Source organism: Burkholderia sp. WP9 (genome assembly GCF_900104795.1).
In the GTDB taxonomy this organism is placed as follows: Bacteria; Pseudomonadota; Gammaproteobacteria; order Burkholderiales; family Burkholderiaceae; genus Paraburkholderia.
The window spans coordinates 2462895-2924267 of record NZ_FNTG01000002.1 but is presented as its reverse complement, the minus strand read 5'-3'; the positions used below and the strand labels follow the sequence as shown (position 1 = coordinate 2924267).

Below are 461373 nucleotides of genomic sequence, written 5' to 3'. Positions count from 1 at the left end.
CTCGGCCTGAATCCGGAAATGAATGCGCTTGCCACGATCTTTATCACCACCGTGACAATCGGCGTGATTGCCGTGAACCGCTGGATGCAGTTGCGCGAGCGCAAACGCCACCGCGACATGCAAATGGCTTTCGCCCTCGCCGAAGCCGCCGATCCCTTGCCCTCCGCTCCACAACAAGCCGCCGTACGGAATTCGCTCGATACGGCACGTGCATAAGCAGTGATTTTGCAGTACGACCAATAAGGAGAATTTGAATGAGAAAGAAACTCATCTGTCTGTTGGTGGCGGGGAGTCTGCCTGGCATTGCCATGGCGGATGCCACCAGCGACCAGATCAAGGCGCTGCAGGCCCAACTGAATGCACTGCAAAAGGAGGTCAAACAGTTGCGCGCTGAAGTCGCCACCAAACCGAAGGCAGCCACGGCGGCGACCGCGGCCCCTGCTCCGGCGGTGGTGGCCGCGCCGGTGGATATCTCGTCGCCGGATTACGGCAAGGCTCAGGCGACGCTCACCAACGACGACGTGACGGCGATGAAGCAACAGATCGCCAACCAGCAGTTGAAGGTCGATTCGCTCGAAGACGCCGCGCAGACCGGGCCGATCGCCGGTCTGTCGGTGACGGGCTATATCGACCCGACCTATATCTATAACCGTGCGCAGAGCAGTTCGGCGTTCCTGTTCGCCAACCACGAAAGCAGCTACAACTACTTCAACAGCACGTTCGGCGATCTATACCTCGACATCAAGAAGACCTTCGGTGTCGGCCCGATGGCGCCGTCGGCGGAAATCACGTTGATGCCGAATCGCGGCAACGGCATTACGCTGCTGCAGAACTCGCACGGCGATATCGGCAACAACATCCTGAATACCGCAGTGGTCAACGTGCCGCTGACGGCGAGCACGACACTCGTGGCCGGTTTGATTCCGAGCTTCGGCGGCTATGAAGTGCAGCAGTCGAATCAGATGCTCACGCTCACGCACAACCTGCTGTACGACTTCTCGGATCCGGGCAGCTACGTCGGGATCGGCGCGAATTACACGGCGGGCAACTGGGCATGGAAGTTCTTCCTCGGCAACGAGCAGTACCGCACGTATGGCGCGACGACGCAGATCGGCACCAACGCGCTGGGCGATCCGATCACGACCAGCAACAAGATCCCGACTTTCACCGCGCGTACCGACTACACGTGGTCGAGCGCGCTGGATATCGGCGGGTCGTTCAATATCGGGCGTCAGACCTTGCCTAGCTCGATCGACGATACCGGCGCGGTCCACTACGGCGTAGGCGGCCAGGCGCCGAGTTCGGGCGGCACGTTCTTCTTCACCGAAGCCGACCTGACCTACACGCTCGCCGACGTGCAGTACAACGCCGAGATCGACTACGGTCAGCAGCAAAACGCCGCGTACAACGGCGGCCAGGCACAATGGTATGGCCTCTCGCTGCTCGCACACCGCAAGTTCAATCTGCCGGTGGTGGGCCGCATGGGCGCGACCGTGCGCTATGACCTGCTGGTCGACAGCAAGAACGGCGGCGGCGGCGGTGGCATCGCGTTGAACGGCAACGGCATGGACACGGCTAACGGCTTCGGTATCGGCGCGGACTGTCTCGCCAATTCGCAGGCGAACGGCGGCCTTGGCTTCGAATGCAAGGGCGCGACCCGCCAGGATGTTTCGCTCGACCTGCTGTTCTATCCGACCCAGCAGATCACGGTCAAGGTGGAATACCGCCACGACTGGGCCAACAAACAGGTGTTCCTGAAGAACGACGGTTCGTATGGCAAGTCCAACGACCTGCTCGCGACACAGTTCATCTACTCGTTCTAATCCGACCTGCCGGCGCGTGGCCTTGCTGCAGGAACGGCCACGCGCACAGGCACTTTGCGCATGCTCTGCCTATGCTCCGATTCTCGAACCAGCCTCACGTCGCCTCGTATTACGCTGCCACTGCCAACGACACCACCCGCCATCCCGCACTCGAAGAAACGATCAACGTCGATGTTTGCGTGATCGGCGCCGGCCTCACCGGCATCTCCACTGCGTTGAATCTCGCCGAGCGCGGCCATTCGGTCGCGGTGCTCGAAGCATCGAAAGTCGGATGGGCGGCGAGCGGCCGCAATGGTGGCCAGTTGATCGGCGGCTTTGCGTGCGATATCGATACGTTCGCGAAGTACATGCCCGCGGACGACGTGAAGCGCGTTTGGGACATGGGGATCGAAACCCTCGACATCGTCAAGGAACGGGTGGCGAAGCATCGAATCGATTGCGATCTGACCATTGGCTATCTGACCGCCGCCAATAAACCGCGCGACACCGATGCGTTGCAGAAATGGCGCGACGAAGCGCAGCGGCGCTTCGGCTACGAACGCTTCAGTTATGTCGACGCCGACGGCGTGGGCAACTATGTTCAGTCGCAACGCTACCTCGGCGGCCTGTTCGACGCGGATAGCGGCCATCTGCATCCTTTGAATTACACGTTGGGTCTGGCGCGCGCGGCACGCGAGGCCGGCGTGAAGATTTACGAAGACAGTTGCGTCACGGCCTTGCGTGAAGAAAACGGCCGACATGTCGCGCAAACCGAGCGCGGCGAAGTGCGGGCGCGCTTCGTCGTGCTCGCCTGCAATACCTATCTCGGCAAACTCGCGCCGGAGGTGGCCAGCAAGATCATGCCGGTCGGCACTTACGTAATCGCCACCGAACCGCTCGACCCCGATCGCGCCGAAGCGCTGATGCCCGCCAAAGCCGCCGTATGCGACAGCCGCTTCGTACTCGACTACTTCCGGCCCGCGCCCGATAACCGCTTGCTGTGGGGCGGCAAGGTGAGCTATTCGACGTTCGCGCCGCGTAACCTCGGCGAAGCGATGCGCCGCGATATGCTCAAAACCTTCCCGCAACTCGACGATGTCAAAATCGACTATGCGTGGGGTGGTTTCGTCGACATCACCATGAATCGCGCGCCGCATTTCGGCCGGCTTTCGCCCACCATCTATTTCGCGCAGGGCTTCTCGGGGCACGGCGTGAATACTACCGGCCTCGCGGGTAAGCTGATCGCCGAAGCGATCGACGGTCAGGCGTCGCGCTTCGATCTGTTCGGCAAGATTCGTCACCGCGACTTTCCTGGCGGCGCTACACTGCGCACCCCTGCCCTCGTACTCGCCATGGCCTGGTATCGAATGAAGGACCTGCTTTGATGAATGCCCCGACGCCCGGCTTCAACACACTCGACCTGCGCGCCGACGCGCTGATCGCCAACTCCTATTACGAAGCGAGCGCCACCCGCCCGCTGACCGACGACCCCACGCTCGACGGCACGCTCGAAGCCGACGTGTGCGTGATCGGCGCGGGCTTCTCCGGTTTATCGGTAGCGCTGGAGTGTCGCGCGCGCGGCCTGTCGGTGGTCGTGCTCGATGCGCACCGTCCCGGCTGGGGCGCGTCGGGCCGCAACGGCGGGCAGACGCTGGTGGGTTTCGCGAAAGACGAGATCATTGAGCGCCAACTCGGTCTGGAAGGCGCGCGCGCCGCGTGGGCGATGTCGGTGGAAGGCGTGGCGCTCGTGCGCGAGCGCATCGAGCGCTACGGCATCGACTGCGATTTCACGTCCGGCTATCTGACTGTCGCAACCAAACCGAAACGCGTGCCCGATCTGCGTTCGTGGATGGAGTCGGCTTCGCAACGCTGGGGTTATACGAAACTCTCGTGGCTCGATACCGACGAAGTCCGTTCGCGGGTCGCGTCGCGACGCTATCTGGCCGGTGTGTACGATCCGTTCTCCGGCCATCTGCATCCGCTCAAGTACTGTCTCGGTCTCGCCGATGCGGCGCGCCGCGAAGGCGCGCAATTGTTCGCGCATTCGCCGGTCATCGAGGTCGTGCGTGGCGCGCGTCCGGTCGTGCACACCGCTCGCGGCGAAGTGCGCTGCCGCTTCGTCGCGGCATGTGGCAACGCCACGCTCGGCAACGTGCTGCCTGCGCCGATCGCCGCGCGCATCGCACCGATCGCGTCGTATATCGTCGCCACTGAATCGCTCGGCAAGGAGCGCGCGGATGCATTGATCAAAGGACACGAGGCGATTTGCGACAACAACTTCTTTCTCGACTATTTCCGTTTGTCGGCGGACCATCGCGTGCTGTTCGGCGGACGGGCGAGTTCGACTGGAGCGTCGCCCGTGCAACTCGGTGAAGAGATTCGCCAACGCATGATCGCCGTGTTCCCGCAACTCGCCGATGTGAGAATCGACTATGCGTGGGGCGGTTTTGTCGATGTGACGCGCAATCGCGCGCCCGATTTCGGCTCGATCGATCCGAATTACTTTTACGTGCAGGGGTTTTCCGGGCACGGCGTCGCGTTGACCGGCATTGCCGGGCGCGCGGTGGCCCAGGCAATGGCGGGTGAGACCGCTGCCTTCGATCTGTTCGCGCAGTTGCGCCATGCGCGCTTTCCAGGCGGCCCGGCGTTGCGCGGGCCTGCGCTCGAACTCGGGATGATGTATCACCGGATTCTCGAGCTGTTCTAGTCGTCGTCACTTCTTGAAACGGCACAGCGCAAGCGCCGCTGTGCCGTCTTAGCCGTCTTTGCGGTATTCGCGCTTTCGGTACCCATGGCGCGCCACGTTCGCGGCGCGTGACGCCAGATCCGCCTCTCTCGCTCCCTCTGCCCGAACACCCACCCTCCTCCAGGCGTTTACCCGAATCACGCAATTCGTCGACTATTTATCGATAAATTATCGTGTTAGATTTCTTCGCCCACGAGCCATTGCAACCCGGCGCAACCTGTCAGCGCTTGCGTGCAACCGCCCTCGCCAGCACCAGGCAACGCCTCCAGCAGCACACAACAACGACACACCAGCGAAGTAGCAAGGAGAACAGCATGTGGGTTTTAATCGGCGTGCCGATCGTCGTACTCGGCTTCGCATTGCGCTTCAATGCGCTATTGGTCGTGACGATCGCGGGGATCGCTACGGGCGTCGCCGGCGGCTTGCAGCCGGTCGAGATCGTCAGCGCATTCGGTAAGGCATTCGCGGATAACCGCTATATGGGTCTGATCTGGCTGACGCTGCCGGTCATCGCACTATTGGAGCGCAACGGTCTGAAAGAGCAGGCCAAACACCTGATTTCACGTCTGCACGCCGCCACCACCGGCCGCGTGCTGATGCTGTACTTCGTGATCCGACAGATCACCGCCGCACTCGGTCTGACGTCACTGGGTGGGCACGCGCAGATGGTGCGTCCGCTCATCGCGCCGATGGCCGAGGCCGCCGCCGCGAACCGCTACGGCGACTTACCCGATGCGGTACGCCAGCAGATCCGCGCGAATGCATCGGCGGTGGACAACATCGCCGTGTTTTTCGGCGAAGACATTTTCATTGCGATCCAGTCCATCCTGCTGATCAAGGGCTTCCTCGAACAGAACGGCATCTCGGTCGAACCGCTGCAAGTGTCAGTTTGGGCGATTCCCACGGCCGTGGCGGCACTCGTGATTCATGTCGTGCGCCTGATCCTGCTGGACCGTAATCTCTCGCACAAGATGACCGCGTACGGCCGAGGTATCGCGCGATGATGATCAAACTCGAATCGCTCTACGTGCTGGCCGGTTTGATGTTCGCCGCGTTCGCCCTCTTCAATCTGCAAGACCGTTCGAATCCGCGCCGCATTGCCAATTTTCTGTTCTGGGGAATCTACGCGCTCACGTTCATGTTCGGCGCAGAACTGCCGCACTTCGTAACAGGCTGCCTCGCCATCGCACTCGCCGTGATCGCCGGCTCCGGCAAGCTCGGCAAAGGCAAAACGGACAACAGCACCGAAGCCGCCGCCGCGCGCCGCGAGGCGAATGCGCAACGCTTCGGCAACAAGCTGTTCATTCCGGCGCTGCTGATTCCGTTCATCACGTTGCTCGGCACTTTGACGCTGAAACACGCGCCGTTCGTCGAAGCGAAGAACGTCACGCTGATTTCGCTCGTATTGGGCACGCTGGTCGCGTTCGGCGCGGCGCTCTTCATGTTGCGCGACTCGCCGGTGCACGCATTGAAAGACGCGCGGCACACCATGGATACCGTCGGCTGGGCCGCCATTCTGCCGCAGATGCTGGCGGCCCTCGGCGCGCTGTTCGCCGTCGCGGGCGTGGGCCACGTGGTGTCGGATCTGGTGAAAACGTGGATTCCGCTCGACTCCGCGTTCGCGGTGGTGGCGGCTTACACATTCGGCATGGCAATCTTCACGATGATCATGGGCAACGCATTCGCCGCGTTTCCCGTCATGACGGCAGGTATCGGCTTGCCACTGATCGTGCATCAATTCCACGGCAACCCCGCCATTCTGGGTGCGATCGGCATGCTGTGCGGCTTTTGCGGCACTTTGATGACCCCAATGGCGGCCAACTTCAATATCGTGCCGGCAGCGCTGCTGGAGCTGAAAGATCAGAACGGCGTGATCAAGGCGCAGTGGCCGACCGCTTTGCTATTGTTGATCGTCAACACCATACTGTTATATCTGTTCGTATTCCGCTTTTGAGGAGGCGCCAATGACTACCCAACTCACTCGCGAATTCGCATCGAAATTCGCCAATCTCGCACTCGCCCACCTCACGCGCGAATACCCGAACAAGCTGACGCACTCCCTCGCCGGACCGCAGGACGTGCAAGGTCCGCGCGCGCTGCATCCGATTTTTTACGGCAGCTACGACTGGCATTCGTGCGTGCACGGCTACTGGTTGATTCTGCATCTGCTCGAACGCTTTCCCGATCTGCCGGAAGCGGCGCGCATCGTCGCCGTGGTCGACGAACATTTCACCGCGGAGAACGTGGCCGGTGAAATGGCCTATCTCGATCTGCCGCACAACCGTGGTTTCGAGCGGCCTTATGGTTGGGCATGGTTGCTCGCGCTCAGCGCGCAGCTCGAATCGCTGAAGCTCTCGGAGGCCGCGCGCTGGTCGAAAACTTTTGCGCCGCTTACCAGGGTGTTTGTCGAACGCTTCGAGGAGTTTTTGCCGAAAGCGACCTACCCGCTGCGCGTGGGCACGCACTTCAACATGGCCTTCGCATTGGCGTTGACACTGGACTTCGCGCGGCAAACGTCGCGTGAATCGCTGGAAGCACTGGTGGTGAATACCGCGGAACGCTGGTTTGTCGACGACGTAGCATGTCAGGCATGGGAGCCCGCTGGCGACGAATTCCTCTCGCCTTCGCTCATGGAAGCGGAGCTCATGCGCCGCGTGTTGCCGCCCGCGCAATTCGTCGACTGGTTCGGCCGCTTTCTGCCGAACCTCGGCGTGAAAAAACCCGCCACACTGTTCGAGCCTGTCACCGTGACGGATCGCAGCGACGGCAAGATCGCTCACCTCGACGGTCTGAATCTGAGCCGCGCATGGTGCCAACGCTCGCTGGCGCGCGCATTGCCGGCAGGCGATATTCGCCGTACGGTCCTGTTCGATGCCGCCGAGCGCCACCTGCAAAGCGCGCTGCCGCATGTGGCCGGCGACTATATGGGCGAGCATTGGCTCGGCACGTTCGCGACGCTCGCGCTGGAGGCTTGATTTAAGGCCTGATTCAAGGCCTCGAATCCAATTGCCACTAGCGGCCTCGTCCGCTGAAAAAACGAAAGCGGCGCTGTATGCGCGAAACGGTTTCTCTCATCAACCGTTTCGCGCTGCGAGCGCCGCTTTTTCATGATCGAATACACGCGAGCCGCTTCTTACGGCTCAGCCGGCGAACACGCCGGCTTTCTGCATTACTGGCCCGTCAGCTTTTTCGGCTTCGGCGGCGCTTGAACCTTGTTGTACTGGAACGCGGGAGTTGCCTTCAACGCGTCTTTGGTGGCACCGGCCAGATAGAAATTGCCCTGACGGATATCGAGCGCCGCGATGGGCACCGCAACGTCGTGCGACGCCACGCCGAGGAACCCGCCGGCGGAGACGATTGCAGCGGACAGCGAGCCATCCGGCGCCACCACCAGATCACGAACCGTACCGATCTTCTCGTTCTGGTCGTTGTACACCGTTTTTCCGAGAATGCTCTTCTTCACACTCCAGCCGCTCAGCAGCGCATTCGACTGCTCGACGGTGATGCTCAGCGGCTGCGTGCCGGCGACTTGCGCGTGCGCACTCAGACTGGTTGCAGCTACTGCGACCACAACAACAAGTTTACCCAAAGTCATATCGTTCACTCCGTATTTAAAGACTTGACTGGCACATGGGCTGTGCCAGAAGGAATCGCTGCAGCACGATCATACAGATTGCGCCGCGCGGCTGCATCCAGCGTGGCGGAAGGCCACACACGGCCAACATCAGGCGGCAGGTCGAGCCTCCCCGGCAACGCTCGGGAATGACGCAACGGCTCGAAGCGCATGGCGGTAAAATCGTGCAAGGCGATCACGCCTGCTTTAGAGGTGGAAGTTTGACTGAGCTTGAACAGGGTTTCATTTTGACCCGACATTGGCGGGATACACCCGCCGGCACGGAAGTCGATTTCTGGCTGGCAACGGACAGCGGGCCCCGTCACATCCGTTTGCGTCCTCAACCTTCGGTTGCGTTCATTCCCGTTGAGCACCGCGAGCGAGCAGAAACGATCCTGCGCCGCGAGGCGCCACTCGATCTGCGTCCGCTCGATCTCCGCGACTTTCAGCATCGGCCGGTCATGGGACTTTACTGTCCGCAGTATCGGCAACTGACGGGGTTCGAAAAACGCCTGAAGCAAGGCGGCGTCGACGTCTACGAAACCGACATATTCCCGCCTGAGCGCTACATGATGGAGCGCTTCATCACCGCGCCGGTGTGGTTCGGCGGCGAGGCGCGGAGCAGCGACCATCACGGCCCGCTTCTGAACAGCGAACTCAAGCCGGCCACCGGTTATCGCCCGCCCCTGAAACTGGTTTCGCTCGACATCGAAACCAGCGCCCACGCCGAGTTGTATTCGATCGCGCTGGAAGGTTGCGGACAGCGCCAGGTGTATATGCTGGGGCCGTCCAATGGCGATGCGAGCACGCTCGACTTCGACCTCGAATACTGCGAAACCCGCGCACAGTTGCTGGAAAAACTGAATGCATGGCTGGAACGGCATGATCCCGATGCGATTATCGGATGGAATCTGGTGCAGTTCGACCTGCGTGTGCTGCAGCAGCACGCCGAACAATATCGCATACCGCTGCGGCTCGGCCGCGGTGGTGCAGTCATGGAATGGCGCGAGCACGGACTCAAACAGAACCACTTCTTCGCCGGCGCCGCGGGGCGGCTGATTATCGACGGCATCGAGGCGCTGCGCTCCGCGACGTGGAGTTTCCCTTCGTTCAGTCTCGAACATGTCGCGCGTTCCGTGCTGGGCGAAGGCAAGTCGATCGACAATCCATATCAGCGCATGGATGAAATCCAGCGCCGCTTCGACGAGGACAAACCCGCGCTCGCGCAGTACAACCTCAAGGACTGCGAGCTCGTCACACGCATCTTCGCGAAGACGGACTTGCTGCCGTTCCTGCTGGAGCGCGCGAGCGTCACCGGACTGCCGGCGGATCGCAGCGGCGGATCGGTGGCGGCGTTCACGCATCTGTACATGCCGCGCATGCATCGGCAAGGCTACGTCGCGCCCAATCTCGGCGACGTGGCCGGAGCCGCGAGCCCCGGTGGCTTCGTGATGGATTCGCGCCCCGGCCTTTACGACTCCGTGCTGGTGCTGGACTATAAGAGCCTGTATCCGTCGATTATCCGCACGTTTCTGATCGACCCGGTCGGTCTGGTGGAAGGCATGCTGAATCCCGCCGACGATCAATCCGTGCCCGGCTTTCTCGGCGCGCGCTTTTCACGCACGCGCCATTGCTTGCCGTCGATCGTTGGGCAGGTCTGGCAAGGCCGGGAAACCGCCAAACGCGAGAACAACAAGCCGCTTTCGCAGGCATTGAAGATCATCATGAACGCCTTTTACGGCGTACTGGGATCGACCGGCTGCCGCTTCTTCGATCCGCGTCTCGCCTCGTCGATCACCATGCGCGGCCACGAAATCATGCATGCCACGCGCGAACTGATTCAAGGCGAAGGCTACGAAGTCATTTATGGCGACACGGATTCGACCTTCGTCTGGCTCAAGCACGCACACAGCGAGGAAGACGCGAGCCGCATCGGCCGCGCGCTAGTCGAGCATATCAATGCATGGTGGCGGCAGAATCTGCTGCAGCGCTTCGGACTCGACAGTGCGCTCGAATTGCAATTCGAGCGGCATTACCGGCGCTTCTTCATGCCGACCATTCGCGGTGCCGAGGAAGGCAGCAAGAAGCGCTACGCAGGCCTCACGGTTTTGCCGGACGGCAGCGAGGACATCGTCTACAAAGGCCTGGAAACGGTCCGCACGGACTGGACGCCTCTCGCACAACAGTTTCAGCAGGAACTCTACCGCCGCATCTTCACACAGCAGCCGTATCAGGATTACGTGCGCGACTATGTGCGCGACACGCTCGAAGGCAAGCTCGACGATCAGCTCGTGTATCGCAAGCGTGTGCGCCGGCCGCTCGGCGAATATGAGCGCAATGTGCCGCCGCATGTGCGGGCGGCGCGGGTGGCGGACGAGTTCAATCGGCGGCAAGGGCGTCCGCTGCAATACCAGAACGGCGGCTGGATCAGCTATGTGATGACGGTGGCCGGCCCCGAACCGCTGGAAACGCTGCGCTCGGCCATCGATTACGAACACTATCTGACGCGGCAATTGCAGCCTGTAGCCGACGCGATCCTGCCGCTGCTGCGCGATGATTTCACCACCTTGATGTCAGGGCAAAGGGCGTTGTTTTAAGGCGGTGCCAGCATCGGGCGAATCGGCGATGATCGCGTCTCAGGCGCTCATTACTGACCCGCCCACGCAGCCGGCCTGCGCGCCCGCGTTCCACTGCCGAGCGCCTCGACCAGATAATCGACGAACGACGCGATCCGTGATGAAATCGCCGTATTCCGGTAATAGACGGCTTGAATCGGCTGCAGCACGTCTTGCGTGTGGCGCGTAAGGACTTGCATGAGCCGCCCGGCTTCACGGTCCTGCGTGGTCATGAAATCCGACAGGCAGACGATCCCGTCGCCTTCGAGCGCGAGTTGTCTCAGCGTCTCGCCGCTCGACGAACTCACCGTGGGCTCGATGTGCCCCGGATAACGAGGTGCCGCTCGAGACGTTCATGACAGCCCTTGCCGACGTGCAAGCAAAAGGCCTGACGCGGCAGATCGGTATCTCGAACTTCAATATCGAACTGACGAAGCAGGCGATCGCCGCGGTCGGCAAGGACGCGATCGCGACCAATCAGATCGAGTTGAGCCCGTATTTGCAGAGCCGCAAGCTGGTCGAATACCTGCGCAGCATGACGCTGCCGAACCGCATCGTGATGCCGCCCATGACGCGCTCGCGCGCCAGCCAACCCGGCGACGAAGCCAACGACCTGATGGCCGCCTATTATGCGCAACGCGCGGGCGCGGGCCTCGTCGTCAGCGAAGGCACCTATATTTCGCCACTCGGCAAGGGCTACGCATGGACGCCCGGCATTCACACGCCCGCGCAGGTCGCCGGATGGCGCAAGGTGACCCACGCCGTGCACGCCGCCGTGCAGCCGCATCTTCGCGCAGCTCTGGCACGTTGGACGGCTGAGCCACACGAGCCTGCTCGGCGGCCGGCAGCCCGTGTCGTCGTCGCCGATCCAGGCCGAGGGCGTGAACGTGTTCATTGCCGGCGACGACGGCAGCACACCCGGATTCGTGCAGGCGTCCGCGCCGCGCGCGATTGCCGACGACGAAGCGCTCGCCACCTTCTAAGCAGCGTGGCCAGGTGGACTCGTTACGATCATCGACGCTTTGCCCTCGTCCATTCGCAGCCGGGCTACCGGGAGGATCAGAAAAACGTCCTGAATTACGGCTGAAAACTACTGATCGAATCTGCGCTGAAGGCGCCATGAGACTTACGGCGTGTCAGCCACCGACACCGTCGGAGCCACCTTCACCAACGACTTGCGCACTTTGCCTACCTGGCGCTCGGTCGCTGTGCCGCCCCGGTTGCCCCAACTGGTTTGCACGAAAGTCACTACGTCCGCTATCTGTCGATCGCTCAGAATGGCTGCATACGGACCCATCGTGATGGCCGAGGGCGCAGTGCGTGTCGCCGGCATCGAGCCGCCCGACAGAACGATGTGAATCGCCGACGTCGGATCGTCGGTCTGCAATACCGGATTGCCCGCCAGCGCCGGGAATGCCTTGCCGTTCCCCGTGCCGTCAGAGCGATGACAACCGGCGCAACGGTCGAGATAGATCTGCGCGCCGGCACTGGGCACCTGTCCGTGATAGAGCGCGGTCGCAACCGTTGCGTCGTAGCGATACGGCTGCGCCGCGTCCTTGTGCGGCGACAGCGACTTCAGATAAGCCGCAATGCCCTTCAGGTCGGCTTCGTTCAGATGCTGCATCGAATTCACGACCACGTCGTTCATCGCGCCGAATGAGGCGATATGTGCGTTGCGCCCGCTTTTCAGAAACGCCACGATGTCCTCAGTCGACATGGCCGCAAGACCGTCTCCATGTTCGTTGCGCAGCGACGGTGCAATCCAGCCGTCTATCGATGCCCCGCCCGCGAGGTAGACCGGATCGGTATCGTCGCCTAGCGACAACTCCTGAAGCCCGACGCCTCGCGGTGTATGACAGCTTCCACAATGTCCGAGGCCCTGCACCAGATAGGCGCCACGCGCGACTTCCACCGGTGTGCCCGCCGGTGCGACGTACGGTTTCGGTCCGGGTCCGAAGACCCAGCCCCAAACCGTCAGCGGCCAGCGCATCGACAATGGCCATGGAATGTCGTTATCGCGGTTCGCCTGCCTGACGGGCGCTACGCCGTACATGAAGTAGGCATAGAGCGCATGCATGTCCGCATCGTCGATATGCGCATACGATGGATACGGCATGGCCGGATAAACCGCATACCCGCTCTTCGTTCTTCCGCGGCGCATCAACGTCGCGAAGTCGTCGTAGGTCCAGGCGCCGATGCCGCTTGTCTTGTCCGGAGTGATATTCGTCGAGTACACCTTGCCGAGCGGTGTGCCGAGCGGATAGCCACCTGCGAATGGTTTGCCGTTCTTCGCCGTGTGACAGGCAATGCAGTCGCCTGCACGCGCGAGGTATGCGCCGCGCTCGACCTGCGCCGCGTCCGCAGCCGGCGCGGCGTCCGCGCCCCAGGGAAGCACCAGCATGCAGATGGCCACCATCGCGCCGCAGCGCAGGCTATCGATATATTTCATCACGCATCCACCAGTGGCCGCGGGTCTTTCAGGTACTGCGTCCTGATCGCCTTCGCCGACCAGTAGGCCAGCGCGGCGACCGCGCCCGTGGGGTTATAGCCGAGGCCCACCGGAAACACGTTGGAGCCGATCGCAAAGACGTTATGCACGTCCCAGCTTTGCAGATAGCGGTTCAACGCACTCGTCTTCGGATGCTCGCCCATGATCAGGCCGCCGGCCCAATGCGTGGTCTGATACGGCCGCACGTCGAAGTGATCGCCGAAGTTCTTTTGCGTGACCGTATAGTCCTTCGGCCCCATTGCCTTTGCGACCTGGACCAGCTTGTCGGTCACGAAACGGGTCATGCGAATGTCGTTGTCTTTCCAGTCGAACGTAAAACGCAACAGCGGTTGCCCGTATTTGTTCTGATATGTCGGATCGAGATCGAGATAACAATCGCGATAGACCATGTTGGTGCCGTTCGAGTCGATCGACACCGTGTTCACGTAGCTATCTTTGACTGCTTTCTTCCACGTGCTTCCCCATTTAGGGGTTCCCGCCGGCACCGCTATGCCGGAAATCGGCTTGGCTCCCGCCGGGTTGCACCACAGCGCCGCACCGCCGACAAAGCCGTGGGGGCCATGGTCGAAGTTATCTGCGTTGAAATCGTCGAACGCGACGCTGTTGCCGCCGGCGCCGATAAATGGATTGCTATTCGTCCCCGGTTCGAAAAAAACCTGGATATTCGAAAGCATCTGATACGACACGTTCTTGCCGACAGTACCCTCACCGCTCACCGGGTCGTATTGCTGGCCGATTCCCGACAGCATGAAAAGATGTGCGTTGTTATAGGCGAAGGTGCTCGCTATGACAATCCTGGCGGGTTGTGCGACAACTTTACCTGCGGCATCGACATACTCGACACCGGTGGCGACCTTGCGCGTCCTGTCGAGCGTAATTCGCAACACCGTGCAGTTGGGCCGGAGTTCGAAGTTCGGCAAACCGCGCAATGCCGGTAGGATATTCACATTGGGCGACGCTTTCGAATAGTTGTAGCACGCGTAGCCCGAACAATACCCGCAGAAGTTGCACGGTCCCATCTGGCAACCATACGGATTCGTATAGGCTGCCGACACCGTGGCCGACGGCGCGCGAAATGGATGGAAACCCAATTCGCGCGCCGCTTTCATGAAAATATGAGGACCATAGGGTACTTTCTGCGCGGGCAGCGGAAAAGCACCCGAGCGGTCTGCTTCGAACGGATTGCCATCTCCCACAACCTGGCCGTTCACTCGGTACGCCTGCCCCGACGTGCCGAATACTTTTTCGGCGAAGTCGAAATGCGGTTCCAGCTCTTCATAAGACACACCAAAATCCTGCAGCGTCATGTTCTTCGGAATGAACTTTGCACCGTAACGCTCAACGTAGTGCGAGCGCAGCCTGAGCTCCTCCGGATAAATCCGCCAGTGCTGGCCTGCCCAATGGAGACCCGCGCCGCCAACCCCTTCACCCGGTTTGAATGCGCCTATCTGCCGATACGGCAACGCCGTGTCGTTCAAGTTATGACGGAAGGTGAACGTACTTAGCGCCATATTCTGAAACAGCTTGAAACGCTGCAGATAGGTCAGTTCGTCCAGCGTGGTCGGATACGCACCGTCCGGATACGTATCGCGGTATTGCCCACGTTCCAGCGCGAGCACCTGCAAGCCGGCTTCGGTCAACTCCTTCGCCATGATGGCGCCGGCCCAGCCAAAGCCGACGATCACCACGTCGACGCCTTTCATCGTTTGGTCTGTCATTGAATTATCCTGGTGGGAACGCGTTGATTCCCGCGCACCTCGCGCCTGCAATGGCATTGATCGACATGGAAGATGAGGCGCTCAGGCGCTGGATACCGGCGCAAGCGGGTAGCGCTTCCCATACTGTTCGACCCAGTCGATATAGTCGGCTCTTGCCCCAGGGAAATTGATCATCTTCCACGCCGCCATATCGCGATTGCCTCCGTGCTTCGGATCGCAGAAATAGCCTTCGTGTGTGTTCTGCAACAGTTGCGCAAAGAAGTCCACTGCGGGCACGTCGCCGATACCCAGCTTGCCCGATTCCAATTCGCCAATCATGCTGTCGCGCGTACTGGCGTCGAGCTCATCGAAGCGTTTCGAAAACCGCTTGCGCACCTGTTCGTCCAGTCCGGCCAACGCACTTCGGTACAGCGCCCGGGGGCTGAATTCGAGCTGATAGCCGAGCGTCGCGGGCCCTGCAACGAAGGGCCCGTGCATGTACCAAAGGGCGCCATAGCCGTAGGGCGTGTTCATCTGGCTGTCGATAAATTCCGGCACGCCCGCCTCAATCGCACCTGGCCCTTCGCTGTCCGCAGGGATCAGGCGATCGACCAGCGCGACAAGCACGCTCCATTCGTCGGGCGTAAAGTAGCTGGGCGTCCAGTTCGGTGTGTTGCCTGCTGTCGAACTCGCCGCAACGCCGGCCACGCCGGCGCCGATCGCCACGGCGGCCGGTCCCGCGCTCGCGACACTACGCAGAAACGCGCGGCGCCCCGGAGAAATTCCAACCCGTTTCATACAAACGCTCCGATATGGATTGCGGGATGGCCATAGCGGACATTCTGAAATCCAGTATTGTGATCATACGGCCGAGCAAGCCACGTCCTCTATCCAATCGGCGCGAACATATTGCGCTGGACGCTAGTTGCAAGTCATCCTACCCAGCGATTCTGCTAATGAAATTAGGCCGGACTGAATAGTTATTAAAAATTACGCCACCTCGTCTGAAGCGCCACGTGACGCCGAAGGTCAACGCTGATCTTCCCCGGCCAACTCTTGGGCTTGGAACCTCGATAGATTCGTCTGTCCGCCACAAACCTATCCTTCGAAGTCCTGCAGGTTTTCGATGCAATCGATCGAACCGGCTGTCGCGCGACCGTCATACATCTGGGGGCGTGTGGTCGCCGAGGAAGGACAGAGCCCCAAAAAGCCGGCAAATGGCGTGCGTGAAAGAAACTTAACGTACAGCTCAAAAAAATCTGTATCACGCGTTCGCTTGAATCGATCTCGTACATCCGGCACCGTTAATAATGCTTCATGTTTTCCTAAAGACTTAATGCGCGCCGATCAATAGACTTCGTTGCCGCAATAGAGGTGGCCTCCGTCGATTACGACATTCAACGGCGCCCGACGTGGACGCCATCACACGGGCAACGACAGATGATTCACGAGATAGCTTACGCGCTAGTGCCGTTCTTCTTTTCTATGGCGACAGGCTATCTGGCGGGCAAGCTCGCTCGGGGCACCATGCCGTTATCTTCGATCAATACCATGCTGGTCGACTACGCGCTGCCGTTCGCGCTGTTCCTGTACACAGCCAAGATGCAGCGCACCAGCCTCGACAGCCACCTCGTGCTGATCCTCCTGCTGATAGCGGTGATGCTGGTGCCGTACTTCGCGTCGCTTGCGTTGTCGCGTTTTCTTTTCAAGGTGGCGTCGGCGAATGCGGCCGTCCGCGCGGTCACTATTGGTATGCCGAACTTTGCCGCGGTCGGCCTTCCGCTTTTGCATAGTGTCTACGGTGAAGCAAGCGACTTGACCGTCGCGCTTGCGATCACGACCGCCTCGGTTGTGATGTCGCCAGCCGGGTTGATCCTGCTCGAACGTGCAAAGACTCGCGAGAACGACGGCGCGCACTCGAATCTGCTGGCAAAGGCGTTGATCACGACATTCGTCAAGCCGATCGTGATCGCGCCGCTTCTCGGTGTGATGGTTTCGCTTGCGGGTTGGCAGTTGCCGGGGCTCATGGTGCAGTCACTCAATATCATCAGCAGCACGACAGCGGGCCTGGCGTTGTTTTCGACCGGGTTGATACTGGCGTCACAACCTTTCCGGCTGGATAAGGAAGTATGGGTTGGCGTGGCGCTCAGCAACGTGATCCAACCGCTGATCGCCTATTTGCTGGTCGTGGTGTTCGCGCTGCCGAAGCCGATTGCCGGTCAAGCCATTTTGCTCTCGGCGATTCCATGTGGTTCGTTCGGCATTCTGTTCGGCTTGTCGTACGGCGTACAGGACACGCCATCGGGCACGACGCTGGTCGCCTCGAGCGTCTTGTCGATTTTCACCCTGACCGCAACAATCTTCCTGCTCGGCTATCTTTGACTCGTGCCGCGAGTGTTTTGCGCATGCGGTCGGGTTTGGCCATGCATCATGCTTCTGCCGGTCAACCGGCCGCGGATTACGCCCCGCGGCCGGGCACTTCAGCTATCGTGCGGCTCGTAGCCGCGGAGCGTCCGACGGCCAATCAATTCCCATTCCAGCCCCGCAGGAAATCCACCAGCAATTCGTTGACCCGTTCCGGCTGTTCCTCCTGGGGCAAATGCCCGCAATGCGAGATCGGTTCGGCACGGAGGTTGTTTGCCATGCCTTCCCAGACAGCCTTCATGTCGAACATGCCGCCCACCGCATAGAAGTCTTCACCCCACAGCGCCATAGTCGGGCACGCAATTTTCACGTCCGCGTCGACCAGATCCTGAGCGACGTCCTCGGAATTCGCGCGATAGTCCGACATTGCGCCTCGCACCGCGCCCGGCCGCTTGTACGCTTTCACGTACGTATCGAAGTCCGCGCCTTCGATCGTGTGCGGGTTGTAGCACCAGTCGGCGAAAAAGTGATGCAGCCACGCGTCTTCCTTCCCCGCGATCAGCGTTTCCGGTAGGTCCGCGACCAGATGGAACAGAAAGAACCAGTACGCACGCGCTGTTTGTGGATTCATGTTTTGTGCGACCACCCGCGTCGGCACGTTATCTATCACGACGAGCCGATCGACCCGTTCAGGATGATCCTTCGTCAGCCGAGTGGCCACGCGCGCGCCGCGATCGTGCCCGACGAGCGCGACCTTGCCGATCCCCAGTTCGTCGAGCAGACTAATGATGTCCATCGCCATGTTCCGCTTGTCGTAGCCGGAACCGGGTTTGTCGGTTTCGCCATAGCCCCGCAGGTCCGGCGCGATGACCCGATAGTGCTGGGCCAGCACGGGAATCTGATGACGCCACGCAAAGCTCGTCTCGGGGAAACCGTGCAGGAGCACGACAACCGGGCCGCTACCGGCATCGAGGAAATGCTGCCGGATGCCGTTCGCACGCAGCGTGTGGTGAGTGACTGCCGTCGCTTCAGTTGCCATTTTTCGTTTCCCGAAAGTGATGAAAGACAAGGTAGGCGCCCGGGTCATCGACCGGGCGCGGCTTCGTAATTGACCGGCAGCCAGTCATATACGCAAAAAAAGCATCGCGTCCACGCGTTCGACGCAGTTGCGAATTTTTATTGAAGATCGCGCGGCTCATGCCGCCCTTCACCGCCTGATCGATATCGGTGACCAGATGGCCGGTTCGCGACAAGCTAACCGCTTGCCTTCGGCATCGCCCTTCTCTTCCAGGCAAGAAATAACAAAATGGCCACTGGGAATGTAATCGCGAGAAAAGAAAATTCGACGTAGGTCAATGCGCCGCCAACCGCGCCGACAGCAAAGCCGCACATCGCCGCCAACGTCGATTGGAGGCGCCCTCGAACCTGCTGCCCATGCCCGCCCGCGGCGCCCCCCGGTGTATCAGCTCGATCACGTCGAGCACGATCTGCGTCACGTTTCCGGTCATCACCGTGTTCGGCAGCCCCGTGACCATCAGCAACCTGCCACGCGCGTTCTGCACGCCCATCGCCATGGTTCCCAGTACGCCGCACACCAGCACCATTGATGCATTCGATGCCTTGATTGGCGTCGCGATCAAGCCTGTCACAAGGAATGAAACGAGCAGCATTGCCTGAAACAGGTACAAAGCGCTCGCAGCATCCGCCGGATGATTGCGCTCCAGAAACTTGAAAATAACGCTGCTCAGCGCAATGCCGACTATAAAAGACGAAAACGCCAGCAGCTTCAGCAGCACACCTTGCCCCCCGCCTGCGAACTCCGCGCCGATCAGTACGAAGTTGCCCGTGACATGCGCGGTGAAGAGTCCGAACAACGCAACGAACCCGACGGTGTCAACGTAGCCCGCTATCAGCGCAAGAATCGTGTCTTCGTGTTTATTCATGAACGATTCCCCGGAAAGCGGAAGGCCGGCTCCGGCGCGGACGTATTGAAAGTCATGGCGATCCTGATAGGGGGCGCGCCGCTTTTCACGCACGGGGCTATTCGTGTAAAGCGGGCGCTCGCCGCGACTTATTATTTCTTTGCCGGCACCGGCGCCAGAACCTCGTGCGTCCCCGCCGCGCGCTGGGCAGCCTTGTGCACCATGGTGTAGGCATAGTCCACGCCCATCCCGTACGCGCCCGAATGCTCTTTGGCAATCGCCATGACTTCGTTGTAAGTCTCTTTGTGCGCCCAGTCGCGCTGCCACTCGAGCAGTACCTGTTGCCAGGTCATCGGAACCACGCCGGCCTGAATCATCCGCTGCATCGCGTAGTCATGCGCGTCCTTCGAGGTGCCGCCCGACGCGTCGGCGACCATATAGATTTCGTAGTCACCTTCGGCCATGGCGCACAGCGCAAACGTGTTGTTGCAAACCTCGGTCCACAAACCTGCCACCACTACCTTTTTTCGGCCATTCGCAGCAAGCGAGTCACGAACCTTCTGGTCGTCCCACGAATTCATGGACGAGCGTTCGAGCACTTTGTGCTCCGGAAATACGTCCAGCAATTCCGGGTACGTATAGCCAGAAAAACTTTCGGATTCCACCGTCGTAATAGTGGTGGGAATGTTAAACACCCGCGCTGCCTTCGCAAGTCCTACTACGTTGTTCTTAAGTACCTGACGGTCGATAGACTGGACCCCAAAAGCCATTTGCGGCTGTTGGTCGATGAAGATGATCTGCGAGTTTGCAGGCGTGAGGACTTCCAGTTTCGGATTTGCCATGGCGTTGTACGTCCTAGAAGTTGAGTGAACATGAGAAGACAGGCCGCACTCGCGAGAAGTGCGAGGAAGACTGAAGCCCAGTCTATCCAGAGCTTTTCACCCAGTCCTTGGCAGAGCCCTTAATAGTTCTTAATAGAACGCACGGGAAGATATCAGCGACCGATCGGGACACAGAATACAGTCGCCACGAATTCGACAAGCTTCTGCTCGACCGTCAAGGCGCCGCGCACCCGCTTGCAGTTGATCCGATCGCCAGAACATCCGGTCCGCACCATGCCTGTTCTGCGTCCGCGGTTGAGGCCTGGTGCAATGAGTTCCGTCAGGAAACCGGACAGAATCTCTCCGGTTTCACAAAAATTCAGCGCGGCATCAGGATTTTCTTTGCCGTCGGCGATACGCTGCTCGGTACTGTCACCCATTCGCACCATGTTCAATCGCTCGCAAAAGGAACGACCATGTCACCTCTTCCCGCCGCCAGGTGCATGCTGCCTGTGACAGGTGGGTGAATCACTCGAACGCCTGAACAGTTGATAGCGGGAAGCGTAGTCACGCTGGCCGATCTGCGTGACATGCCTTTGGGCGGCGACAGTCTGCGCCGGCAAATAGACGTATGGAGGATCGACATGGCATCGCCAACAGCATGAAAATTGCAATCGCGGGTGGTTCAATCGCAGGGCTCGCATGCGCATTGACGCTGACATGCACGGGCCACGACGTGCACGTCTACGAGCGCTCTGCAGGACCGCTGCGGGGTCGTGGTGGTGGAGTCGTGGTGCTGCGGCAGATGCTGCGGTTTCTCGAACAGCACGGCCATCGAACCCGCGCGATGCTTGCGGTGCCGACGCACCGACGGCGCTGGATCGATATCGACGGCAATGTGACGCGCGACGATCCCGAGCTGCTCCCGTTTTCATCGTGGGACGCCGTCTACCGGTCGCTGTGCAGCATGTTGCCGCCCGCTTCGCTTCACTACGGGCGCAATGTAGCGAGTGTTGCCGAAGACGCGGACGGCGTCGAAATCCGTTTCGACGACGGCGCGGCGCCGGTTCGCGCAGACATTTTGATCGCCGCGGACGGCACCGGCTCGCGGCTTCGTTCCGCGCTGTTTCCCGGTAACGCCTCGTCGTACGCAGGTTACATCGCGTGGCGCGGGGTGGTGAGTGAAAACGCTTTCAACCGCGTGGAGGTGGTGGATCTGATCGAGAACATGACGCTCTACCGTTCAGATGCCGAACTATTCATGACATTCCTCATTCCCGCGCTGAATGGCTCGCTCGACACAGGCATGCGCCGGTTCAATTGGCTCTGGTACAGAAACGAACCCGACGAGTCATCAATCGGCGCGTTCCTGACCGGACGCGACGGTCATCGGCACCACGCATCAGTCCCGCCTGGGGAGCTGTCGGAACAGTCGCTTGCCTATCTGCATCGGGCGGCGCTCGATGGGCTGCCTCGCGCGTTATCGCAACTGGTGGCCGCGACGCACGCGCCATTCCTGCAAGCCATCTCCGACGCCCTGAGCCCCTCGTTCGCCAAAGGGCGTATCGCTCTAGTGGGCGACGCAGCCTGCACGCTACGACCTCACACTGGCTCGGGCACCTCCAAGTCCGCCGACGACGCCGTGAGCCTCGCCGAAGCGCTGGCAACCACATCTGGCAAGGACGTCGTGCAGGTACTCGACCGTTGGGCCGCCATGCGGCGCGGTGCCGTCGCCCCGTTGCTTCTGAAGGGCCCCCGGTTGGCGCAGTCGTTCGGACTTGGCTATCCGTCAACCTGATCGCGATCAGCAGAACGTCATTGAAACTCGTTAGCCGAAGTGGCCGCGTGACCGCCACATGCATTTCGAGTTAATAAGAATTAAGGATTATGAAGTTCAAACAAACTACCGAATCCGTACTATCGGAGCCTGAGATGTCTCGTCATGCGTTACCACTACGACACATCCACCAACAACACAAGACTGGAGAAAAATGGCAAATCAATCGGGAATTGCATCGGCGAATCGAAGGCAGGTGCTTGTAGCGGGCGCGGGCGCAGCCGGCGCGGCGATCGCCGCCATGGCCGTACCGACCGTCGCGATGGCCGCTGCATCCGCTAGCGGAAATGCACATGCGGGCAATTCATCCCACCCACAACATGGAGAGCGCCATACGATGAATACGGTAACGACTAAAGATGGTACACGCATCTTCTTCAAGGATTGGGGCAGCGGCAAGCCGGTCGTCTTCTCGCACGGCTGGCCGCTCGATGCCGACGCGTGGGATCCACAAATGCTGTTCCTGGTGCAGAAAGGCTACCGGGTCATCGCCCACGACCGCCGCGGCCATGGCCGCTCCGATCAGCCGTCCCACGGCAACGACATGGACACCTACGCAGACGATCTGGCTGCGGTGATCAACGCGCTCGACCTGAAGGGCGCCATGCTCGTTGGCCATTCGACTGGCGGCGGCGAGATCGCACATTACATCGGCCGCCATGGCACCTCGCGTGTTGCCAAGGTCGTGCTGATCGGCGCAGTGCCGCCGATCATGGTCAAGACCGAAAGCAATCCGAACGGCCTGCCAATGTCGGTGTTCGACGGCATTCGTGCGAGTGTCGCGAGCAACCGCTCGCAGTTCTACAAAGATCTCGCTGTGCCGTTCTTCGGCTTCAATCGGCCCAACGCGAAAATCTCGCAGGGCACGATCGACGAGTTCTGGCGCGAAGGTATGCTCGGCTCGGTCCAAGGCCAGTACGAATGTATCAAGCAGTTCTCGGAGGTCGACTACACGGCAGATCTGAAGAAGATCGACGTGCCGACGCTGGTCCTTCACGGCGACGACGATCAGATCGTCCCGATCGACCAGGCGGGTCGCCTGTCAGCGAAGATCGTGAAAAATGCCACACTGAAGGTCTATCCAGGTGCGCCCCATGGCATGTGCACGACCGAGGCGGATAAAGTGAACGCCGATCTGCTGGAGTTCCTGCAGAGCTAACGCGCATTCGAGTGTTGCGCTTGCATCGTTAAACGCAGCGCTCCTTGTCGATGCGCGGGCCCTGGCTGTTTAGCGCAGCCGGGGCCCGCAAACGCGCGATCCTGCTTCCCAATGCAGGACGGGTTCGATTTTCTTCTGGTTTCCCGCGGCCCACCATTTACTGGCCACCGCCTTCTTCCTCAACGATCACACGGTTGTCGACGGCCGCCACATGCGGAACACGTTTGGCAACATTGCCCGCCACCTGAATCTGTGCTGCATCGGGCACCGTACCCACCAGAGAAACGGTTCCGTTTTTGACGAGCACCGCAATGTTGCTGGCGTTCAACCCTTTGGTCGAATACAGCGCGTGACGAACAGCCTTCGACAATTGCCGGTTCTGCAAACGGATCGACGCCTTCGTCATTCCTGCACCGGCGTGGGATGCCACGGCGTCATTATTCGATTGGGCAATGGCAGCGGTTGAGAGGAGCGCGACGACGGCAGCGCAAGCCACGACGAGTGCGGAAATTCGCATGATGTTTTCCTGTTGATTGGAGTGAATTGAGATCGGCCGAAAAGGCCATGTCAGCGTGGGCGAGTTCGCTCCCCATGCAACGATTTCATCTTAATCAGCTCCGCTTCCAGGGGTCAGTGAAACGTTGTTAAAACTCGTTAACCGAACTGGTTGGGCAAGCGGCACATGAGTTTCGACCTGATAGAAGTCACGCATTCTGAAGTTCAAGACAACTATCGAATCCGTATGAATGGAACCTGTGATGTTTCATCGCGAATCGCCACGAAAACATATCTACAAGTATCGCTGGCCGCTTGCGACACTGATACCCACAACTCGAATTAAGGACGTTTTAATCAGGCTTAAGGACGAGCCAAACACGCGGACCTAGCATGGTGACGATAGCGACATGCGCCGAGGGAGAGCTTCGATTAACTATCCTCCGGGAACGGCCGCATTTTTCCTTTTGCGGCCCTTTGAAGACACGCTTTGAACCGGCAGCCATTGCAGCGGGGGCATCGATCTGGCCATTCTCGGACAGCGCGTCTGCCACAGGCGACAGATCGCAGTCTACGCATGCATTCGCCATATCCGGATAACACGTTTGCTTGAAGAACCTGGAGAACCTCATGATGAAAGTTGCGGGTGAAATGTCGATCGGCCGCGCATCGCGCTTTGGAACGGCGGACACTATCAAGGCTTTCGACCCACGCCTCGGCACCGAGATTGAACCCTCCTTCGGCGTCGCGACACTGAAGGATGTAGATGACGCCTGCACGCTCGCGTTGCAGGCCTTCGAGTCATATCGGCACACTTCACCCGAAACTCGCGGCGCGTTCCTGATACGCGCGGCCGACAATCTGCTTGCACTCGGCGATGTACTGTACGAACGTGCAGCAAGTGAAACGGGTTTAACCGTTGAGCGTATCAAGGGCGAGACGGCGCGCACGGCTGCGCAGATGAAAATGTTCGCCGACGTGGTACGCCACGGACGCTGGCGTCACGCGACGATCGATTCCGCCGATCCCGCGCGTCGACCGGTGCCTAAAGCCGATTTACGCATGCAGAAGATACCAATCGGCCCCGTCGCCGTATTCGGTGCGAGCAATTTTCCGATCCTCTATTCGGTGGCGGGAGGCGACACGGCCTCTGCGCTCGCGGCGGGCTGCCCCGTCGTTGTGAAAGCACACGGCTCGCACCTCGGCACATCGGAACTGGTCGGCAAGGCGATACAGGCTGCCGTCGAGGAATGCAAGCTGCACGAAGGCGTGTTCTCACTGCTGATCGGACACGGCAATGCGGTAGGCGAAGCACTTGTGGATCATCCGGCCATTCGGGCCGTTGGCTTCACCGGCTCGGAAGGCGGCGGCATGGCACTCGTTCGCCGAGGTGCGGCGCGTGCGGTGCCGATTCCCGTCTTCGCTGAAATGACAAGTGTGAATCCCAACTTCGTTCTGCCAGCGGCATTGCGGACCCGCGCGCCAGACATTGCTGCGCACTTCGTAGAACGCATGACAGCCGGTGTTGGCCAGATGTGTCTGAAGCCAGGCATGATCGTCGCGATTGATGGCGCGGGCTTCGAGGACTTGCGTGTGGCACTGGCGGAAGCACTGTCGGCGGTACGAGCGGAACCGATGCTCAGCCCCGGAATCTACGACAATTTCAACCGTGAAGCGAAACGTAGTCGAGAAGGTAGGTCGAGTCTCAGCATCGCGAAAGGAACTGCGCCCAAAGGCCGTTTAGAAGGGCAGTCCGAAATTTTCGAGGTTGACGCCGCTGAAGTACTCGCCGCGCCCCAGCTTGCCGGCGAGATGTTCGGCCCAGCGGCCGTCCTCATCCGCTGCGAGAGCGAGAATGAGTTGATCGAACTGACAACCAGTCTGCGCGGCCAACTGACCATGGCCTTGCATATGGAATCAACCGATCTCGACTTAGCCCGACACCTGATCCCCGTGCTCGAAAGCAAGACAAACCGTATCCTCGTGAACAAATTCTCGAATACGGTCGAGATTGGTTATGCGACGGTACACGGCGGACCGTATCCGGCGACCTCCGACAGTCGGTTTACGTCCGTCGGAGCAACCGCGATCGATCGCTTCTTGCGGCCGATCTGCTACGAAAATCTACCGCCGGAATTGCTACCGCCTGCGCTACAGGACAGCAATCCGTTGTCTCTATGGCGCGTGCGCGATGGCGAATTGGAGCGGCGTTAGCGTTCAATTCACCAAAAAAACGAAACGCCCGCATCAGACGGGCGGCTCGCTACTTCGAGATCTTCTCCAGCTCGAGCCCCTTCGTGCGCGGCCCGATCAATCCAATCGCCAGCATTACGATCAGCATCGCCCCGGCGATGAACACAAACACGCCCGTGGTGCCAAACTCCTTCAACACCGCCGCGATCAGAAACGCCGTGAAAATAGCCGAAAACCGGCTCCACGAATAAACGAAGCCCACCGCCCTTGCCCGAATGCTGGTCGGAAAAAGCTCGGTCTGATACGCGTGATAGCTATACGAAATGATGTTGCCGGCAAGCGTCAGACAGACTCCTAATGTCACCAGCAGCACCGCGCCGGAGGCCTGACTGAACCACAGCCCGCAGACGATATTTACACCCGCCATCACCACGATCACTGTCTTGCGCTCGAAGCGGTCGCCAATGAAGAGCCCAATCACCGGCCCAAGCGGCGCGGCCAGCGCGATCACACTCGAATACATCAGGCTCGTGGTAATCGTAATGCCCTGCTTGATCAGCAGCGTCGGCACCCAATTCGCAAAGCCGTAAAAGCCCACCGTCTGAAAGATGTTGAAGATCGTCATCATCAGCGTGCGGCTGCGATACGGCGGCACCCACATATCGCGGAAGCTGCCGCGCGGCGCCACCGGCACCGACGCTGCGGGCGGCGGCAACTCACGACCGTATTCGCGGCGCACTTTCGCTTCGAGCTCGCTCATCACACGATCGGCTTCGGCAAGACGTCCTTGCTGTGCGAGCCAACGCGGGCTTTCCGGCAACGCGCGGCGAATCCACCACACGAACAGTGCGCCATGTGCGCCAATCAGCACGACCCAGCGCCAGCCGTCGAGGCCGAGCAGCGTGCGCGGCACCAGCAGATACGAGAGAAACGCCACCACCGGCACCGCCGTAAAACCGACTGCCTGCTCGCACGCGAATGCGCGGCCGCGAATCTGCTTGGGCACCAGTTCGGAAATGTACGTGCCGATCGTCACCAGTTCGACGCCGATGCCGACGCCCGCCACGAAGCGCCAGAAGTTCAGCCCGGTAGCCGTTTCCTGAAACGCCATCACGACATTGGCCGCCGTGTACCAGAGCAGCGAATAGGTGAACACCGCGCGGCGTCCGAAGCGATCCGCCAGAAAGCCACAGGCGATCGTGCCGATAAAGAGGCCGCTGAACAGCGCGGCAATGAAACTCGCAACGCCGGTCGTGCCGAACAGGCCATGCGTGGTCGCACTCAGCAGGCCGCTTTTGACGAGACCCGGCGCGACATAACCCGAGTACAACAGATCGTAGAGTTCGAAGAAGAAGCCGAGGCTTAGCAGCACCACGAGCTTCCAGACAGAACGTGTGGCGGGCAGCCGGTCGAGGCGCGCGGAAATGCTGCCGGCGTCGAGCGGCGTGGCCGCGGCTGCAGCCGCACGGGTCGCCGCGATATCGGAATACGCCGCGCCACCGCTCTTCGCGACGGAACCGGCATGATCTGGGGATGCCATGTTGTTTGTCTCCTCTGTCGACCGCAAAAGTCTATAGCTCACGGGGCCGGTCTCGTGCCGGCCTCTCGTACTTTCGTGCGTCATACGCGCGATGAAGATGCCGGACCCGAGGTCCGGCCAGCATTCTAGCCGTGCACGCGCTTCAATTGCTCGAAGGTGGTGATTTTTCCGGCCAACGCGCTCGCCGCCACCGTATACGGACTCGCGAGCCACACGTTGCCCGGCCCCGAACGGCCCGGGAAATTGCGGTTGATCGCGCTGATCGTCACCTCGTTCGCCTCGGCCGATTGGCCCGGCCCGCAATTCGCGCACGACCCGCAGCCCGGCATGACGAGCGTCACACCCGCGCGCTCGAAGACCTGCAAATAGCCCTGTTCCTCGCAATACGCGCGCACCGCCATGGTGCCGAACTGCAGAAATAGACGCGTGCCCTCAGGTACACGGAGGCCCTGCTCGACGCCCCAGCGCAACACCTCGTGATAGAAGTCGAAATCCTCGCGCTTGCCTGCGGTGCATGAGCCACCGTAAGCGATATCGATAGCGACGTCCTGTTCCAGTTGCGGCGCCGGCACCCCGTTGCCGGGATCGCCGGGACGCGCGAGCATGGGCTCGATCGCGCTTGCATCGATCTGAATCGTGTCGCGATAGATCGCGCCCGCATCGCTTTTCATCCAGCTTTCAAGGCTGAAATCCACGCCGCGCCGCTCTTTCAGAAACGCCACCGTGCGTTCGTCCGGTTCGACGATACCGGTGAAGCCGCCCAGTTCCGCGACCATGTTGGTCAAGGTCGCGCGCTCGTCGATCGACATGGCGCGCACCGCCGCGCCGCCGTATTCGAACACCAGACCGATCGCGCCACCCGAGCGGATCGCGTCCATTTGCAAAAGATGCAGCACCACGTCTTTCGCGGTCACGCCGTCGCGCAATTGCCCGCTGATTTCGATGCGCAACGTCTCCGGCACTTTGCAGCGCACGTAACCCGTCACCCAGCTATTGGCGATTTCCGTTGCGCCCGCACCGAATGCGAGGCAGCCGAGCGCGCCCGAATGCGGCGTATGCGAATCGGTGCCGCACGCCACTTGCCCCGGCAATGCGTATTGCTCGGCCATCAGCGCATGACAGATGCCTTCGGAGCCCGGCATGCCATCGAGCGCGCCGTGCGAGCGAACCGGATAATCACGCGAGAACGACGTATGGCCTTCCATCAGATTGGCGACGCCCGGCAGCAAACCGTCACGCACGTGCGGAATGCTCTGCGAAGCGAGCACCAGATGATCCTGGAACGCGATAATGTGATCCGGCGCATGCAGCGGCGCCGGCTTGCCGAACGCGCGGTGCATGAGGTGCGCGCACATGCCGGTGAAGTAATCGTGACTGAAGCGCCAGTCCGCCGCAATGAAGACGCCGTCACCGCGCTGCGCCCCTAAGCCGCCCGGATGCAGATGCCGTTCGATGATCTTCTCGACCAGCGTCTTCGGCTCCGTTGGCTGCGCAATCTCCGCGTGATCGGCCGTGCACGGCGCGGGCCAGTCAGCGAACTTGCTGTACGCGAGCAGGCCGCCGCTGCGAATGATCTGCTGCGTGAGCGCGTCGCGGCCTTTGAGAAACTCGTCGATGGGCACCGCTTCTCCCGCGCTCAAACGATCGAGCACGGAGAAATCGGTCGTGGTGAGAATGCCGATGTTGTCGCAATTCTGCTGATAGATGCGCTCGAAACTCTCCGCGACAATCAGCCGGATACCGGCCGAGAGTTCAGCCAACGGACTCGATTCGCGCGACGAACCCTTGCCGTAGCGCTTGCCCGCCACCGTCACCTGAAAGCCGCCGTTCTTGACCGCATTGCGGCCGATCGGCATGCGCTCGCCGGCTTTGAAACCGACGTACGGATACTGGCCGAGGCGTTCGTCATACGTGAGCATGACGGTGACTGGCGTGATCTCGTCGGTGGAAACGTTGTCGCGCAACGGGCCCGCCGTGGCGCGCGTGAAATTTTCGCCGGCGAGTTGGGCATCGATCACCGCGGGGTCTTGAGACAGGTACAGCACGCGGCCGTCCAGACGAATCGCATCGCGCATGAGCATTCTCCTTGCGCTCACTATACGGCGCGCGCGGGCAATGCCGAAGTGCCGGTGCGGCAACGCAGACCTCTCGTTTGGCGATGATCGGCGTTGGCTGGCGCGATCACTTCCGACATGAGCCAGGCTTCGACGCATCGTTCGCAGAGGACATATCGGCAAAGACATGCCTCCGCCGATTCGCGGCCGCCGCAGCGATCAAACGCCCTTGCCGAGAAACCCGACCAGCGCCGCCGCGCTCGCGCTCAACTGGTCGCGCGCCTTGAAGATCATGATGAGGCGTCGCACTGCCCACTCATCGCTCAGCGAGAGTAGGCGCACGTCGAGCGCATTCACATAGAGCAGCCCAACCTGCTCGGGCACGATCGCGATGCCGAGCCCGGCGTGCACCATCCGGCACAGCGCGTCGAGGCTGCTCACGCGGATCTTCACGTCGAGTTGCCGCCCCGCACTGGCCGCCTGCTGCGTGAGCAGTTGCGTCAGCGCGCTCTCGCTGCGCAGGCCGACTAAACTGTCGTCGAGCAGTTCGTCGAACCTCACGCGCAGCGCGCCGGCAAGCCGATGGCCGCCCGGCACCAGCACCGCCAGCCGGTCTTGCCGGTACGGCACCTGCTCGAACGCTTCGCTGCCGGCCACCGGATTGCAGATGCCGAAGTCCGCGCCATGCTCACCGACTATGCGCAGCACGTCGGTGCTGTTCTCCTCTTCCAGTTCGATCGACACTTCGGGAAACGCGCGTTCGAACGCGGCCACGTCTTCCGGCAGGAACTGCACGATCGAGGACAGATTCGCCACCAACCTCACGCGCCCCTTTGCGCCCGACGAGAAGCGCGACAGTTCCGCGCTCATCTGTTCGATATTGCCGATGATCGCCAGCGCGTAACGCAACACGGTCTCGCCGACCGGCGTCACGGCAATGCCACGCGACTGACGCTGGATCACGGGCAAGCCGATCACCGCTTCGATCTCGGCGATGCGCCGGCTCACGGCCGACGACGCAATGAACTCACGCTCCGCCGCGCGCGCGATGTTGCGCTCCTGGCAGACAGCGACGAACAGGCGCAACGAAGTCAGATCGAGCTTCTTGAGGAGGTTTTCCATTGTTGTTCCTTCACCTCCGGCGCGGCCGAGAAACGCGGTAGCGAACCCGGCATCGGGATGAAGGGACCCGGCAAACAAGATGGGCAAGTGTAACGCAGACGAATGCGCGCACCGGCAGCGTCCACGAGCCGCGCCTGCCGCTTCTTCCTCGAAGCAGACGCTCCCGGTCGTCCATTTGCCGCCTGTTGCGCACGCGCCGCAACCGAGTCGCGAAACCCACGCTCCGCACTCGCCACCGCCGTGGCTTACGCAAAAAATACCTTTGATTCAAAAGGAATTTTTATAAAAACCCCGCATTTCATCACTTCATGAAACAACTTATTGTAAAAAAGTTAAAAGACTTTGGAACCGGTTCCATTTAAGATACCGCCGGCATTCCGATGACTGCCCGGGGGCGCAATGGCGCGCTCCGATCTGGTGACTACAACAACATGCCTTCATCCCCTCTCAGCTCGCGCCGCGGCTTTTTGCGCACGGCTATTGCCCTCGTTCCGGCCGGCACGCTCGCCGGCTGCGACGTCAAGCCGTCCGCGACCAACGCCGCGACCGGTTCGAGCGCCAACGCGTCCGCAAACCCCACATCCGGCCCCGACTACAAGCCGCATTTCTTCGATGCGAAGGAATGGGCGTTCATTCACGCTGCGGTCGACCGTCTGATTCCGGCGGATAGCGAAGGCCCCGGCGCCGTCGAAGCCGGCGTGCCCGAATTCATCGACCGGCAGATGGATACGCCGTACGCGCATGGCGCGCTCTGGTACATGCAGGGTCCGTTCGCGCAAGGCGTGCCGGAACTCGGCTACCAGTTGAAGCTCGTGCCGCGCGATCTCTACCGGCTCGGTATTGCGGCGGTCAATGCGTATTGCGCGAAGACCTACGCGCATTCTTTCGACGCCCTCGACGCCGCGACGCGCGACACCGTTCTCACCGCGCTTGAGAAAGGCAAGATCGATCTCGTCGACGTGCCGGCCGCCACTTTCTTCGGCCAACTCCTGCAGAACACGCGCGAAGGCTACTTCTGCGATCCGATCCACGGCGGCAATCGCGACATGGCCGGCTGGAAGATGATCGGCTTCCCCGGCGCGCGCGCCGATTTCATGGACTTCGTCAATCAGAACGGCGCGGCCTATCCGTATGGCCCGGTGTCGATCGAAGGAAAGCGCAGCTGATGGCTACTCAAACCAAACCTCATGTCGACGCGGTGATCGTCGGCTTCGGCTGGACCGGCGCGATTCTCGCGAAGGAACTCACCGAAGCAGGACTGAACGTGCTCGCGCTCGAACGCGGCGAGTATCGCGACACCTACCCCGACGGCGCGTATCCGAACACGATCGACGAACTGACCTACAACGTCCGCAAGAAGCTGTTCCTCGATCTCTCGAAGACCACCGTGTCGATCCGGCATAACGTCGGCGATACGGCGCTGCCGTACCGGCAACTCGCGGCGTTTCTGCCGGGCGAAGGCGTGGGCGGCGCGGGGCTGCACTGGTCGGGCGTGCATTTCCGCATCACGCCGGAAGAACTGCGTCTGAAGAGTCACTACGAAGAACGCTATGGCAAGCGCTTCATTCCCGAAGGCATGACGATTCAGGATTACGGCGTCAGCTATGAAGAACTCGAACCGCATTTCGACTTCGCCGAAAAAGTGTTCGGCACCTCAGGCCAGGCGTACAAGGTCAACGGCAAAGTGGTCGGCGACGGCAACATTTACGAAGCGCCACGCAGCGACAACTTTCCGCTCGCCGCGCAACTGAACACCTATTCCGCCGAACGCTTCGGCAAGGCCGCGCGCGAACTCGGGTTGAATCCGTATCGTTTGCCTTCGGCGAATACGTCGGGGCCCTACACGAACCCGTACGGCGTGCAGATGGGTCCCTGCAATTTCTGCGGATTCTGCAGCGGCTACGCCTGCTACATGTATTCGAAGGCGTCGCCGAACCTGAATATCCTGCCCGCGCTGAAGCAATCGCCGAACTTCGAGTTGCGCTCGCGCTGCCACGTGCTGCGGGTCGACCTCGACGACACGAAAAAGCGCGCCAAAGGCGTGACGTATGTCGATCCGGCGGGCAACGAAGTGTTTCAGCCGGCCGATCTGGTGATCGTCGCGGCGTTCCAGTATCACAACGTGCATCTGCTTCTGCTGTCCGGCATCGGCAAGCCGTATGACCCGATCTCGGGCGAAGGCGTGGTCGGCCGCAACTTCGCCTATCAGAACCTCTCGACCATCACCGCGTTCTTCGACAAGGACACCTTCACCAATCCGTTCATCGGCGCGGGTGGCAACGGCATTGCGGTCGACGACTTCAACGCCGACAACTTCGATCACGGCCCGCTCGGTTTTGTCGGCGGTTCGCCGCTGTGGGTGAACCAGGCGGGCACCAAGCCGATCAGCGGCATCGCAACGCCGGCGGGCACGCCCAACTGGGGCGTCGACTGGAAGAAGTCGGTGAAGGACCACTACGCGCACACCATCTCAATGGACGCGCACGGCACCAACATGTCGTACCGCGACGTGTTCCTCGATCTCGATCCGACCTATCGCGATTCGTACGGCCAGCCGCTGTTGCGCATGACCTTCGACTGGAAGGACAACGACATCAAAATGGCCCGCTACGTGACCGGCCAGATGCAGAAGATCGCGCAGCAAATGGGTCCGAAATCGATCAACGTCTACACGCGCGAATTCGGCGCGCACTTCGACTCGCGCCGCTATCAGACCACTCACCTGGTGGGCGGCGCGGTGATGGGCACCGATCCGAAGACGAGCGTACTGAACCGCTACCTGCAAAGCTGGGACGTGCATAACGTGTTCGTGATGGGCGCGTCTGCTTTCCCGCAAGGTATCGGCTATAACCCGACCGGTCTTGCCGCGGCGCTCGCTTACTGGTCGGCGCGCGCCATCCGCACGCAGTATCTGAAGAACCCCGGGCCGCTGGTGAGCGTATGACGAAGAAAAACAATTTCAAACGCCTCACGCAGGCAATCCGGCGCGTGAGCGCGGCGTCGTGGTTCGCAGCCGCCGCGTTGAGCGCGACGACGTTCGCCGCGCACGCGGCAACGCCTCAGAACCCGAGCGACGCGACGTTGATTGCGCATGGCGAGTACCTCGCGCGTGCCGGCGATTGCATTGCGTGTCACTCGGCGAGCGCGGGCAAGCCATTTGCCGGCGGCCTGAAGTTCGACACGCCGATCGGCGCGATCTACTCGACCAATATCACGCCGGACCGCAACAGCGGCATCGGTGCGTGGACGTTCGCGCAGTTCGACCGCGCGGTGCGCGCGGGCGTAAAGCCGAACGGCGATACGTTGTATCCGGCCATGCCGTACCCTTCGTATGCACGCCTGAGCGAAGACGATATGCACGCGCTGTACGCGTACTTCACCCAAGGCGTCGCGCCGGTCAACCAGAAGAACCGTCCGGTCGATATCGTCTGGCCGCTGTCGATGCGCTGGCCGCTCGGCATCTGGCGCCATCTGTTCGCGCCCGAGCCGGTTTCATTCGACGCGACACACTACGCCGATCCAGTCATCGCACGCGGCGCCTATCTCGTGCAAGGTCTCGGCCATTGCGGCGCCTGTCATACACCGCGCGCGGCGACGATGCAGGAACGCGCGTTGAGCGACCTGGACGGTCCGGCGTTCCTCGCGGGCGGCGCGACGATCGACGGCTGGATTCCGTCGAGTCTGCGCGGCAATCCGCGCACCGGCATCGGCGCGTGGAGCGAAGTCGATCTCGTGCAATTCCTGAAGACCGGACGCACGCAGCACAGCGCGGCCTTCGGCGGCATGACGAATGTCGTGCAGCACAGCATGCAGCACATGAACGACGCCGATCTCACGGCAATGGCGCGTTATCTGAAGACGCTGCCGTCGAGCGATCCGAAGGAAACGCCGTACGTGTACGACGACAAGGCCGCGCGCGCGCTGCGCTCGGGCGACGCCACCGCGCCGGGCGCTGCCGTCTATCGCGACAACTGCACCGCTTGCCATCGCAGCGATGGTCGCGGCTACAACCGCGTGTTTCCGGCGCTGAGCGGCAATCCGGTCGTGCAGGGCAAGGACGCGACGTCGCTGATTCATGTGCTGCTCACCGGCAGTACGCTCGAAGGCACGAAGACTGCGCCCTCCTCGTTCACCATGCCCGCGTTCGGCTGGCGCTTGAACGATCAGGAAGTCGCCGACGTGACCAACTTCGTGCGCAACAGTTGGGGCAACACCGGCCAGACGGTCAGCGCGACGGACGTCGCCAAAGTCCGCAAGACAGTGACTGTGCACGCCCCCGAGTTGCCGCCCGGCGCTGCGTTGAGCCACTGACCACAGGCTGCCTCGCGTGGCGCGTCCCGCATTGGGACGCACCACCTGGGGCGCGCGGTGGTGAGTATCCGCTCCTGCTACCCCTTCCCCCGCTTCACGCAGTCCGCTCCGTTGGTCAGGAGCGGGTTCTGCCGTGCGCGGAAAAAAGAGAGATCGCCATTCAGGCGACTTGAGATAGACGTTCCAACCAGGACTGAAAACAACGATGAAAAAGCAATGGATTGCCGCACCCCTCTTGATGTCTTTTGCCGGCATTGCGTGCGCGCAGAGTTCTGTCGTGCTGTACGGCATCGTCGATGCGGGCATCTCGTACCGCAGTAACGAGCGCACCGGCACCACCGGCAACTATAGCGGCCACTCGAACGTCGCCCTGACGAGCGGCAACCTGTCCGGCAGCCGCTGGGGCATCAAGGGGCAGGAGGACCTCGGCGGCGGTTGGAACGCGCTATTTCAGCTCGAGGACGGCTTCGACATCACGAACGGCAAGACCGGGCAGAACGGTGGTTTGTTCGGTCGTCAGGCCTATGTGGGCATCGGCAGCCGGCAATACGGCACGATCACGCTGGGCCGTCAGTACACTTCGCTGAACGATTTCGTCGCGCCTGTCGCACCGGTCGCGATGGTCGGCGGCTACGGCGCGCATCCGGGCGACATCGACGATCTCGATCAGACCGCGCGCGTGAACAACTCGATCAAGTACACGAGCGCGAACTATTCGGGCTTCACATTCGGCGCGCTGTACGGTTTCGGCGGCCAGCCCGGCAGTCTTAAGCAGCAGAACACCTGGAGCGTGGGCGCTGCTTACGGCAACGGACCGCTGCATGTGGGCGTCGGCTACGAGCGCTCCGACAACAGCAAGAGCGGTCCGCTGGACACGACCCACGGCAAGTGGAGCGGCACGGACGACGGCCTGTTCAATTCATCGATCAATGAGGGCTACGCCAGCGCGCAATCGCAGCAGATCATCGCGACGGGCGCAACCTACGACTTCGGCCCGGCGATTGTTGGTGTGAATTACAGCAACGTGCAATACCGCTCCGGCGCCGACTCGCTATTCAAGGGACATGCCACGTTCAATGTCGCGGGCGTATTCGGACAATGGACGATCCGTCCGGCCGTGCAACTGTTCGCGGGCTACAGCTACACGCGCGGTGGTGAAGTGGACGGCGTGGATGAGCGTGCGCAATATCACAACGTGACGCTCGGTGCGCAATACGCGCTCTCAAAGCGTTCGACGGCCTATCTGATGGGCGGCTATCAGCACGCGTCGGGCGGCACGCTGGATGCGCTCGGCAATCCGGTCGCGGCCACCGCGTCGGTCAGCGACAAGGGCAACGGCCACTCGTCGTCCGCGCAATCCCAGGCGATTGTCAGTATCGGCTTGCGGCACAGATTCTGATGCTCGGGTGCGGCGCTGGGAAGCGCCGCCAGCTTTCAGCAGCGGTTGCGCCAACCCCTTGCGGACGGGGTTAGCGCGGCGCCTGTGGCGCCGCGTCGAACATCTCCAGATGACGCGCTTCCGTTTCTTCATCGGCGGGGAACATGCATTCGAGGCGCAGTTCCTGCGCCGCGATTGTCTGTGGCGTGCCCACGCTCGCGACGATCGAGAAGTACTTCAGGACGTGGCCGTCCCTGACGAAGCCAATCGGTATGACAGGCATGGCCGCCGGCGGATGGCCTCGCCCGAAGCTGGTTTGCACGGCCGGATAGGCACGCAGTTCGTCCAGCAACTCCCGCGTCCGTTCGTCGATTACACGCCCCACCGACTCCCGGTAGACCCGTTGGATCAGGCTGTCCGCCACGATTTGCCAGTCCGCCACGAACGGGCGCATGCCGCGCGGATCGAAAATCAGATGCAGCATATTGCGCGGCCCCTTGCGCGCCGCCATATCGATGAAGCAATTGAAAAAGCGCGGCGCCGCGTCGTTGGTCATCAGCACGTTCCAGTAGCGGTCCATGACCATCGCCGGAAACGGCTCATGCTGATGCAACATGCGGCCGAGCGCCTTCGTGACGCTCTGCATTTCCTGGGCGTTCCACGCGCCGTCCGCATACATCGGCGCATAGCCCGCCGCCAACAGCAGCGTATTGCGGTCGCGAAGCGGTATGTCGAGGGTTTGCGCGATATCCATCAGCATCTGACGGCTCGGCACACTGCGTCCGCTTTCAATAAAGCTGATATGACGTTGCGAGACGCCGGCCCTGAACGACAGGTCGAGCTGGCTGATGCCGCGCACGTCTCGCCAGTGACGCAACAGCACGCCGAGATCGTTCGGCGCCGCTTTCTTCAATGGATTCGCAGGATTCGTCATTCTCTCGCTCGCAAGTCGATTCAGACACTTGAGCGAGCGGGGAGCGTCCCGCTTCATGACGCGCCGCCCCCGCCACTCGAGCGTGGCTCGCCGGTCAGCATACTCGCTGGCGCGGCACATTACGTCGCTCGCGCGCTCAAGCCTGCCAGGCGTGAATCTGGAACTGCGCTTCCAGCGGTGGCTGCGCGATGCTGCCCACGTAGTTCGTGATCGTCGACGCCGCCGCGACCGCGAGTACTTCGAACACCTGATCGCGACGGAAGCCGGCTTCGAAGAAAGCGCTGATGTCGTGCCCGTCGAGATGTCCGCGCTTCTCGATCGCGGTTTTCGTCAGTGCTGAAAGCGCGGCATGCTGACCGTCCGCGGGCGCGCAGCCTTTGCGAATCGCATCGACGTCGGCGGCGGCGAGCCCCTCCTGCAGCGCCAATGCGGTGTGAAACGCCACCGCCCACGCACATGCGTTGGTCACGGCGTTGGTCAACAGCAGCGTCTGGATCTGCGCTTCCGTGAAAGTGCCTGCGTGGACTCTCTGGAACAGGTTGATGAAGGCGCCGATCAGCACGGGCGATTCCGCCATCGCCCCCGCGATGTTGGGAATGAAGCCGAAATTCTCCTGAAGTTGCCGCAATACGGGCCTGGAGTGATCCGGCGCGGAGTCGATGGTGTGAATCTGAAACGTCGACATGATATGTCCTCGATTGGAGCAAGCGGCTCGGGATGAACCGCGCGACAACCGAAGATTAGGCGTGTGGTCGAGACTCGCCAATTACCTCGCATGTAATAGAAATGGTGGGGTGGTTTGGTGAGCCTATGCGGTCATAGTTAGTGGATCTCCGGAATTTGGGAAATTTCGCACACCATGACAGGTAGATTTTGCGGCACACTAATCCATATGTATTCCTATACAGATTATAAAATCATGAGAGACATTCCAAATAACTCCATGGCATGTTATTCACCGCCAGCCTTTCTTCTAAATTCGAGCGGCGACGGTGTAGCACTGCCCGTCAACCAGACTCCTTGCTTTGATCTCCCGGTTGCAGATCTTCTGCGAGCCGCCCTGATAGAGTGCGCTCCACCGGCGCTGACCGCAGCAGTCTTCTCCCATCACTGTTTTGCGCATGCATGCGCGTCCGCGGATGAAGATCTCGACGCCCTTCTCTCGAAAGATCCGGCGCAGCGCGGGTCGACAATGGCCGCCCTCATGGGGTCCACGTCGTACAAAGCGATTCTGCATTACCGTCTCGCGCATGCGCTGATGACTATGGCCGATGTCAGCGCATTCCCGCGCCATGAACTGGAAGCCTATGCATCACTCGTCTCGGCTCGCGGCAAGCTCCTGTCCGGCGCAGAAATACATCCCGGATGTCAAATCGGCCGGCGCTTTGTTCTCGATCATGGCTGGGGTTCGGTCATTGGCGAGACCTGCGTTATCGGAGACGATTGCTACCTGCTAGGCGGCGTCACCTTAGGCGCCGCGGGTATCGCAAACAATCCGTCGTCCAGGCGTCATCCAACGCTCGGCGATCGCGTACAGATCGGAGCATTCGCGCGCGTCTTCGGCAACATTCAGATCGGCAACGACGTATTCATCGGCACGCATTGCTGTGTCACACAAGACATCGAATCGAATTCCATTGTCACGCTTCGGTCCGAGACGCAAATCGTTCGGGGTGGCACTGCCACGGCTCGCGTCACCGGATCGCAAGAATCGAGGTCAATCCACTCATGATTTCAATCGCAAGGTGCACCAACAAGCTCTACTATTCGGATAACTCTTTATTTCGAGTTAAAGCAATCGTTTCAAAGATCGGCGATGACTATGTCGAACTGGACGCCACGGTCGCCTATCCCGAAGGAGGAGGTCAGGAGTCGGATATCGGTACGCTAACGCTGCTGGATGGCAATGCAATCCGGTTCATTCACGCGCGCAAGATGTACGGACAACGCGCCAACATTCCCGACTTTCCGGACATCCAGACAGGAGGTGTCGTCGAGCATGTGATTCATGCCGAGGACGTCCAACATCTCGCGACGCTGACGAAGGGAGACGAAGTACAGGTCAGCATCGATACGCTGCGCAGGGCTCGACTATCCTTGAGCCACACGGCGTCGCATCTGGTGTATCTGGGCGTCGGCAGGATTAGACCCGATGCCGTTGCATGGACGCTGGGATGCCATATCCGGCCTGACGGAGCGCGCTTCGATTTCGCCGTCAACAACCGTTTTACGCCGGAGGAAGTGCTTGCTATCGAGCACATCGCCAACGACTTTGTCGCTCGCGGCAGCGCAGTTCACACCTATGCGCATCCGAACCATGTCGACGCGCGTTATTGGCAATGTGAAGACAATGTCATGCCCTGCGGCGGCACGCACATCGGCAGCACAGCGCCCATAGGGCGTATCCATGTTCGTCGCAAGAGCATGGGATCCGGGAAGGAACGCCTGTCATGCCAATTCGACAATGCGCGCTTCGACACCGCTTCGTTCCATGACGGAAGGTGTCACAACACTCTGGCGGGAATTCTGCCATGAAGGGCATTGACGCCACGTCGCGGTTGAGCCAAGCCAACCAAGGCAAGCTGCCCGGCATGACTTATCTTCTCGCGCTGTGCCAGGCCATTAACCTCACGGCGGCAGTGGTGTCCGTCACCATAGCCGCGCTGGCAGGTGACATGCTCGCGCCCGATCACGCTTGGGCTACGGTCCCATATGGCGTCCAGTTCGCGGCGGTAGCTGTCTTCACTTATCCGGCCGCAAGTTTCATGCGTCGCCATGGTCGAAAAAAAGCGTTTCTGCTCGGCGCAATGTTTCTGATTGCAGCAGGCGTTATCGGCTATGACGCGACCACGCGGCACGGCTTTTTGCAACTGATCGCCGCGCACGGAATGCTCGGCATCTATGTCGCTTTCGCGAACTTCTATCGTTTTGCCGCCGTTGACGGACTTGCACAACCCATGCGCCCGAAGGCCGTATCGCTAGTGGTAGCCGGTGGCCTCGTTGCCGCGATTAGTGGCCCTCTTCTGTCGATCGGACTGAAGGATGTCGGAGGTTTTGCAACGTTCTCTCTCTGCTATGCGTCTTTTGTTCTGCTGGGGCTCATCACCATTGCGTTAGTCGTGTTCTGGCGTCCAATTGACTCTCCCCCAACCGCTATTCAATCGGTTGACTCACCCAATGTCGCCACATCCCGCATTGCACCCGCGATAGTCGCCTCTGCGTCGAGCTACCTGATTATGAATCTGCTGATGGTTCAGGCGTCGCTTCTCATGAAATGGATGTGCGTCTCGTTCGATGCCAGTTCGCTTGCCATTCAGGGTCACGTTATCGCAATGTTCGCACCATCTTTCGTGACCGGTGCGATCCTGGTCCGGGTCGGCCACCGTAACTGTCTTCTCGCCGGCTACCTATTGTTGGCATGTGCGGCGGCGCTGGGTATCTGGGCCGTAAGTCTTTGGGCGATGGTCGCGGGGCTGATCTTACTCGGCGTGGGATGGAATTTCGGCTACGTCGGCGGCGGCGCACTGTTGGCCTGCACTGTGACTGACCGCAACCGACACCGGATGCAGGGCATCAACGATTCCATCATCGCAATCTGCGCAACCGCTGGCGCTTTTCTCCCAGCCGTACTGCAAACATTGATCGGCTGGCGAAACACAAACCTGCTCTGCCTCGCTCTTTGCGCGGTTGCCGGCGCCTTCACGTGGGTGTGCATGCGAGAAGCCCCGGCGCGGAATGCGGAGGCGCTTCCGTCATGACGGTCAACCTGGTTCATACGCGCGCTACCGCCGACATTGCCATCAGCAACGACTTTCGGGTCACACCGCTTCGCGAGATTCAACCCGGACTTCTTCTCAAGTTCGAATGCGACAATCCCGGCGGCAGCCACAAAGTACGCGCGGCTCGCTATATTGTTCGCAGTGCAGTCGAAACCGGCGACATTGTCCCGGGACAAACCACCGTGATTGAAAAAACCGGTGGCAACTTTGGCTTCGGACTCACGCTCGCATGTCAGGCGTATGGCGTGCCTGTCGAACTTGCAGTTGGGCTGGGCTTCAGTGCTGTCAAACGCCGCTGTCTCGAACTGTACGGCGCCCGGCTTATCGGACTCGACATGCTCGAACGTGGTGCGACACCGCGTGAGGTAGTGCAATGGCATTTAGAGCACGAGGCAGAAAATGAGCGCAGCTACTTCTATACCGACCAATTTCGCAACCCTGCCAGTGTCGCCGCCCACGAATTCGAGACCGGGCCCGAGATCGCAGCGCAACTTAAAGCGTGGCCTCTGGTAGAAAGACTGACCTTTGTTTCGTGCGCCGGCACGGGTGCCAGCCTCATCGGAATTGCCAAAGCACTGACACTGGCGGGGTATTCCGTCACTGTCGTCCTGGTGGAGCCGAAAGGATGCGACTCGCGGAACGGCATATTTTCGGATCACAAACTCGAGGGAATGTCGGTAGGCGTCGTGCCGCCCTTTCTCGATTGGGATCTGATCAGTGAGATCAGGACCGTCTCGCACGACGAGGTCTTGAACACACGCAAATCCTTTGCACGCACGTCCGGCTTTCTTGCGGGCAACACGGCTGCCGCATGCCTGACCATAGCGAGCAGTCTGGCGCGAGACGCCACCGCCGATCACAAGATCCTGTCCGTCTTTTACGACCACGGCCTATGGTACGTCCGCTAGGTTCCCGGTTTGAGGGTATCGAGCCGACTCGATGCTGACGGGTCCCTGGTGCGACAACGCCCGCGCGTGGGTAAGGTGTTTGTATTCGTAACACCCTACGCCGCAATCTGCCTGACAATAGAGACCGCGACGATCTGCCCCCTCACGTCGCCCCACTCATTGTCCGGAGACCACGCAAATGAACAAGCGCCAGTTTCTAAACAGCGCGGCTCTACTGAGCGCGGCTGCCGCGCCCGCATTCGGCGGCCAGCCTGCCCGCAAGCAAGCCTGCGCGGCATCGCCCGTCATTCTCACGATCAGCGGCGCGATCAGGCGTCACAATCGTGGCGCGCTCGACCCCGCGTTCGACCAGCTGCTCGCCAAGCATCAGGTGAAGTTTTCCGAAGCCTATGGCGTCGATTCAGCATTGATCGCCAGCATGCCGGCCGTGACGATCAAGCCCACCACGGAATACGATTCCCGCCAGCACACCTTGAGCGGCCCATTGCTCACTCACGTGCTGGAGCATGTCGGCGCCCCGAGCGCTGGCAACACGCAAATCGTCATGCACGCAGTAGATGGCTACGCAGTGGCGACGACACTCGACAAGGTGCGCGCCTACCAATTCATCGTGGCGACCCAAATGGACGGCAAGCCGCTGCCGCTTGGCGGCGTCGGCCCGCTATGGGCAACCTACGACGCGGACAATATCCCCGAGTTGTCGAACAAACCGCTCAAGGACCGCTTCGAGCTGTCACCCTGGGGGCTCTATCACCTGCAGGTCACAGCGGCGTAACGGCACGCCGCCGTCCGCGACTAGCGCTTGCCCGGCGGCAAAAACTCCATCTGCTCTTCGACATACAGCGCGTAAATCAGCTTCAGCATCGCGCTGATGTCCTCCGATTCGTCGAGCATGCGCGTACTCATGATGATGGGCGAAACGAGGTTCGGGTCGTCCAGATTCATGTAGCTCACGTCATCGCGCTTCAGGCCATACACGCTGCTCGGCACGATCGCGACGCCTTCCCCGGCGGCCACGAGGCCGAGCGCAATCTGCAATTCACGCGTTTCGTACAGCCGATGCGGTTTGAGCGAGCGGTCATGGAACGCCGCGAGCACCTGATCCGCAAAGCTCGGGCGCGGTGCCTTCGGGAAAATGATCAGCGTCTCGCCGAGCAGGTCGTGCAGGGACAACTCGGGCTTCGACGCCGTGAGCGGATGACCCACCGGCAGCGCCACGATCATGCGCTCCTCGCGCAGCACGACCCGGCGCACGCTCGGATCCTCGTGACGAATACGGCCGAAGCCGACATCGATACGCCCTTCTTTGAGCGCCTTGATCTGATCCATGGTGGACAGTTCGTGGAGGCTCAACTCCACCGCGCTGTTTTCGTCGCGAAAGCGGCGGATGATTTTCGGCAGCATGCCGTACAGCGTCGAGCCGACGAAACCCACCGACAGGCTGCGCTCGATCTTGCCCACACGCTTTGTCATCGATTCCAGTTCGGCGGTTTGCGCGAGCAACTGCACCGCATGCGAATAAAAGAAGCGCCCGGTGTCGCTGAGATTGAGCGGACGTGAGCCGCGCTCGAACAGCAGCACGCCAAGCGACTCCTCCAGTTGCTGAATCTGCCGGCTGAGCGGTGGCTGTGCAATGTGCAGACGTTCGGCAGCGCGGGTGAAATTGCGCTCCTCGGCAACCGCAACGAAATAGCGTAAATGGCGCAATTCCATGACCATACCTTTTAGATATGAACGCGATACTAAAACGGTGTTGGACGCCTTAAACGCACGCCAACTATCCTGCACTTGCCCCTGAATTCCACGCAGATTATACCTTTCAGGCATTGCATTGCATGACGGCAGCGACAGCGTTTCGCGGCGCCGTTCGACAAGCGGACTTCTGTCAGGAGACAACCATGATTCCGATTTACCTCGATCGCGCGCCGCGCCTTACCGGCATCGACGACTTTCTGGTCGAAGACGCCGAGCGCGGCGACTATCGCCTGCATCGCAGCGCCTTCACGGACCCGGCCCTGTTCGAACTCGAAATGCGGCACATCTTCGAGGGCAACTGGATTTATCTGGCGCACGAAAGCCAGATCCCGAACAACAACGACTACTACACGACCCACATGGGACGCCAGCCGGTCGTGATCGCGCGCAACCGGCAAGGTGAGTTGAATGCTTTCATCAATGCGTGCACGCATCGCGGCGCGATGCTGTGCCGCCACAAGCGCGGTAACAAAGCCACCTACACCTGCCCGTTCCATGGCTGGACTTTCAACAATAGCGGCAAGCTTCTGAAGGTCAAAGATCCGGAAGATGCCGGTTATCCCGACTGCTTCAACAAGGAAGGCTCGCACGACCTGAAGAAGATCGCGCGCTTCCAGAGCTATCGTGGCTTTCTGTTCGGCAGCCTGAATGCCGACGTGCTGCCACTGGAAGCGTTTCTCGGCGAGGCGGCGCGCATCATCGACATGATCGTCGATCAGTCGGAAGACGGGCTCGAAGTGCTGCGCGGCGCATCGACCTATACGTATGAAGGTAACTGGAAACTGCAAACCGAAAACGGCGCCGACGGCTATCACGTCTCGGCGGTTCACTGGAACTATGCGGCGACGACCAACCACCGTAAGGAAGAAAACGCACGGGTCGATCAGGTCCGCGCGATGGACGCGGGCAACTGGGGCCGGCAAGGCGGCGGCTTCTATGCGTTCGAACACGGGCACATGTTGCTGTGGTCGCGTTGGGCCAATCCGGAAGACCGTCCGAATTTCAGCCAGCGTGACGCTTTTGCCGCGCGCTGCGGCAGCGAGACCGCCGACTGGATGATCCAGAATTCACGCAACCTGTGCCTCTATCCGAACGTGTATCTGATGGACCAGTTCGGTTCGCAGATCCGCCTGCTGCGCCCCCTCTCCGTCGACAAGACCGAAGTGACGATCTACTGCATCGCGCCCAAAGGCGAATCGGCCGAAGCGCGTGCGCGCCGCATCCGGCAATACGAAGACTTCTTCAATGTGAGCGGCATGGCCACGCCCGACGATCTCGAAGAATTTCGCGCCTGTCAGCAAGGCTATGCCGGCAGCGCGCTCGAATGGAACGACATGTGCCGTGGCGCGCAACACTGGATCGAAGGTCCGGACGAAGCGGCGAGCCGCATCGGCCTCAAGCCGTTGATGAGCGGCGTCAAAACCGAGGACGAGGGACTCTACACCGTGCAGCATCGCTATTGGGTCGAGACGATGAAACAGGCGTTGAAGCCGGCAACGGCGCCAGCCCGGTCCGCCGAAGGAGTCGACGCATGAAGCCGATCGTCATCACCGACCTCGAAGCGTTTCTCTACCGCGAAGCGCGCCTGCTCGACGACGAGCAATGGGACGACTGGCTCCAGTGCTACCACCCCGATGCGGTGTTCTGGATGCCTTCATGGGACGACGAGGACAAACTCGTCACCGATCCGCAAACCGAAATCTCGCTGATCTATTACCCCAATCGCCAGGGGCTCGAAGACCGTGTGTTCCGCATCAAGACCGAGCGCTCGAGCGCGACGATGCCGGACACGCGCACCAGCCACAACATCAGCAACGTGGAACTGGAGAGCGAGCAGGACGGCGTGTGCACCGTGCGCTTCAACTGGCACACGCTGAGCCACCGCTACAAGACGAATTACAGCTACTTCGGCATGTCGCGCTACGTGATCGACTTTTCGGGCGATGAGCCGCGGATCCTGAACAAGTATGTCGTACTGAAGAACGACTACATCAATCAGGTTATCGACATTTACCACATCTGAACGGGTGGTTCGGGAGCAGCACATGGAATACAGCATTGCACTTCAATTCGAAGACGGCGTGACCCGCTTCATCACCTGCCGCGACAACGAAACGTTGTCGGACGCGGCGTATCGCCAGAAGGTCAACATTCCGCTGGACTGCCGCGACGGCGCATGCGGCACGTGCCGAGGCTTCTGCGAATCCGGCCAGTACGATCTGCCCGCGTCGAGTTATATCGAAGATGCGCTCACCGCGGACGAAGCCGCTCAAGGCTACGTGCTCGCCTGTCAGACGCGGCCGCGCTCGGACTGCGTGATTCGGGTGCCGGCTTCGTCGGCCGCGTGCAAGACCGGCGTGTCGAAGCATGCGGGCAAACTGGCGGCGATCGACAAACTCACCGACTCGACCATCCATTTTTCAATCGACGTAGACCAGCCGGAGCAATTGGGCTTTCTGCCCGGTCAATATGTGAACGTCGACATTCCGGGCAGCGACACCTTCCGCTCGTACTCGTTCAGTTCCGCTCCCGGCGCTACGCAGGCCGCTTTCGTGGTGCGCAACGTACCGGATGGCCGCATGAGCCGCTATCTGTGCGAGGAAGCACAAGCGGGACAGCGCATTACCTTTTCCGGTCCCTATGGCAGCTTCTATCTGCGCGAGCCGGTGCGTCCCGTGCTGTTTCTCGCCGGCGGCACCGGCATTGCGCCGTTTCTCTCGATGCTGCATGTGCTTGGCGCACGCGGCAGTACGCAACCGGTTCGCATGGTCTATGGCGTCACGCATGACAGGGACCTGGTAGGCACCGAGCAGCTCGATGCAGCACAACGCGCGATCGGGCAATTCGAATACCGCACGTGCGTGGCCGACGCCGCCAGCGATCACGCTCGCAAAGGTTATGTGACGGAGCATGTGGACCCCGCGTGGCTGAACGACGGCGATGTCGACGTCTATCTGTGCGGCCCGGTCGCAATGGTCGAGGCCGTGCAGACATGGCTGCGCGCCAGCGGCATCACGCCGGCGCATTTCTTCTACGAGAAATTCTCGGCAAGCAATCTCGCGTGATGACCATGACTTCGTCCAACCAACGCTTCAATGAAAAAGTCGTGATCGTCACCGGCGCGGCGCAAGGCATCGGCCGGGGCGTGGCGCTACGCGCCGCCGCCGAAGGCGCTATCGTCGTGCTCGCCGACCGCGCGGAACTCGTGCACGAGGTGGAGGCGGAGATCGCCGCCCTCGGTAGTCCCACGCTCGCCGTGATCGCGGATCTGGAGACCTACGCCGGTGCGTGCAAGCTGATGCGAGCGGCGCTCGACGCCTTCGGCAAGATCGACGTGCTGGTCAACAACGTGGGCGGCACAATCTGGGCCAAACCATACGAAGAGTATGACGAAGCGCAGATCGAAGCCGAAGTGCGCCGCTCGCTCTTCCCCACTTTATGGAGTTGCCGCGCGGTGCTGCCCGCCATGATCGCGCAGCGGCGCGGGGCGATCGTGAACGTGTCGTCGATCGCGACGCGCAGTATCTACCGCGTGCCGTATGCGGCATCAAAGGGTGGCGTGAACGCGTTAACCGCCAGTCTCGCTTTTGAACATGCGGACGACGGCATCCGCGTGAACGCCGTCGCCACCGGCGGCACCGAGGCACCGCCGCGCAAGGTGCCGCGCAATACGGCGCCGCAGAGCGAGCAGGAGGCGCGCTGGTATCAGGGCATTGTCGATCAGACCATCGCGTCGAGTTTGATGCACCGTTACGGCACGATCGACGAACAGGTCGGCGCGATTCTGTTTCTCGCCTCGGACGAGGCGTCGTATATCACCGGCACCGTGTTGCCCGTGGGCGGCGGCGACCTCGGTTGATACGGGCTGGCTCAGAACAGGTGATGGATTCCACTGAGGAACACCGTCTGCCGTCCGCCTGAAGCGGCGCCAATGCCGAGCGTATTGGCCACCGCGCCGCCGCCCGCGGTCTCGAACATCAGATCCGCGTAGAGCTGCGTGGTTTTCGACAGCGAATACACGTTGGCCAGCGTGAACTGCGTCCAGCGACGCCCGTCGAGCGTCGCGGTCCATGCGCCGGCCGCGACTTCCTCGGCGGGCGTCAAACGAAGATTGGCGCCGCCGTCGATGCTCCGAAAGTGTTCACTGCCGCCGTTCGAGGCGATCCGCACATCGGTGGCGAGCGCGTGCAGCGTCACTCGCTCGAAACGGTACGACCCGCCAATGCCCATGTCACGCACCTGTTTCGCGTTGAAGGTTGCGCCGGGCGTAAGCGTCTGCCCTTCGAACGAGGTCAGGCCGAGTCCGTTCGAGAGCGGCAGCAAGCGGTCGCGATACTCGGAATACACGGCCACCAGCTTGAGCGGACCATTGCTATAGTTAGCGCCGAAGCTGATAGTTCGTCCGTTGGTATTGCTGGCCGTCGCGCCCGGAAATCCATACAGCGCGCCGAGCGTCAGGCCGCGATAGCTCGCGCTCTTCCATTTCACCGTGCTCGACAACTGCACGGGCAAGGTGCTGCCGAGTCCATCCAGATTGCCGGGGTGAAACGCGGAGAAGTCGCCGAGCACCTGCCCTGTCGAGACCGACCCGAGCCAGTCGAAATTCCAGTCTGTCTGGCGGCCGAGGGTCACTGTGCCGAACATCGGATCGGCCAGGCCCACGTACGCCTGGCGGTTGAAGAACGTGCTGCTGCTCGCGGACGCGCCCGTCGTCGTGACGAAACCACTTTCGAGCCTGAACACCACCGAGCGGCCCGCGCCGATATCTTCGACGCCCTGAAAGCCGAAGCGGTCGGCCTGCAAGGTGCCCTGCTCCGCGATATAAGCCGGCGAGCCGTGCAGATTGCTCACGTAACCCAGACCTGCATCGAGACTGCCGTACAGCGTGACACTGCTCTGCGCGTAGGCCGTCGAGGAAACGACGAGCGCGAGCGAGCCCGCGACGAGCGTCGCGTGGAAAGCGATTTTGTTTTTCATGGCGTGTGGGTGAAGCGTTGGAAGGAAAACTGCGAGGGCCCGCAAGCCCGACATCAGGTGGTCTGGATGTTCTCCGCCGGTGCGAGGCGCCACGCGCCAAACACCAGATTGACAACGATGGCCGTGAGCGTGCCCGCCGCCATGCCGTTGCCCAGCACGATCTGCAACGGTCCGGGGAACGACGCGTAGACGTTCGGCACCAGCACGGGTATCAGCCCCACGACGAGCGCCGCCGCCAGCGTGTACTGATTGCCTCGCTCATGCAGGTCGACCTTGCCGAGCAGATTGATGCCCATCACACCGATCATCGCGAAGACAATCAGCGCGGTGCCCCCGACCACCGGCGCCGGAATCGCGTAAGCGAAACGCCCGAGCGGCGCGAACAGGGCGATCAGCATCAGCATGCCGCCCGCCGTCGCGGTGACGTAGCGCGAGCGCACGCCCGTGGTCTGCACGACGCCGATATTCTCCGCGCTGGTGATGATGAGCGACGTGCCCAGCAGCGAGCCGATCAATGACGCGAGCGCATCGCCGCGAATCGTGCGCGGCACGTCGCGCCGCATGTCGATCTTCCTGCCCGTGATTTCGCCGACGGCTACCGTCTGCCCCGTCGCCTCGGCCATCGAGATCACGCTGAAGATCAGCATGGGCAGCGCGGCGAGCACGTCGAAACGCGGCATGCCGAATGGCAGCAGCGTCGGCAGCGTGACGAGCGGGCCGCTCCAGAGTCCGCCCGCGGCCATCTGCCCCGTCGCCCAGCCTGCGAATGTGCCGACGGCGAGGCCCAGCAGCACCGCGAGCCTGCCCACGGTGCCCTTGAACAGACGCGCCACCGCGAGCGTGGCCACGATCGTGACCAGCGCAAGGCCGAGCGACTGAGGCCGCGCGAAACCCGGCGTACCCGGCTGTCCGACAATGATGCCGGCGTAGATCTTGATGAGGCTCACCGACACGAGCAATAGCATCGTGCCCACCACCACGCGTGGAAAAAACCGCAGGCAGCGCGCGAATACCGGCAGCACGATCCAATAGAACAGGCTGGTGAGAATCGCGGCGCCTGCCGCCGTACGCAAATCCGTTTGCGTCGCGATAACGGCGAACAGCATGGCGGGCGCGCCGCCCGGCACCATCACGAAGGGCAGCCGCGCGCCGATCGGCCCGGCGCCGAGCGACTGCAGCAGCGTGCCCACGCCGCATACGAAAAAGGTCGCGCCGATCAGATGCACCGTCATGTCCGACGGCAGCGACACCATGCGCGACACGAGAAAAACCGCGGTGACCGGCGAGGCGGCCATGGACAGCACATGCTGCAGGCCGAACAGCACGAGTTGCCACGCGGGCAAGCGCGCGTCGACGCTATGAATGGCGGGTTCTGGATTCACGTTACCCTCGGAGTTCGAAGCGCAATGAAGCGCGGCAGTCATGCGCGCAGCCACGGCAATTGCTCGCGGCTGTAGCGGAAAGTCTGGAACACGCTGTTCAACTGGCCCGGACCGGTTTTACGCGCCGCTTCGTCCGGATACTCGCCGAACCACGGAATCACGTATTCCCACACCACCTCGCCCGCCGGCGTCACTTCGAACAGACGCCCGGTGGCCGACTCGGTGATATGCGTGTTGCCGTTCGCGAGGCGTTGGGCGTTGCCCATGAACGCGCTGTAGAACATGTTCACCATGTCGTCGGCATACGACCACACCACTTCGCGGCTCGACGGATCGATCTCCAGCACGCGTGAGAACGCCACGTGCGCGCCGGTGCGGAAGTTACCGTTGTCGAAGGTGAGAACGTTGCCGTTGGCGAGCGCCACCGGGGCGTGCTGATGCGAGACCACGCTCGGCGGGATATGCGTCGTTACGCCGCCACTCTCGCGATCGACGGCGATAATGCCCGACGTGGTGCGCAAACTCATCAGCACTTCGCCCCTGGCGTTCACGCCGAGCCCGTTCACGAGCGGCCAGTGATAGCGGCCAAAGCCCGGCGCAATCGGAAAGTCCGTGGGATTCAGATGCTCCCAGGCCTTCCACTCCCACACCAGTTCACCGGCACGATTCACTTCGCGGATCACGTCACCGTACATCACCTCTTCGGGTCCATGCGCCGTGCCGCCTGGCACGCGTTCCGCAAAAGCTGCCGGCACCGGCGCGCACGCGGCATACAGCAGATTGCCGTTCGGCAGCCACTGCGCGTCGTGGTGATGTGCGGGGTCCTGGTAGCGCCAGACCACTTCGCCTTGTGGCGTGACTTCATAGAAATCGCCGCCATGCCACATCGACCACGGTGCGTAGCGGTCTTCCGAATCCGCATGGCTGCCGTTGTAGCCGAGATTGCCGTTCGGGAGAATCACCGCATGACGGCCGGGGCGCACCGGCATCCGCCATTCGTGCACGACCTCGCCGCCGATATCGATGAGATATACGCGCCCGCCCGCCGTTTGCGGCGCGATCAGCGCATAGCCGCCCGCCGACAGTTCCGGGTCGTGAGCGATGAGACCGACGCCGCGGCGTCGCTGGGTGATTTGATCGACTGTGGTAGTCACGTTTCGCTCCGTTAAGATGATGGAGCAAAATCTAGGCTATTCAAGCCGTCAGGAAAATCTGATTGTTCTTTACAGGCCGTACGAAAAAACTATACGGTACATGCATGCGTCCAATATCACAGACATTCCGCTGTTTCGACGAGGTGGTCAGGCGAGGTTCGATTCGCAAGGCGGCCGAAGCGCTGCACCTGACGGCTGCCGCAGTGCACCAGCAGATTCTGAATCTGGAGGAACAGGTCGGCTCACCGCTCTTCGACCGCTTGCCGCGCGGCATGCAGCTCACCACGGCGGGGGAGATCATCATTGCCGCAGTGCGGCGCGGCCAGCGCGATTTCGACAACGCCATGACGCAAGTCGAAGATCTGCGCTCGCTGCGTCGCGGGCATGTGAATCTCGCGGTGTCGCCCTCGTCGGCCGAACAACTGGTGCCCGATGCGATCCAGGCGGCGATGAAGCGCTATCCGGGCGTGACCTATAGCGTGCGCTCGGGCAACGGCGAAAGCATCCTGAAGTGGGTGGAAACCGGCGAAGCGGACATCGGCTACGGCCTGCGCCGCAAACCGCCGCCCGGTGTGGTGGAAGTGCGCGCGTTCACGCAACATCTTGGTCTCGTCACGCCACCGGGGCATCCGCTCACGAAACTGCAGAAACGCCCACGCCTGCGCGAGTGCCTCGACTACCCGCTCATCCTGATGACGCCGGACACCGAGTTGCGCGCCATGGTGGATCAGATCGATCACCGCGAACGGCGCAAGGCGCGTCCGCTGGTGGAAACCAGCTCGGTATCCATGGTGCGCCGGCTCGTGGCGGACGGCGTCGGCATCGGTTTTCTGATCGCGGAGAACGTCGCCGAAGATGTCGCGCAGCGTAAGCTGGCGTGGACACCTCTCGCCGATGCGGGCGCACAATCGTCCAGCTGCCTGTATCAGCGCTCGGATCTGACCACCACGGTCGCGATGAGCATGTTCCTGCAGTTTCTCGGCCAGGCCATCGAGACGATCGAGGACCGCTTTCACACGGCAACGCAACCGGCTCGCAAGCGTGGTGCGCGCGTCACGTGAGCGCGCGGCCCACGGTAGCGAATCGTTCCGCGCACGCTTGACGCACGCGCTCGACCGGCATCGACCAGTCCTCACCCGGCGCGCGCCGGAACAGGCGCAGCGTGTGCGGATACCACGGGGAATCGCTGCGCTCGTGCATCCAGCGCCAGTCGATATCCTTTTCCGGCAACATCACCCAGCACGGTTTACCGAGCGACGCGGCCAGATGCACGGTGGAGGTGTCCACGCCGATCAACAGATCGAGTTGCGCGATGATCGCGGCGCTGTCGGCGAAATCGGTTACGAGCGACCCGAGGTCGAGGAGCGGCTGACCGGCGGGAGGATTCTTCGCCTCGTCTTCGCCCCGGCCTTTTTGCAGACTCACGAAACTCACGCCGGGCACGCTCCAGAGCGGCGCCAGCATGGCGAGCGACGGGATCGACCGATTCGCGTCGTTATGATGGTTCGGATTGCCCTTCCACACCAGGCCGATCCTGCGGCCGGGCGGCAGCGCATCCAGCATCGGCCGCCACCGTTCGACCAGCGACGGCTCGACCGTAAGACGCACGGCGCGCGGAATGGTAGCCACGCTCGTGCGCAGATGCAGCGGCGCACTCAGCAGACTGGTCCAGCAATCGTAAGCGTTCGCTCGCGCGCGTGCGGTGTCGTGATCGAACACCGCATCCACACCATCGACGCAGGCCATCAGCCGGTGCAGCGCCGGCGCGCAGGCAAAGGCGATGTGCGAGGCGCCCTGTGCCTTCAGCAAAGCGAAATAGCGGCTGAACTGGATCATGTCGCCGAGGCCGTCTTCCTGCCACACCAGCAAGGACTTGCCCGCGAGCGGGCCGCCTTGCCACTGCGGGCAGCCCAGCATCGACGCGCTCGCGTGATGAACGAAGGCCGGCTGCGCGTAGCGGCTCTCGTACAGACGCCATCCCTCCTCGAAGCGGCCCATGCCGAGCAGCAGGACAGCCAGGCCGAACCGCGCATCGCCGTAATCGGCACGTATCGCGAGCGCGCGGCGATACGCGTTTTCGGCCTCGGGCAGTCGCGTGAGCTGGGCCAACGCCGCGCCGAGGTTGTAGTGCGCTTCCGCCAGCTGCGGACCCACGCTGAGCGCTCGCTCGAACGCCTCGACAGCCGCCGGCAGACGATCGAGCCGGCGAAGCACGCAACCCAGGTTGTTGTGCGCATGAGCGAGATCGGGCCGCAGCCGAATCGCCTCGCGATAAGCCGTTTCGGCCTCGAACAGTTGCTCCTGCTTCGCCAACGCCGCGCCGAGGTTGTAGTGTGCTTCGGCGTAGTCGGGGCGTTGCGCGATGGCTTCGCGGTAAGCGGCCGCGGCTTCGGGCAAGCGCTCGAGATCAGCGAGCACCGTGCCGAGATTCAGGTGGGCTTGCGCATAATCCGCACGAATGGCAAGTGCAAGGCGAAAAGCCAGTTCGGCTTCGGCGAGACGGAACGTGGCCTTCAGCACACCGCCGAGGTTGTTGAGCGCTTCCGGATAGTGCGGCCGGATTCTCAGTGCTTCGCGGTAGGCGTCGTCCGCTTCGGCGAGACGGCCCAGTTCCATCAGCACGTTGCCCAGGTTGTTGTGGAGTTCGGCGTGATCCGGCAGCCCAGGCAGCGCGTGGCGAAACGCCGCTTCCGCTTCGCGAAGGCGGCCCAGTTCGTGCAACACAATGCCGCGGTTATAGTGCGCTTCGGCGTAGTCGGGACGAAGCGCCAGCGCCTCGCGATAGGATGCCTCCGCCTCATCCCTGTAGCCGAGGCCATGGAGCACCGCGCCGAGATGATTGTGGGCGTCGGCGTGGCCTGGCCGCAACGCGACCAGTCTGCGGTACATCGCCTTGGCCGCGGACAGGCGCCCTTGCGACTTGAGCAGCATGCCGAGTGTGCCGTACACCTCGGCATAACCGGGTTTGATGCGCAGACAGCGGCGCCACTGGTTTTCCGCATCCGCGGGGCGCTGCAACGCAAACGAACACGCGCCGGCGATGTTCAATGCGTCGGCCCGCGCGTCGTCCGGCACGGCATCGGCTTCGAGCAGCGGCGTCACCATCGACAAAGCTTCGGCGAATCGTGCGGCCGAGAACAGCGCGACGGCCTGCCGGTTGAGGTCGTCGAGCGGGGAAGCGAACTGCGTGTCGGTCATGAGTCGTGTCACCGGGATCGGCGGCGATCCGGCCGGAAAAGCGGGAGATGTACCACGCAGCTTAAGGGAATCGGCACACCTGTAACGCGGCGAAATGAACCACTTTCGGGCTTCTAATCCCGCGCTATATCCAGGATCACACCAGGATCATGCGATAAAAGCGGGCGCGGCGATGTTAGAATCGCCCGCGTCTTTACGCCCATCATCATGACTCTACGCTCCCGCAACCGCATGACTGCCTGGCTTGGCCTGTTCGCCATGTGCCTCGTCGTGTTCGCGCCGCTCGTGAGTCAGATGCTGGCGTCCAGCCGCGCGCATGAACCCATCGCCGCACTCTGTTCAGCGCTCCAGCCACGCGATTTCAGCATGGCGAGCGCGGCGACCCAGGCCGCTCCGGCGCCGGTCCATTTGAGCCATGACGACGCGTTCGGCGCGTGCGGCTACTGTCATCTGCTCCAACACCATGTCGCCATGCCGGCGGTCGCCGTAGTCGCGCCGCCGCCCGCGCTCACGCTTGCCGGCACCGCGCCGCCGAGCCTCTCCACCCGCTTCACGCCGCTCGGCGCATTTCCGTCCGGCCGTCCCAGAGCTCCGCCCGCCGTTTCCTGATCGCTGTCAGTCCTGATCGCGCATTCGCCGCACCCGTCGAGGGGGCCCGCGATCGCCTGTTCCATGCATCAAGGAAACGTTCATGTTCAACTTCGTCCTGCGAAGGCTGCCCTCTTGCGCCCGCCGCGGCGCGCGCGGCATTCCACCGCGCTTTTCGCGTGGCTTTTTGCCTGGCTTCTCGCTTCAATTGCTGCCCCAGTCGCTGTTCCCGGCCTGTTTGCCCGCTATCGTTCCAGCGGTCGTGCCGGCTCTGCTCGCCTCGCCCGCTCATGCGCAGAGCGCGAGCGCCGAAACCACGCTGCCTGTGGTCAGCGTCAGTGCGAATGCGCTCGCCGCGCCGCGCGCCGTCGATCCCAACCTGCCGGCCTCGGTCGAAACGGTCACCCCCGAGCAGTTCGGCAACTGGAACGTCGTCAATACGGAAGACGTGCTGAAGTACATGCCGAACCTCGCCGTGCGCAAGCGTTTTATCGGCGATCTGAATTCGATCATCGCCGTGCGCGGCACCAGCAACACGCAAAGCGCTCGCGGTCTCGTCTACGCGGACGGTCTGCTGCTCAGCAATCTGCTCGGCAGCAGTTATTCGTTTCCACCGCGCTGGTCGATGGTGTTTCCCGACGAGATCCAGCAGGTCGACGTGATCTACGGGCCGTTTTCCGCGCTCTATCCGGGCAATTCACTCGGCGCGACCGTGTTGATCAGCACACGCATGCCGAAACAGTTCGAAGTGACCGCCGACGTCAAAGGCTTCACCCAGCACTTCAGCCTGTTCGGCGTGAATCAGAACTTCAACGGCAGCGAAGCAAGCGCGACGATCGGCGACCGGGTCGGCAAGTTCTCGTATCTGCTGGGTGTGAATCACCTGGAGAACACCAGCCAGCCGCTGCAATTCGCCACGCTAGCGAAATCCAGCACGCCCGCCAAAGCCGGCGACACGCCCGTCACCGGCGCGTACTTCTACAACAACCAGACCAATACGCCGACAGCGGTGCTCGGCGTGAACGGCGAAGGCATCGAACATACGGTGCAGGACCAGTTCAAGCTGAAGATGCAGTACGACTTCACGCCGACACTGCAAGGCGGCTTCACGCTCGGCTATTGGCATCAGACCTATAACAGCCAGACATCGACCTTTCTGCGCGATGCGAACGGCAATCCGGTCTACAGCGGCAAAGTTGCGATCGACGGCTATGAATACACGATTCCCGCGTCCGCACTCGCTCCGAGTCTCGGCCATAGCGAGAACTGGCTGTACGGCGTGTCGCTGAAAACGCGCAATGCCACCGGCTGGAATGGCGAGGCAATCGCTTCGTACTACGACATCGGCAACAGCGTGGCGCGCACCGCGAATTCCGGCGCGCCGGGCAACGGTCCCGGCACCGTGATCTTCGGCGACGGCACCGGCTGGAAAACGCTCGATCTGCGCAGCACCTATACGCCCGCGACGAATCAGGCGGGGCTCGCGAATCACGCGCTGAGCTTCGGCTACCACTACGACAACTACTTTCTCGACAACGAGAGCTACAACACGTTGAACTGGCGCGACGGCGCGGCTACGTCGTTCGCCAATGCGTTCGCCGGCAAGACCCAAACCCAGGCGCTCTACGTGCAGGACGCATGGCGCTTCCTGCCGCGCTGGAAGCTCGTCTACGGCGTGCGTTACGAAGACTGGCAGGCCTATGGCGGGTCGCAGTCGCTGGCCGGCACTACGCTCGCCTACAGCGACGTGAGCCAGCATCACTTCTCGCCGAAAGCCTCCTTGTCGTTCGACGTCACCGACGACCTGACCTTGCGTGCGTCCATTGGCCGCGCGTACCGCTTTCCGACAGTGAGCGAACTGTTCCAGGGAAAAATCAACGGCTCCACGATCGTCAATAACAATCCGAATCTGCAGCCCGAAGACGATCTCTCCAAAGAACTGACCGCCGAATGGGCGCACTGGAACGGCGTGTTCCGCCTCTCGCTGTTTCAGGACGACGTGAAGAACACGATCTTCAGCCAGACCGATACGACCGTGATTCCCAACGTCACCAACTTCCAGAACATCGGCAAAGTCCGTTCACGTGGCGTGGAAACGAGCTATTCAGGTGAGGACGTGCTGATGCGCGGCCTCGACCTGCTGGCGAGCGTGGCCTACACGCAGTCGAAGATTCTCGCCAACGCGCAGAACCCCGCCACGGTCGGCAAGTATTTCTACCGGATTCCGCTATGGCGCGTGGATCTCGCCGCGACGTATCACTTCGACGAACGTGCGGCGTTCACACTTGCCGCGCGCTATTCGGGGCGTCAGTACAACACGCTCACCAATACCGACACGAATCCGGATGTGTTCGGCGGCACCAGTTCGTACACGGTGGCCGATGCGAAATTCACCTACAAGCCGACGAAGCTGAGTGAAGTCGGCATCGGCGTCGACAACCTGTTCGACGCCCGCTACTTCGTCTATCACCCGTATCCCGGCCGCACCTTCTACGTGGAAGCGAAGCTGCGCATGTGAGCGCGCTGGACCCGCCGCACGCCCAGGTGTGCGGTTCGAACCGATCGATTCATTTTTTGCTCCAGGAGGATTTCATGTCCACCACCATCACCACCGAGCGGCCACGTGTCACGCCGGCGGCCGGCGCGGCCAACCCGGGCTACCGCACGCTCTGGCGCTGGCACTTTTATGCAGGCCTCTTCGTGATGCCGTTTCTGGTCGTGCTCGCGATCACCGGCACGCTGTATTGCTTCCAGCCACAAATCGAACCGTTGCTTTATCCGGAGCGTCTGGTCGTCGCACCGCAGGCCGTGCCCAGGCTGCCCGCGGAAGCGCTGCTTGCCAACGCGCGGTCGGCCATGCCGCCGAGCGCGACCGCGGTGAGCGCCGTCGTCGCGAGCGACCCGCGGCGCAGCGCGGAATTCGTCTTCCGTCTCGCGGACGGCGATAAACAGAGCGTCTATGTGAACCCCTACACCGGCGTGGTGCTGGGCACATTGAGCGTCGAACAGCGCTTCATGCAAGTGGACCGCATGCTTCACCGCAAGCTGCTGCTCGGCAAACCCGGCGAACTGCTCATGGAACTCGCCGCATGCTGGACGCTCGTGATGATCGGCACCGGCATCGCACTGTGGTGGCCGCGTGAAAAAACCACGGCTCGCCAAGCACTGTTGCCGCGTTTCGCTTTGAAAGGTCGCGCGCTGTGGAAGAACGTTCACGCCGTGATGGGCATCTGGCTCGCGCTCGGCGCACTGGCGTTCGTATTGACGGGGCTGCCCTGGACGGGTTCTTGGGGCAAGCAGTTCAAGGCGCTCGCGAGCGCGGCGAATCTCGGCGCGCCGCCGGGCTCCTGGGGTGGTCTGGCGTTGCATTCGACACTGCCCGGCGCGGTCGGCCTGCAAGCCGCCCAAGCGGATACGCGTACGCAGAACGCGGCACATGACGAACATGCCGAGCATACCGGCCACACGGGCCACCACGGAGCCGCAGCCGACACGGACTCGATGCCCGGCATGGTGATGGACGACCTGCCTCTGCCGCTCACGCCCTGGGCCGTCGGCAACACGCCGGTGCCCAATTCCGTCTCCGCCGATGCTCGCCCGGCGCATCCGCTGCCGCTTGGACGCGTGATCGCGCTCGCCGCATCGCTCGGTTTGACGGAGGGCTACAACATCGTGCTGCCGGCCGCCGCGACCGGCGTCTACACCATCTCGTACTTTCCGGGCGACCCGAAAGACGAGCGCACGCTGTACATCGACCAATACAGCGGTGCGATCCTGAAGGACATTCGCTATAGCGATTACGGCGCGGTGTCGAAGGCGGTCTCGTACGGCACATCGCTGCATATGGGCCGCTATTTCGGTCTCGCCAATCAGTTGCTGTGCGCCGCCATTTCCCTCGGGCTGGCGGCGATGGCCGTTACCGGGTGCGTGATGTGGTGGAAGCGCCGGCCGCAACGCTCGCTCGGCGCGCCCTCGCGCGAACGGGCCGCACCGCCCATGCGCGGCTGGAAAACCGGCCTCGTTCTGCTCGGCGTGGTCTTCCCATTGATGGGCGCCACGCTGCTCGCCGTGTGGCTCGCGGATCGCGCGATATTCGGCCGTGCTGCGCGACACGTCCCCGCCACCCAGACAGAGCGGGCGGGAAACTGAGCTAGCGCTTGTGATGCATCACTGTCGAGTCCGCGCCGAAACCCGTCCAGCGTGACGGATTCGCGCGGCTCGACTAGAACACGCCCGGAATCACGCGGTAATGCACGCGAGCCTTGTAGTTCCGATACCCTTCGTCCGCGGAAAGCAGTTGCTCCTCGCGCACGATGCGCCCCACCTGCAACGCGAACTCGCAGCCATATACCAGCAGGTTTTGCAGACCGAAATTCACCAGCAGAAAACCGATGTCGGTGATGAAGTAGCCGAGGTACATAGGATGACGCACGAAGCGATAGGCGCCCCGCGATACGACGCCGCGGTTGGCCGGCAAGATGCCGAACGAGCGGCGCAGCGACGCCTTGGCGAACAGTTGCCAGAAAATCCCCAGCAGTTGCAGCGCCGCGCCGACGGTCTCCGGCACGAGCTGCGTGCCGGGGGCGAGACGCACGGCCAGGAAGTAGTAGGTGCCGCCCATCGAACACATGAAGGCAACGGGACGCCAGTCGCGCTTCATGGGCACCCGCGAGAAAAGCGACAAGCCCACCGTGAAGCACTCCGCCACCACGAGTAACAACAGCGTGATGCGCGACGGCGCAGCGCGCCATTGCACGATCGCGGCATAGGCGAACACGCTCAGCATGAGCGCGGTGCCCACGCGCGCGGCCACTTCCAGAACGGCGTGGCGCAGGCCGACCGCGTTGCTCGCACTGGCGGGCACGGAGTTCGTCGTTAAGGCGCCTTCCGTGCTGACGGCGAGAGGCAGATCTTGCAAAGATGTCGTCGGTGTCATGGCGCGCTCACTTGGAAATACGCAGGATTTGCGAAGCCAGTTGCGAAAAGCACGGCTTCAGATCGGCCGGCGTCGCGGCGTAGCAATACACGCCGACCGGCTGTTTCGGGTTATAGCAACGCGATAGCGAGTCGGCCGTGTTGGCCATGCACTTGAGCACGTCCTGGCCGAGTTCGTTGTCCGGACCGGCGGGCTGCACGAGTTCAGGTCCGTAGCCGAGCGTGAATACGTAAGTGCCTTCATCACGCGCCGCCGAGGCCATCGCTTCGAGCAGATTGCGCGACGCGCGGTTCACATTCACGTAAGTGATATTCCCGTTCGGCACGGCACGCGGCGCGGTCACGGGCCAGACCGGGAAGGTCTGTTCGTTGACGTTGTGCGCGTTGTACCACTTCGGCATGGCGGTCACGAGCGAGGTCACGTTGCTCTGGAAGCACGGCGAGCCGAGCTTCTGGTTGAGCGCATTCATGTTGTACAGCCCCGACATCGTGCCCGCGCTGTCCGGGCTGGCAATCGTGCCGGCGGTGTTGTTGCAGCCGCTCTGATTGGTCTTGAAGAACGAGGAAAAACTGTTCGGCGCGCCGTCCGAGAAGAACACGATCACCCGCAAACTGGACGGTTGCGTAATGACCGTATTCAACTGATTGCGCGCGTTCCAGATCGCTTCGGCCGAATTGGTGCTGCCGTTGAACGTGTATTTGTTGATGTCGGCGGTCATCGTCGTGCGATCGAAGCCGCGCGTATTGCCGTTGAACGGCACATCGACCACGGTGCCGTAGGCGAAATGCATCAGCGCAACACGATCATTGGTCACGTCGAAATTATTGAGGAACGCCACCGCATTCGCGCGTACCGCGGCCGGCACGCCGGAGGTGTTCAGCGAACCGGTCGTATCGATCACGAACGCCATATCCAAGGTCTTGCGAATCGCCTGCGAAGTCGAACTCACATTCATCACGTTGAAGCCCAGAACCTTCGTGAAACTCACCGGCATGCTCGCCTGCGCGGTCATACCGATCGTCACGGTTCCGGCGTTGAACACGATCGACGGCGTACCCACCGTCACACTCGAGCCAAGAAACCCCGCCGGATAGTTCGCCGCGAAGAAAGCCGTTGCCGCCTGCTGCGCGTTGCTGGTCTGCTCCGTCTGGTTGGCGCCGCGCGTGACCGCCTCGCCGGCCGCGATCACCGCGCCGTCGGTGGCGGCATCGAGCCGCGCCTTGATCATGTAGCCGAGGCCGGAATCCACCGCGAGGCCGAGAATGCCCAGCAACGCAATCAGCGACACCGCCACGATGATGCTGACCGATCCCCTCTGCCGTCTTCTGAATGCCGCTGTTGTTTTCATTGCTTCCCCCGAACCTGCATTTTTTATTTGCCCCCGGCTTTTCGCCGGGTTAGAACACCGTCATTGCGTAGAGATTCGGTGAGAGCGCGGGCGTCCTGATGCCGCCGCCGAGATTCAGCGAACCGATCAGCGGCGTTTGCAGATAGAACGCCTCGACGACGTAAGCGATCTGGCCATCGGAGAGCTTGCCCTGAAGCAGGTTCACCACCGGCGACGAAGTGCCCGCCGCCGGAATGCCGCTGCAACTGCCGGTGCCGTCGGTCGCCCAGCGCGTGCCGCTGCTGCCGCAGCTCCACAACTGGCTCGCCGGATAGTAGTTGCCGCCGTTCCAGCGATATTGCGCGACCACCACGCCAGTGCAGTTATTGCCGCTGCTGTCGCAGTTGTTGTTGCCCATGACCTCGGTAATGTAGATCATGCCGTGCGCGGTCATGTTCAGCGGCGGCGTGGTCGCGCTCAGCGAGGACATGATGGTCTGCATCGGGTAGGTGAGCGACGCGCGCGAGGACAGGCTCGCGCCTTCGCGGCTCACGTTGATCAGGATCATCTGCGCCTGGATGTTGCGCGCAATGTCGTACACCGGCAGCGCGAGCGCCACGAGTATCGGCAGCAACAGCGCCATTTCCACGCTGACGATGCCTTTGGACGCGCGGCGGCTGGTTCGCAAGGAGCGTGTGCGCATGTCAGAACCCCTCGTTGCGCATCGTCGCCGCGACGCTGAAGCTGAACTTGCCGTTGGCGAAGAACGGCTTGACCAGCGGCGTGAGCAGCGGCCAGATGCAGTTGATCTGCAGCACCACGATGTCGCCGGGACTGCCGAACATGCCGGTGCTGTAACTCGTCTGCGTGTTGTAGGTCTGGCTCGCGCCGTTGATGGTGATCACGTAAGTGGGCGAGACGAGCGAATAGAGACCCATCGAGCTGTTCTTGATCTCCTGCACTACCGCCAGATAACGCTGCTGGTTGGTCGCGTTCGGATCGAGGTTGCTTTGCCCCGTCACCGAATAACGCGCGCCTTCCCGCACCGCGTATTGCATGGTCAGATTCACCCACAGCGCGATGCCCAGATCAATGGCGATGCATAGCAGCAGAAACAGCAGCGGCGCGACCAACGCGAATTCGACCGTGGCCACGCCGCGCTGCTTGCGCGTGAGTCCGCGCTGGCCCGTGCGTGCCCGCGCGTCAAGGGTGGCATTCCGGCGAGCGGCTTTCATTTCGTCTCCTTGTCCAGCACCGGTACCGGCTTGCCGGTGAGCCCCGCGGCGCGTTCGGCGTGCAGGCGCAGCGGCCAGCAGAGCGCGTCCAGCAGCGAGCGCGGCTGCGCGCCGTCGTCGAGACCGGTGGCCGGCCACTCTTCTCTGGCCGGCACCCATTGCGTGTCGAACAGGTGGTCCCAAAGCGGCAGCAGCTGCGTAAAGTTATGGTTGAAATGTTCGGTGCGGTTCGAGTGATGCAGCCGGTGATATTGCGGATTGTTGACCCACGTGATGCAGCGGCCCAGATCGATCCGCAGGTTCATGTGCGCGAAATAATTGCCGAACATGAACACGATAGAAGTCGAGCCGACGATCCACGGTTCGACCTTGAACAGCACGCCGACCAGCGGATAGAGCAGACAGCCCCGAATGAGGGATTCGACCCAGTGGTGCCGCCACGTGACCGTGATATTGAATTCGACCGCGCTATGGTGCAGCGAATGCAGTTTCCACAGCACGGGCCACGTGTGTTGCAGGCGGTGAAACGCGTATTCGAGCACGTCGAGGGTCAGCAACACGATCACGAACGAAGCCAAGGCGCCCAAGCCATGCGAGTTCAGCACCACGAGGCCGCCGCCGAGCGCGTTCACGATCGCGATACTCGCCGCCGCCGTCAACGGCTTCAGGGCTTCCTGGATCGCCAGATACACGCCCGCATAGGTCACGTTGAAACGCTGGCCGGCGCGCGATTGCAGCATCGCGGCGGGCCAGCGCCTTTCCAGCGCCGCGCCGGCGGCCATCATCAGCAGCCCGAGTGCGTAGATGCGCAGCCACAGGCTAGCGTGGTGCAGGAGCTCAGGAAACGGGCTGGATGCGAACATGTCATTCCCCGGTGAAGGCCTGGCGTTCAACCGCCCGTCATGCCGTGAATGGCCGGGAACAGCTGGCGCACGATCTGGATCGCCGACGGACCGATCAGCACGGTCAGCAGCGTCGGAAAGATAAAAAACATCAGCGGAAACAGAAGCTTCAAGGCGATCTTGGCAGCCTGTTCCTCCGCGCGCAAGCGGCGTTTGGTGCGCAGATTGTCGGTATAGACACGCAGCGAATCGCCCACGCTGGTGCCGAAGCGATCCGCCTGGATCAACATCGCGGCGAGCGTGTCGATATCTTCCACGCCGGTGCGCAGCGACAGGTTGCGCAACGCCTTGTCGCGGCCCGAGCCGGCGCGCAGCTCCAGCAGCACCATGTCGAATTCGTCTCTGAGCGCGTGGCTCTTCACGCCGATTTCCTGAGTGACGCGCATCATCGCCGCGTCGAGGCCGAGGCCCGCTTCCACGCAGACGGTCATCAGATCGAGTGCGTCGGGCAAATCTTCGAACAGCTTGCGCTGACGGCTTTCGACGAGGCGCGTCATCACGAGATTCGGCAGATAGAAGCCGAGCGCCGACGCGCAGAGCACCGCGAGCAGCAGATACATACGTTGATCGGCGTCGAAGGCGTTGCCGAGAAAGATCAGCGCGATGGCAGGCAGCACGAGCGCCAGCACTGTCTTGGCGGCGAAGTACAACGCCGGCGCGGAGGGCGTGCGGATGCCCGCGTTTGCGAAGCGCAGACGCAGCGCCGACTTGTCCCAGTCCTCTTTCGGCAGCGACAGTTTGGCAACCCGCTCCGACAGCTTCGTGACGGTCTCGACCCAGTTCTTCTGCGCGCCGGCATCGGCTTCGACGGGAACGCCTGGCTGCCCGAGTTCCTCGATGCGCCGTTGCACGGGGTCGGGGCGCAGCAGTGTCATCGCCTTCAGCGCCGCGCCGAACACGATCAGGAACATCACCCCCAGCATCACGATCTGTTCTATTTTCATGGTCTGCGGGCCCAGCCCGCGCTCCTCGTGTCGAAACCGCGGGTCTAGATATGGATGCGCACGACTTTGCGCATCCACAAGATGCCGAACAGCATCATGGTGATCGCCACGCCGGCGAGTTGCACGCCGGCCGGATCCTTCCAGAACACGCTGATGTAGCCTGGATTGAGGGCTGTCAGCAGTGCCAGAAGCGCGAACGGCAACACGGCGAGCACCCATGCCGACAGGCGCCCTTCCGCGGACAGCACGCGCACCTTGCCGAGCAGCTTGAGCCGCTCGCGAATGATGCTGCTGATGGACCCGAGGATCTCCGCCAGATTGCCGCCCGCCTCACGCTGGATCAGCACGGCGATCACGAAGTAGCGCAGATCCTCGACCGGCACGCGGCTCACCATGTTCAGGAGCGCGTCGTTCATCGACACGCCGTAGTTGATCTCGTCGAACACCAGCGCGAATTCGCCGCCGAGCGGCTCGGGCAGCTCCTGGCCGACCATGCCGAGCGCGGCCGGAAAGGAGTGCCCGGCGCGCAGTGCGCGAGCGATCAGATCCGCTGCGTCGGGCAACTGGCGCTCGAGTTGCCGCACGCGTTTGGCGCGTTTGCGGCGCAGAACCATGGTCGGCAGCAGGCCGGCCAGCGCGGCGAACGCACCCAACACCAGCGCGGGCGTGTGCAGCACGAAGCCGACGAAGGCGCCCGCGGCCGCGCACAGCAGCGTGTAAGTGATGAAGCGCGCCACCGACCACTTCAACCCGGACTGCTGCAACTGCCGGTCGAGCGCATGCACGCGCGGCATGCGCAGCAGCAGGCTTGTAATGAACGGCGATTCGCTCAGCATGCGCTGCTTGAGGATCGAGAGCTGTTGGCTGCTCACGTTGCCGCCCGCCGAAAGCGCGCGAATGCGCTCATCCATGCGCTTGACGCTCGTGCCGTGATGGCTGCTCCAGAACAGATAAATGCCCTCGATGGCCAGCACGACCGCGAGAAACGCGAGCACCGCAAAGCCGATAAACGACGTGTTCATGTGCCTCTCCTCAAACCCATTGCGCGCTCATACTTCGAAACGCCGTGCCGGATCGAACATCTGGTCCGGCAGCACGATGCCGAAGCCCGCCAGCCGTTCGCAGAATTTCGGCCGCACGCCGCTCGCGCAGAAATAGCCCTTGATCAGGCCGTTTTCGTCGACGCCGGTGCGCTTGAACGTAAAAATCTCCTGCATGTTGATGATGTCGCCTTCCATGCCGGTGACTTCCTGAATGCTCATCAGCTTGCGGCGGCCGTCGGTCAGACGCGAAGCCTGCACCACCACCGTGATCGCCGACGCGATCTGCTGGCGGATCGCCTTGATCGGCATCGTCAGGCCGGCCATGCCGACCATGTTCTCCAGACGCGTGAGCGCGTCGCGCGGCGTGTTCGCGTGCAGCGTCGCCATCGAACCTTCGTGGCCGGTGTTCATCGCATGCAGCATGTCGAGCGCTTCGGCGCCGCGCACTTCGCCGAGCACGATACGGTCCGGGCGCATCCGCAGCGCGTTGCGCACCAGCGAGCGCTGCGAGATTTCGCCCTTGCCTTCGATATTCGGCGGCCGCGTCTCGAGGCGCAGCACGTGCTGTTGACGCATCTGCAATTCGGCCGCGTCTTCGATCGTCACGACCCGCTCGTCCTCGGGAATGAAGCCGGAGAGCAAATTGAGCAGCGTGGTCTTGCCGCTGCCCGTGCCGCCCGAAATCAGCACGTTCAGCTTCGCCTTGATCAGCGCTTCGAGCAGTTGCGCCATGGCGGGCGTGAAGCTCTGGTTGTTCACCATGTCGGTGACGGTGAGCGGATTCACCGCGAAGCGGCGAATCGACACCAGCGGTCCGTCGATCGCGGACGGCGGAATGATCGCGTTGACCCGCGAACCGTCGGGCAGGCGCGCGTCGACCATCGGCGTGGATTCGTCAATGCGGCGGCCCACGCGCGAAACGATGCGCTCGATGATCTTCATCAGATGGGCGTCGTCGTAGAAGGTCACGTCGGTGTGTTCGAGGCGTCCGCGCCGTTCCACGTACACGTGTTGCGACGTGTTCACCAGAATGTCGGAGATGGTCGGATCGTTGAGCAAGGGTTCGAGCGGACCGAGGCCGACCATTTCGTCGTGCACGTCCTGCGCGAGACGGCGGCGCTCGAGTTCGTTCATCGGAATCTTGTCTTCGTCGACGATCCGCTCCACCAGTTGCGCGAGCTCACGTTTGATCTGCTCGGGCGAGAGCCGTTGCAGCTTGTCGAGCTCCACCCGGTCGATGATCGCCTGATGAATATTCATCTTGAGCTGCTGATACGCGCGCCGCGCCGCGAGACTTTCGGCGGCCGCGCCGGCGGCTGCCGCGGGACTGGCGCTGTCGAACGGCAGGGTGCCGCTCTGGATCATCAACTGTTCGCGCAATGACATGGTGCTCTCCGCATTCTTTTCGATGACTGCCGGGCTTGAACGCATTCAGGCGCGGCGTCCAGACTTCAGTGTCCGGGCTTCAGTTGCGGCGGCGAATTCGGCCGGCCGGGGAACAGGCGTCCGAGCACGCTCTTGCGCGCCACCACCGGCAACGGCCACAGCAGCGCGGCCAGTTGCGAGATGCCCTGGGCGAGCGCGCCGCCCTTCGCGCCGGTGACGAGCGGCACGCCGTGATTCAACGCCTCGGTCGCCTGCTTTTCGTCGCGCGGCAGGTGATGCGCGACCTTTGCGCCGAATGTTTCTTCGAGCGTCGCCAGGTCGATGCGCGCGTTCTTGTCGTACTGGTTGACGATCAACTTCACCTTGCTCGGCGGATAGCCGAGCTCCTTGAAGATGTCGAGCATGCGGCGGCCCGCGTGGAGGTACAGAATGTTCTGCCGCACCACCATGCAGATCGAGTCGCTGTGGTCGAGCGCGTGGATCGCGAGCGGGTTGATGTTCTGGCCGACGTCGATCAGCACCGCATCGTATTGCTCGCGCACCAGCGCGAGAATCCGTTCGAGATGCGCGGCGCGCAATTCGCCCGACTTGACCGGATCACCCGCGCCGGCCAGCACGTCGAGATTCGCGTGTACGTGCATCACGCAGGCTTCGAAGAACGCGGCGTCGAGCCGGTCGATCTGCAAGCACAGATCCGCGAGCGTGGCGGGCGGCGCCTTGTCGGCGACCAGCAGGCTCGCATCGGCGAATTGCTGGTTCAGATCGATCAACAGCACGCGCTTGTCGCGCAAGCTGGCCAGTGCATAAGCGAGATTCACGGCAATCAGGGTCGTGCCGCTGCCGCCCTTGCAGGAGGTGAACGACACCACGCGTCCGTCGCGGCGCACGCCGGCGTGTTTCTTCGCCGAGACGTGGGCGAGCGCGTCGGCGATCTCGCTGTCGTCGAGCGGCCAGGAGAGCACGTGCCGCACGCCCACGCGCATCGCCGCCATCAGCAGCGTGGTTGAAGGCGACGGCGTGACCAGCATGCAATGCAGGTTCGGCAGGTGCGACAGCACCTCCTCGACGCCGCTCAGATCGCGCGGCGTGAGGTCGGCGTCGTCGACGATCAGCAGATCGGCGCTCTTGATCGTCGCGGCGTGCACGCGCAACTGCTTCGCCGTCCCGTGCAGCGTACGCAGACGAAACGCAATGCCGCTTGCTTCGAGACGCGCTGCAATCTGCGGCGCGCGCTCGGCGCTGGACGAAATCAGAAGGGTGTCGATCATGGTGAGTCTCCACTGGCGCCAAACCGGGCCGCCTGGTTGTGCTGCTTCAATACGAGCTCGATGAGCCGATGCCGATCGTGAAGTTATTGGTCGGCGCGGGCGGCGCCGTGAACGACTTGGCGTAGCTCTTCTGCGCCGCGGCGGCCGCCTTGCCGTCGATACCCGCGACCGGATCGGTGTTCGCCGAGGCGTTCGGATTGAGCGTCTGCATTTCCTTGATCTGGTTGACCGAGTCGCCGAACGTCGCGTCCCAGTGCGGCGTGGAGCTCAGGCAGCCGGCGAGCGCGGCGCTCAAGCCGGCGCACAGTGCCGTGCGGATCAGAGTCTTGGTGGTGGTCATGTCGATCTCCGGTAGGCCGCGCATTACTGCGAGGCGTGTGAGTCGCTGGTTTCCGGCGAGGCCGGGAGCACAGCCACGGATGCGGCCGCGCTCGGAGCGGGAGCCGGTGCGGGAACAGGCGCGGGTGCCGGTGCTTGAGCCGGCGCCGGTGCCGACGCCCCCGCGGCCGGCGCGGCGCGCTTCGTGCCTTCCATATGGCCGGTCAGGTACACGTTCGCCTCGCTGGCGTCGGTGAAGCCGTCGGTCGGCAGCGGATAGTGCTGCGGCAGCGGTTTGGCGAGACGCGGCGTCACGACGAACACCAGTTCGGTCTTGTCCTGCTCGTAGCTCGTGCTGCGAAACAGTGCGCCGAGCACGGGCAATTCCGCGGCGCCCGGCAGACCTTTGATCGAGCCCGTCACGTTGCTCTTCAGAAGGCCGCCAATCGCGAAGCTCTGGCCGTCGAACACCTGCAGCGTGGTGGAAGCGCGGCGCGTGGTGATGAGCGGCAGGATCGAGGTGGTGTTCGAGTTGCCGGCGCTGACCACCACGCCCGTGGACGACAGTTCGGAGACTTCCGGCGACACCTTCAGGTTGATACGTCCGCCTTCCAGCACGGTCGGCGTGAAAGTCAGGCCGACACCGTACTGCTCTTCCTGCAGAACGATGGTGGTGCCGCCCGAGCCGTTGCTTTGCGGCACCGGAATATAGACCTTGCCGCCCGCGAGGAAACTCGCTTCCTGGCCGCTGATCGCCATCAGATTCGGCTCGGCGAGGATCTTCACGAGCTGGTCGGTTTTCTGCGCGTCGATGGCCATCTTGAGCGGCGCGTTGTTCGCTTTCGATGCGGTCAGCGCGCTCAGCCCGCCCGACAGGTAATCGGCCAGCAAGCCGAAGCTCCAGCTGCCGATACCGCCGTTGATGTTGGCCGCCACGCCGAGCTGGTCGATCAGCGTCTTCGAGACTTCGGCGACCTTCACTTCGAGCATGACCTGCTGCGGCGCGGCCACATGCATCATATTGATGATCCGCTCGCCGCTCGCGCTGCCGAGCGACGGCGCCGGCATGCCCATGGCGCGCGGCGCGGCGCCGACCGGCAACGGGCCGCTGCCCATCGGCGCGGCGCCTTGCAATGCGGTGGTCGGACGCGCCACGAAGGCGCGCGCCAGTTCGAGCACGCGTTCGGCCTTGACCGCGTCGGAGACCGTGCCGGTCAGCACGAGTGTGTCGGCGGCGGCCTTCACCTGAATGCCGGTTTCCTCGGGCATCAGCGCGGCCAGCGTTTGTTGCAGGCCGCCCGGATCCGCGCCGACGCTCACGTCGATGATCGTGCAGGAGCCGCTGCGGCCTTGCACGATCATGTTGGTGGTGCCCACATCGGAGCCGAGCAGATAAAGCGTTTGCGGGGACACGAGCATGGCCTGCACGATCGACGGATTGCCGACGGTGCGGCTCTTCACCGGTTCGCGCACATCGACCATGGCGGATTTGCCGACCGGGATCGTCACCGAGCTATGTTCGGCGACCGGGCCGCTGCAATTCGGTCCGCGGCCGCCTTGCTGCGCGCCGCCGGACGAAGCGCCGGGGCTCATGCCGTTGGCGGCGATGGTCAGACGCACGGAACCGTTCGAGGCCACCGTGAGCGGCACGTCGGGCAAGCCAGGCACACCCGCTGCGGCGTTCTGACCGGCCGCTTGCGCCACCGGCAGCATGGTCAGATACATGCCGAGCAGCACACCGGTGCAAGCTTCGGCGATCCGGGTGCGGCCCCGTGGCGAGCGCGAATTCGCTTCGCGTGGGCCGAGCGGGTGCTGCGGCGCGTTGGCGCGCTGAGTCGTTCTGGCGTTCATGTCCTACCCCCGTTATGTGCCGCATTTTTTTGCGTGCTGGTCTGGATGTCAGTCACGCATCGGTCACGGCTTGCAGGCTCGAGCCTGTCAAAAACATTCTTGTCTTGCGTCGGCGCCGTCGAGCACCCGCACACAGTTGGACGGTGCGCGCGCCACGACTTTGCGCACGATGTGCACCGGCTTCGGTTCGGGCGCGGGCGCCACGGCGACCGGCGTTTGCAGCAGGCTGGCCTTGGTCGCGCCGGCGGTGTCGATCGCCTTAGGATCGATCTGGTTGCGCAGCACGAGAGAAAGCGTGCCGATGCTGCGTGCGAGGTCGATCTTCTCGGCCTGCTCCGGCGAGACTTCGAGCGTCACCGCGTCGACCACCTTCGGCTTGGTCTCGTCGCGGCCCACTTCCTGCGCGACAGCCAGCACGAGAATCTTTTCGAGCACGATCTTCGAGATGTTCTGATCTCGCGTTGCGCCAGGATCGCGGCCATCCTTCTGCGTGTTGACGATGATGTCGACGTAATTGCCCGGCAGCGCGAAACCCGCCACGCCGATCACGTCGTTCACGCGCACCGTGATGGCGCGCTTGCCTTCGCCGATCACCGCCGAGAGGCCGCCGAGCGTGCCGACCGGCGTGAGCTTCGCCTCGAGAATCGGCTCGCCATGCAGCAGGCTTTCCTTCAGCACGCGGCCGTCGAGTTTTTGAATGTCGGTGAAAGAACCGGGCGGCACGCTATTGGACGGCCAGTCGGTGAGCTTGAGGAAATCCGGGCCGATCCGTTGACCGAGATTGATGTCGGATGCCGCCACCACGACTTTGGTCGTGGCATTCGACGACTGCGAGACCATCCAGCGCGAGGCGAACACCACGGCGGTGAGGCCCGCCAGCGTCGCGATCAGCAGCATCGTTACAGCGCGCGCGTTTTTCATTTTCAACCCCCGAATTGTGTCCTGCCCTGGCACGCGTCACACGCTTGCGAACAACACGCATGCGCTGCCTATTGCTATTGCAACCCCGTACGGCATGGTCCCCGTCGCACTGCTTTCAGCCACACTGCCCGACCTGCGCAGCGCGCCGTTTCCCGGCGTCGCGCAGTCGATCAGCAGTGCCGCTATTCCACCGAGTCCGGCGCGCATCTGGCGGCGCCGCAACCATATGGCGAGCGACCCGATTCCACCGATCACACAGGTCGCCAAACCGATTTCGAGTGCGCCGTAAGCGCCGCAGAAGGCGCCGATCGCCGCCATCAGCTTCACGTCGCCCGCGCCCAGCAGCCGCATAGCGTAGCCCGGCAGGAAAATCGCGCCGCCGGCCAGCATGCCGCCCAACCACATCGTCATTCCGTCGATACCGCCATGCGTGAACCATTGCACCGGTATCGCGACGATCAATCCAACCGCGACCAACCAGTTAGGAATCCGGCGCGTTTGCATGTCCCACAGTGCGGCGACGAGTACCAGCGCCAACACGCACGGCCCAACCGGAAAAGGAACCCCGTTCATTGCCCGCTCCGTTTCGAGGATCGAATTGCCCTTCTTTGCTGGAGTCGAATCGTTCGGCACGGGGCCGTCGCTACCCTGTCCCGAAGGACCGTCGAGCCAGGGCGAGCGATCGGCTTTGCGCCTGTTGCCGCGTCAGGCCGGGGCGACCACGCCGGCCAACGAGCCTGTGATGATGCCGAAAATAGCGCTCAACCGAGTGCCCAGCGCCGTAACGGCCACAACGATCGCCACTGCGATCAGGCCGGCCAGCAGGCCGTATTCGATCGCTGCCACACCGTCTTCTTCGCGCAGAAATTTCTGGATCACGTTCTTCATGCTAACCCCCGTAGAGTGAAAGTTGACTTCGGTTTATGCCGCCTGCAGCTGCCTGAAAACAGGCGTGCCGAAGTGGCGTTCAAGCCCGTCACGAGGACGGAAAAAGTGGCGAGGTCAGCGCTTTACGTCGTCACGATCACGAGTGGCCGATACCCCGTACCGATCACCCGTGTCGTTGTTTATCGACATCCGTTTTTCGTTGGCCCCGCCGCACCCCGTAAAACGCGTGGACTTCCCCGAACGCGATTCACGAAGACTGTTGCTGCTGCCGGGAGTTGTGTTGTCTGTGCATCTTGCTGCTTCTGGTTGCTGCTTCCCGGCGGCAACGTGTTTCGCTTTGTGACTCTCTATTTGCAACGGCTGTGCCATGAGGCCTCAAAGCCTTGCGGGGCAACGGTTGGAGGTTCGGCGCGGGGTGCTACGGCGAGTTCGCAACACGCGATGACTCGGATTTGAGACACGGACAGTGCGTTGGCGGAGGCTTCTCGTCAGACAAGACGGCGGCGTTTCCGGACGGTGGAAAACCCGTAGAGCCGTTGGCTGGCAATGGTTTGACGCATGCTCCGGTCAAATATGCCTACAACTTGACAGGTGAAGTAGCTTTTACTGTGCGCGGTCCGGCATGTTGCAAGCTTGAGACGGACGACTCGCGAGCGCGCGCATTGCGGCGGCTGCGCAAGCAATGTTGCGTGCTTTGCTATGCGCGGTTGCGCACATTGGATGATTGACGCCGCATTACCCCATCGTTCTCGCTGCGATGAAACGCGCGAATTCGATGCCGCGCGCGCAATATTTCGAGGATGCGGCGACAAACCCGTGAGCAGCGCGCAACGCCTTGCTGGTCAAGCTTGCCGCGGTGGTCCGCGGTCTTGCGCAGTGTCGTGGCTTTGCGCCAGATCAAGAAAGCCACCGGTCATCGCGCGCGAATTGACGAGCGGGACAGCTCGGTAGTGCAATGTGTCCGCTTTCATTCAGCGCTGCAAAGCGGGAACACAAGAACTCACCGCGCCCGCAACGCTCGCCCTGCGGTCCAAGCGCCTTCGCTTCGCGTGAGAGGCGTTGGACTCGAAGTACGTCCAGGCCCGAATCCGTCGATCAATGAACGTGCTGCACACTCGCAGCCAGCGCCGGCCTTCCCGGCAAAACAAGACTCGCCAGCAACGTGACCACCGAAGCGCCGATCACGTAATACGCGGGCGCCGCAAGCGACCCGGTCTCGCGGATCAGAACTGTCGCGAGCAACGGTGCAAATCCGCTGAACATCACCACCGCAACGTTATACGACAGCGCAATGCCGCTGAAACGGATCTGCACCGGAAAGTGATCGGCGAGGACCGACGCCCACGTACCGCTTGCCAGCGAAAACACCAGCGCTGCCAGCACGAAAAGCACGACGGGGTCGACCGTATGAGTGCTGAGCGCGACATAGAACGGATAGCTCAGCACGATTAGCAACAGGGCGGACAGGCGCAGCAGATGCCGGCGCGGAACTCTGTCGCCCAGCCAGCCCGCGAACAGCAGCCCAAACGAACTGACCACGAGGTACGCGTTCTGCGCGATGGCCGCCGCGCGCGGCGCATAGTGCAGCTGCTGAACCAGAAACGCCGGCATGTGCCCATACAGAATGCCATTGACGCCAGCCATCACCGCAATCGACATGACGCCGGCGAGCACGGCTCTGCTGTGATTGCGCAGCGTCTCACGAAACGGCTGCTTCGCGACGGCGCCTTGCATCTGCTCGAATTCAGGCGACTCGTCGAGATTGCGCCGCATCCAGTACGACACGATCCCGCACGCGCCGCCGAACAGAAACGCGATGCGCCAGCCGTATGCGGCGGCGTCGGCGCTGGAGAGAAACGTCTGCACGGCGAGGTTCACCAGCGTCGCCAGCAACACACCCACGTTGACCGCGCAGATGATGATCCCCGCAGCCAGACCGGCGCGCTCGGGCGCGGCCTCCACGGCATACGTGATGGCGCCGGGCATCTCGCCGCCCACGCAAAAGCCTTGCAACATGCGCAGCACGATGAGCAGGATCGACGCCGTGACACCCCAGCTCTGATAGTTGGGCAGCAGCCCCAGGCATATCGTGGCCGCCGTCACGACGACGATGGACACGAGGAACACCGGCCGGCGCCCATAGCGATCGCCCCAGCTGCTCAGGACGATGCCGCCGAGCGGACGGATCACATAGCCGATCGCAAGAACGGAAAACGAGAACAGCAAACTGATCACCGACGACGCGTTGGGAAAAAACTGTGCGGCGATGTAATGCGCGAAAAATCCGTAGACGATGAAATCGTAGAACTCCAGCGAGCCGCCGAGACTCGCGATGAGGATCATCTTCCACTGCGCGCGGGAAATGCCGCGAGACGCGGCGCGCTGCGCCGCCCTGACTTCGTGTTGGGTTGCTTCCATTGACTCCTCCGATATGAGTGTCTGGCTTCTACTGGCCAGTACGTATGTGACTGCCGGCAACACCTTCAAGCGTGTTCGGTCGGCAAAGCCGCGAACGCGTGCGACAGCAATGCCTGCAACGATGCATCGTCATGGGCCACGCCGTGTATGTAGCGATCCGGCCGGATGAGCACGGCGCTCGCGCCGATCTCCGCGAGCCACGCGCCGAGCGCCGCGGAGCCATCGGCGACAAGCGCCATGTCCGTGAGCGCCGCGAGTTCGGCGAGGCCGGGCTGGTCATGCAGGATTTGCGGTAATGCCACGAGCGCAAAGCGGTAGCCGACGGCGTCATCGAGCAGGCGTCCATCGGACAGTCGCGGCTGCGCGGCGATGCTGCCTGCCTGTGGCTGAGCGGGGCCGAGATGCGCGCCCTCGCCCAGCAGCGGCTGCGGAGTCACGAAAGCGCGGATCGCCCGGCTCGTTTCGCCGGCAGCGGCATCGGGATCGGCAGGGTGCGAAGGCGTGGTCTGGATTACCGCGCCAAGTTGCACGGCGGTCTCGATGAACTCGCGCACATGCGGCGAGCGTTCCGATTCGTAGGTATCGAGCAGCGTGTCGTTCGCTTCGCCATGAATCACCGCGGCGAGTTTCCACGCAAGGTTGCTCGCGTCGCGGATGCCGGCCGCCATGCCCTGCCCCATGAACGGCGGCGTCTGATGCGCGGCGTCGCCGGCGAGCAGCAGACGCTGGTTGCGCCAGCCCTTCGCCACCACCGAGTGAAACGTGTATACCGCTGAACGTTCGAGGGTGGCATCGGCCGGCGTCACCCAGCGAGCGAGCTTGTCCCACAGCCACTCGGGCGATGAAAGCTTCGACGTGTCGTCGCATGGCATGACCATCAGTTCCCACCTGCGACGATTGTTCGGCCCGCGTGTATAGGTGCTCGGCCGCGTGGGGTCGCAATACTGGATCGAGTAGTCGCCGAGGTCGGGACGCGGCTTGTCGAGCAACACATCCACGACGACCCAGCGCTCGTGCGATTTGAGATCGTCGAGTTCGGTGCCCATGAAGCGCCGCACGATGGAGCGCGCGCCATCGCAGCCCACCACGTAGCGCGCGGTGGCTCGTCCGAGCTTGCCCGTGCGGGTGTCTTCGAAGCGAAGCGCAACGCCGTGGGCGGTCTGATCGAGCGCGAAGGCTTCGTGCCGCAGGCGCACGTCGATGGTCGGCTGTTTCGCGAGCTGCGCACGCAGAGCGCGTTCGAGATCGGGCTGATGGAACTTGTAGCTCGCGCACCAGCCGAGCGGACCTACGCCGGTAGGCCGCTGCCAGTCGATCAGCAAGCGGCCGGCCGCGTCGACGAACTTCATGCCGGGTCCGACGAACAGGTTCGGCAGCAAGGTATCGGTGAGACCGATCGTCTGGAATACACGCATGCATTCCGCGTCGAAGTGCACGGCTCGCGGCAGCGCGAAAATGTCCTGGTCCCGTTCGAGCACCAGCACGCGCAAACCGTCGAGCGCGAGCAGGTTGGCGAGCGTGGCGCCGGTCGGGCCCAGGCCGATCACGGCGACGTCGTATTCGCAGGCGTCGGGGTTGGGGATTGGCTGTGACATGGATTTCCGCCTTCAATGATGGGCCGGCGCGGCGAACCCGCCAGCGCGCCGGCCGAACGCGCTCAGGCCTCGTCGGCGATCGGGTTGGACAGAATGCCGACGCGGTCCACTTCGACCTCCACCACGTCGCCCGCTTTCATGAAGAGCGGCGGATTGCGCTTCGCGCCCACGCCGCCCGGCGTGCCGGTCACGATCACGTCGCCGGGTGCGAGTGGCGTGAAGGTCGACAGATAGGCGATCTGTCTGGCGATGCCGTGAATCAGCATGTCGGTCGTGGCGCGTTGCACTTCCTGTCCGTTCAGGCGCGTGCTCAGGATCATCGTGGCATTGGGTTCGATCTCGTCGCTCGTCACCATCCACGGACCGAATGCGCCGGTGCGGTAGAAGTTCTTGCCCGGCCCCCACTGCCCGGTGTGGCGCTGCCAGTCGCGGATCGATCCGTCGTTGTAGCAGGCGTAGCCCGCTATGTGCTCCCACGCGTTCTGCTCGGCAATGCGCCGCCCGCCTTTGCCGACGATCACGGCAATCTCGCCTTCGTAGTCGAACTGCGTCGACTCGGGCGGCCGCAGCATCGGCTGGCCGGCGCCGACCTGCGAGGCCGGCACGCGCATGAAGATCACCGGGTTCTCGGTCGTCTCACGGTTGGTCTCTTTCACGTGCTCCGCATAGTTGAGGCCCACACAGAAAATCTGGGCGGGGTTCGGGATGACCGGCAGGAGCGTCACCTCGTTCAACGGATAGTCGCTCGCGCCGCTTGTCGCGAGGCGGCGGGCTTCGTCGAACGCATCGGCGGCGATCAGGGCCTTGAGATCTGCAAAGCGTCCGTTCAGGCGCTTGCCGAGATCGATCACCGATTGATCCCGGACGATGCCGAAGGACGGTCCTTCATGGGTGGAAAAGCTGACGAGTTTCATGTTGCTCCGTGGATAAAAAGAAACGATCGCTTCGAAAAATTTGGCTTTTGTTTTGATGTTTTTATCGTTATTTGAGAATACACTGATAAAAACGCGATCTACAAGATACTTTTTATCAGGGTTTATCACTACCAAGGAGGAAGACATGACATCGACCAAGACCAGGCGCCCCGGCCTGTCGCTCAGCCACATGGGCTTTTACGTGAGCGACATGGCGCGGGTCGAAGACTTCTACACACGCGTGCTGGAGTTCACCGTGACCGACCGCGGCAGTCTGTCGACGCCGCGTGGCGACGTACGTCTGGTATTCCTGAGCCGGGATCCGGCCGTGCATCATCAGATCGTGCTGGCGAGCGGCAGGCCCGAGCACCTCGCGTTCAATCCGATCAACCAGATTTCATTCGAGGCGGACAGCCTGGCGTCGCTGAAGCGCTTCTACCGGCGCTTTATCGAAGAAGACGCGAAGGAGATCACGCCGGTCACGCACGGCAACGCGATCTCGTTCTATGCGCGCGATCCGGAGGGAAACCGGCTGGAGTTGTTTATCGACACGCCGTGGTACGTGGATCAGCCGATGCGCGTGGCCGTGGATTTCTCGCTGCCCGATGCGCAACTGATGGCATCGGTGGAACGGCATGCGCGCGGGTTGCCGGGCTTTCGCCCGCGCGCGGAGTGGGAAGCGGAGATGGCAAAGCGAATGGGCATCGCCTGATGCGTGGCGATGCCGTTGCGTGAAGCGACGTGGCGATGGATCAGCCGGCGTGGCGGTGCGTGGCGGCGCGTGGCGGAGTGCCGGCGTGACGCAACATGAGTCGGCACGGCAGCGTGGCGCTGCCGGCGTAGACACCGACACATCGCCGGCAACGCGCTCAGCCGGAAATCACCGCGCGCGTGCGCTGCGACGTGCGGGCGGCGGCTTCGCGAATCAATTCGACAAGCCGGTCGAGGTTCACGAATTCGAGCCGCGGCGTGGGCACGATCAGCGCGAGCGAGCCGACGGCTTCGCCCTGATCGTCGGTGAAAAGCGGCGCGGCGATAGCCGAGACGCCTGCTTCGAGTTCGCCCTTCGACAGATAGAAACCTGCCCGGCGAATCTTGTGCAAGGCGGAACGAAAGTCTTCGAAGCTCGGGCCCAGCCCGCTGGTTGCGATGTCTGTGGCGTGCCGCTCGAACAGCAGCGCGAGCTTCGCCTTCGGGAAGGTCGAGAGAATGGCCTTCGGCGCGGCGCCGAGAAACAACGGCCGGGGACGCCCGCGCCCATAGCGCAGATCGAGCTTCGAATCGAGGCTCTCGCGGTGCGTATCCACCAGTTCGTCGCCGTACCAGCGCGACATCACCACGTCGAAGCCCGAATGCTCGCTCAGTTCGCGCATGATGGGTTGCCCCACCTTCAGCAGCGGATCGGACATGCGCAGGTTGTAGTCGAGCTTGATGATGCGCGGACCGAGTCCATATTCGCCCCCGGAGAAGCGCACCAGCATGCCCGACTCGACCAGTTCACGCACATAGCGATAGGCGGTGGGAATCGAGCAGTCGAGCTCGGCAGCCACCTCTTCCGCGGAGAGAAAGGGCCGCCCTTCGGAAAAGAGTTCGAGTATGGAGAGAAGCTTGGCGATGCTCGACATCGAAGAGAGGGCTTTCCGGGTGAGGTGGCGAAATTATAGCCTTCAGCCTGCAGCGGCGACGTCGATACGCAGCGCTTCACCGCCCGCCGCGATAGCGAGCAGGATGTCGACGTTCGGGTGCGCACCCGGACGATTGCGCGCGTCGGCGGTGTGCTCGGCGAACACCACGAGGCCGTGTTCGGCGGCCTTGGCGTCGAGCGTGCCGAACGTCTGCTGCAGATAGTTGTACACCGCGAGCGAGCCCTGCTTGCCGGGCTTGTTCTCGATACTGGCCACCACGGCGCCCTTGCCGTCGACCAGGTCGATACGCGCGATGCCCTCGATGCCGGGCATCTGCGCGAGGTTGTCCTTGAATACGTTGCTCGGTTGGATCATTGAAAACACTCCTTCTATTCGGAAAAATGCGGCGCGGGCCGTATCTTATCCGATAGGGTGTCGTTCAATCACCGGGCGCACGAGCGCACGGCCTCAGGGCGTCCAGCGATACACCACGATGCTGGAACCGTTGTAGTTGTCCTTCGTGATCACGTACTCGCCCGCGGCTCTGAGATACGCGCGCAGGCCGTACATCGAATCGACGTCGTTGCCGACATCCACGGTTGCGGGACTCGAATTGACCAGCGTGGTGACGAGTTGGCCGGTAGTGAGATTGAAGGCGTCGATATTGGGCACGGTATGCACGTAGCCGACGAACAGATAATTGCCCGCCGCCGTGATCGACTTGGGATTGGCGCTGGTCAGATTGATCACCGGATCGGGCCGCGTGGTGTTGCCCGCGCTCCAGCCGTGATACACCTCGATCCTCGATTGCATGGCCGTCCAGTCCCAGCTTCCGGCTATGCCTTGCGCAAGGATCATGGTGTCGCTCTCCGCGAGGTAGATGATGCGCGTGAGAGGCCGGATGCTCTGCGGAATCGAGATCGTGACCGCCGGACCCCACGAAGGTTTTCCGTTACCGTCGAAACCGCTCAGCGGATAGTGATAAATGTGATTCGTGCGGTCGAGACCGGCCCACACGTCGCCCCTGCTGTCGATGCAAAACCCGCCCGTGACCTGACGGTCCGTATTGAACGCCGTGCCCGGAATCGACACGTCCGGTATCGCGATATAGCCGCTCGCCGGGTTGAAATGGAAAAAGTTGAAGATGCCGGGGTTCTGTCCGGACGCCACCAGAATCCGGTTGCCGCCGACCGTGACCAGTTGGCCGAAGTGTTGGCCGCGCTGCGTGTCGTTCATGTTCAGGCGCGGGTCGGACGGATACGTGAACGGATCGACCGTGTTCGCGACGAACGTGCCGCCCGCCGTGCCCGTGTAAATGTGCATGCCGCTGTAGAAGTAGGCGCCGTCCGTCGACGGATCGGGCGCCGCGATCGACTCGAAGTTGAGGGACTGCAGCTTCCATTCGAGATTGCCGGCGGTGTCGTATGCGTGCAGGTCGGTGGCGCCGTTGCGCCCGAGGTCCCAGCCGCCGCCCCACGGGTTGTTCAGCACATAGAGGTTGCCGGCGGCGTCCCTGCCGATGCCGACCACGCGTGTGAAGCGCTTGTCGCCCACCTGACCTTTGATACCGCTGGTGGTGTCGAGATAACCGCCCTGAATGCCGAACGTGCCGGCGAGCGTCGGCGTGCCCGCGATGGTGTAGCGCTTGATGTTCATGTCCGGCCCCTGGTCGCCGACCATGAGTTGCCCGGACGCCGCATCGAAATAGAGCGCGGACGGCCGCGACGCAGCGGGCATCTGAATCGTATTCAGCAACGCGCCAGCCGGACTGAATTGGACGATCGTGCCCGCGCTCTGCTGCGCGACCCAGAGATTGCCGGCGCTATCCAGCGCCAGTGCGCCGGGACTCGCTATCTTGATGTCCTGCTGCCAGACGCCGTCGGTCGTGAAGACCCGCACGCGATTGCCGAAGAAGTCGCTCGCATACAGCAGCGAGCCCGCCGTCGCGAGGCCGGTGATGACATCCGCATGCGGTATGCCGGTCCACACGCTGACGGGAATGACGAGGTCGCGCGTTTGCGTGGCCCGGTTGTAGCGTCCAACCGACCCGCTGCCGAACGACCTGTTGTACTGCAACGCTGCGAAGATCGACGTGGCATTGCCGGTAATGGCGCTGCCCTGAAAGTCGGCATGCGTTCCGATCGAGCCGATGCTCTGAGCGTTGCGGTAGATCGCGACGCCGCCCGCGTTTTCGTCCCACAGTGAAGCCGTGTAGATCACGCCTTCAGGCGCGACCCACATCGAGCGCGCTGTGTTGCCCACGTGCGCGGCGAGCGTGCCGAATGTGTTCGCCAACCAGTCGGTGGTGTACTGCGCCCGACATGTCTGCGCAAACATCGCGATTACCGCGCATAGGAAGGCAGCACGGATTCGGTGCTTGACCATATGTGATGCTCTCCGGAAAAACATTCGAGGACAATCTACCTCGACAGATATGACAGAAGCTAATTGATGTGAAGATATATACCTGAGGTGACGGGACAATCCATGCAACGCGGATATAAATAAAGAAAAGAAATTCGCGGAGGATTTTTTTCGTCGTCGGGACACGGCTTGACAACGTGAAGAGTGTGAGCAGCATCATCACGGTGATCGTTTTGCCGATGCGCGCCGCGAGCAAGATACCCCTCTTTTCCGCACTTTACCGAGCACCGGACTCAGGCGCACAATCTCTGCGGATATTGCGGTCCGCCTTCGTTTCCGGTAATGCAGAATGCTTGCGCCGGTGCGATATCTGGCGGCAAGCTCACGTACGGTCGCACTACGCGTCCTCTATTCGGAACATGCAATGGGTCATAAATCGTCAAGCAGACTCGAAGACCTGGTGGCAGGCGGCAGCCGTCACCATCAGATTTTCCCGAGGCTCGATGAAGGTCAGTTTGCGGTGCTGGAGCGCTATGGTGAACGGCGCCGCCTGAAAGCGGGCGACATGCTGTTCTCCGAAGGCGACCGGCACATCCCCATGTTCACCATCGTCTCCGGAGCGATCGAAGTCACGCGCGGCGCCGGAGACAAGCGCCACGTTCTGGGCGAGCACGGCCCCGGCAGCTTCACCGGCGAAGTGGGCACGCTCGCGGGCCGCGGCGCGGTCTCGACCGCACGCGCCATCAGCGATTGCGAGGTGATCGTGATCGACGAGGAATCACTGCGCGCGCTCGTCGTCGCGGAGGCGCAACTGAGCGAAACGATCATGCGTGCCTATATCCTGCGGCGTGTCGCGTTCATTCAGGATCAGCATGGGGGGCTTCTGGTCATCGGCAGTTCTGCATCATGGAGCACGCTCGCTCTGCGGCATTTCTTGAGCCGCAACGCTCAGCCTTTCGCCTACTTCGATATCGTCGAACACGAAGAAGCCGGCGCGCTGCTCGAACGCTATGACGCGACCGAAGCCGACATACCGGTGATCATCACGCAGCAAGGCGCAGTGCTCAAGCAGCCGACCAACCGGGCAGTGGCCGACGCGATCGGCCTGAGTCCCGACCGGCTGAACGGCGAGCGGTTCGACGTGGTCGTGGTCGGCGCGGGGCCGGCCGGTCTCGCGGCTGCGGTCTACGCGGCCTCCGAAGGATTGCGGGTGGCGGTGCTCGACACGAAGGCACCGGGCGGCCAGGCCGGCACCAGCTCGAAGATTGAAAATTACTTCGGATTCCCGACCGGCATTTCGGGCCAGGCCCTGGCCGGCCGCGGCCTGTCTCAATGCCGGAAATTCGGCGCCGAAGTCGGCGTGCCGATCGAGGCGCTCGGCATTGAATGCGAAGGCGCGCCGCCCTTTCACCTGCGCCTCAATTACGACGAGCACGTGTATGCCAGCGCGGTCGTCATCGCAACCGGCGCGCGCTATCGGAAACCGCTGCTGCCGCGCCTCGAACAATTCGAAGGCCGCGGAATCTACTACAGCGCGACGTTCATGGAAGCCGCGTTCTGCAATAACGAAGAACTGGTTATCGTCGGCGGCGGCAATTCAGCCGGCCAGGCCGCCGTGTTTCTATCGGGATTCGCGCGGCACGTTCATATCGCGATTCGCGGCGACGGACTCCAGTCGAGCATGTCGAACTATCTGATCAGACGGATCGAAGCGACCGCCAATATCACCGTTCATTCGCGCACGCAGATTGTCGAACTGAACGGCGCAGCACAGCTCGAGTCGATCAAATGGGACACTCAGGGATACCTCGAGGAAAAACCGATCCGTCACGTGTTCCTGTTTCTCGGTGCGCAACCCAGTACCGCCTGGCTCGGCGATTGCGTCGCGCTCGACAAACACGGCTTTGTGCTGACGGGCCCCGATGCGCTCCACCAGTGGCCTTCCGAGCGTCCTCCGCATTATCTGGAGACGAGCCGGCCCGGCATCTTCGCGGTGGGCGACGTTCGCAGCGGCTCGGTCAAGCGTGTTGCGGCCGCGGTTGGGGAAGGCGCTGCGGCGATCCAGTCGCTGCATCAATATCTGACGCTCGATCGCTGAGGGCGGGCTGCCGGCGCGGTGATACTCGATTGCTGACGCCACGCTGCCGGCGCGGCGACGCTCGAACGAGAACCTGTCTAGCGCACGTTCCGCAACGTCAAACGCGCTTCCAGACCGCCGCCGGGCCGATTGTGCAGCGAGAGCGTCGCATCCATCGCCATGGCAAGTTGCCGTGCGATGGCAAGACCCAGGCCCGTGCCGCCCGTGTCGCGATTACGCGAGGCTTCGAGCCGGTAGAACGGCTCGAACACCGCCTCCAGCGACTCCGCCGGTATGCCGGGGCCACGGTCGAGCACCGCGATCAGCGTCTGCCCGCCGGGCAAGGTGCTCGCGGTGATCTCGGCCGTGCCGCCGAATTTCAGCGCGTTGTCCACCAGGTTGCCGAGTATGCGGCGCAATGCCTGCGGACGCGTCATTAGCGAAACGCCGAGCCGTCCCTCCAGGCTGACCGCCTGGCCGGCGTCCACGTAGTCGCAAACGAGGCTGTCGAGAAGCGCGTCGGGATCGACGCGGCATGGCACTTCAGTCGCGCCGTGCAGCGTGCGCGCGTAGGTCACGCCTTCCTTCACCAGGCTTTCCATCTCATGCAGATCCTGGCGCAGCTTCGCGCCCTGCTCGTCGTCGTCCATGACATCGACGCGCAAGCGCATCCGCGTGATCGGCGTTTGCAGGTCGTGCGAAATCGCCGCCAGAATCTGCATGCGTTCGGTCATGTAGGTAGCGATGCGGTCCTGCATCGCGTTGAATGCGCGCGCGGCGCGCGACACTTCCGACGGTCCGTCTTCCGGCAGACGCGCCGCCTTCAGGTCGGGGCCGAGCGTATCCGCGGCAACCGCCAACTGATGCAATGGACGCGTCGCGAGCCGCACCGCCAGCCAGCAGCACGCAACCAGCACCGCGAGCTGCAGCGCGAGCACAAGCAGCAGCCAGCGCGACAGCGGCGCGCCCGACATGGGGCGCATATCGATCGTTAACGGCGAGCCGTCGCTCAGTCGCAGATGAACCTGCAGGCGCTCGTTGTCACCGGGCACTGCATTCACGGTCAGCGGATAGCGGGTGCCGATGCCGTCCGCGATGGATTGCGCCACCCGCGCGGACAGACGCGCATCGACCGGTCCGCCGGGCACGCCCGGCCCGAGGATGAACTCGTAGCTGCGGCGCGCGAGCCGCGGCAGCCACTGCGCGCGCTCATTGGGCGGCAAATGATCGAGCAGCGCCACCGAACTGCTCACTTCGCGTTCGATGTAGCCCATCATCACGTTCGTCATGGTCTGGTCGCGTTCGGTCAGCGTGAGCCAGAACGACAGCGTCTGCGCGAGCGCGAGGCCGACGAAAAGAATCAGCGCGAGCCGCGCGAACAGCGTGCGCGGCCAGCGCAACCATGACCAACGGCTCATTGGGGGTCCTCGAGTGCAGTCACCGCCGCGGAAAACACATAGCCCTCGCTGCGCAGCGTCTTGATGTAACGCGGCTCGCGCGCGACGTCGCGCAGGCGCTGGCGCAAACGGCTCACCATCAGATCGATCGAACGGTCGAACTGATCGGCCTGGCGTCCTTGCGTGAGATTCAGCAGTTGATCGCGCGTCAGCACGCGTTGCGGATGATCGAGAAACACGCGCAGCAAGCGGTATTCGGCGCCGCTCAACGCCACCATGGTGCCTTCGGCGTCGAGCAGATGGCGCGCGGTGGTGTCGAGCCGCCAGTCGCCGAAGGCCAGCATCGGTGCGGATTCCGTCACCTGCATGCCGGGCGGCAGCATGCGCGCGCGGCGCAGCACGGCGCGAATGCGGGCGAGCAGCTCACGCACGGCGAACGGTTTGGGCAGATAGTCGTCGGCGCCCATCTCCAGACCCACAATGCGATCGGCTTCCTCGTTTCGGGCAGTCAGCATCAACACTGGCACCGCACGGAATTTGCCCGCCCGCAGCTCGCGGCACAGCACCAGACCGTCCTCGCCGGGCAACATCAGATCGAGCACGATCAGATCCGGCGCGCCTTGCTCCAGCACCGCGCGCATCTGGCGTCCGTTCGCCGCGAGCGAGACGCGCATGCCGTTCTTCTCGAGGTAGCCGGCGAGCAGTTCGCGGATGCCGCGGTCGTCGTCGACGATCAGCACGTGGTCGATCGTTTCCATCAATGGATCATCTCCGTTGGCGTTTTACCTGCGTCCGGCTCGCACCCACCAGCGAACAGTGCACCGGATGCGCCAGTTCGGCGGCAAGACCGCCGGATACGAATACGAGGATGGCGAGCAGGCGTTTCATGCGTCCTCCAGCACGGACAGGCTGGCGCCGTCGGCAACCGCTGCTTCCAGACTATACGGATCGACGCCTTCCAGGCAACCGATGTTGACGCGCCACTGCAGCGGGTCTTTGCGCGTCTGATGAAACGGATAAATACCGCAGTGCTTGCAGAAAAAATGCCGCGCCACCCGCGTGTTGAATTGATAGAGCGTCAGCGCATCTTCGCCGCTCAGAATCTTCAACTGACTCGCCGGAAACAGCGGCGTCATCAATGCGCCCTTGCGACGGCACAGGCTGCAGTTGCAGCGCCCGGCGGGGACGATCGGGGTTCGCACTTCGAATCTGACGGCCCCGCAGTGGCAGGACCCATGCAGCAAGTCGGCGCTCATGATGCTCTCCGTGATTGGCAATGCCTGCTTTATAGCCTGGCGCGCACGGCGATTTGTGTCGCAGTGTATCTGGACGGCGGCCGGATACACAACATTGCACTCGCGCGGATTGGACGACACAAGCCAGATACCTGCGCACGCTCCAATACGGTCATTCGCGGCTGAAGCGCGAATTGCCGTTCCTTGCCTCTTCCTGAAAGGACTCTGACATGCTCTGCCGACCCAAGATCAAAACCCTCGCCGCCGTCACGGTGATTGCCGCCGCAACCGCTGCCAGCATTGCCCTCGCCGCGGACCCGTTCGAAAACCATGCGCCCGCGCCCGAATTCACCGGCATTTCGAATTGGCTCAACAGCGGTCCGCTGACGCTGCAGCAACTGCGCGGCAAGGTGGTGCTGGTCGACTTCTGGACCTATACCTGCGTCAACTGCGTGAATACGCTGCCCTATGTGAAGAGCTGGCATCAGAAGTACAAAGACCAGGGGCTGACGGTCATCGGCGTGCATACGCCCGAGTATCCGTTCGAGCGCGACACCGACAACGTCATGTCGGCGCTCAAGCGCTTCGGCATTACTTATCCGGTCGCCCAGGACAATCGTTACGCGACCTGGAACGCCTACGAGAACCAGTATTGGCCGGCCTTCTATCTGATCGACAAAAAAGGGCAAATCGTCTACACCCATTTCGGCGAAGGCGCCTATGCGCAGACTGAAGCGAAGATTCAGGCATTGCTCGCGCAAAAGGAATAGCCACGATTTCATGTCGAAATGTATCGGCGAATTAGGGCGATACACAAGCTTGCAATTCGCGGCTTTCCCGACACATGCCAGATACGCCCGCACGGTTCAATACATCAACGCCGCTTCACAGAAGCGATCGCAATCCAGCAAGTACTGACCACTGCCCTTGCTTCCGACCTGCGGGCGTCTCTTATCCAACCGTTCAAGGAGAACGATATGAAAGTTTCTATGATCGCTTTTACTCTGGCTGCCAGTGTGCTCGGAAGTCTTGCTCACGCCGCGGAGCTGCCGGCTCCCGCTGACAATGTGAATGCTTCGCAGATCGCGTCGGCCCAGCAGCCGCAATGGTCCGCAAACGCAGCCGCCAGCGCGCAGAAAACGCGGGCACAGGTTCGCCAGGAACTCGTGCAGGCGGAGAACGACGGTCAGCTTGCCAACCTGAATCGCACACTCTATGCGGGCGGTTGAGCAGGTGCCTCGAATGGACGTCACCAGCTATTCTGAAAGCGCGCCTCGTGACGCACGTGCCGTGTGGTACGCCCGTGCGCTAAACGTGCTGGCCGCAGGTTGAGCATCGCTCGACGAATCCGTTATTCTCTCCTTGGCGGCAAGCCCCGCCGATTCGAAATGGATACCCATGGGCCCGTTTCAAGGAGATCGTCATGTGTGGTGTGCTTCGCAAGCTCCGTTATGCCGTGGCCGGTTCGGTCCTCGCTGCGCTTGCCCTATTCGCCTCGTCGCTCGCCAACGGCTGCACGCGCGCGCTCTACGTGGGCGACGACGGCACGGTGATAACCGGGCGCTCGATGGATTGGTCCGAAGACATGCGCTCGAACCTCTGGGTTTTTCCCGCCGGGATCGAGCGCGACGGCGCAGCGGGTCCGCGCACGCCGCACTGGACGTCGAAATACGGCAGCGTGGTCGTATCCGGCTATGAAATCGGCAGTGTCGACGGCATGAACGAACGCGGCCTCGTGACCAACGTGCTCTATTTGACCGAAACCGATTATGGCAAACCTGACGCGTCGCGCCCGCTCATGTCGATCAGTCTCTGGGCGCAGTATGCACTCGATAATTTCGCCACGGTGGCCGAGGCAGTCGATGCGCTCGGCCGCGAACCGTTTCAGATCATTGCACCGCCCTTGCCCAACGGCAAACCGTTGACGTTGCACCTCGCGCTCTCGGATTCGCAGGGCGATTCGGCGATTCTCGAATATCTCGACGGCAAGCTCGTGATCCATCACGGCAAGGCATTCAAGATCATGACCAATTCGCCTATCTATAGCGAACAGCTCGCCCTCGACACCTATTGGCGAGGCGTCGGCGGCCTCACCTTCCTGCCGGGCACGAATCGCGCGGCGGATCGCTTCGTGCGCGCATCGTTTCTGATGGATGCCATTCCGAAGCACCTCGATCCCAACTATATTGCCGGCGTGCCTCAACAGTCGTATGCGTTTCAGGCTGCGGCCGGCGTGATGAGTGTGATGCGCGCCGTGAGTGTGCCGCTGGGAATTACTACGCCGGGTCAGCCGAATATTTCATCGACGATCTGGCGCACTGTGTCCGACCAGAAGAATCTCGTGTATTACTTCGATTCGTCGACGCGGCCCGATACGTTCTGGGTGCCGCTTAACAAGCTGAATCTGAAACCCGGCGCGCCCGTGATGAAGCTGACCATCGACGGCGGCCAGGTGATGTCGGGCGACGTATCGGGTTCCTTCGTGCCGACGCCTTCGTTCAAGTTCATGCCCGCGAAGGCGCCGTGACTAGCGCGAATGGAAAAGCCGCTCAGTACTCGACGAGAATGGTCACGCGCCGGTTCGCGGCGCGTGCGGCCGCGTCGTCGCCGATAATCAGGGGGAAATTGTCGGCGCGGCCAATAGCGGCCATTCTGTGCGCTTCGATGCCTCTGTCGGCGAAGAAGCGCACCACCGCGCCTGCCCGCGCGGAAGACAGCTCCCAATTGGATTCGTACTTCGCCGTCGAGATAGGCACACTATCCGTATGCCCTTCCACCAGAATGTTGTTCTTCGACCGGTCACGCAACACCTGGGCAATCTGGTTCAACACGTCGAATGACTCGGGCAATAGGCGCGCGTCGCCCGAGTTGAACAGAATCTTTGCGTTGATGGCAATCTCAACGCCTTGAGCGGCATTTGAAATCGTAATCTGACGGTTGTCCTGAAGCGACTCCAGTAGAGCGAGCAAGCGCTTCTTCGAGACATCCGGCGCAGGTGCCGCGGTCTGGGACGGTTGGACGTGGCCGGCGGCCGGCGCCTCTGCCGCTGCGTGGTGCTCCAGCGCCTTGATTTCCAGTTCCCGCGTTTTTGCCAGCTGAAGCACGTAGAGCGCAAGGAACAACACCATGAGGGTGGTGATGAGGTCGGCGTAGGAAATCAGCCAGCGCCCGGACTGCTCCTCGCCTTCGTCGGCGGCGTCATAGCCGGTTTTGTCCGCAGCGAGGCGCTTGTTACCCGAAGAGATGTTCATAACCGAAAAGTCTGCGTTTCAAATGACGTGTGATTCGCGCGGCGCCGCTCGCCGGCAGCGAGCAGGCAGCAGCCGGCGCGGTCCGAACCGGTTAGCCCAGCAACTCGGCCGATCTTTCCCGCACGTCGCCCGCAAGCCGCGTTTCGATTGTGTGAGGCGACTCCTTGCGCGAGATCGCGAGCAAGCCGTCGAGATATAGACGCCTGAAGCGCAATTCGCTATCCACCTGCGCCCTGATCTTCCCGTACAACGGCAGAAAGACCAGATTCGCCAAAGCCAGGCCGTATAGCGTCGCGACGAAAGCCATCGCGATACCTTGCCCGAGTTGCGCGGGTTCCAGCATATGGCCGGTCACCTGAATCAGACCGAGTACGGCGCCCAGAATGCCGAACGTCGGCGCGTAGCCGCCCGCCTGTTGCCAGATCCGTGCAGCCGCCATGTGATTGCGTTCATAAGCAACCAGTTCCCGTTGCAGGGCGTCTTCGAGCACCGCTGTCGATACGCCGTTTGCCAGCAACTCCAAGCCTCGTTGCGCAAACGGATTGATGCCGCCCGCCCCGATCGATTCGAACACGAGCATGCCGTTGAGCTTGGCCTGATCGCCCCACTCCAGCAGGACGGCGAGACTCTCGCGATCCACCTGTCTTGCCTTCACGAAGGCAAGGCGCAGTTGCTTCATGCCGTCGTAAAACCGCGCCCACGTGTTCTGAATCATTACCGCGCCGAACGTGCCACCAAGGACGATGACAAACGCCTCCAACTGGAACAGCGAGGTAAAGTGGCCACCCTCGAGCGAGAAGCCCGCGACGATCGCCGTCACGCCGACCAGGGCGCCAAATAGCGTCAAAAGATCCATACATCCTCTCGAATGGCCAACCGGGCCATCAAACCCTTCAGTAAACAATGCCCGCCGCCGGTGTGCCGCGCGTCAAACGTCCAGATTGGAAAGCGGCGCGCTAGTGGCAACCGGCGATTTGATCGCCCGCACGGTGTCGAGGAAACGGTCTTCGATTTCCGCAATTTCCAGCGGATCGATCTTGATCTCACGACGCATGACCCACGAGACTTCTTTCTTTCTCGCTTCGGTCATCACCGAGAGCAGGCGCTCCGCGACAGGCTGGCCCGTCACCGCGGAAAGCAGTTTCGCGAGGTCATAGGTATCGAACGCGCTCACCGCTTCGAACAACGTCCGCTGATCGACAAACTCCAGATCGTCGAGTGACTTCAGGTCGCTCAGAGCGCGCGCATTGCGGCGCGAAAAGTAGCTGATGCCCTTTTCCTCGACGTAGTTCAAGACTTTGGACTTGCGAAACGCGAAGATGTCTTCGGCAATTTCCGCGTTCGACAGTTTGTTGAGAATCACCTTCTTCTCGACGCCGATCAACGCCTCCAGGTCGTCCAGTTCGATCAACTCCAACTCGCTGCTGATGGAAAGGTCGAGATCGTGGTCCGCTACCTGCTGCGCACGCTCGATGATTCGCGCCGGATCGAACGTGACCAGTTGCCGGCTCGTCGCGCCGTCCTGCGCCGAATAGCGCGCCGACGTGTTGCTCACGCGATCGGACCGGCCGGGTTCGAGCGAAACGAGATTGAGTTTCTCCATCCGTTTGAGCATGGCCATGACATGCGGACGCGAATGGCCGGCAATCGCATGACACTTCTTGATCACTTCGGGCAACGGCACCGAAAATTCCTCGCCTTGCGCGCGGCGCAGGCGGCCGTCGAAGCGGTCGGCGTTTTCGCTTCCCGCCATCAAGGAGAGAACGTGCGCGTAAGAGACCACGCCAGGCAGGAAGTCGGCATGCGTATTCGTGGCGAGAACATCGTCCTTCTTCTTGACACGCCGGATCAGCGTGCGGACGATATGGCGAAGCAACGGCGACACGCGCGCGAGTTCCTCCTCCACCACGTCCGCCGCAACGACGGTCAATTGACAGAAGCTCAGTGCTTTAGCGGTGTGCGCTCGTGGCTCGGGCGGCAACAAGGCCGCCTCGCCGAAGAACTCGCCTTTACCCAGCGTGGCGAGAATCACTTTCTTCTCGTCGCACTGAGTGGAGATTTCGACTTTGCCATCTGCAATGACGTAGACGACAGCGTCGCCCGCGAAGCCTTCGGAATAGATGACTTCGCCCGGAGCCGCTGTACGCGACCATGGCGATCGTTGGTGATTCAAGATTCATTCCCCCGAAGAGCTAATTCCTCGGTCAGCGCGCGCCCTGCCGAGGGCGTGCACGTGGCCGATGGTCCAGATTATTTGACTGGATATCGACATGCAAAACGCAAAGCTTTAATAAACGTAATCGTCAGACCTTATTGCGCAAACGTTTGGCAGCCTTTCTGGACAAGGCTTTGCGCGATGTAGGCTTTTTTCCGGGGATGGCTGCGCCGCACACTCCAAGGCATGCCTGGCGGCGAAAAAGCGCTGGACTTGCTATGTGTCGACGTTCAGGCAAATGTAAGAATCACACTTGATGCATAAACGCGAAAAAAATTTGGAATAAGAGGAAACCCGATGTGTTTGCCCTTACGTAGACAGCAACGAACACTGCTACGCGACTCACGAAACAACCACGTAAGCGGTGCTCCAGTTGCAAGTAGGACATGTTGGTAGTCAGGCAAAGACGTAGCTTCACTCGAACCGAAAGGTATTTCCAATTTCACTCTATTTAGGCATCCAAAATGAAAAGCAAACTCGCAATGATTCTCTCGCTGATCGTCCTCGCTTCGGCAGGTGTCGTGACTCAGGCCTCTGCGAAAGAGCACGTTCACACGAGCACGCAGCAGTGTGTCGGTCCCGCAAGTTTCTGCACCCCGTACTTCGGCAGCTAAGTACCCACTATTTTTCGGCAATCGTTGCCGTCAATTCATCACCGTCAAAAAGGAATTTTTATCATGAAAAAAGCTCTTGTTTGTCTCGCTCTCGCCGCCGGCGCATTGACCGCTCCCGTTCTGAGCTTCGCGCAATCGAATCCGCCCGTCACCCGCGCCGAAGTGCGTGCCGACCTGGTGCGTCTCGAACAGGCTGGCTACAACCCGTCGGTCGCGAACGACGCTGACTATCCTGCCTCGATCCAGGCAGCCGAAGCAAAGGTCGCGGCGCAAGATGCTTCCCAGACGACTCAATCGTCGTACGGTGGCGTTGCTCAGAATGGCACCGCTTCATCAGGCATGCGCAAAGCTATGCCGACCGATTCGAGCTGCGTCGGTCCGGTCAGTTTCTGCAATGTTTTCTTCGGAAGCTGAATGACGCGCATCGGGAATCCTGCTGAACTTCACCTACACACAGGATTCCTGCTTTTTTTCTTGTCATGGATGCGCTGCTTCTCATCGACGGCAATGCGAATGCAATTGCCCGGTGGTGAAGGACAGGCTGGCACGGCGGACCCACGCCGCAGGCAACCTTTCCTGCACCACCTGTTACCGCTTCATCCCTTCGTGGCGCCGAACGTCAAGCCGGCCACGAAATGCTTCTGCATTGCAAAGAACATTGCCACAGAAGGCAACGCCGCGAGAATCGATCCCGCCGAAACAAGATTCCATGCCGTGGTCCACTGCCCTTTCAATGCGGCCACGCCCACGGTGATCGGCGCGGCGTCGTCGCCTTGCGTCAGACACAGCGCCCAGAAGTAGTCGTTCCAGACGAACGTGAACACGAGAATCGCCAGTGCCGCGAGCGCCGGACGGATCAAAGGCAGCACGATCTTGAAGAACACGGTCCACTCATTCGCGCCTTCGATGCGCGCTGCCTCGACCAGTTCGAACGGCAACTGCTTGATGAAGTTGCGCAGAAACAGCGCGCAAAATCCCGTCTGAAACGACACGTGAAACAGAATCAGTGCACTGACTGTATTGAACAGGCCGAGTTGCAAGGACAAATCCCGCACCGGAATCATCAGCACCTGCACCGGCACGAAATTCCCCGCCACGAACGTGGCGAACAAGGTCGAATTGCCGCGGAACCGGTAGATCGCCAGCGCGAAACCGGCCATCGCGGCCAGTGCAATCGACCCGACCACGGCGGGCACCGTAATCAGCACACTGTTCCAGAAGTAGTGCAACATCGGCGACGTGGTCAGCGCCTCGCGGTAGTTATCGAACATCGCGAAGTGCTTCGGCCATCCCCAGTAGTTGCCCTCGCTCAGTTCCTCCGAGGAGCGCACCGATGTGACCAGCACCGCGATCATCGGCAGCAGCCAGATCAGCAGAGCGACAGGCAACGTCAGTTTGTACATGCGGCGAGTGGCCGGCTTCCATTTGTCGATGGGAATCGGAAACATGGTCGGCTCCTTATTGCTCGGCGCGCAGCATCCGCCGCAAGTGATAAACGATGTACACCAGCATGATGGCGAACAGCACGACCGCCACCGCCGCCGAATAGCCGATGCGGTAGTACTTGATCGCCTGGTCGTACATGTAATACGCCAGCACGGTCGAACTTTCGAATGGGCCGCCGCCCGTCATCACCGAGATCAGATCGAAACTACGCAGTGCGCCGATGATGGTCACGACGATCGCCATGAAGGTGGTCGGCCGCAGTTGCGGCAGGATCACGTGCCACAGCATCGACCAGCCGCGTGCCCCTTCCATGCGCGCGGCTTCGATCTGTTCGGCGTTCAGCGAAGTCAGGCCGGTGAGATAAAGAATCATGCAATAGGCGGTTTGCGGCCACAGTGCCGCGAACACGATCCCGAAAGTCGCGTAACGCGGGTCGCCGAGCACGGGCACGCCATGGCCGAGAATCACCGCGAGCAGGCCGAAGGTCGGATCGTAAAACCACGAGAAGATCAAACCGACCACCACGCCCGACAGCACGAACGGCGCGAAGAAAAGCGACTTCACGATACGGATGCCGGCGACCGCCTGATTCAGGTACAACGCAACGGCCAGTCCCATCGGCGGGGCGAGCAGGAACAGCAGCAGCCAGATGACGTTGTTCTTGAGCGCCGTGTAAAAGGTCTGCGCATGGAATAACTCCACGTAGTTCGCGAGGCCGACGAACGACGGCTCGCTCATCCCATCCCAGTTGAAAAAGCTCAGGCGGATGGTCGACAGGATCGGCCACACCACGTAGATGGCCACCATCACGCAAGCCGGCGCGAGGAACAGAAAGGCGGCACGCCGCTGCCGACGCGCGGTGGGCGACGGACGGCGCCGCCGCGCGGTGGCGGCTTTGCCGCGCAACGCGCCGCCCGGCGTGGGCAAACCCGGACCGCCGGGTTCAGCGGGACCGCCGACAGTGTGGCGGGTAACGGAATGCGACACGATCATTCTCCATCCAACATTCTTGTCGACCAGAGTTAGCGCTTTACTCTGGTCCCATGCAAAGCTGTCGACCAGATGCAACGAAAGGCGGCCTCGCGGCCGCCACCGCTCACTTCTTGTAGATCCGCTTGCGCGTCTGCTCAAGTTGCGCAAGCACGTCGTCGATCTTCGCAGGATCGGAAATGAACTGCTGCATCCCCTTCATCCCCTCGTCGGCCATTTCCTTGGTCATGTCGCGATCATAAAACTGCGCAATGCCGCCCTTGGTGTTCGCAAGAATCTGGAAGCCGATCTTCGAGATCGGATCTTCCGGCTCCGGCGACTTGCTGTTCGCCGACAGCGAACCGAGCCCGGTTGCCAGCTTCGCGCCGATTTCCGGTGTCTCGACGAACGCAAGGAAGGTGTGGGCGTCGGCCTTGTTCTTCGCCTTCGACGGAATATGCAGCGACTCGACCGGACCGTCTTCGGCGGTCGGCACCTTCGCGTCGATGACCGGGAACTGGAAGTAGCCCATCTCCGGTTTCACGTTAGGCGGGAAACCCGCAGTGATGAACGTGCCCATCAGCATCATCGCGGCCTTGCCCTGGAACAGGAACGGCTGCACCGAATCGAGATCGTAGGAGAGCGCGTTGTCGATGAAGTAGCCCGCGTCGATCAGTTGCTTCCAGGTCGTGTAGACCTTCTTCACGCGCGGATCGGTGTAGGGGATTTCGCCCGCCATCAACTTCTGATGAAACGCATTGCCGTTCAAACGCAGGTCGAGATAGTCGAACCAGCCGGCCAGCGTCCATGAGTCGCGGCCCGCCACGGCGATCGGCGTGATGCCGGCGGCCTTCAGCTTCTTGCAGTCTTCGAGAAACTGATCCCAGGTTTTCGGCTCGCCGCTAATACCGGCCTTTTGAAAGAGATCCTTGCGATAGAACATGCCCCACGAGTAGTACACGGTCGGCGCGGCGTACTGCTTGCCTTTATACGACGACGCTTCCTTGGTCGACGCATACATGTCGTTCCAGCCGTTCTTCGCCCAGTCACCGCTCAGATCTTCGAACAGGCCGCGCTGCGCGTAATAGGCCATACGTTCGCCGTCATGCCAGTTGACGATATCGGGCGCGACGGTCGTGAGCCAGCCGGGCAATTGCACCTTGTACGCCTCTTCATCGACGAAGGACACCTTCACGTCGATACCGGGATGCGCTTTCTTGAACTCGTCGATAACCGACTGCCACACCGCGCGCTGGCTCGCGCCCTTGAACGCGATGTTGGCGGTGAGCGTGCCCGCCTGTGCGCTAGTGACGACGGACGTCCCCGCAGCCGCAGCGGCCAGCGCGAGTGCCAACAGAATCTTGCGTGGTTTCAGTTTCATGCTGCCTGTCTCCTTTATTCCTTGATTTTGCGTCGTTGTCGGTACTGCATGGAATTTCGTAGGCCACTGCCTCAGTGCAGTCGGATCGTCATTGCGTTCGATAGACTGCCACACCCTGCGGTTCGATCGTGTGCGAACCGATCACGAACGCGTCTCCGGCCACGCCGTCGAGCGTATGCGGTTCGTCGCCGTAATTGAACACGTAAGTCAGCGCGCCGCGGCGGCTCACCCGCACGCTGTCGCCGAGCGGCGTCGTTGCAAGGCCCGCCTCCCGCGCGATCCTATCGAACAGGCGCACCGTGAGCGAATCATCGAACAGACTCGCGAGGTAGTGAAACGCGCCGCTTCGCACATAGGCGGGGTGGCCGTCCGCGAAACGCGCGCGCACGTCGAGCGAATCCGCTGCGTCGCTGTCGATGAAATCGCGCCAGTGGCGTGCGAAACCGTCGTCTCCATTCGTACCCGCGTTGTCGGCGAGTCGCACCGTTTCCGTCACGTTCGGCCGCATCGATTCGACGCGCCATACGCGCAGCGGCAGCACCGAAGCCAGCGCGCCGGGCGGCAGGTTCGCGGGAATCTGCAAATCGCCCGTTTTCGAACCGGTGCGCGGACCGAGCACGACCTGAGCGCCGGAGCTTGCCAGACGCTGCGCGAAATCGGCCGGCACCACCGGCAGCGGCGGCACGACGATCAGGCTGTAGCCATCCAGCGGCGCGTCGGCCGGCACGATATCCACGTCGAGCCCGAGCGCACGCAGCGCCGAGTAATACTCGAAGGCGAAGCGCGGATAGTGAAAGTCCGCACCCTGCGGATGAATCTCGAACAGCCACTTCGCCTCGTAGTCATAAACGAGCGCGACTTTCGAGCGGATTGCGGCGTTGGCGTCGGCATTCGCGCCGAGCACCGCGTGAATCTCGCCGGCGACCTGCGCCGCCTCGTTGCCGCCCACATCGAGCCGGTTATCGGGCGTGTTCAGTCCTGCATGCATCTGCTCCTGCGCGAACGGCGCCTGACGCCAACGGAAGTACGACACGCAACCCGCGCCGTGCGCGAACGCCTCCCAACTCCAGAGCCGCACCATGCCCGGCAGCGGCGCCGGATTCCACAGCGCCCAGTTGACCGGACCCGGCTGCTGCTCCATCACCCAGAACGGCAGCTTCGACATGCCACGATAGACGTCGTGATTGAACGACGCGAAGTCGGGATGCCCACTGCGCAACCAGCGCGCCTTCACCTCCGGCGCGAACCATTGCTCTTCGAGCGCGCCGAGCGGATAGCTGTCCCACGTCGCGATGTCGAGATCCGCGGCGACCTTGTAGTGATCGAACTCGGTGAAGAGTTGCATGAAGTTGTGCGCGACCGGACGCCCGGGCGAATGCGCGCGGATGATCTCGACCTGCATGCGGTTGTAGCGCGCCACCTCGTCGGAGGCGAAACGCCGGTAATCGAGGCGATGCGAAGGATGCGCTTCCGTCACGGTCGCCACCGGCGCGTCGATCTCGTCGAAGCTGCGGTACTCCATGCTCCAGAACACCGTGCCCCAAGCACGGTTCAATGCGTCGACGGTTTGATAGCGTGCTTTGAGCCACTCGCGAAAGCGCCCCACGGCGGCCGGCGAATAACTGACCACCGTGTGATGGCAGCCGAATTCATTGTCGGTCTGCCAGTACGCGACAGCCGGATGCTTGCCGTAGCGCTCGGCCACTGCCGTGCAAATCCGCTGCGAGGCGGCGAAATACGACGGCGATGAGAAGTCGTAATGGCGTCGCGAGCCGAATGCACGCGGGCGGCCGTCCGCGCCGATCGGCAGAATGTCGGGATGGCGGTCGATCAACCACTTGGGCGGTGTCGCCGTCGGCGTGCACATCACCACCTGCAGGCCGGCCGCGCCCAGCACGTCGATCGAACGGTCGAGCCAGCCCCAATCGTATTCGCCGGGCGTAGGCTCGATCCGGCTCCAGGCAAACTCGGCGATCCGCACCTGTTCGATGCCGAGGGCTTTCATCCGGCGGGCGTCGTCTTCCCACATCGACTCCGGCCAGTGTTCCGGGTAATAACAGACTCCAAGGCGCATGCGAATGTCCTTTATGCGTAGTGTTCGACGGATTCGAGCGAAGCGGCGGCAAAGCCGTCTTCGGTAAACAAATGGCAAGCGGGGCGAGGCACGCGCAGGTTGGCGCGCTCGCCGGGCGCGAGGCGCGTATCGCCGGGCGCTTTGGCGATCAGCGCGGCGCCGCCGGGCTGATCGAGGTGGACATAGCTGTGTTCGCCGAGCTGTTCGACGAGCGAGACCGTGCGAGTCAGCACGGCGTCGTCCGGCGAAACGGAAGAGGCGTCGACAAACTCCAGGTGCTCAGGACGCACGCCGAGCGTGACGGCTTGCGAGACTTGCAAGCCCGTGCCATTCACCGGCACGCGCACGCTTTCACCCGTGTGATCGAGCGTGACGCTCACGCCTTGCGCATCGATCGCGGCCACCTTGCCCGGCAGAAAATTCATGCGCGGCGAGCCGATGAAACCCGCGACGAAACGGCTCTTCGGACGGTGATACAACTCCAGCGGCGCGCCGACCTGCGCGATGCTGCCGTAGCGCTCGGTATCCTTGCCGGCATGCAGCAGCACGATCTTGTCGGCGAGCGTCATCGCTTCGATCTGGTCGTGCGTCACGTAGACCACGCTGGCCTTGGCGAACTGTTTATGCAGCCGCGCGATCTCGATGCGGGTCTGTCCGCGCAACGTGGCATCGAGATTGGAGAGCGGTTCGTCGAACAGGAACACACCCGGCTCGCGCACGATCGCACGGCCAATCGCCACACGCTGGCGCTGACCGCCGGACAACGCCTTCGGCTTACGCTCGAGCAACGCCTCCAGTTGCAGGATGCGCGCGGCTTCCCGCACCTTGCGGTCAATCTCGTCCTTGGGGGTTTTGGATAACTTGAGGCCGAACGCCATGTTCTCGAACACGGTCATGTGCGGAAATAGCGCGTAGCTCTGAAACACCATCGCCACGCCGCGTTGCGCGGCCGGCACGTCGTTCACGAGTCGGCCGCCAATCGAGAGGTCGCCGTCGGTGAGATCCTCGAGGCCCGCGATCATGCGCAGCAAGGTGGATTTGCCGCAGCCGGAAGGGCCGAGAAACACGCAAAACTCGTTCTCGCCAATCTCGAGATCGACGTCGCGGATTACCGGCGCGCCGTCGCCATACGCCTTCTGCACGCCTCTTAACGAAATACTCGCCATTGCATCGACTCCGTGGTTTAATCGGCTCGAAGTCGGAGATTAAGCGCTTAATCAGCTCGGCCAAAAAAAGCGATCGCTGGCGATCGTTGGGCCTTGCCTGTCTCCGATATCGTTTTGTCTGTGCGAGAGATGGTGCCGCGCCTTTGGCCGCGATGCAAATGTCGGGCAACCATCCCAAATATTGAAAGCCCCATGCCCACACTCAGCGAAGTCGCCCGCCATGCCGGCGTCACACCTGCCACGGTATCCAACGTGCTGCGCAATCGCGGCCGGGTTGGCGCGACCACCCGGCAACGCGTGCTCGACGCGGTCGACGCGCTCGGCTACCGCCCGCATCTCGCCGCGCGCGCACTCGCCGAAGGTCGCGCGCCGACGCTCGCGCTGATGGTGTCGAGCATCGCCAACCCGTTCTATCCGGAGTTCGCGCTCGCCGTCGAACGCGCGGCGCGCACGAGCGGCCACTTCGTGATCATCTGCAATACGAACGAAGATCCGCTGACCGGCCGCGCATATCTCGACCAGATTGCCGGCACGCTCTCCGAGGGCGTGCTCGTGACGAATGCGAACCTCGACTTTGCCGATCTTCATACGACCGAATCACGCGGCACACCCGTGGTTCTGTGCATGTGGGAGCGGCCTGACGAGCCGCCGGGTTTGCCGTGTGTCGCGGTCGATTTCCGGCGCGCGGGCGAACTGGCCGGTACGCATTTGCTGGAGCTTGGTCATCGGCGAATTGGCGCGATTGTCGGCAGTAAGGCCTCGGGCATTCACGCGGCGCGTTACGAAGGTTTCGTCGACGCGCTGCGCGCGGGTGGCGCGCCGAAAAGCCGGGTGAAACACGCGGCCGATACGATCCAGGGCGGCTATGCCGCAGCACGCGCGCTGCTCGAAAGCGATCCGAAGCTCACCGCGATCTTCTCGACCAACGACCTGCCCGCGCTCGGCGCGATGCACGCCGCCGCCGACCTCGGCCTGAACGTGCCGGCGGACCTTTCCGTGATCGGCATTACCGACATCCAGCTCGCGCGCGAGTCGCGCCCCGCGCTGACGACGGTTGCCGTGCCGACGGCCGAAGTCGCCGAACTTGCGGTCTCGCTGTTGCGCGAACTGATCGAGTCGTCGTATGGACAGGCGGGACGCGACGCCACCAGCGTGCCGATGCGGATTTCCTCGCCGCCCGAACTCGTTGTGCGCGCATCCACCGGCGTGCCGCGTTCGCGGTGATGTGGCCGTAACAGCATCTCGGACGTTACGTAGCGAAACCTCCCTACGCGCACCACCGGCGCCCCGACGCGGCACCCGCGAACGTCCGCAAACGCCCACGGCAAGCGCTTCGACACCATGCGCGCCGCGTTGCGCCCACTCTTCCATGCAGTTGGCACGGTCCCTGCAAACAAGCAGGCAAAGGCCGAGCGCCGCCGCGACCGAGAGGCCGCCCGCGCTCCCCAACTGGCCAGGCCAAGGCCATCACACGCATGGAAATTCCAAATGATTGCCGATCTCTTGCAGGACGCTGAAGTCTCCGACCACGCCCACGACATCGACTCGAATTTCGCGCAGCGCCACCCCTTGCAAATCGCCGTTTGTCTGCGCAACCTCGCGGCCGGACAGGACTTCGTCACGGTCGAATTCGGCGGCCGGCAAATCGTCACGCAAATCCTCGACGTCGACTCGCGCAATGCACGTTTTATCTTCGATACAGGCAGCGTGGCCGACGACAACACTGCGCTGCCCGCTGCACGGCAACTGACGTTCCGCAGCCTGCCGGGCGGCATTCGCACCGAGTTCACCACCGTCGGCGCCACGCCTGTCGTATTCGACGGACTGCCGGCGTTCGAAGCGCCATTCCCGTCGTTGCTCTACTACGTTCAACGCCGCGAATTCTTCCGCGTGCAAACGCCCGTGCTCGACCCGTACATCGCAAGCGGCCGCTATGCGGACGGTGATTCGTTCCGGCTGGAATTGCAGGACCTGTCGCTAGGCGGCATCGCATTAAAGACGGCTGATGAACGCTTCGGTTCGCTCGAAAGCGGCACGGTTCTGCGCGACGTCGCGTTGCAACTCGGCAGCTTCGGCACGCTGCGACTCGATCTGGAAATCGTCGCGCCGCGCCAGGTGAGCACGGCGAAGGGCGATCGGCGCTTTGTGATCGGCTGCAAGTTCGTCGCGACGCCGGGGCCGGCCGAGCGGACCTTGCAACGCGTCGTCACGCAACTGGAAACCCGGCGGCAAACGCTCGCGCCGCGTCGATAAGCGCATGCGCCGCGGACCTCGCGTTGGAGGCGATCATTCAATCGCCGCCACGCGAGCCGCGCATCTCGGGAACCGCTGAATTTCCCTCGCGACGCAACGTGATTTGCGGTCGCTAAAATCTCATTCAGCCTTCAATTAGCTTTCACGCGAGCCAGGACTTTCCCCAAGCCCGGCGGCTCGATCTTGCATCGCATCAAACGATGCAAGCCCCGCTGAGCATGGCTCGCAGCCTTCCGGCAGGTTTTCCCCCGTCACTGTCCCCGCTGATCGTTTCCTTGACGAGAGTCGGCGCGCCTGCTGTACTAAATCAACCAAAGTGATTTAGGTGGTCCGAATCGAGCCGGCCCAGGTTTTTCCAACCCGCCTCGCTCGCATCGAGCCGCAAACCAGGTTGTCAGCGCGCAGCGTTCGCGCGGGCAGCCGCCAGCAGTCCACAACGTCGTTGCCAAGAACCGGAGGAGCGTCCCATGAATCTGAATTCCCGCAGGCTTCCTGTCGCCAGGAAAATCGTGTCGATGTGCGTCGCGGCATCGGCGGTATGGTGTGCGAGCGCGAGCCAGGCGGCCGACCAGCCTGTCGTCGGCCTGATCACCAAGACCGACACCAACCCGTTCTTCGTGAAGATGAAACAGGGCGCCGAAGCGGCCGCCTCGAAAGACGGCGCGAAGCTCATCACGGCCGCGGGCAAGTTCGACGGCGACAACGCGAGCCAGGTCACCGCCATCGAAAACATGATGACGGCCGGCGCGAAAGCGATTCTGATCACGCCGAGCGACACCAAGGCGATCGTGCCGAGCATCAAGAAAGCGCGCGCCGCCGGCGTGATGGTGGTCGCGCTCGACACGCCGACCGATCCGCAAGACGCCACGGACGCCCTCTTCGCCACCGACAACTTCAAGGCCGGCGTGCTGATCGGCAAATACGCGAAAGCGGCGCTGAACGGCAAGCCCGCGAAGATCGCCACACTCGATCTCGCGCCCGGCGTCTCGGTCGGCGTGCTGCGGCATAACGGCTTCCTGGAAGGCTTCGGCGTGAAGCCGGGCGATCCATCGGTGGTCTGCAGCCAGGACACCCGCGGCGATCAGGCCAAGGGCCAGACGGCGATGGAAAACTGCCTGCAGAAATCGCCCGACATCAACGTGGTCTACACGATCAACGAACCGGCCGCAGCGGGCGCCTACCGCGCGCTCAAGGCGGCGGGCAAGGATAAAGACGTGATGATCGTCTCGATCGACGGCGGCTGTGAAGGCGTGCGCAACGTCAAGGCGGGCGCCATCGCCGCGACCTCGCAGCAATATCCGCTCAAGATGGCTTCGCTCGGCGTGACGGCCGGCGTCGAATACGCGAAGACCGGCAAGAAGGTCTCCGGCTATCAGGACACCGGCGTGACGCTGATCACCGACAAACCGATGTCCGGCATCGACAGCAAGGACACCAAGTTCGGCCTCGACAACTGTTGGGGCAACAAGTAACGCGCATTGCATTGAACAGAGCGGCCCGCTTCGGCGGGCCGCCATCGGAATTGCCGCGTGGCCGACGCGCCACGCTCATGCATCGAGGTTATCCATCATGTCGACTCCATCCGCGCCCGCCGGCCATTCCCGCTCGTTCGCCGAGCGCATGCCATCGCTTGCCGAGGTCGGGCCACTCATCGCACTGGTCCTGGCTTGCGGCTTCTTCATCTCGCAGAGCAGCCGCTTCCTGTCGTTCCAGAACCTCTCGCTGATCCTGCAGCAAACCATGGTGGTCGCGGTCATCGCCATCGGCCAGACGCTGATCGTGCTGACCGGCGGCATCGATCTTTCGTGCGGCATGGTGATGGCGTTCGGCTCGATCATCATGACCAAATTCGCGGTCACGCTGGGCGTGCCGCCAGTCCTCGCGATCCTGTGCGGGATCGGTGCGAGCACGCTGTTCGGCGCGCTCAACGGCGTGCTCATCACGCGCATCAAACTGCCCGCTTTCATCGTCACGCTGGGCACGCTGAATATCGCTTTTGCGCTCACGCAGATCTATTCGAACGCCGAGAGCGTGTCGAACCTGCCGGACGCGATCATGTTCTTCGGCAATACGTTCAAGCTCGGGCCCGCGGATGTCACGTACGGCACCGTGCTCACCCTGCTGATGTATCTGGCCACCTGGTTCGTGTTGCGCGATACGGTGCCCGGGCGTCATCTCTATGCGCTCGGCAACAACCCCGAGGCCGCGCGCCTGATGGGCCTGTCGTCGCAGAAGATCCTGCTGACCGTGTATTCGCTGGCCGGCGCGATCTACGGCATTGCCGCATTGCTGTCCGTGTCGCGCACCGGCGTGGGCGATCCGCAGGCGGGACAAACCGAGAACCTCGACAGCATTACCGCGGTCGTGCTCGGCGGCACGAGTCTGTTCGGCGGACGCGGCTCGATTGTCGGCACGCTGCTCGGCGCGCTGATTGTCGGCGTGTTCCGCAATGGTCTGACGTTGATCGGCGTTTCTTCGGTCTACCAGGTGTTGATCACCGGCATGCTGGTGATTCTTGCCGTAGCCGCGGACAAACTTTCCCATCGTCGCGGTTGAACGCAATCGCACTACGTGCATGGGGCCGGAGTAAGCGCTAAAGCGCTGAGTCAGGCCGACCGCACTACGTACATGGAGCCCGTCATGTCGACAAACACTTCCGCTTCAACCGCAATGCCCGTTCTGCAGGCACGCGGCCTCATCAAACGCTATGGCAACGTGACCGCGCTCGACGGTTGCGATTTCGAAGTGCTGCCCGGCGAGATCATGGCCGTGATCGGCGATAACGGCGCCGGCAAATCGTCGTTGATCAAAGCCCTTTCCGGCGCCACCGTGCCAGACGAAGGCGAGATTCTGCTCGACGGCAAGCCGGTCAAATTCCGCAGCCCGCTGGATGCCCGCGCGCAAGGCATCGAAACGGTGTATCAAGAACTCGCGGTGGCGCCGGCCATGAGCATCGCCGAAAACCTGTTTCTCGCCCGCGAACTGCTCAAACCCGGCTGGCGCGGCTCCATCTTCAAGATGATCGACAAACGCCGCATGCTGGACGAAGCGACCGCGCATATGAAGGACCTGCAGATCGGTATCCGCTCGATGCGTCAGGCGGTCGAAACGCTCTCGGGCGGCCAGCGCCAGGGTGTGGCCGTGGCGCGCAGCGCGGCGTTCGCGCGGCACGTGGTGATTCTCGACGAACCCACCGCCGCCCTCGGCGTGAAGGAAGGCAACATGGTGCTGGAACTGATCCGCCGCGTGCGCGATCGCGGCTTGCCCGTGATCCTCATCAGCCACAACATGCCACACGTGTTCGAGATCGCGGACCGTATCCATATCCAGCGACTCGGCCGGCGCGCGGCGCTCGTGAACCGGAAGGACATTCATATGTCGGAGGCTGTGGCAATCATGACGGGCGCAAAGGAAGCCGACGTCAAGGCGATTGCATGATCTACGCACCCTGCTGAGCGGGCTCCCACCATGGACACCACCGGCACCCGCTCGCCTCTCAAACGCACGGTCGGCTCGAATCAGGTCGGCATGCGGCAATTCAACGAGCGCATCGTCCTGCAGGCGATCCGCTTGCATGGGCCGCTGCCGAAAGCCGACGTGAGCCGCCTCACGCGTCTTTCCATGCAGACGGTGTCGATGATCGTCGAGCGCCTCATCGACGACGGGCTGCTCGAAAAGCAGGCGCGGGTGCGCGGCAGGATCGGCCAGCCGTCGGTGCCGATCGCGTTGCGCGCGCAAGGCGCGTACACCATCGGCATCAAGGTGGGACGCCGCAGTCTCGACGTGCTGGCCATGGATTTTGCCGGCCATGTCGTGCATCGCGATGTCTTCGAATACGCGTACCCCGATCCGCGCACGCTGTTTCCCGCGCTCGAAAGCAAGCTGGCGCGCGTGAACCAGTCGCTCGGCGCGAAGGCCAGCCAGGTGGTCGGCGTAGGCGTCGCGGCGCCCTTGTGGCTCGGCGGCTGGCGCGATTTTTTAGGCGCGCCGCCGGACGCGCTGGAGGCGTGGCATGAGATCGATCTGCGCTCGCGCATCGCCACCATGACGGGCCTGCCCGTCGAGTTCGCCAAAGACACCACGGCCGCCTGCGCCGCCGAACTCGTGATGGGCCAGGGCCGCGGCATCCACAACTTTCTGTATCTGTTCGTCGGCACGTTTATCGGCGGCGGCCTCGTGATCGACGGCCGTTTGCACGGCGGCCCGCACGATAACGCGGGCGCGGTCGGCTCGATTCCGTTGCGCGAAGGCGGCCCGCGCAAACCCGCGCGCCAGTTGCTGCACGCGGCCTCGGGCTTCGTGCTCGAAAAGCTCTTGAACGATGCGGGCGCACCGGCCGCGGCCGCGCACGATCATCGCGCGTTGTCGCCGGAAATGTGGCGGCACACCGAACAATGGCTCGACAGCGCGTGCCCGGCGATCGCCAACGCGCTGACCAATGCGGCCGCGTTGCTCGACCTCGAAGCGATCGTGATCGACGGCGAACTCGACCGGCAACTGGTGCGGGAAATCATTCGACGCACCGAGCGCGTGCTCGACCGTTTCGAATGGGAAGGCATGGTGCGGCCGCAATTGCTGGAAGGCGCAATCGGAGCCGATGCGCGCGCAATGGGCGGCGCGATTCTGCCGCTCTATGCGCATTTCGCGCCGGTGCACGAGCTATTCCTCAAACCGGCGGCGGAGACGGTTTATCAGACGCCGGCGTGATTCATCAGCACCGGCACTTTTCACTCGCGCTCATTGCGCCGCCACCTTCCTCACAGACGCGGTCTTTGCAGGCGGGTTGTCCAGCAACGGCTGCAACACCGGCGCCATCGACTTTAGCAACTGCACCGATAGCGCGCTCGTGAACTCGTAATGCGCGGCATACGGTTCATGCACCCACGCGGTCAAGGTGCCGTAGAAACGGTCGCCCATCGCGAACACGAAGGTCGCGCTGCGGTTCACCTTGCGCGACTCGATCAGACGAGCGCCTTTGGCGAACACATTGAAGCGCTGATCGCCGGTGCCGGTCTTGCCGTACACCTCCAGGGTCTGGCCATCGGGGAATGTCATGCCTTGCGCAAGACGTTTCGCGGTGCCGCCCGTCACTACGTCACGCAACAGCACTTTCACCACGCCGGCGATTTCCGGCGACAACTGCTGTTGCGGCGCCACCGCCGCGCGCTGGAAATGCGTTTCGTAAGGCGTGTCTTTCGCGAAGTCGAGTTGCGTGAGGCTTTCGGTCGGCACCTTGTTGCCATTGTTGGCAATCACGCCGATCAGTTGCGCGAGCGCGGCGGGCCGATCGCCCGACGCGCCGATTGCAGCCGCATACGAAGGTGTGAGCGTCGCAAACGGATAACCGAGCGCCTGCCACGATTTGCCGATGGCATCGTACGCGCGCAGTTCGACCATCCGCTTGATGCGGCGGTCTTGCGTGGCGTGATAGCGCGTCTTGAAGAGCCATGAATACGTCGACAGACGCACGTCGCGGCTCGCGCTCTGAATCTGGTCGAGCGTGGCGCCGGGATGCTCGCGCAGATAGTTGAGCGTCCACAGTTCGAGCGGATGCACGCTGGAGATGTAGCCGCGGTCGTTCAGATTGAAGCGGTCAATCGCGTATTTGGCATACAGATTCCCCAGATCCTCGTCGTCGAGCACGGAGGCGGCGGGCGTGTTTTTCAGCGCCGCGCGCATCTGCGCGTTGAACCATGCATTCGACTCGTCGGGCGCGACGCTGCGTAACACCGTCGCCACTTTGGGCGGCGATTTGCGCACGCCGAGCAGCAGCAGCGCCAACGCCTGGTCGCGCGTCTTGCCGTGGTACTTCGTATAGAAACGATTCATGTACACGCGGCTTTCCTGATCGGCGAAGCGCATCAGATACATCTTGCGGATCTGCGGATCGCCCAGCCATTGCGACGACGGCCCGGTGGTCTGCACCATTTCGTAATGAACGATGTCGCGCATCAAACGCACGAAAACCAGATTCACCGAATGCTGGAATGCGCGATGCACGGTCAGGATGCGGCTGTTGTCGTCGGATTCGAAATTGTTGAAGGTCTGCGCGCCGCCGCCCGTATAGAAGGTTTCGCCGGGACTGGCCGAGTACTTGCGCTCCACGGCAGCGTCGAGCATGGCTTGCAGCGAGCGGTCCGATGTGTGCGCAAGATAATCGAGCGACCAGCGCGTGAGCTGGTCGTTCGGATCGTACTTGACGGCTTTCAGCTCCGCTGTGCTCAGCGGCGCATAACGCTTGTGCAGATCTGAGACGATCTGCAAATACGTCACCACGGTACGCAGTTTCGCCGTCGAACCGAGATTGAGCCGCGCGCCGGAATTGATATCGAACGGCTGGTTGACGCTATCGGTTTGCACACGCACGAGGGCAGCGCCGTCGCGCCGCTCGAACAGCGTGAAGCTATAAGCGATCTTCGAAGGATCATCCGACGCCCGCAGCATTTCGAAGCCGACGAGACCTGCGGCCTTCGCACCGTCGCGCGTAGCGGCAGCGGCGAGGCGTTCGCTCACGGCTTGCTGCACCGCGTTGTTGAGCGTGCCTTTCGCCTGCAGATCGAGGCGGTCGAGTTCGTAAAAACTCGGAATGCCGAGCGCGGCCAGCAGATGCGAGCGCATGGACGTGACCGCCTTGCGCGACACGAAGGACTCCGTGCTCGCCGTTCTCGCGGGCATGCGGTGCAAATCCACCACGGCGGACAGCGCGGCATCGCGCAACGGGATCGACACGATGCCGCCGTTCGCGAGCAGCCGCAGATAACTGTCGGTCAGCCGTTCGAGTTCTTTGTAGCCGTGATGCAGGAAATACGACGGCGCGCGTTGCGCGATCATCAGCGAGAGCACCTGGCGAAACGCCACGCCCTGCTCCGGCAGATTCTGTTCGGTCGGAGGCGCTTTCAGAATGCGATTGATGTCGTTGAAATCGCGCCCGTACCAGGCGGCGAGTCCATCGCCAATGCCGTTGATTTCGCCGATGCCCGGCTGCGCGGCGAGCGGCACCGAGTTGAGATAGTGGACGACGATCTGCCGGCGCGCCGGCATGGTTTGCGGGCCGTTCAGATAGGCGCGCACCGAGGCCGACGCGATCTGCCGCAATTTCTCCGGCGGGCTCGCCGTGCGCCCGTCTGCCGAGTGGCGGAATTTTTCGATCTGCGTGGCGAGCGTGCTGCCGCCGGGCTGCGACTGATGGTGGTTGAACACGCGCACGCCCTGATCGGCCAGGGCACGGCTGAAGCGGCCCCAGTCGATTGCCGGATTGCGGTTCGGCTGATCCGGATCGAGCAGATAACGGTCTTCGATAAAAAGCAGCGAATTCACGACGAGCGGCGGAATCGCGTCGAAGTTGTCATACACGCGGCCCGGGAACTGCGCGGAAAAGAGCGGCGCGCCCGTGCCATCGAAGAGTTGCAAGCCTGCCCGATCCTTTTCTTCGTATGGAAGAAAGAGGCCGTTATCCGCCAGCGACAGCATCCGCTCGGAATCGCGCGCCTGAGCGCTCACTTCGAATCCGCGTTGCAGCAGGCGCTGCTGGATCGACGGCAGCAGCGCATAGCCTAGACGGCTGTCGTAGGGACCTTTGTCAGCTTGAGGAAAACGGATGGAGTGACTGGGACCGTCGGCGACGGAGAAACCCACGTCGCGAGTCAGTTCGGAGAGATAGCGCGCCTGCAATCGCGATGTTTCGATCTCGACCTGGCAAAAGCGCGCCGCCAGTGCCAGCAGGAGCAGTAACGCCGCCGCCAGCGCCCATTTGAACCACTTCCGCACAGACGCCGTGCCTGTTGCGCGAAACGGTAACCGAACCAGTGGCCGATTCATGCTGCTCTCCCCGAGCGGGCGCCATGCTCTTCTGACCTGGCGCACCTTCGAAGGAGTGTAGCGCGGAACATGAAGCCGCGATCGGTACGGATTTACCCGAGAGTGTCGCGGCTACAACACCCTTTTGCGACGCATGGCGCAGTGGCGATCGCCGTGAGATATTGAAAGTCTTTCGCGTGTCGAAAAAGCGCCGCTTCAGGCGCTTTTTTGCTTTCGTGCCGTGTGCTCCGGCAACCGTTTTGGCGTCGGCTTCGCCGCCTGCGCACTCAACAATTCGACGAACTGTTCCGCTGGCGGCGACAGCTCCCCACCCTTGCGCGTGACAACGCCAAAAGTCTGCGACGGCGATTTGAGTTTCACCGGAACGAGGCGCAGCATCCTTTTCCGCACGAACATATCTGCGATCGCGGTAGGCAAGAGCGAAACCAGATCGTGACTGCTTTGCAGCAGAGCGACCGTGACGAAAGTTGAAGCCGTCGACACCGGGTTGTCCGGCATGTCCAGACCGGCCAGATCCATCTCACGTTCGAGCAGCGCGTGCAGCGGCATGTGCGACGGATACATCACCCAGCGATGGCCGGCCAGATCGCGCAGTTTCACCTCTTTCCTCGGCAACGGCGGATGACCGTAGCCCACCACCACCGAGAGCGGCTCGTCGCCTAGGGGACGATAGTGATACTTCGATGGATCGGCCGCCACCGCCGCGCGACCGATTACCAGATCGAGCCGGCCGTCGTCGAGTTGCTGCAGCATGCGCGCGCTCGTGTCTTCCACCACTTCGACGGAAAGGTTCGGCTGCCCGGCATGCAGTTGATTCAGCGCCGGCACGACGCACTCCGGAATCGCGCCCATGATCGCGCCGATCGCGAGACGCCCGCCGCGCCCGGAACGTATCTCGGCGACGTCCTGGCAGAGCGCGGTGAGATCCGTCGTCACGAGGCGCGCGTAGCGGATCACGCAATGGCCGAGCTGGTTCGGGATCATGCCGCTTTTCGACCGCTCGAAGAGCGGCGCGTCGAGCATCGACTCCAGTTCCTGCAAGGCCTTGCTGGCCGCCGACTGCGTCAGCGACATCGCACCGGCGGCTTTGTGCAGCGACTTCTGGTCGTCGAGCGCAATCAGCAATTGGAGTTGCTTCATGCGCAGTTTCGAGAGCAGGAGGTTCAGGGTGTCTTTCATGGCTTGCCGAGCGAACGCGAAGGTGAGTCGCGAAGGTGAGTCGCAAAAGCGATCACAAGATGGAAACAATTCAATATACCTGCCGGGTCCAGCTCCGTATAGTCGGCGACAGCCATCCTGCATGGAATCGACCCACACTTTGCGACAACGCTTATCACCATGACTCAGGCATCCACTTCTAGCGCCTTGCGCGGCGTGTTCCCCGTCGTGCCGACCATCTTCGACGACGCCGGCCGGCTCGACCTCGAAGGCCAGAAACGCTGCATCGATTTCATGATCGACGCGGGTTCGAACGGGCTGTGCATTCTGGCGAACTTCTCCGAGCAGTTCGCCCTGTCCGACGACGAGCGCACGACGCTCATGCACGTGGCGCTCGAACACGTCGCGGGCCGCGTGCCGGTGATCGTCACGACCACGCATTTCAGTTCGCACCAGTGCGCCGAGCGCAGTCGCAGCGCACAGGCCGCGGGCGCCGCGATGGTCATGATCATGCCGCCGTATCACGGCGCGACGATCCGCGTCGGCGAGCGCGGCATCTACGAGTTCTACCGGACCGTGTCCGACGCAATCTCGATTCCGATCATGATTCAGGACGCGCCGGTGAGCGGCACGCCATTGTCGGCGCCGTTTCTCGCCCGCATGGCGCGCGAGATCGATCACGTGTCGTACTTCAAGATCGAAGTGCCGCAAGCGGCGAACAAGCTGCGCGAACTCATCGAGCTGGGCGGCGACGCAATCGTGGGTCCATGGGACGGCGAAGAGGCGATCACGCTGATGGCCGATCTGGATGCGGGCGCAACCGGATCGATGACGGGCGGCGGCTACGCCGACGGCATCCGTCTGATCGTCGACGCCTATGCGGCCGGCGACACCGAGGCGGCCGCCGCCCACTATCAGCAGTGGCTGCCGTTGATCAACTACGAAAACCGCCAGGGCGGCCTCGCATCGTGCAAGGCGCTGATGAAGGAAGGCGGCGTGATCCGCTCCGACGCGGTACGCCATCCATTACCGCAAATGCATCCGGCCACACGCGAAGGACTGTTGAAGGTCGCGCGACGGCTCGATCCGCTGGTGCTGCGCTGGGGGAGATAAGCCGAAGGCGCGTCGAAGCGCGACCGGACGCACATGCAGACGCACATGCGGACGCCAGCAAGCATGACCTGAGCCGGCCAACCCATTCCGGTCGAAGGCGGTTGCCAATCCATCGACAGCCGCCCTCGACCTCATCAGGAATGAGCCGTGCCCCCCGTGCTTTGTCAAACCACCCGCCATGCGCTATCCGTCCCGCATCGCGTGGCTCCGTTGCCCGCCGTTCATCGACTGGCGCAACGGCCCTACCCTCACTCACACGCACCCCGTGTCCTCTTCGCCCGCCATCCTGTCATCGCGCGAACGAACGCACGCAACCCACGCAACGCCGGGCTCTGCAGCCACATACGCGAACCTCGCCTCAACGGATGCGCGCCCAACGAAAAAAACCGCATATAAGACGACGGAGAAATTGAGTAACATAGGCCCGCAAGCTCACCCTAACTTTCTCCATGACCGCCAATCCTCGAGAACTGACGCCGGAAACCCTCGCCGAGCTGCTCGAACGTGTCGCCAAACAGGACGGCGCGGCATTGCGCGAGCTATATGATCTCGCCGCCCCGAAACTGTTTGGCCTTGCTCTCCGTATATTGAGCAAGCACGAGTGGGCCGAAGAAGTCTTGCAGGACAGCTTCGTCAATATCTGGCGCTTTGCCGGCGACTATCGCCGCGCGCTGTCCGCCCCGATGACGTGGATGTCGGCAATCGTCCGTAATCGTGCTCTCGATCACCTGCGGCGGGTCAACTCGCAGGAAACAGAATGGAGCGATGCGTTGGACGATCTCGTGGCAACCGGCGATCCGGATCCCGAAGCGCTGACGGCGGTCAGCCTGCAGGCACGTTTGCTGGCCGGCTGCATGCAGCAACTGGAGCCGGCGCAGCGTCAGGCAGTTGCCCTCGCCTACCTGCGCGACCAGAGCCATAGCGAGATCGCCGAAGTGCTGACGGTGCCGCTCGGCACCATCAAGTCATGGATCAGACGCGGCCTCGCCAAGCTCAAGACCTGCCTGGGAGGCGAGTGATGAATCTCCATCGCTATCCTCAGCTAGTCGATCTGCTGGCCGCCGAATATGTGCTCGGCACGCTGCGTGGTGGCGCGCGCCGCCGCTTTCAACGCTACGCGGACCACGACACGACGATCCGCAAGGCCGTCGACGAATGGCAGCGCCGCATCTCGCCAATGGCCGAGCTCGCGGAGCCGCGCATGCCGCCGGCCGCCGTGTGGGAAGCCATCGAACGGCGTCTCGGCCTCACGGCGGCGCGGGAAGCGGCACGCCCGCGCAGCGTGGTGGAAATACCGGCGCGGCCGTCGCGCAGCCTGTTCGAGAACCTGGCGTTCTGGCGCGGCTGGGCACTCGGCGTCACGGGTGTCGCGGCAGTCGCCCTGGTGGTCGCCGTGCGCTCACTGTTGCCGTCCGCCACCGCGCCTGTCACGGCGCCGACCGTGGCTCAGCAACCCGAAACGGCCGTGTCGCATGTGGCCGTGCTGAACAATAAGGACGCGCATCCGGTCATGCTGGTCGCGTGGGACGAAGCGCATTCGACCATGACCGTGCATCCGCTCGGCAAGGTCGATCTGCCCGCGGGCCGGGCCATGGAACTGTGGGGCATTCCGGCGAGCGGCCACCCGGTTTCGCTCGGCATGCTGCCGGACAGCGCGAACGGCAAGGTCACCGCCGGTCAGCAGAAGCCGGAGAGTTACGCGGCGCTGGCCGTCTCGATCGAAGCGCCGGGCGGCTCGCCCGATCACAACGCGCCGAGCGGTCCGGTGGTGTTCACCGGCAAGTTGCTGCCGGTGTCCTGAGGCCGCTCCCGTTCGCCTCGACGCCTGGTCCGCCCAGGCCGGCATTCGCTCGACGCGGGTGCCGGCCTTTCGTATCCACCGTTTGACAAGCGGATCGCGCAACGGCTGGACGCAAGCGCGCGATTGCCGCTACCCTAGCCCTATGCAAAGCTTTTACGAAGCCACTGTCACGCGTTCGTCCGCCTATGCGCCGCTGGCCGGGCGCCGTAGCGCCCATGTCTGCATCATCGGCGGCGGTCTCGCGGGATTGTCCACGGCATTGGGACTCGCCGAGCGGGGCGTCGCCGACGTCACCGTGCTCGAAGCCCGTCAGGTCGGGTTCGGCGCCTCCGGGCGCAACGGCGGGTTCGTGTTCGGCGGCTACAGCCTCGATTGCGCAGATCTGCTGAAAACCCTCGGCGCGGCTCGCGCCCGCGAGCTGTATACGCTGACCACCGACGCCGTCGATCTGATGAGAAAGCGCATCGCGCGCTATCGCATCGACTGCGACGCGACCGACGCTGGCGTGATCCTCGCCAACTGGTTCGACGAACCGGCGCGGCTCGAGTCGCAGCGTCGCCTCATGCGCGATTCGTTCGGCGTCGAGTGGGAACCGGTGACGGCGGAACAGTTGGCTTCGCAGCTCAAGACGCGCCGTTATCACGGCGGGCTATTCGAGCGTAACGCGTTCCACTTTCATCCGCTCAAATACGTGCTCGGCGTGGCCGGCGCCGCGGCCCGTGCCGGCGTACAGATTCATGAGCACTCGCCGGTCGTGCGTCTGCAGCGCGATGGCGACGGGTTCGTGGTGCACACACAGCACGGCGCGCTGGAAGCGCGCCACGTCGTGATGGCGGGCGGCGGCTACGCGCGGCACGTCTACCCGCGCGTCGAACGCGCGGTGCTGCCGATCGCCACCTACGTGATGGCCACCGAGCCGCTCGGCGCACGCCTGAAAGATGCGATCGACACCCGCGCCGCCGTCTACGACACCCGCTTCGCCTTCGACTATTACCGGCCGCTGCCCGACACTCGCATTCTGTGGGGCGGCCGCATTTCGGTGCGTGACCGCGCGCCCGAGGTGATCGCGCGGCTCTTGCGGCGCGATCTGCTCAAGGTTTATCCGCAACTGCACGACGTGCGTATCGAACACGCATGGGGCGGCCTGATGAGCTATGCGCGGCACAAGATGCCGCAAATCGGCCGCAGCACCGACGGCGTCTGGTATGCGGTCGGCTTCGGCGGGCACGGCATGGCGCCGACTACCGTGTCCGGCGAACTGCTGGCGGCGGCCATTGCGGGCGAGCGTCCGGTGCCCGAGGCATTCGCGTCTTTCGGTTTGACTCCGACGTATGGCGCGTTGGGTCTCGCGGCGGCGCAACTCACCTACACCGCGATGCAGACGCGCGACGCGCTCGCCGCGCGCCGCAGGCCCACTGTTTGACGTTGGCCAATACACGGCCGCTTATGCCCGGGACCCGCGTCGGACGCCAGTTTGGCCATGCTAGAATGCGCCGTCACTGCCGCTCGAATACACAATGAAAAAGGGAAGCAAGGCTGCCGAGCCTGATACCAACGGCATCCCGTCCGACAGTCCGCGTACCGACACCCGGCGCAAGTACGATCCCGAACAGACGAAGCGCAACATCCTCGAGGTCGCGACCCAGGAGTTCTCCGCGATGGGATTGACTGGCGCGCGCGTCGACGCGATCGCGGAGCGTACGAACACCACCAAGCGCATGCTGTACTACTACTTCGGCAGCAAGGAAGGGTTGTACCAGGCGGTGCTGGAAAAGGTGTACGGAGACATTCGCGCGCTCGAACAGGATCTGCACGTCAGCGAACTCGACCCGATCGAGGGAATGCGCGCGCTAGTCGAGTTCACGTTCGACTATCACGACCGTCAGCGCGATTTCGTGCGGCTCGTCACCATCGAAAATATTCACGGCGCCAAGTACGTCGAGCAGGTCAAGAGCTTCAAAGGCCGCAACGTCACCGTGATTCATACGATCGAAGACCTGCTCAAGCGCGGTATCGCGACCGGACAATTCCGCAGCGACCTCGATCCGATCGATCTGCATTTGCTGATCAGCTCGCTGTGCTTTCACCGCGTCGGCAATCGCCATACCTTCGGCGCGGCGTTCGGGCGCGATCCGTCGCATCCGCGCTTGCGCGCGCGGCATCGCGCCATGATCGTCGATGCCGTACTGCGTTTCGTGCGCAAGGACGACTGAGGCAAGCCTCAAAGTAAAAAACGGGACGTAGCTCGCGCCACGTCCCGTTTTTTTCGTCCGGTCCCGGACCGCTCAATCCACCAGCACGATCCGCTTGATATCGCCGACGATAAAGATGTACGACAGCGCGCCGACCAGCGCAATCGCGCCGATGAACACCAGCGCGCCGACAAACGAGCCGGTTGCCGCGACGATGAAACCCACCACCAGCGGCGTCACGATGCCGGCCAGGTTGGCGGCGAAGTTGAAGATGCCGCCGGTCACGCCGAGCAGGCCTTCCGGCGCGATGTCCGACACCAGCGTCCAACCCAGCGCCGCCATGCCCTGCGCAAAAAACGCCACCGACAGAATCGCGATCACCGCCACGTTGCTCTCGACATAGTTGGCGAGAACGATAGTCGACGCGAGCAGCAGCCCGGCAATGATCGGCAGCTTGCGCGCCACGTTCGCCGACTTGCCGCGGCGCAGCAGCCAGTCGGAGAAAATGCCACCGAACATCACGCCGATCGACGCGGCAATGAACGGCATGATCGCGAAGAAGCCGATCTTCAGCCATGCCATGTGGCGTTCGGTGGCGAGATAGGTCGGGAACCAGGTCAGGAAGAACACCAGCGTCGAGTTACCGGCGAACTGGCCGAGACAGATGCCGGCCAGTTGACGATGCTTGAGCAGCCGTCCAATGGTGCGCCATTCGAAGCCGCTCTTCGCCTTCGCCGCCGCACCTGTGGCGTCCGATGCATCGCCGCTCTTCTTCGCGCTCGTGAGACCGCCGCCCGCTTCGATATAGTCGAGTTCCGCCTGATTCGCCGACGGGTGATCGCGCGGCTCACGATAGAACATCCACCAGATCACGCCGAACACGAGTCCGACGCCGCCCACCACGTAGAACAGCGAGCGCCAGCCGAAAACGCCCATCAGCATGAACAGGAACGGGCTGAAAAAAGCCAGGCCGATGTATTCGCCGACCGTGTACGTGCCCGTCGCCATGGCGCGTTCGCTCTGCGGGAACCACGTGGCGACCACCCGGCTATTGGTCGGAAAACACGGCGCTTCCGAGACGCCCAGGCCGAGCCGGAACGCGAACAGCCCGCCGATGCCGTGCACCAGCCCTTGCGCGAGCGTGCACAGCGACCAGAAGGTCATCGACAGAAAATAAGTGAGCTTGCTGCCGAAGCGGTCGAGAAACAGACCGCCCGGAATCTGCGAGGCCACATAGCTCCACGAAAACACCGAGAAAAGCAGCCCCATGAGCGCGGCGTTGATGCCGAGCTCTTTGGTCAACTGCGGCGCGGCGATGCCGAGCACCGTCCGGTCGAGATAATTGATCATCGTTCCGACCGCGAGCAGCGCCAGAATCTGATAGCGGGCTTTCGAGCGGCGCGCGGTGCTTACCGCGGCGCCTTTCGGCGTCGCGGCGTCGGCCTGGGTGGATGAAATGGGTTGCTGCATGTGGTGATCGTCTCCTCTGCTTGTTAGCGGTTGGTGCGCTGCCGCTTAGCGTTGCAGCAACGATTGAAAATGGCTGTACACCCGCTCGGCGTCGGGTTCGAGACCGGTGAAGATGCGCATGGCGTCGACCGCCTGATACACCGCCATGCCGCCGCCGCTCAGCGTGCGGCAGCCGATTGCTTCGGCCGCCTCCAGCAGCGCGGTGCGGATCGGAAAATAGACGATGTCCGCCACCCACAAATCGCGGTGCAGCAATTCGACCGGCAGGGGCAAGCCGGGCAATTTCGCCATGCCGGTGGGGGTGGCGTGAATCAGGCCATTGGCGGCCGCGAGCGACTCGGCGAGCGAACTGCCGGCGCTGACCGCGGCGGCAGGAAAACGCTTCTGCAATTCCTCGGCTAGCGAGGCGGCGCGCGTGGCATCCACATCGAATAGCGTGAGCGATTTCGCGCCCATGTTCAGCGCGGCGTGCGCGACCGCCGCGCCGGCGCCGCCCGCGCCCAGTTGCACGACGCGCTCCAGCGACACGTCCGGCAAGCCGCGCTGGAACGCGCGGGCGAAACCGGACCAGTCCGTGTTGTGGCCGATACGTTTGCCGTCCTTGAACAGGACCGTGTTGACCGCGCCGAGCGCGCGCGCGTCGTCGGACAGTTCGTCGAGCAGGGGAATTACGGCCTGCTTGCACGGATATGTGATGTTCAGGCCGTTGAAGCCCATGCGTTCGGCGGCCGTGAGCAGATCAGGCAGTGCGGCGATGTCGAGCTTCAACGCTTCCAGGTCGATACGCCGGTACACGTAGTGCAGGCCGAGCTTGCTGCCCTCTTCCTCGTGCATCGCGGGCGTCAGCGATCCGCCAATGCCCGATCCGATCAGACCGACCAGATAGGAATGAGGTGTTGCTTGTGAGTTCGCTTGTGAGTTCATTTCGCCGCCCTATGCTTAAGAATGCTGGCCATCCGCTCCAACGCCAGTACATAGCCTTGCGTGCCGCAACCGATGATGACCGCCTCCGCCACCGCCGACACGTACGAGTGGTGCCGGAACGCCTCGCGGCGATGCACGTTTGAAATATGCACTTCGATCACCGGCTTTTCGATCGCGGAAAGCGCGTCGGCGATGGCAACCGAGGTATGCGTGTAAGCCGCCGGATTGATCACGATGCCATCGACCTTGGTCCGCGACGCGTGCAGCCAGTCGATCAGTTGATGCTCGGCGTTCGACTGGCAGAAGTCGATCGACAGATCCAGCCGCTCGCCGGCATCGCGGCAGAGTTTCGCGATGTCGTCGAGCGTTTCCGAGCCGTAGATGGCCGGCTCGCGCGTGCCGAGCAAATTGAGATTCGGTCCATTGAGGACCAGTACGGAGGCAAAACTCATGAGATCCACTCCTGCAAAGTGAGGCCTGAAGCCAACCACGGCGACCGCGGTGCTCTGGCAACGTGACCGAAGTGTGCGCGCATTGGCCGCCGTCGTCATTCGGGGTTTCTACGAATTTGTACCATCTAGTTAGTTTGTATAAACTGTCGGAAACTTCGGTTAGCGTGGACCATTGTGGCCTGTGTCTTGCTGACATAAGTAACGAACTGGCCCATTTTGCGCAATGCAGCATGCCTGCCGCCGGCGCCTGCCAGTGCCGCGCGAGACGCCGTTGCGCGCCTTATCCAACAGCCGTTTGATTGTTTTTGCAGGAGCCGTCCATGCAACGTTCGATTGCCACCGTGTCGATCAGCGGAACCCTTGTCGAGAAGCTGACCGCGATCCAGGCGGCGGGCTTCGAAGGCGTCGAGATCTTCGAGAACGACTTGCTGTATTTCGACGGTTCGCCCGCCGACGTGCGGCGCATCGCCGAAGATCTCGGGCTGAAGATCATGCTGTTTCAGCCGTTTCGCGATTTCGACGGTGTCAGCCCGGAGCGCCTCGAGCGCAATCTCGACCGCGCAAAGCGCAAGTTCGACGTCATGCATGAACTGGGTACGGACCGCATTCTGGTGTGCAGCAACGTGTCGCCCGACACCATCGGCGACGATTCGCTGATGACCGACCAGCTCGGCGCGCTGGCCCGCGCCGCCCAGGCTGCCGGTGTGATCGCGGGCTACGAAGCGCTCGCGTGGGGCAAACACGTCAAGACGTACCGGCACGCGTGGAAACTCGTGAATGCCGTCAATCATCCCAATCTCGGGCTCGTGCTCGACAGCTTTCACACGCTTTCGTTGAACGACACGGTGGACGGTATCGCCGATATTCCGGGCGAACGCATCGCCTTCGTGCAGATCGCCGACGCGCCGAAGCTCGCCATGGACGTGCTCGAATGGAGCCGCCACTATCGCTGCTTCCCGGGCCAGGGCGATTTCGATCTCGCCAATTTCACCGCGCAGGTCGTGAAAACGGGCTATCGCGGGCCGCTTTCACTGGAAATCTTCAACGACGGCTTTCGCGCCGCGCCCACCACCATCACGGCCGCGGACGGCCATCGTTCGCTGCTGTTCCTCGAGGAGCAGACCCGCGCGCTGCTCGAATCCACGCAGCAGCCGGTCGGCGACCTGTACCGCTCGCCCGCGGCGCCCGCGCACGTCGGCTATCAGTTCCTCGAATTCGCCGTGGACCACGGCACGCGCGCGCAACTCGTCGACTGGCTCGGCAAACTGCGCTTTCGCGAGGCCGGCCGGCATCGTTCGAAAGAGGTCACGCTTTACCAGCACGGCGCGGCTTCGATCGTGCTGAACGCCGAGCCGGATTCGTTCGCCAATGCGTTTTTCCAGCAACATGGTTTGTCGCTGTGCGCGTCGGCGTTTCGCGTGGACGACGCCCATCAGGCGTTCGAGCGCGCCGCCGGCTTCGGCTACGCGCCGTTCTCCGGGCAGATCGGGCCGAACGAACGCGTGCTGCCCGCCGTGCAGGCGCCGGACAGCAGCCTGAATTATTTCGTCGACGAAACGCCGGATCAGCCCACCTTGTTCGAGGCCGATTTCGTTCTCACCGACATCAACGGTCCGACCGAAGTCGGGCCGCTCAGCCGTATCGACCATGTTTGCCTGTCGGTGCCGGCGAATTCGCTGGATACGTGGGTGCTGTTCCTGCGAACCGCCTTGGGGTTCGACGCCGAACCAGGCGTGCTGGTGCCCGATCCCTACGGTCTCGTACGCAGCCGCGCGCTGCGCAGCCGCGACGGCTCGGTGCGCATCGTGCTGAATGCCTCCGTGGACCATCACACGGCGGTAGCCGAGGCGCTGCACACGTATCACGGGTCCGGCCTGAACCACGTCGCTTTCAGCACCGGCGACATTTTCAGCGCGATGCCCGAGTTCGTCGCCGACGGCTTGCCGGTGTTGCGCATTCCGCGCAATTACTACGAGGATCTCGCCGCTCGCTACGCCTTGCCGGACGAGACGCTGGAGGCGCTGCGCGCCAATAACATCCTGTACGACCGCGACGAGCGGGGTGGCGAATTTTTCCACGCTTACACGGAACAGCTCGACCAGCGTTTCTTCATGGAAATCGTCGAGCGGCGCGGCGGTTACGACGGCTATGGCGCGGCCAATGCCGCCGTGCGGCTTGCCGCGCAAGCGCAGCGCCGCAAATAGGCTTTCCGGCGGGTCGCACAGGCACAGGAAGGTCCGTCCGGCGGGGCCAGCCGGGCACGGCGCGTGCGGCATCGACTGTGGAGCCGCGCCGCACCGATATAATGGCACCTGATTTCGCGGTCCATGCCGCGCGGCTGTGCCATGTGCGGGCGTCGCACGTACTGTCAGCCGAATGTAACGCCAGGAGAGATATGAAGAAGTTTGCCGTAGTCCTGTCAGTTCCCCTGCTTCTCAGCGCGTGTGCGTACTTCCAGAAGAATCCGGATGCCGGCGAGCCCGTCGCGGACACCACCACGCAGCGCTCCGTCAACGACGTGGTCTCGTGTCTGACGCAAGTGGCCTCCAGCCACAACGCCGCGTTCAAATCCACGGCGATTCCGCAAGGCCAGATGCTCGACTTCGGCGATTCGAATATCGTCAAAGTACGCAGCGACAATGGCGCCACGACTTACCGTTTCTACGCGGGCAAACGCCACGTGAACAACCTGTGGATCGAGACAGCGGGCAAAACCTGCGCCCCGTAAGGGTTTGCGGCCGAAAGCGCGTGTAAGTGTGACAAACGGTAACTTGGGTCGGTGCAATCTTCGTGTCACGGTGTTACAGGATAATGGTGTCTTAAGAATCGTTTAAGACTTCGTCCGCATCATCCAGTCGACACTAACCCGCACAAGGTGCGCACCATGAACCAGCCCGATTCGAACACTAACGACGCCGCGGCGCCGGCAAAGCGGCCTACCATCCTGCGCCGCTTGCTGAGCCACCACGAACTGGCGACGTTGCTGCTGTTGCTGCACGCGCCGATCGACGCGTCCGCCAAACCCGAGATTCCGCAGCTTCACGAAGCCGGACTGATTGAAACGGTTTCCAGCGACGCCGGCAATTCGCATATCCGTTTGACGCCTGAAGGCAACGCCGTGCTGCGTGGCCTCGGTGTGAAGTAACGCGCGCCGCGATAACCGCATTCAAAGGCGCGCGCCCAGGCTTGAGCCCCTTAGGCGGTCAAGCGGTGACGAGCCCCGCTGACAAACGCCACGGCCGGATCGCGCAACTCACGCCTGCCACACGCCGTAGCCCGCTTCGCGCAGTCCAATCGCCAGTTCCACTTCCATATCCTGTGCGCCGCGGTAAGGCATGGGATTGAACACCTCATATAACTCAGGCACGAGCCGCAACCCGTAATCGCGCACATAGCGATTGGCCTGAATGCCGGCCTTATGCCGGTCAAAGCGTAGATCCGGGTCCAGTCCCGTCATACCCACATAGACGCAAGGCTTGTCGAACCGGTAGTCCGGATTCGCGCGCCGAAAGCGCGCCTCGTTCCACACCTTGTCGTCCAGCGCGACGACGTAGACATAGTAGTGATGCTTGCGACGAGCCATGTCCGGCGATTCAGCTCCGCGAAGTGCCGTGCAGCAGCATGCGGTATTCGGTCGGCGTCACGCCGACGGTCGCCTTGAATTGTCTCGTGAACGCGCTGTGGTCGGTGTAGCCGCACAGCGCGGCGACGTCGGTGACCTTGTCGTGCGAGACCAGCAGCGCCGTCGCGGCGTCAAGCCGGGCCTTCAGCAAGACCTGGCGCGGCGTCAGATGAAACACCTTGTGAAAATAGCGCTCCAGTTGCGCGACCGACATATCGGCCATCGCCGCAAGCTGCTTCAGATTCAAAGGCTGAACGTAGTTTGCCTGGATGGACTGCACCACCGCGGCGAGTCGGCTGTAGGCCGGATGACTGCTTTCGTCCGCTTTCAGGTCGCGGGAAATGCCGGCGAGGCCGACCACCTTGCCCGCCGCATCCCGCAGCGGCTGCTTGCAGGTCAGACACCAGCCCGGCTGCCTGCCGGGATACAGATGCAGTTCCAGTTGGTCGATCAGCTGATTGCCGACGTTGATGATCGCCTTGTCCTGCGCCGTATAGATGCGCCCAAAGCGGCGCGGAAACACGTCCTCGGCGGTCTTGCCGAGCAGCGCCGCCTTTTCCTTGAAGCCACAGCGGGACGCGAGCGTGCGGTTCACCAGCGCATAGCGCGCCTCGGCGTCCTTGACGAAGAACACGACATCCGGCATCGCGTCGAACACCGGCTCCAGCAGCCTGAAGTGCGACAGCATGCCGGACAGCGTTGCGTCGTCCGTATCGAGCGGATGAGCCAGCGTGTTCATCATGCGGGTCTCGTTGGTCCGTGCGTTGATGGGGCATTGGAGGGCGCGACCGCCGTTGCAGGATGGCGGTCGACGCGTGCGATCGATTATAGGTCCGCGCCGCGGCCGAACAATATCCGCCGGCCAGCGTCCACACGGCCTGTGGGCGAACAGCTTATTCGGTTGGCGGCGGCTCCACATTCGCCGCCATCAAGGTGCCGATTTGCGCCGGGCTGAAAGGCGGGCGCGGCGCCGCGGCCTCCCAACCGAAATACAGGCTCGCCGCCGCGCCGCAAATCCTTCCCTGACAGGCGCCCATGCCGCAGCGGGTATGCAGCTTGGCGTCGCGCGAGTTCGCAAACTCGCGGACTTCGCCGATGCTCACGTCCTCGCAGCGGCACAGCAGCGTGGCGTCAGCGGGCGGCGTGCGTGCGGCGGCGCGCAGGGCGAAGGCCGCGTCGACGCGTCGGCCGAACCCGCGCCATCGCGCCCGCTGCGTGTCGAGCGCCGCGTGGACCGCTGCCGCGCCGCTTGCAGCGAGGCCGGCGATCTCGCCCTCCACACCGGCCAGCTCGGCGCCGCCGACCCCGGTACACTCGCCCGCCGCGAACACGTTCTCCACCGATGTGCGCTGTTCGCCGTCGACGACAATCTCGCCCGCCTCGCCAATCGCGCAGCCGAGCGCTTGCGCCAGCGTGACGTTCGGCACGAGCCCATAGCCGCACGCGATGCGGTCGCAATCGAGCGTGACGCGCCTCCCCGGCCCGCGCGCGATGGTGACACGCTCGACGCGGCCGTCCCCATGCGCCGCTTCGACGATACTGCCGGTCCAGTAATTCAGGCCCGCGAACCCGCGCGTCATGCCGACGGCTTGCCGCAACTTGGCGGGCTCGGCCAGCAGGGAGACGCCGAAACGCGCGACGTCGAACGCCGACGCCTGCTCCACCACCGCCACCACCTGCGCCCCCGCCGCGCGCGCCGTGGCGAGCGCGGCGATCAGCAACGGACCGCTGCCGGCAATCACGATCCGCTCGCCACGCACCGGCATGCCGCCCTTGATGAGCGCCTGCAGCGCGCCCGCGCCGGTCACGCCCGGCAATGTCCAGCCTGGGAATGGCAAGAGCCGCTCTCGCGCGCCGGTCGCAAGAATCAGGCGCTCATACGCGATACACGTGCCGCCGTGCTGCGCGGATTCGAGCAACAACCCGCGTGAATCCAGCGGCGCAACCACGCGAGTCGACGGCCAATGCGTGAGGTTGCCTTGCCCGCTCAGCGCGTCGAGGAGGTGACGCAACGGCGCTTGCGGCGAATCGCCCGGACCTTGCCGCCAGATCTGGCCGCCGGCGCGTGGATTGTCGTCCAGCAGAGCGACCGTGGCTCCCGTGCGCGCGGCAGCGTGCGCGGCGTTCAAGCCGGCCGGACCCGCGCCGACAATGACGATCTCGAAGTGTTGTTTCATAGTGTGGCTGGCACGTCGTCGAGTCGGCCGAGACGGGATTGCGCCAGAGAACGCCCTCCGCCTTCGATGTCGAATGGCTGTTTCAAGGCATGTTCACCGCAACGTTGGTACGAACGACCTGGTCCTGCCGGCACACGGCCTGGCACGCCAGCACATGCGCCCGGCCGTCGATCGTCACGCGACATTCCTGGCACACGCCCATGCCGCACAGCGCGGCGCGAGGCTCGCCGCTCACCGAGATCCGCGTGCTGCGAATACCCGCCAGCACGAGCGCAGCGGCCACGGTCGTGCCGGGCGCGACAGCGATACTCCGGCCGTCGATCGTCAAGTGGATGCTTGCCGCGTCGCTGCTACGAGTCATGGGCCACCTTTCGGGCAAAACGCTTAGGTAGATAAGGCTCGACCGCAATCGGCGCGACGCTCGCCACGATCTGCGCGGCAAGCAGCTTCGCGCTCGCGAGCGAGGTCGTCACGCCCAGGCCCTCGTGCCCGACGGCAAGCCATACGCCGGGCGCGAAATCGCCGGCCGTGCCGATCATCGGCAGGCCGTCCGGCGTGGCCGCGCGAAATCCGGTCCACGCGCGAATGCCGTTGAGCGTCGGCAGCACAGGCAGGTAGTGCGCGGCGCGCTGCAGCATCTGCGCGAGCACGGGCATGTCGACGGCGGGATCGGTGCTGTCGAACTGGCGCGACGAGCCGATCAGCAATTGCCCCGTGGGCCGCGGTTGCGCATTGAACGCCACCGACGTGCCCGCCGCGTGATGCGCGCTCTTGATGTAGCCGAGTTCGAGCAACTGATTCCGGATCAGGCCAGGATAGCGGTCCGTGATCAGCAGGTGGCCCTTTTTCGGCTGCAGCGGCAGCGACGGCACGAGGTGCTGCGCGCCCAGACCATTGGCAACGACGACGTGCGCCGCGCCGACACGTTCGCCGTCGGCAAGCGTGAGGCCGTTCGCGCCGATCGAGGTCACCTCCGCACCCAGGCACACGCGAATATTTGCGGCGGCCGGCGATTGCGTCAGCAGCCATTCGGCAACGGTCGGCGCATACACGATGCTGTCGTGTTCAATGCGCAAACCGCCCGCCATCGACGCCGCCAGTGCCGGCTCGCAAGCCCGCAACGCGGCCGCGTCGAGCAGTTGCGCTGTCATGCCTTGAGCCTCGAACGCGGCATGCATCGCGCGGGCGGCGTGTTGCTCTTCTTCGTCCGCTGCGACCCAGAGCGTGCCGCAGCGCGCGAACGCGTCGCGCGCGCGCAGCTGCGGCGCGAGTTCAAGCCACAAGTCTCGTGAATACCGACTCAGCGCGAATTCCGCCGGCGAGTCGTTCATCACGACGATGTGGCCCATGCCCGCCGCCGTCGCTCCGCCGCCGATGCCCCGCGCGTCGAACACGTCGACCCGCATGCCGAGCGCCGCCAGTTCCGCCGCGCACGCCGCGCCGACAATGCCGGCCCCGACGATCAACACGTCTGCCGTCATGCCGTGCGGATGCCCCACGCAAAGGGATCACGCTCGTCGAAGCACAGGCGCGCTTCCGCCGTAATGTAGGCGTGGCCGGTAATGGTGGGAATCACGTGGACGGCGTCGCCGGCATGGCGATAGCTCGCCTCGAACACGCTGCCGATAATGCTTTCCTGCCGCCACACGGCCCCTTCGGCCAGCTTGCCGTCGGCGGCGAGACAGGCCACTTTGGCGCTGGTGCCCGTGCCGCATGGCGAGCGGTCGTACGCATTGCCGGGACAGAGCACGAAGCTGCGGCTGTCGATACCGTCGCGCGAACCGGGGCCAAAGAGTTCGATGTGGTCGATCAAGGCACCCTCCGCGCCGGTGATGCGCTGTGCGATCAGCGCGTCGCGAATCGCTCCGCTGAACGCCGTCAATTCGCCGATACGCGAAGCCTCCAACGCGCGCCCATGATCGGCGACGAGAAAGAACCAGTTGCCGCCCCAGCCGATGTCGCCCGTCAGCACGCCGTGGCCCGGCACCTCCACCTGCACGGACTCGCGATAGCGATAGGCCGGCACGTTGCGTACGGCGACGCTGCCATCCTCGTTGAGCGTCGCTTCGACAACGCCGACCGGCGTCTCGATCCGATGGCGCCCCGGCCCGATCCGTCCCAGGTGCGCGAGCGAGACGACGAGCCCGATCGTGCCGTGCCCGCACATGCCGAGGTAGCCGACGTTGTTGAAAAAGATCACGCCGGCCGCGCACGTGGGATCGTCGGGCTCGCAGAGCAGCGCGCCCACCACCACATCCGAGCCGCGCGGCTCGGTGACGATGCCCGCGCGCCAGTCGTCGAAGTGCGTGCGGAATACTTCGAGCCGTTGCGCCAGCGTACCGCCGCCGAGATCCGGGCCGCCCGACACCACGAGGCGGGTCGGTTCACCGCCGGTGTGCGAGTCGATGATGTTTAAGGTTTTCATGATCGTCATGGTAGAAACGGCGGACAGCCGAGTCTTGGTGTGCTTAAGCGCGGATTGTGACGATTTCGGCATAGTCAACTGAACGTGCGGCGACCTCGCGCTCTCAATAGATAGCGGTCCGGCAGCGTCTGCCGGACGCGCACGGAGAGCGGCCTGCCGCGGGTGGCGTCGTGCTAGCCATGCACTTCGACTCACTTCGCGTCTTATCCCAAAATAAGGGATATGCCTTGACCCGGCGACGCTTCAGGCAAAGCGGTTATGCTGAAATCGTCATTCGCCGCGCGCGATTCACGCAAGACGGCAGGATTTTCCCTGCTTACACTGCGCTGGAACACATCACACTCAGGAGAGCAGTCGTGGCGCATATCTGGGAAGGCGTATTGCCCGCAGTCACCACCAAATTCAACGCGGATTTCAGCATAGACCGCGCATGGACCGGTAAGAATATCGAAGCGCAGATCGACGCGGGAGTGGACGGCATCATTGTGTGCGGATCGCTGGGCGAAGCGTCGACACTCTCGCTGGATGAAAAGCTGCAAGTGCTCGACATCGCCGTCGAGGCCTCGCGCGGCCGTGTGCCGGTCCTGTTGACGATCGCCGAAAACAGTACGCTCGACGCCTGTCGTCAGGCCGAAGCCGGCAGCCGCCATGGCGCGGCCGGTTACATGGTGCTGCCGGGACTGCGCTATCTGTCGGACCGCCGCGAGACACTGCACCATTTCCGCAGCGTCGCCGACGCGAGCGAACTGCCGTTGATGATCTATAACAATCCGCTCGCCTATGGTGTCGACATGACGCCCGACATGTTCGCGGAAATCGCCGACGAGAAGAAGATCGTCGCGATCAAGGAGTCATGCGGCGACGTGCGGCGCGTGACCGACCTGATCAACGTGGTCGGCGACCGCTTCGCCATTCTGTGCGGGGTCGACAATCTCGCCATGGAAGCCATCCTGATGGGCGCGCATGGCTGGGTGGCCGGTCTCGTGTGCGCGTTTCCGCGTGAGACGGTGGTGATCTACAAGCTATTGAAGGCGGGACGCCTCGAGGAAGCGCGATCGATCTACCGCTGGTTCGCACCGCTGCTCGCACTCGACGTCTCGGCAAAGCTGGTGCAGAACATCAAACTCGCCGAAACGATCGTCGGACTGGGCACCGAGCCGGTGCGCCCGCCGCGCCTGCCGCTGGTGGGCGACGAACGCAAAGCGGTCGAAGCGTTGATTCGCAAGTCGATCGAAACACGGCCCACGCTGCCGCAAATCTGATCTGATCTGACCGGATCGGCCTCAGGCTGCCTGCTTCTCGGTGTCGGCGTCGACGTCTGCCTCTGCGTCTGCGTCGACTGATTCGCCGCGGCGCAGATGCAGCAGCCTGTAGCCGCTATTATAAACCGGTTGCAACCGGAATTCGTTTTGCGGCTCGATCTCGAGCAGCAGGCGCAGCCGCGAAACGTGACTGTCGATCGTGCGGGTGAACTCGCGGAATTCGCGCCCCCATACCATTGCGAAAATGTGATCGCGTGACAGCACGCGGCCGATATTGGAGAAGAACAACGACGCCAGCCGGTACTGCGTGCCGGATAGCTGGACCGGCTGACCGCGCAGCATGACGAGCTGGCGGCGCGTGTCGAAATGGTACGGGCCCACGTCGAAACTCGCGGCACTGAACCTGTCCGGATACGCTCGCCGCAGCAGCGCAGCAACCCGCTCGCGAAACTCGGCAGCGCGCAGCGGCAGCCCGACATAGTCGTCCGCGCCGGCAACGAAGGCGCGCACGACATGATCCTCCGCCATGTCCGCCGAGGCGAACATCACCGGCAGACGGTCGCCGCCCACCGCACGCGCCGCCCGTAGAACCTCGCCGCCCGAGAGCCGCAGTCCCTGCCAGTCCAGCACCAGCAGATCCACGGTGGAGCGCGCGAGCATTCTCGACATGCTCAAGCCGTCGTCGAAAGCCGTGCAGGTGTGGCCAGCGGACGTCAGGACCCTTTCGATCGACTGACGCATGACCGGGTCACGTTGAAGGATGGCAATGCGCATGGGATAACTCTTAACTGATAGCTCGGACGCGATTCTCAGAGGCACGCCCGCGCCATCCCATAGGAGCAGTCCGAATTTGCATATGAATCCGCCGACCCCGACACCACTGGCGCGTATTCCCATACTCGGTTGCGACGATTCTGATGGCGCCATCGTCAATGCTACGAAAAAGCGCATTTTGCGGAACTTTTTCAGTCCAATTAAGCACCTCCAGAAACGATTGGCTTTCATCCTGTAAAATCCCCGCCTGGCCCCAGTCGTCATCGTGCTTGCCCCAACCCGGGCCGGCGCGCCGGTGTCCCGTGCTCTACCCAGCGCCTGCCACACTTCTCGCCCGACGACCGCCGTGTTTCCACGCGCTACGTGTGGCTCCCAATTCAAGAAAAGACACAAGCAATGCAAGCGACAAATCTGGGTGGAGCGCAGGCTGTCACCCCACGCCCTCTTGGGCGCAGCGATTACAAGACGCTCGGCCTCGCCGCCCTCGGCGGGGCTCTGGAGTTCTACGACTTCATCATCTTCGTATTCTTCGCGCCGGCGATCGGCCAGCTGTTTTTCCCGGCGGCGATGCCGGACTGGCTGCGCCAGGTGCAAACCTTCGGCATCTTCGCCGCGGGCTATCTGGCCCGGCCGCTCGGCGGCATCATCATGGCGCATTTCGGCGATCTGTTCGGCCGCAAGCGCATGTTCACGCTGAGCGTGCTGCTCATGTCCGTGCCGACGCTGATGATGGGTCTGCTGCCCACTTACACCAGCATCGGCGTGCTGGCGCCGGTCCTGCTGCTCCTGTTCCGCGTAATGCAAGGCGCGGCGGTCGGCGGCGAAGTCCCGGGCGCATGGGTATTCGTGTCGGAGCACGTGCCGCAGCGGCACGTCGGCTATGCGTGCGGCACGCTGACGGCCGGCCTCACGGCGGGCATTCTGCTCGGCTCACTGATCGCCTCGGCGGTGAACCGCAACTTCGCGCCGGCGGAAATCTCCGCTTACGCGTGGCGTATTCCGTTCCTGGTGGGCGGCGTGTTCGGCATGTTCTCGGTCTACCTGCGCCGCTGGCTGCATGAAACGCCGGTGTTCGCCGAACTCAAGCAACGCAAGGCGATTGCGGCCGAAGTTCCGCTCAAGGCCGTGCTGCGCGACCACGGCCGCGCCGTGATCGTCTCGATGCTGCTTACGTGGATGCTGTCGGCCGCGATCGTCGTGGTGATTCTGATGACGCCGACGCTGCTGCAAAAGCAGTTTCATATCGCGCCGGCCACTGCGTTGCTGGCGAACTGCGTGGCGACGCTGTGCCTGACGATCGGTTGCGTGATGGCGGGCTCGATTGCCGGCCGCATTGGCGCGGGGCGCACCATTTTCATCGGCGGCCTGGCGCTGGCCGTGACGTACTACGCGATGTTCCAGCAGCTCGCGCTCGATAGCTCGGCGCTGCTGCCGCTGTACGCGCTGGCTGGCCTGTTCGTCGGCGTGATCGGCGCGATCCCGTTCGTGATGGTCAAGGCGTTCCCGCCGGTGGTGCGCTTCTCGGGCATCTCGTTCTCGTACAACGTGGCCTACGCGATTTTCGGCGGCCTGACGCCGATCGCCGTGTCGCTGATGATGAAGTCGAACCCGATGGCCGCACCGATGTACGTCGGCGCAATCTGCATTCTCGGGGCATTGACCACGCTGTTCATCAAGGACGCGCCGCAAACGCGCTGATCGGCGGCTTTTGCTGCTGTTTTCCGCTGCTGTTTTCCGCTTCTGCTTCGCAATGACGGCGCGCCACACGGCGCGCCGTTTTTGTTTGCATTGGGGTCGGCGTCACGCGCTTCTGACGACATCCACAGTTCACGCCGTCGCGAAACATCATGCGCCGCATCGGCTCTACGATGTATCGCATGAACTCCCCCAAACGCCCCCGTTCGCCCGCCCTCGGCCGTGTGCTCGCGACAGTCAGCGTCGGCTTCGTCGTCACGCAACTCGACGTCACTATCGTCAACATCGCGCTGCCGAAAATCGGCGCGGACCTGCATGCGAATGTGGCAGGCCTCCAATGGGTCGTCGATGCCTATACGCTCGCGTTCGCCGTGCTGATGCTGTCCGCCGGCGCGCTCGGCGACCGCTTCGGCGCGCGGCGCCTGTACGCCGCCGGGATCGTGCTGTTCGCACTCGCGTCGCTCGCCTGCGGCCTTGCGCTCGACGCGGCCCTGCTGGTCGCGGCGCGCGCGCTGCAAGGCGTCGGCGCCGCCGCCATGCTGCCGAATTCGCTGGCGCTGCTCAATCAGTCGTTCGGACACGACCCCAAACTCCGGGCGCGCGCGGTCGGGCTGTGGACAGCCGCGGGGGCGATTTCGATCGCCGCGGGACCGGTGGTCGGCGGCGTGCTGATCGCGGCGTTCGGGTGGCGCAGCATTTTTCTCGTCAATCTGCCGATCTGCGCCGCCGGTTTTCTCGCGACCTTGTTATGGGTGCCGCGGCCCGAGACCGCCGTGCGTCGTCCGGGGCTGCAATTAGCGGCGGGCACAACGGCTCACGCAAGGCCGCGCGGCATCGATCTGAGCGGTCAGTGTCTGGCCGTCGTCGCGCTGACCGCCTTCGTCGCCGCTGTGATCGAATGGCGGCCGCTCGGCCTCGGTCACCCGCTCGTCGCCGGCGGTTTCGTGCTGGCGCTAGTCGCTGCAGGCGCCTTCATCGCCGTGGAGTCGCGCGCCGCGGCTCCGATGCTGCCGCTCTCGCTCTTTCGCAAACGCTCCTTCAGCGTGGCGGTGCTGTTCGGCATCTGCGTGAACCTGACCTACTACGGCATGGTGTTCGTGCTGAGCCTGTATTTGCAGCGCGTGCGCGGTTATACGCCGTTGCAGGCCGGCCTGGCCTTTCTCCCATTGACGGGCGGGTTTCTGCTGTCGAATGTGGCAAGCGGCTGGGTGGTCGGCCGCTTCGGCGTACGGGTGCCGATGATCGCGGGCGCGATCACCGCCGGTCTCGGCTACGGCCTCCTGCATTTCGTCGACGCCGGCACGCCGCTCATTGGCTTGCTGCTGCCGTTTCTGCTGATTCCGTCGGGCATGGGCCTCGCGGTTCCCGCAATGACCACCGCCGTGTTGGCCTCGACCGACGCGAAACGCGCCGGTACGGCTTCCGCCGTGTTGAACACAGCGCGGCAAGCCGGCGGCGCGGTCGGCGTGGCGGCCTTCGGCGCACTGGCGAGCGGCGCGGCTGCTACGCAAATCGTCTCGGGTATGCAGGCGGCGACCGCCGTGTCAGTCGCTCTGCTGGTGCTTGGCGGCGTGCTGAGCTGCCTCGTGCATCCGCAGCCGCAGTCGTCGGACTCCGCGCTTCGCGTTGCCGGCCGCGAGCGAGTCGGCGAATCGAACTAAGCGTACCGCCTGCTGTATTGGGCGCGCAAAAAATAACCCCCGCCATGCGCGTGCATGGCGGGGGTTGGTCCGGGTTCACACTGGCGATTAGCGCGATGCCTGCGTCTGTGAGCCGCGACGCCCTGCCCGCCGACGCCGCGCCGCCTGACTTAAAGCGACGCTTCCTGGATCGTGCCGGTGTCGATTGCGCGCTCGATCAGGCCTTCGTTTTGCGCTTTGGCAATGGCGTCGGCGATCAGTTTCTCCGGCTCCTCGATCTCGGCCTTGATCGTGCTGATGATTCCGGATGCGTCCAGAATCACCAGGGTTGTCGCCGAATCGGCCAGACTGATAATCACCCGATGCGGCGTGGGCCCTTCACCGAGACTCGCGCACAATTGCGTGACCTTGCCGCCAATGGTTTGCTCAAAACTTTGAATCATTATTTGCTCCCTTGGTTACAGCTGGAATCGAAAGCGACTCGCACAGACTACCTTACTGCTGCTTCAAAGACCAAGCCCGCCGCGCGGCGAGCGAGCGCCGAGAGAATTGCCTCCGGGACGCGCGCCGTCGATGCTGATGCGGCCCGCGCCAGTCACGAACAGCAGCAGGAAACCACCGGCAATACCGATGTTCTTCCAGAAATGGATCACCATGTCGCGTTGCAAGGCGGCGTCGGTGACATTCCAGAAATCGTGGCCGAGAACCGCCGTCGCCACCGTGTACACGGCCATGATGAGCGCGAGCGGGCGCGCCTTGAAGCCGACGATCAGCAACAGACCGCCGAGCGCCTCGACGGCGACGGCGATCGGCGCGGCGACCTGTACGAACGGCACGCCCTTCGAATGCAGGTAGCCGACAAAGCCCGCATAGCCCAGCAGTTTCATCACACCGCCCCACAGGAACAGCACGGCAAGGGCAATACGCGCGATGAGAATTACGCCGGAATCGACGGGACGCGTCATGAGGGGCTCCTGTAGATGAATAAGCAGCAGACCCGGCCGGGAGGCCGCAGTTCCCCGTATCGCATCTGAGAATATGTGCATTGCCCGCCTTTTCCAAGCTCCCAAGCTCGGGCCAAGGTGCGCGGGCGCACGGCGCGCCGCGTGCGGGGCGAGAAAAAGGGGCTCGCGAGGGCCGCAGGCTCGCGTCGGCGGTACCTGCCGCGGGCGGAATCGCCGACGCGCTTATGCTCGAGGATAGGTCGCAACTTCGATCAGATTGCCGTCGGGATCGCGGCAATACACCGAAGTCATCTTGCCGCGCGCGCCGTCGCGCTCCACGGGTCCGGCCTCGATTTCGACGCCTTGGGCAAGCCAATGCGCCTTGACCTCGGCCGGGCTCGTGGTCGTGACGAAACACAGATCGGCGCTGCCGGGCACCGCCTCGCGGCCGGTGAACCACGCGACGGTGTCGGCCGCCACGGGACGCAGGTTGATCTTCTGATTGCCGTAGGTCATCGCGACCCGCGTGCCGGTGCGCGATTCGAACTCGTGGCGCCGCATGCCGAGCATGCGCGCGTACCACGCCGCACTGACTTCCACGTCGGCCACGTTCAGAACGAGATGATCGAGACTTTCTATAGAAAAGCTCATGGCTTCAGTCACCGTGATGTGGGCCGATGCCTGTTGACGAATCGGGCCGATCCGCCAACAGCGGCCAGACGAAAAATCAGCACCCGCGCGACGTTCGCGTACGGCTGCCGGCTGATGGCGCTCATGACCTCACACCCGCGCTTGCCGCGACACTTAGGCCCGGGTTACGACTGCGGCGCGTCCGGGGCGAGCAGAACGCCCTTCGTGAAGACGAAGCAACCGTAGCCGCGCGCTTCGCCGGTAGCGATCACGCAATACGCTTTGCGCGCCCGCTCATAAAACGCAAACCGCTCGATCGACGCAAATGGCACATCGCGCCCTTCCGCGGCATTGACCTCGATCTGCGCTTCACGCTGCACCGACGGAATCGTGTGCGGCTCGCCCACCACTTCCATGCGCGACGCGGGGTGCTCGATGAACGTGTCCAGCGGCATTACCGAAAGCACCGCGCGAATCGCCCGCGGCGCGTTCACGCCGTCGAGGCGCAGCACCTTGCCCAGCACGCTCTCGCGCGCAACCGAGTCGCCCGGGAAATTGGCGTCGCAAATGACGAGTTCGTCGCCGTGGCCCATCGAGCGTAGCGCATGCAGTATGTCGGCGTTGAGCAGCGGGTCCAGATTCTTCAGCACGGTGTCTCCTTGTGTTCCGGTTAGGTCCGGTTGGTCCGGTTGGTCCGGTTAGGTCCGATCGCCGGCTGGGCGCCAGGATCTGGACGTTGGTTTGCAGATGCGCGAAGCACTCGCCTCACGCCCGCGTTCGAATCGGGCCGAAGCGGCAGCCACTCGGCTCGACGAAGACGGGACAGCGCTTCGAATCGCATTCCAGCAAACGATTGTAGCAAGCAATGTTGCGCGCATCCGGTGAAGGCGACGCTCGGCGACGGCACGCTGAGTGGTTGCAGCGGCGCGTGTTCTGCACGGCGGACGCGGCCGCGCCGTTACCGCATTGCCAACGCAACCAGCCGACCAGCGCCAGCAGCACGAGACCCGCGCCGCCGAGCACCGGCTCGCGCCAGCCCAGCAACGCGATGAACATGAACGCGCGCGCTCCGCCGAGCAGCGCAAAGCCGGCGATTGCGCTGGACAGCGAGTCGACGGCGCCCGTCAGGCGCGCGAACGCTATGGCCGTTTGTGGACCCGTGGCGGCGGCGGGCTCGTCCATGATCTTCTCCGTCAAGAAGCGATGCTCAGGCGCCGTCCGGCACCTGATCGAGGAAGCCGGTGACCGTTTGCAAGCGTCCTTGTGGATCGACCATACCGAAGTCCGATCCCTTCACGACCGCCTCGCCCGCGGGCGTGATCAGCTCCCAGGAAAAGCGCAGCCGGTTGGCGAAGCCGTCAACCTGGCCTGTACGCCGAAACGTGTGATGCGGGAAGCGCTCATGCACCGCCCGGATCATCGCGTCGATGCCTGCGTGGCCCGAGCCCGCCAGCAGCGGATCGCAATAATCGGCGTCGGCGCTCCATGCCGCGGCGATCAACTCGCGACGGCGCGCGCCATCGGTTTCGTTCCATGCGTCGAAATAACGGTTGATCAGATCGGTATGCGCATTCATCTCAAGACTCCTTCATTGGCATGACTGAGCACTACGCTCGGCAGACACGGTCGTGTGCGGCGGGCTCGGATTGAAGCTTGAGGGCCGGGGCGCGGTGCGTCGATTACCTGAGAGGTAAGCAGTCTTGCGCTGCGGCGCGAGCGCATTGCGTCGAGCGCCGGATTGGCCATCCGGCCGAGTCGTCAGCCGCGGCGGCAGCCGCTAATCTCGTGTGGCAAATGGTGGCCGCGCGGCGCTGGCGTGCGGCTTCTGACGCACTCACAAACACGAGCATGGGGGCGCTTTTTCAATATGGTTTTTACACTTGCAAGATCGTATCTACACGGATACACTTCTCGACAGATCGGTTCACCACCTGAGTACACGATCAACCGCACCGAGGAGTTCGACACCTGGCTTGCACGGCTCTCCGATTTAAGAGCCAGGGCGAAAATACTCGTGCGTATCCGGCGTGCGGAACGCGGGCATTTCGGCGACGTCAAGTTGCTTGAAGAAGGTGTGTCCGAGATGCGCATCGACTGTGGCCCCGGCTATCGGGTCTACTTCGCGCGTGAAAAAGGCATGATCTATCTCCTGCTATGCTGGTGGCGACAAATCCACTCAGCCGGCCGATATCAAGCATGCCAAAACAATGTGGGCAGCAATCAGAAAGGAACTGTCATGAGCAGAATCAAAACCGCACGGTTCGACGCGTCGCATTACCTCGATAGCGAGGAAATGATCGCCGAGTATCTCAACGCAGCGCTCGAAGAAGGCGACGCCGACGTCCTGCTCGCCGCGATCGCCGACATCGCCAAAGCGCGCGGCATCACCAAGGTCGCGGCAGATGCCGGACTTGGCCGCGAAAGCCTCTACAAGACGCTCGCACCCGGCTCCAAACCGCGTATGGACACGGTGCTCAAACTGCTGCGTGCGCTCGGGGTCAAACTCAACGTGGTACCGGAAGGCGTGGCGGCGGTCTGAGTCGGGTGTCCCGCTCTGTCGGCTTTGCCATTTCGTCGATATGCCGCGGCTTACTACGGTGTCACGGGTCTTTCCGAAGTTTCGTAGGCGTGGCAGACGGTATTCCGGGGTATTCCGGGGTATTCCGGGGTATTCCGGGGTATTCCGGGGTATTCCGGGGTATTCCGGGGTATTCCGGGGTATTCCATTACCTCTGAGGTAATGGATCGCTAGCGCGGTTTGGCTATGATCGGTGGCATGAACACACTCTCTCTTGCGCAACCCGTCCCGCCGCAATTGCCGGCGGCCAGCCGCACGGTCGGCGACCTGCTGCGCGAATGGCGACAGCGTCGAAGAATGAGCCAGCTGCTGCTCGCCGCCGAAGCCGATATTTCGACCCGGCATCTGAGCTTCGTCGAATCAGGCCGCGCAGTGCCGAGCCGGGAAATGGTCATGCACCTTGCTGAACGGCTCGACGTGCCGCTGCGCGCGCGCAATGCACTGCTGGTCGCCGCAGGCTACGCACCGCTGTTCCGGGAACGCCCGCTATCGGATCCGCAGTTGGCCGCTGCACGCGAGGCTGTCGAGTTGGTGCTGAAAGGACACGAACCCTACCCGGCGCTTGCCATCGACCGGCACTGGACCATCGTTGCCGCGAACGGCGCGCTTGCGCCTTTGCTGAACGGCGCAAGTCCGGAACTGCTGAAGCCGCCGGTCAACGCACTGCGCCTGAGCCTGCATCCGGAGGGTATCGCTGCGTCCATCGTCAATTGGCATGCATGGCGCGAGCACATACTCGCGCGACTTCAGCGGCAAATCGACGTGAGCGGGGACGACACGTTGAGCGCGCTGCGCGACGAATTGGCGGCGTACCCCGCGCCGCCGGGCGCGGATGCGACCGAGCACGACAACACCGCCGTCAACCAGATTGCAGTACCGCTGCGGCTGCGCACGCCGATCGGCGTGCTATCGTTTTTCAGCACGACCACCGTGTTCGGCACGCCGGTGGACGTGACGCTCTCGGAACTCGCGATCGAGGCGTTCTTTCCGGCCGACCCGCAAACCGCTACGGCGTTGCGCGATTTCGGCGAGAGCCAGTGCGCCGAGGCGGCACGCCAACCATAGCCTGGACCGTGACAGACAGGTCGCAGTTCGATATCGAGTCTTTCAGCCTTTCAATCACCGGCCCCACACGGAGAGACACTTGAGCGAGAACGCTGTACTCGTACGCCAACTCGGTCCCGACGACCGCGACGACTACTTCAACCTGCGGCTGCGCGGACTGAAAGCGCATCCGGATTCGTTCGGCCAGAGTTACGAAGAAGCACTTGCCAAAGGTCCGTCGCAACACAATGCAATGCTGGACGGCTCGCGTGCGGCCGAAGGTGACTTTTTGCTCGGCGCTTACGCATCGGCAGGAACACCATTGATCGGCGTGGTTGGACTGATCCGGATCCCGAGCGACAAACAGCGGCATAAGGCCGCCGTGGTCGGCATGTATGTCGCGCCGGAGGCTGCCGGCCGCGGCGTCGGGCGCGCTTTGCTGAAGGAGTTGCTGAGGCGGGCCTCGCGTATGGACGGCCTGCGGCAAATCCAGTTATTAGTCGGCAGCCGCAACGAGGCCGCGAGGAAACTTTACGAGTCGCTCGGCTTTCGCAAATATGGCTGCGAAGTCGGAGCGCTGAATGTCGGCGGGGTCTTCCACGACGCCGATCTGATGGCCCTGTTTATCTAATAGGCCGTGACCGCGCGGCGGCCCGCGCCACTTTCCCCGCCGTTCAGCAGCACCTCTGCGGCCGACGTTCCGCGTCGAAGTCGAGCGTGTCCACCGCACCACCCGAGCGAAGTTACACAAGAAGTTACAAATCCGGCCTCGTTTGTAACTGGGGCCGCACCAACCTGTTACACCTCTGTTTTGTCCCCAAATCGCCGTCAAAGAGCGGAATTTATTACTTTATATTGACCTCGCTTTCTATTTCCTTTCTAACTCGACCGGGAATTACCGGCACTTGATGGGTCCGCCCTATTTGCTCAGACAAAAGAGCGAAAAGCCCGTAGTACAAGGGTTTTCATGGATCAGACAAAAATCCGGGGTGGCGGAAAATTCGGTTTGCATCGTGTATTACGCCACTGTGAAAGAGTTACCGAAAATTGATGTATCTTTTTGAGACATTTTTTTGAGAAGGGATTGATTTCTTGTTTTACCCTTCATACAATTCGTCCCAAGCTGTTACGAAATGTAACTCCATGTATCAAAAGGTCGCCGCTTGTATCAGGTGGTGACAGTAGCCGGAGGACAACGTTTCCGGCGAGGCACAAAAGACATAACGGCAAAAAATGCCGACATCGTAATTCGGGGCTTCGGAAACAGAGAAAATGGACCGTAGCAGCGAGACGCTGGATTCAATCCGCGAGATCAACTTGTCTTACATCATGCTCGCGCAACGTATGTTGCGCGAGGACAAACCGGTCGGCATGTTCCGGCTGGGACTGTCGTCGGAACTGGCTGATTTGCTTGCCGGGCTGTCGCTCGCGCAGATCGTCAAGCTGGCCGCTTCCGATCAGCTTTTGTGTTTCTTCCGCTTCAACGACCACTCCATGTTGTCGGCTTTGACGCAAACGACGAAACACGCCGCAGTTGCACCGACTCACGCGGCGATCCTGCTTGCAGGCCAGCCTGCTGAACAGTTCGCTTGACCGGGGTGACTGCCATGCTCAAGCGTAGCCTGACGGAAGACGCACAAGAAGTATTCCGCGCCATCGCACTGATCGAACTCGGCGCGCGCATGCAAGTGCTCGAGAGTGAATTGACGCTCTCGCGCGACCGCATGATCCGCCTGTACCGCGAGGTCAAAGGCGTATCGCCGCCCAAGGGCATGCTGCCCTTTTCGGCGGACTGGTATATGACGTGGCTGGCGAACATTCACGCGTCGCTGTTCTACAACACGTACCTGTTCCTGAAGAACGAAGCCCGCTGCTCGCATCTGGATGCGCTGACCAAGGGGTATCGGCTGTATCTGGAACATTGCAAGCACAGCGAGACCGAACCGGTGCTGGACTTGACGCGTGCGTGGACGCTGGTGCGTTTCTTCGACGCCGACATTCTGCAATTGACCAAATGCTGCCGTTGCACCGGCAAGTTCGTGGCGCACAAACACGATCTGCAGCACAACGTGGTGTGTGGCGCATGCCAGCCGCCGTCGCGTGCCGGCAAGACGAAGAAGGCCGCCGCCGCTCGCCAGGAACAGGAAGCGCTCGATGCAGCGCAGATCGCACAAGCTGCCTGAGCTCGATTGACTCTGACTCGACAAGGGCTGGTCCGGCCCGACTCGATCCAAAGCCCGAAAGAAAAAGTCCGCATGAGCGGACTTTTTTTCGTCCTAATCGCGCCGCTCAAGCGGCGCGAGGCCGGCTCATCCGGCCAGGCCCACCGTCTGCACCACCAGCCAAAGGTTCGCCGCGCTGATCACCACGAACAGCATCCACGCGACGCAGCGGGTCAGCAACGTGTTGGCGAATTCGCCCATCAACGAACGGTCGTTGGTCATGCGAATCAGCGGATAAAGCGCGAACGGCAATTGCAGGCTCAGCACGACCTGACTTGCGACCAGCAGCTTGCCGACGGCGCCGTTGCCCATCATCTGCACGCCGATCAGCGCGGGGATCAAAGCGAGTGCGCGCGTAATGAAGCGCCGTTGCCAGCAGGGAATCTTCAGCTTCAGGAAGCCTTCCATGATGACCTGCCCCGCCACCGTGCCGGTAAAGGTCGAGCTTTGTCCCGAGGCGAGCAAGGTCACGGCGAACAGCACCGCCGCGAAACCCGTGCCGACGATAGGCGCGAGCAGCTTGTAGGCGTCTTCGATTTCGGTGACCTGGTTGTGGCCGGTGGCATGGAACGCAGCGGCGGCCAGAATCAGGATCGCCATGTTGATCAGCAACGCGAGCATCAGCGAGACGATCGTATCGATGCGCGACATACCGATCGCCGATCTGATGCTGGCTGGATCGCGCTTCACCGCGCGCGTCTGCACGATCGACGAATGCAGATAAAGGTTATGCGGCATGACCGTCGCGCCGAGAATGCCGATCGCCAGATACATAGGCTCGCGCGAACTCAACGCCTGCCACGACGGAACCAGTCCCTGCGCGACCGACGGCCAGTGCGGCTGCACCAGCGCGAGCTCGATGATGTAGCCGACGCCGATCGTCGCGATGAGGCCGAGCATGATCGCTTCGAGATCGCGGAAATTCTTGCCCTTCAGGCCGAGCACGATCAGCGTATCGAACGCGGTCAGCAGCACGCCGGTGGTCAACGAGCATTTAAAGAGCAGATGGAAAGCAAGCGCGCCGCCGAGCACTTCGGCCAGATCGCAGGCCACGATCGACAGTTCAGCGAGCAGCCACTGAAAACGTGCGACGGCAGGCGAATAGCGCGCGCTCGACAACTCGGCGAGGTCGCGCCCGGTCGCAATGCCAAGACGCATGCTCAGGCATTGCAGCGCCATCGCCGCAAGACTCGACAGCATGACGACGAACAGCAGGCTGTAGCCATAGCGCGATCCGGCTTCGATGTCGGTGGCCCAGTTGCCCGGGTCCATATAGCCTATCGACACCAGCAGGCCAGGGCCCGCGAATTGCAGAATCTTCTTCCAGAACGGCGCGCCTTGCGAAACGGCCACCGAGCCTTGCACTTCGGATGGGCAAAACGGTGCCGTTGCTGTGGTCGGTAGTTTGAACTGCAATCCGGGAGCCTCTTGAAGGGGATAAACCACGGCGCATCGTACAGGCCGCCGCGAACCGCCTCAAGTGTACAAAGAAACCTCCGGCAACGCGCCGGTGAGCGCGTAGCGGCCAACGTCGCGCACGCGATAGTCGAGCGGATCATGCAGCGTATGCACGCGGGCGTTGCGCCAGAAACGGTCGAGCGCGAGCGGCGCGTGCGTGGCGCGGGCGCCACAGGCGTCGAAGAGTTGCTCGCTGACGTCGAGCGCGGCGCGGTGCGCGACGATCTTCGCCTCCGAGGTGGCGAGCGCAACCTGCGCGCGAGCCTCCGCGGAAAGCGCCGGACCTTGTTGCCAGGCGTCTTCGAGCAGCCAGGCGGCGCGCGTGGTCAGCGCTTCGGCGCTCACCGCTTGCAGGCGCATCTCGCCGAAACGCTGGATCAGGTAGGGATCGTCGGTCGCTTTGTCGACGCCCGAATAGATCCACGCCTTGCCGTGTCGCGTGACGTAGGCCCGGGCTTCGTCGAGCGCGCCTTGCGCGATGCCCACGAACAGATTGGTCAGCACCAACTGCGAGATTAGCGTACGCAAACTGGCGTACGGCGTGTCGGGCCGCACCATCACTTCGTCCGGTTCGACCTTGACGCGCACGAAGGACACGCTGCCGCTGTCGGTCTGCCGCTGGCCGATCGGATTCCAGTCTTCGTGAACGGTGATGCCTTCCCGCGTGGTCGGCACGACGCCGAACACCGGGGTGCCGGTGACCGGATCATGTGCGGAAACGGTCATCATCTGCGAGCCGCGCGTGCCGGAGCAAAAGCCCTTCTGGCCATCGAGCAGATAGCCGCCGTCGCTGGTTGCGCTCGCAACGAGTCGCGTGTCGAGCGGATTGACGGCATTGCCCCACCACCATCGGTTTTCGACGGTGCCGCTCAGATAGCGGGCACGTTGTTCGGGACTGCCCCATACATTGACGCTGACCACCTGCAAGCACGTAAAGCCCAGCAGATGCGCGAGCGCGCTGTCCACCCGCGCAATCTTGCGAACCGTCTCGTAGATGTCGGGCCAACGCGCGCCGAGGCCGCCGAATTCGCGCGGCACCGCGAGCGTGAGCAGCCCCGCGTCGGCGATCCATTGTTTTTCCTGTGCGGCGTGGCCGCCGTCGAGATCGCGCTGCGCGGCAGTGGCGTGCAACGCGTCGAGCAAACTCGCGAGATCGCGCACCACCGGCGCAGCGGATGCCTGAGGCGTGTGTAACGCGTCGGCATGACGAGGATCGTTCATGCAATTTCCACGTGAAAAGTTTTTCGGCGAGCGGTGATAGGCAGAACGCCCGCGGCGCTCAAAGCTACAGCAAGCATGATAGGCGTTGATGCGGATGACGGAAACGTGCGCGGCTATTCTTCATGCAAATAGCCGCTGCGCGGCAGAACGGGGCAGAACGGATCAGCGATCATGTGCGATCACGCTCGCTGCGCGAGCCGCCGCACGAATCGATCGCCGACGAACTGCACCGCCGTAACGATCACGATCAGCAGTACGATCACCGTCACCATCACGGTCGTATCGAACCGCTGGTAGCCATAGCGAATCGCCAGATCGCCAAGACCGCCGGCGCCTACCGCGCCCGCCATCGCCGACGAACCGATCATCGCCACCACGGTGATGGTGAAGCCGCCCAGGATGCCCGGCAGCGCCTCAGGCAGGAGCACATGCCAGATGATGTGCCGGCGCTGCGCACCCATGGCCTGCGCGGCTTCGATCAGACCGCGATCCACTTCGCGCAAACTCACCTCCGCCACGCGCGCGAAAAACGGAATCGCCGCGATGCTGAGCGGCACGATCGCGGCCCACACGCCGATCGTCGTGCCGATCAGCAAACGCGTGAGCGGCAACAAGGCGACCAGCAAAATGATGAACGGCGTGGAGCGGAACGCATTGACGAGCGCGCCGAGCGTGCTATTCACCGCCCGCTTCTCGAAGATACCGCCGCGTGTCGTGGTGACCAGCACCAGCGCCAGCGGAATGCCGACCAGCGCCGCGATAAAGGCCGACACGCCGACCATGACGATGGTGTCGCGAATCGCGTCGGCGAGTTCGGAAAGCCACAACTCAGACATAGCCCAATACCTCGACATGGTTCGCATAGCGGCGTGCGCGGTCGAGCAACGTCGCGATCTGCTGTTGCACCGTGGTGTCCGCATTCGCACGCACCTGCGCTGACACCACGAGGCGCCCCTGCGCATGCCCCTGAATCCGGTCGATGCCGCCATGCACGAAACTCACGCGCCCGCCGTCCGCACTCAACGCCGACGCCAGACCGCCGAGATCCGGCTCGCGCGCGTCGACGCCGGTAAAACGCACGTCCAGCAGAATCCGCGCATCCGCTTGCGCGATGTCGTGCAATGGCTTGACACGTTCGGCGAGATCCGCCGGCAAGTCGTGCACCAAGGTGCGCAACAGCGCCCGCGTCGCGTCATGCTGCGGATCGCCGAACACGCGCCACACGGGGCCGGTCTCCACCACTTCGCCACGCTCGATCACGGCAACCGTATCGCAGACCTCGCGAATCACCTGCATTTCGTGCGTGATCAATACGACGGTCAGGTTCAGGCGCTGATTGATATCGCGTAGCAACGCGAGGATGGCTTGCGTCGTTTCCGGATCCAGCGCGGAGGTGGCTTCATCGCACAGCAGAATATCCGGGTCGGTGACCAGCGCGCGCGCAATGCCGACTCGCTGCTTCTGACCACCCGACAGGCTCGCCGGATAAGCATCGCGCTTGGCGGAGAGGCCCACCAGTTCCAGCAATGCATCGACCTTTTTCTCGATGACCGCCTTCGGCACACCGGCGATTTTCAGCGGCAGTGCAATGTTCTCACGTACCGTCTTTGCGGAAAGCAGATTGAAGTGCTGGAACACCATGCCGATACGTCGGCGCAACGTGACCAGTCCGCGCTCGTCGAGTTCGCCGACACTGACGCCGTTCACGCGCACCGCGCCTGAACTCGGCTTCTCCAGGCCGTTGACGAGTCGCAGCAGCGTCGACTTGCCCGCGCCGCTGCGTCCGATAATGCCGAACACTTCGCCCCGCGCCACGTTCAACGTGACGTTGGCGAGCGCCGCGGTCGGCACGCCGCGCGTGTTGGCGAACACCTTGCCGACGTTGTCGAATATCACGGCGGGTTGCGTCGCCGCTGCGTGCGAACCCGCATGCACAGCGAGAGACGGCGCGTCTTCGATGAACTGCGGCGCGTCGAAAAGATTGCCCATGATTTAGCTCCTTTCAGGCTTTCGCAATGGCCAGCGCAGCGGTTTGTATCGCGCGCCGAGGCTGTGCGCCGGCATGCACGCCGCACAGCCGGGCAAGCTCGCCCCTGAATCGCGTCTTGCGCGGCGCCGACGCGGGATCGTCGTCTTCGAACGGTCCACGCATGACGGTGCGCGTTACCAGGCGACGGCGTAGAGATTGCCGAAGGCCTTGTCGAGCGCGGCGCGCACCGCAGGCGAATGCTGATAGATCGAGATGAACTTGCGGATACGCGAGTCGTTCACGCTTTCCGGACGAACCACCCATTGGATCGCGTAGTTTTTGTTTTCGAGGCCGTCGAACAGCAGCGCGCTATTCGGATCGGTGGTGCCCGCGAGCTTGATGAAGCTCGGGTAACCCTGTGCGAGATCGACGTCGTCGAGCGAGCGCGCCAGTTGCGACGCTTCCAACTGGACTATCTTCAGATGCTTCGGGTTGTCGGTAATGTCGAGCGTCGTCGCGCGATAGTCGATGCCCGGCTTCAGCTTGATGAGACCGGCTCGTTGCAGCAGCAACAGACCGCGGCCACCATTGACCGGATCGTTGGCAATCGCAACGGTGGCGCCGTCTTTCAGTTCGTCGAAGCGTTTGATCTTCTTCGAATACAGGCCGATTTTCATGATCGTGCCGGGCGCGATGGCGACAAAGTTATAACCGCCCTGCTTCTTCGCATTCTCCAGAAACGGAATGTGCTGGAAGTAGTTGACGTCGATATCCTTGTTGGCGAGCGCCGCATTCGGCGTGTTCCAGTCGGTGAACTCGATGATCTTCACGTCGAGTCCCTGCTCTTTGGCTTCGTGCGCGGCGATTTTGAGCGCTTCGATTTGCGGACTGGTCGCGGTGCCGATTTTCAGCGTGGACGTGTCGGCCGCTGAAGCAGGCGCGGCTTGCAATGCGAGCGTCAGACCGAAAGCGCTGATCAGCGAGATAGCCGGCGTGTAGAAAAAGTGCCGCACGTTGGATAGAAAAAAGCGCATGGTGAACTCTTGGGATTGGGGCGTGGTGTTGATTCGTGGCGAGCCGATCCACCGGCATACGCCTCCGGGTCGCCAAAGCGTTACGGACTTGCTTCGGGCCAGGAACCGGCACGCCGGACTTATCAGGCAACTGAATTCCGCGACGCGCGGCTCAGCCCTCGCGTGGCAGCGACAGGACGCGCATTCGCTCAGCGCGGACAGCGGAAGGTCGGACAGGTCATCGCCTCTCTCCAGATGAGGTGCGGCTCATCATAGAGGGCGGAAATGCAGCGGTCTACGAAGGGATTTTCGAAAGGAAAGCGGGAAAAATGATTTGGGCATAGCCGCGCCTCGTGGCCTGAGCCGACGTTACAACAATGGCAGCACGTCTGCGCTGGACAACCACGCGCTGGTCTGAACCAGACCCGCGCGGATAAGCCGCTCGAGCAACTCGTCCACCGACCAGGGCGGTCGGCGTTTGCGTGCTCGCAAATCCCTGAATGCAGCCAACGCGCGCTTTTCATTGAGATCGATCAGATCACGAATGAAGACGTCAGGGTGTTTCACTTCGATACGCAGGCTCAACTCCAACTGTTCAGCCGCGAAGTCCTTCAGGTTAAAGGTGACAATCGCATCTGCCCGAGCCGCCACTGCCGTCATGACGACATGGCGGTCTTTCTCATCGACGTCGACAATTTCGCTACTCTCCGGAAGTACCTGTGTTACCAGCGCATCAGGAAACGTACGATCCATAGCGCTGCGAATCGCAGCGATCTTCGGCGCGGCGTCGTTAGCCGCGCTTTTGTCCGCGAAACGGGTTGCGAGATTGCGGGTCCACTCTTCGTGAATGCGAGTGGACCACTTCGGCGCATAGAACTCGTGATCGGCGAAAGTCAGCAATACGTCGCGCACCACCATTGGAAATAGCGAACATGCATCCAGCACGACGGTAAAGCGATCAACCGAAAGCATTACAGATCGTATCCACCTATCGATTCGCTAGTGGCCACGATCTCGTCCAGCGCACTCTTGCGTATTGCACGCATGGTTTCCTTGTAGCGCATGACGTCGTCCATACGCATGCGGCGATGCCGCCCGACCTTTCGGAAGGGCAGCTCACCGGCCTCAAGGCGAGCGATCAGAAATGGCCGCGACACGCCGAGCAAATCTGCCGCCTGCTTGGTGCTCAATTCGGTGTCAGTTGGATAAAGAACGAACACCTGCTCACTGGCCATCATGGCCAGCACACGCGAGAGAACCCGCAACGTGGCGGGCGGAACCTCGATGCGGGCGATATCTCCATGCGCACCCTCTTCGACCAGCGCAACGCTATGCGCGCGTGAGTGATCGAGCGCAGCGCCCATCAGGCGGCTCGCAGCGGACAGCACGGTTGCGTCGTCGTCCGACAGGATGATGCGATCGGGTGTAGCGGTGGCCATATTCGACTCCAGAATACGGTCGAGTATAAACAACAGAGCCCACAAACGCAATAAACGCAACATATGAAACATTCGCAATCAAATCAACACGATATCCCCCTGATTTCTCAACCAGCACATTGAAACGAAAAAAGCCGGGCCGCGCTTTCGCGCGACCCGGCGTCTACCACCCGCTCCTGCTTCGGCTACCTTACCGCTTCGCCACCTGCTGCACGGAAGCGGCCACAGGAGCCGCGGCAGCCACCGAAGCCGAAGCCGGCGCGACGGCGCCCACCGCCGTGTCGGCCGCCCCGTCCCCACTCCAACCACCGCCCAGCGCGCGAATCAGATTAACCGTCGCCACCGCTTGCGTGCCCGACAAATGGCTCGCCTGCAGTTGCGAAATCAGCACCTGCCGTTCGCCGTCGATCACGTCCAGGTAGCTGACCGCACCTTCCGTGTACTGCGTACGCGACAGATGCGCCGCCCGTTGCGATGCCTGCACCGCATTGTTCTGCTCGCGCATCTGATCGTCGAGCAGGCGCAGATCGGCCAGGTTGTCTTCGACCTCACGGAATGCCACCAGCACCTGCTGACGATACTGCGCCACGTCCTCGTCATACTTCGAACGGGCCTGCGCGAGGTTCGCCTTGCGGCGGCCGCCGTCGAACAAAGGCAGCGTCAACGCCGTGCCCGCAAACGGCCCGAGAATGAACGCGCGGCTCGACCACATGAAAAGATTGCCGAGCGTCGCCGATTCAAAACCAGCCGCGCCGGTGATATCGAGCTTCGGGAAGAACGCCGATTTGGCAAGACCGACTCGCGCATTCGCGGCCTGCATCGCGCGTTCCGCCGCCGAAATATCCGGCCGGCGTTCAAGCAATGCCGAGGGCAGACCCGGCGGCACACGCACCGTCACCGGAACGAGCGGCGCTTCCGCGAAAGAGAAATCCGCTGGCGGCTTGCCAAGCAGAATCGCAAGGCTGTGCTCCGACGCCGCGCGCTGACGCGCCACGCCCACGGCATCCGCTCGCGCACTCGCGAGTTCATTGCGAGCCCGCGACACATCCAGCTCGCCGATATCGCCTTCCCTGAAACGCCGCTCGACCAGTTTCAGCGTGTCTTCGCGCAGCGCCACAGTACGGCGGTACAGATCCTGATCCGTATCCAGCTCACGCAACTGGAAGTAGTTCTGCGCGACGTCCGCCTGCAACGAGAGTTGCACGGAACGGAACAGCGCCTCGCTTTGCTGCTCGTCCGCACGCGACGCGTTCACGTTTGAGCCGACCCGCCCGAACAGATCCGCTTCGTACGACGCGCCGACTTGCGCGCGCCAGATCGTGCCGTTCGTGCCGCCCGCGCTATCCGGCTGGAATTGCGATGCCGCGGAGGCACGCTCGCGGGTCGGGCCGAAGCCCGCGTCGAGCTTCGGGAACCAGTCGGACTTCGCCGCCTGCGTCACCGCCCGCGCCTGCTGCACGCGCGCCGCGGCCGCCTTCAGATCCTGATTGGCGGCGGCCGCCTGCTCTTCGAGCGCATTGAGTTGCGCGTCGCCGAAAATCGTCCACCATTCGCCGCGATGCGCGTCGTCTGCGGGCTGCGCCTGCTTCCACGTGCCGTTCTCCTGCGCCGCCGCACCCGATATTGCACCCGACGTAGCCGACGGCGCCGAAGCAGCCGGCGCTTCCTTGAACGCCACCGGCGTATCCACTTCCGGCCGCTTGTACGTGGGTTCCACGGAGCAGGCGGCGAGCAACGCGACCAGCAAACCGCTGGTAGCCGCCCGGCCCCACCCACTCAAAGATTCAAAGCGTTTCATTATTGTTTTCTCCTCAGGCGTCCGTCACCGGCGCGCCGTAGTGCGGCGAATCCTTCTGCGCGACGTGAATCGTTCCACCCGCCAGCGTACGCAGCACCACATAGAACACAGGGGTCAGCATCAAGCCGAACAGCGTGACGCCGAGCATGCCGAAGAACACCGCGATACCCATTGCGTGACGCATCTCCGAACCCGCTCCGCTCGACAACACCAGCGGCACCACGCCCATGATGAAAGCGATCGACGTCATCAGAATCGGCCGCAGACGCAAGCGGCTCGCTTCGATCGCCGCGGAGAGCGGCGTATGCCCGTCGTGCTCCAGTTCACGAGCGAACTCGACGATCAGAATCGCGTTCTTCGCCGACAAACCCACCAGCACCATCAACCCAATCTGCGTGAAGATGTTGTTGTCGCCTCCCGTGAGCCACACGCCGGTCAGCGCGGACAGCACGCTCATCGGCACGATCAGGATCACCGCGAGCGGCAGCGTCAGGCTTTCATACAGTGCGGCGAGCACGAGGAACACGAGCAGCACGCTGATCGGGAACACCCACAAGCCTGCATTGCCGGCCAGAATCTGCTGATACGTCAGGTCGGTCCATTCGAGCTTCACACCGCGCGGTAGGACTTCCGCCGCCACGCGTTCCGCCGCCGCTTGCGCCTGCCCCGACGAGAAGCCGGGCGCCGGTCCACCGTTGATGTCGGCAGCCGTGTAGCCGTTGTAGCGGACCACCATTTCCGGACCGAACGTCGGCGTCACCGTCACCAGCGACGACAACGGCACCATGTCGCCTGCGGCATTGCGCGTCTTCAGTTGCAGGATGTCGTCGGCGCGTTGACGGAACGGCGCATCCGCCTGCACCCGCACCTGATACACGCGGCCGAAACGGTTGAAGTCGTTCACATACAGCGAGCCGAGATAGATCTGCATCGTGTTGAACACGTCCGTGACCGGCACGCCGAGTTGCTTTGCCTTCACGCGATCCAGGTCCACGTTCAATTGCGGCACGTTGATCTGATAGCTGGAGAAGGTCGGGCCGAGTTCAGGCGTCTGCGCCGCCTTCTTCACGAATGCCTCCGCTGCCTTGTTCAACTCCGCGTACCCGAGCGCGCCGTGATCTTCCAACTGCATCTTGAAGCCGCCAAGCGTGCCGAGACCGAGCACGGGTGGTGGCGGGAACACCGCGACGAACGAATCCTTGATCGCACCGTATTGCTGGTTCAGCGCACCGGCAATCGCACCGGCCGAGAGCTTTTTGTCGCCACGATCCTTGAAGGGCTTGAGCGTGACGAACACGATGCCCGCGCTGGAGCTATTCGTGAAGCCGTTCACCGAGAGTCCCGGGAACGCCACCGCGCTCTCCACGCCAGGCTGCTTCAGTGCAATCGAGCTCATGTCGCGAATCACCTTCTCCGTGCGATCCAGCGACGCACCGTTCGGCAATTGCGCGAAGGCAATCAGATATTCCTTGTCCTGCGCCGGCACGAAGCCGCCCGGCACCACACGCGAGATCAGCACGGTCGCGCCCAGCAGGATCGCGTACACCGCGAGCATCGCACCCTTACGGCGCAGCACGCCAGTCACGCCACGGCCATACTCGGTCGAACCGCGATGGAAGACCTTGTTGAAACGCTTGAAGAAACCGCCCAGCAGGCGATTCATCACGCGCGTCAGGAAGTCTTCCTTCGCGCCATGGCTGCGCAACAGCATCGCGGACAAGGCCGGCGACAGGGTCAGCGAGTTGAACGCGGAGATCACCGTCGAGATCGCGATGGTCATCGCAAACTGCTTGTAGAACTGGCCCGTCAAACCCGTCATGAACGCGAGCGGCACGAACACGGCAACCAGCGTGAGCGCAATGGCGATAATCGGCCCGCTCACTTCCTGCATCGCCTTGTACGTCGCGTCGCGCGCACTCAGCCCGTTTTCGATGTTCCGCTCGACGTTCTCCACCACCACGATCGCATCGTCCACCACGATCCCGATGGCGAGCACCATGCCGAACAATGACAACGCGTTGATCGAGAAACCGAACGCGAGCAGCAGCGAGAACGTTCCCACGATCGACACCGGCACGGCGATCAACGGAATGATCGACGCGCGCCACGTTTGCAGGAACACGATCACCACGATCACCACCAACGCAATCGCTTCGAGCAGCGTATGCACGACCGCCTCGATACTCGAACGCACGAACTGCGTCGGGTCGTAGACGATCTTGTATTCGACGCCCGCCGGCATGTCTTCCGCGAGTTCCTTCATCGCGGAGCGCACCTGATCGGAAATCGCGAGCGAGTTCGCACCCGGCGCCTGGTTGATGGCGAGCGCCACCGCCGGCTTGTTGTCGAGCAGCGAACGCAGGCCGTATTCCGAGGCCGCGAGTTCGATTCGCGCGATATCTTTCAGGTAGGTCACGCCGCCGTCCGGCGTGGTCTTGACGATAATGTCGCCGAATTCACCCTCGGTCTTCAGACGGCCGCGCGCATTCACCGACAACTGCAACTGCGTGCCCGGCACCGAAGGCGATGCGCCGATCACACCGGCCGCCACCTGGATGTTCTGCTCACGGATCGCGTTGACCACTTCGGTCGCCGTCAAACCGCGTTGCGCCACTTTCTGCGGATCGAGCCACACGCGCATCGCGTAGTCGCCCGAACCCCACAACTGCACTTCGCCGACACCCTGAATCCGCGCGAGCCGATCCTTGACGTTCAACAGCGCGTAATTGCGCAGATACGTCATGTCATAGCGATTGTTCGGCGAGATCAGGTGGACCACCATGGTCAGCGTGGGCGAGCTCTTGATCGTCGTGACGCCCAGACGCTGCACGTCTTCCGGCAGGCGCGGCAGCGCCTGGTTGACGCGGTTCTGCACGAGCTGCGTCGCGAGGTCCGGATTGGTGCCGAGCTTGAAGGTCACCGTGAGCGTGAGATTGCCGTCGCTATTCGCTTGCGACTGCATGTACAGCATGTTCTCGACGCCGTTGATCTGCTCTTCGAGCGGCGAGGCGACCGCCTCGGCGATCACCTTCGGATTCGCACCCGGATACTGCGCGTGCACCACCACCGAAGGCGGCACGACTTCCGGATACTCCGAGATCGGCAGCTTGAAGAGCGAAATCACGCCCGCCAGCAGGATCAATACCGATAGCACGCCGGCAAAGATCGGCCGATCGATGAAGAATTTGGATATGTTCATTGGAAGCTCTTAACGTTGGAGCATGCGCCGCGCAGTCAGGCCACGGCGCGCGAGGCTCACGAGTTCTTGTCCGCTTTGGTGCGCGTCTGCGCTTGCGCCTGTGGCTGCGCTTTCGGCTGCGATTGCGTCTGTGCAAGCGGCGCGCTGTTCGGATCCTGATCGGTCGTCATGGGCACCATATGGGCGCGCACCGCATCGCCAGGACGCACACGCTGGATGCCGTTCACGACGATCCGGTCGGTGGCTTTCAGGCCGCCCTTCACCACACGCAGATTGCCCTGCATGCCGCCTACCGCGATCTCGCGATAGACGACGTGATTGCCCGCGTCCACCACCAGCACGAATTTCTTGTCCTGATCGGTGCCCACCGCGGCGTCGTCGATCAACAGCGCAGGGTGCGGTTCGCTGCCGCCGACCTTCACGCGCGCATACAGACCGGGAATCAGTGCACCATCCTGGTTGTCGAAACGCGCGCGCACGCGGATCGTGCCCGACGAGGTGTCGAGCCGGTTGTCCACCGACTCGATCACGCCGCTGCGCGAGTAGCCGCTCTCGTCCGCGAGACCGAGTTCCACCGGCACCTTGCTGCCGTCTTTCGCGCGGCTCAGGTATTGCAGATAGGTCTGTTCGTCCGCGTCGAACGACGCGTAGATCGGCGAAACCGACACCAGCGTGGTGAGCGGCGCCGCGCTGGCGCCCGCCGAAATCACGTTGCCCACCGTGATTTCCGCACGCGAGACGCGGCCCGACACCGGCGCGACGATCTTCGTGTAGCCGAGATTGATGCGGGCGGTTTCGAGCGCGGCTTGCGCGGCCTTCAGGTTCGCGCTCGCTTCACGCGCGGCGTTCTGCTTCTCGTCGTAGTCGCGCTTGGCGATCGCGTTGTCGGCGATCAAACGTTGCGCGCGCTCCCAATCGCTTTGGGTGTAGCCCGTGCGTGCCTGCGCGGCGGCAAGCTGCGCTTCGGCGCGATCCACTTCGGCGGCATACGGACGCGGGTCGATCACGAACAGCGTGTCGCCTTTCTTCACGAGCGCGCCGTCCTTGAAGTTGACGGACACGATGGTGCCCGGCACCTGCGATCGCACGTCCACTTTCTCGACGGCTTCGAGACGGCCCGAATAGCTTTGCCAATCGGTGATGGTTTTCTGCACGACGGTGGCGACATCGACTTCCGGCACGATGGTCGGCGCGGCGGGCGAACTCGCATCCACGCGGATCGCGCCGAACGTGCCCAGCCCGGCCACGGCGATGACGACGAGTGCGGCAATCGCCACACGGCGACGGGAAAGAGGAAGGATAGTCATGTGAAGCTCCCGGTATCGTTGATCAAAGTTCTGCTTGTTTCTGCTTATTTCTGTTCTATCGATGGGCGCGCGCGTCGAAACGCCACTGAAAAAATCGCACCGCTTCCTGCAAGGCGGGCGGATGATCGGCCAACGCGGCATGCGACACACTCGGATAGCGGACCACCTGGGTCAGCACTCCGGCGTCGATCAGACTGCTGGCGTATTTCTCCGCTTCCACGTGCAGCACGTCGTTTTGCGCCGTCGCGATCAGCGTGGCGGGCAGCCCCGCGAGGCGCGACGATTCGAGCGGCGCGGCATACGGATGCATGCGCTGCGACGCTTGCGGCAGATACGCGCGATAACACGCCGCGCACTCTTTCGCGGTAATGTCCGAACCGAGGCGCTTTTCGTCACCCAGGCGCGTGAGGCTCGGATCGAGCATCGGCCCGAACAGCGCCTGCGCGGAAATGCGCACGTCGCCACGATCGCGCGCAATAAAGGCGAGGCAATTGGCCAGCTGGCCGCCCGCATCGTGACCGGCCACACCCACCTTCTTGCTGTTGCCGCCGAATGCACGCGCTCGCGTTTGCACCCACAGCGCCGCGCGGTGCGCGTCTTCAGGCGCGGCCGGAAACGGAAACTGCGGCGCGAGCGAATAGCCCACCGACACGACGAGAGCCGGTAAGTGTTCTGCGAAATAACGCGAGGCGTAATCGGCCTGTTCGATCGATCCCTTCGTAAATCCACCACCGTGGAAATAAAGCAGTACCGGCAATGCGGTTTTTTTTGCCTGCCGGTACAGGCGTAACGTGATGTCCTGCGCGTGTCCTTCGATCTGCACGTCAGTGACTTCCAGTGCCGTGCTGTCGGCCTCTGCCGGCTCGCTGCCAGTGGGCACGAAGGAGTACGGCGGTTTAAATGCTTCCATGTCGAGCCGCGCAATGCGCATAGAACTTCAATGGTGCGAATTGTGGGTTCAGCAGACTCGTAAATAAATGCCTATAATCCGGCAACACAATTCGGCGCCCCTGAACAATCGAATGCGATTGTCTGCGGATTCGCGGTGGAGTCCATTCCTGCTCGGTGCGCCCGCCCCTATTGGAGGTCTGCAATGGACCGGCTTCAGGCCATGCAAGTGTTCACACGTGTCGTCGACACCAACAGCTTTACCCGCGCAGCGGAAACGCTCGACCTGCCGCGCGCATCGGTTACCACGATTATTCAGAACCTCGAAGCGTTCCTCGGCACGCGTCTGATGCATCGGACCACGCGGCGCCTGTCGCTCACGCCGGACGGCGCGGCGTACTACGAACGCTGCGTGCGTATCCTTGCGGACGTTGAAGAAACCGAGGCCAGTTTTCAAAGCGGCAATAAAAAGCCGCACGGCAAGCTGCGCATCGACATGCCGGGGTCGATTGGCCGCCTGCTGGTGATTCCTTCGCTGTGTGAATTCCACACGCGCTATCCGGACATCGACCTGCAACTCGGCCTGACGGACCGGCCGGTGGATCTGTTGCAGGAAGGCGTGGACTGCGTGGTGCGGGTTGGCGCGCTACAGGATTCCTCGCTAGTGGCACGCCGTATCGGTTTGTTCGAGGGCGTGACCTGCGCGGCCCCCGATTACATCGGGCGCGCGGGCATGCCCACTTCGCTCGAAGACCTGGAGAATCACAAAGCAGTCAATTACTTTTCGAGCCGCACGGGGCGCACGCTCGATTGGGCCTTCATGGTTGACGGCAAAGAAGTCGAAGTGAAAATGAAGAGCATCGTGTCGGTGAACGACGCCGATGCCTACGTGACGTGCGGGTTGGAAGGCTTCGGACTGATTCAGCCGGCGCTCTTCATGGTGCTGCCGCATCTGCGTTCGGGCCAACTGGTGGAAGTCCTGCCGGAGCTGAAACCTTTGCCGATGCCGATTTCCGCAGTCTATCCGCACAGCCGGCATCTGTCGCCTAAAGTCCGCGTTTTCGTAGACTGGATCGCGGAGTTGTTCGACCGTTGCCCGTTGCTGAGCGGACGCGGCAGTCTCGACGCAACCTGTACGATGCGCACTTTCGAAGAACGCGAGTCGGCACCGAGTCTCGACACGCCGGTGATAACGGAATGGGTCGCGTGATCGACTCGGCTTGAAGTACAGATTCTGAAACAGTGAATTCCAACCGCGGCTCTAATGCCGCGGTTTGCTTATCCAGCACCGTAATTACTACGGTTTAACGCAGCGTTTTCGCGATTGTTCTGGAAACACGACAATTCATTTCGCGAAAGTGCGATTTATCCGCCCTGCCTCAAAGTCTACATTTCACCCTGTCGCAGCGCCGCTAGTGCTGCAAACGAATCGACAGGAGTGAATCATGAAACGCAATCTCTTGGCAGGCCTGGCTCTTTCGCTGCTCGCGAGCGCTCCGGTGTTTGCCCAAAGCAGCAGCGGCGGCATTGGCCGCGCCGGCACTTATGAAACACAACCCACGCCGACCACCAGCGCGAAAACGCGTGAAGAAGTGAAGGCGGAACTCGTCGCGGCCTATCGCGATGGTTCGCTGCCCGCTCTGAATCGTACGACCTATCCGAACAAAGGCCTGATCGGTCAGACGCAGGCTGCACGGATCGCATTGCAGGAAGGCAGCAACGGCGACGTCACACGCGTGGCCGACGGACAGTAAAACGAACCTGTTGCAATGATTCGGTTTCCAAAAGAAATAGTCATTGCGGCGCTTTCATGCACTCTTCAAAAAGGAGCACATCATGACCCCCTCTGAACTCGACCATTGGGATACTGACACGCCAGTGTGGACGCCGTACCGCGCGCCGCAGCACTAAGTGTCGAAAGTAGCGGCACGTACCCGCGGATCCTGTGCGCGGGTACACACGCATTTGAAGACGCCTAGCGCTTGGGCACGCCGTCGCGCCACTCGCCCCAATGGGTGGCGATATCCTGCACGAGCGGATTGCCCGAGAGGAACAGGTTCTGGATAGCGATCGTAAAGCCGCCTTGCGCAGCGTAGTTCAGCAGGTTGTCCGCGCTCGTCTGTCCATCGTACGGGCGGTCGAAATCGGAGCCGGCCCGCAGCACGGCGACGCGATTCAAATCCACCTTATGGACCGAGGCCGCGCGTTTGAGCGCCTCGTAAGTGGCGTTATCCTCCTGCTGCGTCGTGCAGTAGACGCCCTTGCCATCGGTCAGGATCTTGGTCCAGTCGCGCGCGCGCTGCCCGAGCAACGTGCCTGACCACCAGGTATCGCCTGCCAGCGTGTCGCACTGAATCACAGTGGGCGGCCGATTGGCGGGCGCATACGAATACTTGGCCCGCGCGGCCTGAGCCTGCACGTTATCGGACAACGTCACGCTACGCGACAAGGCGAACGCCGTGTCCGCGAGCCGGGTGTTCAACTGGAATACTTCAGTGCGGTAGTCGAGCGGCGGCTTGGCGGTAGGACTCGTGGTATTGATGCCGAGGTAGCCCGTCGTCCAGCCGGGTGGAATTTCACGCCCGTCTATCTCCCACTGAATCCCGAAGTCGACCAGATACTTCGCCCAAGCTGCGGACCCGACCGTTCCCTGCTGCGGATCGATCCCCGCAATACCGGCCACCATGAAGTAGGTATGCCGCAAATCGAAACGCGGCGAGAACGTCAACGCCATGATCGACGCAGCAGCGTTGCTGTGCCCCATGCCGGTGGTCATCACGCACACGTCCTGCTTGTTGCAATGGACCGTCGGGTAATCGGGCGACAAACCGTCCACGGCGATGTCGCGCCAGGGCCCGAGGTTGTCGAGCCACACCTGCCCTTCCGGCCCGAACATCGAAATGATCATCACCTTGACGGGCCGCCCTCGCGAGCCGCCGTCGTCATGCGAGAAACCGTCGTTGTCGTCCGCACTCGCCGGTCCGGACGAAAAGGCCGCACATGCCGCGAGTGTAATGGCGGCACTAGCGCCGAGTGAACGAGTCAGCATCGTGATCTTCCTTTTTTGCTTGTGATGCAGGTTGGGAGAGAGTGCTGCTTTCAAGCCGAAAGAAGTATAGGTGCGAAGAAATTATTTTCCACTACACGATGCACTATCGGTTCACGTTTCCGCACGCCGCCGCGCAGCTATGCGAATCGGCTCCGCACACGCTTTTCGCCGTTTTCCTATAATCGGGCGTCCGCAGCGCGCCCGAGGGCAACTCACTCGGGCGCGCACCGGGTTTGTGCAGTTAACAGCAGGAGCACCACGATGGACTATGTGAAACTCGGCCGTACCGGCCTCGATGTATCGCGTCTTTGTCTCGGCTGCATGAGCTATGGTGTGCCGTCTCGCGGCACTCATCCCTGGTCGCTCGACGATGAGGCCGCGCGGCCCTTCATCAAGCAGGCGCTCGATCACGGCATCAATTTCTTCGATACCGCGAATGTCTATTCCGACGGCACGAGCGAGGAAATCGTCGGCCGCGCGCTGAAGGACTTTGCGAAGCGCGACGAGATCGTGCTCGCCACCAAGGTGAATAGCCGCATGCATCCGGGCCCGAACGGCGCAGGCCTGTCGCGCAAGGCCATCATGGCGGAAATCGATAACAGCCTCAGGCGCCTCGGCACGGATTACGTGGACCTGTACCAGATCCATCGGTGGGACTATGGCACGCCGATCGAAGAAACCATGGAAGCGCTGCACGATGTCGTGAAGGCCGGCAAGGCGCGCTATATCGGCGCATCGTCTATGTATGCGTGGCAGTTCGCGAAGGCGCTGCACGTGGCCGAGCGCAACGGCTGGACGCGCTTCGTGACGATGCAGAACTACGTGAATCTGCTCTACCGCGAGGAAGAGCGCGAAATGTTGCCGCTATGCGAGAGCGAGGGGATCGGTGTGATTCCGTGGAGCCCGCTCGCGCGCGGCCGCCTGACGCGTGACTGGAACACGGAAAGCGCGCGCTCCGAAACCGATGAATTCGGCCGTACGCTCTATGCGCACACGGAGGACGCGGATCGGCGGATTGTCGAACGGGTCAGCCAGATCGCCAACAAGCGCGGCGTGCCGCGCGCGCAAGTCGCGCTAGCGTGGGTGTTGCAGAAAAAGCCGATCACCGCGCCGATCGTCGGCGCAACCAAACTGCATCATCTCGACGATGCGGTGGCCGCGCTCTCATTGAACTTGAGCGCGGAGGAAATCGGCCGCCTCGAGGAGCTGTACGTGCCGCACGCGGTGACCGGGTTCAAGTAAGCGGCGCGCGTGCCGCTCAAACGCGCGGCACGTCCGGTTCGAAAAACACCCAGCGGACTTGTGGAAACGTGGTCTGCAAGTCCTCTTCGATTACGTTGATCGCATCGATCATCGCGCGCCCGCTTGCGTAGTCGATCATTTCCGCCTGCACGGCCACCACGACATGCCGGCCCCATTGCAGCGTGATCATATTGATGATGCTGCGAATCTCGGTGCGCCCGCGCAGATGTGCCTCGATCGCTCGCCGCACCTCGGGGCTCGCCGATTCGCCAACGATCATCGACTTTACTTCGCGCGCCACCAGCCATGCGATCAACATCAGCAGCAGGCCGACGCCGATAGAGCCGAGCGCGTCATAGACCGGATTGCCGGTCACGAGCGTAAGCAGCACGGCAACGAAGGCCATCGCCAGGCCCGCGAGCGCGGCGATGTCCTCGCCCGCCACCACGAGCAGTTCGGACTCGCGCGTCTCGCGAAACCAGCGCCACATGTTCTTGTCGGGATGCGTCTTGCGGATTTCCTTCACCGCGCCCCACAGGGAAAGCGCCTCGAGGACCACGGACACGCCGAGCACTACCAGCGCCACATACGCATACTGCAGAGGCTCGTGCACGAACAGACGATGCACGCCCTCATAGACCGAGAACGCGCCGCCGACAAAGAACAACAGCAGCGCGACCAGCAGCGAATAGAAGTTGATCTCGCGCCCGCTGCCCATGGGATGCAGCGGGCTCGCCGGCTTACGCGCTTCGCGCAGTCCGAATAGCAGCAGCAGTTGATTGCCGCAGTCGGCGGTCGAGTGAATGGCCTCGGCGAACATCGAGCCGGAACCGGTGAATGTGGCAGCAGCGAACTTACAGATGGCGATGCCGAGGTTGGCGGCGAGCGCATAGAAAATGGCTTTCGGCGATTCTTCTTTCATCGTCGTGGCGGGCGTCCGTGAGTTTGCAAAGAGCTTTCGGTTGGCAACAGCCCGTATTATGGCCATGCCGGGCGCCATGCGTCCAACCCCAGTGCGATTTGCACCGTGCCCCTGCCTGTACTCGAGAACGCCGCCTTTGGCGCGCCGAATGCCGCGTCAGACTCGTTCGAGCGCCGCCATTTCGCGCACGATCACCAGTAACATCGAAAGGCTCGCGCCGCCCGTGGCCCGCAGATCCGCCAGCAGTCGTGCGTAGCGCTCCAGTTGCGCGATGCGCTTCTCACGCCATGCTTCGACGAGTGCGTCCGGTGTGGATGCTTCGTCGGCACCGGCGAGCGCGCTCGTGGTCAACGCGCGTTTGAGACGTGCGAGTTCGGCCAGCGCTGTCGCGCGCGCCAGCATGTCCCAGTGCGTGGGCACCGGCAAAGCAGCCGCGCGCTCGCTGATCCAGCTGGAATTGAGCAGCGTGCCGAGCGCGAAATACACGCCCGCCACCAGTTCGAGACTGCGCCCGCAGGTCGACGCGACTTCGGCGATGTCGAGCAACGCGGCGGAGATTTCGCCGCTCGCGATCCGCACCGCCAGTTCACTATCCACGCCGGCATCCACGAACACGCGCTGCCGTTCGGAGAGCGCTTCGAGGTCGGCGCCCGGCAACAGCGCCGGCCATTGCGGCGCTAGGCGTTGCGCTGCGTCGCGGCAGCGCGCGAGCAGGCCGGCCACGTCGCCTGCGTTGACCGCGCCCGACTGCAATTGCCGCAGGAACCACAGCGCGGAACGCTCCACCAGGCGCGCGACTTCGACGAACATGCGCGCCTGAACGTCGTCGGCAACGCGGTTGTCGAGCGCGTCAATACTGCGCCAGACGTGGTCGAGATCGAACACGTCGCGCGCCATGATGCAGGCTCGCACGATGTCACCCGGCTGGGCGTCGGTTTCTTCCATCAGCCGGTGCACGAATTCGCAGCCCACCCGATTCACCAGGGCATTGGTCAAATGCGTCGCGAGAATTTCGCGGCGCAGCGGGTGGCGTTGCATCGGCACGCTAAAGCGCTGCCGCAGCGGCTTCGGAAAATACTCCACCAGCATGTCGGCGACGAGCGGGTCTTCGGGCATCGACGAGTCGAGCAACGCGTCGTACAGCCACATCTTGCTGTACGCGAGCAGCACCGCGCGCTCCGGCGTGGTGAGCCCCTGTTTCGCGGCCTGTCGCTCGGCGACTTCCTCATCGGTCGGCAGAAACTCGATGACGCGATTCAGACGCCCGGTCCGTTCGAGGTAGCGCATCAGACGCGCTTCCGCATCGAGCAATTCGACGCCGTAACGGCCGGCGATCGACAGCGCCTGCGTCTGGTAGTAGTTGTCCTGCAACACGAGCAGGCCGACCTCGTCGGTCATTTCAGCGAGCAGCGCGTTGCGCTGCTTCTCCGTCATCTCGCCGTCGGTCACGACCAGTCCCAGCAGAATCTTGATGTTGACCTCGTGGTCCGAGCAGTCGACGCCCGCGGAATTGTCGATCGCATCGGTATTGATACGGCCGCCACGCTGCGCGAATTCGATGCGCCCGAGTTGCGTCAGGCCGAGATTCCCGCCTTCGGCCACGACCTTGCAACGCAAGTCGGCACCGTTGACGCGGATCGCGTCGTTGGCGCGGTCGCCGACCTGCAGATGCGTTTCGCGGCTCGCTTTCACATAGGTGCCGATACCGCCGTTGTACAGCAGATCGACCGGCGCCTGCAGAATCGCGCGCATCAATTCAGCGGGCGCGAGCGCCGGTGCGCTGATGCCGAGCACCGACTGCACGGCCGGCGAGAGCGGAATCGTCTTGGCGCTGCGCGGAAACACGCCGCCACCCGCCGAGATCAACGCAGGATCGTAGTCGGCCCAACTCGAACGATCGAGGATGAACAATCGCCCCCGTTCGGCAAGACTGACCGCCGGATCAGGACTCGGATCGAGAAAGATATGCCGATGATCGAACGCGGCCACCAGCTTGATATGCGGCGACAGCAGCATGCCGTTGCCGAACACGTCGCCCGACATGTCGCCGACGCCCACCACCGTGAAGTCCATGGTCTGGGTATCTACGCCCATTTCGCGGAAGTGCCGCTTGACCGACTCCCATGCGCCGCGCGCCGTGATGGCCATTTTCTTGTGGTCGTAACCGACCGAGCCGCCCGATGCGAACGCGTCGTCGAGCCAGAAGCCATATTCCTGCGAGATCGCGTTCGCGTAGTCGGAGAAGGTGGCCGTGCCTTTGTCGGCGGCGACCACCAGATAGGGATCGTCGGGATCGTGACGTACCACGTCGGGCGGCGGCACCACGGCCGTGCCCGCGAGGTTGTCGGTCAGATCGAGCAGGCCGCGCAGGAAGGTCTGATAGCACGCGATACCTTCGCGCATCCACGCGTCGCGTTCGGTCTGCGGCGGCGGATTCTTCACCACGAAGCCGCCTTTGGAACCCACCGGCACGATCACCACGTTCTTCACCATCTGCGCCTTCATCAGGCCGAGCACTTCCGTGCGAAAGTCCTCGCGCCGGTCCGACCAGCGCAAACCACCGCGCGCCACGCGTCCGCCGCGCAAATGCACGCCTTCAACGCGCGGCGAGTAGACCCAGATTTCGAACATCGGTTTCGGTTCGGGCAAGCCGGGCACGAGCGCAGGGTTGAACTTGAAGGACAGATACGGTTTTGGATGACCGTCCGCGTCGAAGCGATAGTAGTTCGTGCGCTGTGTCGCTTTGATCACGCCGAGAAACTGCCGCAGTATCCGGTCTTCGTCGAGATTCGGCACCTGATCGAGCGCGCTGTCGATCGTGTGCAGCCAGCCGTCGACGCGCGCCTCGCGCGTTTCGCCCAACACCGGGTCGAAGCGGGCCACGAACAACTCGACCAGCATCCGCGCAATGGCCGGATTGCCGGTCACCGCGCGTTCGATATAGGCATCGCTGAAGGTCGATCCCACTTGCCGCAGATATTTGGCGTAGGCACGCAGTATCGTTACCTCGCGCGCATTCAGTTGGGCCCGCAAGACGAGGCGATTGAAGTCGTCGCTCTCGATCGCTCCGGTCCATACCTGCTCGAACGCTTCTTCAAAGAGATCCTTGACACGTTCGATATCGAATTCCGCGTCGTCGGCGAGTTCGAGGCCGAAGTCGTGAATCCACGCCGGCGTCGCGCCCAATGCCTCGATCAGATAGGGGCGCTCTTCATCCACGCGTACGCCGAGGTGTTCGAGCATCGGCAAACTGCGTGACAGGGCGATCGGCAGACCCGCGCGATACACCTTGAAGCGGAATGCACGCGGACCCGATTCGATTGGGCGGTACAGGTTCATGGCGAGCCGCTCGCTGCCTTGCACGCGTTCGATCAGTTCGATATCGCGCACCGCCGTGCGGGCCGGATAATCGTCGCGATAGCCGGCTGGAAACGAATCGCCGTAGTGTTGCAGCAAGCGGTTGCCCTGCTCTTCGCCGAAAGCGTCGAGCAACGCATCGGCGAGATCGTCCTGCCAGCGGCGCGCGACCTGCACGAGCCGCGCTTCCAGCTCGCGCGTATCGACATTGGGCATACCGTCTGGCTTCGCATGCACGACGAAGTGAATGCGCGCGAGCGTCGACTCCGAAAGCAGCGGCGTAAACTCGACGCTCTCGCCGTTGAACGCGTCGGCCAGCAGATTGGCAATACGCTGGCGCAGATCGGTGTTGTACTTGTCGCGCGGCACGAACACGAGGCACGACACGAAACGGTCAAAACGGTCTCGCCGCACGAACAGACGCGTGCGCTGATGCTCCTGCAAGCGCAGCACACCCAGCGCGATGTCGTAGAGCTGATCCTCTTCGGCCTGAAAAAGTTCGTCGCGCGGATAGGTTTCGAGCACCGTGAGGAGCGATTTCGCGAGATGACCTTTTGCCAGGAAACCGGCACGCCGCACGATATTCGCGCATTTGCGCCGCACGATCGGAATTTCCGAGGCCGACACGAAATACGCGGTGGACGTATAGAGACCGATGAAACGCCGCTCGCCGGTCACCTTGCCGTTGGCATCGGTCAGCTTGATGCCGACATAGTCCAGATAGCCCGGCCGGTGCACAGTGGCCCGCGAATTGGCCTTGGTGAGAAAGATCGGCGACGTAGCGGAAATGATTTCGACCGCAGCCGGCGGCAAAGGCGTGACTTCGGCGGTGGCGACGGGCCGTAGCGCGTCGCGCAGAATGCCCAGGCCCGAGCCCGGCACCGCGCGCAGACCGTAGCCGATATCGTGCTGCACCAGTTCGTAATCGCGCTGGCCGAGAAAGGTGAAATGATCGGCCACCATCCATTCGAGAAACGCGCGCGCTTCCAGACCTTCCGGGCCCGCCTCACCGGCTTTCATGCCTTTGATCGTGCTGCGCGCGAGTTCGACGATTTTCGGCCAGTCCTCCACCGCCGCCCGCACGTCGCGCAATACCCTCGCGATGTCATCGCGCAGCGCGTCGAGTTTTGCGGCATCGCCGCAACGGTCCACTTCGAAGTGGATGAACGAGGTCAACTGCGAACGCGTGTCAGTGGCTTCTTCGGCGCCCTGGCTCACCCGCGCGATGCTGCCGTCGGGCGTACGCCAGATGCGAAACACCGGATGCACGACGGAATGCAGCGCGAGCCCATGCCGGTTGACCGCCATCGACACCGAATCGACCAGAAACGGCATGTCGTCATTGACGATCTCGATCACCGTGTGATCGGAGTGCCAGCCATGCTGCTCGAGAATCGGGTTATAGACGCGCAAGCGCTCGGCGCCGGGTACGAAACGCTGCGCCGTTTGCCAGTGCGCAAGCGCCGCGCCGTAGAGATCGGCGATCGAACGGCTTTGCAGATCGTCGGCGTCGACGAAATCGTAGTAGTGCCGCAGAAAAGGCTCGACGACCTTGAAGGTGGGTTCGGGCAGGCGCCCTCGCGCAAATTCGACGACATCGTTCAGCAAGTGCGTGACAGCTTCTTCGTTCTTTGCTTGCATGATCAACTCCCCGGCTGGAGGCAATGGCGAGTATCGCTTGATTCGCATGCATCGTCTGAAGGGGAATTATGCACCTGCCGACCATGATGCGAAGGATGACCGCACTTAGGTTATACCCGCTGACGTTCGCCGCGCCGCAACGTAGGATCGCGCCGCTCAGAGCACGGCTTTGGGCACCGCATGCTCTTCGCCGAGCCATGCGCGGACCTGCTCGCCAGTCCACACGGGGTCGTCGTGCGGCAGATCGTGCCCGGCCCACGGGTGCTCGCAGTGCAAAGCGCCCCACGCCGCCGCGAGCTTCGCCGAGCACACCGGGTCGACCAGTTTGTCGGCCCGCGAATAAAGAATCAGCACAGGGCATTCCGGCCGCGCCGTGCCTGCAGTAAAACGTGCCGCGGCCCAGAGTTGCCGCAACGCATTGCCACGGCTCACGGGCGCGCTGCGGCGAATCCGGCTCCATGTATCGAGATCGTCGCCCAGCGTCTGCACGTTATTGCACGTCAGGCGATGAATGCCGTGTTCCGCGCGCGGCGCGTCGCGCCAGCGCGCGGCCACGCCCAACAGGCCCGGCCACGCAGAAGGACGCAACCGCTCCTGCATCTGGCTGAACGGCCGCATGCTCGTATTGATGAGCACCAGCCGTTCGATTTCGTAGGGATGCCGCTGCGCCCAGTCCGTCGCCACCATGCCGCCGAGCGACATCGCCAGCACGCAATACGGGCCCGGCAAACCGCTTTGCAAAGCAGCATTTCGCACGAAGCCGACCATCTCGGCGACCGTCGACGGCGCGCGCAAATGCGCGAATTCGCCGTTGCCCGGCAGATCGAGCAGCAGCAGCCGGGCAGGCGCGCCCGTTTGCCAGGGCACGTCATTGACGGCGCCCTGCAGCAAGCCGGGCAAGCGGCCCCAGTGGCGGATTTCGCGCGTGAGTCCGCGCAGCAGAATCCACGTGCTCATAGGCTTTCCGGTTGATACCAATGGTCGATCGCGCTTTGCAGCAATTGCTCGCGACGATGGCCTTGCGGCAGCCAGCGTTGCGACGAAAACGCCGCGCGCGCCAGAAAGTCGAGCAGGTTCGCATGACGCCGCAGCACACGCGCGGTTCGATGTGCCTTGACCGGATTAAACATGCCCTGACGCGAAAACAATTGACGCGGGTTTTTCTTGATCCACAGCCACGAGCCCAATTCGAGCGTCATCGGCAGGAAGACATTGGGAGCGGGCGCGCGATCGTAGGCGAAGTCCCACAGATCGCCGTGCAGCAGATATTGATGGCTCTGCGGTTCGAACGCGTAGCCATGATGGGGATGCGCGCGTTCGAACATGGTTTTCAACACGTACATTTCCGGCAAATGCGGCATCAGCTTGCGCGTGCGTGCGTACGGAAACCAGATGCTGTCGCTCCAGCCGTAGCCCGAGTGGCAATCGAGCGCAATGCTCAACGGCCGCGCGGCCAGTTCGGTTTCCACCACCTGCAGCAGCGCGGCAGCCTCGGGTTCCATCGGCGCACCCATGCGGCCGCGATACCACGGCAGCCACGCGCCCACGCGCTGGCCGCCCGCCAGCAGCGGCACGCGTTCGTCCGCATTCTGTGGCGCGTTGCGCATCAGATCGACGCCGTTCGGATTCGCACGCGTGGCCGCCCACATGCCGCCCGGATTGACGATCGGCATAAAGATCAGACGAATCGACTGCAATTGCCGCACCAGCAGTTCGTCCCATTCGAGCCGCGCCAGCAGCGCGCGCATGTAGTCGAGCACGAGTTGCGAGCCGATCCGCTCGAGCCCGTGAATGCCGCCAAAAAAGCCGATGGCCGGAGCCTGCGGGTCGGTGGACCCAATGCTCGCGGTCTGGATGGCAAATTGCCGGCCGCGCACCGTTGTTTCGCAGACTGTGCGGATCGCGAAGCTCGCGCTGCCCTGCTCGAGGATCGCCCTGAGATCTTCGTACTCCGCAAAACTGTCGGGAAGGAAGCTCAGGGGCTGCATGAGGACGTCGAAAGGGATTGCAAGGTTATTGGGGACGGCACACCGATTGACGCAATATAGCCTGGTGCGGAGCGATCATGCTGAAGCGTCGCCAACACAACTGAATCGTGTCACACGCATGACATTTTTCACTTGAGCTAATGACATCGTTCTGCCTTTCTGGCGACGCAAAAAAGACACGAGAAGATATAGTCGTCTAGACGTTGCGATGCCTTCACTCAACCGTCACAGACGCTTCCTAGAATGAGCCCCACACATGCCGGCAGCGGCCGGATGCATCAAGGGGTACTTATGGACGCAATTCGGGAAGCAATCCGTATCGAACGATTGAGCAAGACGTTCAGCAACGGCCGCAAGGCGCTGGACGAAATCGATCTGCGCGTCGAACCGGGCGAGATGGTTGCGTTGATCGGCGCCTCGGGCTCGGGCAAATCGACGCTGCTGCGTCACATCGCGGGCTTCACGGCTTCGGATGCGCAGCCGTCGCAGATCGCTATTCTGGGGCGGCCGATTCAGCAGAACGGGCGCATTGTGCGTGAAGTGCGCAGCATTCGCCGCGATATCGGCTTCGTGTTCCAGCAATTCAATCTGGTGAACCGGCTCTCCGTGGAAAGCAACGTGCTGATCGGCGCACTCGCCCGACTGCCGTTGTGGCGCCGTCTCAGCGGGCGTTTTCCGCGCGCCGAGCGGGCGTTGTCGATGGCCGCGCTCAACGAAGTCGGCATTGGCGAACATGCGCGCGAACGCGCCGCCAATCTCTCCGGCGGCCAGCAGCAGCGCGCGGCGCTCGCCCGTGCCTTGGTGCAACGCGCGCGCATCGTGCTCGCCGATGAACCCATCGCGTCGCTCGACCCCGAGTCGTCGCGCCGCGTGATGGAGATGCTGCGCACGCTGAACATCGAGCATCGACTCACGGTGCTGGTGTCGCTGCATCAGGTCGATATCGCGATGCAGTATTGCCCGCGCACGGTTGCGCTGCGCCGCGGCAAGGTAGTCTACGACGGCCCTTCCGCCGCGCTCACGCCAACCTTGCTCAAGACGCTTTACGGCGAGGCCGCCAGCGAACTGCTCGATGAATCCGCCCCCAGCGCGGACGATAGCGAGACTAGCCACGCGGCCGGCAGCACACCGCTTCAGGACGCCGCGCCCGCTTCGGGCCGCTATGCATTCGCTCTCAATCCGGCGCACTCGAACTGAGCGCGTCCATCCACTCTGCTAACTCAACCGGGTCTCAAACAATGAAATTCCTGCGTTCGTTGATCACGCTGGCCGTCGGCGCGGCTGCTTTCGCCGGTGCCGCCACCGCGCACGCCGAGGACATCAACCTCGGCATCATTTCGACCGATTCGTCCTCGGTGCTGAAACAACGCTGGGAGCCGCTGATTCAGGACATGAACAAGCAAACCGGCCTGAACATCAAAGCGTTCTTTGCAACGGACTACGCCGGCATTATCGAAGGCATGCGCTTTAACAAGGTACAGGTCGGTTATTTCGGCAATGCGTCGGCGATCGAGGCGGTGGACCGTTCGCAAGGCGAGGTATTCGCGAAGGTCCAATACGCGAACGGTGACGCAGGTTACTACTCCGTGCTGATCACGAATGTGAACAGCCGCTTCAAGACGCTCGACGATGTGTTCAAGAATACAAAGGACGTCACGCTCGGCTTCGGCGACCCGAACTCCACCTCGGGTACGCTGATTCCCGGCTATTACCTGTTCGCCAAGCACAATACGCCGGTCAACACCTCGTTCAAGACCGTGCTGCCGTCGAGCCACGAAGCCAATCTGCTGGCCGTGGTGAACAACAAGATCGACATCGCGACCAACAACACCGAGATGCTCGACACGTTGAAGAAAGAGCATCCGGACAAGTTCGCGCAGGTGCGTGTGCTGTGGAAATCGCCGCTGATTCCGTCGGACCCGCTGGTATGGCGCAAGGATCTGCCGCAAGCCACCAAGGACAAGCTGCGCAACTTCTTCCTGAACTATGCGAAGACCGATCCGCACGAAAAAGCAGTGATGGCGGCGATTACCGGTTACGGCGGCTTCGCGGCGTCCTCGGATGCGCAGTTGGTGCCGATCCGCCAGGTCGCGTTGTTCCAGCAGAAGCAGAAGATCGAGAGCGACGCGCATCTCTCCGATGACGATCGCAAGACCCAGTTGGCCGCGCTCGACGCGAAGCTGAGCGCGCTGAACAGCGCGCAATCGAAGCAATGAACACGGTCGATCTGATCACGTCGCCTGCGCGTGCGAGCGAAACGCTCGCCGCGCAGGCGGCGAGTCATCCCGCGCCGGTTGCGGGCAAACGCAGCTGGCTGTCGCTGCTCGGCTGGATCGCCGTGCTCGCAGTGTTGGGCGGCGCATGGCATGGCGCCGATATGCGCCCGCTGGATCTGCTGAGCGACTCCGGCAACATGGGCCAGTTCGCCAAAGACTTCTTTCCGCCCGACTTCACCGAATGGCGCAGCTATCTGCACGAGATGTATGTGACGCTCTCGGTGGCGGTGTGGGGCACCGCCCTCTCGCTCGTGTGCGCGGTGCCGTGCGGACTGATGTCCGCCCACAATATCGCGCCGATGTGGGTCGTGCAGCCCATGCGCCGCATGATGGACGCGTGCCGCGCGATCAATGAAATGGTCTTCGCCATGCTGTTCATCGTGGCGGTCGGACTTGGTCCATTTGCCGGCGTGCTGGCGCTGTGGGTGCACACTACGGGCGTGCTCGCCAAGCTGTTCGCCGAAGCCGTCGAGGCCATCGATCCGCGCCCCGCCGAAGGCGTGCGCGCGACCGGAGCAACTGGCCTCGACGAAATCATCTACGGCGTGTTGCCGCAAGTGCTGCCGTTGTGGATCTCGTACGCGTTATATCGCTTCGAATCGAACGTGCGCTCGGCGATGGTGGTCGGCATGGTCGGCGCGGGCGGCATCGGCGTGGTGTTGTACGAGGCGATCCGCTCGTTCAACTATGCGCAAACCGCCGCGGTGATGATCATGGTGATCGTGGTCGTGACGGTGATCGACCTCGCGTCCGCGTGGCTGCGTGAACGCGTGACCTGAGGTGACAGAAGTCTCATGAGGTTGCCCCGGCGTGACGGCCCGGCGGGAGGGTCTGACGAAGCAGCGCTTCGTCGACTTCTCGCCCGGCGTCGCGCCGCGTTTCAGTTTGCAGTTCAACCTGCGTACGGCGCTGCCGGCCCGTCCGGGCGGCGTCTCTTTGACGCCACAAATCGCCGCATTTCCCCAAATAAAACCCCTCCAATCGAGTCGTCCACTCCTCTATCCCGGCGTTCTGCTGGAATAATCACGGGCTTGCGGCCCGCAACCCGGGCCTTCGCTTCCCCTCTTCCCGGTCTTCGATGGAAACCTTTGTCGTTTTGCTGGTGCTGCTCTCCGCGCTGCTTCACGCCACGTGGAACGCGTTCCTGCATCTTTCGGAAGATCGCGTCTGGCTGCTCGGCATGATGGCGATTCCGTATATCGCCGTGAGCGCGGTCGGCGTGGTCGTACTGCCCATGCCCGCGCCGCAGGCGTGGCCGTACATCTTTGCATCGGTCGTGCTGGAATTCGGTTATCTGCTGGCGCTGATTCGCGCCTATAAAAGCGGCGACTTCGGGCAGATCTATCCGATTGCGCGCGGCCTTTCGCCGATGCTCGTGTTCGTCGGCGCACTGGTCTTCGCCCATGAGGCGCTCAAGCCGTTGGCCGCGATCGGCGTCGCGCTGGTGTCGATCGGCATCGTCTCGCTGGCGTTTCGACGCGGCATGCGCTTTTCCGGCGAGAGCGTGCCCTTCGCGCTCCTGACCGGCCTGTTCATCTCCGCGTATTCGGTGGTCGACGGAATCGGCGCGCGCGTGGCGGGCAATGGCCTGAGCTACATCATGTGGGTCTATCTGATCTGGAATATCCCGCAGTTTCTGCTCGCCTGGCATTGGCGCGGCGGCGCGAAAGGGCTTTTCATCGGCCGCGCCGTGGTGTTCAAGGGCATGGCGTCGGGCGTGCTCGCGTTGAGCGCTTACTGCCTGATCATCGAGGCTTACCGCTATCTGCCGATCGCGATGGTCTCCGCGCTGCGCGAGATGAGCTCGATCTTCGCGGTGCTGATCGGCTGGCTGTTCATGCGCGAGAAGCTGACCACGCGGCGTATCGTTGCGTGCGCGCTGGTGACGTTGGGGGCGGTGCTGATCAGGACTTGAGTTTGAGTTCTTCCCTCACGCAAACTCCGGCAACGTCGCATCGATCGCATCGGCCAGCGTATTGAACGCCGGCGCGATCTCCTCATCCGGCACGCACGCGTAGCCGATCAGCAAACCCGACGGCGCCAGCGACGGCTGCGCGTAGTACCCCGACAAAGGCCGCACCACGATATTGCGCTCCAGCGCGGCGGCGGCCACCCGCCGGTCGTCGCTGCCTTCGGGCAACTGCATCACCAGATGCAGGCCGGCGTCGCCGCCCACGGCCGGCAACGCGTCGCCGTAACGCTGCGCGGCGGCATCGAGCAGCGTCTGGCGGCGCTGTCCGTAGAGCGTGCGCATCTTGCGGATATGCGACGTGAAATGCCCTTCGGCAATGAACTCCGCGAGCATCGCCTGCTGCAACAGCTGCCCCTCGCGATACAACTCGGCGCTCGCGGTGGCAAAGCTCTCCGCCAGCGCCTCCGGCACGACGAGGTAGCCAATGCGCAAACCCGGAAACAGCGTCTTGCCGAAGCTGCCCACGTAGATCACCTGCCCCGACGTATCCAACCCTTGCAACGATGCGAGCGGCCGGCTGCCATAGCGGAATTCGCTGTCGTAATCGTCCTCGATGATCCAGCACTGGTTCAGCCGCGCATATTCGAGCAGCATGCGGCGCCGCGCGAGACTCATCACCATGCCAAGCGGGTATTGATGCGAAGGCGTGACGAGCATCAGCTTCGGCGGCTGCGCGAGGTCGTCGGCGGAAGGATTGATGCCTTCCTCGTCGACGGCGATCGGCCGCGATTGCAGGCCGGACACGTGGAGCACGCTACGCACGCCCCAATAACAGGGATCCTCGGTCCAGATCACGTCGCCCGGATCGGACAACAGGCGCACGGCGAGGTCGACCGACTGGTGAATGCCGGTCGTGATGATGATCTGCTCCGGCGTACAGCGCACCGAGCGCGAGGTGCGCAGATAGTCGGCCAGCGCGTGCCGCAGAGACGCCAGCCCGCCGCCCGGCGCGTACGTGAGCAGGTCCGGCCGCAGCCGGCGCCAATATTTGTTGTGCAAGCGGCTCCACACCCGCGCCGGAAATTTCGTGACGTCCGGCACGCCAGGCATGAACGCGCCCCACTGACGCTTGGACACGCCCGCGCCCGCCACCAGCCGCGCGCCGCGCGTGGAAAGCGCTCGCCTCGCCTGCTGCGGCAGCGGCTCCGGCCGCACGTCGGGCGCCACGGCATCGGGCACGCCGACGATCTCGTCCGGGGCGCTGTCGGCAACGAACGTGCCACGCCCGGTCGCCGAACTCACATAGCCTTCGAGCACGAGTTGCTCGTACACCTGCGTGACGGTATTGCGCCCGATGCCCAACTCCTGCGCCAGCAAACGCGACGACGGCACCTTGCTGCCCGGCGGCAGTTCGCGCGACAGGATCGCCTGCTGCAAGAGCCGATGCAGCTGGCGATAGATCGGCTGCCCATTGCCGCGGTCGAGGCGCTGGGCCAGCCAGTCGGACAAAACGCTCGCACGCATGGATTGGCTCCTATAATTTTATTGAAATGGCTCTGAAGTTAAGAGCCAAATCTCATTATAGTCGCTGCATGTGCTGCGCTGAGCGCGCGGCGTCCGCAAAACCGAGGAGCGAAGGAGATGACCATGAAGAATGCCGAACTGAAAAGCCGCAAAGACGCTGCCACACCGCGCGGCGTCGGAGTGATGTGCGATTTCTACGCCGAGCGCGCTGAAAACGCGGAATTGTGGGACGTCGAGGGCCGCCGTTTCATCGACTTCGCGGCCGGTATCGCCGTCTGCAACACGGGCCACCGTCATCCGAAGATCGTCGCCGCGATTCGCGATCAGCTCGACCATTTCACCCACACGGCGTATCAGATCGTGCCGTACGCTTCGTATGTCGAACTGGCCGAGAAGCTCAACGAGCGCGCGCCCGGCGACCATCCGAAGAAAACCGCGTTCTTCACGACCGGCGCCGAAGCCGTCGAAAACGCGATCAAGATCGCCCGCGCCGCGACCGGCCGCCCGGGCGTGATCGCCTTCACCGGCGGTTTCCACGGCCGTACGTTGATGGGCATGGCGCTGACCGGCAAGGTCGCGCCGTACAAGATCGGCTTTGGCCCGTTCCCGTCGGACGTGTTCCACGCCCCGTTCCCGAATCCGCTGCACGGCGTGACCACAGCCGACTCGCTGAAGGCCATCGAATTCCTGTTCAAGGCCGACATCGATCCGAAGCGCGTGGCCGCGATCATTTTCGAGCCGGTTCAGGGCGAAGGCGGTTTCTATCCGGCGCCGGCCGAATTCGTGCGCGCCTTGCGCAAGCTGTGCAATGAGCACGGCATTCTGCTAATCGCCGACGAAGTCCAAACCGGTTTCGCACGCACCGGCAAGCTGTTCGCCATGCATCACTACGACGTGGTGCCCGATCTGATGACGGTCGCCAAGAGCCTTGCCGGCGGCATGCCGCTGTCGGGCGTGATCGGCCGCGCGGACGTGATGGATGCTGCCGCGCCTGGCGGCCTCGGCGGCACGTATGCGGGCAATCCTTTGGCCGTTGCCGCCGCGCATGCGGTGCTCGATATCATCGACGAAGAGAAGCTGTGCGAGCGCGCCACAGTCCTGGGTGACCGCGTCAAGGCCAAGCTGATCGCGCTGCAAAGCGAAGTGCCCCAGATCGCGGACGTGCGCGGCCCCGGCGGCATGGTTGCCGTCGAGTTCTGCAAGGCAGGCAGCTCGGAGCCGGATGCGGAGTTCACCAAGCGCGTGCAGACTCGCGCGCTCGAACGCGGCTTGCTGCTGCTGGTGTGCGGCGTCTATTCGAACGTGGTGCGTTTCCTGTTCCCGCTCACGATTCAGGACGCGGTTTTCGACGAAGCCATGGCAATTCTCGGCGACGTGATCAAAGACAGCGTCGCGATCGCGGCTTGAGGATCGACACATGACCACGTTGACCCTGAAAGACCCGTCGCTGCTGAAAACGCACGCCTACATCGCAGGCGAATGGCAAGGCGCGGACGACGGCGCGACCTTCGAAGTGAAGAACCCCGCCACGGGCGAAGTCATTGCGACGGTGCCGCGCATGGGCACGGCGGAAACCCGCCGCGCGATCGACACGGCCAACGCCGCGTGGCCCACATGGCGCGCCACGACCGCGAAGCAGCGCGCGGTGATCCTGCGCAAATGGCATGACCTGATGATCGAGAACGCCGACGATCTGGCGACGATCCTCACCACGGAACAAGGCAAGCCGCTCGCCGAGGCCAAGGGCGAAATCCAGTACGCCGCTTCGTTCCTGGAATGGTTCGCGGAAGAAGGCAAGCGCGTGAACGGCGACACGATCCCGACGCCGGCGAACGACAAGCGCATCGTCGTGACGAAAGAACCGATCGGCGTTTGCGCGGCTATCACGCCGTGGAACTTCCCGGCCGCGATGATTACCCGCAAGGTCGGTCCGGCGCTCGCGGCGGGCTGCCCGATCATCGTCAAACCGGCTGAAGCCACGCCGCTCTCCGCGCTCGCGCTCGCCGTGCTGGCCGAGCGCGCCGGCGTGCCGCGCGGTGTGTTCAACGTCGTGACCGGCGAGCCGAAAGCCATTGGCGCGGAAATGACGGGCAATCCGATCGTGCGCAAGCTGTCGTTCACCGGCTCGACGCCGGTCGGCCGTCTGCTCATGGCGCAGTGCGCGCCGACGGTCAAGAAGGTGTCGCTCGAACTCGGCGGCAACGCGCCGTTCATCGTGTTCGACGACGCGGATCTGGATGCCGCGGTGGCCGGCGCGATTGCGTCGAAGTATCGCAATAGCGGCCAGACCTGCGTGTGCACGAACCGTTTCTATGTGCACGACAAGGTCTACGACGCGTTCGCCGAGAAACTGCGCGTCGCCGTCGAACAGCTGAAGGTGGGCCGCGGCACCGAAGACGGCGTCACGCAAGGTCCGCTGATCAATGAAGCGGCCGTGCTCAAGGTCGAGTCGCATATCGAAGACGCGCTCGCCAAAGGCGCGCGTATCTTGACCGGTGGCAAGCGTCATGCGCTCGGCCACGGCTTCTTCGAGCCGACGGTGCTCGCGGATGTCACGCCGGCCATGAAGGTCGCGCGCGACGAAACCTTCGGGCCGCTCGCGCCGCTGTTCCGCTTCTCGTCGGACGAGGAAGTGATCGGCCTTGCCAACGATACCGAGTTCGGCCTCGCGTCGTATTTCTATAGCCGCGATATCGGGCGCGTCTGGCGTGTCGCCGAAGCGCTCGAATACGGCATGGTCGGCATCAACACGGGCCTGATCTCGAACGAGGTCGCGCCGTTCGGCGGCGTCAAGCAATCGGGCCTGGGCCGCGAAGGGTCGCACTACGGCATCGACGATTACGTGGTCATCAAGTACATGTGTGTCGGTGGGATCTGAGCCTTACCGCCCAGGCTCGAATATTGGACTGACGCGGAAAGCTACGCCGACAGAATCCTGTTGCGCGTAGCCTTCGTGAAATACACCTCGCGCGCGACTCGGTTCGCGCGCGAACTCCACCTCTCTATTCAGCGCTGCCGTCCGGCCAGCGATGCTCACGCCCCCTGCCAGCCTGCCGGGCTGCACGAAAACGCTCGCATGGCGTGCGCGCAGGCACCGCGTGCCACTTGCCACGCGCCTGGGGAAACCGCCCACAACCAAGGGTTTCACAGGACGAAACTTCCGCTGACATCCGCCGATAACTCGAAAAGGAACGCCCCGGGCGCAGGCCAGTCCACCGGCACCACGCGGCGGGCCCAGTCACGCGCCGCTTCGCCCGGCAACCGTGCGCGATTTCCATTCGTTTTCGAGAGGACTCACGATGCACAAGCTCAGTTTTACGCAAAAACTGTGGCTGCCGCTGATCATCAGCCTCGGCGCCCTGCTGGCCGTTTCGGTGTCGGCAGCGTGGCAGTCGCGCGAGACGCGCATCGAGGAGCGTAAGCACGACCTCACCAACGTCGCGCACGTCGGGCTCAGCGTCGTGGCGGAATACGGGGCGCTGGCGCAAAGCGGCGCGCTGCCGGAGGCGGACGCCCGCAAGCAGGCACTCGAACGCCTGCGCGGCATCCGCTATGGCGAAGACGGCTACTTTCTCGTCATCAACTCGACGCCGCGGATGGTGATGCATCCGATCAAGCCGGCGCTCGAAGGCAAGGATCTCGCGAACAGCGCCGATGCCGACGGCCGTCACCATTACGTGACGTTCGCGTCGGTCGCGCAGGCGCCGGAAGGTGGCTTCGTCGACTATGTGTTCCCGCATCCTGGTGCGGCGGCCGCGCAGGCGGTCGGCAAGATCGGCTACGTGGTGCGCTATGCGCCGTGGGACTGGATCATCGCGACCGGCGCCTATGTCGACGACATCGACGCTGCGTTCATGCAATCGCTGTGGCTGATCGGCGCGATCTTCGTGGCGGTGTCGGTGGTGCTCGTGACACTCGTCGCGCTCACGAACCGCAGCATCGTGCGCACGGTCGGCGGCGAACCGGCCTACGCTGCGAACGTGGCGGATGCGATCGCATCAGGCGACCTCACGGTGGCGATCCACACACGCGACGGCGACACGTCGAGCCTGCTGCACGTCATGCAGCGAATGCGCGATGCGCTGACGGGCACCGTCCGGCAGATCAAGCACGCCTCGGACAACGTCGCGTGCGGCGCGAACGAGATCGCGAACGGCAATGCGGATCTGTCGTCGCGCACCGAGAACCAGGCGGCCTCGTTGCAGGAAACGGCGTCGAGCATGGAGCAGATGGCAGCGATGGTCCGCCAGACTGCGGACCACGCGCGTACCGCGAGCGGGCTTGCGGCCAGCGCGGCGGATATCGCCAACCGCGGCGGCGACATGATCGGGCAAGCCGTCTCGGCAATGAAAGCCATCTCGAACGAATCGGGCCGCATGGTCGAGATCATCGCGACGATCGAAGGCATTGCGTTCCAGACCAACATCCTCGCATTGAATGCGGCGGTCGAAGCGGCGCGCGCGGGCGAACAGGGCCGCGGTTTCGCGGTCGTCGCGGGCGAGGTGCGCAGCCTCGCGCAGCGCAGCGCGACCGCGGCAAAGGAAATCCGCCAGTTGATCAGTCGTGCGGTGGACAGCGTCGGCAGCGGCGCGACCCTGGTCGAAAACACCGGTTCGACGATCGACCAGGCGCGCGACGCGATCATGCGCGTGACCGGCGTCGTGCAGGAGATCGCGGCGGCGGCCGCCGAGCAAAGCGCCGGCATCGACCAGGTGAACCTCGCGGTCACGCAGATGGACAGCATGACGCAGCAGAACGCGGCACTCGTCGAGCAGGCGGCAGCCGCGGCACAGTCGCTGAAGGAGCAGGCAACGAGCCTGCAACGCGCGGCCGGCGCCTTCCATGTGGACGCCGAAGCCGGCACGAGCGGCGACGCACCGGTACTATCCGTCTAATCCGGCCGGTTGCAAGACAGCCGCGATTACGGATGTACAAACCACGCCGCCGGCTGCAAGAATGCGGAGGCAACCGGCGCGCCACGATCCGATCCATGCACGGCGCCCCGCAACCTGAGCGAGGAGAAGGAGCATGTCCATGGGTAGGCTTGTCAAATCCCCAGCCGGCAACCGGAGCGCGCGACAGTGGCTGATGGCCGCGACGCTGGCGGTGTTCTGCTGCCTTTCCCAGAGCGCCTTCGCGCAAGCCGCCGACAACGCGGCGAGCCTGGGTGACAAATACCGGAGCCTGACGCAGCAACTGGCTCACAACCCGTTCCAGCGACCGCTGTACCTCGAATCGCAGGAGTTGCCCTCGGCACTCAAGGGCGATATTTACGGTGTGCTCGACTATCCGTTCCAGGCGGTCAACGCTACGCTCAACGACCCGGCTCAGGGGCCGGCCAACTGGTGCGACGTGCTGATCCTGCACCAGAACACCAAATACTGCCATGCATCGACGAGCGCGAGCGGCGCGGTCCTCGCGGTGAACATCGGCAAGAAAACCGAGGAATCGCTTTCCTCGTCCTACCGCGTGCAATTCAACTATCACCCGGTCGCGAGCAGCCCCGATTATCTTCGCGTGGAACTCTCCGCCGCCGCGGGGCCGCTGAGCACGAAAGACTACCGTATCGTGATGGAGGCGATACCCGTGGGCGATAACCGCACCTTTATCCATCTGACCTACGCCTACGGTTACGGCACGGCGGGACGGATTGCGATGAAAACCTATCTGGCAACGCTCGGCAGCGACAAGGTTGGTTTTTCTTCCGCGCCGGATCCGTCGACGGGCAAGTCGCAATTTATCGGCGGCGTGCGCGGTCTGGTGGAGCGCAATACCATGCGCTATTACCTTGCCATCGACGCCTATCTCGGTGCGCTTGCCAGCCCGCCCAACGCCCGCCTCGACAAACGCCTCACCGACTGGTTCGATGCGACCGAGCAGTATCCGCGGCAATTGCACGAGGTCAGCCGCGCCGACTACCTGCAAATGAAGCACAACGAGTATCAACGTCAGCAGACCGCGCAGTAGGTCGCGCGGCAGGTCGCTGCCGCCCGCAGTGAGGGACAGCCCCGGTCGGCTCCGCCCATCGCGGCCGCAGGTTGCGACGTGCGCGGGGAATGGGTCGTCATGCCTGCCCGCCCCAAAAAAAGCTAAAGGTTCAAGGGCCGCCGGTCGTTATATGTACCATACGGTTAATTTTGCATGCCCGCGGCCGGCTAGATCCCTATGAAAATTTCGACCAAACTGATTTTGATTGTCGGCACCGCCTTGGCAGGTGTCGTCAGCATCGCTGCGATCGCGCTGTCGCAACTCGACCATGCCCTGATCGAGAGCCGTCAGGCGCAGATTGAAACGCTGCTGACCAAAGCGGAACACCTCGTGCTGTATTACCAGTCGCTCGAAGCGAGCGGCAAGATGAGCCGCGACGACGCGCAGGCTGCCGCCAAAACGGCGCTCAGTCAGCTGAACGCGAACAGCCAGAGCTACTACTGGGTGACGAATACCGACAGCGTCAATCTGGTCCACCCGAACCCGAGTCTCGTCGGCACCAAAACCGGCGGCAACAAGACCACATCTGGCGATCTCACCGATACGCAGGCGTATCAGCAGGGACTTGCAAAGAATCACATTGCACTGGTGGACGTGCTGATCAAGCGCTCTCAGGACGCCCCGCTCGTCGGCAAGCTGCAAGGCGTGGTCGCCATTCCGGCATGGCAATGGTGGATCGGCACGGGGTTCTTCTATGACGACATTAGCGCGGCGTACTGGAAACTCGCGAAAATGCTGATCGTGATTTCGCTTGCGATCTTTGCCGCGGTTGGCAGCATGGCGTGGGTCATGACGCGTAGCGTGAAGCGTGAATTGGGCGGCGAACCGGCCGATGCCGCGGCGTTTGCGGCGCAAATCGCGTCGGGCAATCTGGCCGCCGCGATCAAGCTGGAGCCGGGCGACCGCTCGAGTTTGCTGTACGCGTTGAGCCAGATGCGGCTGCAGTTGTGTGAACTGGTGAAGGGCATTCAGCATTCGAGCGATTCGATTGCGACCGGCTCGGGTGAAATCGCGCAAGGCAACACCGATCTGTCGCAACGCACCGAAGAGCAGGCTGCTTCCTTGCAGGAGACGGCGGCGAGCATGGAGCAGTTGACGGCAACCGTGAAGCAGAATGCCGACAACGCGCGGCAGGCGAGCCAGTTGGCGGTGCTCGCGACGGATGCCACCCAGCGCGGCGGCAATGCGGTCGATGAGGTGATCGGCACGATGCAGAGCATCGCCGACGAATCGCGCAAAATTGGCCAAATTATTACGGTCATCGAAGGCATCGCGTTCCAGACCAACATTCTCGCGCTCAATGCAGCGGTGGAAGCGGCACGGGCCGGCGAGGAAGGGCGCGGTTTTGCGGTGGTCGCGGGCGAAGTGCGCACGCTCGCGCAACGCAGCGCGGCGGCCGCGAAGGATATCAAGGAGCTGATCCATTCGTCCGTGGCGCGCGTTGACGACGGCACGGATCAGGTGGCGGTCGCGGGCGAACGGATGAGCGAGATCGTAGAGTCGATCCGGCGCGTGAGCGACATCATGGGCGAAATCGCCGCTGCGTCGATCGAGCAGAGCACCGGTATCGAGCAGGTGAATCGTGCGGTGTCGCAGATGGACGAGGTGACGCAGCAAAACGCGGCACTGGTCGAACAGGCGGCAGCCGCCGCGGCATCGCTCGATGAGCAGGCCGCGCGGTTGCAGACGATGGTCGGCACATTCCGTATTCAGTAGCACGTTGGAACGGTTGCTGGCGAACGCGGCATTTGTCGCAATCCACGCACCCAGTACGCCGTTTCGCGAAGCGTCTCCATGGAGTAAAGGGCCGCCTCCATGTGGAAAGAAAACAAGGTATAGTCCGCAAGCGCAGGTATTTCCATTACCCCATTCTGATGGATGTGAATATGATTCCACTCGGTGCAGCATCCACCCTGCTCGGCGGCGTACGCAGCGCCATCAGTTCCGGGCTGTCGATGCTAACAGGCAAAAGCAGCACAGGTGAATCCAGCCAGTCGAGTTTTGCGGCGCATCTGAAGTCGGCAACAACATCGCAGAGCGGCTCTGGAAAAAGCGTGCATCACCTTCATGTACCTGCCGCAGGCAGTACGGTGAGCGCATTGGCCAGTTCTTCGTCTTCGCCAGTGCATGGCGCCGGTGCGACACAGGGCGGCGCGGCCGGCTCGGTGATCAATACCAGCGCCTGACCTGCCACCGAAATCCAAGGGGTAACGCATTCGCAACCGGCGTTACCCTCAAGCGCGCTGCAAGCCCGCGCGCGGGCCGGTCAATGAAATCCCGTTCGGGGAAACCCCCGTCTGATCGTCGGGGCCAACGCGGCGTCGATCCGGTTCCTCTATGTTCGTCAATGGCGTCTCGACTCGACGCCCTTGTGCACTTCCCCCGTCTAATTTCGTTTGCACGCTCCGGCCGACCGGCGAGTGAATACGTGCCGCAGTTGCGTCTATACCAGCCCCCTGTCAATGAATTGGGTCAAACAGGCGTCCGACGCGGCAAGTCGCCCCGCCGGGAAGTCCCGCGAGTAAGGATTCCCTGACCCGTAGTTCAGCATCTACCGCCCACATTTTCTTGATCCCCTGACTGCACCGCGAAAAGTGGCCGCATAGGATGAATGCACGTCAATTGCCTTCATCCGAGTGTTGCCATGGTTCCGTATCTGTCAGAGAGAGAAAATTCGATCGAGCACATCAACGCAATGTGCTTATGCCTCTTCGACCGGTGGTGCGAGACCAGAAGCGTCGCGCCGCTGACGTATCTGTTGCAAGGCTGGCCGATGATGAACAGCGAGCCCGACGCTCTCCGGCGTCTTGGCAACGCTCTACGCGAGCTCAGACGGCAACATCCGCACGATTCCAGCGACGCCTCGTTTCAGGAGGTATGCGAACTATCGGATTGTGTCGAGGACCTGCTGATCCTGTCGTCACTGCCAACGTGGCTGACGAGCGGTTTGTAGCGGCAACGCAGACACCCGTGTTCGCCCAAAGCAATGGGTATGTGGAGGACAGCGTGCATTTCGACGAAATCAGTGACGAAGAATGGCTGCTGCTCGCGCCTATCCTCGCGGATCCTCCCATTTCTCACCGGCAGCGCGGCCGGCCACGCGCGCAGGTTCGCGTCGTGGCGAACGCCGTGGTGTGGGTGCTGACGACCGGCGAATCCTGGTCGATGTTGCCGAGCCACTATCCGTCGGCGCCGACCTGCCGGCACCGCTTCGAGGCGTGGCGTTCGAGCGGCGCCCTGGCGCAGATGTACCGGATTCTTTCGAGCACTGGACGCAAGTTCCGGTGCGGTCCGCAGTTCACACTGGAGCGCCGCGATGCCTCATCGCGCCGCATCGATCGAGAGACGTGGGAAGATGGTTTTCGCCGGGTGTTCTGGAGGGAGCAGGCGTCCTGGCAAACACCGCGCGAGGCATGGCAGTCGTCCCATACCGCCGATACGTTCAGGCATATTGCGCGGCAACTCCCGAATTCCCTGAATGCAGGGGATCCCGTACCCGGGTGCGTCGAATCGTGCGCACCGGTGACTCGCCCACACACCATGCAACGGCCCGCCTCGCCATGGACGACCCTCGCGTCCAAAGGCCAGACCGAATCCGACCCGCGCGGCTACGTGATCCACGTTTCCGCCGATCGACTGGCCAACGCGCATTTCCGCGGATGGGCCGAGATCGTGCGTGACAAAAAGCGCGTCGCACGCTCCGGGCTGATCGGTCCGAGCTTCGAACACCGCGAGACGGCGCAGCAATACGCGCTCGAATGGGCGCGGCAATGGATCGACGAGGAATGCGGCGAAAGCGGCGAAAGCGGCGACGACGCCGCAGAATCGAACAGCGATGTTCGCCAACAAAGAAAATGCTCGGGGTGATCCGCTCCCGAAAGCGCCGGATGCTCCGGCGCCCCTGGCGAGTCAATGCACCACGCCGAAAATGGCCTTGACACCCTCCGCGGGCGTCAATCCCACGTCGAAGTAACCTTCGAGCCTCAATGCGGTCGCGTCGTCGAGTATGAAAGGCGGCCGGATGAAGCCCGTCGCGAAGGCGTGGTCGTACCATTCGCTCAGCCACGCGCGCAATGCCGCTTCGTGCACCGACAAGGTCCCCAGTTTGTCTGCGTTCATCGATGACTCCTTTGTCCGGCCTCGTTCATGTCATCAGACGAGCGGCTCGAAGCGCATTCTGCACAGTTTCTCTGCCGGCGGAAATACGTGCCACGTACCGTCGCTGTGCCGGAAAAAGAACAGCAGGATCGGTCCATCCGGTCGCCTGATTTCGACGCATACGCGGCAAGTCAGACCGTCCGCCGAACCATGCAGCGTGAGCACACGGACCGGAAGCGCGCCCGCCGTCGCCAGTAATTTCTCGCGCAGTCCGCGTAGTGAGCTTTTCGTCGCATCCACATCTGCCCCCGCACGTCAGATTTCCATTTGCCAATCGTGGGACAACGGCGAGGTTTCTTCAGTCAGCAGCGCCGGATTGTTGATTCGGGAAACGCTGCTTCGCGCCTCAGGATTTCCCTACCGGCACCGTCACTTCGTTACTCTGTCACCAGACCGTGCCTGATCGCATAGCGGATCAGCTCGGCGTTGTTGTTCAGGCCAAGTTTCTGCATGAGCCGCATCTTGTGAGTGCTGATGGTCTTGGCGCTGAGCGAACACGACTCGGCAATCTCGTTGATGCTCTGGCCGGCCGCCAGCATCTGCAACACCTGGAATTCACGGTCGGATAGCACTTCATGCGGCGGCGCGTCGCCGGAATGCGTTTCGAAGACCATCGCGTCGACCAGCTTCGGGTCGATGAAACGCCCGCCTCCCGCCAGCTTGCGGATCGCCGCGAGCAGCACGTCAAGATCGCTGTCTTTCGTCACATAGCCCGTCGCGCCCGCGCGCAGCGCGCGCGACACGACCTGTGCCTCGTTGTGGATGCTCAGCACGAGAATCGGCAAGGACGGCTGCTCGGCACGCACTCGCCGAATCAGATCGACCCCGCTGATGCCGGGCATCGTCATGTCCAGCAGCACCAGATCGAACCGCCGCGTACGCAGCCGATCGAGCACTTCCGAACCTTGTGCGGCCTCGGCGGCGACGACGATATCCGTGGTCGTCGCGAGAATCTGTTTCAGGCCGCCACGCACCACGGCGTGATCATCGGCAATCAGGACGTCGATCATTTTCTGCTGCGCCTGTAAGCGGAATGTGAATGGAAATCGCGGTGCCCATGCCCTGCGCACTGTCGATACTCATCGCGCCGCCGATCAGGCGGGCGCGCTCCTGCATGCCCAGCAGTCCGTACGAATAACCCGTACGCGCCATGGATGGATCGAATCCGCAGCCGTCGTCGCTCACGTGCAGTTCGAGCGCCGCCGCCGTGCTAGTCAGCGTCACGTCGGCACGCGTTGCCCGCGCGTGGCGACCGACGTTGGTGAGCGAAGCCTGAACGATCCGGAATACGGCTGTGGCACAAGCCTCCGGCAGCACGGGTTCCCCCCCGTTGATGTGCAACTGGCAAAGAATGCCATGGCGCCGCATGAAATCCTCCACCAGCCATTCCAGCGCCGACACGACCCCGAAGTTGAGCGCCACCGGCCGCAAATGGTTCGCGACATTGCGGACCATCCAGATGGTCTTTTCGACGAGTTCGCGCATGTCGTCGGCTTTGCGCATCGCCTCCGGATCGGTGCCGAGACGCATTTTCAGCAGGGAGACATCCATTTTCAGCGCGGTCAGCAATTGGCCGAGTTCATCGTGAATCTCCATGGCGATGCGCTTGCGCTCTTCCTCGCGAATCGCCTCCATGTACGCGGACAACTCGCGCAACTGATTGCGCGATTCGAACAACTCCTGCTCGATACGCTTGCGCGACGTGATGTCGTTCAGACCGACGTAGATCGCCGGGGCATCGCCGAAGGTCGCCACGCGCGCGGTCGCCATGGCCCAGAACGGCGAGCCGTCGGCGCGCCGCATATGCACTTCGCTGTTGCTGAAACTGCCCTCCGTGCGCAGATGCGACAGGAGCCGGTCACGGTCGCCGGCATCCATATAGAAATCGACGATGTTGGTCAACGGGCCCATGCCCGTATCGAGACCGACCAGTTTTCGCAACGGCTCATTCGCGTACAGAATGACGCCGTCGGGCATCGACGTGATGCACAGCGGAATCGGGCTGGTTTCGACAATCGTGCGAAAACGCGCTTCGCTCGCCTGCAACTTCGCTTCCGCCCGGCGGCGCTCGTCCACCTGAGCGGACAGCCGCGCATTCGACTCCGCGAGTTGCCTCGTGCGCTGCTCGACCGTCTGCTCGAGCGCGTCGCGCGCGCGCGACAATTCGGCCTCGGCCTCGTGGCGCACCGCCACCTCGTTCATGAGCTGGCGGTTCTGCACGACAAGCTGCCGGTGCATCACGCGCAACGCGAGATGCGTCTCGATGCGCGCCATCATTTCGTTGACACGGACTGGCTTCGCCACGTAGTCGACGCCCCCGGCCGAGAAACCCTCGACCATGTCTTCCGCGCCCGTCAAGGAGGTCATGAAAATGACCGCGATATCGCGCGTGCGCGGGTCCGCCTTGAGCCTCCGGCAAGTCTCGAAGCCGTCGATTCCCGGCATCTTCACATCGAGCAGGATCAGGTCTGGCGCGGAAAACAGCGCACGCTCCAGCGCCTCTTCGCCGTCGAGCGCAATGAGCACCCGAAAGCCGCGGTCCGTCAAACTGTCGACGACCACGCCGAAATTCGCCGGCGTGTCGTCGGCGATGAGGATCGTCGGCCGTTCTCGGGCCTCCGCGTTGGGCTCGTTCATGGCTTGCCCTCGAGAGTCAGATACCGTTCGACCAGATGGAGAATCGACTTCGACTGATAGTTGCGAGCCAGTGCACAGAGTTGCCCCGTGAAAGAGCCATAACGCGAATCGCGCGCCGCCAGGTTCTCGGCCCACGCGATGATTTCATGCATATCGCCAAGGCGCGCAAGATGATGCAATTCTTCCATCTGCCGCCGGGGCACGGCTGCGAGGCTAACCTCCGGCGTCACGTCACGCTCGGCCGGCGACGCATGGATCCACCTCAGCCCAAGTAGCGTGGCGATCTGCGCCAGCAGCGCTTCGAGGTCGACCGGCTTTGGCAGGAACGCGTTCACGCCCGCTTCCATGCTCATCGCCTTGTTGATCCCGGAAGGGCTGGCGGACATGGCAATGATCGGAACATGAGCGAACCCCTGCGATTGTCGCAGGTTGCGCGTCAATTCAAGGCCGTTCATTTCGGGCATCACGATGTCCGTAAGAATGAGTGCCGGTCGTTCGCGTTGCGCCGTCTCGAACCCATCGCGACCGTCTTGCGCCTCGACGGTGTCGAAGCCGAGACGGCCTAGCAGGTCTACAACGATCGCACGATTGACCTCGATATCGTCGACGACCAGCACCTTCCTGCGCGGCCCCTCATAGCCCGTCGCCGTGGACGAGAGCGACGCTGGGGCCGCTGTCTTGCGCAACACGGGCGTCACGCTCGCGGGCGGCAGTTCGAAGCGGAAAGTACTGCCCTGCCCGAGGCGGCTTTCCACCTCGATCTCGCCGCCCATTGCACGCACGAACTCACGGCTGATGGCGAGGCCGAGGCCGGTCCCGCCTGCTCGCCGCTCAGCCGCGCCCAGTTGTTCGAAGGGCTCGAAGATCGTATTCAGTTGATCGTGACCAATGCCCACCCCCGTGTCGCGCACTTCGAAACGGACGCGGTTTGCCTCTGATCTGGAGACAAGGAGGCTCACGCAACCGGAGTCGGTGAACTTGACGGCGTTGGCAAGCAGATTGAGCATGACCTGCCGCAAGCGTCGCTCATCGGCACGCACGCCGTCGGGCGCATCGTCCGCGAATTCGCAGATGAAGTCGAGATGCTTCTGCTCGGCTTTTACTTCGATGATGTCCCGAATGGCATCGACAAACCCCGCCAGCGGCACATCGTTTATTTCGACTCTCAGCTTGCCCGCTTCGATCCTCGCGAAATCAAGCGTGTCTTCGATCAACGTCAGCAGATGCTCGCCACTATGGCGGATGACCGCCACACGTTCTCGCTGCCGCTCGCTCAACGTGGCATCGCACTCGAGAATCTGCGCATAGCCGAGAATACCGTTCAGCGGTGTGCGCAACTCGTGACTCATGTTCGCCAGGAACTCGCCTTTGGCCCGATTGGCCGCTTCCGCCAGATTGCGTGCTTCGCGTTCAGCCGCCGTATTCTGCTCGTCGCGATACGCGCAGTGAAGCCGCGCGCCCATCGCATTGAATGCGGCCGCCACACGGTCGAGTTCGTCCGGCTCACGCCGTTTGCGGCGCTGGAGGCTGAACGGCCTGGGCGGTTCACGAAAATCGTAGTTCTCCACCGTACGCGCAATGGCCGCGACGTGCCGCATCACAAGACGGGACAGGATGTAGACGATGAACAGCGAGACGAAAAAAGTGTTGGCGGCCTGCGTGATCAGAATCGTCGCGGCGGTCCGCTTCAACTGCCGGTAGAGGTCGAGCAGCGTCGCCTCCACGTAGAGCTTGCCGATCTCGCGCTCCTTGCCCTGCACCCTGTAGAAGAGCGGAAACTCGCGAGCCATGACGGGACCGGCGGAGCGTTGACCCGCACTCAGGTAGGCAGATTGACCGGCTTTCCCCGCCTCGCGAATTTCCACGGCACGGATATCCGCGAGACGCAGAATGCCGTTCAACTCCAGTTGCAGTTGCGCATCGTCGAGTCGCCAGAGCGCTTCCGCCAGACTGTCGCGACTACTGCGGTCAATGTCCACAAGGCGATTGTCGATCTGCTTCACGCCCTGCTCGTAGTCGCGGTAAAGCTGCAGCCCGGTCAGCAACACCGTGACCGCGCAGCTGACGAGCAGCACGGTGACGAGAAGCCGTGATACAAGGCTGCTCCTGAAGCGGCTGATCAAACTCCACCATGCGTCGAAGAGGTTGTGCTTCATGCTTCCCCGCGAGTGCTACGGTTCTAGTTTCGTCTATTCTGCACTCGTTGCCGCTACACGGGCTCTGAACGGTCGGCCAGCGCTTTCGCAGGGTGGCGCTTCAACGTTTGCCTGCCCCAGTCAGCCAGTCACTCTCATTTGTCGATCCGCCCGGTGCTCGTTCCCGGTGAAACGCGTCCTGATTATTCTGACGAAAGTCTAGTTGACGTACATGTCCGTCGCGACAGCCGGCGAATCGTTGACCGCTCGCGGCAAGCAGATCCGCGGATACTGCAGGATCTCATCGATGCATGAGGTGACCTCCGCGAGGATCGGCCGGATGCGGCCACCGAGCGCATGGGGGTTCGACATCCGCAGCTCGCGCAATCCGTCGGACAACCGCTTCACGGACGCGTACCCCCTATCCGGCAATGGCCAGCAGTGCAGCAGGTAGCTGAGCGGTATGACGCTTCTGCTTTCACACCAGATGTCGAACAGCCGCTCGCACGCGGTGTCGAGGAATTCAACCGCGATTTCGCGGCTTTCTGAATGACCGTTCATAACGGGACCGTTGATATAGACGATTTCGATAAACCATCCTAAGGAGGCCGGGACCGGCACACAGTCAGGAAGCCCGGAAAAAAGCCCTTCCGATCCGCTGAAGATGCCGTCAGGAAATCCTGAATGCCCGCTGCACCCTAACAACGGGATTACACGATTTGTAAGTAAAGGCAGGACGTGGCAGGATGAAAAACCGCTCAGGCGAGAATCTGTGCGGACAAGCGCCAATCCGAGCGCACCACTGCTGTTTCGAGAAACCGACCATCCATGGATCGCAGGCGCTTTGTACTGGCAGCGCTGGCTGCGGCGGGCAGCACGCTGCGCGCGCGTGCCGCGCCTGCCGACTCTCCCGTCCACTTCGACATTGTCTATCCCCGCATTCGGCCCGCCCGCGACGTGCACGCCGCGTTTGCGCTCGCCGTGCTCGATCTGGCCATGAAGACAACAAACGTTTCGTACACGTTGCGGGCAGCCGACATCGAAATGGAGCGCGGTCGGGCGCTAGCCGAACTGGCCGGCCCCGACAACATGATCAATCTGCACTGGACGAGTATGGAGGCGCAAGCCGAGCGCGGCAGGAATGTCGTGCGGATTCCGATTCATCGTGGACTGATTGGCCACCGGCTATTCATCATCCGAAAGGATCGGCAAGCGGATTTCGACAAGGTCGAACGCTTCTCCGATCTGAAAGCATTCATGTGCGGGCAGGGACTGGGGTGGATCGATACGGATATCCTGAAGGCAGCCGGCCTGAACGTTCAGACTTCGACCTATGACACGATGTTCGAGATGACCCAGGGTGGCCGGGTCGACTATTTCCCGCGCGGCTTAGTTGAAGCATTTACTGAACTCGATGGCCGTCAGCACCAGGAGCCCGATCTCGTGGTCGAGAACCGGCTCCTGTTGAAATACCGATCGGATTTCATCTTCTATGTCGCCTCGGGCCACGAAGCATTGGCGGAGGCGATCGAAAGCGGGCTTACCACTGCGTATCGCAATGGCGCCTACATGCGACTGTTCAACTCCCATCATTACATTCAGGATGCGCTGACACGTGCAAAGATCGGATCGCGCCTGACCTTTACGCTCGACAACCCTTTCCTTTCCGAAGCGGACCGCAGAATTCCAGACAAGTACTGGATGAGCTGACGATTCGAGACTCCATATACGCGGCGGATGTTCACGCCGGCTCCATGCCGTGCACCAGCTTGACAGACGCCGCAAGGGGCGACGCAAGGAACGAAACGAATGCCTGTGCCTGCGCAGCTTGCGTGGACGCCACGCAAACCGCGGCTGAAAAAGCGGTGACGACCTGAATATCAGACGGAAGGATCCCCACCACATCAAGGCCGGGCAGGTGCATCAATTCGCTCAATTGCTGGAAACCGAGTTGCACCTCACCGCTCGCGACGAGTGAGCCTACCGGCACGCCCGGCGGAGCCTGCACAACGCGCGGCGCGATAGTCCCTGCGATGCCCCAGCGCTCGAAAAGCCGCAACAGATGCGAACCGCTCGGTCCGGTGGAATGGCCGATACTGCGGGCAGCCAGAATCGCACTGCGTACGGCGGGTCCGGTCGAGATGTCGGGATGCGCCGCGCCCGCCGCCACGGCGATTGCCACGTGAGAGCGGGCGATCTCCCTCTGACTGCCCGCCACGATCCGGCCGGCCGCCGCCAGCCGGTCGATTGCGTCGGCCGCCAGCACGACGACATCGAACGGCTCACCGTCCATCACACGCCGGGCAGCATCGACGCCGCCTACCGATTCGACCGACACCGATTGCCGCGAATCCTGCGCGTATCGTTCGGCGAGATCGGCGAGCACATTCCGGGTCGCCATTGATGAGATAACGGTGACCGTCTGCCCCATGGTTTGATCGATAGCCAAGTTACACGCCTTTTCAGTCGATATAGCGCAGCCCTGCTTCCTGCAAGGGCTCGCGCATGCGATACATATCCAGACCGAGCACGCCGGCAGCGAGCTTCGCGCGCTTCTCGGCCTCATTGGCTTCGCGCGCCGCCGCCTTGTCGAGCACCTTCTGCGCCGACGCCGCGGGGACCACCACGACGCCGTCTTCATCCGCGACGACGACGTCGCCGGGATTCACCAGCGCTCCGGCGCACACCACCGGAATGTTCACCGAGCCGAGCGTGGCCTTGATCGTCCCTTTGGCGGAAATCGCTTTGCTCCAGACCGGGAATTGCATGTCGGCCAGCACGCTTACGTCGCGCACGCCCGCATCGATGACGAGCCCCTGCGCGCCGCGTGCCTTGAAGCTCGTTGCCAGCAGATCACCGAAATAGCCGTCCGTGCAATCGGCCGTGACACCGGCAATGACAATATCGCCCGGCTGGATCTGTTCGGCGGCGACGTGCAGCATCCAGTTGTCGCCGGGCTGCAACAGAACCGTGACCGCCGTGCCATGGGCGCGCGCACCCGCGTAAATCGGCCGCATGTATGGCTTGAGCAGGCCGACGCGACCCATTGCCTCGTGCACGGTGGCCGTCCCAAGCGCACCGAGATTCGCAGCGACATCCTTCTGTGCTCGCTGAATGTTGCGATACACCACGCCTAATTCATACATGATCAAAGCCCCTTCATTTTCAATGCTGCATCGAGGCGCGGATAAACGCGCCGCGCGTTGCCTTCATAAATCTTGTACCGCTCGTCCGTATCGATCTGCGCGGACTCGATATAGCGCCGGGTGTCGTCGAAATAATTGCCCGTCTCGGGATCGATGCCGCGCACGGCGCCGATCATCTCGCTTGCAAACAGAATGTTGTCCACGGGAATCACGCGCGTCAGCAGATCGATGCCCGGCTGGTGATAGACGCAGGTGTCGAAGAAGACGTTGTTGAGCAGGTGGTCCTTCAAGAGCGGCTTCTTCAATTCCTGTGCGAGTCCGCGAAAGCGTCCCCAGTGGTACGGCACCGCACCGCCGCCGTGCGGAATCACGAAGCGCAGCGTTGGGAAATCGCGGAACAGGTCCGACGTGAGGCATTGCATGAACGCAGTGGTGTCGGCGTTCAGGTAGTGCGCGCCCGTTGTGTGGAAACACGCATTGCAACTCGTGCTCACGTGAATCATTGCGGGGATGTCGTACTCGACCATCTTCTCGTAGATCGGATACCAGTAGCGATCGGACAGCGGCGGGCTGGTCCAGTGACCGCCCGACGGGTCCGGATTGAGATTGATCGCCACGTTGCCGTACTGCTCCACGCATTTGACGAGTTCGGGAATGCAGGTGGCGACATCCACGCCGGGGCTTTGCGGAAGCATTGCAGCCGGAATGAAATGATCGGGAAACAACTGGCTCACACGGAAGCACAACTCGTTGCAAATCGCCGCCCACGTGCTGGAGACCTGAAAATCACCGATGTGATGCGCCATGAAACTGGCGCGCGGGCTGAAGATCGTGAGATCGAGGCCGCGTTCGCGCATCAGGCGCAACTGGTTGCTTTCGATCGATTCGCGCAGTTCGTCGTCGCCGATCTGCAATTCGGAAACTTTGGGCACTTCCGAAGGAGTGTTGATGCTCGCAATCTGGCGGTTGCGCCACATTTCCAGTGCTTTGGGTGCCGTTGTGTAGTGGCCGTGAATGTCGATGATCATCGTGACTCCGAACAGCGTTTGAATTGTTGCCGCAATGCCGGACGTGGCATCGCTCGATTACCTGGTCAGTGCGCCGTGTTGGGCTGCGCGGCCGGCTCGCTTACCCTGACCCGCTGGGCCAGCAGGATGGCCACCGCAGCCAGCGTTGCGGGCACCGCAAGCAGCGGGAGAATCGCGCTGAACTGCAAGCCGAGGCCGAGCAGCGCGCCGCCTATTGCCGAGCCGAAGATGCTGCCGAATCGCCCCATGCCCAACATCCAGCTCACGCCGGTAGCACGTGCGAGCGTCGGGTAGCGGCCTGGCGCAAACGCGTTCAACCCGGTCTGCGCGCCGCTCATGCAAAAGCCGGCTGCAAACACGAACCACGCCAGCGAGGACGACAAAGCGCCGATCCATCCAAGCGCAAGAACACACAGACCGCCGCCGAGATAGGCCGCACTGATGACCGGCGCCGGCCGCACTTTGTCCATCATCCAGCCGACAAGAACCGCGCCGATCGTTCCGCCGATCTGAAACATCGCCGTCACGTTGGCCGCCGACGTGACGGTCAGCCCCGCATCTTTCATGAGCGTGGGCAGCCAGCCCATCAACAGATAGATCACGAGCAGGCCCATGAAATAGGTCGCCCAAAGCGCCACGGTCATGAAGCCGTAGCCGTGCGAAAAGAGCACGCCGATCGGTTTGCGCGTCGGCAACGGGGGCTCGCTGGAAACAAAAACCTCGTCGCCTGTAAAGCGCTCACCGCACACCCGGCCCAGAGTCGCGCCGATACGCGAGGGCGACGCGCCGCGCACCGCCAGGAGACGGGCCGATTCCGGTAGCAGCCACACCTGCAAGGGGATCAAGGCGAGCGGCAGAGCGCCACCAAAGATCAATACCGAACGCCAACCATGGTCGGGAATGAGCCAGCCGGCAACAAAACCGATCAAGGCCGAACCCAGATTGAAACCAGTGAACATGATGGTGATCAACAGTGACCGCTTGCGCTGAGGTGCGTACTCCGAAAGCAGCGTGGTCGAGTTGGGCATCGCGGCGCCAAGACCAATGCCGGTCAGCAAACGCAGCGTGGCCATTTCCATAGGCGACCGGGTGAAGGCGGTCGCTATCGTGAACACACCGAAAAGGAAAACAGAAGTAATCAACACCCACTTACGGCCCACACGGTCCGAAGCAGGCCCCGCCCCGAGAGCGCCGATCACGAGGCCGAGCGGCGCCGCGCTCATCACCAGACCGAACGCGGGTCGCGAAATCCCCCAGTCGTGAATGATCGAAGGCGCCACGAAGCCCATGATCGCCACGTCCATGCCATCCGCCGTCACGACCAGGAAACACAGCGCCACCAGCAGCCACTGGTAAGGCGAAATGGATCGCCCGTCGATAAACGCCTTGATATCAATCGTTCTTCCGTTAGTCATTGTTGACTCCTGTCTCCTTCCTATATGTCTCGCCCGACGCAACGATCGCGAACGGCTCCGCAACGGCAACGCCAAAGCGGGTTTAAAGGCCCACTCGAACGATGGCCTGAGTGGCGCGGCTCAACGCGCCATCGGAACTGTTTGTGTTGTTGATCTGTGTCTGCGTCGCGGAATTACCGCTTGCATGGTTGCCATGCGATCCCGGTCAACTGCGCCTGTTCTCAGCTCACTCTTTCTTCGGGCTGTCCCAGTCAAGTTTTCTGGCGGTTTTTCCCGCCACCGAATACAGCGCGCCGGGCGCATTGCGCGTGCGCTGGAAAGCTTCCAGCGTTTCCCCGCGCATGGCGGCGTAGATGTGAAGATTCGATACGCCTGTCACGGCGCCCAGCTTCTCCAGCATGAAAAAGATAACGCCGTAGTGCAGCATGCCGCGCCAATCCCGGCGACGGATCAGGTCTCTCTCCTCTTCGGTCAGCGCGGCCGCTTCGAAACTTGCCTCGGGATCGCTCAGGAAGGCCTCGCGATGGGCCGGCTCCACCATCCGGTGAAGATAATCGTTGATCCGATACGCCCTCACGGCGAGTTCGATCGTGAACGGATAGGTGCCTTCGAGCTTCTCGATATCGGCAAGCTGCGTCGCCATCCGTTGCCGGTGGCGCTCCAGAATGGAAGGTTTCGTCTCACCTTCCTCGCCTTCATAGATGGCGGTCGCGATGCCCGCCATCGACGGCAAGTAGTAGCTGCGATGCTTGCATACGACGCTCGACGGCAACGCGCCCCGCATCGTGAGCCACATGATCACTTCAGCGCCCTCGAACCCGCCCAGTTCCGCATATTCGGCAATCGTCATATCAGCAAGTTGCTCGGGATCGCGTTCGAAAAGATCGAGAAAGCGCTGGTCCCATTCCGTGTTGTTGAAGCCGGCGCGCTCCCCATGAACCTGATGCGACAGGCCGCCCGTTGCGACGATCGCGACCTTGAGATCCTCCGGGTAACTCTCGATCGCACGCCTTAGTGCCTGGCCAAGCTTGTAAAAGCGCCGCGCGCTCGGCACTGGCACTTGCAGCACACCCATCTGCAACGGCACGAGTTTCACGGGCCATTCGGGGGTATGCGGGCAGAGCATCGATAGAGGCGAGAAACAGCCGTGATCGAGCGCCTTGTTCTGGAAGAAGGACATATCGAACTCGTCGGTCATGAGCGACGTGCCGATGTGCGTGGCCAGGCCCGGATGTCCGCTGATAGGCGGCAGATCCCGCGCGCCCCCTCCCTCGTCGGCGACCTTCCACTCAGGCCCCACGCCTAGCGCGAACGCCGAATAGTGGTCGAAGAAGAACGACGTGACATGGTCGTTATAGATAACCAGCAGCACGTCAGGACGCTTCTGCGCGAGCCAGTCCGCCAGCGGCGCGAAATTCTCGAAGATCGGAGCCCACACCGGATCGTCGCGCTTGTTCTTGTCGAAAGCAAAGCCAATGGTTGGTGTGTGCGAGGCCGCGATGCCTCCGATGATCCGTGCCATGCCCATACTCCTCAGAAATCTCAGATGACCGCCCATCGAGGCGCCTCAGGTGGCGAGCGCGGAGAATACGGCTAGGGCGGTCCGGCAACGATGGGGCTCACCCTAAGTCGTCGCGACCTGGATACCGCCAACCATCATCCCGCGATTCGCTTACACCCCTTTCCTTGCGCCGCCCATACTCCCGCGAAACCAGATGGGTCGGGTAACCGGCGCGGCTATCTTCCGCACAGGCTTTCGGATACAAATATAGGGAGTAAGCCTGCTCGAAGGAAGGGTGCGGAAACCACCGCCATTACCACCAAAGTTGGATAATTGATGGCCATTACCGACTCTTCGCTTGCGCGGCAAGTGCCGCGAAGCGCGCTGCGACAAGGGTTTTTGTAATCCCACACCGGCAAAGCTTCAACAATGGATCCCGCTGGGACCGTCCGGGCGCGATAAACAGAACAGATGCCTTATGAACCAAATCGCAATTCGGAATTCCAGAACACGGCCCCGTCCATGAGCAGCCACGAACTTCTCAACCTCTCGCAATTGCGCGCATTCCGAATGGTCGCCGACACGGGCAGCGCCACGCGTGCCGCCGCCGCCCTGTTTCGCGCCCAATCGGCCGTCACTCGGTCTGTCCAGGAACTCGAGTCGGCACTCGGCGAGCCGCTCTTTGTCCGCAGTCCGTCGGGCATGCTTCCAACGCCAGTCGGCCGGGCGATTCTCAAACGTTGCGAGCGGATTTTTGCCGAACTGGAGGAACTCGCGCAGTGGTGCTCGGCGCGGCAGGCACGCCGCCGCGCCGCGGCGGAGGGCGCGTTGCCGGCTTATCTGCTCAACACACGGCGGCTGCAACTGTTTGCGGCGCTCGCCCGCCATCGGCACATGCCCAGCGCAGCGAGGACCTTCGGCATCAGCCAGCCAGCCGTGAGCACCGCGATTCGCGTGCTGGAAAGCGGCTCCGGTCTGACTTTATTTCATCGTAGCCCGCGCGGCATCCTTCTCACGACAGAAGGCGAAGCGTTTCTGCTGCGCGTGCGTCGCGCGTTGAACGAACTAAGGCATGTACCCGACGACGTCGCGGCAACGCACGGTCAGATTCAAGGCACGGTGACAGTCGGTGCGTTGCCGCTCGGACGCACGCTGATCCTGCCAAAAGCGATCGCACGGATGACGAGGGAAAATCCAGGTGTGCGCACCATCACGAACGAAAGTGCCTACGAGGCGCTCGTTGCAGACCTGCGCGCGGGTGACGTCGACTTTATCCTCGGCGCGCTACGGGAGAACGACGCCGCGAGTGGCCTGAAGAACGAGCGATTGATGTCGTCCGACATGGCGCTGCTCGTACGCCGCGATCATCCGCTCGCTCATGCGCGCGATCTCAGCATCATGGACCTGCGCGACGCACAGTGGATCCTCCCGCGCAGCAACGCACCGGCTCTTGCGCTCTTCGAAAAACAGTTCAGGCGAATGAAGGTCAAACCGCCTGTGCCGACCGTGGAAACTGCGGACCTGGCAGTGATTCGCGGTCTGCTATTCGACACGGACATGATTGCCGCGCTGTCGGCCCACCAATTGCAACTGGAAATTCAGTCCGGACAACTGGCGATTCTCGACGTCAAGTTACACAACACGCGACGCGACATCGGCTTGACCATGCGCTCGACCGGCAGCCCGTCCCCGGCCGCGCGAGCTTTGATCGATGCGATCCGCGTGTCCGTTGTAGACGTGATGCGCACACACAGTGGCTGAAGTCCGGCAATTCGGCAGGCGTTTTCGACATGGCGAAAGCGATTCGCCAATTCCGAAAAACATGGAAGTTCGCGCGCTGCATCGCGGACTTTCAGGGGGAGGATTTGGCGAGAACAGTCCGCGGAGAAACAGAAAGACTCGCTGATTCCCTGGAGCACTCTCCAGGGAATCAGCGAGTCATCGATCAGATACTTTCCGGCGTAGCCGGAACCACACTGCAGTCAGTACGAAAGCCGTCGTGATCGCCGTGGGCGGGAAGCCGATCCTTGTCGGCTGCCGCACACGCGGATGGAGCGAGCTATTACGCACTCACGTCGAAATCAGTTGTGGCTGTAGTTGACGACAGGAGCCGAATACGAGCTGCGGGTCGTTTCCGAACGGCTGCCGGCCTGCGACGAACCATTCGTGGCCGAACCATAACCGCTGGTTTGGACGGCGCCGTTTTGCGCGGCTACACGAGCCTCGGCAGCTTGAATATCAGCCGGGTATTGGGGGTCGCTCGCGGTGGCCGGGTTGTAGCCGGCCTTTTCCAGCTGAACCAGCTCAGCGCGCACTTGCGCGCGCGTAACCGGCTGATTCGATTGAGCAAAAGCGGCGAGCGGTGCGGTGATGAGTGCGGCGATGACAGCGGCTTCGATCAGGGATTTCATGATAACTACCTCCAGAGATTGTTTTTGCCACGCTGCGAATCGGTTTGTCTGCAGCGGATGAACACAGTCTAGGAGTCAGTCTATTTAGGGTAAACCCCCAATCACCTAATTCACTGTTGCGATAATCGGGATAATTGCGTCGCGGGCCGGCGAATTGCCTCTCCGACGGCGGCAATTCGCCGGCCTTTGTACCGCCCGTCCCCTCTCGACTCGCGTTGGCGCTTCAGCGCCTTTACGCCGGCCCCATGGAAGGCTGCCGGTCGCTTCTCGGGCTCGCGCCGAAGCGCGCGCGGTACGTGCGCGAAAAATGCGAGGGCGACTCGAATCCGCATGCCACGCAAATCGAAGTAATCGACATGTCGGTCTGTTGCAGCAGCTCGCGCGCACGCGCGAGGCGCAACTGCAGATAGAAATGGGTCGGCGTGTCTTTCAGCGAGGCGCAAAAGAGCCGCTCGAGTTGACGCCGCGTCACGCCGATCTCCTGCGCGAGCCGATCCGGCGCGAGCGGCTCCTCCATATGCTGTTCCATCACGCCGATCACCTGAATCAGCTTGCGGTTGTGCACGCCGTAACGCGCGGCGATCTCCATGCGCTGATGATCCGAGCGCTGGCGGATCCGGCTCACCACGAATTGCTCCGACACCGCCGAGGCCAGCGCGGCGCCATGCTCGCGGCCGATCAGGTCGAGCATCATGTCGATCGATGCGGTGCCGCCCGCGCACGTAATGCGCCGCGCGCCGATTTCGAACAGCTCCTGACTGGCGTCCAGCGACGGATAACGCTCGCGGAACGCCGACAGCGCTTCCCAGTGCACGGTCACGTTGTCCGCACTGCCCAGCAGGCCGGCTTCGGCGAGCACGAAACTGCCGGTGTCGATACCACCGAGCGTCGCCCCCGCGCGGTCCAGTCGCTTCAGACAATCCCCCAGCGCACGCGTATAGCAGGCAAGAGGCTCGAAGCCCGCGACGACGAAGAGCGTTTGCGCCGCGGCCACGTCGCCGATGGCGGCATCGGCGTTGATCGAAATGCCGTTGCTGGCGGCCACCGGCGCGCCATCGACACTCAGAATGCGCCAGCGGTACAGATCGCCCTGAAAGCGATTGGCCACCCGCAACGGCTCCACCGCCGACATGAAGCCGATCGCCGAAAAGCCCGGCAACAAGAGGAACGACATATCTTCGGGCATCGTGCAAACACTCGATCAGGAGAGACGAAAACGCGGGCGGACGCGGGCTTGCGGCGAGCCTAGCAAGCAGCACGCAAGTGGGCAAGGCGCGTCAAAAATCCCGCCGCGGCGCTGTTGCACCCGCTGTACCACCCGCTGTTGCACTGCAAGACGAAGCGCCGCTGGTTTTCCCTCATAGTCGCGTGGAAGCAAGAACCGGTCGCTGGCGGTCGCTTTGCGCGGAATATGGGGCATTAACGTTACGTCATCGTGCAGTTCAGGCATCACACAGGCCGTATCGCATGTCCGGGGGCCGCTTCGCCAGGTTTCATCTGCTCAGGCGCGGCCCGGTTCGAAACACGCTGTTGAACGTGTCAGAAGAGGGAACATCATGAAGTTACGCATCAAAGCCGTGCTTGCCCATTTTGTATGCCTCGCGGCCGCGGCCGTTACCGCGCTGCCGGCCTTCGCGCAGGATCCGGCCGCCTGCCGCGCGGTGCATTTTGCCGACATCGGCTGGACCGACATCACTTCGACCACCGCGCTTGCTTCGACCGTGTTCGAAGGGCTCGGCTATCAGCCGGTGACGACCGTCGCCTCGGTGCCCATCTCGTTTGCAGGCCTGAAGAGCAAACAGCTCGACGTGTCGCTCGGCTACTGGTGGCCGGTGCAGGAAAAGGCGATCGCGCCGTTCGTCGATTCGAAATCGATCCAGGTGCTGCAGCCGCCCAATCTGACGGGCGCCAAAGCCACGTTCGCCGTGCCGAGCTACGAATACGACGCGGGCCTGAAAACCTTCGCCGACATTGCCAAACACCGTGAGCAGCTCGACGGCAAGATCTACGGCATCGAGCCCGGCAGCAGCGCGAATGCGGCGATCCAGAAAATGATCGCCAACAATCAGTTCGGCCTCGGCGGCTTCAAGCTGATCGAATCGAGCGAAGCGGGCATGCTCGTTTCGGTCGATCGTGCGATCCGCGAGAAAAAGTGGGTGGTCTTTCTCGGCTGGGAACCTCATCCGATGAACATCCAGATCGACATGAAATACCTCACCGGCAGCGACGGCGTGTTCGGTCCCAACGACGGAGAAGCACGTGTTTATACACTGACGTCCCCCGACTTTCTGACGCGTTGCCCGAACGCGGGCAAGCTCGTGAGCAATCTGCGCTTTTCGACGCAGCTCGAAAACGTGGTCATGCAATCGGTCATGAACAAGGAAAAACCGGCCGACGCTGCCAAAGCCTATCTGAAGAAAAACCCGCAAGTACTCGACGCATGGCTTGCCGGCGTCAAAACCTACGACGGCAAGGACGGCTTGCCCGCGGTCAAGGCTTATCTGGGGCTTTGATCCCGACAGTCGCGCATTTCAATCCACAGGAACTAGCACGCATGAATCATGAAGTCATCGTGACCTGCGCGGTCACCGGCGCAGGCGATACCGTCGGCAAGCATCCGGCCATTCCCGTCACGCCGAAACAGATTGCCGAGGCCGCCATTGAAGCCGCCAAGGCCGGCGCCACCGTCGCACACTGCCACGTGCGCGATCCGAAGACCGGACGCGGCAGCCGCGATCCGCAGCTGTATCGCGAGGTGGTCGACCGCATTCGCTCTTCGGGCACGGACGTGATCATCAACTTGACGGCCGGCATGGGCGGCGATCTGGAGATCGGCCCAGGCGAAGACCCGATGCGCTTCGGCGCGGGCACCGATCTGGTCGGCGGCATGACGCGCCTCGCGCATGTCGAGGAGTTGCTGCCGGAAATCTGCACGCTCGATTGCGGCACGCTCAATTTCGGCGACGGCGACTACATCTATGTATCCACACCCGCGCAATTGCGAGCCGGCGCGCAGCGCATCCAGGAACTCGGCGTGAAGCCGGAACTGGAGATCTTCGATACGGGCCATTTGTGGTTCGCAAAGCAATTACTCAAGGAAGGCTTGCTCGACGCGCCGCCGCTGTTTCAGATTTGCCTCGGCATTCCCTGGGGCGCGCCCGCCGACACCACGACCATGAAAGCCATGGCCGATAACCTGCCGCCCGGCGCGCAATGGGCCGGCTTCGGCATTGGCCGCATGCAGATGCCGATGGTCGCGCAGGCCATGCTGCTCGGCGGCCACGTGCGCGTCGGCCTCGAAGACAACATCTGGCTCGACAAAGGTGTGCCCGCAACGAATGGCACGCTGGTGCAACGTGCGGTGGAAATCATCGAACGGCTCGGCGCGCGCGCGCTGTCGCCCGCCGAAGGGCGCCGCAAGCTGGGCCTGCCCGCGCGTGGCGAACGCCAATTGGAGCGGCGCGCGGCGGGACAGTACGCGTGATCGTGCGCCACGCGCGTTGCCGGCACGGCGGCGCGTATCGCAATCAGATAACACACAGGCAAAGGAAACGTCAGCAATGGCAGTGATCGTCGATATCAAAACATTCGCGGCAATCGGCGTGGGCGTGATCGGCAGCGGCTGGGTGGCGCGCGCGCTCGCGCACGGGCTCGATGTTCTCGCGTGGGACCCGGCGCCGGGCGCTGAGAAGCAATTGCGCGAGAACATCGCGAACGCCTGGCCGGCGCTGCAGCGCGTGGGATTGGCAGCGGGCGCGTCGCCGGAGCGACTGCGCTTCGTCGACACGATCGAAGCCTGCGTCGGGCAGGCGGACTTCATTCAGGAAAGCGCGCCGGAGCGCGAGGCATTGAAGCTCGCGCTGCATGAACAGATCAGCCGTGCGGCAAAGCCGGATGCGATCATCGCTTCGTCGACGTCGGGTCTTCTGCCGAGCGACTTTTATGCGCGTGCGGTGAGCCCGCAGCGTTGCATTGTCGGCCATCCGTTCAATCCGGTGTATCTGTTGCCGCTCGTCGAAGTGGTGGGCGGCGAACGCACCGCTCCGGAAACCCTCGACGCCGCGCAACAGGTGTATCGTGCTCTTTCGATGCGGCCGCTGCGGGTCCGCAAGGAAGTGCCCGGTTTCATCGCTGACCGCCTGCTCGAAGCGCTGTGGCGCGAGGCCTTGCATCTGGTCAACGAAGGCGTTGCGACCACCGGCGAAATCGACGACGCGATCCGTTTCGGCGCGGGCATCCGCTGGTCGTTCATGGGCACGTTCCTCACCTACACGCTGGCGGGCGGCGATGCGGGCATGCGCCACTTCATGCAGCAGTTCGGACCGGCGCTGGAGTTACCGTGGACTAAACTGGTCGCGCCGAAGCTGACGGATGAACTGATCGACCGGGTCGTGGACGGCACGGCTGAACAGGTCGGCCCGCGGTCGATCAAGCAGCTGGAACGTTACCGCGACGATTGCATTACAAGTGTGCTGACGGCGATTGCGGAGGCGAAGGCACGGCATGGCTTGCTGCCGGCCGATTGATGCCTCGAAATGCGAGGCGTGAGCCGTGAGCAGCACTACGTTCGCCCACAACCGACGCCTTTGATACAAAACACAAAGAGGACTGCCGATGCCGCAACCTGCTGCCCTGCCCTGCTATCGCGATACGGTGCGGGCCGAATGGGTCGATTACAACGGCCATTTGCGCGACGCGTTCTATATGCTGATTTTCAGCTTCGCGACCGACGCGCTGATCGACCTGATCGGTTTGCCGGACGCAGTGCGCAAAGAGCGCCGGCGCTCGATCTACACGCTCGAAGCGCACATCAACTATCTGCATGAGATCAAGGAAGGCGCGCAGGTGCGCGTCGACATGCGGGTGCTCGGCCACGATGCCAAGCGCCTGCATCTCTACCTGGAGATGTTTGCCGGCGACGGGGTCGACCCGGTGGCCGCGGGCGAGCAGATGTTGCTGCATGTCGATACCGGCGGGCCGCGCGCCGCCGCGTTCGATCCGAATGTCGCCGCGCACGTTCGCGCCTTGGCCGACACGCATGCCGCGATGCCACCGGCCAGGTTTGCCGGCCGCGTGATCGGCTTGCCCGCCGCCACGAAACCCAGCGGGATTGAACATGCTTGAGCCAGAGATTGCCGCGTTTATCGAAAGAACCGCTGCGATTTATTCAGGGCATTCGACTTCGCTGACGCCGTCCGAGCAGCGCCAGATCTACGACCGGTACGCGGCGGCGTTCACGCCCGCGCTGCCCGATAACGTCGCGACCCAGGACGCCGCGTTCCAATCCCGCGCGGGCCATTCGATCGCGCTGCGGCTGTACCGCAACCGCGCAAGCCGGCGCGAAACGCCGCCTGGCACCGTGCTGTACTTTCACGGCGGAGGCTTCGTACTCGGCTCGCTCGACAGCCATCAGGTCATGACGGCGCGCATCGCCGCGGACACCGGTCTTGACGTGATCGCGGTCGACTACCGGCTCGCGCCCGAACACCGCGCCCCAGCCGCGCACGACGATTGCCTGGAGGCCACGCTCGCCGCTTTGGCAGGACGCTTACCGTTCGATTTACAGTCCGGCGCCACGCTGCAACTGGCCGGCGACAGCGCCGGCGCCACGCTCGCGGCCAGTGTGGCGATGCGCCTGCGCGATGACGGCATTGTGGGCCTGCGTGGCCTTGCGCTGGTCTATCCGATGCTCGGCACCGACCCTCAGCCGCCCGCGCGTGAAACCGAAGCGCATGCGCCCATGCTCAAGCTGGCGGATGTTCACGCATTCCGCGATTTTTATTGGGGCGCACACCCGCCGTACCCCGCGTGGACCATCCCGCTCGACGCGACACGCTTCGACAGCCTGCCGCCGACGCTCGCGATCGGCGTCGAACACGATCCGTTGAGAGATGACGCGCGCGTGTTTGCGGAGCGTATCCATGCAGCCGGTGGAGAAGCGCAGCTGTGGATCGGCGCCGGACTCGTCCACGGATGCTGGCGCGCTATTGAATCCAGCCCAGGCGTGCAGAGCTTGCACGCGGAGGTGTGCCGTTTTCTACGCGCGCACGCGGCACCGGCGTCTTCTGCCGGTCAGCGCTGAGGTTCGCGCGGCGAGCGGCTCGGCGCCTTGCGCAGCGCACGGTCCGCGGGCGTATTCGGCGCCGGCAACCGCACCGTGAAGGTGGTATGCGTGGCGCTTATCGAACTGCACTCGATACTCCCGCCCAGAAGCTCCGTTGCGCGACGGCAGAACGCGAGCCCCATCCCCGCGCCGCTGCCGTGACGTTTGGTCGTGAAAAAAGCGTCGAAGATATAGGGCAGAACATCGGGTGAAATGCCCGGCCCGGTGTCACGGAATTGCAGCACGCAAAAGTCCTGATCCTGAGCGGCGCTGATCGTGATCTGACCATCGCCGCCCAGGCGGATCGCATGCAACGCGTTTTTCAGCAGGTTGAACAGCACGAAGACCACCACCGTATCCGAACCCGAGAACGCCATGGCGGGATCGATGGGCGTCACCGTGACGCGTGCCCGCTCGCCGCTGTGAAACGGATACCGTTCCAGCGCCGACATCACACATTGCCGCACCGAATGCCGGCTGAAACCGCTGCGGTCCAGGCGATCGAGCGTGTAGGACGCGAGCGCCATCTCAACCATCGCGCTGGTTCCCGAGACTTCGCGCCGGATTGCCGTCGCCAGCTGGCCGATGCGCTCGGTTTGTCCGGATGGGTCATGGTCATCGTAAATCCCGTGCGTGACCGCCATCCGGTAGCCGTTGAACACGTGAGACCACACGCTGGCGATCTCGTCGGCGTGCATGCCGATGGTCGCGAGCGGCGTCGATATCTCGTGCGCGATGGTCGCCGCAACGGCATAGGGGTGAATCAGGTGATAGCGGACGATGGTGATCGCCAGCAGCGCGAGGCTGAGGCCGATGAACAGGACGCCCGGTGGATAAAACCCGTAGCCGTAGTTGACCGCGTAATCCACCGCTGCAAACGAGTACAGGCAAAGGCTCGCCAGGCACAAGTCGAGGCGTCTGCGCGCGTGCCCCTCGGCCTTGCGGCGCGCGGCGAGCAGAAGCTGCCCACTGCGCACGGCCAGCAACACGGTCTGCACGACATGCAACGGATGCAGCGGCCCGGCGACCGGATAGAAGCCGAAGAAGAAGCGCTGATAGCCGGCCACCACTTCGTTGCCGGGAAGCAGTATCGCAAGGACGAAGCACAGGCCGTACGACGCGAGCAGTATTGGCCGCTCACGGCGCTGCGCCACCACCTCCGTGACGAAGTGATAGAACGTGGTGGGTAGAAAGAGAATGAAGAGATAGCCGCACCGGACCAGCATTTCCGCGGTCTGCGGGTTGTCGGTCTGGAACAGCAGTGTCCAGGTGCCTTGCCAGGCGAACGTCGCCGCGCACATCAGGATAAACGGCGTGAATAGCCGCGTCGCCCCCTGCGTAATCAGTACGTACAGGCCGAACACCACGAACATCGCGGACACGAAGGCTGTCGGAATTGCGTACATGTGGCTCAACGTGTCGGCCGGATTTAGCGATTCCGCTCATTCCGCCATTGCGCGAAAGTTACGAGGTTCATGCCAACGTCGGCTGAATCGATCGGGGACCAGCAGTAGAACACGTCGCCCCAGCCCGGAACGGGCTGCGGCGTCAGCGTCCTGAAGTTCATGCCGGAACGGTAGGCCAGATTCGGCCAGAATACCGGCATCACCTCGCGCACCGCCATCTGTTTCAGCAGGTCGGCCGGGCCGTCCTCGTCCGCCACGATTTCGCCCTGTGAGATCCAGTCGTTCTCGGCCCATGCAACGAAAACGCTCGGGTTTCCGGCGCGGTCGAACATCAGAATGGCATCCTGTTCCGGGCGCCAATAGTATTCGACGATGTTATGCGCGGCCACCAGTTCGTCGATGACTTTGCGCGTACGCGGATCGCAGTACGTCATGCCGCTATCGCCCAACGCCAGCCAGCCGCCTTCTGAACAATGCCTGTTTTTTGCATCTTTCAGGAAGTTGGCCAGCCGGTTTGCGGAATCGATATCCGTCTTTCTCAGGTATAAATCGACGATTCCGGCGTTAAAGGCCTTGACCGCGACGGTTTCGTCCGCCACACCGGTCAACAGCACTTTCGCGCAGCGCAGATTGGAGATGGCCGAGAGAAATTCGACGCCGCTCATGCCCGGCATGTCGAAATCCACGACCACCGCCGCCACTTCCGAAAAGCGTGCGCCGCGCGCCAGAATGTCCCGCTCCGCCGAGCTTTCCACGTAGCGCTCGAAGCCCGTCTCGCTCACACAGGCCGACGCCGGCGCAAACTCCAGCGAATTTTCGCGAGCATGCTGACGGATGAAGGCGAGCGCGGTTTGAGGCCGCGTAAAAAACAGATTCGTGGTGATATCGGGAAAGAAACGCCGCAGGGCGTCCAGGTAGCCGTCGTTGTCATCCACGAAAACAACCGTTGACGGGTACAGAACAGGTGGTCGGATAAAGTTGTTCATATTTTCACGTGGTTCGTCGCGCCGCCTCCGGAGAATGGCCGCGGCAGGCCAGCCGCCGGAAGACAAGGCGAGTCCGTAAGCCGTGTCGCGGCGTGGCGCCCCCAGATTGGAGAGCGGCCGACGCTTCGACCACTGCCTGCACGCCCGCCCCGCACTTTGCCGCTACAGGTTTTCCGTGTGTTCGCATATGGAACACGCCGGCGTGCCTCTTACCCGCTCATAGGGCGGATTCTCTCATGCTGGTCCGCAAACTTCGTATTCCCCTGAACTATATAGTACCAACGGCAGCGGCGACGCGTGACCGGAAAAATCCGCGCGATGGAGCCGGCCGCTACGGCCGCGACGCGACCTCGTCCAGATGCTCCAGCAGATCGGCGGGGTCGTCGTACACCCGCAGCGCACCGGCGCGTTCGAGTTCCTCCGTGCCGTATCCGCCCGACAACAGGCCCACGCCCAGAGCGCGGCAGCGCCGCGCCGCGAGCATGTCCCAGATGCTGTCCCCGACCACCACCGTGTTTTCGACCGGCACGCCGAGCCGCTCAGCCGCGGCGATGAACAGATCCGGATCCGGTTTTGCATATTTGACGTCGTCGCGCGTAACGACCACCGCCTTCGCGGGATCGACACCCAGCGCCTCCAGATTGAGCGCCGCCGTCTCCATGCGGCCACTGGTCGCCACGGCCCACGGCGTTCCGGCTTGCGTGAGCGCGTCGAGCAACGCCCGCGCGCCCGGCAGCGGGCACACCTGCGCCCGCAGTCGCTGATAGGCGGCGGCGTGCGCACGACGCAGGCTCTCTACCCGTTCTGCACTGATTTCGCCGTGGGTTTCCCGCAGAAGCTGATGGGTGAAGAGGCCGCCGCTCATGCCGATCTTGCGGTGAATCCGCCATACCGACAAAGGAATCCCTTCGCTGTCGAGCGCTTCTTTCCACGCCAGAACATGCTGATAGACGCTGTCGACCAGCGTTCCGTCGAGATCGAAGAGGAAAGACGTCTGGATTCGCATGGTGAGCTCCTGTTGGTGACCACGGCCACCAATATGCCATGCCCCGGTTTGGCAGGTCGCAAGAATCCGCGCCTGAAACGGCAAGCGCGCAATGGAATGGCCGCAACTCATGGCCGAGGTGCGCGATGCGATCGACGCGGGCGTCGGGCCACGGTCATCGCAAGCACGCGAACTGGCGCGTCGCTGGCTCGAACTCTTCAGGAGCTACGCGGGCGATGATCCGCGCACCCAGGCGAGGTTTCGGCATGCGCTGCAAACGGAGCCGGCACTAATGGCCGGCACATGGGCGGGCGAGTCTCTGCTTGCGTTCATCCGCGAGCCAATGGCGAACGTCGCGCAGCCGCTTTGATACTGCGTGCCGGCTTCCGGCCGGTATTGGCCGACCGGGAGATTCGGTGCTTCACACTGAAGCGATCCATCAGCGAGGCCATTTCATGTTCATGCTAGCCTCGCGACTTCTGCTCACGGGACGTTGCATGAACACACTTCGATTGCGCCTTCATGGCCTGAGCCGGCAACGCACGATTGCGATGCTTGCCGCCCTACTGACGATTTCGACCAGCGTCAATCACTCCGCCTGCGCGCAGACTGAAGACATGACCCGGGTTGCGTATTCCGGCACCGTCGGCGAAGCGAAGGTGGGCATGACGCTCGCTCTGCATGGAAAAGATTTCGGCGAAGGACATTACTTCTACTACCGCTACCTGAAGGACATTGCGCTGACCGGTCAGCAATCCGGCGGCACGCTGACGTTACAGGAAGCGAACGGCGCGTTCACGCTGCATTTTGTGGGCAATGGTTCGAACGGCGGCCAGCCGCTTGATTTTCCCAATAGCGTCGGCCTTGCCGGCACCTGGACTGGCGGCGGAAAGACTTTGCCGGTCAAGCTCGCCCTCGAAAGTATGTCATCCGCGGACACGAATGCGGGTCGCCTGTACAGCATGATCACCGACGAATCGGACCATGCATTCGAAGCGCGCGCTCAAGGTTTCTATTTCGCCGCGCTGAAGGGCGATCCGAAGCAGGCCGCGCGTTTCGTTCACTTTCCGTTGCGGGTGAATTGGGGCGCAGCGCACCACGAGATGATCGGTTCGGCGAATCAGCTATCCGCCAACTGGCATCGTATATTCACGCCCAAGTATCTTGCGGCGTTACGCGACGCGGCTCCGCACGATATGCCGGTGATCAAAGGCCAGTACGCAATGCTCGGGGCCGGGCTTGCCTTCTTTACGGATAAGGGTGTCGAGGTTCTGAACGCGGAGCAGTAAGCGCCGCTCGCGCAGTGGGCTGGAGTACCGCGAGTGTGATCGGCTTCCGCGAATGCGTCAGCGCTGCACAGGGTGCTGGTTTTCGTATTCCAAAGCGCAATCGACGCGCCGCCATTTACATCGGCGGCGCGTCGATCGTTTTCCGCGCTTATTGGACTGCTAGTCGGACTGCTTGTCCGACTGCTTATCGGGTCATTTACTGGCCCGTGTACCCGAGCGGAACGGTCGAGTTGGCCTTGGCGACCGTCGCGTTGTTCGACACGATGTACTGCGGCACCTCGGTGAGCGTCAGCGCGACCTGACCGTTGGTGTAGGCGACCGTGCTGACATTGCCGTAACCATCGATCTTCGTCACGTTGCCCGACGTGCCGGCATTGTCGACCTGGAGCGAATAGCTGGTCGAATAGGTCTGGCTATACGCGCCGTTGCTCGCCGGCCATTGTGCGTTGCTGTGCGTCCACGCCGCCGTCACGACCTTGCCGTTCCCCAGTTGCTGGAACGCATAGGCAAAGACACCTGAAGGTGCGCCCTTGATCCGGCCCAGCGTGTTCGTGCCGTCGAGAACCCGCGTCATCGTCGCGAAGGCCATCGCTTCAGGCTTCGGCGACAGGTTCGTCGCACCGAACGCGCCTTGTGCGTCATTCAGATCGAAGAACGAGCCGTAGCCCACTTCGCCCGGGTAGTCAGGACCGTAGAAAAGCGTCGTGACCTGCGCGCCGCCACCCAGCACGATGATGTGTGCCCGCACGCCGACTGCCGCATGCGCGAACAACTGGTTCTGCGAAGGAACGTTGGGACCGTAGTTGAGGCCCGGATCGTAGCTCACGCCGGCTTCGGTGAAGAAGAGCTTCATGTTCGGCTTGCCTGCCTGCATGACCGAGCGCAGTTGCGTCATCTGGTTGTCGAGCGCGTTGGCCTGGTTCGCCGGATCCGGATCCGAGTCCTGCAATTCAGGCGGATGCGACGGATACGTACCCGCATTCCAGTAGCCATGCGTTGCGACTGCATCGATGTAATTCCACAGGCCGAGTGCGCCGAACTTCTGCAGATAACCGGTTGTGCAAGTGTCGCAATTCGAGGCGAACGGATTGCCGGTGCCCATCACGACCGCATTCGGATCGGTCGAGTGAATGCCCTGGTAGGCGGCCTTGTACATGGCAACGAAATTCGCGTCACTATCGGCCCAGCCGAGGCTCGGCTCCCACGTTACCTGATAGTAGTTCTTCTGCTGATTTGGGTAATTGGCAGCGCGGATCAGGCTGGTGTCGGTGCCAACCTTGCCCATGTAGGTCTGAAACTCAGCCATGTTCGACGGCGCATAGTAGCTGTCGTTGAACTGGCCGGTCTTCGAGTCCCACGCCGGCAGACCATCGAGACGCACGATACGCATCTGATCCGGATTGGCCTTGTAGAACGGATCGAGGTCATTCACGTTCGGCGTGTACGTGTTGGGACCGTTGGGTTCCATCGCCGATACCTGACGGTCGTCGATCGTCCACGAAATGCCCAGCGCGTGCAGCGCGGCGATGTTGCCGTTAAAGCCCTGCATGCCGAAGCGGTGCTGATCCTGATGCGCGTACGTCACGGTGCCCAGTGCCGAGCTCAGATTCGGCAACACACCGAACGTGGCGATGCCGACCGGACGGGTACCGCTTCGCGGCAACGTGCCACCGTTCGAACGCAAGGTCGCGGTGAGCGCCGCATAGCCGGACCACGTCGACGTACACGGAATCGTACTGGTTTGCACGCCTGCCTTGACTGCAAAACTTCCTTGCGTCTTGATCGCGCCGGTCGAATCCGCGACGGACCAGACGACGGTGTCCGCGCTCGGGGCGTTCGTCGTAATTGCCAGCTTGAACGAGGCGTTGTTCTGGAACACGCGCAGGCCGTCGGTGGTCGGCGTATCGGCGCTGATCACGCCGTTCGCGGTACCGCCGGACGTTTGCGTCGGCGTGCTGCACGACATGGTCGCACTGCTCGGGGTGGGCGTCGGCGTCGGGGTGGGCGTCGGGGTGGGCGTCGGAGTCGGGGTCGGGGTGGCCGCCGGCGTCGGGGTCGGCGTCGGCGTCGGGGTCGGGGTCGGCGTCGGCGTCGGCGTCGGGGTAGGCGTGGGAGTCGGCGTCGGTGTTGCAGCGGCCGCCTTAATCCAGCATGACTTGCCGTAGCCGTAGGCCGGGTCGGTCTGCGACACTGCGCCGACATAGCAGCCAACGCCATTGCTGAACGTATGCGGCGCGGTCAACATCACCGACGGCGCGTTGGGCGGAACCGCACCAAACACCACCGAGGCCGTTCCGAGGAAAGAGCAGTTGCCATTCTCCTGGGCGCACAACTTGTATTGCTGTCCCGAGACCGTGATGGTGCTTGCCTGCGCCTGCGCGCTTTCCGCCGCAAACGATGCCAACACTGTTGCCGATGCAACGCCCAATAGTTTCAAGTATCTCGTCATTGTCCGTAAGTTCGCTAAAAGCAGGTTTTCCCCGAGGATTCAGCAAGATCGATCAGTCGTCCCGCTTTGGCGTTATTGAGTACAGAGAGAGGTGAACCTGAGAACGCGCCGACCGCGTTCATTGCTGATGAAGCTAAAGCTTTGATGTACTGCTATTCGTGGCGGACCTACTCGCCGTGCGCAGGCTGACCAGCGCCAAATAGCGGCGCGATCAACATTGCAACCAAAGTCGGCCCAACTTCTATTTATTACGTTATGCTTACTATGCTGTCGAGAAGTAATCCCTCGACAAGCCGCTACCCGCTACTACGCATGGATTTTCGACACAGTGGATCGAACGCGACACGCACCAAAATCAAACCGCACGCACCGCTTGCGTGAAAAAATCTAGCGTTTTCCTGAGCGACGCAAAGCGCTACGCCGGTCACCCGACCGGGAAAACGCCACAAGGGGGTCATGCAGGCCGCCGAAGCAACTGGAACATCTGCCGAGGCTCGCGCTGACAGGCCGGCGCACCTCATGGTTGACAAACAAAAACTCGTACCAACACGCACAACCTAGACACTTAGGATGACGAATAATCAACCCAGTTTCTTTTCGTATACCGTTGACTGTCCATTATTGACGTGAACCCGTTGTCTCGGCAGCGATCGAGGTGTGTCCTCGTCTTGCGAGTCGGGTTCGGAACCAAAAAACAATTGATCCGTGCGGGTCTGCCACCTTCGCCTCAATGTCGGCGAGCGACAGCGTGCTGTCGAAATCGAAGTGCGCGCAGCGTTCCACCAGCACGCTTCGCGTACAAAAATCAGTCCGTCGACGCGCGGCAACCACTACCGTAACTGTTACAGGAAAAACGGTGTTCGACCGCATGCCCGGTATTAGTTACAGAACTTTTTGGCAGACGAATTATAAACGTTTCATCCGCGTAACGTGCCGTGGTTCGAGGGCGATAAGTGATAAGAGCAAGGAACTACGAGACGATCCGGGCAGAGATTTTCGAAACGAGGGCGAATGGAAAAACTCCGCCTCGCGGCAATGCGTAAAACGTAAATCTTTGATTCGTCAGTTGATTAAAGACACCGTTCGGCCTCAGCGCTCCACCTGTGCAATTTTTATATTGGTAATACAAAAAGGCTCGCGTCCGCCGCGAGCCTCAAGACACAAGAACCAGACGAGTATTCGTCAGGCGCTCCGTGCAACGGCACGCATGCTATTGCGCCGCCGTAGCTAACAACACGGGATCGTTGCGATACAGATCCGGGAACATGCGCTTCAGGCCGGCCACTTTCGGCAGATCGTTGATGGCAATGTATGGGTGATTCGGATGCAGCGCGAGGAAGTTCTGGTGATAGCTTTCCGCCGTATAGAAGCCTTTGAAATCCTCCACGCGAGTCACGACTGGCGCAGCAAAAACATGAGCATTGTTCAGTTGTGCGATATACGACTGCGCAATATTGCGCTGCGTGGCATTCACGGGGAAAATCGCCGAGCGATATTGCGTGCCGTGGTCAGGGCCCTGATAGTTCAACTCAGTGGGATTGTGCGCAACCGAGAAGAATATCTGCAGCAATCGCCCATACGTGATCTGCGTTGGGTCGTAGGTGATCTGCACCGACTCCGCGTGTCCCGTATCGCCGTCGCTGACGGTTTCGTATTGCGCGGTGGAAGCCGCGCCTCCGCTATAACCGGACGCGACCTGTTTCACGCCACGCACATGTTCGAACACGCCTTGCACGCCCCAGAAACAGCCTCCCGCCAGCACCGCCGTTTCACTATGCGTTGCAACGCCCTTCTCGTCCTGTACGGGAGCCGGGATCTTCGTGGCGGCTTCAGCCGAATGCGCGACGTGCTGCGCGGCCGCAACGCTCAAAGCAACCACGACGAGACCTGCGAGTCGAGTGACTGAGAAACGTTTCCGCGGCGACGCGGTGCGGTTGGATATCGTACGCATGATGGTCATTCCTTTGGATCAGCTTGAAGTTGAGTCAGGCCGCTCGCGTCGGCTTAACCGAATGTGAAGGCAAATGCCTGCACACCCGGATCGAGAAACTCGATCGAGAACGTGTGGTCCTCGACCTGGCCGGTTTGCCGCACCAGTTGATAGAGACGCTGCCCGGTCACGACGCCGCTGCCGTCAGCGGCGACATCGGTGCCGTGCGAGGCGCGAGGCGCGGCACCGTCGACACTCACACGAAACCGCACTGGCTTGCCGTCCTTACCCGGCCCGAGCACCAGATGCAGGTCGCGCGCATGAAAGCGATATACGATGCGTCCCGACGCGGCGACGAGCGTGGCTTGCTCCGCACCCACGTTCCATGAACCGGCGAGCCCCCAGTCATTCACGGCTGGTTGCGACGGCGCCGCATACGTGTGCGCCTTGTCCTCGACCTCCCCGCCCGGCGACGCGAAGTTCTCCGCGCGCTGATAACCGACATAGGTTTCCGGCGATTGCATATCGGCGTTGTCGGCAGCGGCTTGCACGCCTTGTGCGCCGGTGCTCGCAATACCGATTGCGATATTCGACGCATTCGCGTGGCCCGCTTCGGCCAGCAGTTGCTGGATCACCTTTTCCGATTCCGCGTAATCGCCTTCGCCGAAGTGGTGATAGCGAATCTGCCCTTTCGCGTCGACGAAATAGTGCGCGGGCCAGTACTGATTATTCAGCGCACGCCAGATCGCATAGTTGTTGTCGATCGCAACGGGGTAGTCGACCCCCAGGTCATGCGTGGCCTTCTTCACGTTGTCGATATTACGCTCGAAGGCGAATTCCGGCGCATGCACACCGATCACGACGAGCCCCTGATCCTTGTACTTCTGCGCCCACGCTTTGACATACGGCAGCGAACGCAGGCAGTTGATACAGGAGTATGTCCAGAAATCGATCAGCACGACCTTGCCGCGCAAGTCCTGCAGTGTAAGCGGCGGCGAATTGAGCCATTGGACCGCGCCGTTCAGCGGAGGCAGCACACCCTCGACCGGCAGTGGCGCCGCAGCGGCGGCGGTGCGCATTATCGCGCCGCCCGACATCGCGGCGGAGACCGGTTCGACCACCGCGCCGCCTTGCGTCGCCGGGTTGGCGCTCCTCATCGCGCCGCCGGCGGAGACGTGCGCCGGATTCTCGCCGACCGGCGACTTGCCCGGCGCCGCGTTCGGTGAAAGCGTGTCGACGAGCTTCTGTTCGAGACCGCCGGTGGCGACCGTCGAAACACGAGCGAGTACGCCGGTGTCGAATCCGAGCGCGATCGCAGCTACGCCGAACAACATCGCTGCACCAATTCCGCGGCGGACCCATTCGCCCGCGCCCAATGACCGTTTCATCGCCGTGAACACCTTGCCGCCGATCAGGAGCGCCACCGCCAGCGACGTCGCCGCGCCGGCAGCATAAGCCGCCAGCAGCAACGTAGTACCCACGCTCGCGCCGCGCAGTGCCGCGCCGGTCAGCACGAGGCCGAGAATCGGCCCGGCGCACGGCGCCCAGAGCAGACCGGTGGCAATGCCGAGCAGAAACGACGACCCCGCGCGGACCTGGTGGCCATCCGCCTGCGCGAAATCGGACAGACGATTGCCGGCGCTGACGAGCGGCCGCATCAAATGATCGGCGAAGCGCGGGAACAGCAACGTCAGCCCGAAGATCGCCAGCAGCGCGATAGCCAGCCAGCGGCCATACTGGTTGGCCTGCGTGACCCAGCCACCGCCCACCGCCGCAAGCGTCGCGACGAGCGCGAACGTGAGCGCCATGCCGGCGAGCAAGGGCAAGCCGCTGCGCACGAACGGCTGATCGGCGCGCGCGAAAACAAACGGCAGCACAGGCAGAATGCATGGGCTGAAAATGGTGAGGGCGCCGCCAAGATAGGCGAGAACGATGAGTAGCATGTCAGTTCCGAACGTTCGTGTAGACGGTTACAGTGGGCACGCGGGCTCGGGCGTCAGCCGGCGTACAGTTCATTCAGGGCCTGGTATTGCGGAAAGTGCCCACATGCTAGAGCGCCACCGATGTCGAAGTCCTCACGAAAAGTTAAATTAAATGTGATAACTCGCAGGCCGGAAATTTTGCACAATGGCGCAATGGCTGCCTTTCCCGGCGGCCGTGCCCGGCCCTGCTGCTCAACCGCGCCCTGAACCGCCGCTGAAACCCACCATGGACAATCCGAAGCGCATCCTGATCGTCGAAGACGACGTCGACATCGCCAACGTGCTGAGTCTTCATTTGCGTGACGAGCGCTATGAAGTGGTGCACAGCGCCGACGGCAACGAAGGGCTGCGCCTGCTCGAACAAGGCGGCTGGGACGCGCTGATTCTCGATCTGATGCTGCCCGGCGTCGACGGCCTCGAAATCTGCCGGCGCGCCCGCGCAATGACGCGCTACACGCCGATCATCATCACGAGCGCACGTTCGAGCGAAGTGCACAGGATTCTCGGCCTCGAACTGGGCGCTGACGACTATCTCGCCAAACCGTTCTCGGTGCTCGAACTGGTCGCACGCGTCAAGGCCTTGCTGCGCCGCGTCGACGCCCTGGCGAAAGATGCGCGGATCGAAGGCGGCAGCCTGCGGATTGCCGGGCTCGCAATCGATCCGCTAACGCGCGAAGCGGCCGTCGACGGCAAGCCGATCGAACTCACGCCGCGCGAATTCGACCTGCTGTATTACTTCGCGCAGCATCCCGGCAAAGTGTTTTCGCGCATGGACCTGCTCAATGCAGTGTGGGGTTATCAGCACGAAGGCTACGAGCACACTGTCAATACCCATATCAACCGGCTGCGCGCGAAGATCGAGGCGGATCCGGCCCAACCCGAGCGCATCCTGACCGTCTGGGGTCGCGGCTACAAGCTCGCCGTGCCAGGCGACACACCCGCGCCCGCCGGCGCGCAGAAGGACGCATCGTGAATCTGACGCTGACCCAGCGGCTCTCGCTCGTTTTCTCCGTGCTGTTGCTGGCATGCTGCGGCGCGTCGGCCTTCCTGCAAATCCGTTCAAGCGATCTGCACGAAAAGGAGGTCATACAGAGCCTGTCGCGCAATCTCGCCGACCATATCGCGCGCCGCACCACGCTGATGGACGCGAACGGCTTGCGGCCCGACGCGGTCCGGCAACTGTTCGGGCAACTGATGATGGTGAATCCGAGTGTCGAGGTGTATCTGCTCGACAATCAAGGGCGCATTAAAGGCGACGACGCGCCTGTCGGACACGTCAAGCGTGAACAGGTGAACCTGACGCCGATCCGGCAATTCATCGCGGGCGAGGCGCTGCCGATTCTCGGCGACGACCCGCGCAGCACCGACGGCAGGAAAGTCTTCAGCGCCGCGCCGCTGCAACTGAGCGGCCAGGCGCCGTCCGGGTATATCTACGTGGTCCTGCTCGGCGAAGAACACGACGCACTGGCCGCGCGCGTGGCGGCCAGCTCCGTGTTGCGGACTACGCTGTGGTCGATGGCGCTGGTCGCCTTGTTGGGACTGCTCGCCGGTTTGACGGCATTCGGCCTCATCACGCGGCCGCTGCGCCGGCTCACCGACGCCATGCGCCGCTTCGACGCGGAGGGCGAGCCCGACACCCAGCCGAACGTGCCGCGCTCCTCTGCGGGCGGACCGCGCGACGAAATCGCGGTGCTCGAAACCACCTTTGCGCAGATGGCGAACCGCATCGGCGAACAATGGCGCGCGCTGACGCGGCAGGACCAGCAGCGCCGCGAGTTGATCGCCAATATTTCGCACGACCTGCGCACACCGTTGACTTCCCTGCACGGCTACCTCGAGACACTGTCGTTGAAGTCCGACACGCTCGGCGAAACGGAGCGCAAACGCTATCTGGCGATCGCGCTCGCGCAAAGCGTCAAGGTGGGACGGCTCGCCCAGGCACTGTTCGAACTGGCCAGGCTCGAACACGGCAACGTGCAACCTGCGCTCGAGCCATTCTCGCTAACGGATCTGGTACAGGACGTCTTTCAGAAGTTCGAGTTGCCGGCCGAGGCGAGGCACATTCAGTTGCGAGCGGTTATTCCGCCGCGTCTGCCGAATGTTTGCGCTGACCTCGGCATGATCGAACGCGTGCTGACCAACCTGCTCGATAACGCAATTCGCCACACACCCGCCCAAGGATCGATTGAAATCGATCTCGCGCACAAGGACGGCAAGGTGTCGGTCACGGTCAGCGACACGGGGCCCGGCATTCCAGCCGAGCAGCGCGAAGGGTTGTTCGAACGGCCATTCAGCGCCGGCGGCGCGCATCGTGGCGGCGGGCTCGGGTTGCTGATCGTCCAGCGCATGCTGCAACTGCACCATAGCCAGATACGTCTGGTCGACACCGCGGGAGCGGGCACGACTTTCTGCTTCGAGTTGCCTACGGCTGCCGTCAGGGCGAGCACCGCGGGCCTGCCCCTGTGACGGATCGCAGCAGAACTCGCTGCCGCCAACGCGCGCGCACCTGCGACCGTCGGCATGGTCGTAGCGGCAGCGGCCTTTCACGATGCCCGGCAATCAGACGTTAATCGCTGTCTTTGCAAGTCGCCGACGCTCCTGCCAGTTGCGTAGCTGACCGGCGACGAACGCGCCTATCAGCAGCGACAGATACAGCAGCAGAATGTAGTGGCGCCATGCATCGAGCGCGCCCTGATGTGCGATCAGTTTCGAATCGGGCTGCAACGGCCCGGCACTGATCGCCATGACCGCCTGCTTCATTCGTATAAAACCCGCGGCGGACAACAGCGGCAACAGAACGAGCAGCGCAACCAGAACGGGCTTCGCGCGGCGCGCCATAGCATGATGACGCATGCGCAGCCACAGTCCGAGACAACCGTGCAACCAGCCCGGCGCGAGCAATGCGAGCTGCAAGCCTTGCGTGCCGCTGGTGATGAGCGATATCAGAATGCGTTCATAGTTCGGTTCAAAACCATAGAGCGATGACGCAAGACGGGTCGACACGGCATGCCGGATGAGCAGCAGAGGCAGACTCAGTCCCGCCCAGAGTCGAACCCATTCAGTGAGCGGAAGCGTCCAGTAGCGGCGCCCATAGATGGTTCGCAGCGCCAGCGAAAAATGTAGCAACGCCGCGCCATACAGAAGCACGATGCCAGGCACGCTGCGCCACAACCGCAGCGCCAGCACGAGACCGCGCCCGGCAAGATCCAGCGACCAGATCCCCAGCGCGTGATTGACCAGATGCAGAAAGAGGTAGATCAGCAAAACCACGCCGGACACGAGCTGAAAACGGCGCAGTAACGTATGCACGGTCGACTCCCTGGCATTGAGCGCGGACAAACCCGGCGGCCGCCGCAGCAGCCATATCGTCTCGCGTCGGGTGGCTCGCGGAAAGTCAGCCGGGCACGGTGTCGTCCCAGCGGGGTTACGTGTTCGAATCATGTCAGGCCCCACGCGCAGACCGTTCCTGCCGGTTGTCGTCCGTTCTACGGTTCACCGCCGTATAGCGAATAGCGTCGGCAAATTTCTGCAGTGCCGACAGTGAGCCGCAAACGCTGTGGTATTCCTCCCGGCCTATCCGGCCGTCGAGAATAACCGCCATTCCTGACTGACGGGCCATGTCGATGATGTCCATTTGAGCACCCCCAATTCGTGTCTTCACGACTGTAAGACGCCGCATTTCACTTGGTTATTCCCGCTCTCCTTTTAAACATGTCACCCGGAATAAGAAATCCATTCCGACGGTTTACCGGTTCAGAGCGTGCTGATGCCGGCTCACGTCGAGTTCGAACATTGCGCTCGCACATTGAGGAGTATTGACATGAAACTGATCTCGCTGAACCGGCGCGCCGGGCGGGCCCTGTCTGGCGCATTCGTCATGAGCGCGGCCTTTCTGGTGAGTTCGACCGGTGTTTATGCGCAAACGCCTGCCATGCCCGGCACGCATCAAGTCACGCGCGCCGAAGTGCGCCATGAACTCGAGGAACTGGAAGCCGCTGGATATGACCCGTCCCGAGGCGACGACAACGACTATCCCGCCGACATTCAGGAAGCGGAAAGAAAAGTCGCCGCCATGCACGCAGCCCAAAAGAATGCGCTCAATGACAACCAGCCGGCAATGCAGACCATGCCGATGCATTAACGGCAATTCTGGATGGGCGAACCTGCGGAAAGCGGGCTCGCCCTTCGATTGACGCCGCTCCGGCAAAAACAGAGATCGGCGTAGAGGCAGTAAGCGCAGCGCTGAGCAATCTGCTTCGAAGCGTGGATTCGATCATTCGCGCCCTGTTCGACGTGGATCCTCCTCCGCGTAAAGCCTGTTGTCGTTTAGCCGACACCCAAACCTTTAGCTGTTGGATTAGCCGCACCACCCGGCACCTTCGCCGTATGCGGTTAATCGCCGGCATCTCCTTTGTTATCAGCGGCTTGGCGGTGCAAAAGCGAAACTGGCACGTCCTGTGCGTTATGACTAGCCGAGCACTCATCAACGTGCTCAACCAAATAATCTTTCTCAAGGAGCACGTCATGAAAGAACTGAAGATCGACGAGTTGCATCGCAACGAAGAAATGACCTCTTCCGACATGGCTCGTATTGTCGGAGGAACCACGAAAGAGCCTGTCGGCAAACCGACGCATATCGACGCGATGAACGGCGTCCTCACATTCGGCGATGGCTCGAAGTGGTCGATGGACCTCAACGGCAAGCTACATCCGCTTTAAATCGATAACGGCCGCATGGTTCCCCGGTGAGAAGGCAGGAACTTCAACTTCTCATCGGTGACCTGTCGAGCGCATCCGGCACGATTGGCTAACCGGCAAGCTTCGTTTTTTCCGAACCATTTGTTCGTAATTGGCAGGTTTATTCGATCCACCGCATGCCGCAGACTGGGTTCATCTTCACTACGGACATATCCGCGAAAGGACCCTATCATGCGCACCTATCCCCGTAACAGCCCGCAAGCCGCAGCACGCATCGTCGCGCTCGCTCTCACCGCCGACGGCCACGTTAGCAGCTCGGAAGAGCGTGTGCTGGACAGACTGGATATTGCCGGCGAACTCGGTCTCGCACCGGCACAATTCGAGCAGATCGTGCAGACGCTATGCGAGGATCACTCGGTCGCACAGCCTTCGTTTGCGCCGCCGGTGGGTCATCTCGATCCGGCCATGCTGACGACCTTGATCGACGAGATCGACGATCCCGCGCTGCGTCGCAAGGTGATTCGCCTATGCGTGGCCGTGGCGGTCGCCGACGACTTTCTGGCGGACGGTGAAATCGCCGTGCTTGCCGCCGTATTGAATGCGTGGGGCCCCAATCTGACGCCTGCCGCGCGACGTCAGGGCCTCCCCTCGCACGTGCTGCGTAGTTATAACCGCGCGCCGGCCACCACCTGAGACGCCAGGCCGTGATGTTGGCCGCGACGCGACCGGATGGCGTGGATCTCTTCGATCACGCCGTCCGCGCGGCCGAGCCAGCGCAGGCCTCGCAGCAGCGACAGGTCTTCCGCGCCCAGTTCCGCGAGCGGGAATACGCCGAGGCCGCGCGCGGCAAACACCGCCATCAACGCGCTGTCCTCGAACTCGCCGACGATGCGCGGCCGGATGCCTTGCGCCTCGAACCACCGGTCAAGGCGTGCGCGCAACGCGGCGTGCCGGGTGGGCAGAAGCAGAGGCACCTCCGCGAGGCACTGCGGAAAGCCCGCGCGCGCGGACTTGCGGACCATCTCCGCCGGGCCGTACCAATCGACCGGCGAACCCGCAAGGCGCTGGCTCAACACGCGCAGGTCGGCATTGTGCGGCGCCGGCTGGCACGCGAGCACCAGATCGAGCCTGTGCAGCGCAAGCTCCGACATCAGCTCTGCATGCTCACCCTCGTGGCACAAGAGCCTGAGCGACGGCGTGCCGAGCACCGGCGCCAGCAGCGCGTGCGCCGCGAGCTTTGAAATGCCGTCGGAAAGACCCACCGCGAGCCGCGCCACGCCTTCCCCACCCGCCTCGCGCATCTCGTCGAGCAACGCCTCGCCGATCTGAAAAATCTGCTCCGCGCGATTGAATGCCGTCTCGCCGGCCTCCGTCATCGTGACGCCGCGCCCGGCCGGTTTCAACAGCTGGCGGCCGATCGATTTTTCCAGCTCGCGCACCTGCGCGCTAATGGTCTGAACCGCCATATCGAGCCGCTCGGCCGCGCGCGCGAAGCCGCCTTCCTTCACGACGATCCAGAAATAGTACAGATGACGGTAATTGAGCATGGCGTAACACTTCGAAAAAATCGATATAACAATCAGATTATCACTGATTTATTCGAAATGCGGTGGCGGCGATCATGACGCTATTCCGACGTTACCTGCATTCATTCGCTTACGGACACCATGGACTTTCTGCTCACACTCGCTTCCGACCCTGCTGCATGGGCAGCGCTCCTCACACTGGTCGTGATGGAGATCGTGCTCGGCATCGACAACCTGATTTTCATCTCGATCCTCAGCAACAAGCTGCCGGAAGCGCAACGCGCCCGCACGCAGCGTCTGGGCATCATGCTCGCGCTCGTGCTGCGACTGGGCCTGCTCGGTACGGTTGCCTGGATTGCCCAGTTGACCGCGCCCGCCGTCACGCTGTTCGGCCATGCGTTTTCGTGGCGCGATCTGATCCTGCTCGGTGGTGGTCTGTTCCTCGTCTGGAAGGCGACGCGTGAGATTCACCATCACGTGGTGCATGCGGAAGAAGAACGCGGCAACGCGAGCAGCACCGTGCAGTTGACCGTGGCAGGCGCGATCGGCCAGATCCTGTTGCTCGATATCGTGTTTTCGGTCGACAGCATCATCACGGCGGTCGGCATGACGGACCATATGCCGATCATGTTCATCGCGGTGATCAGCGCGGTGCTGGTCATGCTGTTCGCAGCGCGTCCGCTGTCACGCTTCATCGATCGTAATCCGACCATCGTCACGCTCGCGCTGAGTTTCCTGCTCGTGATCGGCATGACGCTCATTGCTGAAGGTTTTGGCTCACACGTGCCGAAAACATACATCTACGTGGCGATGGCGTTCTCCGCGTTCGTCGAGGCGATGAACATGCTGGTACGCCGCGCGAAGTCGACGCGCGTGCCCAGCACCGGGGAATGACCGATAGCGCGGGAAGTTGTTGACGGATCGGACGGCTCGCACGATCGAGCGTTCGATGCCTTTCTACTCTTGAGGAGCGACACCATGAAATGCCCTGTATGCAAGACCACCGACCTGCTGATGACCGAGCGCCGCTCGATCGAAATCGACTACTGCCCGGACTGCCGCGGCGTGTGGCTCGATCGCGGTGAACTCGACAAGCTGATCGCGCAGGACGCCGCGAGCCTCGACACGGCGCCCGCGACACGCGCGAGCCGCGAGGGCCACCGGGATCGGGAACACTCGTACGACAGCCACCGTGGGTACGACGATCGTCGAACGGACTATCGGACGCAAAAGAAAAAGCGCTCGATTTTCGACGTGTTCGATTTCGACTGAGCAGCGCCAGTCAGGGTGAAAAAGGCGCCGGCAGTATGCCGTCGCCGCTACCGTTAGCGTGCTTTGCCGCGAGCGCTCTTGCCGGGGTTGCCGGCGCGCGGGGCCTCTTTACCCACCGGCGCCGTGGCGCCGTTGATCTGCTCCATCCACGACAAGGCGTCGACATAGGAGAGGAACTGCTTGAGATAACCGGGCGATACCTCGCGCATGAGCGAGAGCGCACGATGAACGAGGCTGCTCGAGTTCAGCGGACCGGCGTTGCCAGGCACCTGCTCGAGCGACTGTCGCATCTGCTTCTCGGTACGGACTTTGGACCAGACTTCCCTGAAGTAATCGAGTTCCGCTAGTTCCGGATACGAGGTGAATCGCGGCCAGCCGTTCGTCGCGAGCGCATGTTGACTCGCGATGGAGTCGACGAGGCTCTTCAGCGTTGCCTGCGCGGGCTCGTCTGGCAACGACGCCGTGCGGTCCGCGCGCCTTAAGGCGTCGGCATCGTCCGTCGAACTTTCTGAACGTTCGATCTGCCCACCATACGCTTCCAGCAGACCGGCTAACCGGTCATCCAGAATCCGTCGCGCCTCGCCGCTGTGGCCGGCCGCGCGCCGGGCCAGCGCCTCGATGAAATGAAAGCGGACCGGATCCAGACGATCGGCGCCGCGCGCGCGCCACGCGTCGAGCGTCGCCCGGGCTCCGTTTGCCGGATCGCTGTCGGGCTTACTCACGAGGCTTCACCGTGGAAGACGACGGGCGCGGGACCGGCGCGATTTCCACGCGCCGGTTTTTGGCGCGTCCCTGCTCGTCGGTATTCGAACTCACGGGTTGGCCGGAGCCGAACGCGGCCGCAAAGAGCGACGAGGCAGGCACGCCGTCGTCGATCAACGCGCGCGTCACCGTCAACGCCCGTTGCGCCGACAATTCCCAGTTATCGGCGAAACGACGATTGCCTTCGCGCAAACGCTGGTCGTCGGTAAAGCCGCTCACCATCAGGATCTCGTCATTGGCGCCGAGATACGCCGAGAGCGGCCCGGCCAGACTCTTGAGCAGATCCCGCCCTTGCGGCTGCAATTGATCGGAGTTCAGCGCGAACAGCACATTGCCGCTAATGCCGATGCGGCCATTCACGAGTGTCACGCGCCCGGCCGCGAGCGGGCCCGCGAGCGCCTGCTCCAGCGTCTTGCGGCGCTGCGTTTCGAGCTGACGTTGCTTGACCTCCTGCTCCAGCTTGTTCGACAGCTCCAGTTGCACGCCAATGACGCCCACCAGGATGAGTACGAAGGCGCCGAGCAGCACCGACATCAGGTCGCCAAAAACCGGCCAGATCGGCGCGACCTGCTCCACGCCGCCGTCGATGTCCTCGCTCATGCCGCTTCAGCTCCGGCTGCCGCGCGCCGCCCGGCGAGCTGCTGCAGGTCTTCGACGATCTGCTTCTGCGACATCACGCTCAGGTCGATGACTTCCCGCGCCTGCGCCACGTAATACGCAAGCTGTTCGTCGCTGCGCGCGAGCGATTTGTCGAGTGCGGTTTCGATACGCTGCAGGTGCGCGACCAGCTTGTCGTTCGACTCGCCGAACACTTGCACGGCGGCGCAGAACGCTTCGCCGAGGCTCGCTACTTCGACAGCGCTGCCGGTGACTTGCGCGGCCACCGAGCCCAGCTTGCCGGTTTCGAGTTCGATCCTGTCGGTGAAGCGTGTCCCCACGCGCTCCAGCAAATCCGCCGAAGTGGCGACGAGCGCGTCGACGGCCGTGCGCTGCTCGGTGGATGCGTGATTGACCGCGTCGAGCAGCGTTTCCAGCGTTTCGAGCAAGCGGCTGCGCTCCTGCAGCATCGCGGTGTCGCGCACCATGCTGTCGGAGAGTTTCTGGCGCAGTTCGGCGACGACTTCGGCAGCGGCTTTGGGTGCTTCCGAAGCCGCTTGCACGAGTTGGCCGATCTCGGCGATCGTACTGCTCGCGTGTGCCTGGGTCTGGGCCGAAATATCGCGCGCGGTTTGCGCCAACGTCTCGCAGATTTCCTGCTGACGGCTCGCGGTGCGCGCGCCCGCCTGTTCCCATTCGTGGCTCAACGTCGTCGCCATCGCTCCGAGCGCCTCGGTCCAGGCGGCCAGCCTCTGCTGATCCCGCGCGGCCAACTCCGCTTGCAGATTCGCCGCGGCCTTCGGCGCTTCCGCCGCGGCCTGGACCAGCCGGTCGATTTCGGCAATCGTATTGCTCGCGTGCGCCTGCGTCTGGACCGAAATGTCGCGTGCGGTTTGCGCCAGCGTCTCGCAGATTTCCTGCTGACGGCTCGCGGTGCGCGCGCCCGACTGCTCCCACTCCTTGCTCAACGTCGCCGCCATCGCGCCAAGCGTGTCGGTCCACGCTGCCAACCGTTGCTGATCCCGCGCGGCCAACTCCGCTTGCAGGTTCGCCGCGGCCTTCGGCGCTTCCGCCGCGGCCTGGACCAGCCGGTCGATTTCGGCAATCGTGTTGCTCGCGTGAGCCTGCGTCTGGACCGATATGTCGCGCGCGGTTTGCGCCAGCGTCTCGCAGATTTCCTGCTGACGGCTCGCGGTGCGCGCGCCCGACTGCTCCCACTCCTTGCTCAGCGTCGCCGCCATCGCACCGAGCGCCTCGGTCCAGGCGGCGAGCCGCTGTTCGTCCTTCGAGCCCAACTCGGTCTGCAACTCCGCGTGCGACTGCCCCACGCCGCGCAACAGGGACGCCGCGTGCTGCTCGAACGTCGCGGCAGCCGCCGCCAGGGCTTGCTGGTTGTTCGCGGCGAGCTTCTCGCCGACGCTTTCCTGGCGCGACAGCGCCTCGTTCCAGGCCTGCGACACGCCACCCACCGCGCTTTCCAGGCGTGCGGCGACGCCGTCCAGCAAACCGGCCGAGCGCTGTTCGAACGTGCCGGTGAAGCGATCCAGCGTGTCGCGCAGGTGCTGCGCCAGTTCCTCACTCGAACGCTGATGCCCTTCAAGGGCCTTGTTCCAGATGTCCGCGACGGTCGCGGTGCTCGCCTCGAAGCCGCTCGACAGTCCGTCCAGTTGCCGCTGCACGGCGTGCGTGACGGTCTCGTGCAACGCGGCCGTTTCGCGCGCGAGACCGGCCATCGTGGCCTCCATGACCGGCTGCAGCGCCGCGCCGGCGGCACGCGTGCTGTCCGCGACGCTCGCCTTCAACGACTGCTCGACCGAACTGGCGAGGCGCGTATAAGTGGCCTCGGTCCGGCCATGGAAAGCCTCCTGGCTGGCGATCTGCCGCTCATTCAAGGCGAGGCTCTGCTGCTCGATGGCCCCCATCATCGTCTGCAAGCGGTCGACCAGCGTGGGCATCGCCTCGGCCTGACGTTGCAGGAGCCGGAAGGCTTCTTCACGCTGATGGGTCTGCGAGTAGATGCGCAAGGTCGTCGCGATCTTCACGTCGAGCATCTGCGCGGCCTGCAGGCGCTCGCGCCGGCACAGCGCGGACAGCAGCCCCAGCATGGCGGAACTCGCCACGCCCGCAATCGAGGTGCCGAACGCAAAGCCCAAACCCTTGACCGGCGCGGCCAGCGAGGCGCGGATCGCCTGCAGGTCGGTTGCGCTCTCCAGCGCCATGCCGGTGCCGCGCAAAGTGGCCACCATGCCGAGCAGCGTACCCAGCATGCCGAGCAACACTAGCAAGCCGACCAGATAAGGCGTCAGCGCCGGACCTGGCAAGGCCACGCGCTCGCCCTCGACACGCAGCCGCACCGCGTTGCGCAGGCTGGGATGCAAGGGCTCGAGCCATGCGCCGAGGCTTGGCGGCGGCGCGGACAGCCCCGCGACGGCGCGCGTCAGCGTGCCAGTGGCCTCGCGGTAGCGGTGCAATTCGAGCGCGCCCGCCACGTAGCAAGCGCCGATCAGTAGAGTGACGGCCAACGCCAACGGGTTCGAAACGGCGTAGCCGGCGGCGATCCAGCACACAGCGGCCAGACCAGCCAGAAACACAACGAGATCAATACGATATCTGGACATAGTGTCCCAGTTAGCTGGCGCGAAGGGCGGCGAGCAACCCTTCGACCGGTTGTAAACGAATATCCAGTTCGGCAAGCAACACGCTTTGCATATCCTTGCGGAACAGGTTCAGCCATGCGCCGGGCGTGACCGGCGTTGCGTCGCCTGCGGAGTCACCCGAGGCCGCAGCCTCGGCCTCGGCGGCGGTAAGCACCGCCTGCTCGGCCGCGCGCAAGCGCTCGAAGTGCCCCGCGAGCAGCCCGGGCACGGCAGCCAGCAGATTGCGCTCACGTTCGCTCAGGGCGCGCTCCATGACCGCATCCACCACCGCGAGCCGCGCCATGGCGGGCGTTCTGGCCGCCAGCATGGCTCGCAGACGGCCGCGCAGATTGCCGATGCCCGTTTCCATCGACTGCTGGAGGGCGAGATAGCGCTGACGAAAAACCGCGTAGTCGGCCGCCGGCTCCGTGGGCGCAATCCGCGACGGCGCGTGAGCAGCTCCGTGTCCCTGCCCGTGCCCGTGCGCGTGTCCGTGTCCATGGCGCCGCGCGGCAGCGAATACGCTGTCGCCCGTGATCGCCTTCGCCAGCGAACTGCGCGCGCGCACATAGTCCGCCTCTTCGGCGCTGCCGAAAACTCGACCGCCGGCCGCGACAGCCGGCGGATTGCCGTTCAGCGCCGAGGACAGCGCAATGGCGTCGGTCCAGCCGAGCCATTGGCTAAGCCGGTCCGAGAGCGATTGCCTGGATTCGGGAATGTCGGCATCCGCGAGGCGAGCCAGTAAGCGAATGAGCGCCGGGCCGCTGAGCGCGGTGCGCGGGGGGGCTTGCAACATACCACCGAAGTCAAAAAAGTCAGCAGTTTACACGCTGACGGGACCGGGGCGGCTGCCGTGCGATCCGTCGGCCGTGCGCAAGAGGCACTGGATCGTGCCGAACGCCCTGCCGACGGGCCTTCCAGCCTCCTGCTCCAGCCGCTTGCGCAGCGCGCTGAAGCGCGACTCCCCCGGTCGCCGCAAAGTTCTTGCGCATGCGCTGCGTGATGCCGGGTTCGGCCTGAGATCCGGACGACTCCATGTAAGATAAACGTTCGCTTCATTGCGCCTGCGCTCGGCGCCGCGCGACCCGAATGTCGGACGATCGGATCGCGGAAATCTTCGAACAAAGTGACTTCAGGCGAGGCACGTCAATAGAATGAAATTCGATACGGTTGTGCTCGGGGCGGGCATTGTCGGCGTGTGCATTGCCGTGCATCTGCAGAAACGCGGCCGCCAGGTCGCGCTGGTGGATCGCAAGTTGCCAGGCAATGAGACGTCGTTCGGCAATGCAGGCCTGATTCAGCGCGAAGGCGTCTATCCCTATGCGTTTCCTCGTGGGCTCGGCACGTTGCTTCGCTACGCGCGCAATCAGTCACCGGACGTTCGCTACCATGCCGACGCCATCCTCAAGACCACGCCCTTCCTGTGGCGATACTGGCGCAACTCTCATCCGTCGAGGCACGCCGCCATCGCGAAGTCGTATGCGACGCTGATCGAGCATTGCGTGAGCGAGCACCGTGCGCTAGCCGACGACGCTGGCGCAAGCGCGCTACTGCGCCCGATCGGCTGGATGAAGGTTTTTCGCACCGAAGCGGTTCTCGAGAAGGAAGCGCTTGTCGCCGAACGTTGGCACAGGGAATACGAGGTCCAGTTCGAAACGCTCGACGCCGCCCGCCTGCAGCAGATCGAGCCCGATCTCGACAAGACGCTCGTGGGTGGCGTGCGCTATCCGCAATCCGATTCCGTGAGCGACCCGAACGCACTCGTCACCGCGTACGCGAAGTATTTCGAAGCGCTGGGCGGACGGTTTTTTATCGGCGATGCGGATACGCTTCGCGAAGGCTGGCAAGTCGATACGGAGGAAGGCACGATCTCGGCAGCGTCCGCTGTCGTGGCGTTGGGGCCGTGGTCGGATCGCGCGAGCGCGCGCCTCGGTTATCGCTTGCCGCTTGCGGTCAAACGCGGATATCACATGCACTACGCGCCGCAGGGAACGGCCCGCCTGCATCAGCCGGTGCTCGACGCGGAAAACGGCTACGTGCTGGCGCCCATGGCACGCGGCATCCGCTTAACGACGGGCGCGGAAATCGCCCACCTCGACGCGCCGAAAACGCCGACGCAGCTCGCCGCCGTCGAGCCGGCCGCCCGCGCGCTTTTTCCGTTGGGCAAACGTCTGGATGCCGAACCGTGGATGGGCCGGCGCCCCTGCACGCCGGACATGATGCCGATCATCGGGCCCGCGAAAAAGCACGACGGTTTATGGTTCGCGTTCGGTCACGCACATCATGGGCTCACGCTAGGTCCGATCACAGGACGCCTCGTCGCCGAAATGATGACCGGCGAAGCCACCGTCGTGGACCCGCGGCCGTTCAGCGTGGAGCGCTTCTAACGGCAAGCCTCGCCGGCGGCAACATACCGGCAGCTCCATTGTTCGTTATCGATTACTACCGCACGGCGCACCATTTATTGCCGAGATCGGCGGCGGACAACGCGCCGCCGAATTGCGCCGCGCTTACAGGACGACTGAAGAAGTAACCCTGCAGCATGTCGCAACCCATCTCAAACAGAGCCGTCGCCTGCTCGTGTGTTTCCACGCCCTCGGCTGTTGTCGTCATGCCGCATGCGTGCGCCATCGTCACGAGCGCAAGCACGATCGCGACCGAATCGCGATCGTGCGGCAGGCCCGCGACGAACGAGCGATCGATCTTCAGATTGTGCAACGCAAAGCGCTTCAGATAGGAGAGCGACGCATAGCCCGTACCGAAGTCGTCGATGGCGAGCTTGACGCCGAGATTCGCTAGCGCCGCCGTGGCCGCCGACACCACCGGGTCATTCGGCAACAACATGCCTTCCGTTATCTCCAGTTGCAGCGCCGATGGATCGAGCCCATTGCGCTCGAGACACGCGGCAACGTGCCGCACGAAGCGTTCGTTGACCTGGAGCGGCGAAATGTTGACGGAGACAGCGAGTTGCGGCGCAAGGCTCCAGCGCCATTGCCCGGCCTGCGCGCAAGCCTGTTCCAGCACCCAGTCTCCGATGCTCTCCATCAGACCGGCTTCTTCGGCAACCGGAATGAACTCGGCGGGAGCGACCTCGCCCAACTCGCTATGGGTCCAGCGCAGCAAAGCTTCCGCGCCGACCGTCTCGCCCGAGGCACTGTCGACGATCGGTTGATAAACGAGCTTGAGTTCACCGGCCGCCCGTGCGCCGCGTAACAACGCTTCGATCCTGAAGCGGCGTTGCAGCTCGCATTGCATGTCAGCCGTGAAGTATTGCGCACGGTTCCGGCCGTGCTGCTTCGCGTGGCTCATCGCGAGACCGGCGTCGCGAATCAGTGCGGCTGCGTCGCGTGCTTCACCGCAGGAGCGGGAAATGCCGATCGACACGCCCACGTAATATTCACTGTCGCCCACCTCGATCGGTGCGGTGAACAGCTCGAAGATCCGGCGCGCGTAGGCGCAGATCGTCAGCGGGTTGCCGCGGTCGTCGACGACGATGAGAAACCCGTCGCCACCGATACGCCCCAACAGACCACGTTCACCGATCACTCCCTTGAGCCGGCCCGCGATGTCACGCAACACGTAGTCGCCGACATCGTAACCGCCATGATCGTTGATCTTGCTGAAGCCATCGAGATTGACGAACAGCACGGCAATGCGTGCCGCGCGCGGCGATTTTAGTAAATGCTGAAGGCACTCAGCAACGTAGACGCGATTGTGCAAACGGGTGAGCGAGTCCAGTACCAACGCATAGCCGGCGTGATGAACAGGCTCCGGCTGAACAGTACTCGCGCCGCAGCGCATTGGGCGTGCGGCTTCTTCTCGAGGCAAACAGGAGATTGAATCGCCTGCAAGCGCTTGCATGCGGCTGTTGGTCGCCGGGTGAGTCATCTTTGCACTCCTGCACTTTACACTTCGTCCGGGGAGAACGGCCGGAAAGGGGTGGACCAATCGCGCCAGCATCGACCCTTCGGGCCGTTGTGCACGAGTGACGCATTGCCAACGCGCATAACGAATTGACAGACAGGGCCGGAGCAGGGAGACTTGAACAAGCTGCGCGGCGTGAACACCTCGGGGTGGCATTCATAACAGTGCCGCCACGATATCCCGGCATCGCCCGCCCGAAAACGGGTCGTCCGAGTGAACGCGTAAAGCAAAGCTGAACACTTTGCTGCACGCCGCACGAACCACACAATCAAAAATGAAAATTCACCAGCTACGTGCGCTTGTCGCCATTGCGGACGCGGGCAGCGTCCGCGGGGCCGCGCGACTGCTCAATTCGTCACCCGCTGCAGTCACTCAAAGCCTTCAGTATCTGGAAGAAGCCGTACGAATGCAGCTCGTAGCCCGCACTTCGTCGGGCGTCACACTGACCGAATGCGGGCAGACGCTGCTCGCCCATGCGCGGCTTATCGTCGCGCAGATGGCGCGCGCGCATCAGGCCGTGGATTCAATGCGCGGCGATCCAAACGGGCGACTCTCGATTGCCGTAACGGCATGGGTTGCGATGACGTTTTTGCCGGAGGCGGTCGCGCGTTTTCGCGAAAGAATGCCGGACATCCAGCTGAACGTCTTCGAAGGCTTGATCGCCATCGCCAACCCGCGTTTGCGCGACGGCAGCCTCGACATCTTCGTCGGCAGGCAAACACCAGGGATGACTAACTGCGAGTTCAACTACCGGCCGCTGTTTTCTTCGAGCCTCGCCATCGTCGCGCGGCAGGATCATCCGCGCGCGAACAGCCGCTCACTGACCGATCTGCTCGATCTCGACTGGCTCGTCGCGCTCGACCCCGAAACCGAAGGGCAGGCGCCGTACCGGATGTTCCTGCAGCACGGCTTGCCCGCGCCGCGCAGTATTCACTTCCTTCACTCGTTGACCGTCGCCTTGCCGCTGATCAAGCGCATGGACATGGTCAGCATCTTTCCGTGGCCGCTCATCGAATTGTGCGCGGCCCGCGAAGGCTTATGCGCGATCCCCGTGCGGGAGCAGCTCGACGAGTCTATGGTCGGGATCATCACGCGCGCCGGTCAACCTTCGGACGCTGCGGCGATGTGTTTTATCGACTGCCTGATCGATACGATCCGCGACGAATCGTGGTCGCGAACGCCGGACACGCTGCGCGCGACGCATTCGGTGGAAATACTGGTTTAGCGGCCCACGCGCGCCCGTTCAATACGAACCGGGCGCAGCGCTGGGCCTGCTCGCGACATACCTGGTCAGCTCGCGTGTCCAGATCGAACCCGCAATAAAAAACGCCGCGAACAGTAAAGTCCGCGGCGTTCATTGACCAGACCGTGAGTCGGTCAGGCTTCGGCTGCAGCCACCGCTCTGCGCGGCGACAGAACCGATACGACAAAACTCACGACGATATTGGCCACCAGCGCGATCAGGCCGATATAGACCGGATAGACCGCGTCCCCGAGATGCAGTGCATACACCGGCTTGAGCCCTTGAATGATCGCGAGGCTCGTGCCGATCACAATGCCGACCAGCCAGCCGAGGAACAGGCCCGTCGTATTCAAACGACGCGTGTACAGCGAGAACACGATAGCCGGGAAAATCTGCAGAATCCACACGCCGCCCAGCAGTTGCAGGTCGATCGCGTACTGCGTCGGCAGGAACACGATGAACAGCAGCGCACCGAACTTCACGACGAGCGAAACGATCTTCGCCGTGGAAGCCTCGCCTTCAGGCGAGATATTCGGCGAAACCAGCGGACGCCACAAGTTGCGCGTGAACAGATTAGCCGCGCCGATCGACATGATGGCCGCGGGCACCAGCGCGCTGATTGCGATCGCCGCCGCCGCAAAGCCGACGAACCACGACGGGAACAGCGTGTTGAAGAGCGCCGGCACCATGTCCGAAGCGGACTTCACATGCACGCCGGCTGCAATCGCCATATAGCCGAGCAACGCGATCAGACCGAGCAGCAGCGTGTACGCCGGCAGGAAGATCGCATTCTTGCGCACCGTATTCGCGGACGAGGACGACAGCACCGCCGTCATGGTATGCGGATACATGAAGGCCGCCAGCGCCGAACCCAAAGCCAGCGACGCGTACGCGGTGAATTGCGTCGGCTTCAGAATGATGCCGGTCGCGCCGCCCTTTGCCTTGAAATACGTATCGGCCGCGTCGAACACATGCGCGTAGCCGCCGAGCTTGGCCGGAATCAGCCACACCGCCGCGATCACGACGATGTAGATCATGATGTCCTTCACGAACGCGATCATTGCCGGCGCCCGCAGACCGCTCGCGTAAGTGTAGAGCGCGAGAATCACGAAGGCGACGATCAGCGGCATTTCGCCGGTCACGCCGAGCCCCTTGATCACGACCTGCATGCCCACCAGTTGCAACGCGATATACGGCATGGTCGCGACAATGCCGGTCAAGGCGACCGCTGCCGGGAACCACTTGCCGCCGTATTCGCCCTGCACGTAGTCCGCTGCCGTGATGTGGTTTTTCGCATGCGCGATCTTCCACAGTTTCGGCATTACCGCGAACACGAACGGATAGACGATGATCGTGTAAGGCAGCGCAAAGAAGCCATACGCGCCCACCGAATAGACCAGCGCGGGCACGGCGATCACCGTATAAGCGGTATAGAAGTCACCACCCACGAGGAACCACGAAATGACCGTGCCGAACTGGCGGCCACCGAGGCCCCATTCGTGCAACTGGGTCAGATCGCCCCGTTTCCAGCGCGCGGCAAAGAAGCCGATCACGGTGACGAGAACAAAGAACGCGATAAAGACGGTCATCGCAACCGGATTCACAGGATTCACTTCGCTCATTTGACACCTCGGTACACGATGTAAATCAGTAGCGAGGTCAACGGCACCCACAAGAACTGATACCAGTAGAAGAACGGAAAGCCCGCGAACGACGGACGCGTGTCGTTATAGAACGGCAGCCACAACAACGCGATATACGGGATCAGCAGGATCAGCCATAGCCATGAACGGCCGGCAGGTTGGGAGGTCTCCACAAACTTCTCCTAAGTCTATTATTGAAACCGCGCGCCACGGCTCGTGGTGTGGCACGCGGAAACCGGTTACCTGACAGTAGACGGCAAAACCGGATGTGCCCTTTGCGCCGCGCCATGCGCGCGGCGGCAGGCGTGAGCGCCCGCAAGGCGCATTACGCCGCGGGGATGTAGTATTCGCCTTCGTAAGCGTCCTCACAAGCGCGCAACTACGTAAGCCGGCTACGTAATAATACGTAGCCCGTCGGCTGTGTTTTCAACGATGAAACTCAAAGCAAAGATTGTCCTGCTGGCGATCGTGCCCTTTCTGGCCGCCATCGCCAGCATCGAACTCGGTGTGCGTCAGGAAGCCACAGCGCTTGCCGAGACGCAGCACGCGACCACGCAGGCTGCGTACATGGCGAGCAAGGAAGTCGAGCTCAAGCATTACGTCGAGCTCGCCACCACCGCGATCGCGCCGCTCTACAACGCCGGCCAGGACAATGCGCGCGACGACGCGATGCTGCGCACGCGCGCGCTGGAGATCCTGGAGAAAATGGACTTCGGCAAGGACGGCTACTTCTTCGTGTACGACATGCATGGCCGCTCGCTGATGCATCCGCGCGAGCCGGACCTCGTGGGGCGTGACCTGTGGGCGCTGCGCGACCCGCAAGGTACGCTGACGATCCAGCAACTGCTCGCCGCCGCTTCGCGCGGCGGCGGCTACGTGCGCTACCTGTGGCATCGTCCGTCGACCGGCAAGGTGGCGTCGAAACTCGGCTACGTGGTGCCGCTGGAGCGCTGGGGCTGGATGATCGGCACCGGTATCTATCTCGACGACGTGGATAGCACGCTCGCGCATATCGACGAAGGCGCGGCTGCCAACATCGATCGTACGATGAAATGGATCGACGCGATCGCCGTGGCGGGGCTCGCCGTGATCGCGCTGTGCGCGCTCGTGCTCAACGTCACCGAGTATCGCAGCGCGGACGCCAAGCTGAAGCGGCTTGCGCAGCAGGTGGTGGAGTCGCAGGAAAACGAACGGGCGCGGCTCTCGCGTGAACTGCACGACGGCATCAGCCAGATGATGGTCTCCGTCAAGCTGCTGCTCGAATCCGCGCTGGCGCGCTTCGAGCGCAGCGACGTGCGCGTGCCCGCGGCCGAGGCCGCGCTCACGACCAGCCTCACGCGCCTCGGCGACACGCTGCGCGAAGTGCGGCGCATTTCTCACGCGCTGCGTCCGTCGATGCTGGACGACCTCGGCGCGGCCGCCGCGCTCGAACAACTCACGCGCGAACTCAGCGAGCAGTCCGGTATCGAGATCGGCTTCACGCAGATCGCGCATACCCATGCCGCGGTTTTGCCGGACACGGTCAACACCGTCCTGTTCCGGATCGCGCAGGAAGCGCTGACGAATATCGTGCGGCACGCGCAGGCGTCGAGCGCGGCGTTAGCTTTGGAAGTGTCGAACGACGCCGTTACGCTCACCATTGCCGACAACGGACGCGGCTTCGACGTGGCGCACGCCTTCGTCGGCCGGCGCTCGGGCGTGGGCTTGCGCAATATGCGCGAACGGCTCGAAGCACTCGGCGGCACGTTGTCGCTCAGCTCACAAGCCGGCCACACCCTCGTCACCGCGCGCGTGCCGCTGGGCTCGACCGAGCCGACATTGCCGGCCTTGCAGGAAACCTGACCATGAACGACACCTCACCCGCTATCGCCCGTCTGATTCTCGTCGACGACCATCCGCTCGTGCGCGACGGTCTGCGCGCGCGGCTCGAAGCGGTGCGCAATCTCGAAGTCGTCGGCGAAGCCGGCAATGCGCAGGAAGCGCTCGCGCTCGCCGCGAGCGCGGAGCCGCATCTCGTGCTGATGGATGTCGGCATGAACGGGATGAACGGCATCGCGCTGGCCGGCATGTTTCACGAGCGCTTCCCGGCGATTCGCGTTCTCATGCTGTCGATGCACGACAACCTCGAATACGTGACCCAGGCGGTGCGCGCGGGCGCAACTGGCTATGTACTCAAGGACTCGCCCGCCACCGAAATCATTCAGGCAATCGGCGCGGTGCTCGAAGGTAAGCAGTTCTTTAGTGCGGGACTGGGCGCGCGCCTGATTCAGGCTTCGGCAATGCAGGCGCCCGTCGAACGGCTCACGCCGCGCGAGCGCGATATTCTCGATGCGCTTGCGGAAGGTTTGTCGAGTAAGCAGATCGCTCAACGCACCGATCTCTCCGTGCGTACGGTGGAAACGCATCGGCTGAACCTGAAACGCAAACTCGATATTGAAGGCCAGGCGGAGTTGATCAAGTTCGCGGTCGAGAACCGGCGCACGAGCCGGTAAAGCCCTGACTGACGCAGGCCGGCGAAACACCGCACAATCAGCACCGCCTGCACTCGAAGCACGGCCGTCGTTCCGTCTGATCCACTCAACGCCCGACACCTGGAGCTGATGAGGATGAAACGCTCGATCCCACTGCGGCTGGCGAGCCTGCTGATCTGCTTCGCCACCAGTCATGCGTACGCCGAAGCGGCCCGCCTCAATCGCGGTCACGACCCGTTCTTTCAGATCTCCAAAGCGATCGGCGACTGTCCGGTGCCGTTGGGTCCGCTCGAAACCGCGCAGGAATGGCTCGACGACAGCCATTACCGGATCGAGCGTGGCAACAGCTGCTGGGTGGAAGGCCGCTGCCGTTTGTCGAATGCATACCTGTACGACGCGGAGATCGCCGACGCCGTGCAACGGCGCCTCGCTAACATCAATTTCGCCACGCACTGGCGCGAACGATCGACGCTGTGGCTGACGCTGCAACGCCGCTTCATCTACGTGCAAGGATGCGTCGCGCCGGGTTTCGACAAGCAGGCCTTCCTCTCCGAACTCGCGAAAACCGCGGACGTCGAGCGCGTGATCGACGACACGACGAACGATCCGCACGCTGCACAGCTCCCCTACAAAACGCTTGCAGATCCGGACCGGCCAGTGCTCGATCCCGGCAACTAACCACACACTGCGGCAACCGATAGCACCGCGCGCGTGATACCCGGTATCACGCTGCAACGCCTATATCGACAATCGAACATAGCAACGCAGAAATCCAACTTTGCCCGTTTCGACGTCATTGCTACCATCGGCGACCCGACATACCCGGTCAGCACAACAATGACAACACAACGATCGCAGCGCCCCTCTCTTCGTCTCGGCATGATCGGCGCCGCCGTGGCCAGCCTCGTCGTCCTCGCATCCTGCGGCGACGACAATCTGCCCGGCCCGACGCCCGCACCCGTTGTCGCGCAGAAACGACCGAACATTCTGTACATCATGGCCGACGACCTTGGCTATTCCGACATCCACGCGTTCGGCGGTGAAATCAACACGCCCAACCTCGACGCGTTGGTGCAATCGGGCCGCATCCTGACGAATCACCATACGGGCGCCGTCTGCGCGATCACGCGTTCCATGCTGATCTCGGGCACCGATCACCATCTGGTCGGCGAAGGCACCATGGGTGTGCCGACCGATGAGCGCAAAGGGCTGCCGGGTTACGAAGGCTATCTCAACGACCGCGCGCTCTCCGTTGCGCAATTGCTGAAGGACGGCGGTTATCACACGTACATGGCCGGCAAATGGCATATCGGTTCGGGCATTGTCGGCAGCACCACGGGCGGCGGACAGACGCCGGACCAATGGGGCTTCGAACACAGCTACGCGCTGCTCGGCGGCGCCGCGACCAACCACTTCGCGCATGAACCGGCGAACTCGCAGAACTACACCGAAGACGGCAAATACGTGCAGCCCGGCCAACCGGGACAACCGGGCGGCACGGGCGGCAGCCCCGCGGTGTTCTATTCGACCGACTTCTACACGCAGCGCCTGATCTCGTACATCGACTCGAACAAGGGCGACGGCAAACCGTTCTTCGCCTACGCGGCCTACACGTCGCCGCACTGGCCGCTGCAGGTGCCCGAACCTTATCTGCACAATTACGCCGGCAAATACGACGCCGGTTACGACGCGATCCGCAATGCACGCATTGCCCGACAAAAAGCACTCGGCATCATTCCGAACGACTTCGTGCCGTATGGCGGCGCATCGGAAACGCTCGTCGCCACCGCGGCCACCGCGAACAACGGCACGGTCAACGCGAAATACGTGAGCGCCGTGCATAGCGCCGCGCAAGGTTATACCGACTACGGCCCGGGCACGGTGAATAAGACGTGGGCAAGCCTCTCGCCCGCCGAGAAGAAGGCCCAGGCGCGTTATATGGAAATTTACGCAGGCATGGTCGAAAACCTCGACCACAACATCGGCCTGCTGATCCAGCATCTGAAGGATATCGGCGAGTACGACAACACGTTCATCATGTTCCAGTCGGATAACGGCGCGGAGGGCTGGCCGATCGACTCCGGCGCCGACCCGACCGCGACCGACACCGCCAACGCCGCCGACCCGATCTATTCGGCACTCGGCACCGACAACGGCAAGCAGAACGCGCAACGTCTGCAATACGGTTTGCGCTGGGCCGAAGTGAGCGCCACGCCGTTCCGGCTGACCAAGGGTTATTCGGGCGAAGGCGGCGTATCCACGCCGTTGATCGTGCATCTGCCGGGTCAGACCGCCCAGAAGCCGACACTGCGCGACTTCACGCACGTGACTGACAACACCGCGACCTTCCTCGCCGTAGCACAAGTGTCGCCGCCCACGCAGGCCGCGCCGCCGCTGATCAATACGCTGACCGGCGTCGACCAGAACAAGGGCAAGGTGGTCTACAACAATCGCTACGTGTATCCGGTGACCGGGCAATCGCTGCTGCCGCTGCTGAACGATCAGGCCACGAGCGCGGTGCACACCGCTTCGTTCGGCGACGAAGCGTATGGCCGCGGTTATCTGCGCAGCGCCGACGGCCGTTGGAAAGCGTTGTGGACCGAACCGCCCCTCGGCCCCGTGGACGGCCACTGGCAACTGTTCGATATGAGCGCCGACCGTGGCGAAACGCAGGACGTGTCGACGCAGAATCCTTCGGTCATCGACGGTCTCGTGCAGCAGTGGAACAACTATATGAGCAGCGTCGGCGGCGTCGAGCCCTTGCGTCCGCGCGGTTACTACTGAGCGCGCAATGACCGTTCGATTCAAGCAGAAAAGACGCGCGGCGCTTTATGGCGCCTACGCGGCGATCGCCACGGCTGCGTTCGCCGCCGCTTTCACCGCCGCGACGGCCGCTTCGGCGGTTTTTAGCGGCGGCAAACAAAGCGCGTTCGACAACCTCAACGCGGCGCGCCCGTTGGCCGCGCTCGGCTCCGAGCAGCAATGCGCACGCTACGCCGGCCTGCCGTCACGGTGGCGCGACGATCCGAAAGCCGGCATGGTGCATCTGCATGGCGGCGACTTCGTATTCGGCAGCAAGCTCGGTTACGAAGACGAGCGTCCCGCCGGCGACGGCAGGACGCGTGTCGCCGGGTTCTGGATCGACCAGACCGACGTGACGAATGCGCAGTTCGCGGCCTTCGTCAAAGCCACGGGCTATGTCAGCGACTCCGAGCGTCAAGGCGGCGCCGTGGTCTTTCACATTCCCACTCGCGACGAAATGAACGCACGCGATCTCGCCTGGTGGACGTGGGTGAAAGGCGCCGCGTGGAATCATCCGACAGGACCGGGCAGCACGCTCGCAGGCCACATGAACCAGCCGGTGACGATGGTCACGCAAGCCGACGCGCTGGCCTACGCTCGCTGGCTCGGCCGCGATCTGCCGACCGAAGCCGAGTGGGAATACGCGGGCAAAGCGGGCCGCGAAGGTGCGGACCTCGACACGGCGCCACGCGACGAACACGGCAAACCGAGCGCGAATTACTGGCAAGGCGTATTTCCCGTACTCAATACGAACGAGGACGGTCATGTCGGTCTTGCGCCTGTCGGCTGCTATGCCGCCAACGATTTCAAGCTCTACGACATGATCGGCAATGCATGGGAATGGACCAAGGACGTTTATAGCGGTCCGCACCAATCCCATACCAACGGCGATACCGCGGCGGTCGCGCCGCTCAGCCGCAAACACGATACGCCGATGGTCATCAAAGGCGGCTCGTTCCTGTGCTCGCGCGACTATTGCGTGCGCTATCGGGCGGCGTCGCGCGAACAGCAGGAGGCAGACTTGCCGGCGTCACATATCGGTTTTCGCACGGTGTTGAGGGACGCGTCATGAGGCCGCGGCTATTTGCAACGGTCATGCTGCTGTTGGCTGCTTCGTTGGTTCAGCACGTACAGGCTGCCGCGTCGCAAGTCATCAAGGTCGGTGTCAGCCGAGGTGCGCACGCTGAGATCATGGACGAAGTGCGCCGTGTCGCGGGCAGCCGCGGACTCACGCTCGACGTGGTCGTATTCGACCAGCCCGAGCGCATCGACGCCGCGCTCGCCGCGAAGCAGATCGATGTGGCGAGTTTCGAAGACGAGCCGCGCTTCGACGCAGAGCGCAAACAGCACGGCTATGCGCTGACCAGTGTCGCCACCACCGTGACGTTTCCCGTCGCCCTGTATTCGCGCAAACTGACGAACCTCGGCCAATTGCAACGAGGTGCGACGATTGCCATTCCCGACGACCGGGAAGGCACCGCGCGCGCGTTGATCCTGCTGCAGAACTTCACGCTGCTGACGTTCAGGGACAACGCCAGTCTGCACGCGACACTCGCCGACATCACGAGCAACCGGCTGAATCTGCGGATCCGCCAGGTGCCGCGCGCGCGTCTGTTCGGCACATTGAACAGCGTAGCCTTTGCCGTAATCGATAGCGATGACGCGGCTCGCGCGGGCCTTTATCCGGCGCGCGACAGCCTCGGTCTCGAAGATGCCCGTTCGCCCTACGCCAATGTGTTGACAGTACGCGAAGCCGATCGCGCGCAGCCTTGGGTCGCGCAACTGGTGGCTGTTTACCATTCGAACGACGTCGCGCATTTCATTCTGACGCGCTATCAGGATTCGGTGCGCCGGCCGTGGTGAACGCTTTCTCGTTCGCGTGCACGGCGTGTGGCAAATGTTGCAACAGTCCGCCTGCCATGTCGTTGCCCGAATTGTTCCGGCATCGCGACCGGTTCATCGGTTGCATTGCCATTGGCCGTGTGCCGCGCAGGCACATGGGCGAACGCATACGTGTCGGCCAGCACGAAGCCGTACTCGACGAGGCCGATAGCGCCGCCTTCGAGTCGATTGCGGGTACGCTGCTTCATCGCGCCGGCGACACGTTCAGCATCATGACGCAGGGCTACGATTACCCGTCTCTGGCACGTTGCCCCGCGCTCGCAGAAGATGGACGCTGCGCCATTCATCTGAACGGCAAGCCGCTCATGTGCGAAGTGGTGCCGCTCGATCCGCTCGTGCCGGACAGGCTCCAACATCTGGTGCTCGCCGGGCGCAATCAGAGCGCCTCGTATATTGGCGCCGATTGTATTCAGGAGGGTGAGCGCGCGGACGCGACATTGATGATCGCCCAAGGCGAGATAAAAGACGCAAAGGCGAGAGAAGCTCTGGCACGCCGCCGCCATGATCTCGAAAGAGAACATGAAGTATGGGGTCGTGCCGTATTCGAATCGCTGCGTAAAGACCTGTTCGAGTCGCCTGCCGCGTTGGCGCGTATTCCGCCGGGCGGCTTTCTGACGATCTCCATTGTGCCGGCGCTGTTGGCCGTGGCAGGCATTTCCGCGCGTTGCCGACAGCTATGCCTCGACTATATCGACAGCCAGCTCGCGCTGATCGACCGCAGTATTGAGCAAGCGCTCTCGCGCCGCCGCCTGGAGGATCGCCCGGTGACGCAGGAATTGCGTGGATTCGCTCAGGCCTATCAACGCGCGAAAGCGCTTCTTGCCGCACCGCTTCGCACACCGCTTCCCATACCACTTCCCGCTGTCGAGCCGGAGATCGGCACGCCCTCTTCCCTATCGAACACCGAAGCCTATCTCTCTGGCGCGGATCATTGACCAGAAGATTCGTCAGAGCTGCGTATCCAGCAACGGCACGAACTTCTCGATCAGCTTTTCAGTGAACGGGCGATGCATCCATGCTTCGAGCGTGACCTGCTGCGACTTCTTGATGTCGTCGGCGAAAACGGCTGTTTGCTGCTTCGCGAAGTCGCGGTCATAGATGTTCAGATTCGCTTCGTCGTTGAGCCTGAATGAACGGTTATCGAAATTGGTCGAACCGACCGACACCAGGAATTCGTCCACGACCAGCAATTTGCAGTGAAACATGGTCGGCTGATACTCGAACATTTCCACACCCGCTTTGAGCAGATCGCCCCAGCATGCACGCGACGCTTCACGCACCGTGTGCGTATCGATCCGGTTTCCGGGCATGATGATCTGCACTTTCACGCCGCGTTTCGCCGCCTCGACGATCGCGTTGATGGTCAGCTTGTCGGGCACGAAATAGGCGCTCGCCAGATGAATGGAGTGCGTGGCCGCCGTGATCGCCATCAGATACATCAATTGCATATCGTCGCTGCCGCCCGAGGGCGAACTGCTGAACATATGCGCGAGGCCGTCGCCCATTGGCTCGATGTCGGGAAAATATGCGGGGCCGTGGAGCACGTTGCCGGTTGCCTTGACCCAGTTGTCCATGAAAACGGCTTGCATGTGGCCGACCACCGGACCTGCTACGCGAAAATGCGTATCGCGCCAATGCTTCTCATCTTGCGCATGGCCGGTCCATTCCGACGCAATACCCACACCGCCCGTGAAACCGATACGCCCGTCAATGATCAGCAGTTTGCGGTGCGTGCGATCGTTCATGCGGCCAAGTCCGGTCCAATGGGGCTTGTGATACTGAATCACCTCCGCGCCGGCGTCGCGAAGCAGATTCAGATAGCGCTTGTCCATTTTCGATGACCCAACCCAGTCGAGCAATACATGCACCGCGACGCCGTCGCGCGCCTTATCCGCGAGCGCCTGCGCAATCTGCTCGCCGATCTCGCCGGACCAGTAAATGAAGGTTTCAAACGTGATGGTTCGACGTGCGGAACGGATGGCTTCCAGCATCGAAGGAAAGATGTGATCACCGTTGAGCAGCATCTCGAAGCGATTGCCCGAGAGCACTGGCGGCCCGAGCAATAAACCCATTGAACGCAGAAACTGTGGATCGTCGCTCGCATAGAGACGTTCGATCTTATGCTCGATCTTCTTCTCGCCACTCGATAAATTGGCAATCACCAAGATGATCAGAAGCGTGACTAACGCGGTAATGGGAATTGCCAGCATGCGTGGCCTCGATGCTAATCGGCGGGACGCGTTGCATGCGCGTCCTGCGGTTTGACGGAAACCCGGACCTCGGCCCGGCCTTTACGCCACACGCAGGACGCATTGCGCGTGCCCGTTGCAGGCCCGCGCCTTGCTACTCGACCTGACTACCTGACGAGCGAGAACGCTTCCCGGCTGGCGATTTCGCCTGCGCCATAAACACCGACCACGGTATAGTCCGACGCCACGCATTCGAACGTGGACTCATTGAAGGTGATGACGAAATGGCGCTTTGCGGCTCCCGTCGATGCAACCGCAGCAAGCTCGGCGACAAGTTCCGCGACAAGCGACGAATTGGTGACTTCGTGAACCGAGTAACCGATCAGACCTTGCGGGGCGAGCGGATGAATCTCGAGATCGACGTCGCCGGGCGGGCCGAGACGGTGAAATATCGTGTCAGGAAATAGCACCGTGCAGAAAGGATCGTCGTCGGCATCGAATGGTCCGAACCGCTCAAAGTCGGATTCCGCAATCGGATAAGAGAGAATAACCCGGCGGGCACTGGCGACAATGAACGGTTCGGCGGCATCTTCCGCCGGATGAGGAACGCCGTCCAGCAGGACGACCTGGTCTTCCTGCTGGGGTGATTCGAGCGTACTGGTCATCTACTTCACAACTCCGTTGCGCTTATGCGCTGGCTGGTGCGGGTGAGGCTTGCGGTGCCGCAGCGGCACTCGTCGCACTCGTCGCGACGGCTTTGCTTTTAGCCGCGACCTTGCGGACCGGTGCTTTCCTTGCGGCCTTGGTGGCGGCGCTCTTCTTTGCGGCCGGCTTTGCCGCGCCTTTCTTGGCCGCTACTTTCTTTGCCGCTACTTTCCCGGCTGCCGAAGTAGCTTTCTTCGCAACCGTCTTTTTGGCCGTTGCCGCTTTCTTTGCCACCACCTTTCGGGCTGCGGCTTTCTTGCTCACTACGCCGCCAGCCGCCGCCGACTTCACCTTGCCCGCTTTCTTTGCAGCCTGGTGGCCAACATCAGCCGCTGCCGCCGAGGCGCTATCGATCAGGAACTTCGTACGGTCCTTGACTGTGGCGAGCCATGCCGGAGCCGGGCCACGGCCGCTCCAGGTAGCACCCGTTTTCGGATTGATGTACTTGGGCGGCTGCGCGCCTTTCGGCTGACCTTTGCTGCCTTTCGCATGGGTGACAGCCGCCTTTGCCGCCGACTTCAGTTCGCTTGCGCCTTCGATCAGGAACTGAGTGCGGTCTTTCACGCTGGCAATCCAGCCCGGCGCGCGGCCATGGCCCGTCCACGTCGCACCGGTTTTATGATCCCGATACTTGGCGATTGCCTTACCGGCGCTGGCGCCTTTCGCTTTGCCACTACCAGCATGACCGTTCAAACCTCCGGCGGCACGTCTTGCCTTCGCACGGGCTTCGATATCCTCAGTAGTCAGGCCATGCTTGAGCATCAGGTCGCGAATCTGGTCGACCGCAACTTGCGCTTTTCTGGCAATAAGGGCGTCAGCTTGTGCCTGAAGCTTTTTAAGCTTTGCCTGGATTTGCTCTAACGTGGGCATTTGATTGCTCCTTATGTGGTAATCGATCGAACTATGCCACGAATGACGTGAGAAAGGCAGATCGGCGTGGCTATATATACACGAGCCTGAGTCGATTGGGCATGCGGTGGAGTACGAACTTTTTCGGTTCATTACGCCATTGCCACACTTTTCCTGTCTTTTCGTCTGCCACTCCCCCCTTCTCTTCTACTGCGATTGCATCTCGGCCGGGCCGGCAAAAGCGTCCTGTCTGGTTGATTTCCCGCCGTGCATCGCGCCACTGGCCGCTTCTACTATAGGCAAGCATTTGAAGATTCAAAGAGCGGCAGTACTTTTTTTGTCATTCAAGCCCGTTTGCTCACCTGCCGTCGGTAATCCCGCGTTACCAATCTCGCAGCGCTGTTTCACCTGTGTCCGGACCGCCCTTCTACACTCCAAACCGTACTCAGCAACAAAGCTCTCGGTAATTCGTAAGGGCAAGACCTGAGGCAATCGGATGCATCGCACTTCGATACGCAAGGAGAAAGCAGATGAACAAGAAGATCATGGGCGCGGTATTGGGTCTGGCAGTGCTGGCGGCATCGTCGGCGGCCTCGGCACATGTGGATGTGGCCGTCGGGGTCGGCATTCCAGTCGGCGTGGTTGCCGCGCAGCCCGTCTATGTCGCGCGAGATCCGGCTCCGGTTCCGGTTGTTTATGGCGGTTATGGCGACTGGCGCGCACGCGAGTGGCGCGAGCGTCGTGAATGGCGGGAACACGAATGGCGGCGCGAGCATTGGCGCGAACACGAGTGGCGTGAACGCCACTGGGACGGGTATTGAAATGACGCCGAAAGGCGCCAGCTTGGAACCACTCAATAGGACGGTACTTTTCAGATGAAAGCGGGTTACATCAAATTCGCCCTCGTGGCGGTGGCACTCACTTCGGCAGCGGTCGGCACGGCAAACGCGGCCGGCTGCATGAAGGGAGCACTCGTAGGCGGGGTGGCGGGACACTATGCCGGCCACCATGCGGTGGCCGGCGCGGTCGGCGGCTGCCTGGTCGGTCGGCACGTGGCCAAAAAACATGCGGAAGAACAGGCCGCGCAACGTCAGCAAGCCAGAGTGGAATAACCCAGGTCCGACGCGCGGCTCTCTTTCAGGCGATCCGCAGTCCGTGCGTCGGCAGAACTTCCTGGGTAGTCACGAAGCGGTGCTGCTTGACCGCGTCGTGAAATAACCGGTAATCACTTTTCTCGAAGGCATCCGACCATACGGGTTTGTCTCCGGTGTCGTCGTCGAACATTAGACCGGTGGCCAGGTACTTCCAGGAGCCTGGTCCTTTGGCCACATATTCCGGGATCGACTCTTTCAAACCCGGAATACCGCCGGCCTTCACGACCCGGCAAATGTGCCGCAAGCGCTCGTCGTCGTCCTCGTGGCGATTGGTATCGAGCAGATTCGTGAGCACTTCCCTGATATTGTCCGGCAACCCGGCCTCGTTCTCGAAATCTTGCCGACCCGTCAGATAGGCGCGCACCGCGCGGCACGCCATCTCGGCCGCCTGCACGAACTCCGGCAAGTTGTGCCGCTGGACAAACTCGTTTCTACCGTCGATGTAATGCCATTTCGCCCACGGCTGGTCAGGATAGTGCAACGCGGCGCCATGACCGACCGGTAGCGCGACAGTCAGAATATCCTCCTCCAGGTGCTCGAGCAGATGCTCGCTGGCGAGTCTGAGCTGGGCGAGCCAGCCTTTGCGCGTGCAGTCTTGCGCCTCCAGCAGATGAACGCGATTCCACGGACTTTCGATACCGGCGAACCCTTGATGCGCCCATGTATCGACGTAAGTGTGAAGTGTCACGCCCAGCCGATGCAATCCGGTCTCGGTGTCCCGCCGCAGAATCGCCCGCCGCACCACCTCGCGCGCCACGGGGCTATCCGGCCGGCACACGGCCTTTTCGTGGAGGGTCGAGCCTTCAGCCGCGGGCAGAAAATGAAAGGGCGTCCACACCAGGCGGTTCTTGTCGTCCTCCGTGGTCGCATAGTCGAATAACTTGTGCGCGGTGGCAAAGCGTTCAAATGTCTCGCCGCCTTTGAAACGCAGTATGCCCGCTGTGGTCGCATCGTCGACGTATTGGCAGGCATGCGCTACGGTGAGCGCGTCGCCGGGCGGCATTCCGGCCACGCGGGCGGCGATATAGACCACACCGTAGTGGAAGTCGATATTCATGGCTGGCGCTCCTGACGCGCGGCGAATGACAACGGGATCTTCCTGACTTCGCGCGAGGTGGGCATTGCGGCGGCGCATGAGTAGATAGTAGACGACCGGGCTCAATGAAACTTTAAAAAAACTCGCGCAATCCTGTCTCATGGCCGGACAGCGCCGTGCCACTAAATAGACTTGTGACAATCAGGCGCTGCATTTTCTCGTATTTGTTATTTGCAGGGTCTGGCGGCTCGGTTATGCTCTGTGCCATTGGGAACATTCGTAATGCGAAAGGCACGCCGGGCCGTATCACGCTCGGGTCCAAAGCTTCGGGCCACTACACGTTAACTCAAAGGACAAGTCCTGTGAAACTCGAGAATTGGAAAGAAGGCGCAAGTCCGGAGCGCCGCAAGCTGATACGCAGCAAGATTCACGTCTTACTGGCCACGATCGGCACATTGGCATCCGTGGTTGGGATCTGCGTGGCCATTAACGGCGGATTGGAATTCAATCGCACCAAAGTTTTCATCGGAGTCGGTATTACCGTCGTGTCCACGATCGTATATATCTCGATGCTTTTCGCGCCGTCCGAGTGAAATCCAGGCGTCCCCTGCCGCGCACAGGTGCGGCCGTCTGCTCGCCGGTTATGACAAGTGGGTGACTTTCAGGCAGCTATTCCACCGCGAGTTCAAGTACTCAAGCGCCAGTCGCCGGTGGCAGTGGTGGGGTAAATGTTCACTGCAAAGCAGGCAAGCCGAGCGGAATAGATCGACATCCAGATTGTTTTCCACCCGGCGCTTTGCAATCAACTCCACGTAAGCGGCCGCGAAATCGTCCCACGTCAGCTCTTTGGCCTTGTAGCGCTTGAACAAGTCGGGCTCTGGAGCCAGCTCTGGCATTTCCCGGTAAGCGGCGCCGCACAGTCTGTCGAGAAAGAAAGGCAGGTCCTGTTTCTTTGCGAAGCCGGCCAATTGCGACGTATTGCTCAGGCGGATGTCGAGCACCGTGCGCACCTCTGCGTTTTTCAGCAAATCGAAAAATTCCTGCGCGGTTTTGCCGGTGAAACCGATCGTGGTCACGGGCACCGCATTGTTTTCGCGTTTCATCACAGGGCACCTGGCAGTGGGCATACGCAGTGGGCAAACGCAGTGCCCCGAGCAAGAAAAAGCCCCGCTGCGGTATCCGGAGCGGGGCTCAGTCTCGGTTCACGTCGTGTGCTTATTTGACGATACCGACCAGTTCGACCTCGAACGTCAGGTCGCTGTTCGGCGGAATCACGCCAACGCCACGATCGCCGTATGCGGTCGCTGCCGGGCAGGTCAGTTTGGCCTTTTCGCCCACTTTCATTTTCTGCACGCCCTGCGTCCAGCACGGAATTACACGGTTCAGCGGGAACGTGGCTGGGCCGCCATGTTTCGCCGAGCTATCGAACTCGGTACCGTTGGCCAGCGTGCCGCGGTAGTTGACCTTGACGACATCTTCGGCGGCAGGCTGGGCGCCGGTGCCTTGGGTCAGATGTTCAACCACGACGCCGGAAGGCAATTTTTCGGTGGTGGGCGCGGCGGCCATCGCCGTTGAAGACAGAAGAGCTGCTGCGACCAATGCAACGATAGATTTCAAAGCGAGTCTCCAGATGGGTAGTGCGCCTCATTGTAACGGATCGCATCTGCCGCACCAGCACGACCACTGCGCGGATGATCGGCGAAAGGCGTCTTCATCAATCAGCCAAAGCCTCGCCATTTGCACAAGGGCGGAACGGCGCGTAACTGAGAAGATTCTGTTGTGAACCACCAGCCCGGTTCGGCGGTCCACACACTAAATCCCATTCGAGCCGTTTGCCAACACGCGATTCAATGCTAAAGAGCGCTTCCGATGACCGAGCCGGCTGATTCCGACAAAAGCGCGATCCCGCCCCCTTCCGCTCCACCTGAGCGGCGCCGCGCTCCCCGGCCGCGCCGGATTCCGCGCAGCCGCGAACAGCAGGCGCGGCTCGACGCGCGCGAGCCGGTGTTCGAGCCGTTACCTTTTGCCATCGACGAAACCGCCGCGCGCCGTCCCTTCGCCGACAAACTCACCGCCTGGTTCGAGGCGCGCCGCTGGCAGCCATTCGAGTTTCAACGCGAGGTCTGGCGGGAAATCGGCCGCGGTGCGAGCGGTTTGCTGCACGCCACCACCGGTGCAGGTAAAACCTGGGCTGTCTGGTTCGGCGCGCTGGCCGCCTTCGCCGCGTCCCCAGGCACTCGCAGCCGCGCGCCCCGCACGCAGCCAGAACCGCTCACCGTGTTATGGATTACGCCAATGCGCGCGCTCGCCGCGGACACCGCGCGCGCCTTGCAAAGTTCGGCGGCGGAACTGGCCGTGCCGTGGAGCGTCGGGCTGCGCACAGGCGATACGTCGTCTGCCGAACGCGCGCGACAGAATCGGCGCATGCCGTCCGCACTGGTCACGACGCCGGAAAGCCTTTCGCTCATCCTCACGCGCCCCGATGCACGCGACGTGCTGGCGCACGTGCGGCTGGTAATCGTCGACGAATGGCATGAGTTGCTCGGCAACAAGCGCGGCACGCAGACGCAACTTGCGCTTGCGCGTCTCGCCCATTGGCGGCCTGAATTGCAGGTATGGGGCTTGTCGGCGACGCTCGGCAATCTGCCCTTCGCCGCCGATGTCTTGCTCGCGCCCGTGAAGACACCCCGCGCCAGTGTGCACGGCGCGCTGCCTAAAGCGCTGATCGTCGATACGGTCATTCCCGAGACCATCGAGCGCTTTCCGTGGGGCGGCCACGTGGGCATGCGCCAGGTCGGCGCCGTTGCCGAGGCGATCGGCGAAGCCCGGACCTCGCTCGTGTTCACCAACACACGCTCGCAATGCGAGGTGTGGTATCAGGCGCTGCTCGAAGCACGGCCGGAGTGGGCGGGCCTGATCGCGCTGCATCACGGCTCGCTCGATCAGGAAGTGCGTGAATGGGTCGAACATGGCCTCAAGAGCGGTCAGCTAAAAGTGGTTGTGTGTACATCGAGCCTCGATCTGGGCGTCGATTTTCTGCCGGTGGAGCGTGTGTTCCAGATTGGCTCGCCCAAGGGTGTCGCGCGCTTGATGCAGCGTGCGGGCCGGTCGGGTCACGCGCCGGGCCGTCCTTCCCGGGTGACGATCGTGCCGACGCATGCGCTCGAACTGGTCGAAGCCGCCGCCGCGCGCGAGGCGGTCGAGAAGCGTCAGATAGAAGGTCGCGAGACGCCTGAGAAACCGTTCGACGTACTCGTGCAGCACCTCGTCACCGTAGCGATCGGCGGTGGATTCGACGCATGCGAACTGTACGGCGAAATTCGCAGCACCTACGCCTACCGGCAATTGACGCAAGCTGAGTTCGACTGGGCTCTCGGCTTCGTGGAAGGCGGTGGCACGGCGTTGCGCGCCTATCCCGACTACCATCGCGTGGTGCGCGAACACGATGGCCTGTACCGCGTGCCGCGCGAGGATCTGGTGCGAAGGCATCGCAACAACATCGGCACGATCGTGGCGAATGGCACCTTGAATGTCGCCTATCTCTCGGGCGGTCGGATCGGCGCGATCGAGGAATCGTTTATTTCACGGCTTAAGCCCGGCGATATTTTTACCTTTGGCGGACGCGCACTCGAATTGATTCGCGTACAGGATATGACCGCGTGGGTGCGGCGCGCCACGTCATCGCGCGGAGCCATGCCGCAATGGGCGGGCAGTCGCATGCCGCTTTCCTCCGAACTCGCCGACGCCACGCTCACGATGCTCGCGCGCGCCGCCGGCGGCATCTACGACGAACCAGAAATGCGCGCCGTGCGGCCGCTGCTCGAATTGCAGCAAAAGTGGTCGGCATTGCCCGAGCCGGGTGTACTGGTGGTGGAGTTGGTGAAATCGCGCGAAGGACATCATTTCTTTTGCTATCCGTTTGCGGGGCGAACGGCGCACATCGGATTGGGCGCATTGCTCGCATGGCGCATTGCTCGTGAAAATCCGGGTACGTTTTCCATTTCGATGAATGACTACGGCTTCGAGCTGTTGTCCGCGCAACCATTCGATTGGGCGGAGAAACTCGAAAACGGTCTGCTCTCGCCTGATGATCTGGATCACGACATTCTTGCGAGTCTCAATTCGTCGGAACTCTCCATGCGCCGCTTTCGCGAGATTGCGCGCGTGTCGGGACTCGTGTTTCAGGGCCACCCCGGGCAGCAGAAAAGCGCGCGGCAGTTGCAGGCGTCGAGTGGGCTCTTCTATGAAATCTTTCGCAGTCACGATCGCGGCAATCTGCTGCTCAACCAGGCCGACGACGAAGTGCTCCTGCAGGAACTCGACGCCCGGCGCATTCGAACCGCGCTCGAACGCATGAACGCGAGCCGCGTGGTCATCACGCGGCCGAAAAAGCCAACGCCGTTTGCATTTCCGTTGATTGTCGGACGCTTGCGGGAAAAGGTCAGCACGGAGAAGCTCGCGGACCGCGTGGAGCGGATGCTGGCCGAACTCGAGAAGGCGGCCCGCACATGAAGCCGGCTTCAATGGCGGTGGAAATCGCCGGGCATTCTCTCGTGCTGTCGAGCTTGCGCGCGGCTTTTGATCCGGCGCTGCGGTGTCTCTTCGTCGCCGATGCGCATTTCGGCAAGGACGCCGTGTTTCGCGCACGCGGCATTCCTGTGCCGATTGGTTCGACCGCCGATAATCTGATGCGCCTGGATATTCTGATTGCCGAGTTCGAGCCCGCCACGCTCGTGTTTCTCGGCGATCTGCTGCATGCGCGCGAGGCGCACGCCAGCGAAACGCTCGAAGCATTGCACGGCTGGCGCGCGCGGCATGCCGGGCTGAGGGTGGTGCTGGTCGAGGGGAATCACGACCGGCACGCCGGTGCGCTGCCGGCGACGCTCGGCGTCGAGTATGTTCAGGAGCCTTGGCGAATCGGGCCGTGGGCGTTGTGTCATCACCCGCAGAAAGTCGAAGGTGCGTATGCGCTCGCGGGGCATGTGCATCCGGTGTACAGGATTGCGACTCGCAGCGATTCAGTGCGGGTTCCGTGTTTCCGGTTCGGGGTGGAGTGTGGTGTGTTGCCTGCGTTCGGGAGCTTTACGGGCGGAACGCGTGAAGATGGGCGAGTGGCCGGGGAGAAGGTTTTTCTGGTGGTGCAGGAGAGGCTGATCGAAGTGGTGCGATGAGGTTTTGGGTTCGGTTTTCTTGAGCGGGTGGCTCGTGGAAAGTGTGGGTTGGAGCGAGCGGACGGGGGTTGTTCGTTCGCTCGCTCCGCGTGGTGCCGGATGGAGGCCGGACGCCCGGCCCCCATCCGATTAGCGAATGCAGCGCCGTTAGTGGCTGCCGCCGTTGCCGCCGCCGTGGCCTCCTCCTCCTCCGCCGTAGCCACCGCCATGGCCTGAGCCGAAGCCGCCGCCGTGGCCCGAGCCGAAGCCGCCGCCGAAGCCGCCGCCGTGGCCTTGGCCTCCGTTGCCGGAGCCCGGGCCGTTTCCGCCTTTGCCACCGTCGCCGTGGCCGCCGTCTCCGTGACCGCCGTTGCCGGAGCCGCCTGCGCCAGGGCCGCTTCCACCTTTGCCGCTGTCTCCATGGCCGCCGTTGCCGGAGCCGCCCGCGCCGGGGCCATTTCCGCCCTTGCCACTGTCTCCGTGGCCGCCGTCTCCGTGGCCACCGTTGCCGGAGCCGCCTGCGCCAGGACCGCTTCCGCCGTGGCCGCCGTCGCCGGAGCCGCCTGCGCCGGGGCCGTTTCCGCCTTTGCCACCGTCGCCGTGGCCGCCGTCGCCGTGACCACCGTTTCCGGAACCGCCTGCGCCAGGGCCGCTTCCGCCGTGGCCACTGTCGCCGTGGCCGCCGTCTCCGTGGCCACCGTTGCCGGAGCCGCCTGCGCCGGGGCCGTTTCCGCCTTTGCCACCGTCGCCGTGGCCGCCGTCGCCGTGACCACCGTTTCCAGAACCGCTTGCGCCAGGGCCGCTTCCGCCGTGGCCGCCGTCACCATGGCCGCCGTCTCCGTGGCCACCGTTGCCCGAGCCGCCTGCGCCAGGGCCGCTTCCGCCTTTGCCACCGTCACCGTGGCCGCCGTCGCCGTGACCACCGTTGCCGGAGCCGCCTGCGCCAGGGCCGCTTCCGCCGTGGCCGCCGTCACCATGGCCGCCGTCTCCGTGGCCACCGTTGCCCGAGCCGCCTGCGGCAGGGCCGCTTCCGCCTTTGCCACCGTCTCCGTGGCCGCCGTCCCCGTGGCCACCGTTGCCGGAACCGCCTGCGCCGGGGCCGTTTCCGCCTTTGCCACCGTCGCCGTGGCCGCCGTCGCCGTGACCACCGTTTCCAGAACCGCCTGCGCCAGGGCCGCTTCCGCCGTGGCCGCCGTCACCATGGCCGCCGTCTCCGTGGCCACCGTTGCCCGAGCCGCCTGCGCCAGGGCCGCTTCCGCCTTTGCCACCGTCGCCGTGGCCGCCGTCGCCGTGACCACCGTTGCCGGAACCGCCTGCGCCATGGCCGCTTCCGCCGTGGCCACTGTCGCCGTGACCGCCATCGCCATGACCACCGTCACCATGGCCGCCATCGCCATGACCACCATCTCCATGGCCGCCATCGCCGTGGCCGCCATCACCATGACCACCGTCACCGTGACCACCATCGCCATGACCACCATCGCCATGACCACCGTCACCATGGCCGCCATCGCCGTGGCCGCCGTCACCATGACCACCGTCACCGTGACCACCATCGCCATGACCACCATCTCCATGGCCGCCATCGCCGTGGCCGCCATCACCATGACCACCGTCACCGTGACCACCATCGCCATGACCACCGTCACCATGGCCGCCATCGCCGTGGCCGCCGTCACCATGACCACCGTCACCGTGACCACCGTCACCGTGACCACCATCGCCATGACCACCGTCACCATGGCCACCGGTGCCGCCACCATTTCCGCCGTCACCGCCTGTGCCGGTTCCGCCGCTTCCCGTTCCACCGCTACCGGCTCCGCCGCCACCAGTTCCACCACTGCTAGTTCCGCCACTACCAGTTCCACCACTGCCAGTTCCACCACTGCCAGTTCCGCCACCACCGGCCCCACCACCGCCAGTTCCGCCGCTTCCCGTCCCACCACTGCCAGTTCCGCCGCTTCCCGTCCCACCACTGCCAGTTCCGCCGCTACCGGTCCCACCACCGCCAGTTCCACCACTCCCAGTTCCGCCGCTACCCGTCCCACCACTGCCGGCTCCCCCGCTACCCGTCCCACCACTATTAGTCCCGCCTCCCGATCCCACGCCGCCCTTCCCACCGCTGCCGCTACCCGTACTCCCAGCACCAAGCCCCGCCGCGCCGGAGTTAGTCCCGCCATTCCCGCCGCTCGCCGCATTGCCACCATTCCCGCTGCCATTGCCCGCAGCCGCAGCCCCTCCCGACGAGCTCCCATTTCCGCCGCCTTGCAAGCCCGCAGCCGATAGCGATCCGAACCCTTCCGCGGCCGCGGCGATTCCAATTCCGCCAGAGGTTACGAGGTCAGCGCTTTCCTCCTTGCAGCCAAGTGTGTCGAACGACGAACAATCAATCGGCAACGCTTGCGCAATCATGATCTTCCCCGGACCGGCCGACGGTGCCGCAGTCACCGCCTGATTCGTCTGCGCACCCGCCATCGCCGCATACAAACTCACGGCAACTGCAAATACAGCCCGGCGCGTCCCCAACGCCAGCACGTCCCCGTTTTGCTTTTTCATTTCATTCTCCTAACTATATCTCTTGAAAGACCGGCCTGGATAACGAGTGAATCTCTGTTCACTGTTAAAAATGAAACTTCAAAACCCACTCGCCATTACCTCGCGTCACGCTGAAACCGCATGACGTCCGGCATTTCTCTCGCGGAAAACCCCGGTCCGATTCAACGTGTTTCGAGAAAAACGATTGGCTGTGCACGCACTGATTTTTCAAATGACACAGCTGGGTCTGATGGACGTTGAAGTTATGCGGAGCACTGTTCAGTCACCGTGCGCTAGACCACGCAATGCGACATCCACGGCGCATTTGCGATTAATTGCGTGTCCGGATTGTCAAAGATCGTCAATTACCGCTATTTATTAAGGCCCGGGAAATCATGCCATCCGATACGCACTCCCAACTATTATTATCACCAGCGTTGACATACTCACAGGACGAATTAAACCGACACGATCGTTGCCCTCAGAACGCCGAGAAGAAATGCTATGTGAGCCCCCGAACTTCCCCGAACATAAAAGAGTGGCTGTCGAGGTGGGTGTGAGGGCAATCAGACAGACAACACACCTCGTGTTTTTTAATCGGCGGCACGGCTCCCTGGTCATTCAGCGAGGCACTAAAAACATCAGATTAAAAACCGTGCCCCTGGTCGCAAACCGCCAAGAGAACGAAATGCCAGCTCATCGCGATGAGTGCCAATCCAGAAAGTGTCGCTGCGCAACCACCACGCCACCGCATAACCAACACTTCCTGGCAGCATCTTTTTCCGAAGCATTTCCACCATCTACGGTATTGAACCGGGCATCATCGCCGGCGGCTCCCGCGGATGCCTGTCGCGCGAGCCCTCGCGGACAATCGGTAAGAAACGCGGGTTTACCTTTGTTTGACTTCAGGGGGCAGGCTCGTTTACTGGACGCAAAACAACCTTTCAGGACACTTCCGATTTGCTATCGGCAGCTGAATAGTGTTCTGCGAGCGTCTTCCACTATCTCAGGAGATGAGCCATGGTTAATGTGTCCAGCAGCGCCGTCGACGAATTGAAAACCGCCATCCGGGGCCAGGTGCTGCTGCCCGGCGACCCGAACTTCGATCAGGCGCGCAGCATCTGGAATGCGATGATCGACCGGCATCCGGCAATCATCTTGCGTTGCGCAGGCGTAGCCGACGTTCGCCAGGGCGTGGCCTTCGCGCGCGACAACGGTCTGCCGCTCGCGATTCGCGGCGGCGGCCACAACATTGGCGGCAGCGCATTGTGCGACGACGGTGTAGTGCTCGACCTGACGCAGATGAAATCGGTGCGCATCGATCCCGCGGCACGGCGCGCGTATGTCGAACCGGGCGCGACGCTGCACGATTTCGACCATGAAGCGCAGGCGTTCGGGCTCGCCACTCCACTCGGAATCAACTCGACCACCGGCGTCGCGGGCCTGACGCTCGGCGGCGGTTTCGGCTGGCTGAGCCGCAGATATGGCATGACGGTGGACAATCTGGTTTCGGCTGACGTCGTGACCGCGGAGGGCGAATTCCTCACTGCGAGCGCCGCTTCGCATGAAGATCTGTTCTGGGCCATTCGCGGCGGCGGCGGCAATTTCGGCGTCGTCACGCGGTTCGAGTTCGCGTTGCATCCGGTCGGACCGCTGGTCTACGGCGGCCTTGTCGTCCTGCCGCTCGCCCAGGCGCGGGACGCCCTGCTCAAGTACCGCGCGGCGAATGCCGGCATGCCGGAGGAACTGAGCGTGTGGGCCGTGCTGCGACTCGCGCCGCCGCTGCCGTTTCTGCCGCCCGAAGTACACGGCAAGCCGGTGATCGTGTTCGCGATGTGCTACAACGGCCCAGTCGAAAACGGGCCATCCGCGGTGGAATCTGTCCGCGCATTCGGAACGCCGCTCGGCGAACATCTCGGCCCGATGCCGTATGTCGCGTGGCAACAGGCGTTCGACCCGCTGCTCACGCCGGGCGCGCGCAACTACTGGAAATCGCACAACCTCGGCGAGATCCAGGACGGGCTCATCGACGCGCTGCTCGGCGCGATCGACAACCTGCCGTCGCCGCAATGCGAGATTTTCTTCGGACAGATCGGCGCGCAGACCCAGCGCGTGCCTGTCGAAGCCACCGCCTATTCGAGCCGCGACACGCTGTACGCGATGAACGTGCACGGCCGCTGGGACGATGCGAGCGACGACGAGCGCTGCATCGCCTGGGCTCGCGCGTTCTTCGACGCGGCGGCGCCGTTTGCGCTGGGCAGCGTCTACGTCAATTTCATGACGCAGGAAGAAGGCGGCCGCGTCGCCGAGGCGTACGGAGCGAACTACGAACGGCTGGTGACTGTAAAAAACCGCTACGATCCGCGCAACCTGTTCCGCTGCAATCAGAACATCCGGCCATCGGCGTAGTCATAGCAGCACGGGGAAACGGCGCGCGAATCGCGTGCCGTTTCCCCGTGCGTGCGGGTCCGGCACGCCGCGCCTGCTAAAACACGGGGGCAGGCACGCTAAATGCTGGTTAGCAACTGACGTATGGCACGCCCTGCGTCACGATACGATCACTCGACTGGAAACGAGAACGCAGCCTTCATAACGTAAATAACGCATAAGGAAAACAATCATGCGCAGACGACAATTCATCATGACGACCAGCGCCGCTCTTGCCTCGGCGGGCCTTGGCCTCGCCGGCTGCACGACGACGTCGCCGTCCTCGAGCGCATCGCCTGCCGCCAACGCCGGCAAGCGCGACACCATCAACGCGGGGATCGATTCGACGCTTTCGCGTCTGTACGCGAACGTCACCGGTTCGCGCGAACTGGTGGCGAAAGCGCGCGGTGTGCTGGTGTTCCCGTCCGTGATCTCGGCAGGCTTCTGGGTTGGCGGCCAATACGGCGAAGGCGCGCTGCGCGTGGCAGGCCGCACGGCCGGCTATTACAGCACCGCTGCGGGCTCGTTCGGTTTGCAGATCGGCGCGCAGTCCAAGGCGCTCGTGTTCCTGTTCATGACGCAAGAGGCGCTCGACAAGTTCCTCGGCAGCCAGGGCTGGGCCGCCGGCGCGGACGCAACGGTTGCCGTGCTGAAGGTTGGCGCGAACGGCGCGGTCGACACGTCGACCGCCACCAGCCCGGTCGAAGCCTTTGTACTGACGAACGGCGGTCTGATGGCCGGCGTATCGCTCGAAGGCACCAAAGTCTCGCGCCTGATGATTTAAGCGCGCGGCCCAATCGCCACGCAGCCATCTCGCCGGCTGCGTGGCGTTTTTCTTTGGGCTCGACGCGCGACCACCCCTGCGCGCCGCCGCTCACCTCACGGCGCCCCTCACCGGTGAGTTTGACTGCCCTGCTGTAAAATCCAGCCTTTTCGCCATCTTGCCCGGCCATTGCTGCGCTTCAGGCCGAGACATTCACCTGTCCGAATTCGCGCGTTTCGCGTCCACGCACGCCGCTTGCCAGGACTCCCTCCTCGCTGAAGATGAACACCGCTCGTCCCACTCACGGCCGGCTTGCCGCGCTGCCCGATATCAAAAGCAATGTCCTCGCAGGACTGACCTCGTCTTTCGCGCTGGTGCCGGAATGCATCGCCTTCGCGCTGGTCGCCCACCTCAATCCCTTGATGGGCCTGTACGGTGCGTTCTTCATCTGCACCATCACGGCCCTGTTCGGCGGACGGCCCGGCATGATTTCCGGTGCCGCCGGTTCGATGGCGGTAGTCATCGTGGCGCTCGTCGTGCAGCACGGTGCGCAATATCTGCTCGCCACCGTGATCCTCAGCGGCATCCTGATGGTGCTGTTCGGCGCGCTGCGGCTCGGCAAACTGATCCGCATGGTGCCGCATCCGGTCATGCTCGGTTTCGTGAACGGGCTCGCGATCGTCATCGCGACCGCGCAGCTCGCGCATTTCAGGCAAAGCACGCCAGACGGCGAACAATGGCTGCACGGCAGCGCGTTGCTGATGATGAGCGGACTCGTCGCGTTGACCATGGCGATCGTCTATCTGCTGCCGCGGCTCACGCGTGCGGCGCCGCCTGCTTTGGTGGCGATCGTCGGCGTCGGCCTCTTCACGCAGCTGCTGCACCTGCCCACGCGCACGCTCGGCGACATGGCGCATATTGCGGGCGGCCTGCCGCTTTTGCGCATGCCGGAGGTCCCGCTGAATCTGGAGACACTGCATGTGGTGCTGCCCTACGCGGTGCTGATGGCGATCGTCGGTCTGCTGGAAACGCTGCTCACGTTCAATCTGACCGACGAGATCACCGAAACGCGCGGCCAGCCGAACCGTGAATGCCTCGCGCTCGGCGCGGCGAATATCGCCTCGGGTCTGTTCGGCGGCATGGGCGGCTGCGCGATGATCGGCCAGACGATGATCAATCTCAATTCGGGCGGCCGTTCGCGTCTGTCGGGGATCGTCAGCGGCGTGATGATCCTGATGTACATCCTGTTCCTGTCGCCGTTGATCGAGCGCATTCCGCTGGCGGCGCTGGTCGGCGTGATGTTCGTGGTGGCGCAGCAGACTTTCGCATGGGGCTCGCTGCGGGTGCTGGGCAAGGTGCCGCGCAACGACGCGCTGGTGATCGTGGCGGTCACCATCATCACCGTGTTTTCCGATCTGGCGATCGCCGTGCTGTGCGGCATCGTGATCGCCGCGCTCAATTTCGCGTGGCAGCACGCCCGCGAAATTCATGCGCATGTCGAAGATCGCGCCGGCGACAAGATCTACGCGCCGCGCGGCACGCTGTTTTTCGCGTCGACCGCCCGTTTTCATGAGCTGTTCGACCCGCTGCAAGATCCCGAGCGCGTCACAGTCGACTGCCGCGATCTGCTGCTGGCGGACCATTCCGCGCTCGCGGCGCTGCAAGGCCTCGTCGAGCGCTATCGAAAAGCCGGCAAACAATTGCGCATGAAGAATCTGTCCGAGCGCAACCAGCGTCTGCTGAGCCGCGCCGGTATCGCATTGGCGTGACGACGTGCCCGCCTCGCCCAACGGCGGGCTTTCGGTCAGCGGCCTTCCGGTAGCGTGAATACGGCGATTGCCGCGCTAAGCTGGCCGGTCTGCGCTTTGAGCACATCCGCGGACGCACTCGCCTCCTCCACTAGCGCCGCGTTTTGCTGGGTCGTCTGATCCATGCTCGCCACCGCGATGTTGACCTGCTCGATGCCCGAGCTTTGCTCCACCGAAGCCGCGCTGATCTCGCCCATGATGTCCGTCACGCGACGCACCGCCTGCACGACTTCCTGCATGGTTTCGCCAGCGCGGCTCACGTACTGCGAGCCGCCTTCGATCTGCGCGGCCGACTCTTCGATCAGCGCCTTGATCTCCTTGGCCGCCGCCGCGCTGCGTTGCGCGAGGCTGCGCACTTCGCCCGCCACCACCGCGAAGCCGCGCCCTTCCTCACCGGCGCGCGCCGCCTCGACGGCCGCGTTCAAGGCGAGAATGTTGGTCTGAAACGCAATGCCTTCGATCACGCCGATGATGTCGCCAATCCGATGCGACGACTGCGAAATGCCGCGCATCGTCTCGACCACCTGACCGACCACTTCGCCGCCGCGCGCTGCTGTCTCCGATGCGTTATGCGCGAGCTGGCTCGCTTGCTTCGCGTTGTCGGCGTTCTGCTTCACGGTCGCGGTGATCTGCTCCATGCTCGACGCGGTTTCGCCGAGCGCCGTGGCCTGCTGTTCGGTCCGGCGCGACAGATCCGCGTTGCCGGCGGCAATTTCGTTGGACACCGTCGAGATCAGCGTCGCGCCGCCGCGAATCTGCGCGATCGCTTGCGCGAGGCGCTGCTGCATGCGCCGCATGGCGGCGAGCAGGCTGGCTTCGTCGCCCGCCTTCGTTTCGACGACCAGGTCGAGCTCGCCGTCGGCGATGCGCGCGGCGATCTGCGCCGCATACGCCGGTTCGCCGCCGAGTTGCCGCAAGATGCTGCGCAGGATCACGCCGATCACGAGCGACACCACCAGACACAGCATCAGCGCGGCGCCCACGTACTGGATCAGCGTCGTGTAGAACGCAGCGTCGATATCGTCGGTGAATACGCCGGTGACGATCGTCCAGGCCCATGGTTTGTAGAGGCGCACGTAGTTGACCTTCGGCGCCATCTGGTTGGAGCCGGGCTTCAGGAACTGCAGGTGGATGAAGCCTTCGCCTTCGCGCTGGGCGAGATCGGAGCCGTCCTTGAATACGTGGCGCCCTTGCGGGTCGGTGAAACCGCTCATGTCCTTGCCTTCGAGGTCGGCACGCACGCCGTGCATGAGAACACGGGCCTGCGCGTCTTCGATCACGAGATAGCCACCGGCGCCGTCGTAGCGCATCGCGCGCAGATCGGCCATCGCCGAGCGTTGCGCGTCGGCGAGCGGCATGGCGCCCGAGGCGACCAGGCCGTTATAGCGGTCCAGCACGCTGTACGCGACGCTGACCACGCTCTTCAGTTCGGCCTGGCGGTCGGCGATCATCGTGTCGCGTGTCTTGAACGCGCCCCACAGGCCGATTGCCAGAATACCCATGCACATTACCGCTAGTGCGAGCCAAAGCCGCACCTTCAGGCGAAACCGTTCCATCTCCGTATCCCTTGTACTTGTTTGTCGACGCGCCGCCAGGGCGAACGCCCCGGCGATTCATGTCCATCTTCAGGATTAACGGCGGAGCGAGGGAAAACTTCAGGCTTGGCCAATCGGCGGCAGCCGCCGGGCCAATGCATGCACTTTGCCGGCGCTGCTCACGATATGCTCGACGCGGCGGCGCCGTCTGCCGATCCGATTTCGTGCACGCGGGCCGGGTGAGGCGTTACTCCGCCGGCAGCGTCAGCGCGGCGACTTCGCAGCGCGGCCACTGACGCAATACATCGGGCGCCAGCAACAGCTTGGCGGCCCGTACGCCAGCGCCCATGACGACTTGGGTTCGCTCCATGACGGCGGCGTCGACGAGAACGCGCCAGTCGACCGGCAAGCCGAAGGCCGTGATACCGCCAAACTCCATGCCGCTATGCTCGACCGCCGCTTCCCGCTTGGCGAACGAAAGCCGCTGCGCGCCCAACGCCGCCTTCACCGCGCCGTTGATGTCGAGGCGCAGCGAACCCAGCGAGACCAGCGCGGCGTAATGTTCGGCGCCCTCTTTCCTGTATCGGATCACGATCGTGTTCGCGCAGTCTTCCAGGCCGAAGCCGTAACGCGCGCTGAATTCGGCGGTATCCGAAGCGTCGTCGGTGACGGAGAAAACCGTCACGCCTTGGGCCGGCAATTGCTCTACGACATGCGCAGGTAGATGCGCGCCCAATTGTTCGGCGGGAATGATGTCCAACTGCTGTACGAGTTCGTGCGAGTGCATAGCGAGCAAAAGTGTATGGGGATCCCTCGGCATTCTAACGGCACGCCCCGCCCGAGGTGCGCGGGGTCCGCGCATGCCGCGGCCGCTTGTTATAGTGACAGGCACAAGGTTTGCGGAAGGCTTTCACGCGAAGACTGCGTCAAGGCTGCCTCAACGGTTCGCCCCCGCCCAATCGCCTGACGCGCGCGGCGCCTGTACCTTTTGAGAAACACGACCATGGACATCGACACGCTTTCCGCCGAAAACCTGCAGCTGGTGGCCCGCAAGCAGGCCAACTGGGCCATCGGCGCCTTCAAACAGTTTGCCGAAGACCGCTGCGCGGCCATGGCGGCAAGCATCGCCTTCTATGCCGCATTTTCGCTTGCGCCGACGCTTGTGATGGTGATCGCCGTGGCCGGCTGGTTCTTCGGCGCGGAAGCCGCGCGCGGCGAATTGTTCGACCACATTCACGGATTGCTCGGCGACCAGGCCGCCGCGGGCGTGCAAACCATCGTCGAAAATGCCCATCACAGCGGCAGCGCCGGCGGCATTGCGGCCATCATTTCGTTCACGATGCTGGCGATCGGCGCTTCGGCCACCTTTTCGTCGCTCAATAGCGCGCTCAATATAGTGTGGCCGTATACGGGGCCACGGTCATCAAGCGTGATCGCGCTGGTGCGTGTGCGCCTGATCTCGTTCGGGCTGGTGCTCGGCGTCGCGTTCCTGTTGATCGTTTCGCTGGTGCTCGACACGGTCATTACCTTCATCGGCAAGTGGCTGTGGGGCGACTCGCCGTATGTGGTGATCGGCAACCTGCTGCAACTCGGCGTCGGCCTGCTGGTGCTGGCCTTTGCGTTCGCCGGCCTGCTCAAGTTCCTGCCGGACGCTCGCGTGCGCTGGCGCGATGCGTTCGTGGGCGGGATCGTTGCCGCGGTGCTGTTTTCGGCGGGCAAAAAGCTGTTCGCGCTTTATATCGCGCACGCCGGGATGGCCAGTTCGTTCGGCGCGGCCGGCTCCCTCGCCGTGTTGCTGATGTGGCTGTATTTCTCCGCCGCCGTGCTGCTGCTCGGCGCGGAGTTTTCTGCGGCGCGCGGGCGTATGCTCGATCCGCGCGGAGGCTGGGGCATGCAGGACGACACGCCGCCCGGCAGCCGCGCCAAGCTGGCGTCGGTGCTGGCGGCATCGACGGTCGCCGCGGAAGCCGCGCCGCAAGTCGCGCGTGAGCGCACCGCTTCGAGCGACGCCGCGCTCGCGTGCGTCCAGTCTGACGCGACATCCGGCACGCTGACCGGCGCGACGCCGGCAGCGGCGCTTCGAGCTCGAGCGAGTAACAAGAAGTCGGCACGCGCGACGGCGGTCAAACTCGGCAGGACTGTCGTATCGGCCGAGGCGCAAGCCACTCGCATCGCCGCCGTCGCGCTGATCGAGGCCGGTCGCAAAGCCGTTGCGGCGGATCGCTACGTGAGGCGGCACCCGTGGACTTCGGTGCTGTTCGCCGCCGCTGCCGGGCTGACTGCGGCAACGGTCGCGCGGCGCAGCAACGGCGAACGCGACCCGAATCCCTAGGCCACGCGGTTGCAATCCGCCCCGCGCCGCGTGCTCCGCCTATGCGCCAGCGTGGTGCGCCTGACCACAGCGGGAGAGACCTGTCCAGCGCGTGCGTCAAGCGAAATGCATCGAAATTTTTACGTGTTTCCTACAAAGCGCCCCAAAAAAGTAGACGAGTTTCTTACGACAGACCTTCAAATAAGTGTCGAAAGTGAAGGTGCCAGAGCCGTCACTGTCAACAAAACAACAATAATGCTTGGTCAACGATTAAATGTTGCTGAAACGGAAATAATCGTTAACGCGCTTTAAATACAAGGCTTTGCGCGAGTTGTCAGTTTTTGGAGACAGTCTTTTTTTTCCAGTTCTAGCCGGTAGACCTCCTGCGCTATTCTCCTTCCCGCAACAACAAACTAATCATCTGCGTGGAGAAATGGATGAAACGAATCGCGCTGTCTACCCTCTCGCTGGCGCTCCTGAGCGTCACTGGCGTCGCTCATGCTCAAAGCAGCGTGACCCTGTACGGTTTGATCGATGAATCGATCCAGTACGCACACAACACGGTTGACGCTTCGGGCAAGAACTCGAACCAGGTCGGCCTGGTTGGCGGCAACCTGCAAGGCAATCGCTTCGGCTTGAAAGGCACCGAAGATCTCGGCGGCGGTCTGAAGGCGATTTTCCAATTGGAAAACGGCTTTGACATCAACAACGGCAAGCTGGGTCAAGGTGGCAAGATGTTCGGTCGTCAAGCCTACGTCGGCCTGACGGGCGACCAATGGGGTACGTTCACGCTGGGTCGTCAATACGACCCGCTGGTCGACCTGGTTCAGCCGCTGACGGCTGACAACTACTTCGGTTCGACCTTCACCACGCCGGGCGACGTCGACAACAACGACAACTCCTCGCGCACGAACAGCGCCATCAAGTACACCTCGCCGGTGTGGGGCGGCTTCCAGTTCGAAGGCATGTACGCTCTGGGCGGCGTGGCTGGTGCAACGGGTTCGGGTCAATCGTGGTCGGGCGCTGCAACGTACGCAACGGGCCCGTTCAGCGTTGCCGCTGGCTACTTCCGCATGGACAACGGCAACACGCTGGCTAGCCGCACGTCGGCAGGCTCGGTGGGCTGGAATGGCAGCACGTCGGACGGCACGTTCGACAACCAGGTCAATGGCGCGTACGCGGCAGCCAAGTCGATCGGCATCGCTTCGGTGGCTGTGCAATACGTCGCAGGCCCGTTCACGGCTAACCTGCGTTACAGCAACGCACAGTACAAGCCGGACGCAAACTCGGGCTTCGGTTCGACCGAAAAGTACAACGTCGGTGGCGCATACCTGGGTTACCAGGCAACGCCGGCCATGCTGGTTGGCGTGGGCTACACCTACACGAAGGCTAGCGGCGATTCGAGCGCAACGTATCACCAGGTTTCCCTGGGCGGCGACTACAACCTGTCGAAGCGCACGGACATCTACCTGGTCGGCGCATATCAGCACGCAAGCGGCCAGCAACGCACCTCGGCCGGCACGCTGGTCGACGCAGGCGCTGCAATCGGTTCGTACGGCTACAACTCGGCTTCCAGCTCGCAAGAGCTGGTCAGCCTGGGCATCCGCCACAAGTTCTAATCGAACTTGACGGACTGCTGAAGCAACACGCAGTTGAAGACCAGCCACAGGCGAAAGCCTGTGGCTGGTTTTTTTTCGCCCTGGCCCCGGTGATGCCGGCACGCGTGCCGCGTCAGCGCGATCGATCACATACTCGTGGATGCCCCGCTCGTCAGATGCGCGGCCGATCCACGCCGGTTGAAGCAAAAAAAGGCCGCCAGCAGCCGGTTGGGGCTGCTGGCGGCCTCGCCATGTTGCGTCCCGCCCAAGCCAGCGGGTCATAGGCCGGCAGCCTATTTGCGCTGCGACTTGCCCTTCTCGGCCTGCGCCAACGTCTGCGCGGGCCTCGCGTCGAGTTCATGCTCGATGCCATCCGCGCCGACCGGCGCGCGATACAGCACCAGTGCCCGCTCGCGTTGCAGCAGCGGCACGTTCGGCGAATCCTGCCAGTCCGGGTCGGGAATCTCGCCGAACACCTGGCGCAATCGCTCACCCCAGGTGCGGTGAATCATCTCGAAGTACGCGTTGTCCTGATCGATCGAGACGAAGCGCGTGACGCGCAGCGCGTCCTTCTGGTAGACCAGCAGATCGAGCGGCAATCCCACCGACAGGTTCGAGCGCAGCGTCGAGTCCATGGAGACGAGCGCGCACTTGGCGGCTTCGTCGAGCGGCGTGGAGGGCGTGAGCACGCGGTCGATGATCGGCTTGCCGTACTTGGCCTCGCCAATCTGGAAATACGGGTTCACCGCCGACGCCTCGATGAAATTGCCCGCGGCATAAATCATGAACAGGCGCGGCCGGTTGCCCGCGATCTGCCCGCCGAGAATGAAGCTGCAATTGAAGTCGACGCCGAATTCCTGCAGCGCCTCGGCCTCGCGCTGATGCACGCACCGCACCGCGCGGCCGATCACACGGGCCGCGTCGGCCATGGTTGGCGCGTTCCAGAGCGTGGGCAGCGACGGATCCGCAGGCTCCGACAACTCGTGCAACACCGCCTGGGTGAGCGACAGATTGCCGGCGCCCAGCAGCACGAGCATGCGCTCGCCGGGCTGCTCGAACACCGACATCTTGCGCGCGGTGCTGATGTGATCGACGCCCGCATTGGTGCGCGTGTCCGAGAGGAACACGAGACCTTCGTCGACGGACATCGCGACACAATAGGTCATAAGAAAAGGTACCCGCAAAAAAACGACTGAACGGCGCTATTGTAATGCGGCTCGCATGCGCCGCCATTCCGTATAACGGCCTTGGGGGCCCAATCTGAATGGTTATGAGGCCTGGCGCTCACCAGAGCCTCTAGCGGCCTCTCGGGTCGTCGCCCCGTTCTTCCCGCTATTGCGGCTGTTGCTGCGGCTGTTGCGCACTGACCATGACGGACACTTTGAGCTGTTCCTCCAGCCCGCCGATACGGCGGCCGCGAACCGGCGCAGCCGACTCATAGTCGCGCGCGACGGCGAGGCGGCAGTAGATTTCGCTGGCAAACGCGGCATGCGTGACGTCGATGGAAATCCAGCCCTTGCCTTCGAGCCAGACATCCACCCAGGCGTGGCTGGCGGCATGCTCCACGTCCCCCGGCTCGATATAGCCGCTCACGTAGCGCGCGGGAATGCCACGCGCGCGGCAGCACGCCAGCATCAGATGCGCGTGGTCCTGGCACACGCCGTTGCCGAGCGCGAGCGCCTGAGCGGCCGTGCTGGTAACTTCCGTGACGCCCGGGTTGTACTTCACGCGCTGCACGATCTGTTCGGACAGCGCGATCAGGTTCGCCGAGTTCGCCAGGTTCGGCACCGATTCGGCCAGTTCGCGCACCGCGCCATCGACCTCGGTCAGCCGCGTCGAGCAGGTGAAATGTTCGAGCGGAATCGGGCCGACAGCGTCGGGCAGATAGCCGTCGACCAGCGGGATCGTGTCCACTTCGCCGGCCACGTGCAGACGGATCTCGCTATGCGGCTTGTTGATGACCAGCGTATGCAGCACGTTGCCGTAAGCGTCGAAGGTCGCGTCGAGCTTGCCCGGCGCGTCGATGCTCCAGCGCCGCACGACCTGCGAGGCGCCGCTCGACGGCGTCAGCCGCAGTTGCTGGATCGAATAATGGACAGTCGCTTCGTAGCGATAGGACGTGTCGTGGCGGATCGTCAGGTACATAAAAAAACTCCGTCAGGCGACTGGCAGCATCAGGTAGGTACGCGCAACCAGATTGCCAAGCTCGAACACGCGAGCGAGGAACTGCGTCAGATAGGCGTGCAGGCCGGCTTCGAAAATCTGCCGGATGTCGGAGTACACGAGTTCGGCGCGCAGCTTGCCGGCGAACCGTTCGCACTGGTTCGAACCCGAGGTGCGCAGCATCGCGAGGTTCGCACAGACGCCTTCGAGCGACGCCAGCAGCGAACGCGGCATCTGCTGATTCAGGATCATCAGTTCGACCACGCGTGCCGGCGTGACGACGTCGCGATACACCTTGCGATAAATCTCCAGCGCCGACACCGAACTCAGAATCGACGTCCAGTAGTAGAAATCTTCGAGCTGGCGCGCGGCGTCGCGTGAATTCGGTTCGACGTCGGCAAAGCGCACGTCGAGAATCCGCGCGGTGTTGTCGGCGCGCTCCAGATAAGTGCCGAGTTGCGTGAAGAAGAACGCGTCGTCTTGTAGCGCGGTGCCGATCGTCACGCCACGCGAGAGGTGCGAGCGGAACTTCACCCATTCGAACAAAGCGCCGGGATTGTTGGCCGCCTGACCGGACGAAATGCGCTCGTTGAATTCGAGCCACGTGTCGTTGATCGTTTCCCACCACTCGGTCGTCAACGTGCCGCGCACCGCGCGGGCGTTTTCGCGCGCGGCCTGCAAACACGAGTGAATGCTCGACGGATTGGTCGAATCCGCCACCATGAAATCGAGCACGTGTTCTCGGGTCGGTTCGTCGTAGCGCTGCGCGAACGCGGTTTCGAGTTCGGAAATGCGCAGCACCGAGCGTTGCGCGCGCGCCTCCTGTTCGGGCGTCTGCGGCAACAGCAGCGCCTTCAGGTTGATGTCGAGCATGCGGGCGGTGTTCTCCGCGCGCTCCATGTAGCGGGCCATCCAGAAAAGGTGGTCGGCGGTTCGGCTTAGCATGACGGCGTTCCGTATCTGATGACGCGAGACCTTGTCGAAGTAAAAGGCTCGCGCTGGTTATCCGTATGCGCCGGCGGCGTGCGTATTACGTATTGCGTGCCGCCCCGGCGCGCTGGGTTGCAGGCGCGGTTGCGTGAAAACATTTGCAACCGCGAGCGGCAACCGCGTCAGTCGACCATCCATGTATCTTTGGTCCCGCCTCCCTGCGACGAATTGACGACGAGCGAACCCTCCTGCAACGCCACGCGCGTGAGTCCGCCGGCCACCATCGTGACGGTCTTGCCGGACAGCACGAACGGGCGCAAGTCGATATGGCGCGGCGCGATACCGCTTTCGACGAACGTCGGACACGCGGAAAGCGCCAACGTGGGCTGCGCGATATAGCCGGCCGGACGCGCAATCAGACGCTCACGGAACGCCTCGATTTCGGCTTTCGTCGAAGCCGGTCCGACGAGCATGCCGTATCCGCCCGCGCCATGCACTTCCTTGACCACCAGTTCCGGCAAATGCGCGAGCGTATAGGCCAGATCGTCGGGCTTGCGGCACTGGAACGTGGGTACGTTATTGAGGATCGGCTTCTCGCCGAGGTAAAACTCGATCATTTCCGGCACGTACGGGTAGATCGATTTGTCGTCGGCGATACCGGTGCCCATGGCGTTCGCGAGCGCCACGCGCCCGGCGCGATAGGCGGTCAGCAGACCCGGCACGCCGAGCGCCGAGTCGTTGCGGAAGGCGAGCGGATCGAGAAAATCGTCGTCGACGCGGCGGTAGATCACATCGACGCGCTTCGGCCCTTGCGTGGTGCGCATGAACACATAGTTATCGTCGACGAAGAGATCCTTGCCTTCCACCAGTTCCACGCCCATCTGCTGCGCGAGGAAGGTGTGCTCGAAATACGCGGAGTTGTACATGCCCGGCGTGAGCACCACCACGACCGGATCGTCGACGCCTTCGGGCGCGACCGAGCGCAGCGTATCGAGCAGCAGATCAGGATAATGCGCGACCGGCGCAATGCGGTTCTGCACGAAGAGCTCAGGGAAAAGCCGCATCATCATCTTGCGGTTTTCGAGCATATAGGACACGCCCGACGGGACTCGCAGGTTGTCTTCGAGTACGTAGAACTCGCCTTCGTCGCCCGCGCGCACCACGTCGACACCGGCGATATGCGCGTAAACACCGAGCGGCACATTCACGCCCTGCATTTCAGGCCGATATTGCGCGTTGGTATAGACCTGCTCGGCCGGCACGATACCGGCGCGCACAATGTTGCGATCGTGATAGACGTCGTGGATGAACAGATTGAGCGCCTGCACCCGCTGGCGCAAACCGGCCTCCAGCGTCTGCCATTCGCCGCGCGGAATGATGCGCGGAATCAGGTCGAATGGGATCAGCCGCTCGGTGCCGGACAAGTCCCCGTTCACCGCGAAGGTGATGCCGACCCGGCGAAATAGCAGATCGGCTTCCGCACGCTTGCGTGCGATCGCCTCGTTGCCCTGCTCCACCAGCCATCGCTCAAAGCGCGCGTAGTGTGGTCGCACGGCATCGTCATGATGACGCATCTCGTCATAGCATCGCATGTCACGCCCCGCTCTTGTTGTCGGATAGAAGGCGAATGCGCTGCGCATTCGGTGTTCGACAATCGATCAAGCAAGCGCTATGCCATTGAGCTTTTCGCGTACTAAACACGGTGCATGCACGCGAACAGCGCATCCCGGCCGGCAAGGCTCCGCTGTCATCGTACTGCGGCGGCCCATGATGCGCTAGTACGGTGCATACGCAGCACCGCGGTGCGTGACTTGGACAGTCCTCGGGCTCGCGCCCGGCTTCGCACACGCCATGAACGCGCATAAAAAATCCCCGTGGATTCGCACCCACGGGGATTTCAGACAACATGCACTGCGGATCGTCCCGACGGATATGTCCGCCGGGTGTCTCAAGCGTCAGCCATTGTTAAATACAAGGCCAACGCGTGAAACGCGATCAGCCTGCAGCAGCGTCCTTCAGCTTCTTCAGCGGACGTGCCTTGATGCGCACGCTAGCCGGCTTGGCCGGGAACCAACGCTCTTCGCCCGAGAACGGGTCTTTGCCGAAGCGCTTCTTCTTCGCCGGCACAGCTTGCACGACGATCTTCAGAAGACCCGACAGCGTGAATTCGCCAGCACCCTTCTTATGCACGGCGCCGAGGATCGTGTCTTCGAGCGCGGCCAGAACAGCCTTGGCGGTCTTCGGTTCCACAGCAGCGCGTTCAGCGACGTGTGCAGCCAGCGAGGCCTTCGTGAAGGTGTCCTTGATCGGCGACGGAGCGCTGGACGCCTTCACGGCGACCTTCTTAGCTGCGACGGCCTTCTTCGCAGGAACTTTCTTTGCAGCAACCTTCTTGGTCGGTACCGGGGCAGCAGCCTTCTTGGCCACCTTTTTTGCGGAAGTCGGCATGTTTCTCCTACCTGTTGTGGTCAGTGAATTGCACGAAGCGCACACGACATGTGCACGCTTCAACGCCGGATTCTACAAGCGCTAATACGATTTGCGCGACTCTTTTATGTATAACAGCGAAGGTTTGTTGCGCGGCGCAGACTGCGCAACACATTTTGATGCTTGTTTTAGCGGGTAAACGTGCGTAGGCGGGCTCGGCAACACGAACACGTAACGTACGTTACAAGTCATTTCGATGCATGAATAACGGCACTTTCTGCATCGAAGAGTAGAGGGTGAATCGTTCGGTCATCGCAAAAAAGACGTCGCGGCTCGCACGCCATGCTCCTTCACGCGGCGGAAAAAACGCGCCCCCTGCAGCGAAAAACATTGCAGGGGGCGACCAATCTCGCCCTGCGACAGAAAATCGCGGGCCGATTTCAGCGCACGGTTACTGCCGGCTGACGTGTTTCAGATCGTGTTCGCTTTCCTTCACGTGAGCCCAGTACTCGCTTTCGTCGCGCGCGAGGCCAAGCTCGCCGTTGCGATAGGCCATTGCCAGCGCGAGGTTGGCTTCGGGTAACTCCGCATTGGCCGCGCGCGTGAGCCATTGCAGCGCCAACGCGTCGTCGTGCGGCAAGCTCGTGCCGAAGCGATACTCGTTGGCAAGCTGGAACTGCGCGAGCGGCAGGCCCGCTTGCGCCGCCCGTTCGAGCCAGCGAATCGCCAGGCTTGCGTCACGCACCATGCCGTAACCATTGCGATAAAGCGTTGCAAGATCGTAGGCCACCTGGGCGTCGCGCGAATCGTGCGATGCCGCCAGCGTCAGCCAATGGCGGCTTTCCACATAGTCCGGCGCGATGCCGGGCAGCCCGCGCAATAGCAGATGCCCGAGCGTCGCCTGTGCGCGCGGCGCGCCGTCGAGCGCAAGTTGCCCGTAAAGCTCGACGCCTTCGCGACGTTCGTCGAGCCGCGTGGAATTCACGAGCACGTCCGCGAGCGCTTCGCGCGCCGCCGCGTTGCCGAATGCCGAGGTCACGCGCAACTGCCACAGCGGCCAGGCCGCGTGCGTCGCCGTGCCCTGCATCTGCCAGTCGTCGATCTGCACGTTGGACACGCGCGTGGCGGCCACCGTGGCCACCGCGACGAACGTACCGGCTGTGATGGCGACGGCCGCCGCCAGCGCCAAAGAAAGCCGCGCGTTCATTGGTTGAGGTTCACGGTGTAGACCGCGAGTCCCTTGCCCGTGCCGTCGTCGGCCTGAATCTGGGCGACGTTGGCAATGCCGTTGGCCTGCGCGAGCGCCGCCAGGTTCGGCGCCGACAGGAAGGTCACCGGGCCGGCCGTTGCCACCTTCGTAAACCGCCAGCTACGATCGCTGCCGTTGCTCGCCGCCTTGATGGCCTGCACTTTCTTGATATAGGCGATCAGCACGTCGCGGCTCGCATCGGGCGACGCGTAAATCGTCTTGCTGCCGTCGAGCCCAGGGAAATTTCCGCCACCGCTCGCGCGATAGTTGTTGGTCGCGACGATGAACGACTGCGTGTCCGAGATCGCCGCGCCCTGATATTTCAGGTTGCGAATGCGACTGCCGACAGCCTGCGTCACGTCGATTTCGTAGCTGAAATCCTTCGACGTGATCATGTCGAAGTTATAGCCGGGATACGTGCTGACGAGTGCCTGCGGCGCGGTGTTGGCCGGATCGATCTTGTTGAAGCGCTTCGCCGCGGTTTCGAGCCAGGCCTTCAGGTCGGCGCCCGTCACCTTCACCGCGTAGATGGTGTTCGGATACAGATAGAGGTCGGCGGCATTGTTGATCGCCACGTTGCCTTGCGCGACGTCGGTGAAATCGTTGCCGCCGCCGAAGCCGCTCTTGAACGGCGCGCTCACCGACAACACCGGAATGCCCGCATATTGCGGCAGATTCGCGTTGATGTAGTCCTGCGTGTAGGCCGCCTGCGCCTGGTTGACGATTTCGATGGCCGACACGTCGCCCACATCGGCAAAGTACGTGGTCATGCGGAAATCGGTCGTGCCGATCGGTGTTTTCACGTAGTTGATGGTCGCGGCGTGCTCGGCGGCGATCGCCTGTGAGACCGCCGGATCGACGGCGACGTAGCTTTTATCCGCGTTCTGGATCGAGCGGGCTTCCGCGGTGCTCGCGTTTCGGTCCACTGTCCACGTGCCGTTCGTGAAGTTCAGCGCGAGCTTGATCACGCCGAGATGTTTGCCCCAGAAATTCGCCATCACGGTCGGCACGCCGTTGACGGTGCCTTTCACCTTGTCCACACCCGGCAGATTGAATTGCGTGACCGTGCTGTTTTTATCGGGGAAGATCTGATGCGAATGGCCAATCAACATGGCGTCGATGCCAGGCACTTTGGACAGGTAGTAGCTGCCGTTTTCCATCGAAGGCGAATAGGTCGAGTTGTCGAGCCCGCCGTGCGACATCGCCACGATGATCTGCGCGCCCTTCGCCTTCATTTCCGGCACGTACTTCGACGCGCTTTCGACAAGACCTTGCGTGTAGACGTTGCCGTCGAGCCAGCGCTTGTCCCACGCCATGATGGCGGGCGGCGTGAAGCCGATCACGCCGATCTTCACCGGCGCGCTGACGGTCTTGCCGTCGGGCGTCGTGGCCGTGATCGTGCGTTCGAGGATCGTGTACGGCTTGAAGATCGGCTGCTGCGATTTCACGCCGAGCACGTTGGAGAGCACCAGCGGAAAGTTCGGCCCCGCGCATGCCGGCTGCGCGGCGACCGGACTCATGTTCGGCACGTCGAACGCGCTGCCCGTCACTTGCGCGAGAAATGGCAGGCCGTAGTTGAATTCGTGATTACCGATCGTGCCCGCGTCGTACTTCAGCAGATTCATGACCTTGTAGACACCGAGCGTGGTCTTGCAATCGATCGGCGCGACTTGCGCCTGATAGTCGGCGAGCGCGGTGCCCTGGATCGTGTCGCCGTCGTCGAGCAACATGGTATTGGGAAATTCCTTGCGCGCCGCCGCGATCAGCGTCGCCGTGCGCTCCAGACCGAGCGACTTGTCTTCCGCCAGCTTGTAGTAGTCGTAACTCAGCAGATTGGTATGGATGTCGGTGGTTTCCAGCAACGCAAGCGTCGCGGTCGTGCCATTCGCCACTTGCGGCGCGGGCGTGTCGACACTGCTGCTGCACGCCGTGATACCCGCGGCGATTCCCATTGCGCCCAGAGCCCCCAAGGTTCCCCATGCGCCAAACGCGCCCCGCGCGCGCAGCCGCTTGCCTGCCATGAACGTCACTCGCATCCTCATCGCCCTCCGGTTTGTCGTCGTGTCATGCCGGCACATCTGGCCGGCTTTGCATTACAAACAATTACAGAGGCGCAAGCGTACGGTGGGTTTATGACACTGATTTGTAGGGCATTAGATAGGTTTGAGTAAACCGTATGCGCGGTTCGCGTGCCTATTGCGCGAGCCGCGGCAGGATGCCGGCGAGCTTGGTAAGCGCCGCGTCGATATGCTCGACCGCGATATTGCCGTAGCCGAAAATCAGACCGGGCCGCGCCTTCACACGCAAATAAAACGGTGCGAGTCCATACAATCCGATCGAGGCTTCACGCGCCGCGCCAACCACGGCCTCCTCCGTCAGCGGCGCTTTCAGGTGCGCCGCCATGTGGATGCCGGCCGTGGGCACGATCGGTTCGAACCAGGGCGCGAGGCCGCCGTGCAGATGATCGAGCAGCACCGCACGGCGCGCCGCATAGGTCTTGTGCATGCGCCGCAGGTGCTTGGCGAAATCGCCGTTGAGCATGAAGGCCGCGAGCGCGGTTTGCGTGAGCGTGCAGCCGTGCCAGTCGGCGATCTGGCGCGCCTTGAGGAGCGGACCGTAAAGCGAAGCCGGTGGCACCACGTAACCGACCCGCAGTTCGGGAAAGATCGTCTTCGAAAACGTGCCCACGTAGGCCACAAGCCCGGCGCGATCGAGGCTTTTGAGCGGCTCCATCGGCCGGCCTTCGAAACGGTACTCGCAGTCGTAGTCGTCCTCGATGATCACCGCGCCGCGCTTCTGCGCCCATTCGAGCAACTCGACGCGGCGCTCGAGACTCATCGGCATGCCGAGCGGAAACTGGTGTGAAGGCGTCAGATAGACGAGCCGCGCCTTGTCCGGCAGCTTGCTCACGATCAGCCCTTGCGCATCCACCGGCACGGGCACCACGCGCGCGCCGGTGGCCTTCAGACAGGCATGGGCGGGCGAATAAGCGGGGTCTTCGATAGCCGCGACGTCGCCGGCACGCAACGTGACGCGAGCCAGCAGATCGAGCGCGTGCTGTGCGCCTTGCGTCACGATCACGTCTTCCCAGTTGCTCGCCACGGCGCGGTTAAAGGCCAGATAGCGCGAGATCGCGAGACGCAACTCCTGCTCGCCGGCCGCGTCGCGATACGTGCCGGGGCCGCGCGCTTGCGCACGCAACGCACGATTCACGCAGCGGCGCCACACGTCGAAGGGGAACAGCGTCTTGTCGGTCGCGCCGCCTATGAAGTCCTGCGGCGACATTACCGAAGGACGCGGCAACGCGAGGCGCTCGGGCATCTCCTCCCACAGCGGCTGGGCGCGCGCGGCGGCCTTCGCCTTGGCCCGCTCGCGCGACACATCCGCCGCCTTAGCATGCGAGGAACGCTCCACCGGCAGACGCTCCAGGCCGTCGGCGACGAAAGTGCCCGAGCCGGCTCGGGCGCTGAGATAACCCTCGGAAAGTAGCCGCTCGAATACGTCGAGCGTCGTCTTGCGCGACACCCCCAGTTGCGTGGCGAGTTCTCGCGTGGACGGCAGGCGCGTGCCGCCGGCAAGGCGCCCTTCGAGGATGCCGGCGCGCAACTGGCGATAGATCTGTCCAGACAGATCGTGATGCCCTTGGACCGCGATATGGATTTCCATCCGGGTGGCTACCTCAACTATCCGGAAGAGGGTTGAGTCGAAAGACCCATGTCGGTCCTAAGCTTACCCCCGTCGCCGGCATTTGAGCGGACATTGACGATCAGGAAGGTCTGATGCCGGAAGTGCCGGATTACTCCGCCACCACGCCGTTCAGTGCCGCGCTTTGCCGCGCGCTCTCACGCGCTTCGTCGCTGCAGCGCTGATGTTCGCGCGACAGCTTGCGCATCAACGGCAACAGCAGAACCGCCACCAGCGCGCCCACCGCCGCGAGCCAGCCGAGGCCGGTGAACAGCTTGGTGTAGAGCGGCAGTGATTCGAGTGGATCCATGTCGCCGGCCGGCATCTGCGCGAAATTCGCCACCACGCTGCCCAGATATTGCGACACACCGGTCGCGACGAAGTAGGCGCCCATCATGAAGCCGCTCATGCGTGCCGGTACGTAACGCGCGATCATGGCGAGCCCGAGACCGCTCACCAGCAGTTCGCCGAGCGAATACAGCCCGTAGCCGCCCACCATGAACCACGACGACACGCGTCCGTTCACCGCGTAATTGCCACTCGCCGCATAGACGAAAAAGCCGGCCGCCACCACAGCGAAACCGAACGCGTACTTCACCGCCACAGGAACGTCCTTGCCGCTTTTCGCGAGCTTGGTGTAAAGCAGCGCAAGCACAGGGCTCAGCAACATGATCCAGATAGGATTGAGCGCCTGGAACTGCGCGGCGCTCCACGTGAACCACGTCTGGCCGAACAGAATGAAACGCGGATCGACGTTGCGCAGCGCGAAGAGCGTGAGCGAGGTCGACATCTGCACGTAGAACACGAAGAACAGGATCACCTGCGCGGTCAGAATCAGCGCGGCCACCAGACCCGAGCGCTCCGAGCGTTCGCACTTCATCAGCATGTAGCCGAAGATCGCCAGAATCGCGACGCCCGCCGTGTACACACAGGCCACCGCGATCGCCTTGTGCTGCAGCACGAACATGGTCGCCGCGCCGAGCGCGAGGCCGCCCAGCGCGACCGCGCCGACGCGCTTCCAGCGCACCGGTTCGGCATCCGGCGCGGAGCCGATATGCGCGAGCGTGCGGAACATGACGAAATAGTTCAGCACCGACAACAGCATCCCCGCACAGCAGACGGCGAACGCCGTGTGCCAGCCCCAATGGTCCTTGATCCACGGCGTGGCGAGCATCGACACGGTCGAGCCGATGTTGACCGCCATGTAATAGATCGTGAACGCACTGTCGATGCGCGCGTCGTCGCCTTCATAAATACGGCGCACGAGATTCGCGGCATTGGCCTTGAAGAGACCATTGCCCACCACGATCACGCCGAGCGACGCGTACATATAGGCAAGCTGGTCATTGGGCAGCGCCAGCATGAAATAGCCGACCGACAGCACGCCGGCGCCGAAGATCATCGTGCGGCGCGCGCCGAGAATCTTGTCGCCGATCCAGCCGCCGATCGAGGGCGACGCATACACCAGCGCCGTGAACGCGCCCCACGTGAGGGTGGCGTGGCTGTCGGTGAACTGCAGCTTGTCGATCATGAACAGGACCAGCAGCGCGGCCATGCCGTAGTAGCCGAAGCGCTCCCACATCTCGATCAGAAAGACCGTCGAAAACGAACGGGTCTGCGACACGTGCGCGCCCGGCGGATTGGATGAATTCATCGTGTACCTCTTGTTCAAACGGTTACGGCGTCGCGCGAACTGGCCGCGCGGCGCATGAAACGGAATCTGGAAAGACAGTCGGCGCAGCCTGTGCCGTCACGCACACGCGGACGCATGGGCCCTGGCGCGAACGCGCGCATTCGCGCGCCAATGCGCCAAACCAGCAGATAAACCAGGAAGGGTGGCGAAGGCCCGTCTCGCGATAGGCCCCGAAGCAAGTCCCGTTGCTGAGCGCCCTGCGCAACGCGTTGCCGGGGCACGCGAGGTCATATCGGGCTCGCGCTCCGGCATGCGGAGCGGGCTCAATGATAAAGCATCGCGGCGAATGGAAATTCTGAGGCCGGCCGATGGCGTCGGTGCCAGTCGGCGACGGGCGGCGAGCCCGCGGCGGGAAAGATCGGCAGTGATGGTCATATCCTTACGCCGGCGGGCGTTCGGTTGGAACGGGCCGGACAGTGCTCCGCCGCACAGGATCGCTGCGCGCGGAATGAGAAACAGCGGGGCCGATTCTGCAAATAGAAACATGCTGAGTCACTCAGGGATTTCACCGATCCCGCGTTGATGACATGGGTCGATTGCGCCTTGCGTCTTTGCCGCATCCGCACCCGCGGCCAAAAATAATCTGTAATGTCATGCCGTTAATCCTGCTGATACTCGAATTGCATAAACGCGCCGGCGAGCGTGCATACTCCAGGCATTACCGCCTTTGTTTGCTGTTTTCCGAAATAAACGGTCATTCTGGCGGGGTTTAGTTTCGATTCTGGCAACATAGAGTGTTATCTCAGATTGTGGTCGCTTGCCTCACCCGGCGTCGCCAAGGCCCGATGCCGCGCCCGGACCGCAATCAAACCATATTTACATATATCAAACAAATTTTGACGGGCTAATTTCCTCCTGCTATGGTCACGACAATTCAAAAGAGCAATCCGGCACTAGAAATCGGCAGCAAGATCCGCGCGCTGCGGCAACGGCTCAAGCGCACGCTGGATGACACGGCAACCGCGGCGGGCATTTCCAAGCCGTTTTTGTCGCAGGTGGAACGTGGCCTCGCGTCACCGTCCATCACGTCGTTGGCGGGGATCGCAAACGCACTCGGGGTCACGGTGCAGTATTTCGTCGACACACCCAGCGAAGAACGCTGCGTGAGCCGCGGCGATCAGTTGAGGTTTTTCGGTTTTGCGGACTCGGCCAATCTGTTTGCGCGGCTGACCAATGTGACGGGCGGCCGTCAGCTCGAGGCGATCCTGGTGAGAATGCCACCCGGGCAGAAGCGCTCCGAAGTCACCACGCATGCCGGAGAAGAGTTTATGTATGTGATCGACGGCGAAGTGTCGTTGACACTGGAAGGCAAGACGTTCGTGTTGCACGCGGGAGACAGCGCGCATTACGAATCGACGGTGCCGCACAGTTGGGTGAACACCGCGCGCATCGAGTCGGTGGTCGTCTGGGTGGGCACACCAAGACTGTTCTGAAGAGCAGGCACCTCATCCGGTCGGACCGGCCAGGGATTGCCTGCATTACGCAATGTAAGGAATCCTGCATGTCGCGCTATCAATACGAGCAACAAGGGCCGCCCTGGCCCGAGCAACGCAGCTAAACGGGCGCCCTGGCGCCAGCGCGTTTCTCTCCCGACCTTTCCTGCGATCTCAATCGATGAAAACCCCGTTCGTCTACGCGACGGCGCTGACCGCGCTCGTCCTCTCGTTCGCCCCGTCCGCTTTTGCTGTCAACGTACCTGCCGGCGTCACGCTCGCCGCGAGCCAGGAAATCACCCGCCAGGTGCCGGCTGAAACCGAATCGCTCGACCCCGCGCATATCGAATCGTGGACCGGCAATACGATCGCGCTCGACCTGTTCGAAGGCCTGACGCGCATCGACGCAGCCGGCGCGGTGGTGCCGGGCGTCGCGCAATCGTGGACGCGCACCGGGCCGGACACGTGGGTGTTCAAACTGCGCCACGATGCGCGCTGGAGCAACGGTCAGCCGGTCACGGCGGCGGACTTCATCTACGCATGGCAGCGCGTGCTCGATCCGAAAACCGGCTCGAAGTACACCGTGCTGGTCGAATTCGTGAAGAACGCCAAGGCGATTCTCGCCGGCAAGGCGCCGCTCACGAGCCTCGCCGCGCGCGCCGTCGATCCGTACACGCTCGAAGTCACCACCGAAGTTCCCGCCGCCTTCTTCCCGCAACTGGCCGCCATGCCGACCATGGCGCCGGTCAACCGTGATGTCGTGACGAAGTTCGGCGGCGACTGGACCCGGCCGGGCAACTTCGTCGGCAACGGACCTTATGCGCTGACCGACTGGCAGCCGAGCAACCGCCTGGTGGGCACGAAGAGCAAGACGTACTGGAACGCCAGCAAGGTCGTGATCACGAAAGTGACCTACCTGCCGATTGAAAACGACGAAACGGCCATGCGCATGTATCAGGCCGGTCAGTTCGACTATACGTATTCAGTCCCCTCGGGCATCTATGCGCAGGTGAGCAAGCAGTTCGGCTCCGAACTGAAAACCGGCCTGCAGATCGCCACCTATTACTACAGCCTCAACAACGACGACCCGCTGTTCAAGGACAAGCGCGTACGCCAGGCCCTCTCGATGGTGCTCGATCGCGACCTGCTGACCCAGCGCCTCACCGCGGACGGCGAACTGCCCATGTACGGCCTGATTTCCAAGGGCACGCAAGGCGCGGCCGTTTTCAAGCCTGAGTGGTCCACCTGGCCGATGCCCAAGCGCGTGGACTATGCCCGCAATCTGCTGAAGCAGGCGGGCTATTCGGACGCCAAGCCGCTCACGTTCACGCTCACCTACAACACCAACGACCTGCACAAGAAAGTCGCGCTGTTCGCGACTTCCGAATGGCGCACCAAGCTCGGCGTGAACGCCAAGCTCGAAAACGTCGAATACAAGGTGCTGCTCAAGCAGCGCCACGACGGCAAGGTACAGGCCTCGCGCGACGGCTGGTTCGTCGACTACAACGACGCCATGTCGTATTTCGATCTGATCCGCTGCAACAGCGTGCAGAACGATCAGCGCTACTGCAACCCGCAAGTCGACAAACTGGTCGATCAGGCCAACCAGCAGCTCGACGACGCGAAGCGCACCGCTCTGCTCACGCAGGCGCACGATCTGGCGATGAACGACTATCCGCTGGTGCCGCTCTTCCAGTACTCGGCGGACCGGCTGGTGAAACCGTATGTGGGCGGCTATACGTCGACCAACTACGTCGACCAGCGCGCCACGCAAGACATGTATCTGATCAAGCACTAAGCGCGGGAGCACCGTCATGCTGGCCTATACGCTGCGCCGCACGCTCTGGGCGATCCCGACGATTCTCGCCGTGATCACCGCGTGCTATCTGCTGCTGCATCTCACCCCGGGCGGACCGTTCGACACCGAGAAGCAACTCTCGGCGGCGGTCCTCGCGAACCTCAACGCCAAGTACCACCTCGACGAACCGTTGTGGTTGCAGTACCTCCACTATCTCGGTTCGCTGCTGCACGGCGATCTCGGGCCGTCGTTCCGCTACGCCGACTGGACCGTCAACGATCTGGTGTGGAAGGCGTTGCCGGTGAGCCTCGGCGTGGGCGGCGTCTCGGTGCCGATCGCGCTCGTGATCGGCGTCGCGCTCGGCACCGTGGCCGCGGTGCGGCGCGACCGCTTCGTCGATCACTTCGTGATGGTGCTCGGCAATATCGGCAACGTGGTGCCGCCTTTCGTGCTCGGCCCGGTGCTCGTGTGGATCTTCGCAATCCTGCTGAAGACCTCCGAAGGGCACGGCTGGCTGCCGGCCGGCGGCTGGGGCGAAGGCGAATGGCGCTATCGCGTGCTGCCGATCGTGCTGCTCACCATCATCAACGTCGCCGCGATTGCCCGCGTGATGCGCGGCAGCATGATCGAAGTGCTGTCGGGCAACTTCATCCGCACGGCGCGCGCCAAAGGTTTGCCGGGCCGCACGATCGTGTTGCGCCACGCAATGAAGCCGGCGCTGATGCCGGTCGTCTCGCTGCTCGGTTCGATCTGCATCTCCTCGATCACCGCGGCGGTGGTCACCGAATCGGTGTTCGCGCTGCCGGGCCTCGGCCAGCTGGTCGTCAACGGTGCGATCAATCGCGACTACACCCTCGTGCTCGGCCTCGTCGTGCTGACGACCGCTATCGCCGTGCTGTTCAATCTGCTGGTCGACCTCGCCTATGCGTGGCTCGATCCGCGCATCCGGTACTGATCCATGCCCCGCTCTCTTCAATCGACTGCCGCGGCGCTCGATCCGCTCGCGGCCATAGCAAGGGCGCCGCGTTCGCGCGGCCCGCTCGCCACCGCCGCGTGGCGCTTCGTGCGCAATCGCGCCGCCTTCGCCAGTTTCGTGCTGCTGATGCTGATCGTGATCGCCTGCGTGGCCGGTCCGTGGCTATTGCCGAATAATCCGATCGATAGCGACTGGAGCGCGATCAGCCTGCCGCCCACGCTGCAGAACATGCACTGGTTCGGCACCGACGAACTCGGCCGCGATCTGCTCGCGCGCACGCTGCAAGGCGGGCGCGTGTCGCTCGAAGTCGGCCTGCTCGGCACGCTGGTGTCGGGGCTGATCGGCGTCGCGTACGGCGCGACCGCGGGTTATCTAGGCGGACGCGTCGACGCGGTGATGATGCGGATCGTCGACATGATGTACGCGATCCCCTACATGCTGATCGCGATTCTGATGATGACCATGTTCGGCCGCGCGTTCTATCTGGTCGTGCTCACCATCAGCGCGTTTTCGTGGCTCGACATGGCGCGCGTGGTGCGCGGCCAGACGCTGTCGCTGCGCTCGCGCGAATTCATCGACGCCGCGAAGGCGATCGGCGTGAGTTCGCGTTCGATCATCGCGCGCCATATCGTGCCGAATCTGTTCGGCGTGGTCGTGGTGTATGCGAGCGTGACGGTGCCGAACATCGTGCTGACGGAATCGGTGCTGTCGTTCCTCGGCCTCGGCGTGCAGGAGCCGATGACGAGTTGGGGCGTGCTGATTCAGGACGGCGCGCAGAAGCTCGAATCGATGCCCTGGCTGCTGCTGTGCCCCGCCGTGATGTTGTGCGTGACGCTGTATTGCGTGAATTTCGTCGGCGATGGTTTGCGCGACGCATTCGATCCGAAGGACCGTTGACATGCCGCTACTCGAAGTCAAAGACCTCAGCGTGCGCTTTACGCGCCGCGAAGGCGCACCCGTCGACGCGGTGCAAGGCGTGTCGTTTTCGCTGGAGGCGGGCCGCACGCTCGGTATCGTCGGCGAATCGGGCTCCGGCAAGAGCCAGACCGTGATGGCGCTGCTGGGCCTCCTGGCCGGCAACGGCAAGGTGTCGGGCGCCGCGACCTATCGCGGCGAAAACCTGCTGACCATGAACGAAGCGGCCTTGAACCGGATTCGCGGCGACCGCATCGGCATGATCTTTCAGGATCCGATGACCTCGCTCAATCCGTTCCTGACGATCGAACGGCAAATGACCGAGACCTTGCAACTGCACCGCAAGATGTCGCGCCGCGAAGCGCGCCGCCGCGCGATTGAAACGCTTGAATCGGTGCGCATTCCCGACGCCGCGCGGCGCATCAACATGTATCCGCACGAGTTTTCCGGCGGCATGCGCCAGCGCGTGATGATCGCAATGGCCTTGCTTTCCGAGCCCGAAATCCTGATCGCCGACGAGCCGACCACCGCGCTCGACGTGACCGTGCAGGCGCAGATCATCGAACTCTTGCGCGAACTGAATCAGGAACGCGGCACGGCGATCATTCTGATCACGCACGACATGGGCGTGGTGGCCGGTTTGTGCGACGACGTGATGGTGATGTACGCCGGCCAGACCGTCGAGCAGGCGAGCGCCGCCGCGCTGTTCGCCGCGCCGACGCATCCGTACACGCTCGGCCTGCTGAACGCGCTGCCGCGCCTGACCGACGATGACGACGAGCGCCCCCTGCAAACCATCCCCGGCAATCCGCCACTGCCCGGCGAAGTCGGCGCGGGCTGCGCATTCGCGCCGCGCTGCGGATATTGCACCGATCGCTGCCGTGAGTCGCGCCCGCGTCTCACTTCCGCGGAAGGTCACGCCGACGCCCTGCGCGCGTGCCATCGGCCGGTAGCGGAAATTCTCGAGGCCCAACACGTATGAACACCACTCCTCCTGCAAACCAGGACGCGGCAACGCTCTTGCGCGTCGACAATCTCAAGGTGCAATTCGGCGTGCCGCGCGGCGGCTTTCCGTGGTCCGGCAAAGCGACGCTGCGGGCGGTGGATGGCGTGTCATTTACCGTGCGGCGCGGCGAAACCGTGGGGCTCGTCGGCGAATCGGGTTGCGGCAAATCCACGCTTGCGCGCGCGATCATCGGGCTCGCTCCCGTGGCGAGCGGCAGCGTGCGCTGGCTCGGCGACGAAACCGTGGTGGCCGGCGCGCAACGCGATACGTCGCGTTTGCGCCGCGACGTGCAGATGATTTTCCAGGACCCGCTCGCTTCGCTCGATCCGCGCATGACGATCGAACAGATCGTCGCCGAACCATTGACGACGCACGGCCAGGACATTGCGCGCGCCGACGTGCAACGCCGCGTGCTGACCATGCTCGAACGCGTCGGCCTCAACGCCCAGCATCTGCGCCGTTATCCGCACGAATTTTCCGGTGGCCAGTGCCAGCGCGTAGGCATTGCGCGCGCGCTGATCGGCGAGCCGCAACTGGTGATCTGCGACGAGCCGGTATCCGCGCTCGACGTGTCGATCCAGGCGCAGATCGTCAACCTGCTGCGTGATCTGCAACGCGAACTGTCGCTCTCCCTGCTGTTCGTCGCGCACGATCTGGCCGTCGTCAAAGCGATCAGCCACCGCGTGCTGGTGATGTATCTGGGACGAGTGATGGAGTTTGGCGACAAGCGCGAGGTGTACGGCACGCCACGTCATCCGTACACGCGGGCATTGCTCTCTGCCGTGCCGGTCCCCGATCCGGTCGTGGAACGCGCGCGCCGTCATCTGCTGTTACGCGGCGAGATTGCCTCGCCGCTCAGTCCACCGTCCGGTTGCGCGTTTCGCACGCGCTGCCCGGATGCAATCGAAGCCTGCGCGCGGGAGATTCCGCAGCCTGTCACGCACGGCGCCAAAGCGACACGCGTTGCATGCATTCGCGTGGGGGACGTCGCGAAGGAAGCGCCGCTGGAACACCGCTAGAGCAGAAAACCCAAGAAGTTAAAACCGTATTCTCCGGCGCGGCGGGCCGTCGCGCCGTTGGATTCGTTCGTCCTGTCATCAGCAGGACTGAGCGATTCGTTTGGACTGGCTAAGCGCCGGCCAAAGGTTCACCACAATAATCAGAGACGCATTCCATGAAAGATACCCGATCAAAAAACCGGTCAAAAAAAACCGGAACAGCAACTTTCTTCTACTGCGCATTCACGCTTCCCGCGTTGACTCTCGCCGCGAACGCGTATGCCGACGACGGCGTTTCGGAGCCCACCTCCGAAACGTCTAAAGCTCAAACGCTCGCGCAAACGTTGTCGTCCCCGACACAACATGCACCGGAGCCGTCGGTCGCGCAAAGCAGTCCATCCGGCAAGCGCCGCGCGGACCAGGGCGGCCAGGTGCGTAACGACCAACCAGACACCACCAACGCCATCGTCAACGCCGAAGCCAATCAGTCGGTCACGCCACCCGCACCGCTGTCTAGCCAGGCGGCGAGCAACGGTTTTATCGCCGACAGCCATCTGAATCTGCTGTTTCGTAATTACTCCGACTACTTCCAGGCGCCTGACACCCTCTACCGTCACGCGTGGGTTCAGGGCGTGCAGGCCAATTATGAATCCGGCTACACGCAAGGACTGGTCGGCTTCGGTGTGGATGCCTCGCTGTTCGGCGCGCTCAAGCTCGACGGCGGCAACGGCGCGGGCAACATGGTGCACGTGGGAAAGGACGGTGGCGGTTCGGAACAACTCGCGTGGGCCTACCCCGGCATGTACGACATCAAGGGGCGCATTTCGGAAACGGTCGTGAAGTATGGTCTGCAGATCGTCACCAACCCGTTCCTAGAACCACACGACAATCGCGCGCTGCCGCCGACCTTCCTCGGCGTTTCCATGGTCAGCAACGATCTCGTGCACACCACGCTCGAGGCCGGCAGTTTCACGAAAGTCGACGCGCGCGGCCACACGAACCTGACCAATCTCACCACCTCGTATGGCGGCACGCGGATCGATCGCCTCACGTATGTGGGCGGCACCTGGCACTACGCGAAGAACGGCGAAATGGCCCTGTATGTCGATCAGGCCGACGACGTCTGGCGCCAGTACTACGGCTCGGTCGCGCAGTCGTTCGGCGATCCGACCACCATCAAGTGGAGCGGGCTCGCGAACATCTACTCGATGCACGACACCGGCGCGTCACGTCAGGGGCACATCAACAGCAACGCCTACAGCGTGTCGGTTTCCGCACAGCACGGCCCGCATGCGCTGCTGCTCGGTTACCAGCAGGTGCTCGGCGACCAGTTCTTCGACTACGTCAACGAGACCAACGGCATTTACCTGACCAACTCGATGGACGTGGACTACAACGCGCCGCACGAGCAGTCGCTGCAATTGCGCTATACGTTCGACGGCAAATATGCCGGTGTGCCGGGACTCAAGGCGATGTTCTGGGGGCAATACGGTTGGGGCGCGGACGCATCCGCGGGTGCGGCGGAGAATGCTTCGCCGTCGGCGCCGCTGCATGATCTCTACTGGAAGAACGGCGAGCCGGTGCACGGCCACCATCACGAGTTCGGCTTCATTCCGAGCTATACGCTGCAAAGCGGACGCTTCAAGGATACGAAGGTCACGTTCATCGCCATGTGGCACAACAGTCAGTACCACTACTCGGATGGCAACAACATGGAATACCGGCTGGTCGTGAATGTGCCGGTGAAGGTGTTCTAAGCGGTTTTCAGCGGCATCTGGCGCGCGGGTTTTCGCGCTGCCGCACAGGGGCGTCACGCTCGTGGCTCGAGCGTGACGCCTGCTGCTTCGCCTGCGCTTATCCCGTGATCCGTTCGGTGGTCATGGCGCGCGACAAGCCATGCATCGGCCTGCGCAACGCGACATCGAACGGATTGGTTTGCGGGCCGATCGCATCGGCCTGCCGCCGCAGCAGTTCGACCACCATCGGTAAGCGGTCGTCGCCCAGGCGCGCGGCCAGCGTGCCGACGCTCAACGCCGCCACCGCCACGCCGGTGCGATCCAGAATCGGCACCGCCACACCCGCCATGCCGTCGAGCACGCCGCTATTGCGCCCCGCGTAGCCCAACTGACGCACGCGTTCGATCTCGGTGCGCAAATAGACTTCGTCGAGCACGCCGTAGCCCCGAATTCGCGGCACGTTGAAGCGGATGATCTCTTCGCGCTCCGCCTCCGGCAAAAACGCGAGAATCGCCAGACTGCCCTGCCCGACACCTAACGCCACGCGCCCGCCAATATCGCCGGTGAACGAACGGATCGGAAACGGCCCTTCGCAGATGTCGAGGCACACCGCGTCGAAGCTGCTCTTGACGAGCAGAAAGATCGTGTCGCCGAGACTGGCGCACAACCGCAACAACGCGGGACGGCACAGCGTGCGCATGCCGCTCGGATTGCCGGCCTGCGCCGCGAGCGCGAAAAAATCCACGCTCAGCCGGTACAGCTTGGAGCTTTCGTCCTGTTCAACGATGCCCTCCGCGATCAACGCATGCAGGATGCGGTGCACGGTGCCCTGCGTCAGACCGACCGCTTTCGCCAGTCGCGTGACGCGACCGCCATCGGGCTGAGCTTCGGACAAGGCGCGGATCACCGCGAACGCGCGTTCCAGCATGCCGGGGCCGGGCGCTGCGCCCGCCTCTGCTGCAGTATCGGTATCCCGTTTGGCGGCAGCATTCATCTTCATGGCTCTCGATTATTTCATTGACCGGAACACTATAAAGCGTTTTATCCGCATATGGAATCCCGGACGCTTTCCCGCCATGCGCCAATCTTGTCATGATTCATAGGGATTTTCCGGACGCCATGGAGCGGAACAGTTCCACGATGTTCCCGCAAATACATTCCGTTTGATGGAATTTTTGTGAATCTTATATCGCCAAACGGAATTTGAAATTGACTGACCGTAATTTGGCTGGCTAGAGTCGGCGTCATCGAGGCAGTAGTCGATTGAACCGGTGTCGAACCATCCAAAGGTCAGATCATGTCGTTCCTCACACTTACCGACGTCACGAAATCGTTCGGCGATCTGCACGCCGTCGCGGACGTGAACCTGTCGGTGGAAAAAGGCGAGTTCGTTTCGCTGCTCGGGCCGTCCGGCTGCGGCAAGACCACCACGTTGCAGATGATCGCGGGCTTCGTCGAAACGACGCGCGGCCGCATCACGCTCGACGGCCGCGACATCACGCACATGAAACCGAACAAGCGCGGCCTCGGCATCGTGTTCCAGAGCTATGCGCTGTTTCCGCACATGAGCGTCGCCGAGAACGTCGGCTTTGGGCTGGAAATGCGCAACATCGACAAGGCCGAGCGCAAGGAGCGCATCCGTGAAGCGCTGGCGCTGGTGCGCCTCGACGCGCTCGCGCATCGCTTTCCGCGCGAACTCTCCGGCGGTCAACGGCAGCGTGTGGCGATTGCGCGTGCCATCGTAATCGCGCCGCCCGTGCTGCTGCTCGACGAACCGATGTCGAATCTCGACGCCAAGTTGCGCGAAGACATGCAGTTCGAATTGCGCGGCATTCAACGCAAGATCGGCACGACCACCATCATGGTGACGCACGACCAATCCGAGGCGTTGTCGATCAGCGATCGCGTGGTGGTGATGGAAGCCGGCCGCATCACGCAGATCGACACGCCGTACGAAGCGTACGAGCGCCCCGAGAATCGCTTTGTCTCGCAGTTCATCGGCAAGGCCAACATGCTGCCGGGCACGGTCGTGGCGCGCGAGGGCGACGCGATCCGCATCGACCTCGGCCACGACCTGGCGGAAACGGGGCACATGGCGCAGTTGCCGGCGCGCGAGCGCGTGGTGGGTGTCGGCGACGCGGTGACCTTGTGCATCCGTCCGGAAAAACTGCGGCTGTGCGCGCCGGACGCGGGACGTGTGCCGGCAACCGTGACGAGTCGATTTTTCCTCGGCAGCCAGTGGTTGTACCGGCTGGACAGCCGGCTCGGCGAAGTGCTGGTGTGCTGCCAGAACGAAGGCACGGAGCCGCTGGCGGAAGGTGCGACGGTCGGCGTGGATTGGAACAGCGACGCGATTCGCTTCGTTCAACGGGACGCGCATCATGGCTAGTACGCTGCCCGCAACCGACAACCGCGACGTGAAATCCGCTAAACCACGCCGTGCGTCATGGCATGCTTTTTTGCCATTGTGGCTGATGTGCGCGCCGGCCTTTCTGCTGTTCGTGGCGCTCGTGCTGGTGCCGCTGCTGATGACGCTGGTGCTGACCTTCTATCGCTTCGATCCGGCCAGCGGGCCCATAGCCGCATTTCAGTCCGGCAATTACGCGGAAGTACTGAGCTCGTCGTATTACCACACCATCTTTCTGCGCACGTTCGGCATTGCGTTTCTGGTCACGCTGCTGTGCGTCGTGATCGGCACGCCCGAGGCCTACGTTCTGTCGCGCATGCGCGATCCTTATCGCTCGATGTTCCTGCTGGTGATTCTTGCGCCGCTGCTGGTGTCGGTGGTGGTGCGGGCCTTCGGCTGGAGCATGCTGCTCAACACCAACGGACTCGTGAATCAGGCGTTCGGCCTCATCGGACTCGGGCCCTACAAGCTCGAATACACCACCTTCGCGATTGTCATTGCACTCGTGCACGTCATGCTGCCTTTCATGGTGATTCCGGTATGGACAGCGTTGCAGAAGCTCGATCCGCAAACGGAAAACGCCGCGCTTTCGCTGATGGCGTCGCCCGCCACCACGTTGCGCCGTATCGTGCTGCCGCAACTCACGCCGGGCATTCTGTCGGGCAGCCTGATGGTGTTCGGTTTGTCGGCGAGCGCCTTCGCGATTCCCGGCCTGCTCGGCGGACGGCGCCTGAAAGTTGCCGCCACCGCCGTCTACGACGAATTCCTCGGCTCGCTGAACTGGCCGCTCGGCGCGACCATCGCGCTGCTCCTGCTGGTCGCGAATCTGATCGTGATGCTCACGTACTACCGCGTTCTCGAACGTAAGTACACCAGAAGCCTCGGCTAATTCATCAGCGCACCTATCAGCTCACTCAGTGAAAACATCATGAGAAAGAACGGCCCTATTGCGCTGATTTTCCACACGCTCGTGATTGCGTTCGTGCTCGCGCCGCTCGTGATCGTCGTGCTGGTCGCCTTCACGCCCGACGAAACGCTCACGCTGCCCACGCACGGCGTCTCGCTGCGCTGGTTTCGCGCGATCCTCAATTACCCGGATTTCATCGGCGCTTTTTTTAACAGCCTGAAACTGGCGTTCGCTTCGGCCACGTTGTCGCTGATCGTGGCGCTGCCTGCCGCGCTCGCCATCGGCCGCGCACGCTTTCCGGGGCGGGGATTTCTCAACGGCCTGTTGCTGTCGCCGCTCGTGATTCCCGGTCTCGTGCTCGGCATCGCCCTGCTGCGCTTTTTCGCGCTGATCGGCGCGACCGGCTCGTTCGCCTGGCTCGTGCTCGCGCACATGATCATCATCACACCGTTCGTCATGCGGCTCGTGCTGGCTTCGGTGAGCGGACTGGACCGCAGCGTCGAACACGCCGCGCACTCGCTCGGCGCCGATGCATGGACCACGTTTCGCCGCATCACTTTCCCGATGATTCTGCCGGGCATTACCGGCGGTTGGCTGCTGGCCTTCATCAACAGCTTCGACGAATTGACGATGTCGATCTTCGTCACCTCGCCGCAAACCGTCACGCTGCCGGTGCGCATGTACATGTACGCCACCGAATCCATCGACCCGATGATGGCCTCCGTCTCCGCGCTGGTGATCTTCATTACCGGCGGCGCGATGCTGCTGCTCGACCGCGTGTATGGCCTGAACCGCATTCTGATCGGCCAGCACTGATGCCTTCTTCCGCCCACGCTCTCATGCCGTCCACCTTGCCATCCACTCATGCCGCCGCAGAGCGCTGCGAGCCGCAATTCATCCGCGTTGCGGAAACGCGGCGTGAACCGCTGCACTTCTTTATCGACGGCTGCGAAGTCACCGCGCTGCGAGGCGATACGCTGTTGACGGCCGTGCTGATGCAGCAACGCCGCGTGCGCGAAAGCGAATTCAGCGGCGCGCCGCGCGCGGGTTTCTGTCTGATCGGCGCATGTCAGGACTGCTGGATGCGTACCGAAGACGGCAAGCGCGTGCGCGCGTGCTCGACGCTCGTCACCGAGGGCATGCGGGTGCTCACGCGCAGCGCCGCCATCGAGGCCGGCGCTGCGGACGCGAACGGAGACGCCCGATGAACGACGAACGCCGCATCGTGATCGTCGGCGCCGGGCCGGCGGGCGTGCGAGCCGCCGAGACGCTGGTCGCGGCCGGCGTGAAGCCAATCGTGATCGACGAAAACGCGCGCTGGGGCGGCCAGATCTACCGGCAGCCGCCCGCCAACGGCGGATTCGAGCGCTCGAAAAAAACGCTCTACGGTTTCGAAGCGCACAAGGCCGACGCCTTGCATTCGACCATGGCCGCGCTGCTGCCCCATCTCGACTATCGCCCCGACACGCTCGCATGGGCATGCGAAGCGGGCCACCTCGATACCCTGCATGCAGGACGCGAGCTTCGCGTGCCGTTCTCTCATCTGATCATCGCGAGCGGTGCGACGGACCGCGTGCTGCCGGTGCCGGGCTGGACGCTGCCCGGCGTCTATACGCTCGGCGCGGCCCAGGTCGCATTGAAGGCACAAGGCTGCGCGATCGGCCGACGCGTCGTGCTGGCCGGCACCGGGCCGCTGCTGTATCTCGTCGCGTACCAGTACGTGAAGGCAGGCGCGCAAGTCGTGGCGGTGCTCGACACGAGTCCGCTTTCGCAGCAGATCGCCGCGGCGCCGAAATTGGCGCGCCTGCCGTCCACTTTCGCCAAAGGCCTGTACTACGTCGGCTGGCTGAAAACGCGCGGCGTGCGCATCGAGCGCGATGTGAGACTGCTCGGCATTCGCGGTGTGGATGGTGTGGAGTCGCTCGAATGGCGCGCAGCACGTAAGGGTTCGGCAACCGAGACAATCGCATGCGATGCGGTCGGCGTCAGCTTCGGCCTGAAGCCCGAAACGCAACTTGCGGATCTCGCGGGCTGCCGCTTCCGTTTCGACGCGACCAACCGTTGCTGGCTCCCTGAAGTGGACACAGCGGGACGCAGTTCCGTGCGCGGCCTCTATCTCGCCGGCGACGGCGCGGGCATCGCCGGTGCGGACGCCGCCGAACTCGCCGGCCGCCGCGCAGCGCTGGCGCTGCTCGACGATCTCGGCATCGCGCATCCACGGGGTCCGGGCATGCCCGACGCCGCATCGATCGAGCGCAGTCTGAAACGTATCGCGGTATTTCGCGAGGGCATCGAAACGGCTTTCGCGCCACCGGCGAAATGCGCGTCGCAATGGCCCGACGACATGACCGTGTGCCGCTGCGAAGAAATCGATGCGGGCACTTTACGGCGCTGCATCCGCGGCGGCGAAGCGAATGAGATCAACCGGCTGAAGGCACTCACGCGCGTCGGCATGGGTCGCTGTCAGGGGCGCATGTGCGGCGAAGCCGCGCTCACCCTGCTCTCCGAGGAAACCGGCAAACCCCTCGAAGCGGTAGGCCGCTTGCGCAGCCAGCCACCCGTCAAACCCATTCCGCTCTCGCCGGCCATGTATGCCGACGACGTTGCTGACATTCCCGTGGAGGCGCGCGATGAGTGACACCTTGCACTACGACGTCGCGATCGCGGGCGGCGGCCTCGTCGGTTCATCGGCGGCTTTGGCGCTGGCGCAGCGCGGCCTGCGCGTGGGCCTGTTCGAGCGGCGCTATTGCGGCGCGCAGGCGAGCGGCGTGAACTACGGCGGTGTACGCTGCCAGGGCCGCCCGGTTGAACAGATGCCGCTCGCGATCCGCGCGCGGCGTATCTGGGACCGCTTGCCGGAATTGATCGGCATCGACGGCGAATTCACGGTGTCGGGCCATTTGCGGCTCGCCCGTAGCGAAAGCGCGCTCGATGCGCTGCAAACGTGGGCCGAGATGGCGCGCGACTACGGACTGCACGCGCAGTTGATCAGCGGTGCGGCGTTCCGCCAGCGCTATCCATGGCTCGGCGCATCGGCCATTGGCGGTTCGCTGTGCGCGACGGACGGTCACGCGAATCCGCGCCTGGTCTCGCCCGCATTCGCGCGGGCCGCGCGGGCCGCGGGCGCGGACGTGCGCGAACACACCGAACTCACCGATATTCATCACGACGGCACGCGCTTTCAATTGCGCGCCGGTGAGATGCGCATCAGCGCCGACTGGCTCATCAACTCGGCTGGCGCATGGGCGAATACCGTTGCGGGCTTTTTCGGCGAGACCGTGCCGATGAAACCGATCTACCCGAACATGTGGGTCACCGAGCCTTTACCGCTCTTCATCACGCACAACCTGGGCGTGTATGGCGGCGGCATCTACGCGCGGCAGGTGGCGCGCGGCAATTGCGTGATCGGCGGCGGACGCGGACATGGCGACGGCGAGTATGGCCAGCCCTCGACGGAAACCACGCGCGCCGTGATGCGTGATGCGTGCGCGCTGCTCCCGGCATTGCGCGAGGCGTTGCTGATCCGCACGTGGAGCGGTGTGGAAGGCGAAACGCCCGATAGCAATCCGATCATCGGTGCGAGCCGCACCGTGCCGCGCTTGTTGCATGCGTTCGGTTTTTCAGGCGGCGGCTTTCTGCTCGCGCCGGGCGTCGGCGAAGTGCTCGCCGATCTCGTCATCGACGGTGCCACCGCCACGCCGCTCGACGCTTTTTCGATTGGCCGCTTTTCTGCTGTTGCGACCTCTGCGGTCGCCCAAGTCAACGTTTAGTGAACCCCTGGAGCCCATCAATGAAACTGTTCAAGACGCTCGCGGCGCTGGCCGCATTGTGTGCATTCGGCGCGGCCGCGCCGGCGTGGTCGCAAACGAAAACGATCTATATCGGCATGAACGGTGGGCCGATGGAAAAGGCCTATACGAGTCAGGTGCTGCCCGACTTCGAGAAAGCCAACAACGTGAAGGTGGTCGTGGTGCCGGGCACGTCGTCGGACATTCTCGCCAAGCTGCTTGCCAACAAGGCCAGCCCGCAGATCCACGTGGTGTTTCTCGACGACGGCGTGATGGCGCGCGCGGTCAGCATGGGCGTGTGCAAGAAGCTCGATGACTCGCCAGTGCTCAAGGAACTTTATCCGTTCGCGCGCATGAAGGACGACATGGGCGCAGGCGTGCAGCTCGGCATGACTGGGATTGCCTACAACAAGAAGCTGTTTGCGGAAAAAGGCTGGGCGCCGCCGACCTCGTGGATGGATTTCGCCGATCCGAAATACAAGGGCAAGGTCGTGTTCCAGTCGGCGTCGAGCAGCACTTTCGGCCTGCACGGCTTTCTCGCCATCAACCGCCTGATGGGCGGCAGCGAGCAGAACGTGGAGCCGGGCTTCACCAAATGGGCGAGCACGGTGGGACCGAACGTGGTCGAGTATGTGCCGAATTCGGCGAAGATCTCCGAAATGGTCCAGACCGGTGAAGCGGGCTTGTTCCCGCTGACGCCGACTGCCGTGGGCGATCTGGCCGACAAGGGCATTCCGGTCGGCTATGTGAATCCGAAGGAAGGTCCGGTGTTGCTGCTAGTCGACCTGTGCGTGGTCAACAACAACCCGGACCCGCAACTGGCGCAGAAGCTCGCGCAATTCCTGCTCTCCGCGCCGGCCCAAACCAAAGCCGCCGAGGCTGGCCGTCAGATTCCCACCAACCGTCTCGCGAAGATGACGCCGCCCATGCAGCAGAGCCTCGGCAACGTCGAAGATCTGGTGCGCAAGGTGACAGTGGTGGATTGGGACACGATCAACGCGCACCGCGCACAGTGGGACACGCGCTGGAACCGGCAGATCGAGCGCTAAGCCGGTCTGTTGAAACGGCAACGAAAACGCGCGCCTTGCAGACCTGCAAGGCGCGCGTTCTTTATGGATTCGTACAAGTGCGGCGTTAGAAAATCACCGATGTCGCCACCGCCAGCCAGATCGCCACCACACCGGCGAGAAACAGATGCCGCGCAATGCGCACCCGCCTGTCGCTGGTTTCGGGTTCGACCGGACTCGTCGCGACCCACGGCACGAGCCCGAGACAAGCAAAGCCGATTAGCGCGGACGCGAACACGAAGATGTCGGCGACTCGCCAGCCGGTCGGCTCGTACATGCCCCAGTAACCGAGAAACACGATCCCGATCGAGAAGATCGTGGCCGACGCGGCACTCAGCGCAGGGACTGATCCTGTTGGACTCGGCATGCTTCACCTCAGATATTTAGGCTGTTATGGCCGTGCCTGCCAGGTCCCGCGCTGCGGCTTCATTCAGGACGTGCGGGTCTGCCTCGCTTCATACGTCTTCAGATGACTATAGGCGATGCGCAGCAGCGATAAGCCGTGCTCGCCCTTCTGCGCGTCACCGCCGCGCGAAATCAGATCGCCGAGAATGTGATCCGCCTCGGTGTGCGAGTGGTTTTCCACATCTCGCAGCATTGAAGCGGTGAGCGGCGAAGGCGTGAAGAGCGTCTGCGTGGCGCGAGCGTCGAAGTCGGGGCCCATCGTGAAACCGTTGTGTTCGGCCACGGCGCGGGCCTCGCCCAGCAGATTTTCGATGACGCGTTTGCCGTCCGGCGCAGCCAGAATATCGCCGACCGATCCGCGCAGCAAGCACGTGCTGGCCGCCAATGTGGCGAGGAACACCCACTTCTCCCACATGCGCAGCAAAATATTGTCGCTGACCACCGCGTCGAAATTCGCGCCGCCCATTGCCTCGGCGATCGCAGCGACACGTTCCGACGTGCCGCCGCCCTGTTCGCCGAAGGTGACCGCATGAATGTCGTTCAGATGCACGATGTGCTGCTCGGCATTGAGCGTGGCGGCGATCACGCATTGACCGCCCAGCACGCGCGCGGCGCCGAATTTTTCGTTGAGCACTTCGATATGGCGCATGCCGTTGAGCATCGGCAGAATCAGCGTCGACTCGCCGACGAGCGGCGCGAAGGAATCGATGGCGTCGTCCAGACTGTAGGCTTTGCAACTCAGCAGGACCAGATCGAACGGCTCGGCGCTCACACCGGCGAGAATGGTTTGCGGGTCGCGCAGCGTGAGATCGCCCCGCACGCTCCTGATGACGAGTCCGTCGCGCTTGAGCTTTTCCGCCCGGCCAGGGCGCACGAGGAAGGTCACATCCTGGCCCGCCGCGGCGAGACGACCGCCGAAATAGCCGCCCACGGCGCCCGCCCCTACTACTAGAATTCGCATCTTTGGCCTCTTGATAGATTTCGGTCACGCGCGCCGCGCCGATGAGCGAGGGCTTCAGGGACGCTTATGCAGCGCGTGTGCAGAAATGTAGCAAAGATTGAAGATCGACATCGGCCACGATTGCCGGTGCGCAGCGTGTTGCATTGCACAGCGGCTTATGTCGGATCAATCCACGCCATGCCGCGCATGCGCTGGATGTGTCGACTGTACGACAGCCGCCCGCTTAAAACGTGCCGCAAATGGTGCGCTCGTATAGCGCCAGCATGCCCGGCACATCCACATCCATGCACACCTTGCAGTCGGGCCGGCTATCCCAGGCCGGCGCAGGCACAGGCATTGTCGACGGTTTCTGAATGGACTGGCCTACCGCGATACCGTCCGTCAGCACACGCACCGGACCGCTGCGCGTCGTATAGAGATGCGGCGCCAATACATAGGCCACGGCCGACGAATCGTGCACATAGATGCCCGCAAGCTGCGCGCTCTGCTCGTGAAACGCCTCGTAATGGCGCGACACGTCCCACACGAACTGACCTGCCGCGCCGCCGCGAACGCGCAACGACGCCAGATAATCGTGGCTCATGATGCTGCGCTGCGTAACGTCGAGACCGACGACCGCGACCGGCCACGCCGCGCCGAACACAATGTCGGCGGCATCCGGGTCGCCCAGAATGTTGGCCTCCGCTGCGGGCGTCACGTTGCCGAGCACGCCGTCCGTGCCGAACGCGCCGCCCATGATCACCACCTGTTTGACGAGCGAGGCGATCTGCGGATCGTCCGCGAGCGCGAGAGCGAGGTTCGTGAGCGGCCCTACCGCAAGCAGCGTCACCTCACCAGGATGCGTGCGCACCGTGTCGATGATGAAGCGGTGCGCGGGGCGCGTGTCGAGTGCGGCCTGCTCCGCTGTATTCAACGCGATATTGCCGAGCCCGTTGTCGCCGTGAATCCATGCGAGTGGCTCAGGCGCGGCGCGCTTGAGCGGCGCTGCCGCGCCCTGCGCGACCGGCACGCCCTTGGCGAATCGCCCGGCGAGAAAGCGCGCGTTGCGTGTGGTCGTTTCGATCGTCGCGTTGCCGAATACACTCGTCAGGCCAAGCAGTTCGATATCCGGATGCAGCGCCTGAAACACGAGCGCCATGGCGTCGTCCACACCTGGGTCGGTGTCGTAGATGACTTTATGCCTGCTCATAGATAGAACGCGTCCGGCAATTGTTCACGCGCGGTCGTGTCGCGCGTCGCGCCATGCAAATTGCCGAGGCGAATCGGCAATTCAGGGCCGCCCAGTTCGATAATCACCTGGCGGCATGCGCCGCACGGCGCGATCGGGCCGTCCGTGTCGCCGATCACGGCGAGTGCCGCAAACTGGTCGCGCTGATAGCCCGCCGCAATGGCGCTAAAAAACGCGGTACGTTCGGCGCAATTGCACAAACCGTACGAGGCGTTTTCGACGTTGCAGCCGTCGAACACCTGGCCGTCCTGGGTCAGCAGCGCCGCGCCGACCTTGAACTTCGAATAAGGCGCATAGGCCTTTTCTCGCGCGGCACCCGCGCGCTCCAGTAGTTGTTCCATATTCATCCAGCAATCCTCGATTCAATTCAGCGTAATGAACATGCCCGCTATCGTGGCGCTCATCAGGTTCGAGAGCGTCGCGGCGAGCACGACACGCAGGCCGTAACGCGCGACTTCGGCACGGCGTTCGGGCGCGACGGCGCTAAAGCCGCCCGTCAGCACCGCGATCGACGAAAAGTTCGCAAAGCCGCACAACGCAAACGACAGGATAGCAATGGTACGCGGATCGAGCGCCTGCAGACCGGCCGCGGTCACGCTCGCGGCGTCTTTCAGATACGGCGACAGCGAAGCATAGGCGACGAACTCATTCAGAATGACCTTCTGCCCGAGGAAATTGCCGGCAATCGTGGCCTCGTTCCACGGCACGCCGATCAGATAGGCGAGCGGCGCGAATACGATGCCAAGCACCGATTGCATGGACAACTGCGGATGGCCGAACCAGCCGCCAATGCCGCCCACGATCCCGTTGAGCAACGCAATCAGCCCGACGAACGCGATCAGCATCGCGCCGACCATTACCGCGATCTTCAGGCCCACGGTCGCACCGGAACTCGCTGCTTCGATCACATTGGCGGGACGCTTCTCGTCGAAGTTGAGGTTGTCGAGATGAACCCGGCTCGCTTCGGTCGAGGGGTGGATGATCTTCGCGAACAGCAAGCCGCCCGGCACCGCCATGAATGAGGCGGCCAGCAGATACTCGATACGCACGCCGAGGCCCGCATACCCCGCCAGCACCGACCCGGCCACGGCCGCCATGCCGCTCGACATCACCGCGAACAATTCGGCGCCGGTCATGTCGCGCGTAAACGGTTTGACCACAGCCGGCATTTCGCTTTGACCGAGGAAGATGGTGGTGACGGCGGAGAACGATTCGAGCTTCGACACGCCGAGCAGTTTCTGAAACAGCGTGCCGAGCACGATCACGATCCAGCGCATCACGCCGATGTAGTACAGCACCGAAATCAGCGCGGTAACGAAGATGATGGCCGGCAGCACGCGCACGGCGAATACGAAGCCGCCGTCGCCGAACACCTGGAACATTTTCGACTGCACGAGGCCGCCGAACAGGAACTCGATGCCCGCGTTGCCGTAGCCCAGCACATGATTCACAGCGGACGCCGCGCCCGACAGGATCGACTTGCCGACCGGGACGAAAAGAATGAACGCGCCGATTCCGATCTGCGCAAGCAGTGCGCTGCTTACGGTCCGTAAGCGGATAGCACGCCGGTTGGTGGAAAAGATAAAGGCAATGAGCAGCAGTACGGCAATACCGAGAATGTTTCGAACAATCAGTGCCATGTCTCGTCGTGTTCTTGTGAAAGTGGCAACGATGCTAAACGAAACTGAACCCGGAGAAAAAACTTTAAATAGAGGCCCGCGTCCTTTGCCGAAGAACCAGTCAAGATTGATGCGCCGCGCATCTGCGCGATGTCAGCAAGGTGCATCGAACTCGTTCGCACGCCGATGCACCCCGCTGTTATCGACTCGGCATCACAGCATTTCCAATGCCAGCGCGATCCCCTGTCCGCCGCCTATACACAGCGTCACGATGCCGCGTTTGAGGCCGTCGCGCCGCATTGAATGGAGCAGGCGCGTGGTCAGCACGGCGCCGGTCGCGCCGATCGGATGGCCATGCGCAATTGCGCCGCCTTGCACGTTGATCAGTTCGTCCGCAATGCCGAGTCTGCGCGCGACCGCGATCGGCACGGCGGCGAACGCCTCATTGATTTCGAAGCGCTCGACATCCTGCAGTTGCCACCCGGCTCGCGCCAACGCCATCTCTACCGCCGGCACGGGACCTAGGCCGAACATGCCGGGTTCCACCGCGGCGACGCCGTAGGCCGCAAGTCGCGCGAATGGCTCGATGCCGCGTGCTTCCGCGAAGCCGCGTTCGGCCACCAGCATCGCGGCCGCGCCGCTGTTCAAGCCGGGCGCGTTGCCTGCCGTAATCGTGCCATCCGGGCGAAATGCCGGACGCAGCTTCGCCAGCGTTTCCACGGTGGTGTCGGGGCGCGGCTGCTCATCGCGCGTGAAATGTTGTGGGCCTTTGCGCCCGGCTATTTCCACCGCGACCAGTTCGGCCTCGAAATCGCCGCGCGCCTGGGCTTGCGCAAATTGCTGCTGCGAACGCGCGGCCCAACGATCCTGGGTTTCGCGCGTGATATCGAATTGCGCGACGAGATCTTCGGTGTGCCAGCCGGAGTGCTCGCCCGAGAACGCGTCGTTCAGGCCGTCGCGCAACAGGCTGTCGTGGATTTGCGCGTTGCCCATGCGGTAGCCCCAGCGGCCGCCGTCGAGCAGATACGGCGCGCGGTCCATGTTCTCCATGCCACCGGCCACGGCGGCATCGCCGAGACCCAGCAGGATCTCCTGCGCTGCGGACGCGATCGCCTGAGCACCCGAGCCGCACACACGATTGACCGTCAACGCGGGCACGCTTACCGGCACGCCGCCGCCAATCGACGCCTGGCGCGCCGGATTCATGTTGTTGCCCGCCTGAATCACGTTACCCATCACGACCGATGCCAGCGTCGCCGCATCGAGCCCACTGCGCCGCAAGGTCTCTCGCACGGCGATTGCGCCGAGTTCGGTTGCAGAAACCTCTTTCAACGATCCGCCGAATGCGCCGATCGGCGTTCTCACCGGATTGCAGATCACTACTTCGCGCTGCTTCGCCATTGCTTCTCTCCTGTTGGTTCAACACCTCATTGGTCACACGCGCCCATCAGTTATTCGCCGATACCGCGGTGACCGCGTCAGGCACATCCCAGCCGCCGCCGAGCGAGCGGTACAACGCGACCGCCGAGAGCGCATGCTCGCGCTTGGCCTGGTTCAACGATTCGGCGTCGCGCAGAAAGGCTTCCTGCGCCGCGAGCACATCGAGGAAACTCGACGCGCCGCCCTTGTACAACTCGGTGGATAGACGCAGCGCATGGTCCGACGCGTCCAGCGCGCCGCCAAGCCGTTGAACCTGCACTGCGCCGCTCACCAGATCGCTGCGGTTGTCCTCGATTTCCTTGAGGGCTTGCAACATGGTTTGCTGCAAACCGAGTTGCGACTCGCGCATGCGGCTTTCGCTCGCGTCGATATTCGCGGTAATGCGGCCTGCGTTGAAGATCGGACTCGTCGCGTTCAGGGCGGCGCTAAAAAGGTTGTCGGTCAGCGTGGGCAAGCCGAGATAGGACGAGGCCAGCAGGCCGTCGGCGAGATTGATCCTGAACTGCGGATAGCGCTGCGCTTTCGATACACCCACCTCGGCCGCGCGCTGTTCGACCGTCGCGTACGCGGTGCGTACGTCGGGACGCTGCAACAGCGCTTGCGAGGGCAGCATCTGCGGCACGCTTTGCGCGGGCACCGGAATATCGCGTGCATTGGCGAGCAGCAACCCGTCCACGCTTTCCGGCGTGCGCCCCGAATACACCGCGATCAGACTCAACTCGTGCTGCACCGCCGATTGCACGCGCGGAATCTGCGCCTGCAAATCTTGCAACTGGTTCTGCGCGCGTGCGACATCCAGTTGTGTCGACAGCCCGTAATGCAGACGCTGCTGTGTGAGCTTCAATGCGCGCGCGCGAATCTGCTCGTTGTCGCTCAGAATCTGCAATTGCGATTGTGCCCAGCGCAGGTCGATATACGCTGCGGCGGTATTCGCCGCGAGCGCGAGGCGCACCTCGTTCAGTGCCGCCTGGCGTCCAGACACCTGCGCCTGCGCCGCGAGCACGGCGAGACGTTCGCCACCGAATACGTCGGGCGTCCAGCTGGCCGTCAGGCCGACACCGGCCTGACGCACGTAACCGAGCGGCGGCGGCGTGTTCTGCCGCGAGTCGGAAGCAGTCGCGCTCGCATTCAACTCGGGCAGCAAGGCCGCGCGGTTTTGCGTCGCCAGATCCTGCGCCTGCTTGACGCGCTCCACTGCCGCCTGCACGTCGAGGTTGCCGGTCAACACGGTTTCGACCAGTTGATGCATGACAGGGTCACCGAATTGCGCCCACCACGCGTTTGCGCTCACGCTGTCTTGCGGCGCTTCGACATTCCACGCAGCGGGCGCAACGGTCTTCACGGTCTGCGGCAAATCCGCGTGCGTTTCCGGTTGCACCGCGCACGCCGCAAGCGTCAGCATTGCGGCGCTCGCCAGTACTTTGAGAAGGATCGGTTTCATGGTGAATTCCTCAGTGAGCGTCGGGCGGCGGCGCGGAGTTGCCGAACGGGCGCGAAAACAGCACGCTCAGCAGGCCGACCAGGAAGCACAGCGACAGGGCGAAAAAGGTGTCGGAGAACGTGAGGACGAGTGCTTCGCGCAACAGCAGCGCGTGCAGTTCGCCGAGCCCGGCGTTTGCCGCATTCAGCACGTTGCCGCCCACTGCCGCGAAATGTGCGCTTTGCTGCTGCAAGATCGACTCGACCACCGGACGGCCTACGTTCAGATGCTCGTCGAGCCGCTCGTAGTGCAGGTTCAGGCGGTCGTTGAGCATCGTGCTGCTCACCGCAATGCCGATCGCGCCGCCGAGGTTACGCATCAGATTGAACAGGCCGCTGGCGGAACGAAGCCGCGACATCGGCAACGAACCCAGCGCCATCGTCACGATAGGCGGAATGCAGAACTGCTGGCCGATGCCTCGCAACGCCTGCGGGATCAGCAACTCCTGCCAGCCCCATTGATTGGTCAGCGGCACATACAGATAACAGCCGACGCCAAACAGCACCAGCCCGAACACCAGCAGCACGCGCATATCGACAAAGCGCGCGACCACCGAGTACGCCACCATGGCGACTAATTGGAAACAGCCTACCGACAGCAACGCCACGCCGATCTGCAACGAATCAAACCCGCGTACACGCGATAAAAACACCGGCGTCAGGAACACCGCGCAGAAAATCCCGATCCCGGTGATGAACGACAGCAGACTGCCTATGCCGAAGTTGCGGATCGCCAATGCGCGCAAGTCGACGATCGGCTCTTTCGCTGTGAACGCATGCACGATGAACAGGAATCCGCAGATCGCCGCCACCCATGTACACGTGAGGATCAGGTCGTCGCCGAACCAGTTTTTGCGCGGTCCTTCCTCCAGCACGTATTCAAGGCAACCGAGAAACCCGGACATCAGAAGAATGCCGAGGTAGTCGCCTTTTTTCAGCAGCGACAAATCGACCTCGTCGAAGTGCACGTATTTCGGCACCATCACCGTGACGACGGCGCCCGGCACGAGGTTCAGATAGAACAGCCAGTGCCACGACCATTGCGACGTGATCCAGCCGCCGATCACCGGGCCGATGGTCGGCGCGAGCGTGGCGAGCGCGCTGATGGTGGTGGACGCAATCAGTCGCTGCTTGCCGGGAAACAGCACGAACGCCGTGGTGAACACAGTCGGGATCATCGCTGCACCGAGCGCGCCCTGCAAACCGCGGAACAGGATCATCGAATTGATGTCCCACGCGAGACCGCACAACATGCTGGTGATCGTGAAGCCGAGCGCGGAAAACGCGAACACCCAACGCGTCGAGAACACGCGGGTCAGCCAGCCGGACATCGGAATAACGAGAATTTCAGCAATCAGATACGACGTCTGCACCCACGAGAGTTCGTCCTGGCTCGCGGACAAACCGCCGCCGATATCCTTGAGCGACGACGCCACGATCTGAATATCGAGCGTCGCCATAAAGAACCCTAGACACATCAACGTGAACGCCGCCACTTTGGTGCGTGTCGGCAGGTCGGCGGGGTTGGCGAGAACTTGAGTCATGATCGGCTCATCCGCGCGCCGGCGTATTGCCGACCGGAGCGGCATCGACATGCACTTTCACGGTTGCCGAGAGGCCCGGGCGCAGCACGCCTTGCATGTCCTTCGGCGCTTCGAGCCGCACGCGCACCGGCACACGCTGCACGATCTTCGTGAAGTTGCCCGTGGCGTTTTCGGCGGGCAGTACGCTGAAGGTCGCACCGGTGGCCGGCGCCAGACTTTCCACGACGCCGTGAATGCGCTTGCTCGACGCATCGAGATCGACGTCGACGCTGTCGCCGACGCGCATTTTCTTCAACTGGTCCTCCTTGAAATTGGCGTCGATCCAGAGTCCGCTCGAAGGCACCACGGTCAGCAGCGACACGCCGGTGTTCGCCAGCAGGCCGACTCGCGCGGTGCGATTGCCGACATAACCGTCGATCGGCGAGCGAATCGTCGTGTACTCCACGTTCAGGGCCGCCACACGCTGGGCCGCCTGCGCCGTGGCGATGCGCGCCTCGGCGTCGCCGATCTGCGCGTCGAGCACGGCAATCTGGCGTTGCGCCGCGATCAGCGCGGCGCCGCTGCGATCGACCGCGGCGCGTGCTTTGGTCAGATCGGCATCCGCGCGTTCGACGACCTGATTCGATACCGCCTCGTCCTTCACCAGTTCGCGGTAACGCGTCTGGTCCGCGGCGCTGCGGGTCAATTCGGCGCCGGACGCGCGGACTTCCGCGGCCTGCTCGTTGATGGTGGCGAGCTGCAAGGATTTCTTCGCCTGCAGTTCGGTCACCGCGGCTTGCGCGCTCTGCACTTCCGCCGTGGCCTGCGCGAGCCGCGCGTCGTAATCGCGTGAGTCGAGCCGGATCAGCACGTCGTTCGCGTGGACGAACTGGTTGTCATGCACGAGCACGTCCGTGACGAAACCGTTCACCTTCGGCGCCATTACCGTGACATCTCCGCCCACGTATGCATCGTCCGTCGTTTCGACGAAGCGGCCGGCGAAGAACCAATACGACGCAGCAAGCGCCAGCACCACGAGGACCGTGATAATCGCGAGCAACATCCACGGAATACGCCGTGCCGGTTTGGCGGTCTGCGCCGCGCTCGGCGGGGCGATAGTCGCTGGAGTAGTGGACATGATGTCGATATGTGCGTATGCACTCGTTAAGGTGAAAAAAACGGCGCTTGGATTGCGCCGGTGGGCCGGTGCCGCACTCGCGGCGTTGGATTCAATCCCGAGTCATGGCGAACAGCTCGCTACGCAGAGCGGCCGCGCGCCGCTCGCCAAAACGATGCTCGAATTCCGCCTGCGCGGCATACCAATGTTCACGGCCTGCCTTCAACCGCTCTTCCCCTGCGGCTGTCAGCGTGATCGTCAGCGCCCGCGCGTCGGCGCCGAGTGCCTCGCTCGACACCAGACCGTTGCGGCGCAGCGGCTGAATCGTGCGAACCAGCGTCGTACGTTCCATGCGCATGGCCTCGGCCATTTGCCTCATCGTCATGGGGCCGGTGCGTTTGAGCCGTCCCAGCAGCGAAAACTGCGTAATGGTTAGTCCAACATTCGCCAGGTGCCGGTCGTAGATCTGTGAGACATATCGTGCGGCCTGGCGGATCGCAAAGCAGTCGTCGTCGATTAGCCCTTCCATTGCGGCACTTCCTCGTTTGTGAGTGCGTATGCACATAAGCAGGCGCGCTAAAGCTCGTATCAACGAGCGCGTGCGCCTCAACTATCCTGTGATGCTGAACAACTCGGCGCGCAACGTTTTGGCACGCGCATGGCCGAACTTCGTTTCAAACTCTTCCTGCGCCGCACGCCACGCAATGGCGGCCTGGTCGAACGTCGCTTCGCCCTTGTCCGTCAGGCTGAACAGCAACGTGCGGCCGTCATGCTCCGCCGATTCGGCTACTACCAGCCCCTCGCGCTGCAAAGGCTTCATGGCGCGGACCAACGTGGTGCGTTCCATCACCATGGCATCCGCCAGATCCACCATGGGCAGATTCGGCGTACGCGCGAGTTTGGCGAGAATCGTGAACTGCGCAGCCGTCAGGCCAACGGCACCGAGATGCCGCTCATAGATTTGCGTGACGTGGCGCGCCGCCTGGCGCAGCGCGAAACAGTTGCATTCGTCGTAAGAGAGAGGACGGTTCATGAAGGGCAGTCTATATGTGCATACGCACAGAGTCAAGTTTAGCTGGATTGAACACTGTGTTGCACAATCCGGTCAACCACGGCTTCCTAGGCGTGTGCCTGCCCGGCGTGGGTTGAATTGTCGATGCAAGCCTCATGGCATGCGCTCGTGCAGTGAGGCTTGTCTCGTGTCGAGGCCGTTCGGGTTCAGCGCACCAGCATGTCGTTGATCTGGACCACGTCGGTGATACTCAGCGCGGCCGTGTCGCCCTTGAGTTGCATCAACGCGACGATGGCGCTATAGCGGGCGGCCAGCAAATCGCGTTGCGAGGAATACTGCGCATCGATCGCTCTGAGGACGTCGCTGGCTGTTCGACTACCCACCCGGAAGCCGACCCGAGTCGCCGCCAGCACCTCTCGCGATGACGCCACGAGATGCGTGAGCAGATCGATTCGCGTACGCCCATATTGATAGCGGCTGTAATCGTCACGCGCCGCCGCCTCGGCGTCACGCGAGGCGCCTGCAAGACCCTCTTGCGCCTTGTCTTCCAGAGCAGATGACGCCTTTACCTTTGCCTGCGTCTCACCGCCGGAAAAGACCGGTATCGAGATGGCGAGCATGCCTGTGGTTGTCGTCGTGGGACGCGAGTAGCCGGATGCCGCGCCCGCCGGGGTATAGCTTCCGGTCAGGTAAAGAGACGGCAGATGCGCCGAGGTGGCCTTGCTCACCTCCATTCTGGCAATCTGCCAATCCAGTTGCTTCAATTGGACCTCAAACGCGTGATCTTTCGCCTGGCCGGCCCACGCGTCGATGTCCTCAGGCTGCAGGCGCGGCATCGGCAACGAGTCAGGCAATCGCGCGAGCGTCTCGAACGGCACGCCCGTGGCTTGCTCGAACGCCCGGCGCCTGGCTGCCAGCGTATTTTCAGCATCCATCTGTTCGAGCGCCACCTTCTCGCGCGCGGTCTGGGCGTCGCGCAGATCGATCAGCGTCGCTTCCCCACCGGCTTTACTCCGGTTGATCAATTGAAGTTGCTGATCGACCGCGCTCGCGTATTCGCTAACGCGCCGCAGTTCGTCCTCGGCAACCAGCGCTTCAAAATACACGCGTACGGCCCGCAGAATCGCGGCCTGTTGCGCGGCGTTCAATTCGACCGTGCCGCGCGCTTCGACATAATCCGCCTGCTTGTAGGTGCTCCACTTCGTCCAGTCGAATAATGGCTGCGCAATATTGATGGTCCATCCCGACTGCCAGTATGTGGTCTTCGGAAAACCATCGGTCGCTATGCTGTTATAGGTGCGCCCCCAACCAGCCGAAATTTGCGGCAGCAGGCCGGCGCGCGCCTGGGGAACGGCCTGCTGTGCCGCCGCGTAGCCGGCGCGTGCCTGCGCGAGGGTGGAGTCGCGACCTAGCGTCTGTTGCGTGACCGTGAGAAGGTCCGTTGCGAACGCGGGGCTCGCAATGGCGCACGACAGGCTGACGGCCAGGCGCGCGAGGCGGAACTCAAACATAGGTCGGCTCCGGCAACCGGTGCGCGTGATCAGGCGTCTCGGGCACCAGCGCGCCGTCCATCAGCCGATATCGAACATCGAACGCGGCGGCGAGGGACCGGTCGTGTGTAATCACCACGACCGTACAGGTCAGCCGGCGCAGCAAGGCGGCCACGTGCTGCACCGAAGCCGGATCGAGATTGGACGTCGGCTCGTCGAGCAGCAGGAGACTGCGGCCCTGATAGAGCGCGCGCGCCAACAGCAATCGTTGCCGTTGGCCCGCCGAAATGTTCGCAATCGTGTCGCTAATCACCGTGCGTGTGCGCATCGGCAGGCGCATGACGTCCTGTAACAAGCCGACGTCTTCGAGGAGCGCATGCACGCGGTCTTCGTCAATACTGGCAGCAAACAACGTGATGTTTTCGGCGATCGAGCCGTGCAGAATCAGGTCCCCCTGACGCATGTGCGCGGCATGCCGCCGGATCTCGTCGACCGTCAGATTGGGCCACGCAATGCCGTTGAGCGCGATCTGGCCTTCCTGGAGCGGCTCGGCGGCCGACAACAGTTTGAACAACGTCGATTTTCCGGCGCCCGAAGGCCCCGTAATGGCAATCTTGTCGCCGTGCCGGATATCGATACTCACATCGCGTAGCACCGGCTGGTCGGACACGCCGTAGCGAAACGTGACATGGCGCACTTCAATACGCTCGAACATGCGTATCTCGGTCACACGATTGCAGTCGGCAAGCGGCGTGTAGCGCTCTTCTTCACACTCGACGATGTCCGCCACCCGCGCGGTCGGCACACTCAGCATGAAATACGCAAACGCACCATTGACGGCGTGGGCAAGACGCTCGGACATGAGCGACTTGTAGATCAGAAACGAATAGAACACGCCCACGGATACCGTGCCGGCCAGCATCAGCCGCGCGGCAAACCAGGTGATCACAATCGTGTCCGCATACTGGACCAACTTGAGGATGGCGTCGCGAGCGCTGGTCAGCCGGTTACTCGTCAGCAGCGCCGCGACATATTCCTTGTACTTGATCATGAAGAGCGCCGTGCGGCGCGTTTCGCCCTGAGCAAGCTTGATCAGGCTCGCCGCCCGGATCGTCTCGATCAACGCATCGTCGCAGCGTGCCGACGTCTCGAGCACGAGTGCATGATTGTCCCGCATGCGAGCGAACATGCCCAATGCGACCGCAAGATAGACGATGAACATGCCGAGAGCCACGGCCGTCAGCATCCGGCTTTGCACGAGCATCAGCACGAGTGCGAGCGTCCCCACAGCGATATCGATGCACATCGCCGTCACGGTTCGGGTCGCATGGACGCTGATCTCGTCCTGCGCCTTGATGCGCGCAAAAATGTCGCCGACGTGGCGCTTCTCGAACCACGACATCGGATTGCGCAGCAGATGACCGAGCAAACCTTCGGTCATGTTGATTTGCGTAAGCTGATGCAGCAATTCGACAAGACGAGTCTCCACGTACTGGCTGAGCGCACCGACCGCGAAGATGCCGGCAAACGTCAGAACAAGCACGCTCAGCAGATTGATGTTGTCCGCCGATACCACATAATCGAGCACGAGGTTGCCGAGATAGGGCATGGCGAGGATCGCGAACTGGCTGCCCAGTGCGACGAACAGCACTTTCGCCAGTTGCTTGCGCAGTGCGGGGTTCAACGCCCGTACGCGGGCAAGCGCGCCGGGCACCTGCGACTTCGCGCGAATGCGCGGCATGGAAGGCGTAGCGGAACATTCGAGCAGATAGCCCGACACACTCGCCACGAACGTATCCATGGACACGCGCCGCCGGCCGCTGGCTGGATCGACAACCTGAACATAGCCATGGCCGCATTTCTCGAACACCACGAAATGCGCGCCGCCAAAGTGAAGAATCGACCCTCGCTTGACCGACGGCAAATCCGCCACGTCGAACCGGTAAGCCTGCACGGCGAGGCCGAATTCGGTCGCCACGTCGTACAGGTCCATCAAGGATAGACCGTTCGCCGAGATCGGCCTGAAGGCGGACAATTCGCGCACCTCGGTTGCGCGGCCAAGATGCGAGAGCACCATTGCCAGGCAGGCATAGCCGCATTCCGCGACTTCGTTCTGATAAATCGTTCGCACTGGGCCCCCTGATTAGCCTCTGATCATGCGGAAAAGCGGCGCCAACACCCATTCGGCAATCGTTCTACGCTCGACGACGATGCTCGCCGTAGCGCGCATACCGGGCAAGATGTCGAAATGCTGCTTGCCGTAGTCGAAGGTCTTGCCCCGTAGCGTCGCCCACGCCAGGTAGTCGCCGTCTCCGCCGCCTTGAGCGGCGAGCGAGCCGGGCATGCCCGGAAGCGAGGGGGACGACTGCATCGTCGTGTCCGATATGGCGTCGATGCGTGCTTCGTAGCTGCCGAATTTCGCGTAAGGAAACGCGTCGAATTTGAGCCGCACGATCTGGCCTTTTTCGACGAACCCGCGACGGCGCGACGGAATGCGCAGCGCCGCCCGCAATGCGCCCTTGTCGTCGGTCGCAATCACGAGCGCAACGTCGGACGCCTCCAGCGTGTGGCCCGTCACGAGTTTCGAAAACGTGACGACCCCGGCTTGCGGTGCCGAAATTGTCGCGTCCTGGCGCGACTGTTCGAAGCGCATCCGGATTTCCTGAATGCCTTGTTCGTGCCGCGCGTCGTTCTCTTTCAGCTGCGCGTTGAGGTCGATCAGCGCGCCGTTGAGCGTCGACATCTCGCCGAGCAACTGTTCGCGGCGCGCCAGACCTTGGGCGATGGAAACCTTCACCTGGTGCTCATCGGCACTCGCCTGCTCGATACGATCCGCGGTGACGTAGTCCGACACCGACTTGAGCCGCACGAGTTTCTGCTGCGATTCGTCGGAAAGCTGGCGGTTCTGGGAAATCTGTTCATCCAACGCAATGAGCTCCGCTTTACGGCTCGAACCCGTCAGCAACGAAGCATCCCGCTGTGCGGTCAATTGCGCCTTGCGTTGGGCGTATTGTTCGTCTGCGACGCGAATCTGTTCGTCGCGCATTTGCGAGTCGAACACGGTGCGCTGACGGCCGTCGCTCGACAGCGACAGGTCACGCTGCAGCGTGAACAAGGGCGCACCGGCTGCCACGCGCTCCGACGGCCGCACGTACACCGAGGTCACGAGTCCGCTCAAACCGCGTACCTTCACTTCCGATGGCGACACGATTTCGCACTGCACGTCCTGCTTGAGTTCCACTTCATGCAGGAAGCCGAAGCCGACGGCAACCACCACGATCGCCGACGCGGCATAGGCGATCCATCGCCAGGAAATGTCTTTGTACTGCGGGATACTGGTTGGGTCCATGACTGTCCTGCCGCCTCTCTGCTGGAGACGAGCTGTTTTTTCTAGCGGTGACTGCGTGAGTTATCTGACTGGCGCGAATGCGTACATTGAAGGATGTCCGGCGGCCAACGCACGTGCATAGTTGTCTCTTAACGCTTGCTCGATGCAATCGGCGAGACGTTGAGGCGCGTCGCCATGCGCCAGTTCGAGCGGATCGAATACGAAAGCGCCAAAACGCCCATGCTCAAAGCGCAGATAGAACGGCAGCAGCAGCGCGTCGAGCGGCGCGCCCATGCGAAATACGCCGTTATGAATCCGCGCCGGACGGCCGAAAATGGAAACGCCGACGGTCTCCATGGGATACCCGCTCAGCGTGAACGGCGGCGCATCCGAAAACAGCACGACGACACCGTTGCGTTTGAGCGAGCGCGCCGCGCGCAAACCCAATCCGCTGCGATTCGTTTCGCTGTAGGTGTGGAGGATGTCGATGTGCGGAATCATCGCCTCATCGCTTCCGTAGATATTCTGCGGCACCCCCGATACGACGCCGATCGACGCAAGTCCGAGCTGTTTGCGCAGTTCATCGACCAAGTAGATGTTGGCGTATTGCGAGACGTAGTGAAATGGCGAAACGATGACTGGCCGATCAGGCGTCGCGGCCTTCACCTTCCTGATGATCTGCGCCAGCACGGTCGCGGCACGCTGCAAATCCGGCCACGCTTCCGCGCGATTGCGCTGGCGGCCGAAATGAAGCCGTTGATCGATCAGTTTCTCGAGCACCCTGCCCGGCAGCACGCGGCGATTGTCGAGATGGTCGAGCTTCAATACGTCGCGCCCGACTTCCCGCCGCTCGATACCGCTCCAGCGGAGCCTCGCGTTGAAGCGACTCCGCACATACCATGCGGTCATTGCAAGCGGCTCGATCGCGCGCAGAGGAATGCGCGACAGGCAAGCGCCTTGTAGGCGGTCGCGGCTATGTCTCGCGCCGCGCCTGAAAGCGGCAGGCAACCCACGCAACGCTATGAATAACCGCATGCTCGTTCCTTCGTCACGGTGAGACAGCCGTTCCACGGGAACGCCATGATTCGTTGTCCGGACGCGAAGCCCGATCTTGAACGACCGGGCTTCGCGAGACGGTGAGCGGGCAATCAGCCCGTCCTTACACCGTTATTGCGACGCTGCTTAGCTGCGCGCGACCGGCTTGGCTGCCGGAGCTGCTGCCGGCGCCGCGGTCGGTGCTGCGGACTTCGACGCCGAGCTTGCCGGAGCACAGCAGCACTTGCAGCAGCCGCCGGCGATTTCCGATTGAGCCAGTGCGTTACGATCGATCTTTTGCATTTTCTTGCCTTGAGATAAAAAATTTAAAATTAGGATAACTACAACTTCTACGTCTACTTCTAACTACGCCCTGCAAAACATGGCTTTGCCTCTTGCGAAGCTCGGCCAATCCTCGAATTCTTCAGCTACCCGCTCAATCCCGTTGGCGCGCCCCCGGGTGAAACTAGTGATGCCCGTTCCCACGCTCGACATCCGACCATGAGACAACCGCATTGCGTGCATACACCTTCATGGGCACCGCATTCATGAACAACATCAGCCGTTCCGCCCCTTCTGTCTGGTCAACCGTTGCGACATTCGAAGCAATGTTGTCGCTCGCAGACTGGCGCGTCACGACTACCGCATTCAACGGCGGCGCTGGCTCCAGGCTGGTTGGCTCAACCTTGCTGTCGGGCCGGGCGCTCTGAGGACCGACTTCAATCGGATCCGCGCTGCCGGGCAGCAGGTGCGGCACGGCCGCATGGCCGGGACTGCCCGCGCTCAGGTCCGGGTTCGCCGACGCGCCGGCATCCAGGCCGCCCTTCGGTTGGAGGGTGTCGGCTTTGTCTTCTGCTGCTTCGGTGATCGTGATGCCTTCTCTGCGAGCAAACACCGAGCCCCGAATGTTCGCCGCCACCTGCGAATAGCCGGAACCGCCACTCGCGCTTGCTCCGAAAGTCGCGTAGGGACTGCGGTACTGGACATTGCCGCCACCTATGCTCGAGCGCTCCGAGTGCGTCCCGTACATGCCGTACTTCAGTTCATCCGCAGCACCCACGGAACCCGCAAGGATTGCCTGCTCGGACCAGTTGGCATGACTGTCATGCATCAAGCCCGCCGACAGCAGCGGAGCATGCTCCGCCTTGCCAAGCGGCACGGAGACGGTGGCGAACAGCTGGTTGCTCATGGGTCCGCTCAAGCCGGTGCGCTGCCGCGAAGCCGATACGGTGTAATTCAGATTCGCATTGGCCACGCGTAACGCGCCGGAGTAGCCAATCTGAAACTCCGTTTCGGATCCCGAATGGTTCCAGTAGTCCGACGTCGAGCCGACCACATAAAGCGTACCGGCAGCGCCGCCGAGGCGCTGGTTCAGCGCAATCTGCATCTGGCTGCGCCGATGTCCGACGCCGTTTACGCCGGAACCCGCCGACGCCACCTCGCGTGTAAGCAGCGCGTCGCGCAGCGAGAGGAAGCCGCCTGATGAGTAGCCATACACGGCGATCGAAACGTTCGTATTCGTCGGCTCGATGAACTTGCTATAGCCGATGCGCAGGCTTGCACCACGCGTGCTTTGCGATTGCGGCGCGTCGGCCTGAGCCGCCGAGATGTCGGCCGACAGCGCGCCGATCGGCGTGCGGATCGCCGCACCGATCAAGCCGGACAGATAACCGTCCGCGGCAACCGCCCCGCCGTAGCCCGTTACCGAACCGCTGAAGCCGTGCTGGATCGTGCCCTGCAGCATCGCGTCGTGGCGCTTGATCTGCGGGTCACGCGCCACACCACCGGCGACGCTGAATCGCGTCGAGTCCCGACGCAAAAGCGGCACGGCCGAAGGGTATGGCACGGTGAAACTGTGCTGACTGCCGTCGGCTTCCGTCACGGTGACAAGCAGATTGCCGCCATAACCGGTTGCCGCGACGTCGTTGATTTCAAACGGTCCCGGCGCAACCGTGGTTTCGTATAAGCGGTTGCCGTTCTGCGTCACAGTGACCAGCGCATTCGACATTGCCACGCCGCGCACCATCGGCGCATAGCCGGACACGACCTCGGGCACCGCGCTATCGACGCTCTCCACCTTTACGCCATGCACGCCGATGCTGTCGAACACAGCGCCGTCCGTGAACTGGTCGCCAAGAGCGAGCCGGGTTTTCAACGACGGAATGTCTCGCTGCAGATAAGTCGCGATGTTCTGATATGACGTGCCTCGCCCCGTCATGGACTGGACCGCACCGCGCTCGTGCACTTGCCAACTGCCGATATTGACGCCTGCGTTAAAGCCAAAGTAACGCTGTGTATCCGCCGCCCCTTGCCCCGAGGTGCGAAACGTATTGAACGCGTAACCAAGCGCCGCCGACGGACTTTCCGCATGCGCGGTTACGAGCGATTCACTCCCGGGCGCCGCCTGTCCCGACTCCATAGCGGAAGCATTCGCGCCATCGTCACGCTGATCGTTGAACTGCGCACCGGCGCCGGTGATGGTCTGCGCATGCCCCGGCGCCGACACACAGGCGCCTAGCGCACCGAACATCAGCGCATGCGTGCGCCGCCGCGCTCGTCTGCTCAATCCTCGGGTGAATTCGGAATGTCTTTTTGCCGCCATTTCAACTATCAACGTTTGTTCTGCGCGCGGCGGTAGGCACGCGGCAACGTGTGAAAGTATCCGCGTTGACGATCTCGTCAGCTATACGATTTCACTGAGAAAAAGTCGGAACTTTCCCAAAGATGTCGTAGGAATTACGGGCGATACCGGCGACGGAAGGAATGGACATCCACCGAGCGAAGGCGTCTGTCGAGGTGGGATCAGCGCGGCTCAGAAGCGAGCGGCGAAGTCGCGACACGAATGCGTCGCGACGCAAGTTGGGGAACGTTGTCGATCGCTAGAAAAGCTAACTGGAATAGCCGCTGGAAATGGCCCGCCGCATGCGGCCCGCGCCTAAAGCGCGAGAACCGTCACACCCACTTCCACCCGATGCGCGCCGCCGCCGAGAATCATCCCGCGCAGCAAGGACACGTCGCTGTAATCGCGGCCGATTGCAAGCGTCACGTGATCCACATCGGCGAGCACGTCGTTGGTCGGATCGAGATCGATCCAGCCGCTGCCGGGGCAATGCACCGACACCCACGCATGGGACGCGTCCGCGCCGATCAGACGCGGCTGCCCAGGCGGCGGATCGTTGCGCAGATAACCGCTCACGTAGCGCGCCGGCAATCCCAGCGAGCGCAAGCAGCCGATCATCACCTGCGCGAAGTCCTGGCACACGCCGCTCTTCAATTCGAAGGCGCGTTCGGCGGGTGTATCGAACATCGTCGCGGAAGGTTTGTAGGCGAAGTCTTCGTGAATGCGGTGCATCAGATCGATCGCGCCCGCGGCAATGGGCATGCCGGGCGGAAAACTCGGCAATGCATAGGCGCGCAGCGACGGCCGCGGCACGATGTTCGGCGACGCGAAACAGAACTCCACCTCGGGCCGGAACTGCCCGCCGACGCGAAACCGCAGCGCGTCGGACACGTCGTCCCATTCGGGTGTCGCCTCGGGATCGAGGTCGGTCCAGCGCGGCGTGAGCGCCACCGTGGTTTCGCTGACGAGTTGCAAGCGCTCGTGCGGCGCATCCAGCGCGAAATACAGGACGTCGTTGCCGAATGCGTCGATGCGGCTATTCAGATACGACGGCTCGGGTTCGATCGTTTCGCTGTGCGACACCACGCGCTGCCACGCGCAGGCGATCGGCCGGATTGTCGCGAGATGCTGCGCGATCTCCACATACGTGGAATAGCGATAAGTCGTGCGATGCGAAACGGACAGCACGGTCGGCGCGTTCTTCATGACCACACCTGCGAAGCGACGGTGCTGGCGTGACTGAAATAGCGCGCGCTGATTTCATGGGCGGCCGCGCCGGCATAAGCGCCGATCTGATCGCATACCGCAATCAGATTGGCATAGGCGCCGTCTTCGTCGACGGTACACAGCGATTCGAGCGAAGGCAACGAAGCGGCAGGCGCCATCAGTTCCGCGAACGGACGATGCCGCGTGCTGCCCGCCGCCACCGCGATCTCGTCGAGCTTCTTGCGCAGACGCTCGTAGACGCCGTAGATGCCGCGCGGATTGGTCGGCTCGATGACCAGCAGGTCGAGCAGCGCCGGCACCTCGAAGCGGCCAGGATAGAGCGAGCGATACGTGAGCGTGCTGTCGAACAACTGCAGCAGCAGGTCGAAGCCGGCGGGCGTGGAGAGTTGACCTTTGTCGGCGACTACGCGCAGGAACGACGTCATCGCCGACACGCGCTCGATGTGACGGCCCACGAACAGGAGACGCCACGCTTCGTCGCGTGTCATGCGGTCGCCCTGTGCGCCGCTGATCGCCGACAACTGCACCGACAGGCGTTCGAGCGCGTTCATCAGCGTGACGCGATCGTAACGTTCGTAGCGCTCGCCACGGCCGTTGCCGTTGCCATTGCTATTGCCGTTGCCTTGCGATCCCCCACCGCTGTACCCCGGAGCGGGCATCAGTGTCTGCAACGCGTCGCGGAAGTCGTTGCGCGCCGCGAGAATCGTGCGCCAGTGATCGTTCGACAGACGCCCGCGCACTTCCCCGTTCGAGCGCGCCTGGCAGTTCAGGTTCTGGCCGATGCTCGCGGCGCCGGTGCTCTCGCTCAGATTGGCAACGAGAGCGCGCTCGAAGGCTTGCGGCGAATGGGGCGAGAACATGTCGCCGGATTGCACGAGCCCGCAATGCATGGCGAGTTCGACCAGGGTCGGAAACATTGCGTCGGCGTCGTTGCCTTCCAGCGAGCCGAGAATCAGGCGTAGCAGCCGCACGTTGTTTTCGGCGCGCTCGCCGTACCGCCCGGCCCAGAACAGGTTTTCCGCCGCGCGGCTCGACACGGTGCGGTGTTTGCGCGCAAGGTCGGCGGGCTGCATCGGCGAAGGCAGCAACGTGAAGGTCGAAGTCGGCTGGCTCGACAGCACCCACGTATCGACGCTGCTGCCGCCATACTGCATGGACACCGTGGTCTGGCGTTCGGCGGCGAGGCGGGTGAAACCGCCCGGCATTACATGCCAGCCGCCGTTGACGTCCGCAATCGCATAGACGCGCAGAACCGACGGACGGCGGCCAATGGTGCCGTCTTCGTAACGCGGCGTGCAGGAAAAACGTTGCGCCTGCTGGATCGTGTAGGTGTCCGGCATGGCCTCGATACGCTCGCGCCACGCCGACAGGCGCTGCCTGCCCTGCTCCACGCCCGGCGGCGCATCGCGCCCGGTGACCGGCCACGTCGGCACGATGAACGCCTCGTCGAGGCGCGCGAAGGCATGATTGCGCGCCGCCTTTTCGCCGCACCACCATGTCGGCACGCTCGGCAGCACGAGGTCTTCGCCGAGCAGCACTTCGGCAATGCCGGGCAGAAAGCCGTGCAGGGCCGGCGATTCGACAAAGCCCGAGCCCGGCACGTTCGAGACGATCACATTGCCCGCGCGCATCACCTGCAGCAAACCGGGCACGCCGATGCTCGAATCGGCGCGCAGCTCGACCGGGTCGCAGAACGCGTCGTCCAGACGCCGCAGCACCACGTGCACGCGTTCGAGACCGGCGAGCGTCTTCAGGTAGAGCTTGTCATCGCGCACCGTCAGGTCTTTGCCTTCGACCAGCGTCACGCCGAGATAGCGCGCCAGAAACACGTGCTCGAAGTAGGTTTCGCTAAACGGCCCCGGCGTGAGGAAGGCGATATGCGGCGAACGGTCGACGCCTTCGCCGTCGTCCCGCATGGTGGCCTGCGCCGCCTGCACGAGGGTCGCGATCAGTTGCGAATAGGTCGGCGCGAGCCGGCTTACACGCAAGGCGCGAAACGGATCGGCGAACAGCGTCGACATGATCAGGCGGTTTTCCAGCGCGTAACCGAGCCCGGACGGCGCCTCGGTGCGATGCGCCATCACGGTCCAGTCGCCGTTGGGCGTGCGCGCCAGATCCACCGCGACCACCTGCAGATACTGGCCGCCCGGCGGCGTGAAGCCCTTCACCGAGCGCAGATAGCCGGGATGACCGAACACCAGCGCGGGCGGCAATTGCCCGCGTTCGAGCAGGGTTTGCGGCCCATAAATATCGGCGACGATCGCGTTGAGCAGATGCGCGCGCTGCGTCACGCCGCGCTCGATATGGGCCCACTCGTCCTCGCCGATCAGGAACGGCAGCAGGTCGAGCGCCCACGGCCGCGGCTCGCCGTTATCCGCGTAGACGTTGTAGCTGATGTCGTTGTCGCGGATCTGCTGCGCGACCGAGGCGAGATCGTCGTCGAGCCGCGCGATGCCGACTTCGCCCAGCCGCTCGAAGAACTGCCGCCACGGTTCGCGCAACGCGCCCGAGGCGTCGCGCAACTCGTCCCAGTGTCCCTCGTGGGCCGGTAGCAGGCGCAACAGGGACGAAGCGTCCGCGCGCGCCGCGGACGTTTCGAAGGGAAAAGTCGATTGAAAGGCCAAGGTCGTGTCGTTTTAAGTGTGTGCTGGTTTTACCAGTAGCGCAGATCCAGTGTGAAAGGAAACTCCAGACTGCGCTGAGGTGCATCGACCGTGAGCGGCCCCGGCGTGTGTCCCGTCGCGAAGAAGCGCGCGCGCCGCCGGCTTTCCGCCTCATAGGCGTTGATCGGGAAGGTCTGGTAATTGCGCCCGCCCGGATGAGCGACATGATACTGGCATCCGCCCACCGAGCGGCCACTCCATGTATCGACCAGATCGAAAGTGAGCGGCGCGTCCACGCCGATGGTCGGATGCAGCGCCGACGGCTGCGACCACGCGCGAAAGCGCACGCCGGCCACATATTCGCTGACGCGGCCAGTCGGCTGCAACGGCACCGGCACGCCGTTGACGGTCAGCACATGGCGGTTGTCGTTCAGGCCGAGCGCACGCACTTCGAGCCGCTCCACCGAAGAATCCACGTAACGCACCGTGCCGCCCGCCGAGCCCTCCTCGCCCATCACATGCCACGGTTCGAGTGCGTTGCGAATCGTCAGCGAGACGCCGTTCACCGTGGTTTCGCCGACCAGCGGGAAACGGAATTCGAAGTGCGGCGCGAACCAGCTGCTGTCGAAAGCGTAGCCCGCGCGGTTCAGTTCGCCGAGCACGTCGTCGAAATCCATCTTCACGAAGGTGCCGAGCAGGAAGCGGTCGTGCAACTCCGTGCCCCAACGGGTGAGCCGCTGCGTGTACGGCGTGTGCCAGAAGCGCGCCACCAGCGCGCGCAGCAGCAGTTGCTGCACCAGACTCATGCGCGCGTGCGGCGGCATTTCGAAGCCGCGCAATTCGAGCAGGCCGAGACGGCCGGTCGGGCCGTCCGGCGAATAGAGCTTGTCGATGCAGAACTCGGCGCGGTGCGTGTTGCCCGTCACGTCGATCAGGATGTTGCGCAGCGACCGGTCGATCATCCACGGCGGCAGGCTCGCGCTTTCGCGGCCGCCGAGCATGTCGATCTGCCGCTGCAATTCGCGAAACGCCACTTCGAGCTCGTAGACCTGGTCGTTGCGCGCTTCGTCGACCCGCGGCGCCTGGCTGGTCGGTCCGATGAACAGCCCGGAAAACAGATACGACAGCGATGGATGGTTGTGCCAATAAGCGATCAGGCTCGCCAGCAGGTCGGGGCGGCGCAGGAACGGACTATCCGCGGGCGTCGCGCCGCCGAGCACGAAGTGATTGCCGCCGCCGGTTCCGGTGTGGCGGCCGTCGGTCATGAACTTCTCGCTGCTGAGATAGCTCTCCGCCGCGGACTGATACAGATACTCCGTGTGGTCGACCAGTTGCTCCCAGTTCGCCGCGGGATGAATGTTCACCTCGATCACGCCGGGGTCCGGCGTGACCTGCAGCACTTTCAGGCGCGCGTCACGCGGCGGCGGATAACCTTCGAGCACCACCTGCATGCGCAACTCGGCGGCCGTCGCTTCGACGGCTGCGAGCAGGTCGAGATAGTCGTCGAGTTCGGTGAGCGGCGGCATGAACACATGCAGCAGAGTCCGCCCGCTGCCGAACGCCTCCGTTTCGGCTTTTGGACCGGCTGCCCGCTTCGGGTCGCGCGCTTCGACGCAAATCGCCGTCCGGATCGTTTCCTTCGACGACTGCCCGCGCGCCGGCATCGGCTCATCGCCGGGCTGACGCGCATAGGCCAGCACACCGCCGCCCGGCATGCCGCTCAGCAGCTCCGCCGCCGAAGTCGACAATGCCGCCGCGCGTCGCGCATCGGCGGGGCTCATGCCGCGTTGCTCGCCGTCGTATTGCATGCGCAATTGCGCGGCCGAACGCAACGGCACCGGTGGCGCGAACGGGTCGTGCGCGTGCTGATACGGGTAGTCGGTCTTCGACACCCACGGCAGCGAATCGAGCGGCAGTCGATAGCCCATTGGCGAATCGCCCGGAATCAGGAACATGCGCTCGTCGCGGAAGAACCAGCGGCCGCTGACCCACTTCGGCGCCTCGTGCGGCACCTCGCGTTCGCGCGCGAGCGGCAGCACGTAACCGGTCGCGCCGCCCAGCCCCGCGTCGAATACGCGGCGCAGACGCACGCGCTCCAGTTCGTCGTCCAGCCGCGCGTCGAGTGGATCGACGTTGACCGGCAGACGGCGCTCGCGCCACAAGTAGTACCAGACGTCCTCAAAGCCGGGCTGGATGCAGTCCGCGTCGAGCGCGAGCTTCGTCGCCAGATGCGCGAGGAAGCGTTGCGCGTCGGCAGCCGTGTAGGTGCCGGGCTCGCGCTCGTCCGCGAACAGCGCGGGGTTGTGCCAGCACGGCTCGCCGTCGGCGCGCCAGTACAGCGACATGGCCCAGCGCGGCAATTGCTCGCCCGGATACCACTTGCCCTGGCCGATATGCAGGAAGCCGTTCGCGCCGTAGCGCGCGCGCAGCTTTTCCATCAGCGCGACCGCGTAGCCGCGCTTGGTCGGGCCGAGCGCGTCCGTGTTCCATTCGGCGGCGTCGCGATCGCGTACCGAGACGAAGGTCGGCTCGCCGCCCATGGTCAGACGCACGTCCATGCCGGCGAGTTGCTGGTCCACGTGGGCGCCCATTTTCAGCACGTCGGCCCACACGGTTTCGCTGAACGGCTTGGTGACGCGCGGCGTCTCCAGCACCCGTTCGATCGACATGGTGTGTTCGAACTCGACCTCGGATTCGTCCACGGCGCCGGAGATCGGCGCCGCGCTGCCCGGCTCGGGCGTGCAGGCGACGGGGATATGCCCTTCGCCCGCCAGCAGCCCGGAGGTCGGATCGAGGCCGATCCAGCCCGCACCCGGCAGATACACCTCGCACCACGCGTGCAGGTCGGTGAAATCGACCTCGGTGCCGCTGGGGCCGTCGATAGATTTGACGTCGGGCGCGAGTTGCAGCAGGTAGCCGGACACGAAGCGCGCCGCCAGCCCCAGTTGCCGCAAGGTCTCGACCAGCAGCCAGCCGGAATCGCGGCACGATCCCGCCGCGCTCACGAGCGTTTCCTCGGGCGTCTGCACGCCCGGCTCCATCCGGATCAGGTAGCGAATCTCGCGTTGCAGCCGCTGATTCAGGCCGACGAGAAAGTCGGCGGTGGCGGCCGGCGTGCGGTCGATACTCTTGACGAATTCGGCGAAGCGCGGCGTCATCGGCCGCTTGACGAGGTACGGCGCGAGTTCCAGCGCGAGGCCGGGTGAGTATTCGAACGGGAATCGCTCGGCCGAAGGCTCCAGAAAGAAGTCGAACGGGTTGTAGACCGCCATTTCGGCGATCAGATCGACCGTCACCTTGAATTCGCGCGTCTTCTCGGGGAACACCAGCCGCGCCTGATAGTTGGCGAACGCGTCCTGCTGCCAGTTGATGAAATGTTCGGCCGGCTCGACCCGCATCGAATATGACAGGATCGGGGTCCGGCAATGCGGCGCAGGCCTGAGACGCACGACCTGGGGCGACAGTGAAACCAGCCTGTCGTAGCGGTAATGTGTGACATGATGCAACGCGACGCGTATGGACACACCGGACTCCTGGACGAAGGATGGCAGCCCGCCAAAAAGCAAGCTTCATGCCGTTTATTGAACAAGTGCGAAAAACCGCCTGAACTGCCCGTACTGCCCGGATCACCGCCTGCGATGAAGTTTGCCGCGCCTGGCCGACCGTCCGGTCGATCGAACCGAGCACCCTTTCTCCTGCCATCTCCAAGGTCGCGCACCAAAGCGGCGCAACGCTCATGCACGATCATGCACGTAATGTGCGTTAAACCAGTGACGTCTGGCAAATGCGGCATGAAGATTGCGGCAGCTGTTCGCTCATGCCCGCCCTCCACCTCCCAGGCTCGACCGATGAAAACCTTCCACTGCAATCACTGCTCGCACCTCGTGTTCTATGAAAACGTGCGTTGCGAACGTTGCGAGTCATTGCTCGGCTATGTACCTGAACTGGCGGAAATCAGCGCGTTCGAAGACGCCGGCGATGGACGCTGGCGCAGCCTGCATCCGGGCGCCGACGGTGCGCTGTTCCGCCAATGCCACAACTACGCCGTCGAAAACGTCTGTAACTGGATGATCCCCGCCGACTCGCCGGACGGGCTGTGCCGCGCCTGCCAGTTGACCTTGACGATTCCGAATCTGAGCGCGCCGGACAATCGGCTCTACTGGTATCGGCTTGAAATGGCCAAACGTCGCCTGCTGTACACACTGGCCGAACTCGGTCTCGACGTGAAGTCGCGCCAGGCCGACCCGGAACATGGCCTCGCCTTCGAATTCCTCGAAGACGGCGGCGACGGTTCGCGCGTCATGACCGGCCATGATAACGGCCTGATCACGCTGAACATCGCCGAAGCCGACGACGCCTACCGCGAGAAAGTCCGCACCGCGATGGGCGAGCCGTACCGGACCTTGCTCGGCCACTTCCGGCACGAGACCGGGCACTACTACTTCAGCCAGCTCGTCGAGAACAACCCGCGCTGGCTCGAACCGTTCCGCAAACTGTTCGGCGACGAAAGCATCGACTATGGCGAGGCGTTGAACGCCTACTATCGGGACGGCGCGCCGGCCGACTGGCAGGCGTCGTTTATTAGCGCGTATGCCACGATGCATCCTTGGGAAGATTGGGCCGAGACGTGGGCGCATTACATGCTGATCGTCGACGTGCTGGATACGTCGACCTCGTACGGCGTTGCGCTGCTGCCCGACGATCCGAGCGAGCCGACGCTGACCGATCGCACGCCGGTGGAAGACGCCAGCTTCGAGAATCTGATGAAGCGCTGGTTTCCGCTCACCTATGCACTGAACAGCCTGAACCGGAGTCTTGGCATGCCGGACGGTTATCCGTTCACGCTCGCCGCGCCGGTGGTGGAGAAGCTGCGCTTCGTGCATCGCGTGATCGGGGCGGCCGGCGACAAATCCGTGCCGCGCGAAGCGGCAACGCCGCCGGGGCAGGCCGTAGCTTCGCAAGCGCCGGCACAACCGGTGGAGGCCCCGCCGCCGCAGTTGGAACCCGTGGCATCCGAGCCACCGTTGCAGCCGGAGCCCGCCGCCGTCCAAACAACCCCGGCAAAGCGGGCCACGCGGCGGCGCTAGGTGCGCTCTCGCACCGCATCGGCTCAGAGGCCTCGTCAAATGCCTTTCTCAAAATAAGACTCTTCCTAGATGCATCCCGGTCGAATTCTTTGACAATCGGATTCCGTTGGCGACACACGCAGTCAGTGGACATCGCCCGCACTCGGCGCGGCGCGCGTCCCATCACGCGTCGCAATCCGCAGTGGGTCTCACGCCCCGTCGCCCGCCTTCCTGTCATTGAACACGACGCGCATGCGGAACACCGCATGCCGTTCACTCTCGACCGTCACCATGAGCACAGAATTCTCCCTCGATCGATTCGAATCCCAGATCCAGTCCCGTGACTACGATGCCGCGCACGAGGAGTTCTGCGCGCTGCTCAAAACGCTCTGCGAAAAGCGCGGCACGCTCGGCGGCGAACGCTTTGCCCGCAGCAGTCCGAACTCGCCCGGCGACGAAGCGTCGCAGCGCACCTTGCAGCGCATCGCCGATGGATTCACCGCGCTGTTTTCGGCGCCCGAGTACACGCTCGCCGCGGATAAGATGAACATCCTGTTTTGGGGGCGGCCATGGATCAACATGATCTTCGCCGTGTCGTCGTATGGATCGACCGATCACATCGTCCGCACGCTGCTCGACGCCGCGCACGACAACAACGACAACAACGCCACGCGCGACGTATTGACCCGCAAGCAACTGGTGCTCTACACGTCGGGCTCGCAATACGATATCGATTTCGCGGATCTTCATCGATGCGACCCGGTGCTCGCGACCAGCCTCGGCGTTTCTATCGTCAGCGCGGCCGTGCACATCTCGCCCGCCGCGCACGAAAAACGCGAGAGGCTGCTCGGCTGGTTGCCGGGCGCGCTGGAGAGTATCGAAGACCTCGACGACTTGCCGACCGCCGCCGTGTGCGGCGCTTACATGCATTGCAGCTATTCCAGCTCGCCCGATCGGCACGCGATCAAGCGCAGCATCAACAAGCTGGTTCGCAAAAAACTGGAGACACTCGGCCTGCTGGACCATGAAGCCAACGTCGCACGCACGCCGGCCAAACGGCACGATAAGAACCGCAAGCCGGTGATGCTGGTGGTTCTCGAATGGTTCACGGGCGGCCACTCGATCTACCGCACCCATTCACGCACAATGCTCGCCGCGCGCGAGCATTTCGAAGTCGTCGCGTTCGGCGAGGCGCAGCATGTGGACGAAACAGGGCGCGCGATTTTCGATCGCTTCGTCGAATTCGAGCATCCGGAATACATCGGCGACTGTATCCGCCAGATCCAGGCATTCGCCGCGCGCGAGCAACCGGACGTGCTCTATATGCCGAGTGTCGGCATGTTCTCGCACACGATCTTTCTGTCGAACCTGCGCGTCGCGCCACTGCAGATCGCGGGTCTCGGTCATCCGGCAACGATGCACGCGGCGCATATGGACTACGTGAGCGTCGAAGAAGATTTCGTCGGCGACCCGGCGTGCTTCAGCGAAAAAATGATGCGTTTGCCGAAGGATGGCCAACCGTACGTGCCGTCGAAACTGCTCACCGAAATCGTGCCGTCAATTCCGGCGCGAGGCGACATCGTCAACATCGGGGTGACGGCCAGTGCGATGAAGATCAATCCGCACTTTCTCGAGACCTGCAAGGCGATCGTTCACACCGCTCGTGTGCCGGTCAAATTCCATTTCATGACATGCTGGAGCGAAAGCATCGATCTGGCGTACGTCAGAAAGTCGATTCACGCGACGCTGCCGCAATCGAGCGTGGACGTGTACGGTTCGCTCGACTACCCGACGTATCTGAAAGTCCTCAACACGATGGACATGTTCGTGAGCCCGTTCCCATTCGGCAACACCAACGGCATCGTCGATTCGTTCACCATGGGCCTGCCCGGTGTCAATCTGTGCGGGCGCGAAGTATTCGAGCATATCGACAGCGGCCTGTTCGGGCGCGCCGGCTTGCCGTCGTGGCTGACCGGTCACTCGACCGACGAGTACGTGCGCGCCGCCGCACGGCTCGCCGAGCAGCACGATGAGCGCGAGGCGCTGCGTCGGCGCCTGATCGACGGGAAAGCCGTCGAACGTATCTTCGCGGGGCGTCCCGAGGCGTTCGGCGAGGCCGTGTTGGCGGTGCTCAACAGTCTCGACAAGACGTAACGACGAATCCCTTATCAACTGACGGGCCGCGACGGAACATGTTCCGTCGCGGCCCGTTTTCATATCTGGCGAGTCTCGCCAAAGCGCTCGCCAAAAAGCGCCGACCAGACAAGCTGTCTTCCGAACTCAATACGCGACGTAAGGCCCCGTACCGCCAGGTGTCGCCTGCTGCTCGACGGCGGCATACACATTGCGACCGTAGAAGAACGGCAAACCCCAATCGAAGATCGTGGACTGGACGAACGCCGGTCCCGCCAGCAGCGGCAGCGCCGAATCGCCGCTATAGGTCTGTGCAATCGTCGTAGCGTTGCCGACGCTGAAATTCACCGCACTCGTGGTCCCGTTCACCCCCTGGATCATCGCGCTCATCTGCGCGGTCGACACCGGGCAGTAGTACGAATTATTCGGGCTCGCGCATACCGGCAAAGAGCTGGTCTGAAAGAACAGCCCGGTCGAACCGCTGTCCAGAATGCTGCGCGAATAGGTCGTGCCGTTCTGCACGGTGGTAAAGGTGCCGTTCGACGGACTCACGCCGATCACTTGCGCGCCGCCCAGCGTATTGTTGGTCTGCGTGCCGATGCCGAACACCAGTTGCCCCGTGACCGACTGCGCGGCACCCGATACCGTCGGCAGGCTCAGCATCGAACCGTTGTTGTCGGTGGCGAAGTACGGAATCGGATTGGCGACCTGGAGTTCTTCGGCAAGCGGAATCGACGTGCATGTCGTGCCGCTGCAGCCGTAATACGTGCCGGCCAGCGCCTGCTGCACGCAGTTCGCGCCGCAGTCGTGCTTGAACACGCCGATGCCGAGAATGCCGTTGGCCTGCAACGCGGCCGGCGTGTTGCGCGATGCGCCGACGCTCGCGCAATCGGCCGGCAGTGAAGCGTAGTTCGGGTCGATCACCTGGATCGGCAGCGAGGCGGCTTTTTCACCGGCAATCTGCAGATCAGCGAGCTTCACCGCGCCCCACGTGTAACCGTCGAAGAACTGCATGCATTCGGCGACCTGATTGCCCGCGGCGTCCCTCTGTTGCGGCAGGGTCATTGTCGCGGGCAACTGGGAAGCAAAGATGCGCACGCCCCACGACCCGGTATCGACCAGTATGTGGTCGATGGTTTGGCATTGAGCCGTACCCGGCGCACAAATCGTGATGCTGACGAACGGCATGTTCGGCACGTCACTCACGCCGGAGTCGACCGTCACGCGCACCGCGTTCGCGGCCAGCACTTGCGACGACGGCGCGGTGTTGATCACGGTGGGGCCGGCCGAATTCGAACTGCTGGAACTGGCCGTGCTGCTGGACCCGCCGCCGCAAGCACTGACGAGCAGTGCAAGCAGCGCCGCGCACAGCAGGATCCTGAAGGAAGACATATGACGCATGATCCGCACCGTTATTGAATGACGCCGACATCGACGCCCGCAGGCACCGCTGGCGGCAAATACGCGTGGCCGGCGAACGCGCGAAGATGCCCGCCGGAGTAGACCACCAGATCGCCGCTGGAGAGAGCGAGTGGCGTGCCGCGACGCGTCGCGGTGGCGGCGACGTAGGCGTCGAACGACGTCCCCAGCATGGATTTCAAATCCGGCAACGTGGGGCCTTCCCATGCGACACCGAACACGATGCCGTTGGGCGCGACGTACTCGCGCACCAGCGTGCCGGACGGCAGCGTCATCAGATGGACCGAATACGCGCTTTGCGTAGTCGCCGTGTGAGCCACTGCGCGCAAGCGGGATTGATCGCTGTCGACAGTGCTTACGTTCTGCCCGAGCGTCGCGTGCGCGGCAAACGACAGCGCGCAGCTTGCCCCGAGCATTGCGCGAACAATGCGGGAATAGAGCATCGGTTTCAAGAGAATTCCTTCGAGGTGAAACGCTCACGACCACGCGTCGAGCCGGTCACGAACGGGAAACTAGGGGCGCACGCTTCGCCGGTGGTGCTGGTGTTGCATTCACACTGGTTGAGCTGCGTGCTGCGTGAATGCGTCTACGGAGTGGTGGCGCGAAACTTTAGGCATCAAGGTGAGGCGCGGCAATCGTTTGCGCAACGATTTAAACCTTTCTCCCGCGCGGCAACGTTCGAGTCTGTTTGATGTTTCGGAACCAGATCACCAAGTGGCGGCGCTCGAGCGCATGTTTTCATTACACGGCTCGTTTAAAGCAAACGACAGTGCACATTGCCCGCATCGCGCGCAGAAAAAAAATCATGCGCGCAGCATTGTGCGATCGATGTAAGTGAACGCTGAAAAAATCGCCTGGAAGGCCCGTTTTCCTCTGACGACAGGAGGCGTCAAAAGACCGGTCGCGTGAGGACGAAGCGGCGACACCATCGCACTTCGCAGAACAAAAAAATGCCGCGGATGACTCGAAAGTCAACCACGGCATCGGTCGTTCGAACGTGACGCGTCTGGCTCGATCGATTCCGCAGAGTCGATCGATTCGACGCGCAGCGCCCGCTACTTTTTGTGCTGCTGCAGGAGCGACTTAAGCTCCTCGACATTCTCTTCTACGCGTTTTGCGATCACCGCATACGACTCGGCTTGCGTCTGATAGGCCGCTTGCGCCAGTTGTTGCATATCGGCAAGCGACTTGTGCAGGCTCTGCTGGATCAACTCGGCCGCCTTGCCCGAAGGCGCGGCGCCGCCGGCCGATAACTGGCCCGTCAGCGACTGCAATTCGCTCAGGGTCGTGCGCAACATATCAGCCTGCTTCTGCGCGAGCGACTGCATCCCCTGGAAAGCCGTCTGATTCGCCTGAACCAGTGCTTCCATGTCCTTGCGTCGCGCTTCCATGATGGCGGGTACGTCGAAGCCGGGGAGCTTGAACTGCTCCAGCATTTTGGTGAAATCGCCAAACGGATTGGCGGCGTCAGGTCGGTCCATGCGAAATCCTCCTTAACGGTTGAGTACCCGCCGGCGGTGCATTGCCGCGTTGTGTTTCCGTAACGCATGCACCAGCGGCTTCGCGTGCGCCGCGCGTCCCATAGAGGCACTCGGCTTCTGGGGTCGGACGGCACATCGCTTCAATCATGCGCCATCCGGAAACAATGCGCCAGCGGGCGCACCCTGGACGCGCGCCGTCGGCGGGCGTTGAAGGGCATCGGCCACGCTGCACGGCCGGCCCGATAACCGGCCGAGCGGCGCTTTGCACGCGGGCATTTTTTCCGTCAGTCAACGGCCGTGCTGCAACTCCCGCATCCGGCCCGCGACTGGAAGCGTTCCCGCCAGCAAGCTGCTCAGTCATTCAGCATGTTGCGTTGGCTTTCCCACATTGCCGCTTCTTTGGCCACTGTTCATCTTCCGTCAGGTGATTAGGATATGAGCACTGCAAACGCTGGTGTCCTGGTGAAGAATGCGCTATCCGCTGAACATGGCAGTCGCCGCCTTCCTGCTGATTTTCGTCCTTGGCTGCATCATCAAACTCGCCTTGAGCTGACGCCCGACACTCGCGGCGCCGCACGCGCGCTTGCATGACTTCACGCCGCTGGCCGGCGCGGTCGATCCTCACCCCACCCCCCTCTTTTCCTGCCACGTCCAATAACGCTTGCGACGCGCGAAAGCCCCGCGCGGCACCTCTTGCCGCCGTGACACAGGACGAAATAATTGTTGGATGGAGTTCGGGAAGTGACTCACCCATACTTCGTTTCGCTGCCGGTGCGGATGAAACAGAACGCATGAGATCAAGGGTGCTTCACGTGCGAGACGACTCGCCGATGATCAACGATCCTACGGTTGCCCGATCATCGGAAGAACGGCTCGACCATACCGGCACCGCGTGCCGACGACAGGATGAACATGTTGACTTCAGTGAAATTCCTCAAAAGAAATGCCACCCGTTTTGCCTGCATGGCGATGGTCTGCTGCGGCGCTCTGCTGACCGGCTGCGCGAGCGGCAGCATCGACCATGCAAGCGAGACGAGCACGCCGGTCCATGTGCGGCCGGACAACATTTATGTCTACACTTTCGACGCCAGCCCCGGCCAGGTGAAACTGGATGGCGGCATGATGCAGAAAGTGAAGACTCAACTCGAAGGTTCGTCCGCTGCGCAAAAGCAGGCCGCCGACGCCGCCGCAGTCCGCGAGCAGGTCGCCAACGAAATCGTGCATCAATTGCAATCGATGGGTCTGCGTGCGATCCGCTCCGACGTTCCCGCGCCAGCCGATCAGAACGTGCTGCTTGTGCAAGGCAGCTTTGATACGATCGACTCGGGCAACCGTCGCCGCCGCATGCTGATCGGCCTCGGCGCGGGCAAGAGCGAAGTGACGAGTTCGGTGCAGATTCTGTATAAGCCCGCGGGCGGTGCGCCGCGACTGGTGCAAACCTTCAATGCCAGCGCGGACAGCGGCAAGGCGCCGGGCATGGTGGAGACGGCGGGTGTGGGTGCGGCGGCCGGCAGTGTAGCGACTTCGGCGGCGGCGGGTGGCGGCTTGCATGCCGTAACCGAAACCCAACGCGCCGGTGTGTCGGCGGACGCGAAGCGCCTCGCGGACGCCGTCGCCAAACAGATCGGTGAGATTGGCGTGAGCGGCGGCTGGCTCTCGACCGCACACGCGCAAGGCTGATAACCGCTTATCCCTGTGCACTGAAAATAATGCGAACGGCCGGCGGCAGAGTGACTTCGATTTCACTCTGCCGCGCGCTTTCAGGCTTTCGTATAGCGCAACCAGACAGCGTCGTGTTCCGTCTTTTCAACGGACGTGAGTTTCAGATAGGCGGGCGCTTGCCACTTCTGCATCGCCACTTCGAACGAAGAAGGATGTTCGCTGCGGCCGTCCACCAGCGGCAGAATCAACACGCTCACTTCGTCGACCAGACCCGCGTTCACGAATGCCCCGCTCACGTGCGAGCCGCCCTCCACGATCAGCTTTTTGACCCCGAGTTCGCGCGCCAGTGTCTGCACCACCGCGTCGAGATCGAGCTCGGACTCGCCACCGAAAACGTATGAGACGCCGATCGATTGCAGGTAAGCGAGGTAGTCGTCGGCGACCTGCTCGGTCAGTACTTCGATCACGTGCGACTTGAGCGCGGTGTTGCTCTTCCACGCCACGCGCCCCTGCGGATCGATTGAAATCGCGTATTGATCCGCTTTGCGCTCCACAAAGTGATCGGTGCGCGGCACCGGGCCCCTGGTGAGCCCCTTCGGATAGTCCTCGCCGTGCGAAATTTCCTGCATGGTCACTCGCCCGCAAATCCAACCGTCGGCTTCGAAAGTGGCGGCGGTGTTTTCGTACAGGTCGGACGCATAGTCGAGATGCCAGCCGTCGGTCAAACTGCGGCCGTCGAGCGAGGACATCATGTGCGCGACGATATAGGGTTTCATGCGTGAAGCCTCCGTATCAGGTCAATGAGAAGACCTTGCAGCAAGAGGCGTTCCGCAAATCCTGCAGTATCAGTAGATGCCGCCGCGATGCGGCGCGTGGCGAGCCTCGGCCATGCTGCGCAGCGACTCCAGCCCGCGGCTGATCCAGGTTTTGACCGTACCGATCGGCGCGTCCAGCGTATGCGCGATTTCCGATTGCGACTGCCCGCGAAAATAGGCGAGCGCAATCGCCTGGCGCTGAACCGGCGTCAATCGGCCCAGGTAGGACGACAGGCGCTCGGCGTCGAGCGAAAACTCGTGCGAGAGGTCCGGCTCGGCCTCGCCCGCGGCAATGCGTTCGTCCAGTTCTTCGACGTACACACCCCCGTAGGGATTGCGCCGCAAGTAATCGAGCGCCTGGTTCTTCACGATGCTCGACATCCAGGTAGACGGCGAGGCCTTGCCGGGATCGTACGAGCCGGCGAAGCGCCAGATCTTGATGAAGCCGTCCTGCAGCACTTCTTCCGCGGATTCGCTGGTGCGGGTCACGCGCACGGCGAGGCCGAAAAGCGACGGCGCGGACGTCCGGTAAAGCGTCTCGAACGCTCTCGCGTCGCGCCGTGAAACACGCTCGAGGAGCGCCGCGAGATGCGCGCTCTTTTCGTCCAGTGCGGGCGCGCTGAAGGTCGCGTCCGTCGAAGCATCATGTGACATGGCACATCCTCCGAAACGGTGTGCGCGTGCTAGTCCTGAACGGCTTGCGGCGGCTGCGCGCCGGCAAACCAGCCTTCTTCCCGCGCCACTCGCTCGAGCGCCGCTTCAACCATCGCGCAAGCCCGGTTGCTGACGTCGCCCAGATAGCGGTGCAACGCGGCGTCCTGCGCCGAGCGCGACGTACACGCGTCGCTGTAGCGCTCGAACGCCGACAGTTTCATGACCAGTTCTGCAAGGTGGCGCGGACATTCGCACGAAATCGTCGAAGAACGGCTGGCAATGGCTTCCAGTTCGCGGTCGTCGTAGCGACGGCGCACGCGCGCCCATACGGCGTCGTCGCCGGTGCGCTCCTGAATGCGGGTTCGTTCGCAGAGGTCCCCGAGCATCTGACGGAATTCCGTCCGGCTGTCGGGCTCGCGATAGAGACGCACGCCCGCCACACGCAAAATCTCCGCCGCCGGGCCGGTGCCGAAGCCGTAGACGACCGCGATCGCTTTCGCGCGGACCGCGTCGCCGAGCGCGATGATCTGCGACGCGACTTCCTCCTGCAATGAATCGACGCTGACGAGCAGTGCGTCGATCGGCTCGCGGCGCTCACTGGTCGTACCGGCGCTGGCGAGATCGAGGTCGGCGAAAGTGACGAGTTCGTTCACGCCGTAAGGCCGCAAATCGACACCCGATGCTTCCAGTCGCTGCGCGAGGTTGCCGCCCACGAGAGCCAGCCGGAGATCGGCGGACTCGGCGAACGGCATGTCGGTCGCGCCGCCGCTTTCACGCCCGCTGCGCGCGGCCAGAAACTGCAGTTGCTCGCGATCGAGCCGCGCGATCGCGCCGATCGCGTGGCCGCGACTCACCAGCAGTTTGATCAGGCTGAGTCGCCTGACGTCGTCTTCCGAGTACAGACGCTGGCCTGACGCGGTTTTGGCCGGTCCAACCACGCCGTAACGACGCTCCCAGATCCGCAACGTCGTGACCGGCATTTTTGCCAAACGCGCCGCTTCGCCGCTTCTGTAACCCTGTTGACCTGTGGTTTGCTCGTCGGATGAAGTCACCATGACACCCTTGATGGTCAAATTGAAACAAGCATACGCGTATTTGAGCCAGCTTGAAACGATTTATCGACTCATTATGAGTAATTGAAACGGATTTTTGATGCGCTTACTGTCATTTCGGCGTCGTTCGATTAGCCGCGAGACGGGTGCGGCGGCCCGTGCGGGTCGTGAAGTAGACGGGGAGTGGTCTGTGCGGCGCACGGCCGAGTTGGGGCGCGGGCGGGCCGGAGGGCCGGAGGGCGGGCGGGCCGGAGGGCCGGAGGACCGGAGGACTGGCGGAAAGGCGGAAAGGCGGAAAGGCGGAAAGGCGGAAAGGCGGAAAGGCGGAAAGGCGGAATATAGGTTATCCCGCCTGCCCCGGCACATGAACCGCCGGGGCAAACAGCACATCGATACAACGCGACGCGAGACGGAAACTCAGGCGACAGCGTAGCGTTCGAGCCAATGCGCGTAAGGCGCCGGCAGCGTCCACGACGCTCGCTCGATACCTAGCTTCTTCGCCGCATGGTACGGCCAGTGCGGATCGGCCAGATGCGCGCGGCCGACCATCACCAGATCCAGTTGCCCGTTCTTCACCGAACGGTCCGCCAGTTCCGGCGTATCGATGCCCCATGCCGACGAAACCGGGATGCCCGCTTCGCGGCGCACACGTTCCGCGATCGGCGCGAGAAACGCCGGCGCCCACGGAATCGCCGCTTTCGGCGTGGAGAAGCCCACGCTGACGCTGAGCATGTCCAGCCCTTCGCGCTTAAAATTCTTCGCGAGTTCGATGGACTCGGCGAGAGTCTGCTCGTCGCGGCCGTCGTACTCGATCACGCCGAAACGCGCCGTCAACGGCAGATGCTCCGGCCACACCTTGCGCACCGCCGCCAGCGTTTCCAGCAGGAAGCGGCTGCGGTTGTCGAGACTGCCGCCGTAAGCGTCGTCACGCTGATTCGAGTGGGTCGAGAAAAAGCTCTGGCCGAGATAGCCGTGCGCAAAATGCAGTTCGAGCCACTCGAAGCCCGCGTCACGCGCCCGCCTCGCGGCGGCGACGAAATCCTCGCGAACGCGCGCAATGTCATCGAGCGTCATGGCCTTCGGCACCTTGGGCAAATTGCCGCCGAACGCGATTGCCGACGGTGCGATGGTTTGCCAGCCGCGGCTGTCATCGTCGGCGATGTGATCGTCGCCTTCCCACGGACGATTGGCGCTGGCTTTGCGGCCCGCGTGGCCGATCTGGATGCCCGGCACCGAACCCGCCGCCTTGATCGACGCGACCACCGGCGCGAAAGCCTGTGCCTGCTCGTCAGTCCAGATACCGGCGCAGCCCGGCGTGATGCGGCCTTCAGGCGACACGGCCGTCGCCTCGACGATCACCAGCCCGGCGCCGCCGCGCGCAAGACCGGCCAGGTGGACGCGGTGCCAGTCGTTGATCAGGCCGTCCTCGGCCGTGTACTGGCACATTGGCGGAATGGCGATCCGGTTGCGCAGGGAAACGTCTTTGAGCTTGTACGGCTGAAACAATGCGGACATCGTGCAAAACTCCTTTGGACTTGCTTGTACGGTAGTTCGATAAACATCGAATAACCAAGTATCTCAGAAACCTTTATCATTTGCAGGATGCGCACTTATAACCATCCCGCCGCTGAGGACTTCACGCTCGGACGGCTGTTTCATGCCTTGAGCGATCCGGTTCGCCTGGAGATCGTCCGCCGGTTGTCGTCGGTCGAAGAAGCTACCTGCGGCGATCTCGACGGGGGCCGCCCCAAATCGAGCGTGTCCCATCACTTCCGGATCCTGCGTGAGGCCGGTCTGGTGCGCACACGCGTGGCCGGCACCGTGCATCAGAATTCGCTGCGGCGCGCGGAACTGGACAGCCGGTTTCCGGGCTTGATGGAGGCGATTCTCCGGCAGATCGTCGCGGAGCCGGCGTTGAGCGAGCCGGCTTGACCGGTTCGGGTTGACGCCTGTCGCTGAGCCCGGCCGGCTTCATACGGCGCCGTTAACGCCTCAAAGATCGTCCGCGGGTTTCCAAAGCGTCGCGCGCACCGCGCCGGCCCAGCATCGCCCCTCCCGAAACCGCTCAACTAAAGCGCCTCGATCCGCCGCCGCTATTCGCGCCAGAACTTGCGCATCAGCGCCAGCAGCGCGCTCGGGGACGTGCCTTTTTGACAATAGCCGTCGAAATTGTGACGTGCCTTACCGGTTTCCTTGACGTGATCCTCATCGAGGGAAGTGAACGCGACAATGCCCAGACTGTGCGTCGGCAAATAACTGCGCAGAGCGCTCGCGGTTTCATAACCGTCGCGCTCCGGCATCATGATGTCGAGCACCACGACGTCGGGCACCCAGTCGCGCACGCAACGCAACGCCTGCTCGCAGCCGTTTGCGGCGCGGGCTTCGACGCCTTCGTAGGAGAGATAGGTGGCGAGCGCTTCGGCGGCGCCGACGTTGTCGTCCACGACCAGGACGCGCGGCACTTCGTGCAGTATCCGGATCTCGCGGGCGCTCCACCGTTGGCAAGTAGAGGAAGTTCGAGGCATATGCGGCAACTTGCGAAAAGAACTCCCTCGCCCAGCAAGCTCCGTACCATCAGACGACGCAGTCACCCGCGGATGTAACTGTCACGACGCGGGCGAGGCTGCCTCGATCGCGTCGCGCGCTGCTCCACCATCAGCCGCGCAGGCGTGCCTGACCGTCGCCCCGAAACTCAGCCACAACACCAGCGAGCCGGTCGACACCGCGCCGAGCGCGATGAACGCGGCGGGATAACCGAAACGGTGCGCGAGAATCCCGCCCAAAGCCGGACTCAACGCAGCGCCGGCGGCCTGCACGGTCATCACGACGCCCTGCCCGACGTTCACGCGCCCGCTGCCTTCCAGCAAGCGGACCACCAACGCCGGCACCGCGACGCTCTGCAATCCCGCGCCGATGCCGTCGAGCGCTTGCACCGGCCACACGCCCCACGCATGAATCACCGACGCGGCGATCAGCCCGCGTACCGGCAGTGCAAGGAAGGTCAGCAGGATCACCCACCAGTAGCCGCGCCAGCGGATCAGCCGGGTCGCCAGCATCGCGGCCGCGACCATCACGAGTTGCGCGATCACGATGGTCTGCGCGGTGAACGCGCTCGGCTCGCCCTGATGGGCGGCGACGATCGCGAGGCCGTAGAGCGGCAACATGGCCGCATTGCCCAGGTGGAACAGGCCGAGCGCGGCGGCCAGCAGCAACAACGGCCGCGATTGCAGCAGAACCCGCAGGCCGCTCGCCGGAGCGCCGGCAGCGGCAGGCTCGCCGGCGGTCGCCTTTGCATCGGCGCCCCGCGCGACATCGTGATCGATCGCGTCGGCCGGAATCGACGACACGGCCACGATCGACAGCAGGCCGAACAGCGCGCTCAGCACGAACACCGCGCCGAAGCCGTAACGCCAGCCCAGCCAGCCGGACAGCGCTGCCGCGACGACATTGCCGCCATGATTGGCCACCTGGTTGCGGCCGAATTGCCGGTCGAAACCGTGCTGCCGGACCATGCCGAGCGTCATACCGGCCAGCGCCGGGCCGATCGCCGCGCCGGTGACCGCGGTCGCCACCTGCGACGCCGCCACCATCCAGTAGCCATGTGAGATCCACAGCAAGCCGGAAGCGAGCATGGTCATCAGCCCCGCGATCACGACGAGACTGCGCTTATGGCGCGTCGCATCCACCAGCGCGCCGGCCGGCGAAGTGGCGAGCATGCCGGCGATGCCGCCGATGGTCATGACCGTGCCGATCTGATCGGCGCCCCAGCCGCGCGCTTGCAGGAACACGCCGAGAAATGGTCCGATGCCCGCCTGCACGTCGGCCACGAAAAAATTCAACGCTTCGAGCGCGCGCCGGCCTTTCACAACGCACCTCGTGCGGTGGACGCATTGCGTGCGGCGCATGGCGAACGGCTCGACCGTATCGGCTTGATCATGGGGACGACTCCACTGGCGAGAAATGCCGGGATGGCGGCCAGCCTTACGCAACTCACATGCCATTGGTGCGTGCGCCGCCGCGAGTGGGTCATGCCGCTCGACGCTGCCCGGGCGCTGTCCGTTTCGTGGACAAACGCTGTCCAGCAGCGCAACAGACGACCTGCCGACGCCCCATTCAAGCGAATCTCGACTCGCCGGTCGCGAAAGGCGCAGCACAGGCTGAATTCTTGCTACTGTTTAGCTCCCATCCTTCCCGGCGCACTCATGACCGCAGTTCCCCGACGTTTATCGTTCGCCAGTCAGTTGGTGGTTTTCTGGTTGCTGGTCGCGATAATGTGCGCGGTCCTGATCGGGCTCGTCTGGTTCATGGCGCAGGCCAATCTCGGCCGCCAGATCGGCCTTGCGCGGCAGCAGGGGCTGGCCGGCTGCGAGACGATCGGGTCGCGCTACGACCTGTCGATCGACCGCACACCCCAGCCTCCCGCCGCGCCGCGCGCCGCTCAAACCGGGACTCCGCCCGCCGCCACGCCGACCGTCCCACCCGCCGTGCCGAACACGGACCTGATGCACGCGATCCTCGACATCGTGCTCGCGCAGATGGAGGGCGTGGAAGGCGGCTTCTGGCGGCCGGACGGCGCGGCACGCGGCAGCTTCGATGCTTACGCGTTTCCGACCTACCAGGGCAGCGGCATCAAACGCGACATCCCCGATGCCGAGACGCCGCTGATCCTGCGCACGCTGCGCGCGGCGTCCACCAGCCGCGCGGCGGCATCCGATTTCGTCGAAGGCCAGCAGGACGCCGTGATCGTCACCGCCTGTCCGGTGCCGCATCGGGAAGGCCTGTTCGCCTGGACGCTGTCGCGCGTGCATCCGCCGCTTGGGTCCTCCGGCAAAACGCTCGTCACGACGCTCGCGGTGCTGCTCGCGGTGATCGTCGGGATTGCGATCGCCCTCGGCGTTCTGCTGCGTCGCTGGCGCGCCAACCTCGCGCGCATCGAAGCCAGCCTGAGCCGGCCCGCCGACTTGTTCACGCCGATCGCGCCGACGGGCGAGCCGGACCTCGACAAGATCGTCCAGGCGTTCAACGCCTATGGCGCGCGTGCCACGTCGTTGCAGCAGCAAGCCGGCGAACTGCATACGCAGCTCGCGGCCGCGGAACGCTTCGCGGCGATCGGCCGCTTCTCCGCGCAAATGGCGCACGAGATCCGCAATCCGATCGGCGCGATGCGGCTCAAGGCGGAAAACGCGCTGAATGGCGACGTCGAACGCAAACAGCGCGCCCTCTGCACGATCCTCGAACAGATTCAGCGCGTGGAGCGCCAGCTTTCCGGTCTGCTGGCGTTGACCCAGCCCGTGCGGATCGAAGCCCATAGTGTCGACTTGCGCCTATGGCTCGCCGAACGCGTGGAATGGCATCATGACGCGGCGGCGCGGGCCGGCATCGCACTGGCGCTGGCTTACGCGGACGGCCTTCCCGCGCAAGCTACTTTCGATGCCGATCAACTGGCGCGCGCGATCGATAATCTGATCCTCAACGCTCTGCGCCACACGCCATCCGGCGGCCATGTAACGCTGAGCGCGGCGCGCGCCGCCGACACGCTGCGAATCGAAGTCGCCGACGACGGTCCCGGTGTGCCTCCCGCCGAGCGCGAGCGCATCTTCGAGCCGTTCGTGACCGGCCACGCCGCCGGCTCGGGGCTCGGCCTCGCGGTGGTACGCGAGATCGCTGCCGCGCATGGCGGCAGCGCCTTTTACGAAGCGCGCGAGCGCGGTGCCTGTTTTGTGATCGAGATCCCATGGCGCACATCCTGATCGTCGACGACGACGACGCCTTCCGCGAAAGCCTGGCTGAAACGCTAGGCGACCTTGGCCATGTCGTCGCGCAAGCCGGCAGCGGCCACGACGCGCTTGCCGTGTTAGCCGGCAACGCGCGCGTGGACTGCATGTTTCTCGACATCCGAATGGCGGACCTGAGCGGCATCGAAGTACTCGAACGTCTGCGCGGGATACCGGCGCGCGAGACACTGCCGGTAGTCGTGCTGACCGCCTTCGCCACCAGCGACAACACCATTCACGCGATGCGGCTCGGCGCCTTCGAGCACCTGACCAAGCCGGTGGGGCGCGACGCCATCGCATCCCTGCTCGGCAAGATCGAAGCCTCGAATCGCGGCTCGCCGGGCCCCGCATTGCCGCTGTCGCACGAGGAAACCGGCGACGCCGGCACGCCTCGCCTGCTGGGCAACAGCGAAGCGTTGCGCGACGCGCAAAAGCAGATCGGCCGCGCTGCCGCCACGGAGTCGACCGTTCTGATCACGGGCGAAACCGGCACCGGCAAGGAGGTCGCGGCACGCGTGCTGCACGATGCGTCGCGGCGCCGGCATGCGCCGTTCGTTGCGATCAACTGCGCGGCGATTCCCGCCGAACTTCTGGAGAGCGAACTATTCGGCCACGCCAAAGGCGCGTTCACGGGCGCGGTGGCGCAGCGAGCCGGCCGCATCGCCGAGGCGAACGGCGGCACGCTGTTTCTCGACGAAATCGGCGACCTGCCGTTGCCGATGCAGGCCAAGCTGTTGCGCGTGATTCAGGAACGCACGCTCACGCCGGTCGGCAGCAACGCAAGCGTCGCTATCGACGTGCGGATCGTAGCCGCTACGCACCGCGACCCCGCAGCGGAAGTGGCGGCGCGCACCTTTCGCGAGGACCTGTTCTACCGGCTCAACGTGATTCCGATTCACCTGCCGCCGTTGCGAGATCGTCCCGACGACATTCTCCCGCTCGCCGCGCATTTTCTCGTAGCCGCCGCGCATCTTGCCGGTCCGGCGCGGACCTTGAGCGGCGATGCCGAGCGGCGGCTTCTCGCCTATGCATGGCCCGGCAACGTCCGCGAGTTGAAGAACGCGATGGAGCGAGTCGCCGCACTCGCGCGCGGTCCGCTCGTCACCGCGGACGATCTGGCTTTTCTCAATGCGCCGCGCGCCGGCGTGAGCGAGATTCCGAGCGCGCTGCTCGATCTGCCGCTGCCGCAGGCGATCGAGTGGCTGGAGCGCGCCGCGATCGAACGCGCATTGCAGCAGACCGTGGGCAATCGCGCTGAAGCGGCGCGCCGCCTCGGTATCAGCCGTCAGTCGCTCTATACGAAGATCGCTGCCTACAAGCTCGGCTGAAGCGCTCGCCGGTGTCCAGCCGGCTGACACCGGCTGTCCAGCGAGACGACGGCCACGCTGGCATGGCACAGCGCAAAGCCTTATGCGACAAGCCGTAGCGGCATGGCACAGTGGTTGCGAATACTCCTGTACGACATTGCAGTCGAAGGAGTCAACGATGAACCATCTCAACCCGATCGCGCGCGTAGCGGCCGCGCTCACTGTCATTGCGGCGACGGCAGCCTGCGCTGCCCAACCCGTGCCGCGAGCTTTGGACGGTGCGCCGATGGCACCACCCGCGCCGAGATCCGCCGCACCGATGCCGCCACCCGCGCCTGCCGCCGACGCACCCATGCCGCCACCGCCACCGCTCGCTGGCCCGCGTGATGGCGTTCCCACAACAGTAAGTGGCGTAGTGCGGCGTTTCGTGATCAATCCGGAGGGCGATGTCGACGGCATGCTGCTCGCTGACAACACGCTCGTCCGGTTCCCGCCGCATCTCGGCACTCAGGTGGCCGCCACGATCGCGCCCGGCGCGAGCGTCAATGTGAATGGCTTCGCGCAGGCGAGCGGAACGCTGCGCGCCGGCCAGATCGCCGACACGAAAAGCGGCCGCAGCATTGTCGATCAACCGCCGCCGCCCGATGCGCAACGGCTGCCGAAATCGCTCGCCGGTGTCGGACTCGTGAAGCTCGACGCCGCGGGCCGCGTGCTGCGCGTCACCAGCGCGCCGCGCGGCGAGCCCGACGGCGTGCTTCTCATCGACGGTACGGTCATCAAGCTCACGCCGGCCGCGGCCGCGCGATTCACGAACCTGTTGCAACCGGGCGCAATGGTCGCGGCGCAAGGCTATGGCACACGTAATCGCTACGGTGAATCGCTGCAGGCGACCGCGTTCGGTACGCCCGGCAATCTCACGGTGCTCTATGGCGACCTGCCCAGGTAATCCCAATCCATCATTCGAACGAGGAGCTTCACCATGCATTGGATCGATCCCGCCTGCCTGCCCGAAACGCGCGGCAAAGTCGTGCTGTTTCTGCTCAACCCGCACGGCAATGCCGACGGCTTCATTCTTCAGCACGCGGACGGTGTGCAACAACAGGTGCATTTCCCGCCGCATCTCGGCAAACAGATCACACGCCACGTCACACCGGGCGACACAGTGCGCGTACGCGGCGTGAAACCGCGTGGCGCCGATCTGATCGCCGCGGTCTCACTGACGACCCGGCAAGGCGCCGAGATCGTCGACGAAGGCCCCGCGCCGCACGATCATGGCCCGAAGCATGAACACGGCCACGAACTCCACGGCGAACCGATGGACGTGCAAGGCGAAGTCATCATGCCGCTTTATGGGCCGAAGGGCGAGCTGCGCGGCGCGCTGCTGGAAGACGGCACCTCGCTGCGTATGCCGCCGCATGCCGCCAGCGAACTCGTCGAGTATCTGACGCCGGGCGTGCATGTACAGGCGTGGGGGCGTGGCGTGAAAAACAAGGATGGGTGCACGGTGGACGTTCACGACATCGCCGAACTGGTCGACGAGGTTGCCGGGCACGCAGGCCTCTAGAAACAGCATGCGTTTCGGCATGACTGCGATCCCGCCGTTAGCAGCGCGGGCTCGCAGTCTCACGCATCACGCAGATCACGGATGGTCGTACATCGCATTCCAGTCCGCTTTGGAAACGGCCGGACGTCCCGCGTCCGACGAGCCGCTCGTGCCACCGCCGAAACCTGTCGCGGCATGACGTGCCGCCACCTTGGCTTCAGCGGCCTGAATATCGGCCGGATAGGTCGGATCTTCACCGCGCGCCGGGTTGTAACCCGCCTGCTCCAGTTCGATCAGTTCGGCGCGCACTTGCGCACGTGTGAGCGGCTGGTTCGATTGAGCGAACACGGCAACCGGCGCGGCAAGAGCAGCGGCAACTACAACGGCTTGAATAAGCGACTTCATGATGACTCTACCTCCAGACTTTGCTTTGTCCTGCTACGAACAACCCTGTTCGCAACTCGGTGATGACAGTCTAGAAAGGTGAGCCATCGAGAGTAAGGGCCGCCAGTGGGGAGGATTGTTTCCGAATCTGGAGAAACGGTGGTGGGTCGAGTGTCTAGCAGCGAGAATCGCGAATTTGCCAAAGACCGGTATCGGCATGCCTTCGACAAGATCCGCGCGGCATGCGGAAAACGACGGCGTGTGTGAACGTGACGGCGCTCATATGAGGCGAGTCACGCAGATAGCGCTATCGACGCGGGAAGACACACAGATGCGTCTTCACATACAGATTCGGATTGCCGCAGCGATGGCCCGCATAGTCGATCTGCTCGCCCGGCGCGAGATCCGCCGCCTCCTCCGTTTGTGTCGAGGCCGATTTGCTCGCGGATGCCGGCGACTTGCCACTGTTACTCGCACATCCGGCGAGACTCGCGGCAAGGAAGGCCGCGAGGGAATACTTCAACGTGAATGCACGCATGTTTCGCCGCCCGGACGCTCGTGACAGAAGACGTGTCATCCTGCTCCACGAAGGTCGCCGCCAGTCTCACGCCGACATGACAAAAATCTCATGCGGGCCGCAGCGGTTATCACTGCTTCGATATGCCGGCACGTGACAGTTTTCTCATGTCGCGGTCACGATGGCACACCGCCTGCGATCCATACTGCGCTCATGGATCGCCGACCGGTGGTCATCACTAAGGAGGTTTCAATATGAACGCCAAGCTCTACACCCTATGCGTTGTCGCCATGACGATGATCGGCGCGGCCTCTCAGGTTGCGCAGGCACAAGGCAAGTCCCGCGCTCAGGTGAACCAGGAACTGGTTCAGGCTCAGCATGACGGTGTGATTCCAAACAGCAAGACCCAATATCCGCCCAGTGCCGACAGGATTGCCCGCAACAAGGAGTTGCACGCCATCACCTGGCATGCGGGCGAAACGACACCGCCGGTGGATCATCACGACAGCATCGCGGCCCGATAGCCGCGCGCGCCGCCGGGAGCAGTGACCCGGCGGCGCGTCTGATTGCGAGTGTGCCGCCGAACGCGTTCTCTCAATCCTTGCGCACGGCGCCGCGGGTCACCGGCATGCTCAGGTCGTGACGCCGGGGAAAACGCAACCAGAAGCGGGTTCGAACGTAGGGCTGGCTCTCGCACCCGCAGTGTCCCGCGTGATTGTTCATAATCGATTTCACGATCGCGAGGCCAAGCCCTGTGCCAGAGGCCGAGCCTTGCCGCGAAGGGTCGACACGATAAAACCGCTCGAAGATGCGCTTGAGATGATGCGCCTCGATACCAGGTCCCGAGTCCGACACGGTCAGCGTGGTTGAATTCGCCTCTTCCTTGCAGTCGATAGTAATGGTGCTGCCCTTCGGCGCCTGCACGAGCGCGTTCGACAGCAGATTGCTGAGCGCCCGTTGAAACAGAAGCAGATCGGCATGCACCGTACCCTGCCCCGTCACCTCGATCCTCACCTGCGCGTCTTCGGCCATCGGCTCGTAATAGCCGGCGACGCGTTCGGCTTCCGCGGCTGCGTCGAGCGCGCGCAGGGACAAGGCCGCATCAGCCTGCTCCGAGCGCGCGAGGAACAGCATGTCCTCGATCATGCGCGACAGTCGTTGATACTCATCCACGCTCGATTCGATCACGTCGCGGTAGTCCTCCGCGGTCCGAGGTTGCGACAGCGCCACCTGAGCGGCGGCGAGCAGATTGGTTAGCGGCGTGCGCATATCGTGCGCCAGATTGGAGGAGAACTGACTGAGCCGGGTGAACGACTCGTCGAGCCGCGCCAGCATGCCGTTGAAGGCCTGCTCCAGCTCCTTCAATTCCCCCGACGCATCGAGTTCCGGCAAAGGTTGCGCGAGGCGGCTGGTCGACATCGCCTCAGCCTGGGCTGCCAGCCTGCGCAGCGGGAGCAAGCCCAGCGTGGCGATCCCGTAGGCGAACGCGGCGGCGAGAATCACACCGAACACTTCGATGATGACCGCCGTATAGGCGTGCGCCCGTAACAGCGCCCGGTCATTGGTTCTATCGTACTGAACGGCGATGCGCACCCACCGCCCCGTCGCGGCGTCGAGCGGCACCATGGCGACGAGGTAGCGAAGGTTCAAGTCGGCGCGTGTCAGTTCGGTGCTGGCCTCGCTCGCGCGGGTTGCGAGAATCGGCGCGTACGACTGAAACCCAGGCGTGCTGACGAGGCGTTGGCCCGCCGTATCGTAGACAGCGAGCGCCATGTTCTGGTGGCCGTGTAGCAAGTCGATCCACGTCTGTGCGTCGCGGACGATATCCTCGATGTTCTGACTTCCGGCCAGATGCGACTCCAGCGCCGCCAAAGTGCCGGACATGAGCTCGGTCGAGGTGGACTCCAGGCGGCTGCGCAGCGCGCCATACAGCGCGAGGCCGCTCAACGCGAGAATGACCGATGTCGACAGAATGATCAGGACAGTCAGCCGCGACTGGAGCGTTCTTGACACCGCGCCTCTCATTAATTGCTACCGCCTCTGACTTCCAGCACGTATCCCATGCCTCTCACCGTATGAATGAGCTTGGGTTCGTAGGCGTCGTCGACCTTGGAGCGCAGCCTCCTGATTGCCGAATCCACCACGTTCGTATCGCTGTTGAAGTTCATGTCCCACACCTGCGAGGCGATCGTCGCGCGGGGCAGGATCTCCCCTTCCTTGCGCATGAGCAGCCACAGCAGCGTGAACTCCTTCGCGGTCAGCAGGATCACGTCGCCCTGACGGGTCGCCTTGCGCCGCGTCAGGTCCAGTTCAAGATCGGCGACCTGCAGCGACATGGATTCGCGTGGCTTTCCGCGCCTGAGGATCGATCTGACGCGCGCCACCAGTTCGACGAAGTCGAACGGCTTCGCGAGATAGTCGTCGGCACCGAGTTCCAGCCCCTTGACGCGGTCTCCCACGTCGTCGCGTGCGGTGAGAAACAGCACCGGCGTGGACCGTGTGCGGCGAAGATTCTTCAGTAGCGTCCAGCCGTCCTGTCCCGGCAGCATCACGTCGAGGATCAGCAGGTCGTAGTCTTCCGACTCCGCCTGGTGCTGACCCGTGACGCCGTCTTCGGCCCAATCGACGACGTATCCCGCCTCCGACAAGCCTTTGCGAAGATAGGCGCCGGTCTTCGGCTCGTCTTCCACTAACAGAATCCGCATGCGAACCACCTCTAGAAAAAGCCAAGCCGGCGCAGTATCCGCCCCGGCGCGGCTTGCGCCAGCCGGCTCACGGCAACGGCGCGCCACGACGACGCGTGAGCGGTTCGGTACAGCACGGGCAAAACCAGCAGCGTCAGCGCCGTGGACGACAGGATGCCGCCAATCACCACCGTTGCCAGAGGGCGCTGCACTTCCGACCCGGTGCCGGTTGCGAAGGCCATGGGCAAGAACCCGAGCGAGGCGACGAGCGCCGTCATCAAGACGGGCCGCAGACGTGTCACGGCGCCCTCACGAACCGCCGCGTCCAGTTCCACGCCTCGCTCCCGCAGATTTCTGATGAAGGCAATCATGACGAGCCCGTTCAGCACCGCGACGCCCGAGAGCGCAATGAATCCGACCGCTGCGGTAATGGAAAGCGGAATGTCCCTCAACCAGAGCGACAGCACGCCGCCACTCAATGCAAATGGAATACCGGTGAAGACCAGCAAGCCATCCTTAACATTATTGAACATGATGAAGAGCAGGACAAACACCATGAAGAGCGACAGCGGCACGACCAGCTTCAGGCGCTCGCTCGCGCTTTGCAACTGCTCGAACTGTCCGCCCCACGACAACCAGTAGCCCGTCGGCACCTGCACGTCCTGCCGTATCTGCTCGCGCGCATCCGCCACGAACGAGCCGACATCGCGGCCCCGGACATTCGCACTCACCACGACGCGCCGCTTGCCGTCTTCCCGGCTGATCTGGTTCGGACCCGGCGCGAGCTCGACCGTGGCCAGTTCGGCGAGCGGCACGTACGGCGCCTGGACGACGGGCACGCCACCGCCTGCCGCCGACGCGGACGACGGCGCAAACGGGAACGCAGACGGCAACGCAGACGGCAACGCAATCGGCAGCCGCTTGATCGCCTCGATGTCCGAACGCAGTTCGTCCGGCAACCGCACCACGATATCGAAGCGCCGGTCGCCCTGGAACAGCGTGCCGGCCTTCTTGCCGCCCACCGCCGCCGCGACCGTGTCCTGAATGTCGCCGACCGTGACGCCATAGCGCGCCAATTTGTCGCGCTCGACGTTGATGGTCAGAACCGGCAAGCCTGTGGTTTGCTCCACCTTGACTTCGGCGGCGCCCGGCACTTTTTGCAATGCCACCGCGATCTGCTCGCCCGCGCCGTTGAGCACCGCCATGTCGTCGCCAAAGACCTTCACCGCCACGTCGCTACGCACCCCCGAGATCAATTCGTTAAAGCGAAGCTGAATGGGTTGAGAGAATTCATACGCATTCCCTGGCAGCTCTGCGAGCACCGCTTCGATCTCCTCCACCAGCTTCTCGCGCGACTTGTTCGGATCGGGCCACTGGTCCGTCGGCTTGAGCATGATGTAGCCGTCCGACAGGTTGGGCGGCATCGGGTCCGCTGCGATTTCGGCGGTGCCCGTGCGGGCAAACACGCGTTCGATTTCCGCAAACCGTTGCTTCAACGTCTTCTCAATGGCCATTTGCATGCTGACCGACTGGGAGAGACTCGTGCCCGGAATGCGCAGCGCGGCGACGGCGAGGTCTCCCTCGTTCAGACTCGGGACGAACTCGCTGCCAAGGCGCACCGCCAGCCCGGTACTCAACGTGACGATCACCACCGCGCCGACAAACACCCGTCTCGGACGCGTCATGAAGGCGGCGAGCAGCGGTTCGTAGAGCCGCCTCGCCCAGCCCATCAAGCGATTTTCCTTTTCTTCGACGCGTTTGCCGATAAACAGCGCAATAGCAGCAGGAATGAAGGTGACTGTCAACACCATCGCAGCGGCCAGCGCCATCACGACGGTGATCGCCATGGGGTGAAACATTTTCGCCTCGACGCCTGTGAGCGCGAAGATCGGCAAGTAGACCACCATGATGATCAGTTGACCGAATATCAACGCGCGCCTCGCTTCCTGCGACGCGCCGAACACTTCGGCGAAACGCTCCTCGCGGGTCAGCGGCCGGCCGGCGAGCTTCTGCGCATGCGCGAGCCGCCTGACGCAGTTTTCCACGATCACCACCGCGCCGTCGACGATGATGCCGAAGTCGAGCGCACCCAGACTCATGAGGTTGGCACTCACCTTCGCGTTGACCATGCCGGTGAACGTGATCAGCATGGAAAGCGGAATGACGAGCGCTGTAATCAGCGCGGCGCGCAGGTTGCCGAGGAAAAGAAACAGCACGGCGATCACGAGCACCGCGCCTTCGAGCAGGTTCTTCTTCACCGTCTGCACCGCCTTCTCAACGAGAACGGTGCGGTCGTACACCGGAATCGCGCGCACACCCGCGGGCAGTGTGCGATTCACGTCGTCCATCCGGCTCGCGACGGCCTTCGAAACGGTGCGGCTGTTTTCTCCCATCAGCATGAATACGGTGCCGAGCACCACCTCTTCGCCGTTCGAGGTCGCGGCGCCCGTCCGCAATTCACGGCCGATATCCACCTGTCCGACATCCTTGATGCGAACCGGCACGCCGCCCACGTTGGTCAGCACGACATTGGAAATGTCGTCCACCGAGCGCGCCTGGCCGGGCACCCGCACGAGATACTGTTCGCCGCGTTTTTCGATGTAACCGGCGCCGACGTTGTCGTTGTTGCGTTCGAGCGAGCGCACCACGTCCGCCAGCGTCAAGCCATAGGACATGAGCTTGGCGGGATTCGGCGCGACCCGGAACTCCTTCACGAAACCGCCGATGGAATTCACCTCGGTGACACCCGGCACATTGCGCAGTTGTGGCTTGATGACCCAGTCCTGAAGCTCGCGCAGGTCCGCGGGCGTGTAACGGGTCCCGTCAGGCTTGACGGCCGACGCGTCAGCCTCGACTGTCCACAGGTAGATCTCGCCGAGACCCGTGGACGTCGGACCCATTGCCGGCGTGGCGCCGGGCGGCAGCTTGTCTTTGGCTTCCTGAATCCTTTCGTTGACGAGCTGACGTGCGAAGTAAATGTCGGTGCCGTCCTCGAAGATCACCGTGACCTGCGACAGCCCGTAGCGCGAGATGGAACGCGTCTGCGCCAGATTGGGAAGACCGGCCATCGCGGTCTCCACCGGGTACGTAATGCGTTGCTCCGCTTCGAGCGGCGAATAACCCGGCGCGGAGGTATTGATCTGAACCTGAACATTGGTAATGTCGGGCACGGCGTCGATAGGCAACTTCTGATAGCTGTACACGCCGACCGCCGCGACAGCGGCAATGGCCAGCATGACTAACCAACGGTGCGCGATGGCGAAGCGAATCAGTCTCTCGAACATGGAGATGGTCCTTTGGAACCGGGTGACGGGAGCGCGGCCTGCCCGCGGCAGGTGCGAGGCGCTTCATGGCGTCAGGGCGTCAATGTCCCTCGACACTGCCTTTTCCGAGTTCAGCCTTGAGGACGAAACTGTTCGAAGCGGCGTACTTTTGACCCGGCCGAAGTCCGCTCACGACTTCGACGACCTTGTCGTCGCGGCGTCCGGTCTGAACGGTCTGAGCGACGAAGCCACCACGCGATTGCACGAAGACGGCGGGCGAGCCGTCGATGTCTTGCAACGCATCGGCCGCCACGGCGAGCGGCACGCTTTGCCGGCCGGCGTCCACCGACACATTGACGAACATGCCCGGCCGCCACGCTCCGTCGGGATTGGGCAGTACCACGCGCGCCGGCGCGGTACGGGTTTGCTCGCCGAGCAGCGCGCCGACATAGGCCACCGGACCGCTGGATGTCGACTCGAATGCGGCGGCGCTGACGGTGGCGTCGCGACCGACGCGCACATCGTTCAAACGCTGGGCCGGCACCGCCATCTCGGCCCACACGGAGGAGAGGTCGGACAGAACGAAGAGCCTGGCGTCCGCCGCGATCGCTTCGCCGGGCGTCGCATGCTTTTCGACCACGGTGCCGGCAAACGGCGCGCGCAACTCGTAGCGATTCAATGCGTCCGCCGACGCCGGCGCATTCAGCGCGGCGAGTTTCGCGCGGGCGTTCTGCGTGGCGATCTCGGCTTCGCGCAATTGCACCTGCGCCTGCAGATAGTCCTGCTCGGCCGAGATGCGCTCTTGCCACAAGGTCTTTTCGCGTGCGTACGAAGTTCTCGCCGCGGCGAGCCGGCGCTCCGCGCTGAGCAGTTCACTTCTGCGATCGGCAAGATCGGTGCTGGCAATGACCGCCAGCACTTGCCCTCGCACGACTTGCTCGCCGGTCGACACACCCACCCGTTCCACGATGCCCGCCACACGCGGCACGACGTGGGCGGTGCGATCCTCGTTGAAGCGGATTTCGCCGGGCAGCTGGAATGTCGTGAGAATCTGGGCAGGACCGACTTCGCCGAGGCGAATCTGGGCCGCCTCGATTTGCGCCGCACTGAGCGCGATCGCGCCATCGGCCTGGGAAAAAACGAACGACGCGGATTGCCCGCGCCACTTCAGGTCGATGGTTGCGTCGAATACGTGAGGCTTGCCGATCGGTTCGGCGGAGGTCCACTTCTGGCCTGCCGGCACAAACGGAAGCGGCAGCTTCGAGCCGTCGTAGCGAGTGATGGAGCCCGACACGGCGACGCCTTTGTCCGCCTGCTGGCCGTCGATAAGAGGATAGACGACGAGGCGCGCGTCCCCCGGCTTCTCGGAGAGCACGATTTCGACGGATAGTGCGCCGTCGCCGAGAACCGTGCCTCCGTTCCGGCCGGGCAAAGCCTGCGCTGCCGCTGAAGTGTGCACGGCCCCCGAAGCGCCTTCAGCATTCGACGACTCGCGCGTCAACGCGAAAGCGGCGAGCGCGATGCTCACACTGCCGAGGGTCGCCACAACGGCGATGATGAGTTTTCTGCGCGGCATGACAAGTCCTTCACGGTAAGCGTGGCGATGGGTCCGCGGTGTTGCGCGAGGAGACGTCGGCGAGCGGCACGCCGACAATCCGGCCGATGTCGGCGTAGGCAAAGTGCGCGTCGGCCAGTGCCTGCACGTATTGCGACTGGCCCTGGAATAACGTGCGCTGCGCGTCCAGCACATCCAGAAAGGCGAACTTGCCGAGTTCGTAGCCGCGCGACATTGCGTCGAGCGCCTCACGCGCGGCTGGCAGCACGTCGGTTTTCAGGCGCCGTGCTTCCAGATTCGATCTCTCGTAGTTGGCGTAGGCCTGCGTCAGCTCCAGCTGCAAGCGGGCTGTTTCGCTGTCGAAGTCGGCGCTCGCCTTTCCGGCTTTGTGAACCGATTCGAGCAGCGCGCCTTTGTTGGTGTCGAAAATCGGAAGCGGAATCGACACGCCGACCACCGCCTGGTTGCCGGGAACGCCGCCCGTGACGACGCGCTTCATGCCCACGCTGAACGTGACATCGGGGATGCGCTTTGCGCGCTCCACGGAAATCGCGGCGTTGGCCCGCAGCGTCTCCGCCTTTGCGGCGCGCGCAAGCGGCGCGTCGGACAGGTGAGGCAGGAGTTGCGAAAGCGCCCCGATCGCCGGCACGCTTTCTATGTCGCCGCTCACCGGGCGTCCTCGCACGAGCGGGCTGCCCGTCACGTTCGCGAGCTTCTCCGCTGCGATCGTCAGCCGCGTGGCGGCGTTGGCCTGTTCGATCTGCACGCCGGTCGCGGCGACCCGCGCCTTCGTCGCCTCCACCGGCGACACCTTGCCGGCCCGCGCGCGTTTTTCCGCCAGTTCCGCCGAGCGCGCCGCGATTCCGGCGGACTCCTGCGCGACCCGCAGCTGACGTTGAGCCGCGAGCAATCCGTAAAACGCGGCGATGACGTCCGCGCGCAGGGCCGCGCCGCGCGCGTCGAGCGATGCCAGCGCCACTTCGCGCCCATAGGACGCGACGTCGAGGCGCGCCTGACGCTTGCCGCCGAGTTCGACGGTCTGGTTGAGCAGCGCCGTCGAAGTGCGATCGGTGCCGCCGAACCCCTCCTGCAGCAGCGAGATCTGTGGATTGGGCCGGGCGCCCGCCTGCATGAACGTCCCGCTCGACGCATCCGCGTCGGCGCGTGCGCCGCGAAGCAACGGGTTGTTCCCGGCCGCGATCCCGAGTGCCTCGTCGAGCGGCAAGGCGAGGCTCTCGCGCGCCGCGGCCTGGGCAGTCGACGGCGCAGGTGGACTGAGCGGCGCAAGCGATGTTGCCGGCTCTCCGTAAGCCGTGCTCACCGCAGCAAGCGCAAGAACGGCAGCAAGGTGACGCGTGAGCATAGGTAGGTGAACCGTTGACCAGGTGCGACCGATGCTACGGCGCTGCCGCAGTGCCAACATGGCGGAAAAATGAGATTTTTGTCATCTTCGGGGCTGCCCGGACGGCCGCACCCTGATAATTACCCCACCCTCCCCAACCCAGCCCAGCTTATGGAGCCCCAATGAATCAACCCATCGCACAGCCCGCCCCATCCACCGTTCGCCGTGTCGCGTTTCTCGGTCTCGGCGTAATGGGCTACCCCATGGCCGGCCATCTCGCGAAAGCAGGCCTCGACGTGACCGTGTACAACAGGACCGCGTCGAAAGCTCAACAATGGGTGTCCGAGTACGGGGGCCGCGCGGCCGGCACCCCGCGGGAAGCCGCGGACGGCGCCGAACTGGTGCTCGCGTGCGTCGGCAACGACGACGATCTGCGCAGCGTCACGCTCGGAGACGACGGCGCGTTTGCCGGCATGGCCTCAGGGTCCGCGTTCGTCGATCACACGACAGCGTCCGCGAACGTCGCGCGCGAACTGGCTGAAATCGCGGGCCGGAAAGGTCTGCACTTCATCGACGCGCCTGTATCCGGCGGTCAGTCCGGCGCGCAGAACGGCAAGCTGACGATCATGTGCGGCGGCGAGCCGGCCATCTTCGAGCAGGCCTCGCCGGTGCTCGCGCACTACGCGGCGGCCGTCACGCTGATTGGTGCCGTCGGCGCCGGGCAACTGGCGAAAATGGTCAATCAGATCTGCATCGCCGGCATGGTTCAGGGGCTCTCCGAAGCGATCAACTTCGGCCAGCTCGCGGGCCTCGACATGCCGCTCGTGCTGCAGGTGATCGGCAAGGGCGCGGCGGCCAGCTGGCAGATGGACAATCGCGGCAAGACCATGATCGACGGCAAGTTCGACTACGGTTTTGCCGTCGACTGGATGCGCAAGGACCTCGGCTTCTGTCTCGACGAAGCGAAGCGCAACGGCGCGTCGCTGCCGGTGACGGCGCTCGTCGACCAGTTCTATGCCGACGTGCAATCGCTCGGCGGCAACCGCTTCGACACGTCGAGCCTGATCTGGCGCTTGCGCGCGCTCAAGCCGGCCAGATGAACCTGTCCGGCGCGCCTCTAGCCGCCGCCTTGCTTCGGTTGCCTGCTTCAGTTGCCTGCTTCAGTTTCTTGCTTCACTTGCGCCACCGCAACGGCCGGCGCAAGTGATGGCGCTCCAGCCGCACCGCCGCCCCCGCCGGCAGGAACGACGCCATGCCGCCGAGTTCTCCGCCGGCGGCGCGCTCGCGCTCCTCGTCGGCCTCGACGGTCTTGCCGGTGTCGATGAATAGCGCCGCCACGATACCGACCGCTAGCAGGCCGGCAGAGATATTGAACGGCACGTTGTAGCTGCCGGTCTTCTCGATCAGATAGCCGAATACCACGGGCGACACCATCCCTGCCACGCCGAAGCCCGTGTTCATCATGCCGCCGGCCGTGCCCGCATACTTGCCGGCAATGTCGAGCGGCAAAGTCCACAGCACGGGGTTGGTGATTTCAAGGAAGAAGAACGAAGCCGACAGGAACCACACGGCCGTGAGCGGATCAGTGGCGGAGACCATCGGCAGCAGAAACACCAGCGAGCCGCCCATGCCCACCACCAGCACCGCACAGCGAGCGAAGCGCAAACGGCCGGTCATCTTGTAGAGCTTGTCCGACACCACGCCGCCGAGCGTGTCGCCGACCACCCCCGCGAGCAGCGGCAGCGCGGTGAAAAGCGCCAGTTGCTTGAGATCGAATCCGCGCGACTCGCGCAGATAGGACGGCAGCCAGGTCAGATAGACCCACAGCAGCCAGCCATAGCAGAAGTCGACAAAGGTGACGAGCCACATCCGGCGCACCAGTTTGCGCCACGGTGTAGCCGCGTGCTTCGCGCGGTCGCAATCGCCGGCGCGGTAGCCGATTTCTGCGGTTTCCTCGGGCGTGATGCGCCGGTTCTGCTCCGGCGAGTTAGTGAATACGAAGAGATAAAGTACGGTCCACGCGAGGCTCGCGATGCCGAGCAGAATGAACGCGTCGCGCCAGCCGCCCGTGGCCACCACGGCCAGTACGAGCGGCGGCGTGACCGCGCCGCCCAGACGCGCGAAGCTGTGGGTAATGCCCTGCGCGAAGCCACGCTCGGCGACCGGCATCCAGTAAGTAAAGGCGCGCGTCGCGGTAGGAAACGCGCCGCCTTCGCCGACACCGAGCGCGAAGCGCATCAGGACCAGCATCGTGACGCTGCCCGCGAAGCCCGTAGCCAGCGTGGCCACGCCCCAGATCAACGAAAGCACCGTGAGCACCAGTTTCGGACCGAACTTGTCGGCGAGCCAACCGCCAACAATTTGCATCGCCGCATACGGATAGGCGAAGGCCGAGAACACCAGGCCGAGCTGAACGGTCGTGAGGCCCATCTCGTGACGGATCAACGGACCGGCCACGGCAATGTTCACGCGATCGATGTACGAGATGAAATACATCAGGCACATGACCGCCAGGATGATATGGCGTGTCTTGACACGTCGGATACGGGTTTCCATGCTGTCTCCTGTCGACCAGAGCTGGCGCGTGGGCGCTTACCCTGATCCCATGCAAAGGTTGGCTGTCTCTTTTATGTGTAACGACCGCGGCCTTGCCGGCCATACGATCTACCGCGTTGCGCCCAGTGCCGTGACCCGGCCCGCGCTTGCCGCCGCCGACCGGCGGCGCGCCGTCAAGTGGGCACCAGCTTGAGGCGCTGCACCTTGCCCGAAGGGCCGCGCGGCAGTTCGTCGACGAAACGGAACTCCTTCGGCGTCTTGTAGCGACCCAGCTCGCGCACGCAGTGTTCGCGCAGGTCCGCCGGATCAGGTGCGGCCCGTCCGCCGCTCAGACGCGGCACCACGAAGGCGACGATCTCCTGACCGTAGGCCGGATCGGGCACGCCGACCGCCGCGACATCCAGCACATCGGGATGCCGCAACAACGCTTCATCGATTTCGCGCGGCGCTATGTTCTCGCCGCCCTTGATGATCAGTTCCTTGGCACGGCCGTTGATGTAGAAATAACCGTCCGCATCGCGATAACCGAGGTCGCCGGTGCGCAGCCAGCCATCCGCGGTAAATGCCGCCGCCGTTTCTTCGGGCCGCTTGTAATAGCCGCCCATCACCTGCTCGCCGCGCAACACCAGTTCGCCGCATTCGTTGGCGGCGCACTCACGCCCTGCCCGGTCGATCACCCGCGCCTCGCCACCCGACGGCAGACCGATGCTCCCGATACGCCGCCGGCCCATTTCATACGGATTGCTAAAAACCGGTGCGGCGGTTTCCGTCATACCCATGGTTTCGATCACGCCGACCCCGAAGCGCGCTTCGAACGCGCGATGATGATCGGCAGGCAAAGCCGCCGACGCGCTGCGGCAAAACTTCAGCGCCGACAGATCGTAGGTGCACGCTTCGTCGGCATTGAGCAGATAGGCGACGATGGTCGGCACCACGTTGATCCATGTGCAGGCATGAAGCGCGACATCGCGCCAGAACGTCCGCGCGGAGAAGCGCGATGTCATGACTGCCGAGCCGCCATGGAACAGTGGCGCGAGCAAGGTCACGACAAGTCCGTTAATGTGATAAAGCGGCAACGATGCAAGCACGCGATCGTCGGAGCTCAGGCGGTGTTCGACGCTGATATTGCGGGCATTGGCAACCAGGTTGCGATGCGTCAGCAGAACGCCTTTGGGCGTGCCCGTGGTGCCCGAGGTGTACATCAGCAACGCGACGTCGTCAGCGGCCGGCTCATGCGCCGACGCGCTGTCCGGCGCGCATTGTGGATCGCGCGTCGCGGACGCAGGTGCCAGCGCGGCTGTAACGGACCTGGCCGCCATAGGCGCGCCCGTTTCAGCCAGAGCGGGCTCGCGCCTGGCGAGAGAAGGCGGCTCGGCTTGCACCGGGTCGGTCTCGATCAACGCGATCTCGCGGGTCAGCCCGGCGGTGCGCAACTCGGCGACGGCCGTATTGATTACCGCGTGCGTGTCGCGTCCGGTGAAGATCATCCGCGTATCGGAGTGGTCGACGATATAGCGCACCTGCGATGGCTGGCACAGCAGATTGAGCGGATTCGCGACGAGCCCGCTGTACATGGCCGCGAGCAAAAGACGGGCGGTCTGGATGCCGTTGCCCATGAACACGGAAATGACGTCGCCCGGCCGCAGCCCGGCTTCACTGAAGCGTGCCTCCAGCACGCGGCAGTCGTCGCGCAATTCGCGAAAGGTCAGCACAGTCGCGCGCCGGTCGCGGACCGCTGGTTCATCGTCGTCGAGTGCGGCCAGCAGGAATGGTTTGTCCGGATGCTGTGCGGCGCGCTCGTCGATCAGCGCGCGAATGGTGGCGGGCGTGTTCATCGGCCGTACCTCACGAAGAAGTCACCGAGCAATTCGTCCGTTTCCGGCACGCGCTCTTCGATCGGATAGGCGACCCGCGTGGTGTTCAGATAGTGGCGAAAGCCCAGATTGCCGGAGAAGTTATTGCGCCCCCACGTGCCGCAGCCCATCGACAGCGAAAACGGCAAGCCGTTATCGAAGTTGCCGCCCGTGGCGAGGCAATGCGCCTGATTCACGATCACGCGCGCCACGGGCAATGTGAGCCCGAGCTGGACCGCTTGCGCCGCATCGCTTGAATGCAGTCCGACCGAGTGACCGGCTCCCATATACGTATAGATGCCGCGCACCACTTCGGCCGCCGCATCGAAGCCGGCGGCACGATACACCGCAAGAACCGGTGAGAGTTTTTCGCCGGAGAACGGATAGTCGCTGCCCGCGCCGCTTTCGTCCACCATCAGAAATTTGGGGTGGCGCGCCGCCACTTCGTCGAGGCCCGCTACGCGCGCAATCACCTCCGCGGACTTCGCCGTGCATTGTTCGGAGAGCTTGCCGTTGACCCACATCACCGCTTGCAAACGGGCCTTCCCGGCAGCGTCGAGGAGCACGCCGCCGCACGCGGCGAGTTCGGCGAGCATCGGCGCATAGATGGCGTCTTCGATCACGATGCTGTTTTCCGACGAACAGCTCGTTGCATTGTCGAACGTTTTCGAGCGCAGAATCTTGCGCGCCGCATCATGCAGATCGGCGGACGCGGTCACGATCGAAGCGACGTTGCCCGCGCCCACGCCGAACGCAGGCGTCCCGCTTGCATACGCCATACGCACGTTCGCCTGCGAGCCGGTGGCCACGACCAGATCGCACTGCCGCATCAGCGCGGCCGTCGCCGCCTTGCTGATCGGCGCGGGCAACATCTGCACGAGGTCGGCATCGATACCCGCTTTGGCGAATTGCGCGTGAATGAACCCAACCAGCAGCGCGCAGGACGAGTAACCTTTGGGCGACGGCGCGACGATTACCGCATTGCCGCATTTGAGCGCGTTGATGATCTTGTTCGCAGGCGTCGCCGCCGGATTGGTCGAGGGCGTGATCGCCGCCACCACGCCGACGGCTCGCGCGATTTCGACGATACCGTTTTCCTTGTCCTCGGCAATCACGCCGGTGGTCTTCTGTGCGTGCAGATCGCGCAACAGGCCGAGCGTTTTGCGATAGTTCTTGCGGAATTTGTCGTCGGCATTACCGAGACCCGTATCGTGTACGGCGCATTCCGCCAGTTGCCGGTTGCGCGCCGGCTCCATGATGGCCCATGCGGCGGCGGCGGCGGCGGTGTCGAGCACCTGTTGCCCCGCACTCTCGAAAGCGCGCTGCGCCGCGCGCGCCCTCGCAACGAGCGCTGCAACGATGCGCTCGGCTTCGCCGTCCGCATGGTGCCCCGCGATTTCGACTCCTGTGGCTCTGACGTTCATATGGGTTCGCTCCGCGTGAATAGATTGATTGCAGTGCTATCAATCTAGCCAGCGGTGCTTTGGGCGAAGTCCCGTTTTTCGAGCTATCCATTGCAGTGCGTTTGCCCGCATCGGAAAACGCAAAATTCGGTACTTTCCATAGTCCCGAAAAACAATGAAGTCGATGCAAAATCAACCCTGTGAACACGCGGACGAGGAAGTGGAATGTCGACGTCAAACCAGTCGAATGCAGCCGCAGTGCGCGCGTTTCGCGTTCTCGAAACGCTTGCCGAAGCGGGCGGCCCGCTTTCGATGACGGAACTCGTCAACGCGCTCGGCCTGCCCAAGCAGACCGTCCACCGGATCCTCGTTCAACTGATGGATGCGTGGCTCGTCACGCGTGGCGCGGGCGACCGTCTTTACGAATGTTCGCCGCGCGTGCGCATGCTCGCCGTCAACGTGTTGATGCATGCGGGACCGGCGGCCGCCCGCCACGTGCTGCTCGAACAACTGGTGGCGAAAATCGGCGAGACCTGCAATCTGACCATGCTCTCCGGCAACGATGTCGTCTACGTGGATCGCGTCGAAACCGAGTGGCCGCTGCGCATGCACCTGCAGCCGGGCTCACATGTGCCGCTGCATTGCTCGGCGAGCGGCAAGCTGTTGCTCAGCTTTCTGCCGAAGGACCGACGCGAGCGCGTCATTGAAACGCTGCCGCTGCGCGGCTATTCCGAGCGAACGATTACCGATCGCGACGCGTTGCGCAAGGAACTGAGCACCACCCGGCGCCGGCTGCTTGCAATCAACAATCAGGAACATCTGCAAGGGCTGATCGCGATTGCCGTGCCCGTGATGCTGGATCGCAATCGCGCCTGCGCGGCAATTGCCGTGCAGGCGCCGGTGGGAAGAGTCACGCTCGACGATCTGCTCGCCTTCGTGCCCGATCTGCGCTACGCGGCGGAAGAGACCGCGAAGACGTTTCGGGAATGACGCCGCGCGGGTTATGACCTTGCATGGACGACCGCGTCGAAGGAGCCCGCCCGCTTTCTTTCGATCGCACGCACCGAAAGCGCTGATATCAAGGCCGAGAACAGCACATACGCGCACACTGTCCAAGGCTTGCCGCCGTTCAGTCGCATCAGGATCGTCGCAATGATCGGGGTGAGCCCACTCGCGAAAATGCCCGAGAACTGATACACGAACGAGATACCCGTATAGCGCACTTCGGCGTCGAATAGTTCGGCAAACAATGCCGCCTCCGGACCGTACACCATCGCGTAGAAGATGCCGAACGGCACCACGATCGCAGCCCAGATCAACAGCGTGTTGGCCGGCTGCATTTCGATTAGCCAGAAAGCCGGAAACACCGATAAGCCGCAAATCAGCGAACCCCAGAAATAAACGCGCGTACGGCCGAGCTTGTCAGACATGCTGCCGAACAGCGGGATGAAAAAGCACATCACGCCGGCCGCGATCATTACGCCGAGCAACGCGTCGGTGCGGCTCATCGAGACATGTTGCGTGAGGTAGCCGATCGAAAAGACGGCGAAGATATTGAAGAACACGCCGTCGATATAACGCGCGCCCATGCCGAGCATCACGGAACCGCGATAGCGCGTCATCATGTCGACGAACGGAATCTTCGCTTCGCGCCGATTGCGTTTGAGCGCGATGAATTCGGGCGTTTCCATCACCTTGGCGCGAATATAAAGGCCGATCAGAACCAGACCGAGCGACGCGCCGAACGCGATCCGCCAGCCCCACGACAGGAACGCCGCTTCGGGCAGCAAACGCGAGAGGCTCGCCACCATTCCCGATGCAAGGCATAACCCGATCGACAGACCGATCTGCGGCAGACTCGCATATAACCCGCGCTGTGCCGGAGGGGCATATTCATACGCCATCAAGACCGCGCCGCCCCATTCGCCGCCGAGCCCGATGCCTTGCAGCACGCGCAGCGACAACAGCAGGATCGGCGCCCAGATGCCGATCTGCGCGTAGGTCGGCACGAACGCGACGCCTGCCGTCGAGATTCCCATGATGATGAGTGTCAGGATCAGCGCCGACTTGCGACCGATGCGGTCGCCGAAATGGCCGAATATCACGCCGCCGAGTGGCCGCGTCACGAATCCCACCGCAAACGTCGAATACGCAAGCAGCGTCGACACCAGCGGATCGTTGGCCGGAAAATAGAGCTTGTTGAAAACAATGCCGGCGACAACGCCGTAAAGAAAAAAGTCATACCATTCGACGGTCGCGCCGATCACGCTGGCGAACGCAACGCGGCGGATAGCACGGGGATCGATTGCCATAGCAGCAGCTCCTCAATGGAGGGCCGTCCCGCCTGTGTCGACAGGCGGCCGGCCGATAACCCCAGTTGTCTCCTCCGGGGCGGTTTATGTGCAGACCGCAAAGCGCCCATTCACCGGACGACTCGCGGCTGCGTATTGCGGCGGACCATGCCCGCCGTCGTGTTGCACCTGCTACGCGGCTACTTTCGCCGCCGGCGTCGTCGCCACACCACGATCAACGCCGCTTGCGTCATGCAGAATCATGTCCGACGCTTTTTCGGCCACCATCACGATCGGCACATTCGTATTGCCCGATACGAGCGTCGGCATGATCGAGCAATCGACCACGCGCAGCCCCTGCGTGCCGTACACGCGCAGGCGCTCGTCGACCACCGCGAGCGGATCGCCGGCCGCGCCCATCTTTGCTGTACCAGATGGGTGGAAAATTGTCTGTCCGTACTCGCGGCAGAAGTCCAGCAGTTCATCGTCGGTCTGCGCGTGCGCGCCCGGCCGCACCTCGCGTTTCATCAGCGACGCCATCGGCTCCGCGGCCGCGACGCGGCGCGCGAAACGCACGCCGGCGATCGTCGTGCGCCGGTCCAGATCGGTGTCCAGATAGTGCGGCTGGATGGACGGCGCTTCGCGCGGATCCGCGCTGCGAATGCGCACCACGCCGCGCGATTCGGGGCGCAACTGGCAGATCGAGTAAGTGCAGCCAGGAAAGTCGTGAACATTGCCGCCGGCGGAATCAGCCGACAAGGTCGAGAAATGGAACTGAATGTCCGGTGTCGCCGATTCCTCCGGCAATGCCCGGCAGAACATGCCACCCTGGTTGATGCCGACCGCGAGCGGACCGCCGCGCATCAGCGCCCATTGCAGCCCCATCCTGGCGCGCCCCGTCCACGACCGCAGTAGATCGTTGGTCGTGATCGGTTTCGTCACTTCATAGATCAGGCGGATTTGCAGATGGTCCTGCAGGTTCTCGCCGACGCCCGCGCGATTGGCCACCACAGGAATGCCGAACTCGCGCAGCAGCGCGGCCGGTCCCACGCCGGACAGTTGCAGCAATTGCGGAGATTGGAGCGCCCCCGCGGTCAGGATGACTTCGCGACTGGCGCGCACTTCCCGCAACTCGCCGTGTTGCCGATACTGCACGCCACAGGCGCGGGTTCCCTCGAACAGAATCTTCGACGCCATCGCGTCGGTTTCCACACGCAGGTTCTTGCGCTGCCGCGCGGGCTTCAGATAAGCCACGGCGGTCGAGCACCTGAAGCCGCGGCGGGTAGTCAGCTGATAATAGCCGACGCCTTCCTGATCGCCCGTATTGAAGTCGTCGATGGTTGCCACGCCTAACGAATTCGAGGCCGCGATAAAGGCGTCGACCAGTTCGTGCCGCTGCTTGATCGTCGAGGCCCACAGCGGGCCGTCCACACCGCGCGTCGGGCCTTCGCCCAATTCGTTGTGTTCCAGCCGCCTGAAATACGGCAGGCAGTCTTTCCAACTCCAGCCGCGATTGCCGAGCCTGGCCCAGCGATCGTAATCGTCCTTCTGCCCGCGCACATAGATCAGACCATTGATGGAACTGCTGCCGCCCAGCGTGCGGCCGCGCGGCCAGTAGAGCCGGCGGTTGTGCATGTTCGGATCGGGATCGGTATAGAAGCCCCAGTTGTAGACCGGGTGAAACATCGTCTTGCCATAACCGATAGGGATATGAATCCACATGAAGCGATCGGCGGGGCCGGCTTCGAGTAGACACACCGAGTAGCGGCCGCCTTCGGAAAGCCGGTTGGCCAGCACGCAACCCGCCGATCCCGCGCCGACGACCACAAAGTCGAATCGGTCTGCCATGTGAAGTGTCTCCTGCATGTTTTATAAAAACCGGTATGTTTCGTTGAAATTTATGTTCAGCCGGTTTCCTGTTCAAGAGATTCCCGCTAATATCGGCGCATGTGAAACAGAAACAGCTGTTTTTGTTTCACTTTTAGAAATTGCCGACCGGCGTGTGCAGCGCACGTGGACGCCGGCCAGTCACTGATCGGGAGCAAGGAAGCGTATGCAAGCACACTGCCCGTCGCCGCGCAGCGAATCCGTGGCCGAGGACTCACGGGCTTTGCGCGCCTTGGCCGTGCTCGAACAACTCGCGGCCGCGGGGCAGCCGTTTTCGCTATCGCAACTCTCGCTGCGCCTGCACATTCCCAAAGCGACGCTGATGCGGCTGATCGAATCGCTCGAAGCTCAGGGCTACGTCACGCATCTGCCCGACTCGCGCGGCACGGATCGCGGCATCACGCTGGGGCCGAAAGCGGCGCAACTCGCGCTCACCACGCTGTCCAACAACACGTTTGGGCGGGCCTGCCGTTCGCTGCTGCGCTCGCTGGTGGACGCGCTCGGCGAGACCTGCAACCTCACCGCGCTCGATCGCGACACCGTGCTCTATCTGGAGCGCGTGGAGACCACTGAACCGCTGCGGCTGCATTTGCAGCCCGGCACGCGGGTGCCGTTGCACTGCACCGCCAGCGGCAAACTGTTCCTCTCACAGATGCCGCCGGCCGAACGCCGCCTCGTGCTCGTGCGGCTGACGCTGGAGCGACGAACGCAAGGCACGCTGACGGAATTGAATCTGCTGGAGGCGGAACTCGACCGCCTCGCCGTGCGCGGTATCGGCATCGACAACGAGGAACTGGTGCGCGGCATGGTGGCGGTCGCGGTGCCGGTGCGAGATACCACCGACGGGCACGTGCTCGCTTCGCTGGCGATTCACGCGCCGACCGCGCGCGCGAGTCTGAACGACCTGCTGAAGACCGTGCCCCGACTCAAGGACGCGGCGCTGAAGCTCGCCCCACTCTTATCCGCAGGGCCTTCTGCGGAGCATGCGCACCATGAGCGCTGAGGCTTTCCCCATGAGCGATCCATTCGATCCGCAGGACTCCGCCGCAGCCGTCCGGCCCGGCGGCGTGAAGGCCGGGCGGCCCAAAGCGGAGTTGTACAATGACGCCGATCCATTTTCCGGAACGGCAGGCATGACCAAAGCGGATACTCCGACGCTGCGCGCGTTTGCGCTGCTCGAACACCTCGTCAACTCGGACGGCCCGGTATCGCTCGCCGATATTGCGCAGGACGTCGCGCTGCCCAAGGCGTCGCTGCATCGCATGCTCGCTTCGCTGGAAGCCGGCGGTCTCGTGATCCGCGAGCCCGGTCAGAAAAACGCCTATGTAATCGGACCACGGCTCGCGCAGCTCGCGTTGGGCGTGGTGATGCATTCCGGCGCGCGGCGCCTGCGTCACGCGATTCTCGCGCGTCTGGTGGCCGATCTCGGCGAGACCTGCAACCTCACCATGCTGCATGAAACCGAGGTGCTGTATCTCGACCGGATGGAAGCGCCGTGGCCCTTGCGCCTCGATCTCAAACCCGGCTCGCACGTCCCCGCGTATTGCAGTGCGAGCGGCAAACTGCTGCTGGCCATGCTGCCGCGCGAACAGCGCTCGGCGCTCGTGCGCGCACTGAAACTCGAACGCTTCACGCAGAACACCATCACCGATCCGGAACTGCTCGAGGCGGAACTCGACCGGACCGCGCACAAGCGCATTGCGATCGATAACGAGGAGTTTCTGGCCGGCATCGTATGCGTGGCGGCGCCAGTCGTCGATGAGAACGGCACCTGTATCGCGGCGGTCGCCGTGCATGCGCCGGTCTCGCGCGCGCCGCTGTCGCGCGCGCTCGAATTCGTGCCGCGTCTTCAGGAAGCCGCTCGGGAACTCGCGGCCACCTTCTGACACGAGCCCCTTTCTCTGCCATACCCGCTGCCGGGTATGTTCATCACGCAGGCTTCTGCTGGCGCACGAGTTCGGCCAGCAGGCGCACGCCCGCCTCGATCTTGTCGAGCTTGATCGCCGAGAAACCCATCCGGAAGCAGTGCTTCTGCTCCAGTCCGGTCATGAAGAACACACCGCCTGATTCGATCAGAATGCCGTGCTGTTCGGCGTCGGCGGCGAGGCGCACGGCGTCGAGCCACGGCGGCCCTTCCACCCAGCACGACGCGCCGCCCGTAATCGGGATGTAGCGCGCTTCGGGCATGTATGTGTCGAGCGCCGCCATCAACGCCAGCGCACGCTCGCGATAAGCGTGGGCGAGCCTGCGCAGCAGCGCGTCATGATGGCCGAGCGCGAGAAACGTCGCGAACGCACGCTGAATGTATGCCGCCGGATGCCGCACCATCAGACGGCGTAACGCGCGCAACTCATGCACCAGTTCGCGCGGACCCACGATATAGCCGAGCCGCAAGCCGGGCGCGAACGTCTTCGACAGACTGCCGATGTAGATCACGCGATCAGCCTTGTCCAAACTCTTGAGCGCCGGGTGCGGCATGCCTGAAAAATTGTTCTCGCTTTCGTAGTCGTCTTCGATCAGCACGAAATCGTGCTCTTGCGCGAGTTCGAGCAACGCATGCCGGCGATCGATCGGCATGGTGGCCGTGGTCGGGCACTGGTGGCTCGGCGTCACGTAGACGTAATCGCATTGAGCAAACAGCTGCGCGTCCTCGACGGGGCGCACGCCGCCCGCATCGACCGGCAACGGCACCAGTTGCGCATTGCGGTTCTCGAAGATATTGCGCGCGTCCGGATAGCCGGGGTTTTCGAATCCCACCGTGGTGCGCTCGCGCGCAAGCAGATCGGCCACCAGATATAACGCCTGCTGACAGCCGATCGTGATGACGATTTCATCCGGCATCGCGAACACGCCACGTCGCGGCAGCACACGCGTGCGGATCTGCTGGATCAGCGTGTCGTCGTCGCGGCCGATCAGATCCGGCGCCCAGTTGCGGATCTCCATCACCGAAAGCGCCTTCATGCAGCACTCGCGCCAGTCGTTGGTCGGAAAGAGCGACTGGTCGAACTGCCCGTAGATAAATGGATATTCGTAGTCCTGCCAGTTGCCCGGTTTGACGATGTTGCGCTGCGCGGAGGGCCGCCGCTGCACACGGTGCGCCCAATCGGGCCGCGCGGGCGCGGTGCCATGCTCGCCGCCGGGGACCGACTGCGACGGCTTGAAACCGTGGCGCCCTTCCAGCATCGCCGGATTGACGAAGTGCCCGCTGCGCTCGCGCGAAATCAGATAGCCCTCTTCCACGAGTTGCTGGTACGCCAGCACGACCGTATTTCTCGCGACGCTCAGTTGATCGGCCAGTTCGCGGCTGGACGGCAGCGCGGTTTGCGGCGGCAGTTGGCCGTCCAGAATCGCGGCCACCAGCATCTGGCGAATCTGCCCTTGCAGGCTCATGTTCGAGTCGCTGGGACGCTGAAAACGCTGCGTCCAAAGGGCCGTCGCAGTACGGCTAGACATGCTTCCTCCTGAAAGTGAACAGGCCGCGCCGGCCATCGCGTCGCTGCACGGCACAGCCGTCCGTCGCGATAGCAGTCATGGCACGGGCCGGCCAGGGCGGCTTCGGATCGGGTCCGCGTTGGGTCCGCGTCGGGCCCGGGTCGGATCCCGATCTGGATCGCGATCGGGGCCTGAGCGGTCCCCGAGCAGTCCCTGAGCAATCCCCGATTGCCATGTGGACTCAACGATCGGCGCCGTCTGGCACTAACTTGCCCGATTTTTTACTGACGATACTCGACTCACCCCGTCCACCGCGATCGGGACAAGCACCGGTCGTATCCACACGACTTCCATGCTCCATAGACAGCCACTTTTGAGACCTATTATGAAACGCCATAAAAGCCCGACCTCACGACCGTGGTTCCAATGGACGGCACGCTGCGTCCTGTCGCTGGTTTTCGCCGCCACGGCGAGCCTCGTGGCGACGCCCAGCCATGCGCAAGAAAAGGAAATCACGATCGCCTATCAGCAGATCGTCGACCCGTGGGTGGTCGGCATCGCGAACGGGTCGATCGAAAAGGCCACCGGCTACAAGATCAACTGGCGGCAATTCGAGTCAGGCGCGAAAGTCGCGACCGCGCTGGCATCCGGTGACGTCAAGGTCGGCGTGATCGGTTCGAGCCCGCTTGCCGCCGCCGTGAGCCAGGGTCTCGATCTGCAGCTCTTCTGGATTCTCGACAACATCAACCAGGCTGAAGCGATGGTGGTGCGCAATGGCTCCGGCGTGGCGAAACCCGCGGATCTGAAGGGCAAGACCATCGGCGTGCCGTTCGTGTCGACGACTCACTATCACACCATGTTCGCGCTGCAGCACTGGGGCATCAATCCGTCTGACCTGAAGATTCTCAACATGCAGCCCAATCAGATCGTCGCGGCCTGGGCGCGCGGCGACATCGACGCCGCCTACGTGTGGGATCCGGCACTCGCGGAACTGAAGAAAAGCGGCAAGGTGCTGATCACGTCCGGCGACCTCTCGAAGCTCGGCAAGCCGACCTTCGACGGCATTGCCGTCGATCGCAAATGGGGCGAGGACCATAAAGACTTCATGGCCAAACTCGTCAAGGCAATCGCCGACGCCGACCAGCAATACCGCAGCAATCCGTCGCAATGGAGCGCGACCTCGCCGCAAGCCGCCGCCATCGCGAAGATGATCGGCGGCTCGCCGGCGGACGTGCCGGGGTCGCTGTCGCTGTACGCCTTCCCCACGCTCGGCGAGCAGGCGTCCGCGCAATGGCTGGGTGGCGGCACGGCGAGCCGCGCCGCGCTCGCGCTGAAGGACACCTCGGAGTTCCTGAAAAGTCAGAAGCAGATTGGCGCCGTCCTGCCGGACTACTCGAAATTCGTGACGCCGGCTTACGCCGAAGCCGCCGCGCAACTCAAATGACGTAACCGTGATCCGGAATCAGGAGGCAACATGGAAAACATGACTGTCAGGAACGTGAGCGTGGTGTTCCCGGGGCGCCGGCCAGGTCAGACCGTACAGGCGCTCGACGATATCAACCTGACTATCCGCTCAGGCGACTTCGTCGTCGCGCTGGGGGCGTCCGGATGCGGCAAGACCACGCTGTTGTCGCTCATGGCCGGCTTCATCGCGCCGAGCCGGGGCGAGTTGCTGCTCGGCGGCGAACCGATCGCGGGGCCGGGCGCGGACCGCGGCGTGGTGTTCCAGAAGCATGCGCTATTGCCGTGGCTCAACGTGATCGACAACGCGGAATTCGGTCTCAAACTGCAAGGCGTGCCGCGCGCGCAGCGGCGCGAAATCGCCGTGCGCAACCTCGCGCTGGTCGGCTTGCAGGACTTCCACAAGCACATGATCTATCAGCTCTCGGGCGGGATGCAGCAGCGTGTCGGCATTGCCCGCGCGCTCACCTGCGATCCGGCAATGCTGCTGATGGACGAGCCGATGGCCGCGCTCGACGCGCTCACCCGCGAAACCATTCAGGAATTGCTGCTCGATGTCTGGAAGAAGACCAACAAGATGTTTTTCTTTATCACGCACAGCGTGGAGGAGGCACTCTTCCTTGCGAGCCGTCTGATCGTGATGTCGCCGCGTCCCGGCCGTATCACCCATACCTACGAACTGGACTTCAATCGCCGTTTTCTCGACACGCGCGACGCACGGGCGATCAAATCGAGTCCCGATTTCATCGCCATGCGCGAGCGTGTCCTCAACATCATTTACGGCGACGAGAAGATGCACGCCGCCGCGGCCGGAGTCGCTCATGTTTAGTTCAAAATCCGCTCAGGCCGTTCTGCACGGCGAGGCCGCCCCCATGGAGACGAACACGCCGGCACGGCCGCCTCGGCGACCGGGGCGCGGGCCTCGCATGCTCGCGAAGAAACCCGCCCGGCCCGGCGATACGTTCGGCGTGCCGGGGCAAGGCAGCAGCGTCGCCACGAGCCTCATCACGGTGGCCGCATTTGTCGGACTCTGGTTCGCGGCGACCAATCTGCACTGGATCAAGCCGCTCTTTCTGCCGTCGCCGCAGGCCGTCTACGCGAAGTTCATCTTTGTCGCCACCGAAGGTTTCGCCAATTCCACGCTCGCGCACCACACGGGTATCAGCCTGTTGCGGGTCTTCGGCGCATTCCTGCTCGCCTGCGTGAGCGCGATACCCGTCGGCGTGATGATGGGCGTGTCGCGCTTCGCGCGCGGCGCGTTCGATCCGCCGATCGAGTTCTACCGCCCGTTGCCGCCTCTCGCCTATTTGCCGCTCATCATCATCTGGTTCGGCATCGGCGAATTTTCGAAGGTGCTGCTGATTTACCTCGCCATTTTCGCGCCGCTCGCCATTGCGGCCCGTGCAGGCGTGCGCTCGGTTTCGATCGAACAGATTCACGCCGCGTATTCGATGGGCGCCTCGCGCACACAGGTGGTCCTGTACGTGATCCTGAAGTCGGCGATGCCGGAGATCTTCACCGGCATGAGAATCGGCATCGGCGTCGGCTGGACGACACTGGTGGCCGCCGAAATGGTCGCATCGACCAGCGGCCTCGGCTTCATGGTGCTCAACGCAGCGGAATTTCTGGCGAGCGACGTGGTCATCATGGGGATTATCGTGATTGGCTTCTTCGCGCTCTGCTTCGATCTGCTGATGCGTTATATCGAGCGCGTGCTGGTGCCCTGGAAAGGCAGGGTCTGACAAGGCGTCGCCGTGCTTCACTCACAAGGGCCTGCGGGCCCTTTCTCTTTCGCTTCAGCGTCGCAGTGATACGGCGCTGGACTCAGCGACTCCCCCAAGCTGGCTCTACCCCGTTGCCGTGCGCAACGGCAATATCGGTCGCAACGGTAAGGCAGTTGTCTTCCGCGATCGTTAATCCAGTCAGGGGGCCACGTGAACGCCATCGTCAAACCAGGCATGTCTTTTGGGGTTCGACACGAGACCATGCGCATCGGCGGTGAAAAGATCACGCGCGCGGAAGTCATCGACGTATTCAATCCCTATACGCGCGAGCTCGTCGGCACGGTTCCGAAAGCCACGGTAGACGACGTGCGGCACGCTTTCGACTACGCGCACGCATATCGCGCCAGCCTCACACGCTATGAGCGCGCGCAGATCCTGCGGCGCGCGGCGGATATGGTGCGCGAGCGGACCGGCGAAATCGCCGCTCTGATCACCGCCGAATCCGGGCTCTGCAAGAAAGATTCGCTATACGAAGCGGGCCGCGTCAGCGACGTATTGATCTTCGGCGCCGCCGAGGCGCTGAAGGACGACGGCCAGATTTTCTCCTGCGATCTGACGCCGCACGGCAAACAGCGCCGCGTCTATACGCAGCGCGAGCCGCAGCTCGGCGTGATCTGCGCGATCACGCCGTTCAATCATCCTATGAACCAGGTGGCGCACAAGATCGTGCCATCCATCGCCACCAATAACCGGATCGTCGTCAAACCGTCCGAGAAAGTGCCACTGTCCACCTGCCTGCTCGCCGACATTCTCTACAGCGCCGGCCTGCCACCACAGATGCTCCAGGTGGTCACGGGCGACCCGAAAGACATTGCGGACGAACTCATTACAAACCGGCACGTCGACCTCATTACGTTCACGGGCGGGGTCGCCATCGGCAAACACATCGCGAACAGGATGGGTTATCGGCGCGCGGTGCTCGAACTGGGCGGCAACGATCCGCTCATCGTGATGGAAGACGCGGACCTCGATGAGGCGAGCACGTTGGCCGTTTCCGGCTCGTACAAGAACTCCGGGCAGCGCTGCACCGCCATCAAGCGGATGCTCGTGCACGAAGCGGTGGCGGATCGCTTCGTTGAATTGCTGGTGGAAAAGAGTCGCGCAATACGTTACGGCGATCCGGCCGATCCCGCTACCGACATGGGCACCGTGATCGACGAGGACGCCGCGATCTTCTTCGAAGCGCAGGTCAACGACGCCGTCAATCGCGGCGCGAAGCTGCTGCTCGGCAACGTGCGCCGCGGCGCGCTTTATTCGCCGACCGTGGTCGATCGCGTCACGCCGGATATGCCGCTCGTGCGATATGAAACTTTCGGTCCAGTTTCGCCGGTCATCCGCTTCCGCGATATCGACGAAGCGATCCGGATTTCCAACTCGACGGACTACGGCCTGTCCTCTTCCGTCTGCACGAACCGGCTCGATTACATCACGCGATTTATCACGGAATTACAGGTGGGCAGCGTGAACGTGCGCGAGGTGCCCGGCTACCGCCTCGAACTGACGCCGTTCGGCGGCATCAAGGACTCGGGGCTCGGCTACAAGGAAGGCGTTCAGGAAGCGATCAAGAGCTTCACCAACGTGAAGACGTACTCGTTGCCGTGGCTGTGACAGCGCAGCCACGGCCATTTGCCACCGGCGCGAGCCCAACCCGCCAAACAGCCGCCCCAAACCAAATGCCAACCGATTTTGATACAAAACGTTCCATTTATTTGAATTTATGTTGACGCACCGAAGCGACTGACCTACATTTGAAACACCAATCATTTTTCGGTATTTTTTGTTCCATTTATTTCGAAGAATCGGAGACACCCATGAGCGAGCAGAATCCTTCCCAACGCGACGCTACCGCCGACAACCGTGTCAGCGGCCCGCAGGCCATGACGCCGTCGGAAGCGTTCGTCGAAACCCTGGCGGCCAACGGCGTGACCGATATGTTCGGCATCATGGGCTCGGCGTTCATGGACGCCATGGACATTTTTGCGCCCGCCGGCATCCGTCTGATTCCGGTGGTGCATGAGCAAGGCGCCGGCCATATGGCCGACGGCTACTCGCGCGTGTCGGGACGCCACGGCGTGGTGATCGGCCAGAACGGCCCCGGCATCAGCAACTGCGTCACAGCCATTGCGGCAGCCTACTGGGCGCACAGCCCGGTCGTGATCGTCACACCGGAAGCGGGCACCATGGGGATCGGTCTGGGCGGCTTCCAGGAAGCCAAGCAACTGCCCATGTTCCAGGAATTCACCAAGTATCAAGGCCATGTCACCCATCCGGCACGCATGGCGGAATTCACCGGCCGCTGTTTCGACCGCGCCATGGCGGAGATGGGACCGACCCAGCTCAATATCCCGCGCGATTACTTCTACGGCCAGGTCAAAGTGGAAATCCCCCAGCCGCAGCGTCTCGATCGCGGCGCGGGCGGTGAGCAACGCCTGAACGAAGCGGCAGAACTGCTCGCGCAAGCGAAGTTCCCGGTGATCATTTCAGGCGGCGGCGTGGTGATGGCCGACGCGATCGAAGAATGCAAGGCGCTCGCCGAGCGACTGAACGCGCCGGTCGTGAACAGCTACCTGCACAACGATTCGTTCCCGGCCAGCCATCCGCTGTGGTGCGGCCCGCTCGGCTATCAGGGCTCGAAGGCCGCCATGAAGCTGCTTTCGCGCGCCGACGTCGTGATCGCGCTCGGCTCGCGTCTCGGACCGTTCGGCACGCTGCCGCAGCACGGCCTGGACTACTGGCCGACCAACGCGAAGATCATCCAGATCGATGCCGATCACAAGATGCTCGGTCTCGTGAAGAAGATCTCGGTAGGCATTTGCGGCGACGCGAAGGCCGCCGCCGTCGCATTGACCGAGCGCCTTGCCGGACGCAAGATTGCCTGCGACGCCACGCGCGAAGAACGCGGCGCTCAGATCGCCGCAGAAAAAGCGGCATGGGAGAAAGAGCTCGACGATTGGACACACGAGCGCGACGCCTACAGCCTCGACATGATCGAAGAGCAGAAGCACGAACGCACGCCTGGCGGCGGCACCTATCTGCATCCGCGCCAGGTGCTGCGCGAACTGGAAAAGGCCATGCCGGAAGACGTGATGGTGTCGACCGACATCGGCAACATCAACTCGGTGGCCAACAGCTATCTGCGCTTCAACAAGCCGCGCAGCTTCTTCGCGGCGATGAGCTGGGGCAATTGCGGCTACGCGTTTCCGACCATCATCGGCGCCAAGGTCGCCGCGCCGCACCGCCCGGCCGTTTCATATGCGGGCGACGGCGCATGGGGCATGAGCCTGATGGAAACCATGACCTGCGTGCGTCATAACATTCCGGTGACGGCAGTGGTGTTCCACAACCGCCAATGGGGCGCAGAGAAGAAGAACCAGGTGGACTTCTACAATCGCCGCTTCGTGGCGGGCGAACTCGATAACCAGAGCTTCGCGGCCATTGCCCGCGCGATGGGCGCCGAAGGCATCGTGGTGGATCGTCTCGAAGATGTCGGCCCCGCGCTCAAGCGAGCGATCGACGCGCAGATGAACAGCGGCAAGACCACCATCATCGAGATCATGTGCACCCGTGAACTGGGCGATCCGTTCCGCCGCGACGCGCTCTCCAAGCCTGTGCGCATGCTCGACAAGTACAAGGACTACGTTTAACGGTTCGGGCGCGCGCGGGCACCGTGCACAGGCAGACGGAGCCCGCAGTGCTCACAGGCCGGAAACAGGCGCGCCCTCGCGGGCGCTCTGTCTCCGGCTTCTTCGTTGCGCGTCTCGCTGTCTCTCCAAACGGCCATTTCCATGAAAGCCATCAACCGCATCATTGAACAAGCGCGTCGTTCACCCATGCGTATCGTGCTGAGCGAGGCCGAAGATCCGCGCGTGTTGCAGGCCGCACAGCGCGCGAGCCGCGAAGGCATTGCCCGCATTCTGCTCGTGGGCGACGCCACGCGCATTCGCGAGGCCGCAGCCCGCTTCGACGTCGATCTGTCGGCAATGGAGTTGGTGGACCCCGTAGCTTCCGCGCTCGCACCGCTATATGCCGAGGAACTGTTCGCTCTGCGCAGCAAAAAAGGCATGACGCGCGAACAGGCGCACAAAGAAATCCTCAACCCACTCTGCTTCGCGAACCTGATGGTGCGACTCGGCCACGCGGACGGCTCCGTGTCCGGCGCGGTCAACACCACCGCCGACGTGGTGCGCACCGCGATCCAGATCATCGGCATCGCGCCTTCATTCAAGCTCGTATCGAGCTTCTTCCTGATGATGCTGTGCGAGCCGTTCCACACGCTCAAGGGCGGCCTGATTTTCTCGGACTGCGCACTCGTGGTGGAGCCCGATGCCGGCCAGCTCGCCGAGATCGCGATCGCCGCCGCAGACAGCGCGCAAAGCCTTCTGATGGACGAGCCGCGCGTGGCGATGCTGTCGTTTTCGACCAGCGGCAGCGCTCACCATGCGGCCGTCGACAAAGTGGTCAATGCGACCCACATCGTGCAGGAACGCCGCCCGCATCTCGCGATCGACGGCGATGTGCAACTCGACGCGGCCATCGTTTCCGAAATCGCGCTGCGCAAAGTCAAGCACTCGCAGGTGGAGGGCCACGCCAACGTGCTGGTGTTTCCGAGTCTGGAAGCGGGCAACATCGGCTACAAGCTGGCCGAGCGGATCGGCGGTGCGAAGGCGATCGGCCCACTGCTGCAGGGCCTGCGCAAGCCGGCCAACGACCTGTCGCGCGGCTGCAGCGCGGACGACATCTACTACGTGACCGCCGTCACTGCGGTCCAGGCGCAAGCCGCGCTCACACATCCCGACGTCCTCCTCACACCGTCTCTTTCATGATCGTTCAGAAGTTGCTGCCTCTCCTCGCGCTGATGGGCTTTGCGAGCTATTTTCAAACCATCACCGGCTTCGGCCTGAGCATGATCGTCATCGGCGCGGCCAGCGGCTTCGAACTGGCGCCGGTCACGAGTCTCGCCGCCCTGCTCAGCCTCGTGACACTCGCCAATAGCGCGACCGCCTTGCCCGGCAAATTCCATCACATCGACTGGCGCGCGGTGGGCGCCGCCACGCTGGGCGTCCTGCCCTCCGTGGTGGCGGGCGTGCTGGTGCTGAATCTGCTGAGCAACGCGGCCTCCAGCGTATTGCAACTGCTGCTGGGCGCCGTGGTGCTGTACGGCGGCCTGAGTGCGGCACTGCGTCCGGCGCCGCTCGCGTGCCGCTCGGCCGATAGGAGTTTCTTCGTCAGCGGACTGTTCGGCGGTCTGCTGAGCGGCATGTTCGGCGTATCCGGGCCACCGTTGATTTTTCAGTTCTATCGTCAGCCGCTCTCGCTCATGCAGATCCGCTACGCGCTGATTCTGATCTTCACGGTGACTTCGATCACCCGCACGTTGTTTAGCGCGTACGAGGGCCAACTCGACGCCGACCTCTGGATGCAGGCCGCCTTCGCGGTCCCGGTCGTCGCCCTCATGACGATGGTGGCGCGGCAGTACCCGCCGCCGCTATCGGGCGTGATGACGCGCCGCATCGCGTTCGCGATTCTGATGGTGATCGGCGCTTCGTTGATCCTGCATGCGCTGCAGCAGTTGGTGCGCTGACGCGCGAGCCAGACCGTTCCCGAGCTTCACAGTCCCGTTACCGCCGCGCGCCGATCCAGCCGACGAGTTCGGCGAACAGCGACATGTCAGGCGGCGCGGACAGATCGACAGCAAGGCAACGGCGGTAATACGGACTCAGATCGAGTCCCACGCCAAGACCGAGCAATTCGACGTCGCGCGCGGCTTCATTGCGCGCCACTACCTGCTTCAGGTGATTGTCGAGGTAATAGGTATCGTTGACCTGTGCGGTCGCGGTATCCATCGGACTGCCGTCCGAGATCACGACGAGGATGCGCCGCGCCTCGGCGCGCGCACGCAGTCGCGTGCAGGCCCAATCGACCGCTTCGCCGTCCACGCCCTCGCGGAACAGATCGGCCTTGAACAGCGCGGCGATGTCGGCGCGAGCGCGCCGCCAGCTTGTCGCGGCATCTTTGAAGACAAGGTGTGCGACCTCGTTGAGCCGCCCCGGATGATGCGGCCGGCCGCCGGCCAGCCAGTCGAGCCGCGCGCGGCCGCCATTCCATGCGCCGGTCGAAAATCCCAGCACCTCGCTGGCCACACCGGCCTGATCGAGCGCGCGCGTGAGCACATCCACCAGCATCGCTACCGGCTCGATATAGGTTCGCATGGACCCTGAACAATCGATGAGAAAGCTCACCACGCAATCGGCGAGCGGCTTGTGCCGTTCCAGCACGAACAAACGCCGCTCGGCCGGCGAGCAGACCAGTTGCGCGAGACGCCGGCCGTCGATACGCCCGTGCTCTTCACCGAACGACCAGCCATCGCGTTGTGGCACGGCGAGCGCGGCCTTCAGCGCATACGCGAGCCGCGGCACGTTGATGCGCTGCGCGGCGATCCGCTTGTCGAGCTGGTCGCGATACTCGGCGAGTAACTCGCGCCGAATCCGCGAGCCAGGCATCAATTCGCGGTCGTAGCGCGTGGTGTACGCGAGGTAGCGTTGCCCGGCGTCGCGCAGAACACGGCTGTCGCCGGTGGCCGCGAGACCCATGTCGACCTGCTCGCCTTCGTCGGTATCGAACCACAGCGCGAACATGGCGCGCACGGCTTCGTCGTCTTCCGGCGCCTGCTCGTCTTCTTCAAGGGACTGCGCGCGTGCTTCACGCATCATCTGGCTGACGAGACGAGCTAGTGCGAGCGCATGAATCGCGAACGTGCCCTGCTCCGTCCGATACCGCCGCAGCGCCGCGAGCGGCACGCCCAGCGTCGGCGTGATCGCGGCGCGAGTGGCTTCGATCAGGCCTTCGGTCTCTTCCAGCACGGGCCAGCCCGACAAACGCGACCAGACGATCTGGGCGACCGTGTAAAGCAGAATGCCCAAGTGGCCGTCGGCAAGTCCGGTGCGATAAAAAGCCCTCGACCATGTTTCGAAGCGATGACGCAGATTCCGCGCGAGCCCCGGCATGCCGGCGGGTGCGAGCGCTTCGCAACGCAGCTGCTCGAAGAGTTCGAACATGAGCCGTTCAACGGGCTCGACGGGGCACAGGCTCGCGTGGAGAGTCGCATCGGAATGCGTCAAACGCAGCGCGGCGCCATCCGCTGCTCCACGCAAGGAGAGCAGATCATCAACCCGCGGGTCAGTGCGCAGATGCGGCGCATGAAGCGGCAGTGCACGCAAGCCACGATACAGACGGCCGGCACGGTAATGCAGCGCGGCGTCGCCGGTCAACGCGCGCACCGCCGCCGCACACAGGTTCTGACGCTGCTCCGCGCGGCGCGTGGCTTGCCGCTCGGCAGCGCTCATTGCGCCACCATCGAATGGGCCTCGCGCTCAGGCGCGCTTTCCAGCTCTCTGTCGAAGCAGCGCTGGAAATACTCGGCCACGATGGGCCGTTCCGCTTCGTCGCACTTGTTGACGAAGGTGAGGCGAAACGCCATGGCGGGATCGCGGAAAATCTGGCAGTTCTCCGCCCAGTCGATCACCGTGCGCGGCGACATCAGCGTGGACAGATCGCCGGCGGCAAAGCCCTTGCGCGTCAGTTCCGCGACACTGATCATCGACTCGATCAGTGCGCGGCCGGCAGCGTCGGCGAGTTCCGGCACACGTGCGAGCACGATGCCGGCCTCTTCGGCGCGCGGCAGATAGTTGAGCGTGGCCACGACGTTCCAGCGGTCCATCTGCGCGTGATTCAGCAACTGCGTACCGTGATACATGCCGTTCAGATTGCCTAGGCCGACGGTATTGGTCGTGGCGAACAGCCGGAAATACGGGTGCGGATGAATCACGCGATTCTGATCGAGCAGCGTGAATTTGCCGTCGCGCTCCAAAATGCGCTGAATCACGAACATGACGTCGGGACGGCCAGCGTCGTATTCGTCGAAGATCAGCGCCATGGGCCGTTGCAGTGCCCAGGGCACGATGCCTTCTTGGAACTCGGTCACCTGCAGGTCGTCGCGCACGATGATGGCGTCTTTGCCCACCAGATCGAGACGGCTGATATGCCCGTCCAGATTCACGCGCACGCACGGCCAGTTGAGCCGGGCCGCGACCTGTTCGATGTGGGTCGACTTGCCCGTGCCATGCAGGCCCTGCACCATCACGCGGCGCTCGCGCATGAAGCCGGCGAGAATCGCCAGCGTCACTTCAGCATTGAAGCGGTACGCCTCGTCGACTTCCGGAACGTGGTCGTCACGGTCGCTAAACGCCGGCACCATCAAACCTGAATCGATGCCGAACAACGTTCGCACCGAGACCATCCGGTCCGGTTTGCCTGTCACGATATCGGTCACTACGGTCTCCTTCGCGCTATGTCTGAACGGCGGCTGGCGCGGCGCTCAGCAGCCGCACGCGGCCTTGCCGGTTCATCATACGCACTTTCTTTTTTCGATACAAATCATCTCGTTTTTTATAGCGACGATTTTGGACCGTAAGTATCAGCGGTGACGATGCCGGTATTCGACCGTCTCCGGCTCGCGAAAGAGTTCGTCGGTTTTGCGCACGCGCAGCAGATAAGCGAGCAGCAGCACGCCGAGACTCGCGACACCGAACCAGAGCGGCTGACGTTGCTCCGGAATAAAGGCCATCGCGACCAGAATGCCCACCATGCCGAGGATCGCGACCCACGTGAGGTATGGATAGCACCACATCCTCACTCGCAGCTTCTGCGGCGCATCCCGCTCGATGCGGGCACGCAGTTTCAGTTGCGAGATCGCAATCAGCACGTAGACAAAAATCGCCACCGTGCCGTACGAATTCACGAGAAACGCGAACACGGTATCCGGCGAGACGTACGACATGACGACCGACGCGTAGCCGAATACGGTACCGATCAGAATCGCGCGCACCGGCACGCCACGGCGATTGACCTTGGCGAGCGCAGCGGGCGCGTCGCCGTGGCGCGTCAGCGCGAAGATCATCCGCGACGCCGCGTAGAGACCGGAATTGAGCGCCGACAGTACAGCCGTGAGCACGATGGCGTTCATGACGCTGGCGGCGGCCGGGATACCCATCGCATCGAGCGCGCTGACATAGGGCGTCGCCATCTTCGGCGAGTTCCACGGCACGAGCGCAACGACGAGCAGAATCGAGCCCACATAAAAGACCAGCACGCGCGTAATCACCGAGTTGGTCGCTTTGGCGACTGCCTTCGCGGGCTCCTGCGCTTCGGCCGCCGCGATGGTGACGATTTCCGCGCCGAAGTAAAAACCCGTGGCGGCGACCGCGCCGCTCAGCACCGGTCCAATGCCTTTGGGCATCAGGCCGCCGTGCGAGAGCAGCGTCGGCAGCACTTCGGTAACGTGCTTCGACGCGGGCCACAGCCCCAGCACGTACATGCCGCCGAGAAACAGAAACACCATGATCGCCGCGACCTTGATCGATGCGAACCAGAACTCGAATTCACCGTAACTGCCGACCGAGACGAGGTTGGTCGCCGTGAGCGTCACCAGCAACACGAGACTGATCGCCCATGCGGGCACGTCGGGTAACCAGAACTGCACAAGCTTCGCACCCGCAACCGCCTCGACCGCCACGACGATGACCCAGAAATACCAGTACATCCAGCCGGTGAGAAAGCCGGCCAGGTTGCCGGAGGCACGCTTGCCGCCGAATGCCAGCCGCGCGTATTCGTAGAACGAGCCGACGGCCGGCATCGCGCAGGCCATTTCGCCAAGCATCCGCATGACAAGCACGACCAGTGCGCCGGTGATCAGAAACGACAACACCGCCGCGGGGCCGGCCTGCTGCACGACCACGCCGCTGCCGACGAAGAGCCCTGCGCCGATCACGCCGCCTAGCGCGATCATCGTCATGTGGCGCTGCTTGAGGCCCGCCTTCAATTCCGTTGTATCTGTAGATTGCTGCATGTCACCTCCACGTTCCGTCATCCGATCGCGGGCGGAACGGCTCTGCAGAGCAGCCGCCCGAGTCCCGGCGTCTTCAATCACGGATGGGGCGAGGACGCTTCGGCGTCTCGCCATATGATTTTTTATGAAGCACCGCACTGCACCGGCGCATGGTGCCAGTGTGCACCGTTTGCGCCGTGCGGGCGGCAAGTTTCGAGCCGAGCGCGGCATGAGCGACGGCTAGCCGCCGCTCGCCGTATCAGGGTTTCTCGTCGCGGCGGAAATACAGTTGATACAGCATCCGCTGGCCGATCCGCCGGAACGGCGCGAACGGGTGCCCGGGCAATGGCGACGTGAAAATCGGCAGTGTCTGCTTCGCGCCCTTTCCCGCAATGCGTTCGGCGAGCCGGCGCCCCGCCTGCTGCGAATACGACACGCCGTTGCCGCCGTAGCCGAGCGCGTAGTACACGGTCTGCATCGGATCCGGCTGATACACGCGCGGCATCATGTCGTGACTGACGTCCACCCAGCCCCACCACGAGTAGTCGATCGTGACGCCACGCAAGGCCGGAAACTTGCGGACCATGCCTTCCACCAGCAGATCGTAATGGCGCGAATTGGGCGCGTCGGCGCCGGTGATCGCGGAACGGCTGCCGATCTGCAAGCGGTTGTCCGGCAGGAAACGGTAATAGAAGCGCAACGTGCGCGTATCCGTGAGCACCTGGGTCGTGCGAAAGTTGCACGCGGCGATTTCCTGCTTCGTGAGCGGACGCGTGACCATCGAATTCGACAGGATCGGCATGATGCGGCTGCGCAGCGAAGCGTGCAGCGTCTGTGCCGTATACGCCCCGGTCGCAATACCGACCGCACGCGCGCGCACGGTGCCGCCCGGTGTGCGCAGATGATGCACGCCATTGATGGTTTCCCAGCCGAGCACGGGGCTCGCCGGATGCACCCTGGCGCCCGCTTCACGGGCAAGCCGCAGATAACCGAAGGCGAGCTTCAACGCATGAATGCCGATCCCTTCCGGCTCGTGAAGCGCCCCGGCCGCTTCCGCGTCGTTGACATACTCGCGCTGGAAGGTGCGCTTGTCGATCAGTTCGGACGGATAGCCGAACACGTCCTTCCATACCTTGGCCTCGGCGGCGAGCTTTTGCATGATGCGCGGACGGTGCGCGATCAGAAAATGGCCACCGGGTTGCGGATCGCAATCGATCTCCGCGATCAGCGACTTGAAGTTATCGAACCCTTCCTGAATCTCGTCGTGCATTTTCAACGCGACATCTTTACCCCAGCGCTCGATCCATTGGGAACGCGACAGACGGCCCGAGGCGTTCTGACCTTGCCCACCGTTGCGGCTGCTGCAACCCCAACTCGTCTTGTTGGCTTCCAGCACGACCGCCTTGATGCCGTGCTCCCGTGCGAGACAGAGCGCGGTGGCGAGCCCGGTATAGCCGCCGCCGATAATCGCCACATCCACGTCGACGTCCGCCGTGATCGGGCCGTCGTCTTCGGGTGGCGTGCCCGCGGTCGCGACCCAGTAGGTCGGCGCGTATTGCTTGCCCCATCCCGGTCCGGGCGACACCAGCGGGTCGTACGCCGGATCGTAGCGCGTATCGTCTTCGGGGGCGGACGGCATGCCTTGCGCGACGCGTTCGATTTCACTGTGCTCCATGTGAAGCTCCCGATCAGCGTACGAGGTTCTGCTTCGGACGTTCCTTGCGAAACGCCCGCTTCACCGCGATGAGGCCGTCGCGGAACTCGAACAGGTCGCATCCTTCCGCCTCGATACGCCAGCCCTCCGCGTGCGTTCCCGTGAACACCCACTCGGACACGCCGCGTTCGCCGCTCACGTAGTGGCGGCCCTTGCCCCAATGTGCGTCGGGAAAGGTCTTGAACACCGCTTCGAACGCCGCACGTGTGGCGTCACGACCCACGAAACGCGTGCCGAAGACTTCCGGACCGCCTGCTGCATCGAACACGCAATCGTCGGTCATGAAGGTCATCAACGCGTTGGCGTCGTGACGATTGAACGCATCGGAAAACGCGGCCAGCGTGTCGGCCGTGACGTGCTGCAGTGGGGTCTGTGTTTGAGCCATTGCTCTCTCCTCCTGGATGACTTTCGATAAGGCATGAGACGCCGCCATCGGCTGGCGATCCGTGAGGAAATTGTAGGCAGGGGGGTGCCCGGCCGGTAGGTCCAGTGCGGTGCTTTCGCCTGGTGCAGCAGGCGCAAATGTGGCCCATGAAGCGGATCTCGACACGCGCGGCGCCCTCTTTGCGGCGCCCGCTGAATTGGACTCATCGACTCCCGTGAACTGGCTCTATGGTTCTGGTTTTTTGTTCGGCAACACTGCGGGTACTGGCCTTTACCTGTACCGATTGCCTGTCCTTGCGCGACTGCCAGAGCTGATGGCCGCGCGTGTCCATGACTTCACGCTGCGAGGAGTTGAGGTGCTCAAACTGTTTATCGGACTCGGCATTCCCTATCTGGGCGTGATCGGCCTGCTGCCGTGGGTGGCTTCCGTCGACCGCTTCGTATTGGGCGTGCCGTTCATCTATGCGTGGATCTTCGCGTGGTTCATCCTCACCTCCGGCTGCCTGATGATCTGCTGGCGCGTGTTCGACAGCCGCCACGACGAGTCCCACCCGCAAAACCGCTAAAGGAGTGTCCGGATGGCCACCGCAGTCTTTCTCGGCTTCCTCGCTTTCTCGCTTTACCTCGCGATCCGTTCGAACAAGGGACGCGGTCCGCAGAGCGTGCATGATTTCTTCGTCGCATCGCGGCAGTTCGGTGCGTACCTCGTCTTCTTTCTCGCAGCCGGCGAGATCTACAGCATCGGCACGATGGTCGGCTTTCCGGGCGGCATCTATGCGAAAGGGCCGACATACGGCGTCTGGTTTCTCGGCTACATTCTGCTCGCCTATCCGGTGGGCTATTTCATCGGCCCGAAGATCTGGCAAGCCGGCAAGCGCTACAACGCGATCACGCTGCCCGATCTGTTCAAGGGACATTTCCAGAGCCGCTCGCTCGAACTGATCGTTGCAGGCTCCGCGATCGTCTTTCTTTTGCCATGGGGCCAACTGCAATTTACCGGGCTCGTTGCCGCGCTGAACGGTCTCGGCTGGAACTTCAAACCGCTCTATCTGATCCTGATTTCGGCATTGCTCGCGTTCACGTATATCGCGATCGCGGGCGTGCGGGCATCGGCTTATATCGCCGTGCTCAAGGATATCCTGATGGTCGTGGCGATCGTCGTGACCGGCGTCGCCGTATCGATGGAAGTCGGGGTGACCGATGTCTTTCATGCAGCCAGCCAGCATGTGAGCAACCGGATGAACTCGCACCAGTTGACCTTCTCGATGAGCACCATGTTGTTCCAGTCGCTCGGCTTCTATGTCATGCCGTTCGCGGTACAGAATTTTTTCACCGCGAAGAGCGCCAACACGATCCGCCGCACTCAGGTCGCCATGCCGCTTTACATGCTGATGTATCCGTTTCTCGTGGTCGCGTCGTACTATGCGATCAGTCAGAACCTGCATCTCGCCTCGCCGAATGAAGCGTTCTTCGCGGCCGCGATCCGGCTGTTGCCGGGTTGGCTGCTTGGCCTCGTCGCCGCCGGCGCGTCGCTGTCCGGGCTGCTCGTGCTGGCCGGCATCTGTCTCGCGATCGGCCCGATCGTGACTCGCAATCTCCTGCCGGGCATGCCGGAGGCCCGCCAGAAAACGAGCGCGAAAGTGGTGATCGTGCTGTACCTGCTGGTGTCGATCGTGATGACGCTGCTCACGCCGAATCTGATGCTCACGCTGATCAACACCACCTATTACGGCGTGACGCAATTTTTCCCCGGCGTGATGGTCGTTCTGTTCGGACTGCGCGTGCGGCCGGCTGCCATTGCATCGGGCATGTTGACCGGGCAAGTGCTGGCGATCATCCTTTACGTATTGCAAATCGACCTTGGCGGCTTCAATCTGGGGCTGGTATGCCTCGGCGTGAACCTGCTGGTCGTCACTGCGGTGAACCTCACCGCGAAACCGAGCCGCGCGCACGCGCTGGGCTGAAACTGAGCTGAACGAACTTCGATCATAGCCCTATGACTCAACGAGAAGAGAAGCGCCCGACGACCCAGGTGTTCGTCGCGAAGAAAATCGTGACGATGAATCCCATGCAGCCCTACGCGACACACGTCGCGATTCGCGACGGCAGGATCCTCTCGGTTGGCGATGCAGAGGATGTGCAGCAATGGGGCGACGCCGAAATCATCGACACCTTCAACGACAAAGTGTTGATGCCTGGTTTTGTCGAAGGCCATTGCCATCTGATGGAAGGCGCGATGTGGGACGCCGTTTATGTCGGCTACTACGACCGGCGCGGTCCCGATGGCCGGCGCTGGCCGGGCCTGAAGACGCTGGACGCCGTGATCGAACGCCTGCGCGCGGCCCAGGCGGAGATGACGTCCCCAGACGCTGCACTGCTCGCCTGGGGCTTCGATCCCATCTTCTTCGGCACCGCTCGCCTGACCGTGCGGGAACTGGACACGGTGTCCGCCGAGCGGCCCATCGTGATCCTGCATGCGAGCGTTCACTTGATGAACGTCAATTCGGCCATGCTGTCTCGCGCGGGCATCGACGAGGAAACGGATATCGACGGCATCGACAAAGACGACAGCGGCCAGCCGACCGGCGAGTTGCAGGAGTTCGCGGCAATGTTTCCGGTCTACCGCGTGATCGGCTCGGGCCTCTCGATCGCCGCGAGCGAAAGCGCGAACGCCATCTGGAATTTCGGCCGGGTCGCCCAACTCGCGGGCGTGACGACCGCCACCGATCTGGTCAACGACTTCTCCGAACTGGGCAATCGCAACCTGCGCGAAGTCACCGCGAATGCGGATTTTCCGGTGCGCATCGTGCCTGCATTCGCACCGCAACGCAGTCCTGAAGGCGGCGCTCAACAGGTGCTCGCCGCCATGCGGACCGCCACGCCGAAGCTCCAGTTCGGTCCCGTCAAGTTTATCGTCGACGGTTCGATTCAGGGGTTCACCGCGCGCCTGAAATGGCCCGGCTATCTGAACGGCAAGCCCAATGGCTTATGGCTGATTCCGCCGAGCCAGTTCGTCGAGGTGTTCGCGCCGTTTCACGAAGCGGGCCTGCAACTTCACGTTCACACCAACGGCAACGAGGCGACCGAACTCGTGCTCGACGCGTTCGAGCAGCTTCTCGCACGCCATCCGCGCCGCGATCACCGGCATACGCTGCAGCACTGCCAGATGGCCGACGCGAGTCAACTGGCGCGAGCCAAAAGCCTCGGCCTGTGCATCAATTTTTTCTCGAACCACATTTACTACTGGGGCGATGCGCACTATACGCAAACCATGGGTGCGGACCGCGCGAATCGCATGAACGCGGCGGAGTCCGCGCGCCGCCTGGGCATTCCGTTCGCGTTTCATTCCGATGCGCCTATTACGCCGCTGAATCCACTGTTCACCGCGTGGTGCGCTTCGCAGCGCGAGACGTCGTCGGGCCGCGTGCTCGGTGCGAACGAACGCGTGCCGATTGCCGACGCGTTGCGCGCAATCACGCTCGGCGCCGCTTACACGCTGAAAATGGATCATCTGGTGGGCAGTATCGAAGTCGGCAAATTCGCGGATTTCGCGGTGCTCGCGGAAGATCCTGCCGAGGTCACGCCGCAGCGTCTCAAGGAACTGGAAGTGTGGGGCACGGTGCTCGGCGGCCGTATCTTCCAGGCGCCGGCTGGATGAGCGCGATTCCACTTGTCGTTATCGGCGGTTATCTCGGCGCCGGCAAGACGACACTGCTCAACCATGTTCTGAGCAACGCCGGATCGCGGCGCATCACCGTGCTCGTCAATGACTTCGGCTCGATCAATATCGATGCTTCGCTGATTCGCCAGCGCACCGGCGACGTGATCAATCTGGAGAACGGCTGCGTCTGCTGTTCGATCGGCGGCCGGCTGGTCGAGGCGCTGCTCGCCGTGAGTGCGCGCCCCGATACGCCGGATCTGCTGATCATCGAGGCGAGCGGCGTGTCCGACCCGCTCCGCATCGCACAGATCGGCTTGCTCGATCGCGCGTTTCGTCTGGACGGCATCGTCGTGCTCGTGGACGCGGAGCGCATCGAAGCAACGCTGGCCGATCCTTATGTCGGCGACATTGCGCAGCGGCAGATCGAGGGCGCCACGGCCATCGTTTTGAACAAGATGGATCTGCTCGACGGGCCTTCGCGCCAGGCGGTCGCGGAGCGCGTCGAAGCGCTCTCGCGCAGCCGCGTCATGGTGCAGGCGACGCACGCCGCCGTGCCGCCCGGTCTGATCTTCGACCAGCATATGACGCCTGCGCGTGACACCCCCGCGCTATCGCTGCACGCCTCTCCCATGCCGCGAGACTTGTGCAGCTTTTCGTTCGCCACCCAGGCGCTGCTTAACCGGAAGAAGCTCAAGGAAGCGCTGCAAGGTTTTTCGGCGAAGCTGTTGCGCGCGAAGGGGTTCGTCCGTCTGGAGAGTGACGGCGCGTTGCATGAGTTGCATGTGGTCGGCAATCGCGTGATGATCAGCGCGTCCTCTGCCCGGACCAGCGAGGAGTCGCAGATCGTGCTGATCGGCATGTTCGATCCGAAAGACCAGGCGGAGGCGACTGCCGCTCTCAAGGGCGCGGAAATCGCCACGTGATCCCGGAAGCGCAGCAGACCGCCGCTGAATCTACCGCCTCAACTCCGAAACGATCTTCTCCGCCAGAAAATCACACGGCGGTCGCTTCGAAGCGGTGCTGCGCGCCAACACCATTTCGAGCGCCTGAATCTCGGGCAAGCCGTGCGCACGCCCGAGCAACGTGAAATGCGCCGGGACCGCGCATCGCGCGAGGGGGACAATCGCAAGTCCTGCTTCGGCCATCGACAGCAGACCGAGCAGACTCGGGCTTTCATACGAGGTCCGATAGGGAATCTTCGCGCGTTCAAGGCTGCGAATGGCATTTTCCCGCGCCACACTGCCCGGCAGAAACACGGCGATCGGCAGCGGCCGTTCGCGCCAGATTTCATCGGCGCTCGGCGCCGCTGCCCACTCCATCGGCTCGAGCCGGATGAACTCGCCGGACAGGCCCTTCACTCGCGTTGCGCACACCAGATCGACCGAGCCGTCTTTCACCATCGGCGCCAATGCGACACTCGGCAAACCGACCACCTGAATCTCCACCTTCGGATAGCTTGCGGAAAACTTCTTCAGGATCGGCGGCAGCAGCGACGACGCGTAGTCGTCCGGCACGCCGATGCTTACGCGCCCCGTCACGTCAGGCCGCACCACCGCGGCCCATGCTTCCTCGCGCAAGGCGAGCATGCGGCGGGCGTAGGTCAGCAGCACTTCGCCGTCCTGCGTCGGAACCACATTTCTCGGCTTGCGTACGAACAGCGGCTTGCCGAGCGCGCTCTCGAGCGTCTTGATCTGCATGCTCACCGCAGACTGCGAGCGATGCACGACTTCCGCCGCCCGACTGATATTGCCGGTATCGGCGACAGCCACGATCATGGTCATCACGTCCAGGTCGAGCGCTTTCAATGGGCTTGGTATCAGAAAAGTGAATAGATTCGATCAATTTTACGCGATTTTCTAAGACAGTGACATCGGGCATAGTGACCGCAAAGGAGCCAGTCAATGAACGCCCGTACCGATTTCTCAGTGCTTGCCGTACCGGAATTGTCGTTTGCGACCATCGCATCCGGCATCTGCGTGCCGTATGTCGAGTGCGGCGAGGGCGAGCCGCTGGTCTTCGTGCACGGCTCGCTCTGCGACTATCGCTACTGGAGCGCGCAGACCGCGGCGCTGTCGCAGCATTTCCGCTGCATCTCGGTGAGCCTGAGCCACTACTGGCCCGCGAACGAGGCTTGCATTCAGGGCGAGTTCGGCTGGCAAACGCACGTCGCCGAACTGGCCGAGTTCATCGAGGCGATCGGCCTTGCGCCCGTCCATCTGGTCGGCCATTCGCGGGGCGGCTGCGTGGCGTTCCATGTCGCGCGCGACTATCCACGGCTGGTGAAATCGCTGACGCTCGCGGACCCGGGCGGCCCGCTGCAGATCGACGGCATGGCGCAGGCGTCGCTGCCGCCCGCGACCAACGTGCTGCGTGCGCGCGTCGCCGACCTGATCGAGAGCCGCGAAATCGACGCGGGACTGGAGCTTTTCGTCGACTCGGTGAGCGCACCCGGATCATGGCGCAAGAGTCCGGCGTCCTTCCGCACCATGGCGATCGACAATGCGGACGCGCTCCCCAAGCAGTTCCGCGATCCCCTGCCCGCCTATTCCCATGAGGCGGCGCGCGACGTGAAATGCCGGACCTTGCTGATCGACGGGCAGCGCAGCCCCCGCATGTTCCGTAACAACGTCGAGAAGCTCGCTGAATGGATCGGCTATGCGGAGCGGCAAACCATTGCCGGTGCGTCGCACGGCATGAATGTCTCGAATGCCGGCGCGTTCAACCGGCTCCTGCAGGCGTTCGTCAGCTTCTGATTCCATTGCGGATGTTCGCCGACGCGCTCCCCTCGCGTCGGAGCGCGGCTCGCCGCGCACCTCCTCAGCCGATCGCATTTGCCGATCGCATTTGCCGATCGCATTTGCCGATCGCATTTGCCGACGCATTTGCCGATAAAGAGCCGCTCTCCGCGGCCAGCGAACCCGCGCCGTTCTTCCACGCGGCTGCGCTGTACGGACTTACCCGAATGCAATTAAGTATCAGTTTGCGGCCCGATTTTCAGTGGCGGCATCCTCTCAACAGGATTAACTTCCTCTCGTAGCCAGGTGCAATGCGTTGTGCGCGAACCGCGCCCAAAAGAATAGGCCGGCTCAGGAGGAAGACAGATGCACACCACTCTGGGCGCCGCCGCGCATGCGGACGCCCGTTGCGCCAAAATCGTCCCGCCGGATCTCGAACTGGTCGCCGTACGGCGCGATGAGTCGTTCAAGGTCTGGTCGCATGGTTATCCCTATCGCACGGTGCGCTGGCACTTCCATCCTGAATACGAAATTCAGCTGATCACATCGACCACGGGCAAATACTTCGTCGGCGATTACATCGGCAATTTCGCGCCGGGCAATCTCGTGATGGTGGGCTCGAACCTGCCGCACAACTGGGTCAGCAATGTGCCGCGCGGCGATCGGGTGGATGAGCGCTGTCTTATCGTGCAGTTCGATGGCGCGTTCATCGCGCGCGCCATTCAGGCTCTGCCCGAACTCAGGCGCGTGGAGCCATTGCTCGATGCTTCTCGCTGGGGTGTGCTGTTCTCAGCGGAATCGGGCGCCGCCGCCGAGCCGATCATGCGCGAAATGTTGAGCGCGCAAGGCATGCGGCGCATCACGCTGTTTCTCGCGTTGTTCGACCTGCTCGTGCACAGCGTCGAGCCCGCGAAGCTGGCAAGCGCCGCTTATCGCGCCGACCCGGCACGTTATGCCGAAACGCACATCAATCACGTGCTCTCGTATATCGGCAAGAACCTGTCACAAACTTTACGGGAAGCGGAATTGGCCGAACTCTCAGGACAAAGCGTCAGCGCCTTCTCGCGATCTTTCCGCCGGCACACCGGCGTGCCCTTCGTCCAGTACGTGAACCGGCTGCGCGTCAATCTCGCGTGCCAGTTGCTGATGTCAGGCGAGCTGACTATCACCGATATCTGCTACCAGGTCGGATTCAACAACCTCTCGAATTTCAACCGTCAGTTCCTGTTGCTCAAGAACATGTCGCCCTCGCGATGGCGGGCTTATCAGCAACTGAATGCGGCCAGCGCGACCGAATCGTCCGACATCGCGCATGACCGGCGCCTCGCCGGACACGCCCCGCACAACTGACGAACTTCACAAGAAGGCTCACCCAGGCCCAAACACGGCAGCAGCTTCGCCGGAATTTTTCTAAAAACGGAGACATGCGATGACCAGACTTTCGAACCAACTCATCGGCGCCAGCGCCCTGAGCCTGAGCTTGCTGGGCAGCACCGCTGCTTGGGCTGCGCCAAGTGGCACGGTCGCGTTCCTGATGCCCGACCAGGCCTCGACGCGCTACGAGCAACATGACTTCCCCGGTTTCAAGACCGAAATGAGCAAGCTCTGCCCCGACTGCAAGGTGCTCTATCAGAACGCCAACGCCGACGTCGCGACGCAGCAGCAGCAGTTCAACTCGGTGATCGCACAAGGCGCGAAGGTGATCGTGCTCGACCCGGTGGACTCGACGGCCGCGGCGTCGCTCGTCCATATGGCGCAGGGCCAGGGCATCAAGGTCATCGCCTATGACCGGCCGGTGCCCTCCACGCCGGCCAACTACTACGTGTCGTTCGACAACGAAGGCATCGGCAAGGCCATTGCGCAGTCGCTCGTCCAGCACCTGAAAGACACGGGCGTGCCGACCACCAAGGGCGGCGTGCTCGAAGTGAACGGTTCGCCGACCGACGCCGCGGCCGGGCTGATCAAGAAGGGCATCCACGCCGGTTTGCAGGGCAGCGGCTACAAGACGCTGGCCGAGTACGACACGCCGGACTGGGCTCCGCCGAAGGCCCAGCAGTGGGTCAGCGGACAGATCACCCGCTTCGGCTCGCAGATCGTCGGCGTAGTGGCCGCCAACGACGGCACGGGCGGCGGGGCCGTCGCGGCGTTCAAGGCAGCCGGCGTCAATCCGGTGCCGCCGGTGACCGGCAACGACGCGACGATCGCGGGGTTGCAGTTGATCATCGCGGGCGACGAATACAACACGATCCTCAAGCCGAGCGAGATCGTCGCAGCGGCGGCGGCCAAGGTGGCGGTCGGTTTCCTGTCCGGCCAGACACCGAAGGGTGAAACCACGTTGTTCAACACGCCGTCGCAGCTCTTCAAGCCGGCGGTCATTACGGCGAAGAACCTCAAGGCGGAGGTCGTCGACAAGGGCTTCGCGAGCGGCAAGGATCTGTGCACCGACCGCTATGCCGAAGGCTGCAAGAAGCTCGGCATCACGTACTGAGCCGGCGCAAGCCCCGGACGGACCCGGCGCGTGCCGGGTCCGTCAACTCTCCATGAGGTATCCGTCCCATGACTGATCACGCCACAACACGATCCCGGCGCGGCGAACTGGTGCTGAGCCTGCGCGGCGTCTCGAAGCACTTCGGCGCGGTCTCGGCCCTGACGGACATCGAGCTCGACGTGCATGCCGGCGAAGTAGTCGCCCTGGTGGGCGACAACGGCGCCGGCAAATCAACCCTGGTGAAGGTGCTCGCCGGGGTCCATCAACCCAGCACCGGCACCATCACCTTCGGCGGCAAGGAAGTCACGCTGCCCGATCCGGGCGCGGCGCTCGATCTGGGCATCGCCACGGTGTTCCAGGACCTCGCCCTGTGCGAAAACCTGGATGTCGTCGCGAACATCTATCTCGGGCGCGAACTGAATCCGCTGCGCCTCGACGAAGTGGCCATGGAGGTGAAAGCCTGGACGCTTCTGAACGAACTGTCGGCGCGCATTCCCAGCGTGCGCGACGTGGTCGCCTCGCTCTCGGGCGGGCAGCGCCAGACCGTGGCGATCGCGCGCTCGCTGCTGCTGGACCCGAAGCTGATCATGCTCGACGAACCCACGGCGGCGCTGGGCGTGGCCCAAACCGCCGAGGTGCTGAACCTGATCGAGCGGGTGCGCGACCGCGGCCACGCCGTCATCATGATCAGCCACAACATGGAGGACGTCCGCGCCGTCGCGGACCGCATCGTGGTGCTGCGGCTCGGCCGCAACAACGGTGTCTTCTATCCCGACTCGTCGAATCAGGAACTGGTCGCCGCGATCACCGGCGCGACCGAAAACGCCGTGTCGCGCCGCGCCGGCCGGCGCCAGTCCGAGCAGGGTGCCTGAACCAAGGAACCATCATGAGCAATCAAATGCAAGGCGCCCCGCAGCGTGAACCGCAAGGCGAGCCGCAACCGTCCACGCTGCTCGACCGCAGCGATATCCGCGTGAAGCACGCCACCGGGATAGGCGGCACCGTTTCCGAGTTCGTCGAACGGGTGCGCTCGGGCGATCTCGGTTCGTTGCCGGTCGTGGCGGGCCTGATCATCATCTGGACCGTGTTCACCAGCCTGAACCCGGTGTTCCTCTCGGCCGACAACCTGGTCAATCTGCTGTTCGACTGCTCGACGGTGGGCGTGATCTCGCTCGGCATCGTCTGTGTGCTGATGGTGGGACAGATCGACCTCTCGGTCGGCTCGATGAGCGGCTTCGCTTCGGCGCTCGTCGGCATGCTCTGGGTCAATCACGGCTGGCCGGTGCTGCTGGCTATCGTCGCCGCCATCGCCGTCGGCGCGCTGATCGGCGCGTTGTACGCGCTGCTGCTCAACCGGCTCGGCATGCCGAGCTTCGTGGCGACGCTGGCCGGGCTGCTCGCGATCCTCGGCATGCAGTTGTACGTGCTCGGCGCGACCGGTTCGATCAACCTGCCCTACGGTTCGGCGATAGTGAATCTTGGGCAGCTCATCATCATCCCGGCCGTGATTTCGTATCTCCTCGCACTGGCGCCGGGTGCGGTGATGCTGGCGCTCGGGTTGCGCACGCGCGAGCGCCGCCGCGCGTCCCAGCTCTCCGCGCCCTCGGTGGGCAGCCTGCTCGCACGCGCCCTCGCCATTACGGTCCTCCTGGAGGCCGTGGTGGCCTATCTCAACCAGGGGCGAGGCGTCCCGCTGATGTTCGGCGTCTTCCTCGGACTCTCGGTCGCGATGGACTATGCGCTCAAGAGAACCCGCTGGGGTCGCTCGATGCACGCGGTCGGCGGCAATCACGAGGCCGCGCGGCGGGCCGGCATCAAGGTCGGCGCCATCTACACGAGTGCCTTCGTGCTGTGCGCGAGCCTTGCCGCGCTCGGCGGCGTGCTGACCGCGGCGCGGCTCGCCTCGGCCAGTCAACAGGCCGGCAGCGGCGACGTGAACCTGAACGCGATCGCCGCGGCGGTGATCGGCGGCACGAGTCTGTTCGGCGGCCGTGGCAGCGCGTATTCAGCGGTGCTGGGCATCATCGTGATCCAGTCGATCGCCAGCGGCCTGACGCTACTGAACCTGTCGTCCTCGTTGCGCTTCATGATCACCGGCGCGGTGCTGGCGATCGCGGTGATCGTCGACTCGCTTGCCCGGCAGTCCCGCGTCTCGCATGGCCGCGCGTAATTCCAGCAATCCAGGAGAACAGCGAATGACTGAATCCATCAAGGGAAAGGTTGCCGCCATCACGGGCGCGGCATCGGGCATCGGCCTCGAGTGCGCGCGCGTACTGATCGCGGAAGGCGCGAAGGTGGTGCTGATCGACCGTGCCAGGGAGAGACTCGAACAACTTTGCGCGGAACTGGGGCCGAACGCGCTGCCACTGGTGGTGGATCTGCTGCAGCCATCGGAAGTGGACGCGCTGCTGCCATCAATCCTCGCACTCGCGGGCGGCCTCGATATCTTCCATGCGAATGCCGGCGCGTACGTCGGCGGCGATGTGATGGACGGCAATCCGGACGAATGGGACCGCGTGCTGAACCTGAACATCAATGCCGCGTTCCGCTCGGTCCACGCCGTGCTGCCGCACATGGTCGCGCAGAAGTCGGGCGACATTATCTTCACCAGTTCGATCGCCGGAATCGTGCCGGTGGTTTGGGAACCGATCTACACGGCATCCAAATTCGCGGTGCAGGCCTTCGTTCACACGACACGCCGCCAGCTCGCCAAGCATGGCGTGCGGGTCGGCGCGGTGGCGCCCGGCCCGGTCGTGACGGCCCTGCTCGACGACTGGCCGAAAGCGAAGATGGATGAAGCGCTTGCCTCGGGCAGCCTGATGCAGCCCAAAGAGGTCGCCGATGCCGTACTCTTCATGCTGACGCGGCCGGGCAACGTGACCATTCGTGATCTCGTGATCCTGCCGAACAACGTCGATCTGTGAAACGCTCGACCCGGGCGGGCCCGCTGTGGGCCGCCCGCCGTCCTTCAGAAACGCGACCCCTAACCCCTAACGCGATAGTGAGCAGGCAGCAAGCCATGACCTCAGAGAACCCGACTTCCGGCGCGAGTCAAAGATCGACCCACAGTGCGACCCACAGCCCGGCGGACAGCGCGCGCGACGCACGCTATGTCATCGGCGTGGACGTCGGCACGGGGAGTGCCCGGGCCGGACTCTTCGACCTCGCCGGCCGTATGGTGGCGTCGGCCAGGCGTGACATCACGCTGTTCCATGCGAGCGGTTCCATCGTCGAGCAGTCGAGTGGCGAAATCTGGACGGCTGTCTGCGATTCCGTGAAAGACGCGCTGTCGCAGGCCGCCGTGTCGCCGGCTCAGGTCGCCGGGATCGGCTTCGACGCCACCTGTTCGCTCGTCGTGCTCGGCGCGGGCGGTCAGCCATTGCCGGTGGGCCCCTCGGAGCAGGCCGAGCGCGACATCATCGTCTGGATGGATCACCGCGCCGTGGCGCAGGCGGAGCGCATCAACGCGACGGGTCACGAGGTGCTGAACTATGTCGGCGGCAAGATCTCGCCGGAAATGGAGACGCCCAAGCTGCTGTGGCTTCTCGAGAACAGGCCGGGCGTCTTCGCGGCGGCCTGGCAGTTCTTCGATCTGACCGACTTCCTGACCTGGCGCGCAACCGGCGATCTGGCCAGGTCGACCTGCACGGTCACTTGCAAGTGGACCTATCTGGCGCACGAGCGGCGCTGGGACGAGAGCTACTTCCGCAGCGTCGGCCTTGGCGTGCTGGCGGACGAAAGCTTTGCGCGCATCGGCCAGCGAGTCGTCGATCCGGGCACGCCGCTGGGCAGTGGCCTGACCGCGGACGCCGCCGCGCAACTCGGCCTGCGAACCGGAACGCCGGTCGCCACGGGCGTGATCGACGCCCATGCCGGTGGGATCGGCACGGTCGGCGCAGATGGCGACCCCGAGTCCTGTCTCGCCTATGTGTTCGGCACCTCGTCGTGCACGATGACCACGACCCGCAGTCCGGTCTTCGTGCCCGGCGTGTGGGGACCGTATTTTTCGGCGATGGTGCCGGATGCCTGGCTCAACGAGGGCGGCCAATCGGTAGCCGGCGCGGCCATCGAACGACTGCTTGCCATGCATCCCGCGTCTTCCGACGCACGGCTTCGCGCGCAGCGCGAGGGCCAGTCCTTGCCGGCCCTGCTCGCCGCCCTCGCCGTGCAGTCGGCGAATAGTGTGTCAGGCACCGCGTTGCTGGCCGGCGGCCTGCATGTCGTGCCGGAGTTCCTCGGCAACCGTGCTCCGCTGGCCGACCCGCATGCAAGAGCCGTGATTGCGGGCCTTGGAATGGAAGACGACCTGGACAGCCTCGTCGCCCTCTACATTGCGGGCCTGTGCAGCATCGGTTACGGGCTTCGACAGATCATCGAAACGCAGGCCAACGCGGGTGCGCCGATCGAGCGGGTGGTGATCAGCGGCGGCGCTGGGCGGCTCGATCTGGTTCGGCAACTGCTCGCGGATGCAACGGGCAAACCCGTGCTCGCCACGCAGGCGGAAGAGCCCGTGCTGCTGGGTGCCGCCATGCTGGGCGGCGTGGCAGGCGGCCAGTTCGATAACGTGCGCTCGGCAATGGCGAAGATGTCGCAGATCAGCAAGACCTACGAACCGGGCGCGAGCGACATCGCGCAACTGCACGAGGCGCGCTACCGCGCCTTCCTGAAGCTGCAAAGCGTGGCCAGAGAGATCCGCTAGACCTACCCACGGCGACGGTGGCGCCGCGTTGGGCGAGATGCCTTTACAATCCAGCACTTCGATCCGACAACCGTGACATGCGCCATGAAATACCTCCTTGCATCGACACTCGCGGTCGTCATCGCGGCCGCGAGCGCGACGACGAGCGCCGAAACACCCGCGGGTAGCGAGACGCCCAAACTGGAGTGTGCGATCGGGTATGTCACCGGCATCGGTGGCGCGGCACAGAGCTTTCGCGAATACCTGGCGACCCCGGACAGAGACAGATATCGCTTCCTCGCGGACAACCCGATCCAATGCAAGGTCTCCGACGAGGGGCGCGCGTCCGGCTGTACCGGCATCACGAGCCTTCGGAATGAAAAAGTCAGCGTGTACGACGATATCGACAGTACGACGATGGCCGTGGTCGCGCGCGTCGAACTGGACCGGGGAACGTATCCGGTGATTATCGTCGTGCAAAAGAAGGACGTGAAATGCGAGGAGTGATTGCGCTCGCTGTGCGAGGCGCTGACGAATCCGACAGGTCGTGGTGTATCAGTGCGCCTTCTCGCCAAGTTTTTCAGCGAGAAAGTCGATAAACGACCGAACCTTGGACGACACCGTTTTCTTCCTCGGATAAACCGCCCAGATCGAAGCTTCTTCGCGCGACGAACGGATCTCCCAGTCCGGCAATATGCGTGTGAGACGACCGTCGCCAAGTGCTTCGTCCGCCAGCCAGCTGGGCAGTAGGGCGATCCCTCTTCCGGCCAACGTGACTGCAAGCAACGCATCGGTATCGTCGATCGTGAGGCGGCCACTCGCGCTCGCCTTCTGCCACTCGGACGCCGTGTCTGCCCGAGGCCTCATGTACCAGACATTCCCCGCTGTTCGCGAGAACATCAGGCAAGCGTGATCTTTCAGCGCAGCGGGCGTAACGGGTGCGCCGCTCGCCTTCACATACGCCGGCGCCGCGCATGCCAATTCGCGGTGCGGCGCGAGACGGCGGGCCATCAGCGACGAATCCTGCAACGCGCCTATGCGGATGCCCAGATCGACCTGTGACTCGATGAGATTGAGGACGTCGTCCGTGAAGATTGCATCGATATCGATATCGCGATACCGGTCCATGAATTCGCCGATGTGCGGCACGACGTGTTTCCGCCCGAACGAAACGGGCAGCGTCACACGCAACACCCCGGAAGGACTCTGGTTGAGCGACGACGTTGCGTCCTTGGCATCCTTCAACTGAGTGAGCACCTCCGAGACGCGCGAGTAGAACACCTTGCCGCCCTCCGTGAGCGAGAGCCCACGAGTCGACCGGTTAAAAAGCGCAATGCGGAGATCGGCTTCGAGTTCGTTCAAATGTCGCGACGCGGTCGACGTCTTGATGGACAACTCCTGGGCAGCGCGAGTGAGACTACCCAGTTCGGCTGCGCGCACGAATGTCCGGACTGCTGCGAAGTAATCCATGTGGAAATCCAAAGTGGACTGCGGCGGGGCGCGGCGCCCTTCAATCGAGTCTGGGCGTTTCAGCCGGCACGCACTGTCAGTGCAGGGTAGCTTACGATATCAGCCTTCACACCGCCGGCGTGCGTGCTGAACCCGAATTCATTCGCCGGAACAGATGGCAGAAGGCCGAGGCTGCGCCCATGTCGTTTGTGCAAAGCCCTTGGCATGCGATCAGTTCAATGGCGAGCCCGTCACGCACTGGAAGTGCGCGACGGGCTCGCCGAGTACGACGGACAGAGACTTTTCTATTGCTCGATGACAGCCTGCTTATTTGGCAAAGCGGATATCCAGTGCGCGCAAATAAGTTTGCAAGCCGGCGTCCTGAATGGGAATGAGCCGGGCATCTTCGTCCGATTCATTGAAGTGGGCGTGCCAGTATCCCGGCGGCGTCACGAACGCGAGGCCCGGCGCCCAATCGACTCGGGTGGCGTCCGCAATATTGCCCTGCTCGTCCAGTTCCGTGCCGACGAGGCTATAGCATCCCTGCGGACAATCAACGATGAAGTCCAGCGCAATCGACTGATGACGGTGCGGCTTCTGAACCGACTTTCCAGGAAGCAGACCGAACATTGCCCACAGCACGTGCGTCACCGTGCGGGTTTGCGGAAAACTGGCGTTGGCCAGCAGCACGGAAATACGGCTACGAAGCGCGGCGTGCGTATCCTTGGCGACTTTCTGCAGTTCGGCCTCGGCGCGTTCCGCCGGATACAAGGTCGGGGCGAATCGCGGAGAAACCGAATCCACTCCGAGGTAAGTCAGCAATGGCGCGTCGGTGACGTAGTACAACGCGACATCTTCGAGCGCCGAAATCGTGGATTCGATACCGCCGGGCAACGAGAAGAACGCGCCTTGCGTAAATGAAATCGTGTGTCCGCCCTGCACCGCCGATCCCGATCCGCGAATGACATAGAAAATCTGCGATGTGGCCAGCGGGTCCAGTTCGACGCGCTCCCCCTTCAGAATCCGAACGAAGTTGGCGACCAACCCCGGGCCGGTCGCCGGTGCGTCGCAACCCAGTTCCGCTGACAGGTCGAGCGCAACGACGCGAGTCGGACCGTCGGCATACAGGTCAGCGGGGAACGTCTTGAAGGGAACGCGCGAAATCAGTTTTGCGCCAATCGGGTTGGCCGCTTTGGTGTATTCGAAGTATTGCGCGCTATCGGTGACGTTGGTGTCGTCTGCCAGAAGGGCTGCGTCGGTGCGATCAAGCATGTTGTTTCTCCTGAAATCAAGGTTGGCCAGCTCCGCTGTGTTTGCAGCGAAGTCGTGAAATGAATTTACGTTCTGGCAAACCGCGCCGGTAGTGCCCTCGGCGCAAATGAGTTTTCAGGTTTGGGGGCAAGGCAAGCGACCGCGGTTGTGATCTTTTGATGAGGCGAGAGTTGCCTGGCGGGACGCGCGCTGATTGCCGGTTCGCTTCGTGTTTCTCGTGTTGATAGTGCGCCCGGTGGCCGGAATGCCTGGCACAGCGCGCACGCCAGATGGCGTGCATTTGAACCGCCTGCACTGCGCTTTTTCTAAGCCGCGGACGGTCATCGCGCGCAATGCTTTTCTTTAGTGCTCGCCGTTGGAGTCAACCTGGTCGAGAGCCTTCAGCCGCCGGTACAGCGTGCGCTCGCTAATGCCGAGTTGTGCTGCAAGGTCTCTGCGCATCCCCACGAAACCCGCTGCTATGCGGGCCAGTTCGACATCCGTGAGCTTGGTGCGACCAGCAAGGCGTAAGGCCGCATGCTCTGGCCTCGCCGACGGCACCTCGCCCCTGACCATCTCCGGCAGGTGTTCCGGCCGGATCACGCCATCGTCGGCAAGCAGGCTCGCGCGTTCGAGCACATTGCGCAGCTCGCGAATGTTGCCCGGCCAGCGATACGCGCGTAGCAGTGCGAGCGCCTCCGGTGCGACCAAAGTCTTGCGCGGCGCGGTGCCGCGCCCCGAGGCGATGCGTTGCAGCGTCGAATCCACCAGCAATGGAATGTCGTCGGAGCGGTCGCGCAGCGCGGGCAGACGAATCGGGAACGCGCTGATCCGGAAATACAGGTCCGAGCGGAACTGTCCGGCCGCCAGCATCTGCTCAAGGGGCTTGTGCGTCGCGGCGACGAGCCGGAAGTCCGCGCGCTGCGTCTCCACGCTGCCGACGCGGCGAAACGCACCCGTCTCGATGAGACGCAGCAGCTTGACCTGCATCGACAATGGCACATCGCCTATTTCGTCGAGAAACAGAGTCCCGCCCTGGGCCGTCTCGACGAGCCCAGGCTTGCGGTTGACGGCACCGGTGAACGAGCCTTTCTCGTAGCCGAACAATTCGCTTTCGAACAGCGTCTCCGTGATGCCAGAGCAGTCGACCACCACGAACGGCCGTTGTGCCCGATCGCTCGCCTCGTGCAGCGCATGGGCGAACAGTTCCTTGCCCGTGCCGGACTCGCCGAGCAGGAGGACAGGCAACATCGAGGGCGCGACACGCTGCAATGCCGCGATCGCTTCGTTGAACGCAGGTGCGCGTCCCACCAACCCGTCCACGCTTGGCCGCGCGGAGGCGCCGCGCACCGTCGAGAGCCGCTCGACATACGCGACGATCTCGCGCCGCGTGTCGAAGATTGGCCGCAATTCCACGTCCACATGTTCGGGGCCGCGCGGCGTGTGATGGATGTGCAGCACGCGATCCGCGCTGCGGAGTTCGGACGCCCGCTTCATCGGGCAATGCTCGCCGGCCTGGTCGCATGGTACGTCGTAGTGGTGCGATACCTGGTAGCAGCGTCGCCCAACGTGCGGCTGCCCCGCGACGCCGAACTGCCGCCGGTACGCGGTGTTGGCCGCAAGAATGCGGTAGTCCGGGTCGAGCACGATCGAAGGCTGCGGGTCGTATTCCAGATAGGACACGAGAGCGGCAATCTCGGGGGCGCCAGGCTGCGCGGGCACCGCATCAGACGAGGCGTTCGGGACGGATGAAGGCTCGGGCAGGATCATGGTTGCAGACCGGAAATACGTCGAGGAATGAGCACTATACGCGCCGACTGCCATTTCTGCCACGACTGCCATATGGCAGACAGTGGCAGTCCGTCGCCTGACGCTCTCTTTGGCGCGGGCCGCTTCAGGGCGGCGCGGGGGCGCATAAAAATCGATGTGGATCATGGATTTAGAACTTCCGCGCGACACCAAGGCGCGACTGGCACGATACTTGATTGAAGTCGCCTCCGAATGTTGCTGGACAGCCCGTCCGGCACGAGGAACGACTGCAATGACAGCCAGCCAATTTATCGTCGAAGGATTCTTCGACCCCGCCACGTGGACTATCAGCTATCTGCTGCTGGATCCGCGCTCGCAGCAATGCGCGCTGATCGACAGCGTGCTCGATTACGACCCGAAGTCGGGCCGGACGCGAACCGTGTCGGCCGATCGGCTAGCCGCCCGCGTCGAAGCACTAGGCGCAAGCGTGCAATGGTTGCTGGAGACGCATGTGCACGCGGACCATCTGTCCGCCGCGCCGTATCTCAAGGAACGGCTAGGCGGGAGAATCGCGATCGGCGGTCAGGTCACGCGCGTGCAGCAGGTGTTCGGCAAGCTCTTCAATGCCGGGCATGGGTTTGCCACGGACGGCTCGCAGTTCGATCACCTCTTCGCCGACGGCGAAACCTTCGCCCTGGGACAGCTGCAAGTGCGCGTGATGTACACGCCCGGCCACACGCCGGCGTGCGTCACCTATGTCGTGAGCGACGGCGACGATCACGCGGCATTCGTGGGCGACACGCTCTTCATGCCCGATTACGGCACCGCCCGCTGCGACTTTCCGGGAGGCGACGCATCCACCCTGTACCGCTCGATCCGCCGTGTCCTGAGCCTGCCTTCGCAAACACGCCTTTACATGTGCCACGACTATCAGCCGGGTGGCCGTCCGGTGCAGTACGAAAGCTCGGTCGCGGACGAACGCGAGCACAACATTCACGTACGCGAAGGAACACCCGAGCAGGCCTTCGTCGAAATGCGCAAGGCCCGCGATGCGACGCTCGATATGCCTGTTCTGATTCTTCCTTCCGTTCAGGTCAACATGCGCGCCGGCCATCTGCCCGAGCCCGAGAGTAACGGCGTTTCGTACATCAAGATTCCGGTGAATGCGCTCTGACGGATGCGTTGAGCGTCGGCACAATAGTTAGGAGAAGCAATGGAAATCAGAAAGCACACGAACCCGCAAGCTGCCGGCCACGACCTGACCGGCCTTGCCGGGCGGATCGCGTCGCCCCTCGTCGTCTCACAGGAGCGGCACGACGTCGTCATCGTGGGGGCCGGCGCCGCGGGCATCGCGACAGCGTCGAGCCTGCTCGCGCGCGCGCCGGGGCTGGATATCGCCGTGATCGATCCGGCCGACACGCACTACTACCAGCCGGGCTGGACGATGGTCGGCGCCGGTGTGTTCCGGCCCGAGACGACGGCGCGCACCATGGACGACGTGCTGCCGGCCAGGGTGCACCGGATCAAGGGCGCCGTAGCGGCGTTCGAGCCGGAGAACAATGCGCTGGTGCTCGAGGGTTGCCGCGTTGTCAGGTATAGCCAGCTCATCGTCTGCGCAGGGCTCAAGCTCAACTGGAACGCCGTCGAAGGGTTGGCGCAGACCCTCGGCCGCAATGGCGTCACCTCGAACTATCGCTACGACCTCGCCCCGTACACGTGGCGCCTCGTACAGGGGCTAAAGGGCGGACGCGCGCTCTTCACGCAGCCGCCGATGCCGATCAAATGCGCCGGCGCGCCGCAAAAGGCCATGTATCTGTCCTCCGATCACTGGCAGCGCACCGGGAGGCTCGGCGGGATCGACGTCGAGTTTTATAACGCGGGAGCGGTGCTGTTCGGCGTGGCCGACTACGTGCCCGCGCTGATGAAATACGTCGAGAGTTACGGCATCAAGCTGAATTTCGGATTCAACCTGAGCGCGATCGACGGCGAGGCGAAGCGCGCCACTTTCACGCGTACGGTGGCGGGCGGCGCGCCCGAACGTGTCGAAACGGAATTCGACATGATCCACGTGGTGCCGCCGCAGACGGCGCCCGACTTCATCGCCGTCAGTCCGCTTGCCGACGCGGCGGGCTGGGTCGACGTCGACCAGAGCACGCTGCGCCATAAGCGCTTCGATAACGTCTACGGGCTCGGCGACGTGACGAACACGCCCAACGCAAAGACAGCGGCCGCCGCTCGCAAGCAGGCGCCCGTCGTCGCGCACAACGTGCTCGCGGCGCTCGGCGCTATGTCGGGTGTCGCAACGTACGACGGATACGGATCGTGTCCGCTCACGGTCGAACGCGGCAAGATCGTGCTTGCCGAGTTTCTCTACGGGGGCAAGGTCGCACCGACGTTCCCCGGCTGGCTGATCGACGGCAAGCATCCATCGCGGCTCGCCTGGCTGCTGAAGGAGCGCATCCTGCCGCCGCTCTATTGGCGCGGCATGCTCAAAGGCAAGGAGTGGCTCGCCCATCCCCGTCTCGCCGAATGAGCGGCGGCTTGTCATCAACCCTCAAGGCTATCGATGCTGATCTCACTTCTTCTCGGCGCGATCGTCGGCGCGTTGCTTGGTCTGACGGGCGCGGGCGGCGGCATTCTCGCGGTGCCCGCGCTGGTGTTCGGGATGGGCTGGCCAATGCAGCAGGCCACGCCGGTCGCGCTCGTCGCCGTATCGAGCAGTGCCGCGGTCGGCGCACTTGAAGCCTTCCGCAAGCGGCTGGTCCGATATCGTGCCGCGCTGTTCATGGCGATCGCCGGCATTCCAGCGACCGCCGTGGGCGCCCGTCTCGCCCACGCGTTGCCACAACGCCTGCTGCTTGCGCTCTTTGCGAGCGTGATGCTGATCGTCGCGGTCCGGCTGCTACGCCAGACACTCCGCAGCGGTGCGGCACCGCAGCCCGAATCGGCGCTGTGCGTGGCGCGCGTCAACCCCGCGACCGGCCGGCTCGTCTGGTCGTGGGCGACGGGCGCGGCGCTCGCGGCAACGGGTGCGGTTACCGGACTGATGACCGGCATGCTCGGTGTCGGCGGAGGATTCATCATCGTGCCGATGATGCGCAAGCTGACCAACGTGCCGATGCACGGTGTCGTGGCTACCTCGCTTCTGGTCATCACACTGGTCGGCGGTGGCGGTGTCATCGCCACGATGCGCCACGGCGCTTCGCTACCGCTCGAAGTGGTGCTGTGGTTCAGCCTCGCCACTGGCGCGGGCATGCTCGCAGGACGCGCCGCGTCGCACCGTCTCCCGGCGCACCGGGTGCAACTCGGTTTCGCGACCATCCTGATATGCGTCGCGCTGGGGCTGATGGCGAAAGCCGCGATCGCCTGACTTCGCCTGACTTCGCCTGTCGCAGCAAAGTTGCTGCGTTCCCGTTTCCTGGAGTTGGCTGGAAGTTGGGTATTTTCGTTTATGCTGACCCATCCGATAATCCAGCTATCGAATCGAGGAGCAAATGGACCGGTTGACTGGCATGGGCGTGTTCGTCGCGGCGGTCGATGAAGGCAGTCTTGCAGCCGCCGCGCGACGTTTCGGGTTATCCGCCGCGATGGCCGGCAAATACGTGAGTGCGATCGAAGCCGAACTGAATGTAAGACTGCTCCAGCGCACGACGCGCCGTCTGAGCCTGACCGATATCGGTCAAAACTATTACCAACGCTGCAAACAGATCCTCGAAGCCTACGACGAGGCCAATCGCGAGGCGGGTGATGCACACGGAGCGCCTGGTGGCGTGCTGCGCATTTCCGCTCCGGTCACTTTCGGCGCCATGCATCTCGGCGACGTGCTCGCGAGCTTTGTGGAAGACAATCCGCAGGTCAAAATCGAAGTGTCGTTGAGTGACCGCTATGTCGACCTGCTCGAAGCCGGTGTCGATATTGCGATTCGAATTGGGCGTTTGCCCGATTCGGGGTTGATCGCACGCCGGCTCGCACCGTGCCGAATGGTGATCTGCGCGTCCCCGGACTATCTCAGGCGTCACGGAGCGCCGCGCAATCCGGACGACCTGCGGCAGGCGCCGCGGCTCACGTTCAGTGAAGCTGTGTCCGTGGGAGACTGGACGCTGGTCGATGCGAAACGCCGTTCGCATGTGATCGACGGGCCGAGCCGGATCTCGGCCAACAACACCCAGATGCTGCTTGCCGCGGCACTCGCCGGAGCCGGTATCGTTTATGGACCCACGTTCGTGTTTGGAGAGCAGATCGCGCTTGGAAAACTCGTCGAACTGCTGCCGGAGTACCACACCTCGGAATTGACGATCCAGGCGGTCTATCCGAGCGCGCGTCACATGCCACTCAAAGTGCGCCGGTTCCTCGACCATCTGGTGGCGGCATTCGGAGACGATCCGCCGTGGGATCGCATTCCGACGCGGCGTAGCGCCAGCCCGCGTCGTTCCTCCGACAAGCCAAAACGGGTGAAGTCCTAGGCGGCAGAAGCGGCGTGCCGCTCAGCGTGGCGCCGCATGCGCGTGACACGTCGTCTATGCACGAGCTATGCGGCGGCGTCTTGGGCTGCCACGAACTTCTCGATCGCCGCCGCGACCGCCTCGGGTGCCTCGAGCGGCGACAGATGGCCGATGCCCGGCAACACCTGCAAGCGCGCGCCTGCAATCCGGGGCAGCAACTCCTTCTGCAACGTCTCCACACGATCAACTTTGTCCAACTCGCCGGCAATCACCAGCACGGGGACATTGATGGACCTCACATCGTCAGTAATGTCTTCGAGCATGGCGGTGCGTGGCCACGCAGCTTTGGCTTGCGGCGCACCGCGCAGGCTGTCGGCGATGACTTGCTCACGACAGGCCGGCGTGAGCGGATTCGCCGTGAGTGCGTTGTCCAGCACCCACTCGATCGACTCGCGCGAATCATAGGCTGCTGCCATCGCCACGCGCTGCTCTTCAGGAAGAGCCATGGGCGAAGGCGGCGACGGCGCCACGAGCACCAGGCCCTGCAATCCCGCAGGTCGCCGGGACGCAAGCAACTGCGCTACTTTTCCGCCCATTGAATGACCGACCAGAATGTAGCGCCGCAGTCCCAGTGTTTCGATGACCTCTTGTGCATCGTTCGCGAGATCGGCAATCGTGTAGCCGTGCTCGGGCGCGTCCGAGTCACCCCATCCGCGATGATCGGTGGCAACGGTTCGGCATGGCGTCGACAAGCGGCCGACGACGCCGTCCCAAGTGCGGGACGATCCGCCCCAGTAGTGAAGGAACACGAGTGCCCGTTCTCCCTCCCCCTGCTCCATGACGCGAATTCTCGCGCCGCTCGTCCGGATATCCATTGCGATGCTCCCTGATCTGGTGTGCCGATGGCACGGTGGCGGATCGGATCAGGTCCGACCCGAATCAAGAAGGCATCTTAGGTTTCGCCGCTCCGTTTGATAATTACCGTCTTTTTATCGGCAGTCGATCATGGGACGATCGAAATGCAGCATGGTCGCTTTGTGAAGGTTTATGGCAACGCGCCAGCATGTTCAGGACGTTCGTCCACGTTTTCACGCGCGACCACACCTCGTGGCAGATGAGCACCTCAGTCTTTCGTATTCCCGGAACCGATGGTGTCCAACGGCGACAAGACATCCTCTGGCAAACGAAGGTTCACGCTTGCGATGTTCTGCTTCAGATGCTCGACCGACGAGGTTCCCGGTATCAGCAGGATGTTCGGCGAGCGCTGCAACAACCAGGCAAGCGCCACCTGCATCGGTGTCGCGTCGCATTGGTCTGCAGCAGCGCTCAACGCTTCGGCCTGCAACGGAGAGAAGCCGCCGAGCGGGAAAAACGGAACATACGCGATGCCATCTTCGGCAAGACTGTCGATCAGCGCGTCATCGTTACGATGAGCCAGGTTGTACATGTTCTGCACGCACGCAATCTTCGTGATCGAGCGTCCCTGCGCGATCTGCTTTGCGGTCACATTGCTCAACCCGATGTGACGAATCAAGCCTTTCGCCTGAAGTTCCGCAAGCGCGGTTAGCGGCGCCTCGATATCGCCCTCGGCGGGTGCACCCACGTCGAACATCACGCGAAAGTTCACGACGTCGAGCGCATCGAGACCGAGATGGCGAAGGTTGTCATGCACCGCCGATTCCAGTTCGGCCGCCGACGACGCAAGGTTCCACGAGGCATCGCTCCCTCGGCTGGCGCCCACCTTCGTGACAATCGTTAGCGCATCGGGATAAGGATGAAGCGCCTCACGAATGAGCTGATTCGTGACATGGGGGCCGTAAAAATCGCTCGTATCGATGTGGGTGATTCCGCTTTCGATTGCAGCACGAAGCACCGCTATCGCCGCGGTGCGGTCTTTCGGTGGCCCGAAAACGTGCGGCCCCGCTAGCTGCATCGCACCGTAACCCATGCGCGTCACAGGACGCTCGCCAAGTTGAAAAGTACCTGCCCGCGTAACTTCGGTCATCGACCCACTCCTTCGTTCGGATTGTTGTTGCAGTAGCCGCAACACGTTCGACTAGAATACGAATAATCATTCAGATTGTGAATTCGCATATGCGCACGGATAACGGACAGGGGCTGAACGCCCGCAAACAGCCGCAACAGGCGCGTTCCCTGGCGACCGTGGACGCGATTTTCGACGCGACTATTCAGGTTTTGCTGGCCGAGGGGTTGCAGCGGCTCACCACGATCCGGGTGGCGGAGAGAGCCGGCGTTTCGGTCGGCACGCTTTACCAGTACTTCCCGCAAAAGCAGGCGCTTCTCTTCGCCGTGCTGCAACGGCATCTGGAAAAGGTGGTGAGCGCAATGGAGGCCGCCGCCTTGTCAGCGCACAGCGCCTCTTTGTCGACGATGGTGAAGGCTGTCGTTGCGGCATTCGTGAAGGCAAAAACGGAGAATCTGGACGAATCGCGTGCTCTATACGCGGTGGCGCTCGAACTCGACTCGCGCGACTACGTTCGCGAAGTGCAGTCGCGTCACCGCGTGGCGCTAGAGGCTATGCTAAAGACGGCGTCCGACGCGCATTTTGACGACATTCCCACGACCACTTTCATGTTCATGGGCGCATTGGCCGGCCCCGTACGTTCGCTGCTTGAAGGGAAGCCGCCGCAATCGATGATCCGCAAGCTTCGCGGCCAACTCGAGTCGCTCTGTCTGGGGTATCTGGAACGCGAAGCGCGTCCGAAGTATTCGGCTGCGTAGCCTCATACGCGGCAGGTGCTGATCTGCCGACGCCACGCGCAGTGAACTCTGTGCGCGGAAAGTCCACGCGGCCTGCCCTCGTTGCAAGGGCGCGGCCGTCAGGGACAGTCGCTGCCCGACGCTTTTCAGCTCGAGCAGCAACGCGACCGCCGGGCATTACCCGGCGTGTCGACTCCTGGTCCTGATCGCCTGACCGCGACAGGACCTTGGCACTTCACTTGCGCTTCAGTTGCGAGATATCGCGCACCGCGCCGCGGTCGGCGGAGGTGGCCAGCGCCGCATAGGCCTGCAACGCCTGCGACACTACGCGCTCGCGAGCAACCGGCATCCACGCCTTGTCGCCGCGGGCTTCCATGGCTGCACGGCGGCTCGCCAGTTCCTCGTCCGACACCACCAGGTGCATCTTGCGCTTGGGAATGTCGATCTCGATCACATCGCCGTCTTCCACCAGGCCGATCGTGCCGCCTTCGGCCGCTTCCGGCGACGCGTGCCCGATCACCAGCCCGGACGAACCGCCGGAGAAACGGCCGTCGGTGAAGAGCGCGCAGGTCTTGCCCAAGCCCTTCGATTTCAGATACGACGTCGGGTAAAGCATTTCCTGCATGCCGGGACCGCCCTTGGGGCCTTCGTAGCGGATCACGACCACATCGCCGGCCACGACCTTGTCGCCCAGAATGGCTTCGACAGCATCGTCCTGGCTCTCGAAAACGCGCGCACGCCCCGAGAAAATCCACTGCGATTCGTCGACACCCGCGGTCTTGACGATACAACCCTTGTCCGCGAGGTTGCCGTAAAGCACCGCGAGACCGCCGTCTTTCGAATACGCACTCTCCTTGCTGCGGATACAGCCGGTCTTGCGATCGGTATCCAGCGAGGTGAACGTGGCTTCCTGGCTGAACGCGACGGTGGTCGGAATCCCGCCCGGAGCCGCGCGGAAGAACTTCTGCGCTTCTTCGCCCGCACCGCCCGCGATGTCCCATTTGGCGATCGCATCGCCCAGCGTGCCGCTATGCACGTTGCCGCACGACAGGTCGAGCAGGTCCGCGCGCGCCAGTTCGCCGAGAATGCCGAGGATGCCGCCGGCACGGTGCACGTCTTCGATATGGTATTTGTCGGTAGCGGGCGCGGCTTTGCACAGGCACGGCACTTTGCGCGAGATGCGATCGATGTCGGACATGGTGAAATCGACACCGGCTTCCTGCGCCGCCGCCAACAGGTGAAGCACGGTATTGGTCGAACCGCCCATGGCCACGTCGAGCGCCATGGCGTTCTCGAATGCCTGCTTGGTGGCGATGCTGCGCGGCAGGACCGACGCGTCTTCTTCCTGGTAGTAGCGGCGGCACAAGTCCACCACCAGACGGCCCGCCTGCTCGAACAGCCCCTTGCGCCATGCGTGCGTGGCGACGATCGTGCCGTTGCCGGGCAGCGCCAGACCGATCGCTTCGGTCAGGCAATTCATCGAGTTCGCCGTGAACATGCCCGAGCAGGAACCGCACGTCGGGCAGGCATTGCGCTCGATTTCCGCGACTTCCGCGTCGCTGACGCTCGAGTCGGCCGCCTTGATCATCGCGTCGATCAGGTCGATCTTGGCGATCACCTGGCCGTCTTTCGGCGATTTGACCTTGCCGGCTTCCATCGGACCGCCGGAGACGAAGACCACCGGGATGTTCAGGCGCATGGCGGCCATCAGCATGCCCGGCGTGATCTTGTCGCAATTGGAGATGCAGACCATGGCGTCGGCGCAGTGCGCGTTGACCATGTATTCCACCGAGTCGGCGATCAGTTCGCGCGAGGGCAGCGAGTACAGCATGCCGCCGTGGCCCATGGCGATGCCGTCGTCTACTGCGATGGTGTTGAATTCCTTGGCGACGCCGCCGGCCGCTTCGATTTGCTTCGCGACCAGCGCGCCGAGGTCGCGCAAATGCACATGGCCCGGCACGAACTGGGTGAACGAATTCACCACCGCAATAATGGGCTTGCCGAAATCACCGTCCTTCATGCCGGTAGCGCGCCACAAGGCGCGCGCGCCGGCCATGTTGCGACCATGAGTCGAAGTTCGTGAACGATATTCAGGCATCTGTATCCTCAGATATTGGGGTCGTTTAAATTTGACTTGCCTCGGCGCAGCCCGGCCAGTCGTGCCTTGACGGGCGGCGATGGCTTACCACTGCCCCATGAGCAGTGGCGTGCGATAGCGCGGACGGTGTGCGACGAGAATGGACGAATAATGCGAGAGAGCGAGTAAGACGTCCAATATATTTTTCTGGCTGGATTAGGTCGGAAAAGATATTAATGGCGCCTGATGATGGGCGCAAGGCGCTGGGACGCGGTAGTTGGAGCGACAACTACCCTCGGCTGGTGGTGTGGCATTCCGAGGCCAATATGGCCGCCGCTTCCGCCCGATTGCCATCAATACGCGCCATTTCTCCTTCCGATAACGGACAACGTGGTCGACACGTTTTCTATAAATACCTGGCATACCCAATTAACAATCCGGGCATATATCCGCCGCCTTCACGCTCGCGAGCACCACGCCGGACGCAGGGCTTTCCCGAATGCGCTCGCAGACGTTGCTCTGGATCAACTGTCGCAAGCCGCTGGACCGCATATTCAACCCACGACAACTGCCGCTCGATCGCATTGAACAGGTGATATCCGACAAGGAGCCGTAATGAAAACCGGTACACGAATAATCAGCACCTTGGGATGGTGCGCGGCGCTTGTCGTCGCCGCGCCCGCCATGGCGCAGACTCCGCAGGACGCGACCCGCTCGACTCGAGAGGTCAATGGGAAACTGCATGCCTATCTGCCGTTTTCGAACCAGCAGGATTTCGAAGACGCGCGACGCGGGTTTATCGCCGATGTGCCCAGCCCGGTAATCAAGGGCGAGGCGGGCAACGTCGTGATCGACCTCGCCCAGTACGACTTCCTGAAGAGCACAGCAGAGGCCCCGGCGACGGTCAACCCGAGTCTGTGGCGTCAGTCGCAACTCCTCGCGATTCGTGGGCTGTTCAAGGTGGTGGATGGCATCTACCAAGTGCGAAACATCGACTTGGCCAATATTACGTTTGTGCGAGGCAAGACCGGCTGGATCGTTATCGACCCACTCACCTCGACAGAGACTGCAAAGGTTGCACTCGAACTGGTCAACAGCAAGGTCGAGCGCCTGCCCATCACCGGCGTGATTTTCACGCATAGCCATGTCGACCATTTTGCGGGCATTCGCGGCATCGTCGACGAAAAGGATGTCCGGGCGGGCAAGGTTCCGGTGATCGCGCCCGAGGGTTTCATGGAAGAGGCGATCAGCGAGAATGTGTTCGCGGGCAATGTCATGAGCCGCCGGGCGTCCTATATGTACGGCAACCTGCTGCCGAAAAACCCCCGCGGAAATGTAGGCGGCGGCCTCGGGCTGACGACCGCGGCCGGGACGATTACCGTTTTCGAGCCTAGCAAGCTCATCACAAAGACGGGCGAAACACTCACCGTGGATGGCGTTGAGATCGTGTTCGAGATGGCACCCGGCACCGAGGCCCCTGCGGAGATGCTGTTCTATTTCCCGCAGTTCAAGGCAATCGACCTGGCTGAGGACGCCAACCATACTCTGCATAACATACTGACCTTGCGCGGTGCGAAGGTCCGAAGCGCGCAGAAGTGGGCCGGAGCACTGAACGAGACCATCGACCTCTGGGGCAAAGACGCGGTGGTTTCGTTCGGGAGCCACCACTGGCCGCAATGGGGTAACGAGCGTGTCGTACAGCACCTGGAGAAGCAGCGCGACCTCTACAAGTACATCAACGACCAGACGCTGCGCATGGCGAACCAGGGTTTGACCATGCACGAAATAGCCGATGAGTTCGTACTGCCGGATTCGTTGGCCAAGGAATTTTATAATCGGGGCTACTACGGCAACCTGAAGCACAACGTACGTGCTACCTACCAACTCTATCTCGGCTGGTGGGACGCCAACCCGGCGGACTTCGACCCGCTTCCGCCGACTGATGAGGCGAAGAAGTACGTGGAAATGATCGGGGCGGACAAAATGATGAAGCGCGCAAAAGACGCCTACGACAAAGGCGACTACCGCTGGTCCGCAACCATTACGAACAAGCTGGTATTTGCGCAGCCGAAGAATCAGGCGGCGCGCAACCTCGAGGCCGACGCGCTCGAACAGTTGGGTTACCAGGCAGAGTCAGGCCCGACCCGTAACTTCTATTTGAGCGGCGCCCAGGAGTTGCGCGGCGGAGTGGTGAAAGTTGCCACGCCGAACACTTCGTCCCCTGACATCATTCGTGGCATGACCACCGAAATGTTCCTGGATTTTCTCGCCATCCACCTGAACGGCCCGAGGGTGGGAGACAGGAGCTACGCGTTCAACATCGTATTCCCCGATATCAAGGAAAACTATGCGCTGACGGTGAAGAACGGCGTGATGAACTACGGCAAGGGCAAAACGCTCGCCAGCCCCGATGCCACCGTGACGCTGGACCGCTCGACCCTCGACGATATTGCTCTTGGCAAGCTCAAGCTCGGCAACCTCGCAGACAGCGGAAAGGTAACATTCGACGGTGACCGTGCGAAGTTCAAGGAGATGCTCGGGCAGTTCGACAAGTTCGACTTCTGGTTCACGATTGCCGAACCGTGAAAAAGGCGTGACCCGTTTGCGATTTCGTCACCGCTCGATGCGTTTGCGTCACGCATCGAGCGAAAGAAATGCTCTCCGGCGGCACATCCGCGCCGCCGCTTGCCCAAAGCAATGAGATGCCTAGTGCCGCCACGAACCATGCGGCAACTCCACATTTCGCTCGGCTTGCGCCAACTTCTCCAGAAGCCCGGCACGATCCAGCCGAACGCAATAGGCGGGCTTCGCCCGTTCAAAGCGCCAACTCGCGGACAGCGAGCCCGCATCGACCGCATCGAAGCCGAATTGATCGAGAATGCCGGCGACCGCCTGCTTTGCCGCAACGTCGTCCCCTGCGATTGGCAGCGCGCGTCTATTGGGTCTTCCAGTCGGGACGCCGTCGGTTTCGAGATCCTTGGCGAGAATCGCGCTGAACGCCTTCACGAGCCTAGCTCCGGGCAAGTGGCGCGCCATCAGTTCGCTGGTGGTCAGGGTGTACTGGTCCAACGCATCGATATGGCCATCGCGTTCGGGATAATAGTTGCAGGTGTCGATCACTATCTTCCCTTCCAGTTCCGCAACCGGCAGCGTGAGATAGCTGCGCAGCGGCACCGAGATCACGACAATGTCGCCGAATACCGCCGCCTCACGCGCGGTTCCGACGCGGTAACCTGTCGCCGCAGCCGTGCTCATCAGCGTTTCCGGGCCTCGCGAATTGCTGATCATCACCTCGTAGCCGTTCTGCTTTGCCAGCGTCGCGAGCGCCCTGCCAAGAAATCCCGCACCCAGAATACCCATCTTCATTTTCAATCTCCTGTTGGACCTGCGGGCGGCGCCATTCACCGCCCGCACCGTGCAATCACTATGATTGAAAACCTAACCGAGATAAACGATGATTCTGGTTCGCCTGTAGAAACTATAAGTGGGGAATCATGGACCGCCTGACCAGCATGGCTATCTTCGTGAAAGCCGCCGAAAGCGGCTCGTTTGCGGCGGCCGCTCTCGCCTTCGGTATCTCGTCGCAAATGGCTGGACGACATGTGATCGCACTCGAAGAGCGTGTCGGCGCGCCGCTCCTTGCCCGGACAACCCGGCGCCAGAGCCTGACTGAAATCGGCCAGATTTTCTATGAGCGCTGCAAGGCCCTCTTGGCGGACGCTGAGGCGGCGGAATCGGTAGCGATGGATTTCTCAGCCTCGCCGCGCGGACGCCTGCGTGTCACCGCTCCGGTCACATTTGGATCGTGTTGCCTCGCGCCGTTGATTACCCGTTATCTTCGCGAGCATCCCGAAGTCCAGGTCGATCTCACGTTGACCGATCGTTTTGTGGATCTCGTGGATGAAGGGTATGAGGTGGCGATCCGGCTCGGCGCGCTGTCGGATTCGTCGATGATCGCGAAACCACTCATGCCGTACCGACTGCTCGCCTGTGCGTCGCCGGCTTATCTGGAAGAGCGTGGTGAACCCAAAACGCCGGAAGCACTGGCCAAGCATGAATGCCTTGGATTCTCCTTCACGTCACTACCTCCGTACAACGAATGGGTCTTCGGCAGCGCGCGCGGCAAACATGCGGTAACGGTCAGCGGGCGCTTTCAGGCCAACGATACGAAGGCATTGATCGCCGCTGCGATTGACGGCTTTGGCATCGCGCTCGCGCCGGAGATCGCGGTCAGGGACGACATTGCCGCAGGCCGGCTCGTACGTCTTCTGCGCAAGTACGAGGCGCCGGAACGCCCAATGCACGCGCTCTTTACCGCGAGGCGCGCTACGCCTAAATTGCGCGCTTTCATTGATTTGATGGTCGAGGAATTCGGACCGTGAGATCGCGCACTTGCGGCCGATCACTGCTGCATCTCGCGCAAACCACCGGCACGCGACAGGCGACTGAACTGAGCGCCGCCCATCGCTGGACCACCGCCCTCTTCCGAGTCCGATCGATCACAGCAACGGAAGTGTCAGCCTGATGTGTTCCGCGAATACCGTGATCAGATGAGCGGGACGCTTCCGCTCGAACTTCAGGGAAATGCCGATAGTAGGCAATGGCGGAAGCGTCGGATCGCCATTGAGTATGTGGAGATCGGCGGCGACGGCAGTCTGCGTGATGACGGCGAACGCCTGGCCCGAACGGACCAGGGCCGTGAGACCGGCGAGACTGCTGCTCGCATAGGCGATGCGGTAATCCCTGCCCGCGCGTCGCAGCGCTTCGCACGCTGCCACATGGTCGAGTGTGTCGGGATCGGAGAGCGCCAGCGGCAACGGGTCGAAGTGCGCGGAATCCAGTCCCGGGCAGCCGACCCAGACTAACGGTTCGCGACGAATGATGTCGTCGTTGGCCGCGTCTTCCGGCAACGAGATCATCGCAAGATCCAGCGCATGCATTTCTAGTTGTTCGAGCAAGCGCGGCGTTGGCGCGCAGACGACTTCCACCAGCGCATGAGGATGCAGGCTCGAAAACTGACGCAGTAAATGCGGCAGGAAAACAGCGGCGTAATCGTCCGGGCAGCCGAAGCGGATCGTGCCCGACAGCCCCTTGCCCGACAGATCGGCGATCGCTTCGTCGTGCAGTCGCAGAATGCGTTGCGCGTGGATCAACAGGCGTTCGCCGGGATTCGTCAGCACCACGCCGCGCCCCGTGCGCTGGAACAGCGGCTGGTCGATGATTTCTTCGAGGCGCTTCATCTGCTGACTCAGCGCGGACTGGGTCCGGCCGATCCGGTTCGCCGCACGGCTGAGCGACCGGACTTCGGCCACGACGATGAACGAACGCAGCAGATCGATTTCGAGTGAAAGACTCAAGATATTAGGCCCACTTCTATCTTCCATAAGAACTATTAGGTTCTATGAAACCAGAGAGCCATTTAGACTGCAAGCATTCCCGCCCAAGCCAAGGAGAAGCAAAGTGTCCCGGAACAACGATGCAACTTTCTGGCGCAACGCCAGGCAGCACCTGATTCGCTACGGCGGCACCTTCGAGCCGATGATCATCGAGCGCGCGCAGGGCAGTTTCGTCTATGACGCGGACGGCCGCGCGATTCTTGATTTCACCTCGGGGCAAATGAGCGCGGTGCTTGGGCACAGCCATCCGGACATCGTGGCGGTCATCAATGAATACGCCGGCAAGCTCGATCACCTTTTTAGCGGGATGCTTTCGCGTCCGGTTGTCGACCTGGCGACCCGTTTGGCCGAGATCACGCCTGACGGACTCGACCGGGCTCTGTTGCTCAGTACGGGGGCGGAATCGAATGAGGCCGCCATTCGCATGGCAAAGCTGGTCACCGGCAAATATGAAATAGTCGGTTTCGCGCAGTCGTGGCACGGCATGACGGGCGGTGCGGCATCCGCGACCTACAGCGCCGGTCGCAAAGGCGTCGGCCCCGCCGCCGTCGGCTCGTTTGCAATCCCTGCTCCATTCCCGTACCGGCCGCGTTTCGAGCGCCATGGTGAATACGATTATCTGGCGGAGCTGGACTACGCGTTCGATCTCATCGATCGTCAGTCGAGTGGCAATCTCGCCGCCTTTATTGCCGAGCCGATTCTCAGTTCCGGCGGCATCATCGAACTGCCGGAAGGCTACATGGCCGCACTGAAGCGCAAATGTGAAGAGCGCGGCATGCTGCTGATTCTCGATGAAGCGCAAACCGGCATCGGGCGCACGGGCACGATGTTCGCCTGCCAGCGCGACGGCGTCACGCCCGATATTCTTACCCTGTCGAAGACGCTGGGCGCCGGTCTGCCGCTCGCGGCCGTCGTGACCTCGGCCGAGATCGAAGAGCGCGCCCATGAACTGGGTTATCTGTTCTATACGACCCATGTGTCCGACCCGCTTCCTGCGGCCGTTGGTCTGCGGGTGCTGGATGTGGTCGAGCGTGAAGGGCTTGTTGCGCGTGCGAACGTGATGGGCGCGCGACTCAAACGCGGGCTGCTGGATCTGATGGAACGCTTCGAGTGCATCGGCGACATTCGCGGACGAGGGCTGCTCCTCGGCATGGAGATCGTCAAAGACCGCCGCACCAAGGAGCCGGCGGATGGGCTGGGCGCCAAAATCACCCGCGAGTGCATGAACCTGGGGCTCAGCATGAATATCGTGCAATTGCCTGGTATGGGCGGTGTCTTCCGGATCGCGCCGCCGTTGACCGTGCACGAGGATGAGATCGACCTGGGGCTGGCGCTGCTCGGGCAGGCAATCGAGCGTTCGCTTTGATGAACTAACCGGTTGGATTCGACTGCTTCGAACTTGGTCTCGGGTGAGGGTGACTACGGCGATGAAGTTCGATGCATGTTCGAGCATGTGCGTCGATCCCGGTAGAAAGCGCCTCTCCCGAATCTAGACGCAACGGTTGGACCACATCACTGCTTCAAGGGCAACGCCGCGCGTTCGTGGGGAAGGCCGTCAAACATCTTACTGCGCCTATAATTTCCGCAAGAGCATGAAGGAGGCGCAATGGGTAGCATCGGTACCGACAGCCGCTTCGCTGGCTCAATCCCCGAGCTCTACGACAGCCATCTTGTTCCGCTGATCTTCGAACCCTACGCGGTGGATCTCGCGCAGCGGGTAGCTGCGCACCATCCGTCCCACGTGCTTGAGACCGCAGCCGGCACTGGCGTAGTGACCCGCGCGATGGCGTATGCATTGCCCGCGCATGTCGACCTCGTTGCAACCGACCTGAATCAGCCGATGCTCGATCGCGCCGCGGCAATCGGCACTCCAACGTCAGTAATATGGCAACAGGCAGACGCGACCCGGCTACCGTTCGCCGACGCGAGTTTCGATGTTGTCGTCTGCCAGTTCGGGGCCATGTTCTTTCCGGATAAAGCGCGCGCGTTTTCCGAAGCTCGGCGCGTACTTCGGCCCGGCGGCGTGTTTCTGTTCAACGTCTGGGATCGTATCGAGGAAAACGAGTTAGCCGATACCGTCACGGCGGCGCTCGCCAGCCTCTTCCCCGTGGACCCGCCGCTCTTCATGGTGCGCACACCGCATGGCTATTTCGACAAGCAAGCCATTTCGCGCGATCTCGCGGATGCGGGCTTCAGTGCGGCGCCGCAGTTCGAGACGATTGCGGCGCGCAGCCGCGCGGCATCGGCTCGCGTGGCGGCCGTCGCCTATTGCCAGGGGACGCCGTTGCGCAACGAGATCGAGGCCCGTCACGGTGCGGGTATTGACGAGGCTACGACAGCGTGTGAGACCGCGATCATTGAGCGATTCGGCACGGGATCTGTCGACGCAAAGACCCAGGCGCACGTGGTCCTCGTCCAGCGCTGACAGAGCGAACCGCTGCCTTCTTCGGTAGACGATTGACGATTTGCCTCAATGCCTGGTGGCCTATTGTTGTATGGCTTTGGGATACAACAGGATCGTCCTATCGGCGAAGCGGTGGAAGACACGAAAATCCTGGCCATGACCTTCGGAAGATGAAATCGCCCTTCAGGTGCGCATCTCCGACGGTCTCGACAGCCGTAACCTACCGGTAAGCGGCAACCAACGGCGGTGAAATGCTAAGGATCGACGAAGTCACGGACAGCGAAGGTTTCCCCGAGCGATGTGATGTCGCGGTAATAGGCGGCGGCATTATTGGCGTCAGCACTGCGTATGAACTGGCACGTCGCGGCGTCCAGGTGGCTCTGCTCGAAAAGGGCGTCATCGGCTGCGAGCAGTCGGGGCGTAATTGGGGCTGGGTGCGTCAGCAGAATCGCGACCTCCATGAGTTGCCCCTCGCGATGCAGAGCCTCAAGCGCTGGAGCGAACTGAGCGAGGAACTGGGCGAGGACATTGGGTTTCGTCAGGCGGGCATCCTGTACGGCACGGAGCATCAGTCTGACATCGCGCAATGGGAATCGTGGCTGGCCCGCGCCCGGGAAGTCGGCTTTAACAGCGAGATACTCAGTGCGCGCGAGTTGGCCGCGCGCATTCCGTCCGGACGCGCGAAATGGGCTGGCGGGCTGTGGTCGGTCACGGACGGCCGCGCCGAACCGTCGAAAGCCGCGCCTGCGATTGCTCGCGGCGCGCAAGGTCTCGGCGCGAAGGTATTTCAGAACTGCGCGGTACGAAGTCTCGACACGAGTGCGGGGCGTGTTTCCGGCATCTGGACAGAACGCGGCCGGCTCGCAGCCGATACCGTCGTTCTCGCGGGAGGCGCCTGGAGCGCGTTGTTCTGCCAGCATCACGGCATCGATCTACCCTCCATCAACGTGATGGGAACGGCGTTGCGAACTGCTGAGGCGCCGGGGGTCATCGAAGGCTGTTTCTCAGGGCCTAACTTCGCGCTGAGGAGACGGTTGGACGGCGGCTATACGATCGCTGTCCCCGGCTATGGACGCGTGGAACTCGCACCGCAAAACCTGCGGCATTCGGTGAAGTTTCGCACCATGTTCCGCAGCAAGCTGAAGAAAAAACTGAAGGTTCGCGTCGGTGCCAGCTTCTTCCACGGACCGGAGGCAAGCGCGAACTGGCGCGACGATGACGTCTCGCCGTTCGAAGCAACGCGGGTGCTGGATCCCCGGCCCGATACCGAATGGCTCGGACGTGCCCTGCAAAACGTGGCCAGCGTGTTTCCCGAGCTCGCGGGCTTGCGGATCGCTCACGCATGGGCGGGCGCGATCGACACGACGCCGGACCTCGTTCCCGTCATCTCGAAGGTCGATGCGAACCCCGGTCTCGTGATCGCGTCCGGGTTCAGTGGACACGGCTTTGGACTTGGGCCAGGCGCAGGGGTGCTCGTGAGCCGGCTGGTAATGGACGAGGCGCTGCAGTTCGACATTAGGCCCTACCAACTTGCCCGCTTTTCCGACGGAACGAAACTGAGCCGCCCCGAGATGATGTGAGTGGAGGCGGCGAACGAGCTATCGCGGCAGCCCGCTTCGGAGATTGAACCGCCAGTACGATTCACCATACTGGCGAGCGCATAACCAATTTGGATTGCCGCGGTATTTCATCCAGCACATTACGGCGGTGTATTGCGGCTATCAGGCAGGCGAGTTCGCTGGCACTAAAGATCTGGTCGAGCAGATAACGGGCCAAAAGCCGATTTCGGTGCACGATTACGTCATTGCTAACCGAGTACAGCGTGCGGACGCGGTGCCCGGCAAGCTACGTTTTTCAGTGGCGATCAACGTCGATGTGCTCGACCATGATCTGCGCCGAAAACAGGCGGCAACAGCTAAAATCGCGGCTTTAGCCCGGAATACGCCAATGTCTTTTGCCTCGCTTGGCCTGATCGATCCCTTGCTGCGTAATCTGCAGGACCTCAATTATCAGACGCCTACGCCAATTCAGGCCAAGGCGATTCCTGCTGTGCTCAGTGGCAAGGACGTCATGGCAGCGGCACAAACCGGCACTGGCAAAACGGCGGGTTTTGCGCTGCCGCTGCTGCAACGGCTAGTGCAACACGGCCCGGCGGTGTCCAGCAACCGCGCGCGTGTTCTTGTGCTGGTGCCCACGCGTGAACTGGCCGAACAGGTGCTGCAAAGCTTTGTCGATTACGGCAAGGGCCTCGACTTACGATTTCTGGCCGCCTACGGCGGTGTCAGTATCAACCCGCAGATGATGAAGTTGCGCAAAGGCGTGGATGTGCTCGTTGCCACGCCGGGCCGTTTGCTGGATCTCAATCGCCAAAATGCGGTGCAGTTTGATCAAATACAAACGCTGGTGCTGGATGAAGCAGACCGCATGCTGGATCTGGGCTTTGCGCGCGAACTCAACGCCGTGTTTGCTGCCTTGCCCGCTCAACGCCAGACCCTGCTGTTCTCCGCCACGTTTACCGATGATATCCGCGCCATGGCGGCGGGCATTCTGCGCGGCCCGGTCAATATCAGCGTCAGCCCGCCCAATGCGACGGCCAGCAAGATCAAGCAATGGGTAGTGCCGGTGGATAAGAGGAACAAGCCAGACCTCTTCATGCATCTCGTGGCCGAGAACAACTGGCAACACGCGCTGGTGTTCGTCAAAACCCGCAATGGCGTGGATTACCTGGCGGCCATGCTGGATGAAGCGGGCTATGCGGTCGACACCATCCACGGCGACAAACCGCAACCCGCGCGTCTGCGTGCGCTGGAGCGCTTCAAGACGCGCGAAGTACATATGCTGGTAGCCACCGATGTGGCTGCGCGCGGGCTGGATATCGACGACCTGCCGCTGGTGATCAACGTTGACCTGCCGATCGTGGCGCAAGACTACGTACACCGTATTGGCCGTACCGGACGCGCCGGCGCCAGCGGCGTGGCGGTGTCGCTCGTGTGTGCCGATGAAGCGCCGCAACTGGCCGCGATTGAAGCACTGATCCGGCAAACACTGCCCCGTGAAGAAGAGCCGGGTTTTGAAGCCGAACACCGCGTGCCGGAAACCAGCGCGACGGGCCAGATCATCAAGAAACCCAAGAAGCCTAAGAAGCCCAAAGTCCCGCATGCCGCGGCAGGCGCCATACAGGTGCTCAGCAAGAAACCGCGCCCGCAAGGTGGCGAAAACAAACGCAAGCCCGCGGCGCAACGCGCTGCGGCCGCGGGAAAAGGCACAAGCGGCACAAGCGGCACAAGCGGCACAAGCTTGTCCGGCAGCAGCCCATTCAGCGTGCAAAAGCCACGCAGCAAACCCGCCGGCAAGCCAGCCGCGGGTTCACGCAAGCCGGCTGGCAAACCCGCGGGTGGCCGCGGTCATTGACCTGGTTCGCCCCGAAAGGACGCTCAACGCGGCAGCTTTACCGCCGCCGGTGAGTTGCTGGGCCTTACCGGTTCCGCGGTCGGCAAGAACATCTCGCGGCTGGAGGTGCGGCTCGGTGTGCAACTGCTGCACCGGACGACGCGCCGCATTGACCTGACGACCGCGGGCGAGACTTTCCTGCTCACGTGCCGACGCATCCTTGAAGATCTGGACCAAACAGAAGCCTTTCTGTCGACGGGCCACGAACAACCTATTGGCCGCCTGCGCGTCGATCTTCCGACGACTTTTGGCCGCCGGCACATCGTGCCTGCACTGTTGAATCTGACCCGGCGATTTCCGCGGCTGGATCTCGCCGTCACGTTGCAGGATCGGGCGGTGGATCTCGTCAGCGAGGGAGTCGATCTGGCGGTGCGCATCGGCACACTCGATGCATTTCCGGATCTCGTCGCGCGTAAGCTGGGCGAGCAGAGGCTCGTTATTTGCGGCGCGCCCGATTACCTGGCACGAACCGGCGAACCGGTGCAGCGCGACGATCTGCTCACACACGATTGCTTGATCGGATGGCGTAGCAACGTACGGTCCGGCTGGCTATTGGCAGATGCGGCGAACGACAGCGGAGCCGCTTACTTCGATGTGCGAGCGCGTCACGAGTTGACGGACGGCGACACCTTGCTGAACGCGTGCGTGACGGGCTGCGGCCTTGCCCAGCTTCCCGGATGGCTGGCGCGAGATGCTTTGCGCACGGGCGCGCTGCGAGAAGTGCTGCCGAGCCTGTCGACGACAACACCGATTCATGCGATCTGGCAGAAGACACGACACCTTCAGCCGAAAGTCAAAGTCGCTGTTGATGAATTGGTGCAACTCGCCGCGTTCGAACCGTCGGTGTTCCAACCTTGATAGTCGGGGCACTCTCGCTTGCGAGCATCGGCGAGCGAGGCGGACGTGCCGGAGGCGAATCTCCGTTCGCGGTTCACGCTGCCTTCCGGATGTCTGACGCAAGCGCACCACCCATGTCGCTTGTTGGCCGACCTCTGCCTCATGCAAACGGCATGAACTTCGGAATGCAGAACGGTCGCGATCGACAGCACGCGACCCTGAACTGCCCTCCATGAAGATGCCTCCACGGTCGGCAATGGCATTCAAAGCGGTCACCGGCTGGAGCGGCAATTGCCTTAAGCATTGCGGTCGATCGGGGTTGAAACGGAACAGCCAATTGCCCGCAAACTGCAGTCGATTGGTCTGCTTGCAACCCCTGCAACGGCTAAGCGTCGGAGCGCTTCAGTCGCATCGAAACCGAGAAGCGTTCAGCCGGATGGACGCTTATCGACACTTCAAAGGTTTCCCCCGCGGAGTCGAGGTAGCGCCGCACAATCTCAAGCGCCGCAGTGCCCTTATCGACTTTCAGCCTTTCCGCCATCTCCTGCGAAATCAACGCGGCGTGCACGTCCTGCTGGATCTCCGCGATGCAGCGACCATAACGCGCTTCGATTAACGAGCTGATAAGCGCATCCGGTTGAGATCGCGCAGCATCTGCGACTTCCGTGTAAGCCGGATCGATATATACGTCGGTCCAACCGACCGGCGCACTCTCCCTGTCGCCGTCGATGCGCAGGCTCGAAACGCGCAGCCATCGCGCACCGTCAGCACACTTCAGCGTTTTGGCGAGCTTGCCGCTAGCGAAGATCTCCTCCGTCGATTGCACCAGACGCAAGTGCTCGGAGCCGAACTGAACGAGATCGTCCACCGATGCGAGCGAAGGCCGAAACTCGTTCTTCGGCTGCGTCGATTCAACGCGCGTTCCCGCGTTCTTGCGTCGCGACACGAGCCCCAACTGCTGCAATTCATGCAGCGCTGCGCGAACCGTATGCCGGCTCGTCTGATAGTGGTCGCGCAGTTCAAGTTCGGTGGGCAGATACGAGCCGACCGGATAGCGGCCGGACGCAATGCTCTCAGTCAAGTCGCGAGCGATGTCGGCGAAGTGCGGTCGATTCATTTTTGGGTGGCGATGGAGTCAATTTATCAGGGGCTAGGGTAAATCATAGCTTGTTCAACATGTCCGAACATATTAATTTACTTATGTCCGGACATATCGATGGTTTTCCGCGAATCGTCCCGGCCCTTTTTAAAACCGGTTTCCTGCACTTCCGAGAGGTCTTCATGACGAGTCGCACTGTCCCTATGGCCAGCACCGTGGTCGATTCAATCCTGTTTCGCGACGCCTTCGGCACACCGAAGATGCGTGCGCTGTTCTCCGATTACGCGCTCGTGCAGCGCTATATCGACGTGGAAGTGGCGCTGGCCAGGGCTGAAGCGCGCGTTGGCGTGATTCCGGCCGATGCGGCTGAAGTGATCGCCCGTGAATCGACGATCGAGCGGATCGATTTCGATCACATGCGCGAGGAGACAGACATTGTGGGTTATCCGATTCTGCCGCTCGTTCACCAACTCGTCGGCATGTGCGGCGAAGCGGGCCGTTACGTCCATTGGGGCGCGACGACACAAGACATCATGGATACGGCGGTCTCGCTGCAGGTGCGCGATGCGCTCGATCTAATCGACAGCGACATACGCGATCTGCGCACGATTCTGGTCGGTCTTGCAAAGAAACACCGCGATACGCCGATGGCGGGCCGCACACACTTGCAGCAGGCGCTGCCCATCACGTTTGGCTACAAGGTCGCCATCTGGCTCGCGATGTTCGACCGGCATCAACAACGCCTCGCAGAGTTGCGGCCGAGGGTGGCCGTCGTCGGATTCGCAGGGGCTGCGGGAACGCTGGCCTCGCTCGGCGACAAGGGTTTCGAGGTTCAGAAGGCGCTCGCCGATGAACTGAAGCTCGGCGTACCCGCGACCACGTGGCACGTAGCACGCGATGGTCTCGCCGAAGCCGTCAACCTGCTGACGCTCGTGACGGGTTCGCTCGGCAAAATCGCGCTCGACATCATGATCATGGCGTCGACGGAGTTCGCCGAAGTGTACGAGCCTTTCGTCAAGGGGCGCGGTGCAAGCAGCACCATGCCGCAAAAACGCAATCCGATTTCCAGCGAACTGATGCTTGCCGCGGCGAAAGCAGTGCGGCAGCAAGCGGGTCTAATGGTCGACGCGATGATCCAGGACTTCGAGCGCGCCACGGGCCCATGGCACGCGGAATGGATCGCCATTCCCGAAAGCTTCATCCTTTCGGCTGGCGCGCTGCATCAGGCCAAGTTTGCGCTAGGGGGATTGATCGTCGACACCGAACGCATGAAGCACAACCTGGGTATCACCCGGGGGTTGATCGTCGCGGAGGCAGTCATGATGGGAATGGCGCCGTTCACCGGCCGCCAGCAGGCTCACGATATCGTCTACGACGCGTGCCGTACCGTGAACGAGAAAGGCGGCACGCTCGCCGAAGCGCTCGCGGCGCTGCCTGAAGTTACCAGGCACTTCGACCGCGCGGCTATCGATCGAATGACCGATCCAGCCAACTATCTCGGCCTCGCGCCACAAATGGTCGATCGCGCCGTCGAATTGTCCAGCGGCATTTGATTGAAAGACGTGGAGGAGCGCACATCATGAACAACCATAACGCATCAAACGCATCGCCGGACGTTCCGCCGCCCAGAAGGCTGCCGTGGTACCGCAGGCTGGGAATGCAGGTTCTGACCGGGCTGATCCTCGGGATTGCCGTCGGTCTGATTTTCCCGAAGGTGGGTGGGCAGCTGAAGGTACTGGGCGACATCTTCCTGTCGCTTATCAAGGCCGGTGTCGCGCCGCTCGTGTTTCTCACCATCGTGCATGGCATCGCGTCGGCCGGTGACGTCAAGAGCGCGGGCCGCGTAGGATGGCGCTCGATTGTCTATTTTGAAGTGGTATCGACCATTGCCTTGATGGTCGGCCTGCTGGCTGGCAACCTGCTGCAAACCGGAAAGGGCATGACGGCCATCGCCGTCGGAGCAGCGCCGCCGGCGGTTGCAAAAATGGAATCACAAGGCTTCGTCGCGTTTGTCATGCACCTCGTGCCGGATAACTTCATCGGCGCCTTCGTGAAAGGAGAACTGCTGCAGGTGGTGGTGCTGGCTGTGATGGTCGGTATCGGGATACTCGCGATTCCTGAACGCCGCCGCGTCAGGATCAACGAGGGACTCGATCTTGTTTCCGAAGTCCTGTTCTCGTTCATCAACCTCGTGATGAAGCTGGCGCCGCTCGGCACCTTCGGCGCCGTCGCTTACGCGGTGGGCAGCAACGGCACCGCCGTGCTCATTGCACTTGCCCAACTCGTTCTCAGTTTCTACGCGGTTGTGATCCTGTTCATCGTCGTGGTCATGGGAATCATCGCGAAACTGGCAGGCTTTAGTCTGTGGCGCTTCCTCCGCTATATCAAGGACGAAATTTTTATCGTGCTGGGTACCGCGTCGTCCGAGAGCGCGCTGCCGCGCCTTTTAATCAAGCTCGAACGGCTCGGTTGCGCGAAGCAGACAGTCGGTCTCGTGTTGCCTACCGGCTATGCGTTCAATCTCGACGGCACATCGCTTTTCATGTCGATGGGCGTGCTGTTCATCGCTCATGCGTATGGCGTGCCAATTACGCTGCAGCATCAGGTCGGCCTGCTCCTGTTGATGCTGTTGACCTCCAAGGGTGCGGCCACGGTGTCAGGCGGATCGTTTGTGGTGTTTGCTGCGACGGTGGCGTCGACCGGCATCCTGCCTGTTGAAGGGGTTGCGGTGATTTTCGGGGTCTACCGCTTCATGTCAATGGCGATCGCCGCCTGCAACACGATCGGTAACAGCGTTGCCACGGTCGTGATTGCAAAGTGGTCGCATACGTTCGACGCGCAGGTCGCCGAGCGTCATTTCTATCCGGAGCGCTACCCGGCCACCGCGCATGCCGACGAAAGTCTTGATGACGGTAACTTGCTGCCCGAGGACACGAGCGACGCGAATCCGCACTCTGGCGGCATCTCTATGAAAAGTGCGGGCACAGCGCGATGATCTGTTCCGTTGGGCCGTGGGCGCCCCATCGGAGGCCTGCCGATTCCACGCGCAGGCAACTGAAGCCCGAAGCGATTCGGGAAAACTCCACGCTGACTGACGCGTAACGATATCGCATCACGCGCCCGCCATCGAATGAAGGATGCCATGGCCGCCGTCCACCCCGATCTGCTGGCCAGTGATCCAGCCAGCATCATCGCCTAGCAGAAAGTCGATCAACGCCGCCGCGTCCTCGCCTTGACCCAGACGCCTCATCGGATTGAGCTTTGACATCCAGGCGATCGACTCAGGTGAGCCGGTGAGCTTCGACGACATGTTCGAGACAGTTAATCCTGGATGAACGCAATTCACCCGAATACCCCGCTCAGCGTAGGTCGCGGCTGCCGTGACGGCGAGCGCCGCCACCGCGGCCTTTGCACCGGCAATGGCCTCGTGATTCGGAAATCCAGACTGCGCCGCAACCGTGCCCACCAGTACGGCGCTCGAGGGCTTGCGATGGGCGAGCGCAGCGGTAACGAAAGCCCGAAGCACGTGCCACGCACTGATGTAGTTATCGGCAAGAGTCGCGCGCATATCCGCTTCGCTGGTCAGGTGCAGCGGTCTGATCAGAATCGATCCAACGCAATGGGCGACACCGGTCACTTCTCCAAAGCGCTCAATACCTGCCTGAATTGCACATTGCACCTGCGCTGCATCGGTTGCGTCGGCGGGTGCAGCGAGTGCGCGCTCTCCAAGTTCGTCGGCGAGTTCGGTGAGCCTCGCTCCATCGCGAGATGTAAGAACAACGCTTAGACCGCGCGCTGACAGTCTCCGGGCCAGTGCAGATCCGACTGCACCGCTCGCGCCAGTAATCCAGATCGCCGCCATTGCCTCACTCCCGACAAGTACCCGCTACGTTCAGCCATTTAATACCGACCACCAAGGCCCACTTTCTGCCCTGCCAGTCAATTCCGACCCGGCAGAAGATCCAGAAACTCGCGACGCAATGCGGGATCCCGAAGAAATGAACCGCGCATCACGCTGTTCACCATTTTTGCGTCGTCGTCTTTCGTGCCGCGCCAATGCATGCAGAAGTGGTCGGCCTCCAGCACCACGGCAAGCCCGTCGGGCTGGATGCGTTCTTCGAGCAGATCCGCGATCTGCTTGACGGCTTCTTCCTGGATCTGCGGCCGGGTCATGATCCAGTTGATCAGGCGGCCGTACTTGGACAGGCCAATGAGGTTTGAACTCTCGTTGGGCATCACTCCAATCCAGACCCGGCCCATGATCGGACACAGGTGATGGGAGCAGGCGCTGCGCACACGCAGCGGGCCCACGATCATCAATTCATTGAGCCGTTCGACATTCGGAAATTCGGTGACAGCCGGCGCGGTGTCGTATCGTCCCGCAAAGACTTCGCGAACGAACATTTTTGCCACGCGTTGCGCGGTTTCTTGCGTGTTGTGATCGTTGTCGACATCGATGACGAGCGAGCGCAAAACGCCCTGTAGCTTGTCCGCGACTTCCTTTTGCAGCAGCTCCAGTTCTCCCTCGCGAAGGTAGTCGGCGATGTTGTCGTTCGCGTGGAATCGGGCTCCCGCACTGAGAAGCCGACATCTGATCCGCTGCGAAAGCGGCACGCCCTCGCCCAGCTCCAGGCCGTGGCGTATGTCCTGCGCGACTGATTCCATGAGACTTTTCTCCCAACGTCAATGTGTCAATCCGTACGCGTAACGTGCGCTGTAAACCTTGCGCTGTAAGCCCCGACTCGCGAAGACCCATCTCAATCCGTCTGATGCGGTTGAGGCGACCAGCCTTCTTCGCGCACCACACGCTCGAGCGCCGACTCGATCAGCACGCGCGCGCGATTGGCGACGTCGCCGAGATGCCGGTGTAACGCAACGTCGTGCGCCGAGCGCGACGTGCATTCGTCGCTATAGGATTCGAACGTCGACAGTTGCATCACCAGTTCAGCAAGGTGCCGCGGACATTCGCAGGCAATCGTTGACGAGCGGGCAGCGATGGCTTCGAGCTCGGCGTCGTCGTACCGACGTGGCGAGCGCGACCAGGAGGGTGCTTCGCCGGCCTCATGCGCCACCCGAGCGCTGTGACACAGATCGCCGAGCATCTGGCGAAGCTCGGTCCTGCTGTCGGGCTCCCGATACAGCCGCACACCCGCGAGGCGCAACGCTTCTGCCGCGCGCCCCGTACCGAAGCCGTACACCACGGCAACCGCCGCCGCGCCGCAGGCGTCGCTGAGCGCGAGAACGTCCGAAGCGGCGTCCTCATGCAGCGAAGGAACACGCAGCAGCAGAAGGTTCGCCTCTTCCCCTTCAGATGACGCGCCTTCGCGCGCCGCCGCGAGATCCGCATACTCCGCGAGCTTGCCAACGCCGTAGCGCCGCAGATCGATACCCGTTTCAGCCAGGCGCCGGGCCAGGTTCTCCCCCACTAGCGTGAGCCGGAACCTGACCTCGTGACTGGCATTGGTGGGGCGCGATCTGCCGCTGGACGCCTCCCCTGCGGCAAGAAACTCGAGTTGCTCGCGCTCGAGCCGCGCAATCGCTCCAATCGCGTGGCCGCGCTGCACCAGCGCGTTGATCAGAACCAGCCGGCGCACGTCGTCCTCGGAATACAGGCGCTGTCCGGCCTCACTTTTGGCCGGGCCCACCACTTCGTAGCGCCGCTCCCAAAGCCTGAGCCTCGTGACCGGCATCCGCGCGAGCCGGGCGGCCTCCCCACTCCTGTAATTGCGAGCGGGCGACGTGTCTTCGACGGAGGGCGACGGCATGGCCATTCCTTTAGCGTTGCATGACTCGGGATAATATTCCTGTTTCGAGTCAATGTGAATCATTATTGCGAGTCGCGTCGCCTCATCAAAGTTAAAAAAGATCGTCAATGTGTCATACTTGGACATCAAGACTCCATAATCAGAGTCACTGTGACGCACCTCAATGCGAAATTGGCTTTGGTGGCGGGTCCCTGCGAGTCCGCGAACCCTGGAGAGAGAAGTCATGCCTATAAAACGGAAAGGCCCACGAATAGCCGTCGTCGGTGCGGGGATCGCCGGGTTGTCATGCGCGACGGTGCTGCGCCGCTCCGGGTTCGAGGTCAACGTGTTCGACAAAAGCCGCGGGCCTGCCGGGCGGATGAGCACCCGTCGCCAAGGCGACTGGCAGTGCGACCATGGGGCGCAGTACTTCACCGCTCGCGATCCGCTCTTCCAGGCGGAAGTGGCGCGTTGGCAGAACGCGGGCGTCGCCGCGATATGGCCTGCACGAATCGCGGTGCTCGATGGGTCCGCACAAACCGCATGGGCGAGCAAGCAAGACCGCTTCGTCGGTACGCCGTCAATGAACTCGCCCGCGAAGTTTCTGGCTGACGCTCAGTCGGTGACCTTGGGTTGCACTGTCACGGCATTGCATCGGGATGGGCGACAGTGGCGTCTCGTGTCAGCCGAACAGGGCATGCTTGCGGATCGCTTCGACGTCGTGGTCCTCGCCATGCCCGCCCCGCAGGCGGCGGACTTGCTGCGTGAAGCCGCGACGGGACTGGCGGCGCTCGCACGCGAGACCGCGATGCGCCCATGTTGGGCACTCATGGTGCGCCTGCCCGCTCGCGTGCCGGTGCCGTTCGATGCCGCTTTCATCAATCAGGGGCCTCTGCGCTGGATGGCGCGCGACAGCAGCAAGCCGGGGCGCAACGGCCCCGAAACATGGCTGTTGCACGCGAACGCGGACTGGAGCGAGCTTTACATCGACGCCAGCGCGGAACGTGTCGCGGATTGTCTGCTCGAAGCGTTTGCGCTGCACGGCGGCCAAAAGTCCACCGAATGGACGGCACACCGCTGGCGATTTGCTGACACCGAGCCTAGCGAGGAGCCCGCGCCCGGATACATCTGGGATGAAGCCAGCGGCCTGGCATTGTGTGGCGATTGGCTCAACGGCGGCAGAGTGGAGGGTGCGTGGCACAGCGGCCGGATGCTGGCCGAGCGAATCGCCACCCGGTAGCTGGCGGCCCAATCGACAAAGCAGTCAGCAAGCCAGATCAAAGGTGCAAGGTAACCTGGACTGCGAGCAGACCAGCATGCTTATGGCTATGTAAAGCACTTTAGCTTATCGATTGCCGGAATCGTTTTAAAACCTGGTTTTGCGAAAAAATAGCCCTGCATCAGCCTGACTCCATGCGCAACAAAGAAGTCTCGTTCGCCCCTGGTTTCGATGCCTTCCGCCACGACACGGATACCAAGATCGTCGCAAATTGAAATCACGCCTCGCACGATGCGCTGACGCACCGGGTCAGTGTCGATACCGCGGAGCAGTCCCATGTCGAGCTTGATGATGTCGGGCTGGAAATCCACCAGCAGAGCAAGCCCCGAATAACCGGCTCCGAAATCATCAATTGCCGTCAGGAAGCCAAATGTCTTGTATGCCCTGAAAATCTCGACCAGATGTGTGCGGTCGGCCAGATGTTCGCCCTCAACAGTCTCGAATATGATTTTTTCAATCGGGAAACCATGCGTCTGCGCAGCTTCCAGAGTGCTCCTGATGCATACCTCCGGCCGATAGACCGCGTTGGGCATGAAATTGATGGAGAGAAACGAGTCGAGACCTAACGCGGCTGCACTGGCGATCGCAACCTGCCGGCAGCGCTGGTCAAAATGGTATTTGTTTGCATCGTCGATCTGCGACAGCACCGAGTGCGCGGATTCCCCGCTCGCACCACGCACGAGCGCCTCGCATGCGAAAACAGCCTGGGCGCTCACATCGACGATGGGCTGAAACGCGAAATCGATCTCTATCGGCAGGGGCGTTATGTCCCTGCACCCGGAACATCGTTGCGGCTGTCCCGCCACCCCATCGGGGCTACGAATCATGAAGGAATCCATCTGGTGTTATCGCGCTGACTGTTTGCTGATTAGGGTTGACGCCGTTGGTCCTGCTGCGGGGCGGCCGTCAGTCTCCCGGTGTGTTGGCTTCTTCGCAGGCGGAGCATGCTTCGCCCGCCGGCTCCAAAACCTCGCCGCGTACGCAGTTCCGCCCTGCTCTTTTCGCGTCGTAGAGCGCGCGGTCGGCGGCAGCCAGCAATCCCTGGAGCGTCGGATTGGCAGGACTCAATGTCGCGACGCCCAGACTGATCGTCGCTTTCAATTGCCCGACCGCCGTTTCGATTCGCGCCCGCTCGACCGCAACCCGCAGTCGCTCAGCGACCACCAACGCCTCGCCGGCCGTCGTAGACGGCAGCATCAGAATGAATTCCTCGCCGCCGAGTCTCGCGACCGTGTCGGACGTGCGTAACAGCCCCTTCGCTTCGCCGGCGATCCGTTTCAAAACCTCGTCACCCGCCTGATGCCCGGCCGTGTCGTTGATCCGCTTGAAGTAATCCGCGTCCAGCATAACGACCGACAATGCCCGCCCATGTCGTTCGGCGCGCGCCACCTCGGATTCGGCAACTTCAAAGAAGTGGGCCCGGCTCGATACGCCTGTCAGGTGGTCGGTCGTAAGCAGGCGCGCAAGGTTGTCGCTGCTCACCTTGCGCTCCGTCACGTCTCTCAGAACGACCGAATACCCCGCTATCTCCCCTTCCTCTTCGCGCAGCACCGCGACGAGAACCTGCCCCCAGTAGCGTCGACCGCCCCTGGTTTCACACCAGAACTCCTCCACGTGCCAACCCTCGTCACGCGTTAGCGCGATATGCTCCGGTGAACGGTGCGATACGTGCTCGTCGCGGGCATAAAAGCACGAGAGTGTGTGCCCGACGACGTCGGTCTCGCCAAATCCCGTCAGGCGTTCAACCGATGGATTCCAGCTTTCAATACGCCCTTGCGCATCAAGCGAGAAGAAAGCAAAGTCGTTGACGCTCGTGTAGATTCCGGCCAGCCACGATTCTGTTTGCCGCGCTCTTCTCTCGGCCGCAACCTGCCGGGAAATGTCCGTCAGCACCGTCATCAGCAGATTCTCACCCACCTTGATGATGGAACAGGCGAGCACGACCGCCCCCTCTTTGGCCGGCGTCACAAACACCCGGTGGTTTTCACACACTGCCCCCCGCTCGCCCTCAAAGCTGGCCGCCAGGTTGCGAAGCTCCGGCGCCACTGACGCCAGGCTATCGAAAATATTCTCGATACCGCCGCCTTTTACCAGAGGCATGAGAAGCTGCGCGGCAAGGGGGTTCATCATGTCCACGAGACCCGCCTGGTCGCTGCGGATAATCCCGACCGGGGACAGGTACATGAACGAGAGTAACGCCTCGTATTCGGACTCGAGGTCGTTCGTGTCTGGATTCACCGCGTTCAATGGGCCGCCTTTCGCTCAATCAGGACAAACCGCGTCGCGCAGTCCGGCGCTTTCAGCAGCCTGAGCCGCACCGGGGTCGGGCGCATGCGCAAGGTCAAAACGTAGGGAACAATATCGTCAATTGCCTCCTCGTCTTCGAAGCGCTGCGCCACCATGAAATTATTCATGCACGGGGCCACCTCTTCGAAGAAATGTTTCCCTAATACTCGCTGCGCCCGCAATCCGGCGTTCTTCGATTCGGTCGCGTTATAGACCGTGACAAGTGCATCCGGGCTTAACCCGATGACGCCAAACTGCATTTCATCTAACCGGGCAGCATCCAATCCAGCCAGCTCCCCTATTCGCACCGCCTCGAATTCTTCGTTCACGCTTATCCCGTGTGGCGCCACAACACCAAGTTCGTTCGTACCGACTATTTATCCAAAGAGTTCCAAGTGCTGCTTCTGGTGAAAATAGCGACAACTTGTTGCCCCAAAGAAACCGCCCAATAGACGGCATAACGGCCTCCGACGAAATAACTTTAACGCGAGAGCGGCGCTGGAGATTGCCAGAGCCTGTCGGTAATAACGTCCAATTGGGCGCACTGTCGCCGCGTTGCCATAGCGTGGCCAGGAAAGATCTACCCGCCCAACAAAACAACAGCCTTTTCTATGGATCCGCATGAGTTGCCCTGCACAAATTGCCGCGAGCTTACGAAGGACGTACTGGAGGTACGAATTGCTCGCGCGTTTCAGGCGCAACATAAGTTCTGCGATGGGAGCACTCTGTCCTCATTCGTCGACGCCCGAGCCATCCCAAGTTCGTTTGAACAGCCCCCCCGGTCAGCTGCCCCAAATAAGCGAGCGTCAGCAAACGGGTAACCGGCGCGAAGACACCGGGAACGCGAATTGCACGCTCACGTATCCGCTTACTCAACACATATAGGCAGTCGTCTCATGCACTCGATTCTGCTTGTCGATGACGAGCCGGATATTTTGACGGCCTGGCATCTGATTCTCATTGGAGAGGGGTACGAAGTGCGATGCGCCGCGAACGGCGCGGAGGCGCTCCGGATTCTGGACGGTTGGCGGCCGCACCTTATCATCACCGACTGGATGATGCCGCTGGTTGATGGTCGGGAGCTATGCCGTCATATCAAATCGAATCCCGAACTTTCGCGCATTCCTGTGCTTGTTCATACAGCAGCGCCAGCGGCCGCTCGTGAAGCGAATTGTTACCACGTCTGCCTGCAAAAGCCGGCGCCTATCAACGTCGTTCTCACAACCGTGGCGAAGCTATGCGGCAGCGCATAGACGGACGAGACCTTCGGGGTTGGCCTCGCAACCGCATCACGGCTGCTGCTACGGCCAGTATCGACTGCAATCACAAAATCCTGCTCCACGTGATTGCAAACGGACCGGAAAGCCGAAGTGGACCCGCGGCCGAGAGCGGCAACGGGCCACGCAACCTTATCACTGGATAGGCGGCACAACACCGAGTTTTTCGGCCAGCATGCGTTCATAGACGCCGAAATGCAGGTCTACCTCTTCCTGCGTAACTGTCTGGACTAGAACGTTGACCTGGTCGGGTAGCAGTCCCATCACTGTTGAGATTGCGCCCTCAAGTTGCGGCGCACAAATGCGGTCTTCGGCGAGTGTCGTGCCTATGGATATGTCATAACTTTGCTCCTTCCGCTGCACGATTTCGACTATGCGGGCTCGCGCGCTCATGTTGTTATCGACCGCCAGTCTCACGACGCCGGCAAGCTGATGCATCACTTCAGTCGGAAAGCCTTTCGTCGAGCGCAACCTGAACCGATGCTTTCCGAGAGTTATCCACTCTGTTTCGAATTCCATGGAGTTCTCCTGGGGTGACACTGGTGCGCGGATGATAAGGGCGGTCATCGGTTTTTCAAGCCCGACAACAAGCCAGAAAAATTCCTCAAATGAGGGGCTTGAAAATCTTTTCCTGCATCTTATTTTGAAAACGCTCGGGCAGTCGCTCGCGGGTCGACGCGGGCGCTGCGTGTTTCAACCTTGTTTGTTTTGCGGCTGGGGCAAGCGGACTGGAGCGCGTTCACCGGTTCGTCTCCCCGCCACCAGAGGAGAAAGCGACCATGAGTGACCTTTACTTTGGCACCGAACTCTTCAACGAACTGGACCGTCTGCAGCGGCAGATGTCTAACCTTTTCGGCGGATTTCCTTCCAGCCTTCGCTCAAGCCGAGTCGGGACCTTTCCACCCATCAACATCGGGACGACCGACGATACGATTGAAATCGTCGCGTTTGCGCCCGGTATTGATGCATCGAAGCTGGATATTTCCATCGACAAGGGCCTGCTGACCATCGCCGGCGAGCGGACGAGTTCACTGCCCGATCCCGCCGACGGCCGACGGGCCTACACGCACGAGCGCTTTGCCGGCTCTTTCCGGCGAGCGGTCGAGCTGCCCCAGCATGCCGATCCCGACAAGGTACAGGCGCGTTACGTGAACGGATGCCTGTTGATTTCGGTTGGTAAGCGCGAGATGTCCAAACCCCGCGCAATTACAGTTGAGTGATGAGGTGACACGATGAGCGACACCACGCAAATTGCACAGCGCGAGACCGATCCAGCAAGCCGCAGCGCCGCAGACGAGACCCGCCGGCTAACGCTGACACCAGCGGTCGACATTTTCGAGGACAGTCATGGTGTGACGCTACTGGCTGACTTGCCTGGCGTCACCAGGGAACGGCTCGATGTGAACGTCCATGGCGGGAGCCTGACCATCGAAGCTCAGTCGGCTGTGCCTACCCCGGCAAACCTGCGTCTCTCCCACGCCGAGATACGCGCCCCCCACTTTTCGCGACAGTTTGCCGTTAGCGATGATTTCGACACGTCGCGGATCGAGGCTAACCTGAAAGATGGCGTGCTGAGGCTGACCATCCCGCGTCGGGAGGAAGCAAAACCACGCCGCATTGATGTCAGCTTGGGCTGACCCCCAAAGCGGATCCTATCTGGAGCTCTCTCGTAGGCCGGACCAGATCCTCGCCTTTTCCCGGTCGGGGCATCGCGTTCTGTCGTATCCCAGCCAGATAGGATCCGCCGGTCTTGGGCAAAGCAGCTGTGTTGCGGTGCTCATGATCACGCGACTCCCACGCCGGTTGTCGACTGGGCGAGCCTGATCTCGCCCAGGTAAGCGCTTTCGTCCAGTTCGCAATTACGCCGGGCGTTACCGGCGTCATGATGGATTTCGACCCGATAGAGGCCACTTCCCTTGGCAAGCCCACCGAAGCGGAAATCGCCAAAGTAGTCCGAAACGGTCTCGCCCACCTTCTCGTCACCGACGTACAACGTGACGACTGCATCCGCGACGCACTCCGTCACGTCTTCCATCTGCACGCTGACGCTTCCTCCAATGAAGCAGGTTTCCCAGCGCTCGAGGCCGCTATACCATACGCGAGGCTTCGTGCCGAGATTCGGCCTCAACACCTTCAGCCCCTCGCGCCGGGCCTTCTCCTCCATTGTTGCGTCATCCAGCTTGACGGTCTCAAATACGTCGGTGGGGCAGGACTGCTGACAGCGCGGCCGGGACCAGCCCTGATCGAGCAGATGCGCATCGAAGATCCAGGTCTGTGGCAATTGAAGCTCTTCGTTCCAGACGATTGCCTTGTACGGGCACGACTTCACGATGTCTTTGCGACCCCGCGCCTTGTCCGGGTCAATGATGACGATGCCGTCGGCGCGCTTGCGAATCGCATCGCCGCCCACCCGCATGCACGGCGCGTCGTCGCAGTGGTTGCACATGACCGGCAGATACGTGGTCTCGACCATATGGGCGTCGCCCTGAACACGGCGCAGGATGCGCACGACGCTCTCTGCATTGGCCGACGCGGGCGCGGCATAACCGGGAAAGTCGTTTCCGACATGCTCGTCCCGGGCGGCGATGACGCAGTTCTGGCAGTTCTCGCACTGCCCGACCTTGACAATCAGATTCCACTTGCTCATTCCATGCTCCTCACGCTGCACGACCGAGCATGAACGCCTCGGCGGATTTCCACTTTTCGACCTGCACCAGACACGAGTTGGGACTCATGCTGCTCGTGCCGGCGGTTTGAGACCGGTCGGGGGTCAGCATATTCATGCAGCCGCCGATCTCGACGCGCTCGCCGTCAATTTCAATCAGTCTGAATTCGGCACTCGCCTCGTATGACTTGACAACGCCCGCGTTGACCAGCGGCGAGACGTCGGCGGCACAGATCACAGCGCCCCTGTTGTTGTAAACCTTGACCAGATCGCGATGGGCGATGCCTCGCAGCACCGCGTCCGCCACACTCAGCCTGAGCAGCCAGAAGCGGTGGCCGCCGATCAGCGCGCGATGGTCATCAATGCTGTTCACCGAGGAATTTTTGCCGTCGCAATGGGTATGGAAGCTGTAACGACTGTGCGTGGCAATCAACTGGAGTGGATACCGGTCGGCGAGTTCGGAACGCATTCCCTCCCACGACGGAATGTAGCGATTGAGCGCCGGCCGTTCGGGATTGTCTGCCGTGTGCCGCTTGAGCAACTCGGGTACGAACTCCAGTTTGCCGCTGGGCGTTTGCAGACCCGAGCCGAATTTTTCGGCGAACTGCGACGGCAACGGGTGGGGTTCCTGCAGGTCTTTGCGCCGGCCCTCCGCGAACCAACGCATGTCCACCGGATGGCGCAATTCGGGCTTCTCGGGTGGCACGACAAAATAACCCTTGCGGCAGAACTGGCGCCACGAAATATGATCCGGCAGATCCGACGAGTCGAAGACGCGCTTGACCCAGTCAAGCTCACTGCAGCCCTCGGTGAACACGGCGCCCAGGCCCAACCGGGTCAGGATCGCGGTGAAGATGTCGTAGTCGGAACGCGACTCGCCCAAAGGCTCGATGCACTTGTGCTGGAGCGTCATGATGCGATGATTGACCGTGCTGTAGCCATGATGTGCGTAGCCGCCGGAATTCGACCATTCCCCGATGTCCCAGCGCTCCAGAGAAGTGCAGGCAGGCAGGATGATGTCGGCAAACTGAGCCTCACCCTCCATCCAGATGGACTGATTGACCACGAACTCGATACTCGAGTGTCGGTAGGCGTCGGCCCAGCGTCCGGAATTCGTCACCGTGCTGAAGGCGGATCCGCCGTAACGGTAGATCATGTGGATCGGCGAATACCCGGGCATGGGATAGGTAAACGGCGCGAACTGGGCTTCCTGCGACATGCCGTCCCACAGGTAGCCTGTGGCATGACCGTTGACGATGGCATCGGGAAGTTGCTGCCGCGGCACCATCTGCTTGACGGGATTCATGGTCAGGATATGCGGCATGCGCTGGTAATTGTTCACCGCGTTGGCGGTCCACGCCAGGTCGCCGGAAATGCCGCCGTCAGCGTAGCCGGGGAAATAGAAATGGAGGTCGTGAGGAACACCCGCTTCAAGGCAGCCGAAATTCACGCCCGGCTTACCCCAGCCCTGCATCGCCATCATCATGATCATGCAGCGTGCCCATTGGGCTCCCGTCGCGCCTCGGCCCGCACCACCGAATCCCGCACCGGTCATCCCGACAGCCAGATGGACCTTCCTGTTCCCCCAGCGGCGCGCAAGCGCGCGGACGTCCTTGGCGGGCACGCCGGTCTCGCTTTCCTGCCACTCGGGCGTTCTGGCAACGCCGTCGGTTTCGCCGAGAAGGTAGGCTTTCCACTCGTCAAACCCGGTCGTGCGGGTAGCGACGTAATCCTTGTCGTACAGGTTTTCCACGGCCCACACGTACATGATGGCGGTAGCGAGTGCGGCGTCGGTTTGCGGTCGGACCGGAATCCATCGCCCGCCGAGTAATTGCGCGGTGGGATTGCAGTGCGGGTCGATATGCACGAACTCAATGCCGAGTTCCTTGGCCCAGAGGCGTCGCGGCGTTCCCTCGAATCCCGCATAGGCGCCATTGGTGCTTTCGGGATCGCAGGACCAGAAGACGATCATGTCAGCTTCCTTCAGGCAATCCTCGACACCGCCATAGCCGGATGGAACGCCGATCCGCATCGAATTGCCGAAATGATGCATCGCGCCCCAGTACCAGCCTTCCCAGCTGTCGGGGTTCGCGGCGACCCGGGTGAAACCGATCAGGTTGGCAAAACGCGTCAGCGCGCTGAGGTAATAGCCCACGTTCCCCCACTGGTGGTGGGACGACAGCGGGAACGTAATCGAACCTGGTCCATGAACGCGCTTCTGCCGGTTGATTTCTTTGGCGACAATGTCCAGCGCCTCCTCCCAACTGATACGTACATAGCCGGACTTGCCGCGGTTTTGCGGATTGCGTTCGCCGTCAGGATCGAAGTCGACTCGCTTCATGGGATGAAGGATGCGCTTGTCCGAATAGACGAGCGACTTGAGCGTCAACGCGTGGGGCGCGACCAGTCCACGCCGTGGCGGACTGAAGCGGCGTCCACGCGCTTCGATTACCCAACTCGGCGCGTCGGTGCTGTCGAGATCGATGGGCGTGACCCGGACGACGCGGCCACGGTTGACGTAGACGAACAGCGGGCCGCCGTTTGTGCACGTGGTGTAGCGGCGCGTACCGTCGCGCATCCGCGTGCCCATCGGCAAACCGATGGTCTGCATCATGCTCAGGGTTTGCATGACCCAAACCAGCAGTTCGTCCTCGCCTTCGGTCACCACTTTGAAGTTCTTGGCGGCGTGGATAATCTCGCCCTGGTCCGGCTTGGGGGAAAAGAACTTCAGCGCGGTGGCGACATCCTTGAAAGCCATGCGCACGTCGGAGCGCCGATGATTGCCGGCACGCGACCGAATGTGGCCATTCTTGAACTCGATGAGCCGATTGATACTTCCGTCCATGAGCCCGATCGAAACGACCAGATCGCGCTGCTTCAGGCGTTCACGATAGGCGGGAAACCGGCGTGCCGTCAACTCAAGGAGCTTGGGCAACGCAAAAAGAATGGTCTTGAGGACCTGTCGTTTCATATTCGATCCAAAAAGAACTTATTGCACAAGCGGCGGCATGAACGCCTGAACGGCAAGCTTGCGTGAACATGTGAGCGGCTCTGACTGGCGCGGTCATGTCACGCTGGGAGTCAAAGGTCTGTACTCATTAAAACGTATAGGCGACGTTCACGAAGACGCTAAGGGGATCGAGCCGAAGCGTCGATCTGGACACGATCTGCGTTCCAGTCGCTGTCTGTCCGTACAACACCAGATTAGTTTTCACCGGCATATAGTTGACAGTGGTTCCGACGGACCAGTGCTTCGTAATCGCGTAATTTGCCCCGATTTCGAACACCGGATTCCACGATGAACTGAGCGTGGCGTGTGCCGAACCGCCTGGACCCACGCTATCGGTCACGAACTGGCTATTGGTCGTCCGAACCTGGGTGAACCACGTGTAGTTCACGCCTAATGCGGCGAATGGGCGGAATTTCGATTCGGCTGAGAAAAGGTGGTATCGAAGCTCGATCGCGGGCGGCATCGGTCTCGTGGAACCCAGGTTGCCATACTTCTGCAGCGTGCCGTCGCCAATCAGATTTACCTTCAATGGCAGTCCGAACAACACTGCGACACCGATGCTGTCCGTGACGTAGTACTCGGTGGTGATGCCCACCGTATTGGTTGAACTGGCATGCGCCCCGCTGCCGGTCAACTGGCGATTCACCGCTACGCCGCCGACGCTTTCCACGGTCAGCGGTGTTGCATCACCCTGCGGTGCAATGTGAAGCCATCCTGTCGACAGTGTCACGCTTCCGGCCGACTGCGCATTGGCGTTGCCGATCAAGCCGGCCAAGCAGATGCATGCTGCGATACCGACCGATCTGAAGGCTCGTTTGCAATTTTCCATGTCTCTTCTCCTGTCCCTTTGTCTAAAAATTTTTATGGATTATTGGTGTGACCTTTGCAATTTCCTGATTGGCGGGTTCTTCTCCTTCCCTGTTTAATACAGCCCTTATCATCGCCCCTATCACAAATTAGGTTTACTAACTTACCAACACCGTAATTCCATCGAATCGCGGCATCGCCACGCGGCCCTCTGATTAAGTTCTAATCCCGTGCGGAGACCGAGATCGAAAATGCGAACGGAAAACGCCCCAGCACGGAAGTCGCCAATACTTCCAACGTCGGGTCTGAAAGTTCGACGTGCAGTGAAACCCCGCGTGAGGTGTCATCAATCAGACTAACGGTTGCGTCCTCGACGCCCGCTTCCGCGAGGGCCGACCGCATCGCGTCCGTCATTTCACGGCGCTTCAGTGCGGGCTTGAATATCTTGCCAACGCCCGTCAGAGGTATCGCATCCACGATCCGTATGCCCTTTGGCAGTGCGGCACGTTCGTTTATCTCGCGGCGCAGGAACTCGGCCAATTCGGCTTCGGTTGCGGTGGTGCCAGGCTTCAACTGGACATAGGCAACCGGCAATTCGCCGGCGTGCATGTCCGGGCGCCCTATCGCTGCTGCGATCTGTACCGCGGGATGACGATGCAGTGGTTCTTCGATCGCCGCCGGGTCGATGTTGTGCCCCCCTCGGATAATCAGTTCTTTCTTCCGGCCGGTGAGCCAGAAGTACCCGTCGGGATCGGAGCGTCCGAGATCGCCGGTGTTGAGCCAGTGCGCGCTGTCACCGCCTTCCATCCAGATGCCACTGTTCTGGTCCGTTCGCATATAGCCAGCGAACACGTTTGGCCCGGAGATAATCAGTTGGCCGACCTCATCCGCCACGCAATCCCGTACGTAGCGGCCGTTTTCGTCGACCACGACTGCCTTCATTGCCTGACCGGGCAAACGAAGCCCAATCGAACCGGCCCTGCGCTCGCCAAGCGGAGGGTTGACGCTGCTGACGCAGGTGCCTTCCGTGAGGCCGTAGCCTTCAAGGATTCTTACGCCGGTACGATTCTGGAACGTGCGAAGCAGTTCCACCGGCATGGGGGCGGCGCCACACAGTCCATACTCGAGCGAACTGATATCGTGCGCGCCAACGGGAACGTCCAGCAGAGACCCATAAAGTGTCGGGACCCCGCTAAAGAAGTTGATGCGGTAATGCTCGACAATTTCCCAGAAACGATTTACAACGCCGTCGCCTCGATAGCCTTGCGGAGTACCGAGCACGACGTGGGCACCACGCGAGAACGCCAGCAGACCCGTCACCAGCACGGCATTGACGTGGAAGAGCGGCAATCCGCAAAAAATCGTTTTCCCCGGACCAACGCTTTCGCCAAGGAATTGCCCCGCACTCCACGCATTGGCCACCTCGTTGCCGTGCCGTCGAATCGCAATCTTCGGCAGTCCGGTGGTGCCGCCCGTGCAGAACAACGACGATACATCCTCGACACCGATTTCAACCACGCTGCTGAGCACATCGCCGTCTTCACTGGCTATCGCGGTGCCGAAATCGTGAACGCAAATATGCGAAGGAACGGCACTATGAATGCCGCCACGTCCATGCAATCTTGAAGACTCATCACGCTGCAGCGTTCGGGCCGCGGAACGCTTTTCGCGCGGCATCCGGTCGGCCAGATTGACGAGCACAAGATGCTTGAGGGAAGACACTGTATGCAGCACGGTTTGCACTTTTTGCCAGAGATCGACCCCAGGAAACGGTGCCAGTGTGACGAGCACACTGGCGCCCGAAGCATTAAGCAGGTCGCCGATGGCCTCCCCTTCAAGCAGCGGGTTGATCGCGCACACGATCCCCGCCGCCTCGCCGCCCCAGATCACAAAGTGCGTCTCCGGAAGGTTGGGCAGTACATAGGCGACAACTGAGTCGCGCTGTACTCCCAGCCGCGAAAACAGGTTCGCGGTTCGCGTGATGTCGCGCACCAGTTGGCCATAGGTCCAGCACTCGCCGTTCCGGTACTCGTCGGCCGTTGCAAAGAACGAGAGCGCGGGTGCCGATGGATTGATGGCGGCGCCCCGACAGATCATCTCGTAGGTACTCGACGGCAGGTCCGCCAACCGCGCCTGCGTTTCGATAGCCTGGACATCGTCCATGTTCGCGACGCCTGTCATGCTGCCTCGTCAACAACGAAGTTACGCTGCACGCCCAGATTGATGGAACCGTCGCTGCTGACGATATGCGCCTCCACGAGATCCCCCGCCTGCAGGTACTGCGGCCTGTCCTCCTGCATCTTCAGAAAAAGACGCCACTTTTCTGCTTCGGGCAGTTGCGCTGCGGCGCGCTGCTTTTCGGGCGACGGAATGCTCAGCGCACAGCCCGAAGGTGTGCCGGTGGCGAGCAGGTCGCCGGCGTGCAGGTCGTGAACGGCGGAAAGCTCGGTTAGCGTCTCGGCCGGACCATAGACAAGGCCCGCCGTGGAATCGCTCTGCCGGACCGTTCCGTTCACCATGAGCGTCAGCACGAACTCTTTCAGCTTTGGAATATCCTGTTCCTCCAGCAAGCAAAGGTAAGGACCCACCGGGCCGAACGTGCGATAGCTCTTGCCCTTGTAGAACTGCATCTGAGGAATCTGGATGTCGCGCGCGGAGTAGTCGTTGACGATCACGACGCCGGCTATATAGTCATGCAGGTTTGCGTCAGAGACCATTTCGCGCGAGTTGATGTCGCGTCTGAGCACGAGCCCGAGTTCGATCTCGTAGTCGAGGAACCGCACCTCTTTCGGTTTAACCACGGGTGAGTCGGCTGGGACAATGCAGCTTGTTGCTTTCGTGAAGATCATGTTGAATTTCTTCACATCCGGATCCAGTCCGGACTCGATCATATGCTGGCGGTAATTCGCGCCTTGACAGATGAATTGCTGATTGGCTGTCACGGGCGACAACCACTGCACTTCCGATTCGGGAATCGTGGGACCGCTCAGCATGAACAGCCGCTCGACCGGATTGGCTTCGATAAACTCAGCGGTCGTCTTGAAGTCGCCCGGAATCGGCGTGATCGCGCCGTTGACGACGACGCCCCATTGGGGACGGCCATGATGCCTGTAATGCAGAACGTGAAGTGCCATGGTTAGATCTCCGGATCTTATGGAATGGATTGGTTCAGGCGAAAATCTTTGCCAGCCTGCGAAGTTTGGAGAGCGTCAGGTCGGGGCTGCGACGCAGGTTCTTGACGAGCGCCACGATGCTCGCGGGCGTGAATTTTGGTTTGGTGAAGCTGCGTGGCATTGCCGGTCCCCACTGCGCCATCGCTTCGCGACTCACCGCATGCACGCCCACGGGCGTGTCGGCTGTAAAAAGATCGCCGTCGCAATAGTGTTCGTGCTTGTCGCCCCACGGGTCTTGCCAGTAGTCGAAAATCTGACTACCCAGGATATGCCGGCCGATCCCCCACGCGTGCGTCCAGCCCTTGTCGCGCAACACGCGCTGCCCCATGCCAATTGCGTCAGCGTCAACGACTTCGTACGCACTATGGCTGTAGGTCGGTACAAAGCCTTGTGCAAGCGCTAGCGTATGGTGATCGGCCGGCCGTTCGCCAAGATCGAGCCGCATGAACGCAACGACGGGGGAACCATCGGGAAGTACCTGCACGTCGCTTGGAATGAAGCCGAAGTGCTGCGTGTACCACGCGCAGGTTTCCTGATAGTCGACGAGTTCTAGCACCACATGTCCAAGCCGGATGATTCCGGCGCACATTCGGGTGGCCGCTGTGTTCCGTTAATGCGCACGGCCGCGTCCACGGAATTGAACGGCAACGGTGGCCGATGAAATAGCGCTGAAGCCGGCGCCTGATCCCATATCGCATCGACGCGAAAACCGGAAGGGTCAGTCAGCCGCACGGTATAGCCGCCGCCCGGCAACTGCGATCGTTCGACCGCAGATGCGCCAGGCAGCCTTGCAAGTGCATCGAGCTCGGCCTTGGTGTCGACCTGCAGCCCAAGGCCGACGAACCGGGATTTCGGCGCCCTTTGGATCACATAGCAAAAATGCGATGCGCCGGTTCCTCGCAACAAAACAAGCTCTTCATTGCGCAACACGGTTCGTAGACCGAAATCACTGAGAAATGCCTCGGCCTTCACAAGATCCGGCCGATCGAATATCAGGTAGGTCAATGCCGAGGCTTTCGTCGTGGGATTGGGATGACGGGCCGGCTGTACGGTGGTCTGTTTCATGGCAGGACGGAAATCAAACGGTTTGAATGGCCGTATTCGGCTTTGAAAGCCGGCGCGTGCCGATGAGACTCGACGTAACGAACTTCGGATCGGCATTCAGGCTGCCGAGCGAATTCACGCTGCCGAACAGGCCCAGCACGGTCGACCTCATGCGCCGACGGCTGAGCCGGGTTGCGCGGGCCGAACGGCCCGGTAGTGTTGATTGCTCCTGTCTCCACTGTCACTCCGTCTGTCTATTTGTTTATCTGGCGTCGCCGCACGCTTTTGTGACATTAAAGTCATAGATGATAGTTTTGTCAATAGAGACATTTCAATCTATACTTGGGCATGAGCAAAGACTGGAACTCGTCATGGCGAACTCTTTGAACCGGCCTGCACCTAAGCGCGCCGGCCGTGTGACCCGCGTTTCCGCGGCTTCCGATTCCCCGGCTCCAGTTCCCGAGGAGCGCGAACCGCGCGGAGCGCGCCGCAAACGTGAGACGCGCGCGCGCCTCCTCGACGCAGCGCTCAGGCTCATGTCGGACAAGGGCATGGAGGGCGTTGCAATCAACGAAATCACCGAGGCCGCCGACGTGGGCTTCGGTTCGTTCTACAACCACTTCGAGTCGAAAGAAGCCATCTACGCGACGCTCGTCGACAACGTGTTCGAGGAGTTCGGCGACATGCTCGATCGCCTCACCGGCGGCCTGTCCGATCCGGCGGAAGTGATCTCCGTCTCCATGCGCCACACCTTGATGCGAGCGCGGCGCGATCCCGTCTGGGGACGTTTCCTGATACGCGAAGGTTTTTCGGCGCACATCCTGAGCCGTGGGTTGGGCCAGCGGCTATTGCGGGACATTGGAAATGGCATCGCCGCCAAGCGCTTCGTGGTCGCTGACCCCTTCATCGGCTTTCTTTCGGTGGGTGGTACGGTGCTTGCCGCAATCGCAGCCGAGTTGAATTTCGTCGCGCCTGGCGCGCCGGCGGCAGCGCTGCTCGACGAACTCGGCTTCAGCGGGGAACACTTTGCCGAGCGTACGGCAGCAACGCTTTTGCAAACACTCGGGCTCAAGCGCGCGGAGGCTGAGAAGATTTCGACGCGGGCGTTGCCGCTCATCGAAGCGGAAGTCGAGGCGGAATAAGGCGGACGCGAAAAAGGACTGTCAGGGGCGTCGGGTCACCCCGATCCCCGCTTCAGCATAGGCCATCAACGGGCAGGATGCCGGGCGTGTCACCGCTTGCCGGCTCCCGTGCAATGCTGATGTCATGCCAAGCTCGCGGAGGCCCCGCGCAATCTGCGTAGAGATTCGTTGCAACGCCTGCCGATGCCCATCTGCGATCGCATCATAGCCAGCTGAGACCGGCTGGCTGGCTATGCTGTGGCAGGTCATCGTTTCCTGACCATTTGACGGCTGTATGCTCCATACAGCTTCAATCAGTACGTGCGACCCAGGCCACGTCTCAAAGCGCTGCACTTGCACCGAAATGCGGTACAGCGGAACCTCGTCCGTGCGCGCCATCCCGTGCACGTCGAGCGCACCCGACTGCCGGGTCACCATTGCCAGCACTGCGGTGCGGATTTCATCCGGCAGCGGCGACGCCCAGCGATCGTGCTCCAGCACCTTGACCTGAGTGGCATTCACCTGAACGACAAATTGGCTCCTCGCCAGCGCGGAAGGCACTGTAACGGGCCGCATATCGATCAGAACGGCGGGGCTTGCCGTGCGATCCGCCGTGGGCAAACCGCCGCCGGCGTCGAGCGTGTAGAACCGGCTCGGCGGAGAACCACACGCCGCCAGAGCAGCGAGACTGATTGCCGCCGCCACACGAACGAAAGCGCGCAGCGAATAAGACTGAAGCAGAGTCACGGCCGGTCTCCTTTCTTGCCGAACAGAAGCGCCTGGGGATGACGTTCCAGATAATCCGCGAGTGCGTTGAGAGACTGCAGCGTACGGGTCAGTTCCTGCATCGCATACTGCACATCCGATTGCAACGGCGCCGCCTGCTGAAGCGTCGCCTCAGCGGTTCCGAACGTCCGCTGCGCTGCCGCCAACGTATCCCGAGCCTGTGGAACAACCTCCGTATCCAGATGACCGAACAGCTTGTTGGCATTTTCCAGCGCGCCATTCAGGTTGGCGCCGATCTTGTCGAACGGCACCTGGTTCAGTTTCCTGGCAATGTCCGCGATCTGCACCTGCAGTTCGTCAAGCGTGTTAGGCACGGTCGGCAATTCGATCGGGTTCTGATGCACATCCACGGTCGCACGCGGGGCTTTCGGGAACATGTCCAGCGCCACATAGAGTTGCCCGGTCAAAAGGTTGCCGGTTCGCAACTGGCCACGCAACCCTTCCATCACGAGGTGCTGAAGCAGCTCATGCCCACCTGGCGTGTTGGGGGCCGGTAGCGCCTCCCTGCTGCGCCGGCTGAGCCGGTCGGGATAAAGTGCCATCGAGACCTTCATGCTGAAACTCTTGTCCATTTCGCTGTATTCAATACCAATCTCCGTCACCTGACCCAATGCAATGCCGCGCAGGTCCACAGGTGCGCCAACGGACAATCCGCGCAGCGACTGGTTGAATCGCATCACCACATTGAGTGGTTGTCCGTCCGGCTCGCGCATCGCGTCCGACTCGTCCGCCGCGAGTCGAAACACCGCCTTGTCAGCGGCCTGTTGTCCGGCGTCCTGACCCGGCGGTGACTGAAACGCGAGACCTCCCACGACCACTGTGGCCAGTGACTGCGTGTTGATCTTGAGCCCGCTCGAGTCGAGCCGAAGATCGACACCGCTCGCATGCCACCAGCGAGTGTTCGTCCCGACATACTGATCGAATGGCGCATTGACGAAGACGTTCACGATCACGCCCGAGCCGTGCGGGTCGAGTGAAAAGCCGACCACCTGGCCCACCTGCACACGACGGTAAAAGACAGGTGCACCAATATCGACCGACCCCAACGAATCCCCTCGCAGCGTGTACTGGTGCCCCGGTTGGCCGCTGGTGACGATGGGAGGATTCTCGAGTCCGACAAACTCCGTCCGTCGCTCTGACGATTGCCCGATGTCGACGCCGATGTACGCACCGGAAAGCAAAGTACCGAGGCCCGAAATGCCGTTGGCCCCCACGCGCGGGCGGACCACCCAGAAACGCGTGCCTTGTGTCGCGAATTTTTCTGCCTCCCTGGTGAGTTGAATTTTTACCATCACTTGCTGGAGGTTTTTCGTCAGCGTAATGGCCTGAACGGAGCCGATTTCGACATCCTTGTACTTGACCTTCGTTTTGCCTGCCTCCATTCCGTCTGCGTTATTGAACGAAACCGTGACCACTGGCCCCTTTTCGGAAATGGATCGGGCTACCAGCGCAATGCCGATCAACGCCGAGATCAGGGGGACCAACCAGATCAACGAGGGAAGCCAGCGTTTTCGTGGTTTGATGTCGGGAAGGGGTAGATCAGGAAGATGCATCGCTAGAGAATAGTGTTGCTGATTTCAGTTTATGGGGGCGACGGAGCTACGAACCCGTGCGGATTCGACGTCCTCGGAATGCGGTTGTGCGCGACGGACGTTGTCCCAGGTGAGCCGTGGGTCGAACTGATGCGATGCCAGCATGGTGAGGATCACGACCGCCCCGAAAGCGAGCGCGCCCGGACCCGCGGTAACGAAGGCAAAGGAGCCGAAGTGCACCAGGGCAACCGTGAGTGCAACAACGAAGACATCGAGCATCGACCACCGGCCAACCCGCTCGACAATACGAAACAGCTTCGCGCGTTCGAGCGGGCGCCAGTCCGAACCCCGGCGAGCAGTCAAGGTCAGCAGTGCGAGAACCGTGAGTTTGAGCATTGGCACCATGACGCTCGCCACGAAGATAACGACCGCGAGCGGCCAGTCTCCCGAGCTCCAGAAGTAGCCGACGCCGCCGAGAATCGTGTCGTCCTCTGAGCGGCCGAGCGACGAGGCATGCATGATCGGCAAAAGATTCGCCGGAATATAGACGATCGCTGCGGCGACAAGCAGACTCAGCGAACGCGTCACACTGTGCGGACGGCGCTCGTGCAGCAGCGAGTCACAACGCGAACAGTGCTGATGCGGCTGATGCGCGATTGCCGTCTGAACCAGGCCGCAGGTATGACACGCGAGAAGTCCTGCATGTCTTGCCGAGACATCACCCGTGGCTCCTGTTTCCGGCGAGCCGGAGGTGTCACCCGGCACAACGCGGCTGTCACTCACGCTCGACCGGGCAATGTCGGCGCGCCGACGAATTTTCATTTCGTCGCAAACCTCCCACAACACGGCAGGGTCGAACGCGGCAACGATAGCCAGCATCACGGTCAATGCGCCGAATGCAAACAGGCCCGGCCCCGGAATCACCTGCGCGATGCTTACCATTTTCACGATCGTGATGAACACCCCGAGCATGAATACCTCGATCATTCCCCACGGTCGAACGAATTGAATGAGGCGAATGACCCGATTGAAGCCGGACGGCCGTTTACCCATCAGAACGGGAACCAGCAGGTAAAGAACGGCGAGCAACTCCGTCAGCGGAAACAGCATCGACGAACAGAACACCATGCATGCGACGACACGCATGTGTTCGCCCCACAGCGATTGCACTGCACCAAACAGCGTGGTCTGCGAGCCGATCCCGTTTGTCTCCAGCCGTAGTACCGGGAACGCCTGCGCAATCACAAAAGTAATCAACGCAGCGACGGTCAAAGCGCAGATCGTCTCGAGCGACGGACCACTGCGATGCAGTCCTTTGAAACCCGCACCGCACCGCTGACACCGTGCAACCAACCCACCCAGGCGCGGCGGCTTGCGGAAAAGGAGGTCACATTCGTGGCAGGCAATCAGGTTCCGATGTTCCATGCCGGGACGCGTCACTCTTTTGACGTCACGTGCTGCTGAGCAGACGGCAATTCGCCCATCGCCTGGAACAGTGTGACGGTATCGGTCATGCGCTGGCTTCCGGCGCGCACGGCGCCCAGCTGCGCAGTGAGAAATCGCTGCTCGCTGGCATGCTGCGCCGTGGACGGCAGGGAACCGAGGCGGGCGCGCGACGCGGTTTCGTCGAAGGCCGCACGGGCTGCCTGCGCCGCTCGTTCGGTAGACGCCAGCGCCTGCGCGTCGTTCTCCAGCGCGGCAAGCGAATCCGCGACATCCTTGAATGCCGACAGAACCGTCGACTTGTAATGGAGAACCGCGGCGTCGTATGACTCGATCGAGGCCCTGCGCTGCGCCAACAACGCCCCACCATGAAAGATCGGTTGCGACAGACCCGCCCCGATCGCCCACAGTCCGCCCGCGCCTGAGAGCAGCATCGGCCAGCTAAAGCCACCGCGGCCCATCGCGGCTGTCAATGACAGGCTCGGAAAGAGCTGCGCGGTCGCGGCGCCGACGTCGGCCGCAGCCGCTTTCACTGCGGCGTCGGCCGCCAGAATGTCAGGGCGCGAACGCAAAAGATCCGATGGCACGGCGACCGGCACGTGGTCGGGCAAAGACAGGCTGTCGAGGTCGGGAACGGCCGGTGCGTCGTCCGGCGTACGCCCCATCAGCACCGCCAGCGCGTGGACGGCTGTGGCGCACTGCTGCCGCAAGGGCGGCAGACTGGCCGCGATCGACTCCGCGTCGTCCTTCGAGTTCAGCGCCTGCACGTGCGTGAGCGATCCGAGCGTGTAGCGTTGCTGGTCCTCATTCGCCGTTTCGCTCGCCACGGCAATGAGCCGTTCGGTGAGAGCGATCTGACGATCGAGCGCCGCCACATCGATCGCCGTGCCGACGATGTTCGCGGCGAGCGCACGCCGGGCCGCTTCGAGTTCATAGCCCTGCACGTTCACACGGGCGGCAGCCGCCGCGTTGGCGTAGCGCGTCGCACCGAAAAGGTCGAAGGTGTAATGCGCCTGAATCTGCCCGGCGAAAAAGTTGTACCGGACCTCGGTTGGACCAATGCCGGGCACGACCGGTGAACGCGCCCGCTCGATCTGCGCGGCGGCGTCGATCGAAGGCAGCGTGGACGAACCGACCTGCGCGCGCAATTCCTCTTGTGCGGCCGAAAGCGTGCGCTGCGTCGCCGCAAGCGTCGGGCTGTTGCGCAGACCTTCCTCGACCAGCGCATCGAGCGCGTCCGACCGGTACAGCCGCCACCATTGCGGCACTGCCGTCGAACCGATATCGAACTGCTGCGCGACGCCATTTGCCACGACCGTCCCGGACGCCTGCGCCTGCGCGCCGTAATGCGTTGGCGAAGGCATCACTGGGGGTTCGCCGCCGGGGCCGAACGAGCAAGCCGTTAGCGCGAGCGCCATAGCGACGGCGACAACGGATGTCTTATGGGCAAACTTCATCTTCAAATCTCCGTGTGCTCGACGACGACCGGCTGCATCCCGCGTTCGTCGCGCTGGACCCTGAAGCACGTCGCGTAGAGAGCCGGCAGGAAGAACACCGTCAGTAAGGTGGCGATCGTGATCCCGCCCATCAACGCGGTCGCCATGGGCCCGAAAAACGCCGAGCGCAGCAGCGGAATCAAGGCGAGCACGGCGGCGGCGGCCGTCAGCATGATCGGGCGGAAGCGCCGCACGGTCGCACCGACAATCGCGTCGAAGCGCCCATGCCCCGCCGCGATGTCCTGATCGATCTGATCGACCAGGATCACGGAGTTGCGCATGATGATGCCGAACATGGCGATCACGCCGAGCAACGCGACAAAGCCGAAGGGCTTGCCGAACAGCAGCAGCGCAGCCACGACGCCGATCAGCCCGAGCGGTGCGGTCAACACGACGATAAAGGTCCGCGAGAAGCTCTTTAGCTGGATCATCAACAAGGTCAGAACGGCGATGATCATGAGCGGCATCTCGGCGTTGATCGAGGTCTGGCCTTTCACGCTTTCTTCAACCGCGCCGCCCACTTCGATGCGATAACCCACCGGCAATCTGGCTTGCTCGCCGGCAAGTGCGTGCTCGATATCGCGGGTCACGTCGATACCCTGCGCGTCGCCCCGAATGTCGGCCTGCACCGTGATCGTCGGCTGCCGGTCGCGCTGCCAGATCACACCGTATTCGAGCGTGTCCTTGATGTGTCCGAGGGAACCCAGCGGAACCGGACCGTTCGGAGTCGGCACCGCGAGGCTGGTGAGCTTCGAGGGATCGACGCGCTCGCCCTTGGGCGCACGCAGATCGACGTTGATCAGCTTGTCCCGCTCGCGAAATTGCGTGACCGTGTAGCCCGAGAGCGTCATGGCCAGGAAGTTCGATACGTCCTCCGACGTCACACCGAGCTGGCGCGCCCGGATCTGATCGACTTCGAACGAGATCGACCGTTCTGCCGGCTCGTCCCAATCGAACTGGACGTTGCGCGTGCGGAAATCGGCACGGGCCTTGTCGGCTACCGTTTCGGCAATGGAGCGCACGGTCGCGATATCGCTGCCGCTCACCCGGAACTTGATCGGGAAACCCACCGGCGGACCATTCTCGAGCCGCGCCACACGCGCACGCACGCCGGAGAAATCCTTCTCGAGTTTTGCATCGAGCCAGCGCATCAACTCGTCGCGATCTTCGACGCTCTTCGCGGTGACCACGAATTGCGCGAAGTTGGGCTGCTGGAGCTGCTGATCGAGCGGCAAATAAAAGCGCGGCGCGCCGGTGCCCACGAAGTCGACGAAGTGGTCGATCTCGCGCTTGCCGTTGAGCGCCGATTCGAGGCGCTTCGTTTCACGCAGCGTCGCCTCGAACGAAGCGCCTTCCGGCAGCCGCAGGTCGACGAGCAGCTCGGGGCGTTCCGAGTTCGGAAAGAACTGTTGCGGCACGCGCGTGAACGCTGCCATCGCGATCACAAAAAGCACCCCGGTAACGCCAAGCACGGCCCAACGACGGTCGATACACCACGATACCCAGCCTGAAAGGCGCTGGTAGAAGCCGGTGTTGTAAACGTCGTGCTCGTGATGCTGGCCGCCGCCTTGGCCCTTGCGCTCGGGCAGCATGTGAAAGCCCAGCAATGGGACCAGCACGACAGCCGCGAACCAGGACACGATCAGCGCAATGGCGGACACTTCGAAAATCGACCGCGTGTATTCTCCCGTGCTCGATTTCGCGAGTGCGATCGGCAGGAAGCCCGATACCGTCACGAGCGTGCCGGTCAGCATGGGAAATGCCGTACTCGTGTACGCAAAGGCCGCCGCGCGCGTGCGAGTCCACCCCTGCTCCAGCTTCACGGCCATCGTTTCGACGGCAATGATCGCGTCGTCGACGAGCAGCCCCAGCGCGAGCACGAGTGTGCCAAGGGATACCTGGTCCAGCCCGATGTTGAACACATGCATGCACAGCGCCGTCACGGCGAGCACGATCGGAATCGAGATCACGACGACCATGCCGGTGCGCAGGCCGAGCGAAACCAGGCTCACGACCAGCACGATCGCTACCGCTTCGGCGACCGACCTGACGAACTCGTCCACTGAGTGCTTAACCGCGTGAGGCATGCTCGAGACGGGAGCCAGCTTGAGTCCCGCCGGCATGGCGGCTTGCAGTTCGGCGGTTGTCGCGTCAAGCGCTTTGCCGAGGCTGACCACGTCGCCGCCCTTTTGCATCGTCACGCCAATGCCGAGCACCGCCTGCCCACCAACACGCATCTCGGTGACGCGCGGATCGTCGTAGCCACGCGTGATCTTTGCGATGTCGCCCAGCCGGAACTCGCGTTTGTTCACGGTGAGGAGCGTGTCCGCAAGCGCCTGCACGTCCTTGAACGCACCGCTCGGGCGCACGAACACCCGGTCGTCCGCCGTCGTGATGGTGCCGACCGGCGTCACCGTGTTCTGTGCGTCGATGGCCTGCGCGAGCTGCTGCGGCGTGATTGAGAGCCGAGTCAGTTGCGCATTCGATATTTCGACGAAGATGTGCTGGTCAGGATCGCCAAAGTAGTCGACCTTGGCGACACCAGGCACACGCAGAAGGACCGCGCGCAACTGATCCGCGTAGCCGTGCAGTTGCGCGGGCGTATAGCCGTCGCCTTCGAGCGCATAAATGTTCGTGTAGACGTCGCCGAACTCGTCGTTGAAAAACGGTCCAACCGTTCCCTTGGGCAGGGTCGCGGCAATGTCGCCCACTTTCTTGCGCACCTGGTACCAGGTTTCGGGCACTTCCTTGACCGGCGCCGAATCCTTCATTGCGAAGAAAATCATCGACTCGCCGGGCCGCGAGTAGCTCTTGATGTTGTCGACGTACGGCGCGGCCTGCAACTGCCGGCCGATCCGGTCCGTGATCTGTTCCTGCACCTCGCGGGCAGTCGCACCCGGCCAGTAGGTCTTGACCACCATGGTGCGGAACGTGAACGGCGGGTCTTCCGACTGGGCAAGCTTCGTGTAGCCGATCACGCCGAACAGCGTCGCAAGCCCGATCAGAAATATCACGAGCTGCTGATGGCGCAACGCCCACGCGGACAGATTGAAACCGCCTTCGCTGCGTGCCTCGGCGTCAGGCGGGATGACGGGCGCGCTGTCGCGCGCGGCTTCACGGTCGCGGGCGTTCATGACGAAAAATCCTCCGGATGGAGCGGAGCCACGACCTGCACGTGCTGGTTCGCGCTCACCGCATGAACGCCTTGCATCACGACGCGGTCGCCTTCGTGAAGGCCGCCACTGACGGAGACGGTCCGCGCGTCGTAGCGCACGAGGCTGACGACGCGCAGTTCGAGAGTGTCGCTGCCGGCGCGCACCACCCATACAGCGGGGTTCTCGCCTTTGTGGAAAAGCGCCGTCACAGGCAGTGCGAACGGCGCCGCCTCCGGCACGCCGCTGGCGGCATCGAATGTGACATTGGCCGTCATGCCGACGCGGACTTCCGCGCTCGGCGCGGCTAGCGTGAGTTTCACGCGCCACGTGCGGCTTTGCAGGTCGGCGGCGGGCGATACCTCGCGCACGGTCGCCTCGAAGCTTTTGCCGGGCAGCGCGGACAGGCTCACGCGCGCCTTGCTGCCGACGGCTATCGCGCCAAGCGCCCGCTCCGGTGCGTCGCAGACGATGTCCATGCTGCCCGTCCAGTCGATGTGATAAACCGCCTGATCCGCCTGGACGTTCTGGCCGGTGTCCGCATCCTCCGACTTAATGACGCCGTCGTGATCCGCGGTGAGCGTGGCGTAGCGCAGGTGGTCGGAGGCGAGCGCCATTTGCGCGAGGGCCGAATCGCGCTGCGCAAGCGCGGTAGCGTACGCGTCTTCGGTCTGTTCCATCTGCGCCGGTGCAATCAGGTGTGCCTGGATCTGAGCCTGATCGCGATCGCGCTGCTGCCTGGCGTACACGAGACGATGTTCGGCGGCGTCCAGTTGCGCGCGGGCATTGACGAGGTTATTGCGCAGATCGGTGGGGTCGAGCAGCGCAACGATTTGCCCCGCCGTGACGGTATCGCCGAGATGAACCTTTCGTTCGATAACCTTGCCCCCAACTCTGAACGACAGTGGCGTGGAGTAGCGCGCCTCTACTTGAGCCGGCAATGAGGCAGTCGGAATGCTTGCGTCGGGATGAACTGCGAGCGCGACAACCGGTTTGGGCTCCGGCGGCGCCACTTCACCGCGGTGGCAAGCCGAGAGCAGAATTGCACCACAAGCCGCAACGAGCAGACGCTCTCTGAACGGTGGCCTGGCGATGGAAGACAGGATGGGACGCACGAAATTCCGCGCGTTAAGACCGGATAGTTTCACGATGTTCACAAGGCAGGTGATAGTCCAGCAATGAAAAATAGGCGAGGCATAGGGAGACACGGCGCGTCCGGCGACATGCTTTTGCTCTATGTGTCAAGGACGATTCCATACGCCATTAACTTGGCATTCCTATCCGCCCATTCTGATACGAGCCGCTTGCAACTCTTCATACTTCGTCATCGCACGCGGGTGGATACCGTCGCTTCTCATTTCGTCTGCGCGGCTGCCGATTCTCTGGCTAAGGTGACATTAGACCCATAACTGATTATATTGTCAATCATGACGTATAATTCTAAAATATGACGATACCAAGACCTGGAGTCGAGATGCCTGATATCGCGAACCCCTGTGGAAACCGGCAGCGCGTGCAGACCTTGAGCGGTCCGGCTCAAGCGGTCGAAGGGCGCCAACCGCGCAGTACCCGCCGCAAGCGCGAAACCCGCACCCGCTTGCTCGACGCCGCACTGAGGCTGATGGCGGAAAGAGGAATGGATTCGGTGGCTATCAACGACATTACCGAGGCCGCCGACGTCGGTTTCGGCTCGTTCTACAACCACTTCGGGTCGAAGGAAGGGATCTTCACTGCACTCGTCGAATGGGTGTTCGAGGAATTCGCCGATACACTGGACCAATTGGCCTGCGACCTGTCCGACCCGGCCGAAATAGTCGCCGTCTCAGTGCGGCACACATTGATGCGCGCACGCCGTGAGCCGGTATGGGGGCGGCTGCTGATCCGCGAGGGATTGTCTGTGCATGCGCTGGGCTGGGGCCTCGGCCAACGATTGCTGCGCGATAGCCAAAGAGGCATTTCCGCGGAGCGCTTTGTCGTCCCTGACCATTTGGTGTGCGTTGTGTCGGTCACGGGCATCATCTTCGCGGCGATCGCCGCCGAGTTGCACTTTGCCGCATTGGTTACGCCGGCGGCCCGGCGGCAAAAAGCGTCTGGATTCGGCGAGCAGAACTTCGCGGAACGGGTAGCGGCGGTCGTGTTGCAGGTGCTTGGACTCAAGCGCGCGGAGGCGGAAAGAGTTGCGCGCCTGCCGTTACCCACGGGCAGGCCGGATACCAAGCGTGGCAGAGCAAAATCGCGCGTCCGCTGATCAAGCCCTGCTATCCCCCGTAAAACGCGCTCGCCAGATAACGGCCGCGGAGTTCGCGCAGGCCTACGGCCAGAATTGCGCTGGCTGGAAGCGCGAGCAGAACCCCAAAGAAACCGAAAAGCTGGTCGAATGCGAGCAAGGCGAAAATCACCGCGAGCGGATGCAGGCCAATGCGTTCGCCGACGAGGCGTGGCGTAAGGATGAAACTTTCGAGAATCTGGCCAATGCCGTACACGACCACCACCGCGGCAACGCCATACCAACTGCCGAATTGCAGCAGCGCGGCAAGAAGCGCGAGCGCCAGTCCGGTCGCGAATCCGATGTACGGAATGCACACGGCGAGCCCGGTAAAGAGACCAATGGGCAGCGCGATCTCGAAGCCTGCGACCGTCAAAGCGATTGGATAAAACGTAGCGAGCGCCCCCATTACGAGCAGTTGGCCGCGCAGGTATTGCGACAGCATCTGGTCCATGTCTGTCAGGAACCTGCGCATTTTGCCCAGCCACGGTCGCGGCACGAAGCTTTCAAGGCGAGCAAATGCCTCGTGCCTGTCATAAAGCAGATAGAACAGAACGAGCGGCACCAACACGATGTTGCCCACGACAGTAATCATCATGTTGCCGCTCGTGCGCAGTGACTGCCACGCAGCCACTGCGATGGTTTGTTCGCTCGCCTTGAGGTGCGTCCTTAACATCTCGTGGACATGGCTCAAATCCAATGAATAGCTCAGGCCCAGCAGGGCCAGTTTGGGTTGTAACCACGCGTTGAGTGTGGCTGCCAGAGAAGGAATCCGCACGATCAGTTCGGGCCCCTCTTTATGGATCACGGCAAACACGAGCAGAACGAGCAACGTGGCCATCAAACCAAACAGGAGCATCATCACGAGCGCGGCGAGTCCGCGTGGCGTGCGATGGCGCACCAGCCATTCCACTCCCGGTTGAAGGACATATGCGATGAGCCCGCCAAGCAGGAACGGCGTGAGGACCGGACGCAAGATCCAAAGCAGGACGCCAGCCATCAAGGCGACCGCGCCCCATAGCAAGGCGTGGCGTTGATGCAGAGTCATAAGGGCAACGTGTTGGTGAATAAATCGGGTGTGCCAGTATCGGGATGTCGCCTGAAACGGGCGGACAGGCTCACTCCATTGGTGACGATATTATCACTATTGCGTGATTGATCATCACTGACATTTGTAACGAATTACACTGAAGGTCGCTGGGCGGCTTCTCCCGTGTGGCGCACTCCGGATGTTTTGGCACGCTTTATTTGACATTTTTATCAATTATGATCTTGGCGCCATAGATGCTTCACGCCGACCGCCAGCGGCGCCCAACCCGTTCATGGGACGCAAGTTAAATTCTTTGCAGGATTTCCTATGGTGTAACAATCCAGACCCCAATGCGGGCAACCGAAACCGCTAGACGGGATTGCCCGTCAGCACGCCCCAGATCATCACCTCGGGCGTCGCCGGGCGCTGAGCCATCGCCCCTGTTGCGGCGACTCGGGTGCATCGTCAATTGACGCTGAATGGGGACACCACCGCCGTTCTCACCGCGCTTGCCGCAGGCCCGGTCGAAGCAGGCGGCACCCAGCGATACACCACGATGCTTGAGTCGTTGTAGTTGTCCTTCGTGACTTCATATTCGCCCGTCGACCGCCGATACGCACGAAGTCCATACATCGAGTCCGCGTCGTTGCCGACGTCGACCATGTTTGGATTGCTATTGACGAGCGTGACGTCGAGCTGTCCGGTCGTGAGGTTAAACGCATCCACGTTAGGCACGGTATGTACGTAGCCGATAAACAGATAATTGCCGGTGGCCACAATCGACTTCGGATTCGCGCCAGTAATGTTGATCACCGGGTTCGGCGTGGTCCTGTTGCCGGCCAGCCAGCCGTGATACACCTCGACGCGCTGCCCCACCGCAGTCCAGTCCGTGCTGCCGGTTGCCCCTTGCGTGAGAATCATCGTGTCGCTTTCAGGCAGGAAGATGATCCGGGTCAGTTGCGAGATGGTGCGCGGGATCGGCATCGTGATCGCGGCGCCCCAGACCGGTTTGCCACTCGAATCGAAACCTGTCAGTGGGTAGTGTGAAATGACATTGGTCTTGTCGAGACCCGCCCAGATATCGCCCTTGCTATCCAGACAGAAGCCATTGCGCACGCGTGCCGTCGTAGCGAAGGCCGTTCCCGGCAACGCGCCATCAGGAATCGCAATGTAGCCGCTCGCCGGGTTGAAGTGGAAAAAGTAGAAGGTATCGGGGTTCTGACTCGCGGCGACGAGTATCCGGTGCCCTCTCACGCTGGCGATCTGCGCGAAATGTTCGCCACGTTCGTGGTCGGCAAGATTGATCCGGGGGTCGGCCGGATAGGTGATCGGGTCGATTGTGTTGGCAACCAAGGTGCCACCCACGGTACCCGAATAGATATTCATTCCGCCGTAGAAGATCGCCCCGTCGGTGGCCGGATCCGGAGCCGCGTTGCCCTCGAAGTTCACCGATTGGAGCTGCCAGCGCAGAACTCCGGTCCCGTCGTATGCATGGATATCGGTGCCGCCGTTACGGCCGAGGTCCCATGACCCTCCCCATGGATTGTTCAGGACGTAGAGATTGCGCGCGGAATCCCTGCCAATGCCGGTGACGCGCGTAAAGCGCTTGTCGCCCACCTGCCCTTTTATGCCATTCACCGTACTGAGAAAGCCGCCTTGAACACCGAACGTCCCGGCGGAATACGGCGTGCCGGACAGGTCATAGATCTTGATGTTCATATCCGGCCCTTCGTCGCCGATCCATAGCTGGTCGCTCGTCGCATCGAAGTACAGCGAAGCGGGCCGCGCATTGGCCGGCAACTGGATAGTGTTCCGGCGCTCCCCGCCTGGACTGAACTGGATCACGGTGCCCAGGCTCTGTTGTGCGACCCAGACGTTTCCAGCTGCGTCTACCGCCAATGCGCCCGGCCCTGCCACGCTGATATCGCGCAGCCAGACTCCGGACGTCGTAAATACGCGCACGCGATTGCCGGGGAAATCGCTCGCATATAGCAGCGAGCCAGACGTCGCGAGTCCGGTGACGACATCCGCAAGGCGTTCGGTGGTCGTCGCGCTGACGGTGATGAGCAGGTCGCGCGTACGGCTGGTCCGGTTGTATCGGCCAACCTTGCCGCTACCGTAGGTGGCGCTGAACTGCAGCGCAGCGAATAGCGAGGTCGAGTTGCCGGTGATCGCGCCGCCCTGAAACTCGCCGTGTGCCCCGATCGAACCGATGTTCCGGGCGTTCTGATAGATCGCAATGCCGCCTTCGTTTTCATCCCACATCGACGATGTGTAGATCACTCCTTCGGGTGCGACCCACATCGAGCGGGCCACGTTGCCCACTCGCGTAGTGCCCGTGCCATGGGTGTTGGCGATCCAGCCGGTCGAATATTGAGCATCGCAAACCGACACTGCCGCTGCGCTCAGCATTGCCCCTACGAATGCGGTACAGAGTCTTTGAAAAAACATGAGGTTGTTTTGTGGATCGCACGCCGTGCAACACAGGCGCGCATAGTGCGGTGTTGCCAACACTGGCAAGCTTGCAGTCCGGACCCTGACGATTCGAAAGAGTGACTCGCGTAGCAGGCGACGTGTCTCGTCGAATTGGTGTGGGATGTCGTCTAGGTTAACGGCGGTGCGCGGCACGAGTTGAGCGAATTTTCGAATGGGCCTTGATGACGGCGCCCCAAGTGCATCGTGCTGATTCGGTCGGCCGGACGCTCGACCATTTTGTGCGTTACACGTGCGCTGGATGGCTGGCGAAGGCTGGCGTGACGTCGAAAGGTTCGTCCGGGCCGAACTGCTCCGGAAGGTCATTGACCTGGCTCGACCCTGAGCGGCCGCAGGCGTTGGGCAATCATCAATGGCGGATGACGGACCCATTTCGGACGTCGGTCACACTATTCGATGCACCTTTCAGTCCGCGGACTGTCGAGTTACTCCTTTGACGTGACGAAGCGCATTTGCGATCCTGCTCAGCCCTTGCTCTCAGGAAACAGACATCCGCCATCGCGGACCAGCGCCTTCAGCTCTTCGCCCACTTGGGCGGGATTCGCAGCTAACCGAGCACTGAACTCCTTATCGCGCAGCACGTACGATTTCCGATCATATTTCGCACTCCATATCACTACACTGACTACAACCGGAATAAGGTCCAGACCTTTCTCTGTCAGCGTGTAGAAGTCCTTACGCCTGTCGTCGGGATTGGGCGCCCTCGAGAGAATGCCTTGCTCCTCAAGAAAGGCAAGGCGGGACGCGAGGACATTGGTCGCGATTCCCTCTTCCGATTTCAGGAATTCGCCATATGTCTTTTTACCGTTGAAAACGATGTCGCGAATGATCAGGAGCGACCAGCGGTCGCCAAAGATCTCCACGCCGTAGTTCACCGCGCAGTGGGATCGAACATCGTCTTTACGTGCTGTCTTCATGGCTACATCTTAACATCGCTTGCATATGACAAGTGAATTTCAATCATTTACTTGTTTTTTGCAAGTGATGTGTTTAGCATGGTCTGCAGCGGTGCAGGCACCAGTCAACTCACCAGGAGACTGCACATGAGCACGATCAGCATCATCGGCGCGGGCAGTATGGCCGCAGCGGTCGGTCGCCTTGCCGTCAAGGCTGGACACACTATTGAGGTGATGAGTCGCGATAAGGCGAAGGCACAGGCCCTGACCCGCGAGGTCGGTGCTGGTGCGACGACCAGCACGTTCGGCGCCGCACCGGCGGGCGACCTCGTTGTCCTGGCGGGTCGCTACGCCGCCGTTCTCGAAGTAGTGAAGCAGTACCGCAAAACGCTAGCAGGCAAGCTCGTCATTGACATCAGTAATCCCATCGACTCGGACTTCAGGGGATTTGTGACTCCAGAGGGCAGTTTCGGCGCGAGGGAGATCGTTAAGGCGGCGCCTGCCTATGCAGATGTTTTTAAGGCGTTCAACACCCAGTTCTCTCATGTTGTCCTGGCTACCGCTCCAGTTCAAAGGTCGCCACTTCATCTCATCACATCACCCACAAGGGGGAGTTTTATGCACGTTTTCATCACTGGCGGGACCGGCCACGCCGGTTCGCACATCATCCCCGACCTCGTCTCGGCTGGCCACGAGGTCACCGCCTTGGCGCGAACGGACGAGTCGGCTGCTGCGGTGTCCGCTCTCGGCGCCAAGGCGCGTCGCGGAGATCTTAGCGACCTCGATGGGCTCAAAGCGGCAGCGGCCGAGTCCGACGGCGTCATCCACGTCGGATACCGGGCTGACCTGCTTCAAGCCGGTGGGATCGCCGCCTTGGGCGATTCGGAGCTCTCAATCGTGCTCGCTTTCGGCGAGGCGCTGGCGGGGACGGGTAAACCGCTGGTCGTCGCAGGCAGCATCGGCGCGCCCACGAACGTGGGTCGGGAGGCCCCTATTGTCGCGCCGGTCAGCCTGGGCCGACCGGCGACAGAGGATGACCCCGCCCTTCCCAGCAGGCCCCTGGACGCAGGCACCCTGCGGGCTCGCAACGTCGTGGAGACCGCTGTCGTCGGCCTTGCCGAGCAAGGCGTGCGGTCTTCGGTCGTGCGGATTCCCCTCATCGCACACAGCACGGCCGATCGCGTCGGCTTCCTCCAGATCCTGATCGGGCTTGCGAAGGAGAAAGGCGTCATTGGCTACCCCGGAGACGGCGAGAACCGGTGGCCTGCCGTGCACATCCGCGATCTGGCCTCTTTGTTCCGACTGGCATTGGAGAAAGGTGCCGCCGGCAAGACCTGGCACGCTGTTGCCGACGAGGGTATCCGGTTCCGCGAGATTGCTGAGGCCATCGCCGCTCGCCTGAGCGTGCCCGCCGTGAGCATTCCCGCTGACGAACTGATGGTGCCCGGCTACTTCGGGTTCCTCTCGGCTGTGGTCACGGGCGACTTCCCGGCGTCCAACGCCATCACGCGCAAGGCTCTCGGCTGGGAGCCTGCTCAGCCAGGCCTGCTCGAGGACATGGGCAACGGTCATTATTTCCCCGCCGGCTGAACTGGGCCGACGGCAGGGAGCCGGGTCGGAACGAGCCCGCAGACAGCAATACCCCAACTAACGAGGAAACTGCACATGAGCACTATCAGCATTATCGGAACAGGAGCGATGGCCACTGCGATCGCTGGCCGCGTCGCCAAGGCTGGACAGACTGTCGAGGTGATCAGCCGCGATAACGCAAAGGCGCAGGCACTGGCCGACCAGCTCGCGTCCGGAGCGATCACAGGGAAGTACGGCGCCGCGCCGGCGGGCGACATCGTCATTCTCGCCGTGCCATATCCCAGCGCGGCGGCGGTGGTGGCCGACTTCGGAAAGGCGCTCGACGGCAAAGTCATCGTCGACATCACCAACCCGGTTGCGCCCGACCTTTCGGGCCTCGTGACTCCGCACGGCAGTTCCGGTGCGCAGGAGACCGCCAAGGGCCTTCCCGCCGGCGCCCATGTCGTGAAGGCCTTCAATACCATCTTCGGTCACGTACTCGCCAAGGGTGGACGCCTCGACGCGTTTATCGCAGCCGACGACACAAAAGCCAAGGCGCGTGTCTCGACCTTCCTCGAAACTATCGGGCTGCGTCCGCTCGATGTCGGCGGCCTGCAGATGGCCCAGACGCTTGAGGCGCTCGGCCTGATGATGATCGGCGTGGCCAAAAACGGCGCTGGCACCTGGGACATCGCCTTGAAGGTCGATATCGGCTGAATCAGCGACGTCACGTTCTCATCGGCGGGCCGATAGCGTGTCCAGTCAGAGCGGACACGGCCGGAGATAAAAGAAGGGAGACATCGGGATGAGCGTCGATCAGAATGTCCAGATCGTAAAGGACTTCTTTGCGGCAGTCGGCCGCGGTGATATGCAAAGTCTGCTGGCCTTGTGTGCCGGGGATGTTGAATGGATCATTCCCGGCGAAGACTGGCCGCTGGCAGGCGCGCGCCGCGGGCACGACGGGTTGGAAGATCTTCTCCAGAAAGAATCCGAACCAATGGAGACTTCATTCGTGGAGACACGTGAATTCGTCGCGCAGGGAGACCGGGTGCTCGTGATCGGGTTTGCTAAGGGAAGGGTTAAGGCCACCAAGAGGACATGGGAAGATCATTGGGTCTTCGCCATTACTGTTCAAAATGGCAAGCTGACGATCATTCGGGAATATGTCGACACGCAAGCATTGGCGCGAGCCTCCGAGATGCCGTGAGTCCGGGCCGTGGCCGGTCGCGCTTGTGCGTTAAGTATGAGATGCCCTGGTAAGTGCCGCTAGTCGACGGCGAGCCGAAGCGGTCGTCGCCATTCAACCACATTGCAGGACAAAGCCGGAACCAAATCACCCTTGCAAGAACCCGACGCAATTCGATCAACGTTGTATCAAACCGAAGCCGGACAAATCCGTTGACTCGAAAAAAACTTTCACTGATTAATCAGTAGCTCGAAGAATATCAGCATCAAACAAATTTCCCGAGGGCGGACACTGACTCGACCAACCCAGCAACGTGACAGCACCGCCGGGGCTGATAAATCGTCGTCCAGACAACCATTCCCGGTCGCTTCACGTCTCCCCATCAGATCCGCGCGTAGATCGAACTGCCGATCGTCAGCGTCGTCGCGGTGGTCGACGCGAAACGGATTTCGTAAAGGTCGCGTCCAAAATTGCCCGGCACTTTAATCGACATGCCGCCGAGCGTATCGCTCACCGGCACGAACAGTTGATAGCGAAGATCTTCGTTGCCGTACAGCACGTAGCCCGGAAGCTCGGCGAGTGTCGCGAAAAACGCCGGCGGATTGCCAAGAACGGCAATCGGCACCGCGCTCGGCGAATCGTTGGTCAATGTCCATTTCGTACCGACGCGTTGCTGCCACGCGCTGTCGAGCGCCGCTAGCGGTGCGAGTTGCTGACCGACCGGCAGCGTCAGATACGCATAGCCCGCGCCCGGCACGACCCGCTTCATCAGATAGCGAAAGCTGAACGCACTTCCTTCACTGTCGTTGCCCGACACGACGGCGAAGCGATACGACGCCGTATCGGTATCGCTCCACCACCAGCCGTCGCTGCGATACCGGTATGCGCCGATCTGCGCCCAGCCTCGCGTATCGGCGTCCCACTGGTTGATCTGCAGACTACCGTCCGCGTTGGCGAGCACCTGGTACGGCGAATCGGAATTGCCGTAGATGCCCGCTCCGCTCGCAATGCCCGGCCCCGATGCGACCGGCGGCGCCGTCGTACCGAGCTTCGCTGGCAGCGACGGAATCGTGCCATCTTCCTTCAACGCCGACAGCACCAGCGTTTCGGCAATCGCGCGGGCGTTGTAGCCCGCATTGCCGGTTACCAGTAGCGCGAACTGCGAGTTGGGCACGACGAAAAATTCGGTCGAGTAGAACGCGGTGCCGCCGTCCTTTTCCCAGCCCAGTACGCCTGCGGCGTTGAGCGCCGGCTGCACGACCGTGTCCCAGCCGAGACCCCAGCGCCATTCCGGCGACGGGTTGATCGTCAGGCTTTTTGTCTGATCCATACCCATCTGCGCGATGCCCGCCGCAGACACGATGCGCTGTCCCTGGAACACGCCGCCGCCGTAGATCATCTGTGCGAGATTCATCATGTCGGTGGGCGTCGAGCTCAGCCCGCCGGTCGCGTACGCATTGACGAATTCCTGATGCTGCGTGCCGTTCACGTACGGCAGCGAGAACGATCCGCTGGACGGCACGCTCGTCAGATAGCTGGATTGGGTCATCTTCAGCGGCGCGAGAATCGCCGACTGGACGAAGTCCGCGAAGCTCTGCCCCGTCATGGCAAGCACGATCTGCTCGACCATCGTGAAGCCGTCGTTGCAATAGACGGCCAGCTCACCAGGGAGATGCTTCAGGTGCGTGTTGGCGAGTTCGGCTTGCGTGTCGGCCGCGTAGCCGGCGACCGGCTGAAACGTGAAGAGATTGCGCCCATTCGTGCCAGGCAGACCGGACGCATGCGAAAGCAAATGACGCGTGGTGATCTGCGCGTATTCCGGCGACAACATCGTGAAGGTCGGCAGATATTTGACGATCGGTGTGTCGAGCGTGATCAGCCCGCGATCGACGAGGATCGCCGCCGCCAGCGCCGGAAACAACTTGCTGACCGAACCGATGTTAAAACGCGTTTGCGGCGTTGCCTTGATCTGCCCTGGCACCGACGCCAACCCGAACGCCTGCTGCCAGACCACCGTGCTGCCCTTGACCATCGCGACCGAGATTGCCGCAATGGGATTCGTTGGATCACTGACGGCCTGCTGGATCATCTGTTGGCCGAGCGCAATGGTCTGCTGATAAGGCGCCGAATGGATGTCGTTGTTACCGCAGCCGGGCAGCACCGCCGCGAGCACCCCGGCGCCGGTGTAGCCGAGAAACTGCCGACGGCCTTCGTTGAAGAGAACCTCGTGATTGCGATCGCACTTGGCCATGGCATTCCCCTTTGTTCTGGTTTCCAGGACTTACAAAAAGCGCTTTTCTTCAACCATCGCCGACAATGCGGCAAAGACAAACTTCGCAAATTTGACGCGTGGCACGGTGTGTTTGAATGGGCCACGGTGCCCCAGATCGTAGCCGTGCGGTTCGAGCGCGAGTAGCGACGTGTCGAGATGGTACGACGCTTTGGCTCAAGGGTGCGCCCAACGGGTGACATGATACTCTTCAGAGTCCACGCGTTGCGCTGCGCCTGATGTCCGAAATTGTTGTTCTCTGCACCGCAAGATGTGACCTGCGCCAACGGAGGTCCGTGAATGCCCCGGAGGGGAAGTATCGGATACGAGACTCGCAGCCGTAAAGCGGTCCGTCGAATTGCCCGCGCCATTTGTGTGGTTTTGCTACGGGCCAGAACCTACGATGACTCGCCGTCGCCGGGAGAGAAAGGCCGAAGCGCGTCTTCTCGGGGCAGTTCTGCAGGAGCATCGCCCGCGAGCCCGTAGACCTCGATGCCACTCAACAAACCGCCGCTCTCGAATATGAATATCCCGGCTGGTTCATCGTCTGGGCCGAAAATAAAGTCCCCGAGGATATGTACGCCCGGTGATGCAGGTCCGCGGTCCTTGATCTGGAAATTGATGGACCCACAGCCGCACGGACAGCGCCATGGCGTGACCTCGGCCGCTGCGAGTTGTTCGAAAAACTCTCGCGCTTTCGGCTCGCCGTGCTCAAGCATCCAACGAGCGAGCGACATCTCGGATGCAGACAATGGGCGGTTTTGTTCGTGAGTATCCATGGTGTGAGAATTCAGCCAGCGCCTGCCAGTTTAACAGTCCGGAATAGATGGTTATCCTCTCTCATCAGAGACACCCAAAGCGGACACTAGTGAATGATTCAAGCTGGCCGCACTCAGCTAGATGATGAACACCGCAGGTCGACCCCAGCGGCCGTTTGATTCTCACCGCCGTAGCCATTCACCCGTGAGTCTGCTCTGCAGAGCAGAAACGGTCATAACAAGCCGCACTCTCACCAACGAAACGCAGGATCACGGCGTCCAGCGATAAACGGTAATGCTGGAACCTTTGACGTTGTTCTTCGTGACAACGTACTCGCCCGTCGACCGACGGTATGCCCTGACGCCGTACATCGAATCGATGGCACTGCTGGCGTCAACAGTACCGGTACTGGTGTTGACCAGTGTGGTGTCGAGGTTGCCAGTAGCGAGATTGATGGCGTCGATGTTCGGCAAAGCTTGTCCGCTACCGAACCAGTAGCCGACAAACAGATAGCTGCCGGCCGCGTCAATCGACTTGGCGCCAGCGTGGGAGAGGTTGATCACCGGATTGGGTGTCGTGGTGTTGCCCGCGCTCCAGCCGTGATACACCTCAATCCGCGTACCTATCGACGTCCAGTCCGTACTCCCAACAATCCCCTGCCCGAGAATCATGGTGTCGCTATCCGGGAGGTAGACGATGCGCGTCAACGGCTTGATGCTCTCGGGAATGCGAATGGGGATGCCGGGCCCCCATGCTGGCTTGCCGCTGGCGTCGAAGCCGATCAGCGGATAGTGGTAGATGTAACCGGTCTTGTCCAGTCCAGCCCACACGCCTCCTTTGCTGTCAATGCAAAAGCCGGCCCTGACCGCTGCGGTCGTCTTGAACGCCGCACCAGGAAGCGTGGCGTCCGGTATTGCGATGTAGCCATTCGCAGCATTGAAGTGAAAGAAGTAATAGGTATCGGGATTCTGGCCGGATGCAACAAGGATGCGGTTTGCGCCGACGGTGGCAAGCTGACCGAAATGCTCGTCCCGCGAGCGATCGTTGATGTTGATTCGCGGGTCGGATGGATACTCGAACGGATCGACAGTGTTCGCTACGAAGGTTCCCCCTGCGGTGCCGGTGTAGATGTCGGTGCCGCCATAGAAGTAGACGCCGTCAGTACCCGGGTCCGCAGCGGCGATCCCCTCAAAGTTGAGAGACTGAAGCTTCCATTGCAGCCGACCAGAACTGTTGTAAGAGTGAATGTCAGTGCCGCCGTCGCGGCCGAGATCCCAGCTTCCACCCCACGGATTGTTGAGCACATAGAGGTTGCCTGCGGTGTCCTTGCCGATGCCAGTGACGCGGGTAAAGCGCTTGTCGCCAACCTGCCCTTTGATTCCCGTCGTGGAATCGAGATAACCACCCTGAATACCGAATGTACCGGCCAGCGCTGGCGTGCCCAAAAGCTTGTAGCGCTTGATGTTCATATCGGGGCCTTCGTCCCCAACCATGAGTTGCCCCGATGACGCATCGAAATAAAGTGCCGATGGCCGCGCCCCACCCGGCATCTGGATCGTGTTCAACAGCGCGCCGGTTGGACTGAACCCGACGACCGAGCCCTCGCCTTTCTGTGCGACCCAGACGTTGCCCGCGCCATCTACCGCGAGGGCGCCCGGGCCCGTGACGTTGATGTCCCGCTTCCAGACACCGTCGGTGGTGAATATCCGCACGCGATTGCCATAGAAGTCGCTCGCATAAAGGAGCGAGGCCGCCGTGGCCAATCCAGTGACGACGTCGACCCGGGGCAGGTTGTTAAATGCGCTGACCTGAATCAGGAGATCGCGAGTCCTGGTGGTGCGGTTGTACCGGCCCACCGCTCCACTTCCGTATGTCCCGCCGGGCTGCAGTGCCACGAAGATCGACGTCGCGCTGCCCGTGATCGCGCCGCCCTGAAACTCTCCGTGCGCTCCAATCGAGCCGAGGCTCTTGCCGGCCTGGTAGACAGCGACGCCA

The 461373-nt window shown here is 62.7% G+C and carries 390 protein-coding genes and 8 pseudogenes (2 of these 398 running past the window's edge); 183 read left to right on the top strand and 215 right to left on the bottom strand.

Annotation, left to right across the window (positions count from 1 at the left end; translation table 11 throughout):
* The 7 genes from BLW71_RS34155 to BLW71_RS34125 form a co-directional block, all read left to right on the top strand.
* A protein-coding gene (locus BLW71_RS34155) for an ABC transporter permease subunit (protein WP_091807539.1) crosses the window boundary here: on the top strand, window positions 1–216 show its end. The gene continues 696 nt to the left of window position 1, outside the view; 216 of the gene's 912 nt are visible here — the last part of the coding sequence; its start codon lies off the left edge, out of view; the stop codon is at window positions 214–216.
* A gap of 38 nt (window positions 217–254) precedes the next feature.
* On the top strand, window positions 255–1823 hold the full coding sequence (locus tag BLW71_RS34150; protein WP_091807537.1) for a DUF3138 family protein: 1569 nt from the start codon (window positions 255–257) through the stop codon (window positions 1821–1823).
* Window positions 1824–1894: 71 nt separating this feature from the next.
* Window positions 1895–3187, top strand: a complete 1293-nt coding sequence (locus BLW71_RS34145) for an NAD(P)/FAD-dependent oxidoreductase (protein ID WP_091807535.1) — start codon at window positions 1895–1897, stop codon at window positions 3185–3187.
* Complete coding sequence (locus BLW71_RS34140) at window positions 3187–4509, top strand: NAD(P)/FAD-dependent oxidoreductase (RefSeq protein ID WP_091807534.1); 1323 nt, start codon at window positions 3187–3189, stop codon at window positions 4507–4509. Before BLW71_RS34145 ends, BLW71_RS34140 begins: the two co-directional genes overlap by 1 nt.
* A 353-nt stretch (window positions 4510–4862) precedes the next feature.
* Window positions 4863–5552: a DUF969 domain-containing protein gene (locus tag BLW71_RS34135; RefSeq protein ID WP_091807531.1), complete on the top strand. Its 690-nt coding sequence runs from the start codon at window positions 4863–4865 to the stop codon at window positions 5550–5552.
* Window positions 5552–6502: a DUF979 domain-containing protein gene (locus BLW71_RS34130; protein WP_091807529.1), complete on the top strand. Its 951-nt coding sequence runs from the start codon at window positions 5552–5554 to the stop codon at window positions 6500–6502. Before BLW71_RS34135 ends, BLW71_RS34130 begins: the two co-directional genes overlap by 1 nt.
* A 10-nt stretch (window positions 6503–6512) precedes the next feature.
* Window positions 6513–7523: a DUF2891 domain-containing protein gene (locus tag BLW71_RS34125; protein ID WP_091807527.1), complete on the top strand. Its 1011-nt coding sequence runs from the start codon at window positions 6513–6515 to the stop codon at window positions 7521–7523.
* 194 nt (window positions 7524–7717) lie between these two features.
* On the opposite strand, the gene BLW71_RS34120 is transcribed toward BLW71_RS34125, so the two are convergent.
* Window positions 7718–8143: a PRC-barrel domain-containing protein gene (locus BLW71_RS34120; protein WP_091807525.1), complete on the bottom strand. Its 426-nt coding sequence runs from the start codon at window positions 8141–8143 to the stop codon at window positions 7718–7720.
* A gap of 239 nt (window positions 8144–8382) precedes the next feature.
* Between BLW71_RS34120 and BLW71_RS34115 the strand changes: the two genes are divergently transcribed.
* A complete protein-coding gene (locus BLW71_RS34115) occupies window positions 8383–10758 on the top strand; it encodes a DNA polymerase II (protein WP_091809217.1) in 2376 nt (791 codons plus the stop codon).
* Window positions 10759–10808: 50 nt separating this feature from the next.
* On the opposite strand, the pseudogene BLW71_RS34110 reads toward BLW71_RS34115, so the two are convergent.
* Window positions 10809–11105 (bottom strand): annotated as a pseudogene (locus BLW71_RS34110) (LysR substrate-binding domain-containing protein); the annotation flags it as partial.
* A gap of 26 nt (window positions 11106–11131) precedes the next feature.
* On the opposite strand from BLW71_RS34110, the pseudogene dkgB reads away from it, so the two are divergent.
* Both dkgB and BLW71_RS34105 read left to right on the top strand, forming a co-directional pair.
* Window positions 11132–11251, top strand: a pseudogene (gene dkgB, locus BLW71_RS42990) (2,5-didehydrogluconate reductase DkgB); the annotation flags it as partial.
* A 60-nt stretch (window positions 11252–11311) separates the two neighbouring features.
* Window positions 11312–11741, top strand: a pseudogene (locus BLW71_RS34105) (oxidoreductase); the annotation flags it as partial.
* Window positions 11742–11902: 161 nt separating this feature from the next.
* Here the strand turns inward: BLW71_RS34105 and BLW71_RS34100 are convergent.
* The 3 genes from BLW71_RS34100 to BLW71_RS34090 form a co-directional block, all read right to left on the bottom strand.
* Window positions 11903–13225 carry a c-type cytochrome gene (locus BLW71_RS34100; protein WP_091807523.1) on the bottom strand — a complete coding sequence of 441 codons (1323 nt, stop codon included), beginning with the start codon at window positions 13223–13225 and terminating at the stop codon, window positions 11903–11905.
* Window positions 13225–15003 carry a GMC family oxidoreductase gene (locus tag BLW71_RS34095; protein WP_091807521.1) on the bottom strand — a complete coding sequence of 593 codons (1779 nt, stop codon included), beginning with the start codon at window positions 15001–15003 and terminating at the stop codon, window positions 13225–13227. Before BLW71_RS34095 ends, BLW71_RS34100 begins: the two co-directional genes overlap by 1 nt.
* A gap of 81 nt (window positions 15004–15084) precedes the next feature.
* Window positions 15085–15780: a gluconate 2-dehydrogenase subunit 3 family protein gene (locus tag BLW71_RS34090; protein WP_091807519.1), complete on the bottom strand. Its 696-nt coding sequence runs from the start codon at window positions 15778–15780 to the stop codon at window positions 15085–15087.
* Window positions 15781–16422: 642 nt separating this feature from the next.
* Here BLW71_RS34090 and BLW71_RS34085 point away from each other — a divergent pair.
* Window positions 16423–17364 carry an AEC family transporter gene (locus tag BLW71_RS34085; RefSeq protein WP_091807517.1) on the top strand — a complete coding sequence of 314 codons (942 nt, stop codon included), beginning with the start codon at window positions 16423–16425 and terminating at the stop codon, window positions 17362–17364.
* 142 nt (window positions 17365–17506) lie between these two features.
* Here BLW71_RS34085 and BLW71_RS34080 read toward each other — a convergent pair whose 3' ends face one another.
* The 4 genes from BLW71_RS34080 to BLW71_RS34060 all read right to left on the bottom strand — a co-directional run bounded on the left by BLW71_RS34080 (window position 17507) and on the right by BLW71_RS34060 (window position 20529).
* Window positions 17507–18385, bottom strand: a complete 879-nt coding sequence (locus BLW71_RS34080; protein ID WP_091807515.1) for an alpha/beta fold hydrolase — start codon at window positions 18383–18385, stop codon at window positions 17507–17509.
* Window positions 18386–18698: 313 nt separating this feature from the next.
* On the bottom strand, window positions 18699–19289 hold the full coding sequence (locus BLW71_RS34070) for a YoaK family protein (protein WP_286162183.1): 591 nt from the start codon (window positions 19287–19289) through the stop codon (window positions 18699–18701).
* Between the two features lie 131 nt (window positions 19290–19420).
* Window positions 19421–20110, bottom strand: a complete 690-nt coding sequence (locus BLW71_RS34065) for a hydrolase (RefSeq protein ID WP_091803430.1) — start codon at window positions 20108–20110, stop codon at window positions 19421–19423.
* Window positions 20111–20262: 152 nt separating this feature from the next.
* The gene (locus BLW71_RS34060; protein WP_091807509.1) at window positions 20263–20529 is read right to left on the bottom strand and encodes a hypothetical protein; all 267 of its coding nucleotides are present in this window, start codon (window positions 20527–20529) and stop codon (window positions 20263–20265) included.
* Between the two features lie 221 nt (window positions 20530–20750).
* Between BLW71_RS34060 and BLW71_RS34055 the strand changes: the two genes are divergently transcribed.
* Window positions 20751–21887, top strand: coding sequence for an FAD binding domain-containing protein (locus tag BLW71_RS34055; RefSeq protein WP_091809215.1), 1137 nt, complete (start codon window positions 20751–20753; stop codon window positions 21885–21887).
* A gap of 193 nt (window positions 21888–22080) precedes the next feature.
* Entirely contained in the window at window positions 22081–23085 is a 1005-nt protein-coding gene (locus tag BLW71_RS34050) for an alpha/beta fold hydrolase (RefSeq protein ID WP_177205161.1), read from the top strand.
* 157 nt (window positions 23086–23242) lie between these two features.
* Here BLW71_RS34050 and BLW71_RS34045 read toward each other — a convergent pair whose 3' ends face one another.
* Window positions 23243–23602 carry a BON domain-containing protein gene (locus BLW71_RS34045; protein WP_091807505.1) on the bottom strand — a complete coding sequence of 120 codons (360 nt, stop codon included), beginning with the start codon at window positions 23600–23602 and terminating at the stop codon, window positions 23243–23245.
* A 611-nt stretch (window positions 23603–24213) separates the two neighbouring features.
* Between BLW71_RS34045 and BLW71_RS34040 the strand changes: the two genes are divergently transcribed.
* A complete protein-coding gene (locus BLW71_RS34040; protein ID WP_091809213.1) occupies window positions 24214–25794 on the top strand; it encodes an aldehyde dehydrogenase (NADP(+)) in 1581 nt (526 codons plus the stop codon).
* 49 nt (window positions 25795–25843) lie between these two features.
* On the opposite strand, the gene BLW71_RS34035 is transcribed toward BLW71_RS34040, so the two are convergent.
* The 3 genes from BLW71_RS34035 to BLW71_RS34025 all read right to left on the bottom strand — a co-directional run bounded on the left by BLW71_RS34035 (window position 25844) and on the right by BLW71_RS34025 (window position 30489).
* The gene (locus BLW71_RS34035; protein WP_091807503.1) at window positions 25844–27313 is read right to left on the bottom strand and encodes an MFS transporter; all 1470 of its coding nucleotides are present in this window, start codon (window positions 27311–27313) and stop codon (window positions 25844–25846) included.
* A gap of 125 nt (window positions 27314–27438) precedes the next feature.
* Complete coding sequence (locus BLW71_RS34030) at window positions 27439–29388, bottom strand: aconitase family protein (protein ID WP_091807501.1); 1950 nt, start codon at window positions 29386–29388, stop codon at window positions 27439–27441.
* A gap of 198 nt (window positions 29389–29586) precedes the next feature.
* Complete coding sequence (locus BLW71_RS34025) at window positions 29587–30489, bottom strand: LysR family transcriptional regulator (protein ID WP_091807499.1); 903 nt, start codon at window positions 30487–30489, stop codon at window positions 29587–29589.
* A 431-nt stretch (window positions 30490–30920) separates the two neighbouring features.
* Between BLW71_RS34025 and BLW71_RS34020 the strand changes: the two genes are divergently transcribed.
* The 4 genes from BLW71_RS34020 (at window position 30921) to BLW71_RS34005 (ending at window position 36199) form a co-directional block, all read left to right on the top strand.
* Window positions 30921–31655 carry a gluconate 2-dehydrogenase subunit 3 family protein gene (locus BLW71_RS34020; RefSeq protein WP_091807497.1) on the top strand — a complete coding sequence of 245 codons (735 nt, stop codon included), beginning with the start codon at window positions 30921–30923 and terminating at the stop codon, window positions 31653–31655.
* Complete coding sequence (locus tag BLW71_RS34015; protein ID WP_091807495.1) at window positions 31655–33433, top strand: GMC family oxidoreductase; 1779 nt, start codon at window positions 31655–31657, stop codon at window positions 33431–33433. Before BLW71_RS34020 ends, BLW71_RS34015 begins: the two co-directional genes overlap by 1 nt.
* On the top strand, window positions 33430–34800 hold the full coding sequence (locus BLW71_RS34010; protein ID WP_091807492.1) for a c-type cytochrome: 1371 nt from the start codon (window positions 33430–33432) through the stop codon (window positions 34798–34800). The genes BLW71_RS34015 and BLW71_RS34010 overlap by 4 nt, the downstream gene beginning before the upstream one ends.
* Window positions 34801–35005: 205 nt before the next feature.
* A complete protein-coding gene (locus tag BLW71_RS34005; RefSeq protein ID WP_091807490.1) occupies window positions 35006–36199 on the top strand; it encodes a porin in 1194 nt (397 codons plus the stop codon).
* A 70-nt stretch (window positions 36200–36269) separates the two neighbouring features.
* Here BLW71_RS34005 and BLW71_RS34000 read toward each other — a convergent pair whose 3' ends face one another.
* Together BLW71_RS34000 and BLW71_RS33995 are read right to left on the bottom strand one after the other, a co-directional pair.
* Window positions 36270–37112, bottom strand: coding sequence for a helix-turn-helix domain-containing protein (locus tag BLW71_RS34000; protein WP_091807488.1), 843 nt, complete (start codon window positions 37110–37112; stop codon window positions 36270–36272).
* A gap of 136 nt (window positions 37113–37248) precedes the next feature.
* A complete protein-coding gene (locus tag BLW71_RS33995) occupies window positions 37249–37797 on the bottom strand; it encodes a carboxymuconolactone decarboxylase family protein (RefSeq protein WP_091807486.1) in 549 nt (182 codons plus the stop codon).
* A gap of 234 nt (window positions 37798–38031) precedes the next feature.
* Between BLW71_RS33995 and BLW71_RS33990 the strand changes: the two genes are divergently transcribed.
* The 5 genes from BLW71_RS33990 (at window position 38032) to BLW71_RS33970 (ending at window position 42574) form a co-directional block, all read left to right on the top strand.
* Window positions 38032–38844 carry a serine O-acetyltransferase gene (locus BLW71_RS33990; RefSeq protein WP_286162182.1) on the top strand — a complete coding sequence of 271 codons (813 nt, stop codon included), beginning with the start codon at window positions 38032–38034 and terminating at the stop codon, window positions 38842–38844.
* Window positions 38841–39647 carry an alanyl-tRNA editing protein gene (locus BLW71_RS33985; protein WP_286162181.1) on the top strand — a complete coding sequence of 269 codons (807 nt, stop codon included), beginning with the start codon at window positions 38841–38843 and terminating at the stop codon, window positions 39645–39647. Before BLW71_RS33990 ends, BLW71_RS33985 begins: the two co-directional genes overlap by 4 nt.
* Complete coding sequence (locus BLW71_RS33980; protein WP_091807482.1) at window positions 39644–40870, top strand: MFS transporter; 1227 nt, start codon at window positions 39644–39646, stop codon at window positions 40868–40870. The genes BLW71_RS33985 and BLW71_RS33980 overlap by 4 nt, the downstream gene beginning before the upstream one ends.
* Window positions 40867–41799, top strand: a complete 933-nt coding sequence (locus BLW71_RS33975; RefSeq protein WP_091807480.1) for a PLP-dependent cysteine synthase family protein — start codon at window positions 40867–40869, stop codon at window positions 41797–41799. The genes BLW71_RS33980 and BLW71_RS33975 overlap by 4 nt, the downstream gene beginning before the upstream one ends.
* Window positions 41800–41977: 178 nt before the next feature.
* Window positions 41978–42574, top strand: coding sequence for a putative pterin-binding protein (locus tag BLW71_RS33970; protein ID WP_091807478.1), 597 nt, complete (start codon window positions 41978–41980; stop codon window positions 42572–42574).
* 20 nt (window positions 42575–42594) lie between these two features.
* On the opposite strand, the gene BLW71_RS33965 is transcribed toward BLW71_RS33970, so the two are convergent.
* Window positions 42595–43512 carry a LysR family transcriptional regulator gene (locus BLW71_RS33965; protein WP_091809210.1) on the bottom strand — a complete coding sequence of 306 codons (918 nt, stop codon included), beginning with the start codon at window positions 43510–43512 and terminating at the stop codon, window positions 42595–42597.
* A gap of 185 nt (window positions 43513–43697) precedes the next feature.
* On the opposite strand from BLW71_RS33965, the gene benA reads away from it, so the two are divergent.
* The 4 genes from benA to BLW71_RS33945 are packed head-to-tail and all read left to right on the top strand — an operon-like array spanning window position 43698 to window position 47413.
* Window positions 43698–45089 (top strand): benzoate 1,2-dioxygenase large subunit, encoded by a 1392-nt coding sequence (gene benA / locus BLW71_RS33960; protein ID WP_091807476.1) that lies wholly within the window; start codon window positions 43698–43700, stop codon window positions 45087–45089.
* Complete coding sequence (gene benB, locus BLW71_RS33955; protein ID WP_091807474.1) at window positions 45086–45577, top strand: benzoate 1,2-dioxygenase small subunit; 492 nt, start codon at window positions 45086–45088, stop codon at window positions 45575–45577. Before benA ends, benB begins: the two co-directional genes overlap by 4 nt.
* Before the next feature lie 22 nt (window positions 45578–45599).
* Window positions 45600–46619: a benzoate 1,2-dioxygenase electron transfer component BenC gene (benC, locus tag BLW71_RS33950; protein ID WP_091807471.1), complete on the top strand. Its 1020-nt coding sequence runs from the start codon at window positions 45600–45602 to the stop codon at window positions 46617–46619.
* Between the two features lie 5 nt (window positions 46620–46624).
* Window positions 46625–47413: a 1,6-dihydroxycyclohexa-2,4-diene-1-carboxylate dehydrogenase gene (locus BLW71_RS33945; protein ID WP_091809208.1), complete on the top strand. Its 789-nt coding sequence runs from the start codon at window positions 46625–46627 to the stop codon at window positions 47411–47413.
* A gap of 11 nt (window positions 47414–47424) precedes the next feature.
* Here BLW71_RS33945 and BLW71_RS33940 read toward each other — a convergent pair whose 3' ends face one another.
* From BLW71_RS33940 to BLW71_RS33930, 3 genes are read right to left on the bottom strand one after another with little or no spacing between them, the layout of a single operon-like run.
* Complete coding sequence (locus BLW71_RS33940; RefSeq protein WP_091807469.1) at window positions 47425–48531, bottom strand: porin; 1107 nt, start codon at window positions 48529–48531, stop codon at window positions 47425–47427.
* 53 nt (window positions 48532–48584) lie between these two features.
* A complete protein-coding gene (locus BLW71_RS33935) occupies window positions 48585–49913 on the bottom strand; it encodes a uracil-xanthine permease family protein (RefSeq protein WP_177205160.1) in 1329 nt (442 codons plus the stop codon).
* A gap of 38 nt (window positions 49914–49951) precedes the next feature.
* Entirely contained in the window at window positions 49952–51067 is a 1116-nt protein-coding gene (locus BLW71_RS33930; protein WP_091807468.1) for an aryl-sulfate sulfotransferase, read from the bottom strand.
* Between the two features lie 104 nt (window positions 51068–51171).
* Here BLW71_RS33930 and BLW71_RS33925 point away from each other — a divergent pair, with 104 nt between their 5' ends.
* Complete coding sequence (locus BLW71_RS33925) at window positions 51172–52128, top strand: LysR family transcriptional regulator (RefSeq protein ID WP_091807466.1); 957 nt, start codon at window positions 51172–51174, stop codon at window positions 52126–52128.
* Here BLW71_RS33925 and BLW71_RS33920 read toward each other — a convergent pair.
* Window positions 52121–54265 carry a tetratricopeptide repeat protein gene (locus BLW71_RS33920; RefSeq protein ID WP_091807464.1) on the bottom strand — a complete coding sequence of 715 codons (2145 nt, stop codon included), beginning with the start codon at window positions 54263–54265 and terminating at the stop codon, window positions 52121–52123. The two genes, BLW71_RS33925 and BLW71_RS33920, sit on opposite strands and share 8 nt — an antisense overlap.
* Before the next feature lie 207 nt (window positions 54266–54472).
* Here BLW71_RS33920 and BLW71_RS33915 point away from each other — a divergent pair, with 207 nt between their 5' ends.
* The 3 genes from BLW71_RS33915 (at window position 54473) to BLW71_RS33905 (ending at window position 59002) form a co-directional block, all read left to right on the top strand.
* Complete coding sequence (locus BLW71_RS33915; protein WP_091807462.1) at window positions 54473–54874, top strand: DUF2946 domain-containing protein; 402 nt, start codon at window positions 54473–54475, stop codon at window positions 54872–54874.
* An 82-nt stretch (window positions 54875–54956) separates the two neighbouring features.
* Window positions 54957–57371, top strand: coding sequence for a TonB-dependent receptor (locus BLW71_RS33910; RefSeq protein WP_091807460.1), 2415 nt, complete (start codon window positions 54957–54959; stop codon window positions 57369–57371).
* Window positions 57372–57445: 74 nt separating this feature from the next.
* Window positions 57446–59002, top strand: a complete 1557-nt coding sequence (locus tag BLW71_RS33905; RefSeq protein ID WP_091809204.1) for a PepSY-associated TM helix domain-containing protein — start codon at window positions 57446–57448, stop codon at window positions 59000–59002.
* Window positions 59003–59075: 73 nt separating this feature from the next.
* On the opposite strand, the gene BLW71_RS33900 is transcribed toward BLW71_RS33905, so the two are convergent.
* The 17 genes from BLW71_RS33900 to BLW71_RS33820 all read right to left on the bottom strand — a co-directional run bounded on the left by BLW71_RS33900 (window position 59076) and on the right by BLW71_RS33820 (window position 76799).
* The gene (locus BLW71_RS33900) at window positions 59076–59789 is read right to left on the bottom strand and encodes a methyltransferase family protein (protein WP_091807458.1); all 714 of its coding nucleotides are present in this window, start codon (window positions 59787–59789) and stop codon (window positions 59076–59078) included.
* A 7-nt stretch (window positions 59790–59796) separates the two neighbouring features.
* Window positions 59797–61137: a vWA domain-containing protein gene (locus BLW71_RS33895; protein ID WP_091807456.1), complete on the bottom strand. Its 1341-nt coding sequence runs from the start codon at window positions 61135–61137 to the stop codon at window positions 59797–59799.
* A gap of 49 nt (window positions 61138–61186) precedes the next feature.
* Window positions 61187–61819, bottom strand: coding sequence for a TadE/TadG family type IV pilus assembly protein (locus BLW71_RS33890; protein WP_091807453.1), 633 nt, complete (start codon window positions 61817–61819; stop codon window positions 61187–61189).
* A gap of 1 nt (window position 61820) precedes the next feature.
* The gene (locus BLW71_RS33885) at window positions 61821–62351 is read right to left on the bottom strand and encodes a TadE/TadG family type IV pilus assembly protein (protein WP_091807451.1); all 531 of its coding nucleotides are present in this window, start codon (window positions 62349–62351) and stop codon (window positions 61821–61823) included.
* Window positions 62348–63214, bottom strand: a complete 867-nt coding sequence (locus BLW71_RS33880) for a sterol desaturase family protein (RefSeq protein ID WP_091807449.1) — start codon at window positions 63212–63214, stop codon at window positions 62348–62350. Before BLW71_RS33880 ends, BLW71_RS33885 begins: the two co-directional genes overlap by 4 nt.
* A gap of 26 nt (window positions 63215–63240) precedes the next feature.
* Entirely contained in the window at window positions 63241–64197 is a 957-nt protein-coding gene (locus BLW71_RS33875; protein ID WP_091807447.1) for a type II secretion system F family protein, read from the bottom strand.
* 44 nt (window positions 64198–64241) lie between these two features.
* Window positions 64242–65219 carry a type II secretion system F family protein gene (locus BLW71_RS33870; RefSeq protein ID WP_091807445.1) on the bottom strand — a complete coding sequence of 326 codons (978 nt, stop codon included), beginning with the start codon at window positions 65217–65219 and terminating at the stop codon, window positions 64242–64244.
* 27 nt (window positions 65220–65246) lie between these two features.
* The gene (locus tag BLW71_RS33865) at window positions 65247–66626 is read right to left on the bottom strand and encodes a TadA family conjugal transfer-associated ATPase (protein WP_091809202.1); all 1380 of its coding nucleotides are present in this window, start codon (window positions 66624–66626) and stop codon (window positions 65247–65249) included.
* A gap of 65 nt (window positions 66627–66691) precedes the next feature.
* Window positions 66692–67894, bottom strand: coding sequence for a CpaE/TadZ family protein (locus BLW71_RS33860; protein ID WP_091807443.1), 1203 nt, complete (start codon window positions 67892–67894; stop codon window positions 66692–66694).
* Window positions 67895–67940: 46 nt separating this feature from the next.
* Window positions 67941–68234 (bottom strand): hypothetical protein, encoded by a 294-nt coding sequence (locus BLW71_RS33855; protein ID WP_091809200.1) that lies wholly within the window; start codon window positions 68232–68234, stop codon window positions 67941–67943.
* Between the two features lie 23 nt (window positions 68235–68257).
* On the bottom strand, window positions 68258–70063 hold the full coding sequence (locus BLW71_RS33850) for a type II and III secretion system protein family protein (RefSeq protein WP_091807441.1): 1806 nt from the start codon (window positions 70061–70063) through the stop codon (window positions 68258–68260).
* An 87-nt stretch (window positions 70064–70150) separates the two neighbouring features.
* Window positions 70151–70984 (bottom strand): Flp pilus assembly protein CpaB, encoded by an 834-nt coding sequence (cpaB, locus tag BLW71_RS33845; protein ID WP_091807439.1) that lies wholly within the window; start codon window positions 70982–70984, stop codon window positions 70151–70153.
* Between the two features lie 36 nt (window positions 70985–71020).
* Window positions 71021–71557 carry an A24 family peptidase gene (locus BLW71_RS33840; RefSeq protein WP_091807437.1) on the bottom strand — a complete coding sequence of 179 codons (537 nt, stop codon included), beginning with the start codon at window positions 71555–71557 and terminating at the stop codon, window positions 71021–71023.
* Between the two features lie 132 nt (window positions 71558–71689).
* Complete coding sequence (locus tag BLW71_RS33835) at window positions 71690–71872, bottom strand: Flp family type IVb pilin (protein ID WP_091807435.1); 183 nt, start codon at window positions 71870–71872, stop codon at window positions 71690–71692.
* 1095 nt (window positions 71873–72967) lie between these two features.
* Entirely contained in the window at window positions 72968–74290 is a 1323-nt protein-coding gene (locus tag BLW71_RS33830) for an MFS transporter (RefSeq protein WP_091807432.1), read from the bottom strand.
* A gap of 65 nt (window positions 74291–74355) precedes the next feature.
* Complete coding sequence (gene mhpA / locus BLW71_RS33825; RefSeq protein ID WP_091807429.1) at window positions 74356–75885, bottom strand: bifunctional 3-(3-hydroxy-phenyl)propionate/3-hydroxycinnamic acid hydroxylase MhpA; 1530 nt, start codon at window positions 75883–75885, stop codon at window positions 74356–74358.
* A gap of 62 nt (window positions 75886–75947) precedes the next feature.
* Window positions 75948–76799: a fumarylacetoacetate hydrolase family protein gene (locus BLW71_RS33820; RefSeq protein WP_091807427.1), complete on the bottom strand. Its 852-nt coding sequence runs from the start codon at window positions 76797–76799 to the stop codon at window positions 75948–75950.
* Window positions 76800–76944: 145 nt separating this feature from the next.
* Here BLW71_RS33820 and BLW71_RS33815 point away from each other — a divergent pair, with 145 nt between their 5' ends.
* Window positions 76945–77511, top strand: coding sequence for a VOC family protein (locus BLW71_RS33815; protein WP_091807425.1), 567 nt, complete (start codon window positions 76945–76947; stop codon window positions 77509–77511).
* Between the two features lie 157 nt (window positions 77512–77668).
* On the opposite strand, the gene BLW71_RS33810 is transcribed toward BLW71_RS33815, so the two are convergent.
* From BLW71_RS33810 to BLW71_RS33800, 3 genes are all read right to left on the bottom strand, one after another.
* On the bottom strand, window positions 77669–78424 hold the full coding sequence (locus BLW71_RS33810; protein WP_091807423.1) for an IclR family transcriptional regulator: 756 nt from the start codon (window positions 78422–78424) through the stop codon (window positions 77669–77671).
* A gap of 42 nt (window positions 78425–78466) precedes the next feature.
* Window positions 78467–78799, bottom strand: a complete 333-nt coding sequence (locus BLW71_RS33805; protein ID WP_091807421.1) for a DUF2322 family protein — start codon at window positions 78797–78799, stop codon at window positions 78467–78469.
* A gap of 93 nt (window positions 78800–78892) precedes the next feature.
* Complete coding sequence (locus BLW71_RS33800; protein WP_091807418.1) at window positions 78893–80809, bottom strand: SMP-30/gluconolactonase/LRE family protein; 1917 nt, start codon at window positions 80807–80809, stop codon at window positions 78893–78895.
* Between the two features lie 403 nt (window positions 80810–81212).
* Between BLW71_RS33800 and BLW71_RS33795 the strand changes: the two genes are divergently transcribed.
* Window positions 81213–82886 carry an FAD-dependent oxidoreductase gene (locus tag BLW71_RS33795; RefSeq protein WP_091807415.1) on the top strand — a complete coding sequence of 558 codons (1674 nt, stop codon included), beginning with the start codon at window positions 81213–81215 and terminating at the stop codon, window positions 82884–82886.
* 77 nt (window positions 82887–82963) lie between these two features.
* Here BLW71_RS33795 and BLW71_RS33790 read toward each other — a convergent pair whose 3' ends face one another.
* Genes BLW71_RS33790 through BLW71_RS33780 form a run of 4 tightly spaced genes read right to left on the bottom strand, consistent with a single transcriptional unit; the run spans window position 82964 to window position 85518 of the window.
* The gene (locus BLW71_RS33790) at window positions 82964–84283 is read right to left on the bottom strand and encodes a sensor histidine kinase (RefSeq protein WP_091807413.1); all 1320 of its coding nucleotides are present in this window, start codon (window positions 84281–84283) and stop codon (window positions 82964–82966) included.
* Window positions 84280–85020, bottom strand: coding sequence for a response regulator (locus BLW71_RS33785; RefSeq protein WP_091807411.1), 741 nt, complete (start codon window positions 85018–85020; stop codon window positions 84280–84282). The genes BLW71_RS33790 and BLW71_RS33785 overlap by 4 nt, the downstream gene beginning before the upstream one ends.
* A 7-nt stretch (window positions 85021–85027) precedes the next feature.
* Window positions 85028–85150, bottom strand: a complete 123-nt coding sequence (locus tag BLW71_RS42455; RefSeq protein ID WP_286162180.1) for a hypothetical protein — start codon at window positions 85148–85150, stop codon at window positions 85028–85030.
* On the bottom strand, window positions 85147–85518 hold the full coding sequence (locus BLW71_RS33780) for a GFA family protein (RefSeq protein ID WP_091807408.1): 372 nt from the start codon (window positions 85516–85518) through the stop codon (window positions 85147–85149). Before BLW71_RS33780 ends, BLW71_RS42455 begins: the two co-directional genes overlap by 4 nt.
* Window positions 85519–85727: 209 nt before the next feature.
* On the opposite strand from BLW71_RS33780, the gene BLW71_RS33775 reads away from it, so the two are divergent.
* From BLW71_RS33775 to BLW71_RS33765, 3 genes are all read left to right on the top strand, one after another.
* Window positions 85728–86267 (top strand): thioredoxin family protein, encoded by a 540-nt coding sequence (locus BLW71_RS33775; protein ID WP_091807406.1) that lies wholly within the window; start codon window positions 85728–85730, stop codon window positions 86265–86267.
* Between the two features lie 207 nt (window positions 86268–86474).
* Window positions 86475–86726 carry a DUF4148 domain-containing protein gene (locus tag BLW71_RS33770; RefSeq protein WP_091809197.1) on the top strand — a complete coding sequence of 84 codons (252 nt, stop codon included), beginning with the start codon at window positions 86475–86477 and terminating at the stop codon, window positions 86724–86726.
* Between the two features lie 194 nt (window positions 86727–86920).
* Window positions 86921–88024 (top strand): linear amide C-N hydrolase, encoded by a 1104-nt coding sequence (locus BLW71_RS33765; protein ID WP_091807403.1) that lies wholly within the window; start codon window positions 86921–86923, stop codon window positions 88022–88024.
* A gap of 22 nt (window positions 88025–88046) precedes the next feature.
* On the opposite strand, the gene BLW71_RS33760 is transcribed toward BLW71_RS33765, so the two are convergent.
* The 3 genes from BLW71_RS33760 to BLW71_RS33750 all read right to left on the bottom strand — a co-directional run bounded on the left by BLW71_RS33760 (window position 88047) and on the right by BLW71_RS33750 (window position 90921).
* Window positions 88047–88748, bottom strand: coding sequence for an OmpA family protein (locus BLW71_RS33760; RefSeq protein ID WP_091807400.1), 702 nt, complete (start codon window positions 88746–88748; stop codon window positions 88047–88049).
* Between the two features lie 91 nt (window positions 88749–88839).
* On the bottom strand, window positions 88840–89604 hold the full coding sequence (locus BLW71_RS33755) for a flagellar motor protein (RefSeq protein WP_091807398.1): 765 nt from the start codon (window positions 89602–89604) through the stop codon (window positions 88840–88842).
* A 72-nt stretch (window positions 89605–89676) separates the two neighbouring features.
* Window positions 89677–90921 carry a Crp/Fnr family transcriptional regulator gene (locus tag BLW71_RS33750; protein ID WP_091807395.1) on the bottom strand — a complete coding sequence of 415 codons (1245 nt, stop codon included), beginning with the start codon at window positions 90919–90921 and terminating at the stop codon, window positions 89677–89679.
* Between the two features lie 506 nt (window positions 90922–91427).
* Between BLW71_RS33750 and BLW71_RS41820 the strand changes: the two genes are divergently transcribed.
* Both BLW71_RS41820 and BLW71_RS33745 read left to right on the top strand, forming a co-directional pair.
* Complete coding sequence (locus BLW71_RS41820; RefSeq protein WP_177205159.1) at window positions 91428–91577, top strand: hypothetical protein; 150 nt, start codon at window positions 91428–91430, stop codon at window positions 91575–91577.
* A 63-nt stretch (window positions 91578–91640) separates the two neighbouring features.
* The gene (locus BLW71_RS33745) at window positions 91641–91991 is read left to right on the top strand and encodes a DUF4148 domain-containing protein (RefSeq protein ID WP_091807393.1); all 351 of its coding nucleotides are present in this window, start codon (window positions 91641–91643) and stop codon (window positions 91989–91991) included.
* A 182-nt stretch (window positions 91992–92173) separates the two neighbouring features.
* Here the strand turns inward: BLW71_RS33745 and BLW71_RS33740 are convergent, their stop codons facing one another.
* From BLW71_RS33740 to BLW71_RS33720, 5 genes are all read right to left on the bottom strand, one after another.
* Window positions 92174–93025 carry a carbohydrate ABC transporter permease gene (locus tag BLW71_RS33740; protein WP_091807391.1) on the bottom strand — a complete coding sequence of 284 codons (852 nt, stop codon included), beginning with the start codon at window positions 93023–93025 and terminating at the stop codon, window positions 92174–92176.
* 10 nt (window positions 93026–93035) lie between these two features.
* Window positions 93036–94016, bottom strand: coding sequence for a carbohydrate ABC transporter permease (locus BLW71_RS33735; protein WP_091807389.1), 981 nt, complete (start codon window positions 94014–94016; stop codon window positions 93036–93038).
* Window positions 94017–94119: 103 nt separating this feature from the next.
* The gene (locus BLW71_RS33730; RefSeq protein WP_091807386.1) at window positions 94120–95373 is read right to left on the bottom strand and encodes an ABC transporter substrate-binding protein; all 1254 of its coding nucleotides are present in this window, start codon (window positions 95371–95373) and stop codon (window positions 94120–94122) included.
* Between the two features lie 88 nt (window positions 95374–95461).
* Entirely contained in the window at window positions 95462–97447 is a 1986-nt protein-coding gene (locus tag BLW71_RS33725) for a beta-galactosidase (RefSeq protein WP_091807383.1), read from the bottom strand.
* A gap of 11 nt (window positions 97448–97458) precedes the next feature.
* The gene (locus BLW71_RS33720) at window positions 97459–98613 is read right to left on the bottom strand and encodes an ABC transporter ATP-binding protein (protein ID WP_091807380.1); all 1155 of its coding nucleotides are present in this window, start codon (window positions 98611–98613) and stop codon (window positions 97459–97461) included.
* 192 nt (window positions 98614–98805) lie between these two features.
* Here BLW71_RS33720 and BLW71_RS33715 point away from each other — a divergent pair, with 192 nt between their 5' ends.
* The 6 genes from BLW71_RS33715 (at window position 98806) to BLW71_RS33690 (ending at window position 105573) form a co-directional block, all read left to right on the top strand.
* A complete protein-coding gene (locus tag BLW71_RS33715; protein ID WP_091807378.1) occupies window positions 98806–99837 on the top strand; it encodes a LacI family DNA-binding transcriptional regulator in 1032 nt (343 codons plus the stop codon).
* Window positions 99838–100101: 264 nt separating this feature from the next.
* Entirely contained in the window at window positions 100102–100866 is a 765-nt protein-coding gene (locus BLW71_RS33710; protein ID WP_091807376.1) for a flagellar brake protein, read from the top strand.
* A gap of 467 nt (window positions 100867–101333) precedes the next feature.
* Entirely contained in the window at window positions 101334–102338 is a 1005-nt protein-coding gene (locus BLW71_RS33705) for a sugar ABC transporter substrate-binding protein (protein ID WP_091807374.1), read from the top strand.
* Window positions 102339–102435: 97 nt separating this feature from the next.
* On the top strand, window positions 102436–103422 hold the full coding sequence (locus BLW71_RS33700; RefSeq protein ID WP_091807372.1) for an ABC transporter permease: 987 nt from the start codon (window positions 102436–102438) through the stop codon (window positions 103420–103422).
* A gap of 84 nt (window positions 103423–103506) precedes the next feature.
* Window positions 103507–104304, top strand: a complete 798-nt coding sequence (locus BLW71_RS33695; RefSeq protein ID WP_091807369.1) for an ATP-binding cassette domain-containing protein — start codon at window positions 103507–103509, stop codon at window positions 104302–104304.
* A gap of 30 nt (window positions 104305–104334) precedes the next feature.
* Window positions 104335–105573: an ROK family transcriptional regulator gene (locus BLW71_RS33690; RefSeq protein WP_091807367.1), complete on the top strand. Its 1239-nt coding sequence runs from the start codon at window positions 104335–104337 to the stop codon at window positions 105571–105573.
* A gap of 30 nt (window positions 105574–105603) precedes the next feature.
* Here BLW71_RS33690 and BLW71_RS33685 read toward each other — a convergent pair whose 3' ends face one another.
* Window positions 105604–108684 (bottom strand): transglycosylase domain-containing protein, encoded by a 3081-nt coding sequence (locus BLW71_RS33685; RefSeq protein ID WP_091807365.1) that lies wholly within the window; start codon window positions 108682–108684, stop codon window positions 105604–105606.
* Between the two features lie 195 nt (window positions 108685–108879).
* Complete coding sequence (locus tag BLW71_RS33680; protein WP_091807363.1) at window positions 108880–109863, bottom strand: LysR family transcriptional regulator; 984 nt, start codon at window positions 109861–109863, stop codon at window positions 108880–108882.
* Between the two features lie 159 nt (window positions 109864–110022).
* On the opposite strand from BLW71_RS33680, the gene BLW71_RS33675 reads away from it, so the two are divergent.
* From BLW71_RS33675 to BLW71_RS33655, 5 genes are all read left to right on the top strand, one after another.
* Window positions 110023–110955: a dihydrodipicolinate synthase family protein gene (locus tag BLW71_RS33675; protein ID WP_091807361.1), complete on the top strand. Its 933-nt coding sequence runs from the start codon at window positions 110023–110025 to the stop codon at window positions 110953–110955.
* Between the two features lie 449 nt (window positions 110956–111404).
* A complete protein-coding gene (locus BLW71_RS33670) occupies window positions 111405–111974 on the top strand; it encodes an RNA polymerase sigma factor (RefSeq protein WP_091807359.1) in 570 nt (189 codons plus the stop codon).
* A complete protein-coding gene (locus tag BLW71_RS33665; RefSeq protein WP_091807356.1) occupies window positions 111974–112756 on the top strand; it encodes an anti-sigma factor in 783 nt (260 codons plus the stop codon). Before BLW71_RS33670 ends, BLW71_RS33665 begins: the two co-directional genes overlap by 1 nt.
* Before the next feature lie 142 nt (window positions 112757–112898).
* The gene (locus tag BLW71_RS33660; protein WP_091807355.1) at window positions 112899–114179 is read left to right on the top strand and encodes an NAD(P)/FAD-dependent oxidoreductase; all 1281 of its coding nucleotides are present in this window, start codon (window positions 112899–112901) and stop codon (window positions 114177–114179) included.
* Window positions 114180–114273: 94 nt separating this feature from the next.
* Window positions 114274–114969, top strand: a complete 696-nt coding sequence (locus tag BLW71_RS33655; protein ID WP_091807353.1) for a TetR/AcrR family transcriptional regulator — start codon at window positions 114274–114276, stop codon at window positions 114967–114969.
* A 72-nt stretch (window positions 114970–115041) separates the two neighbouring features.
* On the opposite strand, the gene BLW71_RS33650 is transcribed toward BLW71_RS33655, so the two are convergent.
* Genes BLW71_RS33650 through aroQ form a run of 3 tightly spaced genes read right to left on the bottom strand, consistent with a single transcriptional unit; the run spans window position 115042 to window position 117794 of the window.
* Window positions 115042–116418, bottom strand: coding sequence for an MFS transporter (locus BLW71_RS33650; RefSeq protein ID WP_091807351.1), 1377 nt, complete (start codon window positions 116416–116418; stop codon window positions 115042–115044).
* Between the two features lie 45 nt (window positions 116419–116463).
* Entirely contained in the window at window positions 116464–117342 is an 879-nt protein-coding gene (locus BLW71_RS33645) for a shikimate dehydrogenase (protein ID WP_091807349.1), read from the bottom strand.
* The gene (gene aroQ, locus BLW71_RS33640) at window positions 117339–117794 is read right to left on the bottom strand and encodes a type II 3-dehydroquinate dehydratase (RefSeq protein ID WP_091807347.1); all 456 of its coding nucleotides are present in this window, start codon (window positions 117792–117794) and stop codon (window positions 117339–117341) included. The genes BLW71_RS33645 and aroQ overlap by 4 nt, the downstream gene beginning before the upstream one ends.
* Window positions 117795–118114: 320 nt before the next feature.
* Here aroQ and BLW71_RS33635 point away from each other — a divergent pair, with 320 nt between their 5' ends.
* The 3 genes from BLW71_RS33635 to BLW71_RS33625 all read left to right on the top strand — a co-directional run bounded on the left by BLW71_RS33635 (window position 118115) and on the right by BLW71_RS33625 (window position 120939).
* On the top strand, window positions 118115–119998 hold the full coding sequence (locus BLW71_RS33635) for a bifunctional sugar phosphate isomerase/epimerase/4-hydroxyphenylpyruvate dioxygenase family protein (RefSeq protein WP_091807345.1): 1884 nt from the start codon (window positions 118115–118117) through the stop codon (window positions 119996–119998).
* A gap of 191 nt (window positions 119999–120189) precedes the next feature.
* The gene (locus BLW71_RS33630; protein ID WP_091807342.1) at window positions 120190–120522 is read left to right on the top strand and encodes a YdgH/BhsA/McbA family protein; all 333 of its coding nucleotides are present in this window, start codon (window positions 120190–120192) and stop codon (window positions 120520–120522) included.
* A 156-nt stretch (window positions 120523–120678) separates the two neighbouring features.
* Window positions 120679–120939 carry a hypothetical protein gene (locus BLW71_RS33625; protein ID WP_091807340.1) on the top strand — a complete coding sequence of 87 codons (261 nt, stop codon included), beginning with the start codon at window positions 120679–120681 and terminating at the stop codon, window positions 120937–120939.
* A 108-nt stretch (window positions 120940–121047) separates the two neighbouring features.
* Here the strand turns inward: BLW71_RS33625 and BLW71_RS33620 are convergent, their stop codons facing one another.
* The 6 genes from BLW71_RS33620 to BLW71_RS33595 form a co-directional block, all read right to left on the bottom strand.
* On the bottom strand, window positions 121048–121377 hold the full coding sequence (locus BLW71_RS33620; protein WP_007177862.1) for a hypothetical protein: 330 nt from the start codon (window positions 121375–121377) through the stop codon (window positions 121048–121050).
* A 10-nt stretch (window positions 121378–121387) separates the two neighbouring features.
* Window positions 121388–122155 carry an AraC family transcriptional regulator gene (locus tag BLW71_RS33615; protein WP_091809195.1) on the bottom strand — a complete coding sequence of 256 codons (768 nt, stop codon included), beginning with the start codon at window positions 122153–122155 and terminating at the stop codon, window positions 121388–121390.
* A gap of 154 nt (window positions 122156–122309) precedes the next feature.
* Window positions 122310–123593: an FAD-dependent oxidoreductase gene (locus tag BLW71_RS33610; protein ID WP_091807338.1), complete on the bottom strand. Its 1284-nt coding sequence runs from the start codon at window positions 123591–123593 to the stop codon at window positions 122310–122312.
* Window positions 123594–123675: 82 nt separating this feature from the next.
* Window positions 123676–123954, bottom strand: coding sequence for a (2Fe-2S)-binding protein (locus BLW71_RS33605; RefSeq protein WP_091807336.1), 279 nt, complete (start codon window positions 123952–123954; stop codon window positions 123676–123678).
* Window positions 123944–125074, bottom strand: a complete 1131-nt coding sequence (locus BLW71_RS33600) for an NAD(P)/FAD-dependent oxidoreductase (RefSeq protein ID WP_091807334.1) — start codon at window positions 125072–125074, stop codon at window positions 123944–123946. Before BLW71_RS33600 ends, BLW71_RS33605 begins: the two co-directional genes overlap by 11 nt.
* Window positions 125071–126027, bottom strand: coding sequence for a 4-hydroxyproline epimerase (locus BLW71_RS33595; RefSeq protein ID WP_091809192.1), 957 nt, complete (start codon window positions 126025–126027; stop codon window positions 125071–125073). The genes BLW71_RS33600 and BLW71_RS33595 overlap by 4 nt, the downstream gene beginning before the upstream one ends.
* Window positions 126028–126374: 347 nt before the next feature.
* Here BLW71_RS33595 and BLW71_RS33590 point away from each other — a divergent pair, with 347 nt between their 5' ends.
* Window positions 126375–127280 carry a dihydrodipicolinate synthase family protein gene (locus tag BLW71_RS33590; protein ID WP_091807332.1) on the top strand — a complete coding sequence of 302 codons (906 nt, stop codon included), beginning with the start codon at window positions 126375–126377 and terminating at the stop codon, window positions 127278–127280.
* A gap of 21 nt (window positions 127281–127301) precedes the next feature.
* On the opposite strand, the gene BLW71_RS33585 is transcribed toward BLW71_RS33590, so the two are convergent.
* The gene (locus BLW71_RS33585) at window positions 127302–128054 is read right to left on the bottom strand and encodes a response regulator transcription factor (RefSeq protein ID WP_091807329.1); all 753 of its coding nucleotides are present in this window, start codon (window positions 128052–128054) and stop codon (window positions 127302–127304) included.
* 396 nt (window positions 128055–128450) lie between these two features.
* Here BLW71_RS33585 and BLW71_RS33580 point away from each other — a divergent pair, with 396 nt between their 5' ends.
* Together BLW71_RS33580 and BLW71_RS33570 are read left to right on the top strand one after the other, a co-directional pair.
* On the top strand, window positions 128451–129752 hold the full coding sequence (locus tag BLW71_RS33580) for an MFS transporter (RefSeq protein WP_091807326.1): 1302 nt from the start codon (window positions 128451–128453) through the stop codon (window positions 129750–129752).
* Between the two features lie 170 nt (window positions 129753–129922).
* Window positions 129923–131410, top strand: coding sequence for an MFS transporter (locus BLW71_RS33570; protein WP_091809190.1), 1488 nt, complete (start codon window positions 129923–129925; stop codon window positions 131408–131410).
* A 149-nt stretch (window positions 131411–131559) separates the two neighbouring features.
* On the opposite strand, the gene BLW71_RS33565 is transcribed toward BLW71_RS33570, so the two are convergent.
* From BLW71_RS33565 to BLW71_RS33540, 6 genes are all read right to left on the bottom strand, one after another.
* Window positions 131560–131832, bottom strand: a complete 273-nt coding sequence (locus BLW71_RS33565; RefSeq protein ID WP_091807320.1) for a hypothetical protein — start codon at window positions 131830–131832, stop codon at window positions 131560–131562.
* Window positions 131833–131895: 63 nt separating this feature from the next.
* A complete protein-coding gene (locus tag BLW71_RS33560; protein ID WP_091807318.1) occupies window positions 131896–132354 on the bottom strand; it encodes a DoxX family protein in 459 nt (152 codons plus the stop codon).
* 222 nt (window positions 132355–132576) lie between these two features.
* A complete protein-coding gene (locus BLW71_RS33555; RefSeq protein WP_091807316.1) occupies window positions 132577–132984 on the bottom strand; it encodes a VOC family protein in 408 nt (135 codons plus the stop codon).
* Window positions 132985–133148: 164 nt separating this feature from the next.
* A complete protein-coding gene (locus BLW71_RS33550) occupies window positions 133149–133613 on the bottom strand; it encodes an RbsD/FucU family protein (RefSeq protein WP_091807314.1) in 465 nt (154 codons plus the stop codon).
* A gap of 115 nt (window positions 133614–133728) precedes the next feature.
* On the bottom strand, window positions 133729–134145 hold the full coding sequence (locus BLW71_RS33545) for a hypothetical protein (RefSeq protein WP_091807312.1): 417 nt from the start codon (window positions 134143–134145) through the stop codon (window positions 133729–133731).
* Between the two features lie 25 nt (window positions 134146–134170).
* Window positions 134171–134539: a nuclear transport factor 2 family protein gene (locus tag BLW71_RS33540; protein ID WP_091807309.1), complete on the bottom strand. Its 369-nt coding sequence runs from the start codon at window positions 134537–134539 to the stop codon at window positions 134171–134173.
* Window positions 134540–134830: 291 nt separating this feature from the next.
* On the opposite strand from BLW71_RS33540, the pseudogene BLW71_RS42810 reads away from it, so the two are divergent.
* From BLW71_RS42810 to flhC, 6 genes and pseudogenes are all read left to right on the top strand, one after another.
* A pseudogene (locus BLW71_RS42810) lies at window positions 134831–135061 on the top strand (type II toxin-antitoxin system RelE/ParE family toxin); the annotation flags it as partial.
* 138 nt (window positions 135062–135199) lie between these two features.
* On the top strand, window positions 135200–135502 hold the full coding sequence (locus tag BLW71_RS33530; protein WP_091807306.1) for an addiction module antidote protein: 303 nt from the start codon (window positions 135200–135202) through the stop codon (window positions 135500–135502).
* A 237-nt stretch (window positions 135503–135739) separates the two neighbouring features.
* Window positions 135740–136606 (top strand): helix-turn-helix domain-containing protein, encoded by an 867-nt coding sequence (locus BLW71_RS33525; protein WP_091809188.1) that lies wholly within the window; start codon window positions 135740–135742, stop codon window positions 136604–136606.
* A 79-nt stretch (window positions 136607–136685) separates the two neighbouring features.
* Window positions 136686–137216: a GNAT family N-acetyltransferase gene (locus BLW71_RS33520; RefSeq protein ID WP_091807304.1), complete on the top strand. Its 531-nt coding sequence runs from the start codon at window positions 136686–136688 to the stop codon at window positions 137214–137216.
* Window positions 137217–137857: 641 nt separating this feature from the next.
* Window positions 137858–138178, top strand: coding sequence for a flagellar transcriptional regulator FlhD (gene flhD / locus BLW71_RS33515; RefSeq protein ID WP_028194930.1), 321 nt, complete (start codon window positions 137858–137860; stop codon window positions 138176–138178).
* 14 nt (window positions 138179–138192) lie between these two features.
* Entirely contained in the window at window positions 138193–138768 is a 576-nt protein-coding gene (gene flhC / locus BLW71_RS33510; RefSeq protein ID WP_091807302.1) for a flagellar transcriptional regulator FlhC, read from the top strand.
* A gap of 126 nt (window positions 138769–138894) precedes the next feature.
* On the opposite strand, the gene BLW71_RS33505 is transcribed toward flhC, so the two are convergent.
* From BLW71_RS33505 to BLW71_RS33455, 11 genes are all read right to left on the bottom strand, one after another.
* On the bottom strand, window positions 138895–140223 hold the full coding sequence (locus BLW71_RS33505; RefSeq protein ID WP_091807300.1) for an Nramp family divalent metal transporter: 1329 nt from the start codon (window positions 140221–140223) through the stop codon (window positions 138895–138897).
* A gap of 60 nt (window positions 140224–140283) precedes the next feature.
* The gene (locus BLW71_RS33500) at window positions 140284–141486 is read right to left on the bottom strand and encodes an acyl-CoA dehydrogenase family protein (protein ID WP_091807298.1); all 1203 of its coding nucleotides are present in this window, start codon (window positions 141484–141486) and stop codon (window positions 140284–140286) included.
* Between the two features lie 179 nt (window positions 141487–141665).
* On the bottom strand, window positions 141666–142322 hold the full coding sequence (locus BLW71_RS33495; RefSeq protein WP_091807296.1) for a methionine ABC transporter permease: 657 nt from the start codon (window positions 142320–142322) through the stop codon (window positions 141666–141668).
* On the bottom strand, window positions 142315–143475 hold the full coding sequence (locus BLW71_RS33490) for a methionine ABC transporter ATP-binding protein (protein WP_091807293.1): 1161 nt from the start codon (window positions 143473–143475) through the stop codon (window positions 142315–142317). Before BLW71_RS33490 ends, BLW71_RS33495 begins: the two co-directional genes overlap by 8 nt.
* 174 nt (window positions 143476–143649) lie before the next feature.
* Complete coding sequence (locus BLW71_RS33485) at window positions 143650–144489, bottom strand: MetQ/NlpA family ABC transporter substrate-binding protein (protein WP_091807291.1); 840 nt, start codon at window positions 144487–144489, stop codon at window positions 143650–143652.
* A gap of 348 nt (window positions 144490–144837) precedes the next feature.
* On the bottom strand, window positions 144838–145440 hold the full coding sequence (locus tag BLW71_RS33480; RefSeq protein WP_091807289.1) for a PIN domain-containing protein: 603 nt from the start codon (window positions 145438–145440) through the stop codon (window positions 144838–144840).
* Complete coding sequence (locus BLW71_RS33475; RefSeq protein ID WP_091809186.1) at window positions 145440–145907, bottom strand: excisionase family DNA-binding protein; 468 nt, start codon at window positions 145905–145907, stop codon at window positions 145440–145442. The genes BLW71_RS33480 and BLW71_RS33475 overlap by 1 nt, the downstream gene beginning before the upstream one ends.
* A gap of 190 nt (window positions 145908–146097) precedes the next feature.
* Entirely contained in the window at window positions 146098–147705 is a 1608-nt protein-coding gene (locus tag BLW71_RS33470) for an efflux transporter outer membrane subunit (RefSeq protein ID WP_091807287.1), read from the bottom strand.
* Window positions 147706–147718: 13 nt separating this feature from the next.
* Window positions 147719–150904: an efflux RND transporter permease subunit gene (locus BLW71_RS33465; protein WP_091807285.1), complete on the bottom strand. Its 3186-nt coding sequence runs from the start codon at window positions 150902–150904 to the stop codon at window positions 147719–147721.
* A 56-nt stretch (window positions 150905–150960) separates the two neighbouring features.
* Window positions 150961–152211 carry an efflux RND transporter periplasmic adaptor subunit gene (locus BLW71_RS33460; RefSeq protein ID WP_091807283.1) on the bottom strand — a complete coding sequence of 417 codons (1251 nt, stop codon included), beginning with the start codon at window positions 152209–152211 and terminating at the stop codon, window positions 150961–150963.
* Between the two features lie 55 nt (window positions 152212–152266).
* Window positions 152267–153121 carry an alpha/beta hydrolase gene (locus BLW71_RS33455; RefSeq protein ID WP_091809182.1) on the bottom strand — a complete coding sequence of 285 codons (855 nt, stop codon included), beginning with the start codon at window positions 153119–153121 and terminating at the stop codon, window positions 152267–152269.
* A gap of 183 nt (window positions 153122–153304) precedes the next feature.
* Between BLW71_RS33455 and BLW71_RS33450 the strand changes: the two genes are divergently transcribed.
* Together BLW71_RS33450 and BLW71_RS33445 are read left to right on the top strand one after the other, a co-directional pair.
* On the top strand, window positions 153305–154309 hold the full coding sequence (locus BLW71_RS33450) for a LysR family transcriptional regulator (RefSeq protein WP_091807280.1): 1005 nt from the start codon (window positions 153305–153307) through the stop codon (window positions 154307–154309).
* A gap of 235 nt (window positions 154310–154544) precedes the next feature.
* Window positions 154545–154853: a DUF4148 domain-containing protein gene (locus BLW71_RS33445; RefSeq protein ID WP_091807278.1), complete on the top strand. Its 309-nt coding sequence runs from the start codon at window positions 154545–154547 to the stop codon at window positions 154851–154853.
* Window positions 154854–155074: 221 nt separating this feature from the next.
* Here the strand turns inward: BLW71_RS33445 and BLW71_RS33440 are convergent, their stop codons facing one another.
* Complete coding sequence (locus BLW71_RS33440; protein ID WP_091807276.1) at window positions 155075–156148, bottom strand: purine-nucleoside phosphorylase; 1074 nt, start codon at window positions 156146–156148, stop codon at window positions 155075–155077.
* A 261-nt stretch (window positions 156149–156409) separates the two neighbouring features.
* Here BLW71_RS33440 and BLW71_RS33435 point away from each other — a divergent pair, with 261 nt between their 5' ends.
* Window positions 156410–157390, top strand: a complete 981-nt coding sequence (locus BLW71_RS33435; protein ID WP_091807274.1) for an aldo/keto reductase — start codon at window positions 156410–156412, stop codon at window positions 157388–157390.
* A gap of 16 nt (window positions 157391–157406) precedes the next feature.
* On the opposite strand, the gene BLW71_RS33430 is transcribed toward BLW71_RS33435, so the two are convergent.
* From BLW71_RS33430 to BLW71_RS33415, 4 genes are all read right to left on the bottom strand, one after another.
* Entirely contained in the window at window positions 157407–158312 is a 906-nt protein-coding gene (locus BLW71_RS33430; protein ID WP_091807272.1) for a cation diffusion facilitator family transporter, read from the bottom strand.
* Between the two features lie 156 nt (window positions 158313–158468).
* Window positions 158469–163310: an NAD-glutamate dehydrogenase gene (locus BLW71_RS33425; RefSeq protein ID WP_091807270.1), complete on the bottom strand. Its 4842-nt coding sequence runs from the start codon at window positions 163308–163310 to the stop codon at window positions 158469–158471.
* Between the two features lie 156 nt (window positions 163311–163466).
* The gene (locus BLW71_RS33420; RefSeq protein ID WP_091807268.1) at window positions 163467–164267 is read right to left on the bottom strand and encodes an alpha/beta fold hydrolase; all 801 of its coding nucleotides are present in this window, start codon (window positions 164265–164267) and stop codon (window positions 163467–163469) included.
* Complete coding sequence (locus BLW71_RS33415) at window positions 164264–165298, bottom strand: M14 family zinc carboxypeptidase (protein WP_091807266.1); 1035 nt, start codon at window positions 165296–165298, stop codon at window positions 164264–164266. Before BLW71_RS33415 ends, BLW71_RS33420 begins: the two co-directional genes overlap by 4 nt.
* A gap of 291 nt (window positions 165299–165589) precedes the next feature.
* Between BLW71_RS33415 and phnC the strand changes: the two genes are divergently transcribed.
* From phnC to BLW71_RS33390, 4 genes are all read left to right on the top strand, one after another.
* Window positions 165590–166495: a phosphonate ABC transporter ATP-binding protein gene (gene phnC / locus BLW71_RS33410; protein WP_091807264.1), complete on the top strand. Its 906-nt coding sequence runs from the start codon at window positions 165590–165592 to the stop codon at window positions 166493–166495.
* 41 nt (window positions 166496–166536) lie between these two features.
* The gene (gene phnD, locus BLW71_RS33405; RefSeq protein ID WP_091807262.1) at window positions 166537–167514 is read left to right on the top strand and encodes a phosphonate ABC transporter substrate-binding protein; all 978 of its coding nucleotides are present in this window, start codon (window positions 166537–166539) and stop codon (window positions 167512–167514) included.
* Complete coding sequence (phnE, locus tag BLW71_RS33400) at window positions 167511–168353, top strand: phosphonate ABC transporter, permease protein PhnE (protein WP_091807260.1); 843 nt, start codon at window positions 167511–167513, stop codon at window positions 168351–168353. Before phnD ends, phnE begins: the two co-directional genes overlap by 4 nt.
* 299 nt (window positions 168354–168652) lie before the next feature.
* Complete coding sequence (locus BLW71_RS33390) at window positions 168653–169489, top strand: EamA family transporter (RefSeq protein ID WP_091807256.1); 837 nt, start codon at window positions 168653–168655, stop codon at window positions 169487–169489.
* A 15-nt stretch (window positions 169490–169504) separates the two neighbouring features.
* Here the strand turns inward: BLW71_RS33390 and pdxR (BLW71_RS33385) are convergent, their stop codons facing one another.
* A complete protein-coding gene (gene pdxR, locus BLW71_RS33385; protein ID WP_091807254.1) occupies window positions 169505–171010 on the bottom strand; it encodes a MocR-like pyridoxine biosynthesis transcription factor PdxR in 1506 nt (501 codons plus the stop codon).
* A 123-nt stretch (window positions 171011–171133) separates the two neighbouring features.
* On the opposite strand from pdxR (BLW71_RS33385), the gene BLW71_RS33380 reads away from it, so the two are divergent.
* The 7 genes from BLW71_RS33380 to BLW71_RS33345 all read left to right on the top strand — a co-directional run bounded on the left by BLW71_RS33380 (window position 171134) and on the right by BLW71_RS33345 (window position 180865).
* Window positions 171134–172417 (top strand): 4-aminobutyrate--2-oxoglutarate transaminase, encoded by a 1284-nt coding sequence (locus BLW71_RS33380; RefSeq protein ID WP_091807252.1) that lies wholly within the window; start codon window positions 171134–171136, stop codon window positions 172415–172417.
* A gap of 10 nt (window positions 172418–172427) precedes the next feature.
* Window positions 172428–173888, top strand: coding sequence for an NADP-dependent succinate-semialdehyde dehydrogenase (gene gabD / locus BLW71_RS33375; RefSeq protein WP_091807250.1), 1461 nt, complete (start codon window positions 172428–172430; stop codon window positions 173886–173888).
* 421 nt (window positions 173889–174309) lie between these two features.
* Entirely contained in the window at window positions 174310–175905 is a 1596-nt protein-coding gene (locus BLW71_RS33370; RefSeq protein ID WP_091807248.1) for a methyl-accepting chemotaxis protein, read from the top strand.
* A gap of 139 nt (window positions 175906–176044) precedes the next feature.
* The gene (locus BLW71_RS33365) at window positions 176045–176977 is read left to right on the top strand and encodes a hypothetical protein (RefSeq protein ID WP_091807246.1); all 933 of its coding nucleotides are present in this window, start codon (window positions 176045–176047) and stop codon (window positions 176975–176977) included.
* 198 nt (window positions 176978–177175) lie between these two features.
* On the top strand, window positions 177176–178714 hold the full coding sequence (locus BLW71_RS33360; protein ID WP_091807244.1) for a methyl-accepting chemotaxis protein: 1539 nt from the start codon (window positions 177176–177178) through the stop codon (window positions 178712–178714).
* Window positions 178715–178815: 101 nt separating this feature from the next.
* Window positions 178816–179184 (top strand): hypothetical protein, encoded by a 369-nt coding sequence (locus BLW71_RS33355; protein WP_143048416.1) that lies wholly within the window; start codon window positions 178816–178818, stop codon window positions 179182–179184.
* Between the two features lie 820 nt (window positions 179185–180004).
* Window positions 180005–180865 (top strand): DUF6566 family protein, encoded by an 861-nt coding sequence (locus BLW71_RS33345; protein WP_286162179.1) that lies wholly within the window; start codon window positions 180005–180007, stop codon window positions 180863–180865.
* A gap of 42 nt (window positions 180866–180907) precedes the next feature.
* Here the strand turns inward: BLW71_RS33345 and BLW71_RS33340 are convergent, their stop codons facing one another.
* The 5 genes from BLW71_RS33340 to BLW71_RS42440 form a co-directional block, all read right to left on the bottom strand.
* Window positions 180908–181117: a hypothetical protein gene (locus BLW71_RS33340; RefSeq protein WP_091807236.1), complete on the bottom strand. Its 210-nt coding sequence runs from the start codon at window positions 181115–181117 to the stop codon at window positions 180908–180910.
* A gap of 416 nt (window positions 181118–181533) precedes the next feature.
* A complete protein-coding gene (locus BLW71_RS33330; RefSeq protein ID WP_091807231.1) occupies window positions 181534–182166 on the bottom strand; it encodes a response regulator in 633 nt (210 codons plus the stop codon).
* On the bottom strand, window positions 182141–183793 hold the full coding sequence (locus BLW71_RS33325; protein WP_091807229.1) for a response regulator: 1653 nt from the start codon (window positions 183791–183793) through the stop codon (window positions 182141–182143). Before BLW71_RS33325 ends, BLW71_RS33330 begins: the two co-directional genes overlap by 26 nt.
* Window positions 183790–185949 (bottom strand): ATP-binding protein, encoded by a 2160-nt coding sequence (locus BLW71_RS33320; RefSeq protein ID WP_091807226.1) that lies wholly within the window; start codon window positions 185947–185949, stop codon window positions 183790–183792. Before BLW71_RS33320 ends, BLW71_RS33325 begins: the two co-directional genes overlap by 4 nt.
* A 198-nt stretch (window positions 185950–186147) precedes the next feature.
* Window positions 186148–186717, bottom strand: a complete 570-nt coding sequence (locus BLW71_RS42440; protein ID WP_286162178.1) for a hypothetical protein — start codon at window positions 186715–186717, stop codon at window positions 186148–186150.
* Between the two features lie 39 nt (window positions 186718–186756).
* Here BLW71_RS42440 and BLW71_RS33310 point away from each other — a divergent pair, with 39 nt between their 5' ends.
* Window positions 186757–187638, top strand: a complete 882-nt coding sequence (locus BLW71_RS33310) for a transporter substrate-binding domain-containing protein (RefSeq protein WP_091807222.1) — start codon at window positions 186757–186759, stop codon at window positions 187636–187638.
* 31 nt (window positions 187639–187669) lie between these two features.
* Here BLW71_RS33310 and BLW71_RS33305 read toward each other — a convergent pair whose 3' ends face one another.
* The 5 genes from BLW71_RS33305 to BLW71_RS33285 all read right to left on the bottom strand — a co-directional run bounded on the left by BLW71_RS33305 (window position 187670) and on the right by BLW71_RS33285 (window position 193039).
* Window positions 187670–188359 (bottom strand): substrate-binding domain-containing protein, encoded by a 690-nt coding sequence (locus BLW71_RS33305; protein WP_091807220.1) that lies wholly within the window; start codon window positions 188357–188359, stop codon window positions 187670–187672.
* A 31-nt stretch (window positions 188360–188390) separates the two neighbouring features.
* The gene (gene ligK / locus BLW71_RS33300) at window positions 188391–189074 is read right to left on the bottom strand and encodes a 4-carboxy-4-hydroxy-2-oxoadipate aldolase/oxaloacetate decarboxylase (RefSeq protein WP_091807218.1); all 684 of its coding nucleotides are present in this window, start codon (window positions 189072–189074) and stop codon (window positions 188391–188393) included.
* Between the two features lie 2 nt (window positions 189075–189076).
* Window positions 189077–190102 carry an amidohydrolase family protein gene (locus BLW71_RS33295; protein WP_091807216.1) on the bottom strand — a complete coding sequence of 342 codons (1026 nt, stop codon included), beginning with the start codon at window positions 190100–190102 and terminating at the stop codon, window positions 189077–189079.
* A gap of 65 nt (window positions 190103–190167) precedes the next feature.
* On the bottom strand, window positions 190168–191517 hold the full coding sequence (locus BLW71_RS33290) for an MFS transporter (protein WP_091807214.1): 1350 nt from the start codon (window positions 191515–191517) through the stop codon (window positions 190168–190170).
* A gap of 226 nt (window positions 191518–191743) precedes the next feature.
* Window positions 191744–193039, bottom strand: a complete 1296-nt coding sequence (locus BLW71_RS33285) for a gallate dioxygenase (RefSeq protein WP_091807212.1) — start codon at window positions 193037–193039, stop codon at window positions 191744–191746.
* Between the two features lie 501 nt (window positions 193040–193540).
* On the opposite strand from BLW71_RS33285, the gene BLW71_RS33280 reads away from it, so the two are divergent.
* On the top strand, window positions 193541–194779 hold the full coding sequence (locus tag BLW71_RS33280) for a LysR family transcriptional regulator (protein WP_091807210.1): 1239 nt from the start codon (window positions 193541–193543) through the stop codon (window positions 194777–194779).
* Window positions 194780–195099: 320 nt separating this feature from the next.
* Here BLW71_RS33280 and BLW71_RS33275 read toward each other — a convergent pair whose 3' ends face one another.
* Together BLW71_RS33275 and BLW71_RS33270 are read right to left on the bottom strand one after the other, a co-directional pair.
* Complete coding sequence (locus BLW71_RS33275; protein WP_091807209.1) at window positions 195100–195429, bottom strand: DUF4148 domain-containing protein; 330 nt, start codon at window positions 195427–195429, stop codon at window positions 195100–195102.
* A gap of 232 nt (window positions 195430–195661) precedes the next feature.
* Complete coding sequence (locus BLW71_RS33270) at window positions 195662–196615, bottom strand: GlxA family transcriptional regulator (RefSeq protein WP_091807207.1); 954 nt, start codon at window positions 196613–196615, stop codon at window positions 195662–195664.
* A gap of 370 nt (window positions 196616–196985) precedes the next feature.
* Here BLW71_RS33270 and BLW71_RS33265 point away from each other — a divergent pair, with 370 nt between their 5' ends.
* The 5 genes from BLW71_RS33265 (at window position 196986) to BLW71_RS33245 (ending at window position 201511) form a co-directional block, all read left to right on the top strand.
* Window positions 196986–197942 carry a choline ABC transporter substrate-binding protein gene (locus BLW71_RS33265; protein WP_091807205.1) on the top strand — a complete coding sequence of 319 codons (957 nt, stop codon included), beginning with the start codon at window positions 196986–196988 and terminating at the stop codon, window positions 197940–197942.
* 41 nt (window positions 197943–197983) lie between these two features.
* Window positions 197984–198913 (top strand): 3-dehydrocarnitine:acetyl-CoA trimethylamine transferase CdhC, encoded by a 930-nt coding sequence (gene cdhC, locus BLW71_RS33260; RefSeq protein WP_091807203.1) that lies wholly within the window; start codon window positions 197984–197986, stop codon window positions 198911–198913.
* A gap of 76 nt (window positions 198914–198989) precedes the next feature.
* A complete protein-coding gene (locus BLW71_RS33255; protein ID WP_091807201.1) occupies window positions 198990–199955 on the top strand; it encodes an L-carnitine dehydrogenase in 966 nt (321 codons plus the stop codon).
* Between the two features lie 88 nt (window positions 199956–200043).
* Entirely contained in the window at window positions 200044–200553 is a 510-nt protein-coding gene (locus BLW71_RS33250) for a thioesterase family protein (RefSeq protein ID WP_091807198.1), read from the top strand.
* Entirely contained in the window at window positions 200546–201511 is a 966-nt protein-coding gene (locus BLW71_RS33245) for an alpha/beta hydrolase (RefSeq protein WP_091807196.1), read from the top strand. Before BLW71_RS33250 ends, BLW71_RS33245 begins: the two co-directional genes overlap by 8 nt.
* Here BLW71_RS33245 and BLW71_RS33240 read toward each other — a convergent pair.
* The 3 genes from BLW71_RS33240 to BLW71_RS33230 form a co-directional block, all read right to left on the bottom strand.
* Entirely contained in the window at window positions 201502–202938 is a 1437-nt protein-coding gene (locus BLW71_RS33240; RefSeq protein ID WP_091807194.1) for a sensor histidine kinase, read from the bottom strand. The genes BLW71_RS33245 and BLW71_RS33240 overlap by 10 nt on opposite strands.
* Window positions 202939–202961: 23 nt before the next feature.
* A complete protein-coding gene (locus tag BLW71_RS33235) occupies window positions 202962–203924 on the bottom strand; it encodes a response regulator (RefSeq protein WP_091807192.1) in 963 nt (320 codons plus the stop codon).
* 331 nt (window positions 203925–204255) lie between these two features.
* Window positions 204256–204930: an HAD family hydrolase gene (locus BLW71_RS33230; protein WP_091807190.1), complete on the bottom strand. Its 675-nt coding sequence runs from the start codon at window positions 204928–204930 to the stop codon at window positions 204256–204258.
* Between the two features lie 79 nt (window positions 204931–205009).
* On the opposite strand from BLW71_RS33230, the pseudogene BLW71_RS33225 reads away from it, so the two are divergent.
* Window positions 205010–205279 (top strand): annotated as a pseudogene (locus BLW71_RS33225) (MerR family transcriptional regulator); the annotation flags it as partial.
* A gap of 127 nt (window positions 205280–205406) precedes the next feature.
* Window positions 205407–206198, top strand: a complete 792-nt coding sequence (locus BLW71_RS33220; protein ID WP_091809179.1) for a hypothetical protein — start codon at window positions 205407–205409, stop codon at window positions 206196–206198.
* Between the two features lie 196 nt (window positions 206199–206394).
* Here BLW71_RS33220 and BLW71_RS33215 read toward each other — a convergent pair whose 3' ends face one another.
* From BLW71_RS33215 to BLW71_RS33200, 3 genes are all read right to left on the bottom strand, one after another.
* Complete coding sequence (locus tag BLW71_RS33215) at window positions 206395–208647, bottom strand: hypothetical protein (RefSeq protein WP_143048415.1); 2253 nt, start codon at window positions 208645–208647, stop codon at window positions 206395–206397.
* Window positions 208648–209857: 1210 nt separating this feature from the next.
* A complete protein-coding gene (gene msrA, locus BLW71_RS33205) occupies window positions 209858–210598 on the bottom strand; it encodes a peptide-methionine (S)-S-oxide reductase MsrA (RefSeq protein ID WP_091807181.1) in 741 nt (246 codons plus the stop codon).
* Between the two features lie 53 nt (window positions 210599–210651).
* Window positions 210652–212520, bottom strand: a complete 1869-nt coding sequence (locus BLW71_RS33200) for a cytochrome c biogenesis protein DipZ (protein ID WP_091807179.1) — start codon at window positions 212518–212520, stop codon at window positions 210652–210654.
* A 265-nt stretch (window positions 212521–212785) separates the two neighbouring features.
* Here BLW71_RS33200 and BLW71_RS33195 point away from each other — a divergent pair, with 265 nt between their 5' ends.
* Both BLW71_RS33195 and BLW71_RS33190 read left to right on the top strand, forming a co-directional pair.
* Window positions 212786–213532, top strand: a complete 747-nt coding sequence (locus BLW71_RS33195) for a response regulator transcription factor (protein ID WP_091809173.1) — start codon at window positions 212786–212788, stop codon at window positions 213530–213532.
* A complete protein-coding gene (locus BLW71_RS33190; protein ID WP_091807177.1) occupies window positions 213529–215025 on the top strand; it encodes a HAMP domain-containing sensor histidine kinase in 1497 nt (498 codons plus the stop codon). The genes BLW71_RS33195 and BLW71_RS33190 overlap by 4 nt, the downstream gene beginning before the upstream one ends.
* A 93-nt stretch (window positions 215026–215118) precedes the next feature.
* On the opposite strand, the gene BLW71_RS33185 is transcribed toward BLW71_RS33190, so the two are convergent.
* Both BLW71_RS33185 and BLW71_RS33180 read right to left on the bottom strand, forming a co-directional pair.
* Window positions 215119–215868: a hypothetical protein gene (locus BLW71_RS33185; protein ID WP_091807174.1), complete on the bottom strand. Its 750-nt coding sequence runs from the start codon at window positions 215866–215868 to the stop codon at window positions 215119–215121.
* Window positions 215869–216001: 133 nt separating this feature from the next.
* On the bottom strand, window positions 216002–216193 hold the full coding sequence (locus BLW71_RS33180) for a hypothetical protein (RefSeq protein ID WP_091809171.1): 192 nt from the start codon (window positions 216191–216193) through the stop codon (window positions 216002–216004).
* Window positions 216194–216379: 186 nt separating this feature from the next.
* Here BLW71_RS33180 and BLW71_RS33175 point away from each other — a divergent pair, with 186 nt between their 5' ends.
* The 3 genes from BLW71_RS33175 to BLW71_RS33165 all read left to right on the top strand — a co-directional run bounded on the left by BLW71_RS33175 (window position 216380) and on the right by BLW71_RS33165 (window position 217950).
* Window positions 216380–216700 carry a DUF4148 domain-containing protein gene (locus tag BLW71_RS33175; protein ID WP_091807172.1) on the top strand — a complete coding sequence of 107 codons (321 nt, stop codon included), beginning with the start codon at window positions 216380–216382 and terminating at the stop codon, window positions 216698–216700.
* 122 nt (window positions 216701–216822) lie between these two features.
* Window positions 216823–217278 (top strand): hypothetical protein, encoded by a 456-nt coding sequence (locus BLW71_RS42435; RefSeq protein WP_286162177.1) that lies wholly within the window; start codon window positions 216823–216825, stop codon window positions 217276–217278.
* A 210-nt stretch (window positions 217279–217488) separates the two neighbouring features.
* Window positions 217489–217950 carry a TerB family tellurite resistance protein gene (locus BLW71_RS33165; protein ID WP_091807168.1) on the top strand — a complete coding sequence of 154 codons (462 nt, stop codon included), beginning with the start codon at window positions 217489–217491 and terminating at the stop codon, window positions 217948–217950.
* Here BLW71_RS33165 and BLW71_RS33160 read toward each other — a convergent pair.
* Window positions 217923–218804, bottom strand: coding sequence for a LysR family transcriptional regulator (locus BLW71_RS33160; RefSeq protein ID WP_091807166.1), 882 nt, complete (start codon window positions 218802–218804; stop codon window positions 217923–217925). The genes BLW71_RS33165 and BLW71_RS33160 overlap by 28 nt on opposite strands.
* Window positions 218805–218924: 120 nt before the next feature.
* On the opposite strand from BLW71_RS33160, the gene BLW71_RS33155 reads away from it, so the two are divergent.
* On the top strand, window positions 218925–219677 hold the full coding sequence (locus BLW71_RS33155; protein WP_091807164.1) for a TerC family protein: 753 nt from the start codon (window positions 218925–218927) through the stop codon (window positions 219675–219677).
* Window positions 219678–219761: 84 nt separating this feature from the next.
* Window positions 219762–220055 carry a TFIIB-type zinc ribbon-containing protein gene (locus tag BLW71_RS33150; RefSeq protein WP_091807162.1) on the top strand — a complete coding sequence of 98 codons (294 nt, stop codon included), beginning with the start codon at window positions 219762–219764 and terminating at the stop codon, window positions 220053–220055.
* Window positions 220056–220108: 53 nt separating this feature from the next.
* Here the strand turns inward: BLW71_RS33150 and BLW71_RS33145 are convergent, their stop codons facing one another.
* The 4 genes from BLW71_RS33145 to BLW71_RS33130 are packed head-to-tail and all read right to left on the bottom strand — an operon-like array spanning window position 220109 to window position 224846.
* On the bottom strand, window positions 220109–220777 hold the full coding sequence (locus BLW71_RS33145; protein ID WP_091807160.1) for a DUF2894 domain-containing protein: 669 nt from the start codon (window positions 220775–220777) through the stop codon (window positions 220109–220111).
* Complete coding sequence (locus BLW71_RS33140) at window positions 220770–221417, bottom strand: OmpA family protein (protein WP_091807158.1); 648 nt, start codon at window positions 221415–221417, stop codon at window positions 220770–220772. The genes BLW71_RS33145 and BLW71_RS33140 overlap by 8 nt, the downstream gene beginning before the upstream one ends.
* Window positions 221414–224032 (bottom strand): DUF802 domain-containing protein, encoded by a 2619-nt coding sequence (locus tag BLW71_RS33135; protein ID WP_091807156.1) that lies wholly within the window; start codon window positions 224030–224032, stop codon window positions 221414–221416. The genes BLW71_RS33140 and BLW71_RS33135 overlap by 4 nt, the downstream gene beginning before the upstream one ends.
* 10 nt (window positions 224033–224042) lie before the next feature.
* The gene (locus BLW71_RS33130) at window positions 224043–224846 is read right to left on the bottom strand and encodes a DUF3348 domain-containing protein (RefSeq protein WP_091807154.1); all 804 of its coding nucleotides are present in this window, start codon (window positions 224844–224846) and stop codon (window positions 224043–224045) included.
* A gap of 358 nt (window positions 224847–225204) precedes the next feature.
* Here BLW71_RS33130 and BLW71_RS33125 point away from each other — a divergent pair, with 358 nt between their 5' ends.
* Complete coding sequence (locus BLW71_RS33125) at window positions 225205–226437, top strand: NAD(P)/FAD-dependent oxidoreductase (protein WP_091807151.1); 1233 nt, start codon at window positions 225205–225207, stop codon at window positions 226435–226437.
* A gap of 55 nt (window positions 226438–226492) precedes the next feature.
* Here the strand turns inward: BLW71_RS33125 and BLW71_RS33120 are convergent, their stop codons facing one another.
* Window positions 226493–227938: a putative bifunctional diguanylate cyclase/phosphodiesterase gene (locus BLW71_RS33120; protein ID WP_091807149.1), complete on the bottom strand. Its 1446-nt coding sequence runs from the start codon at window positions 227936–227938 to the stop codon at window positions 226493–226495.
* Window positions 227939–228248: 310 nt separating this feature from the next.
* Between BLW71_RS33120 and BLW71_RS33115 the strand changes: the two genes are divergently transcribed.
* Window positions 228249–229199, top strand: a complete 951-nt coding sequence (locus tag BLW71_RS33115; RefSeq protein WP_091807147.1) for a LysR family transcriptional regulator — start codon at window positions 228249–228251, stop codon at window positions 229197–229199.
* Between the two features lie 152 nt (window positions 229200–229351).
* On the opposite strand, the gene mctP is transcribed toward BLW71_RS33115, so the two are convergent.
* Window positions 229352–230839: a monocarboxylate uptake permease MctP gene (gene mctP / locus BLW71_RS33110; RefSeq protein WP_091807145.1), complete on the bottom strand. Its 1488-nt coding sequence runs from the start codon at window positions 230837–230839 to the stop codon at window positions 229352–229354.
* The gene (locus BLW71_RS33105; RefSeq protein WP_091807142.1) at window positions 230836–231033 is read right to left on the bottom strand and encodes a DUF3311 domain-containing protein; all 198 of its coding nucleotides are present in this window, start codon (window positions 231031–231033) and stop codon (window positions 230836–230838) included. Before BLW71_RS33105 ends, mctP begins: the two co-directional genes overlap by 4 nt.
* 259 nt (window positions 231034–231292) lie before the next feature.
* Between BLW71_RS33105 and BLW71_RS33100 the strand changes: the two genes are divergently transcribed.
* From BLW71_RS33100 to BLW71_RS33070, 7 genes are all read left to right on the top strand, one after another.
* On the top strand, window positions 231293–232702 hold the full coding sequence (locus BLW71_RS33100) for a cache domain-containing protein (protein ID WP_091807139.1): 1410 nt from the start codon (window positions 231293–231295) through the stop codon (window positions 232700–232702).
* Window positions 232703–232704: 2 nt separating this feature from the next.
* A complete protein-coding gene (locus BLW71_RS33095; RefSeq protein ID WP_091807136.1) occupies window positions 232705–233352 on the top strand; it encodes a response regulator in 648 nt (215 codons plus the stop codon).
* Window positions 233353–233466: 114 nt separating this feature from the next.
* On the top strand, window positions 233467–234009 hold the full coding sequence (locus tag BLW71_RS33090; RefSeq protein ID WP_091807133.1) for a hypothetical protein: 543 nt from the start codon (window positions 233467–233469) through the stop codon (window positions 234007–234009).
* Between the two features lie 159 nt (window positions 234010–234168).
* Window positions 234169–236115: an arylsulfatase gene (locus tag BLW71_RS33085; RefSeq protein WP_091807130.1), complete on the top strand. Its 1947-nt coding sequence runs from the start codon at window positions 234169–234171 to the stop codon at window positions 236113–236115.
* 7 nt (window positions 236116–236122) lie between these two features.
* The gene (locus tag BLW71_RS33080) at window positions 236123–237205 is read left to right on the top strand and encodes a formylglycine-generating enzyme family protein (RefSeq protein ID WP_091807127.1); all 1083 of its coding nucleotides are present in this window, start codon (window positions 236123–236125) and stop codon (window positions 237203–237205) included.
* 23 nt (window positions 237206–237228) lie between these two features.
* A complete protein-coding gene (locus BLW71_RS33075; protein WP_286162176.1) occupies window positions 237229–237996 on the top strand; it encodes a MetQ/NlpA family lipoprotein in 768 nt (255 codons plus the stop codon).
* A 56-nt stretch (window positions 237997–238052) separates the two neighbouring features.
* Window positions 238053–238970: a hypothetical protein gene (locus BLW71_RS33070; protein ID WP_286162175.1), complete on the top strand. Its 918-nt coding sequence runs from the start codon at window positions 238053–238055 to the stop codon at window positions 238968–238970.
* A 12-nt stretch (window positions 238971–238982) separates the two neighbouring features.
* Here the strand turns inward: BLW71_RS33070 and cls are convergent, their stop codons facing one another.
* The 3 genes from cls to BLW71_RS33055 all read right to left on the bottom strand — a co-directional run bounded on the left by cls (window position 238983) and on the right by BLW71_RS33055 (window position 241799).
* On the bottom strand, window positions 238983–240245 hold the full coding sequence (cls, locus tag BLW71_RS33065; protein ID WP_091807122.1) for a cardiolipin synthase: 1263 nt from the start codon (window positions 240243–240245) through the stop codon (window positions 238983–238985).
* A 146-nt stretch (window positions 240246–240391) separates the two neighbouring features.
* The gene (locus BLW71_RS33060; RefSeq protein ID WP_091807119.1) at window positions 240392–240889 is read right to left on the bottom strand and encodes a hypothetical protein; all 498 of its coding nucleotides are present in this window, start codon (window positions 240887–240889) and stop codon (window positions 240392–240394) included.
* A gap of 22 nt (window positions 240890–240911) precedes the next feature.
* Window positions 240912–241799 carry an H-NS family nucleoid-associated regulatory protein gene (locus tag BLW71_RS33055; RefSeq protein WP_091807117.1) on the bottom strand — a complete coding sequence of 296 codons (888 nt, stop codon included), beginning with the start codon at window positions 241797–241799 and terminating at the stop codon, window positions 240912–240914.
* A 509-nt stretch (window positions 241800–242308) separates the two neighbouring features.
* Between BLW71_RS33055 and BLW71_RS33050 the strand changes: the two genes are divergently transcribed.
* Window positions 242309–242599, top strand: a complete 291-nt coding sequence (locus BLW71_RS33050) for a hypothetical protein (protein ID WP_091807115.1) — start codon at window positions 242309–242311, stop codon at window positions 242597–242599.
* A gap of 54 nt (window positions 242600–242653) precedes the next feature.
* The gene (locus tag BLW71_RS33045) at window positions 242654–242890 is read left to right on the top strand and encodes a hypothetical protein (RefSeq protein WP_091807113.1); all 237 of its coding nucleotides are present in this window, start codon (window positions 242654–242656) and stop codon (window positions 242888–242890) included.
* 25 nt (window positions 242891–242915) lie between these two features.
* Here the strand turns inward: BLW71_RS33045 and BLW71_RS33040 are convergent, their stop codons facing one another.
* Window positions 242916–243989 carry a DUF6765 family protein gene (locus BLW71_RS33040; protein ID WP_091807111.1) on the bottom strand — a complete coding sequence of 358 codons (1074 nt, stop codon included), beginning with the start codon at window positions 243987–243989 and terminating at the stop codon, window positions 242916–242918.
* 341 nt (window positions 243990–244330) lie between these two features.
* Between BLW71_RS33040 and BLW71_RS33035 the strand changes: the two genes are divergently transcribed.
* The gene (locus BLW71_RS33035; RefSeq protein WP_091807109.1) at window positions 244331–244561 is read left to right on the top strand and encodes a hypothetical protein; all 231 of its coding nucleotides are present in this window, start codon (window positions 244331–244333) and stop codon (window positions 244559–244561) included.
* A gap of 48 nt (window positions 244562–244609) precedes the next feature.
* On the opposite strand, the gene BLW71_RS33030 is transcribed toward BLW71_RS33035, so the two are convergent.
* Together BLW71_RS33030 and BLW71_RS33025 are read right to left on the bottom strand one after the other, a co-directional pair.
* The gene (locus BLW71_RS33030) at window positions 244610–245071 is read right to left on the bottom strand and encodes a DUF488 domain-containing protein (RefSeq protein ID WP_091807106.1); all 462 of its coding nucleotides are present in this window, start codon (window positions 245069–245071) and stop codon (window positions 244610–244612) included.
* A gap of 112 nt (window positions 245072–245183) precedes the next feature.
* The gene (locus BLW71_RS33025; protein WP_091807104.1) at window positions 245184–245585 is read right to left on the bottom strand and encodes an FKBP-type peptidyl-prolyl cis-trans isomerase; all 402 of its coding nucleotides are present in this window, start codon (window positions 245583–245585) and stop codon (window positions 245184–245186) included.
* Window positions 245586–245837: 252 nt separating this feature from the next.
* On the opposite strand from BLW71_RS33025, the gene BLW71_RS33020 reads away from it, so the two are divergent.
* The 6 genes from BLW71_RS33020 to BLW71_RS32990 all read left to right on the top strand — a co-directional run bounded on the left by BLW71_RS33020 (window position 245838) and on the right by BLW71_RS32990 (window position 256612).
* On the top strand, window positions 245838–248480 hold the full coding sequence (locus BLW71_RS33020) for a ligase-associated DNA damage response DEXH box helicase (protein WP_091807102.1): 2643 nt from the start codon (window positions 245838–245840) through the stop codon (window positions 248478–248480).
* Window positions 248477–249139 (top strand): ligase-associated DNA damage response endonuclease PdeM, encoded by a 663-nt coding sequence (gene pdeM, locus BLW71_RS33015; RefSeq protein WP_091807100.1) that lies wholly within the window; start codon window positions 248477–248479, stop codon window positions 249137–249139. The genes BLW71_RS33020 and pdeM overlap by 4 nt, the downstream gene beginning before the upstream one ends.
* A gap of 231 nt (window positions 249140–249370) precedes the next feature.
* Window positions 249371–251404: a hypothetical protein gene (locus tag BLW71_RS41815; protein WP_177205158.1), complete on the top strand. Its 2034-nt coding sequence runs from the start codon at window positions 249371–249373 to the stop codon at window positions 251402–251404.
* A gap of 1269 nt (window positions 251405–252673) precedes the next feature.
* Window positions 252674–254062, top strand: a complete 1389-nt coding sequence (locus BLW71_RS33000) for an FAD-binding oxidoreductase (RefSeq protein ID WP_091807094.1) — start codon at window positions 252674–252676, stop codon at window positions 254060–254062.
* A gap of 211 nt (window positions 254063–254273) precedes the next feature.
* Entirely contained in the window at window positions 254274–254864 is a 591-nt protein-coding gene (locus BLW71_RS32995) for a BPSL1445 family SYLF domain-containing lipoprotein (RefSeq protein ID WP_091807092.1), read from the top strand.
* A gap of 260 nt (window positions 254865–255124) precedes the next feature.
* Window positions 255125–256612 (top strand): SulP family inorganic anion transporter, encoded by a 1488-nt coding sequence (locus BLW71_RS32990; RefSeq protein WP_091807090.1) that lies wholly within the window; start codon window positions 255125–255127, stop codon window positions 256610–256612.
* A gap of 35 nt (window positions 256613–256647) precedes the next feature.
* Here BLW71_RS32990 and BLW71_RS32985 read toward each other — a convergent pair whose 3' ends face one another.
* Window positions 256648–258207, bottom strand: coding sequence for a methyl-accepting chemotaxis protein (locus tag BLW71_RS32985; RefSeq protein ID WP_091807089.1), 1560 nt, complete (start codon window positions 258205–258207; stop codon window positions 256648–256650).
* A 226-nt stretch (window positions 258208–258433) separates the two neighbouring features.
* A complete protein-coding gene (locus BLW71_RS32980; RefSeq protein WP_091807088.1) occupies window positions 258434–258973 on the bottom strand; it encodes a YbaK/EbsC family protein in 540 nt (179 codons plus the stop codon).
* 216 nt (window positions 258974–259189) lie between these two features.
* Here BLW71_RS32980 and BLW71_RS32975 point away from each other — a divergent pair, with 216 nt between their 5' ends.
* Entirely contained in the window at window positions 259190–260518 is a 1329-nt protein-coding gene (locus BLW71_RS32975; RefSeq protein ID WP_091807087.1) for a YihY/virulence factor BrkB family protein, read from the top strand.
* A 416-nt stretch (window positions 260519–260934) separates the two neighbouring features.
* Window positions 260935–262116 carry a porin gene (locus BLW71_RS32970; protein WP_091807086.1) on the top strand — a complete coding sequence of 394 codons (1182 nt, stop codon included), beginning with the start codon at window positions 260935–260937 and terminating at the stop codon, window positions 262114–262116.
* Between the two features lie 272 nt (window positions 262117–262388).
* Here BLW71_RS32970 and BLW71_RS32965 read toward each other — a convergent pair whose 3' ends face one another.
* The 9 genes from BLW71_RS32965 to BLW71_RS32925 form a co-directional block, all read right to left on the bottom strand.
* The gene (locus BLW71_RS32965) at window positions 262389–263261 is read right to left on the bottom strand and encodes a proteasome-type protease (protein ID WP_091807085.1); all 873 of its coding nucleotides are present in this window, start codon (window positions 263259–263261) and stop codon (window positions 262389–262391) included.
* A gap of 166 nt (window positions 263262–263427) precedes the next feature.
* Window positions 263428–264240: a transglutaminase family protein gene (locus BLW71_RS32960; protein WP_091807084.1), complete on the bottom strand. Its 813-nt coding sequence runs from the start codon at window positions 264238–264240 to the stop codon at window positions 263428–263430.
* Window positions 264241–264252: 12 nt separating this feature from the next.
* Window positions 264253–265203, bottom strand: a complete 951-nt coding sequence (locus BLW71_RS32955; RefSeq protein WP_091807083.1) for an alpha-E domain-containing protein — start codon at window positions 265201–265203, stop codon at window positions 264253–264255.
* Window positions 265204–265370: 167 nt separating this feature from the next.
* On the bottom strand, window positions 265371–266780 hold the full coding sequence (locus tag BLW71_RS32950; RefSeq protein WP_091807082.1) for a circularly permuted type 2 ATP-grasp protein: 1410 nt from the start codon (window positions 266778–266780) through the stop codon (window positions 265371–265373).
* A 403-nt stretch (window positions 266781–267183) separates the two neighbouring features.
* Complete coding sequence (locus tag BLW71_RS32945; RefSeq protein WP_007177969.1) at window positions 267184–267636, bottom strand: HU family DNA-binding protein; 453 nt, start codon at window positions 267634–267636, stop codon at window positions 267184–267186.
* A 430-nt stretch (window positions 267637–268066) separates the two neighbouring features.
* Window positions 268067–268822, bottom strand: a complete 756-nt coding sequence (locus tag BLW71_RS32940; RefSeq protein WP_091807081.1) for a tetratricopeptide repeat protein — start codon at window positions 268820–268822, stop codon at window positions 268067–268069.
* A complete protein-coding gene (locus BLW71_RS32935) occupies window positions 268819–270816 on the bottom strand; it encodes a bifunctional 2',3'-cyclic-nucleotide 2'-phosphodiesterase/3'-nucleotidase (RefSeq protein ID WP_286162230.1) in 1998 nt (665 codons plus the stop codon). Before BLW71_RS32935 ends, BLW71_RS32940 begins: the two co-directional genes overlap by 4 nt.
* Before the next feature lie 241 nt (window positions 270817–271057).
* Window positions 271058–272530, bottom strand: a complete 1473-nt coding sequence (gene pdxR, locus BLW71_RS32930) for a MocR-like pyridoxine biosynthesis transcription factor PdxR (RefSeq protein WP_091807077.1) — start codon at window positions 272528–272530, stop codon at window positions 271058–271060.
* A gap of 130 nt (window positions 272531–272660) precedes the next feature.
* Window positions 272661–274202, bottom strand: a complete 1542-nt coding sequence (locus BLW71_RS32925) for a peptide MFS transporter (protein ID WP_091807074.1) — start codon at window positions 274200–274202, stop codon at window positions 272661–272663.
* 899 nt (window positions 274203–275101) lie between these two features.
* On the opposite strand from BLW71_RS32925, the gene BLW71_RS32920 reads away from it, so the two are divergent.
* From BLW71_RS32920 to BLW71_RS32890, 7 genes are all read left to right on the top strand, one after another.
* Window positions 275102–275674 (top strand): cupin domain-containing protein, encoded by a 573-nt coding sequence (locus BLW71_RS32920; protein WP_007177972.1) that lies wholly within the window; start codon window positions 275102–275104, stop codon window positions 275672–275674.
* A gap of 181 nt (window positions 275675–275855) precedes the next feature.
* On the top strand, window positions 275856–277472 hold the full coding sequence (locus tag BLW71_RS32915) for a peptide ABC transporter substrate-binding protein (RefSeq protein ID WP_091807072.1): 1617 nt from the start codon (window positions 275856–275858) through the stop codon (window positions 277470–277472).
* Between the two features lie 16 nt (window positions 277473–277488).
* A complete protein-coding gene (locus tag BLW71_RS32910) occupies window positions 277489–278427 on the top strand; it encodes an ABC transporter permease subunit (protein WP_091807070.1) in 939 nt (312 codons plus the stop codon).
* 3 nt (window positions 278428–278430) lie between these two features.
* Complete coding sequence (locus tag BLW71_RS32905; protein WP_286162174.1) at window positions 278431–279345, top strand: ABC transporter permease; 915 nt, start codon at window positions 278431–278433, stop codon at window positions 279343–279345.
* A 1-nt stretch (window position 279346) separates the two neighbouring features.
* On the top strand, window positions 279347–280345 hold the full coding sequence (locus tag BLW71_RS32900) for an ABC transporter ATP-binding protein (RefSeq protein ID WP_091807068.1): 999 nt from the start codon (window positions 279347–279349) through the stop codon (window positions 280343–280345).
* On the top strand, window positions 280342–281388 hold the full coding sequence (locus tag BLW71_RS32895) for an ABC transporter ATP-binding protein (RefSeq protein WP_091807066.1): 1047 nt from the start codon (window positions 280342–280344) through the stop codon (window positions 281386–281388). Before BLW71_RS32900 ends, BLW71_RS32895 begins: the two co-directional genes overlap by 4 nt.
* 155 nt (window positions 281389–281543) lie before the next feature.
* Window positions 281544–283124 (top strand): OprD family outer membrane porin, encoded by a 1581-nt coding sequence (locus tag BLW71_RS32890; protein ID WP_091807064.1) that lies wholly within the window; start codon window positions 281544–281546, stop codon window positions 283122–283124.
* 97 nt (window positions 283125–283221) lie between these two features.
* Here BLW71_RS32890 and BLW71_RS32885 read toward each other — a convergent pair whose 3' ends face one another.
* Window positions 283222–284097, bottom strand: coding sequence for an IclR family transcriptional regulator (locus tag BLW71_RS32885; RefSeq protein WP_091809165.1), 876 nt, complete (start codon window positions 284095–284097; stop codon window positions 283222–283224).
* Between the two features lie 303 nt (window positions 284098–284400).
* On the opposite strand from BLW71_RS32885, the gene BLW71_RS32880 reads away from it, so the two are divergent.
* Genes BLW71_RS32880 through BLW71_RS32850 form a run of 7 tightly spaced genes read left to right on the top strand, consistent with a single transcriptional unit; the run spans window position 284401 to window position 291254 of the window.
* Window positions 284401–285492, top strand: a complete 1092-nt coding sequence (locus tag BLW71_RS32880) for an ABC transporter ATP-binding protein (protein WP_091807062.1) — start codon at window positions 284401–284403, stop codon at window positions 285490–285492.
* On the top strand, window positions 285485–286399 hold the full coding sequence (locus tag BLW71_RS32875; protein ID WP_091807059.1) for an ABC transporter permease: 915 nt from the start codon (window positions 285485–285487) through the stop codon (window positions 286397–286399). The genes BLW71_RS32880 and BLW71_RS32875 overlap by 8 nt, the downstream gene beginning before the upstream one ends.
* Before the next feature lie 39 nt (window positions 286400–286438).
* On the top strand, window positions 286439–287233 hold the full coding sequence (locus BLW71_RS32870; protein WP_091807057.1) for an ABC transporter permease: 795 nt from the start codon (window positions 286439–286441) through the stop codon (window positions 287231–287233).
* On the top strand, window positions 287233–287625 hold the full coding sequence (locus BLW71_RS32865) for a (2Fe-2S)-binding protein (protein WP_502686843.1): 393 nt from the start codon (window positions 287233–287235) through the stop codon (window positions 287623–287625). Before BLW71_RS32870 ends, BLW71_RS32865 begins: the two co-directional genes overlap by 1 nt.
* A complete protein-coding gene (locus BLW71_RS32860; RefSeq protein ID WP_091807052.1) occupies window positions 287622–289055 on the top strand; it encodes an NAD(P)/FAD-dependent oxidoreductase in 1434 nt (477 codons plus the stop codon). The genes BLW71_RS32865 and BLW71_RS32860 overlap by 4 nt, the downstream gene beginning before the upstream one ends.
* Window positions 289048–290187, top strand: coding sequence for an NAD(P)/FAD-dependent oxidoreductase (locus tag BLW71_RS32855; protein WP_091807050.1), 1140 nt, complete (start codon window positions 289048–289050; stop codon window positions 290185–290187). The genes BLW71_RS32860 and BLW71_RS32855 overlap by 8 nt, the downstream gene beginning before the upstream one ends.
* Before the next feature lie 20 nt (window positions 290188–290207).
* Window positions 290208–291254, top strand: a complete 1047-nt coding sequence (locus BLW71_RS32850; RefSeq protein ID WP_091807047.1) for an ABC transporter substrate-binding protein — start codon at window positions 290208–290210, stop codon at window positions 291252–291254.
* Window positions 291255–291339: 85 nt separating this feature from the next.
* On the opposite strand, the gene BLW71_RS32845 is transcribed toward BLW71_RS32850, so the two are convergent.
* The 19 genes from BLW71_RS32845 to BLW71_RS32755 all read right to left on the bottom strand — a co-directional run bounded on the left by BLW71_RS32845 (window position 291340) and on the right by BLW71_RS32755 (window position 317883).
* The gene (locus BLW71_RS32845; protein ID WP_091807045.1) at window positions 291340–291639 is read right to left on the bottom strand and encodes a hypothetical protein; all 300 of its coding nucleotides are present in this window, start codon (window positions 291637–291639) and stop codon (window positions 291340–291342) included.
* 63 nt (window positions 291640–291702) lie between these two features.
* On the bottom strand, window positions 291703–292638 hold the full coding sequence (gene panE / locus BLW71_RS32840) for a 2-dehydropantoate 2-reductase (RefSeq protein ID WP_091807043.1): 936 nt from the start codon (window positions 292636–292638) through the stop codon (window positions 291703–291705).
* A gap of 223 nt (window positions 292639–292861) precedes the next feature.
* Window positions 292862–293827: a nucleoside hydrolase gene (locus BLW71_RS32835; RefSeq protein ID WP_091807041.1), complete on the bottom strand. Its 966-nt coding sequence runs from the start codon at window positions 293825–293827 to the stop codon at window positions 292862–292864.
* Window positions 293824–294213, bottom strand: a complete 390-nt coding sequence (locus tag BLW71_RS32830) for a cytidine deaminase (RefSeq protein ID WP_091807039.1) — start codon at window positions 294211–294213, stop codon at window positions 293824–293826. The genes BLW71_RS32835 and BLW71_RS32830 overlap by 4 nt, the downstream gene beginning before the upstream one ends.
* 15 nt (window positions 294214–294228) lie before the next feature.
* Entirely contained in the window at window positions 294229–295506 is a 1278-nt protein-coding gene (locus BLW71_RS32825; RefSeq protein ID WP_091807037.1) for a NupC/NupG family nucleoside CNT transporter, read from the bottom strand.
* A gap of 192 nt (window positions 295507–295698) precedes the next feature.
* The gene (locus BLW71_RS32820) at window positions 295699–296886 is read right to left on the bottom strand and encodes a thiolase family protein (protein WP_091807035.1); all 1188 of its coding nucleotides are present in this window, start codon (window positions 296884–296886) and stop codon (window positions 295699–295701) included.
* Between the two features lie 46 nt (window positions 296887–296932).
* Window positions 296933–298366, bottom strand: a complete 1434-nt coding sequence (locus tag BLW71_RS32815; RefSeq protein WP_091807033.1) for an efflux transporter outer membrane subunit — start codon at window positions 298364–298366, stop codon at window positions 296933–296935.
* A 10-nt stretch (window positions 298367–298376) separates the two neighbouring features.
* Entirely contained in the window at window positions 298377–299948 is a 1572-nt protein-coding gene (locus BLW71_RS32810) for a DHA2 family efflux MFS transporter permease subunit (RefSeq protein WP_091809163.1), read from the bottom strand.
* Between the two features lie 7 nt (window positions 299949–299955).
* Window positions 299956–301065 (bottom strand): HlyD family secretion protein, encoded by a 1110-nt coding sequence (locus BLW71_RS32805; RefSeq protein ID WP_177205157.1) that lies wholly within the window; start codon window positions 301063–301065, stop codon window positions 299956–299958.
* A gap of 91 nt (window positions 301066–301156) precedes the next feature.
* Window positions 301157–301573, bottom strand: a complete 417-nt coding sequence (locus tag BLW71_RS32800; protein WP_091807029.1) for a MarR family winged helix-turn-helix transcriptional regulator — start codon at window positions 301571–301573, stop codon at window positions 301157–301159.
* Between the two features lie 81 nt (window positions 301574–301654).
* Complete coding sequence (locus BLW71_RS32795) at window positions 301655–302077, bottom strand: MarR family winged helix-turn-helix transcriptional regulator (protein ID WP_091807027.1); 423 nt, start codon at window positions 302075–302077, stop codon at window positions 301655–301657.
* A 185-nt stretch (window positions 302078–302262) separates the two neighbouring features.
* Window positions 302263–303567 carry a TolC family outer membrane protein gene (locus tag BLW71_RS32790; RefSeq protein WP_091807026.1) on the bottom strand — a complete coding sequence of 435 codons (1305 nt, stop codon included), beginning with the start codon at window positions 303565–303567 and terminating at the stop codon, window positions 302263–302265.
* Entirely contained in the window at window positions 303560–305677 is a 2118-nt protein-coding gene (locus tag BLW71_RS32785; RefSeq protein WP_091807025.1) for a peptidase domain-containing ABC transporter, read from the bottom strand. The genes BLW71_RS32790 and BLW71_RS32785 overlap by 8 nt, the downstream gene beginning before the upstream one ends.
* Before the next feature lie 12 nt (window positions 305678–305689).
* Window positions 305690–306895: an HlyD family secretion protein gene (locus BLW71_RS32780; protein ID WP_091807024.1), complete on the bottom strand. Its 1206-nt coding sequence runs from the start codon at window positions 306893–306895 to the stop codon at window positions 305690–305692.
* Between the two features lie 60 nt (window positions 306896–306955).
* Entirely contained in the window at window positions 306956–307909 is a 954-nt protein-coding gene (locus tag BLW71_RS32775) for a lysophospholipid acyltransferase family protein (protein ID WP_177205156.1), read from the bottom strand.
* Window positions 307910–308375: 466 nt separating this feature from the next.
* Window positions 308376–310475, bottom strand: coding sequence for a fimbria/pilus outer membrane usher protein (locus BLW71_RS32770; protein WP_177205155.1), 2100 nt, complete (start codon window positions 310473–310475; stop codon window positions 308376–308378).
* Window positions 310476–310844: 369 nt separating this feature from the next.
* A complete protein-coding gene (locus BLW71_RS32765; protein WP_091807022.1) occupies window positions 310845–311735 on the bottom strand; it encodes a transglutaminase family protein in 891 nt (296 codons plus the stop codon).
* Window positions 311732–314380, bottom strand: a complete 2649-nt coding sequence (locus BLW71_RS32760) for a circularly permuted type 2 ATP-grasp protein (protein WP_091807021.1) — start codon at window positions 314378–314380, stop codon at window positions 311732–311734. Before BLW71_RS32760 ends, BLW71_RS32765 begins: the two co-directional genes overlap by 4 nt.
* A 29-nt stretch (window positions 314381–314409) precedes the next feature.
* Window positions 314410–317883, bottom strand: a complete 3474-nt coding sequence (locus BLW71_RS32755) for a transglutaminase family protein (RefSeq protein WP_091807020.1) — start codon at window positions 317881–317883, stop codon at window positions 314410–314412.
* A gap of 324 nt (window positions 317884–318207) precedes the next feature.
* On the opposite strand from BLW71_RS32755, the gene BLW71_RS32750 reads away from it, so the two are divergent.
* Together BLW71_RS32750 and BLW71_RS32745 are read left to right on the top strand one after the other, a co-directional pair.
* On the top strand, window positions 318208–319446 hold the full coding sequence (locus tag BLW71_RS32750; protein WP_091807019.1) for a zinc-binding metallopeptidase family protein: 1239 nt from the start codon (window positions 318208–318210) through the stop codon (window positions 319444–319446).
* A 270-nt stretch (window positions 319447–319716) separates the two neighbouring features.
* A complete protein-coding gene (locus BLW71_RS32745) occupies window positions 319717–321579 on the top strand; it encodes an adhesin (protein WP_091807018.1) in 1863 nt (620 codons plus the stop codon).
* A 126-nt stretch (window positions 321580–321705) separates the two neighbouring features.
* On the opposite strand, the gene BLW71_RS32740 is transcribed toward BLW71_RS32745, so the two are convergent.
* Together BLW71_RS32740 and BLW71_RS32735 are read right to left on the bottom strand one after the other, a co-directional pair.
* Window positions 321706–322959 (bottom strand): DUF3443 domain-containing protein, encoded by a 1254-nt coding sequence (locus tag BLW71_RS32740; RefSeq protein WP_091809160.1) that lies wholly within the window; start codon window positions 322957–322959, stop codon window positions 321706–321708.
* An 11-nt stretch (window positions 322960–322970) separates the two neighbouring features.
* Window positions 322971–323420 carry a DUF2844 domain-containing protein gene (locus BLW71_RS32735; RefSeq protein WP_091807017.1) on the bottom strand — a complete coding sequence of 150 codons (450 nt, stop codon included), beginning with the start codon at window positions 323418–323420 and terminating at the stop codon, window positions 322971–322973.
* A 133-nt stretch (window positions 323421–323553) separates the two neighbouring features.
* On the opposite strand from BLW71_RS32735, the gene BLW71_RS41215 reads away from it, so the two are divergent.
* Entirely contained in the window at window positions 323554–323811 is a 258-nt protein-coding gene (locus BLW71_RS41215; RefSeq protein WP_143048413.1) for a hypothetical protein, read from the top strand.
* Between the two features lie 221 nt (window positions 323812–324032).
* Here BLW71_RS41215 and BLW71_RS32730 read toward each other — a convergent pair whose 3' ends face one another.
* On the bottom strand, window positions 324033–324458 hold the full coding sequence (locus BLW71_RS32730; protein WP_091807016.1) for a phasin family protein: 426 nt from the start codon (window positions 324456–324458) through the stop codon (window positions 324033–324035).
* A gap of 912 nt (window positions 324459–325370) precedes the next feature.
* Between BLW71_RS32730 and BLW71_RS32725 the strand changes: the two genes are divergently transcribed.
* The gene (locus BLW71_RS32725) at window positions 325371–326138 is read left to right on the top strand and encodes a DUF4410 domain-containing protein (RefSeq protein WP_091809157.1); all 768 of its coding nucleotides are present in this window, start codon (window positions 325371–325373) and stop codon (window positions 326136–326138) included.
* 80 nt (window positions 326139–326218) lie between these two features.
* Here the strand turns inward: BLW71_RS32725 and BLW71_RS32720 are convergent, their stop codons facing one another.
* The 4 genes from BLW71_RS32720 to BLW71_RS32705 form a co-directional block, all read right to left on the bottom strand.
* Complete coding sequence (locus BLW71_RS32720) at window positions 326219–326896, bottom strand: RibD family protein (RefSeq protein ID WP_091807015.1); 678 nt, start codon at window positions 326894–326896, stop codon at window positions 326219–326221.
* 69 nt (window positions 326897–326965) lie between these two features.
* Window positions 326966–327589 carry an RNA polymerase sigma factor gene (locus BLW71_RS32715; RefSeq protein WP_091807013.1) on the bottom strand — a complete coding sequence of 208 codons (624 nt, stop codon included), beginning with the start codon at window positions 327587–327589 and terminating at the stop codon, window positions 326966–326968.
* A gap of 29 nt (window positions 327590–327618) precedes the next feature.
* Entirely contained in the window at window positions 327619–328644 is a 1026-nt protein-coding gene (locus tag BLW71_RS32710; RefSeq protein ID WP_091807011.1) for a MerR family transcriptional regulator, read from the bottom strand.
* Between the two features lie 414 nt (window positions 328645–329058).
* Window positions 329059–330156, bottom strand: coding sequence for an NADH:flavin oxidoreductase/NADH oxidase (locus BLW71_RS32705; RefSeq protein ID WP_091807008.1), 1098 nt, complete (start codon window positions 330154–330156; stop codon window positions 329059–329061).
* An 87-nt stretch (window positions 330157–330243) separates the two neighbouring features.
* Between BLW71_RS32705 and BLW71_RS32700 the strand changes: the two genes are divergently transcribed.
* Window positions 330244–330573, top strand: coding sequence for an ArsR/SmtB family transcription factor (locus tag BLW71_RS32700; RefSeq protein WP_091807006.1), 330 nt, complete (start codon window positions 330244–330246; stop codon window positions 330571–330573).
* Between the two features lie 161 nt (window positions 330574–330734).
* Here BLW71_RS32700 and BLW71_RS32695 read toward each other — a convergent pair whose 3' ends face one another.
* Both BLW71_RS32695 and BLW71_RS32690 read right to left on the bottom strand, forming a co-directional pair.
* Window positions 330735–331166, bottom strand: a complete 432-nt coding sequence (locus BLW71_RS32695; RefSeq protein WP_177205154.1) for a response regulator — start codon at window positions 331164–331166, stop codon at window positions 330735–330737.
* 81 nt (window positions 331167–331247) lie between these two features.
* Window positions 331248–332507 (bottom strand): MFS transporter, encoded by a 1260-nt coding sequence (locus BLW71_RS32690; RefSeq protein WP_091807004.1) that lies wholly within the window; start codon window positions 332505–332507, stop codon window positions 331248–331250.
* A gap of 336 nt (window positions 332508–332843) precedes the next feature.
* Here BLW71_RS32690 and BLW71_RS32685 point away from each other — a divergent pair, with 336 nt between their 5' ends.
* From BLW71_RS32685 to BLW71_RS32670, 4 genes are all read left to right on the top strand, one after another.
* On the top strand, window positions 332844–334391 hold the full coding sequence (locus BLW71_RS32685; RefSeq protein WP_091807002.1) for a sensor histidine kinase: 1548 nt from the start codon (window positions 332844–332846) through the stop codon (window positions 334389–334391).
* Window positions 334376–335743 (top strand): sigma-54-dependent transcriptional regulator, encoded by a 1368-nt coding sequence (locus BLW71_RS32680; protein ID WP_091807001.1) that lies wholly within the window; start codon window positions 334376–334378, stop codon window positions 335741–335743. The genes BLW71_RS32685 and BLW71_RS32680 overlap by 16 nt, the downstream gene beginning before the upstream one ends.
* Window positions 335744–335900: 157 nt before the next feature.
* Window positions 335901–336668, top strand: coding sequence for a hypothetical protein (locus tag BLW71_RS32675; RefSeq protein WP_177205153.1), 768 nt, complete (start codon window positions 335901–335903; stop codon window positions 336666–336668).
* A gap of 33 nt (window positions 336669–336701) precedes the next feature.
* Window positions 336702–337286 (top strand): hypothetical protein, encoded by a 585-nt coding sequence (locus BLW71_RS32670; protein ID WP_091806998.1) that lies wholly within the window; start codon window positions 336702–336704, stop codon window positions 337284–337286.
* Between the two features lie 75 nt (window positions 337287–337361).
* Here the strand turns inward: BLW71_RS32670 and BLW71_RS32665 are convergent, their stop codons facing one another.
* Together BLW71_RS32665 and BLW71_RS32660 are read right to left on the bottom strand one after the other, a co-directional pair.
* Window positions 337362–337670 carry a DUF4148 domain-containing protein gene (locus tag BLW71_RS32665; protein WP_091806996.1) on the bottom strand — a complete coding sequence of 103 codons (309 nt, stop codon included), beginning with the start codon at window positions 337668–337670 and terminating at the stop codon, window positions 337362–337364.
* 286 nt (window positions 337671–337956) lie between these two features.
* Window positions 337957–338187, bottom strand: coding sequence for a hypothetical protein (locus BLW71_RS32660; protein ID WP_091806994.1), 231 nt, complete (start codon window positions 338185–338187; stop codon window positions 337957–337959).
* A 233-nt stretch (window positions 338188–338420) separates the two neighbouring features.
* Between BLW71_RS32660 and BLW71_RS32655 the strand changes: the two genes are divergently transcribed.
* Window positions 338421–338690: a DUF4148 domain-containing protein gene (locus BLW71_RS32655; protein ID WP_091806992.1), complete on the top strand. Its 270-nt coding sequence runs from the start codon at window positions 338421–338423 to the stop codon at window positions 338688–338690.
* Window positions 338691–338760: 70 nt separating this feature from the next.
* Here the strand turns inward: BLW71_RS32655 and BLW71_RS32650 are convergent, their stop codons facing one another.
* The 5 genes from BLW71_RS32650 to BLW71_RS32630 all read right to left on the bottom strand — a co-directional run bounded on the left by BLW71_RS32650 (window position 338761) and on the right by BLW71_RS32630 (window position 347031).
* Window positions 338761–340191 (bottom strand): heavy metal sensor histidine kinase, encoded by a 1431-nt coding sequence (locus tag BLW71_RS32650; protein WP_091806990.1) that lies wholly within the window; start codon window positions 340189–340191, stop codon window positions 338761–338763.
* Window positions 340191–340871 carry a heavy metal response regulator transcription factor IrlR gene (irlR, locus tag BLW71_RS32645; protein ID WP_091806989.1) on the bottom strand — a complete coding sequence of 227 codons (681 nt, stop codon included), beginning with the start codon at window positions 340869–340871 and terminating at the stop codon, window positions 340191–340193. The genes BLW71_RS32650 and irlR overlap by 1 nt, the downstream gene beginning before the upstream one ends.
* Before the next feature lie 11 nt (window positions 340872–340882).
* Window positions 340883–344134 (bottom strand): efflux RND transporter permease subunit, encoded by a 3252-nt coding sequence (locus tag BLW71_RS32640; protein ID WP_091806986.1) that lies wholly within the window; start codon window positions 344132–344134, stop codon window positions 340883–340885.
* A 79-nt stretch (window positions 344135–344213) separates the two neighbouring features.
* Window positions 344214–345689: an efflux RND transporter periplasmic adaptor subunit gene (locus tag BLW71_RS32635; protein ID WP_091806984.1), complete on the bottom strand. Its 1476-nt coding sequence runs from the start codon at window positions 345687–345689 to the stop codon at window positions 344214–344216.
* A 10-nt stretch (window positions 345690–345699) separates the two neighbouring features.
* Window positions 345700–347031 carry a TolC family protein gene (locus BLW71_RS32630; protein ID WP_091806982.1) on the bottom strand — a complete coding sequence of 444 codons (1332 nt, stop codon included), beginning with the start codon at window positions 347029–347031 and terminating at the stop codon, window positions 345700–345702.
* A 161-nt stretch (window positions 347032–347192) separates the two neighbouring features.
* Between BLW71_RS32630 and BLW71_RS32625 the strand changes: the two genes are divergently transcribed.
* Window positions 347193–348110: an NAD(P)-dependent oxidoreductase gene (locus tag BLW71_RS32625; protein WP_091806981.1), complete on the top strand. Its 918-nt coding sequence runs from the start codon at window positions 347193–347195 to the stop codon at window positions 348108–348110.
* A gap of 73 nt (window positions 348111–348183) precedes the next feature.
* Here BLW71_RS32625 and BLW71_RS32620 read toward each other — a convergent pair whose 3' ends face one another.
* The 3 genes from BLW71_RS32620 to sauS all read right to left on the bottom strand — a co-directional run bounded on the left by BLW71_RS32620 (window position 348184) and on the right by sauS (window position 352843).
* The gene (locus BLW71_RS32620) at window positions 348184–349566 is read right to left on the bottom strand and encodes an MFS transporter (RefSeq protein WP_091806980.1); all 1383 of its coding nucleotides are present in this window, start codon (window positions 349564–349566) and stop codon (window positions 348184–348186) included.
* A gap of 173 nt (window positions 349567–349739) precedes the next feature.
* Entirely contained in the window at window positions 349740–351401 is a 1662-nt protein-coding gene (locus BLW71_RS32615; RefSeq protein ID WP_091806979.1) for an AMP-binding protein, read from the bottom strand.
* Window positions 351398–352843, bottom strand: a complete 1446-nt coding sequence (gene sauS, locus BLW71_RS32610; RefSeq protein ID WP_091806978.1) for an acylating sulfoacetaldehyde dehydrogenase — start codon at window positions 352841–352843, stop codon at window positions 351398–351400. Before sauS ends, BLW71_RS32615 begins: the two co-directional genes overlap by 4 nt.
* 204 nt (window positions 352844–353047) lie before the next feature.
* Between sauS and BLW71_RS32605 the strand changes: the two genes are divergently transcribed.
* On the top strand, window positions 353048–353812 hold the full coding sequence (locus tag BLW71_RS32605) for an IclR family transcriptional regulator (RefSeq protein ID WP_091806977.1): 765 nt from the start codon (window positions 353048–353050) through the stop codon (window positions 353810–353812).
* Between the two features lie 11 nt (window positions 353813–353823).
* Here the strand turns inward: BLW71_RS32605 and BLW71_RS32600 are convergent, their stop codons facing one another.
* Together BLW71_RS32600 and BLW71_RS32595 are read right to left on the bottom strand one after the other, a co-directional pair.
* Entirely contained in the window at window positions 353824–355134 is a 1311-nt protein-coding gene (locus BLW71_RS32600; RefSeq protein ID WP_091806976.1) for an MFS transporter, read from the bottom strand.
* A 171-nt stretch (window positions 355135–355305) separates the two neighbouring features.
* Window positions 355306–356961, bottom strand: coding sequence for a GMC family oxidoreductase (locus BLW71_RS32595; RefSeq protein ID WP_091806975.1), 1656 nt, complete (start codon window positions 356959–356961; stop codon window positions 355306–355308).
* Window positions 356962–357166: 205 nt separating this feature from the next.
* Here BLW71_RS32595 and BLW71_RS32590 point away from each other — a divergent pair, with 205 nt between their 5' ends.
* Together BLW71_RS32590 and BLW71_RS32585 are read left to right on the top strand one after the other, a co-directional pair.
* A complete protein-coding gene (locus BLW71_RS32590) occupies window positions 357167–358003 on the top strand; it encodes an IclR family transcriptional regulator (protein WP_091806974.1) in 837 nt (278 codons plus the stop codon).
* Between the two features lie 130 nt (window positions 358004–358133).
* Window positions 358134–358886, top strand: coding sequence for an IclR family transcriptional regulator (locus BLW71_RS32585; protein WP_091809149.1), 753 nt, complete (start codon window positions 358134–358136; stop codon window positions 358884–358886).
* A 43-nt stretch (window positions 358887–358929) separates the two neighbouring features.
* Here the strand turns inward: BLW71_RS32585 and pdxR (BLW71_RS32580) are convergent, their stop codons facing one another.
* Window positions 358930–360453, bottom strand: a complete 1524-nt coding sequence (gene pdxR, locus BLW71_RS32580; protein WP_091806973.1) for a MocR-like pyridoxine biosynthesis transcription factor PdxR — start codon at window positions 360451–360453, stop codon at window positions 358930–358932.
* Between the two features lie 364 nt (window positions 360454–360817).
* Between pdxR (BLW71_RS32580) and tauA the strand changes: the two genes are divergently transcribed.
* The 7 genes from tauA (at window position 360818) to BLW71_RS32545 (ending at window position 369258) form a co-directional block, all read left to right on the top strand.
* Window positions 360818–361876 (top strand): taurine ABC transporter substrate-binding protein, encoded by a 1059-nt coding sequence (gene tauA / locus BLW71_RS32575; RefSeq protein WP_177205152.1) that lies wholly within the window; start codon window positions 360818–360820, stop codon window positions 361874–361876.
* A 30-nt stretch (window positions 361877–361906) separates the two neighbouring features.
* Window positions 361907–362722, top strand: a complete 816-nt coding sequence (locus BLW71_RS32570) for a taurine ABC transporter ATP-binding protein (protein WP_091806971.1) — start codon at window positions 361907–361909, stop codon at window positions 362720–362722.
* The gene (locus tag BLW71_RS32565) at window positions 362715–363635 is read left to right on the top strand and encodes an ABC transporter permease subunit (protein WP_091806969.1); all 921 of its coding nucleotides are present in this window, start codon (window positions 362715–362717) and stop codon (window positions 363633–363635) included. Before BLW71_RS32570 ends, BLW71_RS32565 begins: the two co-directional genes overlap by 8 nt.
* Window positions 363636–363851: 216 nt before the next feature.
* Window positions 363852–365285: a phosphonoacetaldehyde dehydrogenase gene (gene phnY, locus BLW71_RS32560; RefSeq protein ID WP_091806967.1), complete on the top strand. Its 1434-nt coding sequence runs from the start codon at window positions 363852–363854 to the stop codon at window positions 365283–365285.
* 203 nt (window positions 365286–365488) lie between these two features.
* Complete coding sequence (gene xsc / locus BLW71_RS32555; RefSeq protein ID WP_091806965.1) at window positions 365489–367321, top strand: sulfoacetaldehyde acetyltransferase; 1833 nt, start codon at window positions 365489–365491, stop codon at window positions 367319–367321.
* A gap of 141 nt (window positions 367322–367462) precedes the next feature.
* Window positions 367463–368500, top strand: a complete 1038-nt coding sequence (pta, locus tag BLW71_RS32550; RefSeq protein WP_091806963.1) for a phosphate acetyltransferase — start codon at window positions 367463–367465, stop codon at window positions 368498–368500.
* Complete coding sequence (locus BLW71_RS32545; RefSeq protein WP_091806961.1) at window positions 368497–369258, top strand: sulfite exporter TauE/SafE family protein; 762 nt, start codon at window positions 368497–368499, stop codon at window positions 369256–369258. The genes pta and BLW71_RS32545 overlap by 4 nt, the downstream gene beginning before the upstream one ends.
* A 37-nt stretch (window positions 369259–369295) precedes the next feature.
* Here BLW71_RS32545 and BLW71_RS32540 read toward each other — a convergent pair whose 3' ends face one another.
* The 5 genes from BLW71_RS32540 to BLW71_RS32520 all read right to left on the bottom strand — a co-directional run bounded on the left by BLW71_RS32540 (window position 369296) and on the right by BLW71_RS32520 (window position 375659).
* Window positions 369296–371020: a cobaltochelatase CobT-related protein gene (locus BLW71_RS32540; protein WP_091806959.1), complete on the bottom strand. Its 1725-nt coding sequence runs from the start codon at window positions 371018–371020 to the stop codon at window positions 369296–369298.
* Window positions 371017–372006 carry an AAA family ATPase gene (locus BLW71_RS32535; RefSeq protein ID WP_091806957.1) on the bottom strand — a complete coding sequence of 330 codons (990 nt, stop codon included), beginning with the start codon at window positions 372004–372006 and terminating at the stop codon, window positions 371017–371019. The genes BLW71_RS32540 and BLW71_RS32535 overlap by 4 nt, the downstream gene beginning before the upstream one ends.
* 144 nt (window positions 372007–372150) lie before the next feature.
* Window positions 372151–373581 carry an amino acid permease gene (locus BLW71_RS32530; RefSeq protein ID WP_091806954.1) on the bottom strand — a complete coding sequence of 477 codons (1431 nt, stop codon included), beginning with the start codon at window positions 373579–373581 and terminating at the stop codon, window positions 372151–372153.
* 238 nt (window positions 373582–373819) lie between these two features.
* A complete protein-coding gene (locus BLW71_RS32525) occupies window positions 373820–375235 on the bottom strand; it encodes an NAD(P)/FAD-dependent oxidoreductase (protein WP_408483452.1) in 1416 nt (471 codons plus the stop codon).
* Window positions 375236–375248: 13 nt separating this feature from the next.
* On the bottom strand, window positions 375249–375659 hold the full coding sequence (locus tag BLW71_RS32520) for a nuclear transport factor 2 family protein (protein WP_091806951.1): 411 nt from the start codon (window positions 375657–375659) through the stop codon (window positions 375249–375251).
* A gap of 355 nt (window positions 375660–376014) precedes the next feature.
* On the opposite strand from BLW71_RS32520, the gene BLW71_RS32515 reads away from it, so the two are divergent.
* The 4 genes from BLW71_RS32515 to BLW71_RS32500 are packed head-to-tail and all read left to right on the top strand — an operon-like array spanning window position 376015 to window position 380242.
* Window positions 376015–376224, top strand: a complete 210-nt coding sequence (locus BLW71_RS32515) for a DUF3311 domain-containing protein (protein ID WP_091809144.1) — start codon at window positions 376015–376017, stop codon at window positions 376222–376224.
* 12 nt (window positions 376225–376236) lie between these two features.
* Complete coding sequence (locus BLW71_RS32510) at window positions 376237–377622, top strand: sodium:solute symporter family protein (protein WP_091806949.1); 1386 nt, start codon at window positions 376237–376239, stop codon at window positions 377620–377622.
* Between the two features lie 32 nt (window positions 377623–377654).
* The gene (locus tag BLW71_RS32505; RefSeq protein ID WP_091806947.1) at window positions 377655–379316 is read left to right on the top strand and encodes an amidohydrolase; all 1662 of its coding nucleotides are present in this window, start codon (window positions 377655–377657) and stop codon (window positions 379314–379316) included.
* Window positions 379313–380242, top strand: coding sequence for a CobW family GTP-binding protein (locus BLW71_RS32500; RefSeq protein WP_091806945.1), 930 nt, complete (start codon window positions 379313–379315; stop codon window positions 380240–380242). Before BLW71_RS32505 ends, BLW71_RS32500 begins: the two co-directional genes overlap by 4 nt.
* A gap of 30 nt (window positions 380243–380272) precedes the next feature.
* Here the strand turns inward: BLW71_RS32500 and BLW71_RS32495 are convergent, their stop codons facing one another.
* Window positions 380273–381094: a LysR substrate-binding domain-containing protein gene (locus tag BLW71_RS32495; RefSeq protein ID WP_177205202.1), complete on the bottom strand. Its 822-nt coding sequence runs from the start codon at window positions 381092–381094 to the stop codon at window positions 380273–380275.
* A 126-nt stretch (window positions 381095–381220) separates the two neighbouring features.
* Between BLW71_RS32495 and BLW71_RS32490 the strand changes: the two genes are divergently transcribed.
* The 8 genes from BLW71_RS32490 (at window position 381221) to BLW71_RS32455 (ending at window position 389727) form a co-directional block, all read left to right on the top strand.
* Complete coding sequence (locus BLW71_RS32490) at window positions 381221–382072, top strand: alpha/beta fold hydrolase (RefSeq protein ID WP_091806943.1); 852 nt, start codon at window positions 381221–381223, stop codon at window positions 382070–382072.
* A 348-nt stretch (window positions 382073–382420) separates the two neighbouring features.
* A complete protein-coding gene (locus tag BLW71_RS32485) occupies window positions 382421–383404 on the top strand; it encodes an AraC family transcriptional regulator (RefSeq protein ID WP_091806941.1) in 984 nt (327 codons plus the stop codon).
* A gap of 79 nt (window positions 383405–383483) precedes the next feature.
* Window positions 383484–384542 carry an ABC transporter substrate-binding protein gene (locus BLW71_RS32480; RefSeq protein WP_091806939.1) on the top strand — a complete coding sequence of 353 codons (1059 nt, stop codon included), beginning with the start codon at window positions 383484–383486 and terminating at the stop codon, window positions 384540–384542.
* Between the two features lie 68 nt (window positions 384543–384610).
* On the top strand, window positions 384611–385414 hold the full coding sequence (locus BLW71_RS32475; RefSeq protein WP_091806937.1) for an ATP-binding cassette domain-containing protein: 804 nt from the start codon (window positions 384611–384613) through the stop codon (window positions 385412–385414).
* A 14-nt stretch (window positions 385415–385428) separates the two neighbouring features.
* Window positions 385429–386712: a sugar ABC transporter permease gene (locus BLW71_RS32470; protein WP_218157140.1), complete on the top strand. Its 1284-nt coding sequence runs from the start codon at window positions 385429–385431 to the stop codon at window positions 386710–386712.
* Between the two features lie 25 nt (window positions 386713–386737).
* Window positions 386738–387466 (top strand): SDR family oxidoreductase, encoded by a 729-nt coding sequence (locus tag BLW71_RS32465; protein WP_091806934.1) that lies wholly within the window; start codon window positions 386738–386740, stop codon window positions 387464–387466.
* A gap of 95 nt (window positions 387467–387561) precedes the next feature.
* Window positions 387562–389241, top strand: coding sequence for an FGGY-family carbohydrate kinase (locus BLW71_RS32460; protein WP_091806932.1), 1680 nt, complete (start codon window positions 387562–387564; stop codon window positions 389239–389241).
* A gap of 84 nt (window positions 389242–389325) precedes the next feature.
* The gene (locus tag BLW71_RS32455; protein ID WP_091806930.1) at window positions 389326–389727 is read left to right on the top strand and encodes a hypothetical protein; all 402 of its coding nucleotides are present in this window, start codon (window positions 389326–389328) and stop codon (window positions 389725–389727) included.
* A 48-nt stretch (window positions 389728–389775) separates the two neighbouring features.
* On the opposite strand, the gene BLW71_RS32450 is transcribed toward BLW71_RS32455, so the two are convergent.
* The 3 genes from BLW71_RS32450 to BLW71_RS32440 all read right to left on the bottom strand — a co-directional run bounded on the left by BLW71_RS32450 (window position 389776) and on the right by BLW71_RS32440 (window position 393690).
* Entirely contained in the window at window positions 389776–390690 is a 915-nt protein-coding gene (locus tag BLW71_RS32450; protein ID WP_091806927.1) for a LysR family transcriptional regulator, read from the bottom strand.
* A gap of 306 nt (window positions 390691–390996) precedes the next feature.
* Complete coding sequence (locus BLW71_RS32445) at window positions 390997–391941, bottom strand: cupin domain-containing protein (protein ID WP_091806925.1); 945 nt, start codon at window positions 391939–391941, stop codon at window positions 390997–390999.
* A gap of 342 nt (window positions 391942–392283) precedes the next feature.
* Window positions 392284–393690, bottom strand: a complete 1407-nt coding sequence (locus tag BLW71_RS32440) for a sigma-54 interaction domain-containing protein (protein ID WP_091809136.1) — start codon at window positions 393688–393690, stop codon at window positions 392284–392286.
* 271 nt (window positions 393691–393961) lie between these two features.
* Between BLW71_RS32440 and BLW71_RS32435 the strand changes: the two genes are divergently transcribed.
* The 4 genes from BLW71_RS32435 (at window position 393962) to BLW71_RS32420 (ending at window position 398132) form a co-directional block, all read left to right on the top strand.
* Window positions 393962–394843: an MBL fold metallo-hydrolase gene (locus tag BLW71_RS32435; RefSeq protein WP_091806923.1), complete on the top strand. Its 882-nt coding sequence runs from the start codon at window positions 393962–393964 to the stop codon at window positions 394841–394843.
* A 39-nt stretch (window positions 394844–394882) separates the two neighbouring features.
* On the top strand, window positions 394883–396202 hold the full coding sequence (locus BLW71_RS32430; protein ID WP_286162173.1) for an NAD(P)/FAD-dependent oxidoreductase: 1320 nt from the start codon (window positions 394883–394885) through the stop codon (window positions 396200–396202).
* A gap of 33 nt (window positions 396203–396235) precedes the next feature.
* On the top strand, window positions 396236–397039 hold the full coding sequence (locus tag BLW71_RS32425) for a sulfite exporter TauE/SafE family protein (RefSeq protein WP_091806921.1): 804 nt from the start codon (window positions 396236–396238) through the stop codon (window positions 397037–397039).
* Window positions 397040–397163: 124 nt separating this feature from the next.
* Window positions 397164–398132: a LysR family transcriptional regulator gene (locus BLW71_RS32420; RefSeq protein ID WP_091806919.1), complete on the top strand. Its 969-nt coding sequence runs from the start codon at window positions 397164–397166 to the stop codon at window positions 398130–398132.
* A 65-nt stretch (window positions 398133–398197) separates the two neighbouring features.
* Here the strand turns inward: BLW71_RS32420 and BLW71_RS32415 are convergent, their stop codons facing one another.
* Together BLW71_RS32415 and BLW71_RS32410 are read right to left on the bottom strand one after the other, a co-directional pair.
* The gene (locus tag BLW71_RS32415; RefSeq protein ID WP_091806917.1) at window positions 398198–398986 is read right to left on the bottom strand and encodes an alpha/beta fold hydrolase; all 789 of its coding nucleotides are present in this window, start codon (window positions 398984–398986) and stop codon (window positions 398198–398200) included.
* Window positions 398987–399234: 248 nt separating this feature from the next.
* On the bottom strand, window positions 399235–400116 hold the full coding sequence (locus BLW71_RS32410) for an aldo/keto reductase family oxidoreductase (RefSeq protein ID WP_091806914.1): 882 nt from the start codon (window positions 400114–400116) through the stop codon (window positions 399235–399237).
* Window positions 400117–400205: 89 nt separating this feature from the next.
* On the opposite strand from BLW71_RS32410, the gene BLW71_RS32405 reads away from it, so the two are divergent.
* The gene (locus BLW71_RS32405; RefSeq protein WP_091806912.1) at window positions 400206–400853 is read left to right on the top strand and encodes a TetR/AcrR family transcriptional regulator; all 648 of its coding nucleotides are present in this window, start codon (window positions 400206–400208) and stop codon (window positions 400851–400853) included.
* Between the two features lie 214 nt (window positions 400854–401067).
* On the opposite strand, the gene ilvD is transcribed toward BLW71_RS32405, so the two are convergent.
* Window positions 401068–402930 carry a dihydroxy-acid dehydratase gene (ilvD, locus tag BLW71_RS32400; protein ID WP_091806910.1) on the bottom strand — a complete coding sequence of 621 codons (1863 nt, stop codon included), beginning with the start codon at window positions 402928–402930 and terminating at the stop codon, window positions 401068–401070.
* Between the two features lie 594 nt (window positions 402931–403524).
* Here ilvD and BLW71_RS32395 point away from each other — a divergent pair.
* Window positions 403525–405495, top strand: coding sequence for an alkyl/aryl-sulfatase (locus tag BLW71_RS32395; protein WP_091806907.1), 1971 nt, complete (start codon window positions 403525–403527; stop codon window positions 405493–405495).
* 120 nt (window positions 405496–405615) lie between these two features.
* On the opposite strand, the gene BLW71_RS32390 is transcribed toward BLW71_RS32395, so the two are convergent.
* Window positions 405616–406314: an NADPH-dependent F420 reductase gene (locus tag BLW71_RS32390; RefSeq protein ID WP_286162172.1), complete on the bottom strand. Its 699-nt coding sequence runs from the start codon at window positions 406312–406314 to the stop codon at window positions 405616–405618.
* A gap of 89 nt (window positions 406315–406403) precedes the next feature.
* Between BLW71_RS32390 and BLW71_RS32385 the strand changes: the two genes are divergently transcribed.
* Window positions 406404–407291: a LysR family transcriptional regulator gene (locus BLW71_RS32385; RefSeq protein WP_091806903.1), complete on the top strand. Its 888-nt coding sequence runs from the start codon at window positions 406404–406406 to the stop codon at window positions 407289–407291.
* A gap of 117 nt (window positions 407292–407408) precedes the next feature.
* Here the strand turns inward: BLW71_RS32385 and BLW71_RS32380 are convergent, their stop codons facing one another.
* Window positions 407409–408293: a LysR family transcriptional regulator gene (locus BLW71_RS32380; RefSeq protein WP_091806901.1), complete on the bottom strand. Its 885-nt coding sequence runs from the start codon at window positions 408291–408293 to the stop codon at window positions 407409–407411.
* A 76-nt stretch (window positions 408294–408369) separates the two neighbouring features.
* Between BLW71_RS32380 and BLW71_RS32375 the strand changes: the two genes are divergently transcribed.
* The 6 genes and pseudogenes from BLW71_RS32375 to BLW71_RS32355 all read left to right on the top strand — a co-directional run bounded on the left by BLW71_RS32375 (window position 408370) and on the right by BLW71_RS32355 (window position 415017).
* The gene (locus BLW71_RS32375) at window positions 408370–409671 is read left to right on the top strand and encodes an aspartate aminotransferase family protein (RefSeq protein ID WP_091806899.1); all 1302 of its coding nucleotides are present in this window, start codon (window positions 408370–408372) and stop codon (window positions 409669–409671) included.
* A 240-nt stretch (window positions 409672–409911) separates the two neighbouring features.
* On the top strand, window positions 409912–410730 hold the full coding sequence (locus BLW71_RS32370; RefSeq protein WP_091806898.1) for a class I SAM-dependent methyltransferase: 819 nt from the start codon (window positions 409912–409914) through the stop codon (window positions 410728–410730).
* A gap of 230 nt (window positions 410731–410960) precedes the next feature.
* Window positions 410961–412289 carry an NAD(P)/FAD-dependent oxidoreductase gene (locus BLW71_RS32365; protein ID WP_091806897.1) on the top strand — a complete coding sequence of 443 codons (1329 nt, stop codon included), beginning with the start codon at window positions 410961–410963 and terminating at the stop codon, window positions 412287–412289.
* A gap of 367 nt (window positions 412290–412656) precedes the next feature.
* A complete protein-coding gene (locus BLW71_RS32360; RefSeq protein ID WP_091809134.1) occupies window positions 412657–414120 on the top strand; it encodes a DEAD/DEAH box helicase in 1464 nt (487 codons plus the stop codon).
* Window positions 414121–414153: 33 nt separating this feature from the next.
* Window positions 414154–414279 (top strand): annotated as a pseudogene (locus BLW71_RS42430) (LysR family transcriptional regulator); the annotation flags it as partial.
* Window positions 414268–415017 (top strand): LysR substrate-binding domain-containing protein, encoded by a 750-nt coding sequence (locus BLW71_RS32355; RefSeq protein ID WP_286162229.1) that lies wholly within the window; start codon window positions 414268–414270, stop codon window positions 415015–415017. The pseudogene BLW71_RS42430 and the gene BLW71_RS32355, both read left to right, overlap by 12 nt.
* A 364-nt stretch (window positions 415018–415381) precedes the next feature.
* Here the strand turns inward: BLW71_RS32355 and BLW71_RS32350 are convergent, their stop codons facing one another.
* On the bottom strand, window positions 415382–416113 hold the full coding sequence (locus BLW71_RS32350; RefSeq protein WP_091806895.1) for a GntR family transcriptional regulator: 732 nt from the start codon (window positions 416111–416113) through the stop codon (window positions 415382–415384).
* Between the two features lie 164 nt (window positions 416114–416277).
* Here BLW71_RS32350 and pcaB point away from each other — a divergent pair, with 164 nt between their 5' ends.
* Together pcaB and BLW71_RS32340 are read left to right on the top strand one after the other, a co-directional pair.
* The gene (pcaB, locus tag BLW71_RS32345) at window positions 416278–417648 is read left to right on the top strand and encodes a 3-carboxy-cis,cis-muconate cycloisomerase (RefSeq protein ID WP_091806894.1); all 1371 of its coding nucleotides are present in this window, start codon (window positions 416278–416280) and stop codon (window positions 417646–417648) included.
* A 26-nt stretch (window positions 417649–417674) separates the two neighbouring features.
* Window positions 417675–419090: a cation:dicarboxylate symporter family transporter gene (locus BLW71_RS32340; RefSeq protein ID WP_091806893.1), complete on the top strand. Its 1416-nt coding sequence runs from the start codon at window positions 417675–417677 to the stop codon at window positions 419088–419090.
* Window positions 419091–419207: 117 nt separating this feature from the next.
* On the opposite strand, the gene BLW71_RS32335 is transcribed toward BLW71_RS32340, so the two are convergent.
* The 3 genes from BLW71_RS32335 to BLW71_RS32325 all read right to left on the bottom strand — a co-directional run bounded on the left by BLW71_RS32335 (window position 419208) and on the right by BLW71_RS32325 (window position 421860).
* Entirely contained in the window at window positions 419208–419957 is a 750-nt protein-coding gene (locus BLW71_RS32335; protein WP_091806892.1) for an SDR family NAD(P)-dependent oxidoreductase, read from the bottom strand.
* A gap of 77 nt (window positions 419958–420034) precedes the next feature.
* Window positions 420035–420760, bottom strand: a complete 726-nt coding sequence (folE, locus tag BLW71_RS32330; RefSeq protein WP_091806891.1) for a GTP cyclohydrolase I — start codon at window positions 420758–420760, stop codon at window positions 420035–420037.
* 92 nt (window positions 420761–420852) lie between these two features.
* Window positions 420853–421860: a MerR family transcriptional regulator gene (locus BLW71_RS32325; RefSeq protein WP_091809132.1), complete on the bottom strand. Its 1008-nt coding sequence runs from the start codon at window positions 421858–421860 to the stop codon at window positions 420853–420855.
* Window positions 421861–422083: 223 nt separating this feature from the next.
* Here BLW71_RS32325 and BLW71_RS32320 point away from each other — a divergent pair, with 223 nt between their 5' ends.
* On the top strand, window positions 422084–423079 hold the full coding sequence (locus BLW71_RS32320; protein ID WP_091806890.1) for an NAD(P)/FAD-dependent oxidoreductase: 996 nt from the start codon (window positions 422084–422086) through the stop codon (window positions 423077–423079).
* A gap of 86 nt (window positions 423080–423165) precedes the next feature.
* Here the strand turns inward: BLW71_RS32320 and BLW71_RS32315 are convergent, their stop codons facing one another.
* The 3 genes from BLW71_RS32315 to BLW71_RS32305 all read right to left on the bottom strand — a co-directional run bounded on the left by BLW71_RS32315 (window position 423166) and on the right by BLW71_RS32305 (window position 425733).
* Window positions 423166–423945 carry an EAL domain-containing protein gene (locus BLW71_RS32315; protein WP_286162171.1) on the bottom strand — a complete coding sequence of 260 codons (780 nt, stop codon included), beginning with the start codon at window positions 423943–423945 and terminating at the stop codon, window positions 423166–423168.
* Between the two features lie 79 nt (window positions 423946–424024).
* On the bottom strand, window positions 424025–425356 hold the full coding sequence (locus BLW71_RS32310) for a sensor domain-containing diguanylate cyclase (protein WP_286162228.1): 1332 nt from the start codon (window positions 425354–425356) through the stop codon (window positions 424025–424027).
* A 5-nt stretch (window positions 425357–425361) separates the two neighbouring features.
* A complete protein-coding gene (locus BLW71_RS32305) occupies window positions 425362–425733 on the bottom strand; it encodes a phosphonate transporter (RefSeq protein ID WP_218157139.1) in 372 nt (123 codons plus the stop codon).
* A gap of 567 nt (window positions 425734–426300) precedes the next feature.
* Here BLW71_RS32305 and BLW71_RS32300 point away from each other — a divergent pair.
* Window positions 426301–426657, top strand: coding sequence for a response regulator (locus BLW71_RS32300; RefSeq protein ID WP_091806886.1), 357 nt, complete (start codon window positions 426301–426303; stop codon window positions 426655–426657).
* 159 nt (window positions 426658–426816) lie between these two features.
* Here BLW71_RS32300 and BLW71_RS32295 read toward each other — a convergent pair whose 3' ends face one another.
* Window positions 426817–427200 (bottom strand): hypothetical protein, encoded by a 384-nt coding sequence (locus BLW71_RS32295; protein ID WP_091809126.1) that lies wholly within the window; start codon window positions 427198–427200, stop codon window positions 426817–426819.
* 260 nt (window positions 427201–427460) lie between these two features.
* On the opposite strand from BLW71_RS32295, the gene BLW71_RS32290 reads away from it, so the two are divergent.
* Both BLW71_RS32290 and BLW71_RS32285 read left to right on the top strand, forming a co-directional pair.
* Window positions 427461–427901, top strand: a complete 441-nt coding sequence (locus BLW71_RS32290) for an Hsp20/alpha crystallin family protein (RefSeq protein ID WP_091806884.1) — start codon at window positions 427461–427463, stop codon at window positions 427899–427901.
* A 12-nt stretch (window positions 427902–427913) separates the two neighbouring features.
* On the top strand, window positions 427914–428318 hold the full coding sequence (locus tag BLW71_RS32285) for an Hsp20/alpha crystallin family protein (protein WP_091806882.1): 405 nt from the start codon (window positions 427914–427916) through the stop codon (window positions 428316–428318).
* 146 nt (window positions 428319–428464) lie between these two features.
* On the opposite strand, the gene BLW71_RS32280 is transcribed toward BLW71_RS32285, so the two are convergent.
* The 7 genes and pseudogenes from BLW71_RS32280 to BLW71_RS41810 all read right to left on the bottom strand — a co-directional run bounded on the left by BLW71_RS32280 (window position 428465) and on the right by BLW71_RS41810 (window position 437552).
* A complete protein-coding gene (locus BLW71_RS32280) occupies window positions 428465–429328 on the bottom strand; it encodes a 4Fe-4S dicluster domain-containing protein (RefSeq protein ID WP_091806880.1) in 864 nt (287 codons plus the stop codon).
* A 10-nt stretch (window positions 429329–429338) separates the two neighbouring features.
* The gene (locus BLW71_RS32275; protein ID WP_091806878.1) at window positions 429339–432317 is read right to left on the bottom strand and encodes a molybdopterin-dependent oxidoreductase; all 2979 of its coding nucleotides are present in this window, start codon (window positions 432315–432317) and stop codon (window positions 429339–429341) included.
* Window positions 432318–432444: 127 nt separating this feature from the next.
* Window positions 432445–433185: an OmpW/AlkL family protein gene (locus BLW71_RS32270; protein ID WP_091806876.1), complete on the bottom strand. Its 741-nt coding sequence runs from the start codon at window positions 433183–433185 to the stop codon at window positions 432445–432447.
* Window positions 433186–433385: 200 nt separating this feature from the next.
* On the bottom strand, window positions 433386–435344 hold the full coding sequence (locus BLW71_RS32265; RefSeq protein ID WP_091806874.1) for an acyl-CoA synthetase: 1959 nt from the start codon (window positions 435342–435344) through the stop codon (window positions 433386–433388).
* Window positions 435341–436297 (bottom strand): fumarylacetoacetate hydrolase family protein, encoded by a 957-nt coding sequence (locus tag BLW71_RS32260; RefSeq protein ID WP_091806872.1) that lies wholly within the window; start codon window positions 436295–436297, stop codon window positions 435341–435343. Before BLW71_RS32260 ends, BLW71_RS32265 begins: the two co-directional genes overlap by 4 nt.
* Before the next feature lie 34 nt (window positions 436298–436331).
* Window positions 436332–437401, bottom strand: a pseudogene (locus BLW71_RS32255) (VOC family protein).
* Window positions 437402–437414: 13 nt separating this feature from the next.
* Window positions 437415–437552, bottom strand: coding sequence for a hypothetical protein (locus BLW71_RS41810; RefSeq protein ID WP_177205102.1), 138 nt, complete (start codon window positions 437550–437552; stop codon window positions 437415–437417).
* Between the two features lie 199 nt (window positions 437553–437751).
* Here BLW71_RS41810 and BLW71_RS32250 point away from each other — a divergent pair, with 199 nt between their 5' ends.
* On the top strand, window positions 437752–438522 hold the full coding sequence (locus tag BLW71_RS32250) for a TetR/AcrR family transcriptional regulator (RefSeq protein ID WP_091806870.1): 771 nt from the start codon (window positions 437752–437754) through the stop codon (window positions 438520–438522).
* Window positions 438523–438543: 21 nt separating this feature from the next.
* On the opposite strand, the gene BLW71_RS32245 is transcribed toward BLW71_RS32250, so the two are convergent.
* The 6 genes from BLW71_RS32245 to BLW71_RS32220 are packed head-to-tail and all read right to left on the bottom strand — an operon-like array spanning window position 438544 to window position 448058.
* A complete protein-coding gene (locus tag BLW71_RS32245; RefSeq protein WP_091806868.1) occupies window positions 438544–439248 on the bottom strand; it encodes a PqiC family protein in 705 nt (234 codons plus the stop codon).
* Window positions 439245–440840, bottom strand: a complete 1596-nt coding sequence (locus tag BLW71_RS32240) for a PqiB family protein (RefSeq protein WP_091806865.1) — start codon at window positions 440838–440840, stop codon at window positions 439245–439247. The genes BLW71_RS32245 and BLW71_RS32240 overlap by 4 nt, the downstream gene beginning before the upstream one ends.
* Window positions 440841–440864: 24 nt before the next feature.
* Complete coding sequence (locus BLW71_RS32235; protein WP_091806863.1) at window positions 440865–442244, bottom strand: paraquat-inducible protein A; 1380 nt, start codon at window positions 442242–442244, stop codon at window positions 440865–440867.
* 11 nt (window positions 442245–442255) lie between these two features.
* Window positions 442256–443719, bottom strand: a complete 1464-nt coding sequence (locus tag BLW71_RS32230) for an efflux transporter outer membrane subunit (protein WP_091806860.1) — start codon at window positions 443717–443719, stop codon at window positions 442256–442258.
* 2 nt (window positions 443720–443721) lie between these two features.
* Window positions 443722–446892, bottom strand: a complete 3171-nt coding sequence (locus BLW71_RS32225; protein ID WP_091806857.1) for an efflux RND transporter permease subunit — start codon at window positions 446890–446892, stop codon at window positions 443722–443724.
* Complete coding sequence (locus BLW71_RS32220; RefSeq protein ID WP_091809124.1) at window positions 446889–448058, bottom strand: efflux RND transporter periplasmic adaptor subunit; 1170 nt, start codon at window positions 448056–448058, stop codon at window positions 446889–446891. Before BLW71_RS32220 ends, BLW71_RS32225 begins: the two co-directional genes overlap by 4 nt.
* A gap of 326 nt (window positions 448059–448384) precedes the next feature.
* On the opposite strand from BLW71_RS32220, the gene BLW71_RS32215 reads away from it, so the two are divergent.
* Complete coding sequence (locus BLW71_RS32215) at window positions 448385–449158, top strand: TetR/AcrR family transcriptional regulator (protein ID WP_091806855.1); 774 nt, start codon at window positions 448385–448387, stop codon at window positions 449156–449158.
* Window positions 449159–449168: 10 nt separating this feature from the next.
* On the opposite strand, the gene BLW71_RS32210 is transcribed toward BLW71_RS32215, so the two are convergent.
* The 3 genes from BLW71_RS32210 to BLW71_RS32200 form a co-directional block, all read right to left on the bottom strand.
* Complete coding sequence (locus tag BLW71_RS32210; protein ID WP_177205150.1) at window positions 449169–450224, bottom strand: AI-2E family transporter; 1056 nt, start codon at window positions 450222–450224, stop codon at window positions 449169–449171.
* A 447-nt stretch (window positions 450225–450671) separates the two neighbouring features.
* Entirely contained in the window at window positions 450672–452618 is a 1947-nt protein-coding gene (locus BLW71_RS32205; RefSeq protein ID WP_286162170.1) for an SMP-30/gluconolactonase/LRE family protein, read from the bottom strand.
* Between the two features lie 545 nt (window positions 452619–453163).
* Window positions 453164–453616, bottom strand: coding sequence for a winged helix-turn-helix transcriptional regulator (locus BLW71_RS32200; protein WP_091806850.1), 453 nt, complete (start codon window positions 453614–453616; stop codon window positions 453164–453166).
* 78 nt (window positions 453617–453694) lie between these two features.
* Between BLW71_RS32200 and BLW71_RS42425 the strand changes: the two are divergent.
* From BLW71_RS42425 to BLW71_RS32185, 4 genes and pseudogenes are all read left to right on the top strand, one after another.
* Window positions 453695–454015, top strand: a pseudogene (locus tag BLW71_RS42425) (NADPH-dependent F420 reductase); the annotation flags it as partial.
* A gap of 198 nt (window positions 454016–454213) precedes the next feature.
* Entirely contained in the window at window positions 454214–455185 is a 972-nt protein-coding gene (locus BLW71_RS32195) for an SDR family oxidoreductase (RefSeq protein ID WP_218157150.1), read from the top strand.
* 69 nt (window positions 455186–455254) lie between these two features.
* On the top strand, window positions 455255–455881 hold the full coding sequence (locus BLW71_RS32190) for an NADPH-dependent F420 reductase (RefSeq protein ID WP_286162227.1): 627 nt from the start codon (window positions 455255–455257) through the stop codon (window positions 455879–455881).
* 88 nt (window positions 455882–455969) lie between these two features.
* Window positions 455970–456371, top strand: a complete 402-nt coding sequence (locus BLW71_RS32185; RefSeq protein ID WP_091806842.1) for a nuclear transport factor 2 family protein — start codon at window positions 455970–455972, stop codon at window positions 456369–456371.
* A 361-nt stretch (window positions 456372–456732) separates the two neighbouring features.
* Here BLW71_RS32185 and BLW71_RS32180 read toward each other — a convergent pair whose 3' ends face one another.
* The 3 genes from BLW71_RS32180 to BLW71_RS32170 all read right to left on the bottom strand — a co-directional run.
* Window positions 456733–458601 carry a serine hydrolase domain-containing protein gene (locus BLW71_RS32180; RefSeq protein ID WP_091806840.1) on the bottom strand — a complete coding sequence of 623 codons (1869 nt, stop codon included), beginning with the start codon at window positions 458599–458601 and terminating at the stop codon, window positions 456733–456735.
* A 416-nt stretch (window positions 458602–459017) separates the two neighbouring features.
* Entirely contained in the window at window positions 459018–459398 is a 381-nt protein-coding gene (locus tag BLW71_RS32175) for a hypothetical protein (protein WP_143048410.1), read from the bottom strand.
* Window positions 459399–459647: 249 nt separating this feature from the next.
* A protein-coding gene (locus BLW71_RS32170) for an SMP-30/gluconolactonase/LRE family protein (RefSeq protein ID WP_091806835.1) crosses the window boundary here: on the bottom strand, window positions 459648–461373 show its 3' portion. Its footprint extends 206 nt past the window's final position; 1726 of the gene's 1932 nt are visible here — the last part of the coding sequence; the start codon falls outside the window, past its right edge — the gene reads right to left on this strand; the stop codon is at window positions 459648–459650.

Bases quoted from the DNA above. Each gene is read 5' to 3' on its own strand.
- BLW71_RS34150 (WP_091807537.1), top strand. From the start codon at position 255: ATGAGAAAGAAACTCATCTGTCTGTTGGTGGCGGGGAGTCTGCCTGGC.
- BLW71_RS34145 (WP_091807535.1), top strand. From the start codon at position 1,895: ATGCTCCGATTCTCGAACCAGCCTCACGTCGCCTCGTATTACGCTGCC.
- BLW71_RS34140 (WP_091807534.1), top strand. From the start codon at position 3,187: ATGAATGCCCCGACGCCCGGCTTCAACACACTCGACCTGCGCGCCGAC.
- BLW71_RS34135 (WP_091807531.1), top strand. From the start codon at position 4,863: ATGTGGGTTTTAATCGGCGTGCCGATCGTCGTACTCGGCTTCGCATTG.
- BLW71_RS34130 (WP_091807529.1), top strand. From the start codon at position 5,552: ATGATCAAACTCGAATCGCTCTACGTGCTGGCCGGTTTGATGTTCGCC.
- BLW71_RS34125 (WP_091807527.1), top strand. From the start codon at position 6,513: ATGACTACCCAACTCACTCGCGAATTCGCATCGAAATTCGCCAATCTC.
- BLW71_RS34120 (WP_091807525.1), bottom strand. From the start codon at position 8,143: ATGACTTTGGGTAAACTTGTTGTTGTGGTCGCAGTAGCTGCAACCAGT.
- BLW71_RS34100 (WP_091807523.1), bottom strand. From the start codon at position 13,225: ATGAAATATATCGATAGCCTGCGCTGCGGCGCGATGGTGGCCATCTGC.
- BLW71_RS34095 (WP_091807521.1), bottom strand. From the start codon at position 15,003: ATGACAGACCAAACGATGAAAGGCGTCGACGTGGTGATCGTCGGCTTT.
- BLW71_RS34090 (WP_091807519.1), bottom strand. From the start codon at position 15,780: ATGAAACGGGTTGGAATTTCTCCGGGGCGCCGCGCGTTTCTGCGTAGT.
- BLW71_RS34085 (WP_091807517.1), top strand. From the start codon at position 16,423: ATGATTCACGAGATAGCTTACGCGCTAGTGCCGTTCTTCTTTTCTATG.
- BLW71_RS34080 (WP_091807515.1), bottom strand. From the start codon at position 18,385: ATGGCAACTGAAGCGACGGCAGTCACTCACCACACGCTGCGTGCGAAC.
- BLW71_RS34070 (WP_286162183.1), bottom strand. From the start codon at position 19,289: ATGAATAAACACGAAGACACGATTCTTGCGCTGATAGCGGGCTACGTT.
- BLW71_RS34065 (WP_091803430.1), bottom strand. From the start codon at position 20,110: ATGGCAAATCCGAAACTGGAAGTCCTCACGCCTGCAAACTCGCAGATC.
- BLW71_RS34060 (WP_091807509.1), bottom strand. From the start codon at position 20,529: ATGGGTGACAGTACCGAGCAGCGTATCGCCGACGGCAAAGAAAATCCT.
- BLW71_RS34055 (WP_091809215.1), top strand. From the start codon at position 20,751: ATGAAAATTGCAATCGCGGGTGGTTCAATCGCAGGGCTCGCATGCGCA.
- BLW71_RS34050 (WP_177205161.1), top strand. From the start codon at position 22,081: ATGGCAAATCAATCGGGAATTGCATCGGCGAATCGAAGGCAGGTGCTT.
- BLW71_RS34045 (WP_091807505.1), bottom strand. From the start codon at position 23,602: ATGCGAATTTCCGCACTCGTCGTGGCTTGCGCTGCCGTCGTCGCGCTC.
- BLW71_RS34040 (WP_091809213.1), top strand. From the start codon at position 24,214: ATGAAAGTTGCGGGTGAAATGTCGATCGGCCGCGCATCGCGCTTTGGA.
- BLW71_RS34035 (WP_091807503.1), bottom strand. From the start codon at position 27,313: ATGGCATCCCCAGATCATGCCGGTTCCGTCGCGAAGAGCGGTGGCGCG.
- BLW71_RS34030 (WP_091807501.1), bottom strand. From the start codon at position 29,388: ATGCGCGATGCGATTCGTCTGGACGGCCGCGTGCTGTACCTGTCTCAA.
- BLW71_RS34025 (WP_091807499.1), bottom strand. From the start codon at position 30,489: ATGGAAAACCTCCTCAAGAAGCTCGATCTGACTTCGTTGCGCCTGTTC.
- BLW71_RS34020 (WP_091807497.1), top strand. From the start codon at position 30,921: ATGCCTTCATCCCCTCTCAGCTCGCGCCGCGGCTTTTTGCGCACGGCT.
- BLW71_RS34015 (WP_091807495.1), top strand. From the start codon at position 31,655: ATGGCTACTCAAACCAAACCTCATGTCGACGCGGTGATCGTCGGCTTC.
- BLW71_RS34010 (WP_091807492.1), top strand. From the start codon at position 33,430: ATGACGAAGAAAAACAATTTCAAACGCCTCACGCAGGCAATCCGGCGC.
- BLW71_RS34005 (WP_091807490.1), top strand. From the start codon at position 35,006: ATGAAAAAGCAATGGATTGCCGCACCCCTCTTGATGTCTTTTGCCGGC.
- BLW71_RS34000 (WP_091807488.1), bottom strand. From the start codon at position 37,112: ATGACGAATCCTGCGAATCCATTGAAGAAAGCGGCGCCGAACGATCTC.
- BLW71_RS33995 (WP_091807486.1), bottom strand. From the start codon at position 37,797: ATGTCGACGTTTCAGATTCACACCATCGACTCCGCGCCGGATCACTCC.
- BLW71_RS33990 (WP_286162182.1), top strand. From the start codon at position 38,032: ATGAGAGACATTCCAAATAACTCCATGGCATGTTATTCACCGCCAGCC.
- BLW71_RS33985 (WP_286162181.1), top strand. From the start codon at position 38,841: ATGATTTCAATCGCAAGGTGCACCAACAAGCTCTACTATTCGGATAAC.
- BLW71_RS33980 (WP_091807482.1), top strand. From the start codon at position 39,644: ATGAAGGGCATTGACGCCACGTCGCGGTTGAGCCAAGCCAACCAAGGC.
- BLW71_RS33975 (WP_091807480.1), top strand. From the start codon at position 40,867: ATGACGGTCAACCTGGTTCATACGCGCGCTACCGCCGACATTGCCATC.
- BLW71_RS33970 (WP_091807478.1), top strand. From the start codon at position 41,978: ATGAACAAGCGCCAGTTTCTAAACAGCGCGGCTCTACTGAGCGCGGCT.
- BLW71_RS33965 (WP_091809210.1), bottom strand. From the start codon at position 43,512: ATGGAATTGCGCCATTTACGCTATTTCGTTGCGGTTGCCGAGGAGCGC.
- benA (WP_091807476.1), top strand. From the start codon at position 43,698: ATGATTCCGATTTACCTCGATCGCGCGCCGCGCCTTACCGGCATCGAC.
- benB (WP_091807474.1), top strand. From the start codon at position 45,086: ATGAAGCCGATCGTCATCACCGACCTCGAAGCGTTTCTCTACCGCGAA.
- benC (WP_091807471.1), top strand. From the start codon at position 45,600: ATGGAATACAGCATTGCACTTCAATTCGAAGACGGCGTGACCCGCTTC.
- BLW71_RS33945 (WP_091809208.1), top strand. From the start codon at position 46,625: ATGACTTCGTCCAACCAACGCTTCAATGAAAAAGTCGTGATCGTCACC.
- BLW71_RS33940 (WP_091807469.1), bottom strand. From the start codon at position 48,531: ATGAAAAACAAAATCGCTTTCCACGCGACGCTCGTCGCGGGCTCGCTC.
- BLW71_RS33925 (WP_091807466.1), top strand. From the start codon at position 51,172: ATGCGTCCAATATCACAGACATTCCGCTGTTTCGACGAGGTGGTCAGG.
- BLW71_RS33920 (WP_091807464.1), bottom strand. From the start codon at position 54,265: ATGACCGACACGCAGTTCGCTTCCCCGCTCGACGACCTCAACCGGCAG.
- BLW71_RS33915 (WP_091807462.1), top strand. From the start codon at position 54,473: ATGACTCTACGCTCCCGCAACCGCATGACTGCCTGGCTTGGCCTGTTC.
- BLW71_RS33910 (WP_091807460.1), top strand. From the start codon at position 54,957: ATGTTCAACTTCGTCCTGCGAAGGCTGCCCTCTTGCGCCCGCCGCGGC.
- BLW71_RS33905 (WP_091809204.1), top strand. From the start codon at position 57,446: ATGTCCACCACCATCACCACCGAGCGGCCACGTGTCACGCCGGCGGCC.
- BLW71_RS33900 (WP_091807458.1), bottom strand. From the start codon at position 59,789: ATGACACCGACGACATCTTTGCAAGATCTGCCTCTCGCCGTCAGCACG.
- BLW71_RS33895 (WP_091807456.1), bottom strand. From the start codon at position 61,137: ATGAAAACAACAGCGGCATTCAGAAGACGGCAGAGGGGATCGGTCAGC.
- BLW71_RS33890 (WP_091807453.1), bottom strand. From the start codon at position 61,819: ATGCGCACACGCTCCTTGCGAACCAGCCGCCGCGCGTCCAAAGGCATC.
- BLW71_RS33885 (WP_091807451.1), bottom strand. From the start codon at position 62,351: ATGAAAGCCGCTCGCCGGAATGCCACCCTTGACGCGCGGGCACGCACG.
- BLW71_RS33880 (WP_091807449.1), bottom strand. From the start codon at position 63,214: ATGTTCGCATCCAGCCCGTTTCCTGAGCTCCTGCACCACGCTAGCCTG.
- BLW71_RS33875 (WP_091807447.1), bottom strand. From the start codon at position 64,197: ATGAAAATAGAACAGATCGTGATGCTGGGGGTGATGTTCCTGATCGTG.
- BLW71_RS33870 (WP_091807445.1), bottom strand. From the start codon at position 65,219: ATGAACACGTCGTTTATCGGCTTTGCGGTGCTCGCGTTTCTCGCGGTC.
- BLW71_RS33865 (WP_091809202.1), bottom strand. From the start codon at position 66,626: ATGTCATTGCGCGAACAGTTGATGATCCAGAGCGGCACCCTGCCGTTC.
- BLW71_RS33860 (WP_091807443.1), bottom strand. From the start codon at position 67,894: ATGATCGACACCCTTCTGATTTCGTCCAGCGCCGAGCGCGCGCCGCAG.
- BLW71_RS33855 (WP_091809200.1), bottom strand. From the start codon at position 68,234: ATGACCACCACCAAGACTCTGATCCGCACGGCACTGTGCGCCGGCTTG.
- BLW71_RS33850 (WP_091807441.1), bottom strand. From the start codon at position 70,063: ATGAACGCCAGAACGACTCAGCGCGCCAACGCGCCGCAGCACCCGCTC.
- cpaB (WP_091807439.1), bottom strand. From the start codon at position 70,984: ATGAAAAACGCGCGCGCTGTAACGATGCTGCTGATCGCGACGCTGGCG.
- BLW71_RS33840 (WP_091807437.1), bottom strand. From the start codon at position 71,557: ATGAACGGGGTTCCTTTTCCGGTTGGGCCGTGCGTGTTGGCGCTGGTA.
- BLW71_RS33835 (WP_091807435.1), bottom strand. From the start codon at position 71,872: ATGAAGAACGTGATCCAGAAATTTCTGCGCGAAGAAGACGGTGTGGCA.
- BLW71_RS33830 (WP_091807432.1), bottom strand. From the start codon at position 74,290: ATGGAAGCAACCCAACACGAAGTCAGGGCGGCGCAGCGCGCCGCGTCT.
- mhpA (WP_091807429.1), bottom strand. From the start codon at position 75,885: ATGTCACAGCCAATCCCCAACCCCGACGCCTGCGAATACGACGTCGCC.
- BLW71_RS33820 (WP_091807427.1), bottom strand. From the start codon at position 76,799: ATGAAACTCGTCAGCTTTTCCACCCATGAAGGACCGTCCTTCGGCATC.
- BLW71_RS33815 (WP_091807425.1), top strand. From the start codon at position 76,945: ATGACATCGACCAAGACCAGGCGCCCCGGCCTGTCGCTCAGCCACATG.
- BLW71_RS33810 (WP_091807423.1), bottom strand. From the start codon at position 78,424: ATGTCGAGCATCGCCAAGCTTCTCTCCATACTCGAACTCTTTTCCGAA.
- BLW71_RS33805 (WP_091807421.1), bottom strand. From the start codon at position 78,799: ATGATCCAACCGAGCAACGTATTCAAGGACAACCTCGCGCAGATGCCC.
- BLW71_RS33800 (WP_091807418.1), bottom strand. From the start codon at position 80,809: ATGGTCAAGCACCGAATCCGTGCTGCCTTCCTATGCGCGGTAATCGCG.
- BLW71_RS33795 (WP_091807415.1), top strand. From the start codon at position 81,213: ATGGGTCATAAATCGTCAAGCAGACTCGAAGACCTGGTGGCAGGCGGC.
- BLW71_RS33790 (WP_091807413.1), bottom strand. From the start codon at position 84,283: ATGAGCCGTTGGTCATGGTTGCGCTGGCCGCGCACGCTGTTCGCGCGG.
- BLW71_RS33785 (WP_091807411.1), bottom strand. From the start codon at position 85,020: ATGGAAACGATCGACCACGTGCTGATCGTCGACGACGACCGCGGCATC.
- BLW71_RS42455 (WP_286162180.1), bottom strand. From the start codon at position 85,150: ATGAAACGCCTGCTCGCCATCCTCGTATTCGTATCCGGCGGTCTTGCC.
- BLW71_RS33780 (WP_091807408.1), bottom strand. From the start codon at position 85,518: ATGAGCGCCGACTTGCTGCATGGGTCCTGCCACTGCGGGGCCGTCAGA.
- BLW71_RS33775 (WP_091807406.1), top strand. From the start codon at position 85,728: ATGCTCTGCCGACCCAAGATCAAAACCCTCGCCGCCGTCACGGTGATT.
- BLW71_RS33770 (WP_091809197.1), top strand. From the start codon at position 86,475: ATGAAAGTTTCTATGATCGCTTTTACTCTGGCTGCCAGTGTGCTCGGA.
- BLW71_RS33765 (WP_091807403.1), top strand. From the start codon at position 86,921: ATGTGTGGTGTGCTTCGCAAGCTCCGTTATGCCGTGGCCGGTTCGGTC.
- BLW71_RS33760 (WP_091807400.1), bottom strand. From the start codon at position 88,748: ATGAACATCTCTTCGGGTAACAAGCGCCTCGCTGCGGACAAAACCGGC.
- BLW71_RS33755 (WP_091807398.1), bottom strand. From the start codon at position 89,604: ATGGATCTTTTGACGCTATTTGGCGCCCTGGTCGGCGTGACGGCGATC.
- BLW71_RS41820 (WP_177205159.1), top strand. From the start codon at position 91,428: ATGAAAAGCAAACTCGCAATGATTCTCTCGCTGATCGTCCTCGCTTCG.
- BLW71_RS33745 (WP_091807393.1), top strand. From the start codon at position 91,641: ATGAAAAAAGCTCTTGTTTGTCTCGCTCTCGCCGCCGGCGCATTGACC.
- BLW71_RS33740 (WP_091807391.1), bottom strand. From the start codon at position 93,025: ATGTTTCCGATTCCCATCGACAAATGGAAGCCGGCCACTCGCCGCATG.
- BLW71_RS33735 (WP_091807389.1), bottom strand. From the start codon at position 94,016: ATGATCGTGTCGCATTCCGTTACCCGCCACACTGTCGGCGGTCCCGCT.
- BLW71_RS33730 (WP_091807386.1), bottom strand. From the start codon at position 95,373: ATGAAACTGAAACCACGCAAGATTCTGTTGGCACTCGCGCTGGCCGCT.
- BLW71_RS33725 (WP_091807383.1), bottom strand. From the start codon at position 97,447: ATGCGCCTTGGAGTCTGTTATTACCCGGAACACTGGCCGGAGTCGATG.
- BLW71_RS33720 (WP_091807380.1), bottom strand. From the start codon at position 98,613: ATGGCGAGTATTTCGTTAAGAGGCGTGCAGAAGGCGTATGGCGACGGC.
- BLW71_RS33715 (WP_091807378.1), top strand. From the start codon at position 98,806: ATGCCCACACTCAGCGAAGTCGCCCGCCATGCCGGCGTCACACCTGCC.
- BLW71_RS33710 (WP_091807376.1), top strand. From the start codon at position 100,102: ATGATTGCCGATCTCTTGCAGGACGCTGAAGTCTCCGACCACGCCCAC.
- BLW71_RS33705 (WP_091807374.1), top strand. From the start codon at position 101,334: ATGAATCTGAATTCCCGCAGGCTTCCTGTCGCCAGGAAAATCGTGTCG.
- BLW71_RS33700 (WP_091807372.1), top strand. From the start codon at position 102,436: ATGTCGACTCCATCCGCGCCCGCCGGCCATTCCCGCTCGTTCGCCGAG.
- BLW71_RS33695 (WP_091807369.1), top strand. From the start codon at position 103,507: ATGTCGACAAACACTTCCGCTTCAACCGCAATGCCCGTTCTGCAGGCA.
- BLW71_RS33690 (WP_091807367.1), top strand. From the start codon at position 104,335: ATGGACACCACCGGCACCCGCTCGCCTCTCAAACGCACGGTCGGCTCG.
- BLW71_RS33685 (WP_091807365.1), bottom strand. From the start codon at position 108,684: ATGAATCGGCCACTGGTTCGGTTACCGTTTCGCGCAACAGGCACGGCG.
- BLW71_RS33680 (WP_091807363.1), bottom strand. From the start codon at position 109,863: ATGAAAGACACCCTGAACCTCCTGCTCTCGAAACTGCGCATGAAGCAA.
- BLW71_RS33675 (WP_091807361.1), top strand. From the start codon at position 110,023: ATGACTCAGGCATCCACTTCTAGCGCCTTGCGCGGCGTGTTCCCCGTC.
- BLW71_RS33670 (WP_091807359.1), top strand. From the start codon at position 111,405: ATGACCGCCAATCCTCGAGAACTGACGCCGGAAACCCTCGCCGAGCTG.
- BLW71_RS33665 (WP_091807356.1), top strand. From the start codon at position 111,974: ATGAATCTCCATCGCTATCCTCAGCTAGTCGATCTGCTGGCCGCCGAA.
- BLW71_RS33660 (WP_091807355.1), top strand. From the start codon at position 112,899: ATGCAAAGCTTTTACGAAGCCACTGTCACGCGTTCGTCCGCCTATGCG.
- BLW71_RS33655 (WP_091807353.1), top strand. From the start codon at position 114,274: ATGAAAAAGGGAAGCAAGGCTGCCGAGCCTGATACCAACGGCATCCCG.
- BLW71_RS33650 (WP_091807351.1), bottom strand. From the start codon at position 116,418: ATGCAGCAACCCATTTCATCCACCCAGGCCGACGCCGCGACGCCGAAA.
- BLW71_RS33645 (WP_091807349.1), bottom strand. From the start codon at position 117,342: ATGAACTCACAAGCGAACTCACAAGCAACACCTCATTCCTATCTGGTC.
- aroQ (WP_091807347.1), bottom strand. From the start codon at position 117,794: ATGAGTTTTGCCTCCGTACTGGTCCTCAATGGACCGAATCTCAATTTG.
- BLW71_RS33635 (WP_091807345.1), top strand. From the start codon at position 118,115: ATGCAACGTTCGATTGCCACCGTGTCGATCAGCGGAACCCTTGTCGAG.
- BLW71_RS33630 (WP_091807342.1), top strand. From the start codon at position 120,190: ATGAAGAAGTTTGCCGTAGTCCTGTCAGTTCCCCTGCTTCTCAGCGCG.
- BLW71_RS33625 (WP_091807340.1), top strand. From the start codon at position 120,679: ATGAACCAGCCCGATTCGAACACTAACGACGCCGCGGCGCCGGCAAAG.
- BLW71_RS33620 (WP_007177862.1), bottom strand. From the start codon at position 121,377: ATGGCTCGTCGCAAGCATCACTACTATGTCTACGTCGTCGCGCTGGAC.
- BLW71_RS33615 (WP_091809195.1), bottom strand. From the start codon at position 122,155: ATGAACACGCTGGCTCATCCGCTCGATACGGACGACGCAACGCTGTCC.
- BLW71_RS33610 (WP_091807338.1), bottom strand. From the start codon at position 123,593: ATGAAACAACACTTCGAGATCGTCATTGTCGGCGCGGGTCCGGCCGGC.
- BLW71_RS33605 (WP_091807336.1), bottom strand. From the start codon at position 123,954: ATGACTCGTAGCAGCGACGCGGCAAGCATCCACTTGACGATCGACGGC.
- BLW71_RS33600 (WP_091807334.1), bottom strand. From the start codon at position 125,074: ATGACGGCAGACGTGTTGATCGTCGGGGCCGGCATTGTCGGCGCGGCG.
- BLW71_RS33595 (WP_091809192.1), bottom strand. From the start codon at position 126,027: ATGACGATCATGAAAACCTTAAACATCATCGACTCGCACACCGGCGGT.
- BLW71_RS33585 (WP_091807329.1), bottom strand. From the start codon at position 128,054: ATGCGCATTGCCATCCTTCAACGTGACCCGGTCATGCGTCAGTCGATC.
- BLW71_RS33580 (WP_091807326.1), top strand. From the start codon at position 128,451: ATGCAAGCGACAAATCTGGGTGGAGCGCAGGCTGTCACCCCACGCCCT.
- BLW71_RS33570 (WP_091809190.1), top strand. From the start codon at position 129,923: ATGTATCGCATGAACTCCCCCAAACGCCCCCGTTCGCCCGCCCTCGGC.
- BLW71_RS33565 (WP_091807320.1), bottom strand. From the start codon at position 131,832: ATGATTCAAAGTTTTGAGCAAACCATTGGCGGCAAGGTCACGCAATTG.
- BLW71_RS33560 (WP_091807318.1), bottom strand. From the start codon at position 132,354: ATGACGCGTCCCGTCGATTCCGGCGTAATTCTCATCGCGCGTATTGCC.
- BLW71_RS33555 (WP_091807316.1), bottom strand. From the start codon at position 132,984: ATGAGCTTTTCTATAGAAAGTCTCGATCATCTCGTTCTGAACGTGGCC.
- BLW71_RS33545 (WP_091807312.1), bottom strand. From the start codon at position 134,145: ATGGACGAGCCCGCCGCCGCCACGGGTCCACAAACGGCCATAGCGTTC.
- BLW71_RS33540 (WP_091807309.1), bottom strand. From the start codon at position 134,539: ATGAATGCGCATACCGATCTGATCAACCGTTATTTCGACGCATGGAAC.
- BLW71_RS33530 (WP_091807306.1), top strand. From the start codon at position 135,200: ATGAGCAGAATCAAAACCGCACGGTTCGACGCGTCGCATTACCTCGAT.
- BLW71_RS33525 (WP_091809188.1), top strand. From the start codon at position 135,740: ATGAACACACTCTCTCTTGCGCAACCCGTCCCGCCGCAATTGCCGGCG.
- flhD (WP_028194930.1), top strand. From the start codon at position 137,858: ATGGACCGTAGCAGCGAGACGCTGGATTCAATCCGCGAGATCAACTTG.
- flhC (WP_091807302.1), top strand. From the start codon at position 138,193: ATGCTCAAGCGTAGCCTGACGGAAGACGCACAAGAAGTATTCCGCGCC.
- BLW71_RS33500 (WP_091807298.1), bottom strand. From the start codon at position 141,486: ATGAACGATCCTCGTCATGCCGACGCGTTACACACGCCTCAGGCATCC.
- BLW71_RS33495 (WP_091807296.1), bottom strand. From the start codon at position 142,322: ATGTCTGAGTTGTGGCTTTCCGAACTCGCCGACGCGATTCGCGACACC.
- BLW71_RS33490 (WP_091807293.1), bottom strand. From the start codon at position 143,475: ATGGGCAATCTTTTCGACGCGCCGCAGTTCATCGAAGACGCGCCGTCT.
- BLW71_RS33485 (WP_091807291.1), bottom strand. From the start codon at position 144,489: ATGCGCTTTTTTCTATCCAACGTGCGGCACTTTTTCTACACGCCGGCT.
- BLW71_RS33480 (WP_091807289.1), bottom strand. From the start codon at position 145,440: ATGCTTTCGGTTGATCGCTTTACCGTCGTGCTGGATGCATGTTCGCTA.
- BLW71_RS33475 (WP_091809186.1), bottom strand. From the start codon at position 145,907: ATGGCCACCGCTACACCCGATCGCATCATCCTGTCGGACGACGACGCA.
- BLW71_RS33470 (WP_091807287.1), bottom strand. From the start codon at position 147,705: ATGAAACGCTTTGAATCTTTGAGTGGGTGGGGCCGGGCGGCTACCAGC.
- BLW71_RS33465 (WP_091807285.1), bottom strand. From the start codon at position 150,904: ATGAACATATCCAAATTCTTCATCGATCGGCCGATCTTTGCCGGCGTG.
- BLW71_RS33460 (WP_091807283.1), bottom strand. From the start codon at position 152,211: ATGACTATCCTTCCTCTTTCCCGTCGCCGTGTGGCGATTGCCGCACTC.
- BLW71_RS33455 (WP_091809182.1), bottom strand. From the start codon at position 153,121: ATGGAAGCATTTAAACCGCCGTACTCCTTCGTGCCCACTGGCAGCGAG.
- BLW71_RS33450 (WP_091807280.1), top strand. From the start codon at position 153,305: ATGGACCGGCTTCAGGCCATGCAAGTGTTCACACGTGTCGTCGACACC.
- BLW71_RS33445 (WP_091807278.1), top strand. From the start codon at position 154,545: ATGAAACGCAATCTCTTGGCAGGCCTGGCTCTTTCGCTGCTCGCGAGC.
- BLW71_RS33440 (WP_091807276.1), bottom strand. From the start codon at position 156,148: ATGCTGACTCGTTCACTCGGCGCTAGTGCCGCCATTACACTCGCGGCA.
- BLW71_RS33435 (WP_091807274.1), top strand. From the start codon at position 156,410: ATGGACTATGTGAAACTCGGCCGTACCGGCCTCGATGTATCGCGTCTT.
- BLW71_RS33430 (WP_091807272.1), bottom strand. From the start codon at position 158,312: ATGAAAGAAGAATCGCCGAAAGCCATTTTCTATGCGCTCGCCGCCAAC.
- BLW71_RS33425 (WP_091807270.1), bottom strand. From the start codon at position 163,310: ATGCAAGCAAAGAACGAAGAAGCTGTCACGCACTTGCTGAACGATGTC.
- BLW71_RS33420 (WP_091807268.1), bottom strand. From the start codon at position 164,267: ATGAGCACGTGGATTCTGCTGCGCGGACTCACGCGCGAAATCCGCCAC.
- BLW71_RS33415 (WP_091807266.1), bottom strand. From the start codon at position 165,298: ATGCAGCCCCTGAGCTTCCTTCCCGACAGTTTTGCGGAGTACGAAGAT.
- phnC (WP_091807264.1), top strand. From the start codon at position 165,590: ATGGACGCAATTCGGGAAGCAATCCGTATCGAACGATTGAGCAAGACG.
- phnD (WP_091807262.1), top strand. From the start codon at position 166,537: ATGAAATTCCTGCGTTCGTTGATCACGCTGGCCGTCGGCGCGGCTGCT.
- phnE (WP_091807260.1), top strand. From the start codon at position 167,511: ATGAACACGGTCGATCTGATCACGTCGCCTGCGCGTGCGAGCGAAACG.
- BLW71_RS33390 (WP_091807256.1), top strand. From the start codon at position 168,653: ATGGAAACCTTTGTCGTTTTGCTGGTGCTGCTCTCCGCGCTGCTTCAC.
- pdxR (WP_091807254.1), bottom strand. From the start codon at position 171,010: ATGCGTGCGAGCGTTTTGTCCGACTGGCTGGCCCAGCGCCTCGACCGC.
- BLW71_RS33380 (WP_091807252.1), top strand. From the start codon at position 171,134: ATGAAGAATGCCGAACTGAAAAGCCGCAAAGACGCTGCCACACCGCGC.
- gabD (WP_091807250.1), top strand. From the start codon at position 172,428: ATGACCACGTTGACCCTGAAAGACCCGTCGCTGCTGAAAACGCACGCC.
- BLW71_RS33370 (WP_091807248.1), top strand. From the start codon at position 174,310: ATGCACAAGCTCAGTTTTACGCAAAAACTGTGGCTGCCGCTGATCATC.
- BLW71_RS33365 (WP_091807246.1), top strand. From the start codon at position 176,045: ATGGGTAGGCTTGTCAAATCCCCAGCCGGCAACCGGAGCGCGCGACAG.
- BLW71_RS33360 (WP_091807244.1), top strand. From the start codon at position 177,176: ATGAAAATTTCGACCAAACTGATTTTGATTGTCGGCACCGCCTTGGCA.
- BLW71_RS33340 (WP_091807236.1), bottom strand. From the start codon at position 181,117: ATGAACGCAGACAAACTGGGGACCTTGTCGGTGCACGAAGCGGCATTG.
- BLW71_RS33330 (WP_091807231.1), bottom strand. From the start codon at position 182,166: ATGATCGACGTCCTGATTGCCGATGATCACGCCGTGGTGCGTGGCGGC.
- BLW71_RS33325 (WP_091807229.1), bottom strand. From the start codon at position 183,793: ATGAACGAGCCCAACGCGGAGGCCCGAGAACGGCCGACGATCCTCATC.
- BLW71_RS33320 (WP_091807226.1), bottom strand. From the start codon at position 185,949: ATGAAGCACAACCTCTTCGACGCATGGTGGAGTTTGATCAGCCGCTTC.
- BLW71_RS33310 (WP_091807222.1), top strand. From the start codon at position 186,757: ATGGATCGCAGGCGCTTTGTACTGGCAGCGCTGGCTGCGGCGGGCAGC.
- BLW71_RS33305 (WP_091807220.1), bottom strand. From the start codon at position 188,359: ATGGGGCAGACGGTCACCGTTATCTCATCAATGGCGACCCGGAATGTG.
- ligK (WP_091807218.1), bottom strand. From the start codon at position 189,074: ATGTATGAATTAGGCGTGGTGTATCGCAACATTCAGCGAGCACAGAAG.
- BLW71_RS33295 (WP_091807216.1), bottom strand. From the start codon at position 190,102: ATGATCATCGACATTCACGGCCACTACACAACGGCACCCAAAGCACTG.
- BLW71_RS33290 (WP_091807214.1), bottom strand. From the start codon at position 191,517: ATGACTAACGGAAGAACGATTGATATCAAGGCGTTTATCGACGGGCGA.
- BLW71_RS33285 (WP_091807212.1), bottom strand. From the start codon at position 193,039: ATGGCACGGATCATCGGAGGCATCGCGGCCTCGCACACACCAACCATT.
- BLW71_RS33280 (WP_091807210.1), top strand. From the start codon at position 193,541: ATGAGCAGCCACGAACTTCTCAACCTCTCGCAATTGCGCGCATTCCGA.
- BLW71_RS33275 (WP_091807209.1), bottom strand. From the start codon at position 195,429: ATGAAATCCCTGATCGAAGCCGCTGTCATCGCCGCACTCATCACCGCA.
- BLW71_RS33270 (WP_091807207.1), bottom strand. From the start codon at position 196,615: ATGCCCGAAGATATGTCGTTCCTCTTGTTGCCGGGCTTTTCGGCGATC.
- BLW71_RS33265 (WP_091807205.1), top strand. From the start codon at position 196,986: ATGAAGTTACGCATCAAAGCCGTGCTTGCCCATTTTGTATGCCTCGCG.
- cdhC (WP_091807203.1), top strand. From the start codon at position 197,984: ATGAATCATGAAGTCATCGTGACCTGCGCGGTCACCGGCGCAGGCGAT.
- BLW71_RS33255 (WP_091807201.1), top strand. From the start codon at position 198,990: ATGGCAGTGATCGTCGATATCAAAACATTCGCGGCAATCGGCGTGGGC.
- BLW71_RS33250 (WP_091807198.1), top strand. From the start codon at position 200,044: ATGCCGCAACCTGCTGCCCTGCCCTGCTATCGCGATACGGTGCGGGCC.
- BLW71_RS33245 (WP_091807196.1), top strand. From the start codon at position 200,546: ATGCTTGAGCCAGAGATTGCCGCGTTTATCGAAAGAACCGCTGCGATT.
- BLW71_RS33240 (WP_091807194.1), bottom strand. From the start codon at position 202,938: ATGTACGCAATTCCGACAGCCTTCGTGTCCGCGATGTTCGTGGTGTTC.
- BLW71_RS33235 (WP_091807192.1), bottom strand. From the start codon at position 203,924: ATGAACAACTTTATCCGACCACCTGTTCTGTACCCGTCAACGGTTGTT.
- BLW71_RS33230 (WP_091807190.1), bottom strand. From the start codon at position 204,930: ATGCGAATCCAGACGTCTTTCCTCTTCGATCTCGACGGAACGCTGGTC.
- BLW71_RS33220 (WP_091809179.1), top strand. From the start codon at position 205,407: ATGAACACACTTCGATTGCGCCTTCATGGCCTGAGCCGGCAACGCACG.
- BLW71_RS33215 (WP_143048415.1), bottom strand. From the start codon at position 208,647: ATGACGAGATACTTGAAACTATTGGGCGTTGCATCGGCAACAGTGTTG.
- msrA (WP_091807181.1), bottom strand. From the start codon at position 210,598: ATGCGTACGATATCCAACCGCACCGCGTCGCCGCGGAAACGTTTCTCA.
- BLW71_RS33200 (WP_091807179.1), bottom strand. From the start codon at position 212,520: ATGCTACTCATCGTTCTCGCCTATCTTGGCGGCGCCCTCACCATTTTC.
- BLW71_RS33195 (WP_091809173.1), top strand. From the start codon at position 212,786: ATGGACAATCCGAAGCGCATCCTGATCGTCGAAGACGACGTCGACATC.
- BLW71_RS33180 (WP_091809171.1), bottom strand. From the start codon at position 216,193: ATGGACATCATCGACATGGCCCGTCAGTCAGGAATGGCGGTTATTCTC.
- BLW71_RS33175 (WP_091807172.1), top strand. From the start codon at position 216,380: ATGAAACTGATCTCGCTGAACCGGCGCGCCGGGCGGGCCCTGTCTGGC.
- BLW71_RS33165 (WP_091807168.1), top strand. From the start codon at position 217,489: ATGCGCACCTATCCCCGTAACAGCCCGCAAGCCGCAGCACGCATCGTC.
- BLW71_RS33160 (WP_091807166.1), bottom strand. From the start codon at position 218,804: ATGCTCAATTACCGTCATCTGTACTATTTCTGGATCGTCGTGAAGGAA.
- BLW71_RS33155 (WP_091807164.1), top strand. From the start codon at position 218,925: ATGGACTTTCTGCTCACACTCGCTTCCGACCCTGCTGCATGGGCAGCG.
- BLW71_RS33150 (WP_091807162.1), top strand. From the start codon at position 219,762: ATGAAATGCCCTGTATGCAAGACCACCGACCTGCTGATGACCGAGCGC.
- BLW71_RS33140 (WP_091807158.1), bottom strand. From the start codon at position 221,417: ATGAGCGAGGACATCGACGGCGGCGTGGAGCAGGTCGCGCCGATCTGG.
- BLW71_RS33135 (WP_091807156.1), bottom strand. From the start codon at position 224,032: ATGTCCAGATATCGTATTGATCTCGTTGTGTTTCTGGCTGGTCTGGCC.
- BLW71_RS33130 (WP_091807154.1), bottom strand. From the start codon at position 224,846: ATGTTGCAAGCCCCCCCGCGCACCGCGCTCAGCGGCCCGGCGCTCATT.
- BLW71_RS33125 (WP_091807151.1), top strand. From the start codon at position 225,205: ATGAAATTCGATACGGTTGTGCTCGGGGCGGGCATTGTCGGCGTGTGC.
- BLW71_RS33120 (WP_091807149.1), bottom strand. From the start codon at position 227,938: ATGACTCACCCGGCGACCAACAGCCGCATGCAAGCGCTTGCAGGCGAT.
- BLW71_RS33115 (WP_091807147.1), top strand. From the start codon at position 228,249: ATGAAAATTCACCAGCTACGTGCGCTTGTCGCCATTGCGGACGCGGGC.
- mctP (WP_091807145.1), bottom strand. From the start codon at position 230,839: ATGAGCGAAGTGAATCCTGTGAATCCGGTTGCGATGACCGTCTTTATC.
- BLW71_RS33100 (WP_091807139.1), top strand. From the start codon at position 231,293: ATGAAACTCAAAGCAAAGATTGTCCTGCTGGCGATCGTGCCCTTTCTG.
- BLW71_RS33095 (WP_091807136.1), top strand. From the start codon at position 232,705: ATGAACGACACCTCACCCGCTATCGCCCGTCTGATTCTCGTCGACGAC.
- BLW71_RS33090 (WP_091807133.1), top strand. From the start codon at position 233,467: ATGAAACGCTCGATCCCACTGCGGCTGGCGAGCCTGCTGATCTGCTTC.
- BLW71_RS33085 (WP_091807130.1), top strand. From the start codon at position 234,169: ATGACAACACAACGATCGCAGCGCCCCTCTCTTCGTCTCGGCATGATC.
- BLW71_RS33080 (WP_091807127.1), top strand. From the start codon at position 236,123: ATGACCGTTCGATTCAAGCAGAAAAGACGCGCGGCGCTTTATGGCGCC.
- BLW71_RS33075 (WP_286162176.1), top strand. From the start codon at position 237,229: ATGCTGCTGTTGGCTGCTTCGTTGGTTCAGCACGTACAGGCTGCCGCG.
- BLW71_RS33070 (WP_286162175.1), top strand. From the start codon at position 238,053: ATGTCGTTGCCCGAATTGTTCCGGCATCGCGACCGGTTCATCGGTTGC.
- cls (WP_091807122.1), bottom strand. From the start codon at position 240,245: ATGCTGGCAATTCCCATTACCGCGTTAGTCACGCTTCTGATCATCTTG.
- BLW71_RS33060 (WP_091807119.1), bottom strand. From the start codon at position 240,889: ATGACCAGTACGCTCGAATCACCCCAGCAGGAAGACCAGGTCGTCCTG.
- BLW71_RS33055 (WP_091807117.1), bottom strand. From the start codon at position 241,799: ATGCCCACGTTAGAGCAAATCCAGGCAAAGCTTAAAAAGCTTCAGGCA.
- BLW71_RS33050 (WP_091807115.1), top strand. From the start codon at position 242,309: ATGAACAAGAAGATCATGGGCGCGGTATTGGGTCTGGCAGTGCTGGCG.
- BLW71_RS33045 (WP_091807113.1), top strand. From the start codon at position 242,654: ATGAAAGCGGGTTACATCAAATTCGCCCTCGTGGCGGTGGCACTCACT.
- BLW71_RS33040 (WP_091807111.1), bottom strand. From the start codon at position 243,989: ATGAATATCGACTTCCACTACGGTGTGGTCTATATCGCCGCCCGCGTG.
- BLW71_RS33030 (WP_091807106.1), bottom strand. From the start codon at position 245,071: ATGAAACGCGAAAACAATGCGGTGCCCGTGACCACGATCGGTTTCACC.
- BLW71_RS33020 (WP_091807102.1), top strand. From the start codon at position 245,838: ATGACCGAGCCGGCTGATTCCGACAAAAGCGCGATCCCGCCCCCTTCC.
- pdeM (WP_091807100.1), top strand. From the start codon at position 248,477: ATGAAGCCGGCTTCAATGGCGGTGGAAATCGCCGGGCATTCTCTCGTG.
- BLW71_RS33000 (WP_091807094.1), top strand. From the start codon at position 252,674: ATGGTTAATGTGTCCAGCAGCGCCGTCGACGAATTGAAAACCGCCATC.
- BLW71_RS32995 (WP_091807092.1), top strand. From the start codon at position 254,274: ATGCGCAGACGACAATTCATCATGACGACCAGCGCCGCTCTTGCCTCG.
- BLW71_RS32990 (WP_091807090.1), top strand. From the start codon at position 255,125: ATGAACACCGCTCGTCCCACTCACGGCCGGCTTGCCGCGCTGCCCGAT.
- BLW71_RS32985 (WP_091807089.1), bottom strand. From the start codon at position 258,207: ATGGAACGGTTTCGCCTGAAGGTGCGGCTTTGGCTCGCACTAGCGGTA.
- BLW71_RS32980 (WP_091807088.1), bottom strand. From the start codon at position 258,973: ATGCACTCGCACGAACTCGTACAGCAGTTGGACATCATTCCCGCCGAA.
- BLW71_RS32975 (WP_091807087.1), top strand. From the start codon at position 259,190: ATGGACATCGACACGCTTTCCGCCGAAAACCTGCAGCTGGTGGCCCGC.
- BLW71_RS32970 (WP_091807086.1), top strand. From the start codon at position 260,935: ATGAAACGAATCGCGCTGTCTACCCTCTCGCTGGCGCTCCTGAGCGTC.
- BLW71_RS32965 (WP_091807085.1), bottom strand. From the start codon at position 263,261: ATGACCTATTGTGTCGCGATGTCCGTCGACGAAGGTCTCGTGTTCCTC.
- BLW71_RS32960 (WP_091807084.1), bottom strand. From the start codon at position 264,240: ATGTACCTGACGATCCGCCACGACACGTCCTATCGCTACGAAGCGACT.
- BLW71_RS32955 (WP_091807083.1), bottom strand. From the start codon at position 265,203: ATGCTAAGCCGAACCGCCGACCACCTTTTCTGGATGGCCCGCTACATG.
- BLW71_RS32950 (WP_091807082.1), bottom strand. From the start codon at position 266,780: ATGCGATGCTATGACGAGATGCGTCATCATGACGATGCCGTGCGACCA.
- BLW71_RS32945 (WP_007177969.1), bottom strand. From the start codon at position 267,636: ATGCCGACTTCCGCAAAAAAGGTGGCCAAGAAGGCTGCTGCCCCGGTA.
- BLW71_RS32940 (WP_091807081.1), bottom strand. From the start codon at position 268,822: ATGAACGCGCGGCTTTCTTTGGCGCTGGCGGCGGCCGTCGCCATCACA.
- BLW71_RS32935 (WP_286162230.1), bottom strand. From the start codon at position 270,816: ATGGGAATCGCCGCGGGTATCACGGCGTGCAGCAGCAGTGTCGACACG.
- pdxR (WP_091807077.1), bottom strand. From the start codon at position 272,530: ATGGAAATCCATATCGCGGTCCAAGGGCATCACGATCTGTCTGGACAG.
- BLW71_RS32925 (WP_091807074.1), bottom strand. From the start codon at position 274,202: ATGAATTCATCCAATCCGCCGGGCGCGCACGTGTCGCAGACCCGTTCG.
- BLW71_RS32920 (WP_007177972.1), top strand. From the start codon at position 275,102: ATGGTCACGACAATTCAAAAGAGCAATCCGGCACTAGAAATCGGCAGC.
- BLW71_RS32915 (WP_091807072.1), top strand. From the start codon at position 275,856: ATGAAAACCCCGTTCGTCTACGCGACGGCGCTGACCGCGCTCGTCCTC.
- BLW71_RS32910 (WP_091807070.1), top strand. From the start codon at position 277,489: ATGCTGGCCTATACGCTGCGCCGCACGCTCTGGGCGATCCCGACGATT.
- BLW71_RS32905 (WP_286162174.1), top strand. From the start codon at position 278,431: ATGCCCCGCTCTCTTCAATCGACTGCCGCGGCGCTCGATCCGCTCGCG.
- BLW71_RS32900 (WP_091807068.1), top strand. From the start codon at position 279,347: ATGCCGCTACTCGAAGTCAAAGACCTCAGCGTGCGCTTTACGCGCCGC.
- BLW71_RS32895 (WP_091807066.1), top strand. From the start codon at position 280,342: ATGAACACCACTCCTCCTGCAAACCAGGACGCGGCAACGCTCTTGCGC.
- BLW71_RS32890 (WP_091807064.1), top strand. From the start codon at position 281,544: ATGAAAGATACCCGATCAAAAAACCGGTCAAAAAAAACCGGAACAGCA.
- BLW71_RS32885 (WP_091809165.1), bottom strand. From the start codon at position 284,097: ATGAATGCTGCCGCCAAACGGGATACCGATACTGCAGCAGAGGCGGGC.
- BLW71_RS32880 (WP_091807062.1), top strand. From the start codon at position 284,401: ATGTCGTTCCTCACACTTACCGACGTCACGAAATCGTTCGGCGATCTG.
- BLW71_RS32875 (WP_091807059.1), top strand. From the start codon at position 285,485: ATGGCTAGTACGCTGCCCGCAACCGACAACCGCGACGTGAAATCCGCT.
- BLW71_RS32870 (WP_091807057.1), top strand. From the start codon at position 286,439: ATGAGAAAGAACGGCCCTATTGCGCTGATTTTCCACACGCTCGTGATT.
- BLW71_RS32865 (WP_502686843.1), top strand. From the start codon at position 287,233: ATGCCTTCTTCCGCCCACGCTCTCATGCCGTCCACCTTGCCATCCACT.
- BLW71_RS32860 (WP_091807052.1), top strand. From the start codon at position 287,622: ATGAACGACGAACGCCGCATCGTGATCGTCGGCGCCGGGCCGGCGGGC.
- BLW71_RS32855 (WP_091807050.1), top strand. From the start codon at position 289,048: ATGAGTGACACCTTGCACTACGACGTCGCGATCGCGGGCGGCGGCCTC.
- BLW71_RS32850 (WP_091807047.1), top strand. From the start codon at position 290,208: ATGAAACTGTTCAAGACGCTCGCGGCGCTGGCCGCATTGTGTGCATTC.
- BLW71_RS32845 (WP_091807045.1), bottom strand. From the start codon at position 291,639: ATGCCGAGTCCAACAGGATCAGTCCCTGCGCTGAGTGCCGCGTCGGCC.
- panE (WP_091807043.1), bottom strand. From the start codon at position 292,638: ATGCGAATTCTAGTAGTAGGGGCGGGCGCCGTGGGCGGCTATTTCGGC.
- BLW71_RS32835 (WP_091807041.1), bottom strand. From the start codon at position 293,827: ATGAGCAGGCATAAAGTCATCTACGACACCGACCCAGGTGTGGACGAC.
- BLW71_RS32830 (WP_091807039.1), bottom strand. From the start codon at position 294,213: ATGAATATGGAACAACTACTGGAGCGCGCGGGTGCCGCGCGAGAAAAG.
- BLW71_RS32825 (WP_091807037.1), bottom strand. From the start codon at position 295,506: ATGGCACTGATTGTTCGAAACATTCTCGGTATTGCCGTACTGCTGCTC.
- BLW71_RS32820 (WP_091807035.1), bottom strand. From the start codon at position 296,886: ATGGCGAAGCAGCGCGAAGTAGTGATCTGCAATCCGGTGAGAACGCCG.
- BLW71_RS32815 (WP_091807033.1), bottom strand. From the start codon at position 298,366: ATGAAACCGATCCTTCTCAAAGTACTGGCGAGCGCCGCAATGCTGACG.
- BLW71_RS32810 (WP_091809163.1), bottom strand. From the start codon at position 299,948: ATGACTCAAGTTCTCGCCAACCCCGCCGACCTGCCGACACGCACCAAA.
- BLW71_RS32805 (WP_177205157.1), bottom strand. From the start codon at position 301,065: ATGTCCACTACTCCAGCGACTATCGCCCCGCCGAGCGCGGCGCAGACC.
- BLW71_RS32800 (WP_091807029.1), bottom strand. From the start codon at position 301,573: ATGGAAGGGCTAATCGACGACGACTGCTTTGCGATCCGCCAGGCCGCA.
- BLW71_RS32795 (WP_091807027.1), bottom strand. From the start codon at position 302,077: ATGAACCGTCCTCTCTCTTACGACGAATGCAACTGTTTCGCGCTGCGC.
- BLW71_RS32790 (WP_091807026.1), bottom strand. From the start codon at position 303,567: ATGTTTGAGTTCCGCCTCGCGCGCCTGGCCGTCAGCCTGTCGTGCGCC.
- BLW71_RS32780 (WP_091807024.1), bottom strand. From the start codon at position 306,895: ATGGACCCAACCAGTATCCCGCAGTACAAAGACATTTCCTGGCGATGG.
- BLW71_RS32775 (WP_177205156.1), bottom strand. From the start codon at position 307,909: ATGCGGTTATTCATAGCGTTGCGTGGGTTGCCTGCCGCTTTCAGGCGC.
- BLW71_RS32765 (WP_091807022.1), bottom strand. From the start codon at position 311,735: ATGAAGAACGCGCCGACCGTGCTGTCCGTTTCGCATCGCACGACTTAT.
- BLW71_RS32750 (WP_091807019.1), top strand. From the start codon at position 318,208: ATGAAAACCTTCCACTGCAATCACTGCTCGCACCTCGTGTTCTATGAA.
- BLW71_RS32745 (WP_091807018.1), top strand. From the start codon at position 319,717: ATGAGCACAGAATTCTCCCTCGATCGATTCGAATCCCAGATCCAGTCC.
- BLW71_RS32740 (WP_091809160.1), bottom strand. From the start codon at position 322,959: ATGCGTCATATGTCTTCCTTCAGGATCCTGCTGTGCGCGGCGCTGCTT.
- BLW71_RS32735 (WP_091807017.1), bottom strand. From the start codon at position 323,420: ATGCTCTATTCCCGCATTGTTCGCGCAATGCTCGGGGCAAGCTGCGCG.
- BLW71_RS32730 (WP_091807016.1), bottom strand. From the start codon at position 324,458: ATGGACCGACCTGACGCCGCCAATCCGTTTGGCGATTTCACCAAAATG.
- BLW71_RS32725 (WP_091809157.1), top strand. From the start codon at position 325,371: ATGTTGACTTCAGTGAAATTCCTCAAAAGAAATGCCACCCGTTTTGCC.
- BLW71_RS32720 (WP_091807015.1), bottom strand. From the start codon at position 326,896: ATGAAACCCTATATCGTCGCGCACATGATGTCCTCGCTCGACGGCCGC.
- BLW71_RS32715 (WP_091807013.1), bottom strand. From the start codon at position 327,589: ATGTCACATGATGCTTCGACGGACGCGACCTTCAGCGCGCCCGCACTG.
- BLW71_RS32710 (WP_091807011.1), bottom strand. From the start codon at position 328,644: ATGGTGACTTCATCCGACGAGCAAACCACAGGTCAACAGGGTTACAGA.
- BLW71_RS32705 (WP_091807008.1), bottom strand. From the start codon at position 330,156: ATGTCCGCATTGTTTCAGCCGTACAAGCTCAAAGACGTTTCCCTGCGC.
- BLW71_RS32700 (WP_091807006.1), top strand. From the start codon at position 330,244: ATGCGCACTTATAACCATCCCGCCGCTGAGGACTTCACGCTCGGACGG.
- BLW71_RS32695 (WP_177205154.1), bottom strand. From the start codon at position 331,166: ATGCCTCGAACTTCCTCTACTTGCCAACGGTGGAGCGCCCGCGAGATC.
- BLW71_RS32685 (WP_091807002.1), top strand. From the start codon at position 332,844: ATGACCGCAGTTCCCCGACGTTTATCGTTCGCCAGTCAGTTGGTGGTT.
- BLW71_RS32680 (WP_091807001.1), top strand. From the start codon at position 334,376: ATGGCGCACATCCTGATCGTCGACGACGACGACGCCTTCCGCGAAAGC.
- BLW71_RS32675 (WP_177205153.1), top strand. From the start codon at position 335,901: ATGAACCATCTCAACCCGATCGCGCGCGTAGCGGCCGCGCTCACTGTC.
- BLW71_RS32670 (WP_091806998.1), top strand. From the start codon at position 336,702: ATGCATTGGATCGATCCCGCCTGCCTGCCCGAAACGCGCGGCAAAGTC.
- BLW71_RS32665 (WP_091806996.1), bottom strand. From the start codon at position 337,670: ATGAAGTCGCTTATTCAAGCCGTTGTAGTTGCCGCTGCTCTTGCCGCG.
- BLW71_RS32660 (WP_091806994.1), bottom strand. From the start codon at position 338,187: ATGCGTGCATTCACGTTGAAGTATTCCCTCGCGGCCTTCCTTGCCGCG.
- BLW71_RS32655 (WP_091806992.1), top strand. From the start codon at position 338,421: ATGAACGCCAAGCTCTACACCCTATGCGTTGTCGCCATGACGATGATC.
- BLW71_RS32650 (WP_091806990.1), bottom strand. From the start codon at position 340,191: ATGAGAGGCGCGGTGTCAAGAACGCTCCAGTCGCGGCTGACTGTCCTG.
- irlR (WP_091806989.1), bottom strand. From the start codon at position 340,871: ATGCGGATTCTGTTAGTGGAAGACGAGCCGAAGACCGGCGCCTATCTT.
- BLW71_RS32640 (WP_091806986.1), bottom strand. From the start codon at position 344,134: ATGTTCGAGAGACTGATTCGCTTCGCCATCGCGCACCGTTGGTTAGTC.
- BLW71_RS32635 (WP_091806984.1), bottom strand. From the start codon at position 345,689: ATGCCGCGCAGAAAACTCATCATCGCCGTTGTGGCGACCCTCGGCAGT.
- BLW71_RS32630 (WP_091806982.1), bottom strand. From the start codon at position 347,031: ATGCTCACGCGTCACCTTGCTGCCGTTCTTGCGCTTGCTGCGGTGAGC.
- BLW71_RS32625 (WP_091806981.1), top strand. From the start codon at position 347,193: ATGAATCAACCCATCGCACAGCCCGCCCCATCCACCGTTCGCCGTGTC.
- BLW71_RS32620 (WP_091806980.1), bottom strand. From the start codon at position 349,566: ATGGAAACCCGTATCCGACGTGTCAAGACACGCCATATCATCCTGGCG.
- BLW71_RS32615 (WP_091806979.1), bottom strand. From the start codon at position 351,401: ATGAACACGCCCGCCACCATTCGCGCGCTGATCGACGAGCGCGCCGCA.
- sauS (WP_091806978.1), bottom strand. From the start codon at position 352,843: ATGAACGTCAGAGCCACAGGAGTCGAAATCGCGGGGCACCATGCGGAC.
- BLW71_RS32605 (WP_091806977.1), top strand. From the start codon at position 353,048: ATGTCGACGTCAAACCAGTCGAATGCAGCCGCAGTGCGCGCGTTTCGC.
- BLW71_RS32600 (WP_091806976.1), bottom strand. From the start codon at position 355,134: ATGGCAATCGATCCCCGTGCTATCCGCCGCGTTGCGTTCGCCAGCGTG.
- BLW71_RS32595 (WP_091806975.1), bottom strand. From the start codon at position 356,961: ATGGCAGACCGATTCGACTTTGTGGTCGTCGGCGCGGGATCGGCGGGT.
- BLW71_RS32590 (WP_091806974.1), top strand. From the start codon at position 357,167: ATGCAAGCACACTGCCCGTCGCCGCGCAGCGAATCCGTGGCCGAGGAC.
- BLW71_RS32585 (WP_091809149.1), top strand. From the start codon at position 358,134: ATGACCAAAGCGGATACTCCGACGCTGCGCGCGTTTGCGCTGCTCGAA.
- pdxR (WP_091806973.1), bottom strand. From the start codon at position 360,453: ATGTCTAGCCGTACTGCGACGGCCCTTTGGACGCAGCGTTTTCAGCGT.
- tauA (WP_177205152.1), top strand. From the start codon at position 360,818: ATGAAACGCCATAAAAGCCCGACCTCACGACCGTGGTTCCAATGGACG.
- BLW71_RS32570 (WP_091806971.1), top strand. From the start codon at position 361,907: ATGGAAAACATGACTGTCAGGAACGTGAGCGTGGTGTTCCCGGGGCGC.
- BLW71_RS32565 (WP_091806969.1), top strand. From the start codon at position 362,715: ATGTTTAGTTCAAAATCCGCTCAGGCCGTTCTGCACGGCGAGGCCGCC.
- phnY (WP_091806967.1), top strand. From the start codon at position 363,852: ATGTCTTTTGGGGTTCGACACGAGACCATGCGCATCGGCGGTGAAAAG.
- xsc (WP_091806965.1), top strand. From the start codon at position 365,489: ATGAGCGAGCAGAATCCTTCCCAACGCGACGCTACCGCCGACAACCGT.
- pta (WP_091806963.1), top strand. From the start codon at position 367,463: ATGAAAGCCATCAACCGCATCATTGAACAAGCGCGTCGTTCACCCATG.
- BLW71_RS32545 (WP_091806961.1), top strand. From the start codon at position 368,497: ATGATCGTTCAGAAGTTGCTGCCTCTCCTCGCGCTGATGGGCTTTGCG.
- BLW71_RS32540 (WP_091806959.1), bottom strand. From the start codon at position 371,020: ATGAGCGCTGCCGAGCGGCAAGCCACGCGCCGCGCGGAGCAGCGTCAG.
- BLW71_RS32530 (WP_091806954.1), bottom strand. From the start codon at position 373,581: ATGCAGCAATCTACAGATACAACGGAATTGAAGGCGGGCCTCAAGCAG.
- BLW71_RS32525 (WP_408483452.1), bottom strand. From the start codon at position 375,235: ATGGAGCACAGTGAAATCGAACGCGTCGCGCAAGGCATGCCGTCCGCC.
- BLW71_RS32520 (WP_091806951.1), bottom strand. From the start codon at position 375,659: ATGGCTCAAACACAGACCCCACTGCAGCACGTCACGGCCGACACGCTG.
- BLW71_RS32510 (WP_091806949.1), top strand. From the start codon at position 376,237: ATGGCCACCGCAGTCTTTCTCGGCTTCCTCGCTTTCTCGCTTTACCTC.
- BLW71_RS32505 (WP_091806947.1), top strand. From the start codon at position 377,655: ATGACTCAACGAGAAGAGAAGCGCCCGACGACCCAGGTGTTCGTCGCG.
- BLW71_RS32500 (WP_091806945.1), top strand. From the start codon at position 379,313: ATGAGCGCGATTCCACTTGTCGTTATCGGCGGTTATCTCGGCGCCGGC.
- BLW71_RS32495 (WP_177205202.1), bottom strand. From the start codon at position 381,094: ATGATCGTGGCTGTCGCCGATACCGGCAATATCAGTCGGGCGGCGGAA.
- BLW71_RS32490 (WP_091806943.1), top strand. From the start codon at position 381,221: ATGAACGCCCGTACCGATTTCTCAGTGCTTGCCGTACCGGAATTGTCG.
- BLW71_RS32485 (WP_091806941.1), top strand. From the start codon at position 382,421: ATGCACACCACTCTGGGCGCCGCCGCGCATGCGGACGCCCGTTGCGCC.
- BLW71_RS32480 (WP_091806939.1), top strand. From the start codon at position 383,484: ATGACCAGACTTTCGAACCAACTCATCGGCGCCAGCGCCCTGAGCCTG.
- BLW71_RS32475 (WP_091806937.1), top strand. From the start codon at position 384,611: ATGACTGATCACGCCACAACACGATCCCGGCGCGGCGAACTGGTGCTG.
- BLW71_RS32470 (WP_218157140.1), top strand. From the start codon at position 385,429: ATGAGCAATCAAATGCAAGGCGCCCCGCAGCGTGAACCGCAAGGCGAG.
- BLW71_RS32465 (WP_091806934.1), top strand. From the start codon at position 386,738: ATGACTGAATCCATCAAGGGAAAGGTTGCCGCCATCACGGGCGCGGCA.
- BLW71_RS32460 (WP_091806932.1), top strand. From the start codon at position 387,562: ATGACCTCAGAGAACCCGACTTCCGGCGCGAGTCAAAGATCGACCCAC.
- BLW71_RS32455 (WP_091806930.1), top strand. From the start codon at position 389,326: ATGAAATACCTCCTTGCATCGACACTCGCGGTCGTCATCGCGGCCGCG.
- BLW71_RS32450 (WP_091806927.1), bottom strand. From the start codon at position 390,690: ATGGATTACTTCGCAGCAGTCCGGACATTCGTGCGCGCAGCCGAACTG.
- BLW71_RS32445 (WP_091806925.1), bottom strand. From the start codon at position 391,941: ATGCTTGATCGCACCGACGCAGCCCTTCTGGCAGACGACACCAACGTC.
- BLW71_RS32440 (WP_091809136.1), bottom strand. From the start codon at position 393,690: ATGATCCTGCCCGAGCCTTCATCCGTCCCGAACGCCTCGTCTGATGCG.
- BLW71_RS32435 (WP_091806923.1), top strand. From the start codon at position 393,962: ATGACAGCCAGCCAATTTATCGTCGAAGGATTCTTCGACCCCGCCACG.
- BLW71_RS32430 (WP_286162173.1), top strand. From the start codon at position 394,883: ATGGAAATCAGAAAGCACACGAACCCGCAAGCTGCCGGCCACGACCTG.
- BLW71_RS32425 (WP_091806921.1), top strand. From the start codon at position 396,236: ATGCTGATCTCACTTCTTCTCGGCGCGATCGTCGGCGCGTTGCTTGGT.
- BLW71_RS32420 (WP_091806919.1), top strand. From the start codon at position 397,164: ATGGACCGGTTGACTGGCATGGGCGTGTTCGTCGCGGCGGTCGATGAA.
- BLW71_RS32415 (WP_091806917.1), bottom strand. From the start codon at position 398,986: ATGGATATCCGGACGAGCGGCGCGAGAATTCGCGTCATGGAGCAGGGG.
- BLW71_RS32410 (WP_091806914.1), bottom strand. From the start codon at position 400,116: ATGACCGAAGTTACGCGGGCAGGTACTTTTCAACTTGGCGAGCGTCCT.
- BLW71_RS32405 (WP_091806912.1), top strand. From the start codon at position 400,206: ATGCGCACGGATAACGGACAGGGGCTGAACGCCCGCAAACAGCCGCAA.
- ilvD (WP_091806910.1), bottom strand. From the start codon at position 402,930: ATGCCTGAATATCGTTCACGAACTTCGACTCATGGTCGCAACATGGCC.
- BLW71_RS32395 (WP_091806907.1), top strand. From the start codon at position 403,525: ATGAAAACCGGTACACGAATAATCAGCACCTTGGGATGGTGCGCGGCG.
- BLW71_RS32385 (WP_091806903.1), top strand. From the start codon at position 406,404: ATGGACCGCCTGACCAGCATGGCTATCTTCGTGAAAGCCGCCGAAAGC.
- BLW71_RS32380 (WP_091806901.1), bottom strand. From the start codon at position 408,293: ATGGAAGATAGAAGTGGGCCTAATATCTTGAGTCTTTCACTCGAAATC.
- BLW71_RS32370 (WP_091806898.1), top strand. From the start codon at position 409,912: ATGGGTAGCATCGGTACCGACAGCCGCTTCGCTGGCTCAATCCCCGAG.
- BLW71_RS32365 (WP_091806897.1), top strand. From the start codon at position 410,961: ATGCTAAGGATCGACGAAGTCACGGACAGCGAAGGTTTCCCCGAGCGA.
- BLW71_RS32360 (WP_091809134.1), top strand. From the start codon at position 412,657: ATGTCTTTTGCCTCGCTTGGCCTGATCGATCCCTTGCTGCGTAATCTG.
- BLW71_RS32350 (WP_091806895.1), bottom strand. From the start codon at position 416,113: ATGAATCGACCGCACTTCGCCGACATCGCTCGCGACTTGACTGAGAGC.
- pcaB (WP_091806894.1), top strand. From the start codon at position 416,278: ATGACGAGTCGCACTGTCCCTATGGCCAGCACCGTGGTCGATTCAATC.
- BLW71_RS32340 (WP_091806893.1), top strand. From the start codon at position 417,675: ATGAACAACCATAACGCATCAAACGCATCGCCGGACGTTCCGCCGCCC.
- BLW71_RS32335 (WP_091806892.1), bottom strand. From the start codon at position 419,957: ATGGCGGCGATCTGGATTACTGGCGCGAGCGGTGCAGTCGGATCTGCA.
- folE (WP_091806891.1), bottom strand. From the start codon at position 420,760: ATGGAATCAGTCGCGCAGGACATACGCCACGGCCTGGAGCTGGGCGAG.
- BLW71_RS32325 (WP_091809132.1), bottom strand. From the start codon at position 421,860: ATGCCGTCGCCCTCCGTCGAAGACACGTCGCCCGCTCGCAATTACAGG.
- BLW71_RS32320 (WP_091806890.1), top strand. From the start codon at position 422,084: ATGCCTATAAAACGGAAAGGCCCACGAATAGCCGTCGTCGGTGCGGGG.
- BLW71_RS32315 (WP_286162171.1), bottom strand. From the start codon at position 423,945: ATGATTCGTAGCCCCGATGGGGTGGCGGGACAGCCGCAACGATGTTCC.
- BLW71_RS32300 (WP_091806886.1), top strand. From the start codon at position 426,301: ATGCACTCGATTCTGCTTGTCGATGACGAGCCGGATATTTTGACGGCC.
- BLW71_RS32295 (WP_091809126.1), bottom strand. From the start codon at position 427,200: ATGGAATTCGAAACAGAGTGGATAACTCTCGGAAAGCATCGGTTCAGG.
- BLW71_RS32290 (WP_091806884.1), top strand. From the start codon at position 427,461: ATGAGTGACCTTTACTTTGGCACCGAACTCTTCAACGAACTGGACCGT.
- BLW71_RS32285 (WP_091806882.1), top strand. From the start codon at position 427,914: ATGAGCGACACCACGCAAATTGCACAGCGCGAGACCGATCCAGCAAGC.
- BLW71_RS32280 (WP_091806880.1), bottom strand. From the start codon at position 429,328: ATGAGCAAGTGGAATCTGATTGTCAAGGTCGGGCAGTGCGAGAACTGC.
- BLW71_RS32275 (WP_091806878.1), bottom strand. From the start codon at position 432,317: ATGAAACGACAGGTCCTCAAGACCATTCTTTTTGCGTTGCCCAAGCTC.
- BLW71_RS32270 (WP_091806876.1), bottom strand. From the start codon at position 433,185: ATGGAAAATTGCAAACGAGCCTTCAGATCGGTCGGTATCGCAGCATGC.
- BLW71_RS32265 (WP_091806874.1), bottom strand. From the start codon at position 435,344: ATGACAGGCGTCGCGAACATGGACGATGTCCAGGCTATCGAAACGCAG.
- BLW71_RS32260 (WP_091806872.1), bottom strand. From the start codon at position 436,297: ATGGCACTTCACGTTCTGCATTACAGGCATCATGGCCGTCCCCAATGG.
- BLW71_RS41810 (WP_177205102.1), bottom strand. From the start codon at position 437,552: ATGAGGTCGACCGTGCTGGGCCTGTTCGGCAGCGTGAATTCGCTCGGC.
- BLW71_RS32250 (WP_091806870.1), top strand. From the start codon at position 437,752: ATGGCGAACTCTTTGAACCGGCCTGCACCTAAGCGCGCCGGCCGTGTG.
- BLW71_RS32240 (WP_091806865.1), bottom strand. From the start codon at position 440,840: ATGCATCTTCCTGATCTACCCCTTCCCGACATCAAACCACGAAAACGC.
- BLW71_RS32235 (WP_091806863.1), bottom strand. From the start codon at position 442,244: ATGGAACATCGGAACCTGATTGCCTGCCACGAATGTGACCTCCTTTTC.
- BLW71_RS32230 (WP_091806860.1), bottom strand. From the start codon at position 443,719: ATGAAGTTTGCCCATAAGACATCCGTTGTCGCCGTCGCTATGGCGCTC.
- BLW71_RS32225 (WP_091806857.1), bottom strand. From the start codon at position 446,892: ATGAACGCCCGCGACCGTGAAGCCGCGCGCGACAGCGCGCCCGTCATC.
- BLW71_RS32215 (WP_091806855.1), top strand. From the start codon at position 448,385: ATGCCTGATATCGCGAACCCCTGTGGAAACCGGCAGCGCGTGCAGACC.
- BLW71_RS32210 (WP_177205150.1), bottom strand. From the start codon at position 450,224: ATGACTCTGCATCAACGCCACGCCTTGCTATGGGGCGCGGTCGCCTTG.
- BLW71_RS32205 (WP_286162170.1), bottom strand. From the start codon at position 452,618: ATGCTGAGCGCAGCGGCAGTGTCGGTTTGCGATGCTCAATATTCGACC.
- BLW71_RS32200 (WP_091806850.1), bottom strand. From the start codon at position 453,616: ATGAAGACAGCACGTAAAGACGATGTTCGATCCCACTGCGCGGTGAAC.
- BLW71_RS32195 (WP_218157150.1), top strand. From the start codon at position 454,214: ATGCACGTTTTCATCACTGGCGGGACCGGCCACGCCGGTTCGCACATC.
- BLW71_RS32185 (WP_091806842.1), top strand. From the start codon at position 455,970: ATGAGCGTCGATCAGAATGTCCAGATCGTAAAGGACTTCTTTGCGGCA.
- BLW71_RS32180 (WP_091806840.1), bottom strand. From the start codon at position 458,601: ATGGCCAAGTGCGATCGCAATCACGAGGTTCTCTTCAACGAAGGCCGT.
- BLW71_RS32175 (WP_143048410.1), bottom strand. From the start codon at position 459,398: ATGGATACTCACGAACAAAACCGCCCATTGTCTGCATCCGAGATGTCG.